Source organism: Methanobacterium lacus, from assembly GCF_000191585.1.
In the GTDB taxonomy this organism is placed as follows: Archaea; Methanobacteriota; Methanobacteria; order Methanobacteriales; family Methanobacteriaceae; genus Methanobacterium_B; species Methanobacterium_B lacus.
This window is the reverse complement of the sequence record NC_015216.1, coordinates 497,501-958,873: the sequence shown is the minus strand read 5'-3', so window position 1 is coordinate 958,873 and position 461,373 is coordinate 497,501. Positions and strand designations below refer to the sequence as shown.

General features: G+C 35.5%; 448 protein-coding genes, 3 tRNA genes, 1 other RNA gene and 1 pseudogene (1 of these 453 running past the window's edge). 217 read left to right on the top strand and 236 right to left on the bottom strand.

Annotated elements, in window-relative coordinates:
• The first annotated feature begins 8 nt into the window (after window positions 1–8).
• The 11 genes from METBO_RS04850 (at window position 9) to METBO_RS04800 (ending at window position 10,734) form a co-directional block, all read left to right on the top strand.
• Window positions 9–329: a hypothetical protein gene (locus METBO_RS04850; RefSeq protein ID WP_013644559.1), complete on the top strand. Its 321-nt coding sequence runs from the start codon at window positions 9–11 to the stop codon at window positions 327–329.
• 93 nt (window positions 330–422) lie between these two features.
• Entirely contained in the window at window positions 423–1,619 is a 1,197-nt protein-coding gene (gene argJ, locus METBO_RS04845; RefSeq protein WP_013644558.1) for a bifunctional ornithine acetyltransferase/N-acetylglutamate synthase, read from the top strand.
• A 61-nt stretch (window positions 1,620–1,680) separates the two neighbouring features.
• On the top strand, window positions 1,681–2,562 hold the full coding sequence (gene argB / locus METBO_RS04840) for an acetylglutamate kinase (RefSeq protein ID WP_013644557.1): 882 nt from the start codon (window positions 1,681–1,683) through the stop codon (window positions 2,560–2,562).
• A gap of 350 nt (window positions 2,563–2,912) precedes the next feature.
• Window positions 2,913–3,629, top strand: a complete 717-nt coding sequence (locus tag METBO_RS04835; RefSeq protein ID WP_013644556.1) for a DUF4012 domain-containing protein — start codon at window positions 2,913–2,915, stop codon at window positions 3,627–3,629.
• Between the two features lie 922 nt (window positions 3,630–4,551).
• Window positions 4,552–5,562 carry an N-acetyl-gamma-glutamyl-phosphate reductase gene (argC, locus tag METBO_RS04830; protein WP_013644555.1) on the top strand — a complete coding sequence of 337 codons (1,011 nt, stop codon included), beginning with the start codon at window positions 4,552–4,554 and terminating at the stop codon, window positions 5,560–5,562.
• A 203-nt stretch (window positions 5,563–5,765) separates the two neighbouring features.
• On the top strand, window positions 5,766–6,260 hold the full coding sequence (locus METBO_RS04825; RefSeq protein WP_013644554.1) for a flavodoxin family protein: 495 nt from the start codon (window positions 5,766–5,768) through the stop codon (window positions 6,258–6,260).
• 23 nt (window positions 6,261–6,283) lie between these two features.
• Window positions 6,284–7,129 carry a protein translocase subunit SecF gene (locus tag METBO_RS04820; protein ID WP_013644553.1) on the top strand — a complete coding sequence of 282 codons (846 nt, stop codon included), beginning with the start codon at window positions 6,284–6,286 and terminating at the stop codon, window positions 7,127–7,129.
• Entirely contained in the window at window positions 7,126–8,433 is a 1,308-nt protein-coding gene (locus tag METBO_RS04815; protein ID WP_013644552.1) for a preprotein translocase subunit SecD, read from the top strand. The genes METBO_RS04820 and METBO_RS04815 overlap by 4 nt, the downstream gene beginning before the upstream one ends.
• 146 nt (window positions 8,434–8,579) lie before the next feature.
• Window positions 8,580–9,599 carry a calcium/sodium antiporter gene (locus METBO_RS04810; protein WP_013644551.1) on the top strand — a complete coding sequence of 340 codons (1,020 nt, stop codon included), beginning with the start codon at window positions 8,580–8,582 and terminating at the stop codon, window positions 9,597–9,599.
• Between the two features lie 178 nt (window positions 9,600–9,777).
• A complete protein-coding gene (pyrI, locus tag METBO_RS04805) occupies window positions 9,778–10,245 on the top strand; it encodes an aspartate carbamoyltransferase regulatory subunit (protein ID WP_013644550.1) in 468 nt (155 codons plus the stop codon).
• Between the two features lie 87 nt (window positions 10,246–10,332).
• Window positions 10,333–10,734: a secondary thiamine-phosphate synthase enzyme YjbQ gene (locus tag METBO_RS04800; protein ID WP_013644549.1), complete on the top strand. Its 402-nt coding sequence runs from the start codon at window positions 10,333–10,335 to the stop codon at window positions 10,732–10,734.
• Between the two features lie 164 nt (window positions 10,735–10,898).
• Here the strand turns inward: METBO_RS04800 and pheT are convergent, their stop codons facing one another.
• Both pheT and METBO_RS04790 read right to left on the bottom strand, forming a co-directional pair.
• Window positions 10,899–12,560 (bottom strand): phenylalanine--tRNA ligase subunit beta, encoded by a 1,662-nt coding sequence (gene pheT / locus METBO_RS04795; RefSeq protein WP_013644548.1) that lies wholly within the window; start codon window positions 12,558–12,560, stop codon window positions 10,899–10,901.
• Window positions 12,561–12,731: 171 nt separating this feature from the next.
• Window positions 12,732–13,100 carry a hypothetical protein gene (locus tag METBO_RS04790; RefSeq protein ID WP_013644547.1) on the bottom strand — a complete coding sequence of 123 codons (369 nt, stop codon included), beginning with the start codon at window positions 13,098–13,100 and terminating at the stop codon, window positions 12,732–12,734.
• A gap of 461 nt (window positions 13,101–13,561) precedes the next feature.
• On the opposite strand from METBO_RS04790, the gene METBO_RS04785 reads away from it, so the two are divergent.
• From METBO_RS04785 to METBO_RS04775, 3 genes are all read left to right on the top strand, one after another.
• Window positions 13,562–14,656, top strand: a complete 1,095-nt coding sequence (locus METBO_RS04785) for a M6 family metalloprotease domain-containing protein (RefSeq protein ID WP_048186363.1) — start codon at window positions 13,562–13,564, stop codon at window positions 14,654–14,656.
• A gap of 5 nt (window positions 14,657–14,661) precedes the next feature.
• Window positions 14,662–16,800 carry a chitobiase/beta-hexosaminidase C-terminal domain-containing protein gene (locus tag METBO_RS12625; protein ID WP_048650803.1) on the top strand — a complete coding sequence of 713 codons (2,139 nt, stop codon included), beginning with the start codon at window positions 14,662–14,664 and terminating at the stop codon, window positions 16,798–16,800.
• A 200-nt stretch (window positions 16,801–17,000) separates the two neighbouring features.
• Window positions 17,001–17,264, top strand: coding sequence for a DUF5654 family protein (locus METBO_RS04775; protein WP_013644544.1), 264 nt, complete (start codon window positions 17,001–17,003; stop codon window positions 17,262–17,264).
• 217 nt (window positions 17,265–17,481) lie between these two features.
• Here METBO_RS04775 and METBO_RS04770 read toward each other — a convergent pair whose 3' ends face one another.
• Together METBO_RS04770 and METBO_RS04765 are read right to left on the bottom strand one after the other, a co-directional pair.
• Window positions 17,482–17,964, bottom strand: coding sequence for an Hsp20/alpha crystallin family protein (locus tag METBO_RS04770; protein ID WP_013644543.1), 483 nt, complete (start codon window positions 17,962–17,964; stop codon window positions 17,482–17,484).
• Between the two features lie 22 nt (window positions 17,965–17,986).
• Window positions 17,987–18,133, bottom strand: a complete 147-nt coding sequence (locus METBO_RS04765) for a hypothetical protein (protein ID WP_013644542.1) — start codon at window positions 18,131–18,133, stop codon at window positions 17,987–17,989.
• 362 nt (window positions 18,134–18,495) lie between these two features.
• Here METBO_RS04765 and METBO_RS04760 point away from each other — a divergent pair, with 362 nt between their 5' ends.
• From METBO_RS04760 to METBO_RS04745, 4 genes are read left to right on the top strand one after another with little or no spacing between them, the layout of a single operon-like run.
• Complete coding sequence (locus METBO_RS04760) at window positions 18,496–21,159, top strand: valine--tRNA ligase (RefSeq protein ID WP_013644541.1); 2,664 nt, start codon at window positions 18,496–18,498, stop codon at window positions 21,157–21,159.
• Window positions 21,159–22,421 carry a 3-phosphoshikimate 1-carboxyvinyltransferase gene (gene aroA / locus METBO_RS04755; RefSeq protein WP_013644540.1) on the top strand — a complete coding sequence of 421 codons (1,263 nt, stop codon included), beginning with the start codon at window positions 21,159–21,161 and terminating at the stop codon, window positions 22,419–22,421. The genes METBO_RS04760 and aroA overlap by 1 nt, the downstream gene beginning before the upstream one ends.
• A 4-nt stretch (window positions 22,422–22,425) precedes the next feature.
• Complete coding sequence (locus tag METBO_RS04750) at window positions 22,426–22,899, top strand: GTP-binding protein (protein ID WP_013644539.1); 474 nt, start codon at window positions 22,426–22,428, stop codon at window positions 22,897–22,899.
• 58 nt (window positions 22,900–22,957) lie between these two features.
• A complete protein-coding gene (locus tag METBO_RS04745; RefSeq protein ID WP_013644538.1) occupies window positions 22,958–23,608 on the top strand; it encodes an endonuclease III domain-containing protein in 651 nt (216 codons plus the stop codon).
• Window positions 23,609–23,762: 154 nt separating this feature from the next.
• Here the strand turns inward: METBO_RS04745 and METBO_RS04740 are convergent, their stop codons facing one another.
• The 5 genes from METBO_RS04740 to rbr form a co-directional block, all read right to left on the bottom strand.
• The gene (locus tag METBO_RS04740) at window positions 23,763–25,937 is read right to left on the bottom strand and encodes a DHH family phosphoesterase (RefSeq protein WP_013644537.1); all 2,175 of its coding nucleotides are present in this window, start codon (window positions 25,935–25,937) and stop codon (window positions 23,763–23,765) included.
• A gap of 44 nt (window positions 25,938–25,981) precedes the next feature.
• Window positions 25,982–26,473, bottom strand: a complete 492-nt coding sequence (locus METBO_RS04735; RefSeq protein WP_013644536.1) for a hypothetical protein — start codon at window positions 26,471–26,473, stop codon at window positions 25,982–25,984.
• 370 nt (window positions 26,474–26,843) lie between these two features.
• Window positions 26,844–28,385: a sensor histidine kinase gene (locus METBO_RS12960; RefSeq protein WP_013644535.1), complete on the bottom strand. Its 1,542-nt coding sequence runs from the start codon at window positions 28,383–28,385 to the stop codon at window positions 26,844–26,846.
• A gap of 223 nt (window positions 28,386–28,608) precedes the next feature.
• Window positions 28,609–28,986 carry a desulfoferrodoxin gene (locus tag METBO_RS04725; protein WP_013644533.1) on the bottom strand — a complete coding sequence of 126 codons (378 nt, stop codon included), beginning with the start codon at window positions 28,984–28,986 and terminating at the stop codon, window positions 28,609–28,611.
• 4 nt (window positions 28,987–28,990) lie between these two features.
• Window positions 28,991–29,572 (bottom strand): rubrerythrin, encoded by a 582-nt coding sequence (gene rbr / locus METBO_RS04720; RefSeq protein ID WP_013644532.1) that lies wholly within the window; start codon window positions 29,570–29,572, stop codon window positions 28,991–28,993.
• Window positions 29,573–29,895: 323 nt separating this feature from the next.
• On the opposite strand from rbr, the gene METBO_RS04715 reads away from it, so the two are divergent.
• The 7 genes from METBO_RS04715 to METBO_RS14020 all read left to right on the top strand — a co-directional run bounded on the left by METBO_RS04715 (window position 29,896) and on the right by METBO_RS14020 (window position 36,824).
• A complete protein-coding gene (locus METBO_RS04715; protein WP_013644531.1) occupies window positions 29,896–30,114 on the top strand; it encodes a hypothetical protein in 219 nt (72 codons plus the stop codon).
• Window positions 30,115–30,352: 238 nt separating this feature from the next.
• The gene (locus METBO_RS04710) at window positions 30,353–32,131 is read left to right on the top strand and encodes an Ig-like domain-containing protein (RefSeq protein ID WP_013644530.1); all 1,779 of its coding nucleotides are present in this window, start codon (window positions 30,353–30,355) and stop codon (window positions 32,129–32,131) included.
• 249 nt (window positions 32,132–32,380) lie between these two features.
• Complete coding sequence (locus METBO_RS04705) at window positions 32,381–34,318, top strand: lectin like domain-containing protein (protein WP_013644529.1); 1,938 nt, start codon at window positions 32,381–32,383, stop codon at window positions 34,316–34,318.
• Window positions 34,319–34,537: 219 nt separating this feature from the next.
• Window positions 34,538–34,879 carry a hypothetical protein gene (locus METBO_RS04700; RefSeq protein ID WP_013644528.1) on the top strand — a complete coding sequence of 114 codons (342 nt, stop codon included), beginning with the start codon at window positions 34,538–34,540 and terminating at the stop codon, window positions 34,877–34,879.
• Window positions 34,880–34,923: 44 nt separating this feature from the next.
• A complete protein-coding gene (locus METBO_RS04695) occupies window positions 34,924–36,099 on the top strand; it encodes a pseudomurein-binding repeat-containing protein (RefSeq protein ID WP_013644527.1) in 1,176 nt (391 codons plus the stop codon).
• Window positions 36,100–36,436: 337 nt separating this feature from the next.
• Entirely contained in the window at window positions 36,437–36,607 is a 171-nt protein-coding gene (locus tag METBO_RS14025) for a PLP-dependent aspartate aminotransferase family protein (protein WP_265101216.1), read from the top strand.
• The gene (locus METBO_RS14020) at window positions 36,594–36,824 is read left to right on the top strand and encodes a PLP-dependent transferase (RefSeq protein WP_052296786.1); all 231 of its coding nucleotides are present in this window, start codon (window positions 36,594–36,596) and stop codon (window positions 36,822–36,824) included. Before METBO_RS14025 ends, METBO_RS14020 begins: the two co-directional genes overlap by 14 nt.
• A gap of 151 nt (window positions 36,825–36,975) precedes the next feature.
• Here the strand turns inward: METBO_RS14020 and METBO_RS13910 are convergent, their stop codons facing one another.
• The 4 genes from METBO_RS13910 to METBO_RS12620 all read right to left on the bottom strand — a co-directional run bounded on the left by METBO_RS13910 (window position 36,976) and on the right by METBO_RS12620 (window position 42,396).
• Window positions 36,976–38,361 carry a transglutaminase domain-containing protein gene (locus METBO_RS13910; RefSeq protein ID WP_013644526.1) on the bottom strand — a complete coding sequence of 462 codons (1,386 nt, stop codon included), beginning with the start codon at window positions 38,359–38,361 and terminating at the stop codon, window positions 36,976–36,978.
• Between the two features lie 219 nt (window positions 38,362–38,580).
• Window positions 38,581–39,699, bottom strand: a complete 1,119-nt coding sequence (locus METBO_RS04680) for a hypothetical protein (RefSeq protein WP_048186362.1) — start codon at window positions 39,697–39,699, stop codon at window positions 38,581–38,583.
• Window positions 39,700–40,059: 360 nt separating this feature from the next.
• Window positions 40,060–40,878, bottom strand: a complete 819-nt coding sequence (locus METBO_RS04675; RefSeq protein ID WP_144017514.1) for a pseudomurein-binding repeat-containing protein — start codon at window positions 40,876–40,878, stop codon at window positions 40,060–40,062.
• Window positions 40,879–41,544: 666 nt separating this feature from the next.
• Window positions 41,545–42,396: an Ig-like domain-containing protein gene (locus METBO_RS12620; protein WP_013644524.1), complete on the bottom strand. Its 852-nt coding sequence runs from the start codon at window positions 42,394–42,396 to the stop codon at window positions 41,545–41,547.
• A 775-nt stretch (window positions 42,397–43,171) separates the two neighbouring features.
• Here METBO_RS12620 and METBO_RS12615 point away from each other — a divergent pair.
• The 8 genes from METBO_RS12615 to METBO_RS04630 all read left to right on the top strand — a co-directional run bounded on the left by METBO_RS12615 (window position 43,172) and on the right by METBO_RS04630 (window position 53,970).
• Window positions 43,172–44,164, top strand: a complete 993-nt coding sequence (locus METBO_RS12615; RefSeq protein ID WP_013644523.1) for a DUF1616 domain-containing protein — start codon at window positions 43,172–43,174, stop codon at window positions 44,162–44,164.
• 184 nt (window positions 44,165–44,348) lie between these two features.
• Window positions 44,349–44,708 carry a hypothetical protein gene (locus METBO_RS04660; protein ID WP_013644522.1) on the top strand — a complete coding sequence of 120 codons (360 nt, stop codon included), beginning with the start codon at window positions 44,349–44,351 and terminating at the stop codon, window positions 44,706–44,708.
• Between the two features lie 313 nt (window positions 44,709–45,021).
• A complete protein-coding gene (locus METBO_RS04655) occupies window positions 45,022–46,998 on the top strand; it encodes a hypothetical protein (RefSeq protein ID WP_013644521.1) in 1,977 nt (658 codons plus the stop codon).
• A 156-nt stretch (window positions 46,999–47,154) separates the two neighbouring features.
• On the top strand, window positions 47,155–47,997 hold the full coding sequence (gene rfbD, locus METBO_RS04650) for a dTDP-4-dehydrorhamnose reductase (protein WP_013644520.1): 843 nt from the start codon (window positions 47,155–47,157) through the stop codon (window positions 47,995–47,997).
• A gap of 77 nt (window positions 47,998–48,074) precedes the next feature.
• Window positions 48,075–48,956 carry a glucose-1-phosphate thymidylyltransferase RfbA gene (gene rfbA / locus METBO_RS04645; protein WP_013644519.1) on the top strand — a complete coding sequence of 294 codons (882 nt, stop codon included), beginning with the start codon at window positions 48,075–48,077 and terminating at the stop codon, window positions 48,954–48,956.
• A gap of 160 nt (window positions 48,957–49,116) precedes the next feature.
• On the top strand, window positions 49,117–49,917 hold the full coding sequence (locus METBO_RS04640; RefSeq protein WP_013644518.1) for an accessory Sec system protein Asp2: 801 nt from the start codon (window positions 49,117–49,119) through the stop codon (window positions 49,915–49,917).
• A gap of 164 nt (window positions 49,918–50,081) precedes the next feature.
• Complete coding sequence (locus METBO_RS04635; RefSeq protein WP_013644517.1) at window positions 50,082–52,070, top strand: glycosyltransferase family protein; 1,989 nt, start codon at window positions 50,082–50,084, stop codon at window positions 52,068–52,070.
• 100 nt (window positions 52,071–52,170) lie between these two features.
• Window positions 52,171–53,970, top strand: coding sequence for a glycosyltransferase family 2 protein (locus METBO_RS04630; protein ID WP_013644516.1), 1,800 nt, complete (start codon window positions 52,171–52,173; stop codon window positions 53,968–53,970).
• Window positions 53,971–54,044: 74 nt separating this feature from the next.
• Here the strand turns inward: METBO_RS04630 and METBO_RS04625 are convergent, their stop codons facing one another.
• Window positions 54,045–54,824 carry an EFR1 family ferrodoxin gene (locus tag METBO_RS04625; RefSeq protein ID WP_013644515.1) on the bottom strand — a complete coding sequence of 260 codons (780 nt, stop codon included), beginning with the start codon at window positions 54,822–54,824 and terminating at the stop codon, window positions 54,045–54,047.
• A 354-nt stretch (window positions 54,825–55,178) separates the two neighbouring features.
• Here METBO_RS04625 and METBO_RS04620 point away from each other — a divergent pair, with 354 nt between their 5' ends.
• A complete protein-coding gene (locus tag METBO_RS04620) occupies window positions 55,179–57,362 on the top strand; it encodes a glycosyltransferase (protein ID WP_013644514.1) in 2,184 nt (727 codons plus the stop codon).
• A gap of 48 nt (window positions 57,363–57,410) precedes the next feature.
• Here METBO_RS04620 and METBO_RS04615 read toward each other — a convergent pair whose 3' ends face one another.
• The 3 genes from METBO_RS04615 to METBO_RS12610 all read right to left on the bottom strand — a co-directional run bounded on the left by METBO_RS04615 (window position 57,411) and on the right by METBO_RS12610 (window position 61,511).
• Window positions 57,411–58,532, bottom strand: a complete 1,122-nt coding sequence (locus METBO_RS04615) for a hypothetical protein (RefSeq protein ID WP_013644513.1) — start codon at window positions 58,530–58,532, stop codon at window positions 57,411–57,413.
• Between the two features lie 123 nt (window positions 58,533–58,655).
• A complete protein-coding gene (locus METBO_RS04610) occupies window positions 58,656–59,954 on the bottom strand; it encodes a nucleotide sugar dehydrogenase (protein ID WP_013644512.1) in 1,299 nt (432 codons plus the stop codon).
• A gap of 93 nt (window positions 59,955–60,047) precedes the next feature.
• The gene (locus METBO_RS12610; protein WP_013644511.1) at window positions 60,048–61,511 is read right to left on the bottom strand and encodes a glycosyltransferase family 2 protein; all 1,464 of its coding nucleotides are present in this window, start codon (window positions 61,509–61,511) and stop codon (window positions 60,048–60,050) included.
• A 343-nt stretch (window positions 61,512–61,854) separates the two neighbouring features.
• On the opposite strand from METBO_RS12610, the gene METBO_RS04600 reads away from it, so the two are divergent.
• The 4 genes from METBO_RS04600 (at window position 61,855) to METBO_RS04585 (ending at window position 69,239) form a co-directional block, all read left to right on the top strand.
• Window positions 61,855–63,777, top strand: a complete 1,923-nt coding sequence (locus METBO_RS04600) for a glycosyltransferase family protein (RefSeq protein ID WP_013644510.1) — start codon at window positions 61,855–61,857, stop codon at window positions 63,775–63,777.
• 73 nt (window positions 63,778–63,850) lie between these two features.
• The gene (locus METBO_RS04595) at window positions 63,851–65,260 is read left to right on the top strand and encodes an accessory Sec system protein Asp2 (RefSeq protein WP_013644509.1); all 1,410 of its coding nucleotides are present in this window, start codon (window positions 63,851–63,853) and stop codon (window positions 65,258–65,260) included.
• Between the two features lie 127 nt (window positions 65,261–65,387).
• Entirely contained in the window at window positions 65,388–67,280 is a 1,893-nt protein-coding gene (locus tag METBO_RS04590) for a CgeB family protein (protein ID WP_227717242.1), read from the top strand.
• Window positions 67,281–67,358: 78 nt separating this feature from the next.
• Window positions 67,359–69,239, top strand: a complete 1,881-nt coding sequence (locus METBO_RS04585; protein WP_013644507.1) for a CgeB family protein — start codon at window positions 67,359–67,361, stop codon at window positions 69,237–69,239.
• A 51-nt stretch (window positions 69,240–69,290) separates the two neighbouring features.
• Here the strand turns inward: METBO_RS04585 and METBO_RS12605 are convergent, their stop codons facing one another.
• The 3 genes from METBO_RS12605 to rfbC all read right to left on the bottom strand — a co-directional run bounded on the left by METBO_RS12605 (window position 69,291) and on the right by rfbC (window position 74,459).
• On the bottom strand, window positions 69,291–70,577 hold the full coding sequence (locus METBO_RS12605) for a hypothetical protein (protein ID WP_013644506.1): 1,287 nt from the start codon (window positions 70,575–70,577) through the stop codon (window positions 69,291–69,293).
• 103 nt (window positions 70,578–70,680) lie between these two features.
• Window positions 70,681–73,707 (bottom strand): glycosyltransferase family 2 protein, encoded by a 3,027-nt coding sequence (locus tag METBO_RS12945; RefSeq protein ID WP_013644505.1) that lies wholly within the window; start codon window positions 73,705–73,707, stop codon window positions 70,681–70,683.
• 194 nt (window positions 73,708–73,901) lie between these two features.
• On the bottom strand, window positions 73,902–74,459 hold the full coding sequence (gene rfbC / locus METBO_RS04570; protein WP_013644504.1) for a dTDP-4-dehydrorhamnose 3,5-epimerase: 558 nt from the start codon (window positions 74,457–74,459) through the stop codon (window positions 73,902–73,904).
• Window positions 74,460–74,674: 215 nt separating this feature from the next.
• Here rfbC and METBO_RS04565 point away from each other — a divergent pair, with 215 nt between their 5' ends.
• From METBO_RS04565 to METBO_RS04555, 3 genes are all read left to right on the top strand, one after another.
• On the top strand, window positions 74,675–76,000 hold the full coding sequence (locus METBO_RS04565) for a UDP-glucose dehydrogenase family protein (RefSeq protein ID WP_013644503.1): 1,326 nt from the start codon (window positions 74,675–74,677) through the stop codon (window positions 75,998–76,000).
• Between the two features lie 104 nt (window positions 76,001–76,104).
• Window positions 76,105–76,890: an ABC transporter permease gene (locus METBO_RS04560; protein ID WP_013644502.1), complete on the top strand. Its 786-nt coding sequence runs from the start codon at window positions 76,105–76,107 to the stop codon at window positions 76,888–76,890.
• 11 nt (window positions 76,891–76,901) lie between these two features.
• Window positions 76,902–77,951, top strand: a complete 1,050-nt coding sequence (locus METBO_RS04555; protein WP_013644501.1) for an ATP-binding cassette domain-containing protein — start codon at window positions 76,902–76,904, stop codon at window positions 77,949–77,951.
• 147 nt (window positions 77,952–78,098) lie between these two features.
• On the opposite strand, the gene METBO_RS04550 is transcribed toward METBO_RS04555, so the two are convergent.
• Window positions 78,099–79,163: a glycosyltransferase family 2 protein gene (locus METBO_RS04550; protein WP_013644500.1), complete on the bottom strand. Its 1,065-nt coding sequence runs from the start codon at window positions 79,161–79,163 to the stop codon at window positions 78,099–78,101.
• 406 nt (window positions 79,164–79,569) lie between these two features.
• Here METBO_RS04550 and METBO_RS04545 point away from each other — a divergent pair, with 406 nt between their 5' ends.
• The 5 genes from METBO_RS04545 to METBO_RS04525 all read left to right on the top strand — a co-directional run bounded on the left by METBO_RS04545 (window position 79,570) and on the right by METBO_RS04525 (window position 84,088).
• Window positions 79,570–80,520, top strand: a complete 951-nt coding sequence (locus tag METBO_RS04545) for a glycosyltransferase family 2 protein (protein WP_013644499.1) — start codon at window positions 79,570–79,572, stop codon at window positions 80,518–80,520.
• 182 nt (window positions 80,521–80,702) lie between these two features.
• Entirely contained in the window at window positions 80,703–81,584 is an 882-nt protein-coding gene (locus tag METBO_RS04540; RefSeq protein ID WP_013644498.1) for a glycosyltransferase family 2 protein, read from the top strand.
• 55 nt (window positions 81,585–81,639) lie between these two features.
• Window positions 81,640–83,031 carry an undecaprenyl-phosphate glucose phosphotransferase gene (locus METBO_RS04535; RefSeq protein WP_013644497.1) on the top strand — a complete coding sequence of 464 codons (1,392 nt, stop codon included), beginning with the start codon at window positions 81,640–81,642 and terminating at the stop codon, window positions 83,029–83,031.
• Between the two features lie 115 nt (window positions 83,032–83,146).
• Complete coding sequence (locus tag METBO_RS04530) at window positions 83,147–83,608, top strand: nucleic acid-binding protein (RefSeq protein WP_013644496.1); 462 nt, start codon at window positions 83,147–83,149, stop codon at window positions 83,606–83,608.
• Complete coding sequence (locus METBO_RS04525) at window positions 83,609–84,088, top strand: metal-dependent hydrolase (protein ID WP_013644495.1); 480 nt, start codon at window positions 83,609–83,611, stop codon at window positions 84,086–84,088.
• Between the two features lie 58 nt (window positions 84,089–84,146).
• On the opposite strand, the gene METBO_RS04520 is transcribed toward METBO_RS04525, so the two are convergent.
• Together METBO_RS04520 and METBO_RS04515 are read right to left on the bottom strand one after the other, a co-directional pair.
• A complete protein-coding gene (locus METBO_RS04520; RefSeq protein WP_048186356.1) occupies window positions 84,147–87,443 on the bottom strand; it encodes a polysaccharide deacetylase family protein in 3,297 nt (1,098 codons plus the stop codon).
• 115 nt (window positions 87,444–87,558) lie between these two features.
• Window positions 87,559–88,797, bottom strand: a complete 1,239-nt coding sequence (locus METBO_RS04515) for a DUF1972 domain-containing protein (protein ID WP_013644493.1) — start codon at window positions 88,795–88,797, stop codon at window positions 87,559–87,561.
• Window positions 88,798–89,460: 663 nt separating this feature from the next.
• On the opposite strand from METBO_RS04515, the gene METBO_RS04510 reads away from it, so the two are divergent.
• Window positions 89,461–90,528 carry a glycosyltransferase family 2 protein gene (locus METBO_RS04510; RefSeq protein ID WP_013644492.1) on the top strand — a complete coding sequence of 356 codons (1,068 nt, stop codon included), beginning with the start codon at window positions 89,461–89,463 and terminating at the stop codon, window positions 90,526–90,528.
• A gap of 88 nt (window positions 90,529–90,616) precedes the next feature.
• Here the strand turns inward: METBO_RS04510 and METBO_RS04505 are convergent, their stop codons facing one another.
• From METBO_RS04505 to METBO_RS04490, 4 genes are all read right to left on the bottom strand, one after another.
• Window positions 90,617–92,794, bottom strand: a complete 2,178-nt coding sequence (locus METBO_RS04505) for a DUF2206 domain-containing protein (protein ID WP_013644491.1) — start codon at window positions 92,792–92,794, stop codon at window positions 90,617–90,619.
• 14 nt (window positions 92,795–92,808) lie between these two features.
• Complete coding sequence (locus METBO_RS04500) at window positions 92,809–93,987, bottom strand: glycosyltransferase family 4 protein (RefSeq protein WP_013644490.1); 1,179 nt, start codon at window positions 93,985–93,987, stop codon at window positions 92,809–92,811.
• A 61-nt stretch (window positions 93,988–94,048) separates the two neighbouring features.
• Window positions 94,049–95,626, bottom strand: a complete 1,578-nt coding sequence (locus METBO_RS04495) for a 6-pyruvoyltetrahydropterin synthase (RefSeq protein ID WP_013644489.1) — start codon at window positions 95,624–95,626, stop codon at window positions 94,049–94,051.
• Between the two features lie 22 nt (window positions 95,627–95,648).
• Entirely contained in the window at window positions 95,649–96,791 is a 1,143-nt protein-coding gene (locus tag METBO_RS04490) for a glycosyltransferase family 4 protein (protein ID WP_013644488.1), read from the bottom strand.
• Window positions 96,792–97,182: 391 nt separating this feature from the next.
• Between METBO_RS04490 and METBO_RS04485 the strand changes: the two genes are divergently transcribed.
• From METBO_RS04485 to METBO_RS04455, 7 genes are all read left to right on the top strand, one after another.
• Complete coding sequence (locus tag METBO_RS04485; protein WP_013644487.1) at window positions 97,183–98,616, top strand: flippase; 1,434 nt, start codon at window positions 97,183–97,185, stop codon at window positions 98,614–98,616.
• Window positions 98,617–98,751: 135 nt separating this feature from the next.
• Window positions 98,752–99,684 (top strand): carotenoid biosynthesis protein, encoded by a 933-nt coding sequence (locus METBO_RS04480; protein WP_013644486.1) that lies wholly within the window; start codon window positions 98,752–98,754, stop codon window positions 99,682–99,684.
• 34 nt (window positions 99,685–99,718) lie between these two features.
• Window positions 99,719–100,639 (top strand): carotenoid biosynthesis protein, encoded by a 921-nt coding sequence (locus METBO_RS04475; protein ID WP_013644485.1) that lies wholly within the window; start codon window positions 99,719–99,721, stop codon window positions 100,637–100,639.
• Window positions 100,636–101,598: a UbiA family prenyltransferase gene (locus METBO_RS04470; RefSeq protein ID WP_013644484.1), complete on the top strand. Its 963-nt coding sequence runs from the start codon at window positions 100,636–100,638 to the stop codon at window positions 101,596–101,598. The genes METBO_RS04475 and METBO_RS04470 overlap by 4 nt, the downstream gene beginning before the upstream one ends.
• 31 nt (window positions 101,599–101,629) lie before the next feature.
• Window positions 101,630–102,358, top strand: a complete 729-nt coding sequence (locus METBO_RS04465; RefSeq protein WP_013644483.1) for a glycosyltransferase — start codon at window positions 101,630–101,632, stop codon at window positions 102,356–102,358.
• 233 nt (window positions 102,359–102,591) lie between these two features.
• Window positions 102,592–107,091 (top strand): right-handed parallel beta-helix repeat-containing protein, encoded by a 4,500-nt coding sequence (locus tag METBO_RS04460; RefSeq protein WP_013644482.1) that lies wholly within the window; start codon window positions 102,592–102,594, stop codon window positions 107,089–107,091.
• Window positions 107,092–107,437: 346 nt separating this feature from the next.
• On the top strand, window positions 107,438–109,921 hold the full coding sequence (locus METBO_RS04455) for a NosD domain-containing protein (RefSeq protein WP_013644481.1): 2,484 nt from the start codon (window positions 107,438–107,440) through the stop codon (window positions 109,919–109,921).
• A 108-nt stretch (window positions 109,922–110,029) separates the two neighbouring features.
• Here METBO_RS04455 and METBO_RS04450 read toward each other — a convergent pair whose 3' ends face one another.
• Both METBO_RS04450 and METBO_RS04445 read right to left on the bottom strand, forming a co-directional pair.
• The gene (locus METBO_RS04450; protein ID WP_013644480.1) at window positions 110,030–110,479 is read right to left on the bottom strand and encodes a MarR family winged helix-turn-helix transcriptional regulator; all 450 of its coding nucleotides are present in this window, start codon (window positions 110,477–110,479) and stop codon (window positions 110,030–110,032) included.
• 247 nt (window positions 110,480–110,726) lie between these two features.
• A complete protein-coding gene (locus METBO_RS04445; RefSeq protein WP_144017512.1) occupies window positions 110,727–111,056 on the bottom strand; it encodes a hypothetical protein in 330 nt (109 codons plus the stop codon).
• 469 nt (window positions 111,057–111,525) lie between these two features.
• Here METBO_RS04445 and METBO_RS04440 point away from each other — a divergent pair, with 469 nt between their 5' ends.
• The 6 genes from METBO_RS04440 (at window position 111,526) to METBO_RS04415 (ending at window position 119,998) form a co-directional block, all read left to right on the top strand.
• Entirely contained in the window at window positions 111,526–112,374 is an 849-nt protein-coding gene (locus METBO_RS04440; RefSeq protein WP_013644478.1) for an undecaprenyl-diphosphate phosphatase, read from the top strand.
• Window positions 112,375–112,500: 126 nt separating this feature from the next.
• Window positions 112,501–113,520, top strand: coding sequence for a hypothetical protein (locus tag METBO_RS04435; RefSeq protein ID WP_013644477.1), 1,020 nt, complete (start codon window positions 112,501–112,503; stop codon window positions 113,518–113,520).
• 126 nt (window positions 113,521–113,646) lie between these two features.
• The gene (locus METBO_RS04430; RefSeq protein WP_013644476.1) at window positions 113,647–114,477 is read left to right on the top strand and encodes a hypothetical protein; all 831 of its coding nucleotides are present in this window, start codon (window positions 113,647–113,649) and stop codon (window positions 114,475–114,477) included.
• Between the two features lie 353 nt (window positions 114,478–114,830).
• A complete protein-coding gene (locus METBO_RS04425) occupies window positions 114,831–115,754 on the top strand; it encodes a carotenoid biosynthesis protein (RefSeq protein ID WP_013644475.1) in 924 nt (307 codons plus the stop codon).
• 262 nt (window positions 115,755–116,016) lie between these two features.
• Window positions 116,017–119,343, top strand: a complete 3,327-nt coding sequence (locus tag METBO_RS04420) for a right-handed parallel beta-helix repeat-containing protein (protein ID WP_048186353.1) — start codon at window positions 116,017–116,019, stop codon at window positions 119,341–119,343.
• 214 nt (window positions 119,344–119,557) lie between these two features.
• Window positions 119,558–119,998: a hypothetical protein gene (locus METBO_RS04415; protein WP_048186530.1), complete on the top strand. Its 441-nt coding sequence runs from the start codon at window positions 119,558–119,560 to the stop codon at window positions 119,996–119,998.
• Between the two features lie 208 nt (window positions 119,999–120,206).
• On the opposite strand, the gene METBO_RS12600 is transcribed toward METBO_RS04415, so the two are convergent.
• Window positions 120,207–120,743: a PsbP-related protein gene (locus METBO_RS12600; protein ID WP_013644472.1), complete on the bottom strand. Its 537-nt coding sequence runs from the start codon at window positions 120,741–120,743 to the stop codon at window positions 120,207–120,209.
• A 550-nt stretch (window positions 120,744–121,293) separates the two neighbouring features.
• Between METBO_RS12600 and METBO_RS04405 the strand changes: the two genes are divergently transcribed.
• From METBO_RS04405 to METBO_RS13570, 5 genes are all read left to right on the top strand, one after another.
• Entirely contained in the window at window positions 121,294–122,334 is a 1,041-nt protein-coding gene (locus METBO_RS04405; protein WP_013644471.1) for a right-handed parallel beta-helix repeat-containing protein, read from the top strand.
• A 470-nt stretch (window positions 122,335–122,804) separates the two neighbouring features.
• On the top strand, window positions 122,805–123,134 hold the full coding sequence (locus METBO_RS04400; protein WP_144017511.1) for a hypothetical protein: 330 nt from the start codon (window positions 122,805–122,807) through the stop codon (window positions 123,132–123,134).
• A gap of 105 nt (window positions 123,135–123,239) precedes the next feature.
• A complete protein-coding gene (locus METBO_RS04395) occupies window positions 123,240–123,851 on the top strand; it encodes a hypothetical protein (protein ID WP_013644469.1) in 612 nt (203 codons plus the stop codon).
• On the top strand, window positions 123,848–124,477 hold the full coding sequence (locus tag METBO_RS04390) for a metal-dependent hydrolase (RefSeq protein WP_013644468.1): 630 nt from the start codon (window positions 123,848–123,850) through the stop codon (window positions 124,475–124,477). The genes METBO_RS04395 and METBO_RS04390 overlap by 4 nt, the downstream gene beginning before the upstream one ends.
• Window positions 124,478–124,737: 260 nt before the next feature.
• Complete coding sequence (locus tag METBO_RS13570; protein ID WP_158304884.1) at window positions 124,738–124,896, top strand: hypothetical protein; 159 nt, start codon at window positions 124,738–124,740, stop codon at window positions 124,894–124,896.
• 345 nt (window positions 124,897–125,241) lie between these two features.
• On the opposite strand, the gene METBO_RS04385 is transcribed toward METBO_RS13570, so the two are convergent.
• Window positions 125,242–126,588: a nucleotide sugar dehydrogenase gene (locus METBO_RS04385; protein WP_013644467.1), complete on the bottom strand. Its 1,347-nt coding sequence runs from the start codon at window positions 126,586–126,588 to the stop codon at window positions 125,242–125,244.
• 115 nt (window positions 126,589–126,703) lie between these two features.
• Between METBO_RS04385 and METBO_RS04380 the strand changes: the two genes are divergently transcribed.
• The 3 genes from METBO_RS04380 (at window position 126,704) to METBO_RS04370 (ending at window position 131,128) form a co-directional block, all read left to right on the top strand.
• Window positions 126,704–127,669 carry an SDR family oxidoreductase gene (locus METBO_RS04380; protein ID WP_013644466.1) on the top strand — a complete coding sequence of 322 codons (966 nt, stop codon included), beginning with the start codon at window positions 126,704–126,706 and terminating at the stop codon, window positions 127,667–127,669.
• Window positions 127,670–128,414: 745 nt separating this feature from the next.
• On the top strand, window positions 128,415–129,851 hold the full coding sequence (locus tag METBO_RS04375; RefSeq protein WP_013644465.1) for a flippase: 1,437 nt from the start codon (window positions 128,415–128,417) through the stop codon (window positions 129,849–129,851).
• Entirely contained in the window at window positions 129,848–131,128 is a 1,281-nt protein-coding gene (locus METBO_RS04370; RefSeq protein ID WP_013644464.1) for a Coenzyme F420 hydrogenase/dehydrogenase, beta subunit C-terminal domain, read from the top strand. Before METBO_RS04375 ends, METBO_RS04370 begins: the two co-directional genes overlap by 4 nt.
• Window positions 131,129–131,135: 7 nt before the next feature.
• On the opposite strand, the gene METBO_RS04365 is transcribed toward METBO_RS04370, so the two are convergent.
• Window positions 131,136–132,374, bottom strand: coding sequence for a polysaccharide pyruvyl transferase family protein (locus tag METBO_RS04365; protein WP_013644463.1), 1,239 nt, complete (start codon window positions 132,372–132,374; stop codon window positions 131,136–131,138).
• A 393-nt stretch (window positions 132,375–132,767) separates the two neighbouring features.
• Here METBO_RS04365 and METBO_RS04360 point away from each other — a divergent pair, with 393 nt between their 5' ends.
• A complete protein-coding gene (locus METBO_RS04360) occupies window positions 132,768–134,090 on the top strand; it encodes a phenylacetate--CoA ligase family protein (RefSeq protein ID WP_013644462.1) in 1,323 nt (440 codons plus the stop codon).
• A 1-nt stretch (window position 134,091) separates the two neighbouring features.
• On the opposite strand, the gene METBO_RS04355 is transcribed toward METBO_RS04360, so the two are convergent.
• From METBO_RS04355 to METBO_RS04325, 7 genes are all read right to left on the bottom strand, one after another.
• On the bottom strand, window positions 134,092–135,303 hold the full coding sequence (locus tag METBO_RS04355) for a polysaccharide deacetylase family protein (protein ID WP_013644461.1): 1,212 nt from the start codon (window positions 135,301–135,303) through the stop codon (window positions 134,092–134,094).
• A 4-nt stretch (window positions 135,304–135,307) separates the two neighbouring features.
• On the bottom strand, window positions 135,308–136,366 hold the full coding sequence (locus METBO_RS04350) for a glycosyltransferase family 4 protein (RefSeq protein ID WP_013644460.1): 1,059 nt from the start codon (window positions 136,364–136,366) through the stop codon (window positions 135,308–135,310).
• 134 nt (window positions 136,367–136,500) lie between these two features.
• Window positions 136,501–138,333, bottom strand: coding sequence for a hypothetical protein (locus tag METBO_RS04345; RefSeq protein WP_013644459.1), 1,833 nt, complete (start codon window positions 138,331–138,333; stop codon window positions 136,501–136,503).
• A 24-nt stretch (window positions 138,334–138,357) separates the two neighbouring features.
• On the bottom strand, window positions 138,358–139,389 hold the full coding sequence (locus METBO_RS04340) for a glycosyltransferase family 4 protein (RefSeq protein WP_013644458.1): 1,032 nt from the start codon (window positions 139,387–139,389) through the stop codon (window positions 138,358–138,360).
• A gap of 90 nt (window positions 139,390–139,479) precedes the next feature.
• Window positions 139,480–140,376 carry a glycosyltransferase family 2 protein gene (locus tag METBO_RS04335; protein WP_013644457.1) on the bottom strand — a complete coding sequence of 299 codons (897 nt, stop codon included), beginning with the start codon at window positions 140,374–140,376 and terminating at the stop codon, window positions 139,480–139,482.
• A gap of 211 nt (window positions 140,377–140,587) precedes the next feature.
• On the bottom strand, window positions 140,588–141,775 hold the full coding sequence (locus METBO_RS04330) for a glycosyltransferase (protein WP_013644455.1): 1,188 nt from the start codon (window positions 141,773–141,775) through the stop codon (window positions 140,588–140,590).
• Window positions 141,776–141,905: 130 nt separating this feature from the next.
• Complete coding sequence (locus METBO_RS04325; RefSeq protein WP_013644454.1) at window positions 141,906–143,057, bottom strand: nucleotidyltransferase domain-containing protein; 1,152 nt, start codon at window positions 143,055–143,057, stop codon at window positions 141,906–141,908.
• 96 nt (window positions 143,058–143,153) lie between these two features.
• Between METBO_RS04325 and METBO_RS04320 the strand changes: the two genes are divergently transcribed.
• Window positions 143,154–143,570 carry a hypothetical protein gene (locus tag METBO_RS04320; RefSeq protein WP_013644453.1) on the top strand — a complete coding sequence of 139 codons (417 nt, stop codon included), beginning with the start codon at window positions 143,154–143,156 and terminating at the stop codon, window positions 143,568–143,570.
• A 19-nt stretch (window positions 143,571–143,589) separates the two neighbouring features.
• On the opposite strand, the gene METBO_RS04315 is transcribed toward METBO_RS04320, so the two are convergent.
• From METBO_RS04315 to METBO_RS04305, 3 genes are all read right to left on the bottom strand, one after another.
• Complete coding sequence (locus METBO_RS04315) at window positions 143,590–145,260, bottom strand: ABC transporter ATP-binding protein (RefSeq protein WP_227717255.1); 1,671 nt, start codon at window positions 145,258–145,260, stop codon at window positions 143,590–143,592.
• 185 nt (window positions 145,261–145,445) lie between these two features.
• Window positions 145,446–145,868 carry a lasso peptide biosynthesis B2 protein gene (locus METBO_RS04310; protein WP_013644451.1) on the bottom strand — a complete coding sequence of 141 codons (423 nt, stop codon included), beginning with the start codon at window positions 145,866–145,868 and terminating at the stop codon, window positions 145,446–145,448.
• On the bottom strand, window positions 145,855–146,145 hold the full coding sequence (locus METBO_RS04305; protein WP_013644450.1) for a PqqD family protein: 291 nt from the start codon (window positions 146,143–146,145) through the stop codon (window positions 145,855–145,857). The genes METBO_RS04310 and METBO_RS04305 overlap by 14 nt, the downstream gene beginning before the upstream one ends.
• Before the next feature lie 243 nt (window positions 146,146–146,388).
• Here METBO_RS04305 and METBO_RS04300 point away from each other — a divergent pair, with 243 nt between their 5' ends.
• Window positions 146,389–150,291, top strand: a complete 3,903-nt coding sequence (locus tag METBO_RS04300; RefSeq protein ID WP_048186351.1) for an invasin domain 3-containing protein — start codon at window positions 146,389–146,391, stop codon at window positions 150,289–150,291.
• Window positions 150,292–150,727: 436 nt separating this feature from the next.
• Here METBO_RS04300 and METBO_RS13365 read toward each other — a convergent pair whose 3' ends face one another.
• Genes METBO_RS13365 through METBO_RS12595 form a run of 3 tightly spaced genes read right to left on the bottom strand, consistent with a single transcriptional unit; the run spans window position 150,728 to window position 153,635 of the window.
• On the bottom strand, window positions 150,728–150,835 hold the full coding sequence (locus METBO_RS13365; RefSeq protein ID WP_013644448.1) for a lasso RiPP family leader peptide-containing protein: 108 nt from the start codon (window positions 150,833–150,835) through the stop codon (window positions 150,728–150,730).
• Window positions 150,836–150,882: 47 nt separating this feature from the next.
• A complete protein-coding gene (locus METBO_RS04295) occupies window positions 150,883–152,748 on the bottom strand; it encodes a lasso peptide isopeptide bond-forming cyclase (protein WP_013644447.1) in 1,866 nt (621 codons plus the stop codon).
• Window positions 152,745–153,635, bottom strand: coding sequence for a phosphoenolpyruvate carboxykinase (ATP) (locus METBO_RS12595; RefSeq protein WP_013644446.1), 891 nt, complete (start codon window positions 153,633–153,635; stop codon window positions 152,745–152,747). Before METBO_RS12595 ends, METBO_RS04295 begins: the two co-directional genes overlap by 4 nt.
• 235 nt (window positions 153,636–153,870) lie before the next feature.
• Here METBO_RS12595 and METBO_RS13180 point away from each other — a divergent pair, with 235 nt between their 5' ends.
• The 4 genes from METBO_RS13180 to METBO_RS04270 all read left to right on the top strand — a co-directional run bounded on the left by METBO_RS13180 (window position 153,871) and on the right by METBO_RS04270 (window position 157,052).
• Window positions 153,871–155,286: a DUF1616 domain-containing protein gene (locus METBO_RS13180; RefSeq protein WP_013644445.1), complete on the top strand. Its 1,416-nt coding sequence runs from the start codon at window positions 153,871–153,873 to the stop codon at window positions 155,284–155,286.
• 218 nt (window positions 155,287–155,504) lie between these two features.
• Entirely contained in the window at window positions 155,505–155,738 is a 234-nt protein-coding gene (locus METBO_RS04280) for a hypothetical protein (protein WP_013644444.1), read from the top strand.
• Between the two features lie 12 nt (window positions 155,739–155,750).
• Window positions 155,751–156,386 (top strand): hypothetical protein, encoded by a 636-nt coding sequence (locus METBO_RS04275; protein WP_013644443.1) that lies wholly within the window; start codon window positions 155,751–155,753, stop codon window positions 156,384–156,386.
• Window positions 156,387–156,449: 63 nt separating this feature from the next.
• Window positions 156,450–157,052, top strand: coding sequence for a hypothetical protein (locus METBO_RS04270; RefSeq protein WP_048186350.1), 603 nt, complete (start codon window positions 156,450–156,452; stop codon window positions 157,050–157,052).
• A 235-nt stretch (window positions 157,053–157,287) separates the two neighbouring features.
• Here METBO_RS04270 and METBO_RS12590 read toward each other — a convergent pair whose 3' ends face one another.
• Window positions 157,288–158,622 carry a tetratricopeptide repeat protein gene (locus METBO_RS12590; protein ID WP_013644441.1) on the bottom strand — a complete coding sequence of 445 codons (1,335 nt, stop codon included), beginning with the start codon at window positions 158,620–158,622 and terminating at the stop codon, window positions 157,288–157,290.
• Between the two features lie 179 nt (window positions 158,623–158,801).
• Here METBO_RS12590 and METBO_RS04260 point away from each other — a divergent pair, with 179 nt between their 5' ends.
• From METBO_RS04260 to cobM, 4 genes are all read left to right on the top strand, one after another.
• Window positions 158,802–160,019 carry a GDP-mannose 4,6-dehydratase gene (locus METBO_RS04260; RefSeq protein WP_048186349.1) on the top strand — a complete coding sequence of 406 codons (1,218 nt, stop codon included), beginning with the start codon at window positions 158,802–158,804 and terminating at the stop codon, window positions 160,017–160,019.
• A 237-nt stretch (window positions 160,020–160,256) separates the two neighbouring features.
• Window positions 160,257–161,537, top strand: coding sequence for a glycosyltransferase (locus METBO_RS04255; RefSeq protein WP_013644439.1), 1,281 nt, complete (start codon window positions 160,257–160,259; stop codon window positions 161,535–161,537).
• Window positions 161,538–161,718: 181 nt separating this feature from the next.
• On the top strand, window positions 161,719–162,621 hold the full coding sequence (locus METBO_RS04250; protein ID WP_083804504.1) for a DUF166 domain-containing protein: 903 nt from the start codon (window positions 161,719–161,721) through the stop codon (window positions 162,619–162,621).
• Window positions 162,622–162,684: 63 nt separating this feature from the next.
• Entirely contained in the window at window positions 162,685–163,446 is a 762-nt protein-coding gene (gene cobM / locus METBO_RS04245; protein ID WP_013644437.1) for a precorrin-4 C(11)-methyltransferase, read from the top strand.
• A gap of 65 nt (window positions 163,447–163,511) precedes the next feature.
• Here cobM and METBO_RS04240 read toward each other — a convergent pair whose 3' ends face one another.
• Window positions 163,512–165,749: a right-handed parallel beta-helix repeat-containing protein gene (locus METBO_RS04240; RefSeq protein WP_013644436.1), complete on the bottom strand. Its 2,238-nt coding sequence runs from the start codon at window positions 165,747–165,749 to the stop codon at window positions 163,512–163,514.
• A gap of 84 nt (window positions 165,750–165,833) precedes the next feature.
• Between METBO_RS04240 and METBO_RS13175 the strand changes: the two are divergent.
• A pseudogene (locus tag METBO_RS13175) lies at window positions 165,834–166,234 on the top strand (SAM-dependent methyltransferase); the annotation flags it as partial.
• 333 nt (window positions 166,235–166,567) lie between these two features.
• Here METBO_RS13175 and METBO_RS04230 read toward each other — a convergent pair.
• From METBO_RS04230 to METBO_RS04215, 4 genes are all read right to left on the bottom strand, one after another.
• The gene (locus tag METBO_RS04230) at window positions 166,568–166,897 is read right to left on the bottom strand and encodes a hypothetical protein (protein ID WP_013644435.1); all 330 of its coding nucleotides are present in this window, start codon (window positions 166,895–166,897) and stop codon (window positions 166,568–166,570) included.
• A 532-nt stretch (window positions 166,898–167,429) separates the two neighbouring features.
• Window positions 167,430–167,783, bottom strand: a complete 354-nt coding sequence (locus METBO_RS04225) for a hypothetical protein (protein WP_048186347.1) — start codon at window positions 167,781–167,783, stop codon at window positions 167,430–167,432.
• Between the two features lie 357 nt (window positions 167,784–168,140).
• Window positions 168,141–169,163 carry an adenylosuccinate synthetase gene (locus tag METBO_RS04220; protein ID WP_013644433.1) on the bottom strand — a complete coding sequence of 341 codons (1,023 nt, stop codon included), beginning with the start codon at window positions 169,161–169,163 and terminating at the stop codon, window positions 168,141–168,143.
• A 176-nt stretch (window positions 169,164–169,339) separates the two neighbouring features.
• Window positions 169,340–170,689, bottom strand: coding sequence for an ATP-binding protein (locus METBO_RS04215; RefSeq protein ID WP_013644432.1), 1,350 nt, complete (start codon window positions 170,687–170,689; stop codon window positions 169,340–169,342).
• 336 nt (window positions 170,690–171,025) lie between these two features.
• On the opposite strand from METBO_RS04215, the gene METBO_RS04210 reads away from it, so the two are divergent.
• The 5 genes from METBO_RS04210 (at window position 171,026) to METBO_RS04190 (ending at window position 174,376) form a co-directional block, all read left to right on the top strand.
• The gene (locus tag METBO_RS04210; RefSeq protein ID WP_013644431.1) at window positions 171,026–171,829 is read left to right on the top strand and encodes a hypothetical protein; all 804 of its coding nucleotides are present in this window, start codon (window positions 171,026–171,028) and stop codon (window positions 171,827–171,829) included.
• Window positions 171,826–172,329 (top strand): MarR family winged helix-turn-helix transcriptional regulator, encoded by a 504-nt coding sequence (locus METBO_RS04205; protein WP_013644430.1) that lies wholly within the window; start codon window positions 171,826–171,828, stop codon window positions 172,327–172,329. Before METBO_RS04210 ends, METBO_RS04205 begins: the two co-directional genes overlap by 4 nt.
• A 14-nt stretch (window positions 172,330–172,343) precedes the next feature.
• The gene (locus METBO_RS04200; RefSeq protein WP_013644429.1) at window positions 172,344–172,874 is read left to right on the top strand and encodes a flavodoxin domain-containing protein; all 531 of its coding nucleotides are present in this window, start codon (window positions 172,344–172,346) and stop codon (window positions 172,872–172,874) included.
• 399 nt (window positions 172,875–173,273) lie between these two features.
• Complete coding sequence (locus tag METBO_RS04195; protein ID WP_013644428.1) at window positions 173,274–174,035, top strand: ParA family protein; 762 nt, start codon at window positions 173,274–173,276, stop codon at window positions 174,033–174,035.
• A gap of 2 nt (window positions 174,036–174,037) precedes the next feature.
• A complete protein-coding gene (locus METBO_RS04190; protein WP_013644427.1) occupies window positions 174,038–174,376 on the top strand; it encodes a hypothetical protein in 339 nt (112 codons plus the stop codon).
• Window positions 174,377–174,771: 395 nt separating this feature from the next.
• On the opposite strand, the gene METBO_RS04185 is transcribed toward METBO_RS04190, so the two are convergent.
• The 58 genes from METBO_RS04185 to METBO_RS03910 form a co-directional block, all read right to left on the bottom strand.
• Window positions 174,772–176,007: an LL-diaminopimelate aminotransferase gene (locus METBO_RS04185; RefSeq protein ID WP_013644426.1), complete on the bottom strand. Its 1,236-nt coding sequence runs from the start codon at window positions 176,005–176,007 to the stop codon at window positions 174,772–174,774.
• 107 nt (window positions 176,008–176,114) lie between these two features.
• On the bottom strand, window positions 176,115–177,794 hold the full coding sequence (locus METBO_RS04180) for a glutamate--tRNA ligase (protein ID WP_048186520.1): 1,680 nt from the start codon (window positions 177,792–177,794) through the stop codon (window positions 176,115–176,117).
• Window positions 177,795–178,259: 465 nt separating this feature from the next.
• Complete coding sequence (idsA, locus tag METBO_RS04175) at window positions 178,260–179,246, bottom strand: short chain isoprenyl diphosphate synthase IdsA (RefSeq protein ID WP_013644424.1); 987 nt, start codon at window positions 179,244–179,246, stop codon at window positions 178,260–178,262.
• A complete protein-coding gene (locus tag METBO_RS04170) occupies window positions 179,246–180,595 on the bottom strand; it encodes an RNase J family beta-CASP ribonuclease (protein ID WP_013644423.1) in 1,350 nt (449 codons plus the stop codon). The genes idsA and METBO_RS04170 overlap by 1 nt, the downstream gene beginning before the upstream one ends.
• Window positions 180,592–181,647, bottom strand: a complete 1,056-nt coding sequence (fni, locus tag METBO_RS04165) for a type 2 isopentenyl-diphosphate Delta-isomerase (RefSeq protein ID WP_013644422.1) — start codon at window positions 181,645–181,647, stop codon at window positions 180,592–180,594. Before fni ends, METBO_RS04170 begins: the two co-directional genes overlap by 4 nt.
• Window positions 181,648–181,670: 23 nt before the next feature.
• Window positions 181,671–182,462 carry an isopentenyl phosphate kinase gene (locus tag METBO_RS04160; RefSeq protein ID WP_013644421.1) on the bottom strand — a complete coding sequence of 264 codons (792 nt, stop codon included), beginning with the start codon at window positions 182,460–182,462 and terminating at the stop codon, window positions 181,671–181,673.
• Window positions 182,463–182,634: 172 nt separating this feature from the next.
• Entirely contained in the window at window positions 182,635–183,624 is a 990-nt protein-coding gene (mvk, locus tag METBO_RS04155) for a mevalonate kinase (RefSeq protein ID WP_013644420.1), read from the bottom strand.
• Window positions 183,625–183,976: 352 nt separating this feature from the next.
• Window positions 183,977–184,816, bottom strand: a complete 840-nt coding sequence (gene amrB / locus METBO_RS04150; RefSeq protein WP_013644419.1) for an AmmeMemoRadiSam system protein B — start codon at window positions 184,814–184,816, stop codon at window positions 183,977–183,979.
• 651 nt (window positions 184,817–185,467) lie between these two features.
• Window positions 185,468–186,064 (bottom strand): 30S ribosomal protein S2, encoded by a 597-nt coding sequence (gene rpsB, locus METBO_RS04145; protein WP_013644418.1) that lies wholly within the window; start codon window positions 186,062–186,064, stop codon window positions 185,468–185,470.
• A 64-nt stretch (window positions 186,065–186,128) separates the two neighbouring features.
• Complete coding sequence (locus METBO_RS04140; protein WP_013644417.1) at window positions 186,129–186,320, bottom strand: 4Fe-4S binding protein; 192 nt, start codon at window positions 186,318–186,320, stop codon at window positions 186,129–186,131.
• A gap of 184 nt (window positions 186,321–186,504) precedes the next feature.
• Window positions 186,505–187,761, bottom strand: coding sequence for a phosphopyruvate hydratase (gene eno, locus METBO_RS04135; protein WP_013644416.1), 1,257 nt, complete (start codon window positions 187,759–187,761; stop codon window positions 186,505–186,507).
• Window positions 187,762–187,924: 163 nt separating this feature from the next.
• On the bottom strand, window positions 187,925–188,116 hold the full coding sequence (locus tag METBO_RS04130) for a DNA-directed RNA polymerase subunit K (RefSeq protein ID WP_013644415.1): 192 nt from the start codon (window positions 188,114–188,116) through the stop codon (window positions 187,925–187,927).
• 66 nt (window positions 188,117–188,182) lie between these two features.
• Window positions 188,183–188,399: transfer RNA gene (locus tag METBO_RS13550), tRNA-Gln, on the bottom strand.
• Window positions 188,400–188,425: 26 nt separating this feature from the next.
• Window positions 188,426–188,593: a DNA-directed RNA polymerase subunit N gene (locus METBO_RS04125; protein ID WP_013644414.1), complete on the bottom strand. Its 168-nt coding sequence runs from the start codon at window positions 188,591–188,593 to the stop codon at window positions 188,426–188,428.
• An 11-nt stretch (window positions 188,594–188,604) separates the two neighbouring features.
• Complete coding sequence (locus tag METBO_RS04120) at window positions 188,605–189,006, bottom strand: 30S ribosomal protein S9 (RefSeq protein ID WP_013644413.1); 402 nt, start codon at window positions 189,004–189,006, stop codon at window positions 188,605–188,607.
• Window positions 189,007–189,022: 16 nt separating this feature from the next.
• The gene (locus tag METBO_RS04115) at window positions 189,023–189,445 is read right to left on the bottom strand and encodes a 50S ribosomal protein L13 (protein ID WP_013644412.1); all 423 of its coding nucleotides are present in this window, start codon (window positions 189,443–189,445) and stop codon (window positions 189,023–189,025) included.
• 15 nt (window positions 189,446–189,460) lie between these two features.
• Window positions 189,461–189,823, bottom strand: coding sequence for a 50S ribosomal protein L18e (locus tag METBO_RS04110; protein WP_013644411.1), 363 nt, complete (start codon window positions 189,821–189,823; stop codon window positions 189,461–189,463).
• A 13-nt stretch (window positions 189,824–189,836) separates the two neighbouring features.
• Complete coding sequence (locus tag METBO_RS04105; protein WP_013644410.1) at window positions 189,837–190,625, bottom strand: DNA-directed RNA polymerase subunit D; 789 nt, start codon at window positions 190,623–190,625, stop codon at window positions 189,837–189,839.
• 20 nt (window positions 190,626–190,645) lie between these two features.
• Complete coding sequence (locus METBO_RS04100) at window positions 190,646–191,038, bottom strand: 30S ribosomal protein S11 (protein WP_013644409.1); 393 nt, start codon at window positions 191,036–191,038, stop codon at window positions 190,646–190,648.
• Between the two features lie 18 nt (window positions 191,039–191,056).
• Window positions 191,057–191,593, bottom strand: coding sequence for a 30S ribosomal protein S4 (locus METBO_RS04095; RefSeq protein WP_013644408.1), 537 nt, complete (start codon window positions 191,591–191,593; stop codon window positions 191,057–191,059).
• A 15-nt stretch (window positions 191,594–191,608) separates the two neighbouring features.
• Window positions 191,609–192,058: a 30S ribosomal protein S13 gene (locus METBO_RS04090; protein ID WP_013644407.1), complete on the bottom strand. Its 450-nt coding sequence runs from the start codon at window positions 192,056–192,058 to the stop codon at window positions 191,609–191,611.
• Between the two features lie 241 nt (window positions 192,059–192,299).
• Window positions 192,300–192,384, bottom strand: a tRNA-Ser gene (locus METBO_RS04085).
• A gap of 252 nt (window positions 192,385–192,636) precedes the next feature.
• Window positions 192,637–193,599 (bottom strand): RNA-guided pseudouridylation complex pseudouridine synthase subunit Cbf5, encoded by a 963-nt coding sequence (locus METBO_RS04080; protein WP_013644406.1) that lies wholly within the window; start codon window positions 193,597–193,599, stop codon window positions 192,637–192,639.
• Window positions 193,600–193,720: 121 nt separating this feature from the next.
• Window positions 193,721–193,951 carry a 50S ribosomal protein L14e gene (locus tag METBO_RS04075; protein ID WP_013644405.1) on the bottom strand — a complete coding sequence of 77 codons (231 nt, stop codon included), beginning with the start codon at window positions 193,949–193,951 and terminating at the stop codon, window positions 193,721–193,723.
• Window positions 193,939–194,469 carry a (d)CMP kinase gene (gene cmk / locus METBO_RS04070; RefSeq protein WP_013644404.1) on the bottom strand — a complete coding sequence of 177 codons (531 nt, stop codon included), beginning with the start codon at window positions 194,467–194,469 and terminating at the stop codon, window positions 193,939–193,941. The genes METBO_RS04075 and cmk overlap by 13 nt, the downstream gene beginning before the upstream one ends.
• The gene (locus tag METBO_RS04065; RefSeq protein ID WP_013644403.1) at window positions 194,469–194,735 is read right to left on the bottom strand and encodes a 50S ribosomal protein L34e; all 267 of its coding nucleotides are present in this window, start codon (window positions 194,733–194,735) and stop codon (window positions 194,469–194,471) included. Before METBO_RS04065 ends, cmk begins: the two co-directional genes overlap by 1 nt.
• Before the next feature lie 221 nt (window positions 194,736–194,956).
• Window positions 194,957–195,538 (bottom strand): EMC3/TMCO1 family protein, encoded by a 582-nt coding sequence (locus METBO_RS04060; RefSeq protein WP_013644402.1) that lies wholly within the window; start codon window positions 195,536–195,538, stop codon window positions 194,957–194,959.
• A 14-nt stretch (window positions 195,539–195,552) separates the two neighbouring features.
• On the bottom strand, window positions 195,553–196,113 hold the full coding sequence (locus METBO_RS04055; RefSeq protein WP_013644401.1) for an adenylate kinase: 561 nt from the start codon (window positions 196,111–196,113) through the stop codon (window positions 195,553–195,555).
• Window position 196,114: 1 nt separating this feature from the next.
• Window positions 196,115–197,461 carry a preprotein translocase subunit SecY gene (gene secY / locus METBO_RS04050; protein WP_013644400.1) on the bottom strand — a complete coding sequence of 449 codons (1,347 nt, stop codon included), beginning with the start codon at window positions 197,459–197,461 and terminating at the stop codon, window positions 196,115–196,117.
• A gap of 41 nt (window positions 197,462–197,502) precedes the next feature.
• Window positions 197,503–197,940, bottom strand: coding sequence for an uL15m family ribosomal protein (locus METBO_RS04045; RefSeq protein ID WP_013644399.1), 438 nt, complete (start codon window positions 197,938–197,940; stop codon window positions 197,503–197,505).
• 74 nt (window positions 197,941–198,014) lie between these two features.
• Complete coding sequence (locus tag METBO_RS04040) at window positions 198,015–198,470, bottom strand: 50S ribosomal protein L30 (protein ID WP_048186346.1); 456 nt, start codon at window positions 198,468–198,470, stop codon at window positions 198,015–198,017.
• Window positions 198,471–198,484: 14 nt separating this feature from the next.
• Entirely contained in the window at window positions 198,485–199,132 is a 648-nt protein-coding gene (gene rpsE / locus METBO_RS04035) for a 30S ribosomal protein S5 (RefSeq protein ID WP_013644397.1), read from the bottom strand.
• Window positions 199,129–199,710 (bottom strand): 50S ribosomal protein L18, encoded by a 582-nt coding sequence (locus METBO_RS04030; RefSeq protein WP_013644396.1) that lies wholly within the window; start codon window positions 199,708–199,710, stop codon window positions 199,129–199,131. The genes rpsE and METBO_RS04030 overlap by 4 nt, the downstream gene beginning before the upstream one ends.
• A gap of 14 nt (window positions 199,711–199,724) precedes the next feature.
• Window positions 199,725–200,171 carry a 50S ribosomal protein L19e gene (locus tag METBO_RS04025; protein WP_013644395.1) on the bottom strand — a complete coding sequence of 149 codons (447 nt, stop codon included), beginning with the start codon at window positions 200,169–200,171 and terminating at the stop codon, window positions 199,725–199,727.
• A 224-nt stretch (window positions 200,172–200,395) separates the two neighbouring features.
• Window positions 200,396–200,740 (bottom strand): 50S ribosomal protein L32e, encoded by a 345-nt coding sequence (locus tag METBO_RS04020; protein ID WP_013644394.1) that lies wholly within the window; start codon window positions 200,738–200,740, stop codon window positions 200,396–200,398.
• An 11-nt stretch (window positions 200,741–200,751) separates the two neighbouring features.
• Window positions 200,752–201,288 (bottom strand): 50S ribosomal protein L6, encoded by a 537-nt coding sequence (locus METBO_RS04015; RefSeq protein ID WP_013644393.1) that lies wholly within the window; start codon window positions 201,286–201,288, stop codon window positions 200,752–200,754.
• A 9-nt stretch (window positions 201,289–201,297) separates the two neighbouring features.
• Entirely contained in the window at window positions 201,298–201,690 is a 393-nt protein-coding gene (locus METBO_RS04010) for a 30S ribosomal protein S8 (RefSeq protein ID WP_013644392.1), read from the bottom strand.
• Window positions 201,691–201,702: 12 nt separating this feature from the next.
• On the bottom strand, window positions 201,703–201,846 hold the full coding sequence (locus METBO_RS13170) for a 30S ribosomal protein S14 (RefSeq protein WP_013644391.1): 144 nt from the start codon (window positions 201,844–201,846) through the stop codon (window positions 201,703–201,705).
• A gap of 9 nt (window positions 201,847–201,855) precedes the next feature.
• Entirely contained in the window at window positions 201,856–202,362 is a 507-nt protein-coding gene (locus METBO_RS04005; protein WP_013644390.1) for a 50S ribosomal protein L5, read from the bottom strand.
• The gene (locus METBO_RS04000; RefSeq protein WP_013644389.1) at window positions 202,363–203,088 is read right to left on the bottom strand and encodes a 30S ribosomal protein S4e; all 726 of its coding nucleotides are present in this window, start codon (window positions 203,086–203,088) and stop codon (window positions 202,363–202,365) included.
• Window position 203,089: 1 nt separating this feature from the next.
• Complete coding sequence (rplX, locus tag METBO_RS03995; protein WP_013644388.1) at window positions 203,090–203,443, bottom strand: 50S ribosomal protein L24; 354 nt, start codon at window positions 203,441–203,443, stop codon at window positions 203,090–203,092.
• A gap of 16 nt (window positions 203,444–203,459) precedes the next feature.
• Entirely contained in the window at window positions 203,460–203,858 is a 399-nt protein-coding gene (locus METBO_RS03990) for a 50S ribosomal protein L14 (protein WP_013644387.1), read from the bottom strand.
• Between the two features lies 1 nt (window position 203,859).
• Entirely contained in the window at window positions 203,860–204,180 is a 321-nt protein-coding gene (locus tag METBO_RS03985) for a 30S ribosomal protein S17 (RefSeq protein WP_013644386.1), read from the bottom strand.
• A gap of 91 nt (window positions 204,181–204,271) precedes the next feature.
• Window positions 204,272–204,553, bottom strand: coding sequence for a ribonuclease P protein component 1 (gene rnp1, locus METBO_RS03980; protein ID WP_013644385.1), 282 nt, complete (start codon window positions 204,551–204,553; stop codon window positions 204,272–204,274).
• A gap of 44 nt (window positions 204,554–204,597) precedes the next feature.
• Window positions 204,598–204,933, bottom strand: coding sequence for a stress response translation initiation inhibitor YciH (yciH, locus tag METBO_RS03975; RefSeq protein ID WP_013644384.1), 336 nt, complete (start codon window positions 204,931–204,933; stop codon window positions 204,598–204,600).
• Window positions 204,934–204,938: 5 nt separating this feature from the next.
• Window positions 204,939–205,145, bottom strand: coding sequence for a 50S ribosomal protein L29 (gene rpmC / locus METBO_RS03970; RefSeq protein ID WP_013644383.1), 207 nt, complete (start codon window positions 205,143–205,145; stop codon window positions 204,939–204,941).
• A gap of 48 nt (window positions 205,146–205,193) precedes the next feature.
• Window positions 205,194–206,093 carry a 30S ribosomal protein S3 gene (locus METBO_RS03965; protein WP_013644382.1) on the bottom strand — a complete coding sequence of 300 codons (900 nt, stop codon included), beginning with the start codon at window positions 206,091–206,093 and terminating at the stop codon, window positions 205,194–205,196.
• A 5-nt stretch (window positions 206,094–206,098) separates the two neighbouring features.
• Complete coding sequence (locus METBO_RS03960) at window positions 206,099–206,560, bottom strand: 50S ribosomal protein L22 (RefSeq protein WP_013644381.1); 462 nt, start codon at window positions 206,558–206,560, stop codon at window positions 206,099–206,101.
• Between the two features lie 12 nt (window positions 206,561–206,572).
• Entirely contained in the window at window positions 206,573–206,986 is a 414-nt protein-coding gene (gene rpsS / locus METBO_RS03955) for a 30S ribosomal protein S19 (protein WP_013644380.1), read from the bottom strand.
• 51 nt (window positions 206,987–207,037) lie between these two features.
• Entirely contained in the window at window positions 207,038–207,763 is a 726-nt protein-coding gene (locus tag METBO_RS03950) for a 50S ribosomal protein L2 (protein ID WP_013644379.1), read from the bottom strand.
• 37 nt (window positions 207,764–207,800) lie between these two features.
• Window positions 207,801–208,058: a 50S ribosomal protein L23 gene (locus METBO_RS03945; protein WP_013644378.1), complete on the bottom strand. Its 258-nt coding sequence runs from the start codon at window positions 208,056–208,058 to the stop codon at window positions 207,801–207,803.
• Window positions 208,059–208,077: 19 nt separating this feature from the next.
• On the bottom strand, window positions 208,078–208,860 hold the full coding sequence (gene rpl4p, locus METBO_RS03940) for a 50S ribosomal protein L4 (RefSeq protein WP_013644377.1): 783 nt from the start codon (window positions 208,858–208,860) through the stop codon (window positions 208,078–208,080).
• A 21-nt stretch (window positions 208,861–208,881) separates the two neighbouring features.
• The gene (gene rpl3p, locus METBO_RS03935; protein ID WP_013644376.1) at window positions 208,882–209,895 is read right to left on the bottom strand and encodes a 50S ribosomal protein L3; all 1,014 of its coding nucleotides are present in this window, start codon (window positions 209,893–209,895) and stop codon (window positions 208,882–208,884) included.
• Window positions 209,896–210,063: 168 nt separating this feature from the next.
• Window positions 210,064–210,888, bottom strand: coding sequence for a putative RNA uridine N3 methyltransferase (locus METBO_RS03930; RefSeq protein WP_013644375.1), 825 nt, complete (start codon window positions 210,886–210,888; stop codon window positions 210,064–210,066).
• A 608-nt stretch (window positions 210,889–211,496) separates the two neighbouring features.
• The gene (locus METBO_RS03925) at window positions 211,497–212,219 is read right to left on the bottom strand and encodes a class I SAM-dependent methyltransferase (RefSeq protein WP_394294933.1); all 723 of its coding nucleotides are present in this window, start codon (window positions 212,217–212,219) and stop codon (window positions 211,497–211,499) included.
• 123 nt (window positions 212,220–212,342) lie between these two features.
• A complete protein-coding gene (locus METBO_RS03920) occupies window positions 212,343–213,434 on the bottom strand; it encodes a glycosyltransferase family 10 domain-containing protein (protein ID WP_013644373.1) in 1,092 nt (363 codons plus the stop codon).
• Between the two features lie 136 nt (window positions 213,435–213,570).
• Entirely contained in the window at window positions 213,571–214,173 is a 603-nt protein-coding gene (locus METBO_RS03915; RefSeq protein ID WP_013644372.1) for a nitroreductase family protein, read from the bottom strand.
• Window positions 214,174–214,326: 153 nt separating this feature from the next.
• Entirely contained in the window at window positions 214,327–214,695 is a 369-nt protein-coding gene (locus METBO_RS03910) for a hypothetical protein (RefSeq protein WP_013644371.1), read from the bottom strand.
• Between the two features lie 253 nt (window positions 214,696–214,948).
• Between METBO_RS03910 and METBO_RS03905 the strand changes: the two genes are divergently transcribed.
• Window positions 214,949–215,473: a DUF308 domain-containing protein gene (locus METBO_RS03905; RefSeq protein WP_013644370.1), complete on the top strand. Its 525-nt coding sequence runs from the start codon at window positions 214,949–214,951 to the stop codon at window positions 215,471–215,473.
• A 228-nt stretch (window positions 215,474–215,701) separates the two neighbouring features.
• The gene (locus tag METBO_RS03900; protein ID WP_013644369.1) at window positions 215,702–216,553 is read left to right on the top strand and encodes an ion channel; all 852 of its coding nucleotides are present in this window, start codon (window positions 215,702–215,704) and stop codon (window positions 216,551–216,553) included.
• A gap of 116 nt (window positions 216,554–216,669) precedes the next feature.
• Here the strand turns inward: METBO_RS03900 and METBO_RS03895 are convergent, their stop codons facing one another.
• On the bottom strand, window positions 216,670–217,533 hold the full coding sequence (locus tag METBO_RS03895; protein WP_144017510.1) for a hypothetical protein: 864 nt from the start codon (window positions 217,531–217,533) through the stop codon (window positions 216,670–216,672).
• A gap of 667 nt (window positions 217,534–218,200) precedes the next feature.
• The gene (locus METBO_RS03890) at window positions 218,201–218,821 is read right to left on the bottom strand and encodes an METTL5 family protein (RefSeq protein WP_013644367.1); all 621 of its coding nucleotides are present in this window, start codon (window positions 218,819–218,821) and stop codon (window positions 218,201–218,203) included.
• Window positions 218,822–219,085: 264 nt separating this feature from the next.
• Between METBO_RS03890 and METBO_RS03885 the strand changes: the two genes are divergently transcribed.
• The 3 genes from METBO_RS03885 to METBO_RS03875 all read left to right on the top strand — a co-directional run bounded on the left by METBO_RS03885 (window position 219,086) and on the right by METBO_RS03875 (window position 223,024).
• Window positions 219,086–220,573 carry an acetyl-CoA carboxylase biotin carboxylase subunit gene (locus tag METBO_RS03885; protein ID WP_013644366.1) on the top strand — a complete coding sequence of 496 codons (1,488 nt, stop codon included), beginning with the start codon at window positions 219,086–219,088 and terminating at the stop codon, window positions 220,571–220,573.
• Window positions 220,574–220,601: 28 nt separating this feature from the next.
• Complete coding sequence (locus tag METBO_RS03880) at window positions 220,602–221,573, top strand: biotin--[acetyl-CoA-carboxylase] ligase (protein ID WP_013644365.1); 972 nt, start codon at window positions 220,602–220,604, stop codon at window positions 221,571–221,573.
• Between the two features lie 113 nt (window positions 221,574–221,686).
• The gene (locus tag METBO_RS03875) at window positions 221,687–223,024 is read left to right on the top strand and encodes a PIG-L deacetylase family protein (RefSeq protein ID WP_013644364.1); all 1,338 of its coding nucleotides are present in this window, start codon (window positions 221,687–221,689) and stop codon (window positions 223,022–223,024) included.
• Between the two features lie 4 nt (window positions 223,025–223,028).
• Here METBO_RS03875 and rtcA read toward each other — a convergent pair whose 3' ends face one another.
• From rtcA to cbiM, 10 genes are all read right to left on the bottom strand, one after another.
• Window positions 223,029–224,042, bottom strand: coding sequence for an RNA 3'-terminal phosphate cyclase (gene rtcA, locus METBO_RS03870; protein WP_013644363.1), 1,014 nt, complete (start codon window positions 224,040–224,042; stop codon window positions 223,029–223,031).
• 92 nt (window positions 224,043–224,134) lie between these two features.
• On the bottom strand, window positions 224,135–225,295 hold the full coding sequence (locus tag METBO_RS03865) for a TIGR03576 family pyridoxal phosphate-dependent enzyme (protein ID WP_013644362.1): 1,161 nt from the start codon (window positions 225,293–225,295) through the stop codon (window positions 224,135–224,137).
• A gap of 9 nt (window positions 225,296–225,304) precedes the next feature.
• Window positions 225,305–225,796: a TIGR00288 family NYN domain-containing protein gene (locus METBO_RS03860; RefSeq protein ID WP_013644361.1), complete on the bottom strand. Its 492-nt coding sequence runs from the start codon at window positions 225,794–225,796 to the stop codon at window positions 225,305–225,307.
• Between the two features lie 334 nt (window positions 225,797–226,130).
• A complete protein-coding gene (locus tag METBO_RS03855; protein WP_013644360.1) occupies window positions 226,131–226,472 on the bottom strand; it encodes a hypothetical protein in 342 nt (113 codons plus the stop codon).
• Between the two features lie 275 nt (window positions 226,473–226,747).
• Complete coding sequence (locus tag METBO_RS12930) at window positions 226,748–229,663, bottom strand: PAS domain S-box protein (protein WP_013644359.1); 2,916 nt, start codon at window positions 229,661–229,663, stop codon at window positions 226,748–226,750.
• A 167-nt stretch (window positions 229,664–229,830) separates the two neighbouring features.
• On the bottom strand, window positions 229,831–230,229 hold the full coding sequence (locus METBO_RS03845) for a hypothetical protein (RefSeq protein ID WP_013644358.1): 399 nt from the start codon (window positions 230,227–230,229) through the stop codon (window positions 229,831–229,833).
• 11 nt (window positions 230,230–230,240) lie between these two features.
• Entirely contained in the window at window positions 230,241–230,834 is a 594-nt protein-coding gene (locus METBO_RS03840; RefSeq protein WP_013644357.1) for a hypothetical protein, read from the bottom strand.
• Between the two features lie 401 nt (window positions 230,835–231,235).
• Entirely contained in the window at window positions 231,236–232,024 is a 789-nt protein-coding gene (gene cbiQ, locus METBO_RS03835; protein WP_013644356.1) for a cobalt ECF transporter T component CbiQ, read from the bottom strand.
• 25 nt (window positions 232,025–232,049) lie between these two features.
• Window positions 232,050–232,370 (bottom strand): energy-coupling factor ABC transporter substrate-binding protein, encoded by a 321-nt coding sequence (locus METBO_RS03830; protein WP_013644355.1) that lies wholly within the window; start codon window positions 232,368–232,370, stop codon window positions 232,050–232,052.
• 1 nt (window position 232,371) lies between these two features.
• Window positions 232,372–233,067, bottom strand: coding sequence for a cobalt ECF transporter S component CbiM (cbiM, locus tag METBO_RS03825; protein ID WP_013644354.1), 696 nt, complete (start codon window positions 233,065–233,067; stop codon window positions 232,372–232,374).
• Window positions 233,068–233,377: 310 nt separating this feature from the next.
• Here cbiM and METBO_RS03820 point away from each other — a divergent pair, with 310 nt between their 5' ends.
• Complete coding sequence (locus METBO_RS03820) at window positions 233,378–233,911, top strand: hypothetical protein (protein ID WP_013644353.1); 534 nt, start codon at window positions 233,378–233,380, stop codon at window positions 233,909–233,911.
• A 299-nt stretch (window positions 233,912–234,210) separates the two neighbouring features.
• Here METBO_RS03820 and METBO_RS03815 read toward each other — a convergent pair whose 3' ends face one another.
• The gene (locus tag METBO_RS03815; RefSeq protein WP_013644352.1) at window positions 234,211–235,425 is read right to left on the bottom strand and encodes a DUF2142 domain-containing protein; all 1,215 of its coding nucleotides are present in this window, start codon (window positions 235,423–235,425) and stop codon (window positions 234,211–234,213) included.
• Window positions 235,426–236,117: 692 nt separating this feature from the next.
• On the opposite strand from METBO_RS03815, the gene METBO_RS03810 reads away from it, so the two are divergent.
• On the top strand, window positions 236,118–237,506 hold the full coding sequence (locus METBO_RS03810; protein WP_013644351.1) for a cation diffusion facilitator family transporter: 1,389 nt from the start codon (window positions 236,118–236,120) through the stop codon (window positions 237,504–237,506).
• On the opposite strand, the gene METBO_RS03805 is transcribed toward METBO_RS03810, so the two are convergent.
• Together METBO_RS03805 and METBO_RS03800 are read right to left on the bottom strand one after the other, a co-directional pair.
• Entirely contained in the window at window positions 237,503–237,988 is a 486-nt protein-coding gene (locus tag METBO_RS03805; RefSeq protein ID WP_394294930.1) for a tetratricopeptide repeat protein, read from the bottom strand. The two genes, METBO_RS03810 and METBO_RS03805, sit on opposite strands and share 4 nt — an antisense overlap.
• A gap of 68 nt (window positions 237,989–238,056) precedes the next feature.
• Window positions 238,057–238,896, bottom strand: coding sequence for a methanogen output domain 1-containing protein (locus METBO_RS03800; protein ID WP_265101215.1), 840 nt, complete (start codon window positions 238,894–238,896; stop codon window positions 238,057–238,059).
• Between the two features lie 413 nt (window positions 238,897–239,309).
• Here METBO_RS03800 and csa3 point away from each other — a divergent pair, with 413 nt between their 5' ends.
• On the top strand, window positions 239,310–239,903 hold the full coding sequence (gene csa3 / locus METBO_RS03795) for a CRISPR-associated CARF protein Csa3 (protein ID WP_013644348.1): 594 nt from the start codon (window positions 239,310–239,312) through the stop codon (window positions 239,901–239,903).
• Window positions 239,904–239,937: 34 nt separating this feature from the next.
• Here the strand turns inward: csa3 and METBO_RS03790 are convergent, their stop codons facing one another.
• From METBO_RS03790 to METBO_RS03780, 3 genes are read right to left on the bottom strand one after another with little or no spacing between them, the layout of a single operon-like run.
• Window positions 239,938–240,747 (bottom strand): DUF6282 family protein, encoded by an 810-nt coding sequence (locus METBO_RS03790; RefSeq protein WP_013644347.1) that lies wholly within the window; start codon window positions 240,745–240,747, stop codon window positions 239,938–239,940.
• Window positions 240,716–241,264, bottom strand: a complete 549-nt coding sequence (locus METBO_RS03785) for a FumA C-terminus/TtdB family hydratase beta subunit (RefSeq protein WP_013644346.1) — start codon at window positions 241,262–241,264, stop codon at window positions 240,716–240,718. Before METBO_RS03785 ends, METBO_RS03790 begins: the two co-directional genes overlap by 32 nt.
• Before the next feature lie 42 nt (window positions 241,265–241,306).
• Window positions 241,307–241,648: a hypothetical protein gene (locus METBO_RS03780; RefSeq protein ID WP_013644345.1), complete on the bottom strand. Its 342-nt coding sequence runs from the start codon at window positions 241,646–241,648 to the stop codon at window positions 241,307–241,309.
• A 426-nt stretch (window positions 241,649–242,074) separates the two neighbouring features.
• On the opposite strand from METBO_RS03780, the gene METBO_RS03775 reads away from it, so the two are divergent.
• On the top strand, window positions 242,075–243,898 hold the full coding sequence (locus METBO_RS03775) for a DUF2070 family protein (RefSeq protein ID WP_013644344.1): 1,824 nt from the start codon (window positions 242,075–242,077) through the stop codon (window positions 243,896–243,898).
• Between the two features lie 161 nt (window positions 243,899–244,059).
• Here METBO_RS03775 and METBO_RS03770 read toward each other — a convergent pair whose 3' ends face one another.
• Window positions 244,060–244,365 carry an EMC6-like membrane protein gene (locus METBO_RS03770; RefSeq protein WP_013644343.1) on the bottom strand — a complete coding sequence of 102 codons (306 nt, stop codon included), beginning with the start codon at window positions 244,363–244,365 and terminating at the stop codon, window positions 244,060–244,062.
• 64 nt (window positions 244,366–244,429) lie between these two features.
• Between METBO_RS03770 and rqcH the strand changes: the two genes are divergently transcribed.
• Window positions 244,430–246,415, top strand: coding sequence for a ribosome rescue protein RqcH (gene rqcH, locus METBO_RS03765; RefSeq protein ID WP_013644342.1), 1,986 nt, complete (start codon window positions 244,430–244,432; stop codon window positions 246,413–246,415).
• A gap of 30 nt (window positions 246,416–246,445) precedes the next feature.
• Here the strand turns inward: rqcH and METBO_RS03760 are convergent, their stop codons facing one another.
• From METBO_RS03760 to METBO_RS03735, 6 genes are all read right to left on the bottom strand, one after another.
• The gene (locus METBO_RS03760) at window positions 246,446–246,748 is read right to left on the bottom strand and encodes a Zn-ribbon domain-containing protein (protein WP_013644341.1); all 303 of its coding nucleotides are present in this window, start codon (window positions 246,746–246,748) and stop codon (window positions 246,446–246,448) included.
• Window positions 246,732–247,115, bottom strand: a complete 384-nt coding sequence (locus METBO_RS03755) for a DUF2073 domain-containing protein (protein ID WP_013644340.1) — start codon at window positions 247,113–247,115, stop codon at window positions 246,732–246,734. Before METBO_RS03755 ends, METBO_RS03760 begins: the two co-directional genes overlap by 17 nt.
• Before the next feature lie 19 nt (window positions 247,116–247,134).
• Window positions 247,135–247,770, bottom strand: coding sequence for an Era-like GTP-binding protein (locus METBO_RS03750; protein WP_013644339.1), 636 nt, complete (start codon window positions 247,768–247,770; stop codon window positions 247,135–247,137).
• A 315-nt stretch (window positions 247,771–248,085) separates the two neighbouring features.
• Complete coding sequence (locus METBO_RS03745) at window positions 248,086–248,784, bottom strand: metal-dependent hydrolase (protein ID WP_013644338.1); 699 nt, start codon at window positions 248,782–248,784, stop codon at window positions 248,086–248,088.
• On the bottom strand, window positions 248,781–250,142 hold the full coding sequence (locus METBO_RS03740) for a hypothetical protein (RefSeq protein ID WP_013644337.1): 1,362 nt from the start codon (window positions 250,140–250,142) through the stop codon (window positions 248,781–248,783). Before METBO_RS03740 ends, METBO_RS03745 begins: the two co-directional genes overlap by 4 nt.
• Window positions 250,143–250,486: 344 nt before the next feature.
• The gene (locus METBO_RS03735) at window positions 250,487–251,638 is read right to left on the bottom strand and encodes a UDP-N-acetylglucosamine--N-acetylmuramyl-(pentapeptide) pyrophosphoryl-undecaprenol N-acetylglucosamine transferase (RefSeq protein WP_048186340.1); all 1,152 of its coding nucleotides are present in this window, start codon (window positions 251,636–251,638) and stop codon (window positions 250,487–250,489) included.
• 207 nt (window positions 251,639–251,845) lie between these two features.
• On the opposite strand from METBO_RS03735, the gene METBO_RS03730 reads away from it, so the two are divergent.
• Window positions 251,846–252,022: a class III signal peptide-containing protein gene (locus tag METBO_RS03730; RefSeq protein WP_013644335.1), complete on the top strand. Its 177-nt coding sequence runs from the start codon at window positions 251,846–251,848 to the stop codon at window positions 252,020–252,022.
• 43 nt (window positions 252,023–252,065) lie between these two features.
• On the opposite strand, the gene METBO_RS03725 is transcribed toward METBO_RS03730, so the two are convergent.
• A complete protein-coding gene (locus tag METBO_RS03725) occupies window positions 252,066–252,611 on the bottom strand; it encodes a hypothetical protein (RefSeq protein WP_227717241.1) in 546 nt (181 codons plus the stop codon).
• Between the two features lie 612 nt (window positions 252,612–253,223).
• Here METBO_RS03725 and METBO_RS03720 point away from each other — a divergent pair.
• The gene (locus tag METBO_RS03720; protein WP_013644333.1) at window positions 253,224–253,397 is read left to right on the top strand and encodes a class III signal peptide-containing protein; all 174 of its coding nucleotides are present in this window, start codon (window positions 253,224–253,226) and stop codon (window positions 253,395–253,397) included.
• A gap of 18 nt (window positions 253,398–253,415) precedes the next feature.
• Window positions 253,416–253,589, top strand: a complete 174-nt coding sequence (locus METBO_RS03715; RefSeq protein WP_144017507.1) for a class III signal peptide-containing protein — start codon at window positions 253,416–253,418, stop codon at window positions 253,587–253,589.
• A 55-nt stretch (window positions 253,590–253,644) separates the two neighbouring features.
• On the opposite strand, the gene METBO_RS03710 is transcribed toward METBO_RS03715, so the two are convergent.
• The gene (locus METBO_RS03710) at window positions 253,645–255,225 is read right to left on the bottom strand and encodes a glycosyltransferase family 39 protein (protein WP_013644331.1); all 1,581 of its coding nucleotides are present in this window, start codon (window positions 255,223–255,225) and stop codon (window positions 253,645–253,647) included.
• A gap of 231 nt (window positions 255,226–255,456) precedes the next feature.
• Here METBO_RS03710 and METBO_RS03705 point away from each other — a divergent pair, with 231 nt between their 5' ends.
• The 3 genes from METBO_RS03705 to METBO_RS03695 all read left to right on the top strand — a co-directional run bounded on the left by METBO_RS03705 (window position 255,457) and on the right by METBO_RS03695 (window position 258,119).
• Complete coding sequence (locus METBO_RS03705) at window positions 255,457–256,068, top strand: acyltransferase (protein ID WP_013644330.1); 612 nt, start codon at window positions 255,457–255,459, stop codon at window positions 256,066–256,068.
• Window positions 256,069–256,167: 99 nt separating this feature from the next.
• Window positions 256,168–257,112: a glycosyltransferase family 2 protein gene (locus METBO_RS03700; protein WP_013644329.1), complete on the top strand. Its 945-nt coding sequence runs from the start codon at window positions 256,168–256,170 to the stop codon at window positions 257,110–257,112.
• 11 nt (window positions 257,113–257,123) lie between these two features.
• Window positions 257,124–258,119, top strand: coding sequence for a glycosyltransferase family 2 protein (locus METBO_RS03695; RefSeq protein ID WP_013644328.1), 996 nt, complete (start codon window positions 257,124–257,126; stop codon window positions 258,117–258,119).
• Window positions 258,120–258,526: 407 nt separating this feature from the next.
• Here the strand turns inward: METBO_RS03695 and METBO_RS03690 are convergent, their stop codons facing one another.
• The 9 genes from METBO_RS03690 to METBO_RS03650 all read right to left on the bottom strand — a co-directional run bounded on the left by METBO_RS03690 (window position 258,527) and on the right by METBO_RS03650 (window position 269,543).
• A complete protein-coding gene (locus METBO_RS03690; RefSeq protein WP_013644327.1) occupies window positions 258,527–259,354 on the bottom strand; it encodes a glycosyltransferase family A protein in 828 nt (275 codons plus the stop codon).
• 101 nt (window positions 259,355–259,455) lie between these two features.
• Window positions 259,456–260,397 (bottom strand): UDP-glucuronic acid decarboxylase family protein, encoded by a 942-nt coding sequence (locus METBO_RS03685; RefSeq protein WP_013644326.1) that lies wholly within the window; start codon window positions 260,395–260,397, stop codon window positions 259,456–259,458.
• A gap of 292 nt (window positions 260,398–260,689) precedes the next feature.
• Window positions 260,690–262,126 (bottom strand): oligosaccharide flippase family protein, encoded by a 1,437-nt coding sequence (locus METBO_RS03680; RefSeq protein ID WP_013644325.1) that lies wholly within the window; start codon window positions 262,124–262,126, stop codon window positions 260,690–260,692.
• A gap of 167 nt (window positions 262,127–262,293) precedes the next feature.
• On the bottom strand, window positions 262,294–262,932 hold the full coding sequence (locus tag METBO_RS03675; RefSeq protein WP_013644324.1) for a class I SAM-dependent methyltransferase: 639 nt from the start codon (window positions 262,930–262,932) through the stop codon (window positions 262,294–262,296).
• A gap of 17 nt (window positions 262,933–262,949) precedes the next feature.
• The gene (locus tag METBO_RS03670) at window positions 262,950–264,134 is read right to left on the bottom strand and encodes a glycosyltransferase family 4 protein (RefSeq protein WP_013644323.1); all 1,185 of its coding nucleotides are present in this window, start codon (window positions 264,132–264,134) and stop codon (window positions 262,950–262,952) included.
• Between the two features lie 20 nt (window positions 264,135–264,154).
• Complete coding sequence (locus METBO_RS03665; RefSeq protein WP_158304883.1) at window positions 264,155–265,870, bottom strand: glycosyltransferase family 39 protein; 1,716 nt, start codon at window positions 265,868–265,870, stop codon at window positions 264,155–264,157.
• 195 nt (window positions 265,871–266,065) lie between these two features.
• The gene (locus METBO_RS03660) at window positions 266,066–268,468 is read right to left on the bottom strand and encodes an STT3 domain-containing protein (protein ID WP_013644321.1); all 2,403 of its coding nucleotides are present in this window, start codon (window positions 268,466–268,468) and stop codon (window positions 266,066–266,068) included.
• Window positions 268,469–268,495: 27 nt separating this feature from the next.
• A complete protein-coding gene (gene yjjX / locus METBO_RS03655) occupies window positions 268,496–269,020 on the bottom strand; it encodes an inosine/xanthosine triphosphatase (RefSeq protein ID WP_227717254.1) in 525 nt (174 codons plus the stop codon).
• A gap of 61 nt (window positions 269,021–269,081) precedes the next feature.
• The gene (locus METBO_RS03650) at window positions 269,082–269,543 is read right to left on the bottom strand and encodes a phosphopantetheine adenylyltransferase (protein ID WP_013644319.1); all 462 of its coding nucleotides are present in this window, start codon (window positions 269,541–269,543) and stop codon (window positions 269,082–269,084) included.
• A 216-nt stretch (window positions 269,544–269,759) separates the two neighbouring features.
• On the opposite strand from METBO_RS03650, the gene METBO_RS03645 reads away from it, so the two are divergent.
• Both METBO_RS03645 and METBO_RS03640 read left to right on the top strand, forming a co-directional pair.
• Entirely contained in the window at window positions 269,760–270,068 is a 309-nt protein-coding gene (locus tag METBO_RS03645; RefSeq protein ID WP_013644318.1) for a hypothetical protein, read from the top strand.
• A gap of 195 nt (window positions 270,069–270,263) precedes the next feature.
• Entirely contained in the window at window positions 270,264–271,811 is a 1,548-nt protein-coding gene (locus METBO_RS03640; protein ID WP_013644317.1) for a radical SAM protein, read from the top strand.
• On the opposite strand, the gene METBO_RS03635 is transcribed toward METBO_RS03640, so the two are convergent.
• Entirely contained in the window at window positions 271,808–273,220 is a 1,413-nt protein-coding gene (locus METBO_RS03635; protein ID WP_013644316.1) for an amino acid permease, read from the bottom strand. The genes METBO_RS03640 and METBO_RS03635 overlap by 4 nt on opposite strands.
• Before the next feature lie 48 nt (window positions 273,221–273,268).
• Here METBO_RS03635 and METBO_RS03630 point away from each other — a divergent pair, with 48 nt between their 5' ends.
• The 3 genes from METBO_RS03630 (at window position 273,269) to METBO_RS03620 (ending at window position 276,531) form a co-directional block, all read left to right on the top strand.
• Window positions 273,269–274,375: a pyridoxal phosphate-dependent aminotransferase gene (locus METBO_RS03630; protein ID WP_048186339.1), complete on the top strand. Its 1,107-nt coding sequence runs from the start codon at window positions 273,269–273,271 to the stop codon at window positions 274,373–274,375.
• 22 nt (window positions 274,376–274,397) lie between these two features.
• Window positions 274,398–275,228 carry a 4Fe-4S binding protein gene (locus METBO_RS03625; RefSeq protein WP_013644314.1) on the top strand — a complete coding sequence of 277 codons (831 nt, stop codon included), beginning with the start codon at window positions 274,398–274,400 and terminating at the stop codon, window positions 275,226–275,228.
• Between the two features lie 124 nt (window positions 275,229–275,352).
• Complete coding sequence (locus METBO_RS03620) at window positions 275,353–276,531, top strand: aminotransferase-like domain-containing protein (protein WP_013644313.1); 1,179 nt, start codon at window positions 275,353–275,355, stop codon at window positions 276,529–276,531.
• Window positions 276,532–276,573: 42 nt separating this feature from the next.
• Here METBO_RS03620 and METBO_RS03615 read toward each other — a convergent pair whose 3' ends face one another.
• The 3 genes from METBO_RS03615 to ffs all read right to left on the bottom strand — a co-directional run bounded on the left by METBO_RS03615 (window position 276,574) and on the right by ffs (window position 278,025).
• The gene (locus tag METBO_RS03615) at window positions 276,574–277,461 is read right to left on the bottom strand and encodes a DNA-3-methyladenine glycosylase family protein (protein WP_013644312.1); all 888 of its coding nucleotides are present in this window, start codon (window positions 277,459–277,461) and stop codon (window positions 276,574–276,576) included.
• Window positions 277,462–277,485: 24 nt separating this feature from the next.
• Window positions 277,486–277,570 (bottom strand) — tRNA-Ser (locus METBO_RS03610).
• A gap of 140 nt (window positions 277,571–277,710) precedes the next feature.
• Window positions 277,711–278,025, bottom strand: an RNA gene (ffs, locus tag METBO_RS13165) — signal recognition particle sRNA.
• A 138-nt stretch (window positions 278,026–278,163) separates the two neighbouring features.
• Here ffs and METBO_RS03605 point away from each other — a divergent pair.
• The 3 genes from METBO_RS03605 to METBO_RS03595 all read left to right on the top strand — a co-directional run bounded on the left by METBO_RS03605 (window position 278,164) and on the right by METBO_RS03595 (window position 281,032).
• Window positions 278,164–279,147: an inorganic phosphate transporter gene (locus METBO_RS03605; protein ID WP_013644311.1), complete on the top strand. Its 984-nt coding sequence runs from the start codon at window positions 278,164–278,166 to the stop codon at window positions 279,145–279,147.
• 223 nt (window positions 279,148–279,370) lie between these two features.
• Window positions 279,371–280,591 (top strand): FprA family A-type flavoprotein, encoded by a 1,221-nt coding sequence (locus tag METBO_RS03600; protein ID WP_013644310.1) that lies wholly within the window; start codon window positions 279,371–279,373, stop codon window positions 280,589–280,591.
• A gap of 27 nt (window positions 280,592–280,618) precedes the next feature.
• Window positions 280,619–281,032, top strand: coding sequence for a hypothetical protein (locus METBO_RS03595; RefSeq protein WP_013644309.1), 414 nt, complete (start codon window positions 280,619–280,621; stop codon window positions 281,030–281,032).
• 42 nt (window positions 281,033–281,074) lie between these two features.
• Here the strand turns inward: METBO_RS03595 and METBO_RS03590 are convergent, their stop codons facing one another.
• The 7 genes from METBO_RS03590 to hdrC form a co-directional block, all read right to left on the bottom strand.
• A complete protein-coding gene (locus METBO_RS03590) occupies window positions 281,075–281,473 on the bottom strand; it encodes a CBS domain-containing protein (protein WP_013644308.1) in 399 nt (132 codons plus the stop codon).
• Complete coding sequence (locus tag METBO_RS03585) at window positions 281,460–282,359, bottom strand: 2-phosphoglycerate kinase (protein ID WP_048186516.1); 900 nt, start codon at window positions 282,357–282,359, stop codon at window positions 281,460–281,462. Before METBO_RS03585 ends, METBO_RS03590 begins: the two co-directional genes overlap by 14 nt.
• Window positions 282,360–282,583: 224 nt before the next feature.
• A complete protein-coding gene (locus METBO_RS03580; protein WP_013644306.1) occupies window positions 282,584–283,255 on the bottom strand; it encodes a metallophosphoesterase family protein in 672 nt (223 codons plus the stop codon).
• Between the two features lie 91 nt (window positions 283,256–283,346).
• Window positions 283,347–283,889 (bottom strand): DUF2096 domain-containing protein, encoded by a 543-nt coding sequence (locus METBO_RS03575; RefSeq protein WP_013644305.1) that lies wholly within the window; start codon window positions 283,887–283,889, stop codon window positions 283,347–283,349.
• Complete coding sequence (locus METBO_RS03570) at window positions 283,886–284,152, bottom strand: DUF749 domain-containing protein (RefSeq protein ID WP_013644304.1); 267 nt, start codon at window positions 284,150–284,152, stop codon at window positions 283,886–283,888. Before METBO_RS03570 ends, METBO_RS03575 begins: the two co-directional genes overlap by 4 nt.
• A 157-nt stretch (window positions 284,153–284,309) precedes the next feature.
• Window positions 284,310–285,206: a CoB--CoM heterodisulfide reductase subunit B gene (hdrB, locus tag METBO_RS03565; protein WP_013644303.1), complete on the bottom strand. Its 897-nt coding sequence runs from the start codon at window positions 285,204–285,206 to the stop codon at window positions 284,310–284,312.
• Window positions 285,207–285,218: 12 nt separating this feature from the next.
• On the bottom strand, window positions 285,219–286,187 hold the full coding sequence (gene hdrC, locus METBO_RS13905) for a CoB--CoM heterodisulfide reductase subunit C (RefSeq protein WP_227717240.1): 969 nt from the start codon (window positions 286,185–286,187) through the stop codon (window positions 285,219–285,221).
• Window positions 286,188–286,463: 276 nt separating this feature from the next.
• On the opposite strand from hdrC, the gene METBO_RS03555 reads away from it, so the two are divergent.
• A complete protein-coding gene (locus METBO_RS03555) occupies window positions 286,464–287,195 on the top strand; it encodes a tRNA guanosine transglycosylase family protein (RefSeq protein WP_013644301.1) in 732 nt (243 codons plus the stop codon).
• Between the two features lie 127 nt (window positions 287,196–287,322).
• On the opposite strand, the gene METBO_RS03550 is transcribed toward METBO_RS03555, so the two are convergent.
• Genes METBO_RS03550 through METBO_RS03540 form a run of 3 tightly spaced genes read right to left on the bottom strand, consistent with a single transcriptional unit; the run spans window position 287,323 to window position 290,116 of the window.
• Window positions 287,323–287,898, bottom strand: coding sequence for a class I SAM-dependent methyltransferase (locus METBO_RS03550; RefSeq protein ID WP_013644300.1), 576 nt, complete (start codon window positions 287,896–287,898; stop codon window positions 287,323–287,325).
• Window positions 287,899–287,927: 29 nt separating this feature from the next.
• Complete coding sequence (locus METBO_RS03545) at window positions 287,928–289,175, bottom strand: ABC transporter permease (RefSeq protein WP_013644299.1); 1,248 nt, start codon at window positions 289,173–289,175, stop codon at window positions 287,928–287,930.
• A 2-nt stretch (window positions 289,176–289,177) separates the two neighbouring features.
• Window positions 289,178–290,116 (bottom strand): ABC transporter ATP-binding protein, encoded by a 939-nt coding sequence (locus tag METBO_RS03540; RefSeq protein ID WP_013644298.1) that lies wholly within the window; start codon window positions 290,114–290,116, stop codon window positions 289,178–289,180.
• A gap of 202 nt (window positions 290,117–290,318) precedes the next feature.
• Between METBO_RS03540 and METBO_RS03535 the strand changes: the two genes are divergently transcribed.
• Complete coding sequence (locus METBO_RS03535; RefSeq protein WP_013644297.1) at window positions 290,319–290,582, top strand: hypothetical protein; 264 nt, start codon at window positions 290,319–290,321, stop codon at window positions 290,580–290,582.
• A gap of 46 nt (window positions 290,583–290,628) precedes the next feature.
• On the opposite strand, the gene METBO_RS03530 is transcribed toward METBO_RS03535, so the two are convergent.
• Window positions 290,629–291,537: a DNA adenine methylase gene (locus METBO_RS03530; RefSeq protein ID WP_013644296.1), complete on the bottom strand. Its 909-nt coding sequence runs from the start codon at window positions 291,535–291,537 to the stop codon at window positions 290,629–290,631.
• Between the two features lie 11 nt (window positions 291,538–291,548).
• Entirely contained in the window at window positions 291,549–292,340 is a 792-nt protein-coding gene (gene dph5, locus METBO_RS03525; RefSeq protein ID WP_013644295.1) for a diphthine synthase, read from the bottom strand.
• 138 nt (window positions 292,341–292,478) lie between these two features.
• Between dph5 and METBO_RS03520 the strand changes: the two genes are divergently transcribed.
• Window positions 292,479–293,501 carry a class I SAM-dependent methyltransferase gene (locus tag METBO_RS03520; protein WP_013644294.1) on the top strand — a complete coding sequence of 341 codons (1,023 nt, stop codon included), beginning with the start codon at window positions 292,479–292,481 and terminating at the stop codon, window positions 293,499–293,501.
• On the opposite strand, the gene mtnA is transcribed toward METBO_RS03520, so the two are convergent.
• From mtnA to METBO_RS03465, 11 genes are all read right to left on the bottom strand, one after another.
• Window positions 293,498–294,427 carry an S-methyl-5-thioribose-1-phosphate isomerase gene (gene mtnA / locus METBO_RS03515; RefSeq protein WP_048186338.1) on the bottom strand — a complete coding sequence of 310 codons (930 nt, stop codon included), beginning with the start codon at window positions 294,425–294,427 and terminating at the stop codon, window positions 293,498–293,500. The two genes, METBO_RS03520 and mtnA, sit on opposite strands and share 4 nt — an antisense overlap.
• 116 nt (window positions 294,428–294,543) lie before the next feature.
• Window positions 294,544–295,395 carry a radical SAM protein gene (locus tag METBO_RS03510; protein ID WP_013644292.1) on the bottom strand — a complete coding sequence of 284 codons (852 nt, stop codon included), beginning with the start codon at window positions 295,393–295,395 and terminating at the stop codon, window positions 294,544–294,546.
• Window positions 295,388–295,945, bottom strand: a complete 558-nt coding sequence (locus tag METBO_RS03505) for a methanogenesis marker 17 protein (RefSeq protein ID WP_013644291.1) — start codon at window positions 295,943–295,945, stop codon at window positions 295,388–295,390. The genes METBO_RS03510 and METBO_RS03505 overlap by 8 nt, the downstream gene beginning before the upstream one ends.
• Complete coding sequence (locus METBO_RS03500) at window positions 295,942–297,174, bottom strand: methanogenesis marker 15 protein (protein ID WP_013644290.1); 1,233 nt, start codon at window positions 297,172–297,174, stop codon at window positions 295,942–295,944. The genes METBO_RS03505 and METBO_RS03500 overlap by 4 nt, the downstream gene beginning before the upstream one ends.
• A complete protein-coding gene (locus METBO_RS03495) occupies window positions 297,167–297,652 on the bottom strand; it encodes a methanogenesis marker 5 protein (RefSeq protein ID WP_013644289.1) in 486 nt (161 codons plus the stop codon). Before METBO_RS03495 ends, METBO_RS03500 begins: the two co-directional genes overlap by 8 nt.
• A complete protein-coding gene (locus METBO_RS03490) occupies window positions 297,618–298,001 on the bottom strand; it encodes a DUF2111 domain-containing protein (protein ID WP_013644288.1) in 384 nt (127 codons plus the stop codon). Before METBO_RS03490 ends, METBO_RS03495 begins: the two co-directional genes overlap by 35 nt.
• Window positions 297,998–298,423: a methanogenesis marker 6 protein gene (locus METBO_RS03485; protein ID WP_013644287.1), complete on the bottom strand. Its 426-nt coding sequence runs from the start codon at window positions 298,421–298,423 to the stop codon at window positions 297,998–298,000. The genes METBO_RS03490 and METBO_RS03485 overlap by 4 nt, the downstream gene beginning before the upstream one ends.
• Window positions 298,401–299,939, bottom strand: a complete 1,539-nt coding sequence (gene mmp3 / locus METBO_RS03480) for a methyl-coenzyme M reductase-associated protein Mmp3 (RefSeq protein WP_013644286.1) — start codon at window positions 299,937–299,939, stop codon at window positions 298,401–298,403. Before mmp3 ends, METBO_RS03485 begins: the two co-directional genes overlap by 23 nt.
• 14 nt (window positions 299,940–299,953) lie before the next feature.
• Complete coding sequence (locus METBO_RS03475) at window positions 299,954–300,940, bottom strand: methanogenesis marker 2 protein (RefSeq protein ID WP_013644285.1); 987 nt, start codon at window positions 300,938–300,940, stop codon at window positions 299,954–299,956.
• Between the two features lie 28 nt (window positions 300,941–300,968).
• Window positions 300,969–302,096, bottom strand: a complete 1,128-nt coding sequence (locus METBO_RS03470) for a DUF2117 family protein (protein ID WP_048186337.1) — start codon at window positions 302,094–302,096, stop codon at window positions 300,969–300,971.
• Between the two features lie 125 nt (window positions 302,097–302,221).
• Window positions 302,222–302,725, bottom strand: a complete 504-nt coding sequence (locus tag METBO_RS03465; RefSeq protein ID WP_013644283.1) for an NOB1 family endonuclease — start codon at window positions 302,723–302,725, stop codon at window positions 302,222–302,224.
• 466 nt (window positions 302,726–303,191) lie between these two features.
• Here METBO_RS03465 and METBO_RS03460 point away from each other — a divergent pair, with 466 nt between their 5' ends.
• A complete protein-coding gene (locus METBO_RS03460; RefSeq protein WP_013644282.1) occupies window positions 303,192–303,716 on the top strand; it encodes a MogA/MoaB family molybdenum cofactor biosynthesis protein in 525 nt (174 codons plus the stop codon).
• Window positions 303,717–303,741: 25 nt separating this feature from the next.
• Here the strand turns inward: METBO_RS03460 and pyrE are convergent, their stop codons facing one another.
• The 5 genes from pyrE to METBO_RS03435 form a co-directional block, all read right to left on the bottom strand.
• Entirely contained in the window at window positions 303,742–304,266 is a 525-nt protein-coding gene (gene pyrE, locus METBO_RS03455; protein ID WP_013644281.1) for an orotate phosphoribosyltransferase, read from the bottom strand.
• 39 nt (window positions 304,267–304,305) lie between these two features.
• A complete protein-coding gene (locus tag METBO_RS03450) occupies window positions 304,306–304,467 on the bottom strand; it encodes a hypothetical protein (RefSeq protein ID WP_013644280.1) in 162 nt (53 codons plus the stop codon).
• Window positions 304,468–304,544: 77 nt separating this feature from the next.
• Window positions 304,545–304,799, bottom strand: coding sequence for a PRC-barrel domain-containing protein (locus METBO_RS03445; protein WP_013644279.1), 255 nt, complete (start codon window positions 304,797–304,799; stop codon window positions 304,545–304,547).
• 225 nt (window positions 304,800–305,024) lie between these two features.
• The gene (locus METBO_RS03440; RefSeq protein ID WP_013644278.1) at window positions 305,025–306,608 is read right to left on the bottom strand and encodes a sodium:solute symporter family protein; all 1,584 of its coding nucleotides are present in this window, start codon (window positions 306,606–306,608) and stop codon (window positions 305,025–305,027) included.
• 12 nt (window positions 306,609–306,620) lie between these two features.
• Window positions 306,621–306,830 carry a symporter small accessory protein gene (locus METBO_RS03435; protein WP_013644277.1) on the bottom strand — a complete coding sequence of 70 codons (210 nt, stop codon included), beginning with the start codon at window positions 306,828–306,830 and terminating at the stop codon, window positions 306,621–306,623.
• 298 nt (window positions 306,831–307,128) lie between these two features.
• Here METBO_RS03435 and METBO_RS03430 point away from each other — a divergent pair, with 298 nt between their 5' ends.
• Entirely contained in the window at window positions 307,129–308,070 is a 942-nt protein-coding gene (locus tag METBO_RS03430; protein WP_013644276.1) for a bifunctional enoyl-CoA hydratase/phosphate acetyltransferase, read from the top strand.
• Between the two features lie 108 nt (window positions 308,071–308,178).
• On the opposite strand, the gene METBO_RS03425 is transcribed toward METBO_RS03430, so the two are convergent.
• Window positions 308,179–308,661 carry a DUF308 domain-containing protein gene (locus tag METBO_RS03425; RefSeq protein WP_013644275.1) on the bottom strand — a complete coding sequence of 161 codons (483 nt, stop codon included), beginning with the start codon at window positions 308,659–308,661 and terminating at the stop codon, window positions 308,179–308,181.
• Between the two features lie 221 nt (window positions 308,662–308,882).
• Between METBO_RS03425 and METBO_RS03420 the strand changes: the two genes are divergently transcribed.
• On the top strand, window positions 308,883–309,230 hold the full coding sequence (locus METBO_RS03420) for a hypothetical protein (protein WP_013644274.1): 348 nt from the start codon (window positions 308,883–308,885) through the stop codon (window positions 309,228–309,230).
• Between the two features lie 71 nt (window positions 309,231–309,301).
• Here METBO_RS03420 and METBO_RS03415 read toward each other — a convergent pair whose 3' ends face one another.
• Both METBO_RS03415 and METBO_RS03410 read right to left on the bottom strand, forming a co-directional pair.
• Window positions 309,302–310,129: an MBL fold metallo-hydrolase gene (locus tag METBO_RS03415; protein WP_013644273.1), complete on the bottom strand. Its 828-nt coding sequence runs from the start codon at window positions 310,127–310,129 to the stop codon at window positions 309,302–309,304.
• 35 nt (window positions 310,130–310,164) lie between these two features.
• The gene (locus tag METBO_RS03410) at window positions 310,165–311,769 is read right to left on the bottom strand and encodes a sodium:solute symporter family protein (protein WP_013644272.1); all 1,605 of its coding nucleotides are present in this window, start codon (window positions 311,767–311,769) and stop codon (window positions 310,165–310,167) included.
• A 382-nt stretch (window positions 311,770–312,151) separates the two neighbouring features.
• Here METBO_RS03410 and METBO_RS03405 point away from each other — a divergent pair, with 382 nt between their 5' ends.
• Both METBO_RS03405 and METBO_RS03400 read left to right on the top strand, forming a co-directional pair.
• Window positions 312,152–313,450, top strand: coding sequence for a phenylacetate--CoA ligase family protein (locus METBO_RS03405; protein WP_013644271.1), 1,299 nt, complete (start codon window positions 312,152–312,154; stop codon window positions 313,448–313,450).
• A 30-nt stretch (window positions 313,451–313,480) separates the two neighbouring features.
• The gene (locus METBO_RS03400) at window positions 313,481–313,912 is read left to right on the top strand and encodes an ACT domain-containing protein (protein ID WP_013644270.1); all 432 of its coding nucleotides are present in this window, start codon (window positions 313,481–313,483) and stop codon (window positions 313,910–313,912) included.
• A 65-nt stretch (window positions 313,913–313,977) separates the two neighbouring features.
• On the opposite strand, the gene METBO_RS03395 is transcribed toward METBO_RS03400, so the two are convergent.
• Both METBO_RS03395 and iorA read right to left on the bottom strand, forming a co-directional pair.
• Complete coding sequence (locus METBO_RS03395) at window positions 313,978–314,571, bottom strand: indolepyruvate oxidoreductase subunit beta (protein ID WP_013644269.1); 594 nt, start codon at window positions 314,569–314,571, stop codon at window positions 313,978–313,980.
• A gap of 45 nt (window positions 314,572–314,616) precedes the next feature.
• Window positions 314,617–316,467, bottom strand: a complete 1,851-nt coding sequence (gene iorA / locus METBO_RS03390) for an indolepyruvate ferredoxin oxidoreductase subunit alpha (RefSeq protein WP_013644268.1) — start codon at window positions 316,465–316,467, stop codon at window positions 314,617–314,619.
• A gap of 305 nt (window positions 316,468–316,772) precedes the next feature.
• On the opposite strand from iorA, the gene METBO_RS03385 reads away from it, so the two are divergent.
• The 5 genes from METBO_RS03385 (at window position 316,773) to glyS (ending at window position 322,453) form a co-directional block, all read left to right on the top strand.
• Window positions 316,773–317,345, top strand: a complete 573-nt coding sequence (locus METBO_RS03385; RefSeq protein WP_013644267.1) for a M48 family metallopeptidase — start codon at window positions 316,773–316,775, stop codon at window positions 317,343–317,345.
• Between the two features lie 276 nt (window positions 317,346–317,621).
• The gene (gene tfrB / locus METBO_RS03380) at window positions 317,622–319,118 is read left to right on the top strand and encodes a fumarate reductase (CoM/CoB) subunit TfrB (RefSeq protein ID WP_013644266.1); all 1,497 of its coding nucleotides are present in this window, start codon (window positions 317,622–317,624) and stop codon (window positions 319,116–319,118) included.
• A 28-nt stretch (window positions 319,119–319,146) separates the two neighbouring features.
• Entirely contained in the window at window positions 319,147–319,848 is a 702-nt protein-coding gene (locus METBO_RS03375; protein ID WP_013644265.1) for an RNA methyltransferase, read from the top strand.
• 233 nt (window positions 319,849–320,081) lie between these two features.
• The gene (gene dcd / locus METBO_RS03370; RefSeq protein ID WP_013644264.1) at window positions 320,082–320,687 is read left to right on the top strand and encodes a dCTP deaminase; all 606 of its coding nucleotides are present in this window, start codon (window positions 320,082–320,084) and stop codon (window positions 320,685–320,687) included.
• A 38-nt stretch (window positions 320,688–320,725) separates the two neighbouring features.
• A complete protein-coding gene (gene glyS, locus METBO_RS03365) occupies window positions 320,726–322,453 on the top strand; it encodes a glycine--tRNA ligase (RefSeq protein ID WP_013644263.1) in 1,728 nt (575 codons plus the stop codon).
• Between the two features lie 53 nt (window positions 322,454–322,506).
• On the opposite strand, the gene METBO_RS14015 is transcribed toward glyS, so the two are convergent.
• The gene (locus METBO_RS14015) at window positions 322,507–323,268 is read right to left on the bottom strand and encodes a phosphatase PAP2 family protein (protein ID WP_013644262.1); all 762 of its coding nucleotides are present in this window, start codon (window positions 323,266–323,268) and stop codon (window positions 322,507–322,509) included.
• Between the two features lie 206 nt (window positions 323,269–323,474).
• On the opposite strand from METBO_RS14015, the gene METBO_RS03355 reads away from it, so the two are divergent.
• Window positions 323,475–324,230 (top strand): TatD family hydrolase, encoded by a 756-nt coding sequence (locus METBO_RS03355; RefSeq protein ID WP_013644261.1) that lies wholly within the window; start codon window positions 323,475–323,477, stop codon window positions 324,228–324,230.
• An 87-nt stretch (window positions 324,231–324,317) separates the two neighbouring features.
• Here the strand turns inward: METBO_RS03355 and METBO_RS03350 are convergent, their stop codons facing one another.
• The 6 genes from METBO_RS03350 to METBO_RS03325 form a co-directional block, all read right to left on the bottom strand.
• Window positions 324,318–325,190 (bottom strand): carbohydrate kinase family protein, encoded by an 873-nt coding sequence (locus METBO_RS03350; protein ID WP_013644260.1) that lies wholly within the window; start codon window positions 325,188–325,190, stop codon window positions 324,318–324,320.
• A gap of 90 nt (window positions 325,191–325,280) precedes the next feature.
• Entirely contained in the window at window positions 325,281–326,069 is a 789-nt protein-coding gene (gene minD / locus METBO_RS03345; RefSeq protein ID WP_013644259.1) for a cell division ATPase MinD, read from the bottom strand.
• Window positions 326,070–326,100: 31 nt separating this feature from the next.
• Window positions 326,101–326,880, bottom strand: a complete 780-nt coding sequence (minD, locus tag METBO_RS03340) for a cell division ATPase MinD (RefSeq protein ID WP_013644258.1) — start codon at window positions 326,878–326,880, stop codon at window positions 326,101–326,103.
• A gap of 11 nt (window positions 326,881–326,891) precedes the next feature.
• On the bottom strand, window positions 326,892–328,127 hold the full coding sequence (locus tag METBO_RS12925; RefSeq protein WP_013644257.1) for a DUF2226 domain-containing protein: 1,236 nt from the start codon (window positions 328,125–328,127) through the stop codon (window positions 326,892–326,894).
• Window positions 328,128–328,210: 83 nt separating this feature from the next.
• Entirely contained in the window at window positions 328,211–328,567 is a 357-nt protein-coding gene (locus tag METBO_RS03330; protein ID WP_013644256.1) for a cell division protein SepF, read from the bottom strand.
• Entirely contained in the window at window positions 328,564–329,622 is a 1,059-nt protein-coding gene (locus METBO_RS03325; protein ID WP_013644255.1) for a DUF1611 domain-containing protein, read from the bottom strand. The genes METBO_RS03330 and METBO_RS03325 overlap by 4 nt, the downstream gene beginning before the upstream one ends.
• 132 nt (window positions 329,623–329,754) lie before the next feature.
• Between METBO_RS03325 and METBO_RS03320 the strand changes: the two genes are divergently transcribed.
• The 3 genes from METBO_RS03320 to METBO_RS03310 are packed head-to-tail and all read left to right on the top strand — an operon-like array spanning window position 329,755 to window position 331,713.
• The gene (locus METBO_RS03320; protein ID WP_048186513.1) at window positions 329,755–330,102 is read left to right on the top strand and encodes a roadblock/LC7 domain-containing protein; all 348 of its coding nucleotides are present in this window, start codon (window positions 329,755–329,757) and stop codon (window positions 330,100–330,102) included.
• A gap of 41 nt (window positions 330,103–330,143) precedes the next feature.
• Window positions 330,144–331,103, top strand: a complete 960-nt coding sequence (locus tag METBO_RS03315) for a 3H domain-containing protein (RefSeq protein ID WP_013644253.1) — start codon at window positions 330,144–330,146, stop codon at window positions 331,101–331,103.
• A gap of 46 nt (window positions 331,104–331,149) precedes the next feature.
• The gene (locus tag METBO_RS03310; protein ID WP_013644252.1) at window positions 331,150–331,713 is read left to right on the top strand and encodes a ZPR1 zinc finger domain-containing protein; all 564 of its coding nucleotides are present in this window, start codon (window positions 331,150–331,152) and stop codon (window positions 331,711–331,713) included.
• 410 nt (window positions 331,714–332,123) lie between these two features.
• Here METBO_RS03310 and METBO_RS03305 read toward each other — a convergent pair whose 3' ends face one another.
• The 3 genes from METBO_RS03305 to nadC all read right to left on the bottom strand — a co-directional run bounded on the left by METBO_RS03305 (window position 332,124) and on the right by nadC (window position 334,492).
• On the bottom strand, window positions 332,124–332,417 hold the full coding sequence (locus METBO_RS03305; protein WP_013644251.1) for a hypothetical protein: 294 nt from the start codon (window positions 332,415–332,417) through the stop codon (window positions 332,124–332,126).
• 540 nt (window positions 332,418–332,957) lie between these two features.
• Window positions 332,958–333,485 (bottom strand): hypothetical protein, encoded by a 528-nt coding sequence (locus METBO_RS03295; RefSeq protein ID WP_013644249.1) that lies wholly within the window; start codon window positions 333,483–333,485, stop codon window positions 332,958–332,960.
• Window positions 333,486–333,652: 167 nt separating this feature from the next.
• Window positions 333,653–334,492, bottom strand: a complete 840-nt coding sequence (nadC, locus tag METBO_RS03290; protein ID WP_013644248.1) for a carboxylating nicotinate-nucleotide diphosphorylase — start codon at window positions 334,490–334,492, stop codon at window positions 333,653–333,655.
• 209 nt (window positions 334,493–334,701) lie between these two features.
• Here nadC and rnz point away from each other — a divergent pair, with 209 nt between their 5' ends.
• The 10 genes from rnz (at window position 334,702) to METBO_RS03240 (ending at window position 344,498) form a co-directional block, all read left to right on the top strand.
• Window positions 334,702–335,610, top strand: coding sequence for a ribonuclease Z (rnz, locus tag METBO_RS03285; RefSeq protein WP_013644247.1), 909 nt, complete (start codon window positions 334,702–334,704; stop codon window positions 335,608–335,610).
• Complete coding sequence (locus METBO_RS03280; protein ID WP_013644246.1) at window positions 335,600–336,361, top strand: mechanosensitive ion channel family protein; 762 nt, start codon at window positions 335,600–335,602, stop codon at window positions 336,359–336,361. The genes rnz and METBO_RS03280 overlap by 11 nt, the downstream gene beginning before the upstream one ends.
• Complete coding sequence (locus METBO_RS03275; protein ID WP_013644245.1) at window positions 336,348–336,944, top strand: class E sortase; 597 nt, start codon at window positions 336,348–336,350, stop codon at window positions 336,942–336,944. The genes METBO_RS03280 and METBO_RS03275 overlap by 14 nt, the downstream gene beginning before the upstream one ends.
• A 303-nt stretch (window positions 336,945–337,247) precedes the next feature.
• Window positions 337,248–337,499, top strand: a complete 252-nt coding sequence (locus METBO_RS03270; RefSeq protein ID WP_013644244.1) for a 4Fe-4S dicluster domain-containing protein — start codon at window positions 337,248–337,250, stop codon at window positions 337,497–337,499.
• 11 nt (window positions 337,500–337,510) lie between these two features.
• The gene (locus tag METBO_RS03265) at window positions 337,511–338,077 is read left to right on the top strand and encodes a hypothetical protein (protein WP_013644243.1); all 567 of its coding nucleotides are present in this window, start codon (window positions 337,511–337,513) and stop codon (window positions 338,075–338,077) included.
• Entirely contained in the window at window positions 338,077–338,988 is a 912-nt protein-coding gene (locus METBO_RS03260; RefSeq protein WP_013644242.1) for an NADH-quinone oxidoreductase subunit B family protein, read from the top strand. Before METBO_RS03265 ends, METBO_RS03260 begins: the two co-directional genes overlap by 1 nt.
• 15 nt (window positions 338,989–339,003) lie before the next feature.
• Window positions 339,004–340,452 carry a Ni/Fe hydrogenase subunit alpha gene (locus METBO_RS03255; protein WP_013644241.1) on the top strand — a complete coding sequence of 483 codons (1,449 nt, stop codon included), beginning with the start codon at window positions 339,004–339,006 and terminating at the stop codon, window positions 340,450–340,452.
• A gap of 230 nt (window positions 340,453–340,682) precedes the next feature.
• Window positions 340,683–341,909: a roadblock/LC7 domain-containing protein gene (locus METBO_RS03250; protein ID WP_013644240.1), complete on the top strand. Its 1,227-nt coding sequence runs from the start codon at window positions 340,683–340,685 to the stop codon at window positions 341,907–341,909.
• 147 nt (window positions 341,910–342,056) lie between these two features.
• The gene (locus METBO_RS03245) at window positions 342,057–343,022 is read left to right on the top strand and encodes a replication factor C small subunit (protein ID WP_048186511.1); all 966 of its coding nucleotides are present in this window, start codon (window positions 342,057–342,059) and stop codon (window positions 343,020–343,022) included.
• The gene (locus METBO_RS03240) at window positions 343,023–344,498 is read left to right on the top strand and encodes a replication factor C large subunit (protein ID WP_013644238.1); all 1,476 of its coding nucleotides are present in this window, start codon (window positions 343,023–343,025) and stop codon (window positions 344,496–344,498) included.
• A 39-nt stretch (window positions 344,499–344,537) separates the two neighbouring features.
• Here the strand turns inward: METBO_RS03240 and METBO_RS12920 are convergent, their stop codons facing one another.
• Complete coding sequence (locus tag METBO_RS12920) at window positions 344,538–345,227, bottom strand: hypothetical protein (RefSeq protein WP_013644237.1); 690 nt, start codon at window positions 345,225–345,227, stop codon at window positions 344,538–344,540.
• A 336-nt stretch (window positions 345,228–345,563) separates the two neighbouring features.
• On the opposite strand from METBO_RS12920, the gene METBO_RS03230 reads away from it, so the two are divergent.
• The 3 genes from METBO_RS03230 (at window position 345,564) to METBO_RS03220 (ending at window position 348,333) form a co-directional block, all read left to right on the top strand.
• Window positions 345,564–346,490, top strand: a complete 927-nt coding sequence (locus METBO_RS03230; RefSeq protein WP_013644236.1) for a hypothetical protein — start codon at window positions 345,564–345,566, stop codon at window positions 346,488–346,490.
• 81 nt (window positions 346,491–346,571) lie between these two features.
• A complete protein-coding gene (locus METBO_RS03225) occupies window positions 346,572–347,195 on the top strand; it encodes a DedA family protein (RefSeq protein ID WP_013644235.1) in 624 nt (207 codons plus the stop codon).
• 178 nt (window positions 347,196–347,373) lie between these two features.
• Window positions 347,374–348,333, top strand: coding sequence for a zinc metalloprotease HtpX (locus METBO_RS03220; RefSeq protein WP_013644234.1), 960 nt, complete (start codon window positions 347,374–347,376; stop codon window positions 348,331–348,333).
• A 32-nt stretch (window positions 348,334–348,365) separates the two neighbouring features.
• Here the strand turns inward: METBO_RS03220 and METBO_RS03215 are convergent, their stop codons facing one another.
• Window positions 348,366–348,566, bottom strand: coding sequence for a YwbE family protein (locus METBO_RS03215; RefSeq protein WP_013644233.1), 201 nt, complete (start codon window positions 348,564–348,566; stop codon window positions 348,366–348,368).
• A gap of 133 nt (window positions 348,567–348,699) precedes the next feature.
• On the bottom strand, window positions 348,700–349,377 hold the full coding sequence (gene aroD / locus METBO_RS03210; RefSeq protein WP_013644232.1) for a type I 3-dehydroquinate dehydratase: 678 nt from the start codon (window positions 349,375–349,377) through the stop codon (window positions 348,700–348,702).
• A 317-nt stretch (window positions 349,378–349,694) separates the two neighbouring features.
• Between aroD and METBO_RS03205 the strand changes: the two genes are divergently transcribed.
• From METBO_RS03205 to METBO_RS03190, 4 genes are all read left to right on the top strand, one after another.
• The gene (locus METBO_RS03205) at window positions 349,695–350,417 is read left to right on the top strand and encodes a hypothetical protein (protein WP_013644231.1); all 723 of its coding nucleotides are present in this window, start codon (window positions 349,695–349,697) and stop codon (window positions 350,415–350,417) included.
• 61 nt (window positions 350,418–350,478) lie between these two features.
• Window positions 350,479–351,339: a succinate--CoA ligase subunit alpha gene (gene sucD / locus METBO_RS03200; RefSeq protein WP_013644230.1), complete on the top strand. Its 861-nt coding sequence runs from the start codon at window positions 350,479–350,481 to the stop codon at window positions 351,337–351,339.
• 149 nt (window positions 351,340–351,488) lie between these two features.
• Window positions 351,489–352,697 carry a hydroxymethylglutaryl-CoA reductase (NADPH) gene (hmgA, locus tag METBO_RS03195; RefSeq protein WP_013644229.1) on the top strand — a complete coding sequence of 403 codons (1,209 nt, stop codon included), beginning with the start codon at window positions 351,489–351,491 and terminating at the stop codon, window positions 352,695–352,697.
• Between the two features lie 138 nt (window positions 352,698–352,835).
• Window positions 352,836–353,414 carry a TIGR00267 family protein gene (locus METBO_RS03190; protein WP_013644228.1) on the top strand — a complete coding sequence of 193 codons (579 nt, stop codon included), beginning with the start codon at window positions 352,836–352,838 and terminating at the stop codon, window positions 353,412–353,414.
• A gap of 44 nt (window positions 353,415–353,458) precedes the next feature.
• On the opposite strand, the gene METBO_RS03185 is transcribed toward METBO_RS03190, so the two are convergent.
• Window positions 353,459–354,304 (bottom strand): TatD family hydrolase, encoded by an 846-nt coding sequence (locus tag METBO_RS03185; protein WP_013644227.1) that lies wholly within the window; start codon window positions 354,302–354,304, stop codon window positions 353,459–353,461.
• 20 nt (window positions 354,305–354,324) lie between these two features.
• Window positions 354,325–355,185 (bottom strand): shikimate dehydrogenase, encoded by an 861-nt coding sequence (aroE, locus tag METBO_RS03180; RefSeq protein WP_013644226.1) that lies wholly within the window; start codon window positions 355,183–355,185, stop codon window positions 354,325–354,327.
• Between the two features lie 299 nt (window positions 355,186–355,484).
• On the opposite strand from aroE, the gene METBO_RS03175 reads away from it, so the two are divergent.
• From METBO_RS03175 to METBO_RS13565, 28 genes are all read left to right on the top strand, one after another.
• On the top strand, window positions 355,485–356,147 hold the full coding sequence (locus METBO_RS03175; RefSeq protein WP_013644225.1) for an RNA ligase partner protein: 663 nt from the start codon (window positions 355,485–355,487) through the stop codon (window positions 356,145–356,147).
• Window positions 356,148–356,302: 155 nt separating this feature from the next.
• Window positions 356,303–357,592, top strand: a complete 1,290-nt coding sequence (hisS, locus tag METBO_RS03170) for a histidine--tRNA ligase (protein WP_013644224.1) — start codon at window positions 356,303–356,305, stop codon at window positions 357,590–357,592.
• Window positions 357,593–357,647: 55 nt separating this feature from the next.
• Window positions 357,648–358,046, top strand: coding sequence for a phosphoribosyl-AMP cyclohydrolase (gene hisI / locus METBO_RS03165; protein ID WP_013644223.1), 399 nt, complete (start codon window positions 357,648–357,650; stop codon window positions 358,044–358,046).
• Entirely contained in the window at window positions 358,046–359,881 is a 1,836-nt protein-coding gene (locus METBO_RS03160) for a PINc/VapC family ATPase (RefSeq protein ID WP_013644222.1), read from the top strand. The genes hisI and METBO_RS03160 overlap by 1 nt, the downstream gene beginning before the upstream one ends.
• 23 nt (window positions 359,882–359,904) lie before the next feature.
• Window positions 359,905–360,660: a sugar phosphate isomerase/epimerase family protein gene (locus tag METBO_RS03155; RefSeq protein ID WP_013644221.1), complete on the top strand. Its 756-nt coding sequence runs from the start codon at window positions 359,905–359,907 to the stop codon at window positions 360,658–360,660.
• Window positions 360,661–360,826: 166 nt separating this feature from the next.
• Window positions 360,827–361,495 (top strand): NADPH-dependent F420 reductase, encoded by a 669-nt coding sequence (gene npdG, locus METBO_RS03150; protein WP_013644220.1) that lies wholly within the window; start codon window positions 360,827–360,829, stop codon window positions 361,493–361,495.
• A gap of 52 nt (window positions 361,496–361,547) precedes the next feature.
• Window positions 361,548–362,132 carry a 6-phospho-3-hexuloisomerase gene (hxlB, locus tag METBO_RS03145; RefSeq protein WP_013644219.1) on the top strand — a complete coding sequence of 195 codons (585 nt, stop codon included), beginning with the start codon at window positions 361,548–361,550 and terminating at the stop codon, window positions 362,130–362,132.
• 48 nt (window positions 362,133–362,180) lie between these two features.
• Entirely contained in the window at window positions 362,181–362,684 is a 504-nt protein-coding gene (gene endA / locus METBO_RS03140) for a tRNA-intron lyase (protein ID WP_013644218.1), read from the top strand.
• Between the two features lie 79 nt (window positions 362,685–362,763).
• Window positions 362,764–363,861 carry a tryptophan--tRNA ligase gene (locus tag METBO_RS03135; protein ID WP_013644217.1) on the top strand — a complete coding sequence of 366 codons (1,098 nt, stop codon included), beginning with the start codon at window positions 362,764–362,766 and terminating at the stop codon, window positions 363,859–363,861.
• Between the two features lie 76 nt (window positions 363,862–363,937).
• Complete coding sequence (locus METBO_RS03130) at window positions 363,938–364,570, top strand: stage II sporulation protein M (protein WP_013644216.1); 633 nt, start codon at window positions 363,938–363,940, stop codon at window positions 364,568–364,570.
• 119 nt (window positions 364,571–364,689) lie between these two features.
• Entirely contained in the window at window positions 364,690–365,889 is a 1,200-nt protein-coding gene (thrC, locus tag METBO_RS03125) for a threonine synthase (protein ID WP_013644215.1), read from the top strand.
• 236 nt (window positions 365,890–366,125) lie between these two features.
• Complete coding sequence (hfoB, locus tag METBO_RS03120; RefSeq protein WP_013644214.1) at window positions 366,126–366,329, top strand: histone HfoB; 204 nt, start codon at window positions 366,126–366,128, stop codon at window positions 366,327–366,329.
• 460 nt (window positions 366,330–366,789) lie between these two features.
• The gene (gene rpl7ae, locus METBO_RS03115; RefSeq protein WP_013644213.1) at window positions 366,790–367,161 is read left to right on the top strand and encodes a 50S ribosomal protein L7Ae; all 372 of its coding nucleotides are present in this window, start codon (window positions 366,790–366,792) and stop codon (window positions 367,159–367,161) included.
• Between the two features lie 63 nt (window positions 367,162–367,224).
• Entirely contained in the window at window positions 367,225–367,431 is a 207-nt protein-coding gene (locus tag METBO_RS03110; RefSeq protein WP_013644212.1) for a 30S ribosomal protein S28e, read from the top strand.
• Between the two features lie 16 nt (window positions 367,432–367,447).
• Window positions 367,448–367,609, top strand: a complete 162-nt coding sequence (locus METBO_RS03105; protein ID WP_013644211.1) for a 50S ribosomal protein L24e — start codon at window positions 367,448–367,450, stop codon at window positions 367,607–367,609.
• Window positions 367,606–368,064, top strand: a complete 459-nt coding sequence (gene ndk, locus METBO_RS03100) for a nucleoside-diphosphate kinase (protein ID WP_013644210.1) — start codon at window positions 367,606–367,608, stop codon at window positions 368,062–368,064. Before METBO_RS03105 ends, ndk begins: the two co-directional genes overlap by 4 nt.
• A gap of 48 nt (window positions 368,065–368,112) precedes the next feature.
• Window positions 368,113–369,900, top strand: coding sequence for a translation initiation factor IF-2 (gene infB / locus METBO_RS03095; RefSeq protein ID WP_013644209.1), 1,788 nt, complete (start codon window positions 368,113–368,115; stop codon window positions 369,898–369,900).
• Between the two features lie 136 nt (window positions 369,901–370,036).
• Window positions 370,037–370,414: a 30S ribosomal protein S6e gene (locus tag METBO_RS03090; protein ID WP_013644208.1), complete on the top strand. Its 378-nt coding sequence runs from the start codon at window positions 370,037–370,039 to the stop codon at window positions 370,412–370,414.
• A gap of 19 nt (window positions 370,415–370,433) precedes the next feature.
• On the top strand, window positions 370,434–371,660 hold the full coding sequence (locus tag METBO_RS03085; RefSeq protein ID WP_013644207.1) for a translation initiation factor IF-2 subunit gamma: 1,227 nt from the start codon (window positions 370,434–370,436) through the stop codon (window positions 371,658–371,660).
• Between the two features lie 30 nt (window positions 371,661–371,690).
• On the top strand, window positions 371,691–372,059 hold the full coding sequence (locus METBO_RS03080; protein WP_013644206.1) for a type II toxin-antitoxin system VapC family toxin: 369 nt from the start codon (window positions 371,691–371,693) through the stop codon (window positions 372,057–372,059).
• A 55-nt stretch (window positions 372,060–372,114) separates the two neighbouring features.
• The gene (locus tag METBO_RS03075) at window positions 372,115–372,636 is read left to right on the top strand and encodes an inorganic diphosphatase (protein ID WP_013644205.1); all 522 of its coding nucleotides are present in this window, start codon (window positions 372,115–372,117) and stop codon (window positions 372,634–372,636) included.
• 124 nt (window positions 372,637–372,760) lie between these two features.
• The gene (locus METBO_RS03070; protein ID WP_173319787.1) at window positions 372,761–373,339 is read left to right on the top strand and encodes a DNA-directed RNA polymerase; all 579 of its coding nucleotides are present in this window, start codon (window positions 372,761–372,763) and stop codon (window positions 373,337–373,339) included.
• A complete protein-coding gene (gene spt4 / locus METBO_RS03065) occupies window positions 373,340–373,522 on the top strand; it encodes a transcription elongation factor subunit Spt4 (RefSeq protein WP_013644203.1) in 183 nt (60 codons plus the stop codon). It begins immediately after the preceding gene.
• A 1-nt stretch (window position 373,523) separates the two neighbouring features.
• Complete coding sequence (locus METBO_RS03060) at window positions 373,524–374,033, top strand: GTP-dependent dephospho-CoA kinase family protein (RefSeq protein WP_013644202.1); 510 nt, start codon at window positions 373,524–373,526, stop codon at window positions 374,031–374,033.
• Window positions 374,034–374,035: 2 nt separating this feature from the next.
• Window positions 374,036–374,341 (top strand): 30S ribosomal protein S24e, encoded by a 306-nt coding sequence (locus METBO_RS03055; RefSeq protein WP_013644201.1) that lies wholly within the window; start codon window positions 374,036–374,038, stop codon window positions 374,339–374,341.
• A gap of 17 nt (window positions 374,342–374,358) precedes the next feature.
• Window positions 374,359–374,523 (top strand): 30S ribosomal protein S27ae, encoded by a 165-nt coding sequence (locus tag METBO_RS03050; protein ID WP_013644200.1) that lies wholly within the window; start codon window positions 374,359–374,361, stop codon window positions 374,521–374,523.
• A 96-nt stretch (window positions 374,524–374,619) separates the two neighbouring features.
• Entirely contained in the window at window positions 374,620–376,029 is a 1,410-nt protein-coding gene (gene argH, locus METBO_RS03045) for an argininosuccinate lyase (RefSeq protein WP_013644199.1), read from the top strand.
• Window positions 376,030–376,250: 221 nt separating this feature from the next.
• Entirely contained in the window at window positions 376,251–376,403 is a 153-nt protein-coding gene (locus tag METBO_RS13565) for a hypothetical protein (RefSeq protein ID WP_013644198.1), read from the top strand.
• 15 nt (window positions 376,404–376,418) lie between these two features.
• On the opposite strand, the gene METBO_RS03040 is transcribed toward METBO_RS13565, so the two are convergent.
• The gene (locus tag METBO_RS03040; RefSeq protein ID WP_013644197.1) at window positions 376,419–377,510 is read right to left on the bottom strand and encodes an ATPase; all 1,092 of its coding nucleotides are present in this window, start codon (window positions 377,508–377,510) and stop codon (window positions 376,419–376,421) included.
• A 56-nt stretch (window positions 377,511–377,566) separates the two neighbouring features.
• A complete protein-coding gene (locus METBO_RS03035; protein ID WP_013644196.1) occupies window positions 377,567–378,022 on the bottom strand; it encodes a YbhB/YbcL family Raf kinase inhibitor-like protein in 456 nt (151 codons plus the stop codon).
• A gap of 340 nt (window positions 378,023–378,362) precedes the next feature.
• Between METBO_RS03035 and METBO_RS03030 the strand changes: the two genes are divergently transcribed.
• The 3 genes from METBO_RS03030 to METBO_RS03015 all read left to right on the top strand — a co-directional run bounded on the left by METBO_RS03030 (window position 378,363) and on the right by METBO_RS03015 (window position 382,345).
• Window positions 378,363–378,572, top strand: a complete 210-nt coding sequence (locus METBO_RS03030) for a histone family protein (protein WP_013644195.1) — start codon at window positions 378,363–378,365, stop codon at window positions 378,570–378,572.
• Between the two features lie 219 nt (window positions 378,573–378,791).
• A complete protein-coding gene (locus METBO_RS03020; RefSeq protein ID WP_013644194.1) occupies window positions 378,792–380,567 on the top strand; it encodes a ribosome biogenesis/translation initiation ATPase RLI in 1,776 nt (591 codons plus the stop codon).
• 128 nt (window positions 380,568–380,695) lie between these two features.
• Window positions 380,696–382,345, top strand: a complete 1,650-nt coding sequence (locus tag METBO_RS03015) for an ABC1 kinase family protein (protein ID WP_048186508.1) — start codon at window positions 380,696–380,698, stop codon at window positions 382,343–382,345.
• Window positions 382,346–382,365: 20 nt separating this feature from the next.
• Here METBO_RS03015 and METBO_RS03010 read toward each other — a convergent pair whose 3' ends face one another.
• The 4 genes from METBO_RS03010 to METBO_RS02995 form a co-directional block, all read right to left on the bottom strand.
• Window positions 382,366–383,538 (bottom strand): pyridoxal phosphate-dependent aminotransferase, encoded by a 1,173-nt coding sequence (locus METBO_RS03010; RefSeq protein ID WP_013644192.1) that lies wholly within the window; start codon window positions 383,536–383,538, stop codon window positions 382,366–382,368.
• Window positions 383,539–383,927: 389 nt separating this feature from the next.
• Window positions 383,928–384,290 (bottom strand): hypothetical protein, encoded by a 363-nt coding sequence (locus METBO_RS03005; protein WP_013644191.1) that lies wholly within the window; start codon window positions 384,288–384,290, stop codon window positions 383,928–383,930.
• Between the two features lie 182 nt (window positions 384,291–384,472).
• Entirely contained in the window at window positions 384,473–385,171 is a 699-nt protein-coding gene (gene radB / locus METBO_RS03000; RefSeq protein ID WP_013644190.1) for a DNA repair and recombination protein RadB, read from the bottom strand.
• 169 nt (window positions 385,172–385,340) lie between these two features.
• On the bottom strand, window positions 385,341–385,955 hold the full coding sequence (locus METBO_RS02995; RefSeq protein WP_013644189.1) for an L-threonylcarbamoyladenylate synthase: 615 nt from the start codon (window positions 385,953–385,955) through the stop codon (window positions 385,341–385,343).
• Between the two features lie 68 nt (window positions 385,956–386,023).
• Between METBO_RS02995 and pgsA the strand changes: the two genes are divergently transcribed.
• The 4 genes from pgsA (at window position 386,024) to METBO_RS02975 (ending at window position 388,369) form a co-directional block, all read left to right on the top strand.
• On the top strand, window positions 386,024–386,611 hold the full coding sequence (pgsA, locus tag METBO_RS02990; RefSeq protein ID WP_013644188.1) for an archaetidylinositol phosphate synthase: 588 nt from the start codon (window positions 386,024–386,026) through the stop codon (window positions 386,609–386,611).
• Between the two features lie 136 nt (window positions 386,612–386,747).
• The gene (locus METBO_RS02985; protein WP_013644187.1) at window positions 386,748–386,981 is read left to right on the top strand and encodes a DUF357 domain-containing protein; all 234 of its coding nucleotides are present in this window, start codon (window positions 386,748–386,750) and stop codon (window positions 386,979–386,981) included.
• Window positions 386,982–387,033: 52 nt separating this feature from the next.
• Complete coding sequence (locus tag METBO_RS02980) at window positions 387,034–387,690, top strand: TIGR00153 family protein (protein ID WP_013644186.1); 657 nt, start codon at window positions 387,034–387,036, stop codon at window positions 387,688–387,690.
• A gap of 13 nt (window positions 387,691–387,703) precedes the next feature.
• Window positions 387,704–388,369, top strand: a complete 666-nt coding sequence (locus tag METBO_RS02975) for a DUF434 domain-containing protein (RefSeq protein WP_013644185.1) — start codon at window positions 387,704–387,706, stop codon at window positions 388,367–388,369.
• A 47-nt stretch (window positions 388,370–388,416) separates the two neighbouring features.
• On the opposite strand, the gene fbp is transcribed toward METBO_RS02975, so the two are convergent.
• Window positions 388,417–389,514 carry a fructose-1,6-bisphosphate aldolase/phosphatase gene (fbp, locus tag METBO_RS02970; protein WP_013644184.1) on the bottom strand — a complete coding sequence of 366 codons (1,098 nt, stop codon included), beginning with the start codon at window positions 389,512–389,514 and terminating at the stop codon, window positions 388,417–388,419.
• Between the two features lie 257 nt (window positions 389,515–389,771).
• Complete coding sequence (gene aksF / locus METBO_RS02965; protein WP_013644183.1) at window positions 389,772–390,761, bottom strand: homoisocitrate dehydrogenase; 990 nt, start codon at window positions 390,759–390,761, stop codon at window positions 389,772–389,774.
• Window positions 390,762–391,071: 310 nt separating this feature from the next.
• On the opposite strand from aksF, the gene METBO_RS02960 reads away from it, so the two are divergent.
• Together METBO_RS02960 and METBO_RS02955 are read left to right on the top strand one after the other, a co-directional pair.
• Window positions 391,072–391,632, top strand: a complete 561-nt coding sequence (locus METBO_RS02960) for a HEAT repeat domain-containing protein (RefSeq protein WP_013644182.1) — start codon at window positions 391,072–391,074, stop codon at window positions 391,630–391,632.
• A 168-nt stretch (window positions 391,633–391,800) separates the two neighbouring features.
• Window positions 391,801–392,748, top strand: a complete 948-nt coding sequence (locus METBO_RS02955) for a malate dehydrogenase (RefSeq protein WP_013644181.1) — start codon at window positions 391,801–391,803, stop codon at window positions 392,746–392,748.
• Window positions 392,749–392,888: 140 nt separating this feature from the next.
• On the opposite strand, the gene METBO_RS02950 is transcribed toward METBO_RS02955, so the two are convergent.
• Window positions 392,889–393,119: a hypothetical protein gene (locus tag METBO_RS02950; RefSeq protein WP_013644180.1), complete on the bottom strand. Its 231-nt coding sequence runs from the start codon at window positions 393,117–393,119 to the stop codon at window positions 392,889–392,891.
• A 377-nt stretch (window positions 393,120–393,496) separates the two neighbouring features.
• On the opposite strand from METBO_RS02950, the gene pdxT reads away from it, so the two are divergent.
• The 10 genes from pdxT to METBO_RS02900 all read left to right on the top strand — a co-directional run bounded on the left by pdxT (window position 393,497) and on the right by METBO_RS02900 (window position 404,135).
• Window positions 393,497–394,072, top strand: coding sequence for a pyridoxal 5'-phosphate synthase glutaminase subunit PdxT (gene pdxT, locus METBO_RS02945; RefSeq protein WP_013644179.1), 576 nt, complete (start codon window positions 393,497–393,499; stop codon window positions 394,070–394,072).
• Window positions 394,060–394,977: a class II glutamine amidotransferase domain-containing protein gene (locus METBO_RS02940; protein ID WP_013644178.1), complete on the top strand. Its 918-nt coding sequence runs from the start codon at window positions 394,060–394,062 to the stop codon at window positions 394,975–394,977. The genes pdxT and METBO_RS02940 overlap by 13 nt, the downstream gene beginning before the upstream one ends.
• 37 nt (window positions 394,978–395,014) lie before the next feature.
• Window positions 395,015–395,704, top strand: a complete 690-nt coding sequence (locus METBO_RS02935) for a GltB/FmdC/FwdC-like GXGXG domain-containing protein (protein ID WP_013644177.1) — start codon at window positions 395,015–395,017, stop codon at window positions 395,702–395,704.
• Window positions 395,705–395,707: 3 nt separating this feature from the next.
• A complete protein-coding gene (locus tag METBO_RS02930) occupies window positions 395,708–396,811 on the top strand; it encodes a Coenzyme F420 hydrogenase/dehydrogenase, beta subunit C-terminal domain (RefSeq protein ID WP_013644176.1) in 1,104 nt (367 codons plus the stop codon).
• Between the two features lies 1 nt (window position 396,812).
• Entirely contained in the window at window positions 396,813–398,324 is a 1,512-nt protein-coding gene (locus tag METBO_RS02925) for a glutamate synthase-related protein (RefSeq protein ID WP_013644175.1), read from the top strand.
• A 300-nt stretch (window positions 398,325–398,624) separates the two neighbouring features.
• Window positions 398,625–399,854, top strand: coding sequence for an ammonium transporter (locus METBO_RS02920; protein WP_013644174.1), 1,230 nt, complete (start codon window positions 398,625–398,627; stop codon window positions 399,852–399,854).
• 60 nt (window positions 399,855–399,914) lie between these two features.
• Complete coding sequence (locus tag METBO_RS02915; RefSeq protein ID WP_013644173.1) at window positions 399,915–400,253, top strand: P-II family nitrogen regulator; 339 nt, start codon at window positions 399,915–399,917, stop codon at window positions 400,251–400,253.
• Between the two features lie 438 nt (window positions 400,254–400,691).
• On the top strand, window positions 400,692–401,918 hold the full coding sequence (locus METBO_RS02910) for an ammonium transporter (RefSeq protein ID WP_013644172.1): 1,227 nt from the start codon (window positions 400,692–400,694) through the stop codon (window positions 401,916–401,918).
• A 14-nt stretch (window positions 401,919–401,932) separates the two neighbouring features.
• Complete coding sequence (locus tag METBO_RS02905) at window positions 401,933–402,271, top strand: P-II family nitrogen regulator (protein ID WP_013644171.1); 339 nt, start codon at window positions 401,933–401,935, stop codon at window positions 402,269–402,271.
• Window positions 402,272–402,581: 310 nt separating this feature from the next.
• Window positions 402,582–404,135, top strand: a complete 1,554-nt coding sequence (locus METBO_RS02900; RefSeq protein ID WP_013644170.1) for a flippase — start codon at window positions 402,582–402,584, stop codon at window positions 404,133–404,135.
• Window positions 404,136–404,168: 33 nt separating this feature from the next.
• Here METBO_RS02900 and acs read toward each other — a convergent pair whose 3' ends face one another.
• Window positions 404,169–406,118, bottom strand: a complete 1,950-nt coding sequence (acs, locus tag METBO_RS02895) for an acetate--CoA ligase (protein ID WP_013644169.1) — start codon at window positions 406,116–406,118, stop codon at window positions 404,169–404,171.
• A gap of 186 nt (window positions 406,119–406,304) precedes the next feature.
• Between acs and METBO_RS02890 the strand changes: the two genes are divergently transcribed.
• Window positions 406,305–407,915, top strand: a complete 1,611-nt coding sequence (locus METBO_RS02890) for a thiamine pyrophosphate-binding protein (RefSeq protein WP_013644168.1) — start codon at window positions 406,305–406,307, stop codon at window positions 407,913–407,915.
• Window positions 407,912–409,264 (top strand): B12-binding domain-containing radical SAM protein, encoded by a 1,353-nt coding sequence (locus METBO_RS02885; RefSeq protein ID WP_013644167.1) that lies wholly within the window; start codon window positions 407,912–407,914, stop codon window positions 409,262–409,264. The genes METBO_RS02890 and METBO_RS02885 overlap by 4 nt, the downstream gene beginning before the upstream one ends.
• A gap of 106 nt (window positions 409,265–409,370) precedes the next feature.
• Here METBO_RS02885 and METBO_RS02880 read toward each other — a convergent pair whose 3' ends face one another.
• Window positions 409,371–410,540 (bottom strand): pyridoxal-phosphate-dependent aminotransferase family protein, encoded by a 1,170-nt coding sequence (locus tag METBO_RS02880; protein ID WP_013644166.1) that lies wholly within the window; start codon window positions 410,538–410,540, stop codon window positions 409,371–409,373.
• Between the two features lie 356 nt (window positions 410,541–410,896).
• Between METBO_RS02880 and METBO_RS02875 the strand changes: the two genes are divergently transcribed.
• On the top strand, window positions 410,897–411,655 hold the full coding sequence (locus METBO_RS02875; protein ID WP_048186329.1) for a 6-hydroxymethylpterin diphosphokinase MptE-like protein: 759 nt from the start codon (window positions 410,897–410,899) through the stop codon (window positions 411,653–411,655).
• 72 nt (window positions 411,656–411,727) lie between these two features.
• Window positions 411,728–412,858: an ORC1-type DNA replication protein gene (locus tag METBO_RS02870; protein ID WP_013644164.1), complete on the top strand. Its 1,131-nt coding sequence runs from the start codon at window positions 411,728–411,730 to the stop codon at window positions 412,856–412,858.
• 24 nt (window positions 412,859–412,882) lie between these two features.
• Here the strand turns inward: METBO_RS02870 and METBO_RS02865 are convergent, their stop codons facing one another.
• Window positions 412,883–413,071 (bottom strand): hypothetical protein, encoded by a 189-nt coding sequence (locus METBO_RS02865; RefSeq protein WP_048186327.1) that lies wholly within the window; start codon window positions 413,069–413,071, stop codon window positions 412,883–412,885.
• Between the two features lie 144 nt (window positions 413,072–413,215).
• On the opposite strand from METBO_RS02865, the gene METBO_RS02860 reads away from it, so the two are divergent.
• The 3 genes from METBO_RS02860 (at window position 413,216) to METBO_RS13560 (ending at window position 415,266) form a co-directional block, all read left to right on the top strand.
• Window positions 413,216–413,677, top strand: coding sequence for an archease (locus tag METBO_RS02860; RefSeq protein WP_013644163.1), 462 nt, complete (start codon window positions 413,216–413,218; stop codon window positions 413,675–413,677).
• A 576-nt stretch (window positions 413,678–414,253) separates the two neighbouring features.
• The gene (locus tag METBO_RS02855; RefSeq protein ID WP_013644162.1) at window positions 414,254–414,712 is read left to right on the top strand and encodes a hypothetical protein; all 459 of its coding nucleotides are present in this window, start codon (window positions 414,254–414,256) and stop codon (window positions 414,710–414,712) included.
• A gap of 401 nt (window positions 414,713–415,113) precedes the next feature.
• The gene (locus METBO_RS13560) at window positions 415,114–415,266 is read left to right on the top strand and encodes a hypothetical protein (protein ID WP_158304882.1); all 153 of its coding nucleotides are present in this window, start codon (window positions 415,114–415,116) and stop codon (window positions 415,264–415,266) included.
• A 49-nt stretch (window positions 415,267–415,315) separates the two neighbouring features.
• Here the strand turns inward: METBO_RS13560 and METBO_RS02850 are convergent, their stop codons facing one another.
• Window positions 415,316–415,735 (bottom strand): hypothetical protein, encoded by a 420-nt coding sequence (locus tag METBO_RS02850; RefSeq protein ID WP_013644161.1) that lies wholly within the window; start codon window positions 415,733–415,735, stop codon window positions 415,316–415,318.
• A 296-nt stretch (window positions 415,736–416,031) separates the two neighbouring features.
• On the opposite strand from METBO_RS02850, the gene METBO_RS02845 reads away from it, so the two are divergent.
• From METBO_RS02845 to nadA, 4 genes are all read left to right on the top strand, one after another.
• Window positions 416,032–417,207 carry an FprA family A-type flavoprotein gene (locus METBO_RS02845; protein WP_013644160.1) on the top strand — a complete coding sequence of 392 codons (1,176 nt, stop codon included), beginning with the start codon at window positions 416,032–416,034 and terminating at the stop codon, window positions 417,205–417,207.
• 165 nt (window positions 417,208–417,372) lie between these two features.
• Window positions 417,373–418,818, top strand: coding sequence for an RtcB family protein (locus tag METBO_RS02840; protein WP_013644159.1), 1,446 nt, complete (start codon window positions 417,373–417,375; stop codon window positions 418,816–418,818).
• A gap of 21 nt (window positions 418,819–418,839) precedes the next feature.
• Window positions 418,840–419,601, top strand: coding sequence for an S-methyl-5'-thioadenosine phosphorylase (gene mtnP, locus METBO_RS02835; protein ID WP_013644158.1), 762 nt, complete (start codon window positions 418,840–418,842; stop codon window positions 419,599–419,601).
• 175 nt (window positions 419,602–419,776) lie between these two features.
• Entirely contained in the window at window positions 419,777–420,694 is a 918-nt protein-coding gene (nadA, locus tag METBO_RS02830) for a quinolinate synthase NadA (protein ID WP_013644157.1), read from the top strand.
• Window positions 420,695–420,743: 49 nt separating this feature from the next.
• On the opposite strand, the gene METBO_RS13815 is transcribed toward nadA, so the two are convergent.
• Window positions 420,744–420,890, bottom strand: coding sequence for a hypothetical protein (locus tag METBO_RS13815; protein WP_013644156.1), 147 nt, complete (start codon window positions 420,888–420,890; stop codon window positions 420,744–420,746).
• A gap of 331 nt (window positions 420,891–421,221) precedes the next feature.
• Here METBO_RS13815 and METBO_RS02825 point away from each other — a divergent pair, with 331 nt between their 5' ends.
• The gene (locus METBO_RS02825) at window positions 421,222–422,346 is read left to right on the top strand and encodes a DUF763 domain-containing protein (protein ID WP_013644155.1); all 1,125 of its coding nucleotides are present in this window, start codon (window positions 421,222–421,224) and stop codon (window positions 422,344–422,346) included.
• Between the two features lie 32 nt (window positions 422,347–422,378).
• Here the strand turns inward: METBO_RS02825 and METBO_RS02820 are convergent, their stop codons facing one another.
• Window positions 422,379–422,834: a dCTP deaminase gene (locus tag METBO_RS02820; RefSeq protein WP_013644154.1), complete on the bottom strand. Its 456-nt coding sequence runs from the start codon at window positions 422,832–422,834 to the stop codon at window positions 422,379–422,381.
• 259 nt (window positions 422,835–423,093) lie between these two features.
• Here METBO_RS02820 and METBO_RS02815 point away from each other — a divergent pair, with 259 nt between their 5' ends.
• Together METBO_RS02815 and METBO_RS02810 are read left to right on the top strand one after the other, a co-directional pair.
• A complete protein-coding gene (locus tag METBO_RS02815; RefSeq protein WP_227717237.1) occupies window positions 423,094–423,807 on the top strand; it encodes a class I SAM-dependent methyltransferase in 714 nt (237 codons plus the stop codon).
• 96 nt (window positions 423,808–423,903) lie between these two features.
• Window positions 423,904–424,410, top strand: a complete 507-nt coding sequence (locus tag METBO_RS02810; protein ID WP_013644152.1) for a PRC-barrel domain containing protein — start codon at window positions 423,904–423,906, stop codon at window positions 424,408–424,410.
• Window positions 424,411–424,456: 46 nt separating this feature from the next.
• Here the strand turns inward: METBO_RS02810 and ftsY are convergent, their stop codons facing one another.
• The 16 genes from ftsY to topA form a co-directional block, all read right to left on the bottom strand.
• Entirely contained in the window at window positions 424,457–425,740 is a 1,284-nt protein-coding gene (gene ftsY / locus METBO_RS02805; protein ID WP_013644151.1) for a signal recognition particle-docking protein FtsY, read from the bottom strand.
• A 53-nt stretch (window positions 425,741–425,793) separates the two neighbouring features.
• On the bottom strand, window positions 425,794–426,222 hold the full coding sequence (gene pfdA / locus METBO_RS02800) for a prefoldin subunit alpha (RefSeq protein WP_013644150.1): 429 nt from the start codon (window positions 426,220–426,222) through the stop codon (window positions 425,794–425,796).
• Window positions 426,223–426,227: 5 nt separating this feature from the next.
• Window positions 426,228–426,458: a 50S ribosomal protein L18Ae gene (gene rpl18a / locus METBO_RS02795; protein WP_013644149.1), complete on the bottom strand. Its 231-nt coding sequence runs from the start codon at window positions 426,456–426,458 to the stop codon at window positions 426,228–426,230.
• Window positions 426,455–427,129, bottom strand: coding sequence for a translation initiation factor IF-6 (locus tag METBO_RS02790; RefSeq protein WP_013644148.1), 675 nt, complete (start codon window positions 427,127–427,129; stop codon window positions 426,455–426,457). The genes rpl18a and METBO_RS02790 overlap by 4 nt, the downstream gene beginning before the upstream one ends.
• Before the next feature lie 12 nt (window positions 427,130–427,141).
• Window positions 427,142–427,387, bottom strand: a complete 246-nt coding sequence (locus tag METBO_RS02785) for a 50S ribosomal protein L31e (protein ID WP_013644147.1) — start codon at window positions 427,385–427,387, stop codon at window positions 427,142–427,144.
• Window positions 427,388–427,396: 9 nt separating this feature from the next.
• On the bottom strand, window positions 427,397–427,552 hold the full coding sequence (locus METBO_RS02780; protein ID WP_013644146.1) for a 50S ribosomal protein L39e: 156 nt from the start codon (window positions 427,550–427,552) through the stop codon (window positions 427,397–427,399).
• Complete coding sequence (locus METBO_RS02775) at window positions 427,545–428,141, bottom strand: DUF7411 family protein (protein WP_013644145.1); 597 nt, start codon at window positions 428,139–428,141, stop codon at window positions 427,545–427,547. The genes METBO_RS02780 and METBO_RS02775 overlap by 8 nt, the downstream gene beginning before the upstream one ends.
• 19 nt (window positions 428,142–428,160) lie before the next feature.
• Window positions 428,161–428,508, bottom strand: a complete 348-nt coding sequence (locus METBO_RS02770) for a DNA-binding protein (RefSeq protein ID WP_013644144.1) — start codon at window positions 428,506–428,508, stop codon at window positions 428,161–428,163.
• An 11-nt stretch (window positions 428,509–428,519) separates the two neighbouring features.
• Window positions 428,520–428,957: a 30S ribosomal protein S19e gene (locus METBO_RS02765; RefSeq protein ID WP_013644143.1), complete on the bottom strand. Its 438-nt coding sequence runs from the start codon at window positions 428,955–428,957 to the stop codon at window positions 428,520–428,522.
• Between the two features lie 10 nt (window positions 428,958–428,967).
• Complete coding sequence (locus tag METBO_RS02760; RefSeq protein ID WP_048186326.1) at window positions 428,968–429,207, bottom strand: YhbY family RNA-binding protein; 240 nt, start codon at window positions 429,205–429,207, stop codon at window positions 428,968–428,970.
• Window positions 429,176–429,574 carry a ribonuclease P protein component 4 gene (locus METBO_RS02755; protein WP_013644141.1) on the bottom strand — a complete coding sequence of 133 codons (399 nt, stop codon included), beginning with the start codon at window positions 429,572–429,574 and terminating at the stop codon, window positions 429,176–429,178. Before METBO_RS02755 ends, METBO_RS02760 begins: the two co-directional genes overlap by 32 nt.
• A gap of 246 nt (window positions 429,575–429,820) precedes the next feature.
• On the bottom strand, window positions 429,821–430,372 hold the full coding sequence (locus tag METBO_RS02750) for an adenylate kinase family protein (protein WP_013644140.1): 552 nt from the start codon (window positions 430,370–430,372) through the stop codon (window positions 429,821–429,823).
• Window positions 430,373–430,376: 4 nt separating this feature from the next.
• Window positions 430,377–431,156, bottom strand: coding sequence for a sulfide-dependent adenosine diphosphate thiazole synthase (locus METBO_RS02745; protein ID WP_013644139.1), 780 nt, complete (start codon window positions 431,154–431,156; stop codon window positions 430,377–430,379).
• A gap of 82 nt (window positions 431,157–431,238) precedes the next feature.
• On the bottom strand, window positions 431,239–432,333 hold the full coding sequence (locus METBO_RS02740; protein ID WP_013644138.1) for an OBG GTPase family GTP-binding protein: 1,095 nt from the start codon (window positions 432,331–432,333) through the stop codon (window positions 431,239–431,241).
• Window positions 432,334–432,599: 266 nt separating this feature from the next.
• On the bottom strand, window positions 432,600–435,050 hold the full coding sequence (locus tag METBO_RS02735; RefSeq protein WP_013644137.1) for an STT3 domain-containing protein: 2,451 nt from the start codon (window positions 435,048–435,050) through the stop codon (window positions 432,600–432,602).
• A 315-nt stretch (window positions 435,051–435,365) separates the two neighbouring features.
• Complete coding sequence (gene topA / locus METBO_RS02730; RefSeq protein WP_013644136.1) at window positions 435,366–437,693, bottom strand: DNA topoisomerase I; 2,328 nt, start codon at window positions 437,691–437,693, stop codon at window positions 435,366–435,368.
• 364 nt (window positions 437,694–438,057) lie between these two features.
• On the opposite strand from topA, the gene METBO_RS02725 reads away from it, so the two are divergent.
• The gene (locus tag METBO_RS02725) at window positions 438,058–438,582 is read left to right on the top strand and encodes a metallophosphoesterase (protein ID WP_013644135.1); all 525 of its coding nucleotides are present in this window, start codon (window positions 438,058–438,060) and stop codon (window positions 438,580–438,582) included.
• 2 nt (window positions 438,583–438,584) lie between these two features.
• Window positions 438,585–439,199, top strand: coding sequence for an RlmE family RNA methyltransferase (locus METBO_RS02720; protein WP_013644134.1), 615 nt, complete (start codon window positions 438,585–438,587; stop codon window positions 439,197–439,199).
• A 37-nt stretch (window positions 439,200–439,236) separates the two neighbouring features.
• On the opposite strand, the gene METBO_RS02715 is transcribed toward METBO_RS02720, so the two are convergent.
• Window positions 439,237–439,671 (bottom strand): hypothetical protein, encoded by a 435-nt coding sequence (locus METBO_RS02715; protein ID WP_048186324.1) that lies wholly within the window; start codon window positions 439,669–439,671, stop codon window positions 439,237–439,239.
• Between the two features lie 250 nt (window positions 439,672–439,921).
• Here METBO_RS02715 and METBO_RS02710 point away from each other — a divergent pair, with 250 nt between their 5' ends.
• The 5 genes from METBO_RS02710 to METBO_RS02690 all read left to right on the top strand — a co-directional run bounded on the left by METBO_RS02710 (window position 439,922) and on the right by METBO_RS02690 (window position 446,441).
• Window positions 439,922–443,443 carry an LAGLIDADG family homing endonuclease gene (locus METBO_RS02710; RefSeq protein ID WP_013644132.1) on the top strand — a complete coding sequence of 1,174 codons (3,522 nt, stop codon included), beginning with the start codon at window positions 439,922–439,924 and terminating at the stop codon, window positions 443,441–443,443.
• Between the two features lie 121 nt (window positions 443,444–443,564).
• Window positions 443,565–443,972 (top strand): translation initiation factor IF-2 subunit beta, encoded by a 408-nt coding sequence (locus METBO_RS02705; RefSeq protein ID WP_013644131.1) that lies wholly within the window; start codon window positions 443,565–443,567, stop codon window positions 443,970–443,972.
• An 82-nt stretch (window positions 443,973–444,054) separates the two neighbouring features.
• Window positions 444,055–445,110 (top strand): 60S ribosomal export protein NMD3, encoded by a 1,056-nt coding sequence (locus METBO_RS02700; protein WP_013644130.1) that lies wholly within the window; start codon window positions 444,055–444,057, stop codon window positions 445,108–445,110.
• 114 nt (window positions 445,111–445,224) lie between these two features.
• Window positions 445,225–446,193: a tyrosine--tRNA ligase gene (locus tag METBO_RS02695; RefSeq protein WP_013644129.1), complete on the top strand. Its 969-nt coding sequence runs from the start codon at window positions 445,225–445,227 to the stop codon at window positions 446,191–446,193.
• A gap of 26 nt (window positions 446,194–446,219) precedes the next feature.
• A complete protein-coding gene (locus METBO_RS02690) occupies window positions 446,220–446,441 on the top strand; it encodes a hypothetical protein (RefSeq protein ID WP_013644128.1) in 222 nt (73 codons plus the stop codon).
• 27 nt (window positions 446,442–446,468) lie between these two features.
• On the opposite strand, the gene tmk is transcribed toward METBO_RS02690, so the two are convergent.
• From tmk to METBO_RS02675, 3 genes are all read right to left on the bottom strand, one after another.
• A complete protein-coding gene (gene tmk / locus METBO_RS02685; protein WP_013644127.1) occupies window positions 446,469–447,044 on the bottom strand; it encodes a dTMP kinase in 576 nt (191 codons plus the stop codon).
• Between the two features lie 263 nt (window positions 447,045–447,307).
• A complete protein-coding gene (locus METBO_RS02680; RefSeq protein ID WP_013644126.1) occupies window positions 447,308–447,694 on the bottom strand; it encodes a helix-turn-helix domain-containing protein in 387 nt (128 codons plus the stop codon).
• A 5-nt stretch (window positions 447,695–447,699) separates the two neighbouring features.
• Window positions 447,700–447,918: a hypothetical protein gene (locus tag METBO_RS02675; protein WP_013644125.1), complete on the bottom strand. Its 219-nt coding sequence runs from the start codon at window positions 447,916–447,918 to the stop codon at window positions 447,700–447,702.
• A 575-nt stretch (window positions 447,919–448,493) separates the two neighbouring features.
• Here METBO_RS02675 and METBO_RS02670 point away from each other — a divergent pair.
• Together METBO_RS02670 and METBO_RS02665 are read left to right on the top strand one after the other, a co-directional pair.
• Complete coding sequence (locus METBO_RS02670; protein WP_013644124.1) at window positions 448,494–449,150, top strand: diacylglycerol/polyprenol kinase family protein; 657 nt, start codon at window positions 448,494–448,496, stop codon at window positions 449,148–449,150.
• A 23-nt stretch (window positions 449,151–449,173) separates the two neighbouring features.
• Window positions 449,174–449,767: a nucleoside/nucleotide kinase family protein gene (locus tag METBO_RS02665; protein ID WP_013644123.1), complete on the top strand. Its 594-nt coding sequence runs from the start codon at window positions 449,174–449,176 to the stop codon at window positions 449,765–449,767.
• Window positions 449,768–449,818: 51 nt separating this feature from the next.
• Here the strand turns inward: METBO_RS02665 and METBO_RS02660 are convergent, their stop codons facing one another.
• Window positions 449,819–450,712: a 3'-5' exoribonuclease YhaM family protein gene (locus METBO_RS02660; RefSeq protein WP_013644122.1), complete on the bottom strand. Its 894-nt coding sequence runs from the start codon at window positions 450,710–450,712 to the stop codon at window positions 449,819–449,821.
• Between the two features lie 201 nt (window positions 450,713–450,913).
• Here METBO_RS02660 and METBO_RS02655 point away from each other — a divergent pair, with 201 nt between their 5' ends.
• Window positions 450,914–452,461 carry an MFS transporter gene (locus tag METBO_RS02655; protein WP_394294932.1) on the top strand — a complete coding sequence of 516 codons (1,548 nt, stop codon included), beginning with the start codon at window positions 450,914–450,916 and terminating at the stop codon, window positions 452,459–452,461.
• Window position 452,462: 1 nt separating this feature from the next.
• On the opposite strand, the gene tsaA is transcribed toward METBO_RS02655, so the two are convergent.
• Together tsaA and METBO_RS02645 are read right to left on the bottom strand one after the other, a co-directional pair.
• Window positions 452,463–452,867, bottom strand: coding sequence for a tRNA (N6-threonylcarbamoyladenosine(37)-N6)-methyltransferase TrmO (tsaA, locus tag METBO_RS02650; protein WP_013644120.1), 405 nt, complete (start codon window positions 452,865–452,867; stop codon window positions 452,463–452,465).
• 13 nt (window positions 452,868–452,880) lie between these two features.
• A complete protein-coding gene (locus METBO_RS02645) occupies window positions 452,881–453,723 on the bottom strand; it encodes a UbiA family prenyltransferase (protein WP_013644119.1) in 843 nt (280 codons plus the stop codon).
• 130 nt (window positions 453,724–453,853) lie between these two features.
• On the opposite strand from METBO_RS02645, the gene METBO_RS02640 reads away from it, so the two are divergent.
• On the top strand, window positions 453,854–456,508 hold the full coding sequence (locus tag METBO_RS02640) for a U32 family peptidase (RefSeq protein ID WP_013644118.1): 2,655 nt from the start codon (window positions 453,854–453,856) through the stop codon (window positions 456,506–456,508).
• Window positions 456,509–456,610: 102 nt separating this feature from the next.
• On the top strand, window positions 456,611–458,857 hold the full coding sequence (locus METBO_RS02635) for a HEAT repeat domain-containing protein (protein WP_013644117.1): 2,247 nt from the start codon (window positions 456,611–456,613) through the stop codon (window positions 458,855–458,857).
• Window positions 458,858–458,895: 38 nt separating this feature from the next.
• On the opposite strand, the gene METBO_RS02630 is transcribed toward METBO_RS02635, so the two are convergent.
• Window positions 458,896–459,702, bottom strand: coding sequence for a sulfite exporter TauE/SafE family protein (locus tag METBO_RS02630; RefSeq protein WP_013644116.1), 807 nt, complete (start codon window positions 459,700–459,702; stop codon window positions 458,896–458,898).
• Window positions 459,703–460,023: 321 nt separating this feature from the next.
• On the opposite strand from METBO_RS02630, the gene METBO_RS02625 reads away from it, so the two are divergent.
• Window positions 460,024–461,373, top strand: partial view of a MutS-related protein gene (locus METBO_RS02625; protein WP_013644115.1) — the 5' portion only. 543 nt of this gene lie beyond the right edge of the window; only the first 1,350 of its 1,893 coding nucleotides appear in the window; the start codon lies at window positions 460,024–460,026; its stop codon lies beyond the right edge, outside the window.

The window sequence follows — 461,373 nt, the reverse complement described above, 5'->3', positions numbered from 1 at the left end:
GTGTTTAAATGAAACAAGAAGCTAAAGGAAAGATATTTGTTGGAATGATTGTTTCAATAGTTGCATTTGGATTTGCAACGGGAACAGGATTTTTTATGGGTGCTAATCCCATTAATACCAATGGAATACTAAACCTTACACAACAAAGTCAGTTTCCAAGCATTCCAGCTTCCCAAACAACTAATCCTACTGTGAAAACTAATCAAACAACTGCCCAATCTGGTCAGTCAAGCCAGACAAATACAGTGACACCTAGTAATCCTAATTCTGGAAACAATTCAAACAAGCCCACAAACAACAATCAAAGCGGTAACTCATCTAACAATTGACGTTACTGGTAAGTAGAGGATTTTTAATTGATTATGGATGGACTCATGAATTGGATGAATTTTTTATAGTATTGTAATATGGAGATTAGGATTATGAAAATTGTAGATGGTGGAGTATGTGCCGTTAATGGTGTGCTTGCAGCTGGAGCTTGTGATGATGATTATGGAGTTGCTGTAATTGTGTGTAAAGATAGTGATTCTACTGCTGTTTTTACTTCTAATAAAATAGTTGCGGCTCCTGTAATTTTAACCAAAAATGCAGTTGAAAATGGTAAGTTGTCTGCGGTGGTTGCAAACAGTGGAAATGCCAATTGTTTCACTGGAGATCAGGGAATAGAAGATGGGAAAGCAATGGCTTCAGTAGTTGCAGAGGAACTTGATTTTAAATTTGAAGATGTTGCTGTTGCATCTACCGGAGTTATCGGTAGATTGATGCCCATGGATATCATAGGCAGTTTGATTAAAAAAGCTGTTTTAAGACTTGAAAATTCAGCTGAAGCTTCTAAAAATGCTGCTGAAGCTATTATGACCACAGACACTTATTCAAAGGAATTTGCTGTTGAAACAACTTTGAAAAATGGTAAATCCATCAGAATTGGTGGAATAACCAAGGGTTCAGGCATGATTGCTCCAAATATGGGTACAATGTTATGTTTCATAACAACAGATGTTAAAGCATCATCATCAGAACTTAACACGGCTTTAAAAAAAGCTGTTGATGCTAGTTTTAACATGGTTGTTGTTGATGGAGATGAAAGTACCAACGATACAGTGATCCTCATGGCCAACGGTGAATCAGGAGAGTCCATCGATGAAAACTTTGAGGAAGCCCTGGAATACGTGTGTTGTCAGCTTGCAAGTATGATGGCCAAGGATGGTGAGGGTGCAACTAAATTCATGGAAGTGGAAGTGAATGGTGCAGTAAACACCGAAGAAGCTAGATTAGCTGCAAAAGCTGTTGTATCATCCTCACTTGTAAAAACTGCTCTTTTTGGCGCAGATCCAAACTGGGGTAGAATTGTTGCTGCAGTTGGTTATTCAGGAGCAGATATAGATCCTAAAGTTGTCAGTGTCAGTCTTCAATCCCTTAATAAGAGGGTAGATATTGTGGATCATGGAATTATCGCAGCGTTTGAAGGTACTTCCCAACTTGAAGAAGCTGAAGATATTATGGAAGAAAAGAACATTCGTATAATCATTGATCTGGGTCTTGGAAATGGAAATGCAACAGCCTATGGTTGTGATCTAAGCTACGATTATGTTAGTATAAATGCTGAGTACACAACATGAAGATCATATAATTTATTTAAATAATTTAATTTCATGAATATTATTTTGGAGAATCGTGAATATGGAAACAGTAAACATTCTTATCGAAGCGTTACCATACATAAAAAAATTTCACCATAAAAAGGTGATGATCAAGTACGGTGGACATGCAATGATTGATTCTGATGCCATGAGCTCCACTGCTCGTGACACAGTACTTTTGAAGTACGTTGGTATGGAACCCATGGTTGTGCATGGAGGTGGGCCTGAAATATCTAGATCTATGAGTAAACTCGGTAAAGAACCAAAATTTATCGGCGGTCTAAGAATTACAGACTCAGAAACAATGGATATAGTGAAAATGGTTCTGGTTGGAAAGATCAACACTGACATAGTTTCAAAGGTATGTTTGCATGGTGGAAAGGGTATAGGAATATCTGGTAAAGATAATCAGCTCATTAAAGCCAATAAAAAAGCACCTCATGTTATGGTGGATAATTCAACTGGGGAAGAAATAACAGTTGATTTAGGATTGGTCGGGGAGATTGAATCTGTAAATACTGAGATAATGGAGATGCTCGCTGAAAATAATTACATCCCAATTGTCTCTCCAATAGGTGTTGATGAAGTAGGTAACACTCTAAATCTTAACGCAGATACCGTAGCTGGTGATATTGCTGCTAAAATGGAAGCTGAAAAGTTAATAATCCTCACAGATGTGCCAGGAATATTAGAGGATCCTAAGGACCCTGAAACCCTTATTAAAAAAGTTAAAGTCGATGAAATAAAGGATTTAATAGATAATGGAATTGTAAAGGATGGTATGATTCCTAAGGTATTAACCTGTGTCAACGCAGTTGAAAACGGAGTTAAATCTGCCCATATAATTGATGGAAGAATTAAACATTCTGTGCTCCTGGAAATATTTACCACCAAGGGAATAGGAACTATGATCACCAAATGAATTTCCTTTACATTTTTTTAGGAGGGGTGTGAAAATTTCCATCACTTCATTTTTTTTAGTATCTTTGATTGAATATAATAAATTTAATAGCCATGAAATGAATATTAGATAATATTCCTTTGTGAATAATTAAAAATCATATTCTCAATTTTTATTTTAAGAGCAAATGGAATTGTTAGAATAGATAATTTCATGAAAATGTTTTAATCAAGTTATAAATAACTGAATTATCAATATTTAAATAACCTAGATTAGATAACTTAATTAAATTTAATAGTATAAATATAAACACAATTTGATTTTTTTAACATATCTAAATGATTTAGATTATTTAGGTTTTAGGTGGAAAAATGAGGAAAATAATAAAAATTTTGATAGTAATCATATTGATTTTACTGGCTTCAGTAGCGGCCTTCGTGATTTATCAATATGAACAACCTTCATCCACCAATGTGATGAAGGGTGACCATAACATTCTGTTATTAACTGCTGATCCTTCAGAAAAAAGGCCTGGAGTAGGTGGGGTTGACATGGCATTTGTGATACATGTTACAGATGGAGATATTAAGAATTTAACACCAGTTTATCCTGGTGGAATGACACACCCAACTGCACAAGAACCAGCTGCAGCTAATGCTGGTAACGGTAAGTTAAGATTCCATGATGTACTATGGGATGCTAACATAACACAAGACACAGTGCTTGCACAGGAAATTGTAAAGTACAACACCAACATGACAACGGACGCCGTTGTGATTGTGACTCCTGATGCTGTGGATGCAGTTTTAAATTCCATAGGTCCAATAAACATACCTGGTTACAATGGTAATGGAACCAATGCGGCTGTTGCTTACATAAGAAACGAAAGTGAATTTAGTAGCAACATGAGTAGAGGTAATGCCACAGAAACATTGATGAAACCGGTTATGGCAGCAGCCAAAGATCCTAGTAAGGCTCCGGCACTGTTTAGTACCATAATTAGCCAATATTCAAAGGGTAATATTATAGTGGTACCAAGCGATCTAATGACCCAGTTTGCAATTTCCAAGGGACTAAACTTGCTTTAAGAAATAAATTGCATTGAAAATGGCAACAATGCCATTATCCATATTTTTTTTTAAATATAGAAAAATGGGTAAAGTACTTTTTTTAATTTATGAGTCTAACATCATTTTACGATAACAATGATGATAACAAATTTTTTTAAGGACCAATATGGTTTTAATTATAAAAATCAGAATTTATATTCTATTTATTATAAATTGTATGAATTTATGTAATGAAAATTAGAAAAAACGGTATAATGCACCGTTTTGAACATATTAGTAAAAACGAGTACATATACCGATTTATACTAAATTATACCGCCTCCGTGTCCAAAGATGTCATAAGGACTATTTTGGACGATTATTGATCACTCTAACATCATATATATAATTTTTGATTTTATTTTCCAAAAAACAGTGATTCTAAGGTGTTTTTTTCTATTTAGAGGCCACATATAGTGTTTTTAAAATTGGTACAGTGACTGGCTTGGTTCCAATCCCTGATCAAAACTTTACAACACGGCATATAATTGCATGATAAGGAATATTATAGCTAAAAGCAGATAAATAACCAGTTAAATATCTAATATATATAAAGGCACAGTGCTGATGGTTTATTCAGTTTAAAGCCGTTAAGAATTAGCTTACATTGTGTTAACTTATTAATAGGGAGTTAAACCGTCTTAAAACAGTGATAAAGTTTTAATTACTTTGTTAAAGTAATATTGATTTGCAGAGTTATTTATAAAAATTATTGGTTTTAACACTGCATTGATTAATTTAAAAAAACATGATGTGATTTTTGGGTAAAAATTAAGATGATCAGCCATTCCAAGTTAATCGCGGCCAAGAATGTGGAATTTTTTGGGGAGTTTTATAATAACTATTTTTAATAAGGCTATTTTTTAAATATGATAGTAAACAAGATGATTATGGTGAGAAAATGATCGAAGTAGGCATAATAGGTGCAAGCGGTTACACAGGTGGAGAACTCATAAGATTTCTTATGAAACATCCCGATGTAGATATTGTGGCTGCAACATCTAGAAAATTCGATGATGAACCCGTGTACAAGGTTCATCCAAATTTAAGGGATTGTGAATTAAAATTTAAAAATATTGAGCCAAGCAAACTAGAAGCAGATCTGGTTTTCACAGCAACGCCACATGGAGCATCAATGAAAATTGTTCCTGAACTCATTGATAAAAATATCAGAGTTGTGGATTTAAGTGGGGATTACAGATTTGAAAGTACTGAAATCTACGAAAAATGGTACGGTTTCAAACATTCTAATCCATTAAATGCTGTTTATGGTCTGCCTGAGATAAACCGAAAGGAAATAAAACATGCAGATCTAGTTGCAAATCCTGGATGTTACCCTACAGGCGCAATACTTGCATGTCTACCAATAGTTTCAGAAAATCTTGCGGATAACATCGTTGTGGATTCCAAATCTGGTGTGAGTGGTGCTGGTGTGAACCCAACTGACACAACACATTACCCCAATTGTAGTGATAGTGTTTCACCATACGCCGTTACCACCCATCGTCACGGACCTGAAATTCAGGAGAAACTTTCAAAGTACGGTAATTCTAAGGTATCGTTTACACCGCACCTGGTTCCAGTTATCAGAGGTATTATGACAACTGTACATGGTTTTTTAACCAGTGACGTAAGTCCTGAATATATACACGAGTTGTACAAGGAATTCTATGATGGAGAACCATTTGTTAGGGTGCTTGAAAAGGGAGAATCTCCAAGAATGAGTTCTGTAAGGGGATCAAACAACTGCCATATAGGCTGTTTTGAAATAGATGAAAATGGTAGGTTAGTGGTGGCCTCATCAATAGATAACTTGGTAAAAGGTGCATCTGGACAGGCTGTTCATAACATGAACCTCATGTTTGGATTTAAGGAAACAGAATCTATCGATAATATTGGTCTTCATCCATGAACAAGTTTATAACGAGAAAAACCCATAAATAACTTGTTTAATTGGAGGTCTTTTAAGTAATTATTTTTTTTAAGATAAAAAGAAAAAAATAGGATTGAATAAACAAAAAATTTATTATAATCATTAAATTTAAACTATTAACTTAAGAAGAAAGATATAAATTTATTCGATCAATTTAAAAATATATCTCCATGAGGTGTCAAATGAAAACTGTGATAGTGTTTTACTCCCGTACAAGGAAAACAGCCCATGTTTCAAAAACATTGGCTAAACAAATTAACGCAGATACAATAGAAATCAATGATCTTAAGGATAGAATGGGAGTTATTAATTATTTAGGATCTTCTTTAGACGCCTTGAGAGAAAATAAAACCAATATTAAGCCAGATACTATTGATCTTTCAGATTATGGTTTAATTTATATTGGTTCACCCACTTGGGCTTCCAAACCGGCACCGGCAATCATTACCATGATTGATAAATGTGATTTGAAAGGTAAAGATGTGATCTTGTTTTCAACCATGGGAAACAGTGGCGGTTTGAAGGTTGTAGAACGGATGAGGGAAAAGATAGAAGCCAGAGGTGGCAGAATGGTCAACTCATTCACAATTAAGACCAGTGGAAAAAAAATCGATGAACTTGTCGAAGCAACTGAAAAGATCCTTGATGAAAAGGATCTGAAGATATATGGAATTTAAGAAAATTATTTCATGGTGATTCAATGTCAATGATGGACAAATTATTGGACTCTTACAAACCATTAATCATAATTCCTGTTATCATCACACTGATTGCTCTGGCAATCGTGGCTACAGGTGGTTTACAAGAGGGTATTGATCTAAAGGGTGGATCAATAGCTGTTGTACAGCTGGAAAAACCTGTATCTGATGATGCGCTAGCTGCATTAGTGGAAAATGGAACAGGAAACCAACAGGTAACAGTAACAACTTCAGGTGGTAACACTGCAACCATAGAAATAGCCGGTGGTGCAACAGATGTTATAGCACTTACAAATGCTCTTAGTGGAACTGCAACTCTACAAAGTTTCAGAGCGGTGGGACCATCGTTAAGTAAACAGTCCCTGACACAGGTGTACTATGCTCTTGCATTTGCATTCTTGTTCATGTCAATAACTGTTTTCATAATATTCAGGAATTTAATACCTTCACTTGCTGTGATATTTGCAGCTTTCAGTGATATCATAATTGCAGTGGGTGGTATGTCATTACTGGGTATACCGCTTTCACTGGCATCTGTGGGTGCACTTTTAATGCTCATAGGTTACAGTGTGGATACTGATATTTTACTCACAACGCGAGTTCTAAAGCGGCGTGAAGGAACCATAAACGAAAGAGCTAAAGATGCCATGAAAACAGGTTTTACCATGGCTGCAGCTGCAATAGGTTCTATGGTGGCCCTTTATCTCGTAGTTAGATTCTTCATGCCATATGCACAGGTTCTAGATCAGATAGCATCTGTCTTAATAATAGGACTGGTTGCAGATGTTCTTGCAACGTGGCTCTTCAACCTTGGAGTACTTAGATGGTACATGGAGGGTAAAAGATGAACTTCAAGGAATTCATCAAAGATTACAGGGTAATACTTCTTATTGTTCTGTTGATCGTGAGTATTGGAGCTATCTCAGTCTTTGGAATTCAGGAAGGTCTTGATTTGAAGGGAGGATCTATCATTCAGATCCATCTTGACCAACCTGTTGACACAGACACAATGAGCAAAGTTACCAACGTACTGGATAAACGATTGAACACCTTCGGTGTTACAGATGTAAAGGTCCGTGCAAGCGGAAATCAGGATGTTGTGGTTGAAATAGCCAACGTTGCCCCTGATCAGGTGGCCAAGGTAGTTGGAACTCCTGGTAAATTTGAGGCAAAAATTGGTAATGAAACCGTGCTAACAGGTACTGACATCACAACTGTGAAAGCATACGAAGTTACAGGTAACCAATGGAACGTTCCATTCACAGTGACTTCAGACGGAGCGAGCAAATTTGCTAAAGCAGCAAATGGAAAGGCCGGAACACCTGTAGATATGTACCTAGATGACCAGATTGTATCGTCTCCAGAAATTTCTGCAGAACTTGCAAACGGTGTGCCTAGTACTGATGTTCAGGTGAGTGGAACATCCCAAACCAACCAAGCAGCTAAAGATCAGGCCAAATCTTTACAGGTTGTACTGCAATCAGGTGCACTTCCAGTTAAGGTTTCGATAGTTGGTGTGAGTTCAGTTTCTGCAGAACTGGGTAGTCAGTTTAAAACAGGAGCACTCATAGCAGGTGGGCTAGCATTACTTGTGATCGCTTTTATTGTGTTCTTAAGATACAGAACTCCTGTTCTTGTGATCCCAATAATATTCACCAGTGTGGCTGAGCTTATAATCATTCTGGGAGTTGCTTCAATAATTAAATGGAACATTGACCTTGCGGCCATTGCAGGTATTCTCGCGGCGATAGGTACTGGTGTTGATGACCAGATAATTATAACGGACGAAGTGCTTAAGAAGGGAGTTGCAACGAAGCGAACAAGAACAGCTCTTAAGTTTAAGATAAACAACGCTTTCTTCATTATCTTTGCATCAGCAGCTACTTTAATAGCAGCCATGCTTCCTTTAGCATATGTAGGATTTTCAAGAGGAGCTACAGGTATTGGTCTACTATCAGGTTTTGCATTCACAACCATTCTTGGTGTGTTAATAGGAATATTCATCACCAGACCTGTGTATGCAAAATTCATAGAACTTCTTCTGGGTAAAGACAGGAAAGAAGAAAAGGAAACAAAACCTAGCAGATCGAAATCCTCTGAAGTTGGTAAGAAACCTAAAAATAAGAAGAAAGGGAAAAAGGGTAAAAAATAATTTTTAAACCCTTTTCTTTAAATTTTTTTTTAAACTAAATCCTTTTTTTAAAAGTTTACAAATAAATTTTAATCTTGATACAACCTTGTTAATAATAATAATACTAATAATAATGTTAAAATGAATTAGTTCAAAGGAGCATTTACATGATTGATTTAATTATATTCATAATAATTTTAATAGTAGCACTGATTATTGTTATAAAATCCGCAGACTTATTTGTTGATAGTTTGGTTGAAGTAGGAGAGTCCCTTGGAATTTCTCAGATAATATTAGGAGTTACTGCCTCTGCAATTGGTACTTCACTGCCTGAATTTGGATCTGCAATGATAGCTGTGTTTTCCGGCAATCCCGACATTGGTGTTGGTGTTGTTATAGGCTCAAACATATGGAACATCGCAGGAATTCTCGGTATATCTTCGCTGGCCGCAGGATACATCTTCGTTAAAAAGGAAGAACTCAAAAGGGACGGTTTAATGACCCTTTTAACAGCAGCTATCCTCCTTATCTTCATGGTCTTGTTCAACGACATAACCAGAATAGTGGGTGTGGTCCTAGTAGTCGTATATATCATCTACCTGTACATCCTCATCAAATCACAGCACAAAAAATCAAATTCTGAAGATTCTGAAGAGGAATCAAGTGAATCTAAGAAACCTGAAATATCAGGTTCTGGAAATGATCTAGTTGAGGAAGTTATGGTTAGTGGAAGATCCAGAAACAAAAATATTCTAATTAGTATTGCAGGTCTTGCAGGGTTAATATTAGGGAGCAGATTATTGGTTTACAGCGGTGTGGAAATAGGAGAATTAACGGGTGTACCGCAGATTATTATGGGTTTATTTGCCCTTGCAATAGGAACCAGTATGCCAGAGCTTGTTGTAACCGTCAGATCTGCCATGAAGAAAATGCACAGCCTATCCATTGGTACTGTTTTGGGCAGTAACATATTTAACATTCTCATTGGTATTGGAATACCATCACTGTTCATGACCATTCCTGTGGACAAGCTTGCTGTAAGCTTTGATGCTCCTGTAATGATAGGTGTAACTGCACTTCTAATAATTTTAAGTTACAGGAAATCAAAATTATCAAGGATCGGTGGAGCGGTACTGATCAGTGCATACGTGGCCTACATAGTAACAAGAATATACCTGTCTTTTTAACATGAATTCTCAAAAAGTTCCATTACCTCCAATGGTGAATTTAGATTCATGCAAGATTTATATTCTTAAAAAAATAGTATTCAATATAGAGATTTAAATCTTCAACTGTACTTCCATTAGGAAGTATTTAAATTTACAACGAAGCATAAATAATAAAAAAATCTGTTTGGTAATTTCCATGAAAACTCCAAGGGAACTCAAGGTCAAACCCATTAAAAACGGCACAGTTATCGATCATATAACTGCAAACAAAGCTTTAAATGTTCTTAAAATATTAGGACTTCCAAATAAAGAGACCTCTGTAACCATTGCAATGAATGTTAAATCATCCCAGATGTTTGCAAAAGACATTGTTAAAATAGAGGGAAGGGAACTTAAATCTGGTGAAGTAGATAAAATTGCACTAATAGCACCCTATGCCACAATAAACATAATAAGAAATTATGAAATTTTAGATAAAGGCAAAGTAAAGCTTACTAACAATGTTAAAGGAATTTTGAAGTGTCCAAATCCTAACTGCATCACAAACACCCCTGAACCAGTGAAAACCAAGTTTCAAGTCATAGATAAAAATCCCCTAATACTCAGATGTTACTACTGCGAACGTATCGTAAACAACGACGACATAGGAATCCAATTCAAATGAACTAATGAAAATACATTCAATTCATGTTATAAAGAAGTGACTAGTTAGATTGATTCATATAATTGGTTTTAAAGGTTGTTATTTTTCATGTACAAAAGAGTTTTCGAAGTTAAGACGAGTGACAGACTTGAAATTATTGACATCAGCTCAGGAATAAATTCCATTGTAGCTGGATCAGGTGTGAAAACGGGGCTTGTAAACTTGTTCAGCCAACATTCAACCTCGGGTATTGTGATAAATGAGAATGAATCCGGGCTAGTGGAAGATTTTAAGAATTTGCTAAAAAAAATTGTTCAAGATGAATCTGGTTACAAACACGATAGAATTGACAACAACGCAGATTCCCACCTCAGATCCCTACTAATGGGTAACAGTGTAAACGTGCCCGTGGAAAATGGGAGGATGGAACTTGGAACTTGGCAGAGCATATTTTTCATCGAACTCGACGGACCAAGAACACGAAATATTATTGTCACAGTTCTTCATTAATTTTATTTTTGATAAGCAATTAAATTGTTTTAGAAGTTTAAATACATCTAAATTCAAAAAATCAGCTGAATTTTATTATTTCATTTAAAAATAATCAGCAATATATTTGTAAATATTGATTTAGAGTTTAATTAAAGAAAAAGAGAGTTGTTAGGAGTTATTGTTTAGGATTTAAACTCCATTTCAAATGCTACTACCGGGTATTCTAGTTCGAAGTTGGTTATAACTTCTGGATCAACCTCTCCAAAGTATCCGACTACAGATCCTTCAACAGCTTCACCTGTGGCTTCAACCCTTGCGCATCTTCCCCTGATGAATGCCGGATGATCAAAGGTTTCTATTTCCATTTTAAGTCCTAGGTTCAGTATGAATGCATCTGTTATTGATTTTATCTCTGTGAAGTTGGCTGTTGAATGTGTTACTGCACAGGCTATTTTTTTAATTATTTTGGTTCCTGTTTCTGCAGCTTCATCTATGTAGGCCACATCTCCCACTTCAAAGATTTTCTGTGGAAGTTCTTCGTGTTTGTTATCCTCTAAAAATTCCATCAAACCATTTATAAGACTTTTTCTTATCATGGTTCTGTCCTGTGATATTGGTTGGGAAACCATAACATGGTCATCCTCGTCTAGTCTGAGGTTTTTGTAGTGCTCATCTTCGCTTGTGAGCATGAGACTCATTACCTCGTAGAAACCCATTCCGATCATTATCTCTCTGACCCTGTTTTCAAACAATCTTGCGTTGTCAGGGTAGGCTATGGTTGATATTTCCGGCAGTTCAGGTTCTATTTTTTTGATACAGTGGCCTATTGCTATGTTTTCAATAATGTCCACTTCGTGCAGAATATCTATTCTGTAGGCTGGTACTTCACATGCCACTGTTTCAGAGTCCAGGACTTTCGCTCCCAACCTAACGCGTTCAAGCATTTTCACAACAGCGTTAACATCAAGATCTACTCCCAAAATTTTTTCTGCTGTTTTTATGTTCACATTCATAGTTTTAGAGCTTAAATCAGGGGTTTCGACTGTTCTGTCCTTGTAAACCATGTCTATGGTTTTGATCTTTCCACCTGCCTCTGCAAAGGAAGTTGCAATGATGTTTAAGGCGAAGTTAACTGCCCTTTCATCTGTTCCTGTTACATCTATGAGAACGTTCACAGAGTTTTCTGTGAGTTTGGTTAATTCACCATTTATTATTGGTGGCATTGATAGTACGTTGCCCTTTGAATCTTTAATTAATGGATATTTATCGAATTTTTCTATTAAGTGGGAGTATTTTTTGCCCTTCTTATGATTGAAAAGGATATCATCGAGATTTTGTTCCTCTGTGGTTTCAAGGGCTATGAATGAATTTTCTTTAGGTTCTGCTGCGATGTAATTGAATGGGGGTGTGAGCACATCCAAGTTGTGGATTCCAATGGCAACCTTCTTTCTGTCACGTCCAAGCACCCAGTGAAGATCTTCTTGAAAGTCCATAATGTCCTTTAAACCATCTTCATCGATGAATATGCCCTCAACAATACAGCAGGATGTGAACGGTCTGATCAGTTCTAATTCAGGATCCACAGTCATGGAGTAGCCAGATTTAGATGTTTTATAATCAGGAAGTCCAGTTTCAATACCTAGAAATCCCCTAACTGTTCTAGCTATTCCATCTACACTGTAGTAATCTGGTCTGTTTGGGAAAAATTCCACCTTAACATTTTCATCGTCGTAGTGTTCAATATCACTTCCAATCATTGGAAGCAATTCAATTAATTTTTTCCTTGGAATTTCCTCTCCCAAGACCTTGTTGAAGTATTCGTAGCTGAAATTTATAACTGGCATTATATCATCCTAAATAATAATTCAAATAATTTTTTTTATATAATCAAATATAATTTTGTCTATGTTATTTCTAATGAAATTTAATTATTAATTTGATCCACATTTAAGTTTTTCAAAGTTCATTGTAGATTTTTTTTTTAAGCTAAAAAAATAATAAATTTGTTTTTGTTTTTAGGCTGGAACTCCCGCTGCAAAAATCACAATGAAGAATATGGACTCTATAACAAAATGTAAACATCTATGGCCCAGTGGATTGAGTTCTATTCCAGATATTTCATGATAAATATCTACCAACATGTGTATCAAAGCTGCTAGTAATCCTATTTCGAGTGATAGGAAGACCAGTGATAGAATAACAAAGTGGAAAAATGCTTCCATACTCTCATGTACTATCCAGAGTCTTATGTTGGATGCTACACTTTCCTTTATAACACCTGCAAGCAGGATGTAAAAATCTGCAAACACACCCCACATTATTCTGCTGTGTATTTCATCACTGATTGCTAGGAAAACTGCGATGTAAAACCATGTCATTTCCATTAAAAAAACCACGCTTGAACAATTTTTCTTACTTTTAATCCATTATTATCTATTTGAGCTCATCTCCCAACTAAATTTGGGGTTATTAGTTTTGATATTGATTCAGTCCTATAATTGAACTCATATCTTGTTAAACATAAATATTTTTTGACCTGGGATCAATACCCATCTTTTGTTTTTCCCTCCATAAAAACCCAACTAATCCCAAGAAATTGATGATGATTAAAGCATTGTACTACATTAAATTTCTTTATAGATTAAAAGTTAGATCAACATAGATGTACTTTTAACAATGAATTTAACCATGTTAAACCTGTTTTTCTTACAAAAATTACAAATTAGTTTAGGTAGATTTAATATTATAAACTTAAAATAATAGTTATTAAATGGTAACCATGTCCATAAACTGATGATTAGAAATTTTGCGATGGGGTAAAATTTAAAGGGTTTGGGTGTTATCTTTGAGTTTTAATAAGAAAGTAGTTATTACATTGATGGTTATGATGTTTGCTGGAATTTTAGCTTTTTCTCAGGTTTCATATGCACTGGATCCACCAAGCAAACAGCAGATAAATAATTACAAAAAGGATGGAACTTACAGTGCAAGGATTGCAAATGCAACTAAACTGGAGAATAACCAATTTGATCCAGTTTTAGTTGAAAAATTTAACAAAAAACACGGAATTAAAACAGTAAGTAGCCAAACTTCCAAGATCAAATCTGTTGGCTCTTCAAGTGGCACATCAGGAAATTCATACTCCAATGTTCCCATAAATTGGAGGGGTGGTTTACCTTCAACAGGTAATGTTAAGGTTCCAGTGATCTTGATAGACTTTCCAGACTACCTTCACGGTGTTAATGAAACAGTTGCACAGGCAGATTCTAAATTTTTTGGCAACGAAAATTCCAACAACTATCCCTACGAAAGCTTGAGAAACTATTATCTTCGTTCTTCCTACGGTAAACTCAACATAACAGGAACTATTTACGGTTGGTACACTGCGTCGCACATAAGAAGTTACTACTCCAACCTTTCTAGTTCTGGAAATTTCGGAATTGGAAATGAAGCCCTGATAAGGGAGGCCGTGAACTACTACCATAATCATGGGGCCAATTTCACACAGTTCGACAATGATAACAACGGTTACATTGATAGTTTGTTTGTTAAATGGACTGGTCCAGACAATGGTTGGGCAAATTTTTGGTGGGCGTATCAATCTAACTTGGAATCCAATTCCTCGTTAACAGTTGATGGTAAAAAATTTAATAAATTCGTGTGGAGCTGGTACTCCAACACTGCCCAGGCCAGCCCAACAGATTCTATTAGAACAGATATTCATGAAACAGGTCACTTACTGGGTTTACCAGATTATTATGATTACGATGAAAGCACTGGGCCCGATGGTGGTGTTGGAGGATTGGATATGATGGACAGTAACTGGGGAGATCATAACTGTTTTTCCAAGTACATTTTAGGCTGGATAAATCCACAAGTTGTAAGTTCAGGAACTAAAAAAATTGCTTTAAATCCATCCGGAACATCAAACGATGTTTAATTATCATGCCTGGAACAATAACAAATCCTTATCAGGAATATTTCATGGTACAGTACAGAGAACGTGGTGCTGGTAACGACCCATTAAATTACAAGGGAACTGATAGTGGATCTGGTTGGCCCGATGATTATCCTAACGATGGAATGTTAATTTGGCACATTGATGCTACTTTAAATTCCTATGGAACTGATTATCTCTATGATAATTCATACACAAACCACAAGCTATTGAGTTTAATGGAGGCTGATGGTTTGAGTGAAATTGAATCTGGAGCTTATGCGGATGCTGGTGATTATTACGTGAACGGCTCAGTTTTCAATCCATTTTCAAATCCAAACAGTTACAACTATTCTTCTAAGAACACAGGTGTTGTTGTGGACAACTTAGCATACGTTGGAAACACCATGGTTGGAAGGTACGCTATAATCGGAAAATCTTCAGGCAGTTTGAATGAAGCAGTTAACAGTACACTAAATTGGACCACAAATGGAGATTTAAATGGGGGAACATCAACAGGTTGGATATCACAAACTGGTGTTACACATGATGGTTCAGACTCTGCACAGACAGGATTTATTAACGATAACCAGTTGACATGGATCCAAACGTCTGTAACTGGTCCTGGAACCATAAGTTTCTGGTGGAAGGTCTCATCAGAACAGGACCATGATAAACTAATGTTTTATGTCGATGGAATTAACTTAACATCCATAAGTGGGGATGTTGATTGGAATCTTTTGAGCCATAAAATTGGAAACGGAATTCATACTCTAAACTGGACTTATTTGAAGGATGGTTCAGGTTTCGATGGAAATGATACTGGTTGGATTGACGAAGTGAAATGGGTTTTAGACGATGCAACACCTCCAACAGTGTCTTGTGATCATCTTGGAGGACTATACAACAAGTCCCAAAATGTTGTTTTAACAATGAACGAAGCTGGATCTATTTACTACACCTTAAACGGAGAAACACCAACAACAACCAACACCAAATACACAGAACCAATAACCATCACCAACACCACCACCCTCAAATACCTAGCAGTAGACCTTGCAGGAAACCCATCAATAATACACAGTCAAATTTATACACTGGATCTTGTAGCGCCAAATGCAACAGCCAATCCAAAGGGCGGACTTTACAACAGAGCACAAGAAGTGAGTTTGAATATGGATGAAAAAGGTACAATTTATTATTCGATCAATGGAAGTTCTCCAGATATGAGCATGCCATACACCCATCCAATTACCATTGATTCAGATACAGTTTTAAAGTATTTTGCAATGGATCTTGCAGGAAACACCTCCCCTGTGTACTTTGAAAACTATTACACTGATTTTAAACCACCTGTAGCTTACTCAAATCCAGCTGGAGGAATATTTAACAAAACCCAAATAATTGTTTTAACAATGAACGAAGCTGGATCTATTTACTACACCTTAAACGGAGAAACACCAACAACAGCCAGCACCAAATACACAGAACCAATAACCATCACCAACACAACCACCCTCAAATACCTAGCAATAGACCTGGCAGGAAACCCATCAATAATATACAGTCAAATGTTTACAATCGACACTAAATCTCCATATCTGAGTGTCACACCCTCAGGTGGAATTTATAACATTAATAAAACTGTTGTTATAAAAATGAGTGAATTTGGAACTATTTATTACACTTTAAATGGAACTACACCTTCAAATAAAAGTCAGAGGTACATTGGACCCCTCATTATCTCAAAAAATAGTGTGCTCAAATACTTTGGTGTGGATCTTGCAGGTAATCCTTCAACTATCTACACCCAGAATTACACAATAAATAAAACTGTATTAAGAGTTGTTCACACAACTCCACTTAACATGCAGACTGGTTTTTCAAGGACAGCACCCATTAAAATCCAATTTTCTGAAACCATAGCCCCCTACATTCACTTCAACAATATTCGTGTTAAAAATATTTCCACAGGAACTTATCTGACCTTAAACTCCTCTGTAACTGGGAACACCATCAACTTGAGGGTGAACCATAGAAAGATCAACACTTGGTACTCACTCACCATTCCAGCAAAGGCTGTGAAGGATCGGGCTGGAAACTATTTACTGGCCAATTACACAGTTAAATTCAAGATAAGCTCCTAAAACGTGAGGAGGTACATGAAAATGTGGATTAAACTCCACATAGTTTTATTTTTAATTTTCCTGTAATCTCAATTTTAATGGTTATAAATTATATTTTAAGACCAAATGCAGTGTGGTTCAGCCTATTGTTTCCTTTATTTGCATAGATTTATATGATTTTCAAAATAGAATATTATTATTAAGTTTTGGAGAGGATTCGAATGAAGGAAAAAACAGAAGAAGTTAAAACTCAGGTAGCTCAAACAATTTCTACTTTGATGACTGTGGCCTTTGGACTGATTGCTGCATTGGCTTGGAACGATGCCATTAAAGCTATAATTCTTCAGTACATGCCCAAAGGTAGTGGCATAACTGGCTTATTAATATATGCAGTCATTATTACCATAATAGCAGTTGTTGCAACCATTATTATAGCCAGAGCCCTTGGAAAGCCCCCTGTACAGGAAGTTAGGATTGTGGAGTAAAAATTACAAACCCACTCCATTTTTTTTAGGATCCCCCAGAATGGGTAGTGCGTAAATTAGAGTCTAAAAAAATTCTAGAAAACATTTTAATTAATTCATTTACTAGATAGTTTAATATGAACTGCTCATTTGGTTGGTTATTTAAAATAAGTATAGAGTTCAGTTTAAAGATGGAAAAAGAGAAAAAATTTAGGTTTAATTTATTTTGAAACCTTTTTCAATCTATGTTTACCTTGTGCTTCACTTCTTTGATTTTTGGAAGTTCAACAGTTAACACAGAATCATTAAATTTAGCTGATGCCTTTTTAGTATCAATTTTTTCAGGCAGTGCTATTGTACGTGTTGTTTCTCCATAGCTTCTTTCTCTTTTTAGGTAGTTGGTGCCTTCCTCTGTTATTTCATCATCAAATTTTGCAACGATTTCCAGAGAGTCTTCGGATATGTTCACTTCAACATCTTCCTTTTTAACACCAGGTAGGTCAGTAACTACTTTGAGGGCATCATCAGTTTCTATGATGTCTGCAAGGGGTTTTTGTAGGGATTTTGAATAATCTGACAGACTTTTACCCAGATCTTCTTGTTTTTCTTTTATGGAAGTTATTATATCACTTAAAACACTTTCAGATGGAATACGTTTTGATTCATCTTCTTCGTTATTAATTTCTTCTTCGGTTTTAATTTCCACATCTTTATCTGTCATTTCATATCACCACTTGAAGTAATTAGTCTTTTGAAAGTTTACCCTTAATTTTACCTTCAACTTCCTTAGTTTTCCCTTTAATTTCTCCTTCAACTTCCTTAACCTTTCCCTTTACTTCACCTTCAATTTCCTTTGATTTTCCCTTTATTTCACCTGTTTTTTCACCCATTAAATTACTCTCCAACCAAAAACTGTTCCATTTCCGTCTTATTAAACTATATTCCACCTAAATAATAAATTTTACCATGAATTTTTTTACTTCTGCAATTAATTGGAACTGTATTTTAAATGGGATTACTTTGTTTAGTTTCGAGTAAATATTGTATTTTAACAAAAAAAATAATTATTAAATAATTGTCAATTAAATTATTATCAACAACTGTGCAAAGACTTATAGTATTTCATGGTTTATAATATGATTATACCATTATATTCAGAGTTATATGAATGACATGAGTTTAGGGGAGTTTATTTTACTCCGGTTAAATCTTTATTTAATCCTATTTTAAACTTCATTTAGAGGAGAATTAGATGAACAACGATAACATACCCGCAGATTATGATCACTTAAACGAAACTGAGTGGCAGAGTAAATGGCAGAAAGATGAGTTGTACAAGTTTATTGGGGATGGATCCCGACCAAGGTACATCATAGACACACCACCACCATATCCAACTGGTTCCATACATATTGGACACGTGTTAAACTGGACATTTATAGATATTATTGCCCGTTATATGAGAATGAACGGTTATGATGTCATGTTTCCACAAGGATGGGACTGTCACGGACTTCCAACCGAGGTTAAGGTTGAAGAAATTCACGAAATTAAAAAGAATGATATTCCGAGGGATGAATTTAGGGACATGTGTATTGACCTCACCAAAACCAACATCAAACAGATGAAGGAACAGATGCAGGGACTCGGATTTTCACAGGATTGGTCAAGGGAATTTGTTACCATGACTCCAGAGTACCGTGCCAAAACCCAACTTTCATTCCTCAAACTCTACAATAAAAAATTAATATACAGAGCAGTGCATCCTGTTAACTGGTGTCCTCGTTGTGAAACAGCCATAGCATTTGCAGAGGTTGATTATAATGAAAACCAGACCTATCTAAACTACCTTGAATTTTATGAGGCAGAAGGAGATGGGAAGGTTATGATTGCAACTACCAGGCCTGAACTTTTGTCTGCCTGTGTGGCTGTTGTTGTGCATCCTGATGATGAACGTTACAACGATCTTGAAGGGAAAATGGTTGAGGTTCCTCTATACAAACGAAACGTCAAGATAATAACAGATACAGACGTCGATCCTGAATTTGGAACAGGGGCTGTTATGGTATGTACCTTTGGTGATAAAACTGATGCTACATGGGTAAACAGATATGAACTCGATGTTATTGAGGCCATAGATGAAAAGGGCCTTATGAAAGATGTTTCAGGCAAATATGCTGGAATGACCATTAAAGAGTGTAAAGCTGCAATAATTGATGATCTAGGCAGTGAGGGATGTCTTGTTAAACAGGAACAGGTAGATCAAAATGTGGGCCAGTGCTGGAGATGCAAAACCCCTATAGAAATACTTGTAAAGAAACAGTGGTTTGTTGCAGTTAAGGATCTTGAATCTAAAACACTTGAAGCTGCAGATGAAATTGACTGGATACCTGAACACATGAAAATCAGACTCCAAAACTGGGCAAGTTCCATGGACTGGGATTGGTGCATTTCAAGACAGAGGCTCTTTGCAACACCCATACCTGTTTGGTACTGTAACAGCTGCGGAAAAATCATGCTTCCTGAACCTGAAGATCTTCCAGTGGATCCTTCAATAGAAAAACCAAAAAAACCATGCGAATGTGGATCTACAGATATGACTGGAGAGTTAGATGTTCTAGACACATGGATGGACAGTTCAATAACTCCCATGGTGATTGCTGGATGGCCTGAACCAGAGTATAAAAATTATTTCCCTGCAGATTTAAGGCCTCAAGGTCATGATATTATAAGAACTTGGGCATTTTATACCATTTTAAGATGTAAAGCCCTCACAGATTCCCGGCCATTTGACAGGATTGTTATTAATGGGATGGTTTTCGGGGAAGATGGTCATAAAATGAGTAAATCACGTGGAAATGTGATTGCACCAGAAGCAGTTGTTGAGGAGTACGGAGCCGATGCAATGCGGCTGTGGTCTGCAAACAGTGTTCCAGGATCAGATGTTCCATTTGACTGGAAAGATGTTAAAAATGGTTATAAATTCCTCAGAAAATTCTGGAATGCATTCAGATTCATTAACATGCACATAGCCAACTACGATGTTGACAACGTGGAATTCAACATTAGAAATCCAATGGACAGGTGGATACTTTCAAAACTCAACTACCTAGTGGAGGATGTAACAAACCATCTAAACAACTACAACTTCGCAGATGCCAGAAATAAGATACAAGCATTTGTATGGCATGACTTCTGTGACGAGTACATAGAAGCAGTCAAGTACCGTTTGTATGCTGATTCGGAAGATCTTCAAGAATCAAAGGATGCTGCAAGACACACACTTAAAACCGTGATTTCAACTTCACTCAAACTCTTAGCACCAATCACACCACACTTCACAGAAGAGGTTAATCAGTATCTGGATGAAGAATGTGAAAGTATTCATAAATCTGCATGGCCAGAACCCCTAAAAGTTCTCATGGACAAGGGATCAGAGGAACTTGGAGACAAGGGTGTTAAAGTTATAGGAGACATTAGAAGGTTTAAGGCATCAACCAAAAGACCTTTAAACACACCAATAAAACATTTAACCATTTACACCACTGATGAAAACCTGTTTGAAGATCTAATTGAGCTTGATTCTGATATTGTTGGAACCATGCGAATTAACGATCTTAAAATTGAAATGGGAAAACCCGATGTACAGGAGAAGGTTGTTGAAATCACACCTGTCATGTCCCTTATTGGGCCACAGTTTAAAAAGGACGCACCAACAGTTGTGAAGTATCTGAGTTCAGGGGATCCAGATGAAATATTCAGGGAACTTGAAGAAAATGGAGAAATCATGGTGGACGACCTGAAAATAACAGGTGAACACATCACCACCCGTAAGGAGATAGTCGGAAGTTCTGGTGAGAAGGTAGATATCATCTACTCCGATGAAATGGACATTGTAATGGAGATAGTGATCTGATGGATTTAACTGTTCAGGCTGCCAATGAAATTACTGGTACGGTTAAAGCTCCACCATCCAAGAGCTACTCACACCGAGCATTTTTAATGGCATTTCTGGCAGATGGTGAATCCACTTTGAGGGATCCTCTCTACTCAGAAGATACCTTGGCTTCACTAAACACGGGCATTGAAATGGGATCAACAGTTAAAAGAACAGAATCCCTATGCAGTATACAAGGAGTTGCTGGAAAACCTAAAACACCCTACGATGTTCTTGACCTGAAAAATTCAGGAACAACGTTGAGAATAATGACCAGCCTAGCATCTCTTGCAGATGGTTTTACAGTGTTAACAGGGGATAACTCCCTTAAAACACGTCCCATGCAAGATTTATTAGATGCTCTTAAACCTCTGGGTGTAACTGCATGTTCAACACGTAACGATGGTAAAGCTCCAATAATAGTTAAAGGAGGGTTTTATGGGGGCGAAACATCTATTAAGGGAGATGTTAGTTCCCAGTTTATTTCTTCCATAATCATGGCAGCACCCTTGGCTAAAAAACCCGTGGATCTAAAGGTTAAAGGAGAATTCATTTCCCAGCCCTACGTAATGATGACCTTGGAACTCATGAACAAGTTCGGTGTCAAGGTTGATTTTGATAAAACTGAAAATTCATTCCACATCGAACCACAAAGTTATAAACCTGCAGATTACACTGTTGAAGGAGATTATTCCTCGGCTTCATACATCATAGCTGCAGCTGCAGCTCTTAAATCAGATGTTAAAATTAAAAATTTGATGAAGGATTCCAAGCAGGGTGATAAGATCATCCTTGATATTGTAAGGGATATGGGTTGTGAGGTTAAGGTTAAAAACAATGAAGTCGAAATTAAAGGACAAGGAATGCTCAATGGAGTGGATGTAAACCTTCAAAATGCCCCTGACCTACTTCCTACTGTGGCGGCTCTAGGTGCCATGGCAGATGGAACAACAAATATATACGGCGTTGAACACGCACGTTTCAAAGAAACTGACCGTATACACACATGCTCAACAGAACTATCCAAATTAGGCGTGTCTTTAATTGAAAAAAGAGATGGAATCCAAATAAATGGAGGAGTCCATGGAGGGGTTGTTAAATCCCATATGGACCACAGACTTGCGATGGCATTTTACATCGTAGGTTTGAAAGTGGGTGGAATCTGTATTAAAGATGCTTCTGTTTACAAAGTTTCATTCCCAGACTTTCCAGATATCATGAAAAAGTTAACAGCTGGTTAGTACTATGAATAGAAAAAAAGAGCTTAAAATTGTGGTATTAGGATCCTACAACTCTGGAAAAACAACCACCCTCGAAAATATTTGCCAAAAAAAGACAAAAATTGAGTACAAAGGCACAACCATAGCCCTTGATTATGGTAATGTAATAGTTGCAGATGAAAAAATTCATATATTTGGATCACCAGGCCAGGAAAGATTTGAATTCATGAGGGAAATTCTTGCCCATAAAATAGACGGTGCCATAGTTGTTATAGACTCTTCCAAGGGTTTAGTTGAAAGTGATGAAGTTATCATTGAAAAACTCAATTTAAAGGATGTTCCATATGTATTATTTGCAAATAAACAGGATCTTAATTCCTGCGAAATAGAACATCCCCAACTCAGACCAGATACACCCATCATTCCAACAGTTGCAATAAATGGTCAAGGAGTTGAACAAGGCTTTTTAACCCTTGTTGAACTGATTAAAAACAATTAAACAATTTTTTTTATTACCGGAATAAATACTCAATAAAATTTGTGTAAAAAATTCCAAATTGGAGCTGATTAAAATATCTAGGATCGAATCAATCATTGTTAACCTTGAAGACATTTACACACTCCGAGAATTTGAAGACAGTGACCCATTTCGTGTTTTAATAAGAACCATATTATCACAACGGACCAGGGATGAAAATACTGATGCTGCTTCAGCCATGCTTTTTTCAAAATATTCTACTCCCGAAGAAATTGCAAATGCTCCTACCGAAGAAGTGGAAAAACTCATAAAAAAATCCGGTTTTTATCATGTGAAGGCCAGTAGGGTGCGGGAAGTTTCAAGGATCATACACGAAGATTACAACGACACTGTTCCAGAGGATATGGCAGAACTTTTAAGCCTGCCTGGTGTTGGAAGAAAAACTGCCAACTGCGTACTTGTCTATGGATTTCATAAAGACGCCATACCTGTTGATGTGCATGTCCACAGAATATCCAACAGAATTGGACTTGTAAACACAGGAACACCCGATGAAACAGAGGAAAAACTCATGAAGATCGTGCCTAAAAAATTCTGGTTACCATTAAACGACCTATTTGTACAGTTCGGACAGACCATCTGCAAACCAATAGGACCAAAACATGAAATATGTCCAATAGCAGAGTACTGTGACTACTACAAAAACATGAAAACCACTAATGAAAAATAGCAAATGCGAATTAACGTATTATTAGTTTTGATTTAGAGTTTCCTTAATTTAGAACTAGATATTTTTGTTTATTTCTAATAAATTTATTCAAAAAAAATATTTTAAAAGTTTCCCCAAACTAAAAGTGAAAGTAAGGGGAAATAAAATTTTTATTCTATTTACCCAGGTCTCCTACTTCCCTTGCAAAGGCTGCTAATACATCCTTTGAGAGTCCTTCAACAAATTTGAGGGATCCTGCACATTCATGACCCCCACCATCTATTCCTGCTTCAGGTATTTCGATTGCTAGTTTGGATACAATTTCATTCAGGTTGAATCCGAACATTTCATTAACAGCATCTGTTGCCCTTATTACACTGAAATCAGGACCGTATGCAAGTGTTATTATTGGCTTTTCTTCACCATTTGCCTGTACCACACTGTCGTGCACGTATCCACAAGTTTTACCCGGTGCGGGGAATGTGAATTTATGTGCGTACTTTTCAACATCCAGTACATTGAATATAACACCATTTGGAAGAGTTTGAGATTTGAGGTTTGGTAGAGCTGCCCTGAGCTGGGTGTCAACACGTTTATTAAGTTCGTTGTAAAGTGCTTCTATGAGTTTGCTGTGTTTCTCTTGATTTCCAAGTCCAAGTATGGTATCTATAATTCCTCTTCCATTCATGAATCTCAAATAAAATGCTTCAAAATCCACACAAGATGCGACTTTTTCTAGATCTTCACGATTGTAGCCCTTAGTAGCTGCAATTTCTATGTATTTATCTGCTTCTGCTGATGATGCATGATCCCCCACTGCTGCTATTCCCGGCAGGTGAATGAGTCTGTCTGTTACTTCAGGGTTTATCATGTTTGCAAGTTCCACTGCAAGTGCCCCTGCTGTTATGTTTGAGTCTCCTCCAACCAGGTAAGGGTTCACATGGACATCTACGTAATCATCCACTGCAACCCTTCCATCGACAACTTCTCCAGGGAAGTGATGATCGCATACAACTACTTCGATGTCGTAGATCTTAACCTTCAAAAGTGCCAGTATATCTTCTTCTGTTGAACCGTTATCTAAAAGCACGATCAATGGAAGTTTCTGGCCATGTCTTTCAACATCTTCCAGTGCAAAAGACAGATCCTTTACAACATCTTCAAACTCATAGAATGGCGCCTTACTTGGTGCTCGTTTGAAGTAATGCCATTCTGCATCACTGTTGTTGTTAGCCTCCTTAAGTAAAGGTACAACAGCCTTTTCTATTGCTACCCCTGCACATATTCCATCTGCATCTGCATGGTGCCTCACAAGAATGGATCTTCCATCAAGTATAGCTCTTCTTATGGCCTTTGCAGCATTGTGCATCATTGGTCTGAGTTTGTTGAGTGTTTCACTTTCAATTAAAAATTCTGTTTCCTCTGGTTCAGCCCTCTCATCTATGGCCTCATCTATGAGTTTTCTCATTTCAACAGAATCTTCTTCTTTGAGACTGTCTATGGATTCTGATTCTATCTGAATCTTTCCACCGTGTAAATTCACTTCACCAAGCACTTCCACAATGTCCCCTGTGTTTATGTGAGGATAAACCCTCACTCCAGGTTCATCAAAGGCTGCTGCCCATGTTGTGCTGGTTTCATCTGTGATGGTGAATATGGTTGGTCCTGATGTCTGCTGAATCTGAACAACTTCACCCACAATTCTAACTGTTTTGCCCATGAATCTCTTGTCAATGTCACCGATCTTGGTTCTTGAAACATTTTTTCTGAGGTTGATTATTTCATAGGACCCTTTGATGGTTGAAGGTGAGAGATCAACTTCTCCCCTTGCCCTTTTTATTTCCATTACCTTGACAAATAGTTCTTCTCCTACTGAGTAGTTGGGATTTCTGAGTCTTAAAAGTCCGAAAACCTTTTTTGATAGGCTTACAAATACTCCGTAATTTTCGACTCTGGTGATTTTTCCCTTGTACTCGCTTCCTATCTCGAGATCGTCAATGTCACATGCAGGGTGTAGTCTGTAAACAACATCCTTTGGTTGACAATCAGGACAGTAATCCCCTGTTTCCACTGGTTTACCACATTTTTTGCACACGTTATATTCTCCCTTTCCTTTACATGGGGCGCAGGTTTCTCTTACTTCTACCTCTCCCTTTCCATTGCATACACTGCATGGAACTTCCTGTTCTTCGTCAAGCTCAAAACGCTTAACTGCATTTGATGAAACTCCTTTAAAGTGTTTTTTAAGGTCCACCTCACTTTTAACACCGGTTCCATGGCAGCTTTCACATGCCTTGTAACTGGTGACGGTGTAACCATTACCTTTACATTCTAAACATTTTTTTATCATTCTTAACCTCTAAAAAAATAGTAAGTGATCTTATTATAAATTTTTCATTTGAATTTCGTTGGATTCTGTTTTATTATCTGCTGTCTTAAATTATTGAATTGTACGGCATTGTTCATTAAATCATTCGCATTTCCAATATGGATATTTGCATTTACTGAGTCGTTGTCCTGCAGATATGAAATTGCTGTTTTAAGTTCTTCTGTTGCATTTATCTTAGCATCTAATTCATTGACAACATCCTGCATGTAGTTAACGTACACTGTGTCATTTGAATTTTGTGCGTAGGTTAAACCCTGTTTTGCAGATGTTTGTGCCAGATTAAATTCAGAACTCGCATTGTTACAATAACTCAAAGCAGTGCTGTATTGAAATTGATTGACTGCTTGACCTGAATTGTTGTAATATTGATCACCATTTTTGATGTGATTGTTTATGGTTGATGCGAGGGCATCTATCTGGGATGTGTTTGATTGTATACATCCACTGAAGAGGATAACAATTGTCATCACAACCAATATTACAATCTTATTTTTCATTTTTATCCACTTCAATCCTTAAATAAATATTTAGTTCCTTTAATTATTTATGGTTAGTTAATTAATGGTTTGTGGTAATTTAATTATTACCATCGTGAGTTGGTTATGATAATATTTTTTATCAGATCAACCATCCATATATTATGTACTAAACCAAGATACTTAATAATAATCCCATTTGAAAAATCTAGAAAAACAAAAGCTGTGGTTTTTGTAAAAAAAGTATTTTCACTGAAACAAGTACATTATAATTATTCTCTAACTATTTACTATCAAATTCTTTAAGCCCTAAAATTCTTGGTTTTTTTTTAGTCTACAGATGAATTAATATTTACAAATAGCCCCATTATTTATTCATTATTCCGGGTTTTCATTTGGGTATGGTGAAGTAGAATGTTGTTCCCTTTCCTGGTTCAGATTTAGCCCATATTTTTCCATTGTGCTGCTGTACAATTTTCTTGGAAATTGCAAGTCCTATTCCAGTTCCCTCATATTCTTCCCTCGAATGTAACCTTTGAAAAACTGTGAAAATTCTATCCAAATGCTGTGCTTCTATTCCAATTCCATTATCTCTCACAATAAACAGGTAATCCTCCTCTTCTTCAGAGTAATCAATGGTGATCTTCGGTGCAACATCCCTCCTATATTTAATGGCGTTGCCTATCAGGTTTTGAAATAGCTGTGTCATGAGTTCTTCATTTGCATGGATCTTAGGCAGTGAACCATGAACAACTTTTGCATCGTTGTTTTCGATGAGTGGACTTAAATGTGAGATGGTATTTTTCACCACTATTTCACAGTCAAGGTATTTGAACTCCCTCTCATTTCCAACCCTTGAAAACTGGAGCAGATCGTTTATCATCATATCCATTCTCTGTGCTCCTTCCACAGCAAAGTCTATGAAGTCGTTGGCATCTTGATCCAAGCGGTTGTAGTATCTGCTTTTAAGCAGCTGCAAAAAGCTTATGATCATCCTCAAGGGTTCTTTAAGATCATGGGACGATACGTAGGCAAATCTTTCAAGTTCCTGATTAGACATTTTCAGGTCCTTTATCAACTGTTTCAACCTGTATTCAACCTCTTCATTATCTTCGATCTTGAGGTCTAGAATTTGTCTGATGGAATCAAGTTTATCTGTTCTCTTTAGAAACAACTTTTCCATCTGTTTCTGTCGGGTTATGTCCTCAACCATCACCAGAATTTTTACCAATCTGTTGTTCTGGTCTTTGATTGCTGATACATTAACATTTGCCCATAATAGTTCCCCATCAATGCGGATGTACCTCTTTTCTAGGGTGTAATCGTCTATCATGCCTGCAACCAGCTGTTTTCTGAGTTCCATGTCCATGTCCAGATCATCTGGATGGGTGTCTTCTGTAAACCTTCTGGATAAAAGTTCTTCCTTAGAGTATCCTAACATGTTGCAAAGGGCGTTGTTTATTGTTAGTGTGGTGTAATCTAGGGCCATTATACATGCCCCCAATGGAGATTGTTCAAATATTAGTCTGAAAAGCTCTTCACTATCTCTTAATTTTACTAGAGCCCTGTTTTGATCGGTTCTGTCATGTACTATGGAATATAGAAGTTCTTCTCCATGGTAATCAATCATACCACTGTAAACATCCACGTCACATATACGCCCATCTGCCAAACGATGTTGGAATATGAAATGGTTCTTATTTTTGTTCTCTGCCTGCATCATCTGTTCATCAATAATATCTGGATCCAGTATATTTATCTCATGAATGCTCATCTGTACCAGTTCTTCTCGATTGTAACCATAAAAATCAACAGCTGCAGGATTAGCATCAATAATATGGCCTGTTTTTGGATTTAAGATCAACATCACAGTGTGATCGTTTCGAAAAAGTCCCTGATAATCCATAGAGTTGTATTGCGATTTTTCATCCATTTATAAACCCCTAAATCCTATTTTTCAAAAAAAGCATTTGTTGATTTCTTGAGTTCAATATGATTATGTACGTGGGAATTTATAACGTTGTTGTTTACAAAATGGGGGCATGTATTGAAAAAATTTTAGAATTTGATAAATATAATAAAATAAATATTTGGGGGTTTAAATCTAAGCACCCCTCAATGTAACAGAATTTTCTTTTGATCAAAGCTTAAATAACTCAGGCTGATCTCCAAAGTCCGTGGACTGTGCAGTATTCCTTTGCAAAGAGATTAGTTGTGTCGTCAATTTTAAATTCTGCTTCTGGAGCTTCTCCAGGTTTCAGGAAGGCTCTTTGTGTTTCGTTGTCAGTTATGATCTCTATCCAAGCTATGTAGTGATCCTCTTCCATTGGGTGTGGTACGCTTCCTACTTTGACTTTGACACCGCCGTCTATTTTTTCGATCACTGGAACGTGTTTTTCAGCTCCAACATCCTTGGCTTTGTCGCTCAGGAGTTCCATTTCTGTTCCACAACATGATGATGTTCCTCCACCAACGTTGATAAGTTCAAACATGTTTCCACAAGTATTGCATCTGTATATTTGTCCTCTTTCCATATTATCAGTACTCCTCACATAGTATTTCATAGTATTTTGGTGGGTGATCACATGCTGGACATTTATCTGGTGGTGTGAGTCCAGTGTGTACGTATCCACATTTTGAGCATAGCCATTCCTTTTTAGTGTCCTTTTTAAGCACAGTTCCCTCTTCTACAACCTTCAGTAATTCTTTGTACCTAGCTTCATGATGTTCCTCAGCACGCCCAATTGCACGAAGCCTCACTGCCATATCATCAAGGCCCTCTTCTTCTGCCACATCTGCAAATTCAGGGTACATTTCAGAGTTTTCGTAATGTTCTCCAGCAATTGCAGATATGATATTTTCAGGTGTGCTTGCCATTATAAGCGGAGCATCTGCCTCAACAGATATTTCTTCAACATCTCCAAACTCCTTCTTGAGATCTTGAATCATACGAAACAGCCATTTAGCATGTTCTCTTTCGTTATCTGCTGTGGTGAGGAATATATCTGCGATCTGTACGTAGCCCTCATTTTTAGCAATTTTTGAATACAGAGTATATCTGTTTCTTGCTTGGCTTTCGCCAATAAATGCCTTGGTTAAATTCTCCAAAGTTTTTTTCATTTTAACACCAGATTATATTCTGTTACTAATGGTCTATAAATTTTTAGTTTGGTTTAACTCAAACTTCCCTTTACTACCACAATTTTTTAAGTTAATCTTTGGAAAATTCCTAGCACAGTTAGTAGTTAAACTAAGAAGTTCTTAAAAAATAAAAAAAAGTCTAGATGGGTGAGTTGTTTATGAACCTAATTAACAGTTTCATATTTAAAGTTTGGTCAAACTTTATTAGGAAGAAATCTAAATAATGGATAAAAAACATATCTGACATCATTGGAAAAAGAAGAGTTTACCTTTTATTGATGTTAAATTTTTGGTGATAAAAAATGGATGTAGCATGGGTCAATGTTCAGTACGATAAAGATAGTGAAAAACAGTACAATTCAATATCAGATAACAGTATAGAAAGAATTTCCATAGGTTCGGAAACAATTAAAATATATTACAGTCAAGAATCAGAAAGAAAAGAAACTTACGTCAAAATAATTTTAATTAATAATATAGCAGGATATGAATATCCAATTGTTAGGGGAAGGGGTATCTAAATTTTTTATCTACACCTAACTTTTTAATTCTTATTCTACTCAAATAGATTAAATTTGTTTTTAAAGAAAATTCCAGTTGATTATTCTATTTTTAAATGATTTATGGAACATATCCCCCTAATCTCAACCTATTGTGCAAGTGTTTTAAAATGAATTAAAAAGCATTAAGCTATATTTAAATCGTATTAATGCAAATAGAATATTAAGGGTTTTAAAAATTTTTTTGGAGGGAAAAATTTTGAATGTAAATTTAGATAGTAACTATAAATTTATGATTCCAATTTTGTTGGTATGTCTGTCATTTGCATTTGCAATGGGAGTCAACACTGCTTCAGCAGTGAATCCTGATCAAATGTATGTCAGCAACACTGGAAGTGATTCTTGGAGTGGACATTCTCCAGTGTGGAATGGTACTGATGGACCTAAACAAACCATTAAAAATGCTACAAACGCCGTTAATAATGGTGGAACTATTCATATTTCTGATGGTGTCTACAACGAAAATAACATTGCTGTCTACAGTAAAGATGTGAACTACATCGGTCAAAGTAAGACAAAAACAATTGTTAATGGAAACAAGATTTCCAGAATATTTTCAGTTGGGGCCCAGGGAGTAACATACAACTACTTCTTTGCCAATATGTCCTTCATAAATGGAAATTCCACTGCAGGAGGGGCATTATGGAACTATGGTGCTACAACCATTGACAACTGTATATTTAAAAATAATATTGCCCTGTACAGTGGTGGAGCCATATACAGTCAAGGAACAGGTAGTGCTCCTGCATCTTTAACCATAACCAACACCAGTTTTATTAACAACACCTGTAATATGGGAGGAGCTATATTAAATGCTTTAAGCACAGTAAGTGTTTCTAACAGTGAATTTGTAAACAACACAGGAACAACCAGTGTGCTGTACAACAACTATGGTACCATATCCTACTTCCAATTCAACAGGATGATTGGTACAGGTACCCTGATCCACAGTGATAGTGGTGGAGATCTAAGTTTAAATTGGTGGGGATCCAACAATGACCCATCATCAATGGCTGTAGGCGTGACTGTTGTTCCATGGTTGGTTTTATCTGTGTTTGCTAACCCAACATCAATTGCACAAGGCGCCACATCAACGATAACAGCAGACCTGCTCTACGATAGTGGAATTTTAACAGATCCAAACAATCCTGATTTCTATTACCATGACCCGATATACGGCCATGTTATGGATGGAATTCCGGTTTTGTTCAGTTCAACTCTTGGAACTGTTAATCCAATCACAGCCACACTTTTAAACGGTGCTGCCACAACGACCTTTACAGGTAACACAGTGGGAACAGGCACAATAAATGCCACAGTTGATGCACAAACTGTATCTAAAAACGTTTCAATCACACAAAACAGTCCACCTGTTTTAACAGGAACAGATCCAAAAAACAATTCAGTTAATATACCGTTAAACAAAATTGTGAAATTCACATTTAACAAGAATATTAAACTTGCAACCAATCCTTGGATTGAATTTAAAACATCCAAAGGAGCCATTGTAAATTTCACAAGTTCAGTCAGTGGAAACGTTCTAATCCTCACATCTAACTCATTACTACTAAGCGGAACAAAATACTCAGTAATAATTCATTCTGGCAGTGTAATGGACATGTCAAACAAAGGAACTACCACACCAATCAGCATAGTATTCACAACAGACACAGCTCCAACTGTAACCAGTGTCAGTCCTGCAAACAATGGTGTAAATATCCCTACCAATAAAGTCTTTAAGTACACATTTGACAAATCCATAAAACTAGCAACAAACCCATGGATAGAATTTAAAACAACCTCTGGAACTTCTATTAATTTTAATGCATCAGTGACCGGAAATGTGTTGAACATCACTCCAACCAGTTTACTCAAAAACAAAACCAAATACACCATCATATTACACTCAAACAGCGTTACAAGTCTTGGAGGAGCAGGATTAGCAAACCCATATCAAAACTTCTTCACAACAGCCTAAAATAAATTTGTTTTATGGGAAAAATATTTTTCCCATTATTTTTTAATTTTAAAATAAAATTGCATATTACTCCATTTTTTATGTAATCTAAATAGGTTATATTTTAAAAATAGAGTTTAATATTTTTCAGATTATTATATAAAGTTCTGAAATTGTTTCAATATATTATTTAATGATTCTTGGGCTTTAAATAACTGTTAAATAGTAGTGGGTACATAATATAAACATAAACGATACCGGTCAATTAAAATGGATACTCAACGAAAACAGCTAACTGTACTCATGGTCTTATGTGGACTTTTTTTATCTTTATTAATCTGTGGAGGAGTTTCTGCATCGAATAATACTAGTGTAAACAATATTAGTGGATCTAGCAATTCTAAAACCACTAGTTATCAGGTCACTACCCAGACAGTGGTTACAAAATCAAAAATTACCACTAAAAATGCATCTGTAAACAGCAGCACAGGAATTCCATACTACTACGACTTAAGAAAACTTGGAAAACTTACACCTGTTAAGAATCAGGGATTTAGTGATGTTTGTTGGGCATTTGCTGTAACTGGTTCGTTGGAATCTACCACACTGAAGTATAAAAGTTGGAACTTCTCTGAAAATAATATGAAGGATCTCCTAAGCAGAGGATATAAATATGGTTTTGATAGGGGATATGATGATGCTGGTTGCTGGGAAGAAGCCCTAGCATACCTAAATAGTTATATTGGCCCTGTAACTGGAGCTCAAGATCCATTCAATGAGTTTAGCGGAAGTTCACCAACTAACCTCAAACCTGCAGTGCATGTGCAAAACACCATCCAACTTCAATCTAGAACCCTAAATGGTGTGATGAATAACACCGCTATAAAAGAAGCTCTCATGAAGTACGGTGCCATATACAGTTTAATGACGTTTCAAGATTCTTACTACAATCCAAATACCTACGGCTACTACTACAAAGGTAATGGAGATTACAACCATGCCATCTGTATTGTGGGATGGGATGATAATTACAGCAAAACAAATTTTGTGGGAAATCCTCCTGGAAATGGGGCATTCATAATTAGAAATAGTTGGGGAGCAGATTGGGGTGATCAAGGCTATTTTTATGTTTCTTATTATGATAAAAATCTTGCAAACACCGACGACAACATAATTTTCATGACAGGAGAATCTGTTAAAAACTACGACAACATCTACCAGTACGATCCATTCGGAGATGTTGGAAATTATGGCTACGACAACGATGTGGGCTGGTTTTCAAATGTCTTCAAATCAAACGGGAGGGAACTTCTTAAAGCTGCAAGTTTCTATGCTACCCAACCCAACACATCCTACAAAATTTATGTTTACCTCAACCCAGTTGGGAACAATCCAAGATCAGGAATACTGGCAGCTGTACAGCAGGGCATTATATCGAGTGCAGGATACAAAACCATCGTTCTAAACAACTTCGTTAATCTGATGAAAAATCAAAAGTTCAGTATCGTTGTGAAACTCGTGAGTCCAGATGATTACCAACCCATAACCATAGAATATCCGCTAATTGATTACAGTAGCAAGGCCAGGGCCAGTCCAGGACAGAGTTTCATAAGTCCAAACGGCATTTCGTGGGAAGATATGACCAGTGTAATAGGCAATGCAAATGTTTGTTTAAAGGCATTTACGAGCAATCTTGGAGCTGATCTTGCTATCTCTGTTAAAGCCAGTAATAACCATCCAAAAATTAATTCAATTGTATATTACTATGTAAAGGTCACAAATTTAGGGCCGCAAGAATCATTTAATGTGGTGGTAAACAGCCTATTTGCAACAAAACTGGATTTTATATCCTACATCAAAAGTATGGGTAGCTACGATCAGACAAGTAATATATGGAGTATTGGAAATCTTCCAACTGGATCTGTTGCCTACCTAATACTGAAGTTCACAGTAACAGAAACTGGTGAAATAACCAATAATTTCATTGTAAGTTCAAAGACCTACGATTACAATTTAAGTAACAATGCATTTACCTCAACCATATTTACAGCGACAGATCAAAATGGAACTATAAGATCTAATAATTTAAACGCATCCAAATTTGTAGCATCAAAATCCATACCTATGAAAGATACTGGATTTCCATTGATACCATTGATTGTTGGTATTTTACTGGTTACATTGGGATCGGCATTTAAAAGAAAGTGAAAACATTTGATTCTTAAATTATTTAATTTAAATTCCGGTCTTAGGAGTATACAAATGTGATTTTGTTATAAATTTAGTTCAAGGTTAAATATTTAATTATGAAAATTTCGAGTTTTATAATACTAATTTTTGGTTATATTAATAAATAAATAACTAAACAACCAGTTAATTTAAATTGTATGAAAATACATATACTATTTTCAAGATAGAGGTGTTAATATGAAACAAAAATTAACTATAATTCCAGTTTTGGTAATATTAGTAGTATTAGGAGGAGTTCTTATTTCAGGTTGTATCGGTAACAACAATACCAACAACACAACAGTGAACAACACAACATACAGTTCTCCAGCGAATGCTACAACAACTGCCAATACGACTACTACAACTGCGTCATCTTCCAAATCTACTTCTTCAGATAACAGTAAACAAAATACTTCCAGCCAAAGTAGCGGTAGTAAAAATAGCGGTAGTACTAGCGGCACAAGTGGAAGCAACGATGGTTTAACTGGTAAAAATTATAATGCAAATCCAACTGATCCAAATGGAAATCCAACATAACTAAAAAAAATACATTAAATATTTTTTTTGAGGTGAGTTAATTAATGATCAATAAAAAAATGGTTTCAGTATTGATAGGTCTATTAATGATTGTAAGTATCGGTGCTTCAGCAGCTACGAGCACTACAGGTAATTACAGTGTTAGTCAAATAGGACAATCATCTGGAAACGTTAAGAATTATGTTGAGACTCAAAACAGTCTCCCAAGCAAGGTTTCTGTTGGAAATAAGAATGTTACAACTGCACAATTTTTATATCTGATGACTTCAGCAACATCCAACCTTGCAAAAAATAATAAAAACAGTATCTACTTTAAAAATGTTTCAAATCCAACAAGTCCATCTGAAACATTTAAAGGAGGAACCATAGACAAGAACACATATCTTTCAATGGCGAGTTCAGTTAATTCTTACATTGCAAAGTATGGAAAAGCACCGAATTACGTTACAACTGCCCAAGGGACTATTAAATACCAGTCCATGGTATACATGTACAGTAAAATCATGAATTACTACAAGATCAACAACAAGTTACCAACTAGTGTTACACTGAAATCATGGTACGCCCAAACTTTAGGTCCTGCAGCCACTGTTAACGCTACAAGTGGGTTTTTTAAGACTTCTGCTGTATTAGGATCCACAAGTTATGGGAAGGTTCTGAGATTAAGTCCTATAGGTACTGGAACAAATAAAGTAGCAATTATAATTGGTGTACATCCACTAGAAGTACAAACACATATTGCGATGTTAAATGCCATATACGCAATGTCTAAATCATTAAAAAACGTGCAAATTACTATATTTGATGTAATTGTTTACAATGGTGACAATTACGATACTGGTAGATCTCAAGGACAAACATTAGCAAGTAAGTATGTTGTGCCAAATATTGGAACTTCCTACAAGTTAGTAATGGATGTGCATGGAAATACTGGTAGGGGCGAAGAAGTATACAGTGGATATCCTAACTTTGTTTTTGCACCACTGCAAGATTCAAAATCTAACAGTTATGCTTCAAAAATTGCTAGTTCCCAGTACACAACTGGTTTAATTAACCATTATGTAAAAGGAACCAGTCCTATCTATGTGACAATTCCTATAGCAAAGAAAGGAATTCCAACCATAGTCTATGAACAATACGTTAATCAAGCAAATTATGCTAAGGTTATGTATTTACATGCAGTAGAAGTTTTAAAATCAATAAATTCTATATTTGCGTAAATAAAACTGTTTGAATCATTTTATTCAAACATTTTATTGTTCATAATTTTTTTTCTTCTTTTTTTAAATTCAGACTTTTAGCCTATTAAAATAAGTCATGTACCTAAATAGGGCAAAATAGAATCTAATCAAGAATAAATTTTAATAAAGTTTGGCCAACCTTATGTTCAAAAAAAATTGGGAAATATTAGAATTACTGATTGTATTCATTTTTTAAGGTGCCGTTGAGATGTGTTAAGATTTAATTCAACCATCTACTATCGTCTTTGTAGTCTGAACTGGTTTCGATATCATCCACAAAAATTTTCATTTTTTTCCGCCATCATCTTTTTGAGTTTTGATTGTCAGTAATGCATTGAAAGTTGCAGAATTTTTAGATAAACATCCAAAAAAAAGTTTCGTAGCGTATCCTGGTCTTGAAACCCATGAAAATCATCAAGTGGCAAGTTCCCAGATGTCACCAGGTTACAGGGGTGTACTTGCATTTGGACTTAATGCCGATCATTGATACCCACAACAACTTTGTTAGTCATTTGAATCTCATCACATCTGCAGTGTCACTGGGACACAATGAAAGCCGGATAGTTTTCGTAGGTGAAAATGACGAACGGCAGCACCTCTACCCAGAAAAGTTTCAAAATCGATTTTTCCGTTTGAGTGTGGGAATTGAAGATCCAAACGACCTAATCCAAGACATTTATCCAAGCATTGGACCAACTGGATGATGAAACAAATATCAATGAAAAATCAGTTTAACACCAATTGTAACTGGAACATGTAGATAAGAGGATCATCATTGATACATGTTATAATCCCTTGTCACCATATGGAAGTAATGATGATTTAAAATAGGACCTATGACTTTAGATCCTATTTTTAAAATGGCAGGGTGTTGTATGTTCCATGGAGTGTGAAGGTAGAAGTGTCCCAATTTTTGATCACACCCAAAGTGTTTTTGTATCCAGTTGCATCAGCTGAGTACCATTTACCATTCACATAGATATTTGCCCAAACATGTCCATACCAATGCCCACTTTCAATGAAGTGGCATGTCCCGTGTTTGTACCTTGCAGAAAAACCTGATACTCTTGCTAAGGCTACAACAAGATGTGCTGTGTCTGCACAATTACCTTTCAGTCGTTGCAGTGTGCCTGAAGCACCATACTTGGTGTTGTAGTAGAAAGAATATACAATGTTGTCTCGAACCCAATTTACAATGTTAACTGCCTGTTGATACCTTGAACTAGTACCAATTTTAAGAGAACTTGCAAGGGAATTCACAGTTAAAGCCGGCGTTGTTATCAACATTTTAGCCCTGTTTTGAGATTTGTTAAAATCATAGGTGTCTGAAGATACAGCTACCATGTTACTTACAACACTATTAAACGCCAGCATCCGAACGAAAATATGTAAAGTTATACTGGAACCGCTTTTAAGATAGGCAACAGTCCAGTTTCCAGTGGATGGATTGTAACTTCTGTTTTGGGAATAGGATACCGGAGCATAAACATTTGGGTCAAGCCCACAATTTACAACCACATTTTTAGCCGTGCTTGGTCCGCTATTTTTAACTGTAACTGCCACTACAAATGTATGAAGATATTTAACATTGTATTTAGCCGTGCTCTGGGTAACTTTGAGATCTGAAGCCCTTGGTATTGTTAAATTGAGTATTGAAAAGTTGTTAGTTGGATCGGTGTCAGTGAAGGATCCCGATGTAAAATTAGACATGACTGTGACTGTTCTGTCGTAGGTTAAAACTTGTTCAACAACATGAAGAACTGTTCGATTGCCAGTTGTTAAATTGTTTATGGACCAAATTCCCGTGTTAGGGTTATATAATCCTTTAGAATCATCTGAAATCCATTTAAGATAGGTTTTATTTAATTTTAATGCTAAATTAATATTGGAAACATTGTTTGGACCGTTATTTTTCACAATTACAACTAAAACAACATTTCTAAGATAATTTGGAGATGAATTAGATGCTGAACTTCGAACTGAAACATCAGCATCACCTGCTGATTGATAGGCTGGTGACTCTCCAACAGTTTTGGATACTAAATTTGAAGCTTTAAGAGTTTTAGGTGTAACAACTTGATCATTTGTGTTGTTTAGGGTTGAACTTGTGTTCAATGTGAGTTCTGTATCTTGGATTGATGCTGCTGAACTAACATTGAAATTTACTAAAAGCCCAACTCCGATGATTAGTAAGAAAATAATTAATGATTTTTTCTTGATCCTAGCTACCCCCAGATCCATGTAACTTATGAAACTTAAATTTACCCCTAAATTTACAATTATTTGTTATCTTGTCAGGATTATTTAAATCCTTGGAATAAAAAAAAGATTATTTCAAGTTTTAATTGTTAACTTGTTCATTAAAATAGAATTCAATCTTGTAGATATTGTAAAAAAAATAGATGTATGAATCAGCTCATTTAATCCTGAGTTTTGTATAGTTATCTGAAACTGATTCATTTAGGTTAATGTTTGTTTGTAGATAGCGTTTACAATTGTGCTGATATCACCGGAGTAAAGATACTGGTAGCCGTTGGAATGTAAATATTGGTCTGGATGTGCCAGTCCATCTTCCCTTCCAGGCAGACCTGTTTCAAAGATTCCATCTTTGTTAACATCAACTTGGTCTGGAAATCCGTTAGCTTCCCCATACTTTGGTGTGAAGTTGTCATCATGTGCCCTTGGTAAGAAGTCCAGTCCTGTGATCTGGGTTGAGGGTGGCCAGAAAATTGTGTAAACCTTTTTCGATGCCCTTAAATTTTTATACCAATCTAAACCCATTTCATAGAGTGTTCCTGCACAGGCACCTCCATAAATATCCACTATCAATGCATTTTTAGGTAGGTTAGTTTGTCCTAATACTGCGACATGAGAATTAGGGCCCAATCCCCAGTTTACAGCATACAATCCCAGTGCCCTTAGGCCTTTTACTATGCTGTTTATCCTTGCATTATCTGCAGTTTTATTGATGATGTTATCACTTGTGATGTAAACTGGTCTGAGTGCTATGACCTTTTTAAAGGTGGTTACAGACACGTAGTTTGGAAGTCTGTTCTGGACATTGTAAAAATCAATGATCTTACAGTAAGTATAAATCAAGTTGCTGTAGTCCATTCTGCCATTGCTGGTTTTGTATACACCCGGAACTTTATGATAGGTGTCCATGTAATTCTTTAAAGTTTTAGCTGCCTTTAGATACGCTGTTTTGTTGAAGTTTGAAGTTTTTATTGTTTCTGTTCCTGTTGTATTGGTCACTGATTTAAGTAAAATGCTTGTTGAGTCCTTGTAATTGATCTTTATGATTGCGGTTGTTAGAAGTTCTAAAAATTGAGGCATCTTAACCTTTGTTGATCCTATTGTAACATAACTAGGCAGTTTATGGTTTATGAGTATGGAATTTTTCACAGTTGTTGCAGCTGCCCTGATCTGAGCTGGCTTAAAGTACACCTTTTTAGTTGAGCTAACTAATTTAGTTTCAGTACTTTTAGTTGTGGTTTTTAAAGTTGCTGCACTGGTTACTGTTTGATTGGTTTTTGATACTGTTGTTTGGTTTGTACTTGCAGCTGAAGTATGGTCCATGGTGCCTTGCACCGTGAAAAATATCATGCACAACATCAGTACCGGTAGGACTAATTTAAGTCTAATGAAATCCCTCCCTAAATATAAAAGATTTAATTTATCAATTCTTAGACTAGATAATAAACCTTTTAATAAAATATTACTTATATTTGTTGTCAAAAATTTTTTTGATGTGCCTAATTATTTCTAATTAGTTTTTAATGGAATTTTATGGAAGTATTTGGATCATTTCTAAAATCCTTTGATTTATTCAAGTATTTATGAGTTTTAAATCGTTAGAAAATTTAGAAAAATAAAAAAAAATTTTAAAGTAAGTTATTTGGGAGATTTACTCGCAAATAATACTACTTTCAAGTTTTTTTAACTCTTTGATTGTGTTGCAATTGAACTCACAATATTAGCAATAACTCCAGAGTAGATGTAGTCATATCCATTTTTCTTTAAAAATTGATCTGGATGTGCTAAACCTTTGAATGATGATGGACTGTAGTTGTCATCATGTGCACGTACAAGGTAATTTAAACCAGTTATACACTTTGATGTTGGCCAGTAAACAGTGAATACTTTTTTACTGCCCTTCAATGATTTGTACCATGATGTTGCCATCTCATAAACGAGTCCAGCATCAGCCCCTCCATAGATATCTACTATCAGAGCATTTTTTGGAATATTAGCTGTAAGAGCTGTTATATGTGTATTTGGTCCTAGACCAAGAGCTTTAGCCCTTATACCAAGTGCATTTAAACCCTTTACTATGCTGTTTACCCTTGCATTGTCAATTGATGGGTTGTTTATGTTATCACTTGTGATGTAAACAGGTCTGTTGTTACCTGCATATAATTTAATCTTCAAATTCTGTGTAGCTAGTATCTTCTGGAACGTTGCTATTGGAACTTTTTTAGTTCCGTAGCTGATGTAGTTTGGTAGTCTGTAGTTAGTGTTGTAGAATTTCTGTGCTCTCTGGTAACCGTCTTTGATTTGTGCTGCAGTTAATCCTTCATTGTTGGATGATGTTACTTTGTGTGTAGTTGTTGTGTTATGTTTTACTGTAGTTGCTGTTTGATTAACAGAAGCTGCGCTACTGAAATTTGTACTAAAAATCATTGCCACACTAAATAGTAGTAGCACTGATAAAAGTAAACTTCGCTTAATTTTACCGCCTCCCTGTTTGATATACATAAAATAACTCGTTATTTTAGGGCATACCAAACCTAACACTGAATCACTTCAACCTACTATATAAAAGCTTTGGTTTATTTTCTTAAAAAAAGCCCTCAGAGAGCGATTTTTTTAATTTAAAAGTCCATCTGTGCTTTTTGAAATTAGGTTGTATTGATAAGCTTCTTCAGATATTATTTTCGGTTAACAACCGCTATTGTAACCCAGATCATATTAGTTACACATATTCAAACCCAATACCAATAGTGTGGATCAATTGATGCTGAAAAGAAAATCTGTATTAAAGTCGCTTTTAAATCTAAAAGTCAAATAAACTGTTTAATTAACAATTAAATCCCCATATTAGTCTATATTAAATAAGGACTATTTAGGTGTAAATTTGTGAAATTGGTAAAAATATTCGTTTTTCTTAAAATGAGTACAACTAATAGCTAAAATTTTTCAGGTTATATCATTATCAAAAAAAATGTGATCTAAATCAAAAAAAGTTATGTTGTTATGTGCGGGTTAGGAAATTTTGATGACAGTTTAGAGATCTCCATAAAAAATTTGTGTATATAAAAATTTCCACCAGTTCATACAACTTGGGAATTAAAACATGCAGATTAGTATAAAAAAAAGGTTTGAATTAAAACTGTGTTCCTTAAAAGAGGGAAAAGGGATATTTTATCCCCTTATAACTGTTCCGTAACTTTGTGTGTTGTTGAACATACTGGTTGTGAAGTAAGTTCTGTAGGGTACGTCGACCCATCTATTGTTGCTGTAGTACTGTACTGATCTGTGATTGCTTGAGTAAGCAGTTCCGTACTGTATGATTCTGCTTTTAACTCCTTTAGCAGTTAAGTGAGTGTACAAGTAGTCACTCATAGCCCAGCAATCTCCACTTCCAATCCGTTCCATATCCTTTCCTGTGTGTGCTGCACTGCTGTAACTATATTTAGATGCTTTTTTCATCACATCTGAAACTGCAGCTGCTGCAGAAACTACTTTAGGTTTTTTAATTGTTAAACCCTGGGTAGAAATGATCTGGTTAAACTGAGTTATGGAGTACTTGGTGCTGCCATAGCTTACTGTGTTTGGTAACCTTCCATTGTTGGCGTAGTACTTCTCTGCCCTCTTGATTCCATCCTTCATCTGAGCCAATGTTAATGGTGAAACTGTGAAACTTGTCTTTAAAAGTTTGTTACCTATTCCGTTCTCATCTTTAACAGTGCCAGAATGGATTGTAAGTGAATATTTACCAATTCCAAGTGCTTGCTTAGGAGTAATAGTGAGTGTATTACCTTTAACTTCCGTATTAACAGTTACTGACTTTCCTGTTCCTTTCTTTAGAACAACCCATACTTTTCCAGATTTCACTGTTTTATTATATTTAACCTTGATTGATTGACTATCATGTATTATAGCGTTATTTGCAGGATCAACGCTTGAAACCTTCAGTGTAGCATTTGATGATGCTGCAGCTGATGTATTTACATTCAAAATAAGTGCTAAACTAAATAGCAGTAACACTGACATGAACAATTTTCGCTTAATTATATCGCCTCCGTATACAACCCATCAAAAAAAGTTTTTGATACTTCTATATTTTGATGGAAAATATGCTAATAAATAGTCACATTACAATTGCTTATAAATGTTTTGGTTTAAAATAGTAAAAAAGGCATTCTTAGGGCTATTTTTTTAATTTAAAATGCATTTAGAGGTTTTTGAAACAACTTTGTTCGTTTAAGCTCACTGCGTTGATATTATAACTAAATAAGCCCTAATAAAACTATTTTTCCTTAAATTATTCTGATTTATACCTTTTCTTAACATGGGTAATACCTCCTAATTGTCAAAGTAGTAATAAACAGTTATTGAACAACAAACAAACAGTTAATATGCACATAAAACAAGTTTAATCTTTCTTAATCCAATATTATTGCTAATTAACTACTGATAATTGATTTACTTCAAATGATGGTTAAATATCCCTAACTTTAAAAAAACTATCAGTTATTACATGAATCCCAAATCGATTAAATTAATTTTTTTGCATGTAATATATATTAGTAAGAAAAGTTTAGTAAGAAAGGTGTTTGAACATAATAAATTGATAGGATTATTTTTTTAATATATCATTCTTCATTAATTTTCATGGACAAGGTTTATTTAAACAAAAACAAATTCAATTAATTGTTAGTTTAAAAATTGTCAGATTAAGAATGATTAGACAATGATCCAATCAACATTATCTGACCATTCAGATCATATAAAATTAAAATTTAACTTTTAGTGGAGATAATACAAGATGAAACGTTTATATTCAAAGGATTTGGGTATAATATTCCTTTTAACAGCTTTATATATCATTTTAATATCCTTTCCTAATTTCAGTGGGAAGTACATACTGGACATGGTATTCTTTGCACTTTTCTTCCTGTTTATAGGGTACTCTTTAATAGCTTTAATTAGGCCTGAAGAAGATTATAAAGACATATTACGTAAACCCGTACTTTTACTTGAGTTCAGTGTTTTGCTTACTCTGACTGTGAGTATCATTCTCATGTTTTCGTACCTTGGTCTCAAGATCAGATCGCTCGTGATGGTGCTTTCAGTAGTTATCATGGTAATGTCCATATCTGCATATATTCGAAGAATAAATCATTACAACTCTCTGAAGTATGAAAAAGCAACTGGAAGGGAAGGGGTTGATGCAGTTTCACAAAACATTAAGACACTGACAAAATCATCAGTTGAATCTGCAGAACTTCCAAATGAAACACCTGTACCTAAATCAGAAAGTTATCCCGTTGAAAACCAAGGTCCAAACTCGGAACCTGATAAATTGGTTGTAACAGAGGACAACATCCGTGAAAAATTCATAAAAAAAGTTGAAGAAGAGGAAAAACCTGTAAAAACTTCAAAATCTGCAACTGCCGGTAAAAAAGTCTACTTAGATCTTGTAATAATTGATCTGTTGAGTATTTTTGTTTTGATAACCTACTTCGTTAAAATACAAAATATTGGTGTGGTTTCCTACTTCATTGGTTTGTTGTACATGTTATTTTTGGTTGGTTACCCAGTAACCAGAATATTTTTCGCTGGAAAAAACAGTATCAGCAAGAAGTCATTGATAGGCATAAGTATTGGACTAAGTTTACCCATAACCTCAATTATTGGAACAGTACTTAACAGCACCCCCTACGGACTCAGTGTTCACAACATCCTATTCCCACTGGCTGTTTTAACCCTTATTTTAAGTTTGTATGCTAATAAAAGAGTTAAATCTTTTAAAAATTAGTTGTGGAGTTATGTTCTGATCAAGAGTTTTCCTAAATCCCCTTTTTTTGTTGCAGAAGAACACTCATATACAGTTTGAACAAAATTTTAGTTTAGGTAAATATTATATAATATTAAAAATAGATTTTAGAGCAGTCACCCGCAGGATGCTCAAAGCGGGTTAATAAATTATTGGGGATACTTAAATGGACAAGGATTATAAATTAACAGCTGTATTAATACCTATAATATTGATTTTGAGTTTGACCCTCTACTTCTTTCCAGAGTCCAGTGGAATGGTAACTAATTTCACAGCACCAGTTGTTAATCAAACTAACAACACCACAATTAATCAAACTGCTTCAAATTCAACTGCAGTAGAATCAGCTACAAGCACCCAGAACACTCAAACTAGCCAGTCAACTGATACCAGCTACAACTCAAATAGTGGTTCAGATTCAGGATCTGGAGATACACCAACCGAACCTACCGAACCAACTGACCCTACAGAACCAACAGATCCAACCGAACCAACTGACCCTACAGATACTGGTAACGGATCCTAGATATCCAAACTCTTTTTTTCCTCTTTTTTTGTACTTCAAAATCAAGACAGTGCACCAAAGGGCCCGTGTTCATTACATTTGAATCACAATATGAAACTTCACACTGCATGCTATTAGTCCTAGGATTATTTTGTTTGATCACTGCAAAAACAGTTCCTTTAAGTTTCAGATAAATAAATGTGAATAGAATCACAAAGATATTTTTTCTAGTATATATTAGAGTGAATTAGTTCTTGAACTAACAAACATTTGTATAATTTATTTGAATTAAACAAAAGTTTAAGGGAGATAATTTAATGAGTGGGTGGGAATTGTGGATGAAAAAATTTTGAAACCTTATAAAAAATATTTTGTAATGATAGTAATTTTGTTTGGATTGAGTTTAACTATTTCTTTGAATGTTAACTGTGTATCTGCAAGTTCTGCAGGAATTTATGTGGCACCCAACGGTCATGACACCTGGAATGGTCAGAGCCCAACTTGGAATGGTAAGTCCGGCCCTAAAAAAACCATTAAAAATGCCGTTGGTACCGTTTCAAGCGGAGGAACTGTTTTTATTGCTAGTGGAACCTACTACGAACATGGTATTATAATTTCCAAGAGCATGAAACTAACAGGAAAAAGTTCTAAAACCACGGTAGTAAACGGTCAAAATTCAGGAAGTATATTTACTATTAAATCTGGATTTACAGTTAAAATAAGCAATTTGAGAATGAGTAATGGAAGGGGAAGTACTGTTGGTGCACTTCATAACTCTGGGCAAACAACCCTAACATCCACCTCGTTTACAGGGAACATTGCTAAAAATAGTGGTGGTGCAATATACAACAAGTACGGGAGTCTCAGCATTATAAATTCCTCATTCACAAGTAACGGTGCAACATCGGGCTTTGGAGGTGCTATTTATAATCAAGCATATCTTGCTATCATGAACACCAACTTCACAAGCAACAAAGCTGTTACTGGTGGCGGTGCTATTTTTAACGTTGGAAAACTATCAATTTCAAGCTGTAACTTCAATTACAATCATGTTACTGGTGGTGGAGCAGCACTTAGAAATTTCAGAGGCACCGTACAAATAACTTCCTCCAAATTCACAGGAAATACTGTTAATGGCGGTGGTGGTGCTCTTTTCAATGAGAATGGAGGTTCAACCAAAACCAGTTTAAGTACCATGCTTGTTAAAAATTGTATTTTTAATAGCAACAAAGCAAATAGTGGAGGTGCCATTGACAACAACTACGGAAAGCTCATGGCGAGTTCATGTAACTTCACCAACAACTACGCAAGTAGTAAAGGTGGAGCTTTGGTAAACTACCATGGATCATTAACGTTAACCAGTTGCACAGGTAAAAATAATGGAGCCTACAATCTAGGTGGTTTCCTCTACAATGCAGATAACCTGCTACAGATAGTTAAATCAAACTTCTTAAACAACCATGTTTTGAAAGGCAGCGGCGGTGTTATCTACAACTACCACGCTCCAATTACCATAAGTTACACTAATTTCAAGTACAACACAGCCCGAGGAGGTAAGGATTGTGGTTACGGTGGAGCAATACACAGTTACATGGCACAGATAACTGCAAATAACTGCCTATTTCTCGAAAACAGTGCAACAACAGGGGGCGGTGCAATAGTAAACGATGAAGGATCATCTTTAACTGTGAAAAATTCCAACTTCCTAAGCAACTCAGCCACCGGAAGTGGTGACGGACTCTACGGTAATGGTGGAGGAATATTCTCCTACAATGCCCAATGTTGGGTTTCTAACTCAAACTTTACAGGTAACTCTGCAAAAGTAGGTACCAGAGGAGGAGGTGCCATTGATATACTTGGAACTGGATATGTGAGCCACAGTGTTGCAAGTGTTGATCACTGCGTCTTCAAAAACAACCAAGCATCCATGGGTGGAGCGATTCATGTGGAGACAGGTAGTTTAACAGTTAAGTACAGTACCTTGACAGGCAACACAGGCAAAAGTGGAGGTGCCATCTACACCATACATGGTGCTTTAACTGCAACCTACAACAACATCAACTACAACACAGCTTTAAGCAATGGAGCTGCAATATTCAACAGCGGACACGACATCACTGTCACCCACAACAACATCATGGAAAACACCGGACCCAATGAAATTTACAGTCCAAACAACAGTTACGCAACTAACAAGGCAGTTGTTGATGCCAGGTACAACTGGTGGGGATCAGACTCAAATCCATCAGAAAATGTTTCAAATCCAGGAAACTCCGTACTAGTAAATCCATGGCTTTCTAAACCAATATAAAGATAGTTGTTCAAGTTCAGGTTGTTCCAATTTATTTAACAAATTTTATTGGAAACCCCCTCTATTTCTTATTTTTATTATTTTAATAACCACAAAAGATAACATCTAAAAACTTGATATAATCTTTATAAAAAGGATTTCATTTGAGGTGAATTAATGAAAGTAATGATTATTGGTTCTGAAGGTATGTTAGGTCATGATTTGGTTGCTGTTTTATCTCCACTACATGAGGTCGTCACAACAACCATAGACACATTGGATATTACTGATATTGATAAAACAATAAAAACAGTGAAAAAAAACAATCCAGATGTGCTTATTCACGCCGCTGCAATAACAGATGTGGATGGAAGTGAATCAAACCCTGATTTAGCCTACAAAGTTAATGCAATAGGTACAAGAAACGTTGCTGTAGCATGTAAAGAGGTTGGTGCTTCCATGGTTTACATTTCAACAGACTATGTTTTTGATGGTACCAACACAACTCCATACAACGAATATGATCAAACCAAACCATTGGGAGTCTACGGTAAAACCAAACACACCGGTGAAACCTATGTTCGTGACACCTTAAGCAAGTTTTACATCGTTCGAACTGCATGGTTATATGGATATCATGGTCCAAACTTTGTAACAACCATGTTAAACCTGGCAAAAAATACCAAAGACATCTCTGTTGTGGATGATCAAGTTGGATCACCTACCTACACAGTAGACCTTGCAAACGCAATATCCACCATTATCAACAGATCATCCTACGGAATTTACCACTTCACCAACACAGACCATTGTTCCTGGTTCGACTTTGCAACTGAGATCTTTAAACAGGCAGGGGTTGAAGTCAACTTAAAACCTGTTACAACAGAAGAATTCCCACGACCAGCACCAAGACCAAAATATTCAGTTTTAAACCATTACAGCTGGAAAATGGAAGGATATCCACCTATAAGAAACTACAAAGAAGCACTTAAAGATTACATGAAATTATTAGGGCACTGATTACTTTTTTTATCATATAGCTAAAGAGAATTTAAATAATCTACTGGTTGAAAAAAAAGTTTAGGAGAAAATTAAAAATGAAGGGAATAATACTTGCAGGTGGTTCAGGCACTAGGCTTTACCCAATTACCAAGGCAGTTTCTAAACAGTTACTTCCAATCTATGATAAACCCATGATCTACTATCCTTTATCAGTTTTGATGCTGGCAGGAATAAGGGAAATACTCATAATTTCAACTCCAACAGACCTTCCAAGGTACAAAGAACTTCTTGGAGATGGAACAGATTTGGGTGTTGAATTCTCTTACAGAGTACAGGACGAACCCAGAGGTCTTGCAGATGCTTTTATTGTGGGTGAAGATTTCATTGGAGAAGAAAGTGTGGCACTGGTACTTGGAGACAACATATTCCACGGCCACAGATTCAGTGAAATTCTTAAAAGAGCAGCATCACTCGATAAGGGTGCAGTTATCTTTGGTTACTATGTGAAAAATCCAAGGCCCTTTGGTGTGGTTGAATTTGATGAAGAGGGAAATGTTCTGTCAGTGGAAGAAAAACCTGAAAACCCCAAAAGTAACTACGTTGTTCCAGGACTTTACTTCTACGATAACTCAGTCATAGATATTGCCAAAAACATTGCACCATCAGACAGGGGAGAAATAGAAATAACCTCTGTAAACGACGAATACCTTAAAAGGAAAGAGTTGAAGGTTGAACTTCTAGGAAGGGGAATGGCTTGGCTTGACACAGGAACCCATATAGGACTCTTAGAGGCAAGTAACTATGTTGAAGCCATACAAAAAAGACAGGGCTTTTACATCGCATGTTTAGAGGAAATATCATTCAACAATGGATGGATCGATGAAGATATCGTGCTAAAATCTGCAGAATCACTCGAAAAAACAGATTACAGTAAATATTTAGTTGAACTTGTAAAAAGGAATGGAAACGACATTTAATCTTCCTATTTTTTTGGAATATTCTTCTTGACTCAATTAAATATTTGTTAAATGAATATAGAGCTTGAACATGTGTAAATTTAAATAAAATTATCATCTACTGTTTAAATCATAAATATTCGTGCATATATTAATTAGAATAACTATTTGGTGTATTAAAATGGGATTTGCGGATTATATTAAGGCTAATGAAGAAGTTCATAAGGCAGGTTCAGAGGTAAAATATTTATTTTGTGAAAAAGAAGGTGCTGATAAACTTATCGTAACGTTTCCAGGATTCACTAACTCTGGTAAATTCAAATATCGTTATGTGAGAACTCTGCAAGATGTTAACGCACACAGACTTTTTTTATTAGATGAATTCGGTGTGCGTGGATGTTATCTCCTTGGCCATCACAGAAGCTTCAAGATCGAAACTGTTGTTATGTCCCTTATAACATCAATGCTCAAAAAATACGGCTTGAAAATTGATGATGTTATACTTCAAGGATCGTCGAAAGGTGGATGGATGGCCCTTTACTACGGCATTAAATACAGATTTGGACATGTTATTGCTGGCGGACCCCAAACTAAGATGGGTGACTTCTTGATCAAAGAAGATGTTGAGATACAACCAGATGAAAAAATTCATGTTTTCAGTAAGGTGCGGGTGGCAGATTACATAGCCGGAGGTCATGAACACGGAGATTTAACCTATTTAAACAACTTACTTTACGAACAGTTGTACCGAGATCCTGAAGATTTTCCAATGATCTACATTCATGTGGGTAAGGGGGATTCGCATTTCGAAAACCATATAAAACCATTTGTAACCCAGTTAGATATTAATAACATCAAATATGAGCTAGACATACAAGAGTATCATGAACATAACGATCTAGGAATATTTTACCCTAAATTTCTACTTAAAACATTGCAAACAATAGACGATAAACTCATACCCCAGAGGATGAAAATTTAGGTACAGAGCAATAAGAAAACTCTAAATTCAACTATATCTAAAAAAAAAAAAAGAATTGAATAGATGATGAGTAACAAAATAGATTAATTTCAACTGTTTAAATAAATAAAATCTTCATTTGTAAACTTCAAATATATTTTTTTATTAAACCATTGAGGTTCCATATGCCGAAAATGTTTAAATTAGTTTCTAAAAACGGTTTAAGAATGATTAAATACAGTCTACACGATGACTACAGTTTATTTAAACACGAACTTCAACGTGCAAAGGCTAAAATCTTCAAACCACAAAACAAAATCGAAAACAAGCGGCCTGAAATGAATCTCCTTGAAAAAAAAGAGAAATACAACGAATTAATCAAGCATAATAACGAATTAACGGATTTATTTTTATTTAAAGATGATTCTCCCAAGGTTTCAATCATCATAAACTTGGACAGTTCCTGTGATCTAAACAGCTTGTTTAACAAGTTTCATCACAACCTAGTTTATCCCAATTTTGAAGTCATTGTCATCGCTGATCATTTAGCCGAAGATACTGGAGAATTTATTTCAAAACTCAAAAACCAGTTTTCAGTGGATTTAATTGAAAATTCTAATGGCAGATCCTACGCCGAAATACACAACAGCACAGTTGAAAGTGTAAATGGAGAATACTTACTGTTTTTAGATGGTAACCTCAAACCTACATATGGATGGTTGAATAGTTTAATGCAAACAACATTGGAAAATAGGAACACAGGATGTGTTGGTGCCAAAATAGTTAATCCAAACCTGGAAGATGGTCCCAATAATTTCAAAATTCAAAGTATTGGTGCAGAGTTTGTTGAAACCAAAAATGGAAATTTCATAGTGTCTGAAATGGCCAACGGTTTAGATCCTAACGAAGAAATTTGTATGAAACAGAATTTAAGGGCAGCTGTTAACAAGAAAGCATTTCTCATAAGTAAAGCCCTGTTTTTAGAGGTTGGTGGTTTTGATGAATCGTACCAAAACTGTTTTGAAAGCATTGATCTCTCTTTAAAACTCTTAAAAAAGGGTTATTCAAATATTTACAACCCAAATTCCATTATATTTAACTGTTTAAATCCAGATAATTCTCCAAGTAGAAATGAAAAGGATGATCTGATCCTTTTTAACAACAGATGGAACCAATTTTTACGAGGGAATGTGTTGTTGGATAAAATTGAAACCAGCCATGTTTTCAGTTTGGAGAAACTCAAGGTTGCATTTGCAGTGAGTGAAAGTGGAGAACATGCTTCTGCAGGGGATTATTTCACTGCAAAAGAGTTTGGTGAAGCCATTAAAAGTTTAGGATGGGACGTGTGCTTTTTACCTAGAAATGGTCCTGATTATTGGTATGACCTTGATGATGTGGATGTTGTTATCTCACTCTTGTACACCTTTGATCCTCGAAGGATACGTAGTTCTAGGGGATCACTCATAAAAATTGCATGGCCACGTAATTGGTTTGATAGGTGGACCTTTTTTCCATGGTTTGGAAATTACGATCTAGTTCTAGTACCGAGCAAAATTTCCCAAATGTTTGTGAAGGAACACAGTGGTAAGGATGCAACTTTGGTGCCACTTGCAACCAATCCCAACAGGTTTAACAATGAAATACCGGAATCTGAAGATTATTACAGTGACTACTGTTTCACAGGCAGTTACTGGAACGATTATAGAGAAATTATCGATCTTCTCGATCCAGATAAGCTTCCGTACAAGTTTAATCTGTATGGTAAGAACTGGGAGTTAATACCTAAATTTAAACCCTACCACAGGGGATTTATAAATTATATCAACATTCCCAAACTTTATGCTTCAACAAAAATCGTTATAGACGATGCAAACAGTGCAACAAAGGCTTATGGCTCTGTAAACAGCAGAGTTTATGATGCACTTGCCTGCGGAACCCTGGTACTGACCAATGGCAAGTTGGGTGCTTTAGAAATTTTTGGGGAAGATTTACCGGTTTTTGAAACTGAAACTCAATTAAACAATTTGCTCAACCATTTTCTTGAAGTTGATGAGGATAGGATCGATCTTGTTGAAAAATTACAGAAATTTGTAGTTGAAAACCATACCTACTTTAACAGGGCACTACAACTTAAAAAAACATTGATTGAATACCTACACAGTAAACAAAGTTAATATATTAAAATCCAATGATATCTCATTAAAAATTTATTATTCTAAAACTTATTAAAAAATGTAAATTTACTTATCATAATTCTAATTAGGTGTTAATAACATGAAAAAAGGAACTCAAACCATTGGAAACTACGTGGAAAAAACCAGTTTAAAGGAGTATCCAAGAAAGATTGGTCGAAAGTTAAAGTATAAAATCAAAGGAGTAGGTAAATCCAAAGTACAACACCGCAGTTTCAGAGATTTCACAGGATTTCTCTCAAATTCTGTTATTTCCCCCATGATAATGGCCCCATTTCGTGAACAGGATAAAAGATGTTTTGCCACCATGGAAAATATTACCAAGTATTTAACATTAAATTCTCTGACAAACCAAGATGAAATGGTTACAGTCATACTTCCAGTTTACAACAGAATAGACACTGTTAAGAGTTCGATTGAATCCGTGCTTAACCAGTCCTACAGAAATTTTGAACTAATAGTAGTCGATGATGGCAGTGATGATGGTTCAAAGGAATTGTTAGAATCACTGAAGGATGAAAAAATAACACTGCTTCACAACACTACACGTAAAGGAGTTTCTAAAGCTAGAAATAGGGGTCTGGAAGTTGCAAAAGGAAAGTACGTGGCTTACCTTGATTCTGACAACTTGTGGGATCCAAGATATCTTGCAGCGATGGTGGGGGCTTTTAAAAGGTTGGCAGATGCCGAAGTTGTGTACAGTGGCCAGTATCTTTTTAAGGGAAATGCTCAAAATCCATACGCTGTTCGTTTTGGAAGTTTTAACAGATCCCTGTTAAACAACCGTAACTACATCGATATTAACTCCCTATGCCACAAAAAGGAACTAACTGATCGGATTGGAGGTTTTGATGAGTCCCTTGTTAGGCTGGTTGATTACGACCTTATTTTACGCATGTCTGAAAACGCTCAGATCTACTCGGTTCCAGTTATTCTATCCCACTACTACTACGATAATGCCGATAACACCATCACAAACATTCCAGGTTACGTGCACTACCTTGATATCGTGCGTGAAAAAAATCTGAAGAGAAGGGATGAAAGAATGGAATCTCCTCTTTTAGAGATTTTAGATCGTGGTGTGAGCATTATAATTCCGAGTTATGAGGCATTAGAAGATATTAAAGAATGTATTGAAGCCATAGAAGAACAGTATCCTGAGGCTGTTGAGATCGTTGTTGTGGACAACAATTCTGAGGGTGCAGTTGTGGAGTTCCTGAAAAAATTAGAAGATGAATCTAGGATCAAACTCATATTAAACCCTGTTAACTACGGTTTTACCTATGCAGTTAATCAGGGAATAGAAATTTCCAAACCTGAAAATGATATTCTTTCAATGAACAACGATGCAATTTTAACACCAGGATCGATTGAAGCCCTTCAAAAAACAGCTTACAACCTTTCAGATGCAGGTGTTGTTGTTCCTCAACAAGTACTGCCCCCTGAAACTAAAACCATCAATGAACATGTTCCATTTGCATATCCACAGTACGAATGTGATGTTAACCTTTCTAAGGCACATGATAACATCATAAATGTTCCTGTTTTCCATTCTGGAAGTGTTGTGGAACTGAGTTTTGCACCATTTTTCTGTGCCTACATCAAAAGATCTGTTTTCGATGATTCAGTGGGATTAGACCCTGAAAATGGTAGACATTACCGTTCAGACCGTATCTTCTGCAACTACGTAAGACACATCATGAAGTTAAAGGTTTACTACGTTGAAAAGGCTGTGGTTTATCACAAACTGCAAAAATCTACAGACGATCTTAAAAATCAACCTAAAAAGGGTGCAGATTATGATGTGATGTTCCAAAAAAACAGGTGGGAACCTGAAAATGCAGAGAAATTAGGTTATAAAACACCTGTATGGGATTTTTAAAAGCCTAAATCTCTTCAAGAACCCAATTAACAGATAATAGTTTCTTATCTATTATCTTTACTTGAATTATATTTTTAATTTTTTTTATTAACTTCAAATACTACGTTTGGATTAATGTAACGTCCACGTTTTTCTGTTGCTTTACCATATTGAATAGCCCTTTTAGGACAACGGTTTATACATGCGGTACAATGACTGCATTTATCCTTTGTCCATTCTGGTTTTCCATTTTCAAGTTTTATTGCCATTTCTGGACAAATTTCTTCACAGAGGGCACAGCCGTTGCATGCATCTGTAGTATAAAATTTTTCGGTGTTACGCCTCATTCCATACAATTTATAGATTAATGGTGTTAATATGGCAATTATACCATGTTTAGAAAAATTACCCTTCTTATTAGTTTTAAGAAGTTTTTTTATGTTTTCTATCTGTTTTTCTGCAACTTGAAGTTTGGATTTCTCTTTTTCAGCATCGTAAGTATCGTATATCATGACGTAGTTAGAGGGCATCTCAACAGAAAATGCACTGCTTAACTCTAGATCCTTGGTTTGAAGCTGGTTGGCCACCATTTTATCTGCACGCCCAATTGAGGATCCACATGTAACTACTGTGTATATGAATGGTTGGTTGGAATTATCTATTGTTAATTTTTCCATAAATTGCTCTACAATTGTTGGCAGTCCATTGAAGTAGACTGGAAAAATTATTCCAACCTTTTCACCATCCACTGTTTGGTATTTAAATTGTTTCTTGTTCAACGCATCTGTTATGTTGATGAGTTCTCCACCTTCTGTTTCCTGTAATTTTTGTGCAACATACAACGAGTTTCCAGTGCCTGAAAAGTAAAATATCATAAATTATTCCCCCTTTTTAACTGTAATAGTATTTATTATCCCTAAAAAGTCTACTCACAATTTTTTTTTGTTTTCTAAAAATTTGATATTATGATTCGATAACTATCGAATTATTTATTTGGGAAATTGTATATAAATGTTTTCATGTATAGTTTCATAATAAAGAAAAAATGTAGATTCCAAGGATTTAATGGGAAACCCCGGGCTAATAAAAAAGGAATAGTTTACATGGTAAATTTGTGAACCTTAAAATGAATAAACTAATTATTAAGCTTGGACTAAAAGTTACAGTAAAACGGTTATCAAGCTAATTTCCATTGAATTTGTTTTTCAAAAAGTTAGAGGTTTAGGATCATGGCCATTTTCAAACGTACATCAAAGATGCTGAACAATTTAAGGAGTAAAGTTTCTGAAGAGACTGGTTCAACCCAAGAACTTAGTAACAACGAGGATATGAATTATTTGTACGAAGTCAGTGTTGTTACACCCAGTTACAAGGGAGAAAAGCATATTGTCCGATTTTTAGATTCCATGAAGAATCAGAGTTTAGCACAACACCTCTTTGAAGTTATCATAATCATTAATGGAGAGCAGGACAGTACCCAAGATCTTGTTGAAAAATTCAAGCTCAAAAATCCCGATATGAACATAAAGATTCCATACTCAAAACTTGCAAACGCATCAAATGCCCGTAATATTGGAGTTAAAACTGCTGAAGGCAAGTATATCACCTTTATTGATGATGATGATTATGTGTCCCCAAATTTTTTGGAGGAACTTTACAAGCATGCTGCTCCTGAGAGAATAGTCATGGCTCCAATGATGGATGTGGATGAAAACAACAACATCAATCCCAATTCAAACAAAGATATTGTTGAAGGAATAATAAACGATCCGTACACCAATATAGGCCGTTACTTCTCATTCACTGCATGTAAACTGATTCCATCATCTAATTTAAAGAGGATAGCCTTCGATGTTGATCTCACAAGTGGAGAAGACATCGTGTTCTTTGCAAATCTTATGACTTCGAACAATTTTGAAGTTTACATGGTAAAAAAAGAATCAAAAGCCATTTACTACAGGGTGCTAAGATCAGACTCTGTTTCTAGAAAGCCCATGAGCTTCAAATTTAATGTGGAAGATCGTCTCGCTGTAATCAAGAAATTAAACGACTACCTATCTAAGACAGATAATGCAGATGGCATAAGTGGACTTAAAATAAGGATAAACGCACAAACAACCTTCATAAATAAATATCTGAAGGCACATCCCAACGAATATAACCGAGTTCTTGAAGCCATACACAGTGCTGACTTGGAATACTTTAACATGAATGAATTAAATAGAAATCTTGCCCAAAAACTCTACATATCCTTCAGTTTTTTGCCATACAACGATATAAGTTCCTACTTCATGGGAAAACGCATATCTAAAACCGGAAACATCGTCGACGTTATTTCCAACAACATGGATCCCATGAGGAAAAGGGATGAAACCAGTATGAAGATCACGGAAGATTATTTGGGAAGGAACGTCATCATCAACTCTGTTCCAACACTTGGAAACTGGAAACACATGAAGAATTTTTGTGAAAAAGGAATAACTGCCATAGACCAATTAGTTAAACAAAATAATGGCTACGAAGAGATTTACAGCTATTCCATGTATCCTGCATCCAATTTATTGGCATTTAACTACAAATTGAAACATCCAGAAGTAAAGTGGATAGTTGAGTTTTCAGATCAATCTATTTATGAGAATATTGGAGACATCATAAATGCAACCATAGATGAACCTGATGTGTTAAGCAAACTCAACAAAACCCTTGTTGAGAACGGATTTCCAGAGGATTCCTCCGGAAAAATCTTCTTTTTAAATGAATATTTAGCATATGCATTTGCAGATGAACTAATATTTCAAAGCGAAAATCAGAAGCAGTACATGTTGGATAAGTTTCCATACCCAGAACTAATGGAAGTTATCAACAAAAAAATCGAAGTAATTGCTCCACCAGTACTGGACTGCAAATTTTACAGTTTAATCCACCAGAATTACCAATTAAATTCTGATATCGTGAACTTCGCCTACTTCGATTCAGCCCATGAAAAAATACATTTAGAACAAGTTTACAGTGCTATTAAAACCTTGAAGGATAACTTCAAGGACAAGTTCATGATCCATGTCTTCACAAACGATCCTGAAGGATTTAAACACAGCATAAAGGGGTTGGTGGACGAGGGCTGTTTGAATATTAATCCCCAAGTAAATTTTCTCGAATTCTTAAATCTAACAACCAAATTTGACTGTTTAATTGTTACAGATCAAAAAACAAAACAAACAAAACCCTCAAATCCATTTCTACCATCTAAATTTTATGATTACGTTGGAAGTGGAACAGATATTTGGGGAATAAGTGAAGAAGGAAGTGCTTTGAGTCTCCAAAACATGAAGTACAAATCTGATATGTATGACTCCCAATCAATCCATGACAGCTTGGTTCACATCATTGAAAACCACCTTAGAATAAAATTTTAAAGTATGAATATTTAAGATGAATTTTTTTTATTAATAATGGTGGTCAATTTATTTAATTAAATTATTAAGTGGATTATATTTAGTTGGTTGTTTAGAATTTTTCTTGGTAAATTTGTTATACATCCAATCTAAAAATTCCTTTTTATCCTTATTATTTCCTTTAATAAATTGATTATGAATTCTATGCAACAGATATGCAATTCTAAATGATTTTGTCTTTGCAATAATTTTTAGTTGCATGTTGATATCGTTTAAATCATCTTCCAGTGATTTGATTGTGGTTTCATAGGTTTCTATGACATTTTTATTTTGAGTTAAACATTCATTTTGCAGATTAAAGTGATTTTTAATTAACTTTACAGTTTTTTCTTTATCTAATACTCCATCATGTCCATTTTCACTGGAATATAAAATAATTTGAATCTGATCATGGAAGTATTCTGATTTATTTAATCTATCTAAAAATGGTAAAAGATTACGATGAAAATCAATTTCAGAATTCACATTAATTACGTACGTAAAATTGGGTATATATTTTTCATGTTTAAACAATTCAAACACATCAAGTCTGCAGCCATATTCTTTCAAAGCAGTATCATAATCTAATTTATCAAAACATACATTCAAAACATTCTCCAAATGTCCTTCCAAAGCCTTACAAAAGATTTGAGGATTGTTTATTATGGCCTGCGACTTTTTCATTAAGGTGGATAAAATGAGTGAAGTAAAACCTCCACAAGAACTTCCAAAAAATAGTATGTCTTCGGGATTTATTCTATTTTTAAGAGCTAAAATTTTGATAATATCTAATATTGTTAGCAAATACCAATTGTCGGGGGTGCCAACACCCCATCCTAATGATAATCTTTTCACATCATATCTTAATGGTGATTTTACTGGCAAATACAATGTTGGATCGTTGTAATAAATTACAGATTCTTCAAATTCATCTTGCCAAGTGAGTCTTCTGAATATAGGAGGAGACATTTTATCGGGAGCGTGTGCACCTGAACCAAAACAAATTAAATTTTTATTGTTACTTGCTAATCTAACTAAAAACTCATATTTAACCTGGGCGTGATTAATTTGTAAGGAAAATAGTTTGTCTTTAGGGTAATTGAAACTTTTTAAATCGGATAGGTTCATTATAAAATTATCCTCAGTATTCATCTTAGTTTCTCCTAAAATCTATACGTCTTGAATGAAAAATTTAACTAATGATGTTAGCCAGAATTTAAGTAAAAACAACTGTATTAAAGAAGTATTTAAAGAATTAAAGAATTTAGTTAGTCTTTAATTCCTTCCAACACCTTTAAATTCAATTCCTGATGATTTGAAAAGATCCTGATCTAGTATGGGTCTGTTACAAATTAAAATCGATTTTTTAATCATTTCAGGAGTTATGCTACGATAATCATCATGATCAGTCATCAATACAACACAATCACAGTTTAGTGCTTCTTTTAAATCCACAGGTTCTGCTTCCATCCTTCTTATTATCTCAGGATCAACGTATGGATCGTTTGCAAGTACCTTGGCCCCCAAACCATTCAGAGTATCTATCAAATTTTTTGAAGGAGTTTCCCTGTAATCTGCAACGTTTCCTTTGTACGCAACACCCAAAACTCCTACAGTTGAAGAAGATATGGATTTACCCTTGTTTTTTAATGATTTTTCTACCAGGGATGCCACATGGTTTGGCATGTGTTCGTTTATTTCCCTTGCTGTCTGAATTAATCTCGCAGGGACTCCATTTTCCTTGGCTATTTCCACTATAAAATAGGGATCTATTGATAAACAGTGCCCGCCCACACCGGGTCCTGGAGTGTGAATATTTACTCTGGGATGATAATTTGATGCTTCAATAGCCTCTATTACATCTATATTTATGGATTCACATACCATTGCTAGTTCATTGGCAAGTGCTATGTTCGTGTCCCTGTAGGTATTTTCCATGAGTTTTACCATTTCAGCCGTGACAGTGTCCTTTACTGTTACAACCTTTCCCTCAGTGATCGATCCATAAATTTCTGCTGCTTGTGCAGAACTTTCAGGGTTTATTCCACCTATTATTCTTGCGTTGTGTGTCATTTCATATATTGTGTTGTTTGGAAGTGCTCTTTCAGGAGTGTATGCTACTCCGAAATCTTTTCCAGATTTCAATCCACTTTTTTCTAGAATTGGAATCACAACGTTTTCGCATGTGTATGGAGGACTGGTACTTTCAATTATGACCAGATCATCCTTTTTCAATCCCTTTGAAATGGTTTCACAAGCTGAAATAACTGCTGTTAAATCTGAACAATTGTTGTTGTCAACCGGTGTTGGAACCACAACTATCATTATATTGGAATTGACAGCAGCTTCAACCCCATTGGTAGTTGCAGACAACATTTTATTTGCAACCATGTCTGAAATAATGGTCTCTAAACCTGGTTCCATGATAGGAGAAATTCCTGAATTGATCTTTTCAACAGTTTGAGGATTAATATCTACACCAACAACTTTATAACCGTTTTTAGCTAATAATGATGCTGTTGGAAGCCCTATATACCCCAAACCATATAAAGCAATTCTAGTTTGATTATTCATAATAATACCTCTATTAAAATTAAATTAATTGATATTTAAATGTTGTTTTATTTTTGAATTTAGGCTAAAATAATTAGTCAGAATAAATTACACCTACTTAATCAATTTCCCAAGGGGATTGTACTTAATTTCATTATCAGATTTTTTACCTGTAATTTGAGCTAAACTCCATCTTATGAAATCTGTTTTATTTGTCATGTCACCCTTGACAAATTCATGTGAGAATCTGTGTAAGAAATATGCGAATCTGTAGGGCTTTGTGTTTAATATTTTTTTCAGCTCTGTTTTAATTTGATTTAAATCATTTTCAAGTGATTTAATGGCCGTGATATTTTTACTTTGTGCAATCTGAAGGTTTTCGATCCTTTTTAAGTTATGTTCTGTCACTTTTTCGTGGCTCTTCTTCTGATTTAAAATTCTCTCCTCATAATTTGCCCTGGTATTTTCAAGGTTTATTCTCTGTTCATTAAATTTATTTTTAAAATTCTGATTCATATCCTTGATCTGAACAGTGTATTGCCGTTTCTGTTGTTTTAACTGTTCTTCTAGATCCAATTTTTCTTCAAACAGAACCATTTCACCAAGAGTATTGGTAGCTGATACATGGAGGTAAATATTTCTCAGTCTATGATTCAACCTATCAACATCCTCATCACTGAGTTTCAAGGCTTCAAATTCTTTTTTAATTCTTAAGAACAATTCTTCTTTAAATCTTTCATCACTTTGTTGGAACCAGTACCCCAATTGATTTATTTTAAATCTAATGAACTCAAAGTTATATTCTTCCCTGAGATCATTCTCAATCAAAATTTTTTCCACGTGATTAATAACCTCAAATATGTCAAAAATTTTTTCTTTAACATAAACTGAATTTGTTATGGAATCCATATTGGATGTGCGGTAGTTGTAGATTTTACCGGGACAAAAGGATATTTTAGTGGCCCTTATCATTATTTGAACATGAAATGGCACATCTTCAAAATTCATGTTGCGGGGGAAATAGAAATCATCATATCCCTTGATAAAATCAGATTTGTACAATTTAAACCAAACTGAAAAACTGCTGTTTAATAAAAAGGGTTTAATATCCTTAATTTGGAATGTAAAATTGTTGTAATCAATTGTTGGATCATCGAAGTAGTTTTCAACGGTTGATCCTGAATTGAAATACTTGTTTTCCCTGTCATTGTAACGAGAAATTGGAAATAGAACAAGATCAGAATGGTTTGAAATAGCATTATTGTAGGTTTTTTCGAGGGCATCTAATTCAAGCCAATCATCAGAATCTACAAATTCAATGTACTCCCCAGTGGAATGTTTCAAACCAGTTTTCCTTGCAACGGCACAACCAGAGTTTTCCTGATTCACAACTAGGATCCTATCATCTTTTTGAGCGTATTCTTCCAGAATATCAAGAGAACCATCTGTTGATCCATCGTTTACACATATAATCTGAATTTCTTTGAGAGTTTGATTTGTAACACTATCTAAGCACTGCCTTAGATACTTTTGAACATTATAAACAGGAATAATTATCGATACTTTAACATCTTCCATTTGAATCGTCCCCAATACAATTAATTATCTTCACACCATTTTAAACCCAATATTTATATCAACTGTTTTCATTCCCATTACTGTTTCAAATCCATGAATCCTCGTTGATCAATTATTCTAAAAAATGAATAATCACTATTAAATGGTTATTTTTGTTTTTATTTAAATATTAAAATGTCAAATGAATATTAAAGTATTTGTTCATGGGAAATAATTTTACAGAATTTATAAATTAAATATAGGATACTAATAGTTTATTTAGTTTGCAACTGATTGAAAATAGAAAAACAACAAATTTATTGAAATTGATAAAATAACTTAACCCATATTGTAAGTGATTCTAATGAAACCTGATTCAAATTCACAAAAAAAAGCTGAAAGAGAAAAATCAGTCCAAAATGATAAAAATTCCAGTACAAAATATTTATCCCAGTACTACGAGCTTGAAAATGAGTCATTATATCAAAAAGAAGAAATTGAAAAGTTAAAAGATAATTACGCCCAGATGAGAGCTAAACTCCACAATCAAAAAAGAACCAGGAGTAAATTAGAACAAAAAAAGAAATCAGCAGCTGTTAAACTCAAAAATCAGGAGAATGATGTGGCTCTTCTGAGTAAAAAAAATCAGGAACTCAAGAATCAAATAGAAAGGTACAGATCTAGGAAGATAGTGAAGGCTACCGATGGAATAATCAAGCTACTTCGGAGAATCAAATCAAAACCATCCATAAAATCCGATGTTAAGAAAGTAGCAGATGAATCAGATTATATTGAAAGATCAGATAAAATAATATCAGAGTCTGAAGAGCCTGTAACTTTTCAATTTGAACCTAAATATCTTGAAGATATTAAAGTCGCCATAATAATGGATGAATTCAGTTACAACAGTTTTAAATTCGAATTCAATGCCTTGGTTGTGGGCCCGGATAATTGGAGGGAAATATTCCAAACAGAATCCCCCGACCTTTTCCTCTGTGAATCTGCATGGCATGGAATAAACCCTGAAACCAAACCTTGGACCCGAAAAATTAGTCATTCCATAAAATCAAACAAAGAAAATAGGAAAGAACTTTTAGAAATACTTGAATATTGTAAAACTCACCATATACCTTCAATATTCTGGAATAAGGAAGATCCAACCAATTTTAAATTTTTTGCAGATACTGCGGTGAAATTCGATCATGTTTTCACGAGTGCAGAGGAATGTATAAACTGTTACAAGTCTACCTTTGGACATGAAAGTGTTCACAGCCTCATGTTCGCAGCACAACCCAGACTCTTCAACCCCATAGAGGAAGAAGAACGTACAGATGATGTGATATTTGCTGGAAGCTGGTATGCGCACTTCCCAGATAGATGCAAGGAAATGTCAACCATTTTCAACCAAATTATTAAAAGTGGATACAACCTGAAGATTTACGACAGGGCATTCTACAACGAAGATCCAAGGCGTAAGTTTCCAGAGGAATACCGTGATTTTCTTAATCCGCCTGTTTCCCATGATAAAATGGCCAAAATATATAAAGAAAGCAGATATGCAGTTAATATTAACTCTGTAACAGATTCCAACACCATGTTTGCAAGACGTGCATTCGAACTGATACTATGTAACACACTAGTCCTATCAAACCATTCGAAAGGACTTGAAAGATTATTTAAAGATACCATAGTTTTTATGGACCAAAATAAAATAAACCTTGAGCACAGCAAGGAAATGAGACTTAAAAACCTTTACAACGTCCTTAATAACCATACCTACACCAACAGATTCAAACAGATACTGGACACCATAAACTACCCCTACCTAGAAACAGACAAAACAGTGACCCTCTACTACCAGACCAAAACACCAGAAGAAACAGAAAATGCAATTAAACACTTCCAAACCATTGATTACCCATATAAAAAGGCCATGGTACTTGAAAAGAATGAAGATGAAACTAAACTGGTTGAATCTAAGTTAAACAACTCAAACATAATCATAACACCTATAAACGGCCCTGAAGAATTAAGTAATATTATTAACAACACACCATACTTCATATTCTCGGATACTAATTTAAAGTCAGATTTCATTAAGAAAGCTGTTTTACACTACAAATACATCGAAACCAAGTATGGAATAGTTGAAGGAACTAATTTCAGGTTTGAAAAATCCAACACTACCCAAAATACATTGTTTAACCATCAAGAATTTGAAAATATTATCAAAAAGCAATTTGAAAATGAAGCAGAAGAGATACCAGTTTACTGCATAAGGGTATGATTTTTTCATAGGAACTAACAAAGTTTTTAAATTTGTAGAACCGGGTTTTACCTTAAAAAAAAAGGATGATACAATGGGGATCAAGGAGTACATTGAATCCAATGAAAAAACTCACAAAAAGGGTAAAAATATAAAATATATCTTTTGTGAAGGAAAAACTTCAAACCAACTCATTGTAAACTTTCCAGGATTTGCAAAAGCCCATGAACTCCCTCAGTACAATTACATACGAACATTGAAAAATTGTAACTGTAACAGACTGTTTATTTTAGATGATTATGGACCTAGGGGCAGTTATTTAATTGGAGAATCAGGGGATAGTTCTATTGAAGAAGGTGTAATATCCCTTATCAATGCTATCTGTGAGAAGTATCGTATAAAAAGGGAAGAAGTGATCACCAACGGAACTTCCAAGGGTGGTTTTTGTGCTCTTTACTACGGAATCAAATATAATTTTGGATATGTAATAGCTGGATCTCCTCAAACCAAGTTAGGAGATTATTTATGCTTTTTTCCAGAAATTGCAGATTATATTTCAGGAGGACATGAACCTAAGGATATATCCTACTTAAATTCTCTGCTTTACAACTTGGTAGAAGATAGTGATGAATTTCCTGAAATTTACATACATGTTGGAGAGGGTGATCATCATTACAAAAACCACATCATCCCATTTTTCAACGAGTTAGACAAAAAAAACGTGACCTACCATCTTGAACTTCGAAATTATTTCACACATTCACTCATAGGTAACTACTACATTGAATATTTGCTGAAAACCCTTAAAAGTATTGATAAATCTATTGTAGACCCAAAAACTCCAGAAATTATTAGTACTTCAATCCAATCTAATGGAAACCATCTGGAAGTTTTCTGTGGGGCCAATGGCGATGATCTTGAGTATTCTGTGGAACTCTACAGTTTAAATGATTTGGTTGAAAAAACAAGCTATCAAAATAGTCCCAAATTCATGTATCCAATCAGCACACCAGGTAAGTACCATGCAAAGATCTACGTGAAAGATGATACATCCTATAACACCAGTTTAACCGATGAAATTGAAATCAAAATCGAAGAAAACCTTCGGGGAATTGAGAATGCTGATAAATCAAGATCTAGCAATTTTTTAGGGAAAAAATTCAATTCCTTAAAGTCCAAGATTGGATCAGGCCATCTAAATTTTTTTAAAAGTAAAATATCTGCTGATGAACTAAATCCTTTGCACGAACTTAAAATAGAAAAAGTAAGCAGTAACAGCTATAAATTTACAATTCAGCGAAATCAGGATGTTGAATCATTTGCTTGGTACATCTTACTAAATGGAGAACGAGTAGATACTATCTGGTACAGGCAAGAAAATTATATGGAGTACACCTTCAAGGAACCCGGGAACTACCAGATTAAATATTTTGTGAAGGATGAGAATTCGAAGTTGATGTACCTATCTGAGCCTATTTTGTTGGATAAGCAAGATATCAAATGAAAGCGCCAAAATTTGATGGTTAGAATGTACATACTAAAATCTTATTAACCATAATTCTTATATTGAAATTAATAAAATTAGGGACAGAAACAATATGCACGATGAAAATGGGGATAATGGAGCTTTAATGGAAAAAAGTTCGATTAAATATGAAAAACTTGCTGAAAAATATTTATCACAGTATCTACAACAAGAAAATCAATTATTATATCTGAAAGATGACTACAATCGTCTTAATAATCATTACAACACCATTAGATCCGATCTTTATAATCAAAAGAGATCCGTGAGTGGTTTGTATAAAACTTATAATCAAGTCAATGCAACACTCAAAGAACAGAAAGAATTGGAAAATAAATTGGAAAAAGAAAATTCAATCCTAATAAAACAGATTGAATCGTACAAAAAGCGCAAGATCGTTCGCTTAACAAACATTGTACAGAAGCTATTAAATAAAAACCGTTCCAAAAAGGTAGTGCAATTAGAAACACAACCACTAAAAGATAAGAAGGAGAATGTTGATAAAACTCCAGAAATTCCAGTTGTCCCAACAAAATCCGTGCCTGAAGATCCTAAATATCTTAAAGATATTAAAGTCGCCATAATAATGGATGAATTCAGTTACAACAGCTTTAAATATGAATTTGATGCACTGGAAGTGGAACCTGAGAACTGGAGGGAAATATTTCAAACAGAAAACCCTGACCTTTTCCTCTGTGAATCTGCATGGCATGGAATAAACCCAGAAACCAAACCATGGGCCAGGAAGATCAGTACCAACACCAATTCAAAGAAAGAAAATAGAACTGAGCTTCTTGAAATACTTGATTACTGCAGGGAACACAGTATTCCCACCATATTTTGGAACAAAGAGGATCCAACCCATTATCATAACGAGGTCAGTAGCTTTGCAGATACAGCTTCAAAATTTGATCACATATTCACGAGTGCAGAGGAATGTATAAAAGATTACGAAGCTGATTACGGGCATCATAGTGTTCACAGCCTCATGTTCGCAGCACAACCCCGACTCTTCAACCCAATTGAAGATGATGAAAGAACAAACGACGTGATATTTGCTGGAAGCTGGTACGCACATCACCCCAGAAGATGTGAAGAGATGAAAAACATCTTTGACAGTGTTTTAGACCAAGGTTACAAGCTGAAAATATATGATAGAACCTACTACTCTAAGTTAAATGATTCCTACAATTTTCCTTCGGAGTACCAAGACTTTGTTAACCCCTCAGTTTCCCATGATCAGATGGCCAAGGTGTACAAAGAAAGTAAATATGCCATAAATATTAACACAGTCACAGATTCCAACACCATGTTTGCAAGACGTGCATTCGAACTGATACTATGCAACACACTAGTCCTATCAAACCATTCAAAAGGCCTTGAAAAACTGTTTAAAGACAACGTGGTATTCGTGGATCAAAAGGGAATAAACCTTGAACACAGTGCTGAAAGAAGATTGAAAAATCTTTACAATGTCCTAAAAAACCATACCTACACCAACAGATTCAAACAGATACTGGACACCATAAACTACCCCTACCTAGAAACAGACAAAACAGTGACCCTCTACTACCAGACCAAAACACCAGAAGAAACAGAAAATGCAATTAAACACTTCCAAACCATTGATTATCCATACAAAAAAGCCACAATAATAAAAACCAACCATGATACACGAGTTGGTGACACAACACCACACCCAGATATAACCATGATACCCTCTAAAAACAGCGAAGAACTGGAGGGGTTAAAAAATGATTCAAATTATTTCATATTTACAGATACAGATTTGAAACCAGATTTCATATGGAAAGCCCTGCTTCATTACAGCTACATCGAAACCAAATATGGAATTACAGAGGGGAAAAATTTCAGGTTCAAAAAAACCATTCAAACCACTAACACACTGTTTAGCAGCCAAAACTTTGAAAAAACAGTTTCATTACATATCAACAGCGAAAAGGATGAAGAAATACCGGTTTACACCATAAAAATATAAATTTTGTTGAATAATATGTTGGGGAATAATTTAGGATTTTAGAAATTTATTGATGGGTTAAATATTTTAGGGGATCGTATGAAGCTTGAAGTAAATGAGGATAGTTACAAATTACTGTGTGATAAATATTTGTCTCTAGCCCTGTGTGAATATAATCAATTTTTATTTGAAAAAAACCAATTAAATGAACTTATTAATAAATATAGCAGTTTTAGATCCGAACTTTATAGTTTACAAGAAATTTCAGAGGATCTGACCACTGAAACCTTTGAGATGGAATCAGATTTAATCCATACAAAAAAAACTGCGGAAGATCTTGAAAGGGAGAATACAGAATTAACAAAGGTTTTGAAGACATATGATTCAAGAAAGATCATAAAATTTTCAAATAAGATTTATGGTCCCTTCAGTTCAGTTAAAGAGGTTGCGAAGAAGATATTTAGGAAATCCAAACAAATGAATTCAAATAGGAAAACTAAAAATCTTCCTAAAACCCCAAATATCCAACCTAATAAACCAACAAAGCCCTATTTGAAAGGTTTGAAAAAAATTAAAGTCGCTATTATTTTAGATGAATTCAGTTACAATGGATTTAAATATGAATTTGATGCAATTCCTTTAGAACCCACCAATTGGCTGGAAATTATGCAGACTGAAAAGCCAGACATGCTCTTCTGTGAATCAGCATGGAGTGGAGGAGCATGGCAGGGTAGGATTCAATACAATGGAGAATCAGAACCTGAAAATCGTGCTATTTTATTAAACCTGCTACAATTTTGTGAAAATAATAAGGTACCAACAATATTTTGGAACAAAGAAGATCCAACCAATTTTAACAGTTTTTACGATACTGCCTTGAGATTTGATCATATTTTTACCACGGATGAAGAATGCGTTGAACTGTACAGGGATAAGTATGGCCATGAAAGTGTTCATTGCATGTTATTTGCAGGCCAGCCCAGGCTGTTCAATCCAATTGAAACCCATGAAAGAACTGATGAAATCATATTCGCAGGTAGTTGGTACGTGCATCATACAGAAAGATCCAAGGAAATGGAACAAATATTCGATAACATCCTAAGAAGTGGTTACAACCTTAAAATTTACAACAGATTCCAAGAATTTGGTAAAAAACATCCCAATTACAGGTTTCCAGTTAAATACCACAAATATCTCAATCCTCCAGTAGCACATAACAAGATTGGTGACATCTACAAGGAAAGTAAATACGCACTTAATATAAACACAGTAACTAAATCAACCAGCATGTTTGCAAGGCGTGTATTTGAACTCATGCTCTGCAACACACTGATCCTTTCAAACTATTCCAATGGGATGTATCGATTGTTTGATGATAACATTGTTTTCGTTGGTAGCGAAAAAATTGATCTAAATAATTCAGAATTGAAACAAATGAACAATTTATACAACGTCCTAAAGAATCACACCTACAAAAACAGGTTTCAGGAAATATTGGATGCCATTGGATACGAGTATCAGCACGATAAAAATCCAGTCACGATGTACTACAAAATCAACAACAAGACAGAGATCCCCGATATTTTGAAACACTACAAAAGTCTTGATTATTCCAATAAAAATCTTGTTTTATTATCAAATCAAATATCCAAAGCCGAAATAAAGGATATAATAAATAATTCCACAGATGAGTATGAATTTTATAATTATGATGATGTTGAGGATATGAATATTGCAAACAACACAGAGTACTTCATATTTGCAAACACACAACTTGAAGAAGACTTCATTGATAAAGCCATTTCACATTTTTCATACATTGCACCAGAATTTGGAGTTGAACAAGGCGAAAAATTCAGCTTCAAATACTCCGAAAAAATAGAAAATGTGTTGTTTGAAAATGAGAACTTCAATACCATGTTAAATAATCAACTAAAAGGTTTAAAAACGAGCTTTCCTGTTTACCAAATATTGATTTAAAATTTGATCAAATAAAAAAAAAAATCATATATAATTAATGTAAAATTTTTTTTACTGGTTGGAAAATTTTCCCAGAAATTTTTTTAGTTCTTCACTGTACTCTTCAGGGTTGTTTGAGGACAGTATGATCTGTTTTAGATCATGGTAAAATCCACCCTTGGTTTTTTCGTTTTGATGTCCATTTTCCCTAAACATGGCATTCCAAATATGAAATCCCCATATGTCATCCAGATCTAAAGTAGGGATAATCTGTTTTGAAGGTTTCAAATAATCTTCATACTCAAAGTAATTTATTGGTGACACGAAGTTTGGATCTGCAAGATATTTGTAGTGTTCGGGATTTTCAGAATCCATCACTGATTTAAGCAGTCTTGGTCCAGTTTCACCATGTTTTACATTTTCAAGATCCATGGAGTCGACAGCATTTATCAGATTAATTATGAGTTCATCTCCCCTAGAAAGTCTTAAAAATCCATTGTTAGGATATATTGTATTGTCAACATTGTACTGGGATGAAATAATGTTTTCAAGGGGGTAGATTTCGTTGATATTTTTAATGGCCAGAATATCACAATCAAACCATGATTTTCCGGTTATCTCAATACATTTGTATCTGAAAACATTGGCAAATCCTGAGTAGGATCCCTTGTTGAAACCTTCCTTATAGGTGAATATTTCAGATTCATCAATGATCTGATTTGCATCTTTAAGTTTAACACCGTCTGGGACATTGTCCAGATCTTCGTAGGTGTACAAAGTCACAGTGTGTCCTGTTAAGATCATGGATTGGATGGATAAATGTTGTATTTCAGGCAGGGTATGATCAGTACTGATCCAAAGTGTGAATAGGTCATTGTTTTCGTTTATTAGCTTTAAACTGCTTTTAAACTCATCTATTGCAGGATTTACTGTTTTGTTTCCATTAAGTTGGACAGTGTCATGCATAGAAAATTGGTATTCCTTTAACAGTTGAGTGTTTAGAAATTTCAAGCGTGAAAGCTGGATTTGAAGATTTGATTCAGCTGTTTCATGTGTCTTTATGGATTTTTTTAAATCAGAATTATCTTGCTTCCATTTTTGAAGTTCGTTTTCGAGTTCTTTCCTTGATTGTTTCTGATGGTCGATCCACTTTTTAAGTTCCATATTTTCTGTTTTAACAACGGAAATGTTGGTTTCAATTGTTGATCTTGACTCGTAAAACTGTTTGACCTTCAGTTTTAGATCTTTATTTTCTTCTTGAAGTTCTAAAATTTGAACCTGAAGATCTCTGTTTCGATCTGTAAGGTAACTGTACAGATTAGAGTTAATGATCTTGTTTTTAATATATTTCCTTATCAAATTCCTCCTAATCCACTTCAACGTTCGTTTTACAGGTCAACAATCTATTAAATTTAAAAAGGATAAGTAGAATAATTTCTTTGAATAAAGAATGATATTTAGTCTACTCATCCCAAACAGGCTTTTTATATCCGAATTTAGATGCTAGTTCATCATCCCACTGATTTTTTACGAACATTGTATCGTAGTCCTTCGAGGATTTTTCCTTCAAAACTTCGGTGGACTGCTGCAATTTATGATAAACGTTTGCTTCAGAGGTGTGATATATCTTTAAATTCATTACATGACGTACGTAGTTACAGTACATACGATCTGAGCGGTAGTGACGTCCATATTCAGCATCCAATCCAACTGAATTTTTAAGTACATCATTTCTTATGTAGACACAGAAAAATGGTGCGAAACTCAGTTCCACATAGTTTCCAGAGTGGAATAAGGGAAGGTTCACCATGTTGTTAAAGAGTCCCGATAAATTAACATCACATTCGTAGTTTAAAGATGCGTATGGCACATGTTTAGTTAGGGTGTTACTTTCTGCTGGAAGAATTTGTTTAGGAACTATTAACCCACAATCCTTGAGTTTGTATGCTGCCTTTTGCATGGCCTCAATTGCTCCAGGTGTTATCATGGCATCGTTGTTCATGAGTAATATATCATTTCCCTCACTAGCAATTTCTATTCCCTGATTCACTGCATAGGTAAAACCATAGTTTATCTGATTTTTAATGAGTTTGATGGATGATTCTGTTTTCATTTTTGTAAGGTAGTCTGTCACAGCCTTGCTTGAATTGTTATCCACCACTATTATCTCCACCCAACCTTGAAGGTTCAAATTTAACAGGGCTTCTAAACATTCCTGAATGTCTTCAAGCGACTCGTAACTTGGAATAACTATGCTTACGTTATTTATATTATCCATTTGTTTAATTTGGGATGTTTTTTCATGGTTTCTTTGTGCCTGTTTTTTACGAAGCAGTTTTAGAAGTGCTTCGTTGGATGGTTGATTTTTTGTTTGTTTGTGGTGATTGGTGAGTAGTACGGGGATAGAGTACAACTTTGAATCGTTGACCATGCGCATTATCCATTCCCAGTCAGTGTATTCTTTTAAGCTTTCATCAAATCCACCTATTCTTTTGTAAAGGTCTTGTTTATGACAAACTCCGTTTAGATCAATGTAGTTCCTGTTTTCAAGGAGTGATCTGTTTAAACTTCCGTAGTTCGCTGCAAATGGATATTTCTTATTCTCCTCAAAGAGGAACTGTCCGCAGTAAAGGGCATCTGCATCTTCAAGTTTGGAGAATGCTCCCATCATTGCACTCATATACCTTGGATCCCAGCTGTAATCTGGATTTAAATAAGCCACATATTCTCCATGGGTTGCTGTCAAACCCAAATTTCTTGCAGACCAGGTTTCCTTGCAATCAGGATTCTGGATTAAAACCAGGTTTTCTAGTTCTAGTTTCCTTAAATATTCCAATGATCCATCAGTACTTCCCCCATCAACAACAACCAACTCGATGTTAGGATAGGTTTGTTCTAAAACAGATTCTATTGCAACTTTTAATGTTTTTATTGAGTTATAAACCGGGATTATTACTGAAACTAACGGTTTGTTATCGGTGGTTTCTGATAGTGTTATTAGATGTTTGGTGATGTCTTCCATCGTTGCGAAACATCTCTTGTCCTGTTCACGAAATGGTGCGAAGAGGAGTGGTGAAACCAGGGAATTTTTTAGAAATCCTGAAAGATCCCTGAAGTTTTTGGTTTGCGCTAGGATCATCCTAGTTTTTGAAACCAAATTCCCGTTAATTCCATCATAAACCCGTATATCATGAGTTTTTTCATCTATAAATGATGGTGGTATGTTGAATTTGAAGACAGTATACTCTTCACTGCCTTGGTCTTGGATCTTCTGGGTTTTTAGGTTGAAGTTCTCATCATCGATCCGTAATATTATGTCCGAGGCTTCTGTTTCACCTACTTCCACACATCCTTCAATGGACATATCTGCCCTTCTAAGAAATATTTCACCGCTATAATTTTTAGATTCTGCTTCGGTTTCTTCCCTGTGAGTTTTCCTGTTTTCCTTGATTCCGTAGAGTGCGTAGTGTACGAGTGGGTTTAATTTGGATTTTTTTACATCAGAGTGGTTTTCGAAGTAGTACTCTGCATCAAATTCCCTGCTCGGGTTTCTGCCCTCTTTAAATCCATTGTAGATGTAGTGAATTATTGGATCCTTTCCAGTTTTCCTGATATCAGCGTAGGTGTTTAGGTAGTATCCAACATCAAGCAGATTATTTTTCTTTATTTCTTGATACCCCTTTCTGTTGATAAGCGTGGTTTTAAGCCCCATTCTTGGAATGTAACGGATCATATTTAAAAATGGAAATTTTGAGATGATTCTCTGGCCAACAGATCTGTTTTTATTGTTTCTAAATTCAAATTCTGTTTTTACTTCATCCACACGGGTTTCAAGGTCTTTTACTTGAGTTTTATATTCTTCAAGGTCGTTACGGATGTTTACATTCTCATTTTCTACTTCGGTGTAGATATCCACGGATCTTTGAACTAATTCATTGAGTTCTGGATGGTTTTCATACAGTATTCCATTACCGTTGATTTCCAGATAACTGAATTGGAGTTCGCTTTCTGATTCCCTGATAAAATCGTTTATAACATCTTTATAATCCACGTAAAGTTCTTTAATTGTATTTAATTCAGAGTTATCATGTTCTTCGGGAATTTCAGATGATTCTGCGTCGGAAAACATGAGGAATATGGGTGGAAAGTTATTGTTTTTTTTGTTAGTTTCCACTGTCTCGAGTATCTTCTTGAGCTCTTGATAATCTTCTGTTAAATTTATGATGAAAGCATCGTAGTTTTTAGTGAGCTGAAGTTGTTCTAAGACTTTTTGATTGACCACTTCAACACTTTTTTCTTGTTCAAAGTAGTATTTAGAATCTGTTTGATCTTTTAATGGGTTTAAAATTGTTAAATTGGCATTTTCATCTTCACAATACTTTATCAGGTTTTCTGTGATTTCTTCTATATTTGAATGAATTTCAACAATGTTTAATGGTTTTATTTCGTTAATTATTGGACTCATGACCATTTTCCAGTAAATGTTCATAGATCTCCCCCATGTTTTTTCAATTGTATATATTGTTCTAAAACCATTTATTTATTCCTAAATTATACCCAAATTTACTAAAAATGGTTTAAATAGTACTTTTTTTAGTTTTTCCACATATTTACAAGATATGAGTTTTGTTTAATTCGTTTAATTGGATTTTAAAAAATATAAAAAAAGTGTATGTGACGGATCTAATATTTTACATTGGTTTCTTTCAATGGTTTCCATTCACTGTCTTTATCTGATAAAACAACATTTCCAGCTTCTTTCAGGGGCCATTCTATGTTTATGTCTGGATCGTTCCACATTATGCCTCCCTCATCATCAGCGTTGTAAAAGGCTGTGCATTTGTAGGTGAACTCAGCCACATCAGATAAAACCAGAAATCCATGGGCAAAACCTTCTGGAACATAGAACTGTTTTTTATTTTCTTCTGATAACACAACTGATTCGTACTGACCATAGGTTGGAGAATTCTCCCTTAGATCTACTGCAACATCGAACACAGTTCCCTTTATCACCCTCACGAGTTTACCCTGTGGTTGGGTGTACTGGAAGTGAAGTCCCCTTAAAACACCCCGTACAGATCTGGATTGGTTGTCTTGGACAAATTCCATATCTAGTCCTGCTTCTTTAAATTCACCTTGATGATAGGTTTCCATGAAGTAACCACGATCATCTCCAAAAACTGTTGGTTCAATGATGTAAACATCATCGATGGATGTTTCTATAAATTTAAATTTTCCCATTAGTTTGCACCTTCTAAATTAATTTTCATACAGAATAATATCCAATCTTGAGTTGAAGATTTGAATTTGATTAGTTTCCATTGACTAATATTTATTTCAGCCACGAACATAGTAATTTAAAGAGAAGAAACTATATATACATTTTAGTTTAATTTATATTTTAGTTTAATTACTGCTTATTTAGAATTTAATATTAGAGAATTTTAGTGATATATATGAAAATAACAATAGTTGGAACAGGTTACGTTGGATTAGTTACTGGTGCTTGTTTTTCTGAAATGGGAAATACAGTTTACTGCATAGACATTGATGATGGTAAGGTTAAAAACCTTACAAACGGAATCATACCCATATTTGAACCGGGTTTGGAAGAGTTAGTGTCCAAAAATGTTGAATCAGGTAACCTCATGTTTTCAACTGAATTAAATTTTGGTCTTAAAAATTCTAGCATATGCTTCATAGCAGTTGGAACACCCATGGACGAAGATGGAAGTGCCGACATGCAATACGTGCTCGAGGCTGCCAGGGAAATTGGGCAGCTCATTTCAAACGATTTAATAGTTGTGAATAAATCCACTGTACCAGTTGGCACTGCAGATCAGGTTAAATCCGTCATTGAGAATGAAATGAAATCCAGAAAGGTGAGTTACAGGGTCGATGTTGTTTCAAATCCTGAATTTTTAAAGGAAGGTGCTGCTGTTTCTGACTTTATGAGACCTGACAGAGTGGTTATTGGTTCAGACAATGATGCTGTCATCGAAGTTATGAAGGAACTCTACAAACCATTCACAATAAACCATGATAGGTTCATTACAATGGATATTAGAAGTGCTGAAATGACCAAGTACGCTTCAAACGCCATGCTTGCAACCAGAATTTCATTCATGAATGAAATGGCCAATATCTGCGAGCGAGTTGGAGCTGATATTAACTTTGTAAGGGAAGGTATTGGAAGCGATAAAAGAATTGGATACAGTTTTTTATATCCGGGATGTGGATATGGTGGCAGTTGTTTCCCAAAAGATGTGAAGGCTTTGATTAAAACAGCCCAAGATCATGGTTACGATTCAACCATTTTGAAGGGTGTTGAAACAGTGAATGAAAACCAAAAATTCTCAATTGTAAGCAAGATCCTAAAGAGGTTTGGAGACGATCTCTCTGGAAAAAGTTTTGCTGTTTGGGGACTTGCATTCAAACCTGAAACCGATGATATGAGGGAAGCAGCGTCTGTTGTTATTATCAATCAACTCATTGAGCATGGTGCAACCATCAGGGCCTACGATCCAAAGGCAATGGATGCAGCCAAGGAATATTACTTCAAATCCAATCCAGATATAAGTTTTCACAGCAACAAGTACGATGCCGTTGAAGGGGTGGACTCCATAATACTCGTTACAGAATGGAAGGAATTTAGGAGTCCGGATTTTGACAAGCTCAAAAATACTGCTGGTAAAACCATCATCTTTGATGGTAGAAATCAGTACAACAAAACCATGCTTGAAAAGCTTGGCTTCGAGTATTATCAGATCGGAACAGGATAATATATAGAGTAACTAATAAATTTTCTTTATATGAAATCCAATAGAGATTAAAAGACATTGGAGAAGATTTTATTATATAAATTCAACATGAACTGGAGATTATAATGATAAGTGATCATAGATTTATTGCTAATTTTGAGAAGTACAGGTACTTACTTGTTCAGCTCATTAAAAGGGATATTCAGGTTAAGTACAGAAATTCTATGCTTGGAATTTTCTGGAGTTTTTTAGAGCCATTGCTCACCATGATAATGTTTACCATCATATTTTCTTACATTTTCAAACGTGACATCCCTAACTTTCCAGTTTACTACCTGATTGGTAGGGTGGCATTTTCATTGTTCCAAAGTGGTACTACTGGCGCCATGAAATCTATAATTGGTAACAGCGCCATATTGAGAAGTGTTTATGTTCCCAAATACTTGTTTGCACTTGCATCTGTAGGATCAGCTTTTGTAACCTTCCTTTTATCATTGATAATATTGGTAGCTGTTATGATCGTAACCAATGTTCACTTCACCATTTACGTGATATTTGCAAGTCTACCAGTTCTGGTACTGCTTCTCATGACACTTGGTGTGGGTCTCATTCTTGCAACTGTAACAGTATTTTTCAGGGACATCGAACATTTGTACGGAGTTTTTACAATGCTTCTCATGTATGGTTCTGCAGTTTTCTACCCTGCTTCAATCATACCTGCTAAATGGCAGTTTTTACTTACAATAAATCCATTTTACGCCATAATAAGTTGTATGAGAACTGTTCTTATGAATGGTACACTTTACAACACAGGCGAGCTATTGTATGCAACTGTGTTTTCAATTCTGTGCCTGGTCGTTGGAATGGGATTATTTTACAAGTATCAGAATAAATTTTTACTACATCTATAAAGGTGAATACTGTGGGAGAAATAGTAATAAAGGTTGAAGACGTTGGAATGGAGTACAATCTCAACAAAGAAAAGGTTGACAACCTCAAAGAATTTGTTATTAAATTTTTGAAAAGGGAACTGAAGTTCACCAAATTTTGGGCCGTAAGACATGTTTCAATGGAAGTTGAGAGGGGAGATAAATATGGAATCATTGGACTAAACGGAGCAGGTAAAAGTACGCTTCTGAAGGTTATTTCCGGTGTTATAAAACCCACAGAGGGTGATGTGTCAATAAAAGGATCCATTGTACCTCTCTTGGAACTGGGTTCTGGTTTTGATCCAGAATACACTGGAAGGGAAAACATATTTCTTAAGGGTTCACTTCTAGGATACTCTAGGGAGTACCTTGAATCTAAGTACGATGAAATTGTTGAATTTTCAGAGCTTGAAGAGTTCATCGATGTTAAACTTAAAAATTACTCGACAGGGATGAGTTCCAGGCTGGCATTTTCAATTGCAACAGCTGTAAACCCTCAAATAATGATACTCGACGAAGTTCTATCGGTGGGTGACGCAAAATTCAGGGAAAAAAGTCTTGAAAGAATGAAAACTCTTCTGGATCAAGATGTTTCAGTATTGTTTGTTTCACACACACTGCAGCAGGTAAGAGACCTTTGTAATAAAGCAATATGGCTTGAAAACGGCAGAGTTATTATGCAGGGTTTAGTTGATGAGGTCTGCGACAGTTATGAGAGAAGCGTACTTCTAAAGGAAAAGATCTACGTTAAAAGTTCAAATCCTAAAAAGAATGATGCAAAGGTTCCAGTTGACAAGGACATCATATTAACCTTTAACGCACCAATAAAAGTTGGAACCAACTGGATAGAACTATTAAGTGCCAATAGAGTGAGTGTACCGCTAGAAAAATATGTTGATGGTGACAAACTCATAATAAAACACCCTGTACTCCAACCTGGTATGAGGTACAACCTCCATCTTCACACAGGATGTTTCGAAGATCTGGAAGGTAACAAGGTAAACACCCATTCAACAGGGTTTACAACAGAAATTAAACATTAATATACCTAAAAAGAATATACTAACCCTATTTTTTTTATGGTTTTAGATATATTCATCCATTTTTTTCCATTGTTTAAACATGCTAAAAAAAAATATAGAAATGTGTTAAAGATTCAACTTAAAAAAAATGGGTTGGGTTTATTTTTGTTAGTTTTTGAGTCTTTTGGCCCATGCCTTTGCCTTTCTCAACGGTGATGTGATCTTCCATGAAATACTGTTTTCCATCTGATTTAACTTGTTTTGTTGTTTAATTGATAGTTTTTTTGCATCTACACAGCTTTGTGCCATGTATTCACATGATTCCAGCAGGTTTGACATTGGGTTTATTTTCTCGTTGGTGTACTTGAGTTCGATGTTTGTGCAGAAGCTTAGATCCATGGGATCCTCTGTTAAGAGTTTGGGTGTATCATCATTTTCACAACTAAATTCACTGGCAATTGCAACAACATCTTCGTCAGCTATTTCTTTCTGGGATTTAAGTTGGCTGAAAATGTTTTTCCAGTGGAAACTGTCGTTTGGTTTTTTCTCCACACTACTTATGGCGTTGAGCCATCCCACAGCAACTTTGGACACTGTTTGTTCCTTGGAACGGATGGGGAAATGTGCTATTCTTAGATCAGGATTCACAACTCTCTTCAAATTATTCTTATGTTCTGGTGGAATTACCAGGCTGTGACTGCCCCTTGTGACTGTTACCCCATAATCTGTCACCAGTTCCCTTGGTATTATTACCTTGTAAAGGGTGTGCCAGTCCCTGGTACTGTCATCCCTTGCCATGACTATCTTTCGCGGTATGAAACGTTCCTCCTGATTCTTGGTGAAATCTGGAACGTAAACCTTCCACTTTGCAACGAAGTAGTTGGGAGATGTTAATTTTTCAATATGCTCCCTTGGACTTCCACCATCTGATGATAACATGAATTCATCAGCATCCAGTGGAGTTACTATATCTGCATTGTATTCATGGACTGCTTTGTTTAAAAGCATGTTCATCTTAAGGATCTTATCAAAAGCCCTTGTATCATCTTCAATCACAAATATTGGCAGTCCCTCATTTTTAAGTGATTTTAGCATCTCAAGGGTCTTATCTGTGCTGCCATTGTCAAGTATGATCATTCCATCGAGGTAATTTACATTGTACCTTACGAAGGATTCTATGATGTCCATCTCATTTTTAACCATGCTGATGGAAAATATTTTCTTGTTAACCATAATATTTCTGCCCCTTTTTTAATTTAAAAAAGTGATTGTAAACTAAAACTATTCATCTAGATTTTATATTACGAGAATTTCTAAAAAATTGTATCGAACGAACACCTTTTTATGATGCAACGACAATTTTTTTTTATACAGTAGAAACCCCCTAAAAATGTCCCATGTTTAGCAAATTTCTAAACAATTTTTTTAACACACTTAACAAATCTATTTTAAAGAACTAACAAATATAGATTTAGGGGTTCACTCCAATAGTAGGTACAAGTAAATTAAATTGGTAGTGAATAAAATCTATTGAGTAATCTACTACGTAGGTTCATTCAAACTAATCTAATAAACCCATTGATTACAGATGGGATACTGTGTAAATTGTTATCCCTAAATTTTTTTATTGGTGAATTTAATGCCTGATCTAACTGTTATAATACCCAACTTCAATGGCAAACATCTGTTAAAACAGTGCTTTGAATCTTTAAAGATCCAAAACTGTTCCATGGATGTGATAGTTGTTGACAACGGATCAACTGATGGAAGTGCAGATTACATCAACCTGAACTACCCAGAATTTAAACTCGTTGAAAATAGAGAAAATCTAGGATTTTCAAAGGCTGTGAACCAAGGCATAGCTGCATCAAACACTGATTTTGTTATGCTTCTAAACAACGATGTGGTTCTTGAAAGATGTGCAATTAAGAACTTGTTAACATGTATCAAAAAGGACTCTGAAATTTTTGCAGCTGCATCTAAAATGTTGAATTCTGATGAACTAACCATTGATGATGCTGGTGATGAGTACACCCTGCTTGGCTGGACAAAAAAGGTGGGAAATGGAAAACCTGAAACTGCTTACAGTAAAGACAGGGAAATTTTCAGTGCTTGTGCCGGTGCAGCAATTTACAGGAGAAAAGTCTTTGATGAAATTGGCTACTTGGATGAATCATTCTTCGCCTACATGGAAGATGTGGATATTAGTTACAGAGCTCGTATTCATGGATATAAATGTGTTTACTGTTCAAAGGCCGTAGTATACCATCTTGGAAGTGCAACGAGCGGAAGTAAATACAACAGTTTTAAAATTAAATTAGCAGCACGAAACAATGTTTATGTTCCCTACAAAAATATGCCCTGGCCACAACTACTGTTAAACCTGATATTCCTCGTCATAGGGTATTTCATAAAATATCTGTTCTTTTTAAGAAAGGGTTATGGGAATGATTATTTAAATGGTTTGAAAGAAGGTTTACACTCTTTAGATAGAGTTGGTAAAGTTGAGTACAAATGGGATCGATTGACGAACTATCTGTACATCGAATGGTACCTCATTAAAAACACGCTTCATAGCATTTGGTCGTAGAATTAATATTCCTAACGCTTTAAAATAATAATTATCCCATTCGGGGTAAAGCTTATTTTAATTAAAATAAATATTCATCTATATAATCTAATAATTTGGTTAATAACAAGAATAATATAATTTACAATCATCATCCCCATTAATCTGGATAGTTTTTCCAGATTCATTCAAGGTGAAATTCAATGGATTTATCAATAATAATCGTCAACTTCGAAACATTTGAAATGACCAAACAGACAGTAGAATCTGTTTTAAATCAGAGCCATCCATTTGACTACGACATATATGTTGTGGACAATGCATCTTCGGATGGAAGTTTCGAGTCGTTGCAGAAAACTTTTTTTAAAGAATCAGAAAATGGGAAGATAAAATTCATACAAAACCCTGAAAACAAGGGTTTTGCACAGGCAAACAACGTTGCAATAAAACGTGCCAATTCAGATTATGTGCTGCTTTTGAACTCTGACACCCAAGTGGTTGGTGATTGTCTTGAAAGATCCATGCATTACATGAAGAATCATCCTGACACCGGAGTTTTAGGATGCAAAGTCCTTTTACCAGATGGAAATCTTGACAAGGCTTGTAGAAGAAGTTTTCCAGAGTTCAGTGTTTCATTTTATAGGATGACGGGTCTCTCAAAACTGTTTCCCAAAAGTGAACGTTTTGGAAGGTACAACCTCACCTACCTAGATGAGGATGATACTTACGAAGTTGACTGTGTCATGGGAGCATTCATGCTTCTTAGATCCAGCACCATTGAGAAAGTAGGTCTTTTAGACGAAAAATTTTTCATGTACGGTGAAGATATAGATTGGTGCTACAGAATAAAGGCTGCTGGCTGGAAAATTATCTATTACAGTGAAGCACAAATAATTCATTACAAAGGTTCCAGTAATAGTAAAAAACAAAACAAAAGGATGATACACGAATTTTATAGGGCCATGTACATTTTTTACAACAAGCACTACAGGGAAGATTATCCCATGATAACCACCCTAGCAACTTACATGGGAATTTGGAGTATATGTCAATTTAAACTTTTTAAAAATTATATTACGAGGTAATTCTTATTATATTTAATAAATTGAATATTAGGGAAAAATATTTTGGAGGTGAACCATGATAAGGGAGAATCAAAGAACATTAACAACGCTACAAGTCTTATTTGATGTAGTGGCAATGACACTGGCACTTTACCTTGCATGGCTCATCAGGGTAAAAACAGATATTTTAGGGCCTGGTTTTGATGTTTGGACATTTCCACAGTATGCTGCATCTTTAGCTTTTATAATTGTTAGCTACACCATTTTAAGCTATTTTTTCAACCTTTACAATTCTCAAAGAACTGATAAGTTGGGCAACGAAGTTAAACAGATACTTAAAGTCAACATAATCGGACTTTTACTCCTTATTACTGCTCTTTACATCATTGAAGTAGCAGATTATTCAAGGTACATGCTGGCCATGTTTGCGGTTTTCAGTACAATATTTATGTGTATCGAAAGGATCATCGTGAAAAATGCACTCATGTATGTGAGGGGAAAGGGTTACAATGTTCAATACATACTTGTGATTGGTGCTGGAGAACTTGGAGAATCCTTTGCAAGAAAAATTAAACAAAATTTTTACCTTGGTTATGAGATCATAGGCTTTTTAGATGATAACATTGCAAAGGGTCAGAAAGTAGATGGTTCAAAGATCATCGGCTCCATAAATGATTTGGAACAGATCATCCTCACAAAAACTATTGATCTGGCTGTTATAACCATTTCAGCCAGACATTATCAAGTCATTGAAAACACTGTTAACACCCTTGAGAAGTGTGGTGTTAAGGCAGAGATCGTGCCTGATTTTTATCGTTACTTCCCTGCTAAACCCTACATTGACATGATAGATGATATACCTGTTATTAATATTCGTTACGTGCCATTGGACGATAATCTAAACAAGATACTCAAACGAATGTCTGATATAATTTTAGTAACAATAGGGATCATCATAATCTCCCCAATACTCATTGTAACAGCCATTCTCGTGAAACTTACTTCGCCGGGACCCGTAATTTTCAAACAAAAGAGGGTTGGATGTAACAGGAAGGAATTTAACATGTATAAATTTCGGAGCATGAGGGTTCAAGAAGAAGAGCAGTTTAAATGGACTCAAAAGGATGATCCAAGAAAAACAAGGATTGGATCGTTTATAAGAAAAACCAACATAGATGAGTTACCACAATTTTTTAACATACTCAAGGGAGATATGAGCTTGATTGGACCCAGACCTGAAAGACCATACTTCGTGGATAAATTCAGGGATGAAATACCCAAGTACATGGTAAAACATCATGTCAGACCTGGAATGACAGGTTACGCACAGATAAATGGTTACAGGGGAGACACATCCATTAAGAAGAGGATTGACTACGATATTTACTACGTTGAAAACTGGAACCTGTACTTGGATGTCAAGATATTTTTCATGACATTTAGAAGTTTCTTTAAAAATGCTTATTGACGATTTATAACCTTTAAAAACTCTTTAAACAATTATATCCCTAAATTCTTAATATTTTTCCCATTTTTATTGTAAACCTATTAAACAGAATGGAACCTTAGATGGTGGAACACTGATGATTAAACTGGTAAAAGATCGAAGATTCATATTTTTTGGGCTTTTGATTGTTCTAATAATTCTCAGTGTTTACTTCGCATCGAACTATCAAAACCATCTTGAAAATCCCAACACATCAATAATTGTTAAAAATTATCCTCTCGGTGAAACAGTGGCTGTTTCTGGAGTTGTTTCCGATGTTCATGATGGCGGTTTTAATCTTTCAGATGAATATCATGGGATGGATATTAATTACACCATCACATCAGGGGAACATGTTTCAAAGGGAGATCAAGTTGAAGTTTTAGGTATTTTACAACCATCTTATAGAGTTAATGCTACTAAAATACTCGTTATAACTTCATTTGAGTATAGTTTCATGCTGCTTAGAAGTGCGTTGGTTGCGTTGATCTTCCTATTTTTCTTTTTCCGTTATTGGGAATTCGACCTTAAAAAGTTGGAATTCAGGAGAAGGAGATAGATGCCTGACTGGGTTACACACATTGCTGTTGCTTGGATAATTTGCAGGCTACTTAGCTTTAAATATGATGAGTTTAACGCTGCAAACACCATGCTGGTTATTACAGGGGCTTTGATACCTGATTTTTCCAAGTTTATCCTGGTTTTCAAGTTCTTTGGATTGGATCTTTCTGAATATTTAAGTATCATACACATACCAACGGGTTCTGTCATAGTTGCAGGTATGATGTCCATGCTGTTCCCAGAAAAGAAGAAGGCATTCCTATTTTTTGGACTCGGAATCATCACACACTACAGCTTAGACATAATATTGGAACATGTTTCTGGAGGAATTTACCTTCTGTTTCCTTTCAGCTGGTGGCAATGGCAGCTTCAAATTACCAACAGTTCAGATTATCTGATAACGCTTCTGGCACTTTGCCTTGCAGGACTGGTGTATCTGGTTGGGAGGGAAATAGATGCTAACAAGGGAACTGCTTGAAGAAAGTGGTGCAGTAAAAACTGACCCAAAAAAAATACATAAATGATATAAATTCTCTTTAATTGGATATTTTCAAGGATTTTGTGTTGCTGCATCCAATGAATGTGTTATCAGATGCGAAGTATACTTTAATTGTTTTTTTGTTGCTGGTTGGTTTGGATATGTAATTATAGGTCGCAATTCCCGATTTATTGGTTTTGGATTTTCCAATTAGTTTACCATCCACATAGAAATTCACTTCCTTTCCAGACAATTTGTTTTTGTGACTATCCTTAAGTTGTGCCTGAACAATTACATTAAATCCTCTATAAGAACTTGCGTTAACACTGTATCTAATCTGTTTTATTGTTACCTCGGAAGAAATGAGGGTTATGATTCTTTTTACAACCAAATTCGCATTGTCTGTACTTCCTATATAATTGGTATCATCCAGTGTAACTGCCTTTATTGGGTAGTTGCCTGCTGTTTTCAAGTTAATGTGGTAGTTTAAAGTTGCTATTCCTGATTTATTTGTCAATGCTGATCCAACATACTGGTTGTAAACATAGAATTTGACTGTTTTATTTGTAGCTGTCATGTTTTTATGTGAGTTCCATACCGTTGCAATGAGGTGAACAGTATCTTGAAGATATCCCTTTGTTGAATTGATTTTGATTGATGTAGGTGTCTTGACTACTGTTAGAATAGTTTGGAGGTAGGATGTTGAATACATGTTGTCCTGATTAAATATTGAAGTTAAATTGTATGAACCAGGTTTTTGCTTGATGATGTATTGGAGTATCGCAGTACCATTGATGTTGGTTTTAGCTGTTCCCATAATGATTCCATTTATCAGGAATTTCACTGTTCTATTTGCCAAATAATTAGCAGAGTTTGTATCATACAGTCTTGCTGTTAAAACAGCTGAATCACCATTATATGTCTTTATATTGGTAGATATTATGGTTGTTGGTTTTTTAATGACTTTTAATGTGTTGATGTTGCTGCTTGATGAGAAATCATGGTCATTATAGAAATTTGTCACTAAGTTAAAAGTTCCTGCCCTATCAGTTGTGTAAATTATTGTTGCTATACCTTCACTGTTGGTTGTTGCAGAGTAATCCTTTCCATTTACTGTGAGGTTTACAACTTTGTTTGCTATTGGGTTGTTGTTTTCATCAACCAATGCAATTACCAGTTGAACTTTATCGCCCACGTATGTATTTGCTGAATTTACGGTGATGTAGGTTCTTGGAGGCACATACATATCAATTTCCTGATAATTGTTGCACAAGTTAGAGTCATCAGTTGAACCTGAATTGTAGGTTGCTGTATTTTTGATGATTGAATTGGAGGTTACAATCTGAACAATCAATTTCAGTACCTTGGATTCTCCACTTTCTAGATCACCAACTGTCCAAATTGTGGTGTTAGGATCGTATGTTCCACTTCCATTGTCGGATATATATTTAAAGAAATCTCCATCTAACCACTCACCAACAGTGACGTTTTCTGCTACGTCTGGACCATTGTTTGTTACTGTTATTGTTAGGATTATTTTATCTCCGTAGCCTGGGGAGTTGTTGGAAGCATTTACTTTTACAGCGACATCTGCCATGGGGGTAGGTACTTCTATTATGGAGGTGTTGTTAAGAATTCCAGTACTTTCCACATAGGGAAGAACGGTGTTGGAATCAAGATCGTAGGGAGGTACATTGATGGGTACATCTGTTGCTAGGGAGTAAAGTTGGTTGATATTAATACAATCAATTCCTGTGCTGTAGATATAATCCATAATGGCTTTAAAATCTGCTTCAGGGTAAACGTAACTGTCAGAACTTCCTGGAGCTATGTCATGGAATAATAGAACGATGTTTGAACCAGATTGTATTGCATTGTCAACATAACCTGTGACACTGGACACTGATGTGGTGTTTAAAATGGTGTAAGCCGGGAGTCTGTAGAGATCCAATCCATTTAATGAGTATATGAGTTCGCCATTGGTTGATCTTCCTGTTAAAACTCCTAAATTTTTCATTATTTCGAGAACATCATTGTTGTAATATCCTCCAGGGAATGCTAAATTTAATGCACCCTCTGGAAGACCTATGCTTGTTAAAAAGTTGATTCCATTGGAAATTTCAGATTGGATATCATCGTCTGATAACTGGATCAGATCTTTGTGGTTGTATCCATGGTTTCCAATGATCCATCCTGCTGCAGCCATTTCTTTAAGTTCATCAACAGTTAGAACACCTTCTGTACCTATATTATAACCATTAACATAGGCTGTTCCTATTATTCCTAAACTCTGCATATACTTGAAAGCTATGGCGTACTGTGCTTCGTTCCCATCATCAAATACAATTAGACATTTCGGCCGCACATTATCAGCGCCATATGGATTATAAACATTTTGAGATAACAAATAAACCGTGCTTTTTGGAGAATCCCACTTGGTGATCCTGGAGTACACTGCAAGTAGCCAGCTTCCATCGGATGGTATGGAGGTGGTCCATAACTTGGTATTTAAATCGAATGAGTTATCCGAGTACTTCCATGTTTTACCGTCGTCCCTACTTACTGCATAGGTTCCATTGGATGTGAGACCATATGTATAAATTTTAAACACAGCTTTTGTACTGTTAGGTCCTTGGTTAAAGGCTCGTGTTACACTGTAAATCCAATTCTTGTATTTAGATGAATTCACAGGTGATCCATTTAAACTGTTTAGAAATTCCCCATTTAAACGTATTATAGCAGCATCAGGAACTTTTAGGGTTTCATATGTTGATGGATAAATATCCGGCCCCTTTGTATCCTGATCTGTCTCAGTTACATCGTTTCTTATGGTTCCTGTGCTGTTAATATAGCCAAGTATGGCAATTTGATAAGAAGAGCCGTTCGGTATGAAATATGTTCCTGTTCCAGTTTTAACATTGAAGGTTGTGTCTTTTTTCCATCCAGTGCCATCATTTATTCTAACCCATCCATTCCATCCTATTTTGGGGTTGTAAAAGACAAATCCTGTACCTTTATCGCGAAGGGTTATGTTTGAATCATCTGGTCCGTTATTTGTGACAATTATGTTGGTCCATACCCATTTAGTGTAGTTGGCACTAGTTACGATCTTTCCGGGGTTGGGATAGCCATCGTTTCCTGCAGATCTAAATTGATTTTCAATAGTGAATGTTGAAGACTGTGAACTGTCTTGGTTATTTAAACCGGAATTGGAAATTTGGTGTGAAGCCACTGCTTTAGATGTGTTTCCAGTTGATGCGGCATTAGAGCTTCCCATTGTTAGGATAAAGAGGAAGATAATAATTAATATGAATATCCCCTTGTAATTATCTTCAATGGTTCTGTTAAGTTTCATTGAACTAATTGTATACACCCCGGATATCAAATATGATATTAATTCTATTAAAAAGAAAATATTTAATGTTTATTAAAGATACAAAAAAATTATGGATTATAATCCATTATTCATGTTACTTCGAATTGTTTTTTGAGTTGTAATCTGATTTGTACCCCTTTGAGAGTGGAAATTTGTTGGGACTGTGCTGTCTGTTTTGATTATTATATTCGTTTCCAAATACCTCGTCGTATGCAGCTACTATCTTTTCCCATGAATATTCCTGTTTGACTCTGGATAATGCCAGTTTTTTCATTATCTGGTATTGGTCAGGGTGGTTATCAACATCATCCATTTTTGTTGCGAGTTCATCGGAATCTTTGAAGTAAAGTGCTGAATCTTGGCATACTTCCTCGTTGAATTGATTTCTATGTGTTAGCAGAATATTTTCCATTACCATTGCTTCTATGAGTGATGGATTGGTTCCTCCAACTGAATGACCGTGTATGTAGCCGAAACAATTCTGTCTTAACATGTTCAAGGATTTTTGATCGTAAATTCCTCCAGTGAAAACAATGTTTTTAGTCTCATCCATCCCTTCAATCATGTTGTTAATTGTTTCTTGATAATCTGAGTTTAGAAAGTTTCCAACTATTACCAGCGGTTTTTTGGTTTTACTCTTGATGTAGCTTTCCACTATGGTATGAACATTATTTTCTGGCTCTAATCTTGCTACCAATAGCCAATAATTGGAATCTTCTATAACACCCCTCAAGGATCCTGGTAGATATTCATCGTTCCATCCAATCTCAGGGATCTCACTGACACCATATGCAATGAACTTGGAACTTTTACTGTATTTATTATCGTAGTACTCTTTTATTCCCATTGAATCAGCGATTATTTTATCTGCCCAGAAAACACCCATTCTCTCCTGAATTTTGAGCATTAATTTTATCATGCCACTGAATTTGTTTCTTTTCCATTCAAATCCATCTGGATTCAGATATAGTGTTTTACCAAATAATTTAGGTATGAAGAAGAAGAATGCTGCACTGTATCCTAGCATATATATCTGATCAGCTTTTAAACTTGAGTAGAGTAGTGAGTATGCATCATACATTATTTCGTAGATCATTCCAAGAACGTTTGATTTTGGATGTTTAATTGGGAAGTAGAATAAATTTACATCCTCAAATTTTTCAGGTGGATCAACACCTTCAGGTTGTTCACAGCTCACATAAACTTCGTAATCTTTTTTTGACAGTTTTTGACTAATATTTTCTGTAAAACATTCAAATCCCCCGTAATTGTTTGGGATTCCCCGGCTTCCAATAATTGCTATTGAACTTTTCTTTTTTTGTGAAAATTTCATAAATGTAAACCCTCTTAACAAATATTTTTTTCCAGCTCCCCAACCCAATTTTTGTGATTTTTGATATCACGTGAGAAACTTTAACTACACTACTTTTTTTTGGTTTTAACCATTAATAAGGTTATTCATTTCAATGAAATAGAATGTAATAAGGTGTTTATAGGGGATTATTTGAACTAATACTAATAATTTAATTAAGAATAGAGAAACGTCAAATGTTATCAATTGCATGCATGAATAGCTTACACTAAATTACTCTAAAACAATTAGTAGAAAATAATACAGTAATATAAACAAAATTAACATGAAAATAGGAATAAATAACTGAATTGATACAGTTTTGATATTGTAATAACGGATAAATTAGTACAACTACTTGGAAATTATAAAAAAAATATTTTTGTGAAAATCAGCACAAATCAACTAAAACAACAATTTTTTTTGTGAAAATAAGATCAACTATTCACTGGCAAATGTTGAATATTTTTCATTAAATTGTAGGTTTCATAAGTTTAGTTTCAACTTCTTACCTAACATCACCATCAAAAACTCAGTCATAAACTGGGACCAAATATCACAGATCAATGAATTCTTTTTTTACCTGAAAAACTGTTATGAAGTGTTTTGTAAAAAAATATTAAGATGTAATATGAAATAAAAACTATGGATACAGTTCTCAAAGAAAATTCAGCCTACCCTAATGTTGTGTTTATAGTACTGAACTGGAATGGTTGGCAAGACACCCTTGAATGTTTGAAGTCAATTGATAAGGTAAACTATCCAAACTACTTTTTTATTCTGGTGGATAATGCTTCAGAGGATGATTCCATCGAGAGGATTCATGGTTACTGCAACACACCACTTGATGATAAAATCAACAAAGAATCAGATATTTACTTGAAAATAAAAAATCTGGTTGAAATTGATTTTGAGGATCTAAATAACGTTAAAATTGACTTAAATACGTCATTAAATTCCAATAGACTAAAAAACATGATCATGATCAAAAATGATCAAAACTACGGTTTCACAGGAGGTAACAACATTGCACTTGACTTCGCAAAGGATAACTTGAAGCCAGATTACTATCTGCTTTTAAACAACGACACTGTTGTAGAACCTGATTTTCTTAAGAACATGATGGATTCTGTTCAAAAACATGACAATGTTGGATTTGCAGGGCCGAAAATTTATTACTACAACCCTGAAGAAGTTTCAAATCTTCTGAGCTTTACTGGTGGAACCATCAACCTGAACACATCTGAGCCGAGTCCTATTGGTAAAGATCAAATTGATACTGGACAGTATGAAGCTGACAAAGTCGTGGACTACGTGGAAGGTTCATGTATGCTTGTAAGCTCTGAACTTGCTGAATCAGTAGGTTTCTTTAATCAGGACTATTTTACCTACTGGGAAGAAATAGATTGGTGCATTAGAGGTAAAAAAGCCGGTTTTAACACGATTTACACCCATAAAGCTAAAATTTGGCATAAATGCTATGGATCAGATATTGGTGCCATGAGCATATACTACATGATAAGAAACAGGTTTCTTTTCATGAAAACCAACGAAACCATGTTGCAACAGTTTACAAGCATTTTATATTACTTCTGCTATTACTTCTGGAAGATCCTGTTCTCATTGGCTTTCATACGCAGGGATAAAACCAAACTCGGATCATTTTTAGATGGTACAATTGATGGAATTAAAAACATTAAAGGAAAAAAATAATGCTTAATTCGTTATAGCCTGTACTTTAAACCCTTATTTTAATAATTAAAATAATAGAAAGAATTAAAAAAATTACTTGAATCGTGTCTTATATGAACAGCTTTGATCCTCCGTTGTCGTATATCGAAGTCGCAACATTTGTTATATTTGATATGTCGTAGTACTGCACTACGGATGAGCCCGCTGGAGGAATTCCAAATTTCCCAGATTCCAAGTTGTAAGTTCCTAACAGCATATATGATCCTGTGTTGGGAGAATACAAAGTATTTTTAGCTTTTTCATATGGAATAAACCCATTCAACAGTAAAAATCTGTATGTATCTGCGTGTACCTCGTCATTTGTTCTGTAATCTGTGATCCAAAGAGCACCTGCCAATTCTTCGTTGGTAAATTTAGGACCATCCATGGAAGGGTGGATCACAATCGAGGAGGGCTTATCCTGCAGTAACTCATAGGCAACTCCGCTGTTGAACAACAAAGAAATTGCCAAAAACAATGCCATTATCTTGAAAGACGTTTCTTTAACAGATTCTGGCTTCCACCTATATTTTAATAACTTGTTAAATAATTCTGAAAGTTTCAACCATCCTATGACAAAGAACAGAGCTAGGAATATGAGGGCTATTTGGTAAAACCTCTCAGGGTTTAGTGCACCTGCAAGGAATGGTACTACAAGCACTAAAATCAAAAGTACAAAGCTCATTACAGTAAACAGGGCAAAATTTTCGTTGATCTTCATTTTTGTGCGCCTGTAAATAAGTGCCAATATTCCAACAGCAATTATGGCCTCTATCAGCAAATGAAATACGAGTGCTATGCTCCTTAAGAAAGATTTCTCCCCTGTTACTATCCCAACAGCCATGAGTGCATTTGGATTGAATAAAAAGAGGTAACTAAGTGTTACTAAATTGTTTATTGTGGTTAGGGTGAGGTTTAAAAGTACTGAGCTTGAAACAAACAAGTAATACACAATTGTGATACTGAATAAAAGAATTAACTGGAGTTTGTATCTCATCTTCGGCCTTTCAATAGAATCTGCAGGTTTAAAGAAAAATCGTAAAATAGACCATTTTCCTAACTTCGGATATTTTTTATCCAAATTCAGATTTCTAAGCAGAATTATAAGATATGCAGTTGTGGCAAGGAATATGTAAATATAGTCCATTGAGTAGTGCGACACTAAGAGTGCTGGTATAAACACCACCGTGAGTATTACGATGTTCCTATCTGAAATATCCTTTTCCACCATGAGCATGATCATGAGTACAAAAAATAGTTCACCTATTTCCTGTCTTGCAAGGTATGGCATTTCTAAAAAGAACATGAATATGGATATGAACAGGAAACATGCAAAAAAAGCAATTTTAGTGTTTGTTTGTCTCTTAAATAATGAATACAATCCTAATGGTACAAATACAAAGATTAAAGGATAAATTACCTTGTATATTATTACAATAGACATTCCTGATATCTTAGAGAAAATTGGAACGATTATAACCAAACTTAACATGGCGTTTAACAGATCTGGTATGGAGGAGTTCCAATAGGATGCGTTGTTCACGAGGTTGGTGAAGTAAAACTCGAGGTTAATATCCCAACCTGTTATGTAGTTGGTGATGAGGGATGTGGAGAGTACTAGGGTCAGTGCCATTGAAAAAATTGCCAATGGATATATTTTTTTGTTCAGTTTATTAAAAGCAACCAGAAACGGTACTGTAGCAATCAAAAAGAACATTATAATGAGTAATATATTGTTTTGATAGCCGTCTATGAGATAGGTTCCGAATATGGCTGTGAATGGAAGCAGCAGAAACGCCAATATTGGTACTGACAATCCTTTTGTATCCAAAATTTCAGGTTGGTCAAAATCCCTATCCCTTCTGAAACTTAAGTAGCACAAAAGCCCTGTGAATATGGTGAAGGTGATGAGTAATGGAACTGTGGATATTGGATAGTTAATTCCTAAATATGGATAAACTAAATCCACCAACATTCCAAAGAACATTATGGATGCTGTGCCTAGACCTAAACTGTAGAGTAAGTTTCTAATTGAGTCCAGATTATGAATTCTTAAAATTCTAAGAATAAGCATTCCGTTTAAGAAAAACAGAGCAATAAATGCAGATATTGCCCTTACCAAGGGTATGTTAATGTTGTAAAACTCTAAAACTGTTGTGGCCCATAGCAATACTTGAAAAAGTATAACGATAGAAAGCAGATACTTGATATTCCAATCATTAATTTTAAAGGGATTTAAAAATTTCATGATCTAACCTTTTTTTAACAGTATTCTCGGTATATGTTTAAATGTTCTTCTGCAATTTTTGCGGGATCCAATACATTATCCGCAAATCTCTTCGAATTTATAGACATTTCCTTTACTTTATTTGGATTTACAAGCATATATTTTATCGCATTACTCCAACTTTCAACATTATCATCACACATCAATCCCATATCCTCCTGAACATAGTCTGCAAATCCCTTGTTTTGAGAACATATCACGGGTTTTCCAGATGCTAAGGCCTTGGTTAAAACTCCACTTGTGGATTGGTTTATGAGGGTATCCAAACCCATGGATCTTCGAATTCTAAAGAAGGGCTTATTTAAAAGCCATGGACTGGTGAGCCTCGGTACTAAAATTGCTTCGGCATTGTCAATGTTATAGATAAATTCTTCGGATGTAACAAAACCTAAAAATTCGACTTTATCTTCTAATTCGTTCTCATGAACCAGTTGATTCAGGTAGGTACCATAATCTGGATCTAAAATATTTCCCATAAATACTAGTTTAAAATCCAAATCAATACCAGCAACAGCTTTAATTAAAATATCCTGCCCCTTGTAGGGTGATATGTATCCGGGTGCCAGAACTGTTTTGGTTTCATTATTGGTTTTATTTATTATGTTTTGACCAGGTATGCGGTATGCAGGGTGTAGTACACGTTTAAATTTCATATTATCCAGCTTGTACCTGTCTTTATATTCAGTTATTGCCGAGTTGTTATGAAAGAGGAGTACATTGCTAACCCTTTGAAATCCCCTGTCCACAAGATCGTGTGGAAAACTTAACTTGGATCGAAACGAATTGAAGCCATAGGATCTGCATTTGGAACATTTATACTGGAAAACATCGAAGTTTCTTGCATCGTGCACAGTTGTTACGATACTGTCATTTTTAATTAAATCTTCGTTGTTATCCAACAAGATATGGAGTTGAAATTCATGGAGCGGAGAATTTGCAAGCTGAAAATGGGTTACATCGTAATCGTTAACTGAGTAATCTTGAGGTTTCACATGATTCATGCGTTCCTGGCTGGTTAGGTAGGTGTTACATGAATTTTCAGGTGAGACTACATCCACGTCCTGTCCAAGCTTGATGAGTTCAATTGCCAAGGTTTCTGAGTAGTTGCTGATACCGGTTTTGGGATCCATTGGTGCTATTATTGCTATCTTCAAGATGATTCACCTTTAACACATAAATTACTAATTAATCTACTGAAAACAATTTTAAATCTGTTTAAATTTTGAATACATCAAAATTCTGGTTTTGATAGAGTAACTGAGAATTTTCAGGCAAGAATGATGTGATGTTGTAGTTGGTGTTGTAAAATATGAAAGTTCCCTGACTTATGATCTTTTCTGTGGAGTTTGATGTGTAGTTAAGTCTTTTATCAAATATTAAATACCCAATTTCCTTCTGTTTAAGCTCATCAGCATTAAATCCCCATTCAATAACATGTTCTGAGGATTGTACTCCTGCTATAGGCTGGTTAGTTTCAGCTTGGACAAATATGTTTGTTGCGTAGTTGTTTGATACAACAGCAGACTTATTATCACCATTTTGTTTAAACCAGTTGGCTAGTTCCATTTCAGAATTTGTTGGTGGTGTTATTTGAGGAATTATCAAATAGCTTTGATTGTACGGTTGTGCATTGTACTTGGGAAGCAGGTTTAATTGAGGATCAGATACTGTGGTGACTGCAAAAAGTGCTGAAACAATCAAAATAACCGCCAAAAATAGGGTTCTGACTTTAATATTTGGAAATTCAGTTTTTTTGTAGTCAAGATAGAGGTAGCTTAATCCCAAACCTCCTAGAATCGACAGTGGTATCAGCAGATGAACTAAAAGTCGTATGGTGTAAACATTCACACCGAACCAGTAGGATTTGCTCATGAAAAATACAACAACGATCCAGACTAATATGAAAATGTCACGTGTTTTACGTCTTTTAACTGCCACCACTGCACCGATTATTGCAAATATCAACACAATTCCAAGGTAAACTAAATATTTACCATCACTTATGGGATCACTGATCGGCAGCGACGATGTGTAACCAGTTACTGCAGTAACTCCATAGGCAAATATCTTGGTCACGTAGTTGGGTGCCAGAACAAGGGCAACTACAGATGCTAGTATTCCAATTAGGATAGGCAACGATAAAAATAGGGGGTAGGAGTAAAGATAATATTTTTCTCTCTTCATGAGTCCTGCAACTACAGTTATGGCTGTTACAGTTAAAAAGAGTATCAGAGTAGTTGCTTGATGTGTGAGTATCACTAAAAGAAACAGTAGGCTTGATACAATGGCGTAGAGGTATTTCTTTGATATGACAGATTTGTAGTAGAAGTAGATTGCCAATGGTACAAATACTATGGCCAGTGTTTCAGGGAGTGGGGAGACCATCCTGCTAAACAGGTAACTTGAAAGTATTAGGAATCCTGCTGAAATTCCAGCTATATCTCCATAAAATTTTTTTGCAACATATGAAACAGATGAAACAGCAAGAAAAGCTAGAAATGGCTGTAGTGCCCGTGATATGGTGAAATAATCTGCTTTAAATATCGCTGCCAATGCCATCAAGATCAAACTGAAAAGTGGGGGGTAAGCTATTGGAGTTCCTGCAGGAGGATTGGTGGTTGGATCTATTAATGTGAGTCCGTAATGACTGTAAACCTGAGCTAAATGTATATGCGTATAAATATCCAATGTTAATGGCCATTGATTGGCTATGGTTGGAATGAGTGCAATGAAAAACGCAACTATTCCTGGGATAATCCACAACCAATTCACTATTCTTTTAGTTTCTAACATTCCTATGCTTCCCAAATATTTTTTATTGATATTTATCGATTTTGTTGGCAGAGACCACAGATTGATACAGGTTTTCATAATCTTTAGAAACTTCGTTCCAAGTTCGGATCCTGTCAGATAATGGTCCAACACCCCTATCTTCTGCATATATTTTTAGCACAGTGTCTGCAACATCGTCTGGAACAGGAGGATAATCAACTGCATAACAACCAATTTCATTGGAAAATTCTGTTAATGCCGTGCTGTTAGATATTACACACGGAGTTCCCATTGCTAATGCTTCAGCAACAGCTATTCCATAGGCTTCAGAACGTGATAAAAGCATGTATATGTCAGATTCCCTGATGAGGTCTATTAATTCTTCTCTGGACAAAAAAGACATCCAATTTATATGATCTGCAATTTCCAGTTCATCTGCCATTTTGATCAATTTATTTTTTTCAGGACCATCACCAACCACTGTGAGAACCACATTATCTGCACCTTTTTTATGTACCAGACTATGTAAACTTTTTAATATGTAATCAACACCTTTTCTAGGTATTATATGACCCGTGTAAAGGAGGTTTATAGTTTTCTTTGAATTTTTATCCTTTCTATCTTTTTTAAGGTTGATTTCATCCACTCCAAGTGGAATTACAGTGATCTTCTCCCTTTCAACACCTATGTTCTGGATGTTTGCAGATTCAAAATTTGAACAGGAAGTTATGCTAACAGATTTAGAAAAAACAGGCCTTGCAAAAATGTTGTAGAGATTCCACAAGTATTTACCTGCTAACCTTCCCCTGGCAACATCTAAGTAGGGTGAGAATATAATGGGTACGTTTGGATCCATCCTTTTTATTATATGAATTGATTCTATTGGCATTAAGTGATGATATCCATGTACATGAACTATGTCTGGATTTAAGTCCTTGTAATGATTTTTAAGATATTTATATATCTCAAAATTCAGACCGTAGAAATATTTGGTGTTGTCGAGTGCCGATGAAACCCTGATTATTTTGAAACCATTATTAGTTTCTTCAGCCCTTAAATTTGAAGGGTTGGGTTGAAGAACAGTAACCTCATGGTTTTTTGAAAGATTTTGGGCCAACTCATTTACTGTTTTACTAATACCTCCGGGAAAGGTAGTTTCAAGATAATTAACAAGTAGTACTTTCATGGTTTTCACTTTGAGTCCCTAATTGATTCAACCTTTATTTCGGAGGTTCAGTATGATCCAGAGAATTTTTTTACAACTCTAGGTTTATATTATGAATATGTTTATTAAATATTCTTTTGCATTTTAATGTATTCAAAAGCACCTTACAACATATAAAAAACTATTTATTTGGTGATGCATAATTAAACTATATAATAAAGAATATGAACCAATTTGATGTTGGATAACCTTAAATTGAGGGTTATAACCCAAAATTAACCATTAAAAACTATTCTTATTCCAAGATTAAAATTGTAGAGTGACATATTTGGTGGATGAAAGACGGATTCATCTGTGAAATAACTATAATTTAGCCAACACATGTCTGAAAGCTACAAATAGGACAGATATAATGAACACAGTTCAAAAGATAAGTAAAAATGTTGGTTTAGTCTTTGTTTCGCAGATTCTAACCTATGTACTGGCATTTTTTACAGTTATTTATACAGCCAGGTATCTTGGTGCTGGTGGCTTTGGAATTTTATCCCTAGCCCTTTCAATTGGCTCTATTTTTGCAGTCTTCATGGATATGGGTTTAAGTACGCTCATTGTTAGGGAAATTTCACGTGATAAATCCCTATCAGGCAAGTATATAATAAACAGCATTGTAATGAAGCTCATTTTGTCCATTTTAACACTGGGACTGGTAGTGGTAACTGTGCACCTATTAGGTTACAATCCACTTGAAAGCCTGATAATATATTTAATAGCAATATCTATGGCAATCAGCTCATTTTACATATTTTTAAATGCAGTGTTCCAAGCAGAAGAGAAAATGGAATATCTTTCACTTGCAAACATATTGAACAGTATCATTCTACTTGCAGGTACTATCTTAGGGGTTTATTTAGGGTTAAGTATCGTATACTTTGCATTAATTTACATATTTACAAGCATAATAGTTTTAATCTACTGCGTAACTGTTTACGTTAAGAAATTCCTGAATATCAAACTTGAACTTGATCTCGGCTTTTGGAAGCCAACATTAAGGGAATCCTGGTCATTTGGATTAATATCCTTAAGTTATATGCTTTACACCTACGTTGATTCCATTATGCTGTCCATTTTAAAAGGTGCTGAAGCAGTTGGATGGTACAGTGCATCTTACAGGTTGATGTACATAGCACTAATAATTCCCAATGCAATTAATATTGCAATTTTTCCAGTCATGTCCAGACTGTACACCAACGCCTCAAAAAATTCACTGAACCTTCTAAACGAAAGATACTTCAAATATATGATGGTTTTAGGTATTCCACTTGGAATTGGAACGAGTCTACTTGCAAAACCTATTATTTTACTGCTTTATGGAACAGAATATTATCCATCTATTATTACGCTCCAAATATTGGTTTGGGCCATTGTATTCACGTTTGCTGGAGCATCCTACATACAGCTACTACAGTCCACCAACAAACAATTGATAATCACTAAAATATCCCTAGTCTGCCTTGTGCTGAATGTGATCCTCAACTTAATATTAATTCCATCCTACAGTTATGTTGGAGCAAGCTTTGCCACCATCGCTACAGAAGCCGTTCTTAATGGTTACATAATTTATGTCACCTACAAGTTGGGCTACGGTACTTCATATAAAGTAGTTTTAAAGGATTTGTCAAAAATTTTTGTGGCCACCGTAACCATGACAATTTTCATATGGTACTTCATTAACTTGAATTTCTTTGTGGTGGTAGCTGTAGCCATAATAATCTATTTCGTTACACTCTACATTGTTAGGGGTATTGATGATGTTGATATTGAAATATTGAAGCAAATTAGGGGTTAAAATATGGGTGAATATGGAAGAAATAAGTAATAAAATAATATAATATGTATTATTAATATAATTGTATTGAAAAATATTCAAAGAAATTTTTAAACACGTTATGAATAGCATGCAACTATAAATGGAGTTAAATATATGGATATCCTGCTCTACTTGAATTGGTTCATTGTATTGGTTTCGATAATTCTAATTTTCCTATTTAAACCAACGAAGTTGAAAAAAACAGTCTACCCCATGTACTTCGCATTTTTTGTGGTGACCTTCTTTTGCTATCTATTTACCTTGATGGGCTCGAAGGTACTGATCATTAACATGTTGGGTGCACTCTGGACTTACACAGCCTTTGGTTTAGTTTTGATCCATTCCTCCTTGTCACTTGGAAACAGGAAAACCATTGTATTTTTCATTATCGCCCTGATCATTGGGTTAGTATCAGAATTGTTAGCTGTTAAGTATGGATACCTTGGAAGGTACTACTACAACCCAGAATTAAGGCCCTTCTTCTTTGGAATGGTGCCTATAATGTCCGTATTTTCATGGGCAACGATTATTTACCTATCCTACACCATTTCAAATCTGATGTTGAAGGCCGGGATTAAAAAACCTGATTTAAAGGGGAACAAACTTCATTGGTTAATCTTAATAATTTTACTCTCATCAATAAGCGGTTTTGTTGCTACAAGCATTGATATGATCCTTGATCCTGTAGTTGTTGCAGGTCAGGGTTGGATCTGGATAGATGGAGGACCATACTACGGGATACCCATCAACAACTTTGTGGGATGGTTTTTCGTAACATTTATTGCAACCTTCCTGTTCAGACTCTATGAATCTGTCAAACCTAAAAATGATGGTTCCTTAACCAAAGGTTCCTTCTTCACCACCCTAAGTATGATCCTGCTGTTTGTCATGTACTTCTTTATTTACGCAGTTTCAGCTTTCAAAATGGGAAGCCCGGAGTATATATTGATTGGTGTAACAACAATGGGGCCTTTAATATTGATAACCCTCTTAATAACTGTTTTAAAGTTTTCAGGAAAAAAATTGGAACAGAATAACAGAAGTTAGTTTGGATAAAAAAAATGCGAAAGAGTGGAAAAAAATGGAGATAATCTTCTTCACTAAACTGTTGGTGGTTTTAATAGCAATTGCCTTGATACTGATTGTAAAACCATTACAACTTAAAAAAACTGTGTATCCCATTTACTTTGGGTTTTTGATAGTTACGTTTTTAAGTTACATTTTAACGTTAATGGGTGTTACCAACTGGCTGGTAGATTTTGTAGGATCCCTCTGGATCTTCGCGGGTCTGGCATTTGTTATAATTCATTCATCCATCACCATGGGAAAAACTAAAACAGGCCTATTTTTCAGTATAGCACTCATATTTGGACTGGTTTCTGAAGTTTTAGGAGTTAAGTATGGATGGATATATGGACATTACTACTATAATCCCATGTTAACACCAGCATTCTTTGGACTGGTTCCAGTAATTAATGTTTTGTCATGGGCTTTGATAATCTACATCTCCTACGTCTTTGCAAATATCATACTTGATTATGGTAAAAATAGATTCAATCCAAAGAATGAGAGTTCTTTATTGGTTTTCATTGTATTAATTCTCATTTCAATGATCAGTGCCATGGTTGCAACCAATTTAGATATGCTCGTTGATCCTGTTGTGGTGGCCACTCATGCATGGTTCTGGATTGATGGAGGGGAGTATTTCGGAATACCCATAAGCAACTTTGTGGGATGGTTTGTTGTGGTCTTCGCTGTTAGTTTCATTTTCAGGGGGATAGAACTATTCATGGACAAGAAATCCATGGCCACTGAAGAGACCCCAACTCACTCAGCTACCATAATAAGTTTGTACATCATGTTCCTTTTAATATACGGATACACTGCCCTCTTGATTGGACATCCTGAGTATCTGTTAGTCGGTGTAACAGCTATGGGGCCGTTCATCTTGATAACTATGTTGATCACGTACCTAAAATTCAAGAAAGAGGGGAAAAAATGAACGAACTATTCAAATCTTTTGTAATGACTTACCGTGCATCTAGATCTCTTAAGTATGGTGGGTATTTCATCACCATCCTACCGTTCATAGCAATTTTGTACTACAATGGTTTTATAAACTCCCCCTGGGCTCTGCTTTACCTGCTCCCACTTGTTCCTGCATTTGCAGGTGGTTTTATGTGGAATGCCATAGGTGATGCTGATAAGGATCCTAAATCAAAAAATCCTGTTACACAGGGATTAATTTCTGTAAAATTTCTTTATGTAACAATAGCAGTGTTGTATCTGCTTTCAATTCTATTTTTGCTGCTTATTTACACTTCATTTGCTTCTTTAATGGCCCTTTTATTGTTACTGTTGTTAGCTGCAATATACAGTGGTTTTAAGCTCAGGATGAAGGAAAGTATTTTGGGACCTGTAGTGGCATCCTTTGGATTTTTTGTCCTACCCTCCATAATGCTGTTGGCCGAGTTCAATTACTTCAGTTTAGGTACGGTGACACTCCTTGTTGGATTGTTTGTAATTTACTTTGCCCACGAAATTAAACACACCATAATAGAATACGATCTCGATCTAAGCTTCGATTGCAGGACATTTGCCGTGATCGTTGGTAAAAAAAATGCCAACATTATAGAGTACGCATCAATTATTTTGGGTTTTATTTTCCTAACTGCTAGTATTTATTACCTCTTGCCCAATTCCTACATGATTTCAAACTATTACATACCCACAGTTTATGTTATGGGCGTTTTCATAATATTTTTCGCCTTAAGCCTGTTCTCTACACTGTTCTATGGATTTAAAACCCAGTTTGATCAGAAGGGAGATGTTATTCTCAACATGCTCCCATACATAGCCAGCAGAACATGTTACATAACCATTGGATTGTTCCTGCTAAATTTACCGATGCTGATTATAATACTTGCATTATGGCTCCTGTTTACAGATAAATATCTATAAAAATGAAATATGGTTACAATTCGAGGAATACATGATAACAGTAATCTGTGTATACAACAACAGAGTTCTACTTGAGGATAGACTTTTAAAAAGTTTAAAAATCCAAAATACTGAATACGAACTCATACTGTTGGATAACACAATGGGAAAATATGAATCTGCAGCTAGGGCTTTGAACTGCGGGGCAAAACAGGCCACCAAGGATTATTTGATGTTCGTGCATCAGGATGTTGATCTACTCTATGAGGACTGCCTCAAGGATATTGAAGAAAGTTTAAGGGAACTAGATGATCTGGGTGTTGCAGGGGTTGCAGGTTACACAGAAACAAATGGAAAATTCATAATGTACAGCAACATAAAAGATGGGCGTCCTCCTGAGGACGTTGGTGTATATCTGAAAGATCCCCTTAAGGTTCAAACAGTTGATGAATGTCTGTTTATTGTTCCTAGATCCATCTTTGAAAAACTTAAATTCGATGAGATCACGTGTCCTGGTTGGCATTTGTACGGAGTAGACTACTGTTTAAGCACCACTGAATTTGGAAAATCTGTTTATGTAGTTCCCATTAATATCTACCATGTTTCAAGGACAGAATCCTTTTCAAAGGATTATTACACCCTGTTAAAAAATATTGTGAGGAAACACGGTAAAAAATACAAAACAATCGATACCAGCTGTGGCATATGGAATACAAACAGTGTTAGACTGGATATAAACATCTTAGAAGACAAATTATTAAGGTTCCTCAAACTTAGATGATTTTAATCCTTAAATAACTAGTTTTACTCATTTAATATTCCCCACAACCTTAAAATAAATTATTAAGCCATATTTTTTAATTATGGTTCGTTTTATTGTGTCAAAATCTTCGATTGGAATTTTAAGGCATGGAAATGTCCATGTGAAATTCATCACAAAAACAGGTAAAAATAATATATTAGGGTGAGTATACAAACCAAACTACATGAATTATGTGGGTTTGGGGGAAAAACTTGATAAAAAAATTCATCTTGTGCATCTGCTTCATTTGTTTGTTAACATTTTCTATCCAATCTATAAGTGCTGCAAACATCGCTGTTCATCCTGGAGAAAGCATTCAAAATGCAGTGAATGGGGCAAATGATGGAGATAATATTACTGTTTATGATAACAACAACCCATACACCTACAAAGAAAGTATTACCCTAAACAAGAAGATAACAATTAAGGCCTCGGGAAATGTGACTATTGAGGCTAAAAATTCTAGTTCTGCAGTATTTACCGTTAATTCAGCTGCTTCTGGATCAACCATTCAGAACTTTATCATGACCAAAACTGATTACTGCATCATGATAAACAATGCCAACAGCTGCATCATATCCAACAACATCATATCCCGAATTAATTTAGTTGGAATACAATTTTACGGGAATGTTTACAACTCAAAGGTCACAGGCAACACCATAACTGGTGTTGATCCAAGTGTTGGAAATGGGGTGAGTTTTGAATATGGAACAGTATCAAACAACACCATAACTGGAAATACCATAAGCAACTTTTTAAATGGTATTATTTTCAACGATAACAGTGCAAACAACACAGTATCAAACAACAGGGTAAGTTGCAATGGTTACAGTGGAGTTGGAATTTATACAACTGACAATTCTCGAGGCATGATCATAACTGGCAACACAGTTACAGGTGCAGAAGACGGAATAGCAGCACAGCAAATAGGAACCAGTACAGCAACCAACTTCGTAATGACTGGAAATATTTTAACAGGCAATAAAAATGGCTTCTGGGTGTGCTTGGGTAACAGCACCATATCCAACAACACAGCTTCAGGAAACCTTGTAAGTGGATTGGACATAACAGGCAGCTACAACAGGATTTTAAACAACAACGCTTCAAAAAATGGCAACTGCGGAATAACACTGGGCAGGTATGGAGATGCTGATTACAACACAGTTGCAGGTAACATACTCGGCTACAATCAAGCCGGTCTGAACACTGCAAGTCACCACTCAACCATCACTGGGAACAACCTCTCAAACAACAATAACTACGGTGTAATAATCACGGCTGACCACGTTAAATTGGGTCAGAATACATTGGAGAACAACACCGACGGAGGAATATTATTAATAGGCACCTACAACACCATTGATTCTAATAATATTAACAAAAACTCATTAGGTATTGTTCTACAGAGTTCAGGAACTGCAGATTATAACTGGGTAATCAACAACAATTTAAACTACAACAACAACGGGATTAACAGTGGCAGTCCCTATTCCAGTTTCATAAACAACACAATTAATAATTGTTTAGAAAATGGTTTGGTAAACACTGCAGATCATGTTAATATAACCAAGAATATGGTGGAAAATAATAAGGGAACAGGTATTTTGAGTATTGGTACCTACAACCTCATCAAGGAAAACATCCTCACCAACAATTCATTGGGGATCTGTCTTCAGAAATCCACAAATGGAGATTATAATTCTGTAACAGGAAACATTGCCAGCAACAATGGTAATGGAATAAACAATGGAAGTCCATGCACAGAAATAGTTAACAACACCGTTAACAACAACTCTGAAAACGGCATGGTAAACACCGCAAGTAACGTGAACATCCAAGGCAATAGCGTCCTGAATAATGGGGGTACAGGAATTCTTAGCGTTGGAAGTTATATAAACATTTATGATAACTTTCTTAAAGGTAACAACCTTGGAATCTATTTAATCAGCTTTGGCAATAATGATTACAACGTATTGACCAACAACACTGCTATTTACAATATCAACGGGATAAACAGCGGATCTAACGGTACCAATTTTTACAATAACACCTTGAACTACAACAATGAAACTGGCCTCACAATTACCGGTTCCAACTGTTACGTGGTTGGAAATTTAATGTGCTACAATAAAGACGCCGGGCTGACAATTACTGGTACAAATAATGTTGTGATCATGAACCGGTTGGAACAGAACCTTTACGGTGCATCATTTAGTAATTACAAAGCAGCTGTATTTGGTTTTAACAGTGTGGTTGGAAATACATATCAGTTGTACAGCCCTGATACATCTGGAAAATTGAATGCCATTGACAACTGGTGGGGTTCAAACAGTTCTCCTTCAAATATTTATGGTTTGTTCACAGTCAGCCCTTGGATCGTTTTGAAATTAGTTTCAAGTTCTAATAAAATTAATTTGAATGGTGTTTCAAATATCACCGCAGATCTAACCTGGAACAGTGCAGGCGAACATACTGTTCTGCTTTATTCAGGAGTTTTTGTTCCAGATGGAATTCTTGTTAATTTCAGCTGTGATTCACTGGGTTGTTTAAGCAGTTTGGTTTTAAACCTTGTCAACGGTACTGCAACTACATGTTTTACTGGGAAAACTAACGGTACTTCCACAATAGGAGCTACAATCAACAATCAAAATGTTTCCACAACTGTTATTGTTGTTGGAGGAACCTCTTTAGCAATTAACTCCACAAACGGACACAAAGGTGATGTGGTAAACCTTGTGGCAACTTTAAAGGATGGTAATAATCTGGCATTAAATGGTAAACCCATCAAATTTTGGGTTAATGGAAATTTGGTTGGAACTGCCACAACCAACGGTAGTGGTGTCGCCTCCATCCCCTACACTATAACTCAGGATCCAAACAGTTTCACGGTAACAGCTCAATTTTTGGGTGATGATGTTTATACTGGCTGTAACGGAACAGGCAGTTTATTGGTAGTAGCAAATCTTAAAAACACGACGATCACCCTTAAACCAGTATCAGGATATGTTGGAGACACTGTTAATTACACTGCAACCCTTCATGATGTTGATGGAAATACAATCTCAGGAAAGACAGTTGAATTTTATCTAAACGGTACATCGATAGGATCGTCAGTCACAGATTCAAATGGTGTGGCAAATTTAGTTTACAAATTAAACCAGTCCCATGGTATTTACACCATTATGGCTGTTTTTAATCCGGAAGAAATTTACAGGGGATCTAATGGTACTAACAACCTGCAGATTAATTTAATTCCTACAACCATCGTTGTAAACAGGGTTACAGGTTACAGGGGATGTGCTGTTGATCTGTCTGCGGCTTTGAAGGATCAAAACAATTCACCCCTAATTGGAAAAACAGTTTATTTCTCCATTAATGGTTTTGAAGTAGGTAATGCAATAACAGATGAAAAAGGTGTTGCTGTACTTCCAATAAATTTAATTGAACCTGATAGTTCCTATCTGTCACTTTCAGAGGATGATGATTCCTACGTTGTACTGGCAAAGTTTTTTGAAGATGAAGATTACTTAGCTTCAGAAAATTACAATAACCTCATAGTAAAACTCATTCCTTCGAGTATTGGCTTTAATTCTGTTACCAGACATAATGGAACCAATTTGAATCTTATGGCGTCCTTGAAAGACTATAATAACCAACCAATTAATGGAAAAACATTGGAGTTCTACATTGGAAATATTGAGGTTGGAACAGCCCACACCGATGTAAATGGTGTTGCAACACTGGTATACACTGTTTCCCAACTTTCAAGAACGTACAGTTTTATGGTTAAGTTTCTGGGGGATGATGATTACAACGAAACAACTGCCACAGGTTATTTAACTATTGTTCCTTCAAAAACTGCCCTATCTGTGTTGCCAACAAACAGTTATAGAACTTTAAGTACTAATTTAAAGGCAAAACTAGTTGATGAAGCAGGGAATGGACTTTCTGATAAGAATATAAGTTTTTTTGTTAACAACTGTCTCATTGGAACTGCTCTGACCAAGAGTGATGGTATTGCAACTTTGATCTACACCCTAAACAGTTGTGGTTCTTACAATTTATCAGCAGAATTCAATGATACCATTGATTACAAATCATCTTCAGACAAGCAAAGCTGGATTGTACAGACCCTCCCCACAAAACTGATAATTAAATCATTAAAGAGTTACAAGGGAGATAAGGTTAAATTACAAGCCACATTTATAAATACCGTTAACAATGTCCCACTATCTGGAAGAACTGTTTACTTCTACGTGAATGGTAACTTAGTTGGAAGCGGAATTACCAACAGTTCGGGAGTTGCGAGTTACTTGTACTTGGTGAAGTATTGTTCAGGTTCTTACAGCCTCAAGGCAGAGTATAAAAAGGATAATTTGTACGGTGGTTCAACCAACAGCACATCCCTAAATATTCAAAAAATACCCACCAAGACAGTTACAAGCAGTGCATCAGCTAAAATGAATTCGAGAATTAAACTGATGGCAACTCTTACAAATCTACATAACAACACCAAACTAACAAATGCCACAGTAAAATTCTACGTTGCAGGTAAGTGCGTGGGATCTGGTGTGTCTAACAAGTATGGAGTGGCAACTATCTACTACACAGTTAAGATCAACAGGGGCACCCATTACATAACAGCCAAATACTTCTCAAACAACACCTACAACGGAAGTTCAAGCTACAACAAGCTTAAAGTGATATGATTACAGGTTAAATAGCTGAAGCTTAAAAAACGTTTCTTAGGTTGTGATTTTCTACCCTCAATCCCAGTTCATTTTAAAATTGTTTATTGATGATAATTTGCAAAGCTCCAATTTTCAATTTGATCACTCATCCATTTTGCTTCAGATAAAATTGGTTTTTTATGGGCCTCAAAGTCCCAATTGAATATTGAATCCTGGTTTTAGTAACGTAACTGCTATTTTCCAAAAAGTTGATTTTCCACGAATATTGGATTTATGTGAAAAACAGCACATTAAGGGACAAAAATGATATATATGAGTGAAGTTACACACCATTTTACTAAAAGATTCGTTAAATGGTAGAACTATGGAAAAAAAAATAGTTTTGTACATGATGCTGGTTGGCATATTCATATTTTGCGTACAATCAGTTTCGGCTTCAACCATATCTGTTCATCCAGGGGACTGTATTCAATCTGCAATTGATAAATCTTCAAATGGAGATACTATTTTAGTTTATGATAAAAACAATGCAGCTTATACCTACAAGGAAAGTTTGTACATCAATAAAAAAATTCACCTAAAATCCAGTGGAAAAGTTACTATAGAAGCAAAAAATACGAGTTCCGCTGTGGTTACAGTTAATTCTCAAGGTTCAGGATCGTCTATTCAGAATTTTGACATGACTCAAACCAACTACTGCATCGTAATAAACAACGCAAACAGCTGTTATATCTCTGGAAATAAAATTAAAGGCACTTCACTGGTCGGTATTCAGTTTTATGGTGATGTTTCTAATTCTAAAGTTTTTTACAATCAGATAACTGGTGTGGATTCACGTGTGGGTAACGGTATAAGTTTTGAATACGGTTACTGTAGTTACAACAACGTTTCAGGAAACACAGTATCGAATTTTTTGAATGGAATTCTGTTCAACGACAGAAGTGAATGCAATTCTGTTGAAAACAACATCTTAACATGTACTGGTAGGAGCGGGGTTGGAATTTATGCAACAGACAACTCACGTTCCATGAGGATCATTGGAAACACTGTTTCAGGGGCTGAAGATGGAATAGCAGTGCAGCAGATGGGAAATTCAGTCGCAACAGATTATCTCATCAACGCTAATAAGCTCAATGGAAACAACAATGGAATGTGGATTCGTTTAGAAAACAGTACAGTCTCAAACAACTTGGCCAACTCAAATATTTTGAGTGGCATTGATTTAACTGGCAGATACAATAATATTTTGTGTAATAATGCTTCTTACAATGGTATATGTGGAATAACAATTTCAGGTGTTTGTAATGATGATTACAATGTTGTTTCAAAAAATGTGCTCAATCATAACATGGCAGGAATAAACAGTGCTAGCCAGCGATCTTACTACTACAAAAATACAGTATCATACAATACCAAAAACGGCATGATTGTTACAGCTAATCACTCTAGTTTAACCTACAATAATATCAACAACAACGGTGGGAGTGGTGTGCTCTGTATTGGATTGTCCAACCTTATTAAATCCAATCAGATCTCTAAAAATAATCTTGGAATTTACCTTCAAATGGCATCAGCTGCTGATTACAACACTGTGAGCTATAACAATGTGTACTGTAACCAAAATGGTATAAACAGTGCAAGTCCCTATTCCCAGTTATGTCACAACAATGTTAGTAGCAATACAGAAAATGGAATTATTAACAATGCCGGACATGTTTCAATTAGTTCTAACATGATTAAAAATAATAAATGCAGTGGTATCTTGTCCATAGGTACCTACAACAGTTTCACATCCAACAATATCTCGGGAAATAGCATGGGGATTTGCCTACAACAAGCTTCCGATGCTGATAATAATTCTATCAAATCAAATTCAGTGACCTACAATAAAAACGGTGTAAACAGTGCTTGCTCATATTCAAACTTCGTTTACAATACAATTAACAACAACAACGGTACAGGAGTCACCATCACAGGATCCGAGTGTAATATCTACGGAAATTCCTTGAGTTACAACAAGGTAGCTGGGCTCACAATAACTGGTAGCTATAACAACGTGACACAAAACTCTATTTACAACAACCTTTATGGGGCATCATTTAGTAGTGCTCTTGCAGCAGTTTTTAACTTCAACAGAGTTGTGGGAAACACCTACCAACTTTACCAACCTTCAAATGAAGGAACTTTATTAAATGCCCAGTTTAACTGGTGGGGTTCAAACTTACGACCCGTGAAGGTGTACGGTGCATTCAACTTTTCAAGATGGTTGGTGCTTAGATTATCCACAGTCAAATCTCAAATAGCAGGAACAAGCTCATGTGTAGTTGCAGATTTAAATCATGACTGGCAAGGTAAGGATGTTTCTAGCCTAGGGCATGTGAAAAATGGTTTCACCATTTACTTCCACAGCACCCTTGGAACCATAAGCTCAAATGCAAAAACTGTGAATGGAACTGCAACAACATGGTTTAAAGCCGTCAATTTAGGAACTGCAAATATTAATACTGTTTTAGATTCGCAAAAAACTCCTAGATCTGTTTCAGTGTACTCTGCAGTTAGATTTATCAACGTGGCCCAAAATGCTATAAACGTGTCCAACACAAAAACAATTCAATTAACTTACAGTATGCCAATTAAATTTGGAAGCAAAGTTTCCATAGAACTTAAAAGTAGTAGTGGGAAGAAAATATCAATCTGCCCAAGTATAAAATCAAATGTTCTTACAATTTCACATGCTACACTTGCTAGGGGAACCAAATATGCGTTGGTCATACACACCGGAACCATAACTGACATGAACAACAAGCCAATGCCCCTTTACAGCCTAAGTTTCACAACAGCAAAGTAGTGCTGAAATCTAGGATCAAATAGAAAAGTTATCAATTTTTTGGAATCTAGTCTAAAAAAAAAAGTATGTACAAAAAAAAAATGTGATTATTTTTAGGATATAACTACCTTAGGATTCATCCATTTTGTTGAGTATTGTCCTGATATTTTTCAGTGATTTGTGGAGGGTTTCCATGTCTTCATCTGAAATTGAGGATAATTTTTTCATTATCTGCTGATTTGAATGTGAATGCCAATCCTCAATGAGTTGGTTGCCCTTTTCTGTTAGGGCTATGTTAATTACCCTTCTATCATTTTGATCTGGTATTCTCTCTGTGAGTCCGTTTTGAACCAGCTTGTCAATGAGTGAAGTCATGTTTGATTTGGATATACAGACTTTCCTTCCTATTTCAGACATTGGGAGGGGACCACGCTTCTTTAAAACCTTAAGAACATGAAAGTAAGAATGGGGCATTGAGTTGTGTTTCAAACTTTTTTTGTGTTTAAACAGTTTGTTTTTAAATAGTGGAAATAAAAGATACATTTCCTCTGTAACTTGAATTAATAGTTCTTTATCCATGACCATTCCTCATCTAATGGCCCATTCCAATTAAACCTGTTAAATTTCCGTACACGTAAGGAATGGAGTCCCCATTATCAATTTTCTTACTACTGTTTTGTTGGGTTAGGTTTAAGTACGTATCTAAATGCTCCTAAAAAAAAAATATTCTCTACGGATTTTATCGAATTGGATCAGCTGCTATTTACAGCAGATTTTAGGGACTGTCTCCAGTCCCCAAATATGTTGTTAATATTTTTTTTAGGTATTATTCTTTGAGCATGTCGCGAATCATTTTGAGCATTTCAAGTTTTTGTTCAGACATTGAAGCCTTCATATCTAACTTGGTAGCTATTATTTTCTTTTTTTGTTTCATGATTTCTGCTTTCTGCTCTTCCATGGATATCTTCATGTCCATCTTTTTTTGTAGCAGTTTCTTTTTATCTGCATCTGAGAGTTGTTCCATGACCTTCTTCATGAAGATCATTTTACCATCTTTACCATGCATTCTGCTTTGCATGGCGTGATGTTTCATATAATGATGCATTTTGTATCTGCTTTCCTTATCCATCGGTCCGAAATTTTTTTCATCACACATAGTATCACCATTTTTCTCCATCTTTTTTTGAGTCGATCTGATATCATAAAATGACCAACCCATAGTTATACTATAGAACTATTCTGTTAATAAAGGTTCTGTTTTATAACTATTTTATATCATACTATTATTAAACAGAACTAAAACTTGTATTACTAAAAACAAGATTTATAATGCTCACCACATCCCAACAGCATCCTAGTTAAATCAAATAAAGGTTAAATTCAATAAAAGCTGATTTTAGGCAGATGAAACCATCCTCACATATTTTAGTAACCTATCTTAACCAAAAGTCATATTAACTGGTTTATTCAAATTCAGTTGAAAAATAGTAAAATTAAGTTTAAGTAAAATTAGGTTTATATATCCACTTTCCAACTAGTGATCCAATTTGATGGTCAGGTATTGTGGAAGTATATTTTTGATTCGTATATTAATTCTAAATAATTAAATCTTGAAGGTGAAATGATTGGATATTATACAGGCAATAATTTTAGGAATTGTTCAAGGTCTGGCAGAATTTTTACCAGTGGCCAGTGCTGGACAGGTTATTTTAGTAACACATATATTAGGAGTTACATTCCCTTCACAGTCAGATGCTCTAGCATTTAACACATTACTGCACCTCGGAACACTCACCGCCATCGTTGGTTTCTTCTACAGGGATCTCATAAAAATTATCAAAGCATTCATAGACAGTTTATTGGACATATTCCGACAAAAATTCAAAGAAGGTCTTAAAGAAGATGTTTACAAGAGGCTTGCATGGCTCATGCTCATGAGCACAATACCTGCAGCAATAGTTGGTGCACTGTTTAATAAACAGTTCGAAATCCTTTTTGGAAGTGTTGTTGCAGTCGGAATATTCTTAATAATCAATGGTTTTATACTGTACAGTACCAACTATGCTAAGAATGGTAAAGATACAGTTAAACAACTCACCTTTAGAAACGCATTTTTAATAGGTGTTATGGAATCTCTTGCCTTGTTTCCAGGAATTTCAAGATCCGGTACCTCCATCAGTGCAGGCTTATTTTTAGGTCTTGAACGAGAATGTGCCGCAAGATATGCGTTTTTAATAGCTTTACCTGTCATAGGTGCAGCAGTCCTATTCGAAATCAAAAATATAGGTGCATTGTCACAAAACAGTCCTGTTACAATGGTAGCAGCGTACCTTGCAGTGGTTGTATTTGGTTACCTGTCCATAGGTCTTCTGATTAGACTCATAAAATCAACGAGTCTCAAAGTATTCGCATATTACTGTTGGATAGTTGGTGCTTTGACTTTGATTTTGAGCTATGCATATGGTTTAATCTAACTAAATCTTTAACCCATGAAGAAATATATTAACATAACAAAAAATAATTGTAAATTATGGATAAAACTGTTAAAAGATGATTAAACCTAACTAATTATTTATTATAAGAATTGAAGGTGAAATATTTTGAAATTTAACAAAGTGAACATTTTGGGGATTTTAATGATCCTCTTCGCAGTTTTACTGGTCTTTACCAATTTTTTAGACAAGATCATTTTAATGCTTACCTACCATTTCCTGGAAGGTTCTTCACAGGGAAAATCCATCATACTCTTCACAGTCATGGGAAGCATCCTACTACTCTATCCTCTCTTCGAAGTGAATGGATTTATAGGATCCAAAATCTCAAACCTTGGATCCATATTCAAATTTGAACCAAAAAAATACCTCAAGATCACCATCTGTTTGCTGATTTTAACATATTTAGTTGGAATGTTGACAGAACTGTTAATACGGTACAAATTCGGAGTATCACCCTTCAATACTTTTATTGCTTACAACAGTAATTCCTACAGTTCAACTGCCCTAACACACAGCCACGTATTTAAATCCATGTTGGGGCTGGTGATAAGTAACCTTGGAATTCATATTAATGCCGGCATAAATGCCGGTGTGGCTCTCATACCCTATACTTTGCCGCTTGCTTTGATAGTGTTTGTAACCTATCCCCTCATCTATATTGGTGGGTTGATAGCAGTTGCAAATGAAAAGAGATTCTTGTATCAAATATTACTCGCATTTGCTGTTACAGTGTCTCTCATAGGCGTGCTTGACGGAGGTTTATTTTCAACCCCTGCTTTAGTAGGTCTTGCCACACTTTTAGGTATTTACTTCATCAAAAAACCATTTAAAGCCAAAGATTTAATAAAACCGAGTGTTATAATAATAATACTCATCATACTAAGAGTTAGTTTAGGAATTTTAGGTACGAATACAGTATCGCATGAAATAACCATACTGAATCCTTCAGACCACATTGATCTTCAGTCCTACAACGTTACAAGCATTCAAAAATTGGATAATAAAACTGTTTACAGTGTTCCAGGAAACACCAATGATAAAGTTTTATTAATGGGATTAACAAGAGATCTGAAGGGAAATGGAACTGGATTTTTCCTATCCTGGAATATCTACTCTTTTGTATGACTAATTTCAGATAATACTAATTATAGATAAATAACTAATTTGTAATATTATATTAAGGGCACCTATTGGGGTACAAAAGAAAATTTAAAAAAAATCATTTGTAAAAATTATTAGGTGACAAAAAATATGAGTAAAAAAATTTGGGTCACAGTCATAGCTCTAGGATTAATTGCTGTTATTGTAGGATATTCATATGTTACAGTTTCAAACGGACCTATAGAACCATTGGGACGATTATCTTTCGTTAAAATTGCTAATCCAGATATGTATCCCGGACATCCGCATGCAAATCTTTTAGGTGTGTATGCACTTCAAAGAAATTCTAAATGTGCCATGGTACTGCACTTTGCTGGAAGTTCAAATTACAGGAGCTTCCCAGAACTTGTTAATGACACTGCCAGTCACCAAACAGGGAATGTTTACATCATTGAGGTTGCATTTATAGATACTCAAGGTGGAGGTTCTAAGAGCATGAGCCAGATAGATCTGTTGGATTCACTTAAAGTTGCTCTTTACGGTGTTCCAGACGGTAGGTACAAGTACATGTCTGATGGAACAATTTACAACACCTACGATGAAATGATGGCACATGTAAACCAGCTTGCCCAACAGCACAATCAAACAGGACCCATACCGACGGTTTGGCACGGAACTGTGAGGACAGACAACCCCTTAATGGATCCCGGATGTGGATTCCCATTGTACTTCCAGATCATGACCAAAACCTACGGTATTGTTCCGGCCTATGTTTACACCGCCTATGGATTAATGCAGGTTTTCATTTACAGTCCATACTGGAAATATGAGTTAGCCCATGCTACTGAACTTCAAACACTCTACAACGAAGGTGCTTTAAACCTTGATAAGAGTAATGTGGCTTCAAATGTTGACAAGTACTACCAAAATTTAAGTAAACAGGAAACTATTTCACAGGAAAACTTGACTAACTACGACTAAAATCGTAAATGAGGGTTATTAACCCTCTAAATTCTCTTTTTTTATTTTAAATTCTTTGAAGTTATGAGTTGCAAAATTTTATGTTAAAATTAGATTTTTGTATACATAAACCAAACTCAACCATAATTGTGAATCCTTGACATTGATTCAAAATAGGATGTTGAATACTAATTTGTAACAGAAAAAGATAATTTAGGTGGATATTGTTTGGATTTAACCCGTTGATTAGGTATATAAGTGATTAATAATAGAATAATATTAACATATTAGGTTAAATTATACTCCAATGAATTGTATGAAGTAATTTAGACGAAAATTAGAATTCTTTTACGAAAATCTACTTTGGTGAACTAATGATCAGTTTGTTGTTGGATCTATTGATACCGCTATTTGCAATATTTATTGCAGTATTTTCAAAGCGTTTAGACATAAACCAAAATTTTTACATTAAACTATTCTTTGGACTCTTTGTTATTTCCATTTCCAGCGCAATTATTTCCTACGTAATTCCATCACCCATACTAGGACTAGTTGGATCGTTTTATATGTGGTTAGCCTTTGGATTTGTTTTGCTACATTCTTCAAAGGTTTTAGGAAACAAAAAAACTTTGATATTCTTCATCATTGCATATTTATTTGGTTTTACATTTGAAGCGATTGGAGTTAAGTACGGCGGCATATTTGGCATGCCCTACTACTATCAAAACATACCAACCTTCTTTTTCGGATTAGTTCCAATTTCCACGCCTATATCATGGAGTATTATTATTTATTTCAGCTACACCCTTACAAATTTATTTCTGTTCGGATTTGGCGGGAAAAAACCCAGAAAAACTGATGATCGTGGATATTTCTGGGTCATGATCGTTATCCTTTCGGCCATAGGTGGATTTGTAGCTCTTAACTTGGACATGATCCTGGACCCCGTTGCCGTTGCTCCACAAGTTGGGGGGTGGGTTTGGTCAGGTGGAGGTCCCTACTTTGGAATACCCATAGGCAATTTCATTGGATGGTTTATGGTTTCTGCCGTGGCAATCTTAATTTTCAGATATTATGAGTCAGTCTCATCAAAAACAAACCCGAAATATGAATTAAATATTCCTTTAAATTCATATATTGTGCTGCTATATTTCATTTATTTCTTAGAAAATGCTGTTCGAGCATTGACCTTGGGTAAAGTGGAGTATATCCTAATCGGTGCAACCACCATGATGCCCTTCGTTTTAGTATCGTTGTTAGTTTTGCTGCTTTTATGGAAGAATGAAAACCACTGCTAACTTATTTTAACTCTAAATACTGAGTTATCTGGTTACAGCCCCAATAAAAACTTGAGCTGGAGAAATTAGGGAGGGCCTATTCTAATTAAGGGGTTTTAATAGTGGAATTTACATTAAAATATTATTGTTTTTTTGTTGGAATCAGGATATTTCATTTATTAACACTCTTTTTGTGATTTTCATCACAGAATTCCTGTGTAATTATTATATGTATAGTGATTGTACATGAAAATATTACAAATATTATAGGTTGGTGAGATTTTTGATTAAAAAAATGATCATTATCATAATATTTATGGGAACTTGTTTAATATCACTACAATCCATCAGTGCTGCCAACGTTACAGTACATCCTGGCGAAAGTATTCAAACTGCTGTTAACGGTGCGTCTGACGGAGACAATATCATTGTATACGACGACAACAATAAAGGGTACACCTATAAAGAAAGTATTTCCATAAACAAAAAAGTTAACATAAAATCAAATGGTAATGTAACAATTGAGGCTAAAAATAGCAGTTCTGCGGTTTTTACTGTTAACTCTGCTGCTTCGGGGTCTTCAATTCAGAATTTTATCATGACCCAGAGTAATTACTGTATCATGATAAATAATGCCAACAGCTGCATCATATCCAACAACATCATATCTGGTGCATCTTTAGTTGGAATTCAATTTTATGGGGACATTTACAATTCAAGGGTAACTGGTAACACCATTACAGGTGTTAATCCGAGTGTAGGAAATGGGATTAGCTTTGAATATGGTACAGTTGTCAACAACACCATCAGTGGAAATAACATTAGTAACTTTTTAAATGGTATTATTTTTAACAACAACAGTGAAAACAACACTGTTTCAAACAACAAAGTGATCTGTACAGGTTACAATGGAGTTGGAATTTACACTACTGACAATTCTCGAGGCATGACCATTACAGGCAACACTGTAACAGGGGCTGAAGACGGAATAGCAGTACAGCAAATTGGAACCAATACTGCCAACAACTTCAACCTCAGCGGTAATACTGTTACAGGAAACAAAAATGGTTTCTGGATCCTTTTAACTGACAGCACCATCTCCAACAACACAGCTACAGGAAACCTTGTAAGTGGAATTGACATAACAGGTAAAAATAACAAGATCTTAAACAACACAGCTTCAAACAACGGTAATACTGGTATAACCCTTGCAGACTATTCCAGTGCAGATTACAACACCGTGAGTGGAAATACCTTGAACAATAACACAGCAGGAATCAACAGTGCAAGTAACTACACAACCATTTCAAACAATGTAGTTAATAATAACTCTGATAATGGAATTATCTCGACCGCAGATCATGTGACAATCTCAGGAAACAACATAACCAACACCAATGGAAGTGGTGTGTTGTTGGTGGGTGTTTACAACACAGTAACAGGCAACACCCTTCAAAATAATTTGATAGGACTCTACATCCAGAAATCTACCAATGCAGATTACAACCTAGTTTCTAACAACGTTATATCCTACAACAACAATGGTATCAACAGTGCAAGTCCATACACGAATTTTACCAACAACACCATAGATCATAACAATCAAACTGGACTCACAGTTACAGGTTCAAACTGTAACATAACTGGGAATTCAATGTCCTACAATGGTGAGGCCGGTCTTACAATTACTGGTACCAGTAACAGTGTTGTGTCCAACAGGTTGGAGTACAACCTTTACGGTGCTTCCTTCAGTAACTACAACGCTGCTAATTTCAATTTAAACAGCGTTGTTGGGAATACCTACCAGGTTTACAGTCCAGACACAACTGGTTATTTAAATGCTCTAAACAACTGGTGGGGATCAAACAGTTCTCCAGCAAATATCTATGGTTATTTCAACATAAATCCGTGGATAGTTTTAACGCTTTCTGCCAATCCAAACCAGTTAATAACAGGATCTAACTCCACAGTGACTGCTGATTTAAACCACAACAGTAACGGGGTGGATGTTAGATCCCTGTATTCTGGTATGACAGTTCCAGATGGAATAACTGTGAATTTTAGTAACGACACATTGGGAACTGTGACTCCTTTAAGTGGAACTACAGTCAATGGAACAGCTTCTGCTGTTTTTAATGCAGTATCTCCAGGTATTTCTAAGGTAAATGCCAGTGTTAATTCACAGAGTGTTTCCACAAATATTTCCATAAGTGTACCTGCAGCAATTTCCACCTCTGTTAAAGTTAATCCAATCACAGGTTACAAAGGAGTTGGAACAAACCTCATCGCTACTTTAAGGGACACTAAAAATAACATAACCTTGGCAGGTAAAACTATAAGATTCAGTGTCAACGGTACGTTTTTAGGAACTGCTGTCACAAACAGTGATGGAGTTGCTACCTTCGCCTACACCGTTACACAAAATATTGGTGTTTATTCAATATTAGCAGAATTTATACAGGATTCAACCTACGCCGGAAGCAATGGTACAGCCAACTTAACAGTTGCCACAAACATTGCAGATGTACAGGTCACAAACACTGTGTCCAACACCAAACCTCACTACAAAGACACAATTACTTACACAGTGACAGTCACAAACAACGGCCCATGCCCTGCTTTAAATGTTGCAATCACTGAAGGGTTAAACAACAGTTACATAACCTACGTATCAGATGATAGCCAAGGAGCATTAAACCTATCAAACGGAATCTGGACCATAGGAACACTCGCAAGCGGACAATCAGCAGTACTCCACATCGTTGCAATTGCAAACACTCCCAACACATCCACAATTAATACAGCAACCTACACTCCAGTTACATCAGATCCATACAGCACCAACAACAACCAAACAGCAACCATAACAGTACCACCACTGAGTGCAGATATACAGGTAAATAACAGTGTATCCAACACCAATCCTAAATACAACGACGTTATAACCTTCACAGTAACAGTAACAAACAACGGACCAGACACTGCTCAAAATGTAGCCATCTCTGAGTGGCTAAGTAACGGTAATATTGCTTATATTTCAGATGATAGCCAAGGAGCATTAAACCTATCAAACGGAATCTGGACCATAGGAACACTCGCAAGCGGACAATCAGCAACATTAAATATTGTGGCCAGAGCAAACACTCCAAACACATCCATAATTAACACAGCAACCTACACTCCAGTTACATCAGATCCAAACAGCACCAACAACAACCAAACAGTTACAATAACAGTACCTGCTGTAACTGCAGATATACAGGTAAATAACAGTGTATCCAACACCAACCCAAACTACAACGATGTTATAACATTCACAGTAACAGTAACAAACAACGGCCCTGATACTGTTCAAAATGTGGCTGTGAGTGAATGGTTAAGTAACGGTAATATTACTTACTTATCTGATGATAGCCAGGGAGCATTAAACCTATCAAACGGAATTTGGACCATAGGAACACTTACAAGTGGCCAGTCAGCAACACTGCACATTGTGGCCAAGGCAACAACCAGAAACACAACCATCATGAACACAGTAACCTACACTCCACTGATAAACGATACCAACAGCAGTAACAATAGTCAAACTGTGAACATTACAGTTACATAAATATCTAAAACCATGAATGGGGTTTAACATCCCATATTCCTTTTTTATTATTTTTTTGAGATTTTTTTTGGAAATAACGATTAAACAATTAAAAAAGTACTTTGAGGTATTTCTTTGTAAAATTTACACAAGAAATATTCCCTATTCATTAGATATGAGAATAGAAAATGTTTATAAAAAGATTTTTGGATTAAATTATTGGGGTTTGATAAAAATGATGACAGTTGCTATTGTTAAAAGAAAGTTAAAACCTGGAAAAACCTATGAAGACTTTAGAAAGGCATGGTACCACACAGTTGGGTTCGGAGCACGTACTCGGATGTTCACTGCAATCAACGTGTTTGATCCAACTGAAATTATTGTGATGGGATTTGTAGAGTCTGAAATGGATGAATTTATGGATGGTTTGAAAATTGATGTGAATGAAAGGCTTGAAAATCCACTCGATGATATAATAGAACCTGAAATAGTAAGACAGTTCGGAATGGTGGTCTCTGAAGATGATTTTTCCCCTGCAGGGGCCATTGAATACCAGGATGCTTCCATAAATAATGAAAAAACAGATCTGAAAAGGGTGTATGAAGATATTTCAAAGATTGCCCAGATGATCCAAGTTGCATCTGAAGACCGGGATAAACGAAAAAAGAAAGAGTAAGATAATTTATGAGACCCTATTTTTATCCAATTATTTTTGTTTAATAAATTTTGATGAGATAATATATGCAAAATAATAAAATTTTTGGCCAGAATAGTAATTATTTTATACGTTTAGTTGATTTAATTGGTTATACAACCAGGATGATTCTAAAAAAAAGAATGGTGGAAAGTACTTCATTTTAATACTTTCAGATCTCGAAATATAATTATTGTATTTTTAAGCTGTTTATGATGGTGTCAAACTTTGATTTTACACTGTCAAAGGTGTTATCTTGTGCTTGTAGTGTTATTATATAGATGTTTCCATTTTTTACGAATAATATTTCTGAATATCTCATGGTTTGGTTGTAATTTGTATCGTTGGCAATGTATGTTCTCTGATAGGCTGTTTTATCGTTGATTGTAAGGGTGTTGTTAGATATTTTTTTCCACTCAGTTGGATGAATTGTGTTGTTAAATTGTGCTAAAGCAGATTGTTCTGTAAGCCCGTTTAATGGGATAATCTGAACTTCAAATGATGTTGTAACCCGAGAAGCATTCATTGAACTCAAATCAGTTACCATTATGGTGTCATTTCCTGTTGTTTGATTTTCTAAAGTCCAGTTACCAGGATAACTAAAACTAACACCATTTCCAGTATAATTCTTTACAGATGTTGAGTTACCATTATTTGATGTACACCCAGATACTGCTACTAAAGCCACAATCAAAAAAACTATTGGAACAATTGTTTTTTTATTCATATATTCCCCCCATTATTATCAAACAATTTATAATTAATAATAATTTTTTGGAATTAATTTAAGTATGTTGTTATAATCGTACAAAAATAAAAATATATAGTTTTGTGATAACATACTAACATGTTAATCTTTGTTTTTTTTGGAAAATAAAATTTGATATGTTAAAATTCATCTTATTGTAAATAAACGGTGATAAATGTCAAGAATCCTAATATTTCCATAATGGGCTTTCATTTGTTGTTATAACGATATATAATATGTAAAAATCTTGTAATAATTAATATTTATGTTTCTAAAATTACTAATTGAGTTACAAATTCTATGGGAATAGTCCATATTTTTTCCAAGTCTCCGAAATCTGATATTTCATAACTATTTTCTTATTTTTCATGGGGTCCATAAATTCATAATTTGAGGGAATACATTTATTATTTCTTCAAATCTAAATTATTATAGAGATATATAATTTTAGAACAGTTGCCATTTAAACTGTTATTTAATAATTGGACATATTTTCGCATCATGTAACCCATAACTTAGAGGAGTTTATATGCAAAATAATACAATTTTAACAGGAATATTGATTATTTTATGCGTATTAGTTACTTTAATAGGTTATACAAACCCTACTACTTCTAACATTTTAACGATCGAACCTTCAACTGTGGTTGTAAATCCTGGACAAAGCATTCAAACAGCTATCAATTCAGCACCCGTAGGATCCACCATAATAGTTAATTCTGGAAATTACACAGAAAACCTTAAAATATTGAAAAACATCACGTTAACAGCGAATGGTACAGTAAATCTCAAACAAATAAATATTGCCTACACCGGATGCAAAGTGAAAGGTTTCAGCTTAAGTGGAGACTATCCCATTGTAATCACAAGCACCAGAAACGTTGAAATAATTGGAAATAATATATCATCAAATTTAAATGGGATTATGAGTACCGGAACAAATGTAAACCTTAAAGTATCCTCAAACACATTAATAGGCACAAATCCATTTTATGGTAATAATATGGCCTTTGAAGGTCCGTTATACAATTCAACAATTCAAAATAATGTTTTATCCGGTGCAGAGTTCGGAATGTTGTACGATGCTCCAAGTAAAAATATTACGATAAACAACAACGTTGTGACAAATAATTATGACCTGAACAACACAAGAGATCCCTTGGTTCATACTGGCACCGGGATCTACACAGTTGCAGGAAGTACTGACTTTAAAATCTTAAACAACACAGTAATTAACACTCGAGACAGTATTGCTGTAGAAGATTTAGGAGGAGGATTATCCACAGGCTTCATCATCGAAAACAACACAGTAATAAAAAGTTTTAATGGTGTTTGGGCGAAATTAAGCAACAGTTTAATACAGAATAATAATTTCAGCAACAATACAGCAGGTATTGATGTGGTTGGAACTGGGAACATAATCAAAGACAACATCATAGAAAATAACAGTGTTGTGGGAATAGCACTGACCACCAAACAGGCCAACGACTACAACACCCTCATAAACAACACCTTAACTGGTAATGGTGGCCCATACTATACAGTGGGACCTGGCAGAATAGTGATGTAACATTTTATGTCTTATTATTTTTATTTTTAATTTAATCAGATCAAAAACTATTCACAAAATAATCAGTTTAACAATCCATAATCCTTTATTATTCAAATCTTTGATTTAAGATTTAACACTCCTTAAAATGAATAACTCATTATTATTTTAATAGACACCTAAAAAAAGAGACCATTATTACTTTAAGTATTAATCCAACCCTTAAAATCTTCTCAATAAAACAGGAAACTTATGGAATACATTCATTTAAACCCTGCTTGTTTTGATTCTGTCTAAAAAAAAATGAGATATAGAAAAATATTAATACGAATATGATACATAATAATACTATGGGTAGCGTATGGATGAAAATGATTTCTAATAAAAATAAGGATTACAACAAAATGATTTTTTATATAAATAGGAGAAATGGTGAGTAAAATATGTGGAAATATATTTTAGTAGTTATTTGCTTTATAGGGTTTATTATCGTGGGTTTTTACATTTTTGGCTATGAACCTACAAATTTAATTTTAAATAATGGAGAATATAGCTTTAATAAAGATATGAACCTTTTAAATCAAACAGGAAAAACAGATCCTGAAGCTTTGGTTTATATTAATGGTATACCTGCTGTTGTAGATGATGATGGAAATTTCTATGGAATGGTCGGCATTAATAATGGTCTAAATATAATTAATGTAACAGCCAAAGCACCATTTAAATCCATAACATCTAACATAGCCACTGTAAAACGAACAGAAACACCCCATCATATCGACGTTTATTACCAAATAAACAACACCATCCAAAAAACATAAGATCATGTTATTTTAAATTTATTCTAAAAATTTAGAATTTCACGGTTCTACATTAATTTTCACAAATTAGTTAATACTATATTATTAAATGATCATAATAATGGTATGGAAGATTCAGAGATTCTAGACAAAATTGATAAAAATACCAATATCATTTTCTATGATAAAAATGTGTACAAGTGTTACACAAAATTAAAAGAAGACCATATTTGTGTTTATTTTAATGAACCCACACCAATTAAGGGAAGGTTAATAGAAATTATCAATACAATAGGAGTAAATGATAAAAATCCTTTAAACCCTATGACAATACCAGATCTTACAGATCTCATAATCAATGACCCAGAATACGATCGATTAATAATAATCTTCAACAACTTTGAGAGGTTGACTAAAAGAACTGCCCAAGTATACCAGCAACTCTATAATTCACCGAATATACAGTTTATCTGCAGTTTTTCAGAACAATTTAAGAAAGAAATCTACCCATTTTTTAAACAATTCGAATTTGTTAATAACGAAGAATACGAAAAAAACAGTACTTCAAATGAAATCAACGTAACATATGTGTTTTACATTATTATAACTTTCTACTGTTCATTATTCTACCTTAAATTCGTCTCATCTGCCCTACAAAATGTATATGTTTTGATTGGAGCTATTTGGTTTGTACTTATAATATTTAGAACACTGTTTTACATGGGTGGCAGACCATGAAAAGTTATACCCATATTGCTGGTGCTCTTGTTTTATTCCTATCATTTGCAATTTTAAAGAATTTGAATCAGATTTTCTTAGGTGTCTTCCTTGCAGGATGGATATCGGTATTTCCAGATCTTTTAGATAAAATTTTAGGTAAACATAAAAGTTATGGACATTCAATATTCTGGATCGTGCCCACCATAATCATTGGATACTTCAATTTTACTGTGGGAGCTGCACTCACAATAGGACTCATATCACATTCAGCACTGGATGTGATGACAACATATGGAACACCAATTTTTTCACCATTATGGAACACCAATTTTGTAGTGTTTAATGGGAAACGACGAGTGAAAACAGGAACAAATCAAGATAAAGCTTTTAGTTTAACAATGATATTCCTATTAATTCCAATGATGTTTTATCTAACAATACCCGTTCAAAATACCCTAACAAACACCATACTTCCAGTTAATGATATATATCATAATAACACCAATACAAGTGGAGTAAATATGGAAAAAAACAATATAAACATCAATATCCAGTCAAATCATGAAAAAAATAAGACAATTATTGTAGACAAGATTAATGAGACAGAAACCACCATCAAAATCAAGACCGAACCACCTAATTAACATACATATATTTATCTAAAGAACATTGTTATGGTAGAAAAAGAAAATTCGGATAAAAACTAATGCAGATACTATTTTTGTAATATGTCTTTGGAAACAAATTAAGCAAGAGATAAGGTTGTGACGAATTTCCGCAGATTAGACTTAAAGGCAGGTTTTCAAAAGGAATATACCTATAGTTTTTGGAGAGCTAATGGCTTAAGAAAATATTTCATCAGATTATAATCAATAATAATTCCTCAAAAATATTTGCAGACTACATGGCAGGTCATAAAATAAACAAAAAGGATACGACTTATTGGCAAATAAATCCAGATGACCTTAAAAATCACTACTTGGAAGTATTACCTTCACTTTCTATAGATAAAGAAAAACTGAAGGAGTTGAAAACAATGTATTCAGAAAAAAAACTTCGTTGACTCAAAAGATGAAGGAATAGCTGCATTAGCCCAAGAACTAACAGAAATGAAGGAAAAATTTGAAGAAAAAAACAAACTATAATGAAAGAAATAAATTATTGGATGAATTATTGAACGATCCCAAAATTCGAAAAAAGCTATATGATATGATTCGTTGAAAAATTTCTAAAAACCAAATATAGATAAAATATTGTCATAATACTTAGAATATTCATTAATACATCGTTAAAGAGTTATTTCACGTCCTATTTTTTAAAGATTAACAGCAAAACATAAAACTACCATAATGTTTGCATCTCGTGCGATAACGGCATGAAATGAAACCAAAAAAAATAAAAAAAATAATTATTTTACTGTATTTACAGCTCCAACACCTTTGTAATGGAAGCCCATATCCCTCAATTCATCAGGATCATAAATTCTTCTCCCATCAACAATTATTGGAGTATTCATTGATTTTAAAACTTCGTTAAAATCTATTGATTTAAAATCATCATGTGCTGTCATGAGAACCAATGCATCAGCCCCATTTATTGCATCTGAGAATTTATTATTTAAGACTCCAAATTTTTCATTGATTTCCTCGATATATGGATCAACTATTACTACTTCAGCTTCCTTCCAAACTAAGTTTTTGGTTAAAGTTTTTGCAGGGGATTCTCTTGGATCACCTACATTTTCTTTGTATGAAAATCCTAAAACAACGATCTTGGAATTTTTTATTGATTTTTCCTGTTCGTTTAAAGCATCCTGAACAAGATTCATCACATGCAAAGGCATGTTATCATTAATTGATCTGCCTGCTGCAATAACTTTTGAGTGGTATCCAAGTTCTTTGGCCTTTTTAACCAAATAATACGGATCTACAGGTAAACAATGCCCCCCAACACCCGCTCCAGGATAATACACGTTGAAATTCCATTTAGTACTTGCACCTTCAATTACATCCATCACATCTATGTCTAAACGTTCAAATATCATTGCAAGTTCATTCATTAAAGCTATGTTTAAATCTCGCTGTGTGTTTTCAATTACCTTAGCAGCTTCTGTTGTTTTTATATTATTTAATACTTTGACATCTTCATTAATAATAATTTTATAAAGTTCACGAGTTACTTCAGCCCATTCAGGTGTTATCCCACCCACAACTCTAGAAACCTTTTCAATACCATGATCAACATCACCAGGATTGTATCTTTCAGGGCAGTAAGCTAGTCCAAAATCTGTTCCTGCTTTAAGTCCGGATTGTTCTAATATTGGCTGTAAACATTCTTCTGTTACTCCAGGATAAACAGTTGATTCTAAAATTACAAGTTTACCTTCAGCTAATCCTTTGGCAATTTGTTCACCTGAAGATTTAATTGGTGTTAGATCCGGATCTTTAAATTCGTCTACGGGTGTGGGTACAATTGAAATTATAATATCAGATTGTTCTGTTGCCCATTTAAGATCAGCAGTTCCAATCAATTTTTTTTCATTTACTACTTTTGATAACCTCATGTCTAAATTCAGTTCACCTATAGTTGATATACCCTTTTTTATTTTAGTTAGTTTAACTTCATCCTTTTCAACCCCAATTACTTTAAACCCATTCTCAGCGAAGAAAATCGCAGTAGGCAAGCCAACATAACCCAATCCAACTATAGCAATTATAGCCGTTCTTTTTTGAATCCTCTCCAACAGATTCCCCATAGTAAACCCCACGAAATTATCTTAAATATTAGATATCCTTGATTTAGTTTATATTCTATATATGGTAAAGTACAATATATAAATTCTCCAAAAGATTAATATTACAAAGACATGATTGAAAGGGGATAAAAAAATTAAAAACAAAAATATAGTTGTGACTGGCGGTTTAGGATTTATTGGTTCCCATATTTCTGAGGAACTTTGCAAAAAAAACGATGTTACTATAGTTGATAATGAATCAACTGGAAACATTAAGAATGTTCAAGATTTCCAAGATGAATTATCAATTAAAATTGGAGACGTAAACAAATTGGATCTAAATGATATTTTTGAAGATGTAGATTATGTACTTCATCAAGCTGCATTACCAAGTGTTCCACGGAGTATTAAAGATCCAATTAGTTCTAATGAAACAAACATAACTGGTACTTTAAAAGTACTCAATGCAGCTCATGAAACTGGAGTAAAAAAGGTTGTATTTGCAAGTTCTTCTTCAGTTTATGGAGACACACCCAAATTACCTAAAGTTGAAACAATGCCAATAAATCCAAAATCTCCATATGCAATTACCAAAGCTACTGGAGAGCTGTATTGTAACATATTTGAGGAAATTTATGGACTTCCAACAGTTTCACTTAGATATTTTAATGTTTTTGGTCCACGACAGGATCCTAATTCACAGTACTCTGCAGTTATCCCTAAATTCATAACAGCAATAAAAAATGGAGTATCTCCTATGGTTTATGGTGACGGAACTCAAAGTCGTGATTTCACATATGTTAAAAATGTGGTAAATGCTAATATTAAAGCATGTGAATCTAATAATACTGGAATTTTCAATATAGCTTGTGGTCGGCAAATAATTCTTAATGATTTAATTAAAATTTTAAATGAAATAATGGGAAAAAACATTACCCCATTATATGTCGATCCTAGGCCTGGTGACATTAACCACTCATTGGCAGATATTAAAACTGCAAAATCTATAGGATACAACCCTAAAGATGATTTTATTAATGAATTGAAATTAACAATTGAATTTTTTTGGAATGATACAAATCCAAAGAATACAACCAAATAGCATTATCTACAACAAATCAAAAATTTATCTGCAAATGTAAATCAAAAAAATGTTAACTAACTGTAGTTTATTGTTGTAATTTATAATAAATATTAAATTTTTTTGGCCTTGTAGAAACCCTCATTTTTTTTATTTGAAGCCAAGATTTATTGTGGTTTGTTTAGTAAATACAAAAGATTTTGTTTCAGGTTTCGTTTATCCTGTTTTTAATTAAACAATAAAATGAAAATTTAACAGTAAAAACCACAGCAGATGCACACAACTATCAAACAAATAAGCCCTACTCAAAAACACAATATACAACATTTACAGATCAACACAAATCAACTAAAAAAAGGGTTTCTACAAAGCCATTTCTTTATAATTAATCCTTTTTAAAATTAAATATTTATGAAAAAGTTATTATTTGTATTTGACTTCATAATTTTTATAAACCGAGAATATTCATTTTATAAATTTTATCCGAAAAACCTATTTGATTCATGATTCAATGAGAAATTTAAAAAAAGAAAATTAATACAAAAACATAAGTCATTAATCCCATATAACTACTTTACAACATAGGAACTAGTAATTATTAATTTGCAACTATTAAAACTATAAACAGATTAATGTAAATACAAAAATTCTTCAAAACCCCATTAAACTAACATAATCCTTGCTAACATTCAACATATATAAGTGTAATATGAATTTAGTAGATCAAAAATTGTCATTCTAAAAAAATTTATTAAACTGCGGAAAAATGAATTCAGTACAAAAAATAACAAAAAATATTGGGATTACCGGAATATCTCAAATAATCCTAGCGATATCTTCGTTTATTTTGATGATATACATAGCTAGATATTTTGGAACATCTGAATTTGGGGAATATAATTTTGCCATATCTTTTACAATGCTATTCAGCATTATTACTGATTTGGGCATTAGTCAAATGATTATTCGCGAAATTGCTAGAGATAAAGATAGTACTAATAAATATATGTCAAATGCATTAATTATAAAATTAGTAATGTCTATTGTCACTATTGGACTTATCGCTGTAACTATCAATTTATTAAATTATCCTCCGTTAATGGTAACTATTGTGTATCTTTTTGGTATTTACACTATTTTTACTTCATTTTCACAAACATTTGTTTCTGTATTTCAAGCATTTGAAAAAATGGAATATTCTAATCTAATATTAATTTTAGGAAATATTATTTTGATCCCTATTGCATTTTATGTGCTCTTAAATAATTATGGATTGATACAACTAGCATACGTATATGTATTATCTGGATTTTTTAACGCACTTTTAGGTTTTTTTATTTTTAGACAAAAAATTACTAAACTTACAATAAGTTTGGACTTAAACTTCTGTAAAAAAATGATAATTGAATCGCTGCCATTTGGATTAAATGCAATATTTGCAAACTTTTTTTTTAGATTTGATACTATTTTACTTTCCATTATAAAAGATAATTATGCTGTTGGAATATATGCTGCTGCTTATAATCCACTATTAGCATTAGGAAATATCTTAACAAATATGTTTGCTACAACAATTTATCCAGTGATGTCTAGATATTACGTACATTCTGAGGATTCACTTAAAAGGATGGCAATAATGTCATCCAAATATATGATAATAATTGGACTTCCCATTACAATAGGTTGTTTAGTACTATCTAAACAGTTGATTGAACTATTTTATGGTATAAAATACTTTGATTCAATACTAGCATTCCAAATACTGACATTCTTTATACCAATTAGATTGATTAGTAATATTACAGGAACACTTTTAACTTCAATAAACAAACAAAAAATTCGAACTTTTTGTGTGTTTTTGAGTGTTATATTTAATATTATTTCAAATTTGATCTTGATCCCCTATTTTAGTTTTTTGGGTGCAAGTATTGCAACTGTTTTATCTGAGCTTTTCCTTTATGTATCATTTTTATATTTCACCAATAAGTATTATCATAATATAATAGTAATAAAAAATTTTGTTAATCCTATCATAGCTTCATTCATAATGGGGGGCTTTGCTTTTTATTTTAAAACATTTTCAATAATTTTAATAATATTTGCGTCATCAATAATTTATTTTTTAATTTTAATACTGTTAGGAACTTTCAAATCAGAAGATGATAAGTTCATAATTAACCAACTAAAAGAGGTTCGAAAGTGATTATTAATAATATTTTAGAAGTATCTAAAAAAGGTCTATGTGTTGGATGCGGGACATGTGAATCAGTATGTCCAAAAAATTCCATAAAAATGGTTATTAATAAAAAAAAAGGAATTTATTTGCCAAACATTAATCAAAAGTTATGTAATGATTGTGAGTTATGTATAAAATCTTGTCCAGGTTATGAATTAGATTTTAATTCTTTAAGCTCAGAATTATTTAATAAATGTAATACAAATCAATTAATTGGAAAATTTTTAGATACATTTATCGGTTATTCCACGAATATGCATATCCGATATAATTCATCATCAGGGGGAATGATTACACAAATATTGATTTCAAGTTTGGAATTAGGCATAATCGATGGCGCATTAGTTACTCGAATGAAAAAAGGAAATCCACTAATTCCAGAACCTTTTATTGCGAAAACTAAAGAAGAAATAATTGAAGCTTCTAAATCAAAATATTGTCCAGTTCCATTGAATTCTGCCTTAAACGAATTAATGACAACTAAACTCAAAAAAATTGCAGTTGTTGGGTTACCTTGCCACATTCATGGGATTAGGAAAGCTGAAAAAATTAATAATAAACTTAGAAAGAAAATAATAATCCATTTAGGAATCTTTTGTATTTATACTCCTACGTTTAATGGAACGAAATTATTATTAAAGAAATTATCATTAAATGAGGAAAAAATAAAAAATATAGAATATAGAGGAAAAGGATGGCCAGGATCTATGAAAATAATTGATCACAAACATGAAATAATAGTGAATGAGTATTGGAAATTCATAGGATTGAACTTTTTTATCCCATTTAGATGTCTTAAGTGTTGTGATGGTACGAATGAATTGGCTGATATCTCTTTTGGAGATGCCTGGCTGCCAGAATATTCAAATGATAAAATAGGTTCTTCTATAATTATTTCTCGTACTAAATTTAGTTTAGAATTATTATATTCATTAAATGAAAATAACAAAATAAATTTAAATGAAATTGATGTAGGAAAAGTTATTGAGTCTCAGAGGGGAATGTTATATTTCAAAAAAAAATCATTTGAAAGCCGCATTAAAATTTCTAGAAATTCGCCGGAATATAATATTAAACACCTAAATCCTTATTTAATGGATTACGTAACATCAATTTATATATATTTAAGTATATATTTAGCTTCTTTTTCTATTTTTAGGAAATTATTACCTCATATACCGGATAAAATTTTAGTATTATACAAATTATTCCCTACTTTAATAAATCGAAAAAAAAGAATTTAAATCTTTTTTAGGATTCAGACATTATAAGTTCTTTAACTAACTTCCCATTTAGACTGCTTTTCTCTTTTACAAGAGGTATTACTATTTCTAATTCTTTCTTTATATCCGCTCTATTGTTCCACATATCTATAACTAAAATAAGCAATTTTTGATAGTCAAAATCATTAATATCAATTATATATTTTTCTTGTCCTAACATTTTACCAATAATGCCCTTCATTTTATGACTGTATGCTATACCAATAGTTGGAACTAAAGAAGAAGTAGATGCTATAGTCGCATGCATTCTACTTCCTATAAACATGTCACATTTGCTTATAATACCTTTTAATTCTCGAGGATCATATTCTCCATTAATAACAAATATACTCGATTTATAATTAGATTTTTCAAATATGGAATTTATTACTTTTCGATCATCATAATATGGAGTATAATCATGAGGAATTAAAAGAATATTAACATTTTTTTCTTCAATTAGATAATCTATGATCTTGACGAATATTTGAATAATTTTTTCGTCATTACCGCATTCCGTTTTATCGAACCTTGAAATTAATCCACTAGGATTCATTCCTACAATAGGTTTCTTTATATCAACTTTTTCAGATTTCAGTATAGTTACTATTTCTGATTCAGGAATTACTTCTAATAAAAAAGCAGGATCAGCAGTAAATGCAATTTTATTATTGTTAATATGATTATCATGCAAATATTTAACCGATAATTCATCTCTAACCAATATTAAATCAACACGATTGAAAACAATTCTTGCTATCCAGTTAATATTCTTATTTTTATAATAGCCCAAACTTTCACCATATAAAATTACCTTTTTTCCTAGGAATATTGAGTAACTCAGATTAATAAAATTATTAAGTACAGCTATACCATATTCTCCACTAAAGTGATCTCCTCCACTATTTATAACTACATCAACATAATCATAATAATATAGAGGTGATTTTTTCTTAATGCTACAATTAAATCCTAAAATTCTAATCAATCTTATTAAACTACAATAAAATAAATAATAAAAAGTTTTTATAGTTTTATCCGGTTTTTTTATTGATAGTTCTGAACTAAATTGTTTTTCAATTTTTAGATTATTTATTTCTCCATTTCCTCCTCCAATCAAAATAAATTTTGTTTTTGGCATGTAGTGTTTTAAAGTTTCAATAGTCGAAATTATTAAAGCAGAATTTCCTTTATTCTTCTCACCAACATTTGTTAACAATATTTTCAATGTTTATCACCAATTTAACTTGTTTTTAAAATTTTTTTTTGTTGTTGAATTTAATATTTTTTTTTAGATAATTTCTTTTAACATATAATTATTACTTTAATGTCTAAAATATTAATTGTTGGATTTTTAGTTGAAAGGGATGGATTAGTATAGGTTTGAAAAAAATATTTAATATTTTTTTGGTAGTTAAAATTGATTTCAAACAAGAATTAGGGAAATTGCAGGTATAAATTCTATTGTCTTTCTAATTATGAGTCTGTTTAACATTTTTGAATTAATTAACATTCAACTATAATAAGTTATAATCAGGTATAGATAAAATTAATCAATAACAATAATGTTTATAACCTTTTATGAATAGTTATATCATCAAGTTAATTTAAAGGTTTAAAAATGTGGAGAAAACAGTTCATTGCATCATATTACTCATATCAATATAAAAATATTTTTGAGAATCTAAAAAAATATGAAAAAACACAATTTTGGTCATTAAAAGAATTGGAAAAACTTCAATGGAAAAAATTAAAGAATCTAATTATTTATGCATATGAATATGTACCTTTTTATAGAAAGCTGTATAAATCAGAGAATATTGATCCAAAAGATATAAAATCTCCAGATCAGCTAAAAAAGCTTCCAATAATAACAAAACGTGACATCAATGATAATATAAATGATATGAAATCCATATTGTGCCAAGATAAAGACTTTATTAAAAATTCATCGGGAGGATCAACTGGTGAGAATTTGTTCTTTTATAACGATAAAAATCGTTTAAATATTAGGGAAGCTTTAACAATAAGAGGTAATAAATGGGCGGGTTTAAATTTAGGTGTGAAAAATGTATATTTATGGGGAAGTCAATTTGATATATCTTTACAAGATCGCTTTTTAGTAAAAATGTATAATAAACTTGCAGGAACATTATTTTTATCCTCATTTAATTTAAATGATGATAAAATGGGCGAATATGCAAAAAAAATAGTTAAGCATTCCCCCCAAGTATTAGTAGCTTACCCATCATCATTAAACACTTTTGCTCAATATATTAATCAAAATGAAATACTTAATATCGATATAAACTCCATTATCACTTCAGGAGAAACCCTCTTTGATTATCAACGTGATCTGATAGAGTCAACATTTAAGTGTAATATTTTTAACAGATATGGATGTAGAGAATTTGGTCCGATTGCCCATGAATGTTCGGAACATATGGGAATGCATTTAAATATGGAACACGTATATATTCAATTTTTAGAATCAAAGAATTGCAAATATTCCAATTTAATAATTACTGACTTGGATAATTATGTAATGCCCTTTATTAATTATGAAATCGGTGACAATGGTAATATTATAGAAGAAAATTGTAATTGTGGCCGGAAATTACCTTTAATCAATATTGAAGGTAGAATATTTGATGTTATAGTTGGCACGAATGGCAATCATATAGGTGGAACTTTTTGGACTATATTTTTTAGACATATAAATGGAATTAAACAGTTTCAAATTTTACAAAAAAATAAAAACAAAATAATTATCAAAATCATAGTTAATGCAGATTATAAGATAGAATATACTGAGAAATTAATTAACAAACTTAAGTCAATTTGTGGTATTGAAATGAAAATTGAAATAATTATAGTTAATGAAATTCCTTTACCTAAATCAGGAAAGCATAGATTTATAATTTCAAATTTGAAAAACAAATAATTCATTTTTTAAGGTTATAAAAAAATTTTGTAGCTAAATAAACACTTCCTAAAACAGGATAAACAAAAAATTTATTTCTATTTTGGAACTTATGTAAAAATTTAATTAATGTATACCCATCAAAATATTTGACCTTACTCCCAAAACCTTCATATCCATCCCAATATATTGTTGCACCAACTCTATTAATTCTAGATGGATCCTCACCATAAACATTTTTCATCATTTTTCTTTCATATTTTATATCTTTTCCTGCTGTTGACGATTTATAACCCAATTCACTTGCTTTTCTAAGAGATTCAAGATTAGTTACTCCTCCAGGCCAACATAAAAATTCCACTTTCTTATTCAATTTTTTTTCTATTATCTCTTTAGATTTTTTTAATTCATACACAATTCTATCTTGTCTCTGTTTTTCATTTTCATATATTTCCTCAAAAAGATTATTTTCTCGATATTCATTAGCTATGTTTAATAATAAACTTTTCCAATTTTTTGATTCAAAAAATTCTTTTTCTCCATTTTCTTTGACATAATCTATCAAAATTTTATCCAAATTTACATCAGGATAATAAATTTTGGCCCCTATTGATCGTTCATTTTCATATACTGGTTGTCCAAAGTTTATAAAATTTTCATTATCAATCTGTAAATATGGTTTTTTGTCAATATTATCATTCCAACTCATCCAACCGTATAGATCTTTAGGATGGCGAAAATCAATTATTTTAGGGCTTATTGGGTATGAGGTATGAGTTAAAGTATGGGATTGTATATCAATTACATTATCTTCTTCCATTATGCGAATTTCTTTCCAAGAAAGAAATCCTACATTTTCAATATTATCAAAATTAGTATCACCATTCCAAACATTTTCTAAGTTTTCATGAACGTTATTATTACTAATAAATTCGGGATTAACATATATTGTAGCTTTAAATCCATATTTTTTTAATAAAGGATAAGCATATGTCCAATTATCCAAATATCCTTCATCAAATGTAATTAAGAAAGGATTTTTAGGCAAATCAGTTCCTTTTTTCATAGATTCATATAATTGATTTAATGAAATTGAATTAAAATTCTTTTTTCTTAGCCATTTCAATTGATTCTCAAATGTTTTATGTGGACATGTTAGAAAGTTATAATGCCATTTATTACAAGGAATACCAACACTATGATACATTATTACTGGTACTGGAATTTTAAACATTTATTCACCTTGAAGTTTTTTTAAAAACATTTAAATATGTTGATAATACTTTATCAAAACTAAAATTATCATAGAAGTTCTTTTCCGCATTTAATCCTAATTTTTTAGCATACAAATCATTTTCAATTACTTGGATCATCTTATCTTTTAAATCCTTAGAATTTTCTACTTCAAATAATAAACCAGTTTTACCATCTGTTATTGTGTTGTTTATATCTGAAACATTAGCACCAATAATTGTTAAACCATTAAACATTGCTTCTAACAATGAAATAGATTTTGATTCAAATATTGAGGATATCACATATATGTCTGCCAATTCATAAATATCCTTTATTTGTGAATATGGTAATTCCCCAAAAAAAATCACGTATTTAGAAAAACCATTTTCTATTACTTTTCTTAGAAGATTTTCTTTTTGAGGCCCTTCACCCACAAAAATAAGTAAAAGCTTATTTTTTTTGATGTATTCCTTTTCAAATGCTAGAAATGCGTTAAGTAGAATATCACATCTTTTTATATTTTTAATTGAACCTATTGAAATTAATATTTTACTCATAGTATCAATTTGGTATCTTTTTCTCAACTCATTTTTTTTAAATGAAGATTTGGTAAATGGAATTAATGGTGGAATAACACATATTGATTTATCAATCCTTTTCTTGTATTCATATTTAACTGGTTTTGAGACAGCAATAATGCATTCCGCTTTTTTAAAAAAATATTTATGTACAAATTTAGGTTTCCACGATTTTAAACCACCACCATGAATAGTGATATTATATGGAATACCAAAGAATAAATAAATTATTAATACAGGATATATTATCGGTGAATTACTGGCATATGGAACATGTATAACATCAATTTCTTTTCTTAGTTTAAATAAATTGATTAAAATATCATATATCACCGATATAACATTATTCAAAGATTGTCTTTCTTTCAAATTTATTAATGATAAATATTCAGTATTCCAATTAGACTCACAATTTGAAAATAAAAATATTTTGTATTTATTCTCTATAAACCCTGAAATGAGATAATAATTAAAAATTTCCATACCCCCAGTAATACATGGATAAATTGCTGGAGAAATTATTGCTATATTAATTAAACCACATCCAAATTTTATAACACTATAGAAATTAAATATTGATGTACATATTTTTAATTGTTTTCATAATTTTTTTTTAATTATTTATCATAAACCCATAAGCCACCATTATTATATATTATATTCCAATTCTCGATTCCTTCTATGGATTCATATTTATTTTGAGAAATTGTTCCATTAATTTTTGGAAAATTGGATAATCCTCGAAGATAAGAGTTTTCTAGGAAATATTTTCTTAAAACCATCATATTAACTTTCTGGGAGTTATCAGATGGGTAGGGTGCGCTAATATTAGCATTTAATATGTACTGCTTGTAATAACCATCATAATTCGCATTGGAATTTGTAAAGTTTCCCAAAAAAGGCAATACTGCAATTTCCGATGTACTAAGAGAATTTGTATAACCTAACTCACCATGATACAATTCAAAATCCGGATAAACATTTACAGATGTAAATGAAACAAAAGACAAAGATGTTATTAAGATTATTATGAAAATTGTTATGCCTTTTCCATTTGAAATTCTATTATTTAATATATTGTGGATATAAAAAATTGCTTGCGCAGCCAGTATTGAAATGGGTATAAATAAAAATGGAAGCATTCTGTATGGTAAGGGTATAAATGATAATCCTAAACCATATATTGCAACATATACCCCAATCATAACTAATGTTAAAAATCCTAAAAAAATTTTGTTTCCATCCCTTTTTTTTGAACTAATCCAATATAAAGAAGAAAAAATTGCCAATCCCAAAAAAATATAGTTTAAATCATTATAAACGTTCACAAGTGATAAATTTGCTACTGATCCAGATATATCAAATGATTTTTCTTTTGCAAATGAGTTTAAAATTGCAGTCCTAAGGAATGGATTATATCCCCATACCAGCGCATTTGTAAGGAATAAAACAATAACTATTAATATAGATTCCAATTTAATATAAACAGATTTATATGAATAATCAATCTGTAAATAATCCATAAATTTAATCGTAATAAACAATGTCAACATCATAAGTATCAGATTTATTGCAGGATATGGATGAATTAAATTTAGAGACAAGGAACAAATAAGAAATAGACTCGCAAAAATGATATTCCTTTGATTAAATATTATATAAAATAATAAAGCAAAAATAGCTAATCCAAACATATTAGGAATTAAATAACCCATTATGACCGACCCAGAAATTCCAAAAATAAAAACTGCCAATAATGCTATTTCCTCATTACAAACCTTTTTTCCAATTATGAATATTACTGGAAATACAATGGTAAGTTGTATTATACCAATAATAAATGATAAATTATAAAATGAAAGTTTCGTTAACTCATTTAATAATGCTAATATAATGTGATATAATGGATAATAAGAATAACTTTCATCTGTTAAAGGCAAATGACCTGAATTTGCAATATTTTGTGCAAAAACAATGTGAAATGTGGGATCTACCCCATAAGGTACTGGAAATGCATAAAATATACTTGCTCTAATTAATACTGTTAGTAAAATAATTTTTATTAATATTGTCCAACTATTGTTTGATTTGGTAAATATAGAAATTAAAATGGATAGTCCAATTAAAGTTGCTAATAATAATAAATTTACTAAAGGAAAAGGATAATTAAATAAATAGAATAATCCTATGAATGAAATAAAACAAATAACAAAAAATATTTCGTTTAATTTATAATACTTAAATTTTAATTGGATACTATTTATATCAAGTTTTTCATTTCTAAATATAACATATAATATTGAAAAGATTATAAATAATATTGGTACAGAAGGACTAGAATTTTTTATAAGTTGGAAAAAACTAAAGAACAATCCCGTAATGAGTAATATAAAGGCGATTATTAAATCGATCTTATCAAAAAATTTGTAAAAGAAACTATTTGAACTCATTATTCCACTTTTATCCAGATTTTTTTAATTTAGAGAATTAAGTAGTTTTATTAATTTGCAACTTATATTGTTTATATTGTGCTCTTTTTCAATGAAGTTTCTGCCATTTTGACCCATTTGATTTCTTAGTTCATTATTGTTAATCAATATTTTTACGTCTTTTACCATTTTTTCAAATTCTTTAGAATGAAATCCAAGATTATTGTTACATATTACTTCATCGGGATCTATATATAAACTAACTACAGGAGTATATGATTCCCATGCTTGTAAAAATGTATTAGGAAATCCTTCGACACTAGAAGTATTCACAAAAATTGAAGCATCTGTGAAATAGCTACCTATTTTGTTATACGGGATGTAACCTTTGAAATCTAAATTAGATATATTTTTTGCTTTCATCTTTATTTCTTGATAATAATTTGGATCATCGTTTGATGGACCTCCAATCATTACAAAAGGAATATTTGGAATTTTTCGAGCTAATTCTAAATACAAATCTGGATTTTTCCATCCTTTTTTTATTGTAGAAACCCATAAAATGGATTTTTCAACATTTTTTTCAGATTTTCTTTTTTTTAAGGAATAAACATTTTTGATTACATACGACTCCCTACCAAAATTCTTCTTTAAAAGTTTTTTTTGGAAGTGACTTTGACTAGTAACCATATTTGCCCGTTTAAGGATAAATCTATAAAGAATTAATTCAATATACCCAAAATTAGTAATGTCAACATCCATGTCTGATGCAATAGAATAAATAAATTTTTTACCAGTAATAAAACAATAAAAAGCTATTATTGCTGGAAATATCCTTCCTGATCTAGACATAAATATATCTGCTCCAGAATAATTTAATGCTTTAAAAGTAGCAATGATTATCTTGAAATATTTTTTTTGAGAAAATTCGTTAAAAGTGCAAGCCTTAAAAAGATCAATATTATTAACTTTTATATGAGAGTCTTGACCATGATCAAAAACAATGAATGAAACATTGAAATGATTTTTTAATTGTTCCGAAAGCATAGTATATTGTAATTCTGCTCCACCGACCAATTCATCAATATTGGAATTTGTTAACAGATTATAGGATCCTAACGCAGTAAAGCAAATTTTAGTTTTAATGTTATTCCCCCTTTAATTTAATTATTTTTTAGGTTGTTTATTTAAACTTAAAAATGAAAAACTTACTACAGTTCGCAAAATATAAAACAGAAAAAAAGATTCCATATAAACAAATTTATAACTATAATTTCTTGCTAAAAAGAGACTGTGATTCCTTATAAAATAATAAGACCATTTATAGAGTGGGAGTCTGCAACCTCCATTTTCTTGAACAAAATGATTCATTACAGCCTTAGGTTGGAAATACAAATTATAACCCATTTTTCGCAGTCTTATGTTCATTTCAGACTCTTCACCAATATAATTGCCAGTATAGATATTCTCAGGATATTGAATTTTTTCGAAAATTTCCTTAGGATATAAAGAACAAGAATGACAGTCTTCAACAATAATAATTCCATTAAATTTCGGAGAAAAATTACGATAGATTAAACCTGTCTTTTTATCAATTATACATGGACTTTTTTCAAGATCATCATTTCTTGAATCCCTAACATGATTTAAAACTCCTCTTTGACTTGTGTTATAGGATATTTGTGTAATTAATGATGGACATATTGCCCCAATTTTTTCTCCCTGTTTAGATAGTAATTCATATGTTTTTACCAAATTTTCTAAACAATCCGCTCTAAGTACCATATCATCTTCAATAAAAAAAACAACGTGCCCTGAAGCTTCTTTAATAGCTTTATTTCTGTTACCTGGCAATCCCAAATTCTGTGAATTTTTATAATATATTATTTTTTGGTTATTTTTAGATAAACCCTTAATTATGTCTTCAGTATTATCATTAGAACCATCATCTGCAATTATTAATTCCCAATTATCATAAGTTTGTGTAATTACAGATTTTAGGCAATCTCCTATTATAAAACCTCTATTATAAGTAGGGAGTATAATTGAAACTTTACAACACATTTTTTCACCAAATCACAGTTAATATTTATTAATCAAACTTCTTTAATTTTCTAGATAATTTATTTTATCCAAGAATTTATACGTTACATATTGGATTATTCAACAAGCACAAAATTTCCAAAAATTATGTCCTGTTTTATAGGAACAAAAATTCTCTGATACTTTACTCGTTTGTTTGCTAAAATTATCCCAATTTTAAATATAATATACATTATCTACTAACTTTCTCCCATAAAACAGAATAATTATTAAAAATATAATCTTTCCAACCTTTTAATACTATAAATTCATTAATTAAAACATATTTTACTATTTTAAATAGTGAAAAAGATCCCGATACTTTATTTCTTTCAAAATATGATTTTATAATTAATAAATAAATTAACAAACACCCGAATATCATGATACAAATAAAAATATTTATTAAAATGACATTAATGTTCCATATAAGTATATAAAGTACCAACACTGAAAAAAGTAAAAAAGGAGATAACATCGGCAATATTTTATGAGAGGGAAAAATAAAAGCTACATACAAATTCCTTGGAATTATAAAAAATTTCCAGTATTTAAAAATATTCTGTAAAGTCCCAACAGTAGTTTTAGTTCTTTGAATAATTTGTTCATCTATATTATTTGGAGTTTGTTCAAATACTAATGCATCAGGAGCATATTTTAATTTGTATCCTGCTTTTCTAAGTTGGATAGCTATATTTAAATCCTCAGAAATTATTTTTTCATCACAATGAATCAATCCTTTTCTCCATGCATGCATTTCTCCATGAAAAAGACAAACTGAATCTAAAATAGATTCTCCCATTCTCATGATATATTCTATAGTCCAATAAAACTGAGTAGAAGATGTCAAATTTGCATTTGGATTTGAAACAACAAACCTGCCACCAACTCCCCCAACATTAGAATCTTTAAAACAAGGAATTATCTCATTCAAGACATTTTTTTCAAAAATTGCATTCGCATCAGTAACTAGAACAATTTCGCCATTACAATGCTGTTTTCCAAAATTGATAGCAGAAGCTTTACCTTTTCTTTCCGATTGAATTGCTAATTTTAATTCTGGTTTAAGATTAATCTGCTTATCCATTATTTCTTCAACTATTTCCTTTGTTTTATCATTAGACCCCGAATCTACAACTATTATTTCATAAAGTTCATTAGGATAATTTAATTTCATTAGATTAGTTAATCTTAATCTAATCACTTTTTCCTCATTATATGTGGGTACCAAAATTGATACTGAGGTTTTAAATGTATTATCATTATTTTTAGTATATTTACGACTAATGAATGCAATTGAACCCATTAATGCAGGATAACCAACAAATTGCCATACTAAAAGAAACATGACAATATAAAGTATAACTATTAAAATATCCATTTAATCACCATTATTTTAAATCACCATTATTTTAAGTTAATGTATTATTTGCAGTGTTATGTGATTTAACATTAGTATTTCCCTAAATAATTAATTATTTAATTTGTTTTTGAAAAAGTTTGATATTGAATTATTTTAAATACTTTTTAATTAAATTAAATAGCCGAATTAAATAGTATAACTTAAATATAGAATTAGGTATATAAATTCTCTGATAATCTTCCGCAGTTGGATTAAATACCAAATAAAATAGATCACTCAATCCATCAATTTTATTTTCTCTTATTTGAAATTGTAACAATGCTCTTTTAAAAAAGCTATCCGCAAATTTTTCTGGACTAAAAAAATTTTTCTCAATTTTACTTGCTAATTTTTCAGCCTTTATATCCAAAGTATCACCCCAATACTCAGTTAATACCGGATTACCCATAACATTCTTCAACAACAATAAATTAATTAATAATATACGATTTATTCCGATTTTAGTTGCTAATGATTTAACTTCATTCCAATTCACTTTGTTCATGCTAATTAGACCATCTAAATCACATAATAATGATAAAGAATGCCACATGTGACTAGCATTATGCATAACTAATATAATAATTTGATTCTCGACATTTGGAGTAAGTAATTCAATTTTGTTAATATTGATTTTAATCAAATCTTTCGTTTCGAAATTATTTAAATTTTCATGTTTAATAAAGGATAAACCCCATTGTAAGTCAATATTAACATTCCCTTTACTCAATACATGCGCTCTATGGTATTTTAGGCAAATATTGCCTTTTTCCAACATTGATGGAAAAGTAGATGTATACCCCATGTTTTTCAATACAATAATGGATTTTTTAACATTTTTCAAACTTACAACTAAATCTATGTCACTAAAATCTCTTAAAGCTATATTTTTATATGCTAAAGTTGCAAGAGTAGGTCCTTTATAGGTAAATGAGTTTATATTTTGTGAATTTAAAGAGTTTGTAACTCTTATTAATTCTCCGGTTAATAAAAGATTTTTCCGAGCATTTTTTTTATAGTATATTTTAAGATCATCTAAAAAATTCTTAGAGGTTCTGTTTGGAACAATAGTATTGAGATTATAATATAAAAGCGGCTTTAATTTATGTATTGTAGCAATTTCAAATAAATATTGCCAATTTAAGTCTTCATGAATCATTGCCTCTAGTTCTAATTTATTTTCAGGATCGGATCTATTTCTTGCACAAAAAAGAAGAATTTTATCTTCAGTGTTTAGATTGAAATCTTTGTCATTATTCATGAATATCTCCATTAAAACCCGAATTATTTAGTATATATACACGTTATATATACTAAATAACTATGGACTAAAATTAAGATACTTCCAGTGATATATATGATCAAAAAAGGAATTTTTATATTTGTAATAATAATATTAATAATAATAATATCAGGTTGTACAACAAAAACGTATAATGGAACATTTGGAGAGAAAACAGTATCAATAGATTCGATTTATCTTTCAAACAATACAACAGCAAATACTTATCATAAATCATCTACAGGTGCTCAATATTATTTTGTTAGCGGATATTTAATTAATAATAACTCTAATGATGCACTTAAATTAAAAATAGCTTCAACAGCTTACGATGTTAATGGAAATATAATAGTAACAAATAACAGTGCTAATATTTACCCATCTACAATACCCGCCAAAGGTGCTTCTGAATTTTATGTTGAATTCCCTGATAATAATAATAATATAGTAAAATACGAAGTGAAAATATTAAGTGCTAGTGGAACTTTATGATCTTGATTTATTCAAATTATTATTCAATATATTGCATTTGAGTATTATAAACCTCCTTAAACCATTTATTTTTACTTTTTAGAAGATCTTCCCAAGTTCCAAATTCTAAAATTTTACTATTATCCATTAAATATATCAAGTCTGCATTTTTAATTGTTGAAAATCTATGGGCAATCATAAAAATCGTTGTTTTTCCATGTAGATCATCAATTGCTTTTAAAATCTTTTGTTCATTCTTAGAATCTAAATTGCTGGTCGATTCATCCAATATTAATAAATATGGTTTTCTAAGCAATGCCCGAGCCATTGCAAGACGTTGCTTTTCCCCTCCTGAGAGTTTTACTCCCCTATCCCCAATAACTGTATTTATTCCATATGGAAGTTTGGATACAAATTCATATGCGGCCGCAGCTTTAAGTGCAATAATAATATCATAATCAGTTGCATTAAGTTTCGATAAAAGCAAGTTGAATTTAATAGTTTCATTGAACAAAAATGTTTCCTGTGCCACATATCCAATATGATTCCTCCAAGAATTTTTAGAATCAAATATATTATTCTGATCAACACTAACTTTACCCTTTGTCGGTTGGATCAGTCCCATCAAAATGTCAGCAACAGTGCTTTTTCCTGCTCCAGACGGCCCTATAATAGCAACAGTTTTGCCTTTGGGTATTTTGATATTCACATCATTTACAGAGTATTGTTTATGACTTTCATAAGCAAAAGAAACGTTTTCAAAATATATACAATCTTCAAACTTTAAGTGTGATTTTTTAGAATCCTCATAATCGACATTTAAAATACACTCTTCTTCCAACTTTAATATATTTCCATAAGCAGGTAAACTATTAATTGAATATTGATAACTTCTTTGAACAGTCGAAAATTGAGGTATCATAACTACAAAAATATAAATTAGTAAAAAAAGGCTTGCCATTGGTAAATTCAAAATATTAATTAAAAACAAAACCATTATTGAAAGTACAACAACAGTTCCAACATCAAAGATGAATTTAACATCGGCGTAGCTTCTTATAGTATCCATATAATTTGATGCGACTTTATTTGTTTGAATTGAAAAATATTCAATATTTGTATCTTGCATTCCAAAACTTTTTATTGTTTTCATTCCATCCATATGTTGAATAATTGATGAATAAAGATCTTTAGTTGTGTAAGTTATATTTTCACCTGTTTCACGGGATTTTAGAACTCTCCGCCTTAGAATTAATAATATTACTACACCTATTAAAAATATTATCCCTGTAAGTAAGCCTGCTATCTTGAGTGCAAATATTATATACACTACTAGAATCATTATGCTTGCCAATAATGCTAAGAATTGAGTTGTTCCCATACTAATCCTTTCAATTTCGTTAGTAAGTGCATGGGTAAAGTTCGAAGACTTATTTTTTGAGAAAAATAACCAGTTAGATTTTGTTATGGCTATATATAAGCGTTTACGCAGTTGAGCTGAAAATTGGTATGCAATAAATGATGATTGTATTAATTGTATCCTATTCAATGCAGCTATTGAACTTATTATAAGCACATAAATCAACAAGACAAGAGGTAAGGTGGGTTGTATATGTACCAGAACAAAAAAGTTTGAAACAATAGATGCTATTTGACCAATGGATCCATCACTAACATTTAGGCCAACCAACTGAAGTAACGGTATCAACATTAATAAGCTAATTCCTTGTAACAAGCTTATTGTGACCATAAGCACGATAGAAATAATTATCTTTTTGGGCATTGATTTTATCAAATCAGCAGTATACCGACCCATTAAACTATATTTAAAATCATTGCATATCCTTCGAATCATTTTTACATACCAAATATTATTCATTAAAAAAAATATTGTATTTAGTGTTTTATTTTTAAATTTAGTAATGGTACAAATTCCATCTCAGATTTTCCTAAAATAATATTATTTTTCTTTTCCACCCAAGCATGTGCCTCAAAATTCTTTAAATTATTTACTCCAATTTTAATAGTTGAATCATATCCATTATGTGCCAATAAAATATGGACTGCGATTGCTTGTACTAAACACGTTGCTCGTGGGATGTAAGATGATACTACTAGAACTGCCCAAATAATATCTTCAATTTGGTTCGGTTTTTTTTGTTTAATCTGAATTTTTGTTATTCTACTAATAATAGTTTGAATTCTTGAAAATGGAATAATATACAAAACTGTTTGTACGAATATAGTAAGAACTAAGCTTTTAATTAACAAAGATTTTTTATAATAAGGAAGCTCGAAAAAGTTTTTAATTTGATACATTAACTTTTACCAGCCCTTTTTCCTTTAGATCATTTACCAGATCTAATAAATCCGTTTTAAATCTTTCTTCTTCCACATCATATTCTTCTAGTATCAATTCAATCAAATCAGATATTGAACATGGTTTTTGTAGTGAATTCCAAATTTTTGCCCCAATAGGATCTAGACCATAATAAATTCCACTTTGAGTATTTAATATCGCTACTTCATCATCAAGATTACAAGACACCACATCATCTGCAACGACCAAAGATGAAATATCATAAATTTTATTCATAATGTAACTCCTCATTATTATTTTATTATGTTTTTTTAAATATCGATACTTCTAATAAGTTTTAGTTTAAGCTAATTCATATTAAAACTTTCTTGTTTTTTTTATCACTACTAATTAATTTGTGAATTTTGTCACATACATATAAAAAATCATTAGAAAAGTATATATTTTGTCACAAAAATTGATAATATATATAAGAATTATGTGATTGTGAATTTCATATGATTTTATTTAAGATTAAACATGTTTATGGAACAAATGAAGGGGGTATGTGATATAAATAAAACTAATAAAATAATTCTTTTTTTATTAACAGTTGCATTTGTTATTGCAATATGTGGAACAGCTTCTGCAGCGACAGTTCACAACAACACTACAATCAGTCACAGCAATAATTCGCAAGTTCAGACATTGAAATTAACATCAGCAAATGCTAAAAAAACTAGTTCCAAGGGAGATCCAATTATAACTGGAACTGTTACTATTAACAGATATGGAACTGGGACATATTACGCTCTAAAAGGTGCAACAATCACCGTGAACTCCACATCAGGTAGAGTTCTCGGAACAACAACAACAGATCAAAATGGTAACTATTACATCAATTTTTACAGTACTGATACAAGTTTCTTGGTAACTTGCAGCTTTCTTGGGTGCAATTCTACAACCAATACAGTTCCTGTAACCTTAAACAACACCGATAAACTTTATTATGGTTCATCAAATTTTCAATTAAGACCCAATTCTGCAAGATTAACATCCACAGGTACTGGAACAAATGTAAAAATTAAAAATGGAAGCACCAGTGACTTTGCAGGAGTTATAAATGTAGATATTAATGGAGTTAGTTATCAAGCATATTGTATCGATTTGTACACAAATATTGCAATAGGAAACAGTTTATTTGTAAACGGACCATTACCCGGCACAAATGGAGATTTAAACAGCCAAATTGACTGGGGTAAAGTGAATTACATCATTAAAAATTATTCACCTACAACGGATACTGAAGCAGCAGCTATGCAGTGTGCAATCTGGTATTTCACATCTGTACAGTACGGAGCCTACCCTGGAAATGACAGTAGCCATACTGATAGATACCAGTACATGACCAATAGTGCAGATGGAATTACCTCAGGAGGAGGCACTGCTGTCAGAACTAGGGCACTTCAAATGATAAGTGCTGCAACTTCAGTACAGTATCCAACTAACATCGATATTCAACCCGGTAACATTAGAGTTGAAAACGGTAAAACAACTACGCTAACAGCGACTGTTACAGATAAAAATGGTAACCCGCTATCTGGAATCAATGTGAACTTTTACACAAACAAAGGATCACTTAGCATTACCAGTGGTGTAACAAATTCCCTTGGCCAAATCAGTACAATCTTATCCGGAATTACAAGCAGTTCAGCAACAGTCTATGCAATGGTTAACGGAACATACGGTACACTATTATACGATAACCCTGCAAACCCACTTCAAAATTTAGTTGCAGTAAACGCCATCCCGTACACTTTCTCTGACAGTTCAACCGTTAACTTCGATGTGAGATCAGATGTGCAGTTATCTCAAACATCAACCACCCCTGTAAATGTAGGGGATACTTACACCTATGTTGTTAAAGCCCATAATAACGGCCCTAATGCAGCATCAGGAATTCTAATAAGTGATGTAATTCCAGCCGGACTTACCAATTACACGATAACGCCTTCAGTTGGAACATTTATAAACGGAGTATGGACAATACCCACCCTTGCAAATGGTGGAAATGCCACTCTAACAATAACAGGAACTGTTTTAAGCTCAATGGCAGGAACCACAAACACCAACACAGCTACCATTACTGGGCAGGATCAATACAACAATTACTTGAATACTATATCATCAGCGGATGTTTACACTAAAAAATCTGTGCTATCAATCACAAACTCTGCTGCCAACGGTAACGTGAATGTGGGTGATACAGGTAAATTCACAATTACCATTTACAATTCAGGACCTGATGCAGCAAGTAACATCCAGTTAACTGATATTTTGCCTGCAGGTTATGCTGCTACGTGGACAGCTGGCAATTACGCCAATAATATTTGGACCATTAATAGCCTCGCAAGCGGCAGTACTGCAACACTCACATTCACAGGTGCAATAACATCTGCAATGGCAGGTAAAACTACTACAAACCATGCAACTGTGACTTGGGCAGAGTATCCAAAAACGGTCACCATTTCTGATTCAACAATTTATGTGAAGGATGCTGAAGTAGCTCTCTCACAAACAACGTCGGGAACTAATGTAAACGTTGGGGACACAGTTACTTACACAGTCAAAGCTACAAACAACGGACCAGACACAGCAACAAATATAATCATAACTGATGCAATTCCATCAGGACTTAACAATGTAATTGTATCTCCTTCAGTTGGAACTTACAGTAACGGTGTTTGGACAATACCTTATCTTGCAAATCAGGACACAGCCACACTAACAATAACCGGAAAAGCTAGTGCTAGTATGGCTGGAAAAAATACAACTAATACTGCTACAAGAACTTCACAAACAGAATACAACTCAGAATCCCCATCAGTATCTGCTAAGGTTTATACAAAAATGGGAGATCCAATATTAACTCAAACTGTAAATGGACAAAGCTCAGGAAAAATAACTGTTAATGTCAATGATATTTTAACGATTGTAGTGTATGCAAAAAACATTGGTCCAGATAGTGTCCACAATGTTAACATACTGGATTTACTTCCTATAGGAATGTCAATAACAGATATCACACCTTCTGTGGGAACTTTCGATATGGATAGTGGAATTTGGTTTATACCATTGTTAGATAGTGGAGATAACGAAACATTAACTATAAATGGTTATGCAGAAACTACCATGGCTGGAAATACAGTCAATAATACTGCAACAGAACTAAACCAGACAGAATATAATCCATATCCCGGTAATTCTACTAGTATTCCAATATATACAAAACTTGCAAACGTAATAATTAAACAAACTGGAAGTTATTCAGGTAAGAATGTTAAGTTCATTATTACTGCGTACAATAATGGGCCAGATAGTGCAACAAATATTTTAATTGGCGATATCGTGCCAGATAATTTAAGTAATTATAAAATCGTTCCTTCAATAGGGACATACATAGATGGTGTTTGGACAATTCCAGAATTAGACAGTTTAGAATATGCTACTTTAACTATAACTGGTTCTGGAAATATTGGAACTACAATTAAAAATATTGCTTTAAGGATAGGTCAAACTGAATATAATTCTGAGTCAGGATATTCTGAACTGAAGGTATATATTTCAAGTGTGAATCTTAGTGTGACGAATTATCCTTGGAAGAGTGGAGTGTATACATATGATTACAAGCAGCAAATTGTGATGTTGGCTCAAATAAACAACCTTGGAAATACGGTTGCAACTGGAATAAAAATGACCTACAAAATTGGAAACGCATTTAAAGTCGTTTCATACAATTTAATATCCCCTGGAACATTGACTTTTGACCCTACAACGAACACATTCACACTAGTGGTCGATAGGTTAGCTGGTGGATTAAACACATCAAAAGGATCATTTGCAGGATTTTCTGTACTATTAGAATCACTAAAAACAGGAAGCGGAACCTCTGATTTCAGCCTAGTATCCACAATAGTAAGCAGCGACCAAACCAACACCGGTACAACAACCAAAACAAGAAATTTAATAATCAACCCAGCAGCAGACATTCAAGTAACACAAACAACAGACAAACCATCCCCTAATGTAGGAGACTACATAACAATAACAATCAACGCTACAAACAACGGACCAAACTCCGCAACAGGAATAAATATAACTGATTTACTACCCGCAGGATTATATCTAAACACAGACTCAGATCCAAACACATACTTCACCACCACACAAGGAACATACAACCCCATAACAGGATTATGGACGGTAGGAAACTTAAATAACGCAACAACCGCAACTCTAACAATAATAGCCAGAGTAACATCAAATTCAGGAATGTCATTCACAAACTACGCATACAAAACAGGAACATCCCCACAATACGACTGGAACACCGGAAACGACGCAGACACAACAATATTCACAGTAGACGAAGCACCATCATAAATAAGAGCATATTTAGAGGAAATCCCTCTAAATACCATATATTTTTCTGTATTCAAAATTGTGAGTAGTTATTCCTTACTTTTTTTAAAGGCTTATTTGCGCATGTTATATCTATTATTTTGCAATTCTAAAACATATTTAATAATTTGTTTACAGAAATGAGGCATGGCATTATTTTAATTATAAGTTAAATATTCTGTTTTAGAAAAACAAATGAACTATAAGTAAAGTCAACGGTGATGTTCAAAGACATTAAAGTATTAATTTAATAAGAGAATGCTTTATTCAAATCGTATTATTAAATTAATAATATTCATTAAATTTATCTTGTAAAGAAATAACGGAATCAAAAATTAAAAGTAGTTACTTAAAAAAATTATATTATTCAATATTTGAAAATAAGGATAATTATTATAAATTATTAATTAAAGCAAACTTAACTAGCAGCATTATCTTGATCAAATCCTCCTATATCTCCACCTTTCGTCAAAGATTTAATATCTCCATGTTCTTTTAATTCTGGTTTTTTGTAAACTTTTTTCATTTGAAACCCTCATTTATACATTATTTTTTTATTATATAAACTCTTTGTTAGATATTAAAACGTTTTTTAAACTGATTCAACCATATACTGATCAATATTATGATCCAAAGATCAAAAAAATCGCTCTCTTTAAATCTATCAATTCTACAAGAATTAAATAATTCTAAATTAACATAATTCCTTATCAATTTGTCATTTTTTAGAATATTTTGTATATAATTAAATTCATATTTGATGAAACTTTTTTCAAAACTCTTACTAAAATTGTTTTTATCAACCCGCTCTCTAATTTCATCAGGCATAATATTTTTCATTGCTTCTCTTAGAATATATCTATTCCAACCATTTTTGAATTTCATCTCATTTGGTATTGCATAACAAAATTCAACAAGCCTCTTATCATAAAAAGGAAATCGAACTTCAATACCAAAATTAGCAACTCGACGATCTATTGTTCCAAACACTGTTTCATTTACCGAACTTGTAATTTTTTTGTAATGTATTTCTTTAGTGTTTAACTTATTAACATCATTTAGGTGATTATAATAATTTTTCAAATCAAATCCTAGACTCTGTGCAAACTCTAAATTAATAATACTTTCATCATTTATCCCTAAAAATATTTTGATAAACTTTTTCAATTTATAAGGTAACAACAAATAAATAACTTTTTCTTTAAATACAGTGAATCGATTTGTATTTATCATTTTAGAAAAGTCATTAATTTCATTTATTAACATTTTCCATTGATTTGTAACTGCTAATTCTTTAAAATAATTATTTCCTAATGATAAAACCTGATCTCCTCCTTGACCACTTAAAAGAACATGTACTCCTCGATCTTGTACATGTTTATATAATTGGATCTGTTTTGTTATATGTGGTGTATAGAAAGGTTGATCTTGATACCATAATATTGTGTCAATGTCATTTAGGGGACTAATATTATCTACATTGATAAAAAAAGGTTCTATTGTATCATCAATTAATGTATTTATATAATTCTTTTCATCACATTCTAAAGTTTCTTCAAAAATTTGTGAAAAAGTACAAAATGGTTGAAAACAATCGTTTGCACCCCTAATATTTTTAGCAACACTAACAATAGAAGAAGAATCTAATCCCCCACTTAATTCACTACCAACTGGAAAACAGCTTCTTAATCTACATTTAACAGATTCTTCAAATAATTCTAAAAATTTTTTTACATAATCCTCTTCAGAATCCATTATTATCTCTAAATTAGGATCCAATTGCCAGTAACATGAAATATCAAATTCTGATTTATTTAGAACAATAGAATGTCCTCCAGGCAATTCAAATATATCTTTATAAAAAGTTAGTTTATTATTCTCAGTATCTTTCATTAAAAAAAGAGCTAACTTATATTCATTTAATTCATATGGAACATAATCATTGTCAATTATAGCCTTTATTTCAGTACCAAAAATGAATACATCATTGCTTAAAAAATAATAGAAAGGTTTTATTCCCATATGATCTCTAGCACAAAATAATTTTTGTTGAGAATCATCCCAAATCGCAAATGAAAAATCTCCAAGTAAATGTTTGGGGCAATTTTCTCCCCATTTTTCATAAGATTTTAGTATATAATAACTGTCCGATACTTCAGTACTGTTTTCAATGTTTAATATATTTGAAAGCTCTTCTCTATTGTCAATTCTTGCATCCGAAGTTATAATCAATTTTAAATCTTCATCATGAAATGGCAATTCTTCTATTAAAGATTCTTTAGTGGTCCATAACATTTGATGACCCAATGCCATATTCCCTTCAATCCAATTTTTCGAGTTACCCCTGCCTCTATGTGACAATTTACTATTCATTTTTTGAAATTGTGACAATTTAATATTTTTTCCATTCCTGTTAAAAATTCCAGTTATGGCACTCATAAAATGTCCTCTTCAACAAGTTTAACTAACTTATCCAAATCATTTAGGTTATCGGATATTATTAACTTAGATAAATTAACTGTTTGGAATATTTTATTACATTGTAAAAAATTAATAGCAAGTTCCGTATTTTTGAACATATTTATTCCAAATGTATTTTTTATTAGTTCCACAAATGCATTTTGGCCGGTGATATCATAAATTTTGGAATACTCATTTCGTTCGATAAAGTAAATTTTTTTTAAGGGTAATTTTTTAGTAACATATGCCTGAGGAACACTGAAATACCTCTTTTTTTCAAAAGAATTGATAACTTTATTTTTATGTAGATATTGTGCTGAGTTAAGTGATAATTTTAAACATGAAAAACCTTGTGAAATCATTGGAATTTCATTATGAAAGTCAATGGCAATATAATCATCAGATATTATGGGATAACCTCTATTATAAAACGCCATAGCTGTAGTTGATTTTCCATATCCCTTGAATCCAGAAAATGCTATGGCAAATCCATGAATATTAACTGCACTAGCATGTAAAACAAATAGTCCTCTTAAACGTAATAACGTCGCGAATATAGTTCCTAAAATAAAATTATTTAAGATATTTTGATCCACATCTAACTTTGGATCGACTATTATGGTATTATTATTGATTTTAAACTTTCCAACAAAATCCCAAAATCTATAAATGTATTGCTTATCGATGTAAAAATTCGGGCCACTTTGATTAACTTGTTTCAAATCTAAATCAAATTTGCTATTAATTATTTTAACATCGGGTTTATCAAAATTGGTGGATATTAAATGAGGTAAATAGAAATCTGAAAGAATATTTAGCCCAAAAGCTTCGTATTTAAACCTTTTATCCAATTCAACAGATCCCATGTAAATAAATTTAAATTTGTAATATTTAAATATAGTGAAATGAATTAGATTGAATTTTTAGTCAATATCCAGATTATTTGATGAAATAAATCGTTTTGAGAATCAAATTTATAAGATATGAGCATTTATATAACTATAATTATGATATTACACAAAAATAACTTATTTATATTTACTTCAATTAAATTCATCCTTCCATTAAAATAAAGATTTGATTCATTATGGAGTTTAATACATGATAAACAAACTTAAATATTTAGATTTGATTCTGATATTTATCACTACAATAGCATGTTTATCCGTGATAATGAATCCTACTTTAACCAATTATATTTTCAGGATTATATTAATAATAATGCTTATATTGTTCCTTTCAGGATATTCATTAATCGCCGTAATATACCCTAGACAAAATGATCTTGACCTCCTTGAAAGGTTGGCATTAAGCTTTGGATTTCCACTGATTGGTATTGCCATTGTAATCGTTTTAACAAATCTTATACCACTCAGTTATTTCAATTTCTTAAAAAGCAATATAAACATGATCATTGGGGCATTAGGGCTTTTAACTATTGTATTAATATTCATTGCAATAATCCGAAGGAAAAAAGCAATACAGGAAAATAAATATATTTATTCTAGAGTTTACGAAGTCAAAAATGCTATAAAACCGGACTTATATGAAAAATCCGGATCAAAAAATGAAAAGGAATTAATATCCCGAAATAAAGAACATAAGGTTATTAAAAATGAAATTGATGACAAATCTAATTTAGAAACTAAAAAAAGGAAAAATATTTATCCTAAATTTGTTTCAAAAGATTTACTGTTAATATTATTAACATCTGTCCTCACAATTATTTTCATTGTCACTCCAAAGTTGAATGAAACATTTGTAAGAACCTTCTTGGGAATTTTACTCATACTTTTCATTCCAGGATATTCATTAATAGCAGCATTATTCCCAAAAAAAGGAGATTTAGATGGTATTGAGAGATCAGCATTGAGTTTTGGGTTGAGTATTGCCATAACTCCAATTATTGGATTAATGTTAAATTACACACCATGGGGAATTCGTTTAACACCTATACTTATCTCTCTTTCAGCATTCACTCTTATAATGTTATTAATAGCATTTATCAGGCGTAGAAGAGTTCCTGAAGGTCAAAAGTTCTATGTGAATTTTGGAGGAACCTTAAGCTCTATTAAAAATAGTTTTTCAGGTGAATCAAAAACAGGTAAATTCCTATCAATCATCTTAATTATCACAATTTTGATGGCCATATCCACTACTGTTTTCATCATCTTAAAACCGAAACAGGGAGAATCTTTCACAGAATTCTATATTTTAGGACCCAATGGTAAGGCAAGTGATTATCCAACCAATTTAACACTTGGTCAAAATGGCACAGTTATAATAGGTATTGTAAACCACGAGTATCAGACAGCGAACTATGAATTGGTTGTTAGTTCCAATGGTACTGTCATGAGCCAGCAGAATATTACATTGACAAATGGTAATCAGACCCAGATACCCTACAGTTTCACTGCAGGTTCGGCGGGTTACAAAAATATTGAATTCCTACTCTACAAGTTGCCTGACACAACCAATGTATACAGGTCTCTTCATCTGTATGTGAATATGACCTAAATTACATTGAAAAGTTAAAATTGTTCCATTAAAATGGAACGTGGATAAATCAGTAAAAGAGCTTTTAAACTGGTTTAGTTAGACATTAGCAAAACAGAGTTTTTGATTAAACTGATTTAAAAAATTATCTTAAAAAAAAACTTGATATTTAAAAAAAAGGAAAATAAAGAGAAAATTATAGAAAATCATATATATCATAATAATTAGATCATAATAGTATGATATCTACAGTAACCACAACCACTACTACGGTAACAACTACTGAGGTTATGGCTTACAGTATTATTGCTGTAATTGCTTTAATAGCATTACTGGCACTTAAAGAGATATTAAGTTCTGAAACTGAGAACAAAACTATGAAATCTTTTGTTACAGGATCAAATATAGCCATCGTACCATTACTACTAGTATTTGTAGCAATTGTGGCATATAAGGTGGTAACAGTTCTTTAAGGGGCTTGTATTATGAAAAACAGTAAAAATGCAATAATTCTTTTGGTCATATTAGTACTCATAGCAGTTGCTGTTAGCGGATGTACAAGCAAATCCAACTCCACTGTAAACCAATCATCAACTAAATTAGCTTTTTCTAACAACGGTACAACATGGTTCCATTTTGATGCAGTCATTGAAAATATGACATTGAAAAATGGTACTGTACAAAATTACTACGTAGACGGATACATCAAACCAAATGGTAATGTAACAATGGACTTAAGCAGTTTAGCAGGCTATGGAAATGAACCATTACCAGCAGGAACAACAGTCCGAGTTTTAGCCTGGAAGGGATTGTTTAACCAGACTTTAGCTTCCAACAGCAGTGACATGAATCTTGTCATGCAGGGCTGGTCCAAAAATCTACAACCACAAAATGATGATCTCAAATACAACGTAACTGTACTAAACCTACCAGTTAACCAGTTACCAGCAAACATCACAGACAACACAATAATAATTAACAACGACCCTGCGACCATAACAGGCAACGGATCCAGCACAGAACCAGTATTCGAAGAAGAAATATTTACAGTTGATGGAAATGGTAAAGTTACCATGGTATTTGTAACACCCGCAACACTATGTAACATCCTAGCAACATAGTGCTAATCCAACACTTTCTTTTTTTATTTTTTTTAGTTTCTTAACCTAATTGAAGTGATACTAGTGAACAAATCCAAAATAGGCATCATAATACTTTTAATCATAGTCTTGGGCTCTGCTACAGCATACATTACAAGGGACAGTCTCATGAGCTACGCATTTAATCAGATGAACTACAACTACACAGGTTATGCATCCATACCCAACAACACACATAATGGAGGATCACTTGGTGGTACCTACAATGTCTACGGCAAAGGTGAACACTTCTACTTCAAAGTAGATATGAAGGGAGCAGATCAGTATGAAGATCCTCTTTGTTACACGAGCAGTGGTCTTATAGGAAATGGAACTGTTGACACCATAAATGTAACATCCAACACAGTTATGGACCTTTTTAAAAAGGACTTTAAATCAGCCATGTTTGAAACTCCTGTTACAGGTCATTTTGATATGAAGTGTGCTGCATGGACAGGTTACAGTAACTTCACAAATAATGGAACTGATTTCATTGGATACTTCAAGATCAATGGTGTAGATACAGATTTTGAAGGCACTTACAGATTTGTACCGCAAGGTACAAGGATAGCTGTTGTATCCAGCTATCTATGGTGGAATGTAAACTCAACAAACAAAACACAAATAAACAAAACATATTACATTTAAATAAGAAGTTTATATGTGAATTCCATAAGTCGGGTGATTTGAATAAATTGAGTTAAAAATTCAATGTTTTAAATCTGATTAATAAATTATTTTTTTATCATTATTTTATCGTTTTAGAAATTAGATTAAATTTAATGAAAATTAGTCTTTGATATTGTTATCTACATACTTCATGAGATACTTGAGTATCAATTAATGTTCAACGTTACAATACTATTATTCTCCATCGAGTATCTCAAATTATTGGAAGGTAATGGAACAATAATGGTGCATAGAATGGAACTATTAAAAACAAGAATGAATTTGATATTCCATGTGAAAGTGTCACACCAACTATACTTCTGGTTTTTTGGAATGCATATCCATAGAAGAGTGCCACACCAAACACGAAAATTAAATCGTAGAAGTTGTTCCAGCCTATGTGAAGGGCTGTGAAAAGTACTGCAGTGTAGAGTAGTCCGAGAAATATTCCAAATACATTTTCAGCATTCTTTTGTATGATTCCCCTGAAGAGCAATTCTTCTGCCAGCCCTGTTGAGATTATGAGTATTATTGACGCTATGATAAGATTAACAGGGTTTAAAACAGCTATAAGTGGTTTGGGCTGGAGTATTATATACTCAGTGATTCCTAAAAATATTCCTGTTAATGCTATTAAGAATTGTACCTTTTTGTTCCCCCATATGAGTCCTATGTGCTGCCTTGTAAGACCCTGATTCTTCATTATGGTGTATGCAGCTGCAAATAGTGGAACAGCAATGATGGGGAACCAATACAACGATTGGATCTGCATGAGTGGTATTGAAAGTCCGATGATCCTTATCATTGGCAGTGCCATCATAGACCGGAGTAACACTGAGTAATTGTAGGACACATTTAATGATGAGTTCACTAGGAGGGCCATGAGTATTAATGCTTCGATTACGAGTCCTGTTTCTTTGTTCACATAAGTTACCGTAACTTCCGCTAGGATCAATGCAAAAACATAGCTTACTGCAAGGATTTTTTCGCTCCTTGATGTTTTTTGTTTGCCCCTTTCGATTGATAGGTGTTCAATCTTGTCCTTTATGGTTTCCTGTTTATCGTTGTCTTTGACTTTCCGATATATCGATAGTGAGCGTCTGTACTCCATGATGGCATCTTCCCAGGCTCCTTGTGCCTCATAGGTACCTGCGGTTAGTGATATGATTGCTGCCTTTCTTTCTCTATCAGATCTGTTCTCAAATTTGGCCTCTGCATCAACGTAGTAGTTTCTTGCATCTGCATATTTTTCCTGCTTTTCATGTATGAGCCCTATGCCAGTGAGAGCATAGCCTTCACCAATGTCGTCATCAGCTGTTTTGTAGGTGTTCAAAGATTTTTCGTAGTAGTCCTGGGCATTTTCGTAGTTTTCCTTTTCAATGTAGATGTTACCTATTTCAAGAAGAGCATCTGCCTCAGTTTTTTTGTCATCTGTACCTTTAAGGTAATCCAAAGCCTTATAATAATAGGTCAATGCCTTGTCAAGACTACCCAATTCATGGAATTTGGATCCCTGATTTAAGTATTCTTGAGCATCATACTGAACCATTATTTAATTTCTCCTACTAATTTTTCTGAATCAATGGTGAAAGTTTTAAACCTTTTAAAACTCTATTTATTTATAAAGAATATATATTTAACCATAGATTTTAGATTTCAGCTTGATTTTAATAAAACTAATGTTTAAACTGGGTAAAATTGAACCTTAATAAGATAAATGGTGATGTTATGGATTGGAAAGATAAGAATATACTGATTACAGGTGCTGATGGATTTGTTGGTTCCTACCTTGCAGAGGAACTTATTAAAAATGGGGCCAACGTATATGGGCTGATTCAAAGGGGAACTCAGGGTATTTACTCTCAAAATTTAGTTAATCATGGGATTGAGGATGATCTTAAAATTGTTGAGGGTGATTTGACTGATATCACATCCCTTGCAGGTGCACTGGATCTTTCTGAACCTGAATATGTTTTTCATTTGGCTGCCCAGTCATTCATACCAGCATCCTTTAAGGATCCATTGAAGACCCAGATGATAAATGCCAATGGAACTAGTAACCTGCTTGAAGCCATCCGAATCAAGGATTTGGATCCTAAAGTTGTGTTTGCAGGTTCTAGTGATGAGTATGGCCTTGTTATAAGTTCAGAGGAGCAGTATGAAACCCTTAAATCAAAGTATGGAGTTGTTTTTCCAGAGCCAATTTCCATACCTGAACTTCCAATTAAAGAATCCAATCCATTGAGACCAATGTCTCCCTATGCAACATCCAAGGTTTACTGTGAGTATTTGATGAGGAATTATCATGACTCCTTTGGTTTGTGCACGGTGGTTTCGAGGGCATTCAACCATGAAGGAGCGGGTCGTGGACCCATGTTCGTTACATCTGTTGTGACCCAACAGGTTTCAGATTTGAAGGCAGGCAAAGTTGACAGTATCAGGATAGGGAATGTGAATGCACTCAAGGATTGGTCACATGTTAAGGATGTTGTGAATGGTTACATTCAGCTTGCAGCCAACGGTGTGTCTGGTGATGTTTACAATCAGGGTGCAATGCGAACCAACAGTGTGTTGAGCTACATACTACTGAGTCTTGAAACAGCAGGCTACAGTATTGAAAAAATTGAAACCGTTACTGGTGAGAAGGTGATGAAGGATCCTGCAGTCACAAACAACGACCCTGTTTTTGGTGTTAAGTTCGTAAAGACTGCTGTTGACTCTGCTATCCTCGAGGAAGGTTTGGAGTACACTGCACAGGATGGTGGAATCAATGTATTTACAGATAAGGGAAAAGTTGCCATAGAATTTGATCTGGAAAGGTTCAGACCTTCTGAGGTGCCTATAAGTCTGTGTGATAACACTAAAATAAGGAGTATAGGGGCAAATTACAGTTACACCGTTAAGGACATCATCGGTGATCAGTTGGATTATTTAAATCCCAAATAAATAGGATTTATTACCATTATTTTAACAAGTAATAATAGAGGGTTTTAGTTCACCATAATGGTCAAAAAAAAGGGCGATGCATCTATATACAATGGATTACATAATAAATGACAGTTTAGATATCCTTGTGTTTGGTGGCAAACATCGGGCTACTGTTTTAGATACAAAATTTCTGTGCAGCATTTATCAGGGGATAAAAATAAGTTTAATTTATCTAAAGGGTTTAGGGGACAATTGATGAACAAAATTAAAGTTTTAGTGGTGGATGATGAGAGTGTTGTAGCTGTTGGGATCAAAAAGCAGCTGAAGGATCTTGGATACGAAGTTGTGGGAACTGCAGCAACAGGAAAAGAAGCAATAAATATAGCTCTCCAAAAGGATCCAGATATTATTTTGATGGACATTGTTCTTCAGGGAGAAATGGACGGAATCGAAACCGCAGAGGTTATTCAGTCACACATGGACACACCCATCATTTACATTACTGCCTACTTCGATGAGGAAGTGTTAAGAAGAGCCCGGTTAACAGAACCCTACGCCTATATGATTAAACCGATTAAAACAAGTGAATTAAATGCTAATTTACAGATGGCTGTCTACAAATACAAATCTGAAAAGAAAAAGGATGAAATTTCCCAGCAGATCACAGCCCTAATTCCTGCCTACAACGAACAGGTTTCAATAGGAAGTGTGGTTTTAAAGACACGGATGTACGTGGACAGGGTAATTGTTATTGATGATGGGAGTTCAGACAGAACAGAAGAGATTGCTGTCCTTGCAGGTGCTGAGATCTTGAAACATCCTGTCAATCAGGGAAAGGGTAAAGCACTTGAAACAGGATTTAATGCGGCCAAAGGCTCTGAGATCCTGATAACATTGGATGGAGATGGTCAGCACAGTGTGACAGACATACCAAAACTTATTAAGCCCATTATAAATGGAGAAGCAGACATAGTTAATGGAAGTAGGTATCTGGATGGCGATGATGAGGACACTCCAGCCTACAGGAGGGTGGGGCAAAATGTGCTGGATGTGGCAACCAACTTCAATGCAAGGAGCGATATAACTGACAGTCAAAGTGGATTTAGAGCTTTTGCTGCCTACACCATTCCAGCTTTTAAATTTAGAGAATCTGGTTATGGTATTGAAAGTGAAATGATAATTGAAGCCTCAAATGCAGGTTTCAGAATAAAAGAAGTACCCATAGGTGTGAGGTATGATGTGAATGGTTCTAAAAAACATCCCCTGACACATGGTATTGGTGTGCTGGTTAAGGTACTGCAGGATATGGAATTTAACAGACCACTTTACTACTTCACATTTCCAGGGATCGTCATGATCATCATTGGTTTGTTAGCTGGTTTGATCTTCTTTGGAGACTACCTGAATCATGAAACAAGCTCCCTTGCACCGACCACTTTAGCTGCACTTCTTACACTTGCAGGTACCTTCATTGCATTTACTGGTATCATACTTCATTCAATGAGTAGGATGATCGAACGAACCATGGGCAAATGATTACACTACCACTTGAACCTATCAATATCGTATAAAAAAAATTTAATTTCAACTATTTTTTTAGGACACCTAAGATTAATATTATCATAGAGACAAAAATTGGATCTGTGATCTAATATTATTTTCGTGAGCCCTAATACAGGTGCTCAAAAATAAATTATTTGTGGTTGGTCTGATAACAATGGATATCAAGATTTATATCGTAAGTTCCGGAGAGTATGGCCTAAGGATCATTAACAACATCGCTAAAAATGGTTTCGCAGCTTCTATTGTGGGCATGCATGAATTTCCAGATGATCTTCCAGAATTCATTGACAACCCCGAAATTTACATCCCAGGAACTATTCCAGAATCTGATCTCATCCTAGCATTGGGACTCAAGGGAGATATAAATTTAACACTCCCAATTATCGCATCTAAGGCCGGGGCTAAAGCTGTTATTTCGGAAATTCATGACCCTGCCCAGCTGCCACCAGGACTTCAAAGGGAAGTTGAAGAATCTGCAGGAGATATTAAAATTGTTTTTGCAAAACCCTTCTGTTCCCTTAAACCTGTGGGTGATGATGTTGTGGATGAATTTGCCCATTACTTCGGCAAACCTGAACTTAAAATTGAATCTAACAAACTCATAAAGAACGTGGAAGTCATCTGTGGAGCACCATGTGGTTCAACACAATTCGTAGCAGATGAACTTGAAGGTTTTCCAGTTGAAGATGCTGAACTGGAATCTGGAAACAAGATCCACAATTATCCATGCATAGCTTCCATGGCCACAGATCCTGTGGTTGGAGATACCATTCTACATCTTGCAGGCTACAAGATCAAAGAAGCAGTAAAGGTAGGGGTGGGATTTGCAACAAAGTCTGCGGTGGTGGACAAGGATGCATGTATGGGTGGAATTGATTGTGACCACAACTGTATAGATGTGTGTCCAAACGTTAAAATTGGCGATGACACTGTGACTGTTGATGAAGAGAAAAAGGCAGTTATAAATCCAGTTTCATGTGGCTGTTGCGAAATATGTGTCAGGGAATGTCCCTATGGTGCAATTGAAATAGTAGAAGAGAAAATTGATATAAAGTGAATATAAAATAAACTTGTTAGGATCAATAATTTTAATGAATTTAATATTTGGAGAAGTACTAAAATGGCTGGAAAAGTAATTTTTATTGGAGGCGGTCCCGGAGACCCCGAACTTCTAACATTAAAGGCTTACAACATAATTAAAAAAGCAGATGTTATTATATACGCAGGATCACTTGTTAACAGAGATGTTCTAAACTCTGCAAGGGATGATTGTCTCATAAGAAACAGTGCATCCATGAACTTGGATGAAATACTCGACCTCATGGAGACAAGTGTGGCTGAAGATAAACTGGTTGCAAGGGTACACACAGGAGATCCTGCAATTTACGGAGCCATCGGTGAACAGATAGAGGGACTCAAATCTAAAAATATAGACTTCGATATAATTCCCGGTGTGAGTTCATTTTTTGCTGCAGCAGCTGCCCTTGAAACAGAACTAACACTACCAGAAGTTTCACAGACAGTTATCATAACAAGGCCCGAGGGAAGAACACCTAAACCTTCAAAGGAAGCTATTTCTAAACTTGCTGAACATGAAGCAACCATGTGCATCTTTTTAGGTGTGCATATGATTGATGATGTTGTGAAGGACCTGTTAACCCACTACACACTTGAAACACCTGTTGCCGTAGTTCAAAAGGCGTCTTGGCCAGATGAAAAGATTGTTAAAGGAACCTTAGAAGATATTGGTGTTAAGGTAGCTGAATCTGGAATAAAGAAGACTGCCATGATAGTTGTGGGTGATGTGTTGGGAACAGAAAATATAACACCATCCAAACTCTACGACAGAAAATTCACCCATGAGTACAGAACAGCCCAATAACACCTTTAATTAAAATAATTGGGGAAAATAAAAAATTAAAACTCCCCAATAAATTCTATTTTTTACTATTTGGTTGTGGTGAATGCATATCCAAACAGGGATGATCCACTCGAACCTGATAATGCCCTTACACTGTTGGTATGTAAAATAACTGTATACTGTGTGGCCCTTGCCAGTATGGTTCGTGGTTTTATGTATAATGTGCTGCCTGAAATATACACATCAAATAATTTATTACCCCATTTATTTGTAAGTGAAATTAGTGACTTACTTCCCAATTTTATGGGTACATTATAGGTAATTTTAATCACAGTATTTAATGGAACCCTGAATGCATTTTTAACTGGACTCGTACTTGTTACTGCTAGTTTTGGATAGATCTTAATCGAGGTTGAGATTGATTGGGAATTCACTGTAGCTCTTATTGTAGAGGTTCCAGTATGTCGAGCTGTGAATGTTGTGCTAGATAAACCATTCTTCGTGGTGCTGACTACGGGATTTAGAATTCCCAATGAATCACTGCTAAATCCTACAATAATTCCATCAATGATATATTTTCCACCGTATAATGGGCTTGTGTAAACTCCTTTATTGTTATATCTAAGATTTAACACAATTTTTGAGGTAGAACCAACAATTATTTTGTTGTAATTGGAATTTAAACGTAGGACGATCCATGGGTTGAAGTTGAATAAACCATAGATCCTTTTTGGGACACCGCTTGATCCCCACCAATTATTTAATGCATTGATGGCTCCTGAAGTGTCTGGACTGTATACTTGATAATAATTTCCAATTAAACTGTTTAAATTAAACTTAGCTGCCTTGTAACTACTGAATGAAGCACCAAAAAGATTATTTGCAAAACTGTTACTTATAACAGTGTTTCCCGTACTTGTAATTGTAAGTCCAGCAACATGATTGCTAAGCATAGCATTTTTAGTTATATAACACCCTGAACCCGTGATTATTAGTCCGGTTTCCGTATTGTATTTGATTAAATTGTTGTTAAAGGTTGAATAGGGGCTTGCACTATTGATTCCATTACCATTGGAGGTTAACTCATTAAAACTGATGACATTGTGATCTGCATTTGTAGATTTTTGTAGTGTCATTCCTATGATGTTGTACTGTAGTATGTTATGAACAATGGTACAGTAGGTTCCTATTACAAAAATTCCACTTCCGACATTGTTTTTCATGGTGTTTCTACTTATTGTCACATGATTTCCGACGGATATTAGTGCATGGAATGTGTTGAAGGACATGATATTGTTGGAAAATGTTGTGTAGTTACTTGCACTGCTTACTCCTGCAACATTGTAGTTTATGACATTGTTGCTAACAACATTAAAATCTTTACTGCTGAATCCTGCCAAGGTTATTCCACTGTTGCCGTTGTATGAAATGATATTATTTATTATTTTGTTGTATCGTCCGGTGATATCAAATCCACTTACAATGTTCTGTGCAACTATGTTGTTGCTTATTGTACTGTTACTTATACGGAGCCAAAATCCATTTTTATTTCCTGTAAGTGTATTTCCATTGATAATATAGCCGCTGGGTATGTCCATGTGGAACTGTTGTATTGCAATTCCATCTTCTGCTCCTGTTACTGTGTTGCCTATTATTGTCATTAACCTTGAATCTGCTGTTGAATATATTCCTACACCTGTTAATCCAGTACTGAGAACTTTATTGTTTGAAACTAGGTTGTTTTCACTGTTGTAGTTGAATAGTATTCCATTTAGGAAGTTATGTATAACATTTCCAGATATTGTGTTAAATGTGCAGAATCCATATTCAAAACTGATACCATTTCCAACTGCAGGATTTACTCCAGTTATTATGTTTCCAATTACTTTTGAGTTGTTCATTGGTCCGTAGAATTGTATTCCAACTAATGAAGCTTCATTTATTTTGTTTCCAGAAATAATACAATTATTTGCATTATTTATCACGATACAATAGCTACTCTTTGATAATGTGAAATTTTGAATAGATGTACCGGCACCTTTAGGGTTAACAGTAAAAACAGCTGAATTTGGATTAATTGCCTCTACATTAACATTTCCATGGGCTTTTATATTGACTTTTTTGTTTACAGCTATACTTTCCTTGTAGGTGTAGGGATTATTGTTGTCGTCATAAACATTTATGTTATCTCCTGATGCTGCGTTGTTAACAGCAGTTTGTATACTCTGCCCAGGAAGTACAGTTACATTAGCAGCCTCTGTGGATTGTATGAATGTAAAGCAAAAAACTAAAAATAATGTACATATGATTATTTTTTTTATCATATTTCTTCACCAACTACTACTAAGTTATGTTTTTTTTGATTTATAATACCTTTCAACCAGTTAATACCCCTGGTAACGAGAATTAATATTATTATATCAAAGAATTCATTATACGATGCAATTGTCCTTGAAACAGAACTAACACTACCAGAAGTTTCGCAGACAGTTATCATAACAAGGCCTGAAGGAAGAACACCCAAACTTTCAAAGGAAGCTATTTCTAAACTTGCTGAACACGAAGCAACCATGTGCATCTTTTTAGGTGTGCATATGATTGAGATGTGGTGAGGGATCATTTAACCCACTACAACAGTGCAACTCCTGTTGCCGTTGTTCAAAAGGCATCATGGCCAGATGAAAAGATAGTGTGCGGAACCCTTGATAACATAGCATCCAAGGTAGCTGAATCTGACATTAAAAAAACAGCCATGCTAATGGAGGGTGATGTGTTGGGAACAAAAAATATCACACCATCAAAACTCTAAGACAAAAAATTCACACACGAATACAGAAAATCACAATGAGTCACATTGTAAGAACATTACGGGGTGATAATAATTTTTATACTACCCCAAATTTTTTGTTAGATACTTCCATTGGAAAATATATGCTCAATATCAGCATTTTTTAAACTATGAAAATAACCCATAAATGGTTAATAACTCTCCATAGAACCTATATTAATATTTACAGTTTTAAAACTATTTCTTTTTTAAAATAAGAATCTAAATAATAAAAATAGATATGGAAAAGACCCATTATCTGTCCATTATCATGAGAAAATTTATTAGCTATATTTTTAATTAATCTACCCCTGATTATAAACTCGGGATAAAGTATACACTGGTAGCTATCGGTACATCGATTCCAGGTTCGTACTGATTCATAAGTATTCTTTCACCTACTTTTCCCTTGAAAAAATAAGTCAAAACAACAGAACCGTCAGTGTTTGGGTAAATTGAGTAACCAAGCAATTTTACATAATTTTTATTGTATACTGGTTCACAACGAAAGTCTGCTGAAGGATTAGTAACAGTGATTTTTATATCATTTACCATATAATTTTCAGTTAATTTTGTTGCACTAGCACCACCCATCATAGCAAGACACATTATTGCCATCATCATTCCGAACAATTTTATTTTCATATAAAATCATCTCCCTTTAATGAATTTTTAAGATATAATTTATAATTGAAAAGTTTAAACATATAAAATTTGTTATTGTTAAGATTTTCAAGCCATTTGGGGTCATGATCTTCTTTAGCGCTTCAAGGTTCTTTGTAGATATAAAGTTAAAATATCTAGTTTATACCAATAGTTTATGGTAATTCTTATGGAATTTCGTTCTGGTATGAAAATTTCGTACTAATTTTTAGAAAAAAATATTATTAGCATTCCCGAGTTTAAATATGAGAAATAAAAATAAGTAAAACACACAAAATACTCGTTAAAATTCAAAATAAGTAGATATTGATGATCTTTCTACCATTTTTTCATTTGTTGGTAATTAATTTAGCTAATGAACACAGCTATTAAATTATTTTGGCAAAAATGTTGAAATAATGAATTTTTAAGAGTTTAAATAACTCATTTTGTAAAAAAAAACTATATAAAATAAATAAAGAAGTAGAATATAAATTGTTTACAATCCAAATTTTAATTTAAGAGATATTAAAACCTATTTTCCCCTTATTTTTGTTGAGTTCGATTCTGATACTTTAGTATATTCATTTGCATTACTGAAATTCATTTGATCGTTGTAAAAACTCTGGAACATTGTTTCATTAAAATCAAGAAGTTCGTAGATGTTTGGGTGGTAAAAATCAGGCGGATAAATGATTTTAAGATCAATTTGAACAGATTTTGGCATGGCATTTGATCTTAAAGCCATTTTATATTTACTCCCATCTACAGTTTTAAATTTTCTGAGTGCCTCGGATTGATCTGGACTCAGTTCCTTATGATCCTCATCCACAAATTGGAAAAAAAAGGTATTATTTTTCAGTATCTCCTTAGTTTTTGTTTCTAACATGATATCCCCAATAATCATTTAAAATCCAAATTCACCCTAATCCAACTTAATACATATATTGCTACTTTAAAGTAAATAAATTTTTCTATCACTTACATGGTTGTTACCATTATACTAAAGTTTAAGATTCAATTTAACACAATATCTGCGTCATGATACTTGTTAAAGAAAAATAGTTAAACAAAGCAGCTTTAATGAGGATTAACAACAATTGAAGAGTAGTTAAATAAATTTAGGATATTATGAAGGTTTTATAATTAATAATTAGTTCTTTAAAAAAAGAGTAAGTTTCGAAATAAAAAAATATGGAATTTGAAGGGATTTAACAGGTTATCCCTTCTAAAATTTATTCAATTTTTAAAGTAGTTCGTCCCTTAGATCTATGGTGTCTACCAGGTCTGGTCCTGTAGATATGATGGTTACAGGTACTCCTGTTTCTCCTTCGATCTCTGCTACGAAGTTTTTAACTTCCTGTGACAGTTGTGAGTAGTCCTGCACACGTTCGCAGTTCGGGAATATTCTGTCCACACATGTTAGTGCTATTTGTGTTGCTCCGTTTATCATGCAGGATTCCTTTGCAAGTTCCATGTCAAAGGTTCCAACACGGCGCCTTCTTCCTGTGACTGTACCGTACTCTTCAATGTCAAGATCTTCAGCCTTTTGTTGTGATATTTCTGTTTTAAATGGTCCTTCTCCCACCCTGGTTATGTAGGATTTAAATACCACTATCACATCATCCACCCTGGTGGGCCCTATACCCACATCTGCAGCAGCCGAACTTGCTGTTGTGTCCTTACTTGTAACATAAGGGTAAGTTCCGTAGTAAAGTGATAATCCGAATCCCTGTGATCCTTCCACAAACACTTCCTTTCCCTCATCAAGTGCTTCGTTAATTTCAGTTGGCACATCTGCTGTGTAGCCCTGCATTTCAGGAATGTCTCCAGCAAGTTTTGCTGTTCTCATTACCCTGTCGGAATTAGCTGGTCCACATCCACTTCCTGTACTTCCAATTTTTTTGGATAGATAATCTGAAGCCCTGTCCTGTTCCTTGTGTTTAGGTTCTATTATTGCACTTCTGAAATCTGCAAATGTCCTGTTTTTAACTTGGTACTTGTTCAGGTAGTCGAGTTCATGATGGAAAACTTCTGGATCCACCAATACTCCGGCTCCGATCAATAATCTTGCACCGGTGTGTACAAAACCCGACGGTATCATTCTTAGCCCATACTTTTCGCCATTAAATTCTACAGAATGTCCTGCATTGGGTCCAACACCCGCTCTTGCTATGATATCTGGTTTATCGTTGTAACAGAGGTAGGTAATACATTTGCCTTTACCTTCATCACCCCATCCTCCGCCAACTAATACGTTACATGTCATCTCAAACTTCTCCTTAAAAGCTAATTCCTAACCTCTTTTATATTGTGAATGATTTAATAAAAACCTTTCCATGGATAAAAATTTGAAGAAAAAATCTAAGAAAATAATGATCCAAATCACCACCCCTGATAATTAAATTTCAATGGATAAAAGGTCTTTTAAAACCCTTTTAAAGTCTATTTTCCGCCGACTTTTTTGTTTATTATCCTTTCAAATAGATCTGGAGTGTATTTTCGCTGCAGGGCTATGAGTATGTGTTCATCCAGGGCTTCTTCCAAAACTTCGGTGTCTAATTTTTCCTGGTTGTTTCTTATCCTCACTGCCTGTGCAATTTGTGCAACATCCCTTGCATGTGCAAAGGTTGGTTTGAGTTGTTCTCCACCCATGGTCATGGGTATGTAAACATTTTTAAATCTTTCAAGCACTGCTTCATCGTAGTCTTCTCCCATGGCATCTAGGTTTCTTTGGAAAACCTCCACTATTTCGTCGGGTGTTGGTGCTGTTAGGAATATGTGCATTGGTGCACGTCTCAGGTGTGCTTCGTCAACTATGTTTATGTCCAGGTTGGTTGAGAGAACTGGTATGAACATGGTGTGGACAATGACAGGTGCACCTTTGATGTAAATAACATCCTTCTTGTTCTCAAGGGGCACTATCATCCTGTTTAAAAGTACGTTGTGATCTTCTTTCTGTCTTCCAAGGTCGTCTAAAAGTAAAATTCCACCGTTGGCCTTGATTATAGGGGATGTTTCATAAACTCCCTTGTTTGGGTTGAAGTTGGTTTCAAGTTTTTCTGTTGTGAGTTCTGATCCTGTGAACACGAATGGAGCGTAAACCTTAACCCACCTTGGATCATCTGGTTGTTCAGGACATTTTTTATGGAAATCTGGATCGTAAAGTTGTATGACACTCCCACTGAATTCTATGAATTTGGGTATGAGAATTGGGGGTAGGAGATCCGACATTTTACTGGTTAGGAATGTTTTTCCTGTTCCAGGTGCACCGTAGATGAAAAATCCTTTACCACCTATGGCTGATGCAATTAAAGTATTTTTAGCATCTGCCACACCCACCACATCGTCCAGAGCATTGTCAATGACTGACTTTGGTATTTTAAGTGGAAATCTGCCTTGTACTTGGGCTCCCATAATTGTGAAGTACTCATCGTATGCAACAGGTGCTATTCCCACGTATGGGTTTTCCTGCATTACTTGAAGAGCCTTTTCCCGTCCCTTGATTTTGATGGTGAATTCCACGCTTGGGAAAAGGAATCCTCCACCTGTTTGTCCACACATGCCCTCCTTGTCCAGTTTTTTTAGTACCTCTTCGAGTATGTCCACATGCAGACCTGTGATCTCATGTATCTGATTGACTACGATGGTTCCGTAGGTTGATATTATCTTGAGTACCAGGTTTTTTATGAATGCTTCGGATATGTCGATCTCAACCATTGATTTAGGTTCTTCCAATAGTTGGAACATCTTCTTCATTCTTGAATCATGATAATATTCACTTACTTCATCCATATTATTTAACCCTCCCAAGTTATCTAAAAAAAGGATAGATCATGGTTTTAACCAGTAAATCCGGGATTTAACTTTTTTTAGTTAGTTTTTAATAATTCTAATTGTTTTAATATTCCAGATTTGTTTAATGGTCTCTGAAACTATTTCTTCTACTTTAAAGTTTATTTCACACCCTATTAAGAATTGATGGAAATTTATGTGATAATTCTCACCGATTTTCAGCTTATTTTTAAGGGGAGTTACTATCGTAGCAAAGTTTTATATACCAAAACAATTAATTATGTAATATATTACCTATACATGTAATATATTACCAATTGATGAGGTCATAAATAAATGGACAAAAAAATAGTGTACATAAACTCAATCGCAGTAGCCCTTTTAGCAGTAGCAGCAACATTATCCGGGCTCTTCATGAAAAATCTTTACAAACACGATACCAACTCCATAGTTTCACAGATGATGGGTCAAGACATAGTAACCCTACTCGTAGCAGTTCCCCTACTCTTAATATCCATATATCTGATACATGGAAATTCTATGAGGGGCAGGTTGATATGGATGGGAACACTCTTCTACTTCACCTACACCTACGCATCAATGTCATTTCTCGCATCCTACAACCAGCTATTCCTTGTTTACGTGGCAATATTCTCAATATCCATGTACACATTACTAGGAGAACTCGTAACAACTAAATTCACAGGTTTAAAATCAAAATTTAACCCAGGAAAACTAACCAAGATCACTGCATCCTTCCTAATATTCATTGCACTCATGCTTAGTTTGATGTGGCTTAAACTCATCATAGACTCAATCATCACAGGAACAGCACCAGCAGCACTTGAAGGTTACACCACACTGGTTATTCAAGCACTTGATCTCGGTGTTCTAGTGCCATTTGCCATAATATCAGCAGTTCTACTCCTTAAAAACAATGAATGGGGCTACATCCTCACATCCATATTCCTAATAAAAGCCACACTCATAGGAACAGCCATACTTTCCATGATAGTGTTCATGGTTTTAAATGGTGTATACGTGGATCCCGGGCAGATAATCATATTCACAACCATGACCATCCTGGGAATTTTAGTTGCATTCGGATTTTACAGAAAAATAAATGGAGAACTAACATGAAAAATTCTGATGAACTCATGGCTGAACATGCAGCCGGTCCGAGGTTAGACATGGAAAAATACATCTTGGTGGTACTGTTTTTAATTCAACAGCGCTGGACCTATACCATAAACCATGAATTTAAACGTGACAACATAACCACCAAGCAGTGGCTAATGTTAATAGTTCTATCAACAGCCTTCGAAACACCACCATCAATGCAGGAAGTGGCAGATGCCATGAGCATTACACATCAAAATGTTAAGCAACTGGCAGTAAGATTGGAGTCCCAGGGATTCATCAAAATAGAAAGGGATCCCAAGAACAAAAGAATACTCAGACTCGTGCCAACAGAAAAGTCCAATGAATATTGGGCCAAAAGGGAATCTGATCATGCCAGATCAATCCAAGAATACTTCAAAGACCTGAACAACGAAGAGGTTTTATCACTCTTCCAAATAATGGGCAAACTCGAAAAATTATCAGGACAAATGTACCTGGAAACAAAAAACCAAAAATAGGGGGAATAAATTAAATGAAAGCACTTGTTATATACGGATCCCGATACGGAACAGCAGAGGAAATTTCAGAAAGGATCATAGACATATTACAGAAAGAAAATGTGGATGTTGACCTAATAAATTCTGAGAAATCCCAATCCGTAAAAGTTGAAAACTACGACCTGGTGGTGGCTGGCAGTGGAATTAAAATGGGTAAATGGACTAAAAATACCCTTAATTTCCTTAAGAAAAACAGGAAAGAACTTTCCAATCGTAAAGTAGCATTGTTTGTAAGTTGTGGTGCTGCAAACCAGGAGAAAAACCGGGCAGAAGCACAAGAAAAGTACTTGGATAACATTGCAGCCAAGTACCTTGACACAGAACCAGTTGCAAAGGGACTCTTCGGCAGTGTTTACGATCCAAACGCAGATCATGGCCTCCTTTACAAATTAATTAAAGGAAGCATTGAAAAGGAAATGATAAAAATGGGCCAAGACCCCACACAGAAACACGACTATAGGGATTGGGACTACATTAACCAGTGGACGATAGATTTAATTAAATAAATCTAGAGCACCGAGTTTTAATATAAACCATTTTTATTTTTAGTATTTAGTATTTAGTATTTAGTATTTAGTATTTAGTATTTAGTATTTAGTATTTAGTATTTAGTATTTAGTATTTAGTATTTAGTATTTAGTATTTAGTAAAAACTTATTAGTTTTTAGTTTTTACTGATTTAGTAAGTCGAGAGTAGGAAAAAAATTTTTTAGATCCAAAATATACAGTCCACAAAATAAATTATAGCCACAAACAGCATCATATATAGTAATACTATTTATTAATTTATAATTACTAACAATCAACTTTACTCCAAGTATATTTCATAAATAATTAAAAACTATTTATTAAAAACTAAAAACTTTTTATAGGTTTCAACTTAATAATAGTGGAGAGAATTAGAAATGAGTGAAGTAATAGGAATCATAAATCAAAAAGGTGGAGTGGCTAAAACCACAACCGCAATTAACTTAGCTGCAACCCTAAATCAGAAGGGTAAAAAAGTTTTGCTCGTGGACGTTGATCCCCAAGCAAACGCAACAACAGGTCTCGGTATAGACAAAACCAACCTAGAATTTTCAATAAGGGACGTACTCCTAGAAGAATGTGAAATCCAAGATGCAATAATATCCACAGATTACGAAGGTTTAGATGTACTGCCAAGTAACCTAGGGCTGAGCAAACTAGAAAAACAGTTAGCAGGTGAAACAGCACCAGAATACATACTCAGAAGATACCTAGAAACAGTCTACGATGATTATGACATGATCATAATTGATTCACCACCAACACTTGGAAGATTAGCCTACAACGTACTAGTTGCAAGTGACAGTGTCATAATACCTGTACAAACAGAATACTACGCTATGGAAGGAGTAGTTGATCTGTTGGATGCAATTAAAGAAGTTGAAGAAAAGCTCTACAGTGAAACTGAGATTAAAGGTGTACTTCTAACCATGCACGATAAGAGGGAAAAGTTAACCAACGAAGTAGCAGCCCTTGTACAGGAGTACTTTAAAGACCAGATGTTTAAAACCATCATCCCAAGAAACGCCCCAGTAAAAAGAAGTGCAGCAGATGGAGTGCCCTGTGTAATAAAATACCCTGAAAGCACTGGTGCCATTGCCTATCTCAAATTTACCGACGAATTTCTGGAGAGGATCTAAAGATGAAAGAAAATAGTGTAATTTCACGATCACCCCTACAGGAACGGGCCAAAAGAGAGACCAAATCAAACAAACCAAAAAAACAGCAAGTTGATGTAGATGAAACCATAGTGAAAAAGGTGTTTAAGAAGATCGATAACAAACCACGCCTGGCATTTTGGGATCATGAATCTGCAGCAGTTCTGCACTACCTCAAAGAAACACAGCCCAACTTCAGCATGAGCGCAGAAACAGCAAAGTTAATGAGAAAGGCAATTAAAGATGAACATCCAGATATTTGGCGTGCAGTGACAACTCAACTCAGAGACAACAAGTTAGATCCACAAAAGAACAAAGAATAAAAAGTTTTAAGTTTCTAGTAAATAGTATTTACTAAAAACTTTTAACAAAATTTTATAATCCAAAAATATTTTTTTATTTTTATCTTTGACATTAAAAACTAGATCTTCAAGTTTTGAATTCTATTTTAATAAAATAATAGTATCTGAACATCAATAAAATTTTCAAGAAATTTTCTAAGTTTTTTATTCTTAGAACTCTTATCTATAAGTTGTAAATTTTAGATTAAGAGTCAAAGTAAAGATGTCAATGTGAAAATCTTTCAGTAATAGTATAATGTTTTTAGTATTTACTAAAAAGTTTCTACTAAAAACTTTTTATTTTTTGTTTCTAAAAGTTGATTGAGGTATAAGTTTTAAAAATAGGAGTATGTCGTTTAAAAAGAAAATGAAAGAATTTAGAGTGAAAGTTTGGAAATTCTTTCCATGGCTTCCTTGGTATTTTCTAGTGTGTTGAAAGCTGTTAACCTTAGGTATCCTTCACCGCTTGGTCCGAATCCAACTCCAGGTGTTCCAACCACATTTGCTTCTTCGAGTAAGAGATCGAAAAAGCTCCAGGAATCCATGTTTTCAGGTGTTTTGACCCATATGTAGGGTGAGTTAACTCCTCCGTACACATCAAGACCCAATTCTTCCATGCTGTTTTTAATGATCTTAGCATTTTCCAAGTAGTAGTCTATATTTTCTTGGATCTCCTTCTTGGCTTCGTCGGTGTAAACTGCTTCTGCTGCCTTTTGCACAGGGTAGGATACGCCGTTGAATTTGGTTGTTGTCCTCCTATTCCAAAGTGAGTTTAGATCGTGTTTGTTACCCTCTGAATCCACTGCTTTAACCTGTTTTGGAACCACAACAAATGCACATCTGGTACCTGTGAATCCAGCGTTTTTGGAGAAGCTCCTAAATTCTATGGCCACATCTTTAGCACCTTCAATCTCGTAGATACTCCTTGGTATATCATCTTCTGTTATGTATGCCTCGTAGGCTGCATCGAAGAGTATGATTGCATCATTTTCACGTGCATATTCAACCCATTTTGCAAGATCTTCCTTTTTAAGAGCTGTTCCTGTTGGGTTGTTGGGGAAACATAGGTATATGAGATCCACGGGAGATTTAGGGAGTTCTGGTATGAAGTTGTTCTCTGCTGTTGATGGCATGTAAACCACCCCTTCGTACCTTCCACTGTCTTGTATGGATCCTGTTCTGCCTGCCATGACGTTACTGTCCACATATACCGGGTAAACCGGGTCTGTTACAGCAATAACATTGTCCAATCCAAATATTTCCTGGATGTTAGCGGTGTCACATTTGGCTGCGTCGCTTATGAAAACTTCATCTATGTCGAGTTCAATTCCCCGTGACTTGTAATCATTTTCTATGATGGTATCTATTAAGAAGGAGTAACCTTGTTCTGGTCCGTATCCCATGAAGGTTTCGGAGTTTCCCATCTCAGTAACTGCTTCATTAAATGCCTTGATAACTGCCTTTGGCAGGGGTTTGGTAACATCCCCAATACCCATTTTAATTACCTGTGCATCTGGATTTTCAGTTTGAAATTTTTCAACCCTTCGGCTAATTTCAGCAAATAAGTAGCTACTCTCTAAAAGAAGGTAGTTTTCATTGATTTTAACGGACATTTTCATTAACCTCTATAAATTTTTATTTTAATCTTACTATAAATAATTCCAAGAAATTTGGATTTTATAAATTATTATATCTACTAGTTTTAAGTACGTACTTGGTTTTATTTGTGTGCAAAGTAGAACCTGATCTTGGTGTAGGTTACCTCATCCACCCTTGCAAATCCTATTCTTTCAAGTTGAACCACATCGTCCACCTCAAGTTGAGATGCTGATTTTTCTATGAAGCCCTTCTTAAGGGTTGCATCTGGCATCATGATCTCTGCCTCTATTGCATCCTTCACAGGCACCCACTGCACTATCATTGCCTTAGCTTTTTTCGCATCTTCCAAGTCACTGCTGTGGTACATGGTTTTTCCATTTTCAAAGCTTAGGTTGATACCGTCCATGAGTCTGATAACACCGTTTTCACCTGTTTTTGTGATGTCCTCCATGGTGATGTAGAGTTCAGGTTCGATCATGAGTTTTCTCATTCCACGTTCTGGATGGTCAGGGTGTAGTGGTCTTTCAACGAGTTTTTGTTCTGATTCTGGTAGGTTTTCAACTATTACACGGGTTGGATTGTCCACCAAGAAGTATCTGTTGGATGTTTCTTCGAGTATCTGTCTGTTTAATCCGTAAATCTTCTTCCATGAAACAACTGCATCGCTGATTTTGGGCCCGATTTCCATGATAAGTTCCTTTATGGCTTCGGGTTTTATTCCACGTCTGGCTATGGCCCTTATGGTTCCGAGTCTTGGATCGTCCCATCCAAGGTACTGTCCGTTGTTTATTCCTTCTCGTGCCTTGGATGTGCTCAGGGCAACATCCTCCATTTTGAGTCTGCCGTAGTGTATGAACTCTGGTATTTTCCATCCGAAGTGGTTGTACATGTAGCTCTGTTTTTCACTGTTGGCTAGATGATCCTTTCCCCTTAACACGTGGGTCACTCCCATGAGATGGTCGTCCACAGTCACAGAGAAGTTCATCATTGGGTAAATCTTGTACTTGTTTCCTGTTCGTGGATGTTCTTCATTGACCACCCTCATTGCAACCCAATCTCTTATTGCTGGGTTTTTGTGTGTTATGTCTGTTTTCACCCTTAAGACTGCTTCTCCCTCATCCATTTCTGGCATTTGCTTCCAGAGTTTCATGCTTGCCTCTGGTGATGTTTCACGGCATGGGCATGGTTTGGCCTGATCCTTGAGTGTCTTGAAGTCTGCTCCGTTACATGTGCACATGTATGCTTGTCCAAGTTCGATGAGTTTTTCTGCGTACTCGTAGTAGATCTCCATCCTGTCACTTTGGATGTACTTCTCCTGCCATTCAACTCCCATCCACTTCAGGTCTTCCTCCATCATATGGTAAGCTTCAGGATCAACCCTTCGAGGGTCTGTGTCTTCAACCCTAAGAATTAGCTTACCACCGTAGCGTTTAACATATTCATTGTTTAATATAACTGCCCTTGAATGTCCTATATGTAGGGGGCCTGATGGATTTGGTGCAAATCTGAGCACAACTTCCCCATCCACATTTGGAAGTTCTGTGAAACCCTTCTGCTCCACAGGTTTTTTCTCCTTCATACCACCCAGTTTATCGAGTTCAGCTACCTGTTCATCAGTTCCCATAGAGTTAACTTTTGAAACTAACTGTGCAGCTAACTTAGAAACTGTTTTAGCCTCAGATCTTAGCTCAGGATTGCCTGCCATGATGGAACCTATGACTGCACCGTTACTTGCCTTGCCCTTGTGTTTAACTGCATTCATAAGTGCATTTTTGTATACAATTTCTTCAATATCATTAATGAAAACCAACTCCAAATTTAATTAGTTACAAATAAAAAATTGTTGTTAAGAAAAATATTTCGTTCATCCATTTCTAAGACTACGAAGTTACTACCATACTTTTCACTTCTCTACTTCCCCTTTTTTTGTGAACATTCACAATATCTATCAATACACTAATTTGAATTTATCCCCAGCATACCTAACGAAATTTGAATTTCATAGAGGTATTCGTACCATGAGTATTTGGATAGTGATCAAGTGGAGTTCCCAATGACGGATATGGCTAACTTATTGGATCTGCAGGGTTCGGGATCGTATCTTAAAAAAAAGGATGTTTGTAGAAAAAAATGAATTTTTGGACTCTAAATAAATTTTCAGGGTTTAATGTCCTGATTCAAGGTTTTATCCCCTCAGTTTTTCCTTGAAATCATGAACATGGGCAATAAATTCTATTTACTGTAAAACCCTTTGAATATATTTTTTTTAATGAATCCTTTCAACCACGAAGTCTGCGATCATGGAAAGTGATTCTTTGGCTTCGGAATCTGGAAGTTCATCCAGTAGACTCTTTGCTGTGTTGATGTTGTCGAGTGCTATGTTCTTTGCGTAGTCTATTGAATCGTATTTGTTGAAGAGTTCTAGGGCTCTTGTAACGTTGGTGTCATCTTCAGCTTCAAGGATTGATATTAACTCTTTTTTGTCCTCAGGTGATGCCTTTGATAATGCGTTTACAACCATGAGTGTCATTTTACCTTCGACTACATCGCTTCCCACTGGTTTTCCAAGGTCCTGTTCATCGCTCATAACGTCGAGGTAGTCATCCTGTATCTGGAATGCCAGTCCAACCAGCCTTCCATATTCTGAGAGCAGTTCTACTTGTTCAGGTGTTCCTCCACCTATGATTGCTCCTGACTTGGTTGATGCTGCTATTAGTGCACCTGTTTTTTTGTAGATCATGTTCATGTAGGCTTCTTCGCTCACTTCGAAGTTTCCCTCGAAGCACATGTCCGATGCTTGGCCTTCACATATTTTTATACATGAATCCACCACTGTTTTTAGGGCTCCTACCACTCGTTCGTAGCTCACATTGTCTATTGGTGTTTCAAGAACTGTTTCAAATGCCTTTGAGAACAGTGTGTCACCTGCGAGTATGGCCATGGGTTCTCCCCACAACACGTGTACAGATGGTTCTCCCCTCCTCATATCATCTTCATCCATGATATCGTCGTGGATGAGTGAAAAAGTGTGGATGAGTTCCACTGCTGCAGCTGTTTTAAGAGCTTCTTCTGGAGCTCCTCCCACAGCTATTGCACTTAATACAACCATTGAAGGTCTGATTTTCTTTCCACCAGCTTTGATTAAATGTTGTGTTGATTTTTTGAGTTCTTCGGGATCAACAGTGCTGAGTGAGTTTTGAATTTCTTCGTCAATGTCACTAGAGTACTTCTTTAAAATGTCAACTACTTCCATTAAATTCCTCCATTAAACACCTGTGCCTGTCCATTACGTAATATATGAATGTCATTTCCTAACTTGTATCCTTCTTCTTCAGCCAGTTCTGTGTAAGCTGCTAGCATGTTTAGATTTCCATGTGAAGGTATTAGATGTTTTGGATCAAGCATTCTTATGAAGTCTCTGTGATCTTCCTTTCCTGCATGTCCTGACACATGTGCATTTGTAAATATTCTAGCACCACTAGATTTAAGTCTTCGCTCCATGAGGTTACGGTTGGCAATGTTCATTGGGTTTGGTATTACAGATGCTGAGATAACAACATTGTCTCCTGGCTTCACATTGAACATGGTTTTTCCATTTGCAATTCTCGGAAGCAGTGCATCTGGTTCTCCCTGATGACCTGTTGTAACTAGAACGTAGTCTGATCTGTTTTCATCTGCCCTTGCAAGTGCACGGTTCACAGCCTTTGGACTGCCATATATACTGGCACTCTTTGGAAGTTTTAGTATTCCCATGTTTTCTGCCATGGTACAGAATCTTTCCATGGACCTTCCAAGTAGGAGTATTTTACGTTTACTTTCACTTGCTATGTTAGTTATGGCCTGAATCCTTTCAATATGGGATGAAAATGTTGTTATTATCATTCCACTATCTTCTTTGAGTGGTTCTTCCATGATGTCCCTTAAAACGAGTCTTGCAACCTTTTCACTGTGAGTTTTAAGTTGATCATCCTCTGCTGCCCGGGTTGTGTCTATTATTGCTGCTAGAACACCTTTACGTCCCAGTTCTCTGAACCTCTGGTAGTCCGGTGGTGGTGAGAGTGTCTGGTGGTTGTCAAATTTAAAGTCGTTTGAGTATACGATGATACCCTCAGATGTGTGTAGTGCAGGTGTGACTGTTTGTGGTATACTGTGTGTTGTCCTCACAAATTCCAGTGTTATGTCTGGAGATATCTGCATCTTCTCTCCACTGTTTAGAACTTTGAGTGGATTGGTTACCTTGAACTTTCTTTCTCCCTTGATGGTTTTTTCTATTAAAGCCATGGTGTAGGGTGTTGCTATTAATGGGGCTTCGTATCTGTGGGCTAGTTTTGCCACTGCACCTATGTGATCCAGGTGTCCGTGGGAAAATACTATGGCCCTTACCTTTCCATCAACATCCTTCATCAGGGTGTCGTCAGGAATTATTCCCCTTTCTATAAGGTCTAAACTGTGCATTCTCGCTATGTCTGTGTCTTCGTGGATATGGATTCTGTCAAGGTGTATTCCCATGTCGAAGATGATAACATCTTCACCCACCTTAACGGCAGACATGTTTTTTCCAACTTCCTCGTATCCTCCAATAGCTATTACTTCAACGCTCATTCTACTGATCTCCTCGCGTATATACTGGTTTGGAATCCCCTTTCATTTAGCCATTCCCTTGTTTCTCCCTTGATTATAAGGTCTGATTTTTTAAGTTCGGCTATGTTAGAAGCTCCAACTAGGAACATTGCAACGCGGAGTTCCTCATTAAATTTATTTATTCTGTTTACTACTTCTTCGTGACCGGAGTAAGCATCTTTTAAGAGTGGAAGTGCAATTCCAACTGCATCTGCTCCTAATGCTATGGCTTTAGCAGCGTCTAATCCGCTTCTAATTCCTCCGGATGATATTACTGGTATCTTAACTGATTGACATACTTCTACTGTGCTTGCTGCTGTGGGTATTCCCCAGTCCCAGAAAGCATCACCCATGGTTCTGTCCTGGGCACGGTAGGTTTCAACTGCAGCCCAGCTTGTTCCGCCGGATCCTGCAACATCTATTGCACTCACACCTGCCTTTTCAAGGGTTATGGCATCTTCTGCTTTGATACCTGCACCCGTCTCCTTGGCTATGATTGGTGTTTCAAGTGTGCTTGTCATTTCTGTTATGGATTCAATATGTCCCCTTGCATCCACATCTCCCTCAGGCTGTATAGCCTCTTGAAGTGGGTTTAAGTGTACTGCAAGTGCATCTGCATCTATCATTTCTATGGATTTTTGGGCAAGTTCTATTTGCTGGCATCCAATGTTTCCGATTAAAAATGCATCGGGTGCTTCTTCCCTCACAACTGTGTAAGTTGATGTAAGTTCAGGGTGTTTAATTGCGGCCCTTTGACTTCCAACTCCCATTCCAATATTTAGAATTTTGGCAGTTCTTGCTAGTGTTCTGTTTATAACTGTGGCAGATGGATGTCCTCCTGTTATTGCAGATATTATGAAGGGTGAATCGAGTTTTTTTCCGAGCAGATCTATGGAAAGATCTATCTCTTTCATGTTCACCTCTGGAAGAGCTTTGTGGATGAGTTCAACATCACCCAGTCCAGTTTTCTTTCTGTACTCTACGTCACAATTTTTGCAAAGGAGTAAATGTTCTAATTTTCTGTCTGAAATCATTTTTTTATTCCTTCATGTTTTTTTTATCTAATTAGGGTTCCTATTTCTTTTTCACCATTTAAGGCACGTTTAATGTTATTATTAGTATTAGCATTGATTATTTCAGATTCTATTCCATTTTTAGCAATTTCAAGGAGTTCATCTATTTTGCCACCCATTCCTCCTGTGACGTCAACTGTTTTTGTTGAGTCCAGGGACAGAAGATCCTTTCTGGATCTTACGACCTTGATTAGCTCGGCATCTGGATTGTCCTTGGGATCTTGGTTGTAAACTCCATCCACATCTGAACCTAACACCACAAGTTCTGGTTTGAGGTTTTCTGCCAGATATTTGATGAGCTGATCACCGGATACAACTGCCATCTTGATCTTTTCATTTGCATCTAGCACAACATCACCATAGATAACTGGAACAAATCCTAGTTCTAGGTACTGTTTTATGAGATCTAGATCAGCCTTTATTATTCGTTTGTTTTCGGTTTTTATGAATGATGATGGCTGGATTGATACTGTGGCTATTCCCTGTTTTTGCAGGTGTTCACAGACCATGGCATTTAAATCTTTTACAGAGTTTTGTGTCTTTGAAAATCCCTGTTTCTTTCTTTCAAGTTCTTTTTTCGAATTAATCTCGGCCCCAATTTCATATTCTTTGGCATAAAGATGGCCGTATGAACCTGCTCCATGAACTACTATGAGGTTTTCATATGATGATTCTGAAATTTCTCTACATATCCTGGTTAAATTTTCTGTGTCCAAGGTAGGTTCTGATGCATTTTTACGGGTTATAACGCTTCCACCGAGTTTTAGTATTATCAATTAAGCACCGTTTTTAGCTTTGTTTTTTCACTATTATTTTTCTTGTCTGGATCATGTGGATCCACCACTTCTTTGAGGAAATGTTTTCTGATCTAAACCATGTTCTTACTGGCTCTTAACCAGAATTTTGGTCCTCAAACCTTTTGTTTGGGATTAGTTTGATTAAGGTTTTTTAATTCCTTGGTTTCTCTAGTCTTACTCCTTCGTGTGCCACATTTATTTGGAATGCCCTTTCAAACTGGTTTATACTTGATACAACTTCTTCTTCGCGTCCTGGGCAGTAAGCTATCATGCTTCCCCCACCACCTGCACCTGTAAGTTTTGAACCCATGGCTCCTTGATTTCGGGCGGTGAATACCATTTTTGATAGTTCCTCTGTGTTCACTCCTAGGGCATCGAGTAATCCCTGGTTTATGTTCATGAGTAGTCCTATGGTTTTATGGTCACCCTTGATTATGGCCTGTCTTGCACCGTTTGCAACTGCTTCCATCGAGTCAAGTATGGGATTGATCACTTCGGGTCTTGCATCTTTTTTTTGTCTGACCAGTTTAACCAGTTCTCCTGTGTTTCCCCGGGTAGATGTGTAACCTATCACTATGGGAAGTTCGTGAGGAATTTCTAGTTTGACTAGTTTTTGTGGTTGTTTTGACAGGTATATTACTCCGCCGTATGTACTGAGTGATGTGTCTATGGGACTCGCAGCTCCTTGTACATCTAGCTCAACTTGATGGGCAAGATTTGCCATGGTTTCATTTGTGAGTGTAATTTGGTTGAAGCTTGCTGCAGCCATTATGGTAGCTACCGTAACTGCTGCTGATGATCCTAGTCCGGCTCCAATTGGTATGTCGAGCCTTACATCAACCTCAACAGAATCCTCTGTTTTGGCCTTTATAAGTGCTTTAAGGATGTATTCAAGAATTCCCCTCTGCATACCACTTCCATTTTCAAGTTGGATGGTGCGATTTTTAAGGTCTAAAAATCCTGACACTCCAAGATCTCCAACTGTAACATGGGTCAGATGATCTTCACGTTTGGATATGGTTACGTATGCTCTCTTATCTACTGCAGCTGCTATTGCGGGTTTGCCATAAACCACGGCATGTTCGCCGAACAGTATGGTTTTTCCTGGTGCAGATGCTGTAACCTGTCTTGAATCTAACATGGTGGATCAGTGAGTTTTTCTGAACTTTTACACTAATATTTGTTGTAACTGTTTAAACCATGAAAATCCCTTTGAAGAGATTCTAAGTCTTAAACTAATCTATTTAATTATGTTCAATCTATTTTTCATGTTCAATCTTATTTTATAATTCTGTTTTGATGGGTTTAAATTGAAATGATCGTGAAATTTATTAATGATTTCATTATACAGACTCGTTATCTGGGAATTTAATTTCCCTTTGTCCTTATGAGTCCTGATTATTTGTATGTCTTATGTAACCCTCTTTGGATCGTATCTTATACTGATTAATCATATCCGTGATCCAAATTTAATGGATTAACTTTTGTACTATTTATCTGAATACCATTGATGCGTAGGCAACTACTGAACTGTTGTCTCCTGTGGTGTCTCCGCTTGTGGCGTATTTTTTTAGTTCGGATGAGTTTGCTCCCATCTGTTTTACTGCCACGAGTGTTGCTGCCACTGGACCATATCCACACATGGTTACGTTTTGTTCTGCTACCACATTCATCATGCGTTTTTCATCCATTGCTTTTATGGCTTCTATTACCTGCATATCCTGCATGTATGCCTGTTTTTTTGGCTGGTAGTGTGTAAAGTCCGTGCTTGCTATCACAATTACGTCTCTATCTAGTTCTTTTGCAGCCTGTGCAATTGAAACACCTATCTCCAACGATGTTTGGAGGTCCTGCATCCACATGGTTACTGGTACGAATTTGAAGTCTGGATCTAGGTACTGGAGAAACGGCAGTTGTACTTCTGCACTGTGTTCCCTTAGGTGTGCATCTGGATTTGAGTCCATAATTCCTGTTTTTTCTATGAGCAGATCTGCGAAGGTTTCATCTATCTCCACGTTTCCAAGTGGTGTTTCCCATGATCCTTGGTTCATGGTTGAAACTCCTGATCCCAGTCCTGTGTGGTTTGGACACAGTACTATGAATGTTTCTGGAAATCCATCCTCGGCTATGTCATGGTAGCTGTGTGCTGCCACTGGCCCAGAGTAGATGTAGCCTGCGTGGGGTGTTACAACACCCTTAATAGTTCTTTCGTTCCCAATATCAGGAATACTTCCAGGACCTAAATTGTGCTTAAAGCACCATTCTATTTGTTTTCTAAGCATATCAGGGTCTTTTTCATAAAAAATTCCTGCTACAGCAGGTTTTCTTATCATTTACACACCTTCTTCTAGCTTTAAATCTTAAACAAATATCCTATTTAAATCAAATTACTACTTTTGAAAGTTCTGAATTGTTACAAATATTGATTTTACTTTACTTGTTTGGGTTTCAATCCTGCTCCATTTGGAATTTGTATGGATTAAATGTGAACTGATCCTAATCCAAAAAATTTTGTTTGGACTAAGAATCTAATGATCGTGAAATTTTTGATAAATATTAAATTTTATATGTTTTAACTGGTTCAAAAAGGTTTCTTTTCCTTTTCAAGTTGTATTACTTCTCATATTAAAATTTCATGTTTTTTATGAAATTTTAAATTCCCAATTTTATGATTGGGTTTTTTGGATCCATCTCAACAGATCCTGCTGCATGATCTTTCTTTGATCATTCAATTATTTGAATTTATAAGTTAGTGGTTAATAAAAAAATTATTTTTCATTGACCTTGTAATTTAAAAAATGACAAATTTCACAAAAAGAATCTAAATCAGTTTATCCCTGAAAAATTCTATGTAGCCCCATTACAAGGTTACTTCTTGTTTTTCAAATGGATGGTTTTGATCAGATATCTTTTCATTGATTTGTTCTTTTTAGGTTCCTGTTTCTATTTTGACTTTGACCCGTATTGATGTAAAAAAATCTTTTTTACATCTTGAGTTCGAAGTCTGTTGCAGGAGTTTCAAGGTCTTCATCTTCTTTGAGAATTCCTCTGCCCCTTAGGTTCTGTCTTGCTAGTAGCCAGTAAACCAGTGCTATAGCTTTTCTTCCCTTGTTGTTAACTGGTACAACTATGTCCACATTTCCAAGTAGGTTTTCTGTATCACAAAGTGCAACTACAGGTATTCCTATTTGTCTGGCTTCGATGATGGCCTGTGAATCTGATCTTGGGTCGGTTACAACCAGTACCTTAGGTTCTATGAACTTTGCATAGTTAGGGTTGGTTAGTGTTCCAGGTATGAATCTTCCAGGTATGGTTTTAGCACCAGTGATCTGTCCGAATTTTTTTACTGGAGCCTGTCCGTACTGTCTGGTGGATACAACGAGTATGTCTTCTGGGTCGTATTTTGACAAGAATTTTCCTGCTGCTACGATCCTGTCGTTGGTTTTCCTGACATCGAGAACGTAAAGTCCGTCAGCTCTGACCCTGTAGATGTACCTCTCCATATCCTTGGTTTTTTGCTGTGTTCCTATGTGTAATCCTGCTGCTAAGTATTTGTCCAATGGTATTAATAGTTCTGACAATTAAATCACCTCAAATTAAATTAAAAAATCTTGTTTTCTATAACTTCGTTATGATCCCGAGGGATCAGTCATCCTCTACATTAATTGCCTCATTAGGACAAACATCCATGCAGACTTCACATAGGCTGCATTCTTCCTTGTTCTGGATAACAACCTTGTCTCCATCGAGTATGAGAATTTCCATTGGGCAGACATCTATGCATTCTGCGCAGTCTGCTCCATCACATTTTTCATGATTTATAGTTATTTTAACCATGGTTTCACTTCTCCAAATTTATCTATTTTAAAATTTTTTTATCTATTTCCATTTTGAATAAACCATTCCAGCACTGGTTTTAAACAGTTTTGGAGATTCTTTCAAATAGGTTTTGTGCATAGATTATCAATGCTATTTATCTATTTTCAGCATATAGTTCTGTCTTAACCCTGAAATGTCAGGCTTACCTGTACTTGTTCAGGTCTGCCATTTCTGGGTAGGTCATTTCTTCTTCGATTCTAATGAGTTCGTTGAGTTTGGCTATACGTTCTCCGCTTACTGCACCTGTCTTAATTATTGGGCATGAGAATGCCACTGCTAGGTGTGCTATGGTGTCGTCGGTTGTTTCACCTGAACGGTGTGATACAACTGGTACGTACTTGTTGTTTTTAGCCAGTTCCACTGTTTTGTAGGTGTCGGATAATGTTCCGATCTGATTGGGTTTGATTATGATTGAGTTTCCTGACTTCTTCTCTATTCCTTCGGCTAAAATTTCTGCGTTGGTAACGAAAAGATCATCACCACAGATGAGACAGTTTTTACCAGCCTTTTTAGTTAGGTCAGCAAATCCTTCGAAGTCTCCTTCCCTGATTGGGTCTTCAACGTAGTAGTAGCCGTAGGTTTCTATGAGTTCAGAAACGTAGTCAACCTGTTCACCGGTTGTTCTGTTCACTCCTTCCTTGGCGTAAACATACTCTTCAGTTTCTGCATTCCAGAATTCACTTGCTGCCATGTCAAGACATGGTTTAACAAGTACTCCTGTTTCGTCTGTCACTGTTTCACAGGCCTTAACCTGTATTTCAATGGCTTCCTGATTTGTGAGGTTGGGTGCCCATCCTCCTTCATCTCCCTTTCCACCAGTGAATGATTTGTCTTTGGTTTGTATGAGTTCTCTGATTTTTTTGTGCACGTTCACGTTGGTGAACACTGCTTCTGTGATGGTTTCTGCACCGACGGGTACAACTAAAAACTCCTGAATGTCAGGTGCGTTTTTACCTGCGTGTGCTCCACCGTTTATCATGTTTCCAAGTGGGAACGGTATTTCTGTTTGCATGTTGCCACCTAGGAATCTGTAGAGTGGCATGTTGTATGATGATGCAGCTGCTTTGGCAGTTGCCATACTTACTGCAACAGTTGTGTTTCCACCTATGGATGCAAGGTTTTCTGTTCCATCTATCTCCTTGAGCACCAAGTCGATTTCGTTAAGATCTTCTGCATCCATTCCAATAAGTTCGGATGAGATTATGTCTTCAACCTCGCTTATTATCTTGTCAACCCCTCCCTCTGGAAATGCTACAACTTCACGTGCTCCGGTACTTGCTCCACTTGGTGCAGCTGCTCTTCCGAAACCGTTCCATGTGACAACATCCACTTCTAGGGTTGGGTTTCCTCTGCTATCTAAAATTTTTCTTACACGAATGTCTTCAATAACACTGTCCACAAAAACACCTCTTTTTTTACAAAAAAATAGTGGTTGTATAGGTTGTTTTGTATTAAATTGGAAAAGTTCATCCTCAAAACTGGAAAAATTAAATTTTTCTTACTGTGGGATGAAACTTTGGGATTAGAATATTTGTTTACAAGTAAATAGGTTTTATAAAAACTTATTTCTGATTTAATCTTCTAACATCAAGGGGCATCTTGTTCTTTGCAAGTTCAAGAAGTGCGATGTCGATTGGATCGAAGGATTTTGCATCATTAACATCCACCTTCGGTTCTGCTCCCATTGAAAGTTGTAAAGCCCTTGCACCTATTATTCTTGCCTTTTCAAATCTTGTGAATTTTTTAGCCGCCATAATATCTTTCTCCTATTAAAAAATGTTTTATATTCTTTGTTTAAAAGTTTTTAGATGAAAGTGTAGTGGGGCCGCCGAGATTTGAACTCGGGTCTCCAGCGTTCCGGTGTATCAAATTGACCATCCCCGTTCCAGTCGAAGAAAATATACATTTCACAAACTACAAGATCCAGGATGTTTAAAAAATCTTAGTTTTCAAGCTTCCATTTGGATCCTGTTGGTTTGTTCAACTGGATACTTCTTTCAATGGCTGAGAGGATGGACCAAGCTACCCTACGGCCCCGATGATAAAAATAATAAAAAATTTTTTTACCACACCTCTACATGTGCTATTAACATTCTTCTGCAACAGTACTTGGTGACACCAAGGTCATCAAGCACTTTTTTAGGGTCTTCACCTTCTGCAGTTCTTTTCTGGTATTCGTCGAAGTAGGCGGATACCACCTTACCACAGCTTATACATCTTACAGGGATCATCTTGAATCAGCTTACCTGTAACTTTTTTGTTTTCTTGCTCTTGCACCTGGACCGCCGTATTTTTTAGGTTCGGAACGACGTGGGTCACCAACCAGCATGGTTCTGTCGTACTGGTTGAACTTTTCCTTGAGTTCCATATCGCTTGTCCACTGCACAAGACCTTTGGCTATTACCATTCTTGCAGCTTCTGCCTGTCCCATAACTCCTCCGCCTATGACCCTAACATCGATGTCTACATCGTTTAAAAGGTCACCTGCGAGTGTTAGTGGTTCCTTGATTTTGAGCTTTGCAAGTTCTGGATCGTAGAGTTCCACAGGAAACTTGTTGATCCTTACACGGCCTTTTCCAGCCCTGAATTTACCCCTTGCAATGGCTGTTTTCCTTTTTCCACTTGTGTGTATTACCTTCTTCATAGTTACACCTTTTCATTTAAAATTTAGATCCGAGTAATTCTGAAACTGTTCCTAACTTAACACTTTTAACGATGTTTCTAGGTTCTGCTTCAACTATTCTGGTTTTTTCCTGGGTTTCAAATTCCTTTGGTACACCTACGTATACTTTTAGTAATTTGAATGCGTCCCTTCCCTTTGGCTGTTTGTATGGAATCATACCTCTGACAGTTCTTCTGAATATGTCATCTGGCCTTCTTGGATATTTAGGTCCCATGTCCCTTGGGTTGGATATGCTTGCCCTGTCTACTCTTTGTTTGTATTTTGCGTAGGCCCAGTCCTTGCTTCCGGATATGATTATTTTTTCAGCGTTTAAAACATCAACGCTTTCACCTGCTAGTATGAGCTTGCTCACTTTACTTGCAAGTCTTCCTAGTACGAGTCCTTCTCCATCAATGATCATGTACTACACCTTCTATTATTCCATTATCCTAATTCCGGTTCCCTTGGGGTTTTTCTCTGCAACTTCAAGAATTGCCATACATTCCCCACCGGCTGTGGCTATTTTTTCTTCGGCGCCTGTTGAAAAGCTCATGGCTGCAACGTTGACCTTGTGGTCTAGTGTGCCGTTTCCAAGTACCTTACCTGGAACAAGAACTATTTCATCAGGAGATGTGTGCCTGTTTATGTCGGAGATGTTGACTTCTGCAGTTTTCCTGGTTGGTCTTACCAATTTATTGGCTATTACCCTCCATATTGCAGCATCTTCCTTTTTTGATTTTTCTTTAAGACTGGCCACGATTTTTAAGATTTCGGGGTTGGTCTTTGTGAGTTTCACCAAATTAAATTCCTCCTTATTCTATGAATTCTATGATTTTATCAGATTTTGACGATAGAATTTCGCATGCTGTTGTGAGAACCTTTTCTGGAGATAGTGATCCGTCGGTTTCAATTGTGAATAAGTACTTTCCCTTTTCTCCTTCAACAGTTATTGCTCCTGCTTCACATCCCCTGACACATGTCTTGCACATTGAACAGTTTTCGATGTCAACAATCTCCAAAGTGTTAGCTTTCTCATCAAACTCATAAACAGCCCTTGGACATTCAGATGCACATAAACCGCATGATTCACATTTATCTGAGTCTATGGTTATTTTTGGGTAGTACTTGTAGGCACAAGTGGTTGTTGGCTGCCATTTTGAATGTTCCAGTCCAATTCCCAGTTTTGCTACTGCTATGAGTTCTACTTCCTGCCCTTCCTTGAGTTTTAGTAGTGGGATTGTATCGTGTACAGGTACAACGTCTGGATCCTGGGATTGTAGATCACCAGAATACACTGTTTTTGGGCCTTTTTCCTTGAGTAGTAAGGTCACACTGCAGGTTGGGCAGTAATCTTCACAGTCACAATCTGATGCTAACACCATAGATTCTAGGTCTGTTTTTAGTGGTACCAATCCAAGTCTGTGTGCTAAGGCTTCGTCGAAAATTTTTGCATCGTTCTTTAAGATCTCAACCGTTTCAATTGCCATTGTTGGAACTTCAACAGTGGAAATTCTTCGTATGGCATTTATAAAGGCATCGTCGACACCCTCTATTGCGAACAATAGGTGGGTCTCATCCTTTTGTTTGATATCTATTTCCATATTAGACACTCTTCACAGTTTTAAACTCTTCTTCCCCGTTTTCCTCCAGGTCTTCCTGTACCGTCGTGAGGTATTGGAGTTACATCTTCTATTTTACCAATTCTTATACCGGCCCTTGCAAGAGCCCTTATTGTAGCTTGTGCTCCTGGTCCTGGAGTTCTTGGTCCATTTCCACCAGGTGCTCTTACTTTTATGTGGAGTCCGATTATTCCCTTTTCCTTGACATCTTCTGCAGCACGTGTTGCAGCTTCCATTGCAGCGAATGGTGATGATTCTTGTCTGTCTGCACGAACAACTTTTCCACCAGACCACTGGGTTATGGTTTCTGCCCCTGTGATATCGGTTACAGTTATTATGGTGTTGTTGAAGGATGAGTAAACGTTAGCTACGCCCCATTTTTCTTTTTCTGCCATTTTAAATCACCTTTTTAATTACTCACTTTTTTCTTCTGCAGCTTGGGTTTTGGCCTGTTCCTTCTGGATCTTTTCCATTGGAGATCCTGGGTAGAAACCTATGGTTTCTTCCTCACCGCTTTTAACCAGGTAACCTGGTGCGTTGATCTTCCTACCATTCATTGCTATGTGTCCATGTACAATGAATAATCTGGCCTGTTTTGCTGTGTTTGAAAGTCCGCGTTTGTAAACGATGGTTTCAAGCCTTCTTCTTAGAACGTCTTCAACAGTTAAGTCGAGGATGTCTTCGAGTTTAGAATCTGCCTTTAGCATTCCCAATCTCTTGATGTGGTTTAAGAGCTGTGCCTTTTCCACTTCAGCGTGTTCTGTTTCTAAACCTAGGAGTAACCTTGCATCTCTTCTGTATCTTTTAACTATGGTCTCTGCCTTCCAAACTTCTTTTTTGGTTCTTAGACCGAATTTAGTAACCAGCTTGTTTTCTTCCTTTATACGTGCTGCGTTCCATGGATGTGATGGTGTATCGTATTGCTTTCTTGCCTTTCTTGGATGTCCCATATCAAAGCCTCCTGTTTATCCTCTTCTTCTCCTAACTCCAACGGATTTACCTTTCCTAAAGGTTGATTTGGTTCTCTGACCCCTTACTGGTAGACCCACTTCGTGTCTTCTACCCTTGTAACTTCTGGTCTTTTTCATCCTGTTCAAGTCGTCCCTTAACCTCATTGTAAGGTCAGATTCTATAAGGTGTACAGTTTCACCTGTTTCGTAATCGTTACGCCTGTTAAGCATCCATTCTGGTAATTCGAATTGTTGTGGTGCTTTAACAGCTTCTTCTAGTTTGAGAACATCTTTGTCAGGTAGGTATCCTATCTGCATTGTAGCGTCGAATCCTGCAACTTGGCAGAGAGCTCGTGAAAGTGCTCTTCCTATTCCTTTTATGTCTGCAAGAGCATTTTCGATTGTTTTTTTACCGTCTACATCCTTACGGGAGATACGGACCATGTGTTTGAATTCCTCTTCCATAAATTAACCTCCACTCTCATTTAATTCTGTTTTGTAATCATAGTATATTCTAGAAAATTTTGAATATCCATTCCTAAAAAATTATTTTTTGTTGATTCCGTGTGGAATAAAAAAAATTTAGGTCCAGAAAAATATCAGTTAAAAATTTAGTTTCTGATATTGATTTGAGTGTTTAATGCAAAATTTTGAAACATTTTAACACAAATGGATTTTATCAAATTTTTTCTAAAATTTTTGTGAACGCCGGGACTGGGATTTGAACCCAGGCGGAGACGAACTCCACAAGATTTCCAGTCTTGCGCCTTACCAGGCTAGACTATCCCGGCATGAAAAACCGCCTTTAAACCCATAAACTTAACCGTACAGCACACTGCAAACAGATGGTTTTCAGTATCCATTTAACACCCTACTTAACAGTCCTAGTCCCGAACAAGTATTTCTACAGTATTCAGTCAGGGTTTAAAGTATTGTAAACGTATAATTTCAACGTTCCTTTTTGGCCTCGCCCCTAATTTTATATTTTTTAGAGGTTCTACGGTGTAAATTTTGGAAGTTATATTTGTTTAAAGAACAGAGTTTTACTTCCACATCTTTGGGTATGTTTCTGGTAGCATAAAAACCTTTTTTATATTTACCATTATACCCTTATCTGATCTCAGGATTCCTTCTGTAGTTTCAACAGTTTCACCCGCACCAACAAGCTCACCCTTCTGTGTAAGCACTCGAACAGTTTCTCCGGATTTAATATCTGGTGAAAGTTCAAGAATTCCGTTGGTTGCCAGATCTGCTCCGTGGCATATTGCATCCACAGCCGAATCCCTCACCACAATTTGGTTTAGATGTGTGACTGCACTTTCCATTGGAAGTATGCATTCCCGTATGGGTTTTTCATCACCATCGTGTTTCAAGTAGTGGTAAGCATCTGTTAGATCTTGAAGTGTTTTAAGTGTTTCGTCTTCAGTGAATGGTCCTGACTTTGTTCTTCTAAGTTCTGCCATGTGGGCACCAATTCCAAGTGCTTCACCAATGTCGTGACAGTACTTTCTGATGTAGGTTCCTCCCTCGCAATTAATGCGGAAGAGTACATCCTTATCGTCTATTTCTAATATGTTAACATCGTATATGGTTCTTACCCTCAGCTCCCTTTTGACAGCTGATTTTATGGGTGGTGTCTGGAATATTTTACCTGTGAATTCCTGTAAAATATTGCGTATACTGTCTTCACTGATACTCTCATGTAACCTCATTAGGCATACATATTCCTTGGGAGATCCAAGAAGCATCTGTATAACACGGGTTGACCTGTTGATTCCTATTGGAAGCACACCTGTAACCTTAGGATCTAATGTTCCTCCGTGGCCTGTTTTCTCTACATCGAGAATTCTTTTGACCCATGCATCCACTTCATGGGAAGTTGGACCCATTGGTTTGTCCAGGTTCACAACACCAGTGTTGATATGTTCTTCAATGGGTCGATTGTTTGGATCGCATCCGTAATTGGGATCTGTTTCGCCTTCAGATTTTATGAGAAGTTCTGCCATTAAAATGACCTTTTTTTGAATATTGGATCCCAGAAAATTTTAGATCTCAAACTGGTTTCATAAATTTGAAACCAGTGAAATTCCTTTTGTGGGATAAATTTAAATAAATAATTTAGTGAACTTAAGCTATTGCAGCTGCAAGTTCTTTTTTAATTGCTTCAACATCGTCAGATTTGACTTCAATTGTTTGGTCTACTGGTTCTAGATGTTTAAGGTTGCATTTTCTGTTTTTAATGGTTGATCCGACAACTTCTACGTAGTTGTCATCTATGATCTCAACTATTACACATTTTTCGCCTGCTTCCCTTCCTGCTATTTTAACACATATTCTGCCTACTTCTATTGCTGGCATGTAATCACCTCAGTTACTTTTAATATTATATCTGCAATGCCTTCTGGATTGAAGCTGTGACTGTTTATAACAAGGTCGTAAACTTCCATGTTGTTTATGTCTATTCCATGTATTTCGTGATACCTGGTTGCTTCACTTTGTCCTCGGGCAATAATTTCGTTTTTTACTACTTCAACTGTTTTGTCTTCCCTCTTAGATATTCGTTTGCATCGAACATCTATGGGTGCAACAAACCATATCTTGAGGTCTGCTTCAACGAAGTACGCTGATAGTCTTCCCTCAACAATTAAGTTTTGTTTTTCTTTGGCTAACTGTGCCTGTCTCTTATCAATCTCAAGGTCTATTTCATCGTTACCCTCGGCATATTCACCAAACTCCAGTATGTCCATACCCTTCTCCTTGGCCATTTGACGAAATATTTCGCCGGCTGAAAGGAAGGGTATTTGAAGTTTCTCCGACAGGATCTTCGCAGCAGTTGTTGTACCGCTACCTGCCAGCCCACCGATGGTGATGATCATTACAACCTAGCCTCTTGTTTGAAAATTCGGCGAGCACACTCTGAACAGAGGTAACCACCATAAGGCCTGTTAGGTCTTCTCTTTGACTTTGATAGTTTTCTTATTTGGTATGGTCTGCCCCTTGGAACTGCATGAAGCTGTTTACCACATTCAGCACAAACGTGTTTGTTTGGTAGTTTCTTCTTGTAGCGGAGTACAGTTTTGCCTCCAGGGGTTTTTTTGAATGTTCTTTTGTATGATCTAGATCTGTATCTTCCTTGTGGCATATGCCTACACCTCTAAATAATTTTTTTTATATATCAAACAAATTCTATCTAAATTTTATTGTATAAAGCAGTTGTAAGTTTCCTAAACAACTGCGATATTAACTTCATGATCCAATTGGTAAATCCATTAAATTTTTCATCTGTAGACTGTTTTCTGCCAACCAACTCGGTGGGTGGTAGAAATTTTTACTCCACAGCTAAAAAGTTATATGAGATTTTAGTTACATTCCTCCGCCTTTAAGACCTAGGAGTTTTCTCCATACGAATGACATTGAAAAGGAACATAGAATGTACCATCCAAGCCATTCAACAGCCATAACAGGAACTCCTGCTGACTGGTGGTAGAAGGTGTGGAATATTGGCACCAAGAGAACGTAGTAAGCGAAGCTTGGTAAGTTCAGGTAAAGGTGGTTTATGAGTGGGTTTCCAGCCATCCAGTAGAATATGAGGATGATGGGAACGAATGTTACAATCATTGGTTTAAATGAATTGAACATCATCTCCTTCTGGAGATCCATGAACTTTGCCTGTTTCTTCTGCATTTCTGCCATTGCCTTGGGATCACCTGATTTCTGGGCCTTCATCATCTCTGATTGGAAGCCCTTCATCTCTCCTTGAAGGAACTGTAAACGATCCTGGTCAACCAGTAGTTTGTTTGCCACTGTTATGACAAATGCTACAAAGGTTGCAATGAGAAAAACACCTATAATAGCCCCGAAGTATGGATTGTTAGGAACACTAACCAGATGTAGAAGGGGATTGAATATAGGGTTTAGGATTGGATTTAATATTGAAAAGTCCATTTCTTACTACCTCTTTATAATTTTAAGGTTTTAACCATTTCTTCAACAGATTCATCGAGTTTGTTATCGTGGTTCTCTATGATCTTTACTGTCGCACCTGTAAGTACGGCGTATGCCATCGATGCTGCTCTGTTCATCTCTTGATGAAGGTTTATGTCCTTTAGATTTTCTGAATCCCTTGCTCTGGTTGTGTCGCTAATTCTTCTCTTTAATATTTCATCACCGTCTGCTTCAAGCAACACAAACATGTTGGGCATCAACTGTTCAAGCACCCATTTAGGAAGTCCTGGTAGAAAACCTGAAGGGGTGTTTATGGTACAGTGTGTGTCTACGATTATGTTACTTTGTTCAGACTTTGCTCTTATAGTTTGTGCAGCTTCCCTTTGAACTTCCTTCTGGAGTTCTGGTGAAAGTTTTCTGAGTGAATCCCTGTCTTCAACAAGGTTCTTTGCCTTGGCAATTTCCAGCATCACATCACCATAGTTCACATGCACAAAATCAAGTTGTTCTAATGATTTGGTAAGCACTGTTGTGCTTCCTGATCCTGGGATTCCTGCAAGTACTACTAATTTCATTTTATTCATCACCTAAAAACTTTCTAAGCATTGGATGCATGTCCATGAGTTGTTCCTGGGCAATTTCTTCGTAGAGTTTGTACAGTATACCAACAGTCAGGAGAACACCTGTACCTCCTCCAAGTGCACTGGTTAAATCTGCACCGAATGCAAGGAGACCTACAAATGCACCACCCAGCACAGTTATTGCTGGGATGTAACGTTTGAGTATCTTTTCAAAGTGTGCTCTGCTGCTTCTGTGTCCAGGTATCTGCATACCCATACCATGCAACTGTTTGGAAACCTGTTTTGGTCCAATACCACTCAGCTCTACCCATAGTATAGCGAACAGTATACATGATCCAATGAATATTACTGCGTAAACCAAGACCCTCAAGGGATCTGTGATCAAGAGGCTTAAACTGTTAGGTGGAGTCATTATGTATGCAAATCCATTAATCGCCCTTCCATTTACTACCTGTCCAAGGATTGGGAATCCAAGTTTCTGAAACATTGCTGCAAAAAGCTGAATGTTCAGTAATAGTGCACTGGTTAATATAACAGGCATGTTACTTGCATAGATAAATTTAAGGGGGTACTTTCCCCTTGCACCTTTAACTCCACCGTATGATAGTGGTATTTCCACACGCATACTCTCTGCATATACAACTATTAGGAAAACCACTATTGTGGCTATAACCGGCAGTAACAAGTACCAACCTGGCTGTCCAGCTGTGAGTGAGTATATGAATGCTGGTATTGCACCTTGTGGAACACCTGGTGAAGTTACACTTGCAAGTGGGTTTAATGCTCCACTTATTATGGCTCCAGATACACCTGCGGCAATGAAGAGTCCTACACCACTTCCGAATCCCCATTTGGATACAACTTCATCCAAAAATATTATGAGTATTCCACCTATGGTTATCTGCAGAATCAGTAACCACTGACCTCCTGCTGCGGATGCGGGTAGTGCTCCTGTAAATACCAGAACAGATGCCTCGAAGAGTGTGAATATTATCGCAAGGATTTTTTGTGTTCCCTGGAAAAATGCTTTATCCTCATGTTGTGAGAGATCTAAATTAAGGATCTTACCACCAACCAACAGCTGCAGTACAATGGATGCAGTCACTATTGGTCCGATACCAAGGGTTATTATGGAACCGAAACTACCTGCTAAAACTGCTCTTAACGATGAAAATTGATCTACTGCTGTTGAACTTAAACCGAAGAGTGGTACCTGAGTTAATATAAAATAAAGTATCAGGATAATACCAGTCCATTTAAGTTTCTCTTTAAACGGCACCCTATAGCTAGGAGACCTAACTTGAGGTAATAAACCGAAAATTGGTTGTAAAGCTTCTTTCAACGACCTTCACTCCTTTCTGGAATAATTTTAAAAAATTTTGGTTAAAGGGTTAAAGCTTCTCCACCCGCATTTTCGATCTTGCTTACTGCAGATTTTGAAAATTGTGGGGCTTTGATAGTTAATGCTTTGCTAATTTTTCCTTTACCAAGAACTTTGTTGTAACCTAATTCAGTTACATCTATGATTATCTTGTTGTCTTCTTCTGTTGCAACTCCCTGGCTCAAAAGTTTGTCACTGTTTTCATCTAGGAAATCGACGTTAACAGGATTGAATACTTGGGAAGTTCCCTGTGGTCTTTTAAATCCGTATTTACCGAAGTGTTTAGGATCGAATTTAACCATCCAGGACCAGTGATGTTTATGTCCACCAGCTAGACCCTTTCCTCCTCTATTTCCTGCGCCTCTCCTTTTCTTTGAACAGCCTCCTGCAACTGTTCTTGAGCCTCGCAATTTGCATATTTTCCTTGTTTTTCTTATCATTAAATCACCTTAAGATCTGTAGGTAGAAATTTTGGAATAAAAGGTGTTAGTTTGAAGATATTAATATATGTGACCTAGATCATCTTGGTCACAAGTTCATTAATATTTTCCCTTTTACCCAAGCTTCCTCCTTCTTTAAAGCTTTTTTTGGTTGATTCATATCCCTTTCTCGGAGGGTGTAATCTGAAGACTGGTTTAATTCCAGCATCTTCAACTTTTGCTTCCCCTTCAACTATGGCCTTTGCAAGGTCTTCGATTGAAGAGTAGTCAGTGTTGTCCTTTACATATTCATCTGTAACCTTTGCATCGCCTGGAAGTCTTCCACGTTTTGCTATGATTGCAGATAATGTTTCTGCATCCACATCTCCCCAGGTGATGTAGTCCTTAGCCTTTTTAAGCATTCCGTCGTAGCTTGGGTTGGTATGGATGAGGACCATATGATTGATTCTTGTAAGGTTTAACATGGACATGGTTTCTTGGATGTCTCTCTTGACTCCTGTTCTGCCCCTTACTCTTAATGCTGCTATCATTTTATCACCTAGAATTATGCGCATACTCCAAGATTTTTAAGGTCTTTGGAAGTTGCTTTTACTTTACTGAGCTCTTTTAATGCTTCAAAGACTGCTCCTGCAAAGTTGATGGTTGTCTGTGTCTGACCCATGGTCTGGGACCATACATCGTCGATTCCTGCTAGGCCTAGGATGGTTTTACCAACGTTACCTATTGCAAGACCTACTCCACCAGGTGCTGGTATGAGTGTTACACGGACACTGCCCTTTTTACCTTCCACCTTAAATGGTACTGTGTGTTCCCTTCCACATACACATCCCCAGTCACCGCAGCCTCTTCTAACCTTTATGATGTTAAATTTAGCATTGTCAACAGCTTTTCTTATTGCAGGTCCTACCTCTTTGGCTTTTCCCTGTCCGAGTCCTATGTAACCGTTTTTATTTCCAACTGCTACTATTACTCTGAAGTTGACTTTTCTTCCTGACTTGTGCATTCTTTGAACCAGGTTAACATCCATGACCTCTTCTTCGAGGTCAGGGAGTAGTGTGTCTATTATTCCCAGTTCCATGATAGGAAGGCCTTTATCGAATATTTCATCGATATCAGTTATTTTGCCTTCTTTGACCATATGCCCTAACTGGGTTTTTGGTACAAATTCTTCTTTATTATAGTTGTTGTTCATTCTAGCCCTTCCTCAATCTTATTTTTTATTGATTCGAAATGATCAGGTAGGTCCTTTGGAGATAATCCATTTTTAATGTAACCGGAAAATCTTTTCTCCACCTCTTCATCGGTTAAGGATTCTGCGTAGTTTGCAACGTGTTCTCCCCTTATCCTTTCATCGGATGGTAGAACTACATCGTTGTGTGGTACTTGGAGTCCGCCGTCAACTGCTCCCTTGAGAGCTGCGTAGATCCTTGCACCTTTGATGTTGGTTTTTAATCCTATGTCTAAAACAGCAGCTTCGATTCCTGCGTCTAGTGCCTTTTTAGCTAGTAGGTATCCAGTGAGGTATGCTCCAGAGGTGTTCTTTCCACTTCCTATCCATCCTATTTTCTGAACTTCTTTGGAGTGTGCTGAAACTACTGTTTCATCTCCATTTTCTCCTACGTTTATGATCTGGGCAATGGTGTGCTGATTTGTAATCCTTACAACCATTCTTGACTTGTCCAATCCAATGAGGTTAAGCCTGGCCTTGTAATCTGTTTTTCCTTCTCTTCTTCTTCTAAATGCGAGTTTATATCTTGAACTTTGTGCCAATTTCATTCCTCCTCTTATCTGAGCAAGTCGTGATCTCTGGCGTAGGTTTTCATGTAGGATTTACTCCTGAACGCTCCACCCTTGGCCATTCTGTAAAGTTTACGATAGGTTGTTTTGTTAATTTCCCTTTTGTCCCTCATATCTTTGAGGTCTGTTCTAAGTGCTCTGATGGTTGTCATCCAAGCCTTTTTCTTAGGGTTACGTGCACCTTTTGCACCTTTAATACTTCCCCTACCTTTCCTTCTACCTTTACTTTTTTGTTCCGCTATCTTCTTTGATCTGTAGCTGCTTATTCCTTTCTTTTGCCTTGCTTTAATAGCTCCGCTGTCTATTAACTGTTTAACACTTTCACGAGTAATAGCCCTTGATACTTCTTCGACAGATTCTGGATCTATCCAGACTTTGTTTACCCCTACCTTGAGTATGTCCGCAGCTAATCTCTTTTGAGTAGTAAGATTCATAAAGAAACCTCCACCATCAAACCTTTTGGGTTTGAATATTTTCCTGAAAAATCCTTTTCAGGATCTCTGAGTTTAAAGTCCATTTCAGACTATAGTCTTTTATTAGTTTAATTCATCGTTGGATGAATTTTTTTCCCTTTACAATGCAGCTGGTTATTTTTTTGTATCACAACTTCAAAAAAAAATTTGAAGCTGTTATAAATAACTCCCTAAACCCCGAAGGTTTAAAGCCCCTTGTTTAAGATTTTTATTTTAAGTTCCTTGGCCCTTTCAAGCATGTTAGCTTTTTTCCTAGCACCTACTGTGGCACTGATTCTGCCGGCCTGGGTAAGTGGATCTAGATTTTCAAGGTCCTTTAAGTTGGAAACCAGTACATCCCGGTATCCTGAAGGGTGCAGTCCCCTGATGTTCTTTGGGGTTCTGTAACCTATGGATGGCATAGCAGGCTTTCTTGCCTCATACCTTCGCCTTTTACTGGTTTTTCCCTTAGGTTTTCTGTACTTGTCACCTAGTTTTTTGTACCTGAACCATTCCTGTCTTTTAAAGTTTGGTTTTTTTGGTTTTTGCATGGGATCACCGTTTATTCCTTGCTGACCAGGTATATTCCATCTTGGAATACCCTTGGGTCTCTTCCCTTAATTTTGGTTGCCTGTTCCATGTTGGCCATTGTCTGTCCCACATGCTCCTTGTTGATTCCACTGACTATGACTTCGTCGCCCTTGATCTTAACATCTGCATCCCCTACAATTTTAGCGGACCTTGGATGTCTTTCCCCTAGGAAGTTCTCGATCGTGATTTTGTCACCAGTTTTTTTAACTGTCATTGGAAAGTGAGCGTAAACAATTTTCATCTTGTAGCTGAAACCATCTGTAAGTCCTATTATCATGTTGTTGATATGGGATCTGATGGTTCCCAACATGGCTTTTTCTTTCTTTTTTGGGAAACGTGCTTCTACAACAACATTGTCACCTTCTACTGAGATGGTTATTGCTTTTTTGTTGTTGAAGTTTCTTGTTAGGGTTCCCTTTGATCCCTTGATTGTCACTGCTTCATCAACAGTGACGGTAATTCCTTCTGGAATTGGGATTTCTTCCCTAAGAATGGATACTTGAGCCATTTTATCACCTTAGTAAACATATACGAGAAGTCTTCCGCCAATACCCTTTTCTTTGGCTTCCCTGTGGGTCATGATACCCTCAGGTGTTGTTATTACAATTGTACCAAAGTTTTTGGAAGGTAAGTACCTCTTCTCAAATTTTTCAAATTCATCTTTCTTAACAGCGTGTCTTGGCTTTATTACACCGCACTTGTTAATGTTTCCTTCTAATTCGACAATGAACTGTCCTGCTTTGTCATCGTCGACGAATTCAAATTCACCGATATATCCTTCTTTTTGCATTGTCCTTAAAACATGACCAATCATTTTGGATGCAGGTTTGATTGTGCATCGTTTGTTACCCTGCATTTCATTATTACGCATGTTGGTTAGGGCATCTGCAAGAGGATCCATAAGAGTCAAACTATACACCTCTTAGTTATATTTTTTAAATCCAATTTTGTCTGCAAGTTCTCTGAAGCACTGTCTGCACAACATAAGATTGTATCTTCTAACCAATGCTGAGTGATCATTACATCTGCTGCATTTCCTTGAAGCCTTTCCGTATTTTCTTGGCAAATTATCACCTTATTCTATATTAACCTGAAATTCATTTTTCATGAATTCCATTGTTTCTTCCTTTGTAACCTGGTGCTTCACTGGAACTTTTTTGTTCTGGATCTTCCTTCTCTTGATCCTGTAGCCTGGTTTTTCAAAGGTAATTGCAACATTCATCCCGAATATTCCTATGTCAGGATCGTATCGCATTCCCGGAATATCAATGTGCTCGTGTATTCCAAAAGCAACATTGCCTTGCGCATCAAACTGGGTTGATTTTATGTTGTTTCCTATGCCTTCAAGTATCATTTTAACAGCTTTTGAGGCTTTTTCATTCCTCAATGTTACTTTGCAGGCTATTGGCTGACCCTTCCTGATACCAAATTCAGGGTTGGTTACCTTACTTATGGTTCTAATAGGTTTCTGGTCAGTTATGTTAATCAGCAGTTTTTCTGCCCTTGCAAGTCTTTCTCCACTTTCTCCTACTCCAATGTTCACGGTAGCCTTTGCTATTTTCACTTGATCCATAGGGTTCATTTATTTACCCCCTGGTAATGATATAACAGGCTCTTCTTTTCCTAAAACAAAGACGTAGTCAGCCAGTGTTAAAAATATTCCTTCATCAGTCTCTACTTCTACGGTGTTTGGTTTGGATGACTGGGTAATGTTGATCTGTTTAACTTTACCTAGTTCACCTATGTGTTTACCACCTATGATGAGACCGACTGTACCACTTTCGAATTTTATGTGATCGGTAACTTTCTGTTCTGGAATTTCCACAACAACAACATCGCCTGTGCTGTACTGTTTCTCCACAATACAGTTTCTTCCGTCATGCAGGTTTAGCTGTGTTTTTCCACCTTTGATGATGGTTTTGTCTGTGACTCTGCACAGTTTAAATTCTCTGTTTTTCTCGCTTATAGGGTGTAATATTAACCTTCCCTTGTGGTCTGGTAGTACCCTGTAAACTTTTTCAGATTTTGGAAGTTCTATAACATCCATGAACCCTACTGGGTATTTGTAATCTTTTCTTGCTCGGCCGTCCACCAGGATATCACCGTTGTTGATGATTATTTTTGCTTCCCTGGAGTTGTCTGCAACCTTCAGAATGTCCCTGACAACTATGAGTAAAGGTAATGATTCTTCGATTGCATGTGGACCTGCACTTGGCTTAACTGTCCACTTATCTTCTTTAGGGTGAATAGGCCAATGAGCTGGTGATTTATACCGTTTAAGATGTTTTCTAGATCCCATCTTTGCCATTTTATCCCTTCCTCTCTATTATTTCGTTTCTTTCATCGTCTTCAAGATCCAGTTCCAGGATCATAATGTTTGATGGATGAACTGAATGGTAAACTTTGTTTCCATCGGGTTTTTGTACAGACATGCCCTCAATCATGACACGGTAGTTTTTAAGGTCAACCTTTTCGATTTTTCCTTCGTGGTCCTTGAAATCTCCACGCATGACCTTTATGGTGTCACCCTTTTTAACTGGGAGAGATCTCCTTTTGTACTGCTCCCTAAGCTCCTCACTCAGTTTTACGCTCATCAGTTTGTGGCGTATGTGTAAAGGTGCCTTATAAATAAGTTTCCTCTGTTTTCTTGGCTGTTTTGACATTTTATCACCGTAATAATCATACTATTATGCTTGCAGCACTACCTATGGCTGGCCATCTGTCAGCTGCTTCCTTAGCAATTGGTCCCCTTATTTCTGAACCCTTGAGAACTCCTTCAGGACTTACTATTACTGCGGCGTTATCTTCAAACTTGATCCTTAAACCGTCAGCCCTTTTGTACTCTTTTTTCTGCCTGACCACAACTGCTGTTGTGACCTCTTTACGCATGTCAACTGTACCCTTTTTAACTGAGATCACGATCATGTCACCGACACCTGCAGGTGCGAGTCTTCGCCTTACACCCTTGTATCCCTTGACAGATATGATTTCAACTTCCCTTGCACCGGTGTTGTCTACGCACTGTAGTCTTGCACCGATAGGGAGGGCTTTTGTAACGTTGGAGGTAATTGCCTTCATTTTACTCTTCTCCCTTAACTTCCACCAGTACGAAATGTTTGGTTTTACTTAGTGGCCTGCATTCTGCTATTTTGACAGAGTCTCCAATTTTAACATCTAAGCAGTCTGGTTTGTGAGCTTTGATCTTGGATTTCCTCTTCTCGTATCTTTCGTACTTTGTGATGAATTTATAAAAACTCCTTTCAACAGTAATGGTCCTTTCTGCCTTTTCACTTGTGACAATTCCTTCTAGAATTTGACCCCTCACTGGGAGGGTACCATGAAACGGACAGTTGGGATCATCACATTTATTTTTTGGTTCTTTAACGTCGATACCAACCATTTTATCACCTGAATATGTCCTTTAATTTATATTTTGAAACTTCAAATATTTCGTTGAATTTTTTTATGAGAATGTTCGGGATAATTTTCCCTCAGTACTTTCTGAATTTCTTTTTGATCCTGTCTTCAGGGCGGGCAACTATTATCCGACCATCTAAGTCAACAAGACCACCTTCTGGCAGTGTGAACCTGAAGGTTGCCACTGCCTTTGGAATGGTTTTTTCAGATCCATCTGAAACTTCCACAAGAATGGTGTTCCTTGTTTCGTCAATAACTTGTCCCTTTATACCTGTGAGACCTGCGTGCTGACTGTTTACAACCTCAACACCGAGCCCCACAAGTTCGTGTCGGAAAATGTTTTGTGGAGTTATCATAAGCCACCATAATGGATTCCAGGGTATCATCAAATATTTGATGATTACCTTCGTTTTCTGCCCCTGTCATCCCTATCTCTAATTTCTATGGTGTCGGATGAAAAGCCCAGTTCAGCCAGAACTTCCTTGACCCTTCTTTTATGGTCTCCTTGGAGTTCTATCTGGCCTTTCTTAGCTGTTCCTCCACAGGCACACTTGGCCTTGAGTTCCTTTGTAAGTTCCCTAATATCAATATCGTGTTCATCAATCCCCTCAACTATGGTCATAAGTTTTCCGAATCTTCGTCTAACTGTATAGACCTTAACTTTTTGGATTTCTCTGGCTATCTCCTCGCAGACGCAAAGTTCTTCAGGAAGACCGCATATCTCACAGACTTTCATCGATTTTATTTCTCCTGCTGTTTTTCATTCATTATGGTAAGGACACGTGCTATTGTTCGTTTAAGTTCCTTAATCTTACCCGGATTTTCGTAAACACCTGCAGCTGCACTTTTTGAAATATTCTTAGAGTGTTCTGCCTTGAGTTCATCCAGTTTTTTCTGGATCTCATCGATCTCCATTGCCCGTATTTCCTTGCTTCTTAATATTACCATTTCTCTACATCCTTTTATAACTTGTGATAATTTTACACAGATTATATTTTATTCTGATTTATCGGCTTTATCAGCGTTTTCTTCGGTTTCCTGAACTTCCTCAGTTGCAGATTCATCAGCAGCTTCTTCATCCTTTGGAGCTTCTTTTGCTGGTGTTTCTTCTTCTTCGGTTGCTTCTTCAATTGCTTCGGTTATTTCTTCCACAGCTTCTTCCACATCTTCAACAATTTCTTCGATGATGTCTTCTGCTTCTTCAGCTGCCTCTTCCACAATTTCTTCAACAACGCTTTCCACTGTTTCAGGTTTTTCTGGAGCTGCTTCTACTTCAACATTTTCAGTTTCTGGTTTTTCAACCTCGATCTGGAGAATGTCAACTTTATCAGGTAAAACAACATCCGGTGGCATTATGCGAACGTTAATTCCAAGCACACCAGGTTTGAGTTGTACTGTAGCAAATCCATGTCTCACGAATCTGATGGATGGTTCACCACATTTTTTGATGTATCCATCTGAGAACTTAGCGCATGCGCTCCTTGAACCCCTTATTTTTCCGGATATTGTGACTTCAACACCCTGGGCTCCTGCTCCCATGATTCTTCTGAGTGCTGTGTAAGCAACTCTTCTGAAGTGCATTCCCCTCTGGAGCATGGCTGCTATTTTGTGTGCCATGATCTTTGGGTTTAGCTCTGGTACATCCACTTCTTTAACTTCTACCTGCGGATTTTCAAGTCCGTAGCCAGTTTTTAAATTTTGGGTGATGCTTCTGACGGTTTTTCCGCCTCTACCTATTACCATTCCTGGTCTTTCAGCGTAGACAACTACCATGGTACCTAAAGGAGTTACCTGAATTTCCATTCCACCGTAACCTGCTCTTTCAAGTTCGTTTTCTAGGTATTCGTCTATTCGTGTTCTTTTTAGTCCTTCTGTTACGAAATCCTTTTCAATCATTGGATCTATGCCTCCCCTAGAACTACTTGTATGTGGGTTGTCGGTGTGTTGAAGGGACTTGCCCTTCCAAATGCCCTTGCAGTCCATCCCCTTACGATGTAACCGCGGTGGCTGGATATGTGTACAATTTTAAGGTCCTCTGTTTCTAGTCCCTTGTACTCTGCGTTGGCTTCTGCGTTGTCCAGTACCTGCAGTATTTGTGTTGCTGCTTTGACTGGGTAACGTCCTGTTGGCCATCCTTTAAGTCCTTTTCTGTGTCCTACTTTTTTGTTATGTCTCTTAAATGGTACAGGTGTTTCCTTTCTGATAACTGCTTCAAGGAATTCTCTAGCATCATCAAGGTACATTCCCCTTATGGTACGGCAGATCTCAACAGAATGCTTTGGGGAAATCTTAAGAGCTTTCCCTGCAGCCTTTGCTGTTTTTCCATCGTACTCATCTTGATAAGCGTATTGAATTTTCGCCATTGTAATTTCTCCTTATTTAAGCGGCACGAACATGGATGATCTTGTTGCACCCATACCTGGATCCCCGTGCTGAACCCTCTGTCTTGTGACTGCAAATTCCCCGAAGTAGCATCCGATCATTTCTGGTTGGATTGTTACATCGACAAATTCTTTTCCACTGTATATTCCGAAGGTCATTCCAACCATCTCTGGAAGTACTATCATATCCCTACAATGGGTTTTGATGATCTGTGGCCTTCCATCCTTACGTGGCCCTTCTTTTTTGATCTTTCTAATCTTCTCTAGAACCTTTTTCTGCCTAGGTAAAAATCCTCTTTTGAGGGATCTTCTCTGCCTGGATGGTAACAACTGTATGACATCATCCAATGGCATGTCCTGCAGTTCTTCTAGACTGTAACCGCGATAACTAAATACTTTTCTTGCCAAGTAGTCTCCTCCTAATCAGTTTATATTCCGCATATTTTATTAATTTAAGAATTATCTCCTTCTACCGGTTCTGCTTGCTGCTATGGAACCGACCTTCCTTCCTGCTGGTGCATGTCTGGATACGGTAGTTGGCCTACCTGGGTGCTGTCTGTTACCTCCACCATGTGGGTGGTCTACAGCGTTCATTGCAACTCCCCTAACACTGACATTCTTTTTACCCTTGGCTTTGAGGGCATAATACCTGTTTCCTGCTTTGAGGTACGGTTTTTCTTTTCTTCCTCCACCTGCAACAACACCTACGGTTGCTCTGCAGCGGGGGTTGAATGCCTTCAATTCACCAGACGGTAATTCAACAATTGCCTTACCAACATCATGTGTAATTAAAGAAGCGTAAGTTCCTGATGATCTGACAAATCTTCCGCCGTCACCTGGATGTTTTTCTAAGTTGTAAAGTGGTGTTCCTTCAGGAATTTCTCCGAGTGGTAATGAGTTTCCAGGATTTATTGGTGCTGAAATTCCGCATTCCACCTGATCGGCAATTTGTATTCCTTCTGGAGCTAAAATAAGATTTTCTTCTCCATTTTCAAATTTTACAAGGGCCACTGGGGCTGTTCTACCAGGGTCGTGGATGATGTCCACAACTTTTCCCTTGAGGCTGCCTTCCTTCTCAACATCATCGTAGGATCTGTAGGAAATTTTTCCCCTGAATCTGTGTGATGCACTCTTGTAAGTTGGAGTTCCTCTTCCTCTTCTTTGGATTATTAAACGTTTTCCCATTTTATTTCCTCCATCGTGGGTATGATTTTACAAGAGCTTAGAATACTCCCATCTTAACTGCTATATCCTCTGCACTGTCATCTTCAGACAGTTTGATGTACGCAAGTTTTTGTCCGTTTAAGATCTGGGTGTTGACCCTCATGACCTTTACATCGTAAAGACTTTCAAATGCAGATTTTATCTGAGTCTTATTGGCAGTTCTTAGAACTACAAAGGTCAGCTCATTTTTCTGATCAATGGAGTTCATGCTCTTTTCTGTTAAGTGTGGTTTAATTAGTACTTTGTAAGCATCCATTTTCACTATCCCCTTTTAATTATTTGAAAAGTTCTCCTAACTTTTCTACAGCTGATTTTGTGTAAATGGTGAGTCTGCCAGGATGAGTTCCAGGAGCCAGGAGTTCTGCATTGAGATGGTTTACAACAACCACATCGACACCGGCATGGTTTCTTGCTCCGAGGCTTATGCCTTTATCTTCCCCAACAACTAATAATGGGCCCTTGGATGTTTTGTATTTCCTGCCCCTCATTTTACCTCTTCCAGCCCTTATTGTTCGGCCTGCTTTGGCTCTGCAAACATCGTCCAGTAGTCCGAGTTTCGCGAATATTTCACGGGTGTCCTTGGTCCTCTTGACTGTTTCGAGTTCATCGTCAACAACGAATGGTACCTGGTCCAGGTTCTGGATTTTGTGTCCCCTTGCTTCAACAATTTCTCTGTTGGCTGTTGCAGCAACTGCGGACCTTATTGCCAGTCTCCTTTCTTTCCTGTTGATCTTTTCGTGTATGATCCTCTCGGTTTTAGGTGGGTGAGCCTTTCTACCTCCAATTGCCTGGGGTATGAATGCTGCCTTAGAACCTGCAGGGTGTCTTGAACCTTTGACACGTGGAACCATAGCTGCACCTCGGCCTGAACCGAAGGATTTTGCTGTTGTTCTTTTACCTGCCATTGGATCTGTTCCCCATGGCTGTATTCTGGCTGTTTGTGATGATATAACAGCTCTTTTTATGAGGTCTGGTCGGTAGACTTCCGTGAATATTTCAGGAAGTTCAATCTCATCGACGACTTCGCCTTCCAATGAATAAACTTTGATCTTCTCCATGTAAATCACTCTTTAATAAGTTTAAACTCCCTGTTTAGAAGCTGTGCTAATGTGTGTTATTTCAGGTGCGTCGTTATGTTTGCCTATAGGTCTAACAGCTTTTCTGAGAATTACGAGCCTTTTTGATGGTCCTGGTATTGAACCTTTGATCATTACATAGCCGTTTTTAATTAGACCGTACTTAACAAATCCACCCTTTGGATTAACTTCATCAACCTGGGACTCGTCTGCAATTCTAAGGATCTTCTTGTTGAATTCTGTCCTTTTATGGTAACCCATCTGACCAGCCATTGCAACTGTCCACATGGTTCTTGCAGGTGTCCATGGTCCTATTGAACCAACGTGCCTTGCTTTACTACTTCTTGCTGCTTTACCGTACTGTATTCTGACACCGAACCTTTTAACAGGTCCTTGGAAGCCTTTACCCTTGGTGACGGCTATGGTGTCAACATGTTCACCGTCTGAAAAAGAGTCTGCAGGGTTTACTTCCTTACCCAGTAAGCTGCGGGCAAATTCGAATTTATCTTCGACTGATTTGCCACCAATTCCACATTCAATAATTTCTGGTTTTTTCTTTGGAATTCCACTTGCGAGTCTTGGTTTAGTGTGTAAAAGCACCCTAATATCTTCAACTTCATCAAGCTGTTCCTTCATCTCATCGAGTTTTGCCTCAACATCGTAGTCCTTTGGAAGTGTTATCTTCCTTGTTAGGTCCTCGTCGAGGTCTTTTGCCATAACATCGTTCAATGTCTTGAGTCCACGTGTGTCCTTTCTATAGGCACGCACACCCATGACAACTACAGGTGGTGTTTCCAGTATAGTTACTGGGGATGATACTTCCATTCCAGATGTAGGTGAGTTTTTAACGTTGTCTAGCATAGTTACGTGGGTCATTCCCACTTTGTAGCCTGGAAAACCTAAGAGACAAGATTCTTCGGTTTCTGGCCATGACCTTACTTTTGGTGTTTCTTTGGCTGCTCTTTTCCTAGGACTAAAGGCCATAGATCCACTTCTTGGTTGGTGATGTCTAGTCATAATTTTACCTCCTTAAGTACAATTTTCCTATCAAATTCAAAGTATGAAATCTGGTTTAAACAAGTTAAACTCAGATAAAGTCGATAACTACGTCTGAAGAGTCAAACGCAGATAAATTTAAGTTAGCTATATCTATAGCAAATTTAAACACAAATAAAGCTGATCGATTTAATCAGTGTTTAAAAGCAAGTTAAATACAGATAAAGTCGCTAAAACTGCTTCTTCAGTTCTCACAGTTTTGGTTCCCTGTTCAGGGACTGTGTTAACTTCGAGATCTATAATTTCCTTTTCATTCTGGTCAGAAATAAGTTCTTCAAGGCCAGAATAAGGACCACCAAACAGAATAGCCGTGTGTTTGGAACCCTTTAATTTAGTTTTTACTTCGTCTAAAACAGAAGTGATGGATGGTGCGTATCTTGACGTGCCTATGACCAGATCTGGTCCAGGTTTCATCATCAATATACTGTTGTACAGATCTTTGTTGGTTGCAAGAACCTTGTAACCCCAGTAGAAATCTGGTACATCTGGATCCAATATAATTTCCTTTCCAAGCTTTATAACTTTAAAGCTCAGTACTTTGTTCACGCTGAGTTTTTCTTTGCATAGCGCAAACTTATCGGCACCGATATCAACAACTGTGCCTTTTTTTGTCCGTTTTATTGTCAGTCCCTGTCTGTAATCACCCTCATGAAGTTCTCCAGTTGGGTGATGAGGAGTTCTAAGTGGTGGGAGAATACCCACGTTCCTAAGCTCCCTTGTTATAGGAAATACCTTCTTTCTAAGGTATTGAGGGGTGTTCATATAAGTGAGAACATCACTAATAAACTTTACCTCTTTTTCATCAGAATTATCGTTGTAAACGACGATTCTATCAGCCCTAAATATTGCAGCAGATCTTCCAATCAGACCAATTTTATATGTTTTTATTCTTAAATCTTTCGTTTCAGATAATATTGATGCTGGAACGAAAATTGATAAACGCTTCTTTTCCATCTTTTAACCTTTGTCTTCAATGCACATATAATATGAGGGGTGCTTATTTCCACTAATTTCAAACCCCGCATACGATATTTAGCATGAATAACTCGAGTGGAGTTAGAAATTAAGCTAAATATCCCAGTTAAAAAAACTTGTTTAATTCGGGATTGAATATAGTATGAAACTCTTTACATATATACTCATGTTTTTTAGAGTTTAATGCAACGAAAAATAAGAGATTTTTAATGGTATACCCTGAAAATTCGACACAGTAATCTGTGGATGAATCCTTCAAAAATGCCAAAATTATAAATTCCTCATAAATACTGTATAACTAAACTTAACTTAAAATTATCTAAAAATCATGACCCAACATCCTAATTTTCCACCCCAATTTTTGATACATCTCCCTATATAATATATGGGTGATGAAATCTCCAACCAAAAATATTGTCGGCTTAAAACAAAAATATCCTATATAATAATATAGGGGCATCAGTTACTCAACACAGTTTACATAAAACCTAATATCTTAAACCATACCAATTACCAACTGTGTTCAAATGAACGAACTCGTGTTTTGAATTTATAGCTTAGATTCGGGAATTGGCCTATTTTTACAATTAATTCCTACTCCAGATGTAGGTTGCTATGGTTCCACCGTTGTGTGGCATGATTGCTTCGTCAACAAGTTTCAAGTAGGGGTATTGTTCTTCCATAAATTCCCTGTTTGCCATGGGCTGTAGATGTTTTTCGTACTGATTTCCATAGACTTCTTCCTGCTCGTATTCGTAGGGAATTGAAACCAATATATGTTCACATTTATTATCTTTTATGTAGCCTGATAGAAGATCCTTTGCAGCTTCAAGTTCGATGTGTTCGAGTACATCTCCAAAAATTATCAGATCGTAGTGTTCAAAATCAAAATCAACTATGTTGGAAACAAATATTCCATCATAGATCCTATCTAGTCCCATTTCTTGGATGTTTTTGTTGTAAACATCAACACCGTCTATGGTTTGGTAGTCAAATGCCCTGAGAATTTTACCGTAGATCCCTGAACCAAACCCCAAATCTAAAATTGTAGCATCCTTCTTAACATGTTCAAGTATGTACTTCAAAACAGCGGCTTTACCTGCATCTGAACTCACACCCCTTACACAATCAGTTGATAGAGTACGGTTTTCCAAGTTTTCTAAAATTTTAAGTTTTTCCACTAGGATGCCATTCTCTTTAACGAGATCTTCATTCTCAGTTTCAAGGTTCTTCAACTGGGAATTTAAATTCTGGTTTTCAATTTCCAAACTCCGAACCATTCCTGTTTTCCTCAACTGATCCTTTAACATTTTCTTCAACACATCTGAACCCCCAACAGCTACTAAATAACCTTCTATTTGTTATTCATGAATATATTATGTGATCCAACTCTGATTCCCAGAATGTTTATCCCAGGGTAAGGTTAGAGGAGTTCATGTTCTCTTGAATATTTTTATAAGCTGGTTAACAAGGGATGTGGAACTTTCTTGATCCTCTTTGCTTTGTATCTCGTTCATTACGATCCTGGTGAAATTTTCTTCACCGTAGGGGTATATTCCATCGCTTAAAACAAATTCTTTAATTGCACTGATACGATTCATATACTCCTCATTGGACATATTTTTGATATGATCATAGAGTTCAGGGTAGGAATCAAAATCTCGTTTATCTATGAAGGTTTCAGTTGGAATGAAATCTTTGATGTTGGGTTCTCCCCAGTAAATTGGTATGCAACCTGCAAAAAATGAGTCGAAAATCTTTTCTGTCAAGTACCCTGGAATGTCCCTTGCATTCTCATAGCAAATGGAAAATTTGTAATTCTTAAGGGTTTCAATCTTAGAATCAACAGAACCCCTGTAGGAAATGTATGGATCTTCCTTTGGTCTGGCATTTCTTCGTTTGATACCTTCCTCTGTTGACCAGTGGGTGGAAAGTGTTTCCTTTGCCTGTTCTTCCCAACCATAACCATAGAGATCAAAGTCTTCAGGATGATACCTTTCAAACCAACGCAGAGCTTCCAACCTTGCTGAATACAATTCCAATGGATGATAATTAAATTTGTTAGAAGCAACCATGGCACACAACTTGTTCTTCTTATTCACATCGAAATCGTTGGTTTTTAAAACCTTTATTGGAAAGTAGTACTGGAATATCTTCTTGTCATCAACCATTTCATAGTTCCAGGTGAAAACTTTCTTGAAATATTTGTAGTTAGATTTATCCCAGTTGTTTGGCATTACAATTTCAGATTCATAAATAAACAAGTACAAATTATCATGCCCAACTTCTACAAGCTGTTTAAAATATATGTTGTCCTCCTTTGGGAAATCAAAGAAAAATATCTTGTCGTAACTTTCAAGGGGATTGGTATCAATGGTAGATATATTTATACCAGCATCCTGAGCTGTTTTAAAAAGATGTACAAATGGATAGGTTAAATTGTCTCCAACTGTGTGTGCAGATGGATCTTCGAACATTCTGTTTTTGTTACAATTTTCATAATAATTATAAAATCCCACATTCACGAACTAGCCCCCACTTAATAAATTTCAGGAAATTGTATGGCATTTAATTGATTAAAAAAATTGTTGGTACCAAAATCATTTAGATAGAAATTACTGTAAAAAAAAAGTAGGGAATCTTCCAAATAACTATTTTTATTTAGAAGTAGATGTCTTCCTTTGAAAATCTCATCTTAGGCATCTGCTCATCTGCAGGGTACCCCAACGGTACGATCATGGTAGGTACAAGTTCTGCTGGAATATCCAATATTTTTGTGTATGAAACAGGGTCAAATCCCTGCATTGGACATGAGTCCACTCCTACAGATTTTGCTGCATATAGTGCTGTGGTTACTGCTATAAAGACATTGTGTTGGGCTTCAGATACCGCTGCAGCTTCTTCATTGAACATTCCAATGAAGGTGTTAATAACAGTTTCAAACTGTTCGATATTTTCCTTAGGAACTCCCATCTCTTCCATGGATGCAACTACCTTCTTTGCATTGCCCATCATATCAGGGTTGGCACAGAACACCAGAAGATGTGAACAGCTACTTATCTGTGGCTGATCCATGGATGCAGACGACAGTTTATCCAAGGTTTCCTGATCTGAAACCACCTTGATCTTCCATGGCTGAACATTCAATGCTGAAGGTGAAAATCTGATCATTTCAAGGATCTTGTCCAGAGTTTCTTCATCTATCTTTTTTCCATCAAACTTCTTGGTTGCATATCTTGACATGAGTAAATCGTTAAATTCCATAACTAATCCCACCCCTAAAAATTTTGTTTTATTAAATCTTCTAATCTATATTGTAGATCTAAAAAATTTTCTGTTTAAAAAAAAAATTTGGTATTCAGAACTCTATCATTCTACTATTCTGATTAATTGTACATCAATGGTTAATGTATTTATTTAGTTTGAACTCTCTTCTTCCTGTTTTTCAAGGGTTTCTTCGATTTCTTCTAAAATATCTTCGAGTTCATGTTTACGAGCCTGTACTATGGATAAGGTATCTAGAAGCACATCCCTAAGATCGTTGGTGATAAGCACACTCCACATTTCATCCAGATAGTTGTACAGTGTCATGAGATCGTCTGGTGAGTTTTTGTTAGATTCAACATTTTCCCGAACTAGCTGAACAAAAACATCCAGTTCATTGTCTAGATGATACAGATTTTCGACTGTAAATGCTATTCTTTCCTCAATCTCTTCCTGCAGTTCTTCCTTTAAAAGTCCTTCTACCGGTATGATTAATTCTCCCATTGGATGTTCTTCTTCCAAACTCATCATCTCCCATAAATTTTTTTTACTACATAAAAATATATGATCATCAATGTTGAATAATATTTCCCCCTACAATCTAAGAAAATTCAGTGCCATCTAAATTCTCCTTGGAAAATAGTTTCATTTCATCTAGTTTTAATGCATCTAATTGGAAAAAAACTTACATAATGACTGTCAAGAGTATTAATATATTGTAGAACTTGTTAACAGTTCAAAAATATTCAATAATTGTTTGGGAGGAAAGAAAAAAATGGAAGAAGGAAGAAATTTACTGTTAGGAGTACTGGGTATTTTGTTGGGTTTAATAGTTATTATTTTTCCGTTGATCAGTATTTTCACCGTGAATACCATTGCAGGTATTGGAGTTATATTTGTGGGTATTTGGATCATGGTGAAAAGTTTAAAGAATGATAGTATTGCCGCAGGAATTGCGGGCTTGATAGTTGCAATCTTTGCAATAATGCTTGGAATAGTATTCATAGGAGATATCAAAACATTTGAATTCTTTTCATTCATAGCCCTCTACATTGTAGGGTTCTTCATAGCACTTGCAGGTGTTGAATCTTTAATATCTGGAAAAGGTGCTAAGGGTAAAGGTACAGGAGTGCTTGGAATCATAATAGGTATCCTATTTATTGTGATTGGAACCTTTGCAGGCAACCCATTGGTACTTGCAGCATTGATAGGTGCTTTCTTAATAATAGCAGGTTTAGTAGAAATATTAGAACCCCAGCTCATGGAAATACCTAAAGAAACAGCAAAAACCAAAAAATAACCAAAAAACTGTTCATTTCTCATAAAAAAATGAGTTTATGGGAAACTGACTACCATTTTATACTTTTTTTTAGAGGGTCTCTAAATATTAATTGTCTCTAGTGTTCATAGAAAATAGGATATGAACGTTGTCATAATGCAGAAGGTGTTTATTTTTTTTGTTAAACAGCATCCCTTTGGATCAGGAATATAAAAACAGATTTATGTTTTTAAATTTAGAAATATATTTATGAATGAAATTAATAAACGGCCAGGTATTATTTGGCAGAGCATACTTGTTTTTCTAATAGTACTCGATGGAATCTTACTATTTCTGACCCTTATTTCTCCTAATCTCAAATCCACAACCATCGCAAATTTAGGAATATTTGATCTGGCTGTTTCAATCTTACTGCTATTTGTTTTCCTCTGGAGAATGAAACAACACCAACATGAATATCCTCAGTTCATTAAAAACAATTGGAAAGACATCCTTGCATTCATACCAATTTACTTCATAAGCTACTACATATTCGGACTCCATGATATAGGCATCATCATGAAGATCATTGTGGTTATCAAACTTGCAGCCCTCTACATATTTTCAAAAAAGGTTGGCAAAGAATTCATCAAGTACCAGGAAAAAACAAGGTTAGTATATGCCTTGGCATTCTTCCTGGTGGTGTTTTTCTTCTGTTCTTACATCTTCTACTTGGTTGAGCACGGGGTGAATCCCGAAGTATCAACCTTCGAAGATTCCATATGGTTCGTGCTTCAAACCATCACAACAGTTGGATACGGAGATATAATACCTGTCACAGGAATCGGCAGATTAATGGGTGTTATATCAATGTTTAGTGCACTGGTTTTAACCAGTATCATCACTTCAGTCGCTACATTTTCACTCATAGAAAAATTCAGAAAGGGAACAGAGGCCCTTACCGAAAAAACAGGGAAGTATGTTGAAACCATGGATGAAAAGTTGGACCACTTAAATCATCGGCTGGATGAATTAGAAAAGATAGATGAAATAAGTAAAAACCTTGAAGAGATGAAATCAGAAATTGAAGCATTAAAACAGATGATCAAAGACAAAAAATGAGCAAATAAAGTTGTTCTACAAAAAATAGGATGTGATGTATTGTTTTATCTCATGCTAAGTAGATAAGAACTATATTATTTTTTTTAGGGTTTGAATTTAATTTTAATTCACTTTTTTTAAGTTTGTTCCATGGTTCTCTCTGGAAGTAGAAGCACAGCTGCAATAAAAAAGCAAACTCCCCCAACAAATGTTCCCCAATTTTGTATTGCGAAATTAACAGGTTCTCCTGTGGATGGTAAAGTAAATGCGTAAATTGCTGAAATTCCAAACGCCACAGAACCTATGAGATTTAAAATTGCAATTTGCCATGATATATTTTTCCAGTTAAATGAAACTAATCCATGACCCACCTCTATCCAAACCAGGCTGCTTGCGACCAAGAAGCATATGGATCCGTAAATATCCGGAACCCAAACCTGGTGGTTTATTTGCTGGACAGTTAAAAGCATGTTAACAGCAAAGAACGTGCTGAAATTAAAAAATAGAGTTCCTATAAACTGAACTACTGATGCAACCCAGTCAATTCTTCGGGGTTCCCATGTAAAAATTTTAATTTCATCAACAATGTTCATAGACTTGGGAACTCTTCTTACGTTTACTGTTTCGATGTACTGCAAGAAAGCTGCCGTTGTGAAGAATATGGATCCTAAAAAGTAGGTCATTGCATCGAGATGGGGGCCTGCCCAGTTAATGTAGGGCGGGGCTGAACCCAATGCAAAAAATATGGATCCAATTGCAAAAAACACACCTATCCACCATGCTATGGCTCCGGGTGCAAACCATGTGGAAACAGTACCTGAATCCAGGAGGTTGTGGTGTTTACGATGAAATCTTGACCTCCATTTATATTCTAAACCTTCAGGACTGATAATAAGAGCCCCTGTAATAAATGGACCAGTTTCAATAATTTCTCTGCACACCCATCCCTTTGGCATCTTGTGATACAAAATATCTGGACATTCATCGAACTTTTTATTCAAAATATTCCCATCCATGAATCCATTTAACAAAATATACAAAATTATTAAGAATCTCATCTTAGAAGTAGTTTCACTTTGGGATCAAAGGATGAATGAAAAATCGAATCTAAGAAAATCTAAAAAAAATAATTAAAAAAAACATGTTTTTGACCAGTATAAATGAGGTTAAAGACGTCTTTATGTTCTTTCAAATGGAAATCCTATGTTTAACTGGAACATAAGCTGTTCACCGTTAAAATTTTCAAGTTTCATTCAAAGTTTTACTCGAATTTAAAATTTAAACCATCATGGAATAGGATAGGTTGGAATTTTTATACTCTTAACAAAAGTTTTTTCGAGTGAATTCACGGGTATTCATGGAAATTTTACTTTGAATAAGATTTGTTAAGGCTTCTGTTGTAACCCAGAAATAGGGTGAAGAAAACCAAAAACATTGCACAGATCATAACCATTGGAATTATCAAATCGACACGAAATAAATTCATTTCTTTTCACCTTCTTAATATTTAGTCAAAGGACATGTTTAATTCTTACACCTTAATTTAAAAGTTAAAATATATAAACTTATCTATTAGCTTGATCTGAAATGACGATAGAAAAGAACGCTAAAAAGAAAATAGGACACGTTCACAGATTTAAATCCTGTGAATGCCATTTGATAAATATTTTAGATATTTTTCTCGATCCTGAGTACGACCACTTCAACTTCAACAGATTCCCTGGTGTGGAAATCGTAAATTTTAGGTATGGGAAATTTGTATTCAAATTTGTGTGATACTGTTGCATTTCTCTCCGCTACGAATTTCAATAGGAAGTCTAAGGTTTTCTTCATGTGAAATGAGTAGACAACTGGGGAAATTTCAAGGGCCTTATCAAGAAATATGACGTCTGCGGCTGTTTTATTAGATTTTTGTGCTCCGAAGGGAGGGTTTTGAATCACGGTATCTACTTCTTCAGTGAAGTCTGTGATCTCTGATACAACGAATCTGGTGTTTTCAAGATTTCTCTTTGAAGATTCTGTTTCAGCAATAGAAACCGCTTCAGAATCTGTATCTACACCTACAACTTCGTTTGCCCCGAGTAAAGCTGCTCCTATTGTGAATATGCCCGTTCCACATCCAAGATCTGCCAGTTTCAATCCTTCAATGTCCCCAATTGCCATGGCATTCCAGAGCAGATCGGCAGCTATGACAGATGGAGTGGAGTACTGTTCCAGTTCTACGCGGGGATTTTTATGGGGTGAAATATCTTGAAGTGCTATTTCAAGCTGTCTTTTTTTCTTAAACATTGGCTTGTTTTCCTATTATTTTAGGTTTAATTGAAGTTGGTATGGTTATCGTTTCACCTAAGTAAGATGGTTGTTTGTGAACTCAACATTGGATTAGTAATAAATAGAAATGTTCATTAAGCTCATCCATGATACCAAAGTGTGAATCAATATAAAATTTATTAGTTAATTAATATAGAAATAAGAGTATATAATTAGTGGTAAAAAAAGATTATAAAGCTTAAAACTTGTAATATATTAATTGAATGCTCAGGAAAAGATATTATGTTTAAAAAGGTGTTAATAGCCAACCGTGGAGAAATTGCAATCAGAGTGATGAGGGCATGTCGTGAAATGGAGATAGATAGCGTTGCAGTTTATTCAGATGCAGATAAAAATTCTCTTTTTGCAAAGTATGCCGACGAAGCCTACAATATAGGCGAACCTTCGCCAGCTAAAAGCTACCTGGATATTGACAAGATAATTGATGTTGCAATTAAGTCAGGAGCAGAGGCAATCCATCCTGGTTACGGATTTCTTGCAGAAAATTCTCTACTGGGAGAAGAGTGTGAAAAACACGGCATAAAATTAGTGGGTCCCAGTGGAAGAGTTATTGAGGAAATGGGAAGTAAAATTACATCAAAAAAGCTTATGAAACGAGCAGGTGTACCTGTAGTTCCTGGTGGAAGCAAGGCCATTGATAATGTCGAAGAAGCTGCTAAAATGGCCGAAATTGTAGGTTATCCCGTTATTATAAAGGCTTCTGCAGGTGGTGGTGGAATAGGAATGAGAACCGTGTTTGAAGAGGATGAACTGGTTCGGGCCATTGAATCCACCAAATCCGTTGCAGAATTGAACTTTGGAGATTCCACAGTTTTTGTTGAGAAGTACATTGAGGAACCTAGACACATAGAATTCCAGATACTTGCAGATGAACATGGTAACACTATTCACGTTGCAGATAGGGAGTGTTCCATACAGCGCAGACATCAGAAACTCATCGAAGAATCCCCTTCACCGATCATGACCGATGAACTCAGGGCAGAAATGGGAGAAGCAGCAATTAAAGCGGCAAAATCAATTGGATACACTAATGCCGGAACAGTTGAATTTATTTACTCTAATGGAGAGTTCTATTTCCTTGAGATGAACACTAGAATACAGGTTGAGCATCCAATTACAGAAGCAGTGACTGGTGTTGATCTGGTCAAGGAACAGTTGAAAATTGCAGCTGGAAGGGAGTTATGCTGTGAACAAAATGAGATATCTGTACGGGGACATGCAATTGAATGTCGTATAAACGCTGAAGATCCGTTGAATGATTTTGCGCCTAACCCTGGTAAGATCATAGGTTACAGATCTCCTGGAGGAAACGGTGTGAGGGTGGATAGTGGTGTTTACAACAACTACACCATACCTCCATACTACGATTCAATGATATCTAAGTTGATTGTTTGGGGAAGAACACGTAAAGAGGCGATTGCAAGAATGCAACGAGCTCTTTCGGAGTACATTATTTTGGGGGTTAAGACTACCATTCCTTTCCATAAATCCATGATGGTTAACCAGCATTTCAGGGATGCCAGTTTACACACACACTTCGTTGATCAGTACAAAAATGAGATCATCGAGAACATGGAGAAGGTTATTGCAAAGGATAGAGATATGGAAGCTCGTCTTAAATCAACATTTTTACCTTCTAGAAAGGTAGCAGCAGTTTCAGCTGCAGTTTCAAATTATATGTCCGAATCAATAAAAAAGACCGAAGAATAATTAAAAAGTTCGTTTAGGGGCATTTTACATGACCAAAAGAAAAATATTAAAAACTCTTTATGAAAAGAAGGATGAGTACGTACCTCTGGAACAATTTGTGAATGAAACTGGAAAGAGTCCAGAGATAATTGAAAATGAGTTCCTAAATCTGGAAGAGGAAGGATACATTATAAATCATTCAAAACTGGGATACAGACTTATCAAAACTCCAAATCTTCTCCTACCCTATGAAATTAAACGGGGCTTGAAAACCAATTTTATGGGTCATGATATACACTACTTCAACGAAGTTGATTCCACCAACGAAGTTGCCAAGTACCTTGCAGAGGAAGGTGCCGAAGATGGTACAGTCGTAGTTGCTGAAATTCAGAACAAAGGAAAAGGCCGGCGTGGTAAAACTTGGATATCACCACCTGGAGGTATCTGGATGAGTGTCATACTCAGACCAGAAATTCCGCCACACAGAGCATCCCAGTTAACCCTTGTTACAGGTGTGGTTGTTGCAAAAACAATTAAGGAAGAATTGAACATCGACGTGGGAATAAAATGGCCAAACGACATATTGATCGGTAAAAAAAAGGTATGCGGTATTTTAACAGAAGTAAACGCCACACTGGATAAAGTGAACTACCTTGTGGTGGGTATTGGTATAGATATGAATGTGGATGTTCCCATGCTCCCATCAGATCTTCAGAAGGGTGCTACTTCCCTTAAAAATGAGTTAAACACCGAAATTAACGGTGCACTTCTGGTTCAAAGGTTCCTACAGAACTTTGAAAACATCTACAATGACTTTAAAGATGGTAAGTTTCCAGAGATCCTTGATGAATGGCGTGCAATGTCTTCAACAATAGGAACCAGTGTTGAAGTTAGAACAAGGGGAAAAAGAGTTCAAGGCTACGCTGTTGGTATTAATAAAGAAGGAATACTCATAATTGAAATGGAAGATGGTAGCCTAAGGAAGATGATATCTGGTGAATGTTTACACCTAAACAAATAATGATTAATTTTTTTTTTACAGCATGACAAAAGATTCAGATTGATTAGATGCAGTATCAAACATATATTGTTAATGAAAATTTGGATGCCCCTATTTAATTTGGAGACAGTGAGATGGATAAAAAAGCAAAACTAACCTTTTTCCTTACTTTAATTTTACTTTTCAGTTTTGCTGCTACTTCCTACAGCTACAACAATCAAGTTAACAATTATCCCAAATATCCTCAGATAAATAGTTCGGACAGAGTTCTGATCTTTGCCCCACACCCCGACGATGAATCTTTAAGTAGTGCAGGTTTGATTAGGTACTGTGTTGAACATAATGTGCCTGTTCATGTTGTTGTTGTAACCAATGGTGGGAAGGGAAAACTTGGCAGTGTAAGACATTCTGAAACTTTAGATGCAACTGCAAAACTTGGACTTTCAAGTAATAATGTTACATTTTTAGATTATCCACAGGTTGTTAACCGTTTATTTAATGAGAATTGGGATCCCAACCATGCCTACTTTGATGGTTCCCATCACAATTCATTCTCATATGATCAAAATTCCAGTTACTGTGGAGAATCATTGGAATCCAATATTGAAACCATGATTGCCAACTACAATCCAACGATAATAATTTATCCTGCAGTGGATGACGATAACACCGACCACTGGGGAACTGGTTCATTTGTGGATTATGCTGTTAACGATATGGATTATCAAACAAAAATGTACAGCTACTTGGTTCATGATGATGAGACACTGTGGCCATTTCCTAGATCATACTTTCCACAGAGTAAACTGCTCCCGCCATCCTACCTCGCAAACCAGACCAACTGGTTAATATTTCCTTTGAACAATTCTCTGGAACAATACAAGTTTGATGCAGTTAACTGTTACCAGAGCCAGATGCAAAAGGATTCTGTTTTCTTAAAATCATTCATCAAATCCAATGAACTCTTTGCTGTTGCCCCCATCAAGAACGTCACAAGACAAGATACAAGCAACGATTACATTAACTCCCATGGTTTTCCAACGACGGTGTTTCATGATCCTGTGGGTGACATTCTAAACCAGCCAAATAATCAAATCTACTCTGTACTGGACAGTCAAAGTAGCTATGATATTGGGGATGTTGGATTTGAAATTGACAACAACACACTATGGATATCTCTAAAAACAACGGGAGGAATTTCTAAAAATGGCATTTACCAGTTCCATTTAAGAGGATTTGGGGATTATGGAATATCAAGAGTAGATTTCCAAGTACAAAATGGAAAGGCCAGTTACATAATGCCATCAAAAAATAGTGTAACGCCCACATTACAATTACGGTCCGATGCATCTGGAATCGTGGTTGGAATACCTGCAATGCTTGATGATCACACTTTCATGATAGATGTTGAATCTGAAAATTCAACCCATGTATTCGATAGAACAGGCTACTTCAACATTGATGTGAGTTGAAAATTTATTTAACTGTTATAAGAGCAGGTTTTCCTAACTTCCCATCCACCTGCACATCTCTATTTATGAACTGACTCGCTACATCTATATTTGTTAATGTGTGTTGTGTGAGTTTAGAGGTGGTTATGGAAGAATTTCCAGCGATGAAAAGGTATGGAATTATCTGATCTCCCATATGGCTGTCTAAAGCCGAATTTCCACTTATCTGTTCCAGTAAATCTTTTGCAGCGTCAAGTCCAACTACTTCTGCTTTTTTACCCCTTTCACCTATGGAACTTCCACCGAGTGGGATGGTTCCATCTGTCCATAGTAATATTCCAGATCCTGATCCAAATGAATTGTCATCATGTTCAATATCTACGTTTATATCGTATCCTGCATTTTTTATCATGACCTCTGCAGATCTGGCCTGTCTAATTGCAACATGTTCTGGCAGATTAACAGCATGTGATATGCCTTTTACAGCATTAAAATTTGATTCAATAATATTCACCGGTTTTAATGAACTTATTGGATAAATTGTAACCTCTAAAATTCCTCCGCCCTTGGGGTAGTGGCCCCTTCTAAGGACTTGGGTGTCTGCCTTGTAGCCCATGGTGTTCAAGATGGGAAGAGTTATATTTTGGAGGTAATCTATGCTTGGAGACCATCTTAAATCTGTTCCACCTTTTATGGTAATTTTAACAGGTCCTCCTGTAAATGCTGCAGGTATCATGAAGGCTTGAAGTATCAAACTGATGCTTCCTGCTGTTTTAATGTCTATATCGTAGTTACCGGGTTTCAGTTTTCCGGGTTGAAATGATAGTTCTGTTGACCCTATTTTAAGTCCTGAAAGGTTGGCATCTGATAGTTCTGCAACTGCCTTCACAGAATTTAAATGTTGAGGCATGAGTCCAGGTTTGGGTCTTTTTGAGCGTATGTTGTATATTTTAACTGGTTTAGATGTTAATGCGGATAGACCTGTTGCTATCCTTAAAACAGCTCCACCACCTTCTCCACGGGATCCATCAATCTCCATCAAAATTTTATCCCCTAACAATATTTAAAAAAAAATAGTATTCATAGTCCATCAGTTTGATAAAACCCAATCCTTTGGCAGTTTTTTATGATTCAACTGTAGAGGATTTTTTTAGATTCTTCTTCGTTGTTTGCTACAGATTGGAGTTTAGTAAATGTTTTCTTGAAGGCTTCAGCAATTTCCTTTGAACCAATTCGTTCTGCATCATTTGCTGCTAGATCTATTCTGATCGCCGCAGATGCACCCGGCATTCCAACCGCTGGAATTGTGATTATGCCATGATCCCTCAGGAGTATCATGGCAAATAGATACGCCAGATCATCGGATTCCAGATCTGTTTCTGTCTCTATTTGTCTAAGTTCAAATTCAATGGCTTCTGGTGTGAGCATTATTCCTGTGGGTGTTTCTTTGACCATGGAAAACTGATTATTTAGTGCTTCTTTCAGTTCATGTTTGGCTGAAAATGCCATTAATATTTTTTCGGGACTTAAGTTTTCCAGGGCCCTTACCATTGCAGCCACCAATGGTGCTTGTGCTTCTAATCCAAATTGATGGGCTTTAGATTTAACCAGCTGCATAATCTCTCCCTTTCCAGACATGAGTCCTCCTCTAGGACCGTCCATAAGTTTGTCTGTGCTGGTTATGGCTATATCTGCACCCATATCTATTGCTCTTGGCTGTCTGTATACAATGGTTCTGAGTCTTGCTCCAGATGCATCATCAACTGCCACAGGAATGTTTTTTGCCTTACAAATTTCAATCACCCTTCGGAAATCTTCTTGGGTGATGATCTCGTGATCCATGGTTGATCCGGTTATGAAAACCAGGGATGTGTTGTCCTCTACCTTGAATTCTTCAATTTTATCAAACTCAATGTAACTTGCACCAACAAGTTCAGCACTACGAGGTATAGATGGATGTGCCGGTGACTTTGGAAGGTAATGTGCCACTTCGTCGCCAGGTTTTACAATGGCAAGTACAGAGGCAAGTATTCCTGAACTAGTTCTGTTTAAGGCCAGAACCTTATCTCCACCCAGATGAATTTTACCCACTGTTTGTATGGCATCATCAAACACTGCAGGCCCAGCATAGGTTTCTAGAAGGGCTTTATCTTCGGATAGGATTGGGAATCCACCTGCAAGTCCTGTAAGATCATAAAATCCTTTCCTTCCCTTGGTTTGAAGTATGGATTTAATGACCCTGAGGGCTGCTTCTCGTCTGTTTACTTCGTCGATTATTGAATTTGTAAGCATTTTTATCGGTTAGTCGTGATTGTTATCTGATTTTAATACGATTGCACTGTCTGCTGAATTTTGAAGTGCTGCACTGAAACCTGGCTCTGCACCGATAACAAGGGTTTCCTTTCCATTTTCTTTGGCCTTATTTATTATGGGTAAAAAATCAGCATCCCTGGTCATGAGTGCGATAATATCAATATTAGGATTATAAATAAGTTCCATGGCTTCAACTGCCATATAAACATCAGTATCCCCTGCAACTACAATTGGGGTGTAGCCTTGGTTTACAATGGCCTCAATTAATTTATCAGATGCGTACTGGTTTAACAGTACTTTTCCAACCCTCATGTTTCCATATTCTGCTATAATATCCCTAACAATATCAAGATTAAGGCTGAATTCCTTTCTTAGCATATTAGGACCATCAACTAACAGACCAACATTTTTCCCTCCAGCCTCGCTTCTTTTAAGCGGAATATAGTCCTTAAGGGAACTTAATCTTTCAAAGCTTCGCATTTAATTTCCTCCGGTTAAATAATCCAGAAAGTACATAGATATAATTGAAATAATTTTCTATTTATTGTCTAATTCTTTTTTTTTATAGTTGAATAAGAACTCATTCCAACGATCAGGACAAAATAAATCTGAGTCATGCCCATCATTTTTGATATGATTTTTTATTCAAAATCTAGTATATTGTTCCATTGATATATAATTTTTACAAGGTAAATTCCTACAAAATATTCAGTACCCAAGTTCAATGATAAACAAAAAATCAACCATTCCATGGCCTATGGGAATGTTTGGTATAAAAAAAATTATGTTAAATAAAATATTAAATAAAAGGTTATTATTCTATTTCAAGTGAAAATGAATCTTTAAATAACTCTTTTACAACGTCTAAATCTTTAGGTTTGAGTTTGGATACTGTGATGTTGTTTTCTATCTTGATGTAGTACTCAGCATCCACAATTTCTCCTTCATCGTTCATATAAAGGAAAAGTCCATCTGCAAATTTTAATGGATCCCTTGAAGGTAGGAAAACTTCAAATCTTATTAGAACCTCTGATCCATAGATGCTCTCATGGAGTTCGGTCTTTTTTTCTTCAGATTTCAATGCTTCCTTAAATGCTTTCATCCTTGCCTTAAATTCCTTATCAATTGTTATTGTATCATTCTTTTTGGTTGCCATAGTATACACCAAATATTTTTATTTAAATATTTATATTTTAATCGTGAATTTCTAATTCGATTATTATTGATAGAACAGCGGCCTATAAAAAACCATTGCTCATGTGTGAAAATGTAGACAAAAATTAGTTTTATCCACAACCAATTTCACAACTACCTACATAGGTACTAACATTTGCATCACTACATATTTAAGTTTAAAATTTTAAAAAACTGCATTTAATTGTTAAATATTCAAGTTAATTTCTGTTAAACCCTGCCCATATATGTGGTTTCCTAAATTCTTTCCTTGTATATAAGTTCATTAAACACGATCTTAAATTCTGTTCCATTGCAATTATCCAGTTCGATTTCTCCATCGATCTGATCTGTTAAACTGTTTACAAGCTGAAGTCCGAGTGAATCTGTGTTTTTAAAGTCTATTGTATCGGGAAAACCTACTCCATCATCTTTTATTATGAGTTCGTAGTTTTCTCCTAAATTTTTAAGTGAAACATACAATGTTCCCTCCATTGAATCTGGAAATGCATATTTTAAGCAGTTTGATACCAGTTCTGTTATTATGAGACCCAATGGTACGGATGTTTCAATATTGAGGTTTACATCGTCAATCTCAAGAACCGGTTCGATCTTGCCCTTCTCTATGGAGTAGGAATAGAACAGATCCCATACCAAGTTTTCGATGTATTCAGCGAAGTAAACTTTGTCAAATTTTTTTGATCTGTAGAGTTTCTCATGGATCATTGACATGGACTTAACACGGTTCTGGCTCTCCTTTAACACGTTTATAGATTCTTTATCATCCAAGTATCTGGTTTGGATGTTCATGAGACTTGAAATTATTTGCATGTTGTTCTTTACACGGTGGTGTATTTCCTTTAAAAGAACCTCTTTTTCTCTTATTGAACCTTTAAGTTTGGTTTCAAACTGTTTGATCTCTGTTATGTCGCTTGCAATTACCAAAACGTAGATTATATCATCTTCCATTTCAATTACTGTGACATTGACATTTACACATCTGATATTTCCATGTTTATCAATCAGTTCTGTTTCGAAGATCTGGTTTTCCTTGTTTTCAATTATTTTTGAGAATATTTCCTGTAGGTTGGTAATATCCTCTTTAAAATATATTCTAGTATCATGTAATGATTTTCCAATCAAGTTTTCCTTTGAAACACCGGTTACCATGCTTATTGCATTGTTTGCATCCACTATGATTCCGTCTTTATTAAATAAGATTGTATAATCTGGATCATATTCGAACAGGGTTCTGTACTTTTTTTCACTCATGAGGAGTGCTTCTTCTGAAATTTTTTGTTTGGTTGCATCCCTCACATCGGCAAAAACTATTCCTTCAGAGGGTAAAAGGCTAACATTCCATGAGAGCCATTTGTAGCTTCCATCCTTAGTTTTGAATCTGTTTTCAAATTTGATGTTTGAATCAGCTCCCATTGCGTACTCGTTGAAATCTGTTTCTTTAAATCTGTCCTTGGGATGTATGAATTCATGGATGGGTCGAGATTTGAGTTCTTTCTCGGACCATCCAAGTATTTCTTCCCAGTTATGATTTAGCTGTTTGAAACATCCATTAAAATCAGTTATACAGAGCAGGTTTGATGAAAGGTTGAAAAACCTGTCTCTTTCTCTTTGTGCCTTTTTTACAGTGGTTATATCGTTTGCTACTATTTGAACTCCAGTTATTTCTCCTTCGGAATTTTCAATTTTTGTGAATGTGAATATGTACCATTTTTCACCTTTTGGAAGCTTTAAATGATCTTCGTAGACCATTGAATCTTTTGATCTTGTAGCAATGGCTATTCTTTCCAACAATGTTTCTGCAATTTCATGTTTGGTAATGTCCGTGATCAATCTTCCAACGAAGTCTTCAGGTTTTCCATTTAATTTTTGGGCCCCAATTTTGTTAATCATTAAAATGGTTCCATCTATATCGCAGTAGCCTATTCCCATTCCAGCACTTTCTATGAGTAGTCTGTTTCTCTCTTCACTTTCTATCAAGTTTTTTTCAATTTTTTTTCTCTCTGTTATGTCCCTTGTAACACCCAATATCTCGCTTACTTCTCCTCTGTGATCTTGGAGTAGTGTTGTCACAACTTCTGTTGGTACTATGGAACCATCTTTACGGTACTGATCTACCTCGCTCTGTGCCACCCTCCATTCTTCGTTTCCTGCTAAAAACTGTTTTATTCTTTTGGGAAGGTTTTCCTTTATGAAGGTGTAGGCTTCAGGTGTCATTACCTCTTCATATTTCTGTTTTAGAACTTCTTCAGGGGTGTAGCCTCGAAGCTGATAAACTGATGGACTCACATAACTAAATTTTTGTGTTTTGAGATCCAGTATCCATATTACATCACCAGTATTTTGAGAAATGATATTGTATAATGATTCAGTTTCCATTAAAACTGTCTCTGTCTTCTTTTTTTCAGAGATATCCTTGACAAATCCTTCAAGATAGAGAACTTTATTATTATGGTTTTTTACAGCCCTGAATGTTAATTCAACATCGATTATGGTGCCATCCTTCTGGTAGTATTGGTTTTTATATGTGTGCCATTTTTCATCCTTTACTACTTCTTCAATGAGTTCTTTTCGAGTTTCTGGTTCAACATAGAACATTTCTTGAATGGTTGAATTGTTAACATCGTTTAAAATTTCTTCAGTAGAATTATAGCCATATATCCTGGCATATTCTGTGTTTAATCTAAGGAGTTTTCCTTCTACAGTAGAATGGAAAATTCCTATTGGGGCCTTATCAAAGATATTCTTGAAGTTAGCCGAGTCATTTAGCAAACCAGTTTCACTGGCATGCTTAAAAACAACATATTCAATAGAATGTTCCAATTCTCGGGCTGTGATGGGTTTTATTAGGCAAGAGTAATGACCTGTTAAATTGTCCATTTCACTTTTTATTTGTTCTAAATTTTCTGTTAAGTAGATGATTGGAATGTTTGATGTTTGATCCATTATTTTCGCAGTTTCCACACCATCAAGTGGACCATTTAGATCTACATCCATGAGAATGATATCAGGATTGGTTCTGTTTAAAACTTGAATAGCATCTTCACTCGTGGCAACAATTTCCGATACATTGTAACCCAATGACTCTATGGATAGTTTTATATCTTCAGCTTCAGCTGCATCAGGCTCCACCACTAAAATAGTGAGTTCTAACATATGATCTTGATTTTGTATGGTGTCTTAATTATATTTATTTATAAATAATCAGTAAAACTATGGAATGATAGTTTCACCATTTGTCGGGATTATAATGTTCGAAATTTCATATCCGTTGTTTATATATTTGGAACAAGCTCATAATCAAATTGGGCTATTTAAAATAATTATTTATCATCTTTGTATTCACATTTTAATAGTCCAATAAAACTGTTTAAACCATTTTTGCTTGATTCTATTATGTCTATAGCTGATTCTAATTCATCCTGTTTGTAACGCTCATCCACCATTAATCTATGGATTATAAATCCTATTATTGAAAGTATGGCCATGAATATTAGGATGTAAAATGTTAAACCAAGTACTGGTATTTCTGTCAGGTTATCCATGTTTATGAAGGTCATGACAAATACAACCACGAATGCCAGTGAAAAACAGGTGGCTATGATTAGCAACAACTTTTTATCGTCATTTCTGTCCCTGAAAGCTGAATAAGCTGTGATTGAAAGGGATGAACCTGCCAAACTGAACACTAAAAAATCTGGTATTAAACTGCTGATGTCCATGAAATTTCCTCCTACTTGTAACAAGCTTGTTTAAGGACTTCTTCCTTGTTCAACTGTTTTGCATATTTATTTATTTCATTGTAGGCATCTTCATACACCTGAATGAGATCTGGATGTGCTGTTTTCACACCCACAGCACCCCTTGTTTCGTTGTGGTGATGCGGTTTTTCTATGTACAGGTGGGTTTGATTGAATATCATGAAGTGTTTGTTGGGTCTGATTGGTAGGATATGATATTTGACAGATTTGAATCTATCAAGTAGGGAGTATATTTCAAGTTTATCTTCACAAAAAGTTTGTGGCCCTCCAATTATGGATATCTCATCAAATTTTGAGGATGCTGCATTTTTAACAATTTCCATGGTGTCTTCGCTCAACTCTCCCACAACCATTTTAAATATCAATGGCCCCTTGGGATTATGACTGTTCTCTTTTTTAATGTACTCTATGAGGTTGAACCTCCAGATTCGTTTTTCGTATCGTTGACTACTATGAAAAAGTACGATCTCCCTGCCGTAAAGTTTATGAACATGAGGATTGTGCCTGTAAATAACCCTAATTAGTAAAATAACAACTAATGTAGTTGATATGCTTATTATTGCCAATATGAGGCCATAGCTAAATTCTATTTTTACAACTCCTATTCACAAATTGTGATATTTTTTACACTTGAAGTGTATGTCTAACTATGTTCTGGATCTATTTAAAAATTTTGAATGAAACTAGGCTGAAAAAAAAAATAATTATTAATTCATATTTTGTGATATTTTTTACACTTGAAGTGTATGTCTAACTAAAAAATAACAGTAATACCAATAAACTAGTAACAACTGACAACATCGTCAAGACTTAACAAATTTATCATTTAATGGATAAAATTTACATTGTCCAGTAATATGGACATGAGGATAATTTAAAAGAGAAATAACTTATTTATATCATCTACATACATTTTCAAAGGATAAATATTATTTTTATAAAAAAAATTAGTTTTTGATTTAAGAATTTACAGTATGTGAAAACCTGCCGAGAAGTAAACAGCTGCACAGAGAACTATCTCAAACATTATCAGGAAAGAAAATTTTTTGATCCCAATGGTCTTAACAGATCCGAAGTCGTTCATTGTTTTAATAGAACCATCATAGCAACGTGATTCCATTGCTATAAACGTTTGCTCACCCTTTAGCCATGTTTTTATAAAAAGGTTACTTATAAGCATTCCCATGGATTTATACGATTTTTTCATTGTTGAGTAACCATTTCGGGTTTCTTGTGAATGATACATGTTAACAGCCTCATCTAGAAACAAAAAGATGTATCGATACATGAGCATGGTGAGTTCAACAACAATTTTAGGAATTTTAATAGCTTCTAATATTGCAAACAATTCAGTCATGGGTGTTGTAAGGGCTAAAAATGCTAAACAAGCAAAACCGCCCATTATTCTAGCGAACACTAGTGCTGCTCTGTTAAAACCATCTGCAGACACTCCAAGATTCAAAAATCCTAAATCATACACATATTGACCATATCCAAAAAATATGGCCATGAAAACAAAGGTTATAAATGCGAAGGTTAATGGAACCAATAAAAATTTCAGATAGAATTTAATTGGAATTTTAGCCTCGAACAATATCAAAAATGTGAAAAATAGAAATATGAAGAGAGGTACTACAGGGGAAGTTGATATTAAACTAACTATCATGGTAATTATTGCAAACAATACCTTGAAATATGGATTCAAATTTCTAAGCTCATTTGAATGAGCATATCCATCTAGAGTTAGTTCAAACATCAAAATTCCTCCGCTTATACATTCTTCAATCAATTTTTTCTTTACTTTCTAATTTTCTTTTTCGTTCTTTGTCTTGGCCCATGTAGTATCCAAATACAAATCCTATGATTATTGCTCCAATAGCTGCTTGAACAGCAAAGAGTAAACTTTCAATCTCCCCACTAGGTGGTTCCCAAATGGAATGGAACCAAGGAGTGTAACCCGTGGATTCTATGTATTCCGGACCTTGATCATCAGTTCCTCCGAAGTATCCTTGTGCTTCACCTTTACCATTGTAAAATGCCAAAGGAAATACGACAATGACAACTACCAAAGAAAGCAGTAGGATGGCCCTTTTATTTACCATATCAAACCGCCCCAGCTTTAGCTTTAACTATTTCTGGATCTTCAGACTTTATGACCCCTAACCTGACCATTATGTCTGGTCTGAGCTTCATGATGTATTCAAACACAACAACTGTTAAAATACCTTCAGCAATTGCAAGTGGCACTTGAGTCCATGCGTAAATTCCTATGAATTTCACAAACGCAGCCTCAAATGTAGGAATAGGGAATGCTAAAGAAAGTTGAACTGCTGTTGTTACGTATGTTAACCAGTCCCCCATGACTGCTGCTAAAAATATGGCTATAGATGTTGACCATCCAATTTTCCTTGCACCCTTCCATATTAACCAGGCTGCAAATGGACCTACAATACCCATCGAAAAATCATTAGCACCTAAAGTGGTTATTCCCCCATGTGCAAGGAGCAAAGCTTGGAATACAAGTACTATTGCTGCTAAAACACTCACAGCCGCAGGTCCAAACAGCACAGCACCCAATCCTGTACCTGTTGGATGGGAGCAGCTTCCAGTCACTGATGGCATCTTCAAAGATGATAAGATAAAAATGAATGCACCTGAAACAGCTAACAATGGTTTAGATTCAGGATTTTCATCAGTCACCTTTTTTATCTGAATTATACCATAGGCAATTACCGGTAATGCCACTATGTACCAAAAAAGGCACCACTGCCATGGTAAAAAACCCTCCGCAATATGCATTAATCACATCCTCCGTAATTATATTCTTCATAATATGATAAGTTAAATTTACTTTAATTTAGATCAATTAAACTTGATTAATTAATTATATAAAGCTTATGATTTTAAATTCCCCAAATAGATAAAAATAATAATATAACATCTTTATTTTTAATATCCAAGCAATCACAATCAGATAAATAATTAGATTAGTAATATTAATCAAAAAGTTTTTCAGAAACTTGAAAAAACTAGAACCCTAAAATATATTATTAATAGTAATTAAAAAGGTAATACTGATTTAAATATTTGATAGAAAATAGTAATCATTATGGACTATAATTTAAAGTTAAAAAAATGCAGTAGATGTAAAGAATATTTGCCATTAAATAAGTTTAGTATAGACAAAAAAACTAAGAGTGGACATCAATCCTATTGTAAAAAATGTAGAAAAGAAATGTATCATGAAAATAGGCATATTAACAAGATTAAAGAAAAAGAGTATCGTATGAAAAACCCAATAAATATTTGGGCCATGCATACACGTAATAATCACCAAAGAAGAGGAATTAAAATTAATATTTCAGTCAAAAAATTAACAGAGTTAGGTGAAATGGCAGTAAAAAATGGATGTTATTATTGTGGAACCAAATTTGACATTAGGAACAGCCAAGGCAAAGCAGGAGAGTTTACTTCAAATGCCATGACTGTAGATCTCATAGATTCAAACAGAAAAGTAATGGACGAACAAAACATTCGAATATTGTGTCATTCTTGTAATTCCGGTAAAGGAACATTAAATGAAGAAGAATTTTTATTAAAATGTAAAAAGATTGTTGAAAGATGGTCAAATGATTTGAAATAATTCATTATCTGAGAAATATTTGAATCAATTATATTAAAATGTAATATTAATACTTAATTAATTAAATATAATATTTTTATTTCGTAAAATCTATATATTACGAAGTAAATCATTAGTCCACATAGTTTTTAAAAAGGAAGTTGAAAGAGTCAAATTACAAATAAACCATTTTTACCCAATTTGTAATATAATTATTCTCTTGATCATATATTGGAGTATTACTCTACCTATCATAATTCATTATAACTAATTTATGATAATAAAAGGCCATTTTTAATTATTTTGAATTAACACACTACTCAATAAAATCTATGATAAATCATAAAAACTGAAATAATAAGTATAATTATGCTAAAACAAGGCACTAAAATTTTATTTACTTTAAAATTAGGGATTCTATTACTATACACTCCTAAAAATAATAATGGAGCTATTGGAATGAAATATCTTCCATAAACACCATCAATAAGATTGTTTCCAACATTATTCCATGTAAGATACTCCAAAACAAATATTGAAACAAAACTGATCAAAAAAACCATGATGGAACAAATTCTCTGTTTCAAATTCATATTAACTTCAGACTTATCTGTTAAAGCTATGTAAAATAAAAACAAAATGTAAATATAAACTAAAATAGGGGATAAAGGAGTATCCAATCCTGTGTCCTTCCAACCAAATGTGCCCACAAATGTTGTTAAATAGTAAACAAAATTATTTATAATTGTGTTAATAAGAATACTAGTAAATGTAATAAAATGTGTCAATATAAATATAAATTGCTTCTGAGGATATACTTGTGGAGAAATTGGCACATATATTCCCTTTACAATTAAAGTCCACAATAACGCTATTAGTATCGTGAAAAGAAAAATAATACTAAACCACGTATATTTGTATTTTTTACTTACAAATTTATGTTTTGGAATAATTAGGAATAAAAGAAGTACAAAGATGTAAATTTCCTTAGACAACGCTAATAAAGCTCCTAAAAAAAATATAAATAAAAGTTGATTTTTATTAACCTTATAAATTTTATCATCAAATGCTAGTTTTAATATGAATGATATTAATAATAGAGAAATTGCAATATTAAATCCATCAGAAGAAAAAGATCCAGCTTCATAAAGTGCCATTGGCATTAATGCCAATAAAATAATAACCCATTTCAGTATGGGAGTATACTTTATTGCAAAATAAATAATAGAGACATATAAAAATAGATTAGCTAATCGTCCCAAATAAAAAATAATTGCAGGAGATAAACCTGATAACTTTCCTAGTAAAATGGCTATTGTTGGGACAATATAAGGAATTGGAGAATACATATCTACAAAAACCTTGGATTTTTCTACAAAAATATGACCTTGAGCTAGGTTTATGACTTTTAAATAGTGAGTAGGTTCGTCTGGTACTTGAAACATTGGATTTATCAATGCAATAGTAACTCCAAATATTAATCCAATAATAAGAAATAATATTTCCGGTTTTAATGCCGGATATTTAATATTCATAGATTAAATTAAATTATAATAAATTTAAATGTTATCATCAACTTCAATCCACAATCATTAAATAGTAGTAAATCAAATCTTGAAACTGAGCTGTTTTAAATTGAGCTATATGTTATTAAACATTTAATAGATTAGTCCCTTGGGGTAATGGCAATCCTGTAAGACTCTGGATCTTTCGATGGCGGTTCGACTCCGCCAGGGACTACTATTTTTTTTATAATTTTCCAAAATTTCTAGTTCAAAAAATACTAATTTTCATAAAATTTTAGAAATTCTAATTCTTACTAAAAAATTGATCAGCACCCCTAGACCAAACCATTTATTTACGGCCAATTTTACGATCTTTAAAAATTATTACCACTTTCAAAATTAGTATCAAAAAAACATTAACTCGACCTATTCTAAAACTAACAAAAAATTTCTAATATTATAAAAATATTCAAAGATTCGGTTGGGTAAAAACACAAAAAACATTGAACCAACAAAAATTTTCAATTGAAAAAAATATGTTTCAAATGATTGGAGCATCACAAAATAATTTTTTTCCAGAATTAACTGGATATATTTCTAATTTTTTATAGTTTGACTAATCAGGGATCTACTCAGTTTAATATTTAGTTAATGAAGTTAAAGATAGTATTATAATATTAATGGAGCAATGTAATATTAAAAAAATAATTAAGCGGGTAAAAATGAGTAAAAAAGAGTACAAGCCTTTGGGCTATGAAAAGTTTGTTATCATGGCAATCTTCGAAAGGGGTTCGATCAGTCTAAAGGATCTAGAGGACATTACAATAGTTTTCATATCAAGCATATGGTACAATGTTCATTACGGTAAACAGTACAATATTTTAGGAAGAATTCTCCTGTACTTGTTCCATTTGAGGGACAGGACTTGGGAAAGATACTATGCATACAGGTTTAAAGAAAAACATGTGGTTAAACATGGTTTGCGTACTGTTGACACCTGTAATAAACTTGTTGAAGTTGGAATATTGAAGATTAACGATGAAAAATATGAACTAACTGAAACTGGTTTGAAACTGGCCAAGTTAAATCAGGAAAGATTCGAAAAACGTGCAGAAATGATTGAAAATCGTCTTTTTGCACCTTCAGGTGCAGCCATTAACACAACGGTTGTTGATGGTTTCATGGCATTTTTAAAACTTTCTGTGGGATTTATAACAGGCAGTGTTGGTATAATAAGTGATGGTACAGACAGTGCAACCGATACAATATCTGCATTTCTTGTTTGGGTTGGAATTAAAACCAAACACGAATCTTTAAGTACTCTTCTGGTCATTGTTCTGCTCTTCGTTGCATCCATAACAGTTATGTACGAATCCTTTTCAAGACTTTACACTGCATGGACATCAACACTCAGCCCCATCATTGATCCAAGTTTGGTTATCATAATCGAAATTTTTGCAGTATTTGTGTATGCAGGACTTTTCTTCTATCAGCGTCAGATAGGAAGGGCATCTGGAAGTTTAACACTCATATCCCAATCTGTTGATTCTAAAAATCATATATTCATTGCATCGTCAGTTGCAATAGGTGCTGGATTTTCATTTTTTGGCATTTACTACGTGGATGCAATTGTAGGTGCAGTTGTAGCATTTAGAATTTTCACTGATGCAATTGGATTGTTAAAAGATGCTATACACTCAATAAAAGGAGAAGAAACAGATTTACATAAGTACAAAACACCTGTGGAAAATTATGTTCAAGATGGAAAACTCAAGGCTTTCAGAATTTTCACGATTTTTAGTGTATGGGCACGTGAAAATGAAGAAAAAGAGAACATAATAAGTTCACTCGAAACCATGTACACTCAAACCTATATTCCAGTTCTAAGTGAATTGCATTTGATTCCAGAGGATGAATATGGATTTAAAACTGATTTTGATAAAATAATGGATCCCCTGGTCAAGAGAAATTTCATATTAGTTCAAAATGGTAAGTACACCATAACAAAATCTGGAATTAAACGGTTCAAACACTTTGTAGCCTTGTTTAAATATTATGATGTACGCTTAACAGATCTTTTCATGTTGGATATTGAACATGAAAAGGATTAAGTTGTATTGTCCATAAAATCTTTGAGTTTGTCTCTGTTGATATGTGCATTAACATCAAGGGGATCTATCTTCAAAGCTTCATTGAAACATTCCATTCCAGAATCAAGATCTCCTGAGTTTGCAAGGGCAGCTCCCTTGTTACTTAGGGCATTGGTATTTTTTGGCTCTATTTTTAATGCTTCATCGTAACATTCTATTGCCTGGTTGTAATCATCCATCTCATAGTAAACAGCACCTTTATTAACCCAGAGCTCAGCATTTTTAGGTTCTTTTAAAATAGCAGTGTCAAATGATTCCAATGATTCATCATACCTTCCAAGCACCCTTAAAACATTACCTTTGTTATTTAAGGCCTGTACAAAATTTTTATCCAATTCTAGAGCTTTTTCATAACATTTAAGAGCTTCTGGGTACTGTCCATTCTCATAAAATTCAATTCCCTCGTTGTTCCATTCACCGGAAAGTTTTGACAAAATAATCACCTCACTATAAAATAAATGATAAAATAGAATACAATAAATAAACTTCGATTTAACTCCTAATTAAATGATTAGAATGTTCTGTTAAATGAAAATCTGCATTTAGGAGGGTTAGGTCCGAGTAAATAACTATGAAACATTTTAACATCAATGTCGGTCCAATTAAGAGATAATTCTACCATAGCTCTGCACATTAAGCAGTATATTTTATTATCATTCACGTTAGGACTCCACAAACATTCAGTTATTGTGAACTCATCTGATCCTGTTTCTATCCTGTAACCAAGATTGGTGAACATGTTAGTTACCCAAGCAATATACTCTGTTAAAATTTTTCTGCTGTTATCAGTGTTTTTATAGGAATCATCATCGAGTTTAAGTTCCCTATTCATTTTATGATGCATATTCGTCTCGAAGAAGTTCGCAAAATCCTTGAGAAATTTTGCAGTGTCCTGAATTCTCACTTGCGATGTTAATGCTGGTGTTGAACTCAACATAAAATCTCTAACAGTAGCCATACGCTCTTTATCCTTTGCTTGCACAGCTTTGTCTGCATAATCATTTCTTAAAAGAGCTATTTCTATACTATATTTGAGTTCTGTATCATCAAAAGGTTTTATTACATACCCTGAAGGTTTGGTCATTTTTGCCCTTGAAAATGTGTCATTGTCTGCGTGGGCTGTGAGGTATATTACTGGAACATCGTATCTATCCGAAATACGATCAACAGCATCTATACCATCCATATCTCCCCTTAAAACAATGTCTGCTAAAATTAGTTCTATTTCATTTTCATTTGCTATTTGGATGGCTTCTTCACCTGATCCAGCTGTTCCAACTACATCATAACCCCATTTATCAAGCTTATTTTGTATCTCTAAAGCTGTGATGTTTTCATCTTCAATAATCAAGATTTTTTCTTCAGGAATCGCAACCACCCCCGCAAACTATTTTCAATATCTCAAAATTATCATTATAAAAATGATAAATAGAAATCATAAACCATTGTACAGAACAAAGTTAAGTAATGACTTTTAATAAAATTGACATAATAACTTGCAACTGTCAATAATATATATTTAATATTTATTTATATTCTACAAACATAAATAATTATCATTTCTATAGTCATACTTTAATAACAATAAACCATTGGAAGTCTTGAGACTAAATCCATCGAAATCAGTCACAAAATATGCATAATACTAAATAACTATATTAAGCATATTCAAGAAAAAGTTATATGGAATATTAATAATAAGTTGAAGAAGTTGTAAATTTCAATTGAACAAAATTTTGGATTAAATTATTAAGAAGGGATAAAATGGATTATACGTTAATATCGACTATCTACTCAATAGAACCAATTATGGTTTGTATAACACAGTTTTCTCCCAAAAAAGTTGTTTTGTTGAGGGAAGAAGATGCTCCCCAAGCCAAGCTAAAGGTAGAACAGATAATCTCTGAAACAGTGGGAAACTTCATAGATATTGAAACAAAAATTACCAGCCTCTATGATGTTGTTAGAATCGCAAAGGACACAGTTGATGTAATAGAAAACGAAAAAGCTAACAACAGAAAACTATTTGTAAATATCAGTGGCGGAAGAAAACCACAAGCTTTAGGAGCTTTATTCGGATGTTACGCTCGCCATGGAGACATCGAGAGAATAGTATACGTTACAGAAGAGGACAGTCAAACCATAGACTTGCCTATACTGAACTTTGGATTGTCGCCAACCAAAAGGATGGTTTTAGAAGAGCTAACTAAAGACGGAAAAAGCGTCAAAAATTTGGCAATTAGGATCGGAATAAGTAGGGGAATGACCTACAACCACATCAGAGAGTTGAGAGAAATGGGATTCATCTCCCCAGACCAACTTGAAATAACCACTGCAGGTAAATTAGCAATAATATAAACCGTTTAAATGCAGTACGATATTCTCTTTTTTTTTATTTGTAAATCAGATTTTTTGGATTTCCAATTGACATCCTTCGAATTTCTGATTTTTTAATTCCCATAGCTTCCATGGTTTTTATGTACATTTTCATTCCATGGGAGGGTGAAAGATTATGCTTTTGACCAAAATCTGTGGCCATTATACATCTGTCTGCTCCAACTTTCCGGATTGAATTCTTAATATTTAGTGGATCAAGATTTTGATGTTTTTCCATGCAAGTCACATAACAATGCTCCAAAAATGCATGTTTTGACATTTCCTTTTGCTCATTAAGGGTCGCGGATACAACCCCTGCAAATGGATGGTTAACAACGATCTTCCATATTCCCTGACCATGGGCCATATCTATTAACTTGAAGATTTCTTCAGGTTTTAAATGTCCTGTTAATAGCACCATGTTGTTGTCAGCAATTACATGGATGATCTCTTCGATCTTGTTCATATCAAATTTAACAGAAGATGCTGAAATTGTTGGAAACCATACAAACTTACCATCCATGGCTGCACATGTCTTCACAGCCTCTAAATTGAGTCCACCAACACTTTCATTTAATACCACACCACCAAACACAGGAAATCCTGTGACTTCAGAGGCAATCTTAGCTCTGCCAGCTGTTGGTTCAATGTGTGACTTTAAAACAATTGAATGCATAAATTCCTTTTTAGAATTTAGTGCTGCTTCAATGTCAGATTCCAACCTAGGTTTAATATCTGGAGCCGTATGAATGTGAATATCTGTTACATCCTTTAAAACCGGATGTTTATTTGAATCACTGGTTATTTCCTTGTTTTCTAACTTCATCGTATAGGTTGCCTCCTTGGGAATCCATGGTAACTATCAAAGGTCCGAAATCTTTGACCTCAAGTTCCCATATTGCCTCAGGAACACCTAAATCAAGCCAGTTCACATTATTTATTTTTAAAATGGATTTCACGTATAGGGCTGCACAACCACCAACAGCAGAAAGGTAAGCTTTCTTGTTGTTTTTTAGAGCCTTTGCAGTTTCTTCATCCATACCTCCCTTTCCTACTATGAGTCCAGCACCCATGTTAATCACTTCGGGTTCGTAAGGATTCATCCTAGTACTTGTTGTTGGTCCCACAGCTACCATATCGTATCCATCATCTGTTTTTTTGATTATTGGACCTGCATGGAAAATAACTGCACCTTCAATATCCAAGGGTGCACCTTCTTCTATGATTCGTTTGTGTGCACTGTCCCGGGCAGTAAATATTGTTCCAGAGATGTATACAATATCTCCAATTCTCAAATTTGATGTCTCTTCCGATGAAATTGGTGTTTTTAGTTTCACGTTCATATGTTCACCTTTAGTTGGATAAAAGTTCCGTAATAAGTTTTTTTATTCTTTGATAATGTCTTCAATTCTTTGATCTAAAAATGAAGAAAAACTATCGGTAACCTGATTAATTAAATCGTTTAATTGATGTTTCTCTAAAAACAGATCTGGAAATTTCATTGTCAGGGCAAAATAAGTTTTACCTTCATTTTGACGAACACCAGAAAATTTTACTTCCACTTCTTTACTGGTTGTGTACATCCTCCAAGTTTCAAGACCCTTTGCAACTTCATCTAAATCAGTTTTATCAAATTTATCTTTGGTGTAATAAATTAAATATTTTGTTCCCTCAAAGGGACCGGGTTTAACACCATCTTCTATATTTAATTTCAGTTTTGGTTTCATTTAATCACTTTTTTTAGACAACCTAAAAAGTTTTTATAAATAATATTAAATGGAAAATCTAATAAATTTTGTTAAAAGATCATAGTCATTCTATGACTTAAATTTCTATTTTTTAAAGCCCAATAGTTAACTATTTCTTCCATTGTTATCATATCTCTAAATCCCACTGTAATTTAACGCCAATAAAATATGTCAGAAATTACAGGGTTTTAATTAATTTACTCCAATAAAATCTATTAAAAATTATTTGTGGAAAGATATTAAATTATACATATATAAATTATACAAACAAGTAACATAAAATGATGTACAAAATTTTTAACGATAAAAATTTTCTTAAACTATTGTATATTGAAATGAAAAATATGGTTTAAAGTGAAGTTTTAAATATATTACAATGATTTTAACATTTATAGAGGTAAATTTATGGGTAGTTCTGATAGAATAATGGGTTTAAGCAAGTACATAGTAACCCTACCAGGTAATAGGTTTAATGTTGCTGCCATGGTGTTTATAGGTTTTATTTTGGGATGCGTCGTTACAGCAGTAGAACCTAGTACCGAACACTCTGTACTGTACAGCATACTGTATGGTGGTGCAGCTGGTGTTTTAATATTTGGTTTAACTTCAATAATGAGTGGAGCTATTACACAGCCCATGATAAACGCTCTTGAAGGCAGACACATGAAAATGAAACAATCAATGTTTGTTTCGTTAGTGTCCATGGTAATTGTTGGCTTCATCTACTTTATAGGAAGTCTTGTTTCCAAATTCACAATTTACAGTTACACAATAGACGCCCTTATCTATGGTTGTGTTGTAATATTCGGATTCAGGATCCTGGTGATCTGGGGAACATCCAATATCAGCTTTTTCAAATCACTTCCAGCAGCAGTAATACAACCTGCCCTTATTCTAAGCATGGTAGTGGTAATCGTTTCTCTGACAAGCATAAGCACCAACATAGGCTACTTCAGCATTGTTGCCCTTTTGATAAAAATTATCGTAGCATCGTTGATCCTGGTTGTTGCAATATACTCATTTGTTGTGATAATTGAGTCTCCAATGAAACGAAACTTGGGTGTTGGTGGTTTAGAACTTTTAAGCCAATTTTTAGCACATGTCACAGAGGGATCAAAGGCCCTTGAAGATATTTTCGATGACATGGGCGAACCCATAGATACCATCGTAGGAATTGTGGCATTTAAGGGAAAAAATGGTTTAAAATCATTATTTTTAAGTCCTTGTGTCCACCCAGGACCAATCGGAAATATTGGTGGGGGAAATATGCCAACACAACTTGCAAATAACTTTGAAAATTTCACCCTCGTTGCCCACGGACCTTCAACCCATGATTTTAACCCTGTTTCAACCAAGGAAATAAAAAAGATCGAAGACTCAGTTAGAAATTCCCTTGAAAATTTGGAATATACCAACGAAGCCGGTAAATTCTTCAGGGTACAAAATGAAGATGCTAAGATATGCGGACAATATTTCGGTAAGAACCTCCTTTTACTTGCAACTTTAGCACCCGTGGGTTTTGATGACATGGACTTCGGTGTTGGTTTGGCACTGAGCAACCTTGCAAGGGTAAATACAAATGCAGAAAACGTTGTTTTAGTCGAATGTCACAATGCATTTAAAGGAGAAAACGGAAGAATTCTCCCTGGTAACAAGGAAGTATTCGAACTAATGGGTGCTGTTGATAAACTCGACAAACCTGGAGATTTGTATGATTTAAAGGTAGGATGTGCCTTTGATCCCATGGAAGAGGTTAGTAAAGACCAAGGTGTGGGGGAAAGCGGAGTGAAGGTGATGATTGTAGAAGTTGCCAATCAAAAGTCTGCTTACATACTGCTTGATTCAAACAACATGGAAATAGGATTTAGAGAGCAAATACTGGAAAAAATCAGTTCCCTAGATATCGATGAGGCAGAAATAATGACCTCAGACACCCATTTCGTAAATGCCCTTTCAGGAGGTCATAATCCTGTGGGAACCAAAGTACCAGAATTAATCCTTGAAAGTGTGTTTAACTGTACAAAAAAAGCCATAGATGATCTTGAAGAGGTTTCAGTTGCATGTGATGTTGCAATGATCAAAGACATAAAAACCTTTGGACCAAACCATGCAACGGAACTCGTAACAACTATAAGTTCAATTGTGGCTGTAAGCAGAATTTTTGCACCTGTGATCTTCATAATAGCATTTCTATCAGTATTCATATGGATATTTTACTGGGCACTCTAGGTGCTTGTAAATAAAAAGAAACTATAGAAATATGCAAAAAGTTTGAACTAGGGATACATATTGAAATTTGAAATTAAAATAACTACTGAGAATTGATCAAATAAATATTAAAAAAAAAATGAGATTTTTGTGGAAAAAAAGAAGAATTTATAGTCTTTTTTTTACCTTACTGTGTTTATAGGTGGTACAGGATTGATATTGAATAATATTATCCATACTACTAACCATACAAAGAAAAATGGTACAATTCCACTCCATATCCAACCTTTAAATCCGCCAACAGCTTCTTTGCCAAAAATTCTCTCGGCCAATTGTCCGAATCCATATAGAATTATTAGGGCAATGATGATGGCAATTGCCTCGTTATTGATTCCGTTAAAAAGTCCAGTTGTTAAGCCGTATGATAAGTAAGCCGCTATTAAACCGCCAATAACATGTAAGATCGTTACTTTAGCATCCACTTCCATAATTTTTACCTCCAAGCAATGTTTAATATTAGTATCAATCCATATAAAACCATAAGGTGTTCCAATGAAAGCCATGTCAAATGTTGATGTTTATGCAATTTGTAAAGAATTAGGAGAAGTACTCAAAGATGCCCGTGTTCAAAAGGCATATCAGCCCACCAAAGACACGGTATTAATAAGATTTCACGTGCCTGGAAAAGGACGTGTAGACGTGGTGTTCCAAGCAGGATTCAGGGTACATACAACTCAATATCCTCCTCAAAATCCAAAAATACCTCCAAATTTTCCAATGCTTCTTCGAAAGTACATAAAGGGTGGAACTGTAACAGCAGTTAAACAACACAACTTCGACAGGATCATGAGAATAGACATCCAAAAGGAAGAAAAATTCTCATTGGTAGTGGAACTCTTTGCAAAGGGAAATATAATACTTCTAGATCATGAAGACAAGATAATACTGCCACTTAAAAGGAAGGTGTGGCAAGATAGAAAAATAAGTTCCAAAGAAGAATACAAGTACCCGCCTGAAAGGGGTATGAACCCCCTTGAAGTGGATAAAGAAGAACTTAAAACTATTTTAACAAATTCAGATAGGGATATCATAAGAACCCTTGCAAGAAATGGGTTAGGAGGTCTCTACGCTGAAGAGATTGCCCTGAGATCAGATGTTGCCAAGAATAAAACTGCAGATGAAATAACAGATGAAGATGTAGAGGCCATCCAATCAGCAATAAATTCGATTTTTGATCCTCTTAAAACATTTAATTTCAATCCCCAGATAGTTAAAGGTAAAAAAGAAGATGTATTGCCATTAGATCTTCTTATGTACAAAGACTTTGAAAAGGAATCGTTCGAAAGTTTCAACGATGCTGCCGATGAATTTTACAGCAGTATAGTTGGTGAAGACATTGTAAATGTTAACGAGGAAGTATGGTCTGGTGAAGTTGGAAAATTTGAAAAACGGCTCAATATACAGTTAGAAACCCTTGAAAAATTTGAAAAAACAGTTAAAGATTCTAAAATTAAGGGTGAAGCCATTTATTCAGATTATCAGGCTATAGAAAATATTTTAAACATCATACACAGTGCCAGAGAGACCAATTCCTGGCTCGAGATCATTGCAACAGTGAAAAAAGCCAAGAAGGATAAGGTTCCAGGGCTTGAAATCATTGAATCCATCGATAAAATGGGAGTTTTAACCCTAAATTTAGATGGTGTTCGTGTAAACATTGATTCATCTATGGGCATCCCTGAAAATGCAGAGATATACTACAACAAAGGTAAAAAAGCCAAAAGGAAAATTAAGGGAGTGCACATAGCCATCGAAAAAACCCGGAAAGAAATTGATAAGGCCAAAAATAAACGGGAAATTGAGATGGAAAAAGTATTGGTCCCACAAAAAAGGGTTAAAAAGGATCTTAAATGGTATGAAAAATTGAGATGGTTTGTAACTTCCGATGGATTGCTTGCCATAGGTGGAAGGGATGCCACCACCAATGAAATGGTTGTAAAAAAGCATATGGAAAACAGGGACATATACTTCCATTCAGACATCCACGGAGCATCTTCAGTGATCTTAAAGGCTGGTGAAGGGGAAATCCCTGAAAGAAGTATCAACGAAACTGCAGCATTTGCTGCCTGTTTTTCAAGTGCATGGAGCAAAGGATTGGGATCAACAGATGTTTACTGGGTCCATCCAGAACAAGTTTCTAAAACACCACAATCAGGTGAATTTGTAGCCAAGGGAGCTTTCATAATTCGGGGATCAAGAAACTACATGAGAGGACTTCCACTCACACTTTCCCTAGGTATTGTTGATTACGAAGGTAGCAGAATAATGGCAGGGCCTCCTGAAGCAGTTTCAAACCTCACAGAAAAGTATGTTACTGTAAAACCAGGTTACATCAAAAAAGAAGAAATTGCAAGACAGATAAGAAATAATATTGATGATGAGAAATTGTTAAGCATCGAAGATGTTGTGCGTGTACTTCCATCTGGAAAATGTGATTTTCTAGATTCAAAAGGATTTAAAAGGAACAAAAAGAGGTAATTAAACTAAAATTGAATCATAAAATGATGGTTAGGATTTATTCCTTTCTTTCATCTGTTTTTTAAGTAGGAAGTTGATGTCTATGACGTAGGTTCCTTCTTCATCTGAAACTATTATGGAATCCTCTTCAAGTAATGTTGGCAGGTTCAGTTCGTAGATTCCATGTTCATGGATCATGATAGTTTCAATGGAATCTCCCTTGATTTCATGGATCTCCTTCAAATCACCCTTCTGGTATTCAAAGAATTTACTACCGCACTCAGGACATCCTTTAATTATTATTTCTTCCGAGTTGATCTTAAATTCTGTACCGCACTTAATGCAACGATGCACCTGAATCCCCCAGGTTAGCTATCATTGAAAGGAAATTTTCTCGTTTCTTCACTGTCTTCATGACATTGGCAGGACCAATGATGGTTATTCCAATAGCTTTCTTCTTGGAAAGTCCGAAAAAAGATGATTTGTCCTTTTCAAGTGTGTATATGTCAATCCCCACGAAATTTTCGACGTCAATTTCCCTCATGGTGGTTTCTATTAACTCTGCTTCTTCAGTGGGGGTGAGACCTCCCTCTATAACAAGCAGATCACCTTCTTTAACTTTGTCGACGATCATTGAAATTTTTTCCATACTACTACTTTCTTTAAGTGCTTCTGAGGAAACAAAATCCATTTTTAATGCATTAGTATCTGAACTATCCATTTTAAAATCCCCATTTCTTTTAATTAAATTTTTCAACCATCGCCTGATAAAGGTCTCCAGTATTTTCACCATGCAGTGCGGAAATTGGAACCACTGTGTGTTGTGGAAACACTGATGTTATTCTCTCGGCAGATGCCTCTGGCAAGTCAATCTTATTTGCAACAATGACAAATGGGATCTTTCGTGCTTCAAGATTTCCCATGATAGTTATGTTGGCCTGTGTAAGTGGATCTTGGGTTGCATCAACAACAAGCAGCACCCCTGTAACATCATCCAACCATTTTATTGCTTCTATAATTCCTTTCGTTGCTTCTTTTGCTCTTTCTTTAGCTTCTTGTTCTGAAAGCCCAAATTGGAGGAAATTTTTATAGTCTATCTTTGTTGCTATTCCTGGAGTGTCCACTATGTCAAAGTCCAGTTCAACATCGTCGTATTCTATTTTAACACGTTCTTGTCTATAAACACGTCTTGTTTCATGTGGTATTTCAGATATTAAGCCTATAGGTTTGCCCAACCAGTCGTTGGTCATGGTGTTTGCAAGTGTAGTTTTTCCTGAGTTAGGGTGGCCATACAAACCAATTTTAAGTTTTTTATCTTTACCAATGAGTTTGTTAAAGATGTTTCTTAAGAAATTACGCTTTAAAAATTTCGGCATTTTTATCACTCTTACCATCTCACAACGATTAGGACATTAGACTGTAAAGACTTAGTTAATCATCAGTTGTTATTCCTATTAATCCGTTATATAATACCTTATACCATTCTTGTTAATTACTTAAACATTCGGGTTTATATAAGTTCTGATTTTCCCCTAAAAAATACTTGGTACTTTGAAACTATTCTAAACATTAAATAAATGTTCAAGTTCAAATTCTAACCAATTAATCACCTAACTATTTGTGGATGGACCTAGAAATGATTTGAATTCATGATCATAAAATTTGTAGTAATAATAAAAAAAAAGAATGTTTTATTCCTTGTAACTGTCCCCTGGGTTTAAAATCACAACTTCAACATCCCTGTTGGACTTACGAACCAGATCTGAGTAGTTTAATGGATCTTGTTCTATTGCAGGGTAGGTGTTGTAGTGCATGGGTATAATTATCTCAGGATCGATCCATTCTGCAGCTATTGCGGCTTCAAATGGACCCATTGTATAACGATCTCCTATTGGGAGCATTGCAATTTGAGGACTGTAAATATGGGATATTACATTGCGCATATCTGAGAAAAGCCCTGTGTCACCTGCATGATACAATTTTTTACCATCTTCAAGTTCGATGATGAATCCAGCTGCACTTCCACCTGCACTCACTTCGTCAACAAAATCAAAGTCCGAGGAATGCTTAGCATCAACCATTGTTACATTAATATCTTGGACTTGTACTGTTCCCCCAATATTCATTCCAAGAGTTTCAAAACCTTGTCTTGAGAGGTATATTGAAAGTTCATGGTTGCATACCACCAATGCCCCAGTTCTATTTATCAGTTCCATGGTGTCCCCGAAGTGATCATTATGTCCATGTGTAACTAATATCACATCTGCGTACAGTTCTTCAACTGTTACAGGTGCTGTTGGATTGTTGCTTATGAATGGATCAATTAATATTCTCAAATTTTCATCCGTTGTTATTAGAAATGCTGAATGTCCTAACCATTGTATATTCATTGTTTTAACTCCATATCCAAATCCTTTGAAATGCTCCAAGCATCTTCGAACAATCTTTCAATTTCTTCTATTGATTTTTGGTCTTTGTACATAACCCCTACTTCAAAACTTTCATAAATAGGATCCGTTGATATTATTAATCCATTTGTGTTGTCCGATACAACAGCTACTGTGTGAATATGAGGCATTGTCCTGATTTTCACTTCATTTTCCTCGAGAAGTTTTATGAGCTCTACAGATGTATCATCATCCAGACTAGCCTCTTGAATAATCATTCTGCTATCAGTTTCCATGAATTTTTTGAGTATTGCCACATCGATGTTGCGTATCCAGGGGTACATTATCAGTACCTTTTCATTGGCCTTGGAAATTGTGTCTTTTAGGGCATCTTGAACATCCCCTGCATCGAAAGACCATATGATGCTTGGTTCTTGCGATTCGGACTTTAAAGTGTCAAGTGTTCCTTTGAAGGAATCTAAACGTTCGTCTATTATGCTTTCAATATCTTTAGCATTTTTTATGTAGTTCTCTTTGAGTCTGTTCAGACGGTTTTTAACAAATTCCTGATCTTCTCTATCGGATGCTGGTTTTGTTTTTAAATTTAATTTTGAAACATCCACATGCTTGGGTACAGGTTTAGGTTTATCTTCAACTGTTTCAGAGTTATTTGTAGTTTCTTTCAGAAGTACAGGTTTAACTGGGCTAGATTTTTTATTATCCTCAGTTTTTTCTGGCTGTTTTTTGTTCACTGGTGTTGGTACTATTCTAGGTTGAGATGTTACTGGTTTGGGTGTGGGTTTTACTTTTGAAGGTTCCTTGTTTTGGATTTCTAAACCCCTTGCGACTGTAACAGGTTTTTTAGTTTGGCCAGATAGTTCTGGAGGTTTGGTTGTCTTTTCAAGGATTTCTTTTTCCTCAGAAGTGTTGACCTTTTTTGGGACAGGTCTGGATACGATGGGTTCGATCTTTTTTAATTGCTTTTCAGGTCTTTCTGGTGATGCTTTTGATGCTTTTGATGCTTTTGATACTTCTGGGGAAGGTTTGGGTTTAATTTTAGGGGTTGTTTTTGATTTTGCAGGAGGTTTTATTGATTTTTCTATCCTTTCAATCGGTCCCTTTTTTTCTTTGGTCATTACAGGTTTAACTGTTTGTTTTGGAAGTTTTTTAGGTTTCTTAGATTTCGATGACAGGTTGATTCTTCCTGAAAAGAATATCATCAAAATAATTCCAAAAACTGAAGAAATTAACCCCACTATAAACAATCCAAAATCGGGCGGTGTAGCAAAACCAAAAGACATTCCAAAAAAGCCCGCAATAAGCAATAATCCCCCAAATATTGTGACGAGTAAATTGATCATCCTTAACCTCCAATTGTATAATCTGCCCCAAATTCAGTTATAATCGTCAGGAAATATCAGCATTTATACTGCAATCCAACTCTTGATAATAACCTATAGTTTTTTAATGTATAATATTATCCATTTAGTATTTAAAACTACATTCTTAACACACACAGTTAACAAAATTAAATGCATGAGTGAACCGAAGTTTTTAGGGTTGAAGAGTTGTATAATACCCATTACATAAACAAAAGAAAAATATATTAAATTTTAGAGAGCTGCTTATGAATATTAGATATAAAATAGAAGATATTGATGGTATTTTTTAAATAAAATTCATATCAAGTAAATATAAATCAATTTTAGAAGTTTAATCTGGAATTATCCATTATGATCTTCACAGCATTCTTTGTTCCAGTATAGGATGAAAATTTGGTTTTAACTGACTCAACTTTCGATTGAATATCTGTATTTTCTAATAAGAAGTTTATATTGTCCGATATATTTTCTATGTTCAGATTTTTTAGTTCTTCAACTATTGAAATTCCATATTTCTTAATATTCGAACCATTTCTGAGCTGTTCTGGATGTTTTTCAATGGGCACAGTAAGATTGGGAATTCCCAGTGCAGCAACTTCCATCGTTGTTGTGTGACCTGCCAATGTGACAATAACATCTGATATTTTCATCCATTCCATCATGTTGGATAAAAATTTTTTTTTGACGATCTTTTCAGTCTCAAGTATCAAATCGTCATTTATCTGGGGTCCGGATACAACAACAATTTTATCGGCATCAATGGTTGAAGAAGCTAAGCATATTAATTTTAAGAGCTCAAGGCCGAATTCACTCCCACCAACTGTAACCAAAACAATCCTGTCGCAGGAATTAAATCCCATTTCGCTTCTCAGTTGTTGTTTATCCTTCATCTTACGTGGATCTTCCCTTAGCAACGGGCCGGTATGTACCACTTTATTTTCAAGTTTTGTAGGTATTTCTATGGATCCTGGAACATCAGGAATCATTACAACCTTAGAAAGGTTGCATACATCTGCCACAAATTTTTTAAGACCAGATTCAAGATATTCCATGGTTTTCTCATCGGGATAGAGTTCTGCGAAGTTCAGTGTAAGCTCATTTTGGATCATGACACATGGAATTCCATGCACCTTTGCAGTTATTGGAACAGAAAAATGAGAATCCGCAATGATAATATCGGGCTTAAACTTTTTAATCATCCTACTTTCTTTGTAAATACTTTTAAGAAATACAAATGGGACATTTATAGATTTTTTTGCCGTGTACTTGATATCCAGTTCACATTCAACCCCGTAAAATTTAATTTCAGGGAGTTTGTATAGCTCGTAGTTGTAGTGATTACTCAATATTTTGTATCCTGAACCATAGCTTGCAAAGGCTACTTCTACTCCTATTTTTTCCAATTCCTTTGCAATGGTAACACATCTAGATGTGTGCCCCATACCTATGCCGCAGGGCATGATAAGTACTCTCATGATTTTCACAAATAATTAATTGGTTTCTGGTTAATATAAATGATTTAATTTTATTTAACAAACCATTCAAAATGGTTATGGTCCTTAATAAAACTTTCTTTTGTTTAAAGAATTTTATTACTTTTTAGGAAGATTTATATACCGTATTACTGAATATTAAATTGTAATATATAATCATGATGATAATTATGTTATTGGGGGAATTATATGAATATTATTAATGATTGTAGCGGACAAGGTGCTGCCGAGTATATTTTATTGTTCGGTGGTGTAATTGTTATAGCTGTAGCAGTATTAGTTATATATAAAGACTATTTCAATCCAGGAACCCAAGCTTTTAGGGCTTCACAAGATTTAAATAAAATTCGCAGTAGCATAAGCTAATTCATGATTTTTTTTTTTATATAAGCTTGATAAAATAAAAAAACTAGCTTTGGTGATCAATAAAGTTGAGGAGATCCTCAAATAGGTCTAGTGATCCATTTTCGTTACTCAAACTCCAAGCTAGTTTATTTATAAGAATTCTTTTTTGATCTTCTGATTGAGAGTATATATAAAATATTATTCTGTTAAACAGTGCATCCAAATCTTCATTTTTAATCGATGATACTCTAAAATTGAGTTCATCCATCTTGTTTCTGAAATTCATTTTAAGTTTTGATGAGGCAAGTTTAACTTCATCTACATCGTTACTTTCAAGAAGCTTGATCAAAGTTTCTATTTCTACAAAATCAGTTTTCATCAACCCAAAAACAATACCCTCAGGCTTTATTGATTGAATCCTCTTAACATCGTTGTATATCGAAAAGTCATAGTTAGTTATGTATATCCTTTTTTCCCTTAAAAGGGTCATTAAAGATTCATTAAGAGTTTTATCAGAAGTAGAACGTTCTGATTCGCGTCTTATTTCTTCCAACAGTTCTTTTTTCGACAATTCTCGCCCATTTAATAGTTCAAGAATTGTTTCTTTCATGTTATAATTTTTTGGCATAATTTCACTTAACTCATCTTGTTGTGTGAATATATGCACATAAAACTATTTAAAAACTATTTATTTTGTGATGTTCATGGTAATCAAATGAAGTAATAGTTTAAATAAATCTAAAATTAAAATAATTTCCAAGATAATTTAACATTTACAAACCAAATTAAAATATAATATAATATAATCTGACATTAAAATAAATTAGATTATTTTCAATTAATAGAAAATATCAGATATGTGAAATTTGTCACAATAAATTTTTAAAAATATATTTAGATGGGAAGCAAAGTAGAAATAATTAGTAATTATTGGTGAAAGGGGGATGATATCAGTAATTAGAAACCAAATAGTTATCAAACAAATGCAATTGGTGATAATAATATGGGCACATTAGAATGAAGGTGGAAACAAATAACATGCTAATAATATTATTAAAGGGTTATTTTATTTAGCATCACATACCACAAATAATAAAGAACAATATTTTTGATCCATCTTCAAATTTACAACGTATTAAACATCCAAAATAAAAAAATTTTAAGTAGATTTAAATATAATTATGTGTTAAATATATTATGTTAATATTTAAGGAGGTAAACAATGGACATATTAAAAGATGAAGGTGGACAAGGAGCAGCAGAGTATATTCTATTATTCGGTGGGGTTATAGTCATTGCAGTAGCTGCACTAATAATATACAGAGCATACTTCTCCCAAAATTCCGGCCTAAACGCATCACAAGATGTAAATGGCGTTAGATCAAGTATAAAATAAATTAATTAAACTGAGGCTATGTTAATGGATGAAAAAGGTCAAATAAGTGCCGAAATGATTTTAATCATGGGCGTACTACTAGTGATTGTAATTGTAGCAGGCGCATTTATAACTAATATGGCACATCAAATAGCCGATAGTGTGAATAGTGTACTTAATACTGCGAGAAGTTCAACTATTAACAGAATGTAATCCATTAACTAAGTCTTAAATTTTTTTTTGCCTAAGATTTATTGTTTATTCCAGCCTATTTCCTAGAATATATCTTAAGTCCATCTATTTTGTTGTTAGTGATCTCATGATAGTTAGATAAATTATAGTTTGAAGTTGAATTCCATGAAAAATAATAATCAATATTAAATTTCATCAATTCTTGATTTAGTAGTGTGGAATTGTCCGTGGTAATGTTTCCATAAAATTTACTGTTTAAGTAATATGCAATTTCTAAAGTACTCCAACTGTTTGAAGCTAAATTGCCATTAATATTAAACTCTTTTTGTAGTGAATTACTTAAATAATACGAATTATCTTTTTGGTTTACGAAATAGTTTATTTCAAGGATTGGTTGGAAAATTAAAGTACATATTAAAAAAATCAACATAATATTTCTTGTTTTAACAGTTATGACATTATTTTTGTTTAAAAGATCTATAATGTAAAATCCTGAAATCATTAATAATAAGAATATAAACCATAAATAACGCCATTCCGGAGTAATTAAACAATACCCCCCTGTATAAACAAATATAGTTAATAGCAAATATTTTAAATTATTTCTTGAAGTTTTTTTGATTGATTTTGAGAATGCAACTACCACCATGGAGATTAATAGTATTATTGCAATAGGTAGATACGATTCGGTTATGTTGAAGGAATATACTATGTTAGCTACTATTAAATTTAATTCATAATTCATATTTTGCCAAGAACCAAATGGATTCCATTTATCCAGATTCATATATGAAAATTCATCCCAAATACTTATGGTATCCTCATTTGGAGGTTCAATTAATCCTTTATAATAAATTGGTGAAATACCAGTGTCCATTATATTCACTTTATATTCCGGACCTACTAAAGCTTGGTTATATTCACCAGATGTTGAAATAGTTGGCTTATCATATTTTTCATCAATTACTCCAATCCATAATCCACTGATTAATAAAAAAATTGTTAAACCCAAAATAGATCCTTTTAAAATATTTTTTCTTTGTATCTGAATTTTTATTCTGAAGTAAAATATTAGATTAAATAATATAAAAGTAATTATGAAGAATGGAAATGCAAAGCTCTTAGTAAAAAAAGCCAAAGCCCCTATAATACCACATAAAACTGCATATTTAAGATTATCAGCATAATTTCTCTGAAATAATATGCTTAAATATAATATTAAAAGTGAAGCTAGTAGAAGGTCAGGAGTATTATAAAGTAATACAAAAAATGTTATTGAAGGAACTAAAACAAAAAGTAATATCCTTTCTATATTTTTATTTATATCTAATTTTTGAGACATTCTTCTGACACAGAATATGGTGAATAGGCCAATAAAGATTGAAATGAATTTGGAAATATAAACTCCATAGATCGGTTTAAATCCGAAAATTATCAAAAATGGAACCATCAACCAAGAATACATTGGGCTCCAATATCCATTAATCGCATTTGCCCAATGACCTAACGCATAAGCATGTGCTATATTTATGTAGGATATTTCATCACCTAATATTTTGAATTGAAAGTAAGGAAATATTAAAATTACAAGGAAGAAATAAGATATAAAAATAATTAAAATATCCCAATTATTTTTTAAAATAGACCAATTTCTCATAATATTTACCTCAACCAAAGATTGAACAACATATTATAAAAGATTAGTTGATATCGTAAATTTGGTAATATCGTCAACATAAGATCTATTCACATAACTGAACAAGATCAACTTTGTAATACCCAAAAAGTAAGTTATTATAAATCAAATAATTATAATCACATAAAAAAAATAAATTAGTTTTTTAAAATATCCATAAAATTTTTGGAAAAAGGGTAGTGGGTTGATAATTTGGTTAAATTCAGAAATTTGTTATTGAACCATCAAGACGAAATAGTTGAAAAGGGGAATAATAACAAAAATATCATATTAGGTGTTGAATACAAATCCAAATCTGAACTACCAGTAATAGGAAAAAATTCATTTATTCGCTCTAACACTGTTATTTACAATGATGTCAATATTGGAGATAATTTTACAACAGGACATGGAGTAGTTGTTAGAGAAAAGACATATATTGGAGATAATGTATTAATAGGAACAAATTCCATTGTTGAGGGATACACATCCATCGGGAACGATGTTAACATTCAATCAAGTGTTTATATTCCAAAAAATAGTTTAATTGAAGATAATGTTTTTATTGGGCCGTGTGCATGTTTTACAAACGACAAATACCCTCTCAGGATTGATTACGATCTTAAAGGTCCAGTTATTAGAACAGGAGCATCCATAGGTTCAAATTCTACTTTTTTGTCTGATATTGAAATTGGAAAGGGGGCAATGGTAGCTGCTGGTGCTATTGTAACCATCGATGTTCCAGAATATTTTCTTGCGATAGGTGCACCTGCGCGAATAAAACCTCTTCCAAAACATCTCAAAAAATTGAATAAAACAAGATAGTCCCTTCCAATATTCCTTTTGATTCAATAATAAATAGTTAAATTGTGATTATCCAATTTTGTGGAAAAAGATAAATATAAAGCCCTCTGATTCATTAATATGAAAATATCTGTAATTGTCCCCATGTTTAATGAAGAGTTAAACGTTCAAAGAACCTTATCTGAAATCAACAATGCCCTGAATGATTACTCTGATTTTGAAATTATAGCTGTGGATGATGGGAGTACAGATAAAACCTTTTCTCTCTTAAATGAATTTAGAGCAAAAAACAGTCACATAATCGTTTTGAAACATAAAACAAACTATGGCATGGGAAAAGCTATAAGAACAGGTTTTGAAGAATCTGATGGAGACATTATTATAACTATCGACGCCGATTTAAGTTACAGAGCATTAAACATACCAGTTTTAGTATCAGAACTTGAAAACGATATATCCATAGATATTGTAGTAGGTTCACAATACATGGAAGGGGGAGACGTTAAAAATGTTCCATTTAATAGATTGTTCATAAGTAAGGTTGCAAACAAATTCATTGGTTACTCTATGACAGAAAACCTTAACACCGTTACTGGTGTTTTAAGAGCTTACAGACGAGAAGTTTTGGAATCAATGGAAATAGAATCCAATGGTACTAAAATAAATCTGGAAATATTGTCCAAAGCAATAGCAACTGGTTTCAAGATTAAAGAGGTTCCCGTTGTTCTTGAAGGTCGTGAACTGGGAGAATCTAAAATTAAAATCAAATCCAAAACAATATCGCATGTACTTTTTTCTTTTTATGAAAAACCAATGATACTGTTTGGAGTAATAGGATTATTTATGCTCCTAATTGGAATCATAAGTGGGATTTACTTGTTTTATCAGTATTTTTTAGGAACCCTGGATCCAACCCGCCCCTTGATGATTTTCATGGTTCTTATGATCATATCCGGAATTCAAATACTAATTTTTGGGTTTATAGCAACCCAGATAAGTCTCCTTAAACGAGAGATCTTTATTGTACAAAAGGAAAATAAGTTGTTAAGGAAAAGATTAAAATAATCAGTGATTCTATGAATTCTCCCAGAGTTGCTATAGTCATTTTAAACTGGAACGGCTGGAAAGATACAATAGAATGTTTAGAATCAGTTTTCCAAATAAATTATCGTAACTATACAGTAGTGCTGGTAGACAACAATTCTACAGACGATTCAGTACAAAAAATAGTAGAATACGCTCAGGGTAAAATAAACGTAGAATCAGACTTTTTTGATTATTCTTCTCTTAATAAACCTATAGATTATCAAATTCTAAACAAAAATGGGAATGTTGATAAAAATCCAAATAAACAGTTAACATTAATAATAAACCATAAAAATGATGGTTTTGCAGAAGGTAACAATATCGGAATGAAATATGCCCTGGAAAACCTAGAATCAAAATATGTACTACTTTTAAATAACGATACAGTAGTAGACAAATATTTTTTAGATTCACTGGTCAAAGAGGGTGAGAATAATAAAAAAATAGGATTTTTAGGTTCAAAAATATATTACTATGATAAACCAGAGACCATATGGTGTGTTGGAGGTAAAATTGACTGGAAATTTGCTAGGGGACTGCATATAGGTAACCAAGAACATGACCATGGCCAATATCAAATAAAAAATCATTTCGACTATATTAGCGGTGCTGCCTTACTAATTAAAAAAGAGTTGTTAGAGGATGTAGGTCTGCTCGATGAAAAATATTTCTTATATTTTGAAGAGACCGATCTGGAATTGAGAGCAGCATTAAAGGGTTATGAAAATATTTACATTCCTAAATCCAAAATATGGCACAAAGTCTCAAGATCAGGCGGTGGTATTTCAAATGAAGTGGGTTTGTATTATATAACCCGTAACAGATGGATATTCATGAAAAAATGGGCCAAACCAGGAGATTTTTTAATATTTATTATTCTACAAATTTTTATGGCCATAACACTGCCAATACTTCTCAGCATATACCATACTAACAAAAACCTATTCATCACCTACTATCGAGGTTTATTCGATGGAATTTTTTAGAAATTTATTAAATATTTCAGGAAGTTAAGAGAATTTCTAGAAATCTATTGGTTGTTTATTTCATTTCCTTTAAACTATTTTTTAGTATATATAATTTTAAATTTTGTATTAAAACACATTATATTAATATGATTATCGAAGCCGTATTAAGTCTATTGAGTAAATATTCCTTAAGTTTAATGTAATTCAGTTAGGTGTTAAGTTAGGATTTATCATCTTAAATGATGGAATTATTTAAGCGCTTAAGGATTAATGAAGAAATAACACACAGGAATGGGGTTAGCTAAATATTAAAAAATTTGTTAAGCAAAATGTTGGTTTAATGACCATTAGTACAGTTTATGCAACCCCCGCAAGATAAAAAGAACAAAAAAATTTAGAAAAAAATATTTGGATTTATTTGGTATTCATTTATTAAGTTCCTTGCTGACAATGTTTTCCCAATTTATTGTGGGTGAAATAAATTCTTTTTCCAAATGAGTAGCTATTGTAGGGATGGGAAACCATAATTTCCAAGTTTTACCATTATGAATTTGATCTTGAGTCAGAACGAATGTTTTATACAAACTTTTAATGGTATAAATATTTAATGACTTTATTATGATTTTTGGATCTAAACTAGACTTAGTTAAGCTTAACCACAAACCTAAATCAGTGTTTCCCTTTTGATAGGTTAAAAATATATTTTGAGTTTCATCTAGTATTTTTTTGGATGTCAAAAATGTTAAACAAGTAGAGCTCGCTGTTTTCCATTGACGTCCATTATACATCCTTTCATATCTTTTAATATTATGTATATTCCTGTTGTAGTAATCTGAATGATCATAAGGTGTAATAAAATCAACATCATCATTTTTATTAAAAAAATCAATCATTTCAAAAAACTGGTTTGGATGGTAATAGTAATCATCTTCAGCAAAATATATGATTTCAGAATAATTTTGTTTTAGAAGCAAATTTATTTGTAAGCTAAACGTGGGAAGGTTTCCTATTTTATCTAATTCAAAAAAATCTATGTCACTTTCATCAAAATATTTTAAAAAAAGTTCCCTATATTTTGGGGGGCAACCATCTAATAGAACAATCATTTTTACTTTAAGATTTCCCAAAGATTCTTTAAATGATTTTAAACAAAATTCAGATAATTTATATTTATCATCACCATAAATCGCAGGTGTACATGATATTTTTGGATATATTCTATACGCCACTGTTAAATCATACTTTTTTTCCATTTTCTGACGTCCTGTCTTTCCTACTAGGTTATAGATTCTGCATAAATTAGATTATAATTTACAGATATTTACATTTACAAATTATTTCTTAATTTAAATTTTTACTCTAATTTACTTTTTAAAAATTTTATTGTTTCTTGAAGTCCATTATCTAATGAAGTTTGGGGTTTCCACTCAATTAAACTTTGAACCTTGGATATGTCAGGACATCTTAATTTAGGATCATCTTCAGGTAGATCTTTAAAAGTTATTTTTGAATTGGAATTAGTCTTATTTATTATAATCTTGGCAAAATCTAATATTTTATATTCATCTGGATTTCCAAGGTTCATAATATTCCCATTCAAGTTATCTGTATTGGAAATCTTAAATATTCCTTCAACAAGATCCTTCACATAACAGAAGCTCCGGGTCTGTGTTCCTTCCCCATAAACCGTCAGATCCTCATTTTTCAATGCTTGCGAAATAAAATTCGGAACTACCCTGCCATCATTCAGCTTCATTCTAGGCCCATATGTATTGAATATTCTTACTATTCTAACATCCAAACAATATTCCCGATAATAAGCCATTGAAAGAGCTTCAGAAAATCTTTTAGACTCATCATACACGGAACGAAGCCCCGTTGAATGCACATTTCCCCAATAAGTTTCAGGTTGCGGATTAACAAGAGGATCTCCATAAATCTCTGATGTGGATGCGAATATATATCTCGCATTATTTTCCCTACTCATTTCAAGTGTGTTGTAGGTTCCAATAGAATCAACCCTCAAAGTTTCCAAAGGATATTGTAAATAATCCTCAGGACTTGCAGGACATGCAAAATGGAGGATTATATCTATCTTTTCATCCAATTTAATTGGTTTGATTATGTCATGTTCAATAAATTCAAAATTGTCTTTGTCAAGTAATGAAGAAATGTTTTCTATGCTTCCAGTTAAAAAATTATCGATCCCAATAACATGAAAACCTTTATTAACAAATTTATCTGCCAAATGACTCCCCACAAATCCCGCCACACCTGTAATTATAACTGTAACCATGATTATTCCCCAACTATTTGTTAAAAATTCTTATTTATTATCAAATTCCATTCATTAACTTTATACAAAGATTCCTAATATCACTATAAATTTTTTATTTGAATTAATACGCTTCTAAATATTAGTAAATCTTAATAAACCATCACTTTATCTTTTAAGATTTCTTATTTATAATTAAATAATTATCCCCTAAGAGTACTATTCAGATAATAATAAGCTGAGATAATTATTTATTAATCAGGGAATATTTAAGAATTTACAAGATTTCTTTCTTTACAAATACTAATTTTATTTATTCCTTAAAAATTTCTTTAATGAAATTAATTTCTTTATTTGTTACACATTTTAGTAACAAAATTATTATTAAATAAATTAAAATCAACAATGGAATCATAATTAAAAGGCTATAAAAACCGATTGGATTAATTAGAACTATTAATATGGAAATAATGACTGACGCAAATATACTTTTGAATATGAAAGTGTAATCAAAATAAAATCTGAAAAATTTTTTAGAGTATCCAATACTTATTAAAAATGCTGTGGAGTAAGAAAATAAAGTTATTCCAGCCGCTGCTAAAATTCCAAAAATTGGTACAAATATTATATTTAGAAGACTAATTAAAGCTGCAATTGTCCATATACTTCCAACAATTTTTGTTTTTTTCTCTAAAACTATTAAATTCATAATTATTCCATAAATCCCAAATAAAATAGCACTTAATGCCACAAAAGGAGTCACAAGATATCCATTTAACGCTATTTCAGGAGTTGTTAATATCATCAATATTGGTTTTGAAAGTAAAGAAAGAATAAATAATGCCGGTATTGCTATTAATAAAAAATATTTAAGCGAATAATTTATGAACATCATTACCTCTTCCATTTGTCCATTTTCATAATATTTTGGGAGTATTGAAGATAAAATAATGGATATTGGTGTGAAAAATAACAAAAGTGCCATTCCTATTGTATAACCTGGAGAGTAGTATGCAAGAAATGTCGTTCCTAACATGATAGCAATAACATAACGATCACTGGATTCAACTATCCACGTTGACACGTTATTCGGAATTATAGGGATAGAAAAATTGATATATTCTTTAATTTTGCTAAATTCCGGAATTTTAAATCCAATTTCTTGATATACCAATATAGTCATAACTATGAAAAAAATTATTTGAGAAATTAAAAAACCGACTGTTGCCAAAATTATTCCATAACCGCAAACAGCAAAAAAACTAACTAAACTTAACATTAAGTAGGTCTGAAAAAGCAATAAAATTGAATATCTTTTCATCTTACTTCTAGCAACAAAAAAATCTATTAATAAACTGTTTAATGTTCCAAAAAATATGAGAAATGAAAGTATTTTTACAATCAACACCTGTCCACTGAACAGCAATGATGCTATTACATTTGAGAATATAAATATGAGAGTTGAGATAAACAAACTGAAAATCAGTATAAAAACTGCCATGGTATAAAAAGTGTTTTGGATCTTAGATTTCTCTTTTTCAGCTGACACAAACCTAATCAATGTGTAAGGAAAACCTAAGTTAGCTACGCTTGTTACCAAATAAAATGTTGTAATTACCTGAACCCATATACCATAATCGATGGCAGAGAAATTTTTTGTTAAAATTGGGATTAATATAATCGTATTCATTGCAACAAGAAAATTAGTTATTCCAATTAATCCTATTCTTTTTACAAATAATTTGTACATGTCCAATTTTATCACTTTGAACCATAATTTCGTCGGAAAAGATTAATTCAAGAATTATGAAGTGGGAATGCAGATTAAGTATTTAAGGTATTTTCTAATTTCAATCTTTAATTCAATAGTTGTAAATCAATTTAATTGATAAAACATTTTTAGATCTGTTTTTACATTTAACATTTAATCTTCGCAACAATCAAAAACTGAAAAGCAAATAAATTAGGCCAGATCATTCCTACCGAATGAAAAAATCTTGAAAATCTGTTTAAATCTCCAACAGTCAAATCAAACTTGACTATTTTATAACCTGCATCATCAATGATTTCTTTTATTGATTTTTCAGTGAAAAATTTTATATGAGTGTTATCTAAAATACCATATTCTTGATAGTCAAATTTTCCAAATAGTAATTGAATCCTTTTTCTCCAGTTAGCTATGTTGGGTACAGAAATTATAATTATGCCTTCATCATTGAGATATTTCTTAAATCTTGTCAGAACTTCAGAAGGTTCCTTTAAATGTTCTAAGATATCTGCAAAAAGGATAATATCAAAATATTTCTCATACTTAGTATCTAATTGAATAAATTCAACATCTCCAATTATTAGTTCATTGCAAAATTCTTCGGCAATTTTTGATGCTTCTTCATCTAATTCTATACCAGTTACATCACAGTTGTTTTGCTTCATCTTCTTGGTTAAAATACCTTCAGAGCATCCCACGTCTAAAACTTTTTTATTTTGACCAACTACACTAATAATATTCTGATGTACACCGTACGGATTTGTATTAAATTGACAATATTTGGACATGAATACTCCTCAATCAGTTACTTTTTAATTTTCTCATAACAATCAATGTACTGTGCTGCAATCTTTTCCCAACTAAAATTAGTTTTTACCATTTGATATCCTTTATCTGCAATTTTTTCCATTAAAATTCGATTTTCAATAAGTTTAATTATTGATTTAGAAAGTTCAACCACATCCTTTTGGGGGAAAAGTAATCCTGTTTCTCCATCAGAGATAATATCAGGAATTCCTCCAATATTTGAACCTATGACCGGCAATCCACATGCCATAGCCTCGATTAAAACAACCCCTAATCCTTCAGTGTTACCTTGTGAGTCTATTATTGATGGTAAAACAAAAAGATCTGAAGAATTATACATTTTAAGTAGTTCATCATTGGGAATGTTACCTAATATTTCAATATATTTTTCTAACTGAAGTTTGGTTATAAGATCTTTTAACTGTTTTTCTTGAGGACCTGATCCAACGATCTTCAACCTCACATTTTCATGTTTCTTTGAAACTTCCGATATGGAACTTATTAAATACATAAATCCTTTTCTTTCAATTAAATATCCTACAGATAAAATTTGAAATATTTTTTTATCTTTAACAATATTCAATGGTTTGTAAAAAGATGTATCCACCCCAAAAGGAATGATATCTAATTTTTTTTTGTCTAGTCCCTCATTTAAACATGTTTTTAAAGTTGCCGAACTATTTGTGATTGTTTTTGAAGAATTATTAACCAATAACTTGATTAAAAAAACAGTATGATATTTCTTTGATAAATAAACCTCTTCACCATGTATTGTATTAATATAAGGAATTTTACTGATTTTTTTCAGGAACAATGCACCCAAACCATTGGGTATGGGCCACTGAACATGCACTATGTCCATATCTTTAAGTTTTTTGTATGAATTTATCAAATTAAAAATTATGAATGAACAGAACTGAAATTTAACAAAAACCCCTTCCTTAACATTATCAATCATACCTGATCTTCCAGCTAATTTCTGAAACCTTTTAGGGTAAAAGTAGTTGAATTTTTGAACGTAAACTCCATCTAATTGAAAGTTAGTCATTTTTCCCGTATATGGTGCGAGGACATGTACTTCATGCCCCTTTTTAGTTACTTCTTTCATCAGACGATGCACAAAGATTCCATGGGGATCATCTTCATATTCAGGGTATGCTGATGTTATTACTCCAATTTTCATAGTATCAAGTTTAAATATGGTTAAGTAATTTTTTTGTATATTGTAACTTCACCCATCTGTTTTATAACAGTATATGATGTTAAATTAAGCCCTTCCCTTAAACAAATGTAATAATCTGCGTTGTTTGTGATTAAAAAATTATTGAATTGTTCACTGTCAGCTTGATTGAAGGTTTCATTCTTAACACCATTGGCAAATGTTTGATTATCTTTAAATACAGGGACAGACTTCACGTCTGTTTGAAGGTACCAACTGTAGTTTGGTCCTAAATCAGAGTAGATACTTTGATTTTTATAGTTCGGATCATAATTCATAAACCATTGCCCAGATTGTATAATTTCATTATTCAATTTTACTTTATCGTTGTTAGAATTAAGGATTTCTGGAATTTGTGAGGCTGTCGAAATTAGAATAATACTAACTAATATCACCGTAAGAATTGGAAATATTAAATTACGATTTTTAAATTGGATAGGTACTCTATTTGATATTTCAGATAATCCTAGTATCATAAAATAAGCAACAGGAGGAGCCATAAGAACGAAGTAACGAAGATCTTTAATAACATAAATACTATTGAATATGAAAAATGCCATAAACCATCCGAAAAACATCAAATGAATATCAAAACTTTTTATATTCAAATTTCTTAATAGCCCATACAATAAAAAGGCCATACTAAAAAATAAGATCTCAGTTATCATGTAAAAAATCTTTCCAAATGTGACTAAAAAAATAATTAAAAACAATGATAAGATTATTAATCTGATTTGATTTACTCTATCATTCATATCGATATTTATTCCATTAAAATGTTTCAAGTTCCTTTTCATGAGTTTAACCAAACCCAACAAAATAACCCCAAATATTATAATTATCATTATAAAAATTCCTTGGGGACCAATTAAACTTGGAAAATTTTGAATGAAAAAAAAGACATTTGAATTATATGCAAAACTTTCAGCCGAAGTTGATGAAATTACTGATGAAGAGCCAAAATTAATGAATGGATAAATCATATTTCCATATTTTTGGAAGAAAAAAATTAAAACAGGTATTATTATCAAAAATGAAACACCAAGCCCTGTGAATAATCGTTTAAAATTTAATTTATCCCTATTTATTACGAGATATAACAAAATTGGAAATATCAATAGAGCATTATTGTATCTAGTTAAAAATGCGACCATAAACAAAGAAAAAGACAAATAAAAATATTTAGAATTATTATTTACTGCAAGTACTACAAAATAAAATCCCCAAATTGTGAATGACACACTAGCAAGATCAGAAAACCCCACTCCAAGAACAGTTATTACAATTGGGAAGGTAGTGTAGAGTAATGCTCCAAAAAAACTTTCAATATTATTAAATCTGATTTTTAGCAACAAATATAGCCCTATAACACCCAATACAAACAAAAAGCCATCCATATAAAATACTACATTAGTTGAAATGTAACCCATCCTAAATATTAATGATATTAAAAATCCAAAGACCGGCGGTCTGAGTAGGTCAGAATAGCCCATTCCTTGTCCCGCATAGACTAATGCATTTGAAAGAAAATCAAAACTATCTGAAATTGGTCCAATTTCGATTTGTACTAGAATTCTAAGGTATGTAATGATAGATGCAAATAAAACTAACATTATAAGGAATGTTATTGAAATTTTATTTTTTTTTATTGAATTGAATAATCTATTTTTGTAATTAAAACATTTAGCTGATCTTTTCAATATACACCCAACCATTGCTATTCATTATTTAATTATCCATGAATGTCCTCATTTAAGAATCTTAATTTAATGTCTTCTATTAACCTAATAATGACATGTATTTGAATATTACTAATTAAAATATCTGATATTTATTCTAATAATCCTATGAGTTCATATCAAATTATTCAGATAAATCTCAATTTATAAAATATTCTAATTAACTCCCCATACCTTTACTCCATATTGCCCATATAAATAATTAAAGTGCGTTAAACCATATCCGTTTTCAAAGTACAATCTAGTGAAGATGGAGTCTTCAAGTTCTTTGTTCATTATAACACTTGTATATGTTTTATCAGGATTATTTATAATAAGAATTGAATATTGACCTGAATTGGAAACGATCCTCTCTGTGGTCTTGTTGTTAACAGAAAATATGAGTTTATGAGGCTCAATTAAAAGTTTATCATCACCAGTTTCTAATTCAGCCAATATTTCATTTAAAACACTATTATTATTGATTACAACATTGTTTCTTGCTATTCCTGCCATCATGTTCGATCCATTGATCTGGGCAACAACGCCGTTATTGTCCATTAAAATGGTCTGATTATTTGTAGTCGTGATGTTCATTTTAGAAGTGTAATACTGATATTTCGTTCCGTTCCCTGTGGAAAAATTCCAACTTCCAAAATATGTCCACCACCAACCAGATTGATTAACCATATTGGAACTAGTTATTAAGTCTTGTGGGACGGGATCGTCGGGATGAGTATAGTTAACAATGCTTTGAGCTTGTTGCAAATTAAAACCATATTTAGTTGTTAAAGTTGTGATCGCTTGTGTTTTATTAAGTCCCAAAATATTATTTAAGATATCAACACTCTGAGTTGTATTGTGAGTATAATTATTAAGAATTAGTGATGTAGATTCCCCATTAGCTGCTAACATTCTTAAAATTCCTACAGAAAGGGTTTCATTATCCGTTAATAAAGCTTTACCTATCCAATATGAGCGTGGACTATTTTGAGCTGAACCATCCACAGTTACTGGGCGGTCAGCATCATAAGCAAATAAGTGCCCTAAATCCCACCATGATGTGATAATTGTGTCGTTTGAAGTGTTGTTATTGATCCATTGTAGCGAAGACATCACGGAATCATCAGTACCAGGAACTATTTCACTTAAATCTAAACAATCGTTAGCTAAAGGGGCAAATGCCACAATTGCTATAATCACAGCCATAATTACAAATTGATATGAACTTTTTGAAAAAAGTTTGTCCACAAAGTTAACTATGAAACCTACAAAAATTCCTGCACTGATTGCCATTGGCACTAAAAAAGTTTCTATAAATCTAAAACCCTTTGTAACTGCAAATGCTGTTAAAATAATCCAAATTGATAATAACAACAGATAAAATAAATAATCCTTTATTTGCTTGTCAGAATAGTTTATTTTTTTAGTTTTACTCAGATTATCATTAGATCGATTAATTTTTTGATTATCCTGATTTTGATACTCTTTAGTGGTTTTTAATACTTTAAATTTCCATATCAAACCAAACAAACCAAATATTCCGAAAAAAAATGGCACAAGTCCACCAACACCAACAACAATATCAGTAAGTGAAGGTATTCGAAGTTCAGAAATGGATAAATATATATTCGGATAACCCGATGCTTGCAAATTATTTTGCAACTGATTTACACTAATTGGGTCAATTAACGAGCTTAACAATTCAAATAAACCCATAAATAATCCGATTAATATTAAACTCAAAATAGAGAATATCAACAGTACATATAAATCAGGATGCTTATCAAAACAGTTTATTAATCTGTTTTTTTCCGTAGTTTTTTCGTTGAAGTCTAATAAAAATTTGTTTAAAACTAAATAAACAAATGTTGAAAAAGTGATAATATAAAACATATACCACCATCCATCCCAAGACAAAGCAAATAAAAACATGAATATTGCAGCCAAAATAGCAAATATTATCTTTTTTCTCGACTCGTTATGAAGTACACTTAATGAAAAAAACAACACAATTACAAGCGGGATTAGTACAATAAACATATCCGTATCATAAAACCCTGCAAAAGTGTGTGAAAAGTAAGCAGGGGCAAGACCAATTAATAAAGCCGCTGCAATCCCCCCATAATCATTTGTTATACGCCTAACAATGAAAAAGGAAGGAATAACTGCTAATGATGCAATAAATGGTGCTAACCAAAAAGCAATTGTCTCTAAATTCACATTAAAAAATAGATTGGCAAGTTTGTAAATAAATGAGGTTAAATAACTGATTAATGGAGGATATTCTGCACTAGATCCAGGTGGGAAATTCGAATGTAAGTCCCAGTTATCTCCCTTTAACTTTGTATCTCCTAAATAACCATGATTTAAAAAGTCCTGCGTCATTCTTAAATTATAATAAGAATCTATTTCACTAAAATAAGGCAATCCATTTTGATCTTCATAATAAGATTTATCTATGGAATTGACTCCCCCAATAGTTACAGCTTCTGCCCTTATAACAAAAGCAATTAAAAACAATAATATAAGAATAATAATTATTTTTTTATTTTTAAAAATAAAATCTTTAATCATCATACACAGAACCTTTTTTTAATTTGATTACTATTTGAAACCATAAACTTTTTCATTCATCCTTGGAATCATAGCTGTTAAAACACATTCTTCTGTGTTTTCTGTTCTGTTTAGCATGTCGTGGGATAAGTGGCTCACTGCACCCTTCTTCTGTCCCAAATCATCAACCCCTGTGACTTCGTCCATGACATCACCAACTTCAAAACCCTCCATAACCCGTTTTATCACAGTTGGAGGATATTCAAATCCCGAACTTGCCCCTATGGTTATTAAGTTTCCATCGAAGATAGCACACCATTGTATATCAATGTAGCCAGTTAATGTTTGTGGTACCTCAATTAAACCTGACTCAATTCCCACACTCAGATCAAATTCATCTGAAAAAGCATTTTTTGCCCTGTTAACAGCACCTTCTATGGTTTGATCCAGTCCAAAGGGTTGATCTGGAATTTCTGAATCCACATTTAAAGAATGAACTGTCAGATCGTTGTAGATCCTTTTTAATACATTTCTTGCAGCATTGACCTTCACTGGATTTTTGGATCCCACAACCACCTTCAAAAATGAACATCTCCCTCATGTTTTAGAATTCATTCACAGTAATGTTAATTATGTTTTATTTTATTATGGTGCCTTTTTTGTCTATTTCGCCCTTTCTGATCCTTGTTGATGATATGGGTTTTCCATCTTCTGCAAGCACCATATGAATTGTTACGATGTCAAGAGCTTTCATGCCCTTCTCCCTTCGTATTTCATTAATTTTAAATGCTGTAGGTTCTGTTTCGTCACTGACAACAATAGCATCTATTGTTTCGTTGGAAACTGTTGTTCCGTAGGGATCGTTGAGTTCCTGTATTTCGTAGTTTTGATGTTTGCTTTTAAGGAGTGTTCTGAGGTTGGTCATTCGAACTCTACAAGGATCAATTCTTCCTTTAACACCTGCAAAGTCGTTGGATGTTACCCCTATTAAAACATGATCCCCTATTTCAAATGCAACATCAAGAAGTTTCATATGACCGTAGTGAAATTTGTCGAAGGTTCCCCCAACAGCAACTTTTTTATAAGACTTTTCATTCATTATCTGCTACCCATTACTATTGTAAAATGTTATTAACCAAAATTTAGAGTTAGGTTAAATCAGGATCAATTAATTCTTTCCTGCCTCTAAATTGTGTTTGATAAAACATTTAATTTTTGTCTAATATAACCTTGGCTAAATTATTTTGGATATGGATCATAGGATAAAAGAAATATGTAAAATCAGACAAAAAAAATAGTGTGGGAGAAATTAATCATGGCTACTGATGATGATAATGGAAAAGCTAAAGATCTAAAACTGTCTGATATTATTAAAAAATATGATGAATCCAACCATCAAAAACTTGAAACCTCGCTAAAAGATTACGTAGGTTACTTCAAAAAGATTTACGAAGAACTGAATATGGAATGGACAGCTGAAGACAGTTTAAAGGTTAGTGCAATATTTGATGCCATACTTGAAAGGGCAAAGTTAGATGCTATTCAAATACTTTTAAGCTCAACAGAAGGAAAAGAAATGGATAAACCCCGTAAAAGTGAAGTTCATGAGAAAGTTGATTGGTGAAGCAGTGAAAACTGTTAATATTACCCTATTTTTTAATAAATCTATTTTACAACCATCTATATTGCAGATTTTTTCATCAGGGTTTAGCTCTGATCTAAATTTAATTATTAAACATTTTTTTAGTTGAAGATCCTTTTTCATTTTAAATTTGTCTGCATTAAAAATACTTACCATTAGTTGAGAATAGTATATATCATGCTGCTTGAACACAACGCAATCATCAAGGACTTCCGAAATGTTGATATGAGATTTGCATCATGCTATCCAAATCTTTACAGGAGTGCAATGTCTTCACTAGGGTTTCATATTATTTATGATTTTTTAAATTCCAGGGAGGACACTTACTGTGAGAGGGTTGTTTATCCCATGTCAAAAAGTCTTGAAACAGGTTCACCATTAAAGGATTTTGATGTTGTAAGCTTTTCACTCCAATATGAACAGGATTACTTCAATGTCTTAAAGATGTTGAAGGAGGGCGGAGTACCAGTTAAGAAACAGGAAAGAACCGACCAAGATCCTCTTGTGATTGCCGGAGGGCCCTGCGCTAGTTCAAATCCAATTCCAATGACAGATTTCGTGGATCTTTTCATTGTTGGTGAAGCAGAAGCTGTGATGGATGAATTCATAGATAAATGCCTTGAGTTAGATGATCCAAGGAAAAATTTGGAAGAATTCTTGAATATTCAAGGTGTTTATCTGGCAGATAACCCTGTGAAAATGGTAACTGTTAATGATTTGAAAAATGCATGCCATCCACTCAGACAGGTATTTCCTGAAACAGATAACAAGGATTACATTCCTGCATTTGGAAGATCGTTTCTTTTGGAGGTTTCCCGTGGATGTACAAGGGGATGTAGATTTTGTATGGCTGGCTGCATCTTCAGACCAAGGAGGGAAATGCCCCTAAAGGAACTCTTAAAAATTGCAGAGGAGGGTTGTCAAAAAACAGGCCTTAAAAAAGTGGCACTCATAGGTGCTGCAGTGTCTGACTACTCTAAAATTGAAGAACTTTGTGCAGGACTCCATGAGATGGGACTGCAGGTTACAACACCTTCACTCAGAATTGAATCCATAACAGAAAATTTATTGGAAATCTTAAAGGCCAGCGGTCTTAAAACCATTACAATCGCTCCAGAATCTACATGGGAAGTTAGAAAGGCAGCAAATAAATTTATAACCGATGAATCTGTGGAGTCAACCATTAAAAAAGCCATTAAACACGAGCTTAATGTGAAACTCTATTTCATGATAGGTCTTCCAACTGAGACAACTGAAGATATGGAAGATCTTGTGAGTTACGTTGATAAGTTGATTAAATTGGGAAGTAGAAGAAATCAGATAAAGCTCAGTGTAAACCCTTTCATACCAAAACCCCACACCCCATTTCAGTGGGAAAAATTTGATACCAAAGCTATTAAATCCAAAGCCAAGTACCTGAATTCCAATATAAAGATCAGGTCATTTAAGATTGAAAATCCAAGGAAAGCAATGCTTCAGTACGTGCTTTCAATGGGAGGGAAGGAACTTGGAGAACTCATATACCAGTCTGTTTATGAAACAGTGCCCATGAAAAAGTGGGCAGATCTATCACCTAATTACAGTCTTGATTCTGATTTACCATGGAAAAATATAGATGTTGGAATGGACCCTGAATTTCTCAAGGATGAATATAAAAGGGCTTTAAATAAAAAGATGACACCATGGTGTGAGGAATTTGGATGTTACAACTGCGGTGCCTGTTAACCCCACCTGTCTTTGATTCTAGTAACAAGTTCCTTGACCTGATTTAAAAATTTAGCAAGAAATATCTCATCGGCCTCTAATGTTCTGGAAACATAATCCTCGCCCTCTTTTAAATCTCTTTTAACAGTTGTAATTTCTGTTTTTGGTGCGAACAACACGTACACTGGAATACCCACTAAAATCAGAGCCGTTCCAATCAATATTTGGTTTAGTTCGCATTGAGTCATGATGTAAATACTGATAATCACACCTAAAACCGGTACTATCCATGGTAACTTGATTCCTTCCTTGAACTTTTTTCTGAGTGGAAAAACTGAAAGACATGTCAGTAGATAACAGAAGAGGAGTGTGAAAACCGAAAGAACAATAAGTTGACTTATGGTTCCAAATATGGCTGCAATTAGTGTCACGGTACTTTGGATTATGAGTGCAACGTAGGGAGTTTCATATTTAGGATGCACCTTTGCCAGAGCCCTTGGAAGGTAACCATCTGCTGCCATGGCATATGGAATTCTTGCTGCAGAAAGTATTCCAGCCTCATCTGATCCTGAAATTGACAGCAGCGCACCCAATGTTAAAAATCCTGCACCAATTGCTCCGAGTATGGCGTATCCTGCGAGAGCCAATGGTGCTGTTGAGGAAGCTAATGCAGCCCAAGGAACCAGGCCCAATATTACAAAATTGGTTAAAACATAGAAAACAGTTATTACAGCCATACCAATTGCAATTGCCATGGGAATGGTTCTCTGTGGATTGACAATTTCGTCAGAAGGGACTGTGACCAGTTCAAAGCCGACATAAGCCCAGAATATTAGAACAATAGCACTTCCCAGTCCGTTTAATCCTAGTGGGATGAAAGGTGTGAAGTTGGAAACAAGTAGGGATGGCTTCAGTACAAAGAAGATTATTCCTGCAATTGTTAAGATGATAATTGGTGCTATCTTGAGAATGGTTAGAACATCGTTGAGTTTTCCTGCTTCGCGCACACCGAAGTAGTTGACCACTGTTAAAAACAGTACAAACAATATTTTAATGACAATTACTAGTTCTGGAGACATGTTCGGTATGAAAAATGCTAAGTAAGCAACAAAAGCCAGTGGAAACACGGCAATTGCACTCCATGAAGCAATTAAAAGAGCCCATCCAACTAAAAATCCTGTGAATTCTCCAAAGGCCCGTTTAGCATAGGCATAGGGACCGCCCACCTGCGGTACTCTTGATGAGCATTCAGCAAAACACAAGGCGATTATTACTGCCATTAAACCTGCAATTACCCATGCTACAACAGAAAATGGCCCTAACAGTCCTGCACCAAATGATGCAGCAATGTAAATGTCTGCTCCAACTATGGTGCCTATCACCAAACTGATTACATCATAGAGGCCTAAAGATCTTTTCAATCCTGACATAGATTCGATATATATAACTCTAAACAATAAATAAATATGGTAATTAACATGGAATCATCGAAACGCGTAAGTTCTATAAATCTATCAGAAATTCGTAGAATGTTTGAAATAGCAGGTGAGAATGCAATTAGTCTTGGGCTTGGAGAACCAGACTTTAAAACACCTCAAAATATTATTGACGCCGCAACACAGGCCATGAATGAAGGTTTTACCCATTACACATCTAACATGGGAATTATTGAATTGAGGGAAGCCATAGCTGATAAGCTTGAAAAAGAAAATGGAATAAGTTCCTCTGCAGATTCTGTTATTGTGACTGTTGGGGCCAGTGAAGCTGTCTACGTCTGTATGCAGGCACTGATAAATCCAGGAGATGAAGTTTTAATACCGGATCCTGGTTTTCTTTCCTACTCCGCATGTGCAAAACTTGCAGATGGTGTTCCTGTGGGAATCAAGATTAAAGAAGAGAATGATCTTAGGATGACCTGTGATGATGTGCTTGAATCAATTACACCTAAAACTAAGGCCATTATCCTAAATTCACCATCCAATCCAATTGGGAGTGTGATGAAAAAGAAGGATGTCAAGGGCATTGCAGAAATTGCAGATGATAATGATATTTACATAATCTCTGATGAGGTTTATGAGAAGATCATATACGATTCCAAACATTACAGTGCTGGTCAGTTCTCAGAAAATGCAATAACCATCAATGCTTTTTCTAAAACTTATGCCATGACGGGTTTTAGAATTGGATACATATCTGCAAACGATAGCATAGCAGAAGAACTTCTTAAGGTTCACCAATACATAGCAGCCTGTGCTAGTTCAATGGCACAAAAAGCAGCACTTGAAGCCCTTGAAGGTCCTCAAAACAGTGTCAAAAGCATGGTATCTGAATTTAAAAAACGTAGAGATTTGATTATTAAACGATTATCAGGAATGGGAATTGACTGTCCAGTACCTGAAGGAGCATTTTATGTATTTCCAAAGGTAGATAATCCCGAAAAATTTGTTTCAGATGGTTTAAAGAAGGGTGTTGTTATGGTTAATGGTAAAGCATTTGGAGAACAAGGATCCGATCATGTTCGTCTATCCTATGCAACAGCCTATGACAAGTTGGAAGAAGCCATGGACAGGTTAGAATCCAACTAAAATAATATTTTTTTTCATGATCATGAAATCCAAACCAATTAATGAGAGAATCATCGATAAGATCAAAGAATTAGGAATTCCAATATTTGGTTTTGCACCTGTAGATCGTTGGGTTAAACCTCCACTGGATTCTCCAAACAAATTTAGAGACTGGATACCCGAAGAATTCTGGCCACAATCCATATTTCCGGGAACACAGACTGTGATAGTGATTGGATTGCCTGTTGAACTTCCAATTGTTGAAACCGCACCATCAATTCATTATCATGAACATTACAGTACTGTAAACCACGTTCTTGATGCTAAGGCCTATGAAATTTCGTGTTTCCTAAATTCCATGGGCCATCCATCTGTGAGCATTCCAAGGGATGGTTATGGTAGCATCGAAGTGTTGCTAGAAAAACCTCTAGCTTTCTTTTCCCATAAATATGCGGCGTATATTGCAGGTCTTGGCACTTTAGGAGAAAATAATGTTCTTTTAACACGTGAATATGGTCCTCGGGTGAGGTTCACATCCATATTCTGTTCCCTTGAAGTTGAGGGAGATCCCATCCTAACTGAAGATCTGTGTATTCACTGTAAAAGTTGTGTTCATCATTGTCCTGTTGATGCAATAGAATCCATGGACGATGACTGCATGAAAATCATGGATAAACTAAAATGTGCAACTAGAAGCAAAAAACTTCGAAGTGAATTTAGATCTCCCTGCGGAATCTGTATAAAAGTTTGTCCAATTGGAGAAGATAGAGAACATTATAAGAGGACAGATACATCGATATACGATCAATCGAACCATAAATACCATTCTGGTTGGGAACATGTGCGAAGCTACGGTAGCCTCAAAAAGGATTGACCGCTTTGAGAGTTTGCAATTTATTTTGATGATAAATCCTTTTTTGAAGTTGGATTAAAAATGTAAACATACTTCGTTTAAAAACTGATACATTTAACTAAAACAGATTAGAGTTGAGAATTTTATGAATAATTTATATGCTAACAGAATGTCAAAAATACCTAGATCATTTGTCAGGGAAATTTTAAAGGTTGCTGATGAACCTGATATCATATCCTTTGCAGGAGGATTGCCAAATCCAGATACATTTCCCGAGGAGGAATTTGCAGAGTCAACCAGTTATATTTTGGAAAATTCCGGTGCAGAAGCCCTTCAATACAGTACAACAGAAGGTTACGAACCTTTAAGAAAACTTGTGTCAGAGAGGTACTCTAAAAACGGGCTTTCTGTTGATCCTAAAAATATCTTGATAACCAACGGTTCTCAGCAGGGATTGGATCTTGTTGCGAAGGTATTTTTAAATAAGGATGATACTGTGCTGGTTGAAAAACCCACATATCTAGCAGCCCTACAAGCATTTGGTTTGTTTGAGCCAAATTTTAAGTCCATACCACTTTTAAATGATGGTGTGGATGTGGATGTTCTTCGATCCCAGATTGAAGAAGACAGTCCAAAGTTGTTTTATTCCATTCCAAACTTTCAAAATCCTACAGGAATAAGTTACTCCCTTGAAAAACGAAAGATTATTGGTAAACTTTTAAATCAAAATGAAACCATACTTGTGGAAGATAATCCCTATGGAGAAATTAGATTTATGGGGGAAAATTTGCCTCCAATTAAAACATTTACAGATAACTCCATACTCCTGGGATCATTTTCAAAGGTTGTTGCTCCAGGTATCAGACTGGGCTGGATAGTGGCTGAAGATGAAACAATGCATCATCTGGTGACTGCTAAGCAAGCATCAGACCTTCACAGTAACTTCTTCTCACAGATGATTGTTCACCACTACCTAACCAAGTACGATGTTGAAGAGCATCTATCCATGATCAGGCAGATGTACAAGGATCAGAGGGATTTCATGGTGGAGATGATAAAACTCCACTTTCCAGACGATGTGAAGTACACCCAACCCGAAGGTGGAATGTTTCTATGGGTCACCCTTCCAGGAGATATGGCTGCAATGGAACTTTTTGAAAGGACCATGGAAGATAAAGTGGCGTTTGTACCAGGAGAAGCTTTTTATTCTGATGATCCTCAAAAAAATACTCTTAGGTTGAATTTTTCCAATTCCAACAACACTAAAATTGAAGAGGGTATAAAGAAAATGGGAAATGCAATTAGGGAGTTAAAAAGCCAATAATTGAAATTGCAAATCTAAAATCCCTTTTTTTTAGAATATATTTTAGCAGCCTGATCTCAAGTAGTACTCCCAGTAGCCTGGAAATTCCTTATATTTTTTTATAATTTCATCCAGTTCATTTGATGCTGTTGATCCATAATGTTTTTCAACACAGCCTCGGAGCATCCTGTCTTGGGTGTAATCTTCCATTCTTCCAAGACCCCTTATTAATTCAAGATGCGCTGACCATTCGCCTACACCTTTAATATCCATTAACCAGTTTTTAACATCTTCCAATGGACCAGTTCTTAGAAATTTCTCATCTACCGAACTGAAAGCTTCTGCAGCATTTAATAGGTACTCTGATTTTCTTTTGTTTTTGATAATGGATATCAACTCATCCAGGTCCATATTTTTTACCTGGTCTGGAGAGGGAAATGCTTGGAAAGTATGGCCCTCAAATTCAATGTTGTTTCCAACATATGCGGTTAATTTTTCCTTCATTTTTCTGGAAACATTCATTGAAATCCGTTGGCTTAAAATTGCCCATCCTACAGCTTCAAATGGTGTTAAAAATTTAACTTGATGCAGTCCATGGAGATCATCTAATATTTCTTTAAAAACGTCATCAGATCTTGCTAATTTATAAAAAGGTTTAAGATCATCATCTAAACTTAAAAAAAAGGTCATTCTATCAATTACTTTGTCCACGGTGTTTTTATCAAGCTGTTCTGAGAAAAGTTGGTAGTGTAAAACAGGATCTTCCACAGTGCCTGTTGATTCTATCTTGAATCCAACGGTATTTTTAAGTTGTACTGCAGTTTTAAGTTGATTTTCAAGTATCACGTAGTCGTGACTCGATGGAAAAAATTTATCAATAAAATTAAGTGACTGTTTAAAATCAAAGGGATCTTCAGGATAAAGTTTACCTTCATTTGTTTGAAGCTTCATTTTTATCACTTAAGATAAATAGAGCGCCGGGGCCGGGATTTGAACCCGGGTGATCCAAGGGATCAGTGGATTAGCAGTCCACCGCCGTACCAGGCTGGGCCACCCCGACAAAAATTTATTTAAGTATAAAATTTATTTTTATGATCGTGAATTTGTCTCCATGACTTAAGACACGTATTGGAAACATTTATCCATTCATGGTTAAAAAGGTTTTGGATTTTAGGTTCTATGCTTTGAACCTGTGATTATTAATGGGCATGTTCAAGAGTGGACAGGCCTCGCGAGAGTTGGTGATCCAGAAACTCGACTCCACCCCGTTGCTCCGCAAGCATCAGCTGTCCACAGTAGAGCTGCTTCTTTCCAGACCTGACCCGTTCCCATGGTTAAAACAGTTAATTCCGGCCCTACAGCCTAAATCCTGCTACCACTGATCCTGTGGGACGAAGTTTCGACATCGAACAACTGGGCCAAAACCCGATTGAACTGCCGCCTCTTGAACTTCGACCGCGCCGATAGGGGATATGCGCTTACAGAGGACCCCTAACCCTCCAGTCTAGCCCAATAAAGATTTAGTTTTAGTAGTATTTGAACCTTGCGATCAATCTGAATATTTTGTGAAAGATTTCAACGAATTTAAAGAATAGGTAAATAACAGGTTTGATTAAAAAATCTTTTTATTAGGGTATTAATAAAATACTATACATGGATTGGTTATTGATAATAGGCGTTATTACCGCCATGTACATGGCTTTTAACATTGCAGCCAACGATATTGGAAATTCCATGGGTACCGTTGTTGGAAGCGGAGCCCTTACAATGCGTAAAGCACTCATAGTTGGAGCTTTGTTCGAATTTTTAGGTGCTATGTTTCTGGGTAGTAGTGTAATTAAGACCGTGGGAAGTGGGATTGTACCCCTAGAATTTATGACTGGTTTAGGTGCGTTTATAATAACCATGTCTGCAGGAATATGGATAACAATTACCCTAATTAAAAAAATACCAATTTCTGGTTCTGATGCCATCGTGAGTTCTGTGCTTGGTTATGGTTTGGTTTATGCAGGTGTGAATCATCTTAACTGGGGTACAATTGGCTTTATTATGGCAAGCTGGGTAATTTCACCGTTGATTGGTCTGGCATCGGGATTTTTAGTCTACTACCTTCTAAAACTGGGAATTTTAAACAGGATAAAAAGCAATATCGGAGCTAAAGATCGTGCTGAAAAAGTATTTTCATATCTTCAAATTGGAAGTTCTTCCTTTGCTGCATTGGGGGTTGGAGCCATAGATATTGCGGCTGCAACAGCTGTGCTCTATGTTACTGTTGGTGCCACAATTGGATTTTCAATTAAATTTTTAGGAGCCATAGCTTTGGTGTTTGGTATTCTTATAGCAGGAAACAGAATTACAGACACCATAGGAAGAAGGATTACTGAGTTGGTTCCAACTCGTGGTTTTTCAGCACAAATTTCAGCAGGCAGTATTACACTACTCTTTGCATCCATTGGGATGCCCATCTCTCCTACTCAAACCCTTGTGGGTTCAGTGATAGGTGTGGGTATGGCAAGGGGAACTTCAACAGTTAAACTCGATGTCATCAAACATATCGCCACCACATGGGTGATAACCATACCTGCTTGTATAGCAATATCTGCAACATTGTACTTCGTAATCAATGCTATTTTCTAATTTTTGACTGTAACCAGGTTTTCATACGGTTTGATACGAACAGAACCATCCTTATCCCAATTCAGAAGGATTAAACTGATAATATAAAGATATGTTGCCTTTTTTAGTAAATTTAGACTATTTTTAATCTTTTAAAAGAAATTAAAACATTTTTAACCAAAAAAATATATAGAATCAAGTAAATAAATTTTATACAGAAATTAAAGTGTGAGGTGTTAAAAATATGAAGGCAAATGCAATAAAAATTACTGAAGGAGTTTATTGGGTAGGAGTCCTTGATTGGGACTTGCGGGATTATCATGGTTACACATTAGATGGAACTACTTACAACGCTTACCTGGTATTTGGTGAGAAAGTTGCACTCATCGACAACACCTATCCTGGAACCTCTGCCCAGCTTTGGGCTAGGATGGAAGATGCCTTTAAAAAGGAAAACAGGGAATTTAAACTGGATCTAATTATTCAGAACCATGTTGAAAAGGATCACAGTGGTGCTCTCGCCGAAATCTGCAGAAAGTTCCCAGGAATACCAGTTTACTGTACAGCTGCAGCTGTTAAAGGTCTTAAAATGCATTACTCTTCCCTTGAGGATGTTAATTTCAACGTTGTTAAGACTGGGGACAGTTTGGATATAGGCGGTAAGGAATTCGCATTTTTAGAGGCACAAATGCTCCATTGGCCGGACAGTATGTTCAGTTTGCTATTGGAAGATGGGATACTATTTTCAAACGATGCTTTTGGTCAGCACCTCTGTTTCAAGGATCGATACGATACCGACATATCTGAAAATGTGCTTATGCATGCTGCAGCCAAGTTTTATGCCAACTTACTAACCCCATTATCCGGATTGGTGTTGAATAAATTCAAACAAGTAAATAGCTTGGATTTACTTGGCAAAATTCAGATGATTGCTCCATCACATGGTCAGATCTGGACAGATCCCATGAAGATAATTGATGCCTACACAGGATGGGCCACTGGAAAATGTTCCAACAAGATCACACTGGTGTACGACACCATGCATGGATCCACCCAGCTCATGTCCCAGGCATTTGCAGAGGGGATAATGAGTGAAGATGTTGATGTTGCCATGCACTTCCTACATTCAGATGAGAGAAGTAACATAGTTACAAACATTCTAGACAGTAAAGCAGTTGTTTTTGGTGTGCCCACCATGTTCAACCAAGTTTATCCTAGTATTGGAGACCTAATATTCTACTTGAAGGGCCTGAACTTCGCAAGAACTGGATTAAAAAGAAAGGCAATCACCTTCGGATCCATGGGATGGAGTGGAGAAGCACCTAAAATACTGGCACAGGAACTTGAAAACTGTGGATTTGAAGTTGTAAACCAGATGAAGGTCAACTACAAACCATCAGAAGATGAACTTGAAAAATGCTACGAAATGGGAGTGGATCTAGCAAAACTAGTCAAATCCCAATAAATACATCTTTTTTATGGGGGTATGTAAATGAAAAAAATAGAATTTGAAAGTCCTCTTGATTCGAGGAAAAAATTGATGACAGTTCTGTTCTGGATAAACAGAAAAGCGGCACGTACAGAAGGTTGTGCCCCTTTCTTGATCAAAAAAATTGAAACAAAGGACAAAACTTACATTCCAGAGGGTACAAAACTGCTTAAATTAACAGACCCAATGATAGATGATATAATTGACTCAATAGAAACTAAAAATCCTGTAAAATTCGAGATTCAAATGGGATCAGAGTACATAAAAGCAGAACTTCATGAAGATGCCTTTTGCGTAAAAACTGAACACAGCGGAGAAATTGAAGAAGAAATAGTAGAAAAATTGGGCACAGAATTAAATAAAAAGTTTCCAAGCATCTGCGAGTCTTTTAAGCCCCGTGTAACTCCAAACAGTTAAAGTTGGTTTCTTTGAGTTTTAATTCTTTCAATTTTTCTATTTTTAACTTTTAATTGATTTTATGATGTCACCATCGGAAATGATTCCCTTAATTTTATCTCCAGAACATACAACCAGCTGATTGATTATTTCCTCGTCTGATCCATGTTCATTCATCTTTTTCACAGCTGTTAAAAGATCGTCGTCAGGTTTCACACACACAACATCAGTCACCATAACTTTCTCAACAATGGTTCCTATCTCGTACTTGTCAAGAACCAAGTTGTGTCCTAAATCTGTGGCAGTTACTATTCCCATAAGTTTATTGTCTTCAACAACTGGTAACGAACTGATCTTATGCTTCATCAACTTCTCGAATGCAAATACTACATCCTCAGATGGTGAAACTGTTATGACTTTACTGCTCATCACATCTTCAACTTTTAACTCATTTAACATCATCATCACTTCCATAGGTCTTTGTAATTGTTTCTATTATGGAGTCTATCGTGGTCGTAACATCTATGTTTTCAATAACCGGAACATGATACTTGTTAGCCTGGCTTTCGAAATATTTATGAGTTCTTCTTATAGCTCCAAAGTAATTCATGTATCTCTTAAGTGGTCGTCTAGCCCATTGTTGTCTGCATCTGGAATAGAACCTTCCCTTGTGAACTTCTTCATCTTGAAGTGTTAGTACGAACATGTTCACGTTGTGTTTCTTCACTAGATCTTCACTGATAAAACCAGGAACAATATGAACACCCTCGATCACTATACTTATTCCTTCCTTGAGGGATCTTTCAATCACAGCTTCAATACCCACACTAACAGTATCAACATGGTCTCTAAATCCAATTAATACCTCATCCAACTCTGGTGGTGGTGGAATTCTAAGGGATCTGTAGGCTGTGTAACTGGATTCATAGATGGTGGGTAGAAGTTCCTTAGACACTATCTTTCTCATTACTTCCCTTATCATGTCTGTACTGATCATGTTCCTTATTCCGAGCCTGTTTGCAACCTCAAATGCAATCGATGAAGTTCCAACACCAGAAGACCCTCCAATAAGTATGATCAATGGTTCATCACATCTTCTTATCCTTTTCCAAAGCCCATATTTTTCGGCTATCTCTCCACCTTCGCCCCTGAGTTTTTCACGAACAATAACGATTAAATCATCAAGATTGATGACCTTCACACCCTGTTCCATCAAATCTGATTCTATCTTGGATGCAAAAGTGTAAGCCCTGTCTGGGTCCATTTCAGCCCTTGTTAAAGACCTTGAAAGTACACCCTTTGAAAATGGTTCCCTGTATACCTTTCCACCTACTTGACCTTCAACCATTATCTTTTTCAATCTCTCACCTCTAAAAAAATTAATCTGGGACAAAGATGAATTAAATATCCATAAACTCACTATTCCTTTGTAAACAAGTTATAAATTATTTTCTATTTGTTATTATCCAAAGCAATAAATAGATCAAAGCTATTTGAAACCATAATAATGTTAAATTATGGCTTCAAAATGGACTTAAACTTCATATTGAACACTAATCATCAAAATTATACTCATATTTCAATTATTTTAGATTCAACCTTGATATCATCCTCATTCGAATCATCAATATTGATCATGCATGCATATCCACCTGCTGTCATTCCAGGATTTATGACTTCTGTTTCACCAATTTTATCGGTTGCAATTGATTCATGGATATGGCCACAAACATTGATAGTGGGCTGTGACTCTTCAATAATTTTCCTTATGGATATGCTTCCAACATGATCCCCCGAAGGCAGAACATCTACTTTAGTATCAACTGGAGGTGCATGCGTCACAAAGAGTGTGACTTTACTGTCCTTCACCTCTTCAAGAGCCTTCTTTGCATTTTCGTATATTTCCACCTCATCAAATTCAAGGGGTGTCTTAAATGGTGTTGGGTTTGAACCTCCAAATCCACATATTCCCACGTTGTTGATTGTAACGCTCCTACCATGTATGTTGATGGCATTGGAATTGTCCATATTACCGTAGAGTTCTGCAGGATCGCAGTTTCCAGGTATGGCCAGGACAGGTACATCAAATGAAGCTATTTCATTTAAAATTTCTCCTGCGAGTTCTGGTGGTCCGAAGTGTGTGATATCACCTGTTAAAATGACCAGATCGACTTGATTATTTTTTAGAAATTCGATTACTTTCCCATACTTGCCATGAATGTCACTGAAGGCTACGATCTTCATGAAAATTTTCTCCCTAGATTAATTATGAGTTAAATATCTTTTTTGTATAAAAAAAATTTGTTGTTAAAAAAATTAGAAAAACTTCCCTGCTTCAAACAGGTTCTATCTGTTCCTTGAAAAATGATGAAATTTCCTTCAAACTTTCCTGAATGTTGGCTTTGTCCCCGTATATCACTATGAGGGTATCTGTTTGGAATTCTATTATCACGTTATGGTACTCTGCAATTTCTTGCAATCTTTCTTCATGAATAGGTGCCTTGAACGTTATTCTAACCATAGAAAATCCTGGAGGTGCACCAACAACAAATTTAGATTTCTCTTGATGGGCATCGTAGATCTTTTCACCACGAGATGCTTTGGTTAACTTTTCTATCCATTTCAACCTGTACTCTTTGCCTTCATTCTCTGCAAGATCCAGTAATTTATCTTGAACAGCATTTATAAAGTCATTGATCCTTTTTAATTCCTTCATCCTCTCAGGATCAGCAGGGTTTACTTTATAAAAATTTATTGTGGTCTTGGCCATCCTGATATCTTCGGGTATCGATGGATCAATTTCCACGTTTTTCTTTCTTAGATCAGTCAACAGTTCTACAAGTACCATCCAAGTTTGTTCAAGGGGTAAATCATTCATAAATGTCCTTCCAATATTTTTTTGGTGTTGTAATTGAGTTCTGCATCCACTTGTTTGAGCTCCTCATTTATCTCAGCTATTGTTTTGTAGGAATCCAAAAACAGAACATGGAAACTCTCAGTACCTGCAATGTTTAAAATTGCTATTTCATCATCATCTTTAACGGTTCTTTTCTCCATCGTAGCTTTGTGCTGTGCAAACGGACCGTAATTTTCTGGTAGTTCTTTAAATTTAAATATTCCAACCAAACTTGCAACGAACAAAAAAAACACCTCGTTTTTTTGAATTAAATAATTTTATGAATATGTATTAAAAACAGATCAATATTAGTTTTTTTAAATTAAAGTGTTTTACTATTTAAAAACAGGTAAAATCAGATCAATGATGCTAAACTAAAAAAAAATTTTAAATGGAGAAAATTTATTCTCCACCAGTAATTTCATCAAGCTTTTTAAGAGCTGGGTCTGTGCTTGTTAAATGAGCATCGACTGTTAACTCTTCGCTTTTGAGTCCCATTGCAAGACCGTATAGCTGAGCAAGGTGGAATACTGGAATTGCGAAGTCTGTTCCGTATTTCTTGTTGACTTCTGTCTGACCAACATCGAACTGTAGGTGGCAGAATGGGCAAACGTTTACAATTGCGTCTACTCCAGCAGCTGTCATGTTGTCGAGTTTTTCCTTGGTGTAATCTAGTGTAACGTCTATGTCACGGGAACGTAGACCTCCACCTGCACCGCAGCACATCATTTTGTCTTTGTATGCTATGGATTTTGCACCGGTGATTTCAACGAGTTCGTCAAGAATGGTTGGTTTCATTGGGTCGTCGATGTTGATTTCAGCGCTAGGTTTAAGGAAGTGGCAACCGTAGTGAACTGCTACATTGAGGTTTAATGGTTTTTCAACAGATTCTGATAATTTGTCGACACCTACTTCGTTGTATAGAATTTCAGCAAAGTGTCTTACGTTTACTTCACCTTTAAATTCTCTTCCAGCTTCAGATAAAACTCCGTTTATCTTTTCTTTCATTTTTTCATCTTCTTTGAGAAGATGGTTGGTTTCATAGAGTGAACCGAAACATCCGTTACATTCTGTCATGATGTCAGAATTCATATCTTCTGCTATGGTGATGTTCCTAGCTGCTATTGCAGCCCATGTGGTTTTATCAAAAGAACCGAAAACACCTGGTGCTGGGCAGCAGGAAGCTCCTTCCATATCATTGAGCTCTACACCGAGCTTGTCAAACATTACTCTGGTAGCCTTTTCAATTCCAGGGTACCTGTTGTTCATAATACATCCTAAGAAATATGCAAATGCCATTGTGATTCCTCCTTATTCTAGCTCCGCTTTATCCCAGTTCCAGCCGATTAAGTTGTCAAAACCTGTTGCTTTGACTATTTTCTGTACTTCCTCTAATGCTTCAGGGAACTGATGGGTTGTTGGTGGTAATTCACCTAGTCCAACGCTTTTTCTTAGTGCCATGGTTGCATCGTTAATTGGAACTCCGTGTCCTGTTTTTATAACGAAAGAACCTGTCATTTTGTGTGCTGGTGCCATGTATCCTGCCTGTGCAGCGAAGTTTCTCACTGTTTTTACAACGTCCACGATTTTGATTCCTCTTGGGCATCTTTCTTGGCATTCGTAACAGGTTGTGCACATCCATATTGTGTCGTCAGCTATGACTTCTTCTTTGAGTCCCATAACTGATTTTCTAACAACGTTCCTTATCTTGTAAGGTGTTCTTCTTCCAGAAGGACATGCTCCTGTACATGTTCCACACTGGAAACATAGTGCTACTGATTCCGCACCTGCGTCCATGACTTCGTTTTTGAAATCTGGATCAATATTTTCACGGGTTATCACTTCTTTTTCTCTTCCTTCGAGTAAAGTCATTTTACCACTCCTATCGGTTTTAGATTCTTCAGATTTTTTTATTTTTTCATCTGTTTTTGAAGCTTTAGATTTAGCATCTTCAGATATATCCTTGGCTTTAGATTTAACATCTTCAACCTTGGATTTCACATCGGTAGATATGTCTTCCACTTTAGATTTCACATCACTAGACACGTCTTCGGTTTTAGATTTTATTTCTTCAGCTTTGGATTTTACATCTTCTTTAATATCTTCTGCTTTAGATTTAACTTCTGTAGCCTTGGATTTCTGTTCTGGTGCTGTACTCTTAACTTCAGTTTTAACAGTTTTAGTGCTCACTGGAGTTTCTTCCGGTGTAGCTTTAGAAGATTCAGGCACTGGTTCTCCCTGAGGAGTTTCTGTTTTATCTTCTTTTTCGCCACTTAACATATTTTTTAAGCGTTTTAATGTTTTCATCTATTTCACGCCCTGATCAGATGACCATAATTGGCAAATTCTGAAAACTTGTGATTTTCATATCGTAGGTTTATTCTGAGTATATATAAAGGTTCGGTGAAAATCCATAACTGTAACCTTTTAGGTTACACTTTGGATGGGATGATCAGAAAATACATTAAACTTGAAAATTAAAGATTCAAATAACATTATTTAATACAGCAAACAAAAAATTTATTTTATTCAATCTTACTAGAATCTGTGATCGATATGATAGAAATTAAACTGCATGATGGGCCAGCAAGACTTGGAAAGTACATCAAAATGGACACTCCAAATCTAATTAAATCAGACAATTCATTGAAAATATTAAAAGATGAACCTATGCCATACAACGTTCCAGAATCCCTTGCTGAATGGTCAGTTAATAGTACACTGGAATATGCAAGGAACTCCGAAGAAACAGGAATTGGAGTGGTGCACGGATCTAAATATTCTGATTTAAGAATTAAATGTGCTTTAGAACTGGAAAAATTAGGAAATTCTATCTTAATGATTGCGAATCCTGAGTCATTAATTGAAAACTCGAGGGATCTTGTTGAAATCATTGCAAAACTTCGTGAATACATCAACCCCAACACAGGAATTTATTTCCCATTTGCTAAACCCTCCTACATGCCATTTTTAACCTACCTCGGTGTTGATTTCTTTGACAATGTTGCAGCTGATTACTACGCAGAGTTAAACACCCTTTTAACATCAACACAACAGTACAACTTAGATGTTTACAAACTCTACGACATGGATCTCGAAGAACTTACAAATTACAATAGGAATACCATTGAATTTACATTAAAAGAGATACAAGAACATATAAAAAATGGAACCCTCAGAAACTTGGTTGAGGAGAGAAGCTGTTCATCACCAGAACTCATGACTGCTTTAAGGCTGCTTGACAGGGATCATTCGGATTTTGTTTCAAGTTACACCCAGCTCTACTAAAACATGACTACTCATGCATGATGTAGATACTAAAAATTCTTTAAAAAATCTTTTTTTTTCAAACATTTTTTTGTATATTTCTTTTTTTAATCTAAAAAAAATAGAGAATAAAAAAAAAGGAAGGGCTTCAATCTGTTTTTTGCCCCACAACTATGTAATGTAACGTTGCTATCTCTTGAGATTTTACAACTTTGTAGCCATGTTTTGAAAGTATTTGGGAAACATCTGAAGGATGTAGCCTCACATCAAATGGTGGTCCCCTTTCACCTTGTACCTTTCTAAATTCTACAACAGCAAATTTTCCATCCTTTTTAATGACTCTGTTTATATTTTTGAGTACTGTTTCAAGTTCTTCATCTCCAAATCCATGTAGGACGTTGGACATTAAAACAGCATCAACAGAATCATCATCAAGGGGGATGGAATCTGTTACATCTGCAAGGATGGGTTCTAAATTTTCAATGCCCTTCTCTTTGACTTCCTTAGCAACACCCTCAATGGATTCAGGATACACATCCAAGGCAAATATTTTTCCATTGGAACCAACTAGTTTTGATGCCTCTATGGAAACGTAACCATCTCCACAGCCTGCATCTAAAAATTTATCACCAGATTTTAAATTGATTACATCCAATATTTCTTCTGCACCAAGGATATCCCTAGATGTTTTACCATGATGCCTGTGAACATTTTCTTCTGACATTGCATATCATCCCTTTATTTTTTTATAAATTAACTATCTGCTCTTAAACGTGTTCTTGAGTATAAAAAGACTCCTATTATGAACAAGATCACGGTGAGTACAAGGCTCAGTTCTATTTGGACGGCCACAGCATTAAATCCTTCACCGTACAAAAGAACACCCCTCAATGCATTTAAAGTGTGTGTCCATGGTATTAATTCATATACCTGGAATGAATGACCTAAAACCGAAATAAACACTTGAGGTAGTGGGAAAAATGCACCTACAAGGAAACTTATTGGCACCACAATGAGGGTTCCCAAATTCGCTGCTTGTCTATCGTTTTTAGCAAATGATGCTATAATCATTGCCAATGCAATTGAGGCTACTCCACCTATAATACCGATTATGGTGGCCAAAATAACTGAATTAATACCTCCCTGCCAGTGAAGTCCTAGGAGGACGGCTACGATCAAAAGTATCACAACTTGTGCACCTGCAACCAGAGACCATGGTATTAAACCTCCAAATAGAAGATCAAATGACCTCATCTTAGACATTTTAAGCCTTTCAAGTGTTCCACTCTCAACTTCTCTGGTTAAAATCGCTGCTATGGTAGTTGCCAGTAGTAAAATTGCAAACACCATCATACCTGGTGCTAGGAAATCGAACTGAGTAAACGATTGTGTTCCACTGATTCCTTGAACAGTGATGTTCACGTACTTAACTGGTTCTGCTCCTGGTGTTCCTGCGATTTGGTTCTTGTAATAAGTTACTGTGCCAGTTTGATACCCTGTTATTACTGTGCTCAGCGCACTTTCAGATGCAAAAAAGTTGCTGTAACCTTCATCACCACGAATTATTGGACTGGATACTGTGTTGTTTATGTTAGCTGTTAACCCTGTGCTGTTGGCAATTTGTGATGCCATGGAAGCAGAGAAGTTGCTTGGAATTATCAGTTCAGCATCTATTGTTCTCTGTTTCAGTAGTGAATCTGCCTGGGTTTCCGAGGTTTCAGTGACGTTGAAGAGTTTAACATCGCTGTTGTCATATGATGTTTCTTTAATCAGATTTGTGAGGTTGTTTCCAAAGTTAAAGTTTTCTCCAGTTGGTATTATGGTTCCTTCATCGTAGTTAACAATTGCGATGTTATGGGGTGTGTTTTCCTGTCCCATACCTCCAAATGCAAATCCAAAGATCATCATGAAGAAAATGGGAAATAGTAAAATGAAAAACAGTCCCCTTTTGTCTCTGATAAGTTCTTTAAAGTCCTTAACTGCAATACTTGTAAATTTCATTTTTATTCCCTCAATCCTGTTCCAGTAAGGTCAATAAATACATCTTCAAGTGTATTTTGTCGTACAGACAGATCATCAACCCTAAGATCTAATTTTTCAACGAGTTTCATGATCTGTGGCAGTTTTGAAACCGCATCCAATGCCCTTATATTTATTCTTCCGTCTGTTTCAACCACTGAGATGATGTCTTGAATTTCCTTGAATTCTTTTATGAGTTCAAGATTTTTAGACGGATCAGACAGTTTGACATCTACAATGTCCCCTTCACCAATTTCTTTCTTAAGGTTTTCAGGGGTATCCAACCTTATGAGCTTACCATGGTCCACTATTCCTATCCTGTCACTTAAACTGTCTGCCTCATCCATCAAATGTGTGGTGAGGATGACAGTTTTTCCCTGAACATCACGCATGGAACGTATGTAATTCCAAAGTACACGTCTTGATTGGGGATCCAAACCTTCAGATGGTTCATCTAACACCACAACATCAGGTTCATGCACAACAGAAAGGGCCAAGTTCAACCTCCTTTTCATTCCTCCTGAAAGGTTTGAAACAACGGTGTTTGCCTTGTCTGTAAGGAAAAGATCCTTTAAAAGCTCATGGATCCTCTGGTCTTTAACATCCTTTGGAACTTCGAACATGTCTGCCATGAGACTTAAACTTTCCTTGCATGTTAAATGTTCCCATAACATTAACTCCTGAGGACATATGCCAATTTTACCCTTTTCAATCTGTTTAATATCAGTACCATCTATCAGTATGGTTCCACTGGTTGGTTTAAGCAATCCCACCATCATTCTAATGGATGTTGTTTTACCCGCACCATTTGGTCCTAAAAAACCAAAAACCTCTCCTTTTCGAATTTTGATGTTGAGCCCATCCACTGCAGTGAGATCATCAAATTTCTTGGTGAGATCAATGGCCTCAATCATATAATCCATTGACTAATCCTCCCTTTTAAAATAGAAACTAATTCCTCAAGTTCCTATTATTCATCACCATAAACCAAATTTCAATATTATTTCAAATATTAATATAGCTTTACCAATTTAAAAAGTTTAAATTGTCTTGTAAAAACTGGAAATTCTTCACCAAGTTATTAGTCCTATGAACATCAAATTATTATAAAGGAAGTGATCCAAAATGATTGAAAAAATTGAGATTACAACTACAAGCGGCGATGTTCACAACTTCAAAAAAGGAGAATTCGGTGTTGAATCCATCGAAATTGATGAACTACGGGGATTGATAGAAATAAGTTATGGATCAACAGAGGGAGGGAAAAAATACGTTTTCATCCCACTGCCAAGCGTTGAAAAATGCGAATTCTTAGATAAAGAAGTCAGCAACCCTCAAGACACATCCATTAAAACCAAGGTTACAACGGCTAAAACCGAGGAAAAATAATATTCTTTTTTTTTATACAACATATATTTCAAGTCCAAAAAAAAATTTAATAATTGGTGATGATCAGCTCGTTTATTAGGCCCCTTCCAGATGCATTGCTGTTTATGTTTCTCTTGGCAGCGACACGTTCTATTTTGAAGTCCTTGTAAAGTTCATCAAAAAATTCATCTTCAGCATCATAATTTTTGGGATCAGAATTACTGAGCATGAGACAAGCCCCTAAATCGTTCATTTCACTGTAAAATGATGCCAATTTAATTTGATCAATGTCATTAAAACCTTCCTTACTGTAACTTGTGAAGTTGGAGGTTCTGTTAAGTGGTCTGTATGGAGGATCTAGATAGACGAAAGTGTTTTCATGCACATACTTTCCAGTTTCTGTGAAATCAACACAGAGGATTTCTGTATTTTTAAGGGCCTTATTCACCAGCCTTATATTTTCTGAATCACATATCGTGGGATTTTTGTAGCGTCCAAATGGTACGTTATATCCTCCCTGTTTGTTTTGCCTGTACAATCCATTGAAACATGTCTTATTCATAAAAATTAGGTAGGAAGTTCTCTCAACCCAACTTTCGTTGTAGTTTAAAAAGTCCATATCCATAAATCTGCTGTTGTATTCCTTTCTCATGTAGTAGTAGTTTTCTTTTCTACCATCTTCATCCAAGTTCAGGTGATGTTCCTCTAGGTTTTTGAGCAGGTCTATAAGCTCTTCATAGTCGTTTTTTATCACTTGATAGGCCATGACAAGTTCCCTGTTTATATCGGACAGCACTGATTCCTTTAATTTATAATTTTTTTTCAGGTTGAAAAACATGGCACCACCACCTACGAAGGGTTCAACATAGGTTTCGATGGTTTTGTTTTCAATAATGTGGTTGGGAAGTCTCTGGTTGAACTCTGGGAGCAACTGACTTTTACCGCCAGCCCACTTTAAGAAAGGTTTAGTGCACACATCATCATTCCCTAATCAATATCTTCAAACAATTCTTTCGGAGCATCTGCAAGTTCGACTAAAGCTTCAGCTTCCATAAAATGGAGATCTGCAGGTATCATCAGGCAGTGTAATGGTCCTCCAAAGTCTTGATTGATCAAATTTTTAATTTTATCTGCCTTCACAACTGGTTCATCAGAACCTGCCCTTGCAACAACCACAGCAACAGAATCTTCGGTGGTCACATTCTCGTTCTTTATGGATTCTACTTGAAGCAAATATTCGAGTGCTTGATTTGCTGTCATGTACCGATCTTCATGGGCACGTATGTCTAAAAGCACAAGTGTATGAAGATTTGATTCCATGTTGGCTTTAATTGCCATATAAGGTGAATGTGGGAAGTAATTTTTCTCTGTGAATGGTACTGTAGTGACCTTTCCAAATTTGTAAGCCTGCAGACCTGCTATGCCCGGAGCTGCTGAGAGTATGGAAGAAGCGTGGATTACATTGGTTTTAATTCCCATTTTTCTGGCTTGAATTAACATTTCTGAATGGGTGGTGGCAATTAAAGGATCTCCCGCTATGAGAAATGCCACATCGTCAACTTCTGCCTTTTGAATTGGTATGTTTCCCTCTTCAACTTCTTCCCTTGTTAAGACTTGTATTTCTTGTCCCACAAGTTCTTCTAAGTTTTTTATGTTTCCTCCAAACAACTTAGCCGTGTAAAATTCTGCGTAAATATGATCAACCTGTTTAAGGGCTATAAGCCCCTTCAGGGAAATATCAGTTTCATGGTAGAGTCCAAGCCCTATGAAGTAAATCATTGTTGTATCACCTTTTTCTTTTTATTCTGGTAATTGATGAGTGTTAGTTTTTAACTCTAATTAACAAATTAAATAATCATATCTATTAATATTAAGATTACTGATTATAAATTAACGAATTTTTTTACGAGGAAATAAATGTTGGGTTTAAAGGTTTCTAAAAATAATGCGGATGAAATTCGAAGGACGTTGCTTAAAAATTCTTTAATTGATCTGGGCTGGAAAATTAAAACATCAGATGAGCATGTTTACATTCCAATCAACAAAGTTCCAAGTGAGGATTTAATTAAAGAGCTGGATGGATTTGAAATTGAAGTTGTTGATACTGACTTCAAGATCCATAAAAAACATCCCAAGAGCTTCAAGGACTACCTGAAAAATACTGTTGAAGCCGATAAAGTGGATGAAATTAAGAATTCATTTGACATCATGGGTGATGTTGTTGTACTGGAGATTCCTGATGAATTTGAAGCAGAAAGATTTCTGATTGGAGAAGCTGCTTTGAAGTTTACCAAAAGAAAGGCAATCTACCGTAAAACCAGCGAGATAAAGGGAGTGATCAGGACCAGGGAACTGGAACATATTGCTGGAGAGGATGTTTCAGAGACTGTTCACAAAGAGTTCGGTTCTAGAATCATGCTGGATGTTCGAAGGGTTTACTTCAGCCCCAGACTTGCTACCGAAAGAAGAAGAGTAGCAGAACAGGTTGAGGACGGGGAACTCATCATTGACATGTTTGCTGGAGTGGGTCCTTTTCCAGTAACCATTGCCAAGGATCATGATGTGAAGATATACGCTGTGGACATTAACCCTGCAGCCCATCATTATATCAAAAGAAATATTGAGATTAACAAGTTGAAGGGAGAAATAATTCCCATTTTAGGTGATGTTAAAACTGTTCTAAATGATTTAAATTTATCTGCAGATAGGATAATAATGAATTTGCCTGGAACTGCGTGTGATTTCCTTTCTACTGCAATTAATTCCCTTAAAAGTGGTGGTGTTCTGCACTACTATGAATTTGCTTCGGATTACAAAGTTCCTGTTGAAAGAATAGTTGAAACAGCCAAGCCCAGGAACGTTGAAATATTGAATGTGAGAAAAGTTAAATCAAGAAGTCCTGGTGTTTGGCACATGGCTGTGGATGCTAAAATAGATTAGAAGGGTTTTAAAATTCCTTCTTCAGTTATTATTCCAGTTATAAGATCTGAGGGTACTATGTCAAATGCTGGATTTTCAACTTCAGTTCCTTCTGGAGCCACCCTTGTACTTCCAAAGTAGATAACTTCTTCTGGATCCCTCTCTTCTATTTCAACATCAAAGATTGAATTTTCCATGTCAAACGTGCTTTTAGGTGCTGCAACGTAGAATGGTACATCAAATCTTTTAGCAGCTAAAGCAACCATCAAAGACCCAATTTTGTTTGCAACTCCACCTTTAGCAATTCTGTCGGCTCCGATAACTACTTTGTCTATCATTCCCTTCTGCATAAGATGTCCTGCTGCACTGTCAACTGCCAGTCTAACTGGGATGCTTTCCTGTTGCATCTCAAAAACACTTAAACGTGCACCTTGACATAGGGGTCGGGTTTCATCACAAATTACATTGATATTTTTTCCTTCTTCCTTTGCTGCTCTGAAAACTCCCAGTGCTGTCCCATAATCTACACATGCCAGTGCACCGGCATTGCAGTGTGTTAGTAGTGTGTCTCCATCATCGATTATTGAAGCTCCGTATTTTCCAATTTTTCTGTTGGTTTCAACATCCTCATCGTACATGAGCATTGCTTCATCAAGGGCGGAGTCTGCATTTAAAACTCTGTCAACAGCCCAAAACAGATTCACAGCGGTTGGTCTAGCTGCTTTTATTTCTTTGGCTGCTGTTTCCATGTTTTCACCTGCAAGTTCGGCTAGTGCCATTGCAAAAGCTGCTGAAACACCTATTGCAGGAGCACCACGCACTTTCATTGTTTTTATGGCATCTATCACATCATGATAGTTTTCACATTCATGGTAAACAATTTGGTCAGGCAGTAGTGTTTGATCTATTAAAAATAGCTTGTTATCTTTCCAGTACATTGTTTTCAAATTCGTCACATCCATTGTAAGACTAATTAGTTTATTTCTTTAAAAAAAATAGTGGGGTTTAAAAAAAAAATATTTAAATTGGATATGATATCCTTTTTTTTATCATTTCCAACCATCTAAAAGTGGCTTGCTGGAGTCATGTCAAGGTGTTTGTCCTCTTTACCAGGTACTCCATATGCATCTGCTCTGCATTGTGTACATGCTCTGAAAACAGGAATTATTTCCTCAACAGCATCCCTAACCTCACTTAATGCTGCGCAGTCAGGTTTTGGTGTGTCCTTAAATTTGTGCATTGGGATTAATGGGATCACATTCATGAGTGATGCACCTTGTTCTTTAACCTTTCTTGCAATGTCTAGGATGTGTTTATCATTTACTCCAGGTATTAGTACTGAGTTGACCTTAACAACAACTCCATTTTCTGCAAGTTTTTTTATTCCTTCCAGCTGGTTTTTGACGAGTACGTTGAAGCCTTCTTCTCCCTTGTAAAGCTTCTTGTCGAAGTAAACATTTGAATATATTTGAGTACCTATCTCTGGATCTATGGCATTTACAGTGACTGTTACTGTGTTTATGTGAAGGGCTGCTATTTCATCTGCCTTTTCAGGTAGTAACAGTCCGTTTGTACTCATACACTTGATGAGATCTGGGAACTCTTCATCCATCCTCTTGAAAAATTCAAAGGTTTCCTCATTAAATAATGCATCTCCAGGTCCTGCTACACCAACAACTGCTATTGGCATTTCTGTTGTAACCTTTCTTACGTGTTCCACTGCCTGATCTACTGTCATTACTCTTGACGCTACTCCAGGTCTTTGTTCGCATTTGTTTATTTCTCTGGTACAAAAATTACATTGAATGTTACATTTTGGAGCGATGGGCACATGTATTCTGCCTACTTTATCATGCATTTTCTCGTTGAAGCAGGGATGTACCTTAGTTATGTGTGCAAATCTTGATTCATTCATTTTTAACCTCCGCTACAATTTCCTCAGTTTTTTTAATCCATTCATCCTTCATCATTTCATCGGTACATGTTAATGCAATTATATTTCCTTCTGATCTGTGATCTATGACCCTGAATCCTTCAGGTATTATTCTAAAGATTGCATCGTAGATCTTCTCTTTAAGATCGTCCCGGGGGTCCAGGACAATCATTCCAGGGATTTCTGTTTTAGGATCGTCCACAATAACCTCGAATCTGTTGGGTTGGTGTACCTTATTTCTTCCTTCAGTTTCCCATAGTTTTTTTAGAAGATCAGGTAGGTAGTTTTCATCGATGATCTTAATGAACATTTCGTTGCCTGACTTGTTGTACTCAAGTTCTGCCATGTCTTCTATGAGAATTGGAGGGGATGCATTTTCAAGTTTAACCACAATGATAAACAGGGGTTCCCTTGGATCCACGTAAACCCTCATGTCTCCAATTGAACGGGATACTTGTACCTCCTGAAGTATGTGTTTTACAATCATTTCGTATACTTCAGCACCGTTTTGATCGTAGCATTCCACCTTCATTTCTTGACTCCCAATCCAGATACCAAGAGTGCCGATCCAACTGCCCCTATGTACTGGGAATATTCTGGTACAATAACTTCAATTCCTCCAAGAACTGTACTTACAGCCTCCACAAGACCTCCAATCAGCGATGTTCCCCCCACTTGAATCAGGGGTTCCCTTAAATCAATTTCTTGGAGCTGCTGTTCATAAACCTGTTCAGCTACAGAGTAACAGGCTGCTGCAGCTACATCTTCCTTGGATCCTCCGGCTGCAAGGGAAGTTACAAGATCCTGTATTCCGAAAACAATACAGTAACTGTTTAAAGCAGCATTTTTATAATTTCCCTTGAGTGCAAGCGGACCTAACTCACTTATATCAACACCTAACCTTCTGGATGTCATTTCAAGGAACCTTCCAGATGCACCGGCACATATTCCACCCATGGTAAAGTTGTCTGGAATTCCATCGTTGACTGTGATAACCTTGTTATCCATTCCACCAATATCCAAAACAGTGGCTTCACCCTTCTGCTTACCAGCAAGATAAACAGCACCCTTTGAATTGACACTTAACTCTTCCTGTATGAGCTGCGCATTCAACTGATGTCCTATTCTAAGCCTTCCATAACCTGTTACACCAATACCTTCAATATCATCCAACTTGTAATCAAGACCTTCCAACGCCTGATTCGTGGCTATGTTGGCAGTTTCAAGCACATCTGCTGTTGGTAACCATCCAGTGCCTATTACTTTGTTGTTCTCCATTAGAACTGCTTTAGTTGTTGATGAACCAGAATCTATACCCAACGTGAGTCCTTCCTGTTTTTCACGTGCAAGAAGACTTTTCCTTGCAACAATGGTGGAGAGAGCTTCCATTCGTATAAATAGTTCATCTGCCTTGGTACGTTCTGTAAATGAGTAGGTAACAACTGGGAGGTTGGTGTTGTTCTGGATGAATCTTCTTACCTCATTTCTTACGAGGGCACCTTCTGCACATCTGAAACAAGTGGCTATAAAAACAGCATCTGCATCTGTTTTACCCTCTACAATTGAGGTTGCCCTGGCTATCATGAGCCTGATTCCGGTACTTGCTGCATTAAAACCAAATTTTTCGTAGGCTTCATCTATGTAATCAAGATCTGCTTCTGGAATGATGATCTCGGCTCCAAATGTTTCTGCAGCCTTTTCAATCTCCTTTTGAACACCACTGTAATCTGTTCCACATGAAATTTGAGCTATTTTAACCATTTTTATCCTCCAACGGTTCTAAACTATCTAAAAATGTGTTGATTTTGTTTACAACTTCCATTGTTTCTTCTTTGGTGGTTGGATAATGCAGTTCTAAAAGTGGAATTCCTCTCTTTCTTAAGTAGAACATGGAAAGTTCGTTGGTTCTGGCACAGCCAATACATCCAAAACCAAATGGTGCATCTTCCATAATAATAGCAGCCTCAGCTGCTTCTATCAAAGGACCGAATATTGCCATTCTACCCCTTACTCCAGATGGTACTTCAATTGCTGCATATTTAAGTCCTTTAATAGGTTCTTCTTCTGTTATGTTGAGTGGTGGTGAATCTATTTCCACATCAGTAACCCTTTTTCTTATCTCTTTTTGAAGAACAAGAGCTTCATGCCCCTTTCTTTCGACAAGATCCGCTAGTATTAGGGAATTGGGCGGGAATATTGCTATTTTAATAAAATTCCCCCTTTGTATTATCAGGTTCATTTTGTTCAGGTCGCCTAGTCATCTCCATGATATCACTATAAATTCCTTTGGTTGTATCTATAACACCTACTGCAGCTATAACTTCATTATTTTCTATTAATGGAACTACAATAACTGGAGTTCCTTTGTAAGGACCATCTTGAGGTGTTTCATTGGATATTTCACCTTCTAACAGAACTTTTTCAAGAATTGGCCCTGTATAATCAGTTTCTAAAACTTTACCTTCCTCTATTCTAACTCCGCCAAATTTTTGGGTCCTCATGGTTATTGGAAGTCTGTTAACAAGTTCGTGTATGGCCATTGCAACTGGCACAATTTCTTCCCCTGTGGATGAATTTGTAAGGTTCATTTTTCACACTCCTTCACAACTTCTTTAAATGTATCTACAGGGACTTTTTTGGGCTTTTTAAGGCTGACTTTGTGGGGGTGTTCCAGTGCTTCACTCACGAAACCTAAAAGTTCAAATTCCTTTTCAAGTTGGTGAAATCCTTCCCTTGCCCCTCCTCTTTTAGCCCTGCATCTTCTGGGATCACCAGGTGGAAACCCTCTGTCTTTGGTAAAAATATTACAGTAATCCAGATTACGAGCCTTTTCAACTGCCTTGTCAACTGCAGATTCCTCTCCATTAACTACTGCACCATAACATGTGGATTTGATGGTTATTGGAAGTTCCATCATGTGGAGTTTTCTAACCAGTTCCGTCTGACTTATATTTGCAGATGGCCCCAGTATGATCATACGAGTGATCTTAGAACTTTCGTCTTGCAACATAAACTGTTTCACCTTCCTTGAACTTTTCAAGATTCTCTAGACCCTTAACTACCTTTCCTATTATGTTGGTGCCCTGGAATGGTTCTCCAGTAGGTCCGAATTCATCGTTGTCTTCAAACCTGACACCCACAACACCTATCTGTCTACGGGACATGTTGGTTATTCCTATTTCACCGGCTTTAACACATTTTATAGGGTTGTTTTCTGGTACGAGTCCCTTGGATTCCTTTGAATTTCCCCTGAACATCATGACCTTCATTCCAGGGAATGCGAACATCACATTCAACGAACCAACAGGAGCATCAAGCAAACCTGTGAGTTTTTGGAAGTACCATGAAGATTTTGGAGTTTCTTCGTTGAGTTCTATGTATATCATTTCATCTTCAGGCACACCAGTTGTGACTACTTCGCTTTTACCTATGATGTCCATGGTAAATTGAGGATCCTGCTTAACAACCACTGCCTCATCATCACTTGATCCATTCCTTATCTGTTTAATTCCCTGGGATTCCAAAAATTCTCCTGCTTCCTTCTGGGTCATTGCAAGTGTCATTATCCTCTCTGGAACAGTTTTTACAGTGATTCTATCTCCCTGGTTTGCAATATCCATGAGTTGAATTCCCTTGGTTACCTTACCAACAATTGTGTGGGTTGGTGTGGATACCCTATCCTCTCTGTAAACATATATTCTTCCAACACCTTTACCACTGTTTCTGAGGGTTACTGTACCTCTTCTTCGCTGATCAATGTACTCAGGATCCTTTTCCAGACCCTGCAATCCATAAAAACCTAAAAATGATTCAGATTCGTAATCCACATCTAGTTCTCCCCTTTCAGTGAGGGCAAAAAACTGATCAACTGAACTAGGTGATTTTTTTTCTGGTTCCATTAGTACGTAGGTAAATATTTCGTTTCCATCTGAAATTAATGTTTCTAGTTTGGTTACTGCCGCACTTTGAACAATGCTTTTCCTTTCTAAAACAGGCTTAACAGACTTCACCACATCGTCGTCTGTGAGTTTCATTATTGTCCTTTTACCGCCGACAACCCTTGCAAAAACTCCGTTGTTTTCCGCAGGTGCACCGTAAACACTTTTATGTTTCTCTTTGCTGAATATTATGTGAGTGGCATCGGCTGAAAATCCTGAAAGACTTAAAATAACATCCCAACTCAAGTACTCGTGTTCATCCTTAGTTGGTGTGAGTTCTGTTTCAACAGGCCCTAAACTGACCTCGTTGGTAGTTGTCCATCGTATTCTTAATCCTTCAAATTCCCGGTAATGATTCTTCCAAGTGTTAAGAAGAATTTCAGGACAATCTTCCAGGAGTTCTATGATTATACTGCCCTTGGTGGTTTTAAAACTATACTTATTAACGTGTTTTTCAAATTCTTCCTTTCCCTTTATTACACCCAGTACACATCCATCCAAATAGGGCGATCCAGAAGCTTCAATTGCATCCTTGATATTTGAACCTTCAGGAAGTGTGAATTCATCTCCATTAACCTTTACACGCATTATAACCTCTCCTTTTAGAGAATTTCCTCTTTAATTCCAATTATCATATCCTTGTTGAAATCGAAGACAGTTCTTTCCTGTCCTTGGTGTGTTAAGTTAAGTAACTTTTCTTCAATAATTCTGCCCGCTACTTGGGTGGTGATGTTAACCTTTTCCAGTATTTTTATGCATTCCTCTGCATTTTCTTCCTTTGCTGTGAGAACAAATCCAGATCCAGGATAAACTTTGAGCCATTCTTCCCAATCTACAGTGGAGTTTCTAGGAATTTTTCCAAGTTCGATGGTAGCTCCAACTTCTGAAGCTTCAAGTAACATTCCGAGGGTTCCAATGATTCCAGGATTACTTACATCCTTTCCTGCTGTTAAGAGGTGTTTCTTTCCCAGCTCGTTCATGGCCATTATCTGTGCCTGTACTAGTTCTGCTGTTTTGTGTGTGGTGGTGTCCCAGTTAAGTTTGAAGTCAGGATGTTGCTGCCCATCTAGATCCATTGCCACGAGCACAACGTCTCCCACCTCTGCACCGGCACTGGTTATAACATCTTCTTTTCCCACTATTCCCGTTATGGAAACATCCAATGCAAGGTAGGGTGTGTCGGGATGGAGGTGCCCTCCAACCATTGGCACTCCAAACTTCTTAACACCTTCTTTAATACCAATCATTATCTCGTTGCATAGTTCTGGGTCATTAACAGATATAACATTTGTCATGCCCATGGGAATGCCCCCCATTGCTGCTATGTCGTTTACATTTACAAGAACAGAACAGTAACCTGCCCACTGCGGGTTTCCTTCCATAAGCTGTCCCCACATTCCGTCTGCAGCCATTAAAAGATATTTGTCATTTCCAATGTCTATTGCTGAGGCATCATCCCCAAATCCCAGGGCTGTTCTGCCGGCTATGTTGTAGGTATCATCCAAAATTTTGGTTGCACCCTTGATGAAATTTTTGCGAGTGATTCCTTCGTAGGTTTTGATAGAATTAACAAGAGTATCTAAATTCAAGTATCCACCCCATTCAAGGTTTTAAATCCTAATTGTATTTTAAATTATATTTACTGGTGGTATTGCTAATAATTTGTATGATTTTACTTTTAAAATTTTCTATATTTTCTATTTCCATGGTCTGTTTGCCATTAAACAGTTCTAAAAAGATTTTTTCACCTATAATATCATCCCAACCGCTGTCTAGTTCTATGATCATGGATCCAACTGGTTTAAAACCTTCCTCAACAACACGGTCAAGGTCCCCATCTGTTATGCCAATGATTGGAATGTTGAATCTGTAGAGAATATCTGCAGCAACCAGCGTAGTATCATCTCCAACAGTCACCACAAGATCAGAATCTTTTAATTTGTATATGTCCTCAGCTGCATGACTTAAATAAGATATACTAAGTTTAGACGTATTTCTATTTTTGGCATTCTGTTTAGATTTAATTATCCTTGGTTTAACTTTAGACCTTCTAAGCAGTCCAGTTTTAACCACTGCATTTTCAAGGTCGATCTTTCCAAGCTTTTCAACTCCGTGATTTTTTATGATGCCCCCAAGGATCTGGGTGAGGATTCCATCCTCTGCAACCAGTATAACATTTTCCGATGTTGATCTCCCAACCACAATACCATTTAAAAGAATATTTTCATCTGGAGAAACTCCAGCTACTTTTCTATGAATTATGTTACCTGATTTAAATGCTCCTACCCCATTTAATTCCATTTTATCAGTTATGAGTGAAGGGTCTGTTATTTGTAACTTAAGATCTCTGGCAATATTTTCTGCAAAGGCCGTTAGATCCTTGTTCCATGGTATGACTGTCCCATCCTTTTCTCCAGGTCGTTCTATCTGCAAAAGGATTGGATCAGCATCACATCTGTTAAATACCTTGTATCCAAATGCATGTCCTGTTACACTGGACTTTCCGTAGTTGATGAGTACCACCATGTCAGAAGTTTTTGAAAGTTTCTCTATAGACTGGCTTGGAAGAAGTTTTTGACCAATGTCAATCTTATCTTCAAGTTCAGCATCAATAACAGCGGTTCTGCCCATTGTTCCGCCAAGTATTGCAGTAACATCCCCATAGCTTTCCAGAAGTTTCAGTATCTTAACTGCGTACCCTGTATCAACAATTTGAGGCCCGTGAACAACCACTCCAATTTTCATCATTAAAACAGTGTTAGGTAGAGAGGTTTTTATAATTAACTAAAAAAAATAGTATCAGGTTCTAAAGTTTGTCTCATACATCCAATTCTTCAAATCTCTGCAATGCAGTTAACAATCGACTATTCTCACGGATTTTTGATTCTTCTTTTTATTATACGTGTTCCACATATTTCACATTCACCAGATTCATATTCTGGCGGATATTTAGTTTTACATCCCTTGCAGATCTTGATCCAACCGTATACCTCGTTGATGCCGTTGGTCAGAACACTCCGGTATGGAATTCCTATAATTTTAAGAACGTTCTGCATTGAATAATCATCGGTCACAACTGTAGGGTTTAGGGATTCCCTCTTCAATTTGTATCCCAAAGCAACCAACTTAATGTCAACTCCAGATAACCTTAGGATATCTCCAGATTCCTTTATGACTTTCCCTACCTCTCGTAGATCAGAAGCATCTGGTTCAATAATTTTGATTGAACCATCTTCGATTGCGGCTTCAAGACTTATTTTTGATTTTAAATCCTTTATTTCATTAACAACCGATGCTGTGACAAAATTATCCTTTTTAGATATAAATCCTCCAATTATAGCCGAAGCATCAAGGACGTAGACTCCATGGTTCATACTACAATTTTTATTAGTCAAGTTTTATAAATAAGTTTATAAATTACTGAAAATTTCAACGGCTAAATATGGATAATTACGTTATAAATCCCAATTAATTCCTTTATTTTATATAATAAAGGATAAATATTGCTTTTTATAATTTTAAGGCACTCTGTGCAAAAGCTTTTATGTACTTAAAAACATAAAGTAACTGATGAGGGAGGGTATAATTAGACTCCTCTTAATTTTTTTCGCAAAAAAATTAACCGCCTCCGATTTGGACCTAATGCCCTCTCTCTTCTTAAAAATCTATTTTTAAAGTTATTTTAACTTATTTTTATTTAAAAACTGTTTAGATTCAAATTAAAACCATCGATAATGATATTTTCCATGCAACAAATTTTGAACAAACGTTGATATTGTAAATTCAACAAAAGTTACATAGTGGATAAATTTTTTAAAAATATCTAGATGGGATGAAACTATGAAAAGTAAAAGTATGGAAGAACATAAGCAGAGTTCACCTAAATCCGTTAATTTTGCTGTTATTACCTTGAGCGATAGTAAATATAGAGATTATCTCGAAAACAAAACAACAGATATTTCTGGTAATCTTATTATAGATAGGTTGAAAAATGAGAATGAAATGGTATTTTACACAGTCATCCCTGATGATGGAGATCTTTTAAAAGCCACCATTGAGGATATAATCGAAGGAACCTCGGCAGAAATTATTTTAACAACAGGTGGAACCGGTATAGGTTCTAGGGATATTACCATCGAAACATTACAGCCGCTTTTCCAAAAGGAAATAACAGGGTTTGGAGAAATCTTTAGACAGGAATCATACAAGGAAATAGGGGCAGGGGCCATTTTAAGCAGGGCAACTGCAGGAGTTTACAAGGGAATTATTATTATTGCCATGCCAGGATCCCCCAATGCTGTTGAAACAGGCTTGAAACTCATAGGTTCTGAAGTTTACCATCTCGTAAAACATGTTAAGGACTAAAAAAAAGTTAAGGTTTTATTTGTTTTTACATGAAGTCTTTGACTGTGACCAGTGGTTCCAGTTCAATCCCTTCATTTTTAAGATTTTCTATTGCACCTTCTTCCCTGTCGACCACAACAAATGCTCTTTTAACCAGACCACCATTGGATGAAACTGCTTGAATTGCTTTAATAAGGGAATTTCCTGTTGTTGTCACATCTTCAACAACCACAACAATATCCTCATCCTCTAAATCTCCCTCAATAAGTTCTGATGTGCCGTAGTCCTTTTTAGATTTTCTGATCATGAGCATGGGGATGGAAGATTCCAATGAAACAGCTGTGACTATGGGAATTGCTCCCAATGCTGGACCAGCTACCTTGTCAATTTTATCATCTGCTATCAGTTCTGTAATTAATTCTGCGATCTTGTTAAGGATGATGGGATCTGTAATTGCCCTCTTCATGTCTACGTAGTAGCTGCTTTCCCTTCCAGAGGATAGTGTGAATTTACCGTACTTAACTACTTGGTTTTCCTTTAGGAGGGTTATTAATTCATTTTTTTTATCCATTTATATCACATCTGTTGCTCTAACTAAATACTGAAGACATTATTTAAGGGTTTTAATATCTGGAATGTTTCTTTTGTTGCAGGATCTACAGATCCCCTTCGATGGATTGTAGCACTCTTCACAAACCAAACTTCCACAAAGTTGGCAGGTGTGAATTTTTCCTGTTTTTCCACATAAACTACAGATGCCAGTTAATTCCATAGAAATATATCCCCAAAAAATGTTTCATTTGATCAATCCAAAAAATTAGTAAATAAAAATAAATTTGGAATGGTTAACTAATCCAAATCTTCGTCTATATCTTCAGCTGCACTTTTTAAAAGGATCTTGTCACCGATTTTCTTAACCATTTCATAGGGAACTATTGTTTCCCCTTTGGAAATACCAAGACCTTCAGATATTCCGCCCTTTCCTAGAATGAATGATTCTAATGTTTTGGTTTCAAAGTTTACCTCTACATCCTTTACTTTACCAATTATAATCGCAGAACTGTCAAGAACTTCCTTACCAATAATTTCTTCTATTATCCTCATGGTATCACCTTGATCTCAGTAATTTATATTACTTCATATTTAAGTTTTATATTCTACTTAAAGTTTTATTTTTAAAAAACAGAGAAAATAGGATGGTTTACCATTAAAAATTTGTTTATGAATGAATATGTGAATTTATATCCAATTAGGGCCATTAATTATGAAATTCTATGTTAATATTTTTTTAATTTTAAAAAAAAGAATAATTTGAAGTGTAACTTGGAGTTACACTTCTTTGAAGGTTTTTTCTAATAGTTCCTTATCTGGAGCTTTGGTGAGTAAACTCACAGCTATTGTCAGTATGAATGCCAATGGCACTCCTACTATCAAAGGATCAACTGTAGGCCATGGCATTGCTGTGGCAATTACCACTTTACCAGTTAATGCTTTACATACTCCAAGGGCTTCAGCTGCCTTCTGGTTAATGAAAAGGTAGGAAAACGCTGTGAAAAATGTTCCAACGACCAATCCTGCGATTGCTCCTTCCTTGGTTGTTCGTTTCCAAAATAGTGCGCAAACATACATGGCAAGGAATGCCACCGCTGTTAAACTGAACCACATTGCAGTTCCAACTGCTATTATATTTGCTGGAAGTATCAAACCCAAAATAACCGCTATTACCACTGCTATTACTATACCTATCCTTGCAACCATAACTGAAGAACCTCCAGTTTTTCTTGCTATGGATTGGTATATGTCCCTTCCAAGTGCTGTTCCCTGTAAATGGAACTGTGCACTTAACGTTGACATGGCTGCTGAAAGCAATGTTATCATGAAGATATATGCAAACCACAACGGCATTGCAGTAGATATGAAAAGAGGTATGATCTTATCTGCATTTCCCCCTGCAGCTTGTATTGCGAGCTGTCCAGAATGTTGCATGAAGTAAACGTTGGATAACGCACCCACAATGAACGCTGTTCCTGTCATCATGGCGATGAAAACACCACCAATCAATACTGCTCTGTTAAGCTCTCTGTTGGATTTTACTGTCATGAATCTAACAACGAGTTGAGGTTGTGAGAGAACACCAATTCCAACACCCAATATAAGGGTACTTACCAAGGTCCACCAGAAGGGACTGCCTGTTATGGGCATCGAAGTCCATCCAGTGGACCCAGTTGCCGCCGCTGCCTTTGGAACCATGGCAGACATACCTGAAAGAAGTTCGTTTGCATGTATAACTCCTCCCAATAACCAGTAGGTGGTAACAAGCAAAAATGCCATTCCAAAGAACATGATGGTTCCCTGAAGGGCATCAGTATACATAACACCCCTGATTCCACCAAATACTACGTAAACTGCCACAATTACAGCCATTGCTATGAGTGCAAATGTGTAGTTTATTCCCAACGTGGTTTCAACAAACCTGGCCATACCAATTAGGACCACCGACGCATACAAAGGCATTGCTACAAAAATTACTATACCACTAAAATATTGAATAAAACGACTATTAAATCTCTTCGATAAAAATTCAGGGAATGTTAAGGCGTTTAAATTGTGCCCCATTTTCCTGGTTCTCTTACCAAAGAACACAAATGCAATGAATATTCCAACTAATATATTCAGGAAGGTTAACCACAGTAATCCCATTCCATAAACACCGGCTGTTCCACCGAAACCAACGATGGCAGCAGTACTTATGAAGGTTGCACCATAACTCAGAGCCATAATGTACGGATGAGTATTTCTTCCTGCAACAAGATAATCTTCAGAACTTTTGGTCCGTTTCCAGGCCACATAGCCCACATAACCGACCATTAATAAGTATATTAATACGACTATGCTTAATATGAATAAATCCATAAGATCAAGCCCCTAATAATCTTCTTCATCCCATAATCCCAATTCTTTTTCTTCCATGTCCTTTTCTTTCTCGTGCCATTTAATTTCTTCCGAAATTTGGGCCTGTTCTTCTTCATCGCCCTTGTTCCAGTTTAAAATACCATAAACTACGCATAAGAGCGTTGCTAAAATGCATCCCACATAAGCTGCAGAAATCCAAGGATCGCTTATTCCCAAAACCATTCAATCACCTCCCCATTACGCAAATATTTCATTATTATTAATAATGTTAAATCATAGTTTAATCATAAATCGTTATTTAAATTTTTCTATATGATTGTAAAATCTAAATAAGGTTCTGGGAATACTGAACCCTTAAAAATTTGGGGTCTTAAGTTGTAGTGTTAAATATAATCAACAACATAATAACAATTGAAGAAGTTCGAGTTAACAAAACTCAGAACAAAAGAAATCTTAATAATCATTTATTTGATGAGATGTACATTCATGAAAAGATTTGGATTAGTTGGAGGTTAAAAAATTGATCACCAAGTTTGAGCAGGTTTTTGAGAAGATCAAAGAACACCCAAAAAAACAGATAGCAGTAGCAGTTGCCCATGATAAAACAGTACTTGAAGCTGTTCATTTGGCAGAAGAACTTGGTATAACTGATTACATCCTTGTAGGAAACAAAACCAAGATACTGGACATATCTAAAGAATCTAATTTGAATATTAAAGAAAATAAAATTTACGATGAACCCAACAAGATTAAAGCTGTTGCTGCTGCTGTAGAACTTGTTAAAACCAACAGGGCAGATATACTCATGAAAGGGTTTGTGAATACCGATGATTTTTTAAGAGGAGTTCTACATCGGGAGAAAGGTCTTAGAACAGGAAAGATCATGAGCCATGTTTACGTTCTTGAAAGTTCTGCATTAAACAGGATGCTATTTGTTACAGATGGATCAGTGAACATACTTCCTGATCTCGAAACCAAGTGCAGCATTATATTAAATTCAATATACCTTGCAAACATCTTTGATATTGAAGATCCCAAGGTGGCAATAACGACAGCAATAGAACTTGCCAATCCTAAAATGCCATCAACAATTGACGCTGCAGTTCTGGCTAAAATGAGTCAGAGGGGACAATTCAGTGATAAAATAATAGACGGCCCCTTGGCACTGGACAATGCTCTGAGTCCCTGGGCTGCAAAACATAAAGGAATTGGAGGGCCTGTGGCTGGAAAAGCAGATATTATTGTTGTTCCATCAATAGAGGCAGGTAACATGCTTTGCAAAGCACATGTATATCTGACTGGTGGAGATCTTGCAGGTGTTGTTGTGGGTGCAAGCGCCCCCATAGTACTTACATCGAGAGCAGATACTAGCCAATCCAAACTTAACTCCATAGCTACAGCCGTTTTAATGGTCAACATGGAGCGTAATCTCAGTATCAAGTTTGGAAAGGTCCATTACTGACCGTATAAAACAATTTATCTTTTTTTTCAAAAAAAATTTAGTTTAAGCCTGAATTAAAAAAAAAATTAAAAAAAATAGAAGTTAGAGTTTGATGGGGTAAAAAATTTTTTAATCATTGGAGAATAACATCATTATTCCCATGATTAAGAGCCATAAACCAATTAATATTCCTAGGTAAACCGGGTTTGATGCGAAGAGTGTACCCACAATAACATACAAAAGACCTATTATTAAGGCAACTACTCCATTCCATCTGCTGTCTCCAGCTTTTGTGATTACACCAATTATACCCACAATGATCAGGAATATACCCACAATGTATACTATTAAACCTGCAACAAAACTGAACAATGCAGGGTTGAATATGAATCCTATACCTAAAACTAGGGCAATAATACCTAAAAGAACTTCAAGTATTCCTAACCCAACACTATCTCCCATCTCAACTATTCCACTGAACAGAAGTCCAAGACCTAATACTAACACTAGGAATCCTGTTAAAACAGCAGCTGGAACTACTCCTATGAGAGGGAATGCCATTACAATAATACCAAGAATAATTAAAACTATTGCACTTCCCAATTTTTGCATAATTTAACCTCCTTCTAATTCCACCAAACTCTTTATTCTGTTACATATTTATGTTCCAATTTAAATATAAATTTATTTATTTGAATTAAAAGATGTTAAACTTGAATTAATTTAAAAAAATTTATATATTCAACTTTTAATCCTGAATTCACAACAAATAAATGAAAAATCGAACAAAGAATTGTAATAATATTCGGTAATACATTTTGAGGTGATAAATTTTGTCAGTTGTTAAAGAACCAGTCAGTTTTGGACGAATGACCAAGGGTGAAATCAGTGATCTGATTGTTCCAGAGGTGTTTATCAAAGATATCCACTTTTCAACGCCCGAACATATGATGATAATGATAAGAGTCACGGGCCCTGACTCAAATAAACTGAAACTCTACTTTGAAGACAGTGAAGATGAAATATTCCAAATAAACACTTTAATGTCTGAAAATGATGAGAAGATTTCGGATAATTTCATTCTGACAGACAGTTACATCGATGATGGACCGAGTTTGTCTGTGGATATTGATTCTGAACCAGAAACCGTGCGGGTCATACTGGATTTCCTGAGAAAATAAATTAAGCCCCAATTCTCTCTTTTTTTTAATGTTCATACTAAAAAAATTAAAAAAATAGTAACGGAATCTTATCAAGGTAATGCATGCCCTGCTGTTACTTCCATTCCTCTGAAAAGCCTAATAAAGTTTATTAACATATCTAAACTTCTTTGAGCTTCTTCCACATTCCAGGTGTAGTCTGATGGTGCAACACCATAGGATATATTTTCTTGGATGAATGCCACATCCATGGTAAGCAATTTAGGACCTGCTAATCCGTTAACAACGAATGAAATGTGGCCTCTTGTATGGCCTGGTGTGCTGATAGCCCAAAGAGACCCGTCACCCAGAAGATCTGCACACTTAGGAAAGGGAGAAATAGATTCAAACTCTGTAAAATCCATTTCATAGACAGTTTTAACATCTTCTAAAAAATCACCGTAAAGATCGGGTTCGTAATCCTCTAATTCACCCTTACCTAATATTACAGGGATTTTCTTTGGAAGATCTCTCATACCAGCCATATGGTCCGGATGCATGTGGCTTAAAAATACTGCATTTAATTCAGATGCGTTATCACCCAGTTGATATAGAATATCCTGATTTTTATCCTGAATATATTCTTCTTTCTGTGGTGTTTCCACTCCACCATATGGATCACGGTAGTAACTCTTGTCTAGTCCAGCATCCAAAAGGAAATTGCCAAGTTTTTCATGTGTTACAAAATGTGACAGTATTGGAACTTCCACTGTACCAGAGATTCTAGGTGATCTCAGATGATTCGGATTAAAGGTACCGTCTAGATCTATCACAACAGAACCAGTTTGATAAGTCTGAACATCTATTGGAGCCGGATTTTGAAAAATAGTCTCCCAGCTCTCATATGAACTTCTTTTTAGAGGGTAGTTTTCGATTTTCATTTTTCTAAAAAATAAATTAGGAGTTATGGTTGATATTATTTACCACCTACTCCTTCAAATATTTTATCCACTACCTCTTTTTCAGGAGGTTTGGTAAGGTAAGTAACAATTACTGTGACAACAATTGCTATGGGCAATGCGATAATTATTGGATCAACTGTTGGCCATGGCATGGATGTAACAATCACAGAGTGTCCTGTTAAAGCCTTTGAAATACCAACTGCCTCTGCAGATTTTTTAAATCCGAACAGTATCCAGAACAAACTTGCAACCGAACCTGCTACTAATCCTGCAATTGCACCTTCCCTGTTTATTCTCTTCCAGTAGATTGCCCCCACGTATATTGATAGGAATGCTGCGGCAGTTATACCGAACCACATGGATGTCCCCACAGCAATAATGCTCGCTGGCAGTATAAATCCAAGAATAACTGCAATCACCACAGCCACAACTATTCCGGCCCTAGCAACCATAACAGTTGAAGCTCCCTTCCTTCCTGTAACGGTTTCATAGATATCCCTTCCCAATGCTGTTCCTTGAACATGGAACTGTGCTGAAAGAGTGCTCATTGCTGCTGAAAGCAGTGTGATCATGAATATGTATGCAAACCACAGTGGAAATGCTGCTGCTATGAAGGTTGGAATTACTGTGTCCAAGTTTCCTCCAGCTGCCTGTACAGCTGTTTGTCCTGTGTGCTGGAAGAAGTATACATTTGAAAGTGATCCAACAACGTAGGCTGAAAATGTCATCACAAATATGAATATTCCACCAATCAACACTGCCCTGTTGAGTTCTCTGTTGGATTTCACTGTCATGAACCTAACCACCAATTGTGGTTGTGATAAGGCTCCTATACCCACACCAAGTATTAGGCTTGAAATTAAAGTCCACCAGAATGGACTTCCCGCCACTGGCATTGATGTCCACCCTGTAAATCCTGTGGCCACAGCTTGTGCTGTTGCATTGTGAGGAACAACATTTACCAGGTTGGATAATGCTGTGTTTGCATCAATAACTCCTCCCAACATCCAGTAAGTAGCACCAATCAAGATGATCATACCAAAGAACATGATGGTTCCTTGAAGTGCATCTGTGTACATCACACCCCTTATTCCACCAAACACAACGTAGACTGCGACAATTATTGCCATTGCAATGAGTGCAAAGTAGTAGTTTACTTGGAGTGTGGATTCAACAAATCGTGCCATACCAATTAATACAACCGATGCATAAAGCGGCATCCCTACAAATATGACTGCTCCAGCATAGTACTGTATAAATTTGCTGTTGAAACGTTTTGAAAGAAATTCTGGAAATGTGAGCGCCCCTAAATTATGGCCCATTTTACGGGTTCTCTTTCCAAAGAATACGAACGCAATGAAAATTCCAACAAGAATGTTTAAAAAGACCAACCACAGTATTCCCATACCGTAGTTAGCTGCAACTCCTCCAAAACCTACAATGGCAGCCGTACTTATGAAAGTGGCACCGTAACTTAAAGCCATTATGTAGGGGTGGGTGTTTCTCCCTGCTACCAAGTAATCCTCCGAACTCTTCGTTCGCTTCCAGGCAACGAAACCTACGTATCCCACCATCAGGAGGTAAATCAATACAACAATACTCAATATAAAAATATTCATCTTACCCCTCCTCTAATTCTACAGTTATAAATCATTGATTGCAATTATCAAAATTGATAGGTACTATATGGCAACATGATTAAACTCGAAATTCTAATTTTTTTATTACAGAATAAGGTTTAGGGAAATCATTTTATATAAATCTGTATGGAACGATGCCTCGGAATATTGAACAATTAATTACACTACATCCTCGAAATGAATCGATTATGAAATTTTTATAAAAAAATTTAATTTTAGAGATCATTATGGTAAATTTTATAAACCCTTCAATTAAATTTTGAAACATGAATTATTCTAATAGAAACTAATAAATCATTCATTTTAAAACAAATAGCAGATTAATAATACAGGATTGGACGTTTATGAGTTGGGGATAACTATGATCTGGAATGAACAAGTAGAATGCATGTCCGATGATGAGAGGAAAAAGTTACAGCTAGAAAAATTACAAGCAATCGTTAAGTACGCCTATGAAAATGTTCCTTACTACAGAAAACGATTGGATGAAATACCCCTCAAGCCTGAAGACATTAAAACTCTTAAAGATATTGAGAAAATTCCATTTACAACTAAAGATGACTTGCGAGATGCTTATCCATTTGAAATGTTTGCAGTGCCTAAAAAGGAGATAGTTGAAGTTCATACATCATCAGGAACAACCGGCAAACCCACAGTATCAGGATACACAAGGGGTGATCTTGAAATCTGGAGTGAAGTAATGGCCAGAGGACTCACAATGGCGGGTGTAGATGATGAAGACATCATTCAAAACACACATGGATATGGATTGTTCACAGGTGGTTTTGGAGTGCACTACGGTGCACAGAAGATTGGTGCAACAGTTATTCCAATCTCAACAGGACAGACAAAAAGACAGATAGAAATCATGCAGGACTTTGGAACCACCGTCATGATATTCACACCATCATACGGCCTGTACCTAGCAGAAGAAATTAAAGCTGAAGGTTTAAACCCAGAGGATATGGATTTCAAAGCCATAGGATTTGGTGCAGAAATGTGGACTGAAGAAATGCGGAAGGAAATAGAAAAAAGATTTAATGCTCCTGCATACAACATCTATGGCCTTACTGAGATTATGGGGCCCGGGGTGGGTCTTGAATGCAGTGCACAAGATGGACTGCACATCTTTGAAGATCATTTCTATCCCGAGATCATCGACCCAGAAACCTTTGAAACAGTTGAAGACGGTGAAAAGGGTGAACTTGTGCTCACAACCTTAACACGTGAGGGTACTCCACTTTTACGTTTCAGAACCAAAGATGTTACCAAACTTACAAGGAGTAAATGCGAATGTGGAAGGACTTTGGTGAGAATGGAACGGGTTAAAGGACGTACCGATGATATGATGAAAATTAGAGGAGTCTCTGTCTTCCCATCCCAAATTGAAAAGGCTCTTTTAAGAATTGATGGTGTAGAGCCCCACTACCAGATCATTGTGACCAGACCACATCTCATGGATGAAATGGAGGTTAGGGTGGAAGCTTCTGAAGATCTGTTCTCTGATGAAATAAAAGAACTGGTAGGTATCAGAGAGAAAATAGAACAATACATACACAATGAAATAGGATTAAGGGTTAAAGTAACCCTTGTTGAACCAAAAACAATACCTAGAAGTGAAGGTAAAGCCGTGCGCGTAATAGATAAGAGAACTCTTTAAAAAAAATATACTTAGGGTTGAGGTATGAAAATGAAAGTAAAACAGCTGTCAATATTTTTGGAAAATCGTAAGGGGAGAATGAAAAATGCTCTGGATGTGCTTGAAACCGGAGGCATTAACATTCGTGCACTGTCCATTGCAGACACATCTGACTTCGGAATTTTAAGACTCATAGTTCCAGAACCAGACAGGGCCAAAAAGTTGTTGGAGGAACATAATTTCATTGTTAAAGTTGGAGAAGTCATAGCAGTGCGGATGCCTGACCATCCAGGAGGGCTTGGTGAAATACTAGGCATTTTAGATGGGCAAAATATCAACCTAGATTATCTCTACGCATTTGCAGAACAAAAAAATGAAATGGCAATAGTTTTACTCCACCCCGAAAATATTGATTCCGGAATCAAAGCCCTCGAAGACGGTGGAGCAGAAATTATAACATCAAATGAAATATATGGTCTTTAAACAGACCCTAAATTTCCTTTTTTTAATTTGTTTAATAATATGAATAAAAAAAATATAAATGTAGATCATCCAGATTTAACAAAACTGAATCCTGCATTAAATGCTTTTAAATTAATTTCTAAACTTTTTTCAGGCAGATTTGCCTTCATTGAATCAATTATGGTTTCTTTTTCTATTGGAAATCCTTCCACTGCTGAAGCTGCACCTAACATCACCATGTTCATGGACAGAGAATGTCCAGATTCCCTCGCAATTGTATCTGCATCAAGTGCGTAGACTTGTTTGGCCTTTCCATTCAGTTCTGTAAGCACATCTTCCATATCAGGATACGAAACTCCTGTTTCGTTTAGATTGAAAGGATAGATTGGATTGGTGTTTAAAATTATGTATGATCCCTTGCTTATTTTAGGAACTGCCCTTAATGCTTCCACAGGTTCAAATGATATGAGCAGATCTGCTGATCCCAGCTCTATTATTGGACTGTAGTTGTCACCTATTTTAAGTTCAGTTGAAACACTCCCTCCCCTCTGGGCCATTCCATGCACTTCACTCATCACAACTGGAAGTCCAGTTTTCATTGCTGCTTCACCCATAACAGTCGAAGTTTTAATGATTCCCTGCCCACCAACACCTGAAATATAAATACTGTATGACTTCATTTGTAAAACCTTCCAAACTAATTTTTTGTTTATTATCAAGAAATTTTATTTCTTAACTCCTATTGCCCTCTCTGGACAGACCTGAACGCAAACGTTGCAACCATTGCAAAGTTTAGGATCTATTCTTACCTTACCTTCATCATCTTTGTATATTGCTGTGCATGCAAGTTTTTCAAGGCACACAGCACATTCATCACATTTTTCCTGTTTAACTTCAAGCTCTGCTTTACTTGAACGTCTTCCCTTGGTTAGCATGCATGGATGTTGGGATATCACAACTGCCACACCATCAAATTCAAGTGCTTCCATGAATGTTTCCTTGGATTTTTTAATGTTCATTGGATTGATCTTTCTGAGGTACTTGACTCCAGTTGCTTCAACAATTGCATCTATTGAGACTTCCGGAGCCTCCCAACCCATACCATCCACCGGTAATCCAGGATGTGGTTGGCCTCCTGTCATTGCAGTTGTCCTGTTATCTAGAATAACAAGGACAAATCTGTCTTTATTGTGAACAGCATTTATCAGTGGTGGGATCCCTGCATGGAAAAAAGTAGAGTCTCCTATGAAACACACCACATTTTGTTTGGTTGCCTTTGAAAATCCACAGCTGGTACCTATGGATGAACCCATGGATAGCAAGTAATCCGCTGCATCGTAGGGTGATGTGATACCAAGGGTGTAACAACCAATATCTGTGGGGTATATTACATCATTTAACCCAAGGGAATTGACAGCATCTTTAACAGTGTAGTACACTGATCTATGTGGACATCCTGGACACAGTGTTGGAGGTCTTTCAGGAATGGAAAGATCCGAATTTGAAGCCTGATTTTTCGGAATTTGTTGATTTAGAACTGTTTCTAACATTTCCATGACAATGTTTGGTGTGTATTCATATATCATAGGCAGTGTTTGATCAAGTTTTCCATGCACCGCCATTTTAATTCCATTTCTACCTAAAATGGACAGTACTTCCTTCTCCATTATTGGATCAACTTCTTCCACAACAGCCACTGCATCTAGATCCTTTATGAATTCAAGTAACAGTTCGTCTGGGAATGGATGGGTTAGAGTTACCTTAAAAACATCCACATTTAGATCATTCTTTTGGACTGCATCCATGACGTAGTTAAATGCTCCTCCACTTGTTACTACTCCCACTTTTCCGTTTCTTCTGTAAATCTTGTTTAATTCTGAGGAGTTGCTGAGCTTCCTTAGTTCTTCCATTTTTCGAACCAAGTTTTTGTGCATGATCATGGCTGTGGCAGGTACAGGTACGAATCTCTGGGGATCCCTCTTGAAAAAGCCCTTGGTTTTGCCAGGTTTTAGTTTTCCAGTTTCCACAACACCCCTCATGTGGGAAACCCTTGTGGTGGTTCGCATGAGAACTGGTAGTTTGAATTGTTCAGACAGTTCAAAGCTGAAGCCCATTAATTGACGAATTTCTTCAGGATTTGAAGGCTCGACCATGGGCATGTTGGCAAGTCTAGCATAGTGCCTGTTGTCCTGTTCATTTTGAGAAGAAAACATGGAGGGATCGTCTGCTGAGAGGATCACCATACCTCCCTCAACTCCTGTGTACACCGCACTCATAAGGGAGTCAGATGCCACGTTAACACCCACATGTTTCATGAAGGTGAATGAACGCACCCCTGATGCTGCTGCACTGGCCGCTACTTCGAGTGCAACCTTTTCATTGGTGGAAAATTCAAAATAAATTCCAGCATCTTCTGCAAGTTTTGAAAAAACATCCCCTATTTCTGATGAAGGAGTTCCAGGATATGTGGATGCAAGACCCACCCCTGCTTCAAGAGCACCCCTAACAGCTGCTTCATTACCCAGCAGGAACAATTTCTGATTTTCTTCCGCCGTTAAAACTTCTTTAAGATTCATGATAATCACTTTAATAAAAAAATTTCTAATCCAATTACTATCAACTCAACTTATTCAAACTTGAATAATTGAATAAATTTGTTTAAGATCACTTTATAAACAGATTACTGTTTTAGGCCTTTTAAGCCATTTAACATTAGTAAATAGAAATTTTATATTTACCCCTCTTAATCAAAACACATTTTAGTTACGAACACATTTATACTATTTTGCCATATTACTATTTTAAGGTGTTCAGCCTGAAAATTCATTAATTTGTTTTTTTGTATATCCATTTGATTAATATTAAAAAAGTTTGGAACAGCATGATTGAAAAAACCTTGATAAACGACATCGAAGTGGAGTACGAAGTCGTCCACAGAAAAGTGAAAAATGCCCGTCTTGAAATTAAAACAGATAAAATTAGGCTTGTAATGCCGCTAAACCACTTCAACACCACTGAAATTATAAAAAATCATGAAAAATGGATTTACAACAAGGTTGTTCGCATAAAACAGATGCAAGCTGAATCTGAAAATAGGAAGCTCAACTTCGATCTGGGTGAAGAGGAATTTAAAACCATGGTTAAGGAATTGATACTGGAATTTACCAAGGATTTAGGAGTGGATTTTAACAGAGTATTTTTTAAGAAGATGAGATCCCGGTGGGGTAGTTGCAGTTCAAAGAAAAATCTGAACATCAACAAATATCTAAGATTTCTTCCTAACCATCTCATAGAATATGTTGTTTATCACGAAGTAGCACACCTAGTTGAAATGAGCCATAATAAAACATTTTGGAACATAATAGCATTTAAATATCCTGACTACAAACAAGTTGAAGATGAACTACTGATTTACTGGCTCTGCATCAAGAAATGTCTTGAAACCCTTGAATAAATCGATAAACCTGCTAATGATAGAATAATATCCTACTAATTCTAAAAATATATTTGCAAATTTGAAATTTAGTTGAAGATGGTAACTAGATCGTGTCTGGTTTAAAATAAATGTCCAGCCTCTGATAAAAAACATTAATTATAATGTACGTTATATTGATCTACATCGTTGTAAGTAGTTAACTAGATTAGTTTGTTATTTTTTTATGAATGTTTTAACTTTACAATAAAGAAAGATTTGAGAAAAAAATCAGTCCTAAACCCTTGAAGTGATAAAATGATAAAGGTTAAAATTCTAAGACAAAATCCTCGAACAGGGAAAGAACCCTACTTCGAAGTTTACGATGTTGAGGAATCTGATAAAATGAAGATCCTCGATGCCCTAAACCAGATTAACAACAAGTATGATGCAGATATTGCATACAGATATTCCTGTAGAGCAGGTCAGTGTGGATCATGTGCTCTGAAAATGAACAACAAGATTGTTCTAGCTTGTAAAGCAGAAATAAAAGATGGGGCTGTTTTAGAACCCCTAGATTTTGAGGTTTTAAAGGATCTGGTGGTGGACAGATCTAAGTACGACAACAAAGTCACAAAAATGGATCTGTTTGTGGAAGGCGACTGCAGTGTGCAGGAATGTCCTCAAATCATGTTTCCCAAGGACTACGCAGATACTAAAAAAATTCGAAGCTGCATAGAATGTTTATCCTGTCTCTCTGCCTGTCCAGTTGTCAAACAAACTGAAGAATTTGCAGGTCCCTACTTCATGCGTTACATCTCCAAATTTGCCCTTGATCCAAGGGACTGTGCAGACAGAGCAGCTGAAGGTTTTGATGAGGGACTCTACACCTGTACATCCTGTGGTAAATGTAAGGAGGTATGTCCAAAGGAGATAAACACCTTCGGATCTGCAATTGAAAAACTCAGAGAAATCTCAGTGCAAGAAAATATAGGGCCGTTACCAGCCCATAAAACAATTTTAGAACAGATCAAAAAGACTGGAAGATCAGTTGAACCAGCTGGAACTGGAGAATTTCCAGAGGGTTTTGTGAAAACCCAGAAGAACGTTAACAATGGTTCAAAACATAAAATTGCACTATTCACAGGTTGTATGGTCGATTATAAACTTCCAGAAATTGCAGTGGCCCTTCTAAAGGTTATGGAAGCAAACAATATAGATGTGATTGTGCCAGATGGTCAGATATGCTGTGGATCACCTTTGCTTAGAACTGGACAGACTGAAATATTTCCTGAAATAGCAAAAAGGAATTATGAAGCATTGAAGGACTACGACACAATTGTAACTGTCTGTGCAGGATGTGGTTCCACACTCAAAAATGACTATCCCAAGGCAGGTATTAATTTGAATGTTAAGGATATAAGCGAGTTTTTAGCAGATAAATTAGAAACAGATACCATGAAACCTGTTAACATGAAGGTTTGTTATCATGACCCATGTCACCTCGTGAGGGGCCAGGGAATATCTAAAGAACCTCGGGAATTGCTTAACAAAATTAAAGGTGTGGAATTTGTAGAGATGGAAGTTCCAGATCAGTGCTGTGGTGCAGGTGGCGGAGTAAGGTCTGGAAAGCCTGAAATTGCTGCAGGTTTGGGCAGTAAGAAAGTTAAAATGGTTGAAAAACTCGATGTTGATGCAGTTATTACCATATGTCCATTTTGTGAGTACAACATCCAAGACTCTCTAGATAGGGAAGGTTTAAATGATGTTAAAGCCATGAACATCCTTAAACTCCTTGAAATGGCTTATGAATAGAGAATTATGGTTGAGGATTGGATTTGAAATGATATACGTAGTTTTTGTAGAACCAGAATCACCTGGAAACATAGGGTTTCTTGCCCGTACAATGAAAAACTTTGGGCTCACCAATTTGGTGCTTATAAATCCATGTGAGCTTAAAAATGAGAGTTATTATCAGGCTATGCATGCAAGGGATGTTGTTAGTAATTGTGAAATATATGAAACACTCGAAGAGTTTTTAGAAAAAGCAAATATCAGTACTGCAGTTGCTACAACTGGAAATGCTGGTGGAAGTTACAATATATCTAAGATCGCAGTTACCCCAGAAACCCTTTCAGATTCAATTAATTATGGTGGAAATATCTGTTTGATCTTTGGGCGTGAGGGAAACGGACTATCAAATCAGGAAATAGCACTCTGTGATGTTATTGTGAGCATTCCAACCCACGAAGAGTATCAAATAATGAATGTCACCCATGCAGCTGCCATAATATTCTACGAACTTTTTAAGAAGGAGAAATCCTACCCTGTAGACACTTTAGAACCTGCTTCAGCCCAAGAAAAGAAGAGTTTGACCGCGATTATGGATGAGATAATTGTTAAACTTGGTTATCCAGAACATAAAACTAAAAATGCACAGCTGGTTTTTGATAGAATAATTCAACGTGCATTTATTACAGGAAGGGAAGCCCACACACTTAAGGGTACTTTACGCCGGATAAACCTCCGTACAAAGGAAAAATGAGTATAATAAGATAGACAATTTTATCCAATCCTAAAAAATCATTAAACTCATTAACACCATGTTAAGAGTTACCTGAACACCACATTCATTAATCACGTTACTAAGACGATTATGTCAAGATGTTAAATATAGAATATTTTTGTGATGGTTATCCAACCAGGCACTAAATAGAAAAAATATAATCGTAGTAAACCATAAATCAAGATTATAAAAAAAAGGAAAGAGGGCAATAAATGGCCATTCTAAGTGACAAAGATATAAAAAAGCATATTCAATCTGGAAAGATCGTTATTGATCCATTAAAAGAACCTGAAAGACAGATTCAACCATCTTCTGTAGATTTAAGGATAGGAAATGAATTTAAAGGATTTAAGATTATCCGAAAACCATGCATCGATCCAATGGACGAATCTGATATTGAATCCTACATGGAATCATTTTACATCGACGATGGTGAACCCTTCATAATCCATCCTGGAGAATTTGCCCTTGCCACCACGTATGAAACAATTGAGTTACCAGATAATTTGGTTGCACGTGTAGAGGGTCGTTCTTCAATGGGTAGGTTGGGTATAACCATGCACGTCACAGCAGGTTACATTGATCCAGGATTTCGTGGAAAGATAACATTAGAAATATCCAACATTGGAAAGATGCCAGTGGCACTTTACACCGGACAGAGGGTGTGCCAGATAGTGTTTGAAACCATGACTACACCTGCCGACCGTCCATATGGACATCCTGAAAGGGACAGCAAGTACATGAATCAGGAACGTCCAGTTACAAGTAAAATTAAACACGACTACGAGCTTGTAAGAAGGAAGAATAATAAATTATAACTTCAAAAATTTTTTTCTAATTAAATGTGAGGAATTGCATGTCTGATACTAAAGTAATGAACATAGCTAAAAAAAGAGGATTTTTATGGTCTTCATTTGAGATATACTCAGGTTCTGCAGGATTTTTTGATTACGGCCCATTGGGTGCAACTCTTAAGAACAACATCATCTCAAAGTGGAGAAAGTACTACATTGTGGGTGAAGGATTCTATGAAATTGAATCACCAACCATAATGCCAGAGGAAGCACTCAAGGCTTCTGGTCACGTTGATCATTTCACAGATCCCATGACTGAATGTAAAGATTGTTTAGAAGTGTTCAGGGCAGACCATGTCATTGAAGACGTTATTGATGATGATGTGGAAGGACTTGAAAATCAGAGGTTGACTGAAATAATCTCTGAAAATCAGATAGGATGTCCGAAGTGCGGGGGTCATTTGACACATGTTTGGAGTTACAACCTCATGTTTCAGACCATGATCGGAGCTAAAGGTAAAGCAACAGGATATATGAGGCCCGAAACTGCTCAGGGTATTTTTATACCGTTTAAAAGGCTTTTAAGATTTTTCAGAGGTAAGTTACCATTTGGTGTTGTTCAGATAGGAAAGGCCTACCGTAATGAAATTTCACCACGTCAGGGAATCATAAGGCTCAGGGAATTCACACAGGCAGAAGCTGAAATATTTGTGGATCCTGTTGATAAAGACCATCCCAAGTTTGGAAATGTTGCCAATGATAAGTTAAAACTCTTATCATCAGATGCACAGTTAAATAAAGAAGATCCTAAGATTGTAACAGCAAAAAGTGCAGTTGAAACAGGCTTGGTTTCTTCTGAAGTTTTAACTTATCAACTCTGCATAGCCGGAAGATTTTTAGCTGATCTGGGGATTCCAATTGATGTTATAAGGTTCAGACAGCATCTTCCAACTGAAATGGCCCATTATGCCATTGACTGCTGGGATGTTGAGGTTTTAACTGATAGATTCGGTTGGATTGAAATCATAGGAATAGCTGACAGAACAGATTTTGATCTTAAATCACATGCCAAGTACAGCAACGAAGATCTGAGTGTTTTCATTGAATACGATGAACCTAAAAAGATCAATAAACTTGTTGTTAAGCCAGACATGAAGAAGTTCGGCCCATTGTTTAAGGCAGATGCCCCCAAAGTTATCAAGGCATTAGAAGATCTGGATGCATCTGAAGTACAGAGAGTATTTGACAATGGTGAAACCTACAATATCGACCTTGAGGATAAAACTGTTGAAATAAGTTCAGATGTGGTAAGTTTCAATGAACAAGAGGAAATGGTACGTGGTGAAAAGGTTGTTCCACACGTTATTGAACCATCATTCGGTATTGATCGTATCATCTACTCTGTTTTACTCCATTCCTACACAGAGGATGATGAAAGGGAATTTTTAAAACTTGAAAAACAGATAGCCCCAATTGGTGTTAATGTCTTTCCACTGGTAAACAAGGATAAACTTGCAGAAAAAGCCCATGAAATAAGGGAAGAACTTAGGAATCAGGGCATAATTGCAGAGTACGATGGTTCAGGAACAATTGGAAGGAGATATGCTCGTTCTGATGAAATTGGAGTTCCATTTGCTGTTACAGTTGATCATGAAACCCTTGAAAATAACACAGTAACCATCAGAAACAGGGACAATTTAGAACAGGTAAGAATTCCAGTTCAAAATGTTTATAGCGTTTTAATTGATTTATTAACTGGAAAAATGGAATTTAAATCATTACAACAGTGAATCCATTTTCCACCCTCATTTTTTTTTGGCCAAATAACATTGTATTTTAATTTTTATAAGAAGCATATATCTATCGTGATTAGTGCTAGGAATATTAATGCGTACCACTTTTCGTTTTGCAGATTTAGTTTTCCTGTTTTAAGTAAATATTGTAGAGCCCCTATCACGATCACCATCATTATTATGGCCAGCCCAATTCCAAACAAAACATCTGTTGGGAAGTGCACACCCGCTATTAACCTGCTTAGAGATAGGCTTATGGCAAAAACAAGGAGTATGATTGCTAAAACTGTTTTTTTGAGGTTTCGTTTAAATGTTTCATCGTTGGTCAGGAAACAAATTATTAGGGGCAATGTACCTGCAAATGCTTGGAATGCGTGTCCAGATGGAAAAGAATGACCCCCAGGATAGTATATGCTGTTGATATCTGGATAAAGCACCCATGGACGTGGAACAACACCATAATATTTTATTAGGTCCACAATTGGAATACCTATAGCCAAAGTCATGACAGATAACAAAAGCACTACCCTGTATGGTTTCAGCTTATTAAACTTAAAAGATGCCAAGTAAAGTAGGGAAATAGGTGTTGCAATAAAGGACAGCGTAAGCGTGGTGAAATAGTAACACAGATTTGCAAACAAGTAATTTGTACGAAGAATATTAAAATTAGCTAAAAACCAATGATTAAAATTAGGAGTTAAGTATATTACTAGAGCCAATATCCATAAAATAGCTGTGCATAGGATAAAAATTAGTTTGTTCCTCTGATCAAAGTGAAACAATTTTAAATCCTCAGATGGAATTGTTTTCATGCTTCTGTCCATTTCTCAATACACCTTACTTTATTTGATTAATATTATCAGTATTAACCATTCTTGTTTAATTTACTTATAAACGACTTTTTACATGAATTTGTGCACCTAAGTTTAGTAATGTTGATTAAGTGCAAACTTCTAAAAATAATATAGTTAGAAGTGCAAAAACGAGCTAAATGTAAATATTTTATGGAGATAAAAGTATGATAGATGCCCATATACATGCAGATACAAGGCCTTATGAAGATTTTGAAAGAATGTCTGTTTCAGGAATTAAAAAAGCAGTGACATGTGCCCATGATCCATTAAAAATGAGCACTTCCGACGTTGTGCTCGATCATATCCATAGAATAATGGAAAATGACACCAAAAGAGCTGGTGAAAATGGTTTGAAGCTTTATTCTGCAGTAGGTGTTCATCCACGGAGCATATGTAATGACTATGCCATTGTGATTGAAAAAATTTCAGAACTGGTTGAAGACAAAAATGTAGTTGCAATAGGAGAAATTGGGCTAGAAACCACTTCAAAGAGTGAGGTTGAAGTGTTTAAAGAGCAGCTCAAACTTGCACAAGATCTGGATGTGAAGGTTATTGTACACACCCCTAGAACTCATAAGGCAGAAGTTACCATGGTAACTGCATCGATAATAGAAGAAAATATTGACACGTCACTGGTACTCATTGATCACGTGGATAACTCAATCATTGACAGGGTTAAGGATTTTGATGGGATTCTAGGATTAACTGTCCAGCCACATAAAATGACTTCAGACGAGGCAGTTGAAATAATGGATAAATACGGTTACGACAAGTTTGTTCTAGATAGCGACATGAGCTCATCACCTTCAGACCCATTGTCAGTCCCTAAAACTGTTCACAAATTAAGGAAAGCCGGTGTGGAGTCAAAAAATATTAAAAAGGTTTCCTACAACAACGCTGCTAAGTTCTTCAAGATATGAATTTTAAAAGAAAACTTAAATTACTATAAATTTGGTTGTATCTCTTTTTCCCATTATTTTTTCTTGATTTAAATGGAGGGAACGTACTTATTTTAATTTAAATAGATCGGTATCCGACGCTCCAAATTTGGTTAAACAATCAAAAGCAGAATTATTGCCATCTTTTAGACAATTTGGAAGGTTTCTATTTCTTAAAAATCCATTGATAAACCCTGCTGCAAATGAATCTCCAGCTCCAGTTGTATCAACTGGTTTAACCATGTTTGATGGTTGATGAATTTCATGATCCATTGTGAAGAGTTTTGATCCTGCTTTTCCCAGTGTCACCACCACCATTTTAACACCTGCTTCAACCAGAAGCTTAGCTCCTGAAGGACAGTTTTCACCAGTTAAAAGACCGACTTCTTTCTCATTTAAAAATAGGATATCGGTTCTGGACAGTACATCTTCCATTGCTTTCATTCCAAAGGAAGCAAGCAGAGCACCGGGATTGAATGATAATGTATTAGCATGTTTTGAGGCTTCTTCCACAACTTCTATGTACATGCCTGTTAAATGTAGTATTTCAGAGTTTTTAATGAGATTAATATCAGGTTTTAATAGTTCAAATTTTGAATTTGCCCCCATATATGTGTATATGGATCGTTCTCCCACTTGGTCCACTGCTATAAATGCCATTCCTGTCTTTTCATCTATTGTAATGAGCCTTTCTGTGTTGATATTTTTTTCTTTGAAATTGGAACGAATGTAATTTCCAAAATTATCTTTACCAATTCTGGCCATGATCCCAGTTTTTAATCCTAAATCGGAAGTTTTCAATGCAAAGTTAGCAGCAGATCCTCCTAAGGTTACATTGAGTTTTTCAGTGTCCACCTCATCATCTGCAACTGCAAATCTGGGCACGTTCATCAGAAAATCAATGTTACAAGTACCAAGGGCTAAAACATCCAATTGATTCATGATTATCCACCATAAACAATTTCTTGTGATTGATTATTATTACTCCAAATTCCACATCTAAAAAAAAATTAATGTTAATATAAAAACTGTTTACTCTGGAAGTAAACCCACAAATTTCTTTATTCTTCCGAGTATTCCTTCTTTATCTGGCTCTATTGGTTTGTATTCCTTGCCAATAAGATCAGCTGCTAACTGCATAACAGCGTTGCTTGTGGGGGATGAGGGGTTTACCTCCACAATTGATCTTCCCAGTGCCATTGATCTTTCTATTTCCCGATCGTAGGGTATCACACCTATAAGTGGTATTTCTAAAATTGATTCTATTTCATTTTCTGATAGTAGAAATTTATCATCGTACCACATGTTTAAAACAAATCCCTTAATATCTATGTTCAATTCATTGAAAAGAATTCTAATTTTTAGTGCATCAGCTACAGAAGGCATGGTGGACTGTGTTACAAGTATGGCTTCTGTGTTCTCGGGTAGTCCTTCAAACACGTTGGCATTGATTCCAGAGGGCAGATCCATGAGGAAGACCTCACCATAATCTGAGATCTCATTCATGATCTTGTTCCATGAAATGTAGTTTGGATTGATATGCTTCAAAGTTTCAAAATGAATTCCAGTAGGAACAACACGCGCACCCTGATTTACCTCATAAACACATTCATCTATGGTTTTATCCCTAACCAGAACATCATGCAGCGTTACATCTGGATTTAACAAGCCTGTTATTACATCCAAATTGGCCATCACAAGGTCCAGATCCAACATTACCACTTCTTCACCAAAGAGGGATAATGCCACACCAAGATTGAAGGTTATCGATGTTCTTCCTACTCCACCCTTACCTGAAGCAAAAGCTATGAATCTTGACATTTTTTACCAGTTTATTGCAATTATTTTTATTTTATCTTCTTCCAAGAAGGCCTTCAACTAATTTTGAAATAACTCCCTTCTTATCAGGTTCAATAGGTTGGTACTCTTCTCCTATGAGATCCGCACCCAACTGCATTATTGCATTACTGGTAGGTGATTTGGGATTTTTTATTATCAGAGGTTCTCCAAATGCTGCAGCCCTACTCACTTCGGGATCATCTGGAATAACTGCTATTACAGGTACTTCTAATATTGTTTCAATTTCTGAAATTGTTAAAAAGGTTTTATCATGCTGTTCCCTGTTTATCACAACACCGATTATATCGACGCCCAGTTTGTTTGCGATTATTTTGGTCTTGAGTGCATCACTTATTGAAGGAACTTCCGGAGTTGTTACAAGGATCATTTCTTGTGCAGCGGCAATTGCTGCTAAAGCATCCTTTTCAAGCCCTGCTGGAGCATCAATAAGTAATATGTCTGCTGTTTCAACCAAAATTTCCAGTGCACTTTCCAATCTATCCATTTTAATTTTACGCAGTCCCTCAAGGGAGATTCCTGCTGGAACAACCTTCACTCCTCCAGGTCCTTCATATATTGCATCCTCAATGGATGCTGCACCTGAAAGAACATCGTGCAAGGTGACTGATTTCCCTTCCATACCTAAGATAAGTTCGAGGTTGGCCATTGCAACATCTGCATCAAGGACTATTGTTTCTTCCCCGTATGTAGATAATGCCACTCCTAAGTTAGCTGTTATCGTTGTCTTTCCAACTCCGCCCTTTCCTGAAGCAACTGTTATAACTCTTGTCATCTGATACCCCCTTAGCTGATTTCTACATTAACGTCAAATTTCTCGACAATCTCAGGATACTTTCTGAAACTCTTCCTGATCTCAATTTGAGACATGTCTACAATTTGTTTTTCTAATTTCATATCGTCGGAATCTCCCATTATTCTCGAAAGAAATCCCTTAGATTCTGTTTCTATAATAATATTAACATTTCCAGTTAATTCTCTGGAATTTTCTAGGAAAACCATTACCTCAGCACCCTTGATTCTTGGAATTCCAAGTATGGATTTTTTTATCTTGTTCATCAGTGTGAGTTCTATTTTTTCAATATCCTCCTCACTGACAGAACCCCCTTTGTAAGATTCTAATATGTTGTCAACATCTTCTTCTTGAATATCCTTTATACCATACTTCTTTAACAATTCTGTACGATCCAATGGTTCGGATTCTAACTCTGGCATTTCATTGTTTTCATTTTCTTCAACTGATATTTCGCTGGATTCATCATCTGAAAGAATAGTTTCTGGAGATGATTCTGTTGAATTATTTTCTTCTGTTGAATTGATGTTAGTATCAGTATTAATTTCCGGTTCTAAAGATTTATTGATCTTGGGTTCCGGTTCTGGAATAGTTTCAGAAGGTTCGGGAATTTTATTACTTGTTTCGTTTTCTACTTTTTCGGTGTTGTTTAATGGTAGGTCTTCTGTTTCAAGTTTTGTTGGTGAATCAGATTTAACTGTTTCTATTCTGTGTACAGTCTCTTTGGGATCTGAATCCTCCTCTTCTTCAGGTTTAGATACATTAATCAGGTTTGATTCTGTTTCATTCCGGACTTCTTCTGGCTGTTCTGACTCTTTAATAGCTTCTGATACTAATTTTGGCTTGGGAACTGCCATAGGCTTTGGTTTAGGTGCATCAACCATTTTAAGTTCGTCAATGATTTTATAGGCTTCAGATCCCAGAATATATGGCCGGTTTATTTCCATTAAGAAATCTATCTGAGACTCTCGAACATCAAATACTTCTATCAATGTTAAATCCTTATTCACGGCAATCTGAATCTTTTTTATTGCATCTGCTCTGGAAAACCTTTCGTAAGATGCAGCAATTTCTTTACCATTTTTAAAAAGGATAAAACCTTCATCATCGCCTTCACTAATACGTATGAATCCATTATGATTTTTCGATGTTAATTCATTTAACATTTCTTTAAAATCACAATTCTCTGCATAGCTAACTGTTGAAGGTCTGGTTATTGGCAAATCCATTAATATCCCCCGTAAATAAATTTAAAATAACAAAATATAAAAGGGTTTGAAGTCCTCTCGATGTTTCAAGATACTGGTAACTCTTACTTCCTTATGAGTTTGATCTCTGGAGGAGTAATGATGATTATGTTCTTACCATTCTTACAAAGAAGTATGGCTTCACCGCCAGTTTTATCCCTGAATGCCTTTAATTTCTCACCGGCTAATTTAAATTCTTCTGGACTGTCCCTTTCCAGAGTGCTCATATCCATTATGATGGGATTTTTTTCCTCTGTTATCTGGCTCAAAGCAAAATCAAAGTCGTCAAGGTTTTTGGCCTTCATGAGAATAATTTCGTACAAAGAATGTTCAGGAACAATTATGGTTTCCTGTTCCTCTTTATGCTCATTTTCATCATCTATCCCAATGTTCTTTTTAATTGTATCCAGTATATCCTTCATTTCTTTAGGTCCCCTATATAATCAATAATTACATCCAGTAACCTTGAAGCTCCTCCATTTCTCACATCTACAGCAGGTAACCCGTACTTTTCTTCGAACTTTGCGAGTTCAGATTTATCTTTAACATTTCTAAGATTTACTGATAATCCAACTACGCTGGTTGGTTCAACTGCTTCTATTGCACGAACCTCATAATCAATTCCCCTTGGTTCCCTGTATGGATGATTAGGCCTGTGACATACAACTGTAGCATCAGGCATTGCACCTATAAGTATTGCTGTAGACAAACCCCTTGGGTGTGGATTACCCATCTCAGTTATGCTTGATTGACCTTCTACAAAGATTATGTCTGGCTGCTTAAGTTCTTCCATGTATTTGATGGAACCAATAACAGCAGATGCAACATCCATGACAGAAAGACTTCCTGCTCTGAAATTCATATCTACAGGTTGTTCAAAACCCATTTCATCAGTAGAAATAACAACTGCATTTAAACCTTTTTCTTTAGCTGCTTGACCCAACATTCTAGTTGTGGTTCGTTTTCCACATTCCTGTGAGGTACCCCCTACAAAAACAACAGGTGTTTTATGTTTGTAGCTGAGCTTTGGAAGCACTTCTGTGCACATTGGAGGTGCTGTTCCGAAAATTTTGCGTATTACATCCAATCGTGGACTAATTTCCTTAATCACAACGCCTTTGGAGTCGGCAAACTTGAATATTGATTCATTTTGAGCAAGTGGAAGGGATCTAAACGAAGTTACAACGTTTTTACCGCTGTCTATTGCCTCTACTGCGTACTTCAAAGCAGATCCTTCTGCGCCTATTGGGAGCATTATGGCAACACTCTTGGCATCAGTAGTTTCCAAAAGTTCCTTTAAATTTCCTGATACTGTGTGGCCACAAAACTTCTGGCCCTGTTTTTCGATGTTATCATCTATGAAACCTACTGCTTCTACTCCCTCAAAATTAGAAAATTTTTCTCCGCCTCCACCACATCCTATGATGATGAATGGGTTGAGATCTTGGATTTCTTGAAGAGAAGTTATAAAATACACTGGATCACTCCTATAATTTTTGGTGAATAACTGTGAAACTTAACATTACCTATTTATTTAATAAATGTTAAACCAAGATATATACTTTGGGTAGATACTCAATTCTATTGTGGAGGCATTGGTATGGTAGAAATGATAGAAAGAATATTGAAGGATTTAGGAAGGATAAACGGAGTAAGCGGATCATTAGTAGTTGGTAAAGACGGTTTGATAATAGAAAGCGAAGTTCCAGGAGACATTGACTCTGAACTGGTTGCAGCTATGTCATCTGCAGTTTTTGGTACAGCAGAAAGATCGGCTGAAGAAATGAAGCATGACCCTCTGCAGCAAGTAATGATCGAAGGGGAAAAAGGAAAAACCTTGATGATTGATGCTGGAGAAGGAATTTTAGTAGTAATAACAGACATAGAAATAAATCTAGGATTGATCAGGATAGAAATGAGAAGAAGTGCCGAGAGAGTTATTGATATGTTAACATAAACCCCTTGGCGTTTTACTTAAGTAAATGAGGGGATGAACAAATGCGAAAACCCTATGTAATATTGATCGGAAGTGCATCCGGTATTGGTAAATCTACTATAGCCTCTGAATTAGCAAAGGAATTAGGAATCAAACATTTAATCGAAACAGATTTCATTAGAGCCATAGTTCGTGGAATAATAGGCCCAGACTATGCACCTTCACTACACAAATCTTCATTTGATGCATATTTAACATTAAGGGATAAGGAGCGATTTGATGGAGACACAGATTCATTAATTGAAGCTGGCTTCGAAGATCACGCCTCATTTGTAATACCCGCCATTGAAAGAGTTATAAGAAGAGCTGTTGATGATTTTGATGATGTGGTAATTGAGGGAGTTCACCTTGTACCAGGATTCATAGATATCGAGAAGTTCCAAAAGGATGCATCCATCCATTTCTTCGTTTTAACTGCAGACAAAGAAGTTCACAAGGAACGATTTGTTAAAAGGGCAATGAAGATTAAAAGGGGAGGAAAACATCTTGAGTACTTCAAAGAAAATCGTGTTATAAATGATTATCTAGTTAAAAGTGCAATTGAACATAATATTCCCGTAATCAATAATCAAACCATTGATCACACTCTAAAACGCATGTTGACACTTATCCGGGGAATTTGTAAAGTTATGCTTTTCAAACACTCTGTTGACCAACTTGAAGAAGAAACTTCCATCATACTGGATAAATACGGAGGTAGAATGGTTGATGTTTCCTACTTCCTTCCAGGGTTTGGTGAACCGCTCAAGAGAAATGTTAATGTGTTTGACCCAGTTGAGGCTAAGAGGTTCATTGATAAGTTGGATGAAAATCCTAAACGTAAAAAGGATCTCGAAAATCTCTACAGTTTATCTGGTAACGTTCACAGCCACAAGATCTGTGCCCCTGATAAGAAAAGTCTCGAGGCCATGATCAAGGATCTGGATGATGCTGGGTTGATCTATAAAAACGAAGAAACATAAGAAGACCAGTAATATTTGAACTTGGATTAATTAAGGAGATCTTTAATTGAACAACATAAGCACAGACTGTCCTGTTTGTAAAGGTAGAAATACCCTAGAAATGACCAGTAAAACCGAAGAAATACCCTATTTTGGGGAAATTCTTGAATCTACTATTATTTGTTCGGAATGTGGTTACAGGCACACAGATACTATTTGTCTTGAACAAAAGGAACCGGTATATTACTCCCTTTTGATAAGTAAAGCTAACATCAATGCAAGGGTTGTGAAATCTCAAACAGCAACCTTAAGCATACCAGATTTGGGACTTAAAGTTGAGCCAGGACCAAAATCACAGGGATACGTTTCAAATGTTGAAGGTGTTTTAAACAGATTTGAATCTGCAGTGGAAACAGCCATTGAATGGGCAGAAGAACCTGAGGTAAAGGAAAATGCCATTAAGATAATTGAAAAAATTGAGGATATTAAATCCGGTGATGGATCTGCAACCTTAATAATTGAAGATCCCTTTGGCCACAGCGTAATTCTTCATGATGATGCTAAACACAGAAAATTGTCCCAAGAAGAAGTTGAGAATTTAAATACTGGCTTTGTTACCATTGACCAATAAATTCTTGTTTAGGAATATCCACTTGGTTTTTCCCAGGTTGTTATAAATAAGTTTATTCCAACTGACTAGGGCTATCTATTTTTAAAAATCGTAGATGTTTTTATTGTAGGAGATAATATTCTTACCCTACTAATCTTCTCTGAAATTTGTATGAATTTCATATATATTAGTATGATTTTTATCACATATAATTAATTAATAAAACCCACATAGTAAGAATCATTTTTTATGGAAATAACAAAAGTATAAGTAATCAAACAGGAGTTTTCAGCCATAATCAATATACATACACCATTTACCCACAAATATACTGATAGTTATCTGTAAAAAAAAAATTTAGTGCTTTATTCAATATTCTAGGTAGATATTCATAGTAAATTTTTTTTTTGGTTATTTTTTTTAAATAATTCTCAAATATGGAATTTGTCTACTCTTATATGTAAAAATTTACAATTAGCATAAAGTTCATTGAAATATTTTATATCTGAATATTTACATTTCATACAATTATTTTCAGAATCCGTTTCTCTGTAGTTATATTTCTGTTTTGAATCTGTAGAATTGAAAATTATCCAAACTATTCCAACAATAATAATTCCAATTGCATGCATACTAAAATAAGAAAATCGATCATTTACAATTTGAGTAATTATAAAAGATATAATCCCTATGGAAATAATAACAATGCCAGTATAGGATTTCATTATGCCTCCTGAAAAAATTCATTTTTTAGATCGATATTTTTTGTATAGTTATGGAATTCTTGAATTCTTTTTATTGTTGAATTTTGCTATTATCTTTTATAAAGTAAAAAGTCTAATTATTTTTCTTATTGCAGTAAATATAGTAAGAGATCTAGCCATTAACATGTATAAAAATGGAATTACTAGTAAAGGAACAAAATCATAACCCAAAATCAAGTGATCAAAATTAGTTCTAATCGTCTCTGTAACGAAATAGACAGATCCAATAATAATAGACCAAATTATTAAATTCTTCCATCCAATATTTCCTATTCTATCAAATATTTCTCTGAAACTAAATGCTGTCTTAATTTCACCATTATTATCTGCCCATATGTGTATCGCAATTAACAATATAGGAGTGATCAATACAGTGTAAAAAAAAAATATTAAAAACAAAATAACAAGAATATAGTAGATTACGCCTTATTCAATACTATTTTGTAAAAAAAAACTTAATTCATATGGAAAAATGGTTTGTTTAAGGAATTAATAATGAGATTAAAATATCTCATCATCGTCATCATCAACATCTTTAAGCTTCAATGATTTTTTAACATCCAAACTTAAAGCATCACAATCTGCTTTTATTGCGTCTAAATGTTTTAAAATCCTGAATTTTTCTTCATTAATTCTTTTGATGTTGGTGTAAGGGTATATTGATTCTTTGAGCATTTCATATTCTATTGTTGTGTAAGGATAATCATTGAGCTGTTCACAAACACGTTCGAGAACTTCGCCTAAAAATTTGTTCATTTCAACCTTCACACGTTCCCTTATCATCTTGTCTTTGTCAAGATTCTTCTTCATCAACCTTACAACTTCTGCCTTGGCAAATGGTAGGTCTTCGCCCTCTTCTTCGGTTACTACTTCGTCCCCTAAAATTACTTCAGAATCCTCGACATCTTCGGTTGATTCTTCGTCCCCTAAAGTTTCTTCAGAATCCTTGACTTCTTCTGTTTCTTCGTTAACTTCGTCAGTAGTTTCATTCACTTCTTCATCATTAAATTCATCTTCGTTAAAATCCATGATCTGTGCCTCCTAATATCAATTAATCATCTGTTAAATGCCATATATAAAGTTATTTATAATATTAATTATTCCCCCCATAATTTTACATTAAAAACTTAATGTTGTGCAAATAAATGGAGCTAACTTCAAAAATATTGAAAGGGCCTATTTTTTTAAGACAGAATCTATACAATTTCAAGACTGAGATCCAGTGCTGTTACAGAGTGTGTAAGATAGCCTGTAGAAATAATATCCACCCCAATACCAGCATAATTCTCAATGTTATTTGGACCTATGCCTCCAGAAACTTCAATTAGGATATTGTCCCTCAGATTCTGATTTTCAATGGCTTTAACCACATTTTTCACTTCTTCAGGATCCATGTTGTCCAACATCACAATATCTGCCCCTGCAATCGAAGCTTCCAATGCATCACTCATATTTTCTACTTCAATTTCAATTTTTTTAGTGAAACTGACTTTGCTTCTTGCAATTTTAACTGAGTCCCCAACACTTCCCACAATGGCTATGTGATTGTCTTTAATTAAAACACAGTCATCCAACCTGTAACGATGGCTGTCTCCACCACCCAATTTAACTGCTTCTTTCTCAAATAATTGTAGTCCCGGGGTGGTTTTTCGGGTTGCAGCAACCCTCATGTTAGGATCAATCTTGTGCACCTTTGAAACAAGGTTGAAGGTTGTGGTTGCAATACCACACATCCTCATGAGAAGATTTAGAACAGTCCTCTCAACACCCAGTATCGTCCTTGCATCACCCTCGATCTCCATCAGCACATCAGATGCATCTATTTTTTCACCATCTGAAACCAAAGCATTTGCATCCACTGAAAATTCAGTGAAAATTTCACATGCAAGCTCTATTCCCGCAGCGATTCCTATTTCCCTGCTAATAATGCGCGCCTTAATCATAGTATCCGGTTTTATAAGGGCTGTTGATGTGATATCTTCAAATCCCACATCTTTATGGATCATTCCAATTATTTCAGTTAAATCGTACTTCATAAACTTACACACCAGTCAAAAAAATTCAATAATATAATGTTCTATCGGAATACAGTACTATCTATAGGTATTTCTTTTATAAAATAAAAGATATAAATATTCTTCACTCGAGGGTAGCAGAACCGTAACATAACATGGATTAATAATTTAATGGTATTCCAGGCTCTGTTCGCCACTAAGATAGATTGTAATTATTTAGGATGGTTTAAATGGAAATAGTATTTTTAGGAACATCATCGGCAATACCCACCAACAACAGAAACCACTCAGCCTTAGCTCTGAAAGCCTTTGGAGAAATCATACTCTTTGACTGTGGTGAAGGAACACAACGACAAATGACCCGGGCCAGACTGAGTCCCATGAAGATCGATAGAATATTTGTTACACACTTCCATGGAGATCATATACTGGGAATTCCAGGATTAATACAATCAATGGCCTTCAGGGGTAGAAGAGATACGCTGGAAATATACGGACCACCAGGTATTCAGGAACTTTTGAACAGTATGAAGAAGTTAGGTTACTTCGCACTCTCATTCAACATAGCTGTCCATGAAATAAAGGATGGCACAGTTTTAGAAGAGGATGATTTTAAAATTTCAGCCCAACTTATGAAACACTCAGTTGAAAATTACGCTTACTGTATCGAAGAAAAAAGAGACCCTAAATTTATAAAAGAAAAGGCCCTGAAACTCGGAATTAAACCTGGGCCAGCCTATGGTAAATTGCAAAGCGGACTTCCTGTTAAGATAGGAAACAAAATTATCAAACCTGAGGAAGTTTTAGGAGAAAAAAGAAGGGGTAGAAAGTTGGTTTACTCTGGGGACACACTGGCCTGTGAAGAAATGGTGGGCTTCTCTAAAGATGCGGATGTATTGATTCATGAATCAACCTTCAACAACAGCCACAAAGAAAAGGCATTTGAAACAGGGCATTCAACTGCTGAAATGGCTGCAGACATTGCAAAAAAAGCAGGTGTGAAAAGTTTGGTCCTGACCCATATAAGCACCAGGTACAAGGATGTTAAAACTCTTGAAATGGAAGCTCTAAATGTTTTTGAGGATTCTGTAGTGGCCGAAGATCTAATGAGGTTGGAGGTTGAACAGCATGACGATTGAATCCATCTTAAGCAACCCACTCTTGAAGGATGTTGTGGTAAGTCTAATAATAATAGGTGCAGCCCTTGGAATTGTTAAATGGACATCCATCTTCATCACTAAAACAGGAACAAAATTTGATTCTGAAGCAACTCTCATACAAGTTGTAAATGAGATCATAAGGTACAGTGTTTATGCCATAGCACTGACTTTGATATTAAATGAGCTGGGAATCAACATAACAGCCATTGCATTGAGTTTAGGAATTGTTGGTATTGCAGTGGGTTTCGCTGCGAGAGACACCATTTCAAACTTCATTGCAGGATTATTCGTACTGGCAGACAAGAGTTTTAAAGTTGGAGATATAATTGAGATATCAGATTACAAGGGAAAGGTCCATATAATGGGATTCCGGGTAACGAAACTAATTACCGCTGATAACAACATTGTTTCAATCCCAAATTCAAACTTCTCAAAGAACGTGCACGTAAACCACACCCCACTCGAAGAAAAACGGGTAGATTTGGCAATAACAGTACCTTACCAGGTTAAAGTTGAGGGTTTAAGAGAAAAATTTATTGAAATTCTAGATAAACATGAATGGGCACTCGATGATCCATTGCCAAATTTTAATATCAATGAACTTGCAGATACTGGTATAAAAAGCACTTTAAGTTTTTGGGTCGTTGATCCATGGAAGGTTGAAGAATACCGCTCCATCATAGCGAGTGAAATTGGAACATTGCTGGTGGTTGATATTGAAAAGGACTAATTGGATTGCTTTAGGAATAGTGGCTGTATGCATTGTAGTTTCACTAACCATAGCCTTGGCAGCCTTTGAACAGTCCAAAAATTTAACAGCCGCACAAAAGAGTTTGAAGGATTACAACGAAAAAATGAGTCAACCCGTAGATGCACTTGATCCATTGAGCACCAAGGTAGGTGCTTCCCTTGGAGAACTGGTCATTCCAAAACTTGGTGTGAACTGCACCATAAGATCTGACACAGTCAATGCATACAATGCAGTTTATCATTATCCTGAAAGTGCCATGCCCGGACAACCTGGAGAATGTGGTATACTTGGTCATAGAACTACCTACTCCGGATTATTTGAAAACATTGGATCGTTGGAAGTTGGGGATCAAGTAATAATTGTTGACACCATCATGAAAAAGAAGTACACCTACGCAGTAACATCCAATGGAAATGACATTAGATGGGATTACAAAACCAATCCCGTCACCTTTGCGTTGGATGGAAAGGCAAGGTTAATGCTCATGACATGTTACCCTCCTGGAAAAAAGGAAGCTGCATACATAGCACACTGCGAACTTGTATCAACTGACAACATTTAATAAATTCAATTTATTTTTATTACTAAATTTTTTGTGGGAAATGTCACAAACCCCTGTAAATTAGTGCTTTCTTTGTGTGCCATGTCACCATATTCATTTTTAGCTATAAATCAGTCCAAATTCTTCATGATATCATGGGGCTGTAACTATGCACTGGTTCTCTACTTAGTAAAGTTTTATTAATAATGAATAAAGCAATATAATAAATTAGTACTGTATGTCTTGATGAGAATTAATTGTATGGAATGATTGTTAACAATTAAAACTTTTCATGGTCTAAAAAAAGTATTAAGAGGCGTTAATATGGTAGAAATAGAAATAGACGAAAATGCATGTGTTGGATGCGGTTCTTGTGTGGACGACTGCCCTAACGATGTCTATGAAATGGATGAAGCAAAAAACAAAACAAAAGTTGTTAATGCTGACGATTGCATGGCGTGCCTTTCATGCCATGAAATCTGTCCTGCCGAAGCAATGGAACATAAAAACATACACGTGGCTAAAAGGCTGTATATCGATAGAAGAGTTAATGATATACTCAATAAGATAATCTAGGAGACATTGGTATGGCATATGAAATTAAAAGGGAAGGAAAGGAAATATTTGGGGATTTTAAACCTGAACTTATTCCTGATGAATGTGGGGGAGATATTGATGATTATGAAGAAGCCCTTCACGTTCTAATGAAGTTTGTTGGTTCAATGTCCAGCGCCCTTGAACAGGTGTCTGGAAGGGGTGCAAATGCAATTGTTTATCAAGCCGGTAAAAGAATGGGCCACGAAGCAGGTAAAATGGTTGAAAAAACCGATAACCTCGAGAAAGCAATGCAAGAATTGAGTGAAATTTTAGGTGCAGAATTTTATTTTGATATGTGGAAACCAGCTGGTCAAGAAGGTTACACCATAGAAAAGGGTGATGAAACAGTTGTGAAATTAATTTTCAGAGATTGCGTAGTCAGACAAACTCTCCGAAGAACTGGTCTTCCTCAAAAAGGACCTTTATGTTACTTATTATATGGTTACACTGTTGGTGCTGTGGAAGAGGTTATGGATATCAGGGGAAAACTCGACATCGACCATGTTGGACCAAATGCCTGTCTTAAAACGTTGACAATCAAGTGGAGTGGTAAATAATGGTAAACATCGCTCTCGAATTACTAGCAAGCTGCACAGGCTGTGAAATATCAATACTCGATCTTCATGAAGAATTGATCGATGTTCTTGAACAAGCAGACCTTGTTTACGCACCCATACTCATGGATGTGAAGGAAATACCTGAAAACATTGACATTGCAATTGTTTCAGGATCTGTAAGAAATGAAGAGAACAAAGAAAGGTTAGAAGAGATAAGAGAAAAGGCCAAAATAGTTATTGCATACGGGACATGTGCATGCTACGGAGGAATAACTTGTATGGCAGATCTCTACAGTCCTGAAGATGTATCAAACAGAAGCTTTAAAGATAATCCAAGTACAGAATCGGCACCAGAACCTTCTGAAGTAGTCCCAAAACTCCTGCCAATTGTACATCCTGCTGGAGACCTTGCATTAATAGATTATTATTTGCCAGGCTGTCCACCAAAGGAATATTTGGTAAAGGACATTCTTGTTCCACTGATCAACGGAGAAGAACCTGTTATACCTAAAAAATCTGTTTGTGCAGATTGTGAACGTACCATGGAACACGTTGAATTCGACAAGATCCACAGGAGAGTTGAAGGAACTCCAGATCCTGATCTGTGTTTTTTAAGCCAAGGTTACATCTGCATGGGATCCGCAACCCTTGGAAGGTGCGGTGCACTTTGCTCATCGGCAGGTGTTCCATGTCATGGATGTGGAGGACCTTCTTTGGACATATTAAGGGAACCTAACCACGATGTATACAACTGTATTGTAAACAGAATAGCCCATCTCTCCAAGATGCCCCACAAAGATGTTGAAAAACAGATCTACGATGTTGGGCACGTGATATACGGATTTGTTATTGGAAGCACTATAATGGAGAATAAAAAGGTTTCATTGATCCCTCAGTTGATCAAGAAATAGATTTTGGTGATAATTATGAAACAAATAGAAATAAGCCCAGTATCCAGAATTGAGGGCCATGCAAAAATCACAGTTCAGCTCGATGATGCTGGAAATGTTTCAGATGCTCACTTTCATGTCATGGAAATAAGAGGATTTGAAAAATTCTTGGAGGGTGCAGCTGTAGAAGAAGCACCTAGAATCACTCCAAGAATATGCGGAGTATGTCAAACAGCCCACCATGTAGTATCTGCAAAGGCTACAGACGCTGTGTTTGGTTTAGAGCCTCCTGAAACCGGGAAAAAATTAAGGGAACTTAGTTTACTGGGACAGTACATTCATTCCCATGCACTTCATTTTTACTTCCTTGGAGGACCAGACCTCGTGCTTGGACCAGATTCAGATCCCGCTGAAAGGAACGTTGTTGGAATAATCAAGAAGAATCCTGACCTTGCAAAGATGGCTATAAAAACCCGTAAAATAGGGCAGGAAATCACAACAGTTGTTGGTGGAAAACCAATCCATCCAGTCACATCCATACCGGGAGGACAGTCAAAGGTCCTTACATCTGGAGAAAGGGATGCACTACTTCCTAAAGTACAGGAAGGAATTGGATTAGTTGAAACCGGATTAGAAGTAGCTAAACCACTATTTGAAACTTATGCTAATGAAATTGAATCATTAGGACCGGTTGAAACTTATTTTGGCAGTTTAACAAATGGCGGTGCTTTAGAACTTTATGATGGACCAATGAAGATCATAGATAAAAATGGTGGTGCAGTAACAGAGTTTGATACTGTCAACTACTTGGATTACATCGAAGAAAAGGTTCAACCATGGTCCTACATGAAGTTCCCATACCTCAAACAAATCGGATTCCCTGAAGGTAACTACAGGGTTGGACCGCTTGCAAGGCTCAATATTGCAGATTCTGTCAATACAGAAAGGGCATCTGCACTCTTTGGAGAATTTAAGGATAACTTTGGAACGGCACAAAATCCTTTGCTCTACCATTATGCCAGATTAGTGGAGCTTATGTACTGTGTTGAAAGATCCATACAACTCCTTGAAGACGATTCCATCACAAGCACAGATATTAGAACAGATCTAAGCGAACCATTGATGTCCACTGCCGATGCTAAAAATTCTGATGAAAAAATGAGGGGCGTCGGTGTTATTGAAGCACCTAGAGGTACTTTGTTCCATGATTATGAAACAGATGGTGCTGGAATAATTCAAAAAGCAAATTTAATTGTTGCATCTGGACAGAACAACCTTTCAATGGATATTGGAGTTAGGGAAACCGCCAAAGCAATGATCAAAGGCGATGAAGTTTCTGAAGGACTTAAAAACCGTCTTGAAATGATTGTAAGGGCTTACGATCCATGTTTATCCTGTGCAACCCACATGATAAATGGTGAATCTTCCATGTTACTCGACATCCATGACAGTGACGGCTCCTTAATAAAGAGACAACTCATCTAAGACAGGGAACACATCAATTCCCTTTAATCATTCCCATATTATAATTCTGGGGATGATATCTTATTTTTTTAGTATTAACATGTTAATTAAGTTTAAAATATGTTAGAATTACCAATAAAAAGCTTTGAAGTTTTAGGCTAAATAATTAGCAGTATAAGATATAAAACAATAAACATAATAGCATTGATATCATATTAGGTTTGAATATTCAATAGTAAACTGGGATTTTTATGAAAAACTCTGATCTGTTGTTTAAACTTGAAAGGATCGTTATTGATCTCGTTAAAGTAGATGGGGTAGATGGCGGTTTAATTGTAGATGATACTGGGAAAGTAGTAGCTAAGCGAATGCTTCAAGACATTGATATTGAACTATTTGGACCAATGTCAAATGTTATTACCAGCTCTTCCAAAAGGTTGTTCAATTCATCCCATCAAGGAGAAATACAAAGGGTACTAATTGAATCGTTGAATGGTAAAGCTCTTTTTTTAAATCTTGAAAATGTACATTTAATTGTACTAATGAAAAATCATTCCAACGTTGGTCTGATTTTAGTTTCATCTAAAAGGGCTGCAGAAAAGATCAGAGTTTTGAGTAAAGATTTAAAACCAGATATTGTTGAAACAATAATAGAACCTGCAAAAGAACCTTTAAAAACGGAAATTGAGCCGGAAGTATCCCCTGAAAAACTTGAAGTGGTTAAATCTGAGGTGGCGGTTGATGAAATATCAGACCTGAAACTTGTGGAAACACCTCAAGAGGAACCGGTTGTCTTAGAGGAATCTTTAGAACTTGAACCACAAATAATAGAAACTGAATCAGAAGATAAGAGCATTCAGGTTTTGGAATCTTTGGAAGTTAAAGAATTTGAGATTGAAACTGAAATAGCAGAGGATGTTGAAACTTCTAAACCAGAAGCTGAAGAAGAAGTGGAAGAAGAAGTAGAATCTGAAGAAGTTATTCCTATAATTAAACCTCCTATTGCTTTCCCAGATATTAAAAAGATAACTGAAGTTCCTGAAGATGTCGAAGCCAGATCTGAGTTAATTTTAGATATTTATGAGGCCGTATTCCGGGCCATGTCCATTGGTGCCAGTAAGATCATGGGTGTTGCACCTGCAAGGGGTTTGACACAGAAGTTTTTACCATCACAGGAATGTGAAAGGCTATTAAATGGAGTTGTTGTTGAAAGTAATTCAACATTGAACTTCGATAAAATTAGGGAAAACGCTTCTAAAATCAAAGTTGAGGATAGAGAATCGGAGTTTATCGAAGATTTCACAAAAATTTTAGATGTTATCACCGATAACTACGGAAAAGTTATGGGCTACGAAGCATTTAGAGGAATGGTAAGGCCAGAATTTAAGATTATTGCAGATTCTTATGGTCCAGTCATGAACAAATTAGGAATAATCAACAAAATGCACCCTGAGATCTCCGAACTCTTCGGAAGTTAACATGTATTTATTTTTATAATTTTTTTTAGAACATCATACTCGTAGTATTTTGATTTTTTTTGTGGATCCATGAAGGTGGATCTTGATAAAAATTATATTCGCCAACAGTTAATAAACAATGCAACACAATATGAAAATGGTGATAGCATGAATGCTCCATGGGTTGAAAAATACAGACCACAAACACTGGATGAAGTTGTGGGTCAAGAACATACAATATTACGACTTAAAAGATACGTTAAAGAGGGCAATATGCCCAATCTCATGTTTACAGGTCCTGCAGGTGTTGGGAAAACAACAACTTCCATTGCACTGGCAAAGGAAATGCTCGGCGAATACTGGAGACAGAACTTCTTAGAGCTGAACGCTTCTGATGCTAGAGGAATTGATACAGTTAGAAATGATATTAAGAGTTTTTGTCGTTTGAAAGCTGTTGGATCACCCTTTAGAATTATTTTCCTAGATGAAGTTGATAACATGACCAAGGATGCTCAGCATGCCTTGAGAAGGGAGATGGAAATGTACACAAAAACATCTTCATTCATACTTTCATGTAACTACTCATCTAAGATCATTGATCCAATCCAATCAAGGTGTGCAATATTCAGATTTGTTCCTGTTAAAGGCCATCAGATCATTAAAAGGTTGGAGTACATTGCCCAGGCCGAAGGTCTTAAGATTGACATCGCCGCCATTGAAAGCATAGTTTACTTTGCTGAGGGTGATATGAGAAGGGCTGTTAACATTTTACAGGCCTCTTCTTCTGCAGGTGAAGAAGTTACAGAGGAAAGTGTTGATGAAGTTGTATCTAAAGCCAAACCAAAGGATGTTAAAAAGATCGTTAACAAGGCACTTGATGGTGACTTTATAGGTGCTAGAGAACTTTTAAGAGATGTTATGGTTGTTCAGGGTACCAGTGGAGAGGATATGGTGACCCAAATATACCAGGAAGTTTCTAAAATGGCTTTAGATGGATCATTAAATGAGGATATTTATATTAACCTTGTTGAAAGTATTGGTGAAACAGATTACAGAATAAGAGAGGGATCAAACCCAAGAATTCAATTGGAAGCGTTGTTAACCAAGTTTTTAATAAATTCAAAGGCAGATTAAATGTTGTGGACAGAAAAGTACAGTCCCAAAAACTTCGATGAAGTTCTTGGAAATGTCAAGATCAAAGATGAAATCCTTAACTGGACAGAAGACTGGTTACTTGGCAAAACTAGCCAGTGTATTCTTCTCATTGGACCACCAGGTACTGGTAAAACTACCATGGCCCATCTGGCAGCCAACGAATTTTCAGAGTACATAGAGCTAAATGCAAGTGACAAAAGATCATACGATATCCTGAAAAACACCATTGGAGAGTCTTCACTTTCAAAATCACTTTATGGTGACGGACTCAAACTAATAATACTTGATGAAGTGGATGGAATTCATGGAAATGAAGATAGGGGCGGTACTAGAGCCATAAATCAGATTGTTAAGGATGGTAAACACCCTATAATAATGATGGCAAACGACCCTTACAGTAAAAGGTTACAGAGTCTTAAACCTAAATGTAACACCTTAATAATGCGTAAAGTTCATACAAATTCAATTGTGTCTTTACTTAAGAAGATCTGTGTCAAGGAAGGTGTTGAATTTGAGGAACACGTGATTAGAAACCTTGCAAAAAGATCGAATGGTGACCTTAGGACTGCAATTAACGATCTAGAAGTTATTGCTAGGGGTCAAGAGAGAATTACCTCCGAAGATCTTGAACTACTATCCTCAAAGGATGATATAGTCAACATATTCGATACAGTTAGAACAGTGCTAAAGAGCAAGGATCCAAAGCGGGTAAGGGCTGCCATGAGGGTTGATTCAGAACCTTCTTTCATACTGGAAATAATCACAGAAAATATTCCGAAGGAATATGAGAAGGTTAATGAAATACAAAGTGCCTACGAAAAGATTTCACAGGCAGATCTCTACCTTGGAAGAGCATTTAATACACGTATTTACACCTACTGGAAATATGCCTATGAATTAATGGGTCTAGGAGTTGCACTATCCAAGGCAGAAACTTATAAAAAGTTTTCCAGACTCACCAACTCTTCAATCTTTCCAAAACTTTCTAAAAGCCGTGGCAATAGAAATTTGGAAGATAAAGTTGCGGAGAAAATGGGCCACAAACTTCATGCATCCAAGAAGGTTGTTAAGGAACAGTTCCCCTACATGAAGATAATGTTTCAAAATGATGAAACAGCCCACGAACTTGCCACATACTTTGATCTAGCTGATGATGAAGTTAAATTGTTCAGATCCAGAAAGATAAAGGTCAAAAAATCAAAGAAGAAACCTACGAAGTCCAATAAATCTGCAACAAGCATCAGTACCCCAAAATTATCAGGTGATCCAAAAGTTGAAACTTCAAAGAAGGTTGATGTTGAAGCTAAAGTGAGTTCAAAGAAAAAATCCCGTTCTAAAAAAGTTAAAAATGAAGATAAAGCTGTTAAAAAGTCTTCTAAAGATACTGAAAATGAGAATGATTCAGAAAAAACTAGTAAAGATTCACAGATGTCTCTGTTTAATTTTAAGAAATAACAAAGTTAAACCCTTCCTTGGGTTTTAATTTTTTTTTATTTATTCAATCGAGTTCTCAGAAATGAACAATGCTGATTTTAGAATGTTTTCGCGGACGTCACTAACAAAGTTCCCGAGAAAAATCAATGTTTCAAGTTCGTAGTTAGTTTGAATAGAAAATTCGCATTCGTGGCCTAAATTTTCTATCCACTCCACTATCCAAGAACTAGGAATATTTTGGAGAGGATATATCAATTTATGATCCCTCTCATGTGTATTTATTTCATGGACAACATCCATCTTTTCACCATTAAACAGTCTGTTTAATACGTGCACAGCCTCATCATCTAATGTTGTGGCCATTGCTATTGAATCATACTTGGCAGGATCAAAATCAACCATATTTCCACTTAAAATTTGGATACCATACTTGCGTTTGTAGGGTTCTAGAAGAATTTTCAGTGCAAAATCTGTACAGGAATTATCATCTGGAACTAATATTTTTTCCCTTGGTTTAATTGAGCTTGCCAGAACCCTTGATGCTCTCGTGCACAACCTTTGAAACAGTCCGGATCTATGTATCTGAAAATCAGGGTAATTCTTCAAAAACTGTTCCTCTCTCTTCCTTGTGAATTTTGAAAATCTCTGATTGTTTATGAAGATATTAAAACGGTACAAACTCAAAAATCTGGTGTCCACCCCGATCTTTCCTAAAAATCTTAATTCATTCCCATGATCATGCTGGTTCATAAAACTGATCTCCAATACTTCAAAGAAAATTTCCCAAATATTTGTTTGGGTTCTTATATGATTTTCATCCAGTTTATGTTTGATTACCCTTTTTAGTAGTCATTTTCGTTTTTGGCACAACTTTGTAAAAATATGATTCCCAGTGAATTTTTTTAGAAAAAAATAACTATTTTAACTGAACAAAAAATTACTCAAAGAAAACTTTCCATCAACCTCAAAAAATTAATTATTAACTACCATTTGTTGTAAACCAGATTTTCTTTACAGTTTTTAACTCATGGTGGTCTGTGCTAAATATTTTGGTAAGGAATTCATTTAATTTTGGAGGGATTTTAATTGTTTGAAATCTTCAAAAAGAAATCAGAACCAAGTGAAGATATACTTGAAATAGATTTAGAAGAGCCTGTGGACTGTATATGTGATTTTACATTCAATTTTCACTGGCAACACAAGGGAGAAAAACTCGATCCAAGCTGGAAGGTTCCCAACAACGAAGTAAGCTTTGGAGATCTTGTTGAACATTTAAAGCAGGGTAATAATATCAAGATCCATGGAGATGTTGGACACAGGCTCTGCTCCAGCATGGGCACGGATCTGGTGTACTTCGGTGGGAACGGAAGTGATTTGAATGTTGGTGATGTTTATGTGGATGGGAATGTTGACTCCAGAATGGGAATCAGCATGACTAGGGGTAGAATATACATCAAAGGAACCATCAAAGAACCCGTTGGAAATGTAGTTCAAGTCAAATCTGATGTTAAAGGTTACAAAAAATTCAGATCCATCACAGATATCATGTCAAACGGGTTGGAAAACGATTCTCCACTGGGATTTCAGGTGAATGGAAATCAAATGATAATAGACGATGGAATGGTTAAAGATACAGTTGGTGCCAGGTTAGATGTTGATGGAAAAATCACAATCAATGGAAATGTTGATCTGAGTACAGGCATACTGATGCGGAAAGGTAGTGTGAGGGTAAACGGTGATGCAGGCAAAAATACAGGGGCACTCTTAAACGGAGGTACTGTGATAATCAATGGAACCACCGATGATTTTACTGGAATTGATATGATGCATGGAAATATAGCAGTAAATGGAAATGCAGGTAAATTTATGGCGGCAAACAAAAAGGATGGAAATATTTTTGCACATTCCGGAAATCCAATCCCTCCAACCACAGAAAAATCTGTTACAAATTCTGATCAGCAGTTTTTGATAGGGTTAGGTTTTAATCCTCGGAAATTTAAGAAATTCAACTAATAAAATTTTAACCCTTGTTTCACGGGATTTTTTTTGGATTTGGGCAAAGATTTTTATTTCATGCCACTCTAAAGAATTTATATGATTGGAATCCTTGAAAACTTAAGCAACCTTGCTATTAATCTTATTAATAGTTTGGGATACTGGGGAGTTTTCATAGCAATGACAGTGGAAAGTGCATGCATTCCCCTTCCAAGTGAAATTACAATGCCTTTTAGTGGTTTTGTTGTGTACCAAGGCACAACCAACATGACACTTATAGGAATAACTATAGTGGGTGCTTTAGGAAACCTTTTTGGTTCATTAATAGCTTACTACGTGGGTTTAATTGGAGGTAGGCCATTACTTGAAAAGTATGGGAAATACGTATTTATTACACACAGCAAATTGGAATTGGCAGATAAATGGTTTGAAAAGTATGGATACGAAGCAGTGTTTATAAGCAGACTTCTTCCAATTATCCGAACCTTCATTTCCCTTCCAGCGGGAATTACCCATATGGATCTGAAAAAATTTGTGACCTACACATTTCTTGGTTCGCTTCCATGGTGCTTTGCACTCGCTTACCTTGGATTGATACTTGGTCCCCACTGGGAAATCATTAAAACCTACTTCCATATTCTGGATTATTTTGTTGTTTTAGGTATAGTGATTGTTGTGGGTTACCTAGTTTACAAATATAAATTCAAATCTTCAAGCACCTAAATTTGAATCTAATAATAAATAATTTTTTTTAGAGATTTTTACAGCCAAATATTGGTTTGTAATAGTTTTATAAGGGATTAGAAAGGTTTCTTTTTTGATATTCATGAAAAATTTTTAAAAATATTTATACTACTTCATTCAATAACAATTGGTAATTAAAAGGAGATGTGAAAATAAAATGGTTAGATCAAGTACATTATTACTTAAATTAAGGCTATTTTTAGCCCCGGTAATTCTATTTGCAATTCTTTACCTGATCCTAGCACTCGTCTTATCCTACTTCCACATTGGATACACATATATCTATGTGGGCCTTGCCATATTGCTGGTGTTGGTCCAGTATCTGTTGGGTCCTAAGATGGTGGAATCATCAATGCGTGTGCATTATGTTAGTGAGCAGGAAGCACCCAAGTTACATGCAATGATCACAGATCTTGCAATGAAAGCAGGCGTACCAAAACCTAAAGTAGGTATTTCAGAAATAAATGTTCCCAATGCCTTTGCCTTTGGAAGAACCAAAAAAGACGGCAGAATATGTGTAACTAGGGGAATTTTAAGAATTCTAGATGAAGGAGAACTTGAAGCAGTCTTAGGGCATGAAATGTCCCATATCAAACACAGTGACATGATTGTAATGACCCTAATAAGTGTTGTTCCCCTGATCTGTTACTACATCTTCATAAGTATGCTGTTCCAAGACAGAGACAATGGTTATGGAATGATCATCGGTCTCGGTGCATTAGGAGCATACCTAGTTGGACAGCTCTTAGTACTGTTCATTTCAAGAACAAGGGAATACTACGCTGACCAGGGAAGTGTGGATCTGGGATGTAAACCACACAACCTTGCAAGTGCTCTTTACAAACTGGTTTACGGATCTGCAACCAGTAACAAAGATGAAATAAAGGAAGTTGAAGGTTACAAGGCTTTCTTTGTAAATGACGTTACTGATGCTAGAAATGAAATTAACGATTTACAACAGCTGGATCTTAACATGGATGGAAAAATAAGTGAAGAAGAACTTTCAAGACTCAGGTACTCTGATACTAAGGTAGGTACCGGTCAAAGTGTTATGGAACTCTTATCAACCCATCCTAACATGGTCAAAAGAGTTAAAAGATTGTCTGAACTGGCTTAGGCCTGTTCAATTTTTTTTATTTAAATTTTTTTTTAATCGCTACCAACAATTTCCTGAACTCTTCCCACCCTGCCATCTGTTAGCCTAACTTTTATGCCATGTGGATGGAATGATTTGTTGGTTAAAATATCAGCTACTACACCCTTGGATCGTTTACCAGTTCTTTGATCCTTTTTAAGCACAATAAACACTTCTTTTCCTGGTTTTATATCTTTCCTGTTTTTTCCGTTCATATTTTTTACATCCGAATCATCTTAGTTAGAATAAATTTATTCCATTATTTGTTCAAAAGATATTTAGAACATCAAACAATTGAAGGTGTTTAGTTTACACCCTGAATAGTTAGTTATTGAAAAATGGAATTATTTAATGTATCAATAGTTTATTAATGAAGTCCCTGGTTGTTTCAATGTTTAACTGTCCCGGGGCTGAGCTGTTTTCATACGAGGCAAATGTTAATGGAGATCCAAAAAGGGGTGCTACAACCCTTGTGTAACTTCCAATATCACCCATTGAGATGGCCACAGTGTTTTCTACCTCTGATAGAACATTTAATACAATCAAGGTGTCAGCCATTGTTTTTGGCATGACAGCAAATTTCGCTATATCTCCTAATTTCAGTTCTTTATTCACAATTTCCAATAAAAAATCTTTATCAGGGGTTTTTTCAAAATCGTGATAAGAAACAATGGCCAGTTTAGATTTTTTCACGATTTTATTTAGATTGTCCAATTCAGTTCCCAGTTCTATGTCAACAATCTCAGCTACCTTTGCTGCTTCTAAAAGAATTTCTATTCTATCTGATTCTGAACCCTTAAAAAATCCATTTTCTTCCCTTCTTCTGTTTGTTGCTATTAATGGGAAGTTTATTTCTTGAATAAGATTCTTAACAGCATCTGGATCAGAATTTTCTATGAAGTCTATCCTAAGTTCTAAAATGTCAGCTCCAGCATTAATAGAAGATTTAGATGACTCTAAAGCAGATTCATATGTTTTTTCTAAAATTGGTACACATATTCTGGTTTTGTTGAACAATTGCTTCACTTCGTCCCTATTACAGTTTTTAGTATCTGAAATTTAAATTTCAGTTTTGTTTTAGATAATTCTATATCTCTTTACTAAATAATATCCTTCACCATTCTATTAAAAAGTTAAAATAAGGTAAATGTGTGATGTGGGTACAAGAAATATATAAAAATAAGTTCTCCCAAATAGCCCTATAATACAGTTAAATGAATTTGATACAAAAATTTTAAACCCAATTCATTGTAAACAGATTATTTTGAGAAACAGGAAGATTAAGTATTTGTTTAATAATTAGAGATTATTAACCCATCTATTAAAAAATCAAAGGTGATTCCTTGAAATTAACATCCATTGGAGCAGATGTTTCATGCAACGATGTTTCATGTAGTAAGAACATGATAACGAATATCGAAAAAGATATACACGAAATTGTGGATGCTGGTGCATTCAAAGCAGCTTTAACAAATGTAACTGGTGATGATGTAGTGATCAGTGCATTTGTAGATGATAATATGCTTGAAACTGTTAACAAAGCAATAGTGGATGTTTTATCAAAAAATGCCGAAGACATTGGAGATCTTGCTGGAATTTCAGATACACCGCAAGGTGCTGGTGAGGGAATATCCTATGCAGAAGCTAAGATCAGACAGGATCGTTATCCTGATGGAGTTATACTTGCATTTGATACCTATGGCGGAGAACCCTTCGTTAAAAATGTGGTGAAGTCTTCCATGGATGCAGCGAGAAGCATGGATCATGTTACTGATATAGGTGGCGGAAATCATGGAACTATTGAGATTCCTGGAGTTGGTTTTGTCTCAGATGAAACAGATGATCCTGTGGTTGTCGCAACAATCGAAGACATTGAAGCCGTAGGAGTTGTTGCAGGTGCAATGGTAGGGGCTGCTTTAGGAAATAAAAATGTTTATCTTGTTAAAAGAGGGACTCCTTCCTACGTAATTCCTGGAAGTGTTATAGTTTCTGTTTCAGCATTCATGAATGGGAATGTGATGGATCTTTCAGTTCCCCTCGCTCAGAGGATGAGAATTTTAGGTTAAAAAAGGAATAATAATTATTTGTATTTATATAAAATTTCAAAATATTTAGGGGAGATAAATTATGATAATTCTTGATGAAAATACCCGGTGCATTGTTCAGGGAATAACTGGTAAACAGGGATCTTTCCATGCTGAACAGATGCTTAAGTACAACACCAACATCGTTGCTGGAACCAGTCCTGGCAAGGGAGGTCAAAACTTCAATGGACTTCCAATCTACAATTCGATTGAAGAGGCCAAGGATGAGCTGGATATAAATGCATCTATTATTTTTGTTCCAGCATCTTTTGCAAAGGATGCTGCATTTGAAGCAATTTCACAGTTGGATCTCGCAGTTATCATCACAGAACACATTCCTGTACATGATTCCATGGAGATAGTGGAGTATGCAAAAAAGGAGAACACCATTGTAATTGGACCTAACACTCCCGGTATAATCAGTCCGGGAATTGGAAAGCTTGGAATTATGCCAACACATATATTTAACGAAGGAAACATAGGAATCGTGTCTAGAAGCGGTACTTTAACCTACGAAGTGGCAAATCAAGTCACCAATGCAGGAATGGGACAAAGTACCTGCGTAGGAATTGGAGGAGATCCTGTGGTGGGTCTTGACTTTGCAGATGTACTTCAAAGGTTTGAAGATGATGATGACACAGCTGCAATGGTTATGATTGGAGAAATTGGTGGAAACGCAGAAGAAATGGCTGCAGATTACATAAAGGAAAACATTAGCAAACCTGTTATTGCATACATTGCAGGTGTTACAGCACCTCCAGGTAAAAGAATGGGACATGCCGGTGCAATAATAGAGGGTGATGCTGGTACTGCAGAAACCAAAATCAACGCCCTTGAAAAATCCGGTGCTCATGTGGCTGATAGGCCCTCAGAAATTGCCGACCTGATTTGGGATCTAATTTAATTCCATAGAAAAATATTCATAGTAACCTAATCAATAGCTACTAATCAAGTAAATTCTTTGGTAAATACCCATTAACAGAGAAATAGAAATCATGCATTTAAAGACATTTAATGAATTTCAAGTATTAAAATCAGTTTAAGTGAAGGATCATGGCAGACGAAAAAGAATTAATCAATAAAATTGCTGATGGCCAAGTGAAACTGCATCAGGTTGAAAAGTTTACAGATGATGTTGATGAAGCTGTTACCATTCGTAGAAAGTTCGTTGAAAAAGTTAGTAACACCGAACTTAAACATATATCCAAGTACTCCCTATCAATGGAAGAAGCATTGAAACGGAACATTGAAAATCCTATTGGAACTGTTCAAATACCTGTTGGTATTGCTGGACCCCTTGCTATCCATGGAGAACATGCAGAGGGAGAGTATTACGTTCCCATTGCAACTTCTGAAGGAGCACTAATTGCATCTATAAACCGAGGATTTTCGGCTATTAGAGCAGGAGGAGGAGCTACTGCAAGAATTATTGATGATAAAATGACCAGAGCCCCCGTTATAAAAACTTCTTCAGTTTCTGAATCTCTCAAAATTAAAACTTGGATTCAAACCAACTTCAGTAAATTAAAAGAGGCTGCAGAGTCCACAACCAGACATGGAAAATTGGTTAAAATAGATCCAGTTGTGGTTGTTGGAAAATATGTTTATCCAAGGTTTGTTTACACTACTGGAGACAGTATGGGAATGAACATGGTTACCATAGCCACAGAAACTGCTCTTAACGTGCTCATGGAGGAAACATCGGGCCATGTTATTTCACTGAGTGGAAATGTGGATGTGGATAAAAAACCAGCTGCGATGAACTTGATCGAGGGAAGGGGTAAAACCATCAGCGCTGAAATTTCATTACCCCGAGAAGTTGTCGCAAAAACCTTGAAAACCACACCTGAAGCCATTGTAGAAGTTAACACCGCTAAAAATTTTGTTGGATCTGCGATTTCGGGTAGTATGGGTTTTAACGCTCATTACGCCAATATGATTGGCGGTATTTTCTTGGCAACAGGACAAGATGAAGCTCACATTGTTGAAGGTAGTCTTGGAATAACTGTTGCAGAGGAAAATGATGGAAATCTTTACTTCTCAGTGACACTACCAGATGTTCCTGTTGCAACCTTTGGTGGCGGAACAAGACTTGAAACTGCCAGAGAATGTCTAGAAATTATGGGGGTTTACGGTAGTGGTGGAGTAGGTAAATTTGCTGAAATTGTGGCAGGAACAGTTTTAGCAGGGGAACTCTCACTCATGGGTGCGCTCTCAGCAGGTCATCTAGCAAGGGCACATAAAGATCTTGGAAGGGGCTAATTCAAAACTATTTATTCTAGGAAAATAATTGCTTATAAAAATTAGAATAATATATTGAAGTTAACAATCTGGACCAACTAGAATAAGTTAAAAAAAAAATAAAATTTCATGGAATTTAGTTAAGGAGAATTTCTACTCATGTCAATACGGGAATTTATACAGGAATATCTAAAAATGAGCCGTTATGTTGCTTTAGGGACACTTGACGGAATTTTAGCAGTTATGGGTGTTACTCTCGCAGCTAGTGGAGTAGCCAGTGCAGGAGGATTGCCAATTCCCAACTACGTCATAGGATTGACTGGATTGAGTGGAGGAATAGCATTGGCACTCTCCAATGCATTTGGTTCATTTATTGGTGAGCGAGCAGAAGAAGCTCGTAATTTAAGAGAACTCGAACAGAAAATGGTTATTGGTGAAGGAGCTCTTGATGATACTGTCATCCATAAACAGGCCAAAAAAAGGGTTTACATGAGCATGTTTGTCCATGGATTTTCGAGTTTTATTGGTTCGTTCGTTCCAGTACTGCCTTTTATTTTAATTGCAACTAGGACGACTGCCATATTTACAACCATAGGACTCTGTTTCATTGCATTGGTGATACTTGGAATTTACCTTGGAAAGGTTTCAAGGGAAAGCCTACTTAAAACCAGTGTTGAAATTGTGCTCATTGGTGTTTTAATTGGAGTTGTGAGCTTCGTGATCGGTGGAGGAAACTGAGTTTAAATCTATTTTTTTAATCCATCCTAAAACTTGATCTATTGCTAAATTTCAAGGTTTAGGTTGTAAACCTTTTCAACGTTTTCTACATGGATCCTGTAGGCATCATCTTCGCTGAGCAGGCCTTGATCTATCATTTCTTTGGTGCGTCTTGGCACTGTTTTAGGACCTAATACTGCCCCAGGACGTGTTTTATCATCCAGATAATCTGTTTCCATCAAAATATTTTTTCCCTTTTTTAATCCAGTTTTTACAACATCCTTGGTGGCTATTAATGAAGGAAGAAGACCATGATTTTCTTCTTCAAGCACGAATGGTCCTGAAAAATGTTTAATGACCTTGTTTCTTGGAAGCCCCACTCTATCTGCCATTTCTGCAAATTCTAAGTATTGTTTTGGACCTGCTGATTCTGTGTGAAGTTGAACTGGACAGTTTGCTTCTTTGGCAAGTTCCATGGCATAGACTAACAACCTGTTTTGAGCATCGAGTTCTTCGGGACTTACTTCATAGTGAGGCCTTCCAACCTCACCTATTGCAACTGCTTCACCATCTAACACCAGTTTCTGAGCAATTTCGAGGGCATTTTTTATTTTTTGTTCTGATTGGGAAACATCCATTCCTGCTTTGATAAGTCTTGAAAGTTCTGCTGGATGAACACCCACTACAGGAAATGCTTTAACATCAGTTTCAGTGTTGATTTCATTCACATATTTAATTACAAGTTCCATAGCTTCTTTGTAATCTGTTGTGTTCACTGTCCACGTGGGTTTGTTTGGAACTATCATGAAGGAACCCCCGGCCCGTGAAAATTTGTTTGCTGTTTCCAAGGGCCCCTCACCGTTAACTGGATCAACATGTATGTGATTGTCTGTTACAGGAATCTTATCCATACTAAAACCACCTTACCATCTCATATTTCATCCAAATCAAGTTCGTTCATGAGTGCACGTTGAAATATTTCCACTGGAGGTTCTATCCCTGTCCAGATCTTAAATGCTTCCACACCCTGATACATGAGCATTTTTATGCCTGAAATTGATTTTGCCCCTGCTTTATCTGCTTCATTTAATAAACCTGTTTTCAGAGGATTGTAAACTATGTCGTTCACCACCATATCTGGATGCATCATCTCAGCAGTTACAACAGGTTTTTCATCGACATTAGGATACATTCCCACAGGAGTTGTATTTATTAGGATGGCAGTATCTGAAAGTTCTTGGGTGAGATTTTCATCAAGCCCCGAGACCCGAACTTCATGATCCAACTTTTCAACCAGATCAGTTTTGAGTTCACCTGCCTTTTCAACTGTTCTGTTAGCGATGACCAAATTATCCACACCACTTAAAAGCAGCTGAAAAGCTATTGCCCTAGACGCTCCCCCAGCACCAAGTATGACCACTTTTTTATTTTTTACTGGTGTTACCTCTTCAATGGCCATAACTGCACCAATACCATCAGTATTATGACCTACTGCACCATTTTTTCCGAATTCTATGGTGTTTACAGCACCTATAAGTCCTGCTGCAATATCCAAATAGTCCAGATAGTTTATTACCTCGGTTTTATGGGGTATTGTAACGTTGAAGCCCTTGACTCCAAGTGATTGAGCTCCGAGTATTGCATCTTCAAGATGTTCTGCTTTAACTTGAAAGGGTACGTAAATATTATCCATACCCAGTTCTTTAAAAGCTGCATTATGCATTCCTGGTGATAATGAATGTTCAACAGGGTCACCTATAATTCCGAAAACATTTGTTTTTCCAGTAATCATTTAGATCTCCATATAAAAATTTTTTTTAGGATGTGACTTAAAATTCATACACCTTCTACTCTGTTAGAACATTGATATAAAAATTGAGAAATGAAAAATTATTTAGGATGGAAACTTAAGTTAGAGTTCTATTTTGCAGAGTTTTACAATTAATAATGGGTTTTTGGTTCGTTGTTTAGTGATTTAGAAATTCTTTTATAAAGTGGACTTCATATATTTCTGTATAGGATTTGGTGACAGTTTAATTATCTAAATGATTAATTGTTGGTAACTTATGTAAAATGGATTGAGGTGTACAAATGCTTGCAAAACAGAGATTTGTTCTGGATACCACTGCTTTTACAGATACTCAACTTAGAGATGATTATGGAGAAGGTGATCTCTCAAAAACAGTTGATGCAATGCTTGATCTCATTGCAAAATCAAGAATTAAGCTCAATATAAGCTGTCATATGCCTCCAATAACCTATAAAGAATTTACAGATTACATGTCTCGTTATGAATGTCCCGATGAAACCCTTGTGAAAGCAGAAACATGGATAGTGAAAAAAACTCCCAACAGGTACGATACCAAAATTCCCTCTGAAATATTCTATGAATATGTTCAGGACATGAGGGAAAGGATGAACAAAGGTATGAGAATATCTGAAAATGGAATATGGGAAGCAGCAGTAGAGTCCATGGTTATGATGTCACGAGGGACGCAAAAATCCGAAATTGAAGCAAAAGTACTTGGAAAAGCAATTACAGATTTTAGAAAACGTTACAGAGCAGCCTTACGTAAAGGAACCCTGGATAGTGCTCCAGACCTTGATGTTCTTCTGCTTGCCAAGGAACTTGGTGCAGGAGTTGTTGCTGCAGATGAAGGAATAAAGGTATGGGCAGAAAGGTTAGGACTCAGATTTTTAAGTGCCAAATCATTCCCACAAATGATGGAAGAGTACCTTCAGCACTACGACTAAAAAACAATTAAAAATTTCATTGATTTTAACAAGTATTTTTTTTTGTTGAAAACCACCATATTTTAAAAACATCGAGCCTAATAGTTTATAGTTGATACGAGACTCCTAAAAAATAAATTAATTTAATTATTTGATGAATGGCAGGGAAGAATAAAATGGAATTACAAAGACCTAGAGGAACCAGAGATTTTCTTTTTGAAGAGATGAAGGAAAGAAAAAATGTAGAAAACACCATGAAAAGAATATTTGAATCTTATGGTTACGGTGAAATTAAAACTCCAATCTTTGAAGAATTATCGTTGTTCACAACAAAATCTGGAGAAGGAATTAAGGACCAGATATATCACTTTCAAGACAAAAGCGGTAGAGATCTTGCCCTCAGACCAGAATTAACCGCCCCAGTGGCAAGAATGTACATCAAAGAACTTCAAAAAGCACCTAAACCAGTTAAAATGTACTACTTTGGTAGCTGTTTTAGGTATGAAAGACCTCAGGCAGGAAGATTTAGGCAGTTCTGGCAGTTGGGTTGTGAACTTATTGGTGGTAAATCACCAGGTTCTGAAGCTGAAGTAATAAGCATGGCAGCACACTGTCTAGATGAACTGGGACTTGAAAATTATGAAATACACATCGGAAACCTTGGAATTTTGAGGAATATATTGATCGATGCGCAAATTCTGGGTGACACCCAAGATCAGGTTATGGCGGCCATTGATAAAGGGGATGCTGAAGAACTTAAAAACCTTTTAAAATCCATAAATACTGATGAGGATTCTGAAGAACTGTTGTTAAAACTTATTGATATGAAGGGTGATGCATCAATATTGAAGGATGCAGAGGCACTGATCAATTGCAGTGAAAATGCATGTAATGCATTGTTCGAACTTGAAAAACTTTTAGAAGCATTGGAAGCTTTTGGATTTTCAAATTACACCGTTAACCTAGGTATTGCCAGGGGATTGGATTACTACACAGGCACAGTTTTCGAGATATACGTCCATGGTCTTGGTGCGCAAAAACAGATAAGTGGTGGAGGAACCTATAATTTAATAGAGCTGTTTGGCGGGGAAAAGGTGGAATCCACAGGATTTGCATTCGGTTTTGACAGGGTTATGGAAGCCTTGAAAAAACAGCAAACAACCATAGACAAAGAAGAAGCAGTGAAAGTGTTTGTGGCACCTTTAAATTCAGATTTAAGTCTTACTGGTTATGAAATTGTCCAAAAATTAAGGAAAGCCAACATCGGTGCAGAAGTTGATCTGGTCGGTAAAAAGTTGAAGAAGATCCTTTCATACGCTGACACAAAACAGATAAGTTACGTTGTTCTTCTGGGATCCAGAGAGTTTGAAGAGGGTAAAGTAACAGTCAAAGATATGAATACTGGGGAACAGGAATCTGTGAATATTTCAGAGGTAGAATCCTACTTCAAGACTATGCTAATGTGATGTATAAGCCTGTTTAATTAAAATTTATGACTATATGGATGTTGAGGGGATTACAATGGATAAACTTGATCTAAATTTCAGACATGAGGTAGGGGGAGAAAAGTTAGTTATAGCCATAGCACAGGACCATGTTAGTTCTGAAGTGTTAATGGTTGCATACATGAACGAAGAAGCCCTTAAAAAAACCCTTGAAACTGGTATTGCACATTACTACAGTACTTCACGAAAAAAACTCTGGCTCAAGGGCGAAAGTTCAGGACATACCCAAGAAGTTAAAGAAGTTTTAACTGATTGTGATGAAGATGCTGTTCTTTTAAAGGTTGAACAGAATGGTGGGGCTTGTCATGAAGGTTATTATTCCTGTTTTTTCAGGAAAATAGAAACTGATTCAGGAGAACTGAAACTGGTAAAACAGAAAATATTCGAACCAGAACAGATTTATGGAGAGAAATGATGAAAATCGTTCCAGATACAAGTGTAATAGTTGATGGTAGAATTACTAAGATCGTACTAGACAAAGATTATCATGGATGCGAAGTCATAGTTCCAAAGGCAGTTATATCCGAACTAGAACATCAAGCCAACAAAGGTCGAGAAACAGGCTTTAATGGTTTAGGTGAGCTTAAAGAATTGCAGAGACTATGCAGAGAAGGAAAAATTAAGTTAAGCTACGTCGGTAGAAGACCTAACCCTGATGAAATAGCCCTTGCAAAGGGTGGGGAAATTGATGCCATGATCAGGGATACAGCAGGTGAACTCAACGCCACACTCATAACCAGCGACAAGGTACAGAGGGAAGTTGCCCAAGCTCAAGGATTGGAGGCTATCTACCTTAAACCGGAAATGATAGGCTACAAAGAGTTGATTATAGCCAAATACTTTGATGAAGACACCATGTCAATTCATCTGAAGGAAAATGTAGTTCCCATGGCAAAAAAAGGTAGTCCTGGAAATATTAATCTGGTTAAAATCGGTTCAAACCCTCTTAAAAGGTTAGAACTCGAGAAGATGGCCAGAGAAATAACTGAAATGGCTAAAAGTGATTTTAAAAGTTTTATCGAAATTGAAATGGAAGGTGCCACAGTTGTACAGTTTAGGGAGTACAGGATCTCAATAGCCAGACCGCCATTTTCAGACGGAGTTGAAATTACCGTTGTAAGACCAATTACCAAGGTATCCATGGATGATTATAAACTTCCAGAGAAACTGGTCGACAGATTAAAAAACAGTGCCAAGGGTATTTTAATTGCAGGATCTCCAGGAGCTGGTAAAACAACATTTGCCCAGGCAGTTGCAGAATTTTACAGCAGAGATATGGGTGCAATAGTTAAAACCATGGAATCTCCACGTGATCTTCAAGTTGGAGATGAAATTACCCAGTACGCACCCCTTGAAAAGGACATGGGAAAAACTGCAGATATTCTTCTATTAGTCAGACCAGACTACACCATATATGATGAACTCAGAAAAACCAAGGATTTCAGGATATTTGCGGACATGAGACTTGCAGGTGTGGGTATGATTGGAGTGGTTCATGCTACAAGGCCAATAGACGCTATTCAAAGAATAATTGGTCGTGTGGAACTTGGAATGATACCCTCAATTGTTGATACAACCATCTTCATAAACAACGGTGAAGTAGCTGCTATTTACGATGTTAAACTGACTGTGAAGGTTCCAACCGGCATGTTGGAAGCAGATCTTTCAAGGCCTGTGATTGAAATTACCGACTTTGAAACCGGGGATCTGGTGCACGAAGTATACACCTACGGTGAACAGACCATAGTCATGGATGTGGGTGTTGAAACCCGCTACGAAAAAACACCAGTACAAAAGATTGCTGAAAAGGAAATAGTGAAGGAGATCAAGAGAAGAATTCCTGATGCAACGGTAGAAGTGAGCATGAAATCTGATAAACGTGCCACTGTACGCATAAACGAAGATAACATTCCTAAGCTCATTGGTAAAAAGGGAAAAACCATAGACGAAGTTGAAAAGAAGATCGGTATAAGCATTGGAGTGGAAGCCCTCGAAGTTAAAGAGATCAAAAAGCTGGAAAACAGCTTCAAGGTGAACGCCGAAATTTCAGGCAATTATGTGGTTTTAAATTTTAAGAAAAATGTTGTTGGTACTCCATTCGATATTTTAGTTGATGAAGATTACTTGTTCACAGCCACTGTAGGTAAGAAAGGTAACATAAAGATCAAACAGGACATCGAACTTGCAACCATAATAATCAATGCAATGAAAAAGAACATACCAATATACGCCAGGATCAGACAAGAATAAACTGGCATCCCCGGAGAATTAACATGAAAATAGGAGTATCTACATTGGCACTTTCGCCAACACCCCTGGAAACTGTGTTAACAGGTTTAGAAGATAGGAAGGTGGAGTACTGCGAAATAATGAATGAGTATCCCTACAACGATATTGACAGCGATGTTGTAGGGTCCTACAACCTCAAGATCAGTATTCATTCACCACTATCTGATGTCAACATCGCAAGCTACAACGATAGGATGAGAACATCATCGGTGTCAGCCATCAAAAATTCAATAGATACTGCAGTATCGGTTGGAAGTGATGTTGTTGTGGTTCATCCAGGTCAGGTTCCAATACTTGGAAAAAAGTTCATTGACAGGATCAAAGAGCACAGTTTAGAATCTCTGAGGGAATGTTCAAACTACGCAGATGAAAATGGGATCATGATCTGCATAGAAAATATGCCAGATTTTGAAGAGCTTCTACTGAGGGATCTAAACGAAGTTCACAATGTGGCTGAGGAGTTAGATTCCCACATAACTTTAGATGTTGGCCATGCCTACAACATGAACTTCTCTGTTGAGGAAATGTTAAGTTCCCCAAGAATAAAACATATCCACCTATCAGACAACGATGGAAGCTATGATAGCCACGATGCAATCGGAAGTACAAACATAGACTTCAAATCCCTGTTTAAAGAATTAAAATCTGTGAATTATGATGGAATATTAGTTGTTGAAGTGAAGGATCCTGCTGCTTTAACAGAGAGTTTGGATTATATCAAAAATGAGTTGAAGATCTAATAATATATTAAACCAAGGATACTTAGCTAGAATATGCTGAATGATCCTTGATCATCCCATCCACGAAAACCAAATCCTATTTTTTATATATTGTTGAAAATATACCATGGTATCAGATGAAATAAGGATGATAATACAATGAAAATTTACGAAGGGGTTGTTTAATTTGAAAATAGCTATAATTGGCGGTACAGGAGATCAGGGACTTGGACTTGCATTGAGATTTGTGAAGGCTGGAGAAGATGTGATAGTGGGATCAAGAGATATTAAAAAGGCTGAAACAGCCGTGGATCTCATGAAAGACATTTTAGGTAGTGAAGATCTTCCGAATTTAACAGCCATGACCAATCAAGATGCTGCTTCAAACGGAGATATTATTATTTTAACTGTTCCACTTCAAGCACAGATGGTAACATTAAAATCCATCAAGGACAATTTGAAGGGAGAAATATTTGTTGATGCAACATCACCACTCGAAGGTTGTTTAGGTGGTAAACCAACAAGGTACGTAGACCTCTGGGAGGGATCTGCAGCAGAAAGATCGGCAGAGTTCCTGGGTGACAATGCAGTGGTTGTTTCTGCATTTTGTAATATCAGTGCATCTAGTTTGACTACCGTGGATGAAGATGTTGAATGTGACTGTCTTGTTTCTGGAGACGATCATGAAGCAAATTTGATTGTTATGGAACTTGCAGAGAAAATTTCCGGTGTTAAATCCATTGAATGTGGGGCACTTGAAAATGCCAGGATCGTTGAGAAGCTGACTCCACTACTAATCAATTTAAACATTCGAAACAAAGTTAAAAACGCTGGAATAAGAATAAGCAATATTTAGGTAAAAAATTTAACTATATTATAATTTAACACAATCAATTGAAGGTCTATGAATGGAACATATTAAAAAAACTGTGGAAAACATAACTAAACATGCCCTGACAGTCATAGATAAGATTGATGGAGCCCAAGTAGACCAGATGATAACCACTATCCAAAATGCTAAATCTGTGTTCATAGTTGGTAGTGGTAGATCAGAGTTAATTGGTAAAGCATTCGCAATGAGGTTGATGCATTTAGGATTTGTTGTGTACGTAATTGGAGATGTCACAACTCCCGCTATCGACAATGAAGATTGTTTAATTGCCATATCCGGTTCTGGTGAAACTAGAACAGTTACACTAGCAGCTGGAACTGCTGCTAATTCCGGAGCCACTGTGATAGGTATAACAGCCACTCCATCTTCTACCCTGGGAATCTATCTTGATGTTTGTGTGAAGATTGAAAGTAAAACTAAGACACCATGGAAACATTACACTTCAGCAGTTCTCAAGGGAGATTATGATGATCTAACACCCATGGGAACACTCTTTGAAGACACAACTCATCTGTTTTTAGATGGACTTATAGCAGAATTTATGGCACGTTTAGGTAAGAAAGAAGACGATCTCAAAAGGAGACATGCTACCATCGAATAATTCCATGAAATTAACATTATAAATATTATAAAATCAAGTGTGGTGTATATGAACGCAGAATTATCTGGTGACATCGTTATAGTTAAAAACGGAAATACCGCAAAAATCCATGAAAAAAGCCATTTTGGAAATTCATCTGAGGACGGACTTCAACTTTCATTTGTAGAAGCCCTTTATCTAATGGAAAAGGGAAAGTTAGAAGTTGAAGCTGATGGTGAAGAAATTTCCATCGAAGAGATGTTCGGATTCATAAGGAAAACCAGTGCATTTTCTAATTACATCGTGTACAGGGACTTGCGTAACAGGGGTTACATAGTAAAAACTGGATTCAAGTATGGATCTGAATTTAGACTGTACGATCGTGGAAAATCCCCTGGAGATGGACATTCAAACTACCTTGTTAAAGTGGCAAGTGAAAACAGTGAATTCATGATGTCTGATCTTTCAAGTTATGTCAGGGTCGCCCACGGAGTGAATAAAAAATTGTTATTTGCTGTGGTGGACGAGGAAAACGATATAACTTACTACAACGTTGAATGGACTAGGCCATGAATCATTTTATGGATACTTTCAAGGTATGAGTAAATTATAAAATATTAAAAAATTGTACTAGTAATTTTAAGGTGATTTAGTGATAGACCCATGGAGTTCAGCTGTTGTAGACTACGAAAATCTCATTGAACAGTTCGGAATTAAGCCATTCGCAGACCTTCTGCCAGAAGTGGATGATCCCCCAGTCCTCATGAAGAGGGGAATAATATTTGGTCAAAGGGATTTTGGCAGAATAGTTAAGGCCATGCATGAAAAATCTGAATTTGCTGTTGTATCTGGAATGATGCCCAGTGGAAAAATGCATATAGGCCACAAAATGATTGTTGATCAATTAGTATGGTATCAAAAACATGGCGCAGATATATTCATACCAATTGCAGATATGGAATCATTTTCAGCAAGGGATATTGAATTTAAAGAATCAAGGGAACTTGCAATTGTTGAGTACCTAACCAATTACATTGCACTCGGACTGGATTTTAAACAGAAAAATATTCACTGTTACCTACAATCCGAGAACAAAACTGTCCAAAGTTTAGCATACCTAACTGGTAAAAGAGTGAATCTTAATGAGATGAAAGCAATCTACGGATTTTCAGGCTCAACCAACATATCTCATCTCTATGTCCCCCTTGTACAAGTTGCTGACATTCTACATCCCCAGTTAGAAGAATTTGGCGGACCTAAACCAACAGTGGTGCCAGTAGGCCCGGATCAGGATCCTCATATCAGATTGACAAGGGACATTGCTGATCGTTTGAAGAGCAAATTCAATTTCATAGCACCGTCTTCAACCTATCACAGATTCATCACAGGATTAACTGGAGATAAAATGTCCAGTAGCAAGCCAAAAACGGCCATATTCTTGAGTGACAAGCCTGAAGTTGCAGAAAAGAAGATTAAAACTGCTAAGACAGGTGGAAGAGAGAGTTTAGACGAACAAAAAAAGTTGGGAGGCATTCCTGAAGACTGTGTTGTTTACGAGATGCTTCTCTACCACTTGGTGGAATCTGATAAAGAACTTGTGGAAATGTATCATGACTGCAAAAATGGGACAATGATGTGTGGAGAATGTAAAGCCAAAGCAAGCACCATGATAAGAATCTTCTTCAAAGATCTCTCCAAACGCAGGAATGTTGCAGAGGGAGAAGCCCGAAAGATATTAAGTAATTACTAATAATAGAACTGAAAAATAATACCTAAAAGATGTGGTGATATACCTATAAATATTCCAATTGAAGGATGTGAAAAGTTTGAAAAAAGAGCGATACGATGGATTTTTTGGTGGGCTTTATAAACGAAACGAAGTATTCATAATGCTTTCAGCTGTTATTCTCCTTGGATCAATTTTTGCAGGGTATGCGTTTGCAGGAGTTTTAAACTCTGTTCTCGGAGGATTTTATGGAGATTTCCAGAACAAAATTATCCATGGACAAATACAATTAAACACCTTCTCACTGTTCTTTAACAATTTAAATGTCGCCCTATTAATTTACATTGGTGGAGCATTCGTAGGAATCATATCTGCAGGGTATCTCATCTTCAACGGACTTTTCATTGGCTATGCCGGTACACAGTTCCCATTGGGAGATTATCTTGTGTACACATTACCCCACGGAATTCCGGAACTTTTAGGAATTATTATTGCAGGAGCCGCAGGTTTCAGGCTTGGAAGCTGTGTTCTGAATATTTTCAAGGATTTACTACATATGAGAACAGATATTTCGAAAGGAACCCAGTTCAACTACATTATAGGAATGCATATCGATGAATTTTGGGAATCATTAAAACTCCTATTTATAGCCGCGGTACTGTTAATTATTGCTGCATTCATAGAAGCAAACCTCACCATTGCATGGGGAAACTACGTAAAATCTGTACTCTAACATAACAATCAAAACTGTTCTTAACCAAGCTTCTAGCCAAAACAGGACAGTTCAAAACTTTTTATTCAAAAAAAAATAATGTCATAAATTTACAATAAAAAAAATTAGCAAGTGATAGAATGATGAAGTGTATATCGTGTGGAGAAGAATACGAAATTGATGAAATAATTTACACCTGTAAAAAATGTGATTCCACACTTGAAGTGGTTTCCAGCCATCCAGATATTTCTAAAGATATTTTCAGCTGCAGAAAATCCACCATGTGGAAGTATAAGGAATTTTTACCAGTTGATGAAACAAAAATTGTCAGCCTAGAAGAGGGAGGCACCCCCTTCTGTAAATGTGATAAACTAGGGTCCGAACTTGGAATAGATCTGTATGTTAAGGTTGAAGGTTCAAACCCCACTGGAAGTTTTAAAGACAGGGGAATGAGTGTAGGTATGACAAAGGCTGTTGAACTTGGAGTTAATACAGTAGGATGTGCTTCAACAGGGAATACATCTGCTTCACTCGCAGCCTACGCAGCTAGAGCTGGTAAAAGATGCATCGTGCTCTTACCTGCAGGGAAAGTTGCACTTGGAAAACTTGCACAGGCAATGTTTCATGGTGCTGAAGTTATCTCAATACGTGGAAACTTCGATGAAGCACTTGAAACAGTCACATCATTAGCACTGGAAGGACAGCTTTACCTTTTAAATTCTGTTAACCCCTACCGTTTAGAAGGCCAAAAAACCATAGGATTTGAGATCGTAGATGATCTGGGTTGGAAGTCTCCAGACAGGATAGTGTTACCTGTGGGTAATGCAGGAAACATTTCAGCTATATGGAAGGGAATTAAAGAATTTCATGAGGCAGGATTCATGGATGATCTTCCAATGATGACTGGAATACAGGCTGAAATGTCAGCACCAATAACCAATGCTGTTCGCCAAGGCAAAAATACCATAGAACCAGTTAAGGATCCTGAAACAATTGCAACTGCAATAAGAATAGGTGCACCTGTAAGTGCACAGAAGGCATTGCGGGCCATATATGAATCAAACGGTTATGCTGATACAGTCACAGATGATGAAATATTGAGTGCTCAGAAATTACTGGCAAGAAAAGAGGGAATTGGAGTAGAACCTGCGTCTGCAGCATCAATTGCTGGCCTTTTAAAGATGGTTGAATCTGGTGAAGTAGACAAAGGCGAACAGGTCGTTTGTATTGTGACAGGTCACCTGTTAAAAGACCCTAATACTGCAATAGATGCCTGTGTAGAACCTTTGGAAATTGATGCTGATGTTAAAACTCTTTCAAAGATTATTAACAAGCAATGAAGGTTTTCCTACCACTATTTTTTTTTAATTGATCTGAAGATTTTCTATATCCCAATTTTTTCCACATCAGTAAATACAACATAATTTGTCATGGGCTGACCAAAAATGAAATAGATCATGATGACATGACCAAAAAACATACAAATCACTGAATAAATCTCATAAATATACCATAAATATATAAGGGATTACGACAACAGTGTATATTAACAAAGATATTTAGTGAGGTGATTAATGTGGAATTACCAATTGCTCCAATAGGAAGAATAATAAAAAATGCCGGTGCAGAAAGAGTAAGTGACGATGCTAGAGAAGCTCTAGCAAAAGCTTTAGAAGAAAAAGGTGAAACAATAGCTTCTGAAGCAGTCAAACTTGCAAAACACGCAGGAAGAAAAACTGTTAAAGCATCTGACGTCGATTTAGCCGTTAAAAGACTTTAAATAGTTTTTCTCTTTTTTTCTTTTTTTAAATAAGTTAAATAAACCTTTAATCAAGTTTAATTTTCGACAATTTAGTCTGAACTTCCTATCAATATTTTCTCGTTAATTCCTTACAATCGAGAACTCAGAAAACAAATTATAAATTCTTTTGTAATCCTTTGAAAAATTGGTTAATCAGATCAAAAATTGCCAGAATATTTAACATATGAATACAGAATATAAGATGTTGATTTTAATTTCATGGGCATCAAGCAAACTTTATATATTATGATAATGAAATATCCAATAGACTACTTTTGAACTATGAAAATCATTCTATGAGTTAAGTTGCTTATAATTAGAATTTGATTTATCAGTGTTTTATAGTCATTTCTGATCGGAAGAACTTTTATATGAATAAAATGTAAAAGTTGATCTGCCGATGGATGGTTAAAACCAGATGAAAAAGGAGGTATAATAAATGGCAAAAGCAATATATGTTAAATTCGATACACCAAAAGAAATAGCAGACAAAGCTTACGAAGCTTTAGAAATAGCCAAAGATACAGGTAAAATAGGTAAAGGTACCAACGAGGTTACCAAGATGATAGAGAGGGGTAACGCTCTGTTAGTATTCATAGCTGAGGACATAGACCCACCAGAAATAGCAGCACACCTTCCTGTACTTGCTGAAGAAAAGGAAATACCTTACGTTTACCTTCCAACCAAAGACGAGCTCGGAGAAGCAGCAGGTCTAAATGTTGGAACTGCATCTGCATGTATCATAGACGCAGGTGAAGCTGAAGATTTAATCAACGATGTAGTTGAGAAAGTCGCAGAGCTTAAAAAGTAAGTATAAACACTATTTTTACAGAAGGGCCCATGCCTTTCTTATTTTAATTTGAAGGTGATTTAAATGGAAGATGGAACTCCTGCTGAAATTATAGAGGTTCTGAAAAGGACTGGAATGACTGGAGAAGTCATGCAGGTTAAATGCAGAATACTTGATGGAAGAGACAAGGGAAGAATACTCACTAGAAACGTCATGGGAGCTATAAGGGAAGGCGACATTTTAATGTTGCTCGATACAATACGGGAAGCTAAAGAAATCCGTACCCCATAATTAAAAGGTGCTTAATATGAGAACATGTTCATTCTGTAAAGAAGAAATCGAAGAAGGCACAGGAAAAATGTACGTCAAAAAGGACGGTACTGTATATTTCTTCTGCAGCAGCAAATGTGAGAAAAATCAAATCGGACTCGGAAGAGTTCCAAGAAAAGTTAAGTGGGTCAAAAAATGAAACAGAGAAGTTTTGTAATGCTAAAACCTGATGCAGTTAAGAGGAGACTTGCAGGTGAAGTCTTAGGCAGGTTCGAGAACCGTGGTCTTAAGATCCTCGCAGCAAAGTTATTAGTTATAACCCCTGAACTAGCTAAAGAGCATTACGGAGAACACTCTGAAAGACCATTTTTCAAAGATTTAGTTGAATACATAACTTCAGGACCTGTTCTTGCAACAGTGATCGAAGGCGAAGAATGTATCAGCTTAATCAGGAAAATGGTTGGAGCTACTAACCCTCAGGAAGCGGATCTAGGAACTATTAGAGGTGATTACGCCATTGATACCGGTCGTAACATAATACACGCCTCTGATTCAGAAACTTCAGCAGCTAGAGAAATAGCATTATTTTTCGAAGACTCTGAAATCTACGATTACAGCATGCCTGATGAAGAAATGATATACGAAGAACCATAATATCAAGAGCCTTAATTTTTTTTACGCTCTATTTTTTGGAGGTTTAAATTGAAGATTAGATCACCCATAGTGTCTGTTTTGGGTCATGTTGACCATGGAAAAACCACTCTCCTTGACTTTATAAGGGGCGGTGCAATGGCCCAGAAGGAAGCTGGAGGAATAACACAACACATTGGTGGAACAGAAATTCCCATGGAAGTCATTGAAACCATATGCGGAAACCTCTTAACAAAGCTAGACATAAGGGAGACTATGCCAGGTCTGTTTTTCATAGACACACCTGGACATGAAGCATTTACAACTCTCCGTAAGAGAGGTGGTGCACTTGCAGATCTTGCAATACTCATAGTTGACATCAAAGAGGGATTCAAACCCCAAACCTATGAGGCACTTAACATTCTCAAAACATTTAGAACTCCTTTTGTAGTTGCTGCAACCAAAATTGATAAAATTTATGGATGGGAAACTAACAAAGGATTATCATTCATTCAAACTTACAACAAACAGGCCCCAAGTGTCCAGGAACAGCTTGATACAGGTGTCTATGAACTTGTAGGAGTATTGCACGACGAAGGTTTTGAATCTGAAAGGTTTGACAGGGTTGAAAATTTTGCCAGACAGATCAGTATCATTCCAATAAGTGCTAAAACAGGAGAAGGAATACCCGAACTTTTAACAATGCTCATGGGACTTGCCCAGCAGTATCTTAAAGAACAGCTGCAGCTGGAAGCAGATGCACCTGCCAAGGGAACTATTCTGGAAGTGAAGGAAGAGAAAGGATTGGGTGTAACTGTTGATGCTGTTATATACGACGGCATACTCAAGAAGAACGACACCATTATCCTAACTAGTCTGGACGATATCATAACCACTAAGATCCGATCAATACTGAAACCAAGACCCCTTGAAGAAATGAGAGACTCTAAAAAACGTTTCCAAAAGGTCAACGAGGTTGTTGCAGCAGCAGGAATCAAAATTGTAGCACCAAAAATTGAAAACGTTGTTTCAGGCTCACCCCTTAGAGTTGCCAGGGGAAATTCAGAGGGAGTCAAAGAAGAGGTACTGGGTGAAATTGAAAGCATAAAGATAGACACCGATGAAATGGGTGTCATTGTAAAGGCTGATACACTTGGATCACTTGAAGCACTCGTTAGCATGCTTAAGGACATGGAAGTTCCAATAAGAGCTGCTGATATTGGAGATGTTTCAAGAAGAGATGTGGTTGATGCATCCATAGTTCAGAAGGACAATCCTGAATATGGGGTCATAATATCATTTAATAATAAAATTTTACCATCTGCAGTTAGTGAAATTTCTTCTACTGGTGTTAAACTGTTTCATGCAGACGTGATCTACCAGTTGACGGAAGATTATGCAGAATGGGTGGCTGCAGCTGAAGAAAGAAAGAAGAAAGAGTGGATAGACGCTATTATCCGTCCTGCTAAGATCAGAATAATTCCAAAACTTGTTTTCAGGATTTCTAAACCTGCCATTGCAGGTATTGAAGTGCTTGGAGGAACTGTGAAAAAGGATTACATCCTCATCAACTCCGATGGACACAAGGTTGGTAAAGTTGAAAGTATGCAGGACAAGGGCGAAAATAAACCATCAACTTCAAAGGGTCAGCAAGTAGCAATGGCAATAAAAGATGCCGTAATTGGAAAGGATTTTGAAGAAGGCGATGTTCTCTACGCAGATATCCCTGAAAACCATTACAAAATCCTTGAATCTGAACTTAAATCAAAACTCTCAGAAGACGAACTTCAAATACTAGATGAACTAGTTGAAATTAAAAGAAAAGAAGATGACTTATATGGATTGAGAGTTGAGTACTGAGTTTGGAACAATTTATAAAGAAAAAAACCCTGAAATCTAAAGATTCTTAAGAATCAAACCATGATCATTGAATTTACAATGGAAAACGATAAATAATATAGATTATATAGAACCAGAATAAGATGGAGGAGATATATTGGCATTTAAATTAGTTATTTCAGAAGGCGAAAAAAGCCATCAAATGGAAGTTGAAGCTGCAGAATCTAAAAAACTCAACGGTTTAACAATAGGCGAGGAATTTGATGCTACTCTAGTTGGTTTAACTGGTTACAAACTTAAAATAACCGGTGGAAGCGATAAAAATGGTTTCCCAATGAAAAAGGACGTTGATGGATCCAGAAGAATCAAGAGCTTACTCGCTGGAGGAATCGGATTCAATCCTAAAAGAGATGGACAGAGAAGAAGAAAAACCGTTCGAGGAAACACTGTATCAGATGATATAGTACAAATAAACACTGTGGTGACCCAGAAGGGTGAAAAGGAAATAAATGAAATTTTAGAAAGTGAAGAGTAAAAGTTACGGGTGTAATATCGTGAAAATACAGTCTGAAATTAACATAGGGCTCGTGGGACATGTAGACCACGGCAAAACAACACTGACAAAAGCCCTATCTGGAATATGGACAGACACCCATAGTGAAGAGACAAAAAGAGGAATATCTATAAGGTTAGGTTACGCTGATATCACCTTCCGTAGATGTACCTCTTGTCCAGCTCCACAATGTTTCACAACTGCAGAGATCTGCAGTCACTGTGGAGAAGAAACCAGTACCCTTAGAAAGGTATCGTTCGTTGATTCACCTGGGCATGAAACATTGATGGCTACCATGCTTTCAGGAGCTGCCATAATGGATGGTGCTGTTTTAGTTATTGCTGCCAATGAAACATGCCCTCAGCCTCAAACCAAGGAACATTTAATGGCACTGGACGTTATTGGTGTAACAGATGTCATAGTTGTCCAAAACAAGATAGATATTGTTTCAAAAGAAAGGGCATTGGAAAGTTATAAGGAAATTCAGGAATTTGTAAAGGGAACTTGTGCTGAAAATGCACCGATAATACCTGTTTCTGCACAACAAGGTGCAAACATCGATATTTTAATCGAAGTTATCCAGGAAAACATCAGAACTCCTAGAAGATCACTTAGAAAATCTCCAAGATTGTTTGTGGCAAGATCGTTCGACACAAATAAACCTGGTTCCAGTCCAGACAAGATAGAAGGTGGAGTAATCGGTGGTTCACTCATTCAGGGAAAACTCAAAGTTGGAGATGAACTTGAAATAAAACCCGGAATACAGGTGAAGAACAAGGGTAAGATGGAATGGATGAGTCTGGTTTCAGAAATCACAGGACTCGTAGGTGGAGGAGAATCTGTCGATGAAATAGGTCCTGGAGGACTTATAGGTGTGGGAACCAAACTTGACCCTGCATTAACCAAAGCAGACTCTTTATCAGGATCCGTGGCTGGAAAACCAGGAACATTACCTCCAATCATGCATGACTTCACAATGAGAACCCATCTACTTGACAGGGTAGTTGGTACCAAGGAAGAACGTAAAGTCGAACCTATAAAATCATCTGAATTGTTGATGATAAACATAGGTACATCAACATCTGTTGGTGTTGTTACTAGTGCAAGGAAAAACGATGTTGAAGTCAATCTCAAATTACCTGTTTGTGCTGAAGAAGGTCAAAGGGTTGCACTCAGCAGACGTGTTGGAGCTAGATGGAGGTTAATTGGATATGGTATCATCAAATGATTGTGAGGCAGTTTTAGACGCAAATTTTTTATGATGGCATTCCAGTTCAATGTGGATGTGGTGGGGGAACTCAGAAATATCATTCCTTCGTGCAGATTAATTGTTCCATCCACTGTTTTGTATGAACTGGAAGGTATAAAAAAACGATCTAAGGGTAAAAATAAAATTGCAGCATCAATTGCACTTAAAATTGCAAAAACTCCCCCAATTGAAGTTAAAGAAATGAAACTTCAAACAGGAGAAACAGTTGATGATTCCCTGCTCAGAGTTTCCATGAGATCGAAGATCCTTTGCACAAACGATCGCGAACTCAGAAACCGAGCACGTGAAATTGGTATAAATGTTATATATCTCCGTCAAAGAAAGTACCTTGATGTTGACGGACATATAAAACGCTGATATTTAATAATTTAGGAAAAGTTAACAACTTACAGTTGCAGGAGGATAAAAAAATATGAATCTCTGGAAAGACATACCCACTGGACCATCGGTTCCAGAAGTGATTTACGCCGTTGTGGAAATTCCGAAAGGATCAAGAAACAAATATGAATATGATAAGGACATGGAAGCATTTGCACTTGACAGAGTTCTTTACTCTCCATTCCATTATCCTGCAGAGTATGGAATCATTCCCCAGACACTATGGGACGATGGCGATCCCATGGATATCTTGGTGATTATGGACGAAGCAACGTTCCCTGGATGTGTCATTGAAACCAGACCAATCGGAATCATGAGAATGATTGATGGTGGAGACAGTGACGATAAGGTTCTTGGAGTTCCAGTTAACGACCCTAGATTCACAGACATTAAAGATATCAGTCAACTACCAAAACAGTACCTGGATGAAATTGCACATTTTTTCACCGACTACAAAAAACTTGAAGGTAAAAAGACAGAAGTTTTAGGATGGGAAAGTGCTGAAACTGCATTTGAAGCCATAAAACATTCAATTGATCTTTACAAAAATCTCTAAAAATAATAAACATTATTTTGCACAGAGACTATACATTATGAAGTTCATATAATTAGTAGTAATCAACATTAAATATTTGCTTAAACTTTTATTAAAGCAAAGTAGAGGGATTTGTTTGTATTTAATATCCAAAATAGAAGACACTGTGAGAATTCCACCTAACAGGTTTGAAGATCCATTGGAAGACGTGGCTGTTGAAATATTAAATGAAAGCTACGTTGGAACGATCGACAAAAAACTTGGGTTGATGGTAACAGTAAAAGAAATAGAAGAGTTAGGCATTGGAAAGGTTATAATGGGTGATGGAGCAGCATATCATGATGTTGTTTTCAACGCACTTTTCTTCAAACCAGAACTCCATGAAATAGTCGAAGGAGAAGTCATAGAAATAACCGAATTCGGAGCATTTATCCGTATCGGACCTATGGATGGACTTGTGCACGTATCTCAAGTTACTGATGACTATATAAATTACGATGGAAAAAGAGGAGCATTGATGGGTAAAGAGTCTAAAAAAACTCTTGAAGAAGGTAACAATGTACGTGCAAGAATTGTTGCCCTAAGCCTCAAAGGAAAATCATCCAAAGAGACTAAAATAGGCCTTACAATGAGACAACCTGGTCTTGGAAGATTCGAATGGATCGAACAAGAAAAAGAGAAGAAACCAAAAAAAGAAAAATCTGCGACAAAGGGGAAGAAGTAGATGGTTTTAAAAGCATGCACTAGATGCCACAGGCTGATGGAAGAAGACAGATGTGCAATATGTAACATAGCATCTTCAAAAAACTGGAGCGGCTTTTTAATTGTTATTGATCCTGATGATTCAGACATCGCTAAGGAACTTAACATCACACTTCCTGGAGAGTATGCTCTGAGGGTTAGATAGTGTGTTAATACTAAAACAGGATATGCGATCAGAGTTTAAAAAACCAATTGGAACTCTGTTTCCAACAATATCAGATGCAAAAGATTCTTTGGATAAAAAAGGAGAAAAAGGTCTTTTAATATCCATTGGAGATGTTACCACTCGTAAAATGCTTGATGAAGGTATAATTCCTGATGTGGGCATAGTTGATAATTTGATAGAAAGAGAACCATCAGATTATGAAATTTGTTACGATAACGTTACATTAAAAACAAAGAACCCCCCTGGAACCATAACAGATCAAATGTGGAAAACAATTAAGGAAGGATTCAGCCTGGTTGAAAAGGCCGGTTACAATGTACTCATAGTTGTTGATGGAGAGGAAGATCTTTCCGCAATTCCATGCATGGTTATGGCACCTGAAGGCTCCATAATATTTTATGGCCAGCCAGGAGAGGGAGTTGTACTTTGTGAAGTTGATAAAACAAAAGAAAAGGCACAAGACCTTATCAAAAAGTTAGAGGAGGCATAATTATGGAAATCAATGTAAATGAAAAAATAGAAAATCCACTTTTAAACAGAACTGAAATACACTTTGACTGCACCTACCAGGGAGAAGCAACCCCTAAAATCATGGATGTTAAAAACAGACTTATAGCAACTTTGGATGTAGATAAAAACCTTCTCGTTGTTCACAACCTTAAACCATCCTACGGTGAAGGTAAGGCCATCGGATATGCAAAGATCTACGATTCTGAAGAAAGTTTAGCTAAAATTGAAAAGGATCATGTAGTTAAGAAGAATGCAGCAGTTGTTGAAGAAGCTGAAGATGAAGAATAAAAAGGAGGGTTTTTAGTATGAAAAAATTTGAACTCTACGAAGTTAAAGATAACAAGATCATCAGAAAAAATCCAGAATGTGTAAGATGTTCCCACGGAGTTTTCATGGCTGACCATGGAGACAGATACGCCTGTGGAAAATGTGGATACACACAGTTTAAAGGTAAAGAAAACAAGAAATAATCCAAAATATTTTTATTTTGGAATATTTCCATTTCATTATTAAAATTTCACAATTAAATTTATCATAAATTATTAAAAATTAAAGGTGGCTTATTTTTGAATCTTAGGTCTGGACGACTCAAAGGTAAAATGACTGCAGATGCAGTATCTTTTACCAGTTCCCTCGAATTTGATAAGAGAATTTTCAACGCAGATATCAAGTGCAATATTGCACACACCACCATGCTCAAAGAGCAGGGAATCATTCCTTCTGAAGATGCAGATAAAATTGTTGAGGCACTTCAAGCTCTTGAAGTTGAAGGCATCAATGCATTGGAATGGGATATGTCTGTTGAAGATATACACATGGCCCTTGAAAACTACGTTACAAACAGAATCGGAGAAGTTGCAGGTTTCATGCACACTGGTAAATCAAGAAACGACCAAGTTGCCACCGATCTAAGACTGGTTTTGAAGGAAGAAATTGAAATCATTGAAGAGGATATCTTGAAATTTTTAGATACCCTGATTGAAATGGCATCAATACACACCGAAACTATAATGGTGGGTTACACCCATCTGCAACATGCACAACCAACCACATTTGCACATCATCTTCTAGCCTATGCAAATGAAGTTAAAAGGGATTATGAAAGATTAAACGATGCTAAAAAACGTGTTGATCTCTGCCCTCTTGGATCCGCTGCAATGACTGGTACTGGATTTAATATCGACCGCGAAAGGACAGCTGAGTTATTAGGTTTTGGTGGAGTCATGGAGAACTCCATGGATGGAGTGAGTTCAAGGGATTTCATGGCTGAAACTGTGTTTGCCCTTGCAATGATGGCATCCAATCTAAGCAAGATCAGTGAAGAATTGATTGTATGGAGTAGTTATGAGTTTAGGTTGGTTGAAATATCGGACGAATACTCTTCAACCTCTTCAATAATGCCCCAGAAAAAAAATCCTGATGTTGCGGAAATTTCTCGTGGAAAAACAGCTGTGTTGTATGGAGAGCTCATGACGATCATGTCAATACTCAAAGCATTACCCCACAGCTACAACAGAGACCTTCAGGAAATAACACCTCACCTATGGAATGCTGTTGATATTGGACGTTCCATGCTGAATATCACATGTTCTATGTTAGGGTCAATTGAATTTAATTCTGAAAGGGGATTGGAACTGGCACTTGCAAACTTCTCAACAGCTACTGAACTTGCAGATCTGATGGTAAGGGAAAAAAAGTTACCATTTAGAATTGCACATCAAATAGTGGGAAGAACCGTCACCAAAGCCATTGATAACCATATTAAACCCGATGAAATTGATGCAAAATTCTTGGATGAAGTTGCCATTGAAATTAATGGAGAAAAACTTGGATTAGATCAGAAAACTGTTGAAAAAGCTTTAAATCCTGTTGAAATTATTAAAGCACGTGATGTTCTTGGAGGACCATCCCCAACCGCTGTCAAGAAATCTATTTCCAGTTTGAAGAATTTCATTGAGCTACAAAGAAATCATTAAACTAAAAAAAATTTATTTCTATTTCTTTCTACACCTTTTTTATTTTGCATCACATTCCCATTTTGTAAGTATTTTTTTCATTTGAACATTAATTAATACGATTTATCCCATTTATACTGTTTAAAGTATGATAAACCAATAATAATCTTAAATTTCTGGATTTGTGTTCAAATATTAATTATTTCATTAAAAATATATAGTCCGAACTACAAAATAATACTATGAATTCCAACACTAAAAAAGAAATAATGGGTATAATAGCCATAATAGTGGGTATAATCTTTATTGTAGAACCTGTAGTGTTACCATGGCTTTTAGGTATTTTACTCATTATCTACGGAATATTAGAATTGTTAAATAGAGGAATGGATTAAACCGGACAAAAGGACTTATAAAGCTTTTGTAATCAAGTTTAAGGCTTGACCAGGTTCAAGTACACCTGCACGTGTTTCTCGAAGTACCCTTTGTATGGAAAATCTGCGCATGTGTGGATGTAACTTGTGAACTTCGTTTAGTAAGGGACATCCATATCCTCCGACACTCTCAACATCGAAGTATCCTGAAACTGATCTAGTTTCACCCTTGGTTGCAGATAGCATGGCAGGTAGGTTCAATCTCCAGAAGCCATTTAAACGCACCATGGATTGTGATCCTGTTGCAAGGAAGTCTCCGAATATGATGAATGGAATTTCAGATTTTTCAGCATATTCTAAAAGAGAATCTTCTATGGTTTTTGAGCACTTACCACAAGGATGTATTTTTCCTTCGAGGGAGTTTTCTATAACTTCCCCCATATTTACGGGAAGATATTCGTGGGGAACATTTAACTTACTTGTTAATCCGTTTATATTCTTTTTAAAATAGGACGGAAGAATAATACTCCCAGGATCAACTGTCACTGCCACGGGATTGAATCCCAAAAGTTTAGCAACGATGAGTGAAAAGCTGCTGTCAACCCCACCAGAAAGTGCAACAATTGCTTTATGATCCTTTTCCATTTCCAATTTTTTTTGTGAACCTTCCAACTTTAACTGTTTCAATCCTTCTTCAAATTCTGATAAGTAATTGAACTTTGCAAGATTGTTTATTCTTAAATTTAGTAGATTTTTAAGATTTTTGATAGGTGTTGTATCCTCACCCAATATTTTCTTTGAACTGTTAATTTTTTTAAGGGCTAGTTCCATTCTGTAAATTCTAACCATCATATCAGAGTAGGCATCTACATGTATGTTGTTCACTTGGAGGGCTTCTCTTAACTTTCCAACAACCCAACCTCCCTTACCAATTACTGCTGATTTTTCAGGCCTATCCGGAGCAATAATGGTGAGATCATTTGTTTCTCCGTCGTATATAACGCGTTCAATTGTAAATCCCAGTTCAGTGGTCAGATCTAAGTTTGAAATTTCTGCACTCCCATTCCCAATGATTGGTTTAATTGCATTTTCCAACACCCCCACCATGTAATCTACTTCTAACTTCATTTTTGTGTTCCCATTGATTTTTTATTTTTTTATAGATAAAGGCTGAAATTAGTAGTTTAACGTGTGTATCTTCCCATCAAACTGCCTTCATCAATGATATGACCCTCCATTGCCTTCTTCAGTTGTGAGCGTGTTATCATTGATGGAAGCTCAATTTCAGAGTCCAATGCATAAATTCTGTAGTAGTACCTGTGAGTTCCGTCTGGTGGGCATGGCCCCCTGTAACCCACAGTTCCAAAGTCGTTTAGACCCTGTTTAGCACCGTTTTTAGTTTCTTCTCTTTCCATGATCCATTCATCAACAGCATGGAGTTCTCCAGGGATGTTAAAAATTACCCAGTGGGTCCAAATTCCTTGGGCTGCGTCTGGATCCTCACATATTATGGCATACTTAACAGCATCTGCAACAGGGCTCCATTCAAGTGGAGGTGAAACATTAACCCCTTTACATGCGTATCTGTCAGGTATTTCTTCTCCTTCTTTAAATTTCTGGCTTGTAATCTTTATTGACATGTATAGACCTCCAAGTTAGGTTTGATTTGATGTTGCATATGTTTAAGAAAAAATTATTTTTTTATATATCTTTCATGATTATACTATTTTGTTGTGAATAATCTGATTTAACAAATTTTTCGCTGAAATTTTAACTTTTTTTAAATTTCAGTTTGTGATGGATAACTCATGGAGCTCAACCAAACTATGAATTGATCTATAGTTGATCAAAAAGTCATTGATGACAGATATGTGGTATTGGATTTTGATTATGACAGAATCCGATTAAGGGTGATCAATACAGATAACTACGACAAATTTAAATACTATGGAGTCTCAATAATCTATTGAGGTGGTATAAATGACTGAATTACCAGTTGCTCCAGTAGGAAGAATCATAAAAAATGCTGGTGCCCAGAGAATAAGTGATGATGCAAGGGACGAGTTAGCCAAAGTGCTTGAAGAAGCAGGTGAAGAAATAGCTTTAGAAGCTGTTAAACTTGCTAAACACGCAGGAAGGAAAACTGTTAAAGCATCCGATATAGATTTAGCTGTTAAAGCAAAAAGCTAATTCTATTATTTTTTTTTAAATCTTTAAATTATTTTTTTTAATTCTCAAATTCAAAAAAACCTAAACTTAGGTACAAATTTATATCCCCAACGAAACCATTTATTTTGTAAACTATTTCTAACAACAAATTTTATACCAAAAGTCTTTCTAATATCATTAATAAATCCCCATTTGAAACATAAATTTTTATTTAATAAACTCATTTTTTGGTGATTAAATTTGACGAGAATATCCATATTAGACCATGATCGATGCCAACCTAAAAAATGCAACTATGTCTGCATTGAATACTGTCCAGGAGTCAGGATGGAAGAGGATACCATAACCATCGATGCAAAAACAAAAAAACCAATATTATCAGAGGAACTCTGTTCTGGCTGCGGAATATGTACCAATAGATGTCCATTTAAAGCAATTAATATCATAAATCTTCCAGAAGCCCTTGATGATCCTATTCATCGGTATGGAAAAAATAAGTTCGAATTATTTGGACTGCCCAACATAAGGGAAGGTTCTGTTGTAGGAATACTCGGACCAAACGGAATAGGAAAATCAACTATAATCAGAATGCTTTCTGGTGAACTCAAACCAAACCTTGGAGACTACGAATCTGAAACTTCGTGGGAAGATGTTGTGAATTTTTTCAAGGGTTCTCAACTTCAATCCTACTTCCAAAAACTGTCCGAAGGCAAACTCAAAGTGGTTCACAAGCCCCAAATGGTGGACATGCTCCCCAAATTTGTGAAGGGAAATGTAAAGGATCTTATGGAGGGAGTTGATGAAAGGGGAGCTATGGAAGACGTGCTCGATGCACTGGAACTAAGACCCATACTAAGCAGGAGCATATCAAATCTAAGTGGAGGAGAACTTCAGAGAGTTGCTATTGCTGCTGCAGCATTGAGAGAAGCTGATTTCTATTACTTTGATGAACCAACATCTTGGTTGGACGTTAAACAAAGATTAAATGCTGTTCAAGTTGTAAGAACACTTTCAGATGCTGGAAAATCTGTTATGGTTATTGAACACGATCTTGCAGCATTAGATGCAATATCCGATTATGTTCACATACTCTACGGTGAGCCTGGTGCCTACGGTGTTGTCTCTCAAATGAGGGGTGTGAGGGTTGGTATTAATGCCTATATTAATGGATTTTTAAGGGAAGAAAATGTAAGATTCCGCAGACATCCCATTGTTTTCGATGTTAAACCTCCTGCTCTGGAAGTTGAAGCTGAAGCACTGGCAAACTATTCTCCACTTAAAAAATCATATGATGAGTTCAGTTTAGAGGTTGATGAGGGTGAAGTACAGCACGATGAAATTATAACTGCATTTGGACCCAATGGTATAGGAAAAACCACCTACGCCAAGATGCTTGCAGGAGTTACCAAACCTGATGATGGACAGATAGACAAAAAAGTTTCAATTGCTTACAAACCACAGTACCTTGTTTCAGACTTTGATGGAACTGTACAGGAACTTTTAATCACAACTGCCACTAACTACGGCAGTAACATTTTTAAAACTGAAATAATGAAACCATTCAGCCTCGAAGCCCTTATGGAAAAGGAAGTGAGTGAACTGAGTGGAGGAGAACTACAAAGGTTATCTGTTGCTGTTGCACTTTCTAGAGATGCTGAAATATATCTGTTTGATGAACCAACAGCATTTTTAGATGTAGAACAAAGATTAAAGGCAGGTAAAGCTATTAAAAGAGTTGTGGAAAGTCGAAATGCAGCAGGAATCATTATTGACCATGACATAGTATTTATTGATTATGTATCTGACAGGGCAATGGTTTTCAACGGTGCACCAGGTGAACATGGCCATGCATCAAGTCCAATGAACCTCAGATCAGCAATGAACAGCTTCTTATCCTCGGTGGGCATAACGTTTAGAAGAGATAAAGAAACTAAAAGACCAAGAGTCAATAAATTTGGAAGTTATCTTGACAGGGAACAGAAGGAGAAGGGAGAATACTACTACTTAGAAAGCTGAAAAAATTAGCCAGAATCCCCTTCTTTTTTTTGACATTGCTATTTCTTTTTTTATTATTTTTTGTACATAAAACTAAATATTATTCGGGCCATAAGTCTTTATTATTAGATTTAATAATTAGTTAAATGGTGAAGTTCTTGGCAAGCAACGAAAACAATCTAAAAAGGTTAAGAGAAATTCTTAAAGTTCTCTCAAAATATGAATTTGGTTACTTGATCGAAAAAATTAAGCTCAAACACAACATTCCATTTATAGGAAAATCGTATCAGTACGATTCCCTTGAGGAACTTGACGAATCCACCCCTGAAAGATTGCGATTGGTTCTCCAGGAGCTTGGGCCAACCTTTATAAAACTGGGTCAAACACTCAGTACCAGACCAGATCTTGTTGGAAGAAGAATAGCCACAGAATTTACTAAATTACAGGATGATAATCCACCAGTTAGTTTTGATTCAATTAAACAAGTGATTGAACACGAGCTTAAATCTCCAATCAACGAAATATTCGAAACTTTTGATGTAGAACCCCTTGGATCTGCTTCCATTGGACAGGTACACAGGGCCATGCTGAAAACAGGAGAAGAAGTAGCTGTAAAGGTTCGGAAACCCGGTGTTGAAAATGTTATTAAAAATGATCTGGCCATAATGGAATTTTTAGCCAAAAGGGTGGATAGCTACGTTCCCCAGCTTAAAATTTACAATGTTCCAGGAATTGTTGATGAATTTAAACGTTCCATATTCAAAGAAATTGACTACGAAAATGAAGCTCTTAACCTTAAACGATTTAGAAACAACTTCAAAGACGATGCCACAGTTCATGTACCTGCTGTGTACAGTAAATATTCTTCATTAAAAGTTATAACAATGGAACTGGTTGTAGGAACCAAAATTTCTGAAGTGACTGAAGCTGATGGATTCGATCTTAAATTAATTGCTGAACGTGGTGCCATATCCTACTTCAAACAGGTTGTTGAGAATGGATTTTTCCATGCTGATCCACATCCCTCTAACATCTACATTCTAAAGAGAAATGTTGTCTGCTACATTGATTTTGGAATGATGGGAATCATAGATGAGCAATTTAAAACTGAACTTGCAGAACTCATGATATACCTCATAAATAATGATGTGAGTGGCATGATAAGTCAACTCACCTACATGGGTATGATAGATGAAAATGTAGACACGAGATCCCTCAGGTACGACCTTACAGATATGATGTTCAAATATTATGGTACAGAATTAAACGAAGTCCATGGTGGAATGAATGAATTGATAAACATCATGAGGAAGTACCATATTTTCATGCCAAGGGAACTGGTACTGCTTGCCAGAGGTATTGGAATGGTGGAAGAAACTGGACAAAAATTGGATCCAACCTTTAACGCTGTGCAAGTAGGAAAGCCCGTCATAAAAAAGGTTGTGAAGAAAAAATTTTCTCCCCTGACCTTTGCAGACTACCTTAAAAAGAACGTCATCGAAATGGAACACATACTAAAAAATATTCCATTGTCACTCACCAAAACTCTTTACAAACTTGAAGAGGGAGAAATCAGTATTAAAATTGAGCATGAAGGACTTGAAAAAATAACCAACAAAATATCTGTTGCTTTAATTCTTTCCGCGTTATTAATTGGTTCTTCAATGATAATGACCACAGACAATGGAGTGTACTTGATCAAATTCCCATTCCTTGGATTTTTAGGATTTGGTGTAAGTGCTGTGCTGGCTGTTATCCTTGTGATTTCAATTATTAAAGACAGGGGTCTTTCCAAATAAAAAAAAAAGTAGGTTTCTTTTTAACTACCACATAATTTGGATCTCTTTATGGATTCCATACCCTCTAAGAAAGTTTTAGCAAAATAATGCACATCTTCTGGGGGTATTGAAAAACTTACACGAAGATATCTCTCTCCAAACCTTGAACTGGTGTAAGAACCTTCCCTTGTGAATATTTTTCTTTCCAGAAGGTATTCTGAAATTTCGAGGGGAGTAACTCCAGTATTTTTAAGATCTATCGCCAGCATATTTCCCTGTGATGGGTAAACTGGTATGAATGCACCACTTACCTGATCAACCGCGTCTTTAATGATTTTTTGGTTAGAGCGAGTTATATCTGTTATACGGCCCAACCATTGTTTCTTAGATTTTACTGCAGCTAAAGCTCCCCTTTGAGCCACTAGGTTAGTTCCAAGATCGTTTATAACAATGGTTTTTATGGATTTGATCAGTTCTGGAATTCCAATTAATGCTCCAATACGCATACCAGCCATACCATATATTTTCGAGAAACTGTAAACAGTTAATGTGTGTTCTGGTGCGTATTTAGCCATCAAATGATGTTCTTCGGCAAAATCCCTGTATGTTATATCGTGAAGAAGATATATATCGTTGTCCTCTGCTAAATCTGCAAAGTCCTTCAGTTCTTCCTTGTTATACGATGAACCCAATGGATTTAAAGGGTCAACCAGGGATATTAGTTTTGTGTTGGCGTCCATATTTTCCCTTACAAGCTTTGGTGTGAGTTTATATCCACACTCCTTGTTGTAAATGGGAACAGATTTAACATGATCTCCAAATCTACTCGCGAAGTTGTCTATGATCAGGTACCCTGGATCACATGTGATGGTGTTGTTTTCTGGTGCTAATATGTCGTTGCAACAGAGATAAAGGGATTCTGTACCTCCCGCAGTAACAAGAATATCAAATTCTGATTGAAGTCCTAGATCTTCTAGTATCAATTCCTTCAATTCTGGAAATCCTTCAGGCGGAGGATACTTGTTATAATCACGTTTTTTTATACTCTGCATCATTGAATCCATAATTTCGTTCTCATCATGGAGGTGGTTGGTATTTTGACCCATCCAAACCATATCTTCATCGTTGAAAACGTAATCAAAGAAATCATTAGCTGTTTTATAGCCCTTTGGAATCGATTTTGCAGGTCTTGCATATTTTTTTGGTGAAATCATACATCTCACTTGCTTATATAATTACATGTCAAAAAAGTTGATATCTATATGATGTCCATTTAATTTTTTTTTTGAACCTCAAAAAATAATATCAATCTAAACTGTTCAGTTTACATAATGGTTTTTAAAATATCTATTAAAATAATAATCTATTTTTACCTAATTTAAAATTATCGTATTTAATAAAATCAGCCCCAATAGGAATGGTAAATCAAAATCAACTTCATAATTCACCAAAAAAATGTAATAACAATTATCCAACACCAAAATTTAATTCTTAGGGTAAAATCTTAGAATAAGAAAATTCAGTAAATACATTAACAATGTAAATTGTTGGTTCGGTATCTCCGAGTTTCAAGACCCGAGTCCCTAAATTTTATGAAACAAGATCAAGTAGCATTCTTTCCTGTTTGGCTGCTGCCCACATTACTATGTGTTTGTTTTGATGTGGATTTGTTAGTAGTTTTAGATGTCGTGCTTCCATTGTTGTTCTGATTAGATTCTCCAGAATTATTGGAAACTATTGTTGAATGTTTAACTACGGGATTGGTGTAGTTCGTTGTATTGTTGGTTGTATTGGATGTGTTCACTGCTACCGTAGCTACATTTGGTGTCTGTAACAATGGAAACATCATGTACCCCCCAGCAATTCCCAAGACTGCAAACACAGCAACCACTCCCACAAAAAATTTCGTGTTGAGTTGAGATGGTTCTGTTTTTGATTTTGTTTCGCTTGGCATTTTTGTTAACATTTCTTTTCACCGACAAAAAAATCTAGTGATAATAAATGAATATCAAAATTGATTAACATCCTGAAACACTCTATTACAATTTAGAACAGCATTCCAAATATATTTTATGATCAACAAGTCACTGAAAAACGAATTAAATAACGTAACAATCTAAATAAATAAAAAGAAATTAATGAACAAAATCATTCTATGCCACAATCTACAATCCGGAATCTAGTTCTTAAACCTTCAGGCCGGCTTCTATGTCTTTTTAAAGTGGCAGATCTTTCTCCTAGACCATTCGATCGTGCTAGTTCAACCACGACCTTACTCCAATACTTGAGTATAGTTCCTCCAACAGGTTCAATAATTCCATCACCATCAAAAACTGAATAAACATGGTTGGTAATAAGAACTGCAACATCATACTTCCGGGCTATTCTTGACAAAAGTGCCATCTGTTGACCCAATTCACGGTTGATCTGAGTAGAATCTCCCTCCTTTAATCTGTACAGTGCAACTGCAGAATCTAAGATGATGAGTTCAACACATTCTTTTTTGGATTCCAATAAATTTTCAATTTTTTTTATAACGTCTATCTGTTCCTTGAAAGTTGTTGGTTCGAAAATTATGATATTTTCTGCAAAACTCGTGAACTCATTATTTGATATCTGCTTAACCCTCTCAATGGAAAGTCCTCCTTCAGTATCTATGAATATTGCTTTATCACCATTTTGAGCGCATCGAACAAGGAGCTGAAGTGCTATGTTGGTTTTTCCAGATCCTGGAGGTCCATAAAATTGGGTCAAACATCCCTTTTCAATCCCACCACCCATCAAATTATCTAAAGGAGAATCTGTGGGTATTTTTTTAGTTTCATCTAATTCAGATAAAATTTTCATATTTTTCTCCAAGGTCATTTTCAATAAATTTTTTAGGAAAATCCTAATTCCTACTTTGAATTATTTAGTTTAAAAAACTTTAGAAAATGGTCATTTTAATGAATTCCATGATCTACTATGCAATGCTTCAACTAATTCAAATGGAATCTTTAGTATTTGTAATAAATAATCAGAGTAAATTCATTAATGTTTCGTATCCTGCTCCCATTCTTAGGATGATAGGCTTATCACCAGTCATATCCACCACAGTGGAATGGTAGCCATATTTACAAACACCTGCATCGAGTACCAGATCAACAGAATCACCAAGCTGTTCAACCACTTCCTTGGGAGTTTCTGGAACATTCAAACCAGATATATTTGCGCTGGTACTGGTAATAGGGAATTCAGATGCCAAATCACGAGATAATTTGTTGTCAGGAATTCTTATGCCGATCTTATTGGTTCCACCTGTTAACAAAGGAGATATTTGTTCTTTTTTCCTCATGATCACGGTAAAAGGTCCTGGAAAAAGTTGTTCAACAAGTATTTCAGTTTTGTTATCCATGAATGCCACATCATTAATTGCTTCAATTTCAGCTAAACATAAAGATACTGCTTTAGTTTTTAAACGTTTTTTAGTATCGAAAACCTTGGAAACTGCGGATTCATTATATGCATTTGCAGCTATTCCATAAACTGTATCCGTTGGATACACTACTATTTTACCCTGTTTTAAGTATTCCTTAGCCTGTGTTATTGTATCGGGATCTGGATTTTTGTTGTTAATTTTCAAAATTTTCATGACACGTACTTCCCAGAACAAGTCAGTTCCTTCAAAGTATATATCCCTTGAATTCAATAAGTAGTTTTATGCTGAACAGACTCAGACCACAGGTTAAAGTTATTCTAGATCCAGTTGCCAAGAAAATTCGAATCAATCCAAATATTCTAACAATTATGGGACTACTGGTAAGTTTAATAAGTGCATACATGTTTGCAACAGGAAACTTGTTGATGGGCGGATTGTTAATAGCGCTTAGTGGATTTGTTGACATGCTGGATGGAGCTGTAGCAAGAAATAACTATCAAACCACAAAATTTGGTGGTTTACTTGACTCAACTGCCGATAGGTTTGCTGATGCCTTCATACTAATAGGTATCATATACGGTGGATATGTTAACTGGATTTACGGAATCCTAGCTTTACATGCATCCTTAACTGTGAGCTATGTGAGGGCAAGAGCAGAATCAGAAGGCATAAAATGCAACGTGGGAATTGCTGAACGGGCAGAACGTCTAGTTATTATAATGATAGGTGCGTTTCTTAGCTACTTCACAAACATACAAATCTTCAACATGAACTTGCTTGGTATCGCTGTAGTTGTTATAATGATCCTTGGTTATGTAACTGTGATTCAAAGGGTTTATCATTCATGGAAAAACCTGAAGGAAGATTAAAAAATTGTAGAGATCATAATTGATAAGAATCTAACACCAACCAATTTATTAAATATAATTTTTTTCTCAAAACTATAGTACATAAAATATACTTCAAACATAGATCAAATCATTTAAAATAGGTATGGGATGTATCATGGATGCTGTTGAAAGAATTGAAAAGGATATCGTACTGTTTGCAAAAAATATAAAAGAAATAGAGTCCATAGAAATTCATGAAAAGGATGTTCAGGTCATTGAAATGGCCAAAAATTACAGGAAAGACACGGATTATTATCTTGAAAAGAAGGATTATTTAACATCATTTGGTTGTATAACATATGCCCATGGACTTTTAGATGCTGTACGTCTCATGCACGAATTAATATAAATTCTTATTGAATCGTTTATGATTTAAAAATAAATGGCAAAATGGGATAAAAATGAAAAACCTGTTTAAAAGGGAATCAAAGGTAGAGGAATACTCTAAAGACCATGTTGAAACGGTTTACCGGTGTGTAAACCAGTTAAATGTACTCATGAAACATTTTTATGAGAACGATTTTGAATCCATAGAAAAAACAGCACAGGAAATTGCTGATTTAGAACACGAAGCAGATATTATTCGTAGAAAAATGGAAATAGAATTTTTTAATGGAGCTTTTCTACCATTTGACAGGGAAGATCGGATAATCCTAGCAGAAGAAGTTGATAGTGTAGCAGATATGACTGAAGAAACTGGTTTTGGAATTTGTTTAAGCAAAATCAACTTTCCAACTATCTACAAAACAGACTTCATGGAACTCACAGAATCAGTTCAGAACACTGTATCTGCTCTGAAAAAATGCATCGAACTTTTAAGTGAGGATCTTGGACAAGCCCTTGACACTGCCCACGAAGTTGAAAGTCTAGAAGATGTGGTTGACAAAATCGAACGAAAAATACTAAGAAGGCTTTACGAGGATTATAAAAAGGGTGAAATAGATATTTTAACCCATATAGAACTTAAAAGTACTGTATTAAGAATTGGAAACATAGCTGATCGTGCAGAAAATGCTTCGGACAGAGTTCCCATAATTGTAGCCAAAAGAAAGGGATAAAAATTACCCCATTATGAAAAATAAACTTCTAAACAATGCTGCTTATGATTTAAAATTTCTGTTAAATAGGGGTTACAGAAAGAAAGGTGCTTTAAATTTTGTTTCTAATAAATACCTGTTAAATAAAGATGAAAGGAATTATTTATTTCGGAGAACTTTTTCTGATAGTAAATCCATCTCAAGAAAGGGAAAAATTATTTCTTTAGATGAAATTGTTGGAAGAAATATTTTTGTTGATGGCTACAACGTTTTAATTACTTCTGAAATTATCATCAACCAAGAATACGATTCACTTGTCATGTGTGATGATGGAGTTTTAAGGGATTTAAAGGCTGTTTTTGGTAAATATAACATGGACATAAACACAGAAAAAGTTATGTTAGCTGTTACAAATCTTATGAACCAGCATCACCCACTTTTTATTAATTTTCTCTTCGACAGTCCAGTTAGCAAAAGTGGAGAACTTGCAAAGTTAACCAACTCTATTTTAGAAGATCACAGAGTAAACGGAACTGCTGAAACAGTTCGTAATGTGGATTATGAACTTGTAAAAAGATCGAATGCATCGTGCGGAGTAGTTGCAACTAGCGATGGTGTAATAATGGATCGTGTTGAAAATATCTTAGATATTCCTTACTGGTTTTGTATGGAGAATAACTGTTCAAAGAATTTAGAATAAAAATTAGGATTTGTTTTGGTATAAAATAAAAAAAAGTGGAAGATGGATTAATCCATGTCTTCCATTCTGTCTTCTAGCATCTTTAGAACACCTGGAAGACTGGTGTATTCCATTTCGTCAGCAGGTAATCTGTGTGGTTCGAATGGTCCATGTCTTCTCATGTACTCTGCCACCTCTGATGCAAGATCCCTTGATCTGTCAAATGCTGGATCATCAAACATGTCTAATGGTCCCACAAGTTCAGAATTGTTTATTTGGAATCCAAGTGCTATTACACGTGGTGGTCCATCAAATCTGACAGGATTAGCATTTCTCTGGGCTACGGGCATTAAAGGACCGTTATGTGAACCTCTCATCCATCCACTTACTAGGTGTGGGAATGCGAATGGTTCCACAACTTCTCCAGCTGCCGGGAATCCTGATTGTGCTCTTACAACTGCCACAGGGTCATCTTTACCTATATACTGGCCTGCCATAAGGTTTAATCTTTCTGTACTTACTGAAGCTGCGATTTCATTGTCACTTCTTCTTGAGATGTGTTTAATTACATATCTTCCTGTTGATCCGAGTAGTGCTAATGCATCGTACATTTCATCTGGACAGGACATGGTAACTTTTTTGTGTTCGATTACATCGAATATTTCAAAGTCATAACCTCCGTGTAGGGAAGGGTCTATTACAAGTCCTGCTGTGTTGAATGGGTCAGCAAACATCTTAAAGAGAGGCATGTTAAATGCACCTGGTTCTGTTTTATCACAACAGAAAATAATCACAGGGTCAGATGGTCTTTCTTTAAATTCCATTTCAGCACATCCAGGACCCATGCCCTTAATGTTACCTGAGAAAGTGTCTGAAAGAAGGTCTTGGCCTGCACCATAGAGTTTAAGGCTTTTTGCTACTTGAGTAGCTTCTAAAAATGCGTTCCATGCTAGTTCATGAACTTCTTCATTTTCTTCACCGTTTCTGTGGGTCATGATCAAGTCTATATCATCACCACAACTGGTTATATGATAGTCCACAAGAAGTTCTGATTCTTTTGCTTTAGCTAGTACCTCGTCACATTTATTTTTTAAAGCGACATGAGTTTTTGCATGTCCTGCTATACTACCAACATCTGCTTTAATTACACTAATAGTAGTTTTCATATGTTATACCTCCAAAAATTATCATAAAATTGTTAAAACAGCATTATATAGGCAAATTCAAGGTGTTGAAGGCTGGTATTTAATCCATCCAATATTTAAAACTGACCTAAAAACAGCCTAAGCTGTCAATATTAACCTATCCTATTAATTAGTTTATGAAATGAAATCCTTATAAAAGTTACTATAAGTTCATCCTTGGAACTCACATTCTGCAAACAAAAAAATGGATTCAATTCTTATTTAAAGCTATAACACAATTAAATAAGTTTTGATCGAATTTCATTGGCCATTTCAATTGTTTTAGATGATCCACCAAGATCCGGCGTTGTAACCTTGGAACTGCTCAACACATCTAAAAGTGCATTCTCAAGTTCTTGAGCTTGTTCAGCCTCACCAAGATAATCCAACATCATAACAGCTGATAAGATCATTGCTGAAGGATTTGAAATTCCTTTGCCTGCAATATCCGGTGCAGAACCATGAACAGGTTCAAAAAGTGCATTATCATCCCCAATATTTGCGGAAGGTGCTACACCCAATCCACCTACTAATCCTGCACCCTCATCAGAGAGTATATCTCCAAAAAGGTTTGTTGTAACCATCACATCAAAGATTTGGGGTTTAGAAACCATGAACATGGCCGCAGCATCAACGTACTTTTCATCGGTTTCTATTTCTGGATATTCTTCTGAAACTTTGAGAAACTCCCCACGAAAAATTCCATCTGTTTTCTTGAGCACGTTAGCCTTATGAACAGCTGTAACCTTTTTTCTCCCCAATTTTATGGACTGATCAAATGCAAATCTACATATTCTTTCAGAAGCAACCTTGGTAATTACCCTAGTTGCAATTGCACCTTCTGGGGTGTACTCTTCAATTCCAGAGTAAAGACCTTCACTATTTTCCCTGACAATTAAAATATCAAGGTCTTTGTATAACGAATCAATACCATCATATGATTTTACTGGCCTTAGGTTTGCATAGAGGCCCAATTCTTTTCTAAGGGTTATTATGGCACTTTTCATTCCAGGAACTGTTGTAACAGCTCCAAAAAGTGTGGCGTCAGATTTTTTTGCAAGCGAAATTGTCTCTTCAGGGATGGTTGTTCCAGTTTTTTTGTAACATTCCTCTCCAGCATCGGCTGTTGTGTAATCAAAATTCAAATCTAAAGCATCAATAATATGAAGTACAGCATCGGTAACCTCAGGCCCAACACCGTCTCCTGGAATAACAGTTAAAGTGTACAAATCATCATCCCCTATTTTTTTTATTAAATAATAAAATTAAAGGCATAATTATATCATACTGTATATATTAATTTAATCATAAAAATGATATTGATTTAGTGGGAAAAGTTAATGGTTGTGTTTGGTTCCGTTGAAACTAATGTGTAAACCGTATTAATTCCATCGATACGGCTTAATTAATTGAACTACTAATTCTGTTACATCAAAAAGTTTATTCTTAATGAGATACATAAAGTAACAAAATGTGTTTTTTAATGAACGAATTTTTTTGATTGCTAAATTTTTTTAATTGAATCATGGGGATATGAAAATGGAACGTGAAGCAAATATTGAAAGACTCATACAGACCCTTAAAGATGATGATGAATTGGTGCAAACTCAGGCCATGGGACTTTTAGAGGAAATTGGAGAACCCGCTGTGGATAAACTAATGATTGCTGCCGATGATGATGATAAAGATATTCGGAAAGGATCTATACGCGTTCTAGGAATAATAGCTGATCCAAGTGCAATTGATGTACTAATAGAATCCTTGAATGATCCCAACAAATGGGTTAGGAGGGAAGCTTCCACTGCACTCGGAAATATGGGTGATCCTGCAGTTGATCCTCTGATTAAAACTCTTAAAGATGAAAATTGGCGTGTTCGTGGAGGAGCAGCATGGGCTCTGGGTAAAATAGCTAATAAAAAAGCTGTTGAACCTCTAATTGTAGCTATGGATGATGAAAGTGGCTTTGTTCGAGGAGGAGCAGCATGGGCACTTGGAAACATGGGGGATGAAAGGGGAATTGAACCCCTTAAAAAAGCTTTAAATGATAAAAGCAGTTATGTTAGAAGGGTTTCTCAGAAATTTTTAGACAAACTGGAATAAATTAACAAATTTCAGGTAGAAGTATATTGAAATTCGATAGTTAGTGGAATGGACAGCTATTCCATTCATCTAATTTTATAATAGAATCAAATTAAAATTTAGTATCTATCAAGATAACCAGAAGTTATCTGAATCATATTTTTATATCAAAGGAGAGGGGTGATACATTTGAAAGTTAGTGTAATTGGAGCATCTGGAAGAGTTGGTAAAGCAGCAGCATTCTGCCTTGCGGAAGAAAACTCTGTGAACAATTTAGTGCTTATCTCAAGAAAGGAAAGCTTTGATAAAGTTGAAGGAGAGGCTCTTGATATGTACGATGCATTGGCTGCTAAAGATGTTAATGTGAAGATCACGGCCTCATATGATTTTGAAGATGTAAAAAATTCTGACATTGTGGTTCTAAGTGCAGGACAACCAAGAAGCTCTGGAATGTCTAGAATGGACGTTGCCGTACCAAATGCTAAGATAGTGGCAGAATATGCCCGTGCAATTGCCAAGTTTGCACCAGAATCAGTTATACTCGTTGTAACCAACCCTGTAGATATAATGACTCATGTAGCTTTAAAAGCTTCTGGATTTGATAAACATAAGGTATTTGGTCTGGGAAACCATTTAGATTCTTTAAGACTGAAAAATCTCATATCTCAACACTTCAATATCCATGTAAGTGAGATACACACCAGGGTAATGGGTGAACATGGAGATAACATGGTTCCAATAATGAGTTCCACATCCATAGGAGGCATACTTCTTAAATATTTCAAGGGCTATGATGATTTTGACATGGACAGAACAGTAGAAAAGGTTAAAAATGCAGGTAACTACGTGATCAAGAAGAAGGGAGCTACAGAGTACGGACCAGCATTTGCAATTTCTAATATAGCCATGATTGTTTTGAATGACGAAAAGAAAATATTGACTGTGAGTGCGCTTTTAGATGGGGAAATTGAAGGTGTAAAAGATGTATGCCTTGGAGTTCCAGTCAAGTTGGGTATTGATGGGATTGAAAGAATAATTCCAATAATCATGACAGAAAGAGAAAGGAAAGCCTTTTTAAAAGCAGCAGAGGAAGTTAAAACTAAAACTGAAGAAGTTATGAATGCGATAGATCTTTGAATGATAAAAGTTTGAAATTAGTAACCAGCTAAAATTGGTACATATAATATATGAATAGATCTCTTAAATTCCTTAACATGATCATGTTTTAAAAAAGTAAAAAAAATGATTCAGATAGAATTGAATCATTTAGAACTTATTTAACCTGTTGAAGTAGTATTGTTCCCACTTGGTGTGTTATTTTTTGGTGTGTTGTTCTTTACTGGTGTGACTGTATTTTTTTGTGTTGTCGCTCCCGTTGTTGCATTTGTGGAGTTGTTACTTATATTTAATGTAACGTTACCTGCTCCTTGATACAATCCTATAACGTACCCAACTACACCGGCAACTGCTACTAAAACAACAATTAATATAACGAGTTTTTCGTCCATTGTTACCTCCTGATAAATATCTTGATCTTTATCTAATTTTAATAAATATAATAATAGATTGAGTGTAATTATTATTAAGATTTGCACATGCTATATAAATTTAATTGATCATGAAATAAATTATTTATAAATAATAATGTTAAATTGAAAAGTTTATATAAGTGTTCAGTTATATAAGATATATAAGTACTAAATTGAACATTGTATAAATTTAATAGAATATAGAAATATTAGTTCAACATTTCTTGTAGGGCGATTTTTACGGAAAATATTTTCCGGTAATTATATATGATATATTCATCTAATAAGATCACCTTAAAAAGTTTACAAAGGAATATAACGACTTTAAAGGACGATCTTAGAGAGTTGGATTATAAATGATAAGTATAGGAATATTAGACTTACAAGGAGATGTTTCTGAGCATTTTGAGGCTACTAAAAAAGCTTTGAGCAGTATGGATATTGAAGCCAATATTCTGAAGGTTAAAACTGTTGAAGATCTTTCCATGTGCAACGGACTTATCATTTCCGGGGGAGAAAGCACAGTAATAGGTAAACTTATGGAAAAAACTGGCCTTAAAACAGCAATAATAGAAAAAAATATCCCTGTATTAGGGACTTGTGCTGGGTTAGTACTGCTTGCAACAGAAACAGATTATGAACAGCCATTACTCGGCCTTATTGACATGAAAGTCAAAAGAAACGGTTTTGGCAGACAAAAAGCATCTTTCGAAAATGAAATAGAAATTTTCGGCTATAAATATGAAGGAGTGTTCATAAGAGCACCCTACATAGAAAAGTTAAACAATGGAAAAGTATTGGCCAGGGTTAACAATAAAATAGTTGCGGTTGCATCTGGAAAACATGTTGCCACGGCCTTCCATCCAGAACTCACTGAAGATACAAAGATTCATGAGTACTTCATAAAGGAGGTATTAAAGTGTGTGGAATAGCAGGAGTAGTATACAAAGATAAAAAGCTTCATCACGTGGGTGATGACCTCACAAAGATGTTAGATGCATTACAACACAGAGGACCAGATTCCGCTGGTTTAGCCATATACGGCGGGCTTGGATTAAAAGAAAATGAATATCTCCTAAACATAGAAGTTAAGGAGAAACACGGCCTTCTAGAAGCAGTTAAAGAAACTGTGAATACTGCTACACCAATAAAAAAAGAGGAAATCATTCCATCAGTTGAAAATTACATGATATACCGCTGCAAAATTGGTTTAAGTTCTTTTTCAGAGTTAAAACCATTGATCATGGATATCGACAAAATTGACAATGTGACAGTACTCAACGGGGCACATTCATTTGAAATGATAAAAGATGTTGGTTTAGTAAAGGACATTGCTGCTAGGTACGATACAACATCAAAAATGGGAACTCATGGAATTGGACACACAAGATTTTCAACTGAAAGTCTGGTTGACAGGTATCATGCACACCCATTCCAGAGTTACATTATTCCCGACATAACAGTCGTACACAACGGCCAAATAACCAACTACTGGAAAATAAGGGATCCTCTAGAACGTAAAGGCCACATATTCGAAACAAATAACGACACAGAATGTATTGTGCACTACATAGCAGACAAACTATCTGAAGGATACAAACTCGAAGAGGCTCTTGAACAATCTGTTAAAGATATGGATGGTCCATTTTCATACATAGTTGGAACACCCAATGGGGTTGGAATTGCAAAGGATCAGCTGGGACTCAGACCTGGAGTGATGGCTGAAAACAACGAAGTCTTTGCCATAGCATCTGAAGAAGTGTCCCTAAGAGAAGTTATGGACACCCACGACATAGATCAGATAGCCCCTGGAGAAACAAGATCTTACACAATATAACGACCAAAAGGCATATAAAAAGATTTAGGTGATTAATATGAGTGAATTTATTATCAATGCCGAAAACCAACCCCCAAGGGAAGTTAATCGTGACATTAGAAAAGCTGCAGTTGATTACGACAGTATTGTTGTGAAAAATCCGAATGCAATGCACTACATTGCAGCGGGATTGATCGAACCTGTTGAAATTGTTATTGACGGATCAGCAGGTTACTTTGCAGGAACAATGATTGACGGCGCCAAAATACACATAACCGAAAATGCAGGGTGGTTCCCTGGCGACAACATGACATCTGGTGAAGTCATAATAGATGGATCAGCAGGGGATGGAGTAGGACAAGGAATATACGGAGGAACCGTAACTGTTAAAAGAGACGTAGGCTCAAGAACTGGCGAAATAATGAAAGGCGGCACCATAATAGTTGGTGGAAATTCTGGATTTATGACCGGACTGTTCATGATGGGCGGACGCATCATAATCCTAGGAGATGTCTCTCAAGACGCTGGTGAATCCATTATCAGGGGAGCAATATACGTTCGTGGAAGTGTTGAGAGCCTTGGTAAAAATGCTAAAATAGATGAACTGAACAATGATGATCTCACGGAACTCAAAGAACTACTACCAGAGTACGGGTTCGATCTATCTGAAAAAGATTATGAATCCTTTAAAAAAATTGTTCCAAGATCTAACAGACCATTCTACGGCAAAGAATCTGAGGAGGGATGAACTATGGAAAACAGTAGCAAAGAAAAAGTTGCAGTTGTTGGAACTCCCTGCCACATGGTGGCTGCAAGCAAACTCGAAAAGTTTTCAGATGTACTTGGAAATTCACCAATCGATATTAAAATCGGACTTTTCTGCATGGAAAACTTTTCATACAGTTCAATCAAGAAGCTCTTGGATAAAAACAACATAGATATGAACGATATCCAAGAATGCAGGGTAGAAAAAAATTACATGTGGTTCTACCTAAACGAAGACAAAATTTTCAAAGTACCCCTTAACAAAGCTAAATCATGCATACGAAAAAACTGCAACATCTGTATGGATTTCACATCTGAACTATCAGACATTTCAGTAGGTTCTGTGGGATCTGAAGAGGGATGGTCCACAGTGATTGTTAGAAGCGATAAAGGATTAGAATTCCTAAAAAACGCAGAAAAAGACAGTTACATCGAAACCAAACCAATAGATGAAAAAGGTATAAAGCTGATTGAAAACCTTTCTAACAAGAAGATGAAAGAAAATATAGAGGAAATTCAAAGGCGTGAGCTTGTTGGAAGGCCAGTTATATACAGAAGGCAGATGCCGATCAGGGAATACTACGAAGAAATAGAAAACTGTCAATTCAACGATCTAAAGGGAGATGTGATAGACATAGGAGCATGCGTACTTTGTGGAGCATGTGATTATGTTTGTCCAGAAGGAATCATAAAGATCGATGACAGAAAACCTCAGTTAACTGGAAAGTGCCCTGAAGGATGTAACCTGTGTTACATGGCATGTCCAAGGACCTACGTTCCAGACGATATTATGACCACAGATGCCGATAAAAAACCACTCGGCGACTATTTAAAAATAGTTTCAGCCAAAGCTCCAATGTTAAATGGTCAGGATGGAGGTGTTGCTACAGCACTTCTAAACTACGCATTAGCTAAAAATGTCGTGGATGATGTGATTGTGGTAGACAAGAACTCCAAAGAACCATGGAAACCAGAACCTAAATTAACCAACAATGTAGCAGATGTTCTGAAAGCTGCTGGAACCAAATATTCAGCATGCACAATTTTCACACCACTTAAAGATTTAAATAAGGGAAAGGGAGGAATGTAAATTGCCATTTAAAGTTGAAAGGGATCATAATCTCTGCAAAAGAGAATTCAACAGACCAGGATGCTGCTGGTACATGTGCGATAACAGGGACGAAGAACTGTGTAAAAACTGTTACTCATGTTTTAACAACTGTCCACACGATGTATACGAAATAATTGACGACGAACCATACCCACTTCATCATGAAAACTGTGTAGGATGCAGAATATGCGAAGAAATGTGTCCAAACAATGCAATAGAAGTTAACGCAGTTCCAGAAGACAGAAGAAATGTGTGGACACAATCAGATATTGTTGAAATAGGCAGAAAATCTGAAACTGGTTCATACAAAGTACGAGGCTGTGGAGCTACCAGGGTAATCCCGACCTTTGATGACCTGGTTGTTATTCCAGCTCAGGTTTCAAGACCTCCAATAGACAAATACAGGGAACCATGCAACACAAAAGTCACATTAGGAGCCAGATTCGCGGAAAATCCCCTCGTTATAGACACTCCAATAATGATTGCTGCAATGTCCTTCGGTGCGCTCAGTAAAGAGGCCAAAATATCCCTTGCCATGGGTGCAACACTCGCAGGAACCGCAACCAATACTGGAGAAGGAGGTATGCTTCCGGAAGAGAGAAGATATGCATCTAAACTCATAGCACAGTACGCATCTGGTAGGTTTGGAGTTTCAGCCAAGTACCTAAACAACTCAGAAGCGGTGGAAATCAAAATAGGTCAAGGTGCCAAGTCTGGTATGGGCGGTCATTTACTTGGTGAAAAGGTTACTGCAGATGTTTCAAGAATCAGAATGATTCCAGAAGGTACAGATGCACTGAGCCCTGCACGACACATGGACATTGTAGGTCCTGAAGATCTTTCCATGAAAATATCCCAACTCCGTGAAATTACTGACTGGAAGGTTCCAATCATTGTTAAATTTACATCTGGTCGTGTGAGTGACGATGTAAAGATAGCAGCAAAAGCCGGGGCAGACATCATAGTTGTTGATGGAATGCAAGGAGGAACAGGAGCAGGACCTGACGTCGTTACAGAACATTCAGGTGTGCCAACCATAGCTGCAATTGTTGAAGCAGATGAAGCTTTAAAACAAATTAATTTACGTAGTAAAGTAAATCTTGTTGCAGGAGGAGGCATAAGAAATGGTGCCGATGTTGCAAAAGCAATTGCACTCGGTGCTGATGCAGTTTATATAGCTACTGCTGCACTGGTATCAATTGGATGCAGAGTATGTCAGATGTGTTTCGCTGGAACATGTAGAAAAGGAATTGCAACACAAAATCCACAGCTTAGAAGGCGTTTAGATTATATTGAAGGTGGAAAAAGAGTTGCAAGATACATCGAAGCCATGACAGAAGAAGCCGTGATGCTAACACAACAAGCAGGTAATACAGATCTGTTAAAACTCGAGAAAGATGATTTAAGGGCACTAACTTTAGAATCATCCACCCTCACAGGAGTCAAAATGGCAGGACTGGAAAAACCATTCAAATACAAAGGAATCATCTGATTCCTACCACTTATTTTTTTTTATAATTCTTGATCAGGATGGATTTATTAGCCTTTTTTTAATTTATTTTGTAATTTTTCTGATATTGTTTGGAAATATTTAATCATTTCAACTTCGTTTTACCACAATAGTTAAATAATAATATGCAAAAAAATATATCGGAAGTAGGTTGCCTATATCCAATAGCATCTACAAGGAAACAACAGGTGGGGTAAAATTTTTATTTTTAGAAAATTTTCTTGTACCTGAAAAGATTATGGAAAATTATATACCTAAACTATTAATGGAGGAAACAAAAAAATGGTAGTTCTTGACTCTGGTGATACTGCCTGGATGTTAATATCCACAGCACTAGTAATTCTAATGACCATACCCGGCGTAGCTCTCTTTTATGGAGGGCTAATACGGAGAGAAAACGTTTTAAATACAATATTTTTATCTTTTGTAAGTTTTGCAATTGTGAGTATAATCTGGTTCGTATATGGCTACGACCTTACCTTTGGTTCTGATATGTGGGGATTTATGGGTAGCATAGCAAATCCACTGTTCGGAGGAGTTATAGAATCAAACACACTTTCAACCTATGCCCCAACCATACCAACAGGACTTTACGCAATATTCCAAATGACATTTGCAGCCATAACAGTTGCATTGATATCTGGAGCAGTTGTAGAAAGGATGAAATTTTCAGCTTGGCTCGCATTTATACCTATTTGGGCCACACTAGTTTACATGCCCGTAGCTCACTGGATGTGGGGTGGAGGATGGTTAGCTCAGATGGGTGCACTTGATTTTGCAGGAGGAACAGTTGTTCATGTTAACTGTGGTATGGCAGCATTAGCCCTTGTGATGTTATTAGGTGCAAGGAAAAATTCTAATTTACTTCCCCACCATCTAGGATATTCCATTATTGGTACCGGTCTACTATGGTTTGGTTGGTTTGGATTTAACGCAGGATCTGCACTTGGAGCAACAAATTTGGCAGTATCTGCCATGATAGTCACAAACATCTCTGCTTGTGTTGGTATGATGACTTGGATCCTCATGGATAAACTTCAAACTGGTAAGCCAACAATACTTGGAGCACTTTCAGGTGCAATAGCTGGACTTGCAGCCATAACACCAGCAGCAGGTTATGTAAATGTAACCGCGGCCATAATTATAGGATTTGTTGCCGCAATTTGTGCTTACTTCGCTGTTTCACATCTTAAACCAAGGTTCGGTTACGATGACTCCCTCGATGTATTTGGAATACATGGTGTTTGTGGAATAGTAGGTACCATCGCAGTAGGATTCTTTGCAACACCCCTCATAAACAGTGCAATTAAAGGAGGATTAATCGCAGGAAACCCAGCTCAAATAGGAATTCAACTCCTGGCCGTATTAGTAATTGGAGCCTATGCATTTGTGATGACCCTGATAATTGGTAAGGTCATTGACAAAACAATAGGACTCAGAGTAGAAACTCAAGACGAAGTTCAAGGTCTAGATATTAATCTGCATGAGGAATCCGGTTACAGGCTGTCATGAGTAGCTTTAAATGAATCCAAAGTAATAATAATTTTAAATGAGGATTTATGAGGTGCAATAATGAAAAAAATACTCGCGATTATAAGACCCGATAAATTAGAGGAGGTTAAACAGGCACTTGAAGATATAGGTTGCAATGGTTTAACTATCAAAGAAGTAAGGGGTAGAGGAATACAGTTAGGCATTACAGAAAGTTACAGAGGACACGACTACAAGGTTGATCTTCTTCCAAAGACAGAAATTGAAATAGTTACAGGAGAGGAAGATTTAGACAACATCGTTGACACAATAGTGAAAACAGCACAAACTGGAGATATAGGTGATGGAAAAATTTTCATTTCACCTGTTGAAGAAGTAATTAGAATAAGAACTGGTGAACGTGGCGAAAAAGCCATTTAACTCCATATTCTATTACTTTTATTATTAAGATCCTATAAATAAAATTCTGAAATTTTATATTTTTTTTAAATTCTTGAATTCAAGTTTGGAAATATTTTCAACAATCTACCAAAAATTTATCTAAAATTCATAATATTATGAACATTTTTTAATTATTTCTAATTTTACTATTCATTGTCAGTTATAACGCTGATATTGTACATTTTTGGACAGATCAATCAAAACATTTATATATGGTTAAATTCAACAATGATATGTCGGAAGTATGTTTCCTACCTCCGATAGTTTAGGTGAAAATAAAATTGGGGTGAATGATTTGAAATATTAATCTCATTTTCCATTTGGAAAATTCACAATACTACAAATTAAAACGACTATACACTAATCAATTGATAATCAACCGATATTATCAGATACAAACCTAAGGGAGGAAATAAAATGGTTGAAGCAATTCTTAACTCTGGTGATACAGCGTGGATGTTAACCTCCACCGCTTTAGTTATGTTAATGACTTTACCCGGCGTAGCATTGTTCTACGGGGGACTTACTAAAAAAGAAAATGTATTAAACACCATATTTTTATCGTTCATGGCATTCTCCATAACAAGTATAATATGGGTAATTTATGGATATCCACTGGCATTCGGAACGGATGTGATGGGTATAATTGGTAGTCCGGCCAATATATTAATGAACGGAATAGATGTAAATGCTCTGGCACCTTTAGCACCTACAATACCATTACTGGTTTATGTAGCTTTCCAGATGACATTTGCAGCCATAACAGTAGCACTTGTTTCAGGTGCAATAGTTGAAAGGATGAAATTCAGTGCATGGCTCGCATTCGTGCCACTCTGGATAACAATCGTATATCTACCTATATCCCACTGGGTATGGGGTGGAGGATGGTTATCACAGTTAGGTGTGTTAGACTTTGCAGGAGGAACAGTTGTTCACTTGAATGCAGGTATTGCTGCCCTCGCACTGGTACTTTTACTTGGAAAAAGGAAAGATATCAGACTGCTACCACATAACTTAGGATACTCAGTTATAGGTGCAGCATTACTGTGGTTCGGTTGGTTCGGATTTAACGCAGGATCAGCACTTTCTGCAGGCGGACTTGCAGGTTCAGCATTCTTAGCAACAAACACCGCAACTGCAGCAGCACTCATATCATGGGTAATGATGGATGTTATAAAAACTGGAAAACCAACTTTACTCGGTGCAATATCTGGTGCAATAGCAGGATTAGTTGCAATCACACCAGCAGCAGGATTTGTAACAATGGGCGGAGCATTAGTCATAGGTTTCCTTGTATCCATATTCTGTTACATTGCAATATCAACAGTCAAATCCAAATTCGGATACGACGATGCACTTGATGTATTCGGTATCCACGGTGTAGGTGGTGCATGGGGTGCTCTAGCAACAGGTATATTTGCTGCTCCATTCGTAAACTCACTAGGAACAGGTGCTCTCTACGGAAACCCTGGACAGATTGTAACACAATTAATTGGTATCGCTGTTGTAGGAGTATACACACTCATAATGACCCTAATAATTGGTGTTGTCATTGACAAAACCATCGGTCTCAGAGTGGACCTCAAAGAAGAAGTTGAAGGCCTTGATACCCATCTTCACGAAGAATCGGGTTACAGAATTTAAGGGAATGTGGTAAAATGAAAGAAATAACCGCAGTAATAAGACCAGATAAATTAGAAGTTGTAAAAGAAGCTCTTCAAGAAATTCAGTGCAATGGAGTGACTGTAACAGAAGTTAAAGGTCGTGGCCGTCAGTTAGGAATAACTGAAAGTTACAGGGGCAGAGATTACAAAGTGGATCTCCTACCTAAAACCAGGCTCGAAATAATTGTCAACGATGATTATGTTGAAAAAGTTATTGACGCCATAGTTAAAACTGCACAAACAGGTGATATTGGAGATGGAAAAATCTTCGTAGCACCAGTTGAAGAGGTTATAAGAATTAGAACCGGTGAAAGAGGAGAAAAAGCAGTATAACTTTTTCCTCCTATTCTTTTCTAGGTCTTTGGAGGCGGGGGCCTAGAACCCAATATTTTTTTTAAAATCCATAATCATATCAAGTTTGTAGTTTTATTTTTTTTTATTCTTAAAATATAGTAGATTATTCATGTCCAATCTTCGAACCATTTTTGTAACTCAATTAATTAACTGTAAAACTATCAAGAACCCCTAATTTTATATTAGTTTTAGGTTAAAGAGTCCCAAATTATGATTTATCCTACTTAAAATGGTAAAGTTCTATTTTTATATACTATAACTTTAAATAGTCAAGAGCTAACAAAGGGTTATGCATAAATTATTGAAGGGCAGTTTCATCATACTCATTGGAACCATATTCTTCAGGGTTGGAGGATACATATTCATGGTTCTGATGCTATCTTTACTGGATATCAATGCCTATGGAATGCTAAACACTGCAATGTCCTTTCAATGGATTTTAATTCTAATTGCCGTAGCAGGACTTCCTCCAGCAATAGCCAAATATGTATCAGAGTACCTTGCAAAGGATGATAGGTACATGGTTAAGAAGGTGATATTCAGTTCATTGAAGATCATGATCTTAATGAGCGTGGTCTTCGTCACTGTCTTCTATTTTTCTGCGGGTTACATCTCAGATTACATGAAGGGCGGTCCTGAACTCACAGCATTGTTACAAGCCGTGAGTTTCATTGCACCATTCAGCGTAATTTTAGGTTTGTTTAGAGGTGTTTTCCAGGGATATCAAGAAATGACAGATATCATGATCACACGGGCTGTTGAACAGATATTCATGATAAGTTTGGCTGTTGTGTTTATACTGGCAGGATTCTATGTTCTTGGTGCTGTAGTGGGAAGCATTATCGGTTTTGCTATTGCAGCGGTTTCAGCAGTCATCATATTCCGAAGGAAATTTTGGGATGGATTGAAGAATGTTAAAAAACCTGAAAAAAGCATTGGAGAATTGAAACTAGTAAAAATGCTTCTGTTATTTAGTACTCCTGTAATTATTACTGGCCTCGCAGAATTAACCCTATTTCAGACTGTGAACTTTATTGTTCCTCCTATGTTAGGATTCTCACTGCTTGGTTACTACAACGTTGCAAGTCCGATTGCCAGGCTTCCTTTGGTAATATCATCTTCAGTTGCAGTTGTACTTTTACCAGCAGCATCTGAAGCATTTGCATTGAATGGAAGCAGTTTAGTCAAAAAATATGTTTCACTGGCATACAGGTATCTTCTATTGGTACTGCTCCCCCTATGTGCAATTGTTATCATTTTTGGAGAACCTATAATGCAGCTTCTCTTCCCTTCAAAACCAATGGCATATAGTTTTTCAGGGACGTCCCTAATGATCTTAGTGGTTGGAATGGCTTTCTTCTCTGTTTACGGTATTTCTGCAAGTGTCCTGCAGGGTGCTGGAAAACCCTACCCTGCTATGGTTTATCTGGTGATTGGAACAGTCAGCAATTTAGTACTAACAGTTCTTTTGGTTCCAATATTAGGTTTAAATGGAGCTGCAATTGCAACAACCGTTGCATCATTCATCATAATGGTTTTAACCACCAAGAAAACTCTTCAAGTAACAGGAACAGAACTGGATTATTCAAACCTGGCAAAAGTAGGATTGGCAACAGTTATAGCAGGTTTATCTATGATATTACTGCCAAAAACCATTTTAACATTCTTTGTTTCACTGGTTGTTTTGCCTTTGATATACATCATGATACTTGCATTTACGAATACATTAGTTCCTAGAGACATATCCATGATTCAAAAGGTTGGTTATCGTTCCGGTCCCTTTAAGAAACCCTTTTTAATGTTTACAGAATTTTTAAGCAAATTTGTTAAGGAAAATGTATAGGTTACTGGATTGGTTTGTACCATCAGATTTTTTTTAATCCAACTTCTCTATTTCTTTTACTGCTTCTGGATTTGCGAGTGTGCTTGTGTCTCCCACTGTTTCACCCTTAACTCTGGCCTTGATCACACGGCGCATGATCTTTCCTGAACGAGTTTTCGGAAGATCTCCAACTAATTTTATATATTTAGGTGTTGCTATGGGGCCTATTTCAGTTCTAACGTGGTGTCTTAGCACAGTTTCATAACTTGTTTCGAAGTGGTAGTTCTCTTTGATCACAACAAAGGCACTTATCTCTTCACCTTTAATTTCATCGGGTTTTCCCACAACTGCAGCTTCTGCTACACCAGGATGACTTACAAGTGCAGATTCCACCTCTGCGGTACTGATCCTATGCCCTGCAACATTTAACACATCATCTTCTCGGCCCTGTATCCAGAAATAGCCATCATCATCTTTACGTGCCACATCCCCACTTAAATACGTGTTTTTAAAACTGCTCCAGTAGGCTTCGTACCTGTTTGGATCGTTGTACAGGGTTCTAAACATGGCCGGCCATGTTGATTTGATAACCAAATGTCCCCCACCCCCTTTAATGGAATTTCCATCATCATCAATTACATCTGCAACAATGGTTGGGAATGGTTTAACAGCTGAACCGGGTTTTAGATCTGAGATGGGCAGTGGCGTGATGAGATGCATTCCTGTTTCTGTCTGCCACCATGTGTCCATAATTGGACAACGACTCTTTCCTATAACTTCATGGTACCATATCCATGCTTCTGGATTAATTGGTTCACCCACACTGCCGAGCAACCTTAAAGAACTGATATCATATTTTTCAGGCCATTTTTCACCAAATTTCATGAACATCCTAACTGTGGTTGGTGCAGTGTAAAACACTGATACATTGTACTTTTCAATCATACTCCACACACGTCCGGGATCTGGATAGTCCGGTGTTCCCTCGTAGATCACCGATGTTGCACCCATCATGAGGGGCGCGTATACTATGTAGCTGTGTCCAGTGATCCATCCTATATCTGCTGCACACCACCAGATATCATCGGGTTTAATGTCAAAAACAAATTTCAGTGTGGTGTAAACTCCAACACCATATCCCCCATGTACATGTACAACTCCCTTGGGTTTCCCAGTTGTTCCAGAGGTGTATAGAATAAATAGTGGGTCTTCTGGATCCATCTCTTCTGTTGTACATTCAAATACTGCTTTTTCCATGGCTTCATGCCACCATATGTCCCTATTTGAATCCATTTCAATAGGAATCTTGGCATGTTCAACTACAATCAATTTTTGGATGCTTGGGGTGTTTTCCAAAATCACATCAACATTTTCCTTGAGACAAATCTGTTTACCCCTTCTTGTGAAACCATCTGCAGTTATCGCAACCTTTGAATCAGCATCATTTATTCTTTCTTGAAAAGCCTTTGCCCAAAATCCTGAAAAAACCACGGAATGTATGGCCCCAATCTTTGCACATGCTAACATTGCAATTGGTAGTTCTAGAATCATTGGAAGATAAATACTAACTGTATCACCTTTTTTAACTCCAAGATCCCTCAAAACATTAGCAAATTTGTTAACTTGCATTTGGAGTTGTTTATAAGTTAAACTACGAACCTCACCAGATTCTCCTTCCCATATAAATGCGGTTTTATCCTTTTGTTCCCCATGGGCATGTCTGTCAATGGCATTTTGTACAATGTTAAATTTTCCATTAACAAACCATTCTGCATGGGGTGGATTCCAGTTGAAGGTTTTGGTATAGGGTTCAAACCATTCTAGTTCATGAGCAAGTTCATCCCAGAACCATTCAGGATCCTTCTCTGCTAATTCTAATAATTCATCATAATCCTTTATATTACGCTTTTCCATCCATTTATAGATATTAGAATCTTTAACAAATTCCAAAGATGGTTTAAAAATCCGTTTTTCTTTGAGTAAAGAATCTAAATCACCAGGCATTTAATCCCCCCGTTTAAATACTTATTCTGCTAATTGAATCATTCTACTCTATATGAAAACATATTCTGGATCATCTGTATTTTAGAAACAATCATTTTCTATCTTATTATCTTTTTTGAAACATTAATAATTTGTGAGATTCCAAATTCCCAAAATTTATACTATTTAAAAACCATATTAAGGGTAATGGAATCACATACGCTACGATGTGCTGATGCACTGGTTAAAGTTTTCGAAAAATTTGGGGTTAAATTTATATTTGGACACCCTGGAGAACAGATTTTACCATTGTACGATGCATTGAAAGAATCTGAAATTGAACATGTTCTAATGAGACATGAGCAAGGAGCAGCACATGCTGCAGATGGCTTTGCAAGAGCTTCATCAAATACTGGGGTTTGTATAGCAACTGGAGGTCCTGGAGCAATGAATTTAGTAATGGGAGTTGCTACAGCTTATAAAGACTCTGTACCCATGATCGTTGTAACTGGAGATGTTCCCCTCAAATTGAAGGGTAAACATGGATTTCAAGACATTGATATCAACGGAGTGTTCCAACCCATAACCATCGAAAGTTTTCAGATACAAAACGCTGAAGAAGGTGTTTTAGCCCTTATTAATGCGTTTAATATATTGAAGTATAAACGTAAAGGTCCAGTTCATTTAAACTTTCCAAAGGATGTTCTTGAGAGTTTGGTGGAAGACAGTTTAGTTGATTCAATTTTGGAAAACAACAACATTAAAAATTTCATAAACCCCCTCATCACAGAAGAGAGTCTGAAACTCATTGAAAATTCTGAAAAACCTTTAATAATTGCAGGTGCCGGTGTTTTATGGAGTAAATCATCAGATAAACTTTTAAATTTTGCAGAAAAGCATAAAATTCCGGTTGCAAGCACTTACCATTCCCGCGGAGTACTTCCTGAAGATCATGATTTATCAGTGGGTATGATTGGTTTAAGGGGAACCAAAGCAGCTAACTACGCTGGAAAAAATTCTGATCTGATCCTTGCACTGGGTTGCAGGTTATCTGAACGTACCTGTCAAGGAATTGGTGAAGCTAAAATTATACATGTAAATCTTGATGAAAGAGTTCTTGATGGTGATTTGAAGATTCAAGGCGATGTTAATCAATTTTTAGATGAAATAAATAATGTCCAACTATTAAATAATGAAGAATGGCGTTCTAATATATTTAAACATCCTAAAACCTTTACTGTTAAAACAAATTTTAGCACCATCCCAATTAAACCCCAAAGAGCAATTAAAGAAATTCTTGATGCTGCTGAAGATTCTGTTATTGTGAATGATGCAGGAACCCACACAACATGGGTCACTCTGCTTAAAAATGTTAAAACACCAGCATCATTACTTTTTTCAGGAGGTTTTGGACCAATGGGATATGGTGTTCCTGCTGCGATTGGTGCATCTCTTGCAAATCCTGGAAAACCAGTTGTAGCCATTGTGGGTGATGGTGATTTTCAAATGACACTGCAGGAACTTGGAACTATTCATGAATTAAAGCTTCCAATTGTGATATGTATCATTAATAACAGTTCCCTTAGGATAATCAAACAGTGGCAGGAAATGTACTATGGAAAAAGTTATCAGGTTGAATTGGAAAATCCTGACTTTAAAAAACTTGCAGAATCATACCATGTGAATAGTTTGGGTGTTAATTCTCCCGGAGAAGTTATTAAGGCTGTAAGGAAAGCTTTAACGATGCAAAAACCATATCTTTTAGATATCGAAGTAGATCAGACAGAATGTATTCCATTGCCAGAGGTATTAGAATGAAAGTATTGATGATAAATCCACCATATAACTCGTCAAAGTATAAATTTATAGGTTTAGTTGCTCCACCATTGGGTATTGCATATATCGCAGCTATGCTTGAAAAACATGGGGTCACAGTAAAAATATTAGATGCACCTGCCCTTGAAATGGATCATGAAGGGGTTTCAAAGGAAATTAAAAATTATTCACCGGATATTATTGCAATTACCTCTGTCACACCAACTATAGGAAGTGCACTTGAAACAGCAAAACTATCTAAAGAGGTTTGTCCAAATGCTGTGACTGTTTTAGGTGGTTACCATCCCACATTCACATTTCCAGAAATGTTGAAAAACGATTTTGTTGATATCGTTGTTAAGGGTGAAGGTGAATTAACAATGGTGGATCTGGTTGATGCACTGGAAAAGGGTCGAGATCTCCAGGAAGTAGAGGGTATAGCTACAAGGGATTTTGTAACAGAACCCAGAAAAATTATTGAAGATCTAGACAGTCTCCCATTTCCTGCAAGGCATTTGTTACCAATGGATGAATACAAAATTCTCAACATGAAACTTACCACAGGCACCATAATATCTGGCAGAGGCTGCCCATATCAATGCTCATTTTGTGCATCTTCTGCAATGCACGGACATAAGCTGCGTTTAAGATCTGCTAAGAGTGTTGTTGATGAAATGGAACATCTTGTAAATGAACACGACATCGAAATGGTGGCTTTTATGGATGACACCTTCACAATCAGCAAAAAAAGAGTCTATGAGATATGTGAAGCAATTAAGGAAAGGGGATTAAAGAATTATTGGGGCTGTACTGCACGGGTTGACACCATATCCGAAGACTTGTTGAAAACCATGAAAGATGCTGGGTGCATCACCATGTTTTTAGGGGTTGAATCTGCTGATCAACAAGTACTAAATGAAGTGAACAAAAAAACCAACATCGCCAAGATAAAAGAAACCTTCGAACTCACAAGAAAATATGACATGAGAACAATAGCATCTGTTGTTCTTGGAATGCCCGGAGATACCAAGAGCAGTATTAGAAACACCATCAATTTTGTGAAGCAACTAGAACCATCCTACGCTGTGTTTTCTTTAGCCACACCCTACCCTGGAACAGATTTTTACATCAAAGCCGCCAGTGAAAATTTGATAAAAATTAATGACTGGTCCAAGTACACTTTACTAAGTCCCGTCCTTGAAACTGTGGACTGTTCCCTGGAAGAACTGAGAAAGTTGCAGAAAAAAGCATTCACAGAGTTTTATCTTAGACCTAGATACATACTCAGACAGACTAGGATGGATGGTCCCATAATACTGAAAACCATTGCATCGATTGTTAGGGGTGTTTGAATACACCAACAACAGCTAAAAAAATTATCTTTTTTGATGAAACTCGAATTAAATCCTAAAAAAAATACTGAATCTAAAAATAAATAAAAAAATAAAGAAAATGGAATTAGAAGAATTCGAGTGAGTTGTTTCCAGGCATGTAACTTTCCTGTACTGCTGCAACTCCAGTTCCTAATTCTACTTCGTAACCAAATTCCTTCAAAGACATTTCTATAGCTGCTATGGTTGAAATTATTTCCCTGTGGGTTATGTTTCCCATATGTCCAATTCTGAAAACATTGCCTTTGAGATGATCTTGACCACCTGCAAGTTCTATGCGATATTTGTTTCTCATAGTACCCCTGAAGTTTTTATCAGTCATTCCTTCAGGCATGTTTACAGCCGTTACTGTGCTAGAAGAAGCATCTTCACTTGCAAACAGTTCTAGTCCAATGGCCTTAACACCATTTACAGTAGCTTTAGCTGCTTGTTCATGTCTTTTAATTCTGGCTTCTAATCCTTCTTCCATTATTATTTTTAATGCCTCGTTCATTGCATACATGAGTGAAACAGATGGTGTGTAAGGTGTTTCTGGAACAGCTTTTGATCCGCTCTTTCTGTATTTTTTGAGGTTTAAATAATAGGTTTTGGATTCTGTTTTGTCCACAACTTTCCATGCATCATCATTCAATGTTATTGCAGCCATTCCCGGAGGTGCTGCAAGACATTTTTGTGATCCGGTTACACAGATATCGATACCAAAATTATCCACTTGAACATCAGCGCCACCTAGGGATGAAACTGTGTCAACAACGTAAAGAGCGTCAAAATCCTTTAAAATTTTACCTACTTCTTCTATTGGATTTTCAACACCTGTGGAAGTTTCATTATGAACCATTGTTACTGCTTTGATTTCTTCCTCTTCTTCAAGGATGTAGCGGATATCTTCAGGATTTGCTGCATTTCCCCATTCAACCTCTAGTTCCACTGGAACTCCACCGTGGGTTTCGGTTATCTGCATGAACCTTTCTCCAAATTTTCCACCTACAATATTTAAAACCTTGTCGCCCTCACTAATCACATTTCCAAGGGCTGCTTCCATTGCAGCTGTACCTGAACCTGTGATTAAATAGGACTGGTTCTGAGTCTGAAATACTTCTGACATCATTTCATTGGTTTCTGTCAGTATCTCACCAAACACAGCACTTCTATGGTTCACTATGCTCTCAGACATAGCCTTTAAAACTCGTGATGAAACCCGTGTAGGACCTGGTATCATCAGCAACGTCTCATTCATCTTAATAAAACCTCCAATTTAAATTGAAACTATTTTTTTTCCTTAAATGTTCTACCATCATATTCCCCCAAGGAAACCTCGTACCATGAAATTTGTCAAGGTTTGAGGGGATGTGATAATGTATGAAAAATGGCTTTATATACTTGACGCTGAAATTATCAGGCTGTGTTGAATTTAGTTTTAAGGAGAATAATTTTTAGATATTCCCTGCTAAAAAATATGAATAAAAGTAGGATAAACTCCAATAAAGCTATTTAATTGTTTTTAAAGAGAAAAAGAAAAAAATAAGTAATATGCGTCGAAGCAAATACCACCTGTTAAACAAATTATATTTGGTACTAAACCAACCTAACTGTATGAATCTTGTGCAATGGTTTTCTTGGTACGATGAAATTTTGGCTGATTTCGGATTTGATAGGTCTGCAGACGAAGAATCTGCTAAGCTACTGCAAAATCTTCTGGGCGATGATGGTTTGTCCCCAACAGATATCAAGATAAAAGAAAATGTGGTAATATTCGGTGCAGGGCCATCGTTGAAAGAGAATGTTCTCGAATTTAAACAAATAAATATGGAAAATTTCAGCGTGATCTGCGCGGATGGGGCTGTAACTGCATTATTAGAAGAGGATATAGTTCCTGAAATTGTGGTAACAGATTTGGATGGTAATATTGATGATCTCCTAACATCTAACCATCAGGGCAGTATCATGGTTGTCCATGCCCATGGAAACAACATGGAAACTTTAAAAAAATATGTTCCCAAGTTGGAAAATGTATTGGGAACCACACAAAGTACTCCATTAAAAAATATTTACAACTTTGGAGGATTCACAGATGGAGATAGATGTCTGTTTCTTGCAGGTAAACTCAAGGCCAAAAATATAATTCTTGCGGGAATGGACTTCGGAAAGGTAGTCACAAAATATTCAAGGCCGGATATTGATGGCGAATTAGGGCATGCAGACAGTATAAAGGAAAAAAAGCTCCAATATGCCAAAAAATTAGTTGAATGGATGGTTGAAAACGAAGAAATTACCATCTGTAATGTTTCCAACGGAGAGACAATTTCAATGGTTAAGAATATAGAATTTAGCGATATTCCCATTTCAAAATAACCCTCAGATCAAAAATTTGTTTATTTTTTTTAAAACCAATATTTTATATTTTAAACCACCAGATAACAATACATGGGAATCGAAGATATACTACTATTTGATGAAACCATTTTCAAGAACATAGACGCATTTAATCCAGATTACGTGCCTGATAACTATCTTCACAGGGAAAATCAGATGGAATCTCTTGCAATATGTTTAAGGCCAGCTTTAAAAGGAGGACGTCCCATAAATACTGTTGTTTTAGGTTCTCCTGCCACTGGAAAAACAACAGCCATAAATAAAATTTTCAACATGGTTGAAAGTAACTCTGACAAAGTTGTATGTGTATATGTTAATTGCCAACTTCATACAACTAGATTCAATATTTTCTCCCAGATCTACAACAAAATATTTGGTCATATGCCTCCTGAAACCGGAGTCCCATTTTCAAGGATCTACGGAAGCATAATGAAACATTTGCAGAAAGAAAAAAAATCCATGGTTGTTGCACTGGACGATGTAAGCTATTTGTTTCATAGCAAAAATGCAAATAAAATATTTTATGACATTTTACGGGCTCATGAAGAGTTTAAAGGAGTTAAAACAGGTATTTTTGCCATATTATCCGACATAGAATTCAGATACATGCTTGATAAAAATGTTACATCTGTTTTCATTCCCCAAGAAGTCGTCTTCGATCCATACAGCACACCGGAAATGTTTGATATCTTAAAGGACAGGGTGAGGGCAGGATTTTATCCCGATGTTATATCAGATGAACTTTTGAACACCATTGCAGAACAAGCATCAGAAGTTGGAGACCTTAGAATGGGAATAGATCTGCTCAGGGTAAGTGGTAATTTTGCAGAGGCAGATGCATCAAAAACCATTGAAGAAAAACATTTAAAGCAAGCTTTGAGCAATACTAGTTCTACTAACCTTAGAAGTACTCTTAAAACTCTTTCAAATGAGGATAAATTACTTTTAAAGGCAATAGCAGAGTACGAAACAGATGATCTGATTGCAGGTGATCTGTATAAACTTTTCAACAATGCTCATCCCACCAGTTACGCTTCCTTCGATAGAAAATTGAATAAATTAGAATTTTTAAGGATGATAGATACAAAATTCACTGGAAAGGGTGTTAAAGGAAATTCCAGACTGATTATTTTGAGGTTTGATTCTGAAGATATTCTAAAGTGTCTAGAAAGAATTGATTAATAGAATTAAAAAAAATCAACATGTTCATGCAGAGTATAGTAAGTTAGAATTTGGTGCAGCTGCAACAAACATTATACTGGCTATGAAAACCGTTACAATCAATACTATGATCATGCAAGACACTGGATCAAGGTAATGATCATCGAAGTAGTTTATTAATCCTGATTTTTTCCTTAAATTGGGTGTTTGATTTCTTCCATAAATTCTTTGCATAATTACTTTCCTCCCATACTATTAAGATCTCTGCAACACATTTAAAACAAGAGATAGAGAGCATTTGATAAGTAATCAAAGGCAATATCATTGAAATAACTATAAAAAATATGGATGTAATAAAAAAATCTAAGGTGGATAAATTTGTTTACAAAAAACGATTCTGAAGAAAATTTGAAGTATGAATTTTTCGATGTAACTGCAGACGTAGGATTTAAAGCATACGGTGACACCATTGATGTGGCATTTAGTAATGCTGCCATCGCAATGTTTGAGGTTATTACCGACACATCTAAGGTCGAACACAGAATAATAAAAAAAATCAAGATAGAAGCAGAAGATGAATGTTCAACTCTCTACGAATGGTTGTCAGAACTACTATTCCTTCACGACACAGAAAACCTAGTTTTCTCGAAGTTCAATGTGAAATTATACCGAAAACTCAAGAACGAAACCAAAATATTTTACTTGGAGGCACTCGCATTCGGTGAACAATTCAATCCAGAAGTTCATGAAAAGAGATCTGAAGTCAAAGCAGTAACTTACCATATGATGGAAGTGAATCTGGAAGATACTTGCGAGTTACAAGTTATCCTAGATATTTGAACCTAATTGCACGATCATACCACGATTGTGATTTTATGTTTTTATTAAGGTAGTTGATATCAGTTGGTTTAAGTTTATAAATCATCAGAGTCTTGGAATTAAGCTTTAGAACTATTATAAGATGTGTTTGTATAATCTAGGAACTGCACATACAAATCCTGTTAATCCCTTGTTTAAATTAAATATTTTTTAGAAAATTAAATCAAAATATATATAAATCATGTTTGATAAGATGTATTAAGATGAAATAGAATGATCAAATATTGGTGGAAAAATTAAGACTTAATCGATGGGGGAAACTAGGATTTTTGGTTACAAATCTCAATCCAACTATCCATTAAAAGTATCATCGATACAACTATAATTTTAGATAAATAGAATACGGAAAATCCAAGTGTTTATATGAAAATAGAAAAAAATAACAGGAAGGGAAACTCAAAACCCAAATATTAAAATCCCGAATATTCAATGATTAGATGAACTGAATATTTCCATTGTTGAATCTTAGAAAATTTTTTACAAAAAGTAACCAAAATTTGAACATTGAAGTTAACAACTTTTGAGGAGTTGGATTGCATGATGGATGAATTAATGGATGCAGAAGGCTGGATAGACGAAGAATGGATAGAAGAGGAAGAATGGATAGAAGACAGTTGGATGGAACTTGAAAAGGCCAGAGGTGAAAAGGTAATCAAGTGCAGTAAGAGAAAGATCAAAGCTTCCAAAAATAAACCTGCAGCTGAACAAGTGACTCTAATATTTGAAGACACCGACAACTTAGATATCGAAGAAACCTACGGAATAAAAATCATTGGATCTAAGGTAGTTGTGGGTCAACACACCAAAAATAACACTGCATTCAAGGAAGTAGCTGCAAAAAACATCAATGAAAAAAGGTTTTTGGAATATGTGGCAGGTCAGATTGAGGATGTTAACGGACCTGAACTTAAACTAACACTGGCTTTTGAAAAAGGCTACTCAATAGAAATAACCAACTATGTTTCTGTGGAAGAGCAAAAAAATAAACCTAAATAAAATTCTTGTTTTAATCCTTTTTTTAATTCATGGTTGTCTCATAAATTTTTTAAAAAGTTTGTTTGATTTAGTTCACTCTTTTTTTGGATTTCATCTTTTCGATTGTTTTTCTTTAATAGATATAGACCAAATATGTGTATTTTTGTAGAAAAACTAGATTTTAGATGCTATTTTTCGACTTAAAACAACTAATAAAAACTCATAGACAAAAACAAACTTCACATATTATTCCAGATAAATATAAATTCCAATCTCACGCCTGTTTCATATTCTTAGCATTCATGATATCTTAACTGCAAAAATATAGTTATAAACTTTAAAATACCCAAAGGACTGGAATTCATAAACGCATCAACAAGAAACGGAAAATAGACCTACAACTCCCAAACAAGAATAGTGACTTGGAACTAAACAAATTAGATCTTAAAACCAGAAAACTCATGATTACACTCAAAAGTCTAAACATTGGAACCTACAACATATTACCAACGATCTGTGCAGATCCCACAACTAACACAACAACAACATTAAAATCAAAATTCCAAAAAAAATAAAAAAAAATAAATTCTCTTATTTTACTTTTTTTATCCTTTAGAAGTTAATTTATAGTTCTTTAAGCCAACCCAAAACTTCATCTGCAATATCCTCTGAGATATCTTCAATCCAATCTTGTTCACTCCATTTGCATACGTCTTCTTCTGCTACATCTCCCACAAAATCTTCTACTCGATCGTTATCTGTCCATTCGCCAACAGTTGATTCACAGAAACTATAATCTTTATCATGATTATCGAATTTAACTTCCCAAGTCTTTGAATTTCTTATTTCCCAGTACCAATAAAAATTGCGAACAGTTTCTTCGTCTCTATCACCATTTTCAAAGTTTTCTTCGAGATCGTAGCCTACTATCAATAAAAGATCTCGATCTAAGTAGATTTTTTTTTCGTAGGAATCACTTAAATCTTGTTTCCTCTCTAATTTCGTGGTTTCTATTTTGTCAACCAGTTCATCTTTCCCTATCATTATCACTCCTCTAAACAAAATCTTCTTGTTTAATTATTTGTTATGCAATTCATTTAGTTTTATCTTGTGAAAAAAATAAAATGCCATCCCCACTGAATCATCGAATTTAAACGGATGGAAATAATGTTTTAAGGAATTTAAAGAATATAACAGAACTTTTTTATGCTTTAAAAACCAAATAATAATATTCATACATTGGTAATTAATGTTCAGATCATGGAGTACAAATGTGGATCTCTCTTTATTGCAATTAAATATTGAAAAATGTGTTTTTAGTTAGTAACTGAGGTGGTACAATGATTAAAACAATAAAAGAAAATGTATATTCTGTTGGTGTGGAAGATTGGAATAGAAGAATATTTGATGAACTCATACAAATTCCTGAGGGAACTAGCTACAACTCGTATCTTGTAAAGGGTAAAGACAAAATTGCACTCATCGATACCGTTGATCCCGCAAAAACTGAAGAACTGCTTGAAAACCTCAGAACTCTCGAAGTGAATATTGATTACGTCATTGCAAATCATGCTGAACAGGATCATTCTGGAAGTTTACCTAAAATATTGGAGCATTACCCTGATGCTGTGGTGGTTACCAATACTAAATGCAAAGAACTCTTAACAGAATTTTTATTGATATCCGAAGATAAGTTCATGACTGTTAAAGATGGTGATGTCCTGGATCTTGGTGAGAAAACTCTGAAATTTATAATTACTCCATGGGTGCATTGGCCAGACACCATGGTAAGCTATCTTAAACAGGATAAAATCTTGTTCTCATGTGACTTTTTTGGTTCCCACGTTGCAACCAGCCATACATTTGCAAACGACAGGGATATTTACAAACCTGCAAAACGATACTACGCAGAGATAATGATGCCCTTTAGGACAATTATTAAAAACAATCTGAAAAAAATTGGAACAGAAGAGATAGATATTATCGCACCAAGCCATGGCCCCATATACAAAAATTCAAAGTTCATCATGGATGCCTATGCTGATTGGACAGCTGATGATAGTAAAAATGAAGTTATAATACCCTACATATCTATGCACGGCAGTACAGAAAGAATGGTAAATTATTTGGTGGATGTTCTGATTAAAAAGGGTGTGAATGTTAAACCATTGAATTTGACTTACACCGACATGGGTGAAGTGGCTTTGGAATTGGTTGATGCCACAACTATGATTATTGCATCTCCCACTGTATTGACTGGACCTCATCCAAGTGTTGTTTATGCCACTTACCTGGCCAATGCTTTGAGACCTAAATTGAAGTATGTTTCTGTCATAGGTTCCTATGGATGGGGTGGAAGAATGCTTGAACAAATTGAAGGCATGATCAAAAATCTGAAGGTTGAAACTATTGAGCCATTAATAATAAAGGGATTTCCAAAGGAAGAGGACTACAAAAAATTAGATGAAATTGCTGAACAGATATTTCAAAAGCATTCTGAACTTGGAATTATTTAAAATCCAAGTTCTTGAATGTTTACATTTTCATGGGAAAAATGATATATAAGTTTGCACATAAACCTATACAGTTAGCCAATGTTAACAAGATTATAAACTTTAATAATTGATTTTACATTTAAAAAGAAGATTATAATTAAAAAATTCTGTTTTGGAGAGTTGTTTATGGTTATGGAAGAATTAAAAAAGGTTAGAGATTGCGTATGGGAAATACCTTCCAGCTACAAGAAGGGTATGAGGGTGCCTGGAAGAATTTATCAGGATGATGAAGGAATTGAAGATCTTGAAAAGGGTGCAGCAGATCAAGTCGCAAATGTTGCAACACTCCCAGGAATTCAAAAATTTTCTATAGGCTTACCAGATATTCATTTTGGATATGGATTTAGTATCGGAGGAGTGGCAGCGTTCAGTTCAAGAACTGGAGTTATTAGTCCCGGCGGTGTAGGTTTTGACATAAACTGTGGAGTGAGAATGGTGAGGACTAACCTCACTGAAGACGATGTTAAACCTCGCATCAAAGAACTTATTGATACCTTGTTTAAAAACGTGCCATCAGGTGTAGGTAGTAAAGGTAAAGTTCGGTTAAAAGAGGGAGAAATTGACGATGTTTTAAACAACGGCGCAGAATGGGCTGTTGAAAACGGTTACGGTTGGGAATCTGATCTCAAGTTCCTTGAAGAAAATGGTAAGATGGAAAGTGCAGACTCCGAAGCAGTCAGTGCAAAGGCTAAAAAAAGAGGAATACCCCAACTAGGATCCCTTGGATCAGGAAATCACTTCTTAGAAATCCAGAAAATGGAAGAGATTTATGATGAAAAAGCTGCCAAAGCCTTTGGAATAGAGGAGGGCCAAATCACCATCATGATCCATTCTGGATCCAGAGGATGCGGACATCAGATATGTGCAGATTATTTGAGAACAATGGACAAAGCTTATAAAGCTTACAACATCGATCTTCCAGATCGTCAGCTTGCATGTGCACCTGTAGATTCTCAAGAAGCTCAAGATTATTTCAAAGCCATGTCTTGTGCTGCGAATTATGCTTGGACCAACAGACAGATGATCCTTCACTGGGTCAGAGAATCCTTTGAAGAGGTATACAAAAAGGATTCCCAAGATATGAATATGGGTGTGGTCTACGATGTAGCACACAACATAGCCAAAAAAGAAAAACATACCATCAAAGGGATTGAAACAGAAGTTTACGTCCACAGGAAGGGTGCTACAAGGGCCTTTGGTCCTGGAAGAGAGGAAATTCCTGAGGAGTACCGAAAAATTGGTCAGCCCGTCATGATCCCTGGTACAATGGGAACAGCATCATATATTTTGAAGGGAACAGAAACCGCCATGGAAGAAACATTTGGATCAACGGCCCATGGTGCTGGAAGAAAACTCAGTAGAGCTGGTGCTAAACGAGAATTCAACGGCGACGAAGTGAAGAGCATGCTTGCATCTAAAGGAATTACCTTAAAAGCAAATTCCATGCCAGTAGTTGCGGAAGAAGCACCCGGAGCATACAAAGATGTGGATCAGGTTGTTAACGTCTGTCACAAAGCAGGAATCTCATTATTAGTAGGTAAAATGATTCCAATTGGTGTAGCAAAGGGATAAAATAATTATTAGGTTATCAAAATGATTGGCATTATTGGAGGCACTGGAATTTATGAAATCGTCACTTTGGGTGATGAGATCGATACCAAGGTGATTAAAACTCCCTACGGTAAATCTCCCGAAGTTTCAATCTTTGAACTGCATGGAAAAGACGTTGTATTCATGCCCAGACATGCAAAGGGCCATTCTAATCCACCTCACATGGTGAACTACAGGGCCAATGTATATGCAATGAAGGAACTGGGAGTTGAAAGAATAATAGCAACAAATGCAGTAGGTTCGTTGGAAAAAACTGTGAAACCCGGTGATTTTATGGTTCCAAATGACTTTATCGATTTCACAAAGTTACGTCCTGGAACTTTTTACGACAGCCGTACAGTTCACGTGGATGTAACAGAACCTTACTGTAACTACATGCGAAGGATAATTTCTTCATCAGGAGACGTTGTAGAAAATGGAGTCTATGTTTGTACAGAAGGCCCTAGATTTGAAACACCGGCAGAAATTCAAATGTTTAAATTAATGGGCGGCACAGTAGTAGGCATGACAGGAATACCTGAAGCTGTACTTGCACGTGAACTGGAAATATGTTACGCAAGTATTTGTACGGTATCCAACTATGCAGCATCCATATCTCCAAATAATTTAACTATTGACGAAGTTTTCGAAATTATGGAGAAGAAAAAGCATGATCTGGTTTCACTAATGGATACTGCAATATCAAAAATGGGTGAAGAAAGGGATTGTGACTGTAAACATGCACTTAAAGGTGCAGAAATATAGGTTATTTACTACAACTATGTGTTTATTTGATCGTTATTTTTATTTACTGAGACGATCATGGATAGCAAATTTTTGTTGAATAAGCTTGATAACTATCAAAGAAATTTAAGAATCATTTAACCAGACTATTTTATCTTGGTTAATCACACCCATAATAATTATCAAGGATGATATTATGTTAAATAAACTTCAAAAAGAGATTATAGAACTAAAAAAGGAAAAAAATGCCATTATACTGGCACATAATTATCAAACTGGAGATATACAGGAAATTGCTGATTTCCTTGGAGATTCATTAGAGCTGTGTATCAAAGCATCTCAAATTGAAGATGCTGATATGGTTGTTTTCTGTGGAGTAGATTTCATGGCAGAAACTGCTGCAATTTTAAACCCTGAAAAATTGATTGTTCTGCCTGATAAGAATGCAGAATGTCCCATGGCTCATATGTTAAAAGCTGAAGAGATAAAAACCTATAAAAAAAGATATCCTGATGCCGCAGTAGTGCTTTATGTAAATACTCTTGCTGAGGCTAAGGCAGAAGCAGATATTTTATGTACATCTGCAAATGCAGTTAAAGTTGTGGAAAGTCTTGATAACGATAGAATACTTTTCGGTCCTGATACTAATTTAGGATGGTTCGTTTCCCACCAACTTAAAGACAAAGAGATCATACCTGCACCAGAAGGAGGTCATTGTTACGTGCATAAAATGTTTAACCTCGCAGACCTGTACTTCCTTAGGGAAAAATATCCCGAAGCAGATATTTTGGTACATCCTGAATGTGATGCAGAGGTGCAAGAATATGCAGACTATGTTTTGAGTACCGGCGGTATGATGGCCCATGCTAAAACCTCTGATAAGACCACATTTATTATTGCCACTGAGTACGACCTCGTAACCAGACTCAGAAGAGAAAATCCGGGTAAAACTTTTATACCTGCCCTTGATGATGCACTGTGTGAAACTATGAAACTTCACACCCTTGAAAAAGTGAAAAATTCTCTTTTAAACCAGGAATTTGTTGTGAAAGTCCCTGAGGATATTGCAAAAAAAGCAAAAACAGCCATTGATAGGATGCTAGACGTATCCTAATACCTATTTTTTTATTATTTGTTAAATAGAATAAGAATTAAAAAAAATTTTAAATAACATTCATCTGCTTCAAGATGGATTGTCTTTCATGTTTCAATTTTTTCAGCATCTCTTCATCCCTATCTTCTTGTTTTTCGAGATGAGCAATTGTAACTGTTATTGCTTGTAGGTTTGTTTCATTCTGATTTACAGGCATTTTTAACCTCCTATCTTAACTGTATCATATTTAACCTCATGATAATTAAAATAGTTTTGCATACCTTAAAAATAGTGTTTAAGCATGTTTAAGGAGAAGTTCACAAAAAAAAGCTAAAACCTTTTTCACACATTATTTAGTTTAAGTTACTTGTTTCATTGTTTCAAAAATAGCTTTAGCACTTTATTTACCCAAATATTAAATTACATCTCACATGCTCTAGCCTAAACTGAATATCATGAGCATAATAAAATTAGTTTAGTGAATAGTTGAAAACCAATTAGTGGGTAGAATAATTTTAATGTAAATATCAGTTGGACCGGGATTAGAAATGATGCAAAGAACTGTTGCAAACCTTCCACTTCACGGAGGAAAAGCTCCAAGATGGCTATTTCATAGGATGGTAAAGTTAACGGAAGGAATTGTGGATGTGATGTTGTATGAATACGATGCAAATGAATTTTTAAGAAGAATTTCTAATCCTTACTGGTTTCAGGCATTTTCTTGTGTACTTGGATTTGATTGGCATTCTTCAGGCACCACAACCACCACTTGTGGGGCTTTAAAAAGTGCTATAAACCCTGAAAAGCATGGAATAGTGGTTGGGGGTGGGAAGGGTAAAGCTTCTAGAAAAACTCCTTCAGATATTGAAAATGCTGGTGAAATATTTTCACTTTCCACCAATAAAATTGAGGATCTCATCCATTCAAGTAAGATATCAGCGAAGATAGATAATTCATGCGTTCAAGATGGGTACCAGCTCTACCATCATTCCTTCATTCTGACAGAAAAAGGTAAATGGGCAGTTATACAGCAGGGCATGAATCAGGAAAAAAGGTACGCTAGACGTTACCACTGGTTGGGGGAAGAAGTGGATGAGTTAACAGTGGATCCCCATAGAGGCATCTGTTGTGATGATGAAACAGCAAAAACTCTGAATATGACAGCGGATAAAAGCGATGCAACCCGAGATATAAGTGTTGATCTGATCTGTGACAATCCAGAACATCTGAAAAAATATTTCAAAGACAGAACAATCATTCCCAAATCCCAGTCCAAACTGGACTGTTATTTCAATGAGTATGAAATGCCAAAACACCACCCAGTACTAGATGAAGATCTTTCGGATAGGGAGTTTGAAGTGCTTAAACAGGCATGTGAAATTCAACCTTCAAACTACGAGGAGTTAATTTCATTAAATGGAATAGGACCCAAAAAAATACGGGCACTGGCACTCATATCAGATCTGGTGTATGGTTCCAAACCCAGCTGGGAAGATCCTGTCAAGTACAGTTTTACCCATGGTGGAAAAGACGGTTTTCCCTATCCAGTTGATAGAGAAGTCTATGATCATTCCATAATAACTATAAAAGAAGCTTTAGAGGATGCTAAAATAAATAAAAAAGACAAATATAATGCTTTGAAACGTTTGGAAACCCATATTAAATCAGGATAATCTTGAGAAGGTAAAATTTAATTTTGGGAGAATCATTCTGATTCCTGATAACTCCCATTGTATTCTCCAGATCCACTGACATCAAACACAACGCCCTGGGCAATCCTTTCTCCTTTTTTGACTTTGTAGTCGAAATCTCCATAGTTGTACACCATGAACTGGAGTGTTCCATAAAATCCAGGATCTCCAACAGCAGTGTGTACTGAAACAAATGAACGTAAAAGTGTTGATCTAGGCACATAAAGCATGGAATAACCCTTAGGTATCTTTATTTTCCTATCCACAGTCACCAGATATGATGTTTTTGGTTTCAATACATAAATAGGTGGTTCTAACTTTTCGATTTCTGGTAATTCTTTTTCATTATCAATTAATGAACCTGGACCCCTTTGGATAAAAACTTCATCGATCCTTAGATCGATACCAGAGGGTTGTACAAGTTCTTCAAAATCTGGAAACAATTTTTTAAGTTCATTTTCACCTATCATTAAACAAAACTCCTTGATAAATTAATTAAATTCAACAAATCTTTTTCTTGTATATGGTTTAGCTGGGCTTAAATTTTATGTTGCTCGTGTTATCAACACAACTCCCTCAAGATTTAAATGAGTTTTTTTAAATAATCCTGAGATTGTATTTTATAGTTTTTATCATTTTGAAATTCTTGATCTAAATGGAAAATTAAATGTGGCCCAATTGAAATAAATTGTATTGCTTAACAAAAGATAAAAGTCCAAGAATAATATTTTGAAGTACAATCAAATCGAAGGAGAAATCAATTTGGAACATGTAAAAGAACATTTTGAAGAGGAAGCTAAGGAATTTGATGACACCATAGTCAAGTTGATTCCAATGTATTCCCAGATGATAGACTCGATGATCCTCACCATACCCCAAGAGGTATCTGATGAATTTAAAGTTTTAGATCTTGGAACAGGTACCGGAAATGTATCTAAAGCCATTAAAGAAAAATTTAAACACGCAAGTATTGACTGTATCGATATTGCTGAGAAAATGATAGAAATGGCTAAGATCAAATTGGAAGGCTATACCGATATTCATTATTATACAGGAGACTTTTATGAGTTTGAATTTGAAGAGAAATATGATGTGGTTGTTTCATCACTGGCTCTGCACCATATAAAAACTGATGACGAAAAAAAGAAATTCTACCACAAAATTTACCACATACTCAAAGAGGGTGGAATATTCATTAATTCAGACAGTGTTCTTGGTTCAAATGAGAGAATGCAGAAACTTAACAAGGAAAAATGGAAAGAATTCATGTTAAACAATGTTTCTGAAGATGAGGTTGAAGATAAATGGGTTCCCCAGAGTAAAAAAGAGGATTATCCTGCACCAATAACCAATCATCTTAAATGGCTGGAAGAAGCCGGTTTTAAAGACTTGGATATTGTTTGGAAATATTATGGATGGGCTGTTTACTGCGGAACAAGATAATCGTCCAATTTTCAATAAAAAAAGTTTTTTATATTCTAAAAAACATAATTAATAGGTATATTGCATAGAATAACAATTTCAACTGGAGAAGGTGTTATGAAAGCGAGTGAATTTATTGGAATGAAAGTAATAGATAAAGAAGCAAATGAAATCGGAAAAGTAGCTGAAATTGCAGTCTTATTTAAACAATGTCTATTAGATAAAGTCTTCATATCAGTTGGCTCTGCTTTAAATAAAAAATTCTTGGTTGTTGTTGACGATGATATTGCAGAAGTTGGAGATTACCTGCAGTTAAAACTTAACACACAAGAAATTGAAGAACAAGTTAAAGTAGATAAAATTGAAAAATTTCTAGGCAAAGGAACCCGATACAACGAATTCATCGGAAAAACAGTCCTCAACAAAACAGGCATGGATGTGGGTAAAATATCTGATCTCATGATCGATCCAAAGGGTTGTCTCATTCACAACATCGTGGTAACCACAGGAGGCACATTTAACAAGAAACACCTCATGATATCAGATGAAGATATTGAAGCCATGGGCGACTACCTGATAATCAAATTGGATCAGGACCAGATAAACGACAGAATCGTAAACTAAGATTCTATCATCTTTTTTTTCATTAAAACTAAAAAAAATAGAAATTTCATTCCCCTAAAATTTGTTCAACCATCCATTCTGGTTTAAATTCTATTATATCAGAATATGATTGACCAACTCCAAGGAACAATATTGGTTTCTGAATAACGTATCCAATGGATAATGCTGCTCCACCCTTTGCATCTGCATCAGCCTTGGTAAGTATAATACCATCCACAGTTACTGCATCGTTGAACTTTTTGGCCTGTTCTACGGAATCATTGCCTGTTAAAGCATCCCCAACGTATATGATAAGATCAGGTTTAATGACACGTTTTATCTTCTTCATCTCGTCCATTAAGTTAATGTTGGTCTGCATCCTTCCAGCAGTATCCACAAGAACCAGTTCTTTACCCTTGGCCCTTGCATGGGCAACAGCATCAAATGCAACTGCAGCGGGGTCTGCACCCTTCTTGTGTTTGATTATTTTAACATCAAGATTATCTGCATGATGAGTCAATTGTTCTATGGCACCTGCTCTGAAGGTATCTGAAGCTGCAATGACTGGTGTGTAACCTTTGTTTATGAAATAAGTTGATATCTTTGCAATGGTAGTTGTTTTACCAGTACCATTTATACCAACGAACATGATCTTCAGGGGTTCTCCAGATTTTTTCGCTTCTTCCAATAGTGACGTCAAATCCTTCCCGGGAATATCAAGAATTTCGGATATGGCTTTTTTAAGAGCTTCCCTAGTAAACTCTGCAACATCACTCCTTCGCCTGATCTTCTGCCCCACCAGATCAGTCTTGACAGATGTAATAATTGTTTCTGCCACTTCCATTGCAACATCACCCTCTAAAAGTGACATTTCAAGTTCAAAAAGAATATCTTCTATGTCCTTTTCAGAAATGGTTTTATTGGTCACAAACGATAAAATTCCAGACTTATCATCTTCTTCCGGTTTCTCTTCAGATTCAGTGATTGTTTCATCAGCTGAAATTTCTTCAGTTTCAGATGTTTTTGAAGGCTTTGAATCTTCAGATTCTTCCTTTTCTGAGGATTTGTTACCACGTAAAAATCCCATAAAACCAGATTTTTTAGAATCAGATTCTGCTTCAGTTTCAGATGATTCTGTCTCAGAAACATCCTTTGAAGATTCAGTTAAATCATTCTTAGAAACAGCTTTGGAAGATTTATTTTCAGATGAGTCAGAACTAGGAACAGTCTCATCTTTAGATTTAATATCTGCAGCTGAAGAGTTAGAATCATCTAATTCTTCTTCTGAAGCCACATTATCTGAAATCTTTCCTATGGTACCCTTGAACTTTTTTTTCAGTGATTCAAACAAAGAGATTTCACTCTCCTATTTGTTGATAAAAATTTAAAAATAAGGAATATAATTTAAACAGAACCTTCTCCTTCAACCTTCTGCATTAAAGCTTCTGCTTCAGGACTTCTCTGACGTATGTAATCCGAAATCTTTTGAAGATCAGAAGTCATTTTGTCTCTTAATTCTTCAAGTTCGGTTTTTTGTTCTCCTATAGTCTCTTTAGCATCGGCAATTTTCTTTTTTACTGCCACACCTGCTCCAAGACCAATGATGACCTCGTCAGTATTTTTAAGTTCTGTTATTAGAAAGGATCCTGCACCTATTGGTACCAGAGTTTCTTCCTTATCTTCATCCTTAACTACTTCAAGGGTGTCTAATGCAACTGTAAGTTCAGCTATGGATGCATTTAAATTTTCAACCTGCTGCTGAATTACTTCTGCTTGACCCTGATAGGTATTTAATTCATTCATCAAAGCTTCAAGTCTTTGTCTGTCTTCCATACAGATCACCTGCTGGACAAAGCTTTGATCATTGGATCTTGAGCCTCTTCTTCAGAGATCTCCTTGATTTCATCAATGAATATTTTATTTCTGCCTATCCTGTGTTTGCTTCCAAACTCAGAATATATTTTTTCTTTAATATCGTCTTCACTTGTGGCTTTTAATTCCTTTGTGAAGTTTTTAAGGCCTTGGCCCATCATAAATTTTCCCTGAATTTTAAATACTTTTGTCTTCATAAATATCCCTCAAGAAAACCGAATGCTTCTTCTATTCTTGCAAGTTCTGGTCCTGTGGTACCCAAACCAACCATAACTCCATTTGAATTGGCAATTGAACAGGAGCCTACGAATTGTGTTCCGTTGTTAACTGTTCCAACATCAACAGGGACCTTGAAAAATTCTTCAAGATCTTTCAGTTCATCTTCTAGTGTTGCTGGATGTACCAAAACTCCCTTGTTTGTTGCGTTTGCCACGGATCCTGTAATTTTATAATTTGCTATGCTTCCACGTTTGACTTCCACATCCAATACATCTGATATTAGTTCAATGGCCTTATCAGATATTAGGGGATGTACAAGGGCTCCTGAATCATTTGCTAAAACAATGTTACCCACTGCTGTTAGCTTATCAGGAATTCTAGCAACCTCAACGCCTTTTTCTTTGAATACTTCTAATTCTTTGTCAAATGCGTACTTGGAAACAATGAAACCTTTGGAATTTCCACAGGTCAATGCTCCTGTAAGGTTACTACCACAAATTGGAGTTCTAATAACTTCAACACCTAAGGCTTCGTTTATTAGATCCTCCATACTGTCCAACATATTGGGTGGAGCAATGGCAATTTTATCGGAAACAGATATTGAAACACCCAAATTTGGGCTTCCATCCATGTTGATCCTTCTAATCATTTACTCACTCACCTATTCAACTAAGGTGACTAAGACAGATCCATCCTCTTCCTTTGTTGCCTTTACCTTAATTTTTGGTGGTACCTTCTGAATTCCCCTCTCCCAAATTTTCTCGTTAACTGCAGAGTCAATTACAATATCATCAGATTTCATGTGTCTTTGCATGAACTCTCTGACTATTCTAATTGCTTTTGGAGACCGGATGGTCCTTGGCACCCTTTTAACATCCCTTAATGGGATAACGTAAACTCTTTCCATTTAAATCACCTATGCTTTGACCTTACTTCTTCTCCATTGTCTCATCTTAGGATGAGTTCGGACTTTTCTTGATGTTTTAAGCATTACCCATAATGGTACGCGTCTGTTTTGTTTTGTGGCCTTAGAAAGTCTTAATTTCTTAGCGCATGGTTTATTTCTACTCATTTTTTCTCCATCCTATTACTCTTGATTGTAAATGTTCTGGGAATATTTTTAAGGCTGCACTGTCGCCTTCAATTTCTGAGATAAGAGTTCTTATCTCTATTTCATAGTCAGAATTATTATCCATGTTGGTTAATTCTTTTTTTACCTCGAATAGAGTTTTTGAAAGATGATTCATGGATTTATGACCAAATCCTCCCAGGTTGATATATTCAACGTTGTTTCTATCTTCAAAACTCCGAACTTCATTCATGTTGAGTTTTGGTATTCTATCATCCCGTCTGGTTCCATCTGCAACAACATCATATTCCTTGGCAACTAATTCCAATGCATATTTGTGCAGCTGATTTATACCGTTGTTTGGAAACCCATCACTTAAGATCGTTTGAACTGCAGATCTCATGGTATCAGAATCTGCATTCATCACCCTGTGATTGAAGTTTAGATTTGATGCAGACTCTGCTGCAGGTTTCCATGAAGGATAGATTCCATAATTTACAGTTACGAGTTCGACATCGTATCCTAATTTATTGAGGATAAATGCCATCAAAGAACTATCTTTTCCTCCACTGTAAAGTACACAAGCCTTCATTTATTCCAACATCTTCGTTTTATCTTCGGGTAATATTGATCTCTCTCTTCTGACCAGCAAGTTTTCTGAGAAGTTCTTTGAGCTGATCATCTGTAATTTTGTTTTGCACCCTACCCATCTGCGCAAGCTGAATTAACTGTAACTCGATCTGGTCCACAAATTCAGGTTTTGTGAGCCTGATGTTAGTGAGTCTTGCCCTAGCCTCAGGTGTTAATAACTGCATCATGGCCTGTCTTTTCTGGGCTTCAACTTCCCTGCGCATCTGTTCTTGTGATTCAGCCTGTGAAGATTGGTTTTGAGCTTGTTGAGCTTGCTGTTGCTGAAGCTCTTGCATTCTTCTGCGCCGAATTTCTTCGATGTCAGTCATTTAAGACCTCCTTAATACTTGGAAAGTTCTGGAATGTCTTTTATAATTTTGTGGGATGTTTTATCTAGGAATGATTTTCCTTCTGGGGTAACTAATCTTCCTTCACCAACTTTTCTTATGTAACCTGCATCTTCAAGCTGATGTAAAGCACCTCTTATGACTGCACCACTGCCTTTCTTAAATTTTTCAGGGCTGGTGCCTCTGTCTTTTTTTCCACCGTAGTAGGTTTTAAGACTGTTTACTCCAACTGGGCCATCCATGTAGACTTTTCTTAACACGGAAGCACATCTTACGTACCACCAGTCAGGGTTGTCGGGTCTTCTTTCTTTATGGACACCTGTTTTAACAAAGGTCGCCCATTCTGGCGTGTTTATACTTTTATTTTCGTTTAGCTCCTTTGCCACTTCGCTGATCAGCGAATCAGCAGGCACATCGTAAATTGTAGTCATATTTATCCTCCTATTTACCTCTTCTTTGTTTGAATATTACAGCAACGTTACCTCTAAAATCAATAAGTTTAGAATTAGATTTTTCAATGATCTCGGTAATATAGTTTTGTTTCTCTGCAGATATACCTTTTGAAAATCTAAGTTTTACAACTTCATTTTCTTTGAGTTGCCTTTTAATTTCATCGATGACATTGTCATTTATTTTGGATTTTCCTATGTTAATTGTGATGGTTGAAAGTGATCTGTTCATCAGTTCCTTTTTTGGAGGCGTTGTAATGTTCAATTTTCCTCCTCCTTCTTTCTTTTTTTTCAGTTATGTAGGGAATTCTGGCAACATGTCCACAGTCAAGGCATTTGATTACAACGCTTGAATTTATTAATCTTACTCTGCAGTTCAATCCGGGTTTCAGGAATTGATGGCAGCTGTGGCAGAACCTTCTGTTCCATTTGTCTGGTAGCTTGAGGTTGTACTTCTTTGCTATGTTTCGGGCCATCTCAACGTAACGGTGAGACCTTTCAGGATGTTGGTTAAATTCCTCATCTGCCCGGCTAAAAAGTATGTTTATTCTCTCTTCAGCTATTTTTAAAATCCATTTCGGTCTTCTTCCCCTTCTCAAAGTTTAACCTCTCATGGTAAACTAAAGTTACCAGAATATAGAACTATTAATCTTAAAAACTTAGCTCATAGGGTTTTGAATCCTTAAGGAGTAGATCCCTTAAAATTTAGAACTGTAACTTAAGAATAATATTATAGTTTATTCACCTTACCATTTAAAAAGCTTTCCCATCTAAACTTCATGATAATAAAAACTGGTAAAAGTACTGATAAATTATCATTTCATCAACTGCAAACAAGAAAACATCTAACTCTTGTACATGTACTCTAAAAAATTCACATCCCCTGGAGGAATATGTTTTTCCCCATTAACAATTTTAATTATCAGATCAACAACATCTTCAACTTCTAAATCTGTTGTATCTACTTCGTTAACCTTGTTTACATGGTTTTCCACGGCTTCAAATGTACAGATATCTAGGGCTTCAGCCTCAACATTTTCATTTACTTTAGATTCTGGCCAATTTCGTTTGGAGAGACGTTTTATAAGAATATCAGGTCTTGCCCTTAAAACCACTACACAGTCTATTAGATCGGAATTTTCTAAAAAATGTGCAAGATGTCCCTCAATGATGAGGCCATCCTTCTGGAAATTTATTATAATAGTTTCCAGTTCATGGCAAAGATCTTCCATATCTACTTCTTTGTATCCCTTTTCTGGATCGTACCCATGGTAAAGGTGTTTCTCTTCAACTAGATCGTTTACTGCAACCAGTGGAATGGAAAGTTTTTGGGAAAGCAGCTTTGATACTGTGGTTTTCCCTGTTCCAGGTGTTCCTGTGATTAAGATGACTGACATTTGATCATTTATCAAATTTTTCTATAATGACCTCGGCAACCCTTTCTCCTGATAAGAGCATACCACCAAATATTGGACCCATCCTTGGAGATCCATGGACCGCATTTGCAGCCATTCCTGTCACGTAAAGTCCAGGGTAAACCTCTGTTGTGTTGTCAACAACTAAACTTTCTGCTTTATCTGCCCACATGGATTTTTCACCCATGATCTTGCCGGTTTCAGTTTCTAATTCGACTTCCATCTTGTTTTCAAGAATTTTAACAACTTCACATGGATGTCCTGTTGCATCTATTACTGCTTTGGATCTTACTGTTAATGGATCTACGTGTAATCCTCCCATTTGAACTGCTGCCCAGTTGAGTACAACCCCTTCAACACCCTTGTCCTTCATCATCACGTCTTCTATTGCCATGAGGTTGAAGATCTTTAATCCTGCCTGAACTGCCTTTGAACATATTGTGGATACGCATTCAATTGAATCTGCAACAAAGTAACCTTCACTGTACTCCTTGGTCTTTATTCCGAACTCATCAAGGATTCGTTTACTTTCTTCTTGGACAACGATCTTGTTGAACATCATACCGCCACCCCACATTCCACCACCCATGGAAAGCTTTTTTTCGAATAAAGCCACTTTATAGCCTGCTTTAGCCAGATAATATCCTGCTGTAAGTCCTGCAGGACCTCCCCCACCAATAGCAACATCCATGTCTGTGTAATCAAGGAAATCTTGCATATATTCTTCAATTATCGCTTTTGAAACAATTATATCATCCAGTTTCATTTTTTCACCATTCTACTATTGTCTTTTATTGTATAAAAATTCTTCTTACAAAAAAAATCCAGCCATTTTTGAGTCGGCTGGATCACTTTTTAATGATCAGTCTTAAAATATCTTTATCCTTCAAAACATGTTCCAGTCCAACCTTCTGTCCTGGAAACTTAACAGAAGATCCCCAAACCTTGGCATGTCGGAAGTTTCTGACAAAATCTCTGTGTAATTTTGCTGCAACATCACCAACAGTTGAACCTTGTCTGATTATCATGGGCTCTTCCAGATCTGCCTTTTTACCTTGGGGCTTTAAATATAGGCGTATTAATTTTAATCTTTCAAATATTTCGTCTTTAAGTTCATCGACATTGATACCTTTATCTGCTGCTATGAACATTGCATCTGGCATTTTAGTTTTTAGTTCTTCGATGTACTTTTCATCTGCAAGATCGATTTTATTTATTACCACAAGCATAGGCACGTAGATACAACTTGGATCCATGGAATCTACAAATCTATCGATGGTGGCATCTTCCCTAATAAGTACATCTGCACTGTGTATTCCGTACTCGTTAAGAATAGATCTTATAGTTTTTTCATCTATGTTAGTCAGGGGAACTGTGTTAATAAGGTTAATTCCACCCATTTTGTTTTGTTTGACTGTAACATCAGGAGGTAGTTCGTTTGCCCTTATACCTATATTTCTAAGTTCGTCTAAGATAACTTTCATGTGTTGTGGGTTAAAAATGTCCAGAACCATGAGTATGAAATCTGCGTTACGGGCCACTGATAATATTTCCCTACCCCTACCTTTACCCTTGGATGCTCCTGTGATTATTCCAGGAATATCCAGGATCTGTATTTTTGCTCCCCTGTAGTGCATCACACCAGGAACTATGTCCAGAGTTGTGAATTCGTAAGCTCCTGTTTTGGATTCTGCATTGGTAAGTTGGTTCAATATTGTTGATTTACCCACAGATGGAAATCCAAGAAGAACAACCGTGGAATCACCACTCTTTTTGACATGAAAACCTTTGCCCTTAGTTCCAGAACTGCTCCTTGCTAGAGCATCTTCTTTAAGCTTGGAGACTTTGGCTTTTAACTTTCCTACGTGGTGGGAAGTTGCCTTGTTGTATGGAGTTTTCTTGATCTCCTCTTCAATTTCTCTTATTCTATCTTCAATAGCCATAAAACTCACATAAAATTAGTTTAAGATGATAATAAACTGAAATTAACTTATTTAATTGATGACAAGAACAGTATTTTGTAATGTATTCATGATCATCAAATTTCATTTAGTACTATATCTTCTTTGATCCGATTTAATTAATAAGTTAATCCATGGATTCAATTTGAGAGCCATGCTTTTTATAAATTAATTGTATGTCATTCCACTTAATACAGTTTTTAATTGGGACAGTTTCAATTAAAAATAAAAAAAATGGGGGGGGTGTTTTAACTCACACCCCAAACCATTACTCCTGGCTGACCATACAATGCTTTGAACTGGGTTAAACCTGCTCCTCCCTCGAAGAACAGTCTTGTGAACATGGAATTTTCCAGTTCTTTGTTCATGGCAACACCTATGAGGGTGTTGTTCTGGTTAATCAGAAGTATTGAGTACTGGCTTGAATTTGAAACGACTTGCTGTGTAATGTTGTTGCTGTTTATTATTGTCAGTGTGTGTGGCTCTATTAATAGAGATCCGTTTCCTGTGGTTAATTCATTGGATATCTGCGTTACTATGGTATTTGTATCGTTGGTTGTTAATGCACTCGTATCTATAATTCCTGCACTGTAACTCGTACCATTTTGCTGGGCAACAACTGCGTTGCCACCAATGTAAAGTGTTTTGTTGTTAATGGTTGTTGAGTTAAGCTGTGAAGCTAAGTACTGGTAGTTTGTTCCGTTGTTGCTTGTGAAGTTCCAACTTCCAAAGTAAGACCACCATCCTGCTTTTCCAACCATGTCTGAACTTGTGATAAACACATGTGGAGTTGGGTTATCTGGATGTGTGTACTGTGCTATTGTTTGTGCCTGATCCTGTGTGAGTCCATACTGCGAAGTCATTGCAGTGATTGCATCAGTTTTATTCAGTCCCAGTATACCGTTTAGGATATCAGCACTCTTTCCAGAATTATTGGTGTAATTGTCCAGAGTTTGCGGAGCAAGATCACCACTAGATGCAAGCATTCTTAGAATTCCAGCAGATAATGTTTCATTATCTGTTAACAGTGCCTTGCCAACCCAATAAGCTCTTGGACTGTTCTGAGAGGACCCATCAAATGTTGCGGCCCTGTCCGCCACATCTGTAAACAGATGTCCGTAGTCCCACCATGATGTGATTACAGTGTTGTTTGGAGTGTTGTTCTTGATGTACGAGAGGGAGTTGACCATTGAATCATCTGTTCCCGGAACCACTGAATTGGATATGGAATAGGCTGATGCAACTGGTGAAAATGCTACTGCTATTAAAACAACAGCCATTATGACCTTTTGGTACGAAACATTTTCCACATGATCCTTCACATAGTAATATAGAAGTCCCACGAATATTCCTGCTGTAAGTGTTATTGGTAATGAGAAGTTTTCAATGAACCTAACACCTTTGGTCATAGCGTAAATTGTAATTACGAGCCATACACCAAACAACACAGTGTACAATATGTAATTTCTCTTTAACGTGACTATGTCAAGCTTAACTGCAGGTTTTTCAGGAGGTTCTACTTCTTTAGTTTCTTCCTTACGTTTAGATCTGCTCTTCCTTCTAGGCTTTCTTTTTCTTGTAGGCTCTTCTTCTTTGACTTTATCTATGGTAAAGAATCTCCAAATTAATGCCACAATACCTAAAATTCCGAATATGAATGGCAAGTAACCGCCCACACCGTTGATTATATCTGATAATCCTGGAATCTGAAGTTCTGAAACAGATACATAAACGTTAGGGTATGACGATGATCCAACTGTTGATTGGATTTTGCTTACACTCACTGGTTCTGTTAGTGCTGATGCCAATCCAGAGACACCTAGGACTAGTCCCATGAGTAACAAACTCAGAACTATGAACACTACCAGGGAGTAAAGGTCAGGTTTGTCTTTAAACCAAGCAAATTTGCTCAGAAGATTTCCCTTGAAGTTCCCAGCCATTGGTTTTGGTTCTAATTTGAACACAAACTGGGTGAGTATAAGGTAAACTACGGCCGATCCTATGATTATATAGAATATGTACCACCATCCCTGCCAAGCCATCGTGAATATCATCATTGAAAATGCTGATAATGCCCCGAAGATGGTTTTTTTCTTGATATCCTTGGCAAGCATGCTTAAAACAAAGAAGTATACCACTAATAATGGTAACAACATGTTGAACATGTCTGTATCAAAGAATCCTGCAAATGTATGGGAGAAATATGCTGGAGCAAGACCAACCAGTAATCCTGCTGCAACACCACCATAATCATTTGTAATACGCCTTATTAGTAAATAGGCAGGTATAACTGCTAATGAACCGACTATAGGTCCCATCCAAAAGGCTACCGCCGCTAGTGGAACTTTTGCAAATGCATTTGCAAGTTTATAGGCCCCAACAGTTATGATTGAGATTAAAGGAGGATACTCTGCACTTTGTCCCGATGGGTATGATGAATGAAGGTCCCATTGAGTTCCGTTGATCTTGGTGTCCCCAAGGTAACCATGATCAAGCAGATCCGCAGTTAACCTTAAATTGTAGTAGGAGTCCATTTCACTGAAGTAGGGTTGTCCGTTTTGATCCTCGTAGTAAGCTTTCATCTGATCTGGCACACCATTTATGGATGCCGCTTCAGCTCTTATGAAAAACACGAGGAAAAACAATATAAGAATGATAATTATTGGTTTGTATTTGCTAATCAAATCTTTTGCACTCATATTATCTCCTGTGATCCATGACTTTTTTTTAATTCTCTATTGTTTCACATTAGTATACTAAATTATTATACCTTTTTATTTTTTCGTAAAAATAAACTAAAAAAATGGATATTTCTCAGATATTCATCAAATTTTATCTAGAATTGTAAGAATATCCATCCACTATTCAGGGATAAATTTGAAATATAATATTATAATCTGTGAAAATAGGTGTTAGTTGAATGGTAAATCACCGGATACAATTTACCTAAAATAGTTGATCCACCTTGTAAATTAAAAACTAGATCACTGAAATAAAAAAAATTAGGGGAAAATTTATGATGATCTCTTAGAAACCTTCCGGGTTTTTGTGACCTTTCTGGAAGATTTTTTCGGAGTTGCCTTTTTAACAGCGGTTTTACCAGATTTTTTCGCGGTTGCTTTTTTAACAGCGGTTTTACCAGATTTTTTCGCAGCTGCCTTTATTGGCTTATTTGTTGAATTTGGAACTCCCGAAACCTCGGGTGCAGGTTCGTCCAACGACCGAGTATATCTACATTTAGGAAACGCTGAACAACCTATAAATTCTCCGTAACGTCCTGAACGTTTGATTAAATCTTTTCCACAGTCTGGACATACTCCCACAATTTCATTTGATGGTTCCTGTCCATCTTTACCGCATTTAGGATCTAAACAAGCCCTTTGTCTTGGTTTTCCAAATGAGATCATTGGAAGGCCACACTCTTCACAAGTTGTTTTGAGTATTGTGGCACCCCTAGGTAATGAAAATGTAGATTTACATTCTGGATACCCTGAGCAACCAACAAAACTGTTACTCCTTGGAGAATCGATTAGTACTAAATTACCTCCACATTTACATTTACCAACTACCCTGCTTTCCCTGTAGGATTTGTAAAGTTGTTCACCAATCACAGCCTTGTTCTTATCTATATCATCCAGTATGGAAGTGAGTTCAATCTTAGCCTCTTCGATGATGTTGTCCTTATTTACAGAGCCTTCAATGATATCTTCAAGCCGTGTTTCAAATTCCCTTGTCATTTCTTCGCTGGTTATTTTATTTGAGTACTCCTTCAAAGTGTCTATGAGATGTTCTCCAAGTTCGTTTACCTTAATCTTTTTACCTTCCACAAATTTACGGTCGTAAAGAATGGATATAATGTTTGCACGTGTGGATTTAGTTCCAAGACCTCTTTTTTCCAATTCTCGTATGAGTGAAGCTTGATTGTATCTTGCTGGTGGTTTGGTTTCCTTCTCTTCACTCCTAACAGCTTCCACAAGCAATTCATCATCCTTACTTATGGTGGGGAAACTGTCATTTTCTGCCTTTTTAAAGGGAGTTAACTCCATCCAACCCAGCTTTGCCATTCTTTTTCTTGAAAAGCTGAAGTCTTGATCACCTATTTTCAGACTTGTTTTCATGGATTCTAGCAATCCATTCTCTCCAAATACTGAAATGAATCTGTAGGTGATAAGTTCGTAGAGCTTTCTGTCATCCGTAGATAATTCCTTAGGAATGACACCAGTTGGGTGAATTGCAGGGTGTGCTGCATCGGTTTTCTTACCCTCATTTGGTTTGTAAGGTTTTTTCAGTTTGGCTATCTGATTTCTAAATGAACCACTGTAACTGAGTTTTTTGAGAATTTTATCCACACCAATACTCTTGGGAAGTTTCTGGGAAGATGTACGTGGATATGATGTGAAACCCTCTGTATAGAGATTTTGAGCAATTTGCTGGGTTTTTTTAGGACTGAACCCAAACACTGCATAGGCTTCAGACTGGAGTGATCCTAGATCGAATGGGAAAGGGGGTGCCTTGACAGTTTCCCTAACATCTATACCATCAACAACTGCATTCTTCCCATCACAGTCTGCAAATATTTCGTCGGCAACATTTTTGTCGAATATCTTTCCAGCCTTATGATCTGCTGTAACCAACTCATCTATTCCAGGAACATCGAGATCTGCTTTGATCATCCAGTAAGGTTCTGGTATAAATTTCTGGATCTCCTTCTCCCTTTCCACGAGTATGGCGAGTGTTGGTGTTTGTACTCGGCCGGCTGAAAGTTGAATGTAACGTTTAGTTGTCTCCATAACAGATTCTGTGAGTGATTTGGAGATATTAACACCGAAGAGAAAATCCAGAACATGTCTGGCAATTCCACTGTCCACCTGATTAAAATCAATGTTCAATGGTTTTTCATATGCTGCTGTTATATCTTCATTTGTCAGTGTCGAGAATTTCATTCTAACAGCATTATCGAGACTGTTCTCTCCACAGGCATATTTCAATGCGTTGTACCCTATCAGGGTCCCTTCTATATCGTAATCGCATGCATGCACAAATCTGTCTGCATTCTTTGAGAATTTCTTAATAGCATCGACATAATCCTTAACATATTTCTTTTTCTTGTCTTTAGCGTATAAGGGAACCCATTCAACATCAAATAATCGTCCCTTATTCTTATTTTTAGGAGCAAGTGAATATAAATGACCTACTGCAGTTAAAACAGTTGTTTTATTTCCATTTTCTTCAAATTCGTAGTAAGAAACTTTTTTATACTTTTTTTTGGTCGAATTTTTTGAAAGAGCCGAAGCAATCTTCTCAGAAGCTTTGGGTTTCTCACATATTATAACTTCATGCATTATATCACTCACAAGCCTGTTTAACTAACAATAACAATGAACTCAGATCATGACCCCACTCGATCAAGACCCATTATAATTATACATCTAAAAATTATTCCATTTTCCCTTTATGATCAGATCAATTGGACTTTCTATTATTATAAAAATTAGGACATATATATAATATACCCAAAAAATCTAAAACTAAATTAAATAAGTTCTACTTACAACTTAATTCAAAAATATTTTCATTATAATAATATGAATTAAATTGAACTAATTTTTTTTAATTCAAATCTACTTTAGCTATTAAACACAGATAATGTGGATGTAAAAAAAAAAAAATAAAAAAAATTGAATTTAATGATATGAGGAAAGTATCATGTTAATTGGTTTAATATCAGACACACACATCCCTGAAAGAGCAAACAAAATACCAGAAAAAGTTTTAGAAGTTTTCAAAGGTGTTGAAATGATTATGCATGCAGGAGATCTAGTTTCAAGGGACGTTCTTGAAGAGCTGGAGGAAGTTGCCCCCACAATCTGTGTACAGGGCAACATGGACAGGATGTATGGACTAAAAATTCCAAAAAGGGAAGTAATAACAGTGGAAAACTTCACAATTGGATTGGATCATGGTGAAGTTTATCCACGTGGTGATACACAACAGTTGAAATATATTGGGATGGAAATGGGGGTCGATGTTTTGGTAACTGGACACACCCATACACCTTTTATAAAAGAACTGGAAAATTTGGTGCTTTTAAATCCAGGAAGTCCAACAGTTCCCAGAATGTCAGATCCAACTGTTATGTTAGTTGATGTGGAGAAAAACGATCTAAATGCACAGATAATTAAACTTGGTGATTCCACATGTAAATCCCTAAATTACAAAGGGAGGATTTAATTATGGGAAAAAAATGGAACAGCGAAAGGAAAACAGAACATTATTACAAAATGGCTAAAAAACAGAACTACAGATCCAGGGCATCCTACAAACTTCAACAGCTCAACAAACGTTTCAAAGTAATCAAAGCAGCAGACAAGGTAGTTGATTTGGGCGCAGCACCAGGAGGCTGGTCACAGATAGCTCTTGAAGCTGTTGGAGAAGAAGGCACCGTAGTAGGGGTGGATCTGGAATGGATAAGACCGTTAGATGAAGAAAATTTCCACACAGTCAGAGGTGATTTCACCAAGGATGAAACCTTAAAAGAAGTGAAAGATTTGATCAATGGAACTGCTCAAGTAGTAATATCAGATGCAGCCCCAAAATTAACTGGGATAAAAGATATTGACACCATAAGATCTACTGATCTAGCTGACAATGCATTGACAGTCTGTGATCATGTGCTTATGCAGGGTGGAAATTTTGTTTTGAAGGTATTTCAAGGTGTAGAATACGACAATATAATAAAGAACATTAAAGAACGATTCAAAGTAGTAAAAACAACAAAACCTCCTTCATCAAGGAAGGCTAGTGTTGAAATGTACGTTGTTGCAAAAGGTTTCAGAAGGATGTTCTAAGGAAATAGTAAAACAGATATAATCCCCTAATAAGGGATCATAACATTCCTTTCACACTTGCCAAACTAGATCTTGCAGTGTTTAACTGGGACTGAGCAGCGTTTATTCTTTGTGTCACCTCATCCTTAGATTTTCCTGCTGACAAAGCACTTTCGACATCATTTATATCAGAATTTGCCTTAACAAGCTCCAATTTAGCATTTATAAATGCTGTTTTAGCATTTTTATTGTTTGAAGTATCAACAGATTGCTGGACACTTGTAAACTGATCATTTAAAGTATTATAATCTGATTTAAGAACAGCAAGCTGATCGTAAGCAGAACCACTACCCACATCAGTTGTGATTGAAGATGTAAGGGAACTAATTCCAATATAAGCGAAGAGTACTAAAGTTGCAATGATTAAGATAATACCAAGAACAGAGATGCTCATGGAAGTAGCTTTAAATAAATTTAATCTGGATCTCTTCATTTTTTTCACCATTTATTAGATAGTTCATCTGTTTTATTAAATTTATCCAAGACAGGAACTATTACCAATTTCTATCAATTAATTTACTGCAATAAATAAATTATTGAGTATCGTATATATTAACTTAATATTTAATGATCACTAGAAAAAATTACTACTTCTAGAAAAATTTAAACCATATCAGTAACATCGATGTATCATCGATAAATAGTATCATAGTTGATTTTTTATAATAATTTGAGGAGTATAAATGGAAGCAACTTCATCCACAGAAAAGTCCAAACCATCAGTAGCAAAATTTGAAGAGTTTTTCAGTACCAAATACAAAGATACTATCTTTGAAGCCCTAGAAAAGTATCCAGACGAAAGATCCGTGGTTGTCAGTTATTCAGAGCTGGAAATGTTCGACCCAGATCTCGCAGATCTTCTCATAGAAAAACCAGAGGAAGTAATAAAAGCCTCTCAAAAGGCAATAAAAAATATTGACCCCCTCGGTAAAAATGCAGAACTTAACATTAGATTTGAGGCTATTCGTAACAACATTCAGCTTAGATTCTTGAGAAGTAAATACATCGGGAAGTTTGTGGCTGTTGACGGAATTATTCGTAAAACAGATGAGATCCGTCCAAGGATAATAAACGCCCTTTTTGAATGTAGAAGTTGTATGAGACTTCAGGAAGTTCCCCAGACAAGTAATCTAATAAGTGAACCTGCACTCTGTCAGGACTGTGGCGGTAGATCCTTCAGATTGTTACAGGAAGAATCAGAGTTCATGGATACACAAACCACCAAATTACAGGAACCCCTTGAAAATTTATCTGGTGGTGAAGAACCAAAACAGATATCAGTTGTTATGGAAGACGATTTGGTTGACTCACTCACTCCTGGAGACATCGTAAAGATTACCGGTATAATGAAGACTGTGAGGGATGAAAAAACCAAGCGGTTCAAGAATTATATTTACTGCAACTACATAGAACCTCTTGAAAAGGAATTTGAAGAGCTTAAAATTAGTGAAGAGGATGAAGAGGAAATAAAGAGGCTTGCAGCTGATCCTGATGTTTACAACAAGATCATAAGTTCAACAGCACCTTCAATTCAAGGTTATAGAGAAGTCAAAGAAGCCATTGCCCTTCAATTATTCGGTGGTTCTCCTAAGGAACTGGAGGATAAAACCAGGATAAGGGGAGATATCCATATCTTGATTGTTGGAGACCCTGGTATTGGTAAATCTCAGATGCTTAAGTACGTATCCAAACTAGCACCCAGAGGTATTTACACCAGCGGTAAAGGTACGAGTGGTGTTGGATTGACTGCTGCAGCTGTTCGTGACGAATTTGGAGGGTGGTCACTCGAAGCAGGTGCTCTTGTTTTAGGAGATAGGGGTAATGTATGTGTTGATGAGCTGGATAAGATGCGTTCAGAGGACCGTTCGGCTATTCACGAGGCACTCGAGCAGCAAAGTTATCATAAGGACTTTGAAATTTTATTGGGAAATGGTAAAAAGGTTAAAATCGGTGAATTCGTAGACGAACATATCCAAAATAATCAGAATGAAGTTATCTTAGGAAAGGATACTGAAATTTTAGAGGTGGATGATCTCGAGGTTATGGCCTACGATCTAGAAAAATTAGGCCTTATAAATGTTAAAGCCGATAGAATAAGCAGACATAAAGCCCCCTCCAACCTTGTAGAAATTGTATTTAGCAATGGTAGGACTGTTACCGTTACACCAGAACATCCAGTTTTAAAATGGGATAAAAATGTTGAAGCTGTGAATGCAGAAGAACTTAAGGAAAATGACATAGTATTGGGTGTTAATGAATATATTACTTCTGTGAATGATGATATAAGCTCAAACACCGCATCATTTTTAGGATTTTTGCTTTCTGAAGGGCATTCTTACAAGAATGAAGATAATGGAGTTTATGAGATTGGATTCAGCAATACAGATGAAAATCTGATAGAAGAGTTCAAAAATATTGCAGAAAATGGCGACATAGGATATATTGTTTCTAAACGAGAAAAAGAAGGGTGTAAAGACCTTTTTACTGTCAGAATTAATTCTAAATCATTTTACAATGAAATGGAAAATGAATTTCCAGAAGTGTTTTTAAGAGAAGAAGGTTTAAGACCTGCAAGGATGAAAAGAATTCCAAATAAAGTCTTGATGAGCTCAAATATTAATAAAAAAGCATTTCTAAATTCATACTTCAAGGGAGATGGGTTTGTAGATAAATTAAGAATCGGGTACTCAACATCTTCAATAAAAATGGCTGAAGATTTACAAGATATGCTTCTAATGTTAGGAATATATTCTTATATTTTCAAAGAAGAACGGGAAGAAGGAATATATTATAAGGTTACTTTGAGTGGAAAAGCTAATATGGAAAGATTTGCGGATATTGTCCCCGATGATCACCGCATGGATAGAATTAAAGACATAATAAATACTTCTGGAAATAAGAAAAACGATAGGGACATAATTCCCCACGACATTATTGTAGATCTTTACGACATCCTTAAAGGGCTCAGAATTTGTGATGGGAAGCTTCGAAACAACATAAAAAGAAAGCAGAATGCACATAGATTAACTTTAAATAGATATGTTAACGAAGCTGAAACTCTTCTAAACGAAATAAAGGTTGGTTTAGAAAATAATGAAATTAACAGTGCCGAGAAAATTTACAGGGTGAGTGAACTTTCAAAAGACTTGGATATTCCACATACAAGCTTGAGAAATTTATTAACTAATGGTCATGAAGAAACAACTAAAATATTGTTTAACAAAGCAAATACACGACTCGATAAACTAAATAAAAAATTAAGTCATGTAAAAAAATACGTTCAAGGAAATGTGAGATTTCTCACGGTTAAAAATGTGGAAAAAATTGAAAACAATGATTCCAAGTGGGTATACGACATCACAGTTGAACCTCAACATTTATTCGCATCACATGGACTCGTACTTCATAATACCATTTCAATAGCCAAGGCAGGTATTATGGCAACATTAAACTCCCGTTGTTCTGTTCTTGCAGCAGCTAACCCTAAATTTGGAAGATTTGATCAGTACAAATCCATAGGTGAACAGATCGATCTACCATCCCCGATTCTGTCACGTTTCGATCTGATATTTGTAGTCGAAGATAAACCTGATGTGGAAAGGGACACTAAACTGGCAGCACATATTCTGAGAATACACAAGGACACTTCAATACCATTTGAGATAGAACCGGAATTATTGAGGAAGTACATTGCTTATGCAAGAAGGGAAGTGAGTCCTAAACTCACAGCAGATGCAATTACAGTTCTCCAAGAATTTTACGTGGGAATGAGGGGAGGAGCTGCAGAAGATGATTCTCCAGTTCCAATAACTGCAAGGCAGCTTGAAGCTTTGATCAGACTTTCTGAAGCCAGTTCCAGGATCAGACTTGGAACCGAGGTAACGAAGGCCGATGCCCAACGAGCCATCACCATTCAACAGAAATGTATGAAACAGGTGGGTTACGATCCTGAAACTGGAAAACTTGATATTGACAAGGTTGAAGGTCGTCCTGCAAAATCTGACAGGGATAAAATCCGTCTTGTGACCGAAATCATCGGTGAACTCAGTGAAGAGTACGGTGGAAGAACACCAAAAAACATACTTATAACTGAAATGTCCGATAGATATAATATGAGTGAAGAAAAGGCTGAAGAAATTGTAAAAATCCTAAAGAGGAAGGGTATAATATTCGAACCTCAGCAGGGATATTATAAAATAGCCTAAAATAAAACTTCTTCAATCATTTTATCTTAAAAATTTGAATCTTTTTAGATTTATACAATTTAATAACAGATATTTACAAAAAAATAGAGGAAAATATAGATATTTTTGGAGGTATAAAAAAATGGCCGATTATAATGAATTATTAGACAGAGCTTTAGATCAGCTTCCACAGGGAGTTGAAGAAACTAAGAGGTTCAATGTTCCAAATGCTTACTCAATGATCCAGGGAAACAGAACCATGATTCAGAACTTCACAGAAGTTACAGAAGCACTGAACAGGGATCCTCAACATGTTCTCAAATTTTTATTGAGAGAACTAGGTACTGCAGGTAACCTTGAAGGAACCCGTGCAATTCTCCAGGGAAAATTCACCCATTACCTCATAAATGAGAAGTTAGATGACTATGTGAAACGATTCATAATGTGTCATGAATGTAACAGACCAGATACAAAAATTATCAGGGAAGACAGGATATTCATTCTTAAATGTGAAGCCTGCGGTGCAAAGGCACCTTTAAAAACACTTTAATTCCTGATTTCCTTTTTCTTTTTTAGTTGTCAAAGATTTCATATTATTTTTTTAATAAATTCTTAAATATAGGTGAACCCCCATGTTTTGTCCAAGATGCGGTAGTGATGATGAAGAACTGATTGAAGGTATATGTAAATCCTGTTTCATTAAAGAAGCAAAAATAGTTGGTATGGATGACGATCTCAAAATTACCATCTGTGCACATTGCAACTCAATTTTGAATGGAATTAAATGGGAAGATTCTGAGCTTTCAGATGAAGAACTTGTGAGCTTCGCAGTCATGGAAAATCTTCGTGCAATGGAACACGTTGAAGATCTTGAGATATCAGTCGATATCTTAACTGTTCGTGGATCAAATTACGAATGTCTTGTTCATGCAGAGGGAAAACTTCTGGGTACTATGGTTGTTGAGGAGTACAAAGTAAATGTTAAAATTGTGAAGAATGTCTGTCCAGACTGCAGTAAATTTGCATCAGGATACTTCGAATCTGTCATTCAAATACGTGCAGATAACAGGTTTCCCACACCTGAAGAGCTTCGGGTGGTTGATGAGATTGTTAGAACTAAACTTGGAAATCTTTCCTTGAAAAATAGGATGGCATACGTTTCAGATGTGGCCATGCTGAAGGAAGGGGTGGATTATTATGTTGGTTCCTACAAGGCAGCAAAAAAGGTTGCAGAAACGATTAAGGACAGTTTAGGCGGAGTAATGCAAGAATCTCCCCGTTTAGTTGGAAGGGATAAATCCCGGGGAAAGGATCTCTACAGAATATGGATATCCATTAGGATGCCTGATTTTCAGAGGGGAGACTTTGTTGAGTACGAGGATCACAAGGCAGAAGTCATGAGTTTTGACGGCAAAAAAATCGGTTTGAAAAACCTGGAATCTGGTGACAGTCTCTCTGTCATGTGGAGGGATTATGGTAAAATTAAGGTCATTGCAAGGAAACATGATGTTAAAACAACCAGTGTAACTTCAAAAACCCCTACATCCATACAGATACTTCATCCCGACAGTTATCAGCCTGTTGATATAGATATTAACGATGAAATTTCCAAGTTAATGATTGGAAACAATGTTAAGGTACTTGAAGTTGAAGGAATACTTTACATCCTGAGCAAGGATCAGGATTAATTTAAAATAAAATAATAAGCACAATAATATAGTTGGTTGTACAACAAGATAATCAGTTTACTATTCTCATGGATATTAATCTAGGTTTTAAATTCAATTATTCACGGTGATAAGATGGATATCGACTCTAAGATGGAAAACATCAAAAATGGAACATTAGAAGTGATAACAGAAGAAGAACTCAAGGACAAATTACAAGAAGACAAACCAGTAGCTTACATTGGATACGAACCATCTGGAAATATCCATCTTGGACATGCAATCACTGTCAAAAAAATGATCGAAATCCAAAAAGCAGGTTTCCATGTTAAAATTCTTTTAGCAGACCTTCACGCATACCTGAATGGGAAGGGAACTTTAGAAGAGATAGAAGAAATATCCAAATACAACATGAGATGTTTCAGGGCCCTTGGTCTTTCAGAGAAAACTGAATTTGTTCTTGGATCCAGCTATCAAACAAGGGAAGATTACACCTACAAAGTCTACGAACTTGCACTTTCCACAACCTTGACCCGTGCAAAAAGAAGTATGGCTCAAATAACAAGGGACAGTGCAGATCATAAGGTTGCTGAAGTCATATACCCCATTATGCAGGTTCTGGATATGATATTCCTAAAAGTTGACCTTGCACTTGGGGGCATGGAACAAAGGAAAATTCATATGCTTGCCAGGGAAAGCTTGCCGAAAATGGGATACAAAGCACCGGTATGTATACACACACCACTACTCCATGGTACAGATGGATCTGATAAAATGTCTTCAAGCAAGCAAAATTATATAGCAATCGATGATGAGCCTGAAGTCATAAAGAAAAAAATTCAAAAAAGTTACTGTCCACAGGGTGTTGTTGAGGCAAATCCAGTCATAGAAATTGCTGAACACTTCATATTCACAGATGATGATAAACTGCTCATTGAGAGGCCAGAAAAATTTGGTGGCAACCTCAACCTGACACAGGAAGAACTTTTAGAGAAGTACTCGAGTGGAGATCTGCATCCCATGGACCTTAAAAATTCTGTCACCAACCGTTTGATAGAAATTTTAGAACCTGTGAGAGAATATTTAAAATCAGATATGGATTAAATTTAATCTTATGGAGGCATTGTAAAATGGTAGAAGAAACTATTGAAAAGTATGAGATGAGAATTCCACCAGGAATTACAGGGCAGATAGTTGCACACGTAATGGAAGAATTTGATCTAGAAGTTAAGCAGTCTGACTTTGGTCCTGTTTTTCTAGGCGAGATGAAAAATTTGGAAGATGCAAGGGACTACATAGTAAAAGAGCTCAACTCAAGAATTGCAGAACTCGAGAATAAAAAAGGGGAATGAACTTTCTTTCCCTGAAAAATTTTTATTTTAAATACACATTCCCAATTTATGGGCCACTATCCTTTTTATATCATCATGAACCTTATTTATTCCATTATTCGCATTTACGACCATGAAATTTTGATGATCCGCGAGTTCTAAATATTTTTTTGCTGTGGATGCCAGAAAATTTTGCTCCTCAAAGCTGTCCATGCCATCACACCGTGATACTGCAGTTTCAGGGTTAATGTCTAATAATATAACAAGATCAGGTTGTTTTGCATGTTTGTTTATTTCAGCTATCCATTCTGAATCATTTTGGTATACCATGCTGGAGTAAAAACTACGATCACTTATCACTATCTTAGCCAAAGCTTCTGCTTCGGTTATGTCCCTCATTAAAACTGTTCTATCTGCTGCAAATAGCAGAGCTAACGTTATCTGAAAATTTTCATTGATGGCATCGGGATTTTGAAGCAATTTCCTTATTAATTTACCCACTTCATTATCAGTTGGTTCAAACACTCTTAAAACGTCTATACCACATTTTTGAATCCAACTTTCTAGTAACTTGATCTGGGTTGTTTTTCCTGATCCATCGATTCCTTCCAAACAGATGTACATGATTTTCTCTCCTTATGGATTTTAGTATTTCAAACCTTATATTACTATTCAAGGTTCAAACTTTATTTCTCCATATGAACCTCTAAGTTGGAAACCTTAAAATATGGTTGATTCTTTGCAAATTTTGTAGGTTGAGTGTTGTTTAAAAAGCTCAATTGGTTTTTTTATATTCCATCAAACTCAAAATATCATAGTTGAATGATAGTTTGAGTTTTAAGCTGATCTAGGTAAACTCAACAACTCAACCATCCCTACAAATAAAACTATTTTGAATTCATTTTCTGTAATATTGCATCAACCTTTGGTTTAAGATATTCTGGGCAAGGAATGTAAGGTTTTGAATACGCCATTCCGAATCTGGTTATTTGGTTGGAAATACTTTTCTTTTTACGGTTTAATTTAGAGCCAATTTCTGGTGCTGTTAATCCTTGCTTGTAATATATCCAAATTTTCCAGACTTCTTCATTGGTGTAATGTTTAACTCCCTTTCTACAGCTTTTCAATTTCATTTTGTGAAGCTTCATTGACAGTGCCGTATATGATCTACCTTTAAATAGTTTGGATCGATAAATTTCCCCCAAACTCAGACCTTTTTCATTTACTAATAGCTCTAATCTGATTTCTTCGTTTAATCTCCAAGGTTTTCCCATACAAATCAACCCTCCATGATTTGGATACGGTAATAGCCCTTGGAGCAAGTCACGTACACCACCGTAGAATCTTTCAAATCCATGTATTTCTCAAAAACAGGATATGTAACCACATCCACAGGTAAGGCCTGTTCCGGATAAAATTTTACCATCATGGTTTGATCTGCTTTTAAACACTGTGCAACTTCATTTAACGAACCACCGCAATAGTTCTCAGAAATCATTTAATTAAACCTCCTTTTTTTCAATTCATCCACATAAATACAAAAAGAATTTTAAATACTTTAGTCCGCTTAAATAACCACAAAACTTCCAGTATCGAAATTCTAAGAGTTAATCAAATCAATTCCATTGTCTCAAAAATAGAAAGCTTTGATTAAAAAATTTTAACCATTTATAGAAATTTTGTTTCGTTAAGAAGCCTCAGATATTAGAAATTATATGCCTGTAAATTTTCTAAAGTCCAATATGCCCCTTTCACAACCCATAGATTTTCACCTCAAAAATTTTTGGTAGTTATATTCTGTTTGGGCATTCTAAAATTGGTTTGACAAACTCTAAAAAAAGGATTCAAAACTATTTAATAGGATACTAGAGATAAATATGGGTTTAAAATCATTGAAAAAAATAGATATGGGTTTTAATTCGATCCATATTCAACTAAAAGTTGTAGTTTGGAAGATTCTAATCGAACAAATCTAATTAAACATTTTTTATTTACAGAAACCACCGAAATATCAACTATTCTTGGAAAATATTAAGAAAATGGTTAAATGTTTAAACGAACTTTATAAGTTACATGATTTCTAGTGACGTCACAGGATTAATACTGGTTTACAGTTACGTTGCTTTGATACTGATAGTGTCTGAAAAGGTATTGGGAAAGTATACCACCTTCAGCAGGAAATTTTTGCATATCATGGTGGGAAACGTGATCTTCATACTTCCATTCTTCACTGATCAGTTTGTGATAACATTTCTTGCAGCAGCCCCCTTCGTGGTTCTGACATTTTTGATAAGCCCATATTCCCCTGTGAAAATTAATGACAAGATTTCAAGCTCAGGCCATGGTATGGGACTCGTTTACTATGCAATATCCTGGACAGTGTTGGCATTCTTCTTCTATGACCAACCATGGATCATTGCCGTGGGAATTGCAGCCATGTCGTATGGCGATGGGTTTGCAGCTTTAATTGGTGAAAGGTATGGTAAACATAAATTTAAGATTTCAAGCGACACCAAGAGTGTGGAAGGATCCCTCGGAATGTTTCTTGTACTTATGGTTAGCTTGTTCATTGTCCTGATCTACTTCAATGTCACAGTACCAAGTCTTTTAGTGATACCTTGTGTGGCCATCACCGCCACAATTTTTGAAGCTGTTACCCCGAAAGGATTGGATAATTTATCTGCATGTTTTGCAGCGGTGGGAGTATATATTTTGACTACCACATTGTAATTTCTAAAAAATGGAGAATTTTTATGCGTTTCATAGTGGTTGATGGTTTAGATGGTTCAGGAAAGGACACACAAGCAAAACTGATAGCTGATAAATATCTGGCAAATGGGGAATCAGTGATCGTACGTTCCCATCCCTCGGAAGATAACCCCTACGGAATAATGGCTAAAAAAGCCCTCTTAGGCCATGGTAAACTTGACCATATTATGGCATCTGTTTACTACGCCTTAGATGTCATCAGATCTGTTCGGGTATACAAAGAAAGTGCTGATAATGTGATAATGGTACGTTACCTTATGGGTGTGGCTTACTTGCCAATGCCCATTGCGAGTTTACTGTACAAATTTTTCATAACAGTACTTCCTAGTTCTGAATACATGTTCTTCCTTGATGTTGAACCTGCAGTACTGATGGAAAGGTTATCATCACGAAGTGAAAAGGAAATGTTTGAAAACCCAGATGACCTCGTGAAAGTTCGAAAAAAAGCACTGAAATTAACTGAAGGCTGGCACATCATAGAAAATGGACAGTCTCTAGAGGATTCCCAGAAAAAAATTGCTGAAATTTTGGATGACTTGGATAAAAAAAAGTCCCTTAAAGAAAATTTGAAATCTTGATTTATTTGTTTTAAATCCCCATTTTTTGGAACATATATTATAAAAAAAATATTAGGAATTTAGGGATTTTTTGACTTTAGCATCCAAATTATCTGCATAGTGGAGTGCAAGTGCCTCTGGTGTTTTTGGATCAACTGAAGAGCCCCATCCCAAATTAACATCACCATGATGACTCAAGATCATGTGCAATATTTTGAGGGCCAGTTCCCTTGGGATTTCAAGGGAATTTAACTTTTCTTGAACCATTTCACACGATAGGTATATGTGATCTAACATGTTTCCTTCGGAGGAGTATCCTATAATTCCATTGCCGTAGGTGTAGGTTTTCATTTTACCTAGATCATGTAACAGTACCCCAGTGTAGAGAAGTTCCCAATCCAGATTTGGGAACAGTTCCGTTGTTGTTTTACACAGCTTTAAAACTTCTATTGTATGATCCAACAAGCCGCCTTCATAATTATGATGATGTACTATTGCTGCAGGAGCCTTTGAAAATTGTTCTGCAAATTCTTCATCCGCAAAAAAGGAGTTTAAAAGGTTTTTAAGATCCTGGTTGTCCATATCATCTATTGTGGTGGTTATTAATTCTAGAGATTCCTTCACATCATTTTCCGAAACTCTTACAAAGTCTTCATTTTGATAGTCTGCTTCATCAAGTTCTGTAATACTGTTTATCACCATATTAAACCTTCCAGAACCGCTGGGAAATTCGTTTATTCTGCCTTTTACTAGACAGACACTGCCCACATTAATTTTATTGTAAATTTCTTCAACATCTTGAAATATTCTTCCATCAAATTGACCTGTTTTATCTGTCAAAGTCACATCAAGATATTGGTTCCCACTCGCAGATGTTTTGATTAGCTTGTCTGAAACTGCAAACTTTGTTCTGACGGATCTGGTGACATTCAAATTTTTTATGAAATCTTTTTCATTTTTAGGCATTTTAAACTTCCATTTATGGTTTGGATATTACTGTTTCATTCAAATTATTTATTACTTTTCAATCTGTTTCTATTTTTCAGAAAATATTATCTAAAAAAAAGCCAATATAATTATTTATATCTTATTTAATCCCCTAAATTGGGGAACATATCCTAACAAATTCAACGATCTGATAAATTTTAATTCTGTATTTAATGGATGGTGTGCGTTTTGACTGACAAAATGGATAAGGGCTGGATTACTTTAATTATTGTTACACTATCTATTTTCACAATTGTGATTGATAAAACCTTCATGAACGTTGCAATCTCATCTCTTATCCATGATCTTCACACAACCATTGGAACTGTTCAAATAATCATTGCAACTTACTCACTTACAATGGCCAGTTTAATGCTTGTAGGCGGTCGAATTCAAAATATTCTGGGGCGTAAACGTACCTTTTTAACCGGAGCTTCAATTTATGGTGTTGGAACCATAGTTGCGGCCTTGAGCATTAACAGCACCATGCTGCTATTGGGATGGTCAATTATGGAAGGTGTTGGAGCTGCTTTAATGATGCCCGCCACCACATCCATAATTTCTGGAACTTATGAAGGTGAAAAAAGAGCATTTGCACTGGGAATAACCAGTTCAATGGCTTCAGGAGCAGGAACAGTGGGTCCAATAATTGGGGGTTTTTTAACCACTTTCTACAGCTGGAGATATGCATTTGGATTGGAACTCATTGTTATTATGGTGATAATAATTTTCTCCGGCGAAATTTCTGTATTTCCACCAGATATGGACTGGTCACAACTCAATATTGTGGGTGCTGTGAACTCTACTGTTGGAATATTCTTGTTCGTGCTGGGTATTTTAGTTCTTAACAATCCTAATAATTGGTTATTATCATTTATCCTGATCAGTTTTGGAATTTTGCTCTTGATAATTTTCTATTTGAACCAGAGAAGTAGAATTAACAAAAATCAAACACCCCTAGTAGATGTTACTTTGTTTAAATATATGGGGTTCACTTTGGCAAACATTACACGTTTCATCATGAACTTCACAATAGGTGGTGTTCTGTTTATCATTCCAGTCTATGTCCAGTCGGATCTGGGTGCAAATCCGCTTACTACAGGTTTAACTTTGATTCCAATGAGTGTGGCAATTTTTGTCATGTCTTCAATGGCAGGAAAGTTGTCAAAAATAATACAGCCAAGATATATTCTGGCAATTGGTGCTCTGGCTGCCATTAGTGGAAGTGTTTACCTGACATTGATTTTCAATCCCTACACAACCATCGTTGATATGGTTCCAGGGATATTCATGTTGGGCGTGGGTATGGGAATTGTTTTCCCCCATTCTGCCAACGAAATATTCTTTGCTGCAAAGAAGGAACAACAGCCAGATGCATCAGGAATTATGAATACTGGTATCAATTTAGGTTCGTCCCTTGGAACTGCTATACTCGGACTCATACTGATTTTAGGAGGTTTCAGTAGTGTTGGTTTGGCAGCAAACACAGGACAATCCACAGGTGTTCAGGACAATATTTTGGGTGTGCATGAGCTAGTTGGGAAATTTGAACATCAAAGCTATCCAACTGAAAAAAACATACCTGTGGATATTCAGAAGGTTAACACCATGAAAACTGCTTTTAATCTAATAACCATTGTACTTTTAGTCAGTTTGATTATCTCACTCTTCATACCACGGCATAAAACTAAAAAAGAACAGGGTGGTTGTGTAAGTTCAAATATTTGATTTAATCCGGTGTATCTATTTCCGGCCAATAGGGTTTGATATCCAGTAGAGGTGAACCATCCCATGCATCAAGCCATCGAACAGTGATCTGGTTATCCTCAATATTCACAACTTCCACCAAACAAAAGCCTATGGGATTAGGTCTTACAGGAGCCCTGGTCGAAAATACACCCCTTTTCTCTGTTTTTCCATGGGGCACAACCTTCAGTTGGTTTCGAATAGCATGATCCTGCCAGTAAAATATCATGTAATGACTGTGTAGATCTATACCTTCAATCCCGTCCATGTACTTTTTGTAGACAGTCAGAACACTAGTTTCATTTGAATATCTACCCTGGCGTGGTGAATTATTTTTGTTTGTGTAGGGTGATCTGATAATTCCTATGGGTTCAAGTTTTATATCCATATTCTTAGCACCTTCATATTTGAAGCAGATTCGTTACAATGGGAGATCCCAAAGCAAACGCCATAAATACTATTCCCATCCCAATTTTAATTTGTTTAGAAACTTTCCGGGTGTTTTCAACAGACTGATCCCTTAATGTTGAAATTGCACAGGATAGGAATAGGTAAATTGCAACCAACATCACCATGAGGAAGATGATATTAAAAATTCCAATGAAGTAAAGGATTGGACTGGTTAAACTGGCAATTAACATGAATGCAGCTGCCAGTATGGAAGATTTTCGCATACCATGCTTGATTGGAAATGTGGAAGCTCCTTCAATACTGTCACCCTCAACATCCTCCATGTCCTTGACTATTTCCCTTGCCATGGTCATTAAAAATGCGTAGACTCCCAGGATAATTGATAGTTCCACTGCATTTAGGACAACTCCTCCAAAAACAAAACATAATCCAGTTAAAAATGCTATACTTAGGTTTCCAACTAGACATGAGGTTTTAAGTCGTTTAGCATAAAGATACATGAGAACTGCACTTAATACAACGATCATTCCAGGTACAATTCCTATAATAAATGCCATTATACTGGATATCACAAATAGAGAGATTGAATAGATTAATGCTGTTTTTAAGGCTATTCTACCCGAAGGTATTGGTCTTTCTGGTTTGTTTATGGCATCAATTTTATGATCGAAGTAATCATTGATGGCATTCCCCGCCCCTGTGAATATGAAAACAATGACACATGCCACAATCACAGCCAGGGTGAAGTTTCCACTGATCAATGCCACGAGTAATACTGCTACAACCCCCATTAGGGCGTTGAAAGGTCTTAAAATTTCTAAATACGCATTCATTATTTACACCATTTCTTCTGCTATTTTTATTGTGTTGTTGAACCCTGCTTTTATCATTATGCATTTTTTGAAAATAATCCAATAAATTTTAAGGGTGGGCAGTTTATATAAAAATAGAGGAAAGGATCACATGGCAATAAAAGAGATACCCGAATTACTGGCCCCTGCAGGCTCATTAAATTCATTAATAGCCGCCGTTAACGCTGGAGCTGATGCTGTTTATATTTCTGGTAAGAAATTTGGTGCCAGAAGATTTGCATCCAACTTCACTAAAGAAGAGATGTTAGAAGGTTTGAAATATGCCAAACTCAGGAATGTTAAGGTTTACATCACTGTCAACACCCTGATGAAGGATTTTCAACTTAAAACTGCCATTGAATACATTTTTTGGCTATACAAAAATGGTGCCGATGCCATCATTGTCCAGGACCTTGGCCTTGCCAGATTATGCAGGGAAATCATCCCAGAAATGAAGCTACATGCATCAACACAGCTAACCATTCATAACAGTGCTGGAGTAAAATGGGCAACAGAGTTTGGTTTTAAAAGGATTGTTTTAGCTCGAGAACTTAAAATTACCGAAGTTAAAACCATTGTTGAAACTGCATCCAAAAACAAAGTGGAAATCGAAATATTTGGACACGGAGCACTTTGTTACTCCTACTCTGGCCAGTGCTTATTATCTTCATTTATAGGTGGTAGAAGTGGTAACAGGGGAGTTTGTGCACAACCCTGTAGAAAGGCTTACAAATTAGTCAGCGGAAAAAAGGACAAATATGATAAGCCTATTGAAACTCATATATCCAATATTAGTGATAAGTTTCTGTTATCTACCCAGGATCTTTGTGTTTACAGTCAGTTGGAAAAAATTGTTGGATCCAACATAAACTCCTTGAAAATTGAAGGTAGAATGAGATCCCAAGAGTACGTGGCGATTGTAATTAATATCTACAGAAAAGCTCTTGACTCATTGAAATCTGGGAAATGGAGTTCGAACAAGGAGAACTTATCTAAACTGATCTTAGCGTTTAACAGAGGATTCAGTTCAGGATATCTCCTAAAATCTGATGGGGAAACGATTATGGGACGTGATGCACCTGGAAACAGAGGGCTTTACATTGGAGATGTGGTTGGCTACAGCAACAAAACCAAAGTTGTTACTATTAAAGTTAAAAACCGTTTCAAAATTGGGAAGGGTGATGGTGTGGTGTTTAGGGAGTCAAATCAGACTATCCAAACCAAGCATAATCTAAAGGAAAGTATGCTAAGTGAGGGTGCACCCGTTGGAATGGCCATAGAAGAAGATCCTGTTTACAAGGGAAATATATTAAAATTTAAGGTTAAAAAACCGTTGAATAGAAATTCTATGCTTTACTTAACCCGTTCTTTAGCTTTAAATCATGAAGCATCGGATATTATTAAAAATGTCAAAAGTCCATCCATACCCATGGACATGATGGTTTCTTTGGATGGCAACATGGCTGTAAAAATCGAGGGGAGTTTCCAGGGATTGGACGGCCATAAACACTGTTTAACGGTGCTTTCAGATTTTAAAATGGAAAATGCCATTAATAAACCCTTAACCGCAGACAAAATCATTGGTCAACTAAATAAAACTGGAAAAACAAATTTTGTGATTGGAAAATTAGATATTGATATTCCTGAAACCCTTTTCACACCCATAAGCAATCTTAACAAAGTTCGCAGAGATTTTTTTGAAGCTGCAGAAGCGGAGTTAATAAAAACCTTCAAACCAGGGAAAAATGAGGTTTTGAGGGTTAAAAATAGGATTAAAGAGAACATGCTACAATCCACAGGATCGCCCTCTAAATTTGTGTCAAACCATTCTTGCGTGCTTGGAGCATACTTAGATTCTGTAGACGGTTTGAAGGGTGCATTGGAGGGTGGAGTTAAAAGGGCGTACTTCGAGCCTGTTGTTGGTAATAATTTGGTTAACTGTACTTTAAAATCATCCAAATTTTCAGAAGATGAAAAAAACCAAATATCATCCCAATTACTGGATGCCATTAAACTCTGTCAAGAATTTGGGGCGGAATTTATTTGGAAGTGGCCTCAAATAACCCATGATAGTTTAATTCATAAATTTTTAGATGTCCTAGGATCCATTCCTGAAATCAGTGCGATCATGGTTGATGGTCATGGTGCGGGTGAAGCATTGAATTCCATTGAGGGAGTTAGCCTGTCCTGTTCCGGAGGATTTAATGTGTGGAACAAAGAAACTTTAACGACCCTTTCAAGAAAATATAGTGTGATTACAGTTTCTCCAGAACTTTCAAGGGAAGATTTGAAAAATCTTGTTGAGGGATCCCGTGTTAATGGTGTGGAAAATCCCATAGATATGGTTGTACAGGGAAATTTGGATGCCCTAATATCTCGAGACTGTCTCATGGAAGTAGTCTCTGAAAATTTACCAACTAAGGATAGGGATTTTTGGGGTATTGAAGATGAAAAAAACCATATTTTTCCGGTTAAAATTGATTTAAATGGAAATACACATATTCTTAATTCTGTTGAGCTTTGTTTGATTGATCATGTCAAAGAATTGGTAGATATGGGAGTCAGTGGTTTGGTTATGGACATGAGAACAAAGGTATACGAATATTCTAAGGAGATGAGTTTGGTGTACAGTGCTCAACTGAATCATGTTTTATCTAGAAACGATTCTAAAAAAATGCTTAAACAATATAAATCCAAAATAAAAGCTATTTCCACTGGAGGCATAACAACTGGAAACTATTTGAAGGGAGTTAAAGATGTTCAATAACTGTTTCAGTTTCTTCAGAGATATTTATATTTAGTTAAATGACATAGAAGGGATCGACGTAAAAAAATAATTGGGATTTGGGGTATTAACAGTGGTGATAGTATGAGGGTGTTCAATCTCTTGAGAACCAGAATTGAGGAGATGGAAGATAACGGTGATGTTGAAGGATTAATACATGCTTTGAATGATGATTCTGAAAATGTTCGCAGAGAAGCTGTTTTAGCTTTAGAAAGGATAGGGGATGTTAGAGCAACGGAACCGTTGATACAAAAACTCCAAGATCCTGATAAAACCATTCAGGAAGAAGCTATCACAGCCCTTGGAAGAATACAAGACAAAAAAGCCGTGCCGGTCCTCATACAAACACTCAACAATAAATTTATAGGTATAAGGTGGCGTGCTGCAGAGGCCTTGGGAAAAATTGGCGATCCCCTGGCAACAGAACCACTGATACAAAAACTCCAAGATCCTGATAAGACCATTCAGGAAGAAGCTATCACAGCCCTTGGAAGAATACAAGACAAAAAAGCAGTTCCAGCTCTCATACAAACACTCAACAATCCCAACAGCAGCATAAGATCCCGTGCCATCGAAGCCCTGGGAAAAATCGGAGACCCACAGGCAACAGAACCCATTATCATGACATTGCATGATAAGGAAAAAATAATACAAGAAGTTGCAATAACAGCCCTTGGAAGAATCGCAGTGGATCCACTCGTCCAAGACTTAAAAAGTGAGGATCAAAAACTCAGGGAAAATGCCATACTATCACTGAATCGTTTGAGAGAGTTTAAAGTATCTGAACCGGAAATAAAAGCTAAAGTCGAAGATGTTGATTCAAATGAGGAATTGATGGATAGAATAGTTGACGAAGCTGTTTTAAAGGAAAAATCAAATTTCAAGTCAAAATCTATGGAACTTGAATCCAGTGGTTTTTATGTTTACTTGGAAAATTTTGTGAAAAATTCCCGGTACAACTATTTGGATGGTTTCAACAACAGATCACGATACGATTATGAATTTGTTGACATAAAAAAACTCAGAAATCTCTTGGAAGATAAGGGAATTAACTTCACTGAAGAAGAGGTTACTTGGCTTATTCAGGCGGAAATTGAGAATCAAGAGTATCTAGAATTTGAAGCTCAAATATTGGCCCGAAACCCCGAAAATCTGAATCAGTACATAGAAACCATGATTAAAATTTATCCAGAACCCCGAGATCATATGGGGGATCTTGAAAAGTTATTGAAACAAGAAAACATAAAACACCAAAACCTAGAACAAGAAATCAAAAAAACACAAAAACAGATGGAAATAACAGAATTCGAAAACAAACTACTGGCCAAAGAAGCCATGGTTAGAGATAAAAAAAATTCTCCAACCATACTGCAGGAATTTAGGAAGAAAGAACTCGAAAAAAACAAACTGCAAATGATAAGCTCTGGCAAGTATGAGTACATAGCGAAATTTGTGGATAAATCTCGTAGTCACTACGAATTTGGAAGTATCATCAACTTCAAAAGTTTACTTGCATACAGGGGCATGGAATTTTCAGATGCTGATTTACTTTGGCTTATTCAAAGGGAAATACAGAATCAGGAGTATTTGGAGTTTGAATCAAAAATCATGGCCCAAAAACCTGAAAACCTTAACCAGTACATAGAAACCATGATCAAAATCTATCCAGAACCCATGGAGCATATGGATGACTTGGTTAAGCTCTTGAAACAAGAAAACATAAAACACCAAAACCTAGAACAAGAAATCGAAAAAACACAAAAACAGATGGAAATAACAGAATTCGAAAACAAACTATTGGATAAAAATGTTGAAGAATCTATTTTACCATTTGAAATGCAGGATATGGATTATGTTTACACTTCATTCAATTTAGGAAATCTTTACTTTGATATTTCAAAGACAAACCAAGCCTTGGCCTACTACGATAAATCCCTTTATGTATATCCTGATTTTGTGGATGCATGGAAAAACATGGGTTTAATATACTTCACAATGGGTAGATTTCAGAAGGCTGCTGCATGTTACAACCAAATTCTGCTTTTAGATCAGGATTATCCAGAACTATGGATTGCTGTAGGACTATTATTCTTTGAGATGGACAGAGTTCATGAAGCCAAGTTATGTTATGAAAGAGCCAAAGAATTGAATCCATGCTATAAAACAGAGGATTTAGCTGTTGAAACATTGAAATTTTTGAAAAATCAGCCCGTCACATTGGAAAAATTAAATAATTATTTGGAATTGGCATCTTCGGCAGATTGGGAAACTTCAGATCCAACACCTCCACTCTCAAGGATCATGAACCTCCTAAACAGGGGCAATGAATAAAAAACAAATTAAATTCCCAATTTTTTTTAATTCAATTATTATGCTAATCCCATCATTTTAAGTGAGATATAAATCATCACCACGATGTAGATATATTTCAACTGTTTTTCAGGGATATTATGAGATACTCTTACCCCTAGTTGTGCCACTGGGGTGCTGATACATGCAAGTAGAACCAGTTGAACCAGATTTATGTATCCGATGGAATATGGGGGAATACCTGGCACATTTATACCATTTATAATGTATGAAACAACTCCACCTATTGCTGTAAATACCAAAACTGCTGTGGATGTACCTATCGCTGTTCGAAGGTTGAAATTCATTAAAAATACGAGTATGGGTACCAGTACAATTCCACCTCCAATTCCCAGGAGTCCTGATAAACTGCCTGCAAATAATCCTATGAGAATGTAGGGAATAACTCCTTCTTTGGGTTTTGTATCATTATCTGGATATTTTGCAACTAACATCCATACCGCTGCTAAAAATACCAACACCCCAAATGCTAGCTTCAAATAATCTCCAGGTATGTTTGTGGCAAGCGTTCCACCTGCAAATGAAGCTAATACTCCAGAGATTCCCATGAGAATTGTTGGACGGACCAAAACTGCGTTTCTTCTTTTATGACCAATTGTTCCACTTATTGCCGTTGGAAGAATAACAGCCAGACTCGTTCCAAACGCTACCCTAATTGCTATGGTGGGATCCACCCCGATGGAAGTTAAAAGAAAAAACTGTACCGGAACCATTATAAAACCGCCACCAACACCAAGAAGTCCTGATGCAAATCCTACCATGGCCCCGGTGATTATTAAAGCGATAATATAGAGTAGTATATCCATTTTAGCCCCATGATTATATTTTTTTTATATTCAATTTTTAGTTTGGACTTCCTTAAATTAAAGGTTTTCATAACGACTAAATCTTTGAAATTGACGAAACCCCCATTTAAATAGGGATTTTCTTTGGACCCAATGTTAAATCAATTAGTTTTGTTTAATAATTAATTTGGATGTCCGAACTATTTTCAACAGAATTTAAAAAAACTAATATATATTTTTAGAACTTATCACATGGTCTCTGAAATCATTTATAGGAGATTGGGAATAGTAACAATCTAAAGATGGGTTAAAAATAAATATGAAAATTTACGGGTGGTAGTTTTGGATCTAAGAGATATAAAAGGTATTGGCGAGCGTCAGGCGGATAAAATCCTTTCAAGTTTTGGTGGAGAAAAGGAGTTTTACAGGGCAGTTAAACATTACGAGGTAGACAAATTAACCAATATTGAAGGTGTTAGTCAAAGAAAGGCCATTGAAATAATAAACGCCCTTCTTGGTAATCAAACCAAAGAATTTTTAAAAACTGATAATTCCCGTCTTATCTATGATGACATAATAGAACGAATACTAAGATTTTCCAGTACCAATTACAGTAGAAACAGAATTCTTTTAATGAGCCCGCTTAAAGATGAAGCTAGCATCATGGAAAATGTTGAATTTGTAATGGCTGCCAAGGAATTTGTAAGCACACTGCCTGTAGATGAATTGAAAACACTACTTAAAAAGATCAACACATTAGAAGAAGCAAAACCCAAATACGATCCATCAAGTGCCATCTTGGTAGAAACCCGTGAAGACTACCATCAACTCATAGAATCTGGACTCAACAGTTACAGTTCAATAATAACAGGAGAAGAACTTGAAACCCCCGAAGACTATGAATTCATTGTGTATGTGTACAACCAGGGTTTGATTGAAATTGAATCTGAAAACATGGCCATGGTAACCAGTAACGCTGAACAATTTGAAATAGTTCCAGATACTGTTCTAGCATACTACAAAAAAAATTACGATGTAATAAAAAATTCACATAAAATTAAACAGATCCTCCAAAAAGAATCCGTGCTTGGTGATGTGATAAAGATCATAGACTCATTAGAACCTAAAGAACTTGATGAATCCATATTTGACCATGCAGTTGAAGAAGCTAAGAAAGACGCAGATTTAAAACTTAAAAATGCCATTAAACAAGTGGATCTAAATGGCGATGAAGTTCTTGATCTGTTGAATGAAGGTATGCCCAAAAAATTACAGCAAATATTTGACGAGGTAATGAACCAGGCCAGGGCAACTGTTAAAGAACAGACTGGATGTGTTTTCGATCCTTTCATACAAAAGTATCCAGTAGAAATTGATACAAAGGAACTTGAACGAATAAAAAAACAGGAAGCTGCCAGGAAGTATGTGAAAATATTTGAAGAAAATGTTACGGCAGCCACCACACTATCAAAAATGAAGGACATCGTGAAAAAAGAAATACATGACATATTACTGTTTGATTATGAATTTACCCTTGGATGCTTTGCATATTACTACCAACTAAACCCCCCTATAATTGGGGAAGGATTTAGTTTCAAAGAAGGAATACACCTTAAATTAGCACTAGAAAATAGTGAAGATACACAAATGATAGATTACTCCCTTCAATCTCCAGATAACGTTGTTCTATTA

What these genes read in the sequence shown, in the direction of transcription:
- METBO_RS02690 (WP_013644128.1), top strand. Translation starts at nt 446,220, where the DNA reads ATGGTAGAAGAAACTATTGAAAAGTATGAGATGAGAATTCCACCAGGA.
- METBO_RS03710 (WP_013644331.1), bottom strand. Translation starts at nt 255,225, where the DNA reads ATGAGAAATTGGTCTATTTTAAAAAATAATTGGGATATTTTAATTATT.
- METBO_RS04130 (WP_013644415.1), bottom strand. Translation starts at nt 188,116, where the DNA reads ATGGCGGCTAAAAAATTCACAAGATTTGAAAAGGCAAGAATAATAGGT.
- METBO_RS03010 (WP_013644192.1), bottom strand. Translation starts at nt 383,538, where the DNA reads ATGATTTCACCAAAAAAATATGCAAGACCTGCAAAATCGATTCCAAAG.
- METBO_RS04325 (WP_013644454.1), bottom strand. Translation starts at nt 143,057, where the DNA reads ATGAATAATGACAAAGATTTCAATCTAAACACTGAAGATAAAATTCTT.
- METBO_RS03440 (WP_013644278.1), bottom strand. Translation starts at nt 306,608, where the DNA reads ATGGATTTATTCATATTAAGCATAGTCGTATTAATATACTTATTAATG.
- METBO_RS03240 (WP_013644238.1), top strand. Translation starts at nt 343,023, where the DNA reads ATGTTGTGGACAGAAAAGTACAGTCCCAAAAACTTCGATGAAGTTCTT.
- METBO_RS02995 (WP_013644189.1), bottom strand. Translation starts at nt 385,955, where the DNA reads ATGAAAATTTTGAAAATTAACAACAAAAATCCAGATCCCGATACAATA.
- METBO_RS04750 (WP_013644539.1), top strand. Translation starts at nt 22,426, where the DNA reads ATGAATAGAAAAAAAGAGCTTAAAATTGTGGTATTAGGATCCTACAAC.
- METBO_RS02630 (WP_013644116.1), bottom strand. Translation starts at nt 459,702, where the DNA reads ATGGATATACTACTCTATATTATCGCTTTAATAATCACCGGGGCCATG.
- METBO_RS03945 (WP_013644378.1), bottom strand. Translation starts at nt 208,058, where the DNA reads ATGGATGCTTACAAAGTACTAATTAAACCACACTTAACAGAAAAGAGC.
- METBO_RS12945 (WP_013644505.1), bottom strand. Translation starts at nt 73,707, where the DNA reads ATGAACATTTACTGGAAAATGGTCATGAGTCCAATAATTAACGAAATA.
- METBO_RS02960 (WP_013644182.1), top strand. Translation starts at nt 391,072, where the DNA reads ATGGAACGTGAAGCAAATATTGAAAGACTCATACAGACCCTTAAAGAT.
- METBO_RS03400 (WP_013644270.1), top strand. Translation starts at nt 313,481, where the DNA reads ATGAAAGTAAAACAGCTGTCAATATTTTTGGAAAATCGTAAGGGGAGA.
- METBO_RS02905 (WP_013644171.1), top strand. Translation starts at nt 401,933, where the DNA reads ATGAAAGAAATAACCGCAGTAATAAGACCAGATAAATTAGAAGTTGTA.
- METBO_RS03860 (WP_013644361.1), bottom strand. Translation starts at nt 225,796, where the DNA reads ATGCGAAGCTTTGAAAGATTAAGTTCCCTTAAGGACTATATTCCGCTT.
- cobM (WP_013644437.1), top strand. Translation starts at nt 162,685, where the DNA reads ATGGCTGGAAAAGTAATTTTTATTGGAGGCGGTCCCGGAGACCCCGAA.
- METBO_RS13565 (WP_013644198.1), top strand. Translation starts at nt 376,251, where the DNA reads ATGAATTCCAACACTAAAAAAGAAATAATGGGTATAATAGCCATAATA.
- METBO_RS04450 (WP_013644480.1), bottom strand. Translation starts at nt 110,479, where the DNA reads ATGGATAAAGAACTATTAATTCAAGTTACAGAGGAAATGTATCTTTTA.
- METBO_RS03555 (WP_013644301.1), top strand. Translation starts at nt 286,464, where the DNA reads ATGATAGAAATTAAACTGCATGATGGGCCAGCAAGACTTGGAAAGTAC.
- METBO_RS03575 (WP_013644305.1), bottom strand. Translation starts at nt 283,889, where the DNA reads ATGAATGATTTACCCCTTGAACAAACTTGGATGGTACTTGTAGAACTG.
- METBO_RS04100 (WP_013644409.1), bottom strand. Translation starts at nt 191,038, where the DNA reads ATGGCAGAAAAAGAAAAATGGGGCGTAGCTAACGTTTACTCATCCTTC.
- METBO_RS03890 (WP_013644367.1), bottom strand. Translation starts at nt 218,821, where the DNA reads ATGTTTAAGAAAAAAAGACAGCTTGAAATAGCACTTCAAGATATTTCA.
- METBO_RS03620 (WP_013644313.1), top strand. Translation starts at nt 275,353, where the DNA reads ATGAATAATTTATATGCTAACAGAATGTCAAAAATACCTAGATCATTT.
- METBO_RS04835 (WP_013644556.1), top strand. Translation starts at nt 2,913, where the DNA reads ATGAGGAAAATAATAAAAATTTTGATAGTAATCATATTGATTTTACTG.
- METBO_RS02935 (WP_013644177.1), top strand. Translation starts at nt 395,015, where the DNA reads ATGAGTGAATTTATTATCAATGCCGAAAACCAACCCCCAAGGGAAGTT.
- rbr (WP_013644532.1), bottom strand. Translation starts at nt 29,572, where the DNA reads ATGAAAAAAACTTTGGAGAATTTAACCAAGGCATTTATTGGCGAAAGC.
- METBO_RS12930 (WP_013644359.1), bottom strand. Translation starts at nt 229,663, where the DNA reads ATGTTAGAACTCACTATTTTAGTGGTGGAGCCTGATGCAGCTGAAGCT.
- METBO_RS03775 (WP_013644344.1), top strand. Translation starts at nt 242,075, where the DNA reads ATGGGTAGTTCTGATAGAATAATGGGTTTAAGCAAGTACATAGTAACC.
- METBO_RS04770 (WP_013644543.1), bottom strand. Translation starts at nt 17,964, where the DNA reads ATGACAGATAAAGATGTGGAAATTAAAACCGAAGAAGAAATTAATAAC.
- METBO_RS03505 (WP_013644291.1), bottom strand. Translation starts at nt 295,945, where the DNA reads ATGAAGGTGGAATGCTACGATCAAAACGGTGCTGAAGTATACGAAATG.
- METBO_RS04815 (WP_013644552.1), top strand. Translation starts at nt 7,126, where the DNA reads ATGAACTTCAAGGAATTCATCAAAGATTACAGGGTAATACTTCTTATT.
- hxlB (WP_013644219.1), top strand. Translation starts at nt 361,548, where the DNA reads ATGGAACATATTAAAAAAACTGTGGAAAACATAACTAAACATGCCCTG.
- METBO_RS04255 (WP_013644439.1), top strand. Translation starts at nt 160,257, where the DNA reads ATGAACAAAATTAAAGTTTTAGTGGTGGATGATGAGAGTGTTGTAGCT.
- rpsE (WP_013644397.1), bottom strand. Translation starts at nt 199,132, where the DNA reads ATGAACAACAACTATAATAAAGAAGAATTTGTACCAAAAACCCAGTTA.
- METBO_RS04025 (WP_013644395.1), bottom strand. Translation starts at nt 200,171, where the DNA reads ATGAATCTTACTACTCAAAAGAGATTAGCTGCGGACATACTCAAGGTA.
- METBO_RS04495 (WP_013644489.1), bottom strand. Translation starts at nt 95,626, where the DNA reads ATGTTAGAAACTAAAAGAATAGTGAATTGGTTGTGGATTATCCCAGGA.
- METBO_RS03460 (WP_013644282.1), top strand. Translation starts at nt 303,192, where the DNA reads ATGAAAAGTAAAAGTATGGAAGAACATAAGCAGAGTTCACCTAAATCC.
- rtcA (WP_013644363.1), bottom strand. Translation starts at nt 224,042, where the DNA reads ATGGAGATTGATGGATCCCGTGGAGAAGGTGGTGGAGCTGTTTTAAGG.
- acs (WP_013644169.1), bottom strand. Translation starts at nt 406,118, where the DNA reads ATGCCTGGTGATTTAGATTCTTTACTCAAAGAAAAACGGATTTTTAAA.
- METBO_RS04700 (WP_013644528.1), top strand. Translation starts at nt 34,538, where the DNA reads ATGAAACAAAAATTAACTATAATTCCAGTTTTGGTAATATTAGTAGTA.
- rpl7ae (WP_013644213.1), top strand. Translation starts at nt 366,790, where the DNA reads ATGGCAAAAGCAATATATGTTAAATTCGATACACCAAAAGAAATAGCA.
- METBO_RS04480 (WP_013644486.1), top strand. Translation starts at nt 98,752, where the DNA reads ATGGATATCCTGCTCTACTTGAATTGGTTCATTGTATTGGTTTCGATA.
- hisI (WP_013644223.1), top strand. Translation starts at nt 357,648, where the DNA reads ATGGATAAACTTGATCTAAATTTCAGACATGAGGTAGGGGGAGAAAAG.
- METBO_RS03540 (WP_013644298.1), bottom strand. Translation starts at nt 290,116, where the DNA reads ATGGATTATATGATTGAGGCCATTGATCTCACCAAGAAATTTGATGAT.
- METBO_RS04195 (WP_013644428.1), top strand. Translation starts at nt 173,274, where the DNA reads ATGAGTGAAGTAATAGGAATCATAAATCAAAAAGGTGGAGTGGCTAAA.
- pgsA (WP_013644188.1), top strand. Translation starts at nt 386,024, where the DNA reads ATGCTGAACAGACTCAGACCACAGGTTAAAGTTATTCTAGATCCAGTT.
- METBO_RS03270 (WP_013644244.1), top strand. Translation starts at nt 337,248, where the DNA reads ATGGTAGAAATAGAAATAGACGAAAATGCATGTGTTGGATGCGGTTCT.
- METBO_RS04215 (WP_013644432.1), bottom strand. Translation starts at nt 170,689, where the DNA reads ATGGATGAAGTAAGTGAATATTATCATGATTCAAGAATGAAGAAGATG.
- METBO_RS02645 (WP_013644119.1), bottom strand. Translation starts at nt 453,723, where the DNA reads ATGAATGCGTATTTAGAAATTTTAAGACCTTTCAACGCCCTAATGGGG.
- tsaA (WP_013644120.1), bottom strand. Translation starts at nt 452,867, where the DNA reads ATGGATATAAAACTTGAACCCATAGGAATTATCAGATCACCCTACACA.
- METBO_RS03950 (WP_013644379.1), bottom strand. Translation starts at nt 207,763, where the DNA reads ATGGGAAAACGTTTAATAATCCAAAGAAGAGGAAGAGGAACTCCAACT.
- METBO_RS04630 (WP_013644516.1), top strand. Translation starts at nt 52,171, where the DNA reads ATGAAAAAAGGAACTCAAACCATTGGAAACTACGTGGAAAAAACCAGT.
- fbp (WP_013644184.1), bottom strand. Translation starts at nt 389,514, where the DNA reads ATGAAAACTACTATTAGTGTAATTAAAGCAGATGTTGGTAGTATAGCA.
- METBO_RS13910 (WP_013644526.1), bottom strand. Translation starts at nt 38,361, where the DNA reads ATGGATCTGGGGGTAGCTAGGATCAAGAAAAAATCATTAATTATTTTC.
- METBO_RS03315 (WP_013644253.1), top strand. Translation starts at nt 330,144, where the DNA reads ATGCGAAAACCCTATGTAATATTGATCGGAAGTGCATCCGGTATTGGT.
- METBO_RS02850 (WP_013644161.1), bottom strand. Translation starts at nt 415,735, where the DNA reads ATGATAGGGAAAGATGAACTGGTTGACAAAATAGAAACCACGAAATTA.
- METBO_RS03405 (WP_013644271.1), top strand. Translation starts at nt 312,152, where the DNA reads ATGATCTGGAATGAACAAGTAGAATGCATGTCCGATGATGAGAGGAAA.
- METBO_RS03535 (WP_013644297.1), top strand. Translation starts at nt 290,319, where the DNA reads ATGATTGAAAAAATTGAGATTACAACTACAAGCGGCGATGTTCACAAC.
- argB (WP_013644557.1), top strand. Translation starts at nt 1,681, where the DNA reads ATGGAAACAGTAAACATTCTTATCGAAGCGTTACCATACATAAAAAAA.
- METBO_RS02720 (WP_013644134.1), top strand. Translation starts at nt 438,585, where the DNA reads ATGGGAAAAAAATGGAACAGCGAAAGGAAAACAGAACATTATTACAAA.
- minD (WP_013644258.1), bottom strand. Translation starts at nt 326,880, where the DNA reads ATGACAAGAGTTATAACAGTTGCTTCAGGAAAGGGCGGAGTTGGAAAG.
- METBO_RS04205 (WP_013644430.1), top strand. Translation starts at nt 171,826, where the DNA reads ATGAAAAATTCTGATGAACTCATGGCTGAACATGCAGCCGGTCCGAGG.
- METBO_RS02790 (WP_013644148.1), bottom strand. Translation starts at nt 427,129, where the DNA reads ATGATTAGAAGGATCAACATGGATGGAAGCCCAAATTTGGGTGTTTCA.
- METBO_RS02700 (WP_013644130.1), top strand. Translation starts at nt 444,055, where the DNA reads ATGTTTTGTCCAAGATGCGGTAGTGATGATGAAGAACTGATTGAAGGT.
- METBO_RS04095 (WP_013644408.1), bottom strand. Translation starts at nt 191,593, where the DNA reads ATGGGACATCCAAGAAAGGCAAGAAAGCAATACGATACACCATCACAT.
- METBO_RS02910 (WP_013644172.1), top strand. Translation starts at nt 400,692, where the DNA reads ATGGTTGAAGCAATTCTTAACTCTGGTGATACAGCGTGGATGTTAACC.
- METBO_RS03040 (WP_013644197.1), bottom strand. Translation starts at nt 377,510, where the DNA reads ATGAAGTTAGAAGTAGATTACATGGTGGGGGTGTTGGAAAATGCAATT.
- METBO_RS04525 (WP_013644495.1), top strand. Translation starts at nt 83,609, where the DNA reads ATGCCTGACTGGGTTACACACATTGCTGTTGCTTGGATAATTTGCAGG.
- METBO_RS03755 (WP_013644340.1), bottom strand. Translation starts at nt 247,115, where the DNA reads ATGGATAGTTCAGATACTAATGCATTAAAAATGGATTTTGTTTCCTCA.
- METBO_RS02735 (WP_013644137.1), bottom strand. Translation starts at nt 435,050, where the DNA reads ATGAGTGCAAAAGATTTGATTAGCAAATACAAACCAATAATTATCATT.
- METBO_RS02880 (WP_013644166.1), bottom strand. Translation starts at nt 410,540, where the DNA reads ATGAATGAGACGTTGCTGATGATACCAGGTCCTACACGGGTTTCATCA.
- METBO_RS03625 (WP_013644314.1), top strand. Translation starts at nt 274,398, where the DNA reads ATGAAATCCAAACCAATTAATGAGAGAATCATCGATAAGATCAAAGAA.
- METBO_RS03035 (WP_013644196.1), bottom strand. Translation starts at nt 378,022, where the DNA reads ATGTCAATAAAGATTACAAGCCAGAAATTTAAAGAAGGAGAAGAAATA.
- METBO_RS04475 (WP_013644485.1), top strand. Translation starts at nt 99,719, where the DNA reads ATGGAGATAATCTTCTTCACTAAACTGTTGGTGGTTTTAATAGCAATT.
- aroA (WP_013644540.1), top strand. Translation starts at nt 21,159, where the DNA reads ATGGATTTAACTGTTCAGGCTGCCAATGAAATTACTGGTACGGTTAAA.
- METBO_RS03255 (WP_013644241.1), top strand. Translation starts at nt 339,004, where the DNA reads ATGAAACAAATAGAAATAAGCCCAGTATCCAGAATTGAGGGCCATGCA.
- cmk (WP_013644404.1), bottom strand. Translation starts at nt 194,469, where the DNA reads ATGATCATCACCATCGGTGGGCTGGCAGGTAGCGGTACAACAACTGCT.
- METBO_RS04505 (WP_013644491.1), bottom strand. Translation starts at nt 92,794, where the DNA reads ATGAAATTTTTAAATCCCTTTAAAATTAATGATTGGAATATCAAGTAT.
- METBO_RS03435 (WP_013644277.1), bottom strand. Translation starts at nt 306,830, where the DNA reads ATGGTTTTGGGAATAAGCGATCCTTGGATTTCTGCAGCTTATGTGGGA.
- METBO_RS03830 (WP_013644355.1), bottom strand. Translation starts at nt 232,370, where the DNA reads ATGGTAAATAAAAGGGCCATCCTACTGCTTTCTTTGGTAGTTGTCATT.
- METBO_RS04635 (WP_013644517.1), top strand. Translation starts at nt 50,082, where the DNA reads ATGCCGAAAATGTTTAAATTAGTTTCTAAAAACGGTTTAAGAATGATT.
- METBO_RS02845 (WP_013644160.1), top strand. Translation starts at nt 416,032, where the DNA reads ATGATTAAAACAATAAAAGAAAATGTATATTCTGTTGGTGTGGAAGAT.
- METBO_RS03735 (WP_048186340.1), bottom strand. Translation starts at nt 251,638, where the DNA reads ATGAGAGTACTTATCATGCCCTGCGGCATAGGTATGGGGCACACATCT.
- METBO_RS02775 (WP_013644145.1), bottom strand. Translation starts at nt 428,141, where the DNA reads ATGAAGGCTTGTGTACTTTACAGTGGAGGAAAAGATAGTTCTTTGATG.
- METBO_RS04045 (WP_013644399.1), bottom strand. Translation starts at nt 197,940, where the DNA reads ATGATAAGAAAAACAAGGAAAATATGCAAATTGCGAGGCTCAAGAACA.
- METBO_RS04125 (WP_013644414.1), bottom strand. Translation starts at nt 188,593, where the DNA reads ATGATCCCTGTAAGATGTATAAGCTGTGGTAAGGTGGTATCCGCCTAC.
- METBO_RS03905 (WP_013644370.1), top strand. Translation starts at nt 214,949, where the DNA reads ATGGAAGAAGGAAGAAATTTACTGTTAGGAGTACTGGGTATTTTGTTG.
- METBO_RS04790 (WP_013644547.1), bottom strand. Translation starts at nt 13,100, where the DNA reads ATGGAAATGACATGGTTTTACATCGCAGTTTTCCTAGCAATCAGTGAT.
- METBO_RS04735 (WP_013644536.1), bottom strand. Translation starts at nt 26,473, where the DNA reads ATGAAAAATAAGATTGTAATATTGGTTGTGATGACAATTGTTATCCTC.
- argC (WP_013644555.1), top strand. Translation starts at nt 4,552, where the DNA reads ATGATCGAAGTAGGCATAATAGGTGCAAGCGGTTACACAGGTGGAGAA.
- METBO_RS12960 (WP_013644535.1), bottom strand. Translation starts at nt 28,385, where the DNA reads ATGGATGAAAAATCGCAATACAACTCTATGGATTATCAGGGACTTTTT.
- METBO_RS03355 (WP_013644261.1), top strand. Translation starts at nt 323,475, where the DNA reads ATGATAGATGCCCATATACATGCAGATACAAGGCCTTATGAAGATTTT.
- METBO_RS04250 (WP_083804504.1), top strand. Translation starts at nt 161,719, where the DNA reads ATGGATATCAAGATTTATATCGTAAGTTCCGGAGAGTATGGCCTAAGG.
- METBO_RS04115 (WP_013644412.1), bottom strand. Translation starts at nt 189,445, where the DNA reads ATGATCATTGATGGAGAAGGACTCGTACTAGGAAGACTTGCAAGTAAA.
- METBO_RS13815 (WP_013644156.1), bottom strand. Translation starts at nt 420,890, where the DNA reads ATGCCTGTAAATCAGAATGAAACAAACCTACAAGCAATAACAGTTACA.
- METBO_RS02915 (WP_013644173.1), top strand. Translation starts at nt 399,915, where the DNA reads ATGAAAAAAATACTCGCGATTATAAGACCCGATAAATTAGAGGAGGTT.
- METBO_RS04680 (WP_048186362.1), bottom strand. Translation starts at nt 39,699, where the DNA reads ATGGACCATACTTCAGCTGCAAGTACAAACCAAACAACAGTATCAAAA.
- METBO_RS04540 (WP_013644498.1), top strand. Translation starts at nt 80,703, where the DNA reads ATGGATTTATCAATAATAATCGTCAACTTCGAAACATTTGAAATGACC.
- METBO_RS13570 (WP_158304884.1), top strand. Translation starts at nt 124,738, where the DNA reads ATGGCAGGTCATAAAATAAACAAAAAGGATACGACTTATTGGCAAATA.
- METBO_RS03500 (WP_013644290.1), bottom strand. Translation starts at nt 297,174, where the DNA reads ATGGTTAAAATAGCTCAAATTTCATGTGGAACAGATTACAGTGGTGTT.
- hdrB (WP_013644303.1), bottom strand. Translation starts at nt 285,206, where the DNA reads ATGGCATTTGCATATTTCTTAGGATGTATTATGAACAACAGGTACCCT.
- METBO_RS03375 (WP_013644265.1), top strand. Translation starts at nt 319,147, where the DNA reads ATGATATACGTAGTTTTTGTAGAACCAGAATCACCTGGAAACATAGGG.
- METBO_RS04595 (WP_013644509.1), top strand. Translation starts at nt 63,851, where the DNA reads ATGGGGATCAAGGAGTACATTGAATCCAATGAAAAAACTCACAAAAAG.
- METBO_RS02635 (WP_013644117.1), top strand. Translation starts at nt 456,611, where the DNA reads ATGAGGGTGTTCAATCTCTTGAGAACCAGAATTGAGGAGATGGAAGAT.
- METBO_RS04065 (WP_013644403.1), bottom strand. Translation starts at nt 194,735, where the DNA reads ATGCCACAAGGAAGATACAGATCTAGATCATACAAAAGAACATTCAAA.
- METBO_RS03650 (WP_013644319.1), bottom strand. Translation starts at nt 269,543, where the DNA reads ATGAATGAAAAGTCTTATAAAAAAGTTGCTGTTGGGGGAACCTTCGAC.
- METBO_RS03865 (WP_013644362.1), bottom strand. Translation starts at nt 225,295, where the DNA reads ATGCTTACAAATTCAATAATCGACGAAGTAAACAGACGAGAAGCAGCC.
- METBO_RS03605 (WP_013644311.1), top strand. Translation starts at nt 278,164, where the DNA reads ATGGATTGGTTATTGATAATAGGCGTTATTACCGCCATGTACATGGCT.
- METBO_RS04405 (WP_013644471.1), top strand. Translation starts at nt 121,294, where the DNA reads ATGCAAAATAATACAATTTTAACAGGAATATTGATTATTTTATGCGTA.
- METBO_RS03265 (WP_013644243.1), top strand. Translation starts at nt 337,511, where the DNA reads ATGGCATATGAAATTAAAAGGGAAGGAAAGGAAATATTTGGGGATTTT.
- METBO_RS03740 (WP_013644337.1), bottom strand. Translation starts at nt 250,142, where the DNA reads ATGATCAATTTACTCGTCACAATATTTGGGGGATTATTGCTTATTGCG.
- METBO_RS02675 (WP_013644125.1), bottom strand. Translation starts at nt 447,918, where the DNA reads ATGATTTCTGAGAACTATTGCGGTGGTTCGTTAAATGAAGTTGCACAG.
- METBO_RS04535 (WP_013644497.1), top strand. Translation starts at nt 81,640, where the DNA reads ATGATAAGGGAGAATCAAAGAACATTAACAACGCTACAAGTCTTATTT.
- METBO_RS02705 (WP_013644131.1), top strand. Translation starts at nt 443,565, where the DNA reads ATGGCCGATTATAATGAATTATTAGACAGAGCTTTAGATCAGCTTCCA.
- METBO_RS04075 (WP_013644405.1), bottom strand. Translation starts at nt 193,951, where the DNA reads ATGCCAGCAATAGAAGTAGGCAGAATATGTGTTAAAATAGCAGGAAGG.
- yciH (WP_013644384.1), bottom strand. Translation starts at nt 204,933, where the DNA reads ATGAAAGTCTGTGAGATATGCGGTCTTCCTGAAGAACTTTGCGTCTGC.
- nadC (WP_013644248.1), bottom strand. Translation starts at nt 334,492, where the DNA reads ATGAAGTACGATTTAACTGAAATAATTGGAATGATCCATAAAGATGTG.
- pheT (WP_013644548.1), bottom strand. Translation starts at nt 12,560, where the DNA reads ATGCCAGTTATAAATTTCAGCTACGAATACTTCAACAAGGTCTTGGGA.
- METBO_RS04230 (WP_013644435.1), bottom strand. Translation starts at nt 166,897, where the DNA reads ATGAAAATAAAATTGTTCGGAATGATGATGGCAATAATGTGTCTTGCT.
- pfdA (WP_013644150.1), bottom strand. Translation starts at nt 426,222, where the DNA reads ATGGAAGACAGACAAAGACTTGAAGCTTTGATGAATGAATTAAATACC.
- METBO_RS03545 (WP_013644299.1), bottom strand. Translation starts at nt 289,175, where the DNA reads ATGAAATTTACAAGTATTGCAGTTAAGGACTTTAAAGAACTTATCAGA.
- cbiM (WP_013644354.1), bottom strand. Translation starts at nt 233,067, where the DNA reads ATGCATATTGCGGAGGGTTTTTTACCATGGCAGTGGTGCCTTTTTTGG.
- METBO_RS03160 (WP_013644222.1), top strand. Translation starts at nt 358,046, where the DNA reads ATGAAAATCGTTCCAGATACAAGTGTAATAGTTGATGGTAGAATTACT.
- endA (WP_013644218.1), top strand. Translation starts at nt 362,181, where the DNA reads ATGAACGCAGAATTATCTGGTGACATCGTTATAGTTAAAAACGGAAAT.
- METBO_RS02785 (WP_013644147.1), bottom strand. Translation starts at nt 427,387, where the DNA reads ATGGAAAGAGTTTACGTTATCCCATTAAGGGATGTTAAAAGGGTGCCA.
- METBO_RS02820 (WP_013644154.1), bottom strand. Translation starts at nt 422,834, where the DNA reads ATGATAGGTGAAAATGAACTTAAAAAATTGTTTCCAGATTTTGAAGAA.
- METBO_RS02950 (WP_013644180.1), bottom strand. Translation starts at nt 393,119, where the DNA reads ATGGACGAAAAACTCGTTATATTAATTGTTGTTTTAGTAGCAGTTGCC.
- METBO_RS03055 (WP_013644201.1), top strand. Translation starts at nt 374,036, where the DNA reads ATGGAAATCAATGTAAATGAAAAAATAGAAAATCCACTTTTAAACAGA.
- METBO_RS12595 (WP_013644446.1), bottom strand. Translation starts at nt 153,635, where the DNA reads ATGGGATCTGTTGAATTGGATAAAAGGTTTAAATACGAAGCTTTTGGG.
- METBO_RS04760 (WP_013644541.1), top strand. Translation starts at nt 18,496, where the DNA reads ATGAACAACGATAACATACCCGCAGATTATGATCACTTAAACGAAACT.
- METBO_RS03615 (WP_013644312.1), bottom strand. Translation starts at nt 277,461, where the DNA reads ATGAAGCTTCAAACAAATGAAGGTAAACTTTATCCTGAAGATCCCTTT.
- METBO_RS04660 (WP_013644522.1), top strand. Translation starts at nt 44,349, where the DNA reads ATGGACAAGGATTATAAATTAACAGCTGTATTAATACCTATAATATTG.
- METBO_RS04210 (WP_013644431.1), top strand. Translation starts at nt 171,026, where the DNA reads ATGGACAAAAAAATAGTGTACATAAACTCAATCGCAGTAGCCCTTTTA.
- METBO_RS04640 (WP_013644518.1), top strand. Translation starts at nt 49,117, where the DNA reads ATGGGATTTGCGGATTATATTAAGGCTAATGAAGAAGTTCATAAGGCA.
- METBO_RS12615 (WP_013644523.1), top strand. Translation starts at nt 43,172, where the DNA reads ATGAAACGTTTATATTCAAAGGATTTGGGTATAATATTCCTTTTAACA.
- METBO_RS03470 (WP_048186337.1), bottom strand. Translation starts at nt 302,096, where the DNA reads ATGAAAATTGGAGTGGTTGTTCACGGGCCTCAAATTGTTGATACAGGG.
- METBO_RS04850 (WP_013644559.1), top strand. Translation starts at nt 9, where the DNA reads ATGAAACAAGAAGCTAAAGGAAAGATATTTGTTGGAATGATTGTTTCA.
- METBO_RS04305 (WP_013644450.1), bottom strand. Translation starts at nt 146,145, where the DNA reads ATGAATAAAATTTATGATATTTCATCTTTGGTCGTTGCAGATGATGTG.
- idsA (WP_013644424.1), bottom strand. Translation starts at nt 179,246, where the DNA reads ATGGAAGTAGTTGACATTTTAAAGAAGTACTCTAGTGACATTGACGAA.
- METBO_RS03675 (WP_013644324.1), bottom strand. Translation starts at nt 262,932, where the DNA reads ATGTCCAAATATTGTCAATTTAATACAAATCCGTACGGTGTACATCAG.
- METBO_RS03915 (WP_013644372.1), bottom strand. Translation starts at nt 214,173, where the DNA reads ATGGAATTTAACGATTTACTCATGTCAAGATATGCAACCAAGAAGTTT.
- METBO_RS04220 (WP_013644433.1), bottom strand. Translation starts at nt 169,163, where the DNA reads ATGACATGTAACGTATTAGTTGGCGGAGGATGGGGTGATGAAGGTAAA.
- pdxT (WP_013644179.1), top strand. Translation starts at nt 393,497, where the DNA reads ATGATAAGTATAGGAATATTAGACTTACAAGGAGATGTTTCTGAGCAT.
- METBO_RS03960 (WP_013644381.1), bottom strand. Translation starts at nt 206,560, where the DNA reads ATGGCGAAAATTCAATACGCTTATCAAGATGAGTACGATGGAAAAACA.
- METBO_RS04485 (WP_013644487.1), top strand. Translation starts at nt 97,183, where the DNA reads ATGAACACAGTTCAAAAGATAAGTAAAAATGTTGGTTTAGTCTTTGTT.
- METBO_RS03670 (WP_013644323.1), bottom strand. Translation starts at nt 264,134, where the DNA reads ATGAAAATTGGAGTAATAACATCAGCATACCCTGAATATGAAGATGAT.
- METBO_RS02985 (WP_013644187.1), top strand. Translation starts at nt 386,748, where the DNA reads ATGGATGCTGTTGAAAGAATTGAAAAGGATATCGTACTGTTTGCAAAA.
- METBO_RS03050 (WP_013644200.1), top strand. Translation starts at nt 374,359, where the DNA reads ATGAAAAAATTTGAACTCTACGAAGTTAAAGATAACAAGATCATCAGA.
- METBO_RS03715 (WP_144017507.1), top strand. Translation starts at nt 253,416, where the DNA reads ATGTTAATGGATGAAAAAGGTCAAATAAGTGCCGAAATGATTTTAATC.
- METBO_RS04140 (WP_013644417.1), bottom strand. Translation starts at nt 186,320, where the DNA reads ATGGTTAAAATAACTATAAATCATGAAAAATGTGATGGAGCAGACTGC.
- aroE (WP_013644226.1), bottom strand. Translation starts at nt 355,185, where the DNA reads ATGATTACTGGAAAAACAAATGTTTTCGGAATTATAGGTGACCCTGTT.
- METBO_RS04560 (WP_013644502.1), top strand. Translation starts at nt 76,105, where the DNA reads ATGATAAGTGATCATAGATTTATTGCTAATTTTGAGAAGTACAGGTAC.
- rqcH (WP_013644342.1), top strand. Translation starts at nt 244,430, where the DNA reads ATGAAAGCCATGTCAAATGTTGATGTTTATGCAATTTGTAAAGAATTA.
- METBO_RS03985 (WP_013644386.1), bottom strand. Translation starts at nt 204,180, where the DNA reads ATGGTTGGTATCGACGTTAAAGAACCAAAAAATAAATGTGATGATCCC.
- METBO_RS04060 (WP_013644402.1), bottom strand. Translation starts at nt 195,538, where the DNA reads ATGGACTTTTCAATATTAAATCCAATCCTAAACCCTATATTCAATCCC.
- METBO_RS03550 (WP_013644300.1), bottom strand. Translation starts at nt 287,898, where the DNA reads ATGTCAGAAGAAAATGTTCACAGGCATCATGGTAAAACATCTAGGGAT.
- rplX (WP_013644388.1), bottom strand. Translation starts at nt 203,443, where the DNA reads ATGTCAAAACAGCCAAGAAAACAGAGGAAACTTATTTATAAGGCACCT.
- METBO_RS04300 (WP_048186351.1), top strand. Translation starts at nt 146,389, where the DNA reads ATGTTTATGGAACAAATGAAGGGGGTATGTGATATAAATAAAACTAAT.
- METBO_RS04330 (WP_013644455.1), bottom strand. Translation starts at nt 141,775, where the DNA reads ATGGATATTTTAATAGTTATACTTTATATTGTCATGTTTCTTTTAGTA.
- METBO_RS13180 (WP_013644445.1), top strand. Translation starts at nt 153,871, where the DNA reads ATGATAAACAAACTTAAATATTTAGATTTGATTCTGATATTTATCACT.
- METBO_RS04800 (WP_013644549.1), top strand. Translation starts at nt 10,333, where the DNA reads ATGTACAAAAGAGTTTTCGAAGTTAAGACGAGTGACAGACTTGAAATT.
- METBO_RS03005 (WP_013644191.1), bottom strand. Translation starts at nt 384,290, where the DNA reads ATGTTAACAAAAATGCCAAGCGAAACAAAATCAAAAACAGAACCATCT.
- METBO_RS13365 (WP_013644448.1), bottom strand. Translation starts at nt 150,835, where the DNA reads ATGAAAAAAGTTTACAAAAAACCAGAATTAAAAGAACATGGAGATATT.
- minD (WP_013644259.1), bottom strand. Translation starts at nt 326,069, where the DNA reads ATGTCAAGATTCATAGCTTTTGCTTCAGGTAAGGGTGGAGTAGGAAGA.
- METBO_RS03930 (WP_013644375.1), bottom strand. Translation starts at nt 210,888, where the DNA reads ATGGAAAAGAAGCGTTTATCAATTTTCGTTCCAGCATCAATATTATCT.
- radB (WP_013644190.1), bottom strand. Translation starts at nt 385,171, where the DNA reads ATGAAAATTTTATCTGAATTAGATGAAACTAAAAAAATACCCACAGAT.
- METBO_RS03490 (WP_013644288.1), bottom strand. Translation starts at nt 298,001, where the DNA reads ATGAACCTTACAAATTCATCCACAGGGGAAGAAATTGTGCCAGTTGCA.
- METBO_RS02740 (WP_013644138.1), bottom strand. Translation starts at nt 432,333, where the DNA reads ATGGCTATTGAAGATAGAATAAGAGAAATTGAAGAGGAGATCAAGAAA.
- METBO_RS03330 (WP_013644256.1), bottom strand. Translation starts at nt 328,567, where the DNA reads ATGAAGGATATACTGGATACAATTAAAAAGAACATTGGGATAGATGAT.
- METBO_RS03110 (WP_013644212.1), top strand. Translation starts at nt 367,225, where the DNA reads ATGGAAGATGGAACTCCTGCTGAAATTATAGAGGTTCTGAAAAGGACT.
- METBO_RS03680 (WP_013644325.1), bottom strand. Translation starts at nt 262,126, where the DNA reads ATGTACAAATTATTTGTAAAAAGAATAGGATTAATTGGAATAACTAAT.
- METBO_RS02670 (WP_013644124.1), top strand. Translation starts at nt 448,494, where the DNA reads ATGATTTCTAGTGACGTCACAGGATTAATACTGGTTTACAGTTACGTT.
- METBO_RS02930 (WP_013644176.1), top strand. Translation starts at nt 395,708, where the DNA reads ATGGAAAACAGTAGCAAAGAAAAAGTTGCAGTTGTTGGAACTCCCTGC.
- METBO_RS04510 (WP_013644492.1), top strand. Translation starts at nt 89,461, where the DNA reads ATGGATACAGTTCTCAAAGAAAATTCAGCCTACCCTAATGTTGTGTTT.
- METBO_RS02855 (WP_013644162.1), top strand. Translation starts at nt 414,254, where the DNA reads ATGATGGATGAATTAATGGATGCAGAAGGCTGGATAGACGAAGAATGG.
- METBO_RS04705 (WP_013644529.1), top strand. Translation starts at nt 32,381, where the DNA reads ATGGATACTCAACGAAAACAGCTAACTGTACTCATGGTCTTATGTGGA.
- cbiQ (WP_013644356.1), bottom strand. Translation starts at nt 232,024, where the DNA reads ATGTTTGAACTAACTCTAGATGGATATGCTCATTCAAATGAGCTTAGA.
- METBO_RS03855 (WP_013644360.1), bottom strand. Translation starts at nt 226,472, where the DNA reads ATGGCAACCAAAAAGAATGATACAATAACAATTGATAAGGAATTTAAG.
- METBO_RS04335 (WP_013644457.1), bottom strand. Translation starts at nt 140,376, where the DNA reads ATGTGTTGTAAAGTTTCAATTATACTCCCTACTTATAATAGAGGTTTT.
- METBO_RS02760 (WP_048186326.1), bottom strand. Translation starts at nt 429,207, where the DNA reads ATGAACAGATCACTTTCAACCATCACAATTAACATAGGAAAATCCAAA.
- iorA (WP_013644268.1), bottom strand. Translation starts at nt 316,467, where the DNA reads ATGAATCTTAAAGAAGTTTTAACGGCGGAAGAAAATCAGAAATTGTTC.
- METBO_RS03645 (WP_013644318.1), top strand. Translation starts at nt 269,760, where the DNA reads ATGGCTACTGATGATGATAATGGAAAAGCTAAAGATCTAAAACTGTCT.
- METBO_RS04385 (WP_013644467.1), bottom strand. Translation starts at nt 126,588, where the DNA reads ATGGGGAATCTGTTGGAGAGGATTCAAAAAAGAACGGCTATAATTGCT.
- METBO_RS03745 (WP_013644338.1), bottom strand. Translation starts at nt 248,784, where the DNA reads ATGAATATACAATGGTTAGGACATTCAGCATTTCTAATAACAACGGAT.
- METBO_RS03815 (WP_013644352.1), bottom strand. Translation starts at nt 235,425, where the DNA reads ATGAATATTAAATATCCGGCATTAAAACCGGAAATATTATTTCTTATT.
- METBO_RS04015 (WP_013644393.1), bottom strand. Translation starts at nt 201,288, where the DNA reads ATGGCTCAAGTATCCATTCTTAGGGAAGAAATCCCAATTCCAGAAGGA.
- METBO_RS02660 (WP_013644122.1), bottom strand. Translation starts at nt 450,712, where the DNA reads ATGCCTAAAAATGAAAAAGATTTCATAAAAAATTTGAATGTCACCAGA.
- dph5 (WP_013644295.1), bottom strand. Translation starts at nt 292,340, where the DNA reads ATGATTTACTTCATAGGGCTTGGACTCTACCATGAAACTGATATTTCC.
- METBO_RS03320 (WP_048186513.1), top strand. Translation starts at nt 329,755, where the DNA reads ATGATAGAAAGAATATTGAAGGATTTAGGAAGGATAAACGGAGTAAGC.
- METBO_RS03260 (WP_013644242.1), top strand. Translation starts at nt 338,077, where the DNA reads ATGGTAAACATCGCTCTCGAATTACTAGCAAGCTGCACAGGCTGTGAA.
- rpl18a (WP_013644149.1), bottom strand. Translation starts at nt 426,458, where the DNA reads ATGAAGACAAAAGTATTTAAAATTCAGGGAAAATTTATGATGGGCCAA.
- METBO_RS03225 (WP_013644235.1), top strand. Translation starts at nt 346,572, where the DNA reads ATGATTGGAATCCTTGAAAACTTAAGCAACCTTGCTATTAATCTTATT.
- METBO_RS12625 (WP_048650803.1), top strand. Translation starts at nt 14,662, where the DNA reads ATGCCTGGAACAATAACAAATCCTTATCAGGAATATTTCATGGTACAG.
- METBO_RS12925 (WP_013644257.1), bottom strand. Translation starts at nt 328,127, where the DNA reads ATGGATTTGCCAATAACCAGACCTTCAACAGTTAGCTATGCAGAGAAT.
- METBO_RS02725 (WP_013644135.1), top strand. Translation starts at nt 438,058, where the DNA reads ATGTTAATTGGTTTAATATCAGACACACACATCCCTGAAAGAGCAAAC.
- METBO_RS03630 (WP_048186339.1), top strand. Translation starts at nt 273,269, where the DNA reads ATGGAATCATCGAAACGCGTAAGTTCTATAAATCTATCAGAAATTCGT.
- METBO_RS03350 (WP_013644260.1), bottom strand. Translation starts at nt 325,190, where the DNA reads ATGAATCAATTGGATGTTTTAGCCCTTGGTACTTGTAACATTGATTTT.
- METBO_RS03590 (WP_013644308.1), bottom strand. Translation starts at nt 281,473, where the DNA reads ATGATGTTAAATGAGTTAAAAGTTGAAGATGTGATGAGCAGTAAAGTC.
- METBO_RS04225 (WP_048186347.1), bottom strand. Translation starts at nt 167,783, where the DNA reads ATGTTAGAAACAAAAACTAAGGAGATACTGAAAAATAATACCTTTTTT.
- METBO_RS12620 (WP_013644524.1), bottom strand. Translation starts at nt 42,396, where the DNA reads ATGTCAGTGTTACTGCTATTTAGTTTAGCACTTATTTTGAATGTAAAT.
- METBO_RS04520 (WP_048186356.1), bottom strand. Translation starts at nt 87,443, where the DNA reads ATGAAACTTAACAGAACCATTGAAGATAATTACAAGGGGATATTCATA.
- mmp3 (WP_013644286.1), bottom strand. Translation starts at nt 299,939, where the DNA reads ATGCGTGTAAAGGTTAATGGAGATGAATTCACACTTCCTGAAGGTTCA.
- METBO_RS03820 (WP_013644353.1), top strand. Translation starts at nt 233,378, where the DNA reads ATGGACTATAATTTAAAGTTAAAAAAATGCAGTAGATGTAAAGAATAT.
- METBO_RS02780 (WP_013644146.1), bottom strand. Translation starts at nt 427,552, where the DNA reads ATGAGTAGAAATAAACCATGCGCTAAGAAATTAAGACTTTCTAAGGCC.
- METBO_RS03770 (WP_013644343.1), bottom strand. Translation starts at nt 244,365, where the DNA reads ATGGAAGTGGATGCTAAAGTAACGATCTTACATGTTATTGGCGGTTTA.
- METBO_RS04090 (WP_013644407.1), bottom strand. Translation starts at nt 192,058, where the DNA reads ATGGAAGAGGAATTCAAACACATGGTCCGTATCTCCCGTAAGGATGTA.
- METBO_RS04455 (WP_013644481.1), top strand. Translation starts at nt 107,438, where the DNA reads ATGGAAAAAAAAATAGTTTTGTACATGATGCTGGTTGGCATATTCATA.
- METBO_RS02875 (WP_048186329.1), top strand. Translation starts at nt 410,897, where the DNA reads ATGAATCTTGTGCAATGGTTTTCTTGGTACGATGAAATTTTGGCTGAT.
- rfbA (WP_013644519.1), top strand. Translation starts at nt 48,075, where the DNA reads ATGAAGGGAATAATACTTGCAGGTGGTTCAGGCACTAGGCTTTACCCA.
- METBO_RS03080 (WP_013644206.1), top strand. Translation starts at nt 371,691, where the DNA reads ATGATGGCATTCCAGTTCAATGTGGATGTGGTGGGGGAACTCAGAAAT.
- METBO_RS03785 (WP_013644346.1), bottom strand. Translation starts at nt 241,264, where the DNA reads ATGAACGTGAAACTAAAAACACCAATTTCATCGGAAGAGACATCAAAT.
- rpl3p (WP_013644376.1), bottom strand. Translation starts at nt 209,895, where the DNA reads ATGACTAGACATCACCAACCAAGAAGTGGATCTATGGCCTTTAGTCCT.
- METBO_RS02900 (WP_013644170.1), top strand. Translation starts at nt 402,582, where the DNA reads ATGCATAAATTATTGAAGGGCAGTTTCATCATACTCATTGGAACCATA.
- METBO_RS04260 (WP_048186349.1), top strand. Translation starts at nt 158,802, where the DNA reads ATGGATTGGAAAGATAAGAATATACTGATTACAGGTGCTGATGGATTT.
- METBO_RS04765 (WP_013644542.1), bottom strand. Translation starts at nt 18,133, where the DNA reads ATGGGTGAAAAAACAGGTGAAATAAAGGGAAAATCAAAGGAAATTGAA.
- METBO_RS04040 (WP_048186346.1), bottom strand. Translation starts at nt 198,470, where the DNA reads ATGATAGCAGCATTAAGAGTAAGGGGCAGAACAGGAGTCAAGAGAGAC.
- pyrE (WP_013644281.1), bottom strand. Translation starts at nt 304,266, where the DNA reads ATGGATAAAAAAAATGAATTAATAACCCTCCTAAAGGAAAACCAAGTA.
- METBO_RS02765 (WP_013644143.1), bottom strand. Translation starts at nt 428,957, where the DNA reads ATGACTACAATTTACGATGTGCCTGCTGATTCGCTGATCAGCGAAGTG.
- METBO_RS04620 (WP_013644514.1), top strand. Translation starts at nt 55,179, where the DNA reads ATGGCCATTTTCAAACGTACATCAAAGATGCTGAACAATTTAAGGAGT.
- METBO_RS03510 (WP_013644292.1), bottom strand. Translation starts at nt 295,395, where the DNA reads ATGAATGAATCAAGATTTGCACACATAACTAAGGTACATCCCTGCTTC.
- rfbD (WP_013644520.1), top strand. Translation starts at nt 47,155, where the DNA reads ATGAAAGTAATGATTATTGGTTCTGAAGGTATGTTAGGTCATGATTTG.
- METBO_RS03700 (WP_013644329.1), top strand. Translation starts at nt 256,168, where the DNA reads ATGAAAATATCTGTAATTGTCCCCATGTTTAATGAAGAGTTAAACGTT.
- METBO_RS04185 (WP_013644426.1), bottom strand. Translation starts at nt 176,007, where the DNA reads ATGTCCGTTAAAATCAATGAAAACTACCTTCTTTTAGAGAGTAGCTAC.
- METBO_RS03790 (WP_013644347.1), bottom strand. Translation starts at nt 240,747, where the DNA reads ATGAAGTTAGAAAACAAGGAAATAACCAGTGATTCAAATAAACATCCG.
- METBO_RS04020 (WP_013644394.1), bottom strand. Translation starts at nt 200,740, where the DNA reads ATGCAAAAACCAAAAAAACCAAACTTTAAAAGACAGGAATGGTTCAGG.
- METBO_RS04295 (WP_013644447.1), bottom strand. Translation starts at nt 152,748, where the DNA reads ATGAGTGCCATAACTGGAATTTTTAACAGGAATGGAAAAAATATTAAA.
- METBO_RS03600 (WP_013644310.1), top strand. Translation starts at nt 279,371, where the DNA reads ATGAAGGCAAATGCAATAAAAATTACTGAAGGAGTTTATTGGGTAGGA.
- hisS (WP_013644224.1), top strand. Translation starts at nt 356,303, where the DNA reads ATGGAATTACAAAGACCTAGAGGAACCAGAGATTTTCTTTTTGAAGAG.
- amrB (WP_013644419.1), bottom strand. Translation starts at nt 184,816, where the DNA reads ATGATAAGAAAACCTGCTGTAGCAGGAATTTTTTATGAAAAAGACCCT.
- METBO_RS03965 (WP_013644382.1), bottom strand. Translation starts at nt 206,093, where the DNA reads ATGATTGAAAAGGATTTCGTAACAGAAGGACTAAAAAGAACACGAATA.
- METBO_RS04530 (WP_013644496.1), top strand. Translation starts at nt 83,147, where the DNA reads ATGATTAAACTGGTAAAAGATCGAAGATTCATATTTTTTGGGCTTTTG.
- METBO_RS02920 (WP_013644174.1), top strand. Translation starts at nt 398,625, where the DNA reads ATGGTAGTTCTTGACTCTGGTGATACTGCCTGGATGTTAATATCCACA.
- METBO_RS03250 (WP_013644240.1), top strand. Translation starts at nt 340,683, where the DNA reads ATGAAAAACTCTGATCTGTTGTTTAAACTTGAAAGGATCGTTATTGAT.
- hmgA (WP_013644229.1), top strand. Translation starts at nt 351,489, where the DNA reads ATGGCAGACGAAAAAGAATTAATCAATAAAATTGCTGATGGCCAAGTG.
- METBO_RS03720 (WP_013644333.1), top strand. Translation starts at nt 253,224, where the DNA reads ATGGACATATTAAAAGATGAAGGTGGACAAGGAGCAGCAGAGTATATT.
- METBO_RS02865 (WP_048186327.1), bottom strand. Translation starts at nt 413,071, where the DNA reads ATGCAAAGAATTTATGGAAGAAATCAAACACCCAATTTAAGGAAAAAA.
- METBO_RS03385 (WP_013644267.1), top strand. Translation starts at nt 316,773, where the DNA reads ATGATTGAAAAAACCTTGATAAACGACATCGAAGTGGAGTACGAAGTC.
- METBO_RS02870 (WP_013644164.1), top strand. Translation starts at nt 411,728, where the DNA reads ATGGGAATCGAAGATATACTACTATTTGATGAAACCATTTTCAAGAAC.
- METBO_RS02975 (WP_013644185.1), top strand. Translation starts at nt 387,704, where the DNA reads ATGAAAAATAAACTTCTAAACAATGCTGCTTATGATTTAAAATTTCTG.
- sucD (WP_013644230.1), top strand. Translation starts at nt 350,479, where the DNA reads ATGATAATTCTTGATGAAAATACCCGGTGCATTGTTCAGGGAATAACT.
- METBO_RS02810 (WP_013644152.1), top strand. Translation starts at nt 423,904, where the DNA reads ATGAAAGCGAGTGAATTTATTGGAATGAAAGTAATAGATAAAGAAGCA.
- METBO_RS03030 (WP_013644195.1), top strand. Translation starts at nt 378,363, where the DNA reads ATGACTGAATTACCAGTTGCTCCAGTAGGAAGAATCATAAAAAATGCT.
- METBO_RS03155 (WP_013644221.1), top strand. Translation starts at nt 359,905, where the DNA reads ATGAAAATAGGAGTATCTACATTGGCACTTTCGCCAACACCCCTGGAA.
- METBO_RS03695 (WP_013644328.1), top strand. Translation starts at nt 257,124, where the DNA reads ATGAATTCTCCCAGAGTTGCTATAGTCATTTTAAACTGGAACGGCTGG.
- METBO_RS03845 (WP_013644358.1), bottom strand. Translation starts at nt 230,229, where the DNA reads ATGGACATCAGCAGTTTAATACCAGATTTTTTAGTGTTCAGTTTGGCA.
- pyrI (WP_013644550.1), top strand. Translation starts at nt 9,778, where the DNA reads ATGAAAACTCCAAGGGAACTCAAGGTCAAACCCATTAAAAACGGCACA.
- spt4 (WP_013644203.1), top strand. Translation starts at nt 373,340, where the DNA reads ATGGTTTTAAAAGCATGCACTAGATGCCACAGGCTGATGGAAGAAGAC.
- METBO_RS03810 (WP_013644351.1), top strand. Translation starts at nt 236,118, where the DNA reads ATGAGTAAAAAAGAGTACAAGCCTTTGGGCTATGAAAAGTTTGTTATC.
- METBO_RS03595 (WP_013644309.1), top strand. Translation starts at nt 280,619, where the DNA reads ATGAAAAAAATAGAATTTGAAAGTCCTCTTGATTCGAGGAAAAAATTG.
- METBO_RS04315 (WP_227717255.1), bottom strand. Translation starts at nt 145,260, where the DNA reads ATGTTGATACCGTTACTTCAGTTGGTTGGCCTAAATGTTAGTGATGGA.
- METBO_RS14020 (WP_052296786.1), top strand. Translation starts at nt 36,594, where the DNA reads ATGCCGATCATTGATACCCACAACAACTTTGTTAGTCATTTGAATCTC.
- METBO_RS04725 (WP_013644533.1), bottom strand. Translation starts at nt 28,986, where the DNA reads ATGGAAAGAGGACAAATATACAGATGCAATACTTGTGGAAACATGTTT.
- rfbC (WP_013644504.1), bottom strand. Translation starts at nt 74,459, where the DNA reads ATGGGAAAATTTAAATTTATAGAAACATCCATCGATGATGTTTACATC.
- tfrB (WP_013644266.1), top strand. Translation starts at nt 317,622, where the DNA reads ATGATAAAGGTTAAAATTCTAAGACAAAATCCTCGAACAGGGAAAGAA.
- METBO_RS03450 (WP_013644280.1), bottom strand. Translation starts at nt 304,467, where the DNA reads ATGGAATTAACTGGCATCTGTAGTTTATGTGGAAAAACAGGAAAAATT.
- METBO_RS04490 (WP_013644488.1), bottom strand. Translation starts at nt 96,791, where the DNA reads ATGAAAGTACTACTTGTTAATTATCTTGAAACTACCTTTCCCGGAGGT.
- METBO_RS03175 (WP_013644225.1), top strand. Translation starts at nt 355,485, where the DNA reads ATGCTTGCAAAACAGAGATTTGTTCTGGATACCACTGCTTTTACAGAT.
- METBO_RS04825 (WP_013644554.1), top strand. Translation starts at nt 5,766, where the DNA reads ATGAAAACTGTGATAGTGTTTTACTCCCGTACAAGGAAAACAGCCCAT.
- METBO_RS04590 (WP_227717242.1), top strand. Translation starts at nt 65,388, where the DNA reads ATGGAAAAAAGTTCGATTAAATATGAAAAACTTGCTGAAAAATATTTA.
- METBO_RS03395 (WP_013644269.1), bottom strand. Translation starts at nt 314,571, where the DNA reads ATGAAGTCATACAGTATTTATATTTCAGGTGTTGGTGGGCAGGGAATC.
- METBO_RS04105 (WP_013644410.1), bottom strand. Translation starts at nt 190,625, where the DNA reads ATGGAAATAGATATCAAACAAAAGGATGAGACCCACCTATTGTTCGCA.
- METBO_RS03925 (WP_394294933.1), bottom strand. Translation starts at nt 212,219, where the DNA reads ATGTTAAAGGATCAGTTGAGGAAAACAGGAATGGTTCGGAGTTTGGAA.
- METBO_RS04615 (WP_013644513.1), bottom strand. Translation starts at nt 58,532, where the DNA reads ATGAATACTGAGGATAATTTTATAATGAACCTATCCGATTTAAAAAGT.
- thrC (WP_013644215.1), top strand. Translation starts at nt 364,690, where the DNA reads ATGATGAAGTGTATATCGTGTGGAGAAGAATACGAAATTGATGAAATA.
- METBO_RS04390 (WP_013644468.1), top strand. Translation starts at nt 123,848, where the DNA reads ATGAAAAGTTATACCCATATTGCTGGTGCTCTTGTTTTATTCCTATCA.
- METBO_RS04415 (WP_048186530.1), top strand. Translation starts at nt 119,558, where the DNA reads ATGATGACAGTTGCTATTGTTAAAAGAAAGTTAAAACCTGGAAAAACC.
- METBO_RS02710 (WP_013644132.1), top strand. Translation starts at nt 439,922, where the DNA reads ATGGAAGCAACTTCATCCACAGAAAAGTCCAAACCATCAGTAGCAAAA.
- METBO_RS12920 (WP_013644237.1), bottom strand. Translation starts at nt 345,227, where the DNA reads ATGAACCAGCATGATCATGGGAATGAATTAAGATTTTTAGGAAAGATC.
- METBO_RS12590 (WP_013644441.1), bottom strand. Translation starts at nt 158,622, where the DNA reads ATGGTTCAGTATGATGCTCAAGAATACTTAAATCAGGGATCCAAATTC.
- METBO_RS04375 (WP_013644465.1), top strand. Translation starts at nt 128,415, where the DNA reads ATGAATTCAGTACAAAAAATAACAAAAAATATTGGGATTACCGGAATA.
- METBO_RS03245 (WP_048186511.1), top strand. Translation starts at nt 342,057, where the DNA reads ATGAATGCTCCATGGGTTGAAAAATACAGACCACAAACACTGGATGAA.
- argJ (WP_013644558.1), top strand. Translation starts at nt 423, where the DNA reads ATGAAAATTGTAGATGGTGGAGTATGTGCCGTTAATGGTGTGCTTGCA.
- METBO_RS03635 (WP_013644316.1), bottom strand. Translation starts at nt 273,220, where the DNA reads ATGTCAGGATTGAAAAGATCTTTAGGCCTCTATGATGTAATCAGTTTG.
- METBO_RS03640 (WP_013644317.1), top strand. Translation starts at nt 270,264, where the DNA reads ATGCTGCTTGAACACAACGCAATCATCAAGGACTTCCGAAATGTTGAT.
- METBO_RS04565 (WP_013644503.1), top strand. Translation starts at nt 74,675, where the DNA reads ATGAAAATAACAATAGTTGGAACAGGTTACGTTGGATTAGTTACTGGT.
- METBO_RS04355 (WP_013644461.1), bottom strand. Translation starts at nt 135,303, where the DNA reads ATGTTTAAAATTCCAGTACCAGTAATAATGTATCATAGTGTTGGTATT.
- METBO_RS04625 (WP_013644515.1), bottom strand. Translation starts at nt 54,824, where the DNA reads ATGATATTTTACTTTTCAGGCACTGGAAACTCGTTGTATGTTGCACAA.
- METBO_RS04715 (WP_013644531.1), top strand. Translation starts at nt 29,896, where the DNA reads ATGGATGTAGCATGGGTCAATGTTCAGTACGATAAAGATAGTGAAAAA.
- mtnP (WP_013644158.1), top strand. Translation starts at nt 418,840, where the DNA reads ATGATTGGCATTATTGGAGGCACTGGAATTTATGAAATCGTCACTTTG.
- METBO_RS03445 (WP_013644279.1), bottom strand. Translation starts at nt 304,799, where the DNA reads ATGAGGATAATAGAAGAAATTATTGGTAAGGAAGTTCTTGACAGTTCT.
- ndk (WP_013644210.1), top strand. Translation starts at nt 367,606, where the DNA reads ATGAAACAGAGAAGTTTTGTAATGCTAAAACCTGATGCAGTTAAGAGG.
- METBO_RS04585 (WP_013644507.1), top strand. Translation starts at nt 67,359, where the DNA reads ATGAAGCTTGAAGTAAATGAGGATAGTTACAAATTACTGTGTGATAAA.
- METBO_RS04610 (WP_013644512.1), bottom strand. Translation starts at nt 59,954, where the DNA reads ATGAATAATCAAACTAGAATTGCTTTATATGGTTTGGGGTATATAGGG.
- METBO_RS03280 (WP_013644246.1), top strand. Translation starts at nt 335,600, where the DNA reads ATGACGATTGAATCCATCTTAAGCAACCCACTCTTGAAGGATGTTGTG.
- METBO_RS04820 (WP_013644553.1), top strand. Translation starts at nt 6,284, where the DNA reads ATGTCAATGATGGACAAATTATTGGACTCTTACAAACCATTAATCATA.
- METBO_RS04055 (WP_013644401.1), bottom strand. Translation starts at nt 196,113, where the DNA reads ATGAAATTAGTAGTACTTGCAGGAATCCCAGGATCAGGAAGCACAACA.
- METBO_RS04310 (WP_013644451.1), bottom strand. Translation starts at nt 145,868, where the DNA reads ATGTATCAAATTAAAAACTTTTTCGAGCTTCCTTATTATAAAAAATCT.
- METBO_RS04430 (WP_013644476.1), top strand. Translation starts at nt 113,647, where the DNA reads ATGAGTAAAAAAATTTGGGTCACAGTCATAGCTCTAGGATTAATTGCT.
- rpmC (WP_013644383.1), bottom strand. Translation starts at nt 205,145, where the DNA reads ATGGTAATATTAAGAAGCAAGGAAATACGGGCAATGGAGATCGATGAG.
- METBO_RS04470 (WP_013644484.1), top strand. Translation starts at nt 100,636, where the DNA reads ATGAACGAACTATTCAAATCTTTTGTAATGACTTACCGTGCATCTAGA.
- METBO_RS04190 (WP_013644427.1), top strand. Translation starts at nt 174,038, where the DNA reads ATGAAAGAAAATAGTGTAATTTCACGATCACCCCTACAGGAACGGGCC.
- METBO_RS03725 (WP_227717241.1), bottom strand. Translation starts at nt 252,611, where the DNA reads ATGAAAGAAACAATTCTTGAACTATTAAATGGGCGAGAATTGTCGAAA.
- METBO_RS02695 (WP_013644129.1), top strand. Translation starts at nt 445,225, where the DNA reads ATGGATATCGACTCTAAGATGGAAAACATCAAAAATGGAACATTAGAA.
- METBO_RS03660 (WP_013644321.1), bottom strand. Translation starts at nt 268,468, where the DNA reads ATGATGATTAAAGATTTTATTTTTAAAAATAAAAAAATAATTATTATT.
- rnp1 (WP_013644385.1), bottom strand. Translation starts at nt 204,553, where the DNA reads ATGATAACTCCACAAAACATTTTCCGACACGAACTTGTGGGGCTCGGT.
- METBO_RS03220 (WP_013644234.1), top strand. Translation starts at nt 347,374, where the DNA reads ATGGTTAGATCAAGTACATTATTACTTAAATTAAGGCTATTTTTAGCC.
- METBO_RS04350 (WP_013644460.1), bottom strand. Translation starts at nt 136,366, where the DNA reads ATGGAAATTTTTAATTATTATCTCATTTCAGGGTTTATAGAGAATAAA.
- topA (WP_013644136.1), bottom strand. Translation starts at nt 437,693, where the DNA reads ATGCATGAAGTTATAATATGTGAGAAACCCAAAGCTTCTGAGAAGATT.
- mvk (WP_013644420.1), bottom strand. Translation starts at nt 183,624, where the DNA reads ATGTTAGATTCAAGACAGGTTACAGCATCTGCACCAGGAAAAACCATA.
- METBO_RS03215 (WP_013644233.1), bottom strand. Translation starts at nt 348,566, where the DNA reads ATGAACGGAAAAAACAGGAAAGATATAAAACCAGGAAAAGAAGTGTTT.
- METBO_RS04275 (WP_013644443.1), top strand. Translation starts at nt 155,751, where the DNA reads ATGAAAAACAGTAAAAATGCAATAATTCTTTTGGTCATATTAGTACTC.
- METBO_RS03875 (WP_013644364.1), top strand. Translation starts at nt 221,687, where the DNA reads ATGGATAAAAAAGCAAAACTAACCTTTTTCCTTACTTTAATTTTACTT.
- METBO_RS03880 (WP_013644365.1), top strand. Translation starts at nt 220,602, where the DNA reads ATGACCAAAAGAAAAATATTAAAAACTCTTTATGAAAAGAAGGATGAG.
- METBO_RS04000 (WP_013644389.1), bottom strand. Translation starts at nt 203,088, where the DNA reads ATGGCAAAGATGGGATCTAGAAAACATCTTAAACGGTATAAATCACCA.
- METBO_RS12610 (WP_013644511.1), bottom strand. Translation starts at nt 61,511, where the DNA reads ATGGAAGATGTTAAAGTATCGATAATTATTCCTGTTTATAATGTTCAA.
- METBO_RS04280 (WP_013644444.1), top strand. Translation starts at nt 155,505, where the DNA reads ATGATATCTACAGTAACCACAACCACTACTACGGTAACAACTACTGAG.
- METBO_RS04810 (WP_013644551.1), top strand. Translation starts at nt 8,580, where the DNA reads ATGATTGATTTAATTATATTCATAATAATTTTAATAGTAGCACTGATT.
- METBO_RS02825 (WP_013644155.1), top strand. Translation starts at nt 421,222, where the DNA reads ATGATGCAAAGAACTGTTGCAAACCTTCCACTTCACGGAGGAAAAGCT.
- csa3 (WP_013644348.1), top strand. Translation starts at nt 239,310, where the DNA reads ATGGATTATACGTTAATATCGACTATCTACTCAATAGAACCAATTATG.
- METBO_RS03685 (WP_013644326.1), bottom strand. Translation starts at nt 260,397, where the DNA reads ATGGTTACAGTTATAATTACAGGTGTGGCGGGATTTGTGGGGAGTCAT.
- fni (WP_013644422.1), bottom strand. Translation starts at nt 181,647, where the DNA reads ATGATTTCAGACAGAAAATTAGAACATTTACTCCTTTGCAAAAATTGT.
- METBO_RS02745 (WP_013644139.1), bottom strand. Translation starts at nt 431,156, where the DNA reads ATGAAACTGGATGATATAATTGTTTCAAAAGCGATAATTGAAGAATAT.
- METBO_RS03415 (WP_013644273.1), bottom strand. Translation starts at nt 310,129, where the DNA reads ATGAAAATCGAAAACTACCCTCTAAAAAGAAGTTCATATGAGAGCTGG.
- METBO_RS03990 (WP_013644387.1), bottom strand. Translation starts at nt 203,858, where the DNA reads ATGAAGGCAATTACCTCCAACGTTACAAAAGCCCTCCCTATCGGTGCA.
- METBO_RS04740 (WP_013644537.1), bottom strand. Translation starts at nt 25,937, where the DNA reads ATGATAAAAAAATGTTTAGAATGTAAAGGTAATGGTTACACCGTCACC.
- METBO_RS03465 (WP_013644283.1), bottom strand. Translation starts at nt 302,725, where the DNA reads ATGAACCATGGAGTCTACGTCCTTGATGCTTCGGCTATAATTGGAGGA.
- METBO_RS04425 (WP_013644475.1), top strand. Translation starts at nt 114,831, where the DNA reads ATGATCAGTTTGTTGTTGGATCTATTGATACCGCTATTTGCAATATTT.
- METBO_RS04360 (WP_013644462.1), top strand. Translation starts at nt 132,768, where the DNA reads ATGTGGAGAAAACAGTTCATTGCATCATATTACTCATATCAATATAAA.
- METBO_RS03185 (WP_013644227.1), bottom strand. Translation starts at nt 354,304, where the DNA reads ATGGATAAGATTCCTGTAACAGACAATCACATACATGTTGATCCAGTT.
- METBO_RS02980 (WP_013644186.1), top strand. Translation starts at nt 387,034, where the DNA reads ATGAAAAACCTGTTTAAAAGGGAATCAAAGGTAGAGGAATACTCTAAA.
- rpl4p (WP_013644377.1), bottom strand. Translation starts at nt 208,860, where the DNA reads ATGGAGAAGATCAAAGTTTATTCATTGGAAGGCGAAGTCGTCGATGAG.
- dcd (WP_013644264.1), top strand. Translation starts at nt 320,082, where the DNA reads ATGGCCATTCTAAGTGACAAAGATATAAAAAAGCATATTCAATCTGGA.
- METBO_RS04775 (WP_013644544.1), top strand. Translation starts at nt 17,001, where the DNA reads ATGAAGGAAAAAACAGAAGAAGTTAAAACTCAGGTAGCTCAAACAATT.
- METBO_RS02680 (WP_013644126.1), bottom strand. Translation starts at nt 447,694, where the DNA reads ATGGGAAAACCTTGGAGATTAAACGAAGAAATCAGATTAGAGCTATTA.
- METBO_RS03690 (WP_013644327.1), bottom strand. Translation starts at nt 259,354, where the DNA reads ATGGAAAAAAAGTATGATTTAACAGTGGCGTATAGAATATATCCAAAA.
- glyS (WP_013644263.1), top strand. Translation starts at nt 320,726, where the DNA reads ATGTCTGATACTAAAGTAATGAACATAGCTAAAAAAAGAGGATTTTTA.
- METBO_RS03520 (WP_013644294.1), top strand. Translation starts at nt 292,479, where the DNA reads ATGTTGGGTTTAAAGGTTTCTAAAAATAATGCGGATGAAATTCGAAGG.
- METBO_RS03410 (WP_013644272.1), bottom strand. Translation starts at nt 311,769, where the DNA reads ATGAATATTTTTATATTGAGTATTGTTGTATTGATTTACCTCCTGATG.
- METBO_RS04445 (WP_144017512.1), bottom strand. Translation starts at nt 111,056, where the DNA reads ATGTGTGATGAAAAAAATTTCGGACCGATGGATAAGGAAAGCAGATAC.
- METBO_RS04345 (WP_013644459.1), bottom strand. Translation starts at nt 138,333, where the DNA reads ATGAGTTCAAATAGTTTCTTTTACAAATTTTTTGATAAGATCGATTTA.
- METBO_RS04600 (WP_013644510.1), top strand. Translation starts at nt 61,855, where the DNA reads ATGAAACCTGATTCAAATTCACAAAAAAAAGCTGAAAGAGAAAAATCA.
- METBO_RS14015 (WP_013644262.1), bottom strand. Translation starts at nt 323,268, where the DNA reads ATGAAAACAATTCCATCTGAGGATTTAAAATTGTTTCACTTTGATCAG.
- tmk (WP_013644127.1), bottom strand. Translation starts at nt 447,044, where the DNA reads ATGTACATCTGTTTGGAAGGAATCGATGGATCAGGAAAAACAACCCAG.
- METBO_RS04695 (WP_013644527.1), top strand. Translation starts at nt 34,924, where the DNA reads ATGATCAATAAAAAAATGGTTTCAGTATTGATAGGTCTATTAATGATT.
- METBO_RS04080 (WP_013644406.1), bottom strand. Translation starts at nt 193,599, where the DNA reads ATGGCAGAACTTCTCATAAAATCTGAAGGCGAAACAGATCCCAATTAC.
- METBO_RS04515 (WP_013644493.1), bottom strand. Translation starts at nt 88,797, where the DNA reads ATGAAATTTTCACAAAAAAAGAAAAGTTCAATAGCAATTATTGGAAGC.
- METBO_RS02715 (WP_048186324.1), bottom strand. Translation starts at nt 439,671, where the DNA reads ATGAAGAGATCCAGATTAAATTTATTTAAAGCTACTTCCATGAGCATC.
- METBO_RS04005 (WP_013644390.1), bottom strand. Translation starts at nt 202,362, where the DNA reads ATGAACCCTATGGATCAAGTGAAAATAGCAAAGGCTACCGTGAACATT.
- nadA (WP_013644157.1), top strand. Translation starts at nt 419,777, where the DNA reads ATGTTAAATAAACTTCAAAAAGAGATTATAGAACTAAAAAAGGAAAAA.
- METBO_RS12600 (WP_013644472.1), bottom strand. Translation starts at nt 120,743, where the DNA reads ATGAATAAAAAAACAATTGTTCCAATAGTTTTTTTGATTGTGGCTTTA.
- METBO_RS02640 (WP_013644118.1), top strand. Translation starts at nt 453,854, where the DNA reads ATGGCAATAAAAGAGATACCCGAATTACTGGCCCCTGCAGGCTCATTA.
- METBO_RS04395 (WP_013644469.1), top strand. Translation starts at nt 123,240, where the DNA reads ATGGAAGATTCAGAGATTCTAGACAAAATTGATAAAAATACCAATATC.
- METBO_RS04465 (WP_013644483.1), top strand. Translation starts at nt 101,630, where the DNA reads ATGATAACAGTAATCTGTGTATACAACAACAGAGTTCTACTTGAGGAT.
- METBO_RS03885 (WP_013644366.1), top strand. Translation starts at nt 219,086, where the DNA reads ATGTTTAAAAAGGTGTTAATAGCCAACCGTGGAGAAATTGCAATCAGA.
- METBO_RS03780 (WP_013644345.1), bottom strand. Translation starts at nt 241,648, where the DNA reads ATGAAACCAAAACTGAAATTAAATATAGAAGATGGTGTTAAACCCGGT.
- METBO_RS04550 (WP_013644500.1), bottom strand. Translation starts at nt 79,163, where the DNA reads ATGGTTAACAAGAAAATATTTTCCATCAGCATGGTTAAAAATGAGATG.
- METBO_RS04120 (WP_013644413.1), bottom strand. Translation starts at nt 189,006, where the DNA reads ATGAAGAAGGTAATACACACAAGTGGAAAAAGGAAAACAGCCATTGCA.
- METBO_RS03425 (WP_013644275.1), bottom strand. Translation starts at nt 308,661, where the DNA reads ATGCAAAAATTGGGAAGTGCAATAGTTTTAATTATTCTTGGTATTATT.
- METBO_RS03750 (WP_013644339.1), bottom strand. Translation starts at nt 247,770, where the DNA reads ATGCCGAAATTTTTAAAGCGTAATTTCTTAAGAAACATCTTTAACAAA.
- METBO_RS03580 (WP_013644306.1), bottom strand. Translation starts at nt 283,255, where the DNA reads ATGAAGATCGTAGCCTTCAGTGACATTCATGGCAAGTATGGGAAAGTA.
- METBO_RS03585 (WP_048186516.1), bottom strand. Translation starts at nt 282,359, where the DNA reads ATGGTTGAAGGTCAAGTAGGTGGAAAGGTATACAGGGAACCATTTTCA.
- METBO_RS03900 (WP_013644369.1), top strand. Translation starts at nt 215,702, where the DNA reads ATGAATGAAATTAATAAACGGCCAGGTATTATTTGGCAGAGCATACTT.
- METBO_RS02890 (WP_013644168.1), top strand. Translation starts at nt 406,305, where the DNA reads ATGGAATCACATACGCTACGATGTGCTGATGCACTGGTTAAAGTTTTC.
- hdrC (WP_227717240.1), bottom strand. Translation starts at nt 286,187, where the DNA reads ATGTTAAGTGGCGAAAAAGAAGATAAAACAGAAACTCCTCAGGGAGAA.
- METBO_RS03495 (WP_013644289.1), bottom strand. Translation starts at nt 297,652, where the DNA reads ATGAACCTGATAATACAAAGGGGGAATTTTATTAAAATAGCAATATTC.
- METBO_RS03075 (WP_013644205.1), top strand. Translation starts at nt 372,115, where the DNA reads ATGAATCTCTGGAAAGACATACCCACTGGACCATCGGTTCCAGAAGTG.
- METBO_RS04170 (WP_013644423.1), bottom strand. Translation starts at nt 180,595, where the DNA reads ATGAGCGTTGAAGTAATAGCTATTGGAGGATACGAGGAAGTTGGAAAA.
- METBO_RS03485 (WP_013644287.1), bottom strand. Translation starts at nt 298,423, where the DNA reads ATGTTGCAAGACGAAAGTTCTAAGATCACTCGTATGATCATACTGGGG.
- METBO_RS03730 (WP_013644335.1), top strand. Translation starts at nt 251,846, where the DNA reads ATGAATATTATTAATGATTGTAGCGGACAAGGTGCTGCCGAGTATATT.
- METBO_RS03105 (WP_013644211.1), top strand. Translation starts at nt 367,448, where the DNA reads ATGAGAACATGTTCATTCTGTAAAGAAGAAATCGAAGAAGGCACAGGA.
- METBO_RS02665 (WP_013644123.1), top strand. Translation starts at nt 449,174, where the DNA reads ATGCGTTTCATAGTGGTTGATGGTTTAGATGGTTCAGGAAAGGACACA.
- METBO_RS02840 (WP_013644159.1), top strand. Translation starts at nt 417,373, where the DNA reads ATGGTTATGGAAGAATTAAAAAAGGTTAGAGATTGCGTATGGGAAATA.
- METBO_RS04200 (WP_013644429.1), top strand. Translation starts at nt 172,344, where the DNA reads ATGAAAGCACTTGTTATATACGGATCCCGATACGGAACAGCAGAGGAA.
- rnz (WP_013644247.1), top strand. Translation starts at nt 334,702, where the DNA reads ATGGAAATAGTATTTTTAGGAACATCATCGGCAATACCCACCAACAAC.
- METBO_RS04675 (WP_144017514.1), bottom strand. Translation starts at nt 40,878, where the DNA reads ATGTATATCAAACAGGGAGGCGGTAAAATTAAGCGAAGTTTACTTTTA.
- METBO_RS04320 (WP_013644453.1), top strand. Translation starts at nt 143,154, where the DNA reads ATGATCAAAAAAGGAATTTTTATATTTGTAATAATAATATTAATAATA.
- METBO_RS02885 (WP_013644167.1), top strand. Translation starts at nt 407,912, where the DNA reads ATGAAAGTATTGATGATAAATCCACCATATAACTCGTCAAAGTATAAA.
- METBO_RS04545 (WP_013644499.1), top strand. Translation starts at nt 79,570, where the DNA reads ATGCCTGATCTAACTGTTATAATACCCAACTTCAATGGCAAACATCTG.
- METBO_RS02770 (WP_013644144.1), bottom strand. Translation starts at nt 428,508, where the DNA reads ATGACTGACATCGAAGAAATTCGGCGCAGAAGAATGCAAGAGCTTCAG.
- METBO_RS02750 (WP_013644140.1), bottom strand. Translation starts at nt 430,372, where the DNA reads ATGTCAGTCATCTTAATCACAGGAACACCTGGAACAGGGAAAACCACA.
- METBO_RS04240 (WP_013644436.1), bottom strand. Translation starts at nt 165,749, where the DNA reads ATGATAAAAAAAATAATCATATGTACATTATTTTTAGTTTTTTGCTTT.
- METBO_RS03295 (WP_013644249.1), bottom strand. Translation starts at nt 333,485, where the DNA reads ATGGATTTTAACGAAGATGAATTTAATGATGAAGAAGTGAATGAAACT.
- METBO_RS03305 (WP_013644251.1), bottom strand. Translation starts at nt 332,417, where the DNA reads ATGAAATCCTATACTGGCATTGTTATTATTTCCATAGGGATTATATCT.
- METBO_RS03190 (WP_013644228.1), top strand. Translation starts at nt 352,836, where the DNA reads ATGTCAATACGGGAATTTATACAGGAATATCTAAAAATGAGCCGTTAT.